The 456,130-nt window shown below is 72.3% G+C and carries 410 protein-coding genes, 4 tRNA genes, 3 rRNA genes and 35 pseudogenes (2 of these 452 cut by a window edge); 319 read left to right on the top strand and 133 right to left on the bottom strand.

Annotated features, from left to right (window positions below):
- On the top strand, positions 1–161 hold the end of the coding sequence (locus tag QUE38_RS13760; protein WP_286308830.1) for a hypothetical protein. The gene continues 283 nt to the left of window position 1, outside the view; only the last 161 of its 444 coding nucleotides appear in the window; its start codon lies off the left edge, out of view; the stop codon is at positions 159–161.
- A 15-nt stretch (positions 162–176) separates the two neighbouring features.
- Here the strand turns inward: QUE38_RS13760 and bcp are convergent, their stop codons facing one another.
- The 4 genes from bcp to aroA form a co-directional block, all read right to left on the bottom strand.
- Positions 177–659, bottom strand: a complete 483-nt coding sequence (bcp, locus tag QUE38_RS13765; protein WP_286308831.1) for a thioredoxin-dependent thiol peroxidase — start codon at positions 657–659, stop codon at positions 177–179.
- Positions 656–1,417, bottom strand: a complete 762-nt coding sequence (locus tag QUE38_RS13770) for a GntR family transcriptional regulator (protein ID WP_286308832.1) — start codon at positions 1,415–1,417, stop codon at positions 656–658. The genes bcp and QUE38_RS13770 overlap by 4 nt, the downstream gene beginning before the upstream one ends.
- Before the next feature lie 81 nt (positions 1,418–1,498).
- A complete protein-coding gene (gene rsgA, locus QUE38_RS13775) occupies positions 1,499–2,563 on the bottom strand; it encodes a ribosome small subunit-dependent GTPase A (RefSeq protein WP_286308833.1) in 1,065 nt (354 codons plus the stop codon).
- A complete protein-coding gene (gene aroA, locus QUE38_RS13780; RefSeq protein ID WP_286308834.1) occupies positions 2,560–3,942 on the bottom strand; it encodes a 3-phosphoshikimate 1-carboxyvinyltransferase in 1,383 nt (460 codons plus the stop codon). The genes rsgA and aroA overlap by 4 nt, the downstream gene beginning before the upstream one ends.
- A gap of 110 nt (positions 3,943–4,052) precedes the next feature.
- On the opposite strand from aroA, the gene QUE38_RS13785 reads away from it, so the two are divergent.
- From QUE38_RS13785 to QUE38_RS13795, 3 genes and pseudogenes are all read left to right on the top strand, one after another.
- Entirely contained in the window at positions 4,053–4,688 is a 636-nt protein-coding gene (locus QUE38_RS13785; RefSeq protein ID WP_286308835.1) for a sigma-70 family RNA polymerase sigma factor, read from the top strand.
- On the top strand, positions 4,685–4,948 hold the full coding sequence (locus QUE38_RS13790) for a zf-HC2 domain-containing protein (protein ID WP_286308836.1): 264 nt from the start codon (positions 4,685–4,687) through the stop codon (positions 4,946–4,948). The genes QUE38_RS13785 and QUE38_RS13790 overlap by 4 nt, the downstream gene beginning before the upstream one ends.
- Positions 4,949–5,039: 91 nt before the next feature.
- A pseudogene (locus QUE38_RS13795) lies at positions 5,040–7,312 on the top strand (MMPL family transporter).
- Positions 7,313–7,407: 95 nt separating this feature from the next.
- Here the strand turns inward: QUE38_RS13795 and QUE38_RS13800 are convergent.
- Positions 7,408–11,172, bottom strand: a complete 3,765-nt coding sequence (locus QUE38_RS13800; protein ID WP_286308837.1) for a multifunctional oxoglutarate decarboxylase/oxoglutarate dehydrogenase thiamine pyrophosphate-binding subunit/dihydrolipoyllysine-residue succinyltransferase subunit — start codon at positions 11,170–11,172, stop codon at positions 7,408–7,410.
- Positions 11,173–11,362: 190 nt separating this feature from the next.
- Here QUE38_RS13800 and guaB1 point away from each other — a divergent pair, with 190 nt between their 5' ends.
- From guaB1 to QUE38_RS13840, 9 genes are all read left to right on the top strand, one after another.
- A complete protein-coding gene (gene guaB1, locus QUE38_RS13805) occupies positions 11,363–12,802 on the top strand; it encodes a GMP reductase (protein WP_286308838.1) in 1,440 nt (479 codons plus the stop codon).
- A 172-nt stretch (positions 12,803–12,974) separates the two neighbouring features.
- Entirely contained in the window at positions 12,975–14,291 is a 1,317-nt protein-coding gene (locus QUE38_RS13810) for a hemolysin family protein (protein ID WP_286308839.1), read from the top strand.
- The gene (locus tag QUE38_RS13815; protein WP_286308840.1) at positions 14,284–15,321 is read left to right on the top strand and encodes a hemolysin family protein; all 1,038 of its coding nucleotides are present in this window, start codon (positions 14,284–14,286) and stop codon (positions 15,319–15,321) included. The genes QUE38_RS13810 and QUE38_RS13815 overlap by 8 nt, the downstream gene beginning before the upstream one ends.
- Complete coding sequence (locus QUE38_RS13820; RefSeq protein WP_286308841.1) at positions 15,302–15,871, top strand: NUDIX domain-containing protein; 570 nt, start codon at positions 15,302–15,304, stop codon at positions 15,869–15,871. The genes QUE38_RS13815 and QUE38_RS13820 overlap by 20 nt, the downstream gene beginning before the upstream one ends.
- Positions 15,872–15,930: 59 nt before the next feature.
- Positions 15,931–16,479, top strand: a complete 549-nt coding sequence (locus tag QUE38_RS17685) for an ADP-dependent NAD(P)H-hydrate dehydratase (RefSeq protein ID WP_350227478.1) — start codon at positions 15,931–15,933, stop codon at positions 16,477–16,479.
- Positions 16,440–16,781, top strand: coding sequence for an NAD(P)H-hydrate dehydratase (locus QUE38_RS17690; protein WP_350227479.1), 342 nt, complete (start codon positions 16,440–16,442; stop codon positions 16,779–16,781). Before QUE38_RS17685 ends, QUE38_RS17690 begins: the two co-directional genes overlap by 40 nt.
- 10 nt (positions 16,782–16,791) lie before the next feature.
- Entirely contained in the window at positions 16,792–18,057 is a 1,266-nt protein-coding gene (locus tag QUE38_RS13830) for a hypothetical protein (RefSeq protein ID WP_286308842.1), read from the top strand.
- Positions 18,057–18,365 (top strand): thiamine-binding protein, encoded by a 309-nt coding sequence (locus QUE38_RS13835; RefSeq protein ID WP_286308843.1) that lies wholly within the window; start codon positions 18,057–18,059, stop codon positions 18,363–18,365. The genes QUE38_RS13830 and QUE38_RS13835 overlap by 1 nt, the downstream gene beginning before the upstream one ends.
- A gap of 75 nt (positions 18,366–18,440) precedes the next feature.
- The gene (locus tag QUE38_RS13840; protein WP_286308844.1) at positions 18,441–19,718 is read left to right on the top strand and encodes an MFS transporter; all 1,278 of its coding nucleotides are present in this window, start codon (positions 18,441–18,443) and stop codon (positions 19,716–19,718) included.
- Between the two features lie 36 nt (positions 19,719–19,754).
- On the opposite strand, the gene QUE38_RS13845 is transcribed toward QUE38_RS13840, so the two are convergent.
- From QUE38_RS13845 to QUE38_RS13875, 7 genes are all read right to left on the bottom strand, one after another.
- Positions 19,755–20,402 (bottom strand): DNA-binding response regulator, encoded by a 648-nt coding sequence (locus QUE38_RS13845; RefSeq protein WP_286308845.1) that lies wholly within the window; start codon positions 20,400–20,402, stop codon positions 19,755–19,757.
- 21 nt (positions 20,403–20,423) lie between these two features.
- Positions 20,424–21,668 (bottom strand): hypothetical protein, encoded by a 1,245-nt coding sequence (locus tag QUE38_RS13850; RefSeq protein ID WP_286308846.1) that lies wholly within the window; start codon positions 21,666–21,668, stop codon positions 20,424–20,426.
- A 19-nt stretch (positions 21,669–21,687) separates the two neighbouring features.
- Positions 21,688–21,921, bottom strand: coding sequence for a sensor histidine kinase (locus tag QUE38_RS13855; protein ID WP_286308847.1), 234 nt, complete (start codon positions 21,919–21,921; stop codon positions 21,688–21,690).
- The gene (locus tag QUE38_RS13860) at positions 21,864–22,835 is read right to left on the bottom strand and encodes a hypothetical protein (protein ID WP_286308848.1); all 972 of its coding nucleotides are present in this window, start codon (positions 22,833–22,835) and stop codon (positions 21,864–21,866) included. Before QUE38_RS13860 ends, QUE38_RS13855 begins: the two co-directional genes overlap by 58 nt.
- A gap of 57 nt (positions 22,836–22,892) precedes the next feature.
- Positions 22,893–24,092: a homoserine O-acetyltransferase MetX gene (metX, locus tag QUE38_RS13865; RefSeq protein ID WP_286308849.1), complete on the bottom strand. Its 1,200-nt coding sequence runs from the start codon at positions 24,090–24,092 to the stop codon at positions 22,893–22,895.
- Between the two features lie 115 nt (positions 24,093–24,207).
- On the bottom strand, positions 24,208–25,533 hold the full coding sequence (locus QUE38_RS13870) for a bifunctional o-acetylhomoserine/o-acetylserine sulfhydrylase (protein WP_286308850.1): 1,326 nt from the start codon (positions 25,531–25,533) through the stop codon (positions 24,208–24,210).
- A 117-nt stretch (positions 25,534–25,650) separates the two neighbouring features.
- A complete protein-coding gene (locus QUE38_RS13875) occupies positions 25,651–26,808 on the bottom strand; it encodes an acyltransferase family protein (protein WP_286308851.1) in 1,158 nt (385 codons plus the stop codon).
- A gap of 172 nt (positions 26,809–26,980) precedes the next feature.
- Here QUE38_RS13875 and QUE38_RS13880 point away from each other — a divergent pair, with 172 nt between their 5' ends.
- The 5 genes from QUE38_RS13880 to QUE38_RS13900 all read left to right on the top strand — a co-directional run bounded on the left by QUE38_RS13880 (position 26,981) and on the right by QUE38_RS13900 (position 30,183).
- Positions 26,981–27,505, top strand: coding sequence for an ion transporter (locus tag QUE38_RS13880; RefSeq protein WP_286308852.1), 525 nt, complete (start codon positions 26,981–26,983; stop codon positions 27,503–27,505).
- A 123-nt stretch (positions 27,506–27,628) separates the two neighbouring features.
- Positions 27,629–28,150 (top strand): phosphoribosyltransferase, encoded by a 522-nt coding sequence (locus QUE38_RS13885; RefSeq protein ID WP_286308853.1) that lies wholly within the window; start codon positions 27,629–27,631, stop codon positions 28,148–28,150.
- The gene (locus tag QUE38_RS13890; RefSeq protein ID WP_286308854.1) at positions 28,147–28,872 is read left to right on the top strand and encodes a type 1 glutamine amidotransferase family protein; all 726 of its coding nucleotides are present in this window, start codon (positions 28,147–28,149) and stop codon (positions 28,870–28,872) included. The genes QUE38_RS13885 and QUE38_RS13890 overlap by 4 nt, the downstream gene beginning before the upstream one ends.
- Position 28,873: 1 nt before the next feature.
- The gene (locus QUE38_RS13895; protein WP_286308855.1) at positions 28,874–29,563 is read left to right on the top strand and encodes a uracil-DNA glycosylase; all 690 of its coding nucleotides are present in this window, start codon (positions 28,874–28,876) and stop codon (positions 29,561–29,563) included.
- Positions 29,564–29,604: 41 nt separating this feature from the next.
- Positions 29,605–30,183, top strand: a complete 579-nt coding sequence (locus QUE38_RS13900; protein WP_286308856.1) for a GNAT family N-acetyltransferase — start codon at positions 29,605–29,607, stop codon at positions 30,181–30,183.
- Positions 30,184–30,229: 46 nt separating this feature from the next.
- Here QUE38_RS13900 and QUE38_RS13905 read toward each other — a convergent pair whose 3' ends face one another.
- The 3 genes and pseudogenes from QUE38_RS13905 to QUE38_RS13915 form a co-directional block, all read right to left on the bottom strand.
- Entirely contained in the window at positions 30,230–31,021 is a 792-nt protein-coding gene (locus tag QUE38_RS13905) for a cation-translocating P-type ATPase (RefSeq protein WP_286308857.1), read from the bottom strand.
- On the bottom strand, positions 31,018–31,911 hold the full coding sequence (locus tag QUE38_RS13910; protein WP_286308858.1) for an ABC transporter ATP-binding protein: 894 nt from the start codon (positions 31,909–31,911) through the stop codon (positions 31,018–31,020). Before QUE38_RS13910 ends, QUE38_RS13905 begins: the two co-directional genes overlap by 4 nt.
- A pseudogene (locus QUE38_RS13915) lies at positions 31,908–32,275 on the bottom strand (GntR family transcriptional regulator). Before QUE38_RS13915 ends, QUE38_RS13910 begins: the two are co-directional and overlap by 4 nt.
- Positions 32,276–32,329: 54 nt before the next feature.
- Between QUE38_RS13915 and QUE38_RS13920 the strand changes: the two are divergent.
- The 6 genes and pseudogenes from QUE38_RS13920 to QUE38_RS13945 all read left to right on the top strand — a co-directional run bounded on the left by QUE38_RS13920 (position 32,330) and on the right by QUE38_RS13945 (position 38,852).
- Positions 32,330–33,777 (top strand): annotated as a pseudogene (locus QUE38_RS13920) (amidase).
- A 43-nt stretch (positions 33,778–33,820) separates the two neighbouring features.
- Complete coding sequence (locus QUE38_RS13925; RefSeq protein ID WP_286308859.1) at positions 33,821–34,750, top strand: siderophore-interacting protein; 930 nt, start codon at positions 33,821–33,823, stop codon at positions 34,748–34,750.
- Between the two features lies 1 nt (position 34,751).
- Complete coding sequence (locus QUE38_RS13930; RefSeq protein ID WP_286308860.1) at positions 34,752–35,810, top strand: FecCD family ABC transporter permease; 1,059 nt, start codon at positions 34,752–34,754, stop codon at positions 35,808–35,810.
- A 5-nt stretch (positions 35,811–35,815) separates the two neighbouring features.
- On the top strand, positions 35,816–36,886 hold the full coding sequence (locus QUE38_RS13935) for a FecCD family ABC transporter permease (protein WP_286308861.1): 1,071 nt from the start codon (positions 35,816–35,818) through the stop codon (positions 36,884–36,886).
- Positions 36,883–37,734 (top strand): ABC transporter ATP-binding protein, encoded by an 852-nt coding sequence (locus tag QUE38_RS13940; RefSeq protein ID WP_286308862.1) that lies wholly within the window; start codon positions 36,883–36,885, stop codon positions 37,732–37,734. Before QUE38_RS13935 ends, QUE38_RS13940 begins: the two co-directional genes overlap by 4 nt.
- Before the next feature lie 95 nt (positions 37,735–37,829).
- Positions 37,830–38,852 carry an iron-siderophore ABC transporter substrate-binding protein gene (locus QUE38_RS13945; protein ID WP_286308863.1) on the top strand — a complete coding sequence of 341 codons (1,023 nt, stop codon included), beginning with the start codon at positions 37,830–37,832 and terminating at the stop codon, positions 38,850–38,852.
- 77 nt (positions 38,853–38,929) lie between these two features.
- Here QUE38_RS13945 and QUE38_RS13950 read toward each other — a convergent pair whose 3' ends face one another.
- The 9 genes and pseudogenes from QUE38_RS13950 to QUE38_RS13985 form a co-directional block, all read right to left on the bottom strand.
- Positions 38,930–39,328 carry a Fe-S oxidoreductase gene (locus QUE38_RS13950; protein WP_286308864.1) on the bottom strand — a complete coding sequence of 133 codons (399 nt, stop codon included), beginning with the start codon at positions 39,326–39,328 and terminating at the stop codon, positions 38,930–38,932.
- Positions 39,325–40,770, bottom strand: coding sequence for a dihydrolipoyl dehydrogenase family protein (locus tag QUE38_RS13955; protein WP_286308865.1), 1,446 nt, complete (start codon positions 40,768–40,770; stop codon positions 39,325–39,327). The genes QUE38_RS13950 and QUE38_RS13955 overlap by 4 nt, the downstream gene beginning before the upstream one ends.
- Before the next feature lie 41 nt (positions 40,771–40,811).
- The gene (locus QUE38_RS13960) at positions 40,812–41,645 is read right to left on the bottom strand and encodes an arginase family protein (RefSeq protein ID WP_286308866.1); all 834 of its coding nucleotides are present in this window, start codon (positions 41,643–41,645) and stop codon (positions 40,812–40,814) included.
- Between the two features lie 128 nt (positions 41,646–41,773).
- On the bottom strand, positions 41,774–42,949 hold the full coding sequence (locus tag QUE38_RS13965; RefSeq protein WP_286308867.1) for an ROK family transcriptional regulator: 1,176 nt from the start codon (positions 42,947–42,949) through the stop codon (positions 41,774–41,776).
- Positions 42,950–43,014: 65 nt separating this feature from the next.
- A complete protein-coding gene (locus tag QUE38_RS13970) occupies positions 43,015–43,761 on the bottom strand; it encodes a hypothetical protein (protein ID WP_286308868.1) in 747 nt (248 codons plus the stop codon).
- A gap of 172 nt (positions 43,762–43,933) precedes the next feature.
- Positions 43,934–44,341: pseudogene (locus QUE38_RS17695) on the bottom strand (RNA polymerase sigma factor); the annotation flags it as partial.
- Between the two features lie 87 nt (positions 44,342–44,428).
- Positions 44,429–45,088, bottom strand: coding sequence for a protein-L-isoaspartate(D-aspartate) O-methyltransferase (locus QUE38_RS13975; RefSeq protein ID WP_286308869.1), 660 nt, complete (start codon positions 45,086–45,088; stop codon positions 44,429–44,431).
- Between the two features lie 63 nt (positions 45,089–45,151).
- Positions 45,152–45,224 (bottom strand) — tRNA-Arg (locus QUE38_RS13980).
- A gap of 44 nt (positions 45,225–45,268) precedes the next feature.
- On the bottom strand, positions 45,269–45,907 hold the full coding sequence (locus tag QUE38_RS13985) for an iron ABC transporter ATP-binding protein (protein WP_286308870.1): 639 nt from the start codon (positions 45,905–45,907) through the stop codon (positions 45,269–45,271).
- Positions 45,908–45,944: 37 nt separating this feature from the next.
- On the opposite strand from QUE38_RS13985, the gene QUE38_RS13990 reads away from it, so the two are divergent.
- From QUE38_RS13990 to prfA, 8 genes and pseudogenes are all read left to right on the top strand, one after another.
- The gene (locus tag QUE38_RS13990; protein WP_286308872.1) at positions 45,945–47,618 is read left to right on the top strand and encodes an arginine--tRNA ligase; all 1,674 of its coding nucleotides are present in this window, start codon (positions 45,945–45,947) and stop codon (positions 47,616–47,618) included.
- Position 47,619: 1 nt separating this feature from the next.
- The gene (locus QUE38_RS13995) at positions 47,620–48,501 is read left to right on the top strand and encodes an LmeA family phospholipid-binding protein (RefSeq protein WP_286308873.1); all 882 of its coding nucleotides are present in this window, start codon (positions 47,620–47,622) and stop codon (positions 48,499–48,501) included.
- Positions 48,502–48,694: 193 nt separating this feature from the next.
- Positions 48,695–50,083, top strand: a pseudogene (lysA, locus tag QUE38_RS14000) (diaminopimelate decarboxylase).
- Between the two features lie 16 nt (positions 50,084–50,099).
- Positions 50,100–51,407: a homoserine dehydrogenase gene (locus tag QUE38_RS14005; RefSeq protein ID WP_286308874.1), complete on the top strand. Its 1,308-nt coding sequence runs from the start codon at positions 50,100–50,102 to the stop codon at positions 51,405–51,407.
- Positions 51,407–52,503, top strand: a pseudogene (thrC, locus tag QUE38_RS14010) (threonine synthase). The gene QUE38_RS14005 and the pseudogene thrC overlap by 1 nt, the downstream one beginning before the upstream one ends.
- Complete coding sequence (gene thrB, locus QUE38_RS14015; RefSeq protein WP_286308875.1) at positions 52,500–53,456, top strand: homoserine kinase; 957 nt, start codon at positions 52,500–52,502, stop codon at positions 53,454–53,456. Before thrC ends, thrB begins: the two are co-directional and overlap by 4 nt.
- A gap of 163 nt (positions 53,457–53,619) precedes the next feature.
- On the top strand, positions 53,620–55,782 hold the full coding sequence (rho, locus tag QUE38_RS14020; RefSeq protein WP_350227480.1) for a transcription termination factor Rho: 2,163 nt from the start codon (positions 53,620–53,622) through the stop codon (positions 55,780–55,782).
- A 5-nt stretch (positions 55,783–55,787) separates the two neighbouring features.
- Entirely contained in the window at positions 55,788–56,867 is a 1,080-nt protein-coding gene (gene prfA / locus QUE38_RS14025) for a peptide chain release factor 1 (RefSeq protein ID WP_286308876.1), read from the top strand.
- Positions 56,868–56,879: 12 nt separating this feature from the next.
- On the opposite strand, the gene epsC is transcribed toward prfA, so the two are convergent.
- Positions 56,880–57,449: a serine O-acetyltransferase EpsC gene (gene epsC, locus QUE38_RS14030; protein WP_286308877.1), complete on the bottom strand. Its 570-nt coding sequence runs from the start codon at positions 57,447–57,449 to the stop codon at positions 56,880–56,882.
- A gap of 35 nt (positions 57,450–57,484) precedes the next feature.
- Positions 57,485–58,426, bottom strand: a complete 942-nt coding sequence (cysK, locus tag QUE38_RS14035; RefSeq protein ID WP_286308879.1) for a cysteine synthase A — start codon at positions 58,424–58,426, stop codon at positions 57,485–57,487.
- Positions 58,427–58,521: 95 nt separating this feature from the next.
- Here cysK and prmC point away from each other — a divergent pair, with 95 nt between their 5' ends.
- A complete protein-coding gene (prmC, locus tag QUE38_RS14040) occupies positions 58,522–59,403 on the top strand; it encodes a peptide chain release factor N(5)-glutamine methyltransferase (RefSeq protein WP_286308881.1) in 882 nt (293 codons plus the stop codon).
- Positions 59,404–59,421: 18 nt separating this feature from the next.
- Here prmC and QUE38_RS14045 read toward each other — a convergent pair whose 3' ends face one another.
- A complete protein-coding gene (locus QUE38_RS14045) occupies positions 59,422–60,051 on the bottom strand; it encodes an HAD-IA family hydrolase (RefSeq protein WP_286308882.1) in 630 nt (209 codons plus the stop codon).
- Positions 60,052–60,120: 69 nt separating this feature from the next.
- On the opposite strand from QUE38_RS14045, the gene QUE38_RS14050 reads away from it, so the two are divergent.
- The 13 genes and pseudogenes from QUE38_RS14050 to QUE38_RS14110 all read left to right on the top strand — a co-directional run bounded on the left by QUE38_RS14050 (position 60,121) and on the right by QUE38_RS14110 (position 71,050).
- Positions 60,121–60,903, top strand: a complete 783-nt coding sequence (locus tag QUE38_RS14050; protein ID WP_286308883.1) for an L-threonylcarbamoyladenylate synthase — start codon at positions 60,121–60,123, stop codon at positions 60,901–60,903.
- Positions 60,900–62,117 (top strand): MraY family glycosyltransferase, encoded by a 1,218-nt coding sequence (locus QUE38_RS14055; RefSeq protein ID WP_286308884.1) that lies wholly within the window; start codon positions 60,900–60,902, stop codon positions 62,115–62,117. The genes QUE38_RS14050 and QUE38_RS14055 overlap by 4 nt, the downstream gene beginning before the upstream one ends.
- Positions 62,114–62,605: a hypothetical protein gene (locus QUE38_RS14060; RefSeq protein WP_286308885.1), complete on the top strand. Its 492-nt coding sequence runs from the start codon at positions 62,114–62,116 to the stop codon at positions 62,603–62,605. The genes QUE38_RS14055 and QUE38_RS14060 overlap by 4 nt, the downstream gene beginning before the upstream one ends.
- 213 nt (positions 62,606–62,818) lie before the next feature.
- Positions 62,819–63,616 (top strand): F0F1 ATP synthase subunit A, encoded by a 798-nt coding sequence (gene atpB / locus QUE38_RS14065; protein ID WP_286308886.1) that lies wholly within the window; start codon positions 62,819–62,821, stop codon positions 63,614–63,616.
- A gap of 48 nt (positions 63,617–63,664) precedes the next feature.
- Positions 63,665–63,898, top strand: coding sequence for an ATP synthase F0 subunit C (gene atpE / locus QUE38_RS14070; protein ID WP_022888426.1), 234 nt, complete (start codon positions 63,665–63,667; stop codon positions 63,896–63,898).
- 29 nt (positions 63,899–63,927) lie between these two features.
- Positions 63,928–64,488, top strand: a complete 561-nt coding sequence (locus QUE38_RS14075) for a F0F1 ATP synthase subunit B (RefSeq protein ID WP_286308888.1) — start codon at positions 63,928–63,930, stop codon at positions 64,486–64,488.
- Positions 64,489–64,491: 3 nt separating this feature from the next.
- Positions 64,492–65,282: pseudogene (locus QUE38_RS14080) on the top strand (F0F1 ATP synthase subunit delta).
- Positions 65,283–65,361: 79 nt separating this feature from the next.
- Positions 65,362–66,999, top strand: a complete 1,638-nt coding sequence (gene atpA, locus QUE38_RS14085) for a F0F1 ATP synthase subunit alpha (protein WP_286308889.1) — start codon at positions 65,362–65,364, stop codon at positions 66,997–66,999.
- A 48-nt stretch (positions 67,000–67,047) separates the two neighbouring features.
- On the top strand, positions 67,048–67,947 hold the full coding sequence (locus QUE38_RS14090; RefSeq protein ID WP_286308890.1) for a F0F1 ATP synthase subunit gamma: 900 nt from the start codon (positions 67,048–67,050) through the stop codon (positions 67,945–67,947).
- Between the two features lie 26 nt (positions 67,948–67,973).
- Entirely contained in the window at positions 67,974–69,437 is a 1,464-nt protein-coding gene (gene atpD / locus QUE38_RS14095; RefSeq protein WP_281881980.1) for a F0F1 ATP synthase subunit beta, read from the top strand.
- Between the two features lie 2 nt (positions 69,438–69,439).
- Complete coding sequence (locus QUE38_RS14100; RefSeq protein WP_286308893.1) at positions 69,440–69,706, top strand: F0F1 ATP synthase subunit epsilon; 267 nt, start codon at positions 69,440–69,442, stop codon at positions 69,704–69,706.
- A 4-nt stretch (positions 69,707–69,710) separates the two neighbouring features.
- Positions 69,711–70,289, top strand: coding sequence for an AAA family ATPase (locus QUE38_RS14105; RefSeq protein WP_286308894.1), 579 nt, complete (start codon positions 69,711–69,713; stop codon positions 70,287–70,289).
- A complete protein-coding gene (locus QUE38_RS14110) occupies positions 70,289–71,050 on the top strand; it encodes a YaaA family protein (protein ID WP_286308895.1) in 762 nt (253 codons plus the stop codon). Before QUE38_RS14105 ends, QUE38_RS14110 begins: the two co-directional genes overlap by 1 nt.
- A 3-nt stretch (positions 71,051–71,053) precedes the next feature.
- On the opposite strand, the pseudogene QUE38_RS14115 reads toward QUE38_RS14110, so the two are convergent.
- Together QUE38_RS14115 and QUE38_RS14120 are read right to left on the bottom strand one after the other, a co-directional pair.
- Positions 71,054–71,650 (bottom strand): annotated as a pseudogene (locus QUE38_RS14115) (DNA-3-methyladenine glycosylase I); the annotation flags it as partial.
- Positions 71,647–72,138, bottom strand: coding sequence for a methylated-DNA--[protein]-cysteine S-methyltransferase (locus QUE38_RS14120; protein ID WP_286308896.1), 492 nt, complete (start codon positions 72,136–72,138; stop codon positions 71,647–71,649). The gene QUE38_RS14120 and the pseudogene QUE38_RS14115, both read right to left, overlap by 4 nt.
- Positions 72,139–72,270: 132 nt before the next feature.
- Between QUE38_RS14120 and QUE38_RS14125 the strand changes: the two genes are divergently transcribed.
- The gene (locus tag QUE38_RS14125; protein WP_286308897.1) at positions 72,271–73,221 is read left to right on the top strand and encodes an aldo/keto reductase; all 951 of its coding nucleotides are present in this window, start codon (positions 72,271–72,273) and stop codon (positions 73,219–73,221) included.
- 91 nt (positions 73,222–73,312) lie between these two features.
- A complete protein-coding gene (locus QUE38_RS14130) occupies positions 73,313–74,512 on the top strand; it encodes a DUF4192 family protein (protein WP_286308898.1) in 1,200 nt (399 codons plus the stop codon).
- Between the two features lie 27 nt (positions 74,513–74,539).
- On the opposite strand, the gene QUE38_RS14135 is transcribed toward QUE38_RS14130, so the two are convergent.
- The 3 genes and pseudogenes from QUE38_RS14135 to QUE38_RS14145 all read right to left on the bottom strand — a co-directional run bounded on the left by QUE38_RS14135 (position 74,540) and on the right by QUE38_RS14145 (position 77,861).
- Positions 74,540–75,976: an NAD(P)/FAD-dependent oxidoreductase gene (locus QUE38_RS14135; RefSeq protein WP_286308899.1), complete on the bottom strand. Its 1,437-nt coding sequence runs from the start codon at positions 75,974–75,976 to the stop codon at positions 74,540–74,542.
- Positions 75,976–77,366 (bottom strand): annotated as a pseudogene (locus QUE38_RS14140) (aspartate aminotransferase family protein). Before QUE38_RS14140 ends, QUE38_RS14135 begins: the two are co-directional and overlap by 1 nt.
- A gap of 12 nt (positions 77,367–77,378) precedes the next feature.
- Positions 77,379–77,861: an Lrp/AsnC family transcriptional regulator gene (locus QUE38_RS14145; protein WP_286308900.1), complete on the bottom strand. Its 483-nt coding sequence runs from the start codon at positions 77,859–77,861 to the stop codon at positions 77,379–77,381.
- Positions 77,862–78,009: 148 nt separating this feature from the next.
- On the opposite strand from QUE38_RS14145, the gene QUE38_RS14150 reads away from it, so the two are divergent.
- The 12 genes and pseudogenes from QUE38_RS14150 (at position 78,010) to QUE38_RS14205 (ending at position 96,095) form a co-directional block, all read left to right on the top strand.
- Positions 78,010–79,446, top strand: coding sequence for a gamma-aminobutyraldehyde dehydrogenase (locus QUE38_RS14150; protein ID WP_286308901.1), 1,437 nt, complete (start codon positions 78,010–78,012; stop codon positions 79,444–79,446).
- Between the two features lie 845 nt (positions 79,447–80,291).
- On the top strand, positions 80,292–80,489 hold the full coding sequence (locus tag QUE38_RS17865) for a hypothetical protein (protein ID WP_433996976.1): 198 nt from the start codon (positions 80,292–80,294) through the stop codon (positions 80,487–80,489).
- The gene (locus tag QUE38_RS14160; protein WP_286308904.1) at positions 80,486–81,301 is read left to right on the top strand and encodes a PP2C family protein-serine/threonine phosphatase; all 816 of its coding nucleotides are present in this window, start codon (positions 80,486–80,488) and stop codon (positions 81,299–81,301) included. The genes QUE38_RS17865 and QUE38_RS14160 overlap by 4 nt, the downstream gene beginning before the upstream one ends.
- Positions 81,302–81,423: 122 nt before the next feature.
- A complete protein-coding gene (locus tag QUE38_RS14165) occupies positions 81,424–82,767 on the top strand; it encodes a serine/threonine-protein kinase (RefSeq protein WP_286308905.1) in 1,344 nt (447 codons plus the stop codon).
- On the top strand, positions 82,764–83,990 hold the full coding sequence (locus QUE38_RS14170; RefSeq protein ID WP_286308906.1) for a hypothetical protein: 1,227 nt from the start codon (positions 82,764–82,766) through the stop codon (positions 83,988–83,990). Before QUE38_RS14165 ends, QUE38_RS14170 begins: the two co-directional genes overlap by 4 nt.
- On the top strand, positions 83,912–84,781 hold the full coding sequence (locus QUE38_RS14175; protein ID WP_286308907.1) for an Ig-like domain-containing protein: 870 nt from the start codon (positions 83,912–83,914) through the stop codon (positions 84,779–84,781). The genes QUE38_RS14170 and QUE38_RS14175 overlap by 79 nt, the downstream gene beginning before the upstream one ends.
- A 50-nt stretch (positions 84,782–84,831) precedes the next feature.
- Positions 84,832–85,830 (top strand): annotated as a pseudogene (locus QUE38_RS14180) (Ig-like domain-containing protein); the annotation flags it as partial.
- 2,814 nt (positions 85,831–88,644) lie between these two features.
- A complete protein-coding gene (locus QUE38_RS14185) occupies positions 88,645–89,616 on the top strand; it encodes an AAA family ATPase (protein WP_286311837.1) in 972 nt (323 codons plus the stop codon).
- A complete protein-coding gene (locus QUE38_RS14190) occupies positions 89,613–90,929 on the top strand; it encodes a DUF58 domain-containing protein (RefSeq protein WP_286308908.1) in 1,317 nt (438 codons plus the stop codon). Before QUE38_RS14185 ends, QUE38_RS14190 begins: the two co-directional genes overlap by 4 nt.
- On the top strand, positions 90,926–93,187 hold the full coding sequence (locus QUE38_RS14195; protein ID WP_286308910.1) for a transglutaminase domain-containing protein: 2,262 nt from the start codon (positions 90,926–90,928) through the stop codon (positions 93,185–93,187). Before QUE38_RS14190 ends, QUE38_RS14195 begins: the two co-directional genes overlap by 4 nt.
- A gap of 92 nt (positions 93,188–93,279) precedes the next feature.
- Complete coding sequence (locus QUE38_RS14200; protein WP_286308911.1) at positions 93,280–95,334, top strand: FtsK/SpoIIIE domain-containing protein; 2,055 nt, start codon at positions 93,280–93,282, stop codon at positions 95,332–95,334.
- Positions 95,331–96,095, top strand: coding sequence for a hypothetical protein (locus QUE38_RS14205; protein WP_286308912.1), 765 nt, complete (start codon positions 95,331–95,333; stop codon positions 96,093–96,095). The genes QUE38_RS14200 and QUE38_RS14205 overlap by 4 nt, the downstream gene beginning before the upstream one ends.
- Positions 96,096–96,106: 11 nt before the next feature.
- Here the strand turns inward: QUE38_RS14205 and QUE38_RS14210 are convergent, their stop codons facing one another.
- Positions 96,107–97,096 (bottom strand): asparaginase, encoded by a 990-nt coding sequence (locus tag QUE38_RS14210; protein WP_286308913.1) that lies wholly within the window; start codon positions 97,094–97,096, stop codon positions 96,107–96,109.
- A 3-nt stretch (positions 97,097–97,099) separates the two neighbouring features.
- Positions 97,100–98,479, bottom strand: a complete 1,380-nt coding sequence (gene gabT, locus QUE38_RS14215) for a 4-aminobutyrate--2-oxoglutarate transaminase (RefSeq protein ID WP_286308914.1) — start codon at positions 98,477–98,479, stop codon at positions 97,100–97,102.
- Positions 98,480–98,557: 78 nt separating this feature from the next.
- Between gabT and QUE38_RS14220 the strand changes: the two genes are divergently transcribed.
- On the top strand, positions 98,558–99,034 hold the full coding sequence (locus tag QUE38_RS14220; protein WP_286308915.1) for an OsmC family protein: 477 nt from the start codon (positions 98,558–98,560) through the stop codon (positions 99,032–99,034).
- Between the two features lie 17 nt (positions 99,035–99,051).
- On the opposite strand, the gene QUE38_RS14225 is transcribed toward QUE38_RS14220, so the two are convergent.
- On the bottom strand, positions 99,052–99,960 hold the full coding sequence (locus QUE38_RS14225; RefSeq protein ID WP_286308916.1) for a hypothetical protein: 909 nt from the start codon (positions 99,958–99,960) through the stop codon (positions 99,052–99,054).
- Between the two features lie 41 nt (positions 99,961–100,001).
- Entirely contained in the window at positions 100,002–100,709 is a 708-nt protein-coding gene (locus QUE38_RS14230) for a lysophospholipid acyltransferase family protein (protein WP_286308917.1), read from the bottom strand.
- Positions 100,710–100,802: 93 nt separating this feature from the next.
- On the opposite strand from QUE38_RS14230, the gene QUE38_RS14235 reads away from it, so the two are divergent.
- The 4 genes from QUE38_RS14235 (at position 100,803) to QUE38_RS14250 (ending at position 105,314) form a co-directional block, all read left to right on the top strand.
- Positions 100,803–101,435, top strand: a complete 633-nt coding sequence (locus QUE38_RS14235) for a 4'-phosphopantetheinyl transferase superfamily protein (RefSeq protein ID WP_286308918.1) — start codon at positions 100,803–100,805, stop codon at positions 101,433–101,435.
- 59 nt (positions 101,436–101,494) lie between these two features.
- Positions 101,495–102,580, top strand: coding sequence for a 1-deoxy-D-xylulose-5-phosphate reductoisomerase (gene dxr / locus QUE38_RS14240; RefSeq protein WP_286308919.1), 1,086 nt, complete (start codon positions 101,495–101,497; stop codon positions 102,578–102,580).
- Positions 102,581–102,652: 72 nt separating this feature from the next.
- Entirely contained in the window at positions 102,653–104,077 is a 1,425-nt protein-coding gene (locus QUE38_RS14245; protein WP_286311838.1) for a M50 family metallopeptidase, read from the top strand.
- 67 nt (positions 104,078–104,144) lie between these two features.
- Positions 104,145–105,314 (top strand): sensor histidine kinase, encoded by a 1,170-nt coding sequence (locus QUE38_RS14250; RefSeq protein WP_286308920.1) that lies wholly within the window; start codon positions 104,145–104,147, stop codon positions 105,312–105,314.
- A 24-nt stretch (positions 105,315–105,338) separates the two neighbouring features.
- Here the strand turns inward: QUE38_RS14250 and QUE38_RS14255 are convergent, their stop codons facing one another.
- Positions 105,339–106,529 carry an acetyl-CoA C-acetyltransferase gene (locus QUE38_RS14255; protein ID WP_286308921.1) on the bottom strand — a complete coding sequence of 397 codons (1,191 nt, stop codon included), beginning with the start codon at positions 106,527–106,529 and terminating at the stop codon, positions 105,339–105,341.
- A gap of 142 nt (positions 106,530–106,671) precedes the next feature.
- On the opposite strand from QUE38_RS14255, the gene QUE38_RS14260 reads away from it, so the two are divergent.
- The 14 genes and pseudogenes from QUE38_RS14260 to QUE38_RS14320 all read left to right on the top strand — a co-directional run bounded on the left by QUE38_RS14260 (position 106,672) and on the right by QUE38_RS14320 (position 118,614).
- Positions 106,672–107,868 carry a substrate-binding domain-containing protein gene (locus QUE38_RS14260; RefSeq protein ID WP_286308922.1) on the top strand — a complete coding sequence of 399 codons (1,197 nt, stop codon included), beginning with the start codon at positions 106,672–106,674 and terminating at the stop codon, positions 107,866–107,868.
- A 102-nt stretch (positions 107,869–107,970) separates the two neighbouring features.
- Positions 107,971–108,351, top strand: a pseudogene (locus tag QUE38_RS17870) (ATP-binding cassette domain-containing protein); the annotation flags it as partial.
- 234 nt (positions 108,352–108,585) lie between these two features.
- Positions 108,586–108,633, top strand: a complete 48-nt coding sequence (locus QUE38_RS17875) for a hypothetical protein (RefSeq protein WP_433996977.1) — start codon at positions 108,586–108,588, stop codon at positions 108,631–108,633.
- On the top strand, positions 108,630–109,415 hold the full coding sequence (locus QUE38_RS14270; protein ID WP_286308924.1) for an ABC transporter ATP-binding protein: 786 nt from the start codon (positions 108,630–108,632) through the stop codon (positions 109,413–109,415). The genes QUE38_RS17875 and QUE38_RS14270 overlap by 4 nt, the downstream gene beginning before the upstream one ends.
- Complete coding sequence (locus QUE38_RS14275; protein WP_286308925.1) at positions 109,412–110,290, top strand: branched-chain amino acid ABC transporter permease; 879 nt, start codon at positions 109,412–109,414, stop codon at positions 110,288–110,290. Before QUE38_RS14270 ends, QUE38_RS14275 begins: the two co-directional genes overlap by 4 nt.
- Positions 110,287–111,384 carry a branched-chain amino acid ABC transporter permease gene (locus tag QUE38_RS14280; RefSeq protein ID WP_286308926.1) on the top strand — a complete coding sequence of 366 codons (1,098 nt, stop codon included), beginning with the start codon at positions 110,287–110,289 and terminating at the stop codon, positions 111,382–111,384. The genes QUE38_RS14275 and QUE38_RS14280 overlap by 4 nt, the downstream gene beginning before the upstream one ends.
- Entirely contained in the window at positions 111,377–112,924 is a 1,548-nt protein-coding gene (locus QUE38_RS14285; protein ID WP_286308927.1) for a class I adenylate-forming enzyme family protein, read from the top strand. The genes QUE38_RS14280 and QUE38_RS14285 overlap by 8 nt, the downstream gene beginning before the upstream one ends.
- On the top strand, positions 112,921–113,523 hold the full coding sequence (locus QUE38_RS14290; RefSeq protein ID WP_286308928.1) for a TetR/AcrR family transcriptional regulator: 603 nt from the start codon (positions 112,921–112,923) through the stop codon (positions 113,521–113,523). Before QUE38_RS14285 ends, QUE38_RS14290 begins: the two co-directional genes overlap by 4 nt.
- Before the next feature lie 88 nt (positions 113,524–113,611).
- A complete protein-coding gene (locus QUE38_RS14295; RefSeq protein ID WP_433996915.1) occupies positions 113,612–114,358 on the top strand; it encodes a 3-hydroxybutyrate dehydrogenase in 747 nt (248 codons plus the stop codon).
- Entirely contained in the window at positions 114,355–115,257 is a 903-nt protein-coding gene (locus tag QUE38_RS14300; protein ID WP_286308929.1) for an alpha/beta fold hydrolase, read from the top strand. Before QUE38_RS14295 ends, QUE38_RS14300 begins: the two co-directional genes overlap by 4 nt.
- Positions 115,254–116,042: a CoA transferase subunit A gene (locus tag QUE38_RS14305; protein ID WP_286308930.1), complete on the top strand. Its 789-nt coding sequence runs from the start codon at positions 115,254–115,256 to the stop codon at positions 116,040–116,042. Before QUE38_RS14300 ends, QUE38_RS14305 begins: the two co-directional genes overlap by 4 nt.
- 1 nt (position 116,043) lies before the next feature.
- A complete protein-coding gene (locus QUE38_RS14310; protein ID WP_286308931.1) occupies positions 116,044–116,697 on the top strand; it encodes a CoA transferase subunit B in 654 nt (217 codons plus the stop codon).
- Positions 116,694–117,749 carry an alpha/beta fold hydrolase gene (locus QUE38_RS14315; protein WP_286308932.1) on the top strand — a complete coding sequence of 352 codons (1,056 nt, stop codon included), beginning with the start codon at positions 116,694–116,696 and terminating at the stop codon, positions 117,747–117,749. The genes QUE38_RS14310 and QUE38_RS14315 overlap by 4 nt, the downstream gene beginning before the upstream one ends.
- Before the next feature lie 34 nt (positions 117,750–117,783).
- The gene (locus tag QUE38_RS14320) at positions 117,784–118,614 is read left to right on the top strand and encodes a hypothetical protein (RefSeq protein ID WP_286308933.1); all 831 of its coding nucleotides are present in this window, start codon (positions 117,784–117,786) and stop codon (positions 118,612–118,614) included.
- Positions 118,615–118,721: 107 nt separating this feature from the next.
- Here the strand turns inward: QUE38_RS14320 and QUE38_RS14325 are convergent, their stop codons facing one another.
- A complete protein-coding gene (locus QUE38_RS14325; protein WP_286308934.1) occupies positions 118,722–120,089 on the bottom strand; it encodes an HNH endonuclease signature motif containing protein in 1,368 nt (455 codons plus the stop codon).
- Between the two features lie 155 nt (positions 120,090–120,244).
- On the opposite strand from QUE38_RS14325, the gene QUE38_RS14330 reads away from it, so the two are divergent.
- Both QUE38_RS14330 and ispG read left to right on the top strand, forming a co-directional pair.
- A complete protein-coding gene (locus QUE38_RS14330; RefSeq protein ID WP_286308935.1) occupies positions 120,245–120,505 on the top strand; it encodes a hypothetical protein in 261 nt (86 codons plus the stop codon).
- A gap of 8 nt (positions 120,506–120,513) precedes the next feature.
- Positions 120,514–121,644: a flavodoxin-dependent (E)-4-hydroxy-3-methylbut-2-enyl-diphosphate synthase gene (gene ispG, locus QUE38_RS14335; RefSeq protein WP_286311840.1), complete on the top strand. Its 1,131-nt coding sequence runs from the start codon at positions 120,514–120,516 to the stop codon at positions 121,642–121,644.
- A gap of 18 nt (positions 121,645–121,662) precedes the next feature.
- On the opposite strand, the gene QUE38_RS14340 is transcribed toward ispG, so the two are convergent.
- The gene (locus QUE38_RS14340; protein WP_286308936.1) at positions 121,663–122,400 is read right to left on the bottom strand and encodes a hypothetical protein; all 738 of its coding nucleotides are present in this window, start codon (positions 122,398–122,400) and stop codon (positions 121,663–121,665) included.
- A 218-nt stretch (positions 122,401–122,618) separates the two neighbouring features.
- On the opposite strand from QUE38_RS14340, the gene QUE38_RS14345 reads away from it, so the two are divergent.
- Both QUE38_RS14345 and QUE38_RS14350 read left to right on the top strand, forming a co-directional pair.
- Positions 122,619–123,377 (top strand): hypothetical protein, encoded by a 759-nt coding sequence (locus QUE38_RS14345; RefSeq protein ID WP_286308937.1) that lies wholly within the window; start codon positions 122,619–122,621, stop codon positions 123,375–123,377.
- Entirely contained in the window at positions 123,371–123,604 is a 234-nt protein-coding gene (locus QUE38_RS14350) for a hypothetical protein (RefSeq protein WP_286308938.1), read from the top strand. Before QUE38_RS14345 ends, QUE38_RS14350 begins: the two co-directional genes overlap by 7 nt.
- 17 nt (positions 123,605–123,621) lie before the next feature.
- Here the strand turns inward: QUE38_RS14350 and pcp are convergent, their stop codons facing one another.
- From pcp to QUE38_RS14385, 7 genes are all read right to left on the bottom strand, one after another.
- Positions 123,622–124,260, bottom strand: coding sequence for a pyroglutamyl-peptidase I (gene pcp / locus QUE38_RS14355; protein ID WP_286308939.1), 639 nt, complete (start codon positions 124,258–124,260; stop codon positions 123,622–123,624).
- Positions 124,261–124,304: 44 nt separating this feature from the next.
- Positions 124,305–125,231 carry a cytochrome b/b6 domain-containing protein gene (locus QUE38_RS14360; RefSeq protein ID WP_286308940.1) on the bottom strand — a complete coding sequence of 309 codons (927 nt, stop codon included), beginning with the start codon at positions 125,229–125,231 and terminating at the stop codon, positions 124,305–124,307.
- Positions 125,228–126,190 (bottom strand): electron transfer flavoprotein subunit alpha/FixB family protein, encoded by a 963-nt coding sequence (locus QUE38_RS14365; protein ID WP_286308941.1) that lies wholly within the window; start codon positions 126,188–126,190, stop codon positions 125,228–125,230. Before QUE38_RS14365 ends, QUE38_RS14360 begins: the two co-directional genes overlap by 4 nt.
- 10 nt (positions 126,191–126,200) lie before the next feature.
- A complete protein-coding gene (locus QUE38_RS14370; RefSeq protein ID WP_286308942.1) occupies positions 126,201–126,968 on the bottom strand; it encodes an electron transfer flavoprotein subunit beta/FixA family protein in 768 nt (255 codons plus the stop codon).
- 87 nt (positions 126,969–127,055) lie between these two features.
- Complete coding sequence (locus QUE38_RS14375) at positions 127,056–127,676, bottom strand: TetR/AcrR family transcriptional regulator (protein WP_286308943.1); 621 nt, start codon at positions 127,674–127,676, stop codon at positions 127,056–127,058.
- Positions 127,677–127,711: 35 nt separating this feature from the next.
- Entirely contained in the window at positions 127,712–128,218 is a 507-nt protein-coding gene (locus tag QUE38_RS14380; RefSeq protein ID WP_286308944.1) for a GXWXG domain-containing protein, read from the bottom strand.
- Positions 128,215–129,732 (bottom strand): long-chain-fatty-acid--CoA ligase, encoded by a 1,518-nt coding sequence (locus QUE38_RS14385; RefSeq protein ID WP_286308945.1) that lies wholly within the window; start codon positions 129,730–129,732, stop codon positions 128,215–128,217. The genes QUE38_RS14380 and QUE38_RS14385 overlap by 4 nt, the downstream gene beginning before the upstream one ends.
- A gap of 226 nt (positions 129,733–129,958) precedes the next feature.
- On the opposite strand from QUE38_RS14385, the gene QUE38_RS14390 reads away from it, so the two are divergent.
- Together QUE38_RS14390 and QUE38_RS14395 are read left to right on the top strand one after the other, a co-directional pair.
- Complete coding sequence (locus tag QUE38_RS14390) at positions 129,959–130,261, top strand: TetR/AcrR family transcriptional regulator (RefSeq protein ID WP_286308946.1); 303 nt, start codon at positions 129,959–129,961, stop codon at positions 130,259–130,261.
- On the top strand, positions 130,153–131,166 hold the full coding sequence (locus QUE38_RS14395; RefSeq protein WP_286308947.1) for a TetR family transcriptional regulator: 1,014 nt from the start codon (positions 130,153–130,155) through the stop codon (positions 131,164–131,166). Before QUE38_RS14390 ends, QUE38_RS14395 begins: the two co-directional genes overlap by 109 nt.
- Before the next feature lie 39 nt (positions 131,167–131,205).
- Here QUE38_RS14395 and QUE38_RS17700 read toward each other — a convergent pair.
- Positions 131,206–132,641: pseudogene (locus QUE38_RS17700) on the bottom strand (aldehyde dehydrogenase family protein).
- 192 nt (positions 132,642–132,833) lie between these two features.
- On the opposite strand from QUE38_RS17700, the gene QUE38_RS14410 reads away from it, so the two are divergent.
- Entirely contained in the window at positions 132,834–133,481 is a 648-nt protein-coding gene (locus tag QUE38_RS14410; RefSeq protein WP_286308950.1) for a TetR/AcrR family transcriptional regulator, read from the top strand.
- Between the two features lie 3 nt (positions 133,482–133,484).
- On the opposite strand, the gene QUE38_RS14415 is transcribed toward QUE38_RS14410, so the two are convergent.
- Genes QUE38_RS14415 through QUE38_RS14430 form a run of 4 tightly spaced genes read right to left on the bottom strand, consistent with a single transcriptional unit; the run spans position 133,485 to position 139,104 of the window.
- Positions 133,485–134,465 (bottom strand): NAD(P)H-dependent flavin oxidoreductase, encoded by a 981-nt coding sequence (locus tag QUE38_RS14415; RefSeq protein WP_286308952.1) that lies wholly within the window; start codon positions 134,463–134,465, stop codon positions 133,485–133,487.
- A gap of 30 nt (positions 134,466–134,495) precedes the next feature.
- Positions 134,496–136,679: a 3-hydroxyacyl-CoA dehydrogenase NAD-binding domain-containing protein gene (locus QUE38_RS14420; RefSeq protein WP_286308955.1), complete on the bottom strand. Its 2,184-nt coding sequence runs from the start codon at positions 136,677–136,679 to the stop codon at positions 134,496–134,498.
- Between the two features lie 30 nt (positions 136,680–136,709).
- Positions 136,710–137,918: an acetyl-CoA C-acetyltransferase gene (locus QUE38_RS14425; protein WP_286308957.1), complete on the bottom strand. Its 1,209-nt coding sequence runs from the start codon at positions 137,916–137,918 to the stop codon at positions 136,710–136,712.
- Positions 137,919–137,940: 22 nt separating this feature from the next.
- Positions 137,941–139,104, bottom strand: a complete 1,164-nt coding sequence (locus tag QUE38_RS14430) for an acyl-CoA dehydrogenase family protein (protein ID WP_286308958.1) — start codon at positions 139,102–139,104, stop codon at positions 137,941–137,943.
- A 199-nt stretch (positions 139,105–139,303) separates the two neighbouring features.
- Here QUE38_RS14430 and QUE38_RS14435 point away from each other — a divergent pair, with 199 nt between their 5' ends.
- Genes QUE38_RS14435 through QUE38_RS14445 form a run of 3 tightly spaced genes read left to right on the top strand, consistent with a single transcriptional unit; the run spans position 139,304 to position 142,256 of the window.
- A complete protein-coding gene (locus tag QUE38_RS14435) occupies positions 139,304–140,506 on the top strand; it encodes an acyl-CoA dehydrogenase family protein (RefSeq protein WP_286308960.1) in 1,203 nt (400 codons plus the stop codon).
- Complete coding sequence (locus QUE38_RS14440) at positions 140,506–141,528, top strand: phosphotransferase family protein (protein ID WP_286308961.1); 1,023 nt, start codon at positions 140,506–140,508, stop codon at positions 141,526–141,528. Before QUE38_RS14435 ends, QUE38_RS14440 begins: the two co-directional genes overlap by 1 nt.
- Positions 141,528–142,256 carry an SDR family NAD(P)-dependent oxidoreductase gene (locus QUE38_RS14445; RefSeq protein WP_286308963.1) on the top strand — a complete coding sequence of 243 codons (729 nt, stop codon included), beginning with the start codon at positions 141,528–141,530 and terminating at the stop codon, positions 142,254–142,256. Before QUE38_RS14440 ends, QUE38_RS14445 begins: the two co-directional genes overlap by 1 nt.
- A gap of 16 nt (positions 142,257–142,272) precedes the next feature.
- Here the strand turns inward: QUE38_RS14445 and QUE38_RS14450 are convergent, their stop codons facing one another.
- From QUE38_RS14450 to QUE38_RS14465, 4 genes are read right to left on the bottom strand one after another with little or no spacing between them, the layout of a single operon-like run.
- Positions 142,273–143,406: a bifunctional 2-methylcitrate synthase/citrate synthase gene (locus QUE38_RS14450; protein ID WP_286308965.1), complete on the bottom strand. Its 1,134-nt coding sequence runs from the start codon at positions 143,404–143,406 to the stop codon at positions 142,273–142,275.
- Entirely contained in the window at positions 143,403–144,359 is a 957-nt protein-coding gene (gene prpB / locus QUE38_RS14455) for a methylisocitrate lyase (RefSeq protein WP_286311843.1), read from the bottom strand. The genes QUE38_RS14450 and prpB overlap by 4 nt, the downstream gene beginning before the upstream one ends.
- A gap of 2 nt (positions 144,360–144,361) precedes the next feature.
- Positions 144,362–145,858, bottom strand: coding sequence for an MmgE/PrpD family protein (locus QUE38_RS14460; protein WP_286308966.1), 1,497 nt, complete (start codon positions 145,856–145,858; stop codon positions 144,362–144,364).
- A complete protein-coding gene (locus QUE38_RS14465; RefSeq protein ID WP_286308967.1) occupies positions 145,855–146,550 on the bottom strand; it encodes a GntR family transcriptional regulator in 696 nt (231 codons plus the stop codon). Before QUE38_RS14465 ends, QUE38_RS14460 begins: the two co-directional genes overlap by 4 nt.
- 141 nt (positions 146,551–146,691) lie before the next feature.
- On the opposite strand from QUE38_RS14465, the gene QUE38_RS14470 reads away from it, so the two are divergent.
- Positions 146,692–148,458, top strand: coding sequence for a proline--tRNA ligase (locus tag QUE38_RS14470; protein ID WP_286308968.1), 1,767 nt, complete (start codon positions 146,692–146,694; stop codon positions 148,456–148,458).
- A gap of 21 nt (positions 148,459–148,479) precedes the next feature.
- Here QUE38_RS14470 and QUE38_RS14475 read toward each other — a convergent pair whose 3' ends face one another.
- Positions 148,480–149,289 (bottom strand): DUF1206 domain-containing protein, encoded by an 810-nt coding sequence (locus QUE38_RS14475; RefSeq protein WP_286308969.1) that lies wholly within the window; start codon positions 149,287–149,289, stop codon positions 148,480–148,482.
- A 154-nt stretch (positions 149,290–149,443) separates the two neighbouring features.
- Here QUE38_RS14475 and QUE38_RS14480 point away from each other — a divergent pair, with 154 nt between their 5' ends.
- Positions 149,444–149,983 (top strand): hypothetical protein, encoded by a 540-nt coding sequence (locus QUE38_RS14480; RefSeq protein WP_286308970.1) that lies wholly within the window; start codon positions 149,444–149,446, stop codon positions 149,981–149,983.
- A gap of 21 nt (positions 149,984–150,004) precedes the next feature.
- On the opposite strand, the gene QUE38_RS14485 is transcribed toward QUE38_RS14480, so the two are convergent.
- Positions 150,005–151,513, bottom strand: a complete 1,509-nt coding sequence (locus tag QUE38_RS14485; protein WP_286308971.1) for an alanine/glycine:cation symporter family protein — start codon at positions 151,511–151,513, stop codon at positions 150,005–150,007.
- A 120-nt stretch (positions 151,514–151,633) separates the two neighbouring features.
- Between QUE38_RS14485 and nusA the strand changes: the two genes are divergently transcribed.
- The 4 genes and pseudogenes from nusA (at position 151,634) to rbfA (ending at position 156,258) form a co-directional block, all read left to right on the top strand.
- Positions 151,634–152,635, top strand: coding sequence for a transcription termination factor NusA (nusA, locus tag QUE38_RS14490; protein ID WP_286308973.1), 1,002 nt, complete (start codon positions 151,634–151,636; stop codon positions 152,633–152,635).
- Positions 152,636–152,662: 27 nt separating this feature from the next.
- A complete protein-coding gene (locus tag QUE38_RS14495) occupies positions 152,663–152,908 on the top strand; it encodes a YlxR family protein (protein WP_286308975.1) in 246 nt (81 codons plus the stop codon).
- 87 nt (positions 152,909–152,995) lie between these two features.
- A pseudogene (infB, locus tag QUE38_RS14500) lies at positions 152,996–155,769 on the top strand (translation initiation factor IF-2).
- Between the two features lie 54 nt (positions 155,770–155,823).
- A complete protein-coding gene (gene rbfA / locus QUE38_RS14505) occupies positions 155,824–156,258 on the top strand; it encodes a 30S ribosome-binding factor RbfA (protein WP_286308977.1) in 435 nt (144 codons plus the stop codon).
- 7 nt (positions 156,259–156,265) lie between these two features.
- On the opposite strand, the gene QUE38_RS14510 is transcribed toward rbfA, so the two are convergent.
- Both QUE38_RS14510 and QUE38_RS14515 read right to left on the bottom strand, forming a co-directional pair.
- A complete protein-coding gene (locus QUE38_RS14510; RefSeq protein WP_286308978.1) occupies positions 156,266–157,144 on the bottom strand; it encodes an HhH-GPD family protein in 879 nt (292 codons plus the stop codon).
- Positions 157,137–158,132, bottom strand: coding sequence for a ketopantoate reductase family protein (locus tag QUE38_RS14515; protein ID WP_286308979.1), 996 nt, complete (start codon positions 158,130–158,132; stop codon positions 157,137–157,139). Before QUE38_RS14515 ends, QUE38_RS14510 begins: the two co-directional genes overlap by 8 nt.
- A gap of 60 nt (positions 158,133–158,192) precedes the next feature.
- Here QUE38_RS14515 and truB point away from each other — a divergent pair, with 60 nt between their 5' ends.
- From truB to QUE38_RS14535, 4 genes are read left to right on the top strand one after another with little or no spacing between them, the layout of a single operon-like run.
- Positions 158,193–159,095, top strand: coding sequence for a tRNA pseudouridine(55) synthase TruB (gene truB / locus QUE38_RS14520; RefSeq protein WP_286308980.1), 903 nt, complete (start codon positions 158,193–158,195; stop codon positions 159,093–159,095).
- On the top strand, positions 159,092–159,460 hold the full coding sequence (locus QUE38_RS14525) for a hypothetical protein (RefSeq protein WP_286308982.1): 369 nt from the start codon (positions 159,092–159,094) through the stop codon (positions 159,458–159,460). Before truB ends, QUE38_RS14525 begins: the two co-directional genes overlap by 4 nt.
- Positions 159,461–159,487: 27 nt before the next feature.
- The gene (locus QUE38_RS14530; protein ID WP_286308985.1) at positions 159,488–159,931 is read left to right on the top strand and encodes a hypothetical protein; all 444 of its coding nucleotides are present in this window, start codon (positions 159,488–159,490) and stop codon (positions 159,929–159,931) included.
- On the top strand, positions 159,928–160,857 hold the full coding sequence (locus QUE38_RS14535) for a bifunctional riboflavin kinase/FAD synthetase (RefSeq protein WP_286308987.1): 930 nt from the start codon (positions 159,928–159,930) through the stop codon (positions 160,855–160,857). The genes QUE38_RS14530 and QUE38_RS14535 overlap by 4 nt, the downstream gene beginning before the upstream one ends.
- Positions 160,858–160,866: 9 nt before the next feature.
- Here the strand turns inward: QUE38_RS14535 and QUE38_RS14540 are convergent, their stop codons facing one another.
- A complete protein-coding gene (locus tag QUE38_RS14540) occupies positions 160,867–161,796 on the bottom strand; it encodes an ROK family protein (RefSeq protein WP_286308988.1) in 930 nt (309 codons plus the stop codon).
- Between the two features lie 140 nt (positions 161,797–161,936).
- Between QUE38_RS14540 and QUE38_RS14545 the strand changes: the two genes are divergently transcribed.
- From QUE38_RS14545 to QUE38_RS14565, 5 genes are all read left to right on the top strand, one after another.
- Entirely contained in the window at positions 161,937–162,881 is a 945-nt protein-coding gene (locus tag QUE38_RS14545; protein ID WP_286308989.1) for a sugar-binding transcriptional regulator, read from the top strand.
- A gap of 26 nt (positions 162,882–162,907) precedes the next feature.
- Entirely contained in the window at positions 162,908–163,918 is a 1,011-nt protein-coding gene (deoC, locus tag QUE38_RS14550) for a deoxyribose-phosphate aldolase (RefSeq protein WP_286308990.1), read from the top strand.
- A gap of 11 nt (positions 163,919–163,929) precedes the next feature.
- A complete protein-coding gene (locus QUE38_RS14555) occupies positions 163,930–165,471 on the top strand; it encodes an aldehyde dehydrogenase family protein (RefSeq protein ID WP_286308991.1) in 1,542 nt (513 codons plus the stop codon).
- Positions 165,468–166,328 carry an aldehyde dehydrogenase family protein gene (locus tag QUE38_RS14560; protein WP_286308992.1) on the top strand — a complete coding sequence of 287 codons (861 nt, stop codon included), beginning with the start codon at positions 165,468–165,470 and terminating at the stop codon, positions 166,326–166,328. Before QUE38_RS14555 ends, QUE38_RS14560 begins: the two co-directional genes overlap by 4 nt.
- A 63-nt stretch (positions 166,329–166,391) precedes the next feature.
- Positions 166,392–167,891 (top strand): SDR family oxidoreductase, encoded by a 1,500-nt coding sequence (locus QUE38_RS14565; protein ID WP_286308993.1) that lies wholly within the window; start codon positions 166,392–166,394, stop codon positions 167,889–167,891.
- On the opposite strand, the gene QUE38_RS14570 is transcribed toward QUE38_RS14565, so the two are convergent.
- The gene (locus QUE38_RS14570; RefSeq protein WP_286308995.1) at positions 167,852–168,397 is read right to left on the bottom strand and encodes an O-acetyl-ADP-ribose deacetylase; all 546 of its coding nucleotides are present in this window, start codon (positions 168,395–168,397) and stop codon (positions 167,852–167,854) included. The two genes, QUE38_RS14565 and QUE38_RS14570, sit on opposite strands and share 40 nt — an antisense overlap.
- Positions 168,398–168,399: 2 nt before the next feature.
- A complete protein-coding gene (locus QUE38_RS14575) occupies positions 168,400–168,678 on the bottom strand; it encodes a metal-sensitive transcriptional regulator (protein WP_286308997.1) in 279 nt (92 codons plus the stop codon).
- 261 nt (positions 168,679–168,939) lie between these two features.
- Between QUE38_RS14575 and QUE38_RS14580 the strand changes: the two genes are divergently transcribed.
- From QUE38_RS14580 to QUE38_RS14600, 5 genes are all read left to right on the top strand, one after another.
- Positions 168,940–171,060, top strand: a complete 2,121-nt coding sequence (locus QUE38_RS14580) for a DEAD/DEAH box helicase (RefSeq protein WP_286308998.1) — start codon at positions 168,940–168,942, stop codon at positions 171,058–171,060.
- A 95-nt stretch (positions 171,061–171,155) separates the two neighbouring features.
- The gene (locus tag QUE38_RS14585) at positions 171,156–172,187 is read left to right on the top strand and encodes a 6-phosphofructokinase (protein ID WP_286308999.1); all 1,032 of its coding nucleotides are present in this window, start codon (positions 171,156–171,158) and stop codon (positions 172,185–172,187) included.
- Positions 172,188–172,189: 2 nt separating this feature from the next.
- A complete protein-coding gene (locus QUE38_RS14590) occupies positions 172,190–172,672 on the top strand; it encodes an 8-oxo-dGTP diphosphatase (RefSeq protein ID WP_286309000.1) in 483 nt (160 codons plus the stop codon).
- Between the two features lie 72 nt (positions 172,673–172,744).
- A complete protein-coding gene (locus tag QUE38_RS14595; protein ID WP_286309001.1) occupies positions 172,745–173,059 on the top strand; it encodes a hypothetical protein in 315 nt (104 codons plus the stop codon).
- A gap of 119 nt (positions 173,060–173,178) precedes the next feature.
- Positions 173,179–174,684 carry an aspartate ammonia-lyase gene (locus tag QUE38_RS14600; protein ID WP_286309002.1) on the top strand — a complete coding sequence of 502 codons (1,506 nt, stop codon included), beginning with the start codon at positions 173,179–173,181 and terminating at the stop codon, positions 174,682–174,684.
- Positions 174,685–174,717: 33 nt separating this feature from the next.
- Here the strand turns inward: QUE38_RS14600 and QUE38_RS14605 are convergent.
- Positions 174,718–175,591 (bottom strand): annotated as a pseudogene (locus QUE38_RS14605) (fumarylacetoacetate hydrolase family protein).
- 9 nt (positions 175,592–175,600) lie between these two features.
- Positions 175,601–177,196 carry an AlkA N-terminal domain-containing protein gene (locus QUE38_RS14610; RefSeq protein ID WP_286309004.1) on the bottom strand — a complete coding sequence of 532 codons (1,596 nt, stop codon included), beginning with the start codon at positions 177,194–177,196 and terminating at the stop codon, positions 175,601–175,603.
- Positions 177,197–177,288: 92 nt separating this feature from the next.
- Between QUE38_RS14610 and QUE38_RS14615 the strand changes: the two are divergent.
- From QUE38_RS14615 to QUE38_RS14640, 6 genes and pseudogenes are all read left to right on the top strand, one after another.
- Positions 177,289–178,688: pseudogene (locus QUE38_RS14615) on the top strand (FAD-binding oxidoreductase).
- Entirely contained in the window at positions 178,685–179,833 is a 1,149-nt protein-coding gene (locus tag QUE38_RS14620; protein ID WP_286309005.1) for a PrsW family intramembrane metalloprotease, read from the top strand. Before QUE38_RS14615 ends, QUE38_RS14620 begins: the two are co-directional and overlap by 4 nt.
- A 58-nt stretch (positions 179,834–179,891) precedes the next feature.
- The gene (locus QUE38_RS14625) at positions 179,892–181,187 is read left to right on the top strand and encodes a GAF domain-containing protein (RefSeq protein ID WP_286309006.1); all 1,296 of its coding nucleotides are present in this window, start codon (positions 179,892–179,894) and stop codon (positions 181,185–181,187) included.
- A 110-nt stretch (positions 181,188–181,297) separates the two neighbouring features.
- Positions 181,298–182,820: pseudogene (gene exaC / locus QUE38_RS14630) on the top strand (acetaldehyde dehydrogenase ExaC).
- 4 nt (positions 182,821–182,824) lie between these two features.
- Positions 182,825–183,226: a DUF779 domain-containing protein gene (locus tag QUE38_RS14635; protein ID WP_286309007.1), complete on the top strand. Its 402-nt coding sequence runs from the start codon at positions 182,825–182,827 to the stop codon at positions 183,224–183,226.
- Between the two features lie 231 nt (positions 183,227–183,457).
- Positions 183,458–183,829: an FKBP-type peptidyl-prolyl cis-trans isomerase gene (locus tag QUE38_RS14640; protein ID WP_286309008.1), complete on the top strand. Its 372-nt coding sequence runs from the start codon at positions 183,458–183,460 to the stop codon at positions 183,827–183,829.
- 71 nt (positions 183,830–183,900) lie between these two features.
- On the opposite strand, the gene QUE38_RS14645 is transcribed toward QUE38_RS14640, so the two are convergent.
- Entirely contained in the window at positions 183,901–184,176 is a 276-nt protein-coding gene (locus QUE38_RS14645) for a protealysin inhibitor emfourin (protein ID WP_286309009.1), read from the bottom strand.
- 142 nt (positions 184,177–184,318) lie between these two features.
- Here QUE38_RS14645 and QUE38_RS14650 point away from each other — a divergent pair, with 142 nt between their 5' ends.
- The 4 genes from QUE38_RS14650 to QUE38_RS14665 are packed head-to-tail and all read left to right on the top strand — an operon-like array spanning position 184,319 to position 187,310.
- Positions 184,319–185,161: a DUF4397 domain-containing protein gene (locus tag QUE38_RS14650; protein WP_286309010.1), complete on the top strand. Its 843-nt coding sequence runs from the start codon at positions 184,319–184,321 to the stop codon at positions 185,159–185,161.
- A gap of 5 nt (positions 185,162–185,166) precedes the next feature.
- Positions 185,167–185,883 (top strand): class F sortase, encoded by a 717-nt coding sequence (locus tag QUE38_RS14655; protein ID WP_286309011.1) that lies wholly within the window; start codon positions 185,167–185,169, stop codon positions 185,881–185,883.
- Between the two features lie 13 nt (positions 185,884–185,896).
- Entirely contained in the window at positions 185,897–186,538 is a 642-nt protein-coding gene (locus QUE38_RS14660; RefSeq protein WP_286309012.1) for an RNA polymerase sigma factor, read from the top strand.
- On the top strand, positions 186,522–187,310 hold the full coding sequence (locus QUE38_RS14665; protein WP_286309013.1) for an anti-sigma factor: 789 nt from the start codon (positions 186,522–186,524) through the stop codon (positions 187,308–187,310). Before QUE38_RS14660 ends, QUE38_RS14665 begins: the two co-directional genes overlap by 17 nt.
- 13 nt (positions 187,311–187,323) lie before the next feature.
- On the opposite strand, the gene QUE38_RS14670 is transcribed toward QUE38_RS14665, so the two are convergent.
- On the bottom strand, positions 187,324–188,433 hold the full coding sequence (locus QUE38_RS14670) for a M4 family metallopeptidase (protein WP_286309014.1): 1,110 nt from the start codon (positions 188,431–188,433) through the stop codon (positions 187,324–187,326).
- A gap of 90 nt (positions 188,434–188,523) precedes the next feature.
- On the opposite strand from QUE38_RS14670, the gene QUE38_RS14675 reads away from it, so the two are divergent.
- Positions 188,524–189,366: a CPBP family intramembrane glutamic endopeptidase gene (locus tag QUE38_RS14675; RefSeq protein ID WP_286309015.1), complete on the top strand. Its 843-nt coding sequence runs from the start codon at positions 188,524–188,526 to the stop codon at positions 189,364–189,366.
- 24 nt (positions 189,367–189,390) lie between these two features.
- Here QUE38_RS14675 and QUE38_RS14680 read toward each other — a convergent pair whose 3' ends face one another.
- Complete coding sequence (locus QUE38_RS14680; RefSeq protein WP_286309017.1) at positions 189,391–189,738, bottom strand: DUF488 domain-containing protein; 348 nt, start codon at positions 189,736–189,738, stop codon at positions 189,391–189,393.
- A gap of 105 nt (positions 189,739–189,843) precedes the next feature.
- On the opposite strand from QUE38_RS14680, the gene QUE38_RS14685 reads away from it, so the two are divergent.
- Genes QUE38_RS14685 through QUE38_RS14695 form a run of 3 tightly spaced genes read left to right on the top strand, consistent with a single transcriptional unit; the run spans position 189,844 to position 192,158 of the window.
- The gene (locus QUE38_RS14685) at positions 189,844–190,740 is read left to right on the top strand and encodes a metalloregulator ArsR/SmtB family transcription factor (protein WP_286309018.1); all 897 of its coding nucleotides are present in this window, start codon (positions 189,844–189,846) and stop codon (positions 190,738–190,740) included.
- A 44-nt stretch (positions 190,741–190,784) separates the two neighbouring features.
- The gene (locus QUE38_RS14690) at positions 190,785–191,198 is read left to right on the top strand and encodes an arsenate reductase ArsC (protein WP_286311844.1); all 414 of its coding nucleotides are present in this window, start codon (positions 190,785–190,787) and stop codon (positions 191,196–191,198) included.
- A gap of 9 nt (positions 191,199–191,207) precedes the next feature.
- Positions 191,208–192,158, top strand: coding sequence for a PstS family phosphate ABC transporter substrate-binding protein (locus QUE38_RS14695; protein ID WP_286309019.1), 951 nt, complete (start codon positions 191,208–191,210; stop codon positions 192,156–192,158).
- A 9-nt stretch (positions 192,159–192,167) separates the two neighbouring features.
- Here QUE38_RS14695 and QUE38_RS14700 read toward each other — a convergent pair whose 3' ends face one another.
- Positions 192,168–193,283 carry a hypothetical protein gene (locus QUE38_RS14700; RefSeq protein ID WP_286309021.1) on the bottom strand — a complete coding sequence of 372 codons (1,116 nt, stop codon included), beginning with the start codon at positions 193,281–193,283 and terminating at the stop codon, positions 192,168–192,170.
- Positions 193,280–194,707 (bottom strand): HNH endonuclease signature motif containing protein, encoded by a 1,428-nt coding sequence (locus QUE38_RS14705; protein WP_286309022.1) that lies wholly within the window; start codon positions 194,705–194,707, stop codon positions 193,280–193,282. The genes QUE38_RS14700 and QUE38_RS14705 overlap by 4 nt, the downstream gene beginning before the upstream one ends.
- Positions 194,708–194,871: 164 nt before the next feature.
- On the opposite strand from QUE38_RS14705, the gene QUE38_RS14710 reads away from it, so the two are divergent.
- The 6 genes and pseudogenes from QUE38_RS14710 to QUE38_RS14735 all read left to right on the top strand — a co-directional run bounded on the left by QUE38_RS14710 (position 194,872) and on the right by QUE38_RS14735 (position 201,059).
- On the top strand, positions 194,872–195,888 hold the full coding sequence (locus QUE38_RS14710) for an NADPH:quinone reductase (protein ID WP_286311845.1): 1,017 nt from the start codon (positions 194,872–194,874) through the stop codon (positions 195,886–195,888).
- Positions 195,889–196,036: 148 nt separating this feature from the next.
- Entirely contained in the window at positions 196,037–196,306 is a 270-nt protein-coding gene (gene rpsO / locus QUE38_RS14715) for a 30S ribosomal protein S15 (RefSeq protein WP_281881850.1), read from the top strand.
- Positions 196,307–196,412: 106 nt separating this feature from the next.
- Positions 196,413–197,417 (top strand): EamA family transporter, encoded by a 1,005-nt coding sequence (locus QUE38_RS14720; RefSeq protein WP_286309023.1) that lies wholly within the window; start codon positions 196,413–196,415, stop codon positions 197,415–197,417.
- A 69-nt stretch (positions 197,418–197,486) separates the two neighbouring features.
- Positions 197,487–198,344 (top strand): annotated as a pseudogene (locus QUE38_RS14725) (LLM class flavin-dependent oxidoreductase); the annotation flags it as partial.
- 31 nt (positions 198,345–198,375) lie between these two features.
- Positions 198,376–200,448: a S9 family peptidase gene (locus QUE38_RS14730; RefSeq protein ID WP_286309025.1), complete on the top strand. Its 2,073-nt coding sequence runs from the start codon at positions 198,376–198,378 to the stop codon at positions 200,446–200,448.
- A complete protein-coding gene (locus tag QUE38_RS14735; protein WP_286309027.1) occupies positions 200,445–201,059 on the top strand; it encodes a hypothetical protein in 615 nt (204 codons plus the stop codon). The genes QUE38_RS14730 and QUE38_RS14735 overlap by 4 nt, the downstream gene beginning before the upstream one ends.
- Here the strand turns inward: QUE38_RS14735 and QUE38_RS14740 are convergent, their stop codons facing one another.
- Positions 201,060–201,443, bottom strand: a complete 384-nt coding sequence (locus tag QUE38_RS14740) for a thioredoxin family protein (RefSeq protein WP_286309028.1) — start codon at positions 201,441–201,443, stop codon at positions 201,060–201,062. It abuts the gene before it with no gap.
- Positions 201,444–201,625: 182 nt separating this feature from the next.
- On the opposite strand from QUE38_RS14740, the gene QUE38_RS14745 reads away from it, so the two are divergent.
- The 3 genes from QUE38_RS14745 (at position 201,626) to QUE38_RS14755 (ending at position 204,490) form a co-directional block, all read left to right on the top strand.
- A complete protein-coding gene (locus QUE38_RS14745; protein ID WP_286309029.1) occupies positions 201,626–202,552 on the top strand; it encodes an NADP-dependent oxidoreductase in 927 nt (308 codons plus the stop codon).
- A gap of 103 nt (positions 202,553–202,655) precedes the next feature.
- Positions 202,656–203,870 carry an LLM class flavin-dependent oxidoreductase gene (locus tag QUE38_RS14750; protein WP_286309030.1) on the top strand — a complete coding sequence of 405 codons (1,215 nt, stop codon included), beginning with the start codon at positions 202,656–202,658 and terminating at the stop codon, positions 203,868–203,870.
- Positions 203,867–204,490, top strand: coding sequence for an FMN reductase (locus QUE38_RS14755; protein ID WP_286309031.1), 624 nt, complete (start codon positions 203,867–203,869; stop codon positions 204,488–204,490). The genes QUE38_RS14750 and QUE38_RS14755 overlap by 4 nt, the downstream gene beginning before the upstream one ends.
- A gap of 147 nt (positions 204,491–204,637) precedes the next feature.
- On the opposite strand, the gene QUE38_RS14760 is transcribed toward QUE38_RS14755, so the two are convergent.
- The 3 genes from QUE38_RS14760 to QUE38_RS14770 all read right to left on the bottom strand — a co-directional run bounded on the left by QUE38_RS14760 (position 204,638) and on the right by QUE38_RS14770 (position 206,800).
- Positions 204,638–205,747: an oxygenase MpaB family protein gene (locus tag QUE38_RS14760; protein ID WP_286309032.1), complete on the bottom strand. Its 1,110-nt coding sequence runs from the start codon at positions 205,745–205,747 to the stop codon at positions 204,638–204,640.
- Between the two features lie 172 nt (positions 205,748–205,919).
- Entirely contained in the window at positions 205,920–206,552 is a 633-nt protein-coding gene (locus QUE38_RS14765; protein ID WP_286309034.1) for a DedA family protein, read from the bottom strand.
- A 59-nt stretch (positions 206,553–206,611) separates the two neighbouring features.
- Complete coding sequence (locus QUE38_RS14770; RefSeq protein ID WP_286309035.1) at positions 206,612–206,800, bottom strand: DUF5302 domain-containing protein; 189 nt, start codon at positions 206,798–206,800, stop codon at positions 206,612–206,614.
- A gap of 274 nt (positions 206,801–207,074) precedes the next feature.
- Between QUE38_RS14770 and QUE38_RS14775 the strand changes: the two genes are divergently transcribed.
- The gene (locus QUE38_RS14775) at positions 207,075–209,348 is read left to right on the top strand and encodes a polyribonucleotide nucleotidyltransferase (RefSeq protein WP_286309036.1); all 2,274 of its coding nucleotides are present in this window, start codon (positions 207,075–207,077) and stop codon (positions 209,346–209,348) included.
- 142 nt (positions 209,349–209,490) lie between these two features.
- On the opposite strand, the gene QUE38_RS14780 is transcribed toward QUE38_RS14775, so the two are convergent.
- Positions 209,491–210,699, bottom strand: coding sequence for an IS30 family transposase (locus QUE38_RS14780; RefSeq protein ID WP_286309038.1), 1,209 nt, complete (start codon positions 210,697–210,699; stop codon positions 209,491–209,493).
- Positions 210,700–210,765: 66 nt separating this feature from the next.
- Positions 210,766–211,227: an Lrp/AsnC family transcriptional regulator gene (locus QUE38_RS14785; RefSeq protein ID WP_286309039.1), complete on the bottom strand. Its 462-nt coding sequence runs from the start codon at positions 211,225–211,227 to the stop codon at positions 210,766–210,768.
- Between the two features lie 178 nt (positions 211,228–211,405).
- Here QUE38_RS14785 and pdhA point away from each other — a divergent pair, with 178 nt between their 5' ends.
- From pdhA to QUE38_RS14805, 4 genes are all read left to right on the top strand, one after another.
- Entirely contained in the window at positions 211,406–212,566 is a 1,161-nt protein-coding gene (gene pdhA / locus QUE38_RS14790; protein WP_286309042.1) for a pyruvate dehydrogenase (acetyl-transferring) E1 component subunit alpha, read from the top strand.
- Positions 212,563–213,573 carry an alpha-ketoacid dehydrogenase subunit beta gene (locus QUE38_RS14795; RefSeq protein ID WP_286309043.1) on the top strand — a complete coding sequence of 337 codons (1,011 nt, stop codon included), beginning with the start codon at positions 212,563–212,565 and terminating at the stop codon, positions 213,571–213,573. The genes pdhA and QUE38_RS14795 overlap by 4 nt, the downstream gene beginning before the upstream one ends.
- Positions 213,570–214,934 (top strand): dihydrolipoamide acetyltransferase family protein, encoded by a 1,365-nt coding sequence (locus QUE38_RS14800; RefSeq protein WP_286309044.1) that lies wholly within the window; start codon positions 213,570–213,572, stop codon positions 214,932–214,934. Before QUE38_RS14795 ends, QUE38_RS14800 begins: the two co-directional genes overlap by 4 nt.
- A gap of 61 nt (positions 214,935–214,995) precedes the next feature.
- The gene (locus tag QUE38_RS14805) at positions 214,996–215,304 is read left to right on the top strand and encodes a 4a-hydroxytetrahydrobiopterin dehydratase (protein ID WP_286309045.1); all 309 of its coding nucleotides are present in this window, start codon (positions 214,996–214,998) and stop codon (positions 215,302–215,304) included.
- A gap of 21 nt (positions 215,305–215,325) precedes the next feature.
- Here QUE38_RS14805 and QUE38_RS14810 read toward each other — a convergent pair whose 3' ends face one another.
- The 3 genes from QUE38_RS14810 to QUE38_RS14820 all read right to left on the bottom strand — a co-directional run bounded on the left by QUE38_RS14810 (position 215,326) and on the right by QUE38_RS14820 (position 217,101).
- The gene (locus QUE38_RS14810; protein ID WP_286309046.1) at positions 215,326–215,739 is read right to left on the bottom strand and encodes a GNAT family N-acetyltransferase; all 414 of its coding nucleotides are present in this window, start codon (positions 215,737–215,739) and stop codon (positions 215,326–215,328) included.
- Positions 215,718–216,314, bottom strand: a complete 597-nt coding sequence (locus QUE38_RS14815; protein WP_286309047.1) for a TetR/AcrR family transcriptional regulator — start codon at positions 216,312–216,314, stop codon at positions 215,718–215,720. Before QUE38_RS14815 ends, QUE38_RS14810 begins: the two co-directional genes overlap by 22 nt.
- A 64-nt stretch (positions 216,315–216,378) precedes the next feature.
- On the bottom strand, positions 216,379–217,101 hold the full coding sequence (locus QUE38_RS14820; protein ID WP_286309048.1) for an MBL fold metallo-hydrolase: 723 nt from the start codon (positions 217,099–217,101) through the stop codon (positions 216,379–216,381).
- A gap of 61 nt (positions 217,102–217,162) precedes the next feature.
- Between QUE38_RS14820 and QUE38_RS14825 the strand changes: the two genes are divergently transcribed.
- From QUE38_RS14825 to QUE38_RS14850, 6 genes are all read left to right on the top strand, one after another.
- A complete protein-coding gene (locus QUE38_RS14825; RefSeq protein WP_286309049.1) occupies positions 217,163–217,735 on the top strand; it encodes a TetR/AcrR family transcriptional regulator in 573 nt (190 codons plus the stop codon).
- A 150-nt stretch (positions 217,736–217,885) separates the two neighbouring features.
- The gene (locus QUE38_RS14830) at positions 217,886–219,493 is read left to right on the top strand and encodes a carboxyl transferase domain-containing protein (protein ID WP_286309051.1); all 1,608 of its coding nucleotides are present in this window, start codon (positions 217,886–217,888) and stop codon (positions 219,491–219,493) included.
- A 5-nt stretch (positions 219,494–219,498) separates the two neighbouring features.
- Positions 219,499–221,787: an acetyl/propionyl/methylcrotonyl-CoA carboxylase subunit alpha gene (locus tag QUE38_RS14835; protein WP_286309052.1), complete on the top strand. Its 2,289-nt coding sequence runs from the start codon at positions 219,499–219,501 to the stop codon at positions 221,785–221,787.
- Between the two features lie 14 nt (positions 221,788–221,801).
- Complete coding sequence (locus QUE38_RS14840; protein ID WP_286309054.1) at positions 221,802–222,968, top strand: acyl-CoA dehydrogenase family protein; 1,167 nt, start codon at positions 221,802–221,804, stop codon at positions 222,966–222,968.
- Positions 222,969–222,981: 13 nt separating this feature from the next.
- Positions 222,982–223,509, top strand: a complete 528-nt coding sequence (locus QUE38_RS14845) for a MaoC family dehydratase (RefSeq protein WP_286309055.1) — start codon at positions 222,982–222,984, stop codon at positions 223,507–223,509.
- A complete protein-coding gene (locus QUE38_RS14850; protein WP_286309057.1) occupies positions 223,506–224,315 on the top strand; it encodes an HpcH/HpaI aldolase/citrate lyase family protein in 810 nt (269 codons plus the stop codon). Before QUE38_RS14845 ends, QUE38_RS14850 begins: the two co-directional genes overlap by 4 nt.
- Before the next feature lie 21 nt (positions 224,316–224,336).
- Here QUE38_RS14850 and QUE38_RS14855 read toward each other — a convergent pair whose 3' ends face one another.
- The 3 genes from QUE38_RS14855 to QUE38_RS14865 are packed head-to-tail and all read right to left on the bottom strand — an operon-like array spanning position 224,337 to position 226,761.
- Positions 224,337–225,137 carry an ABC transporter permease subunit gene (locus QUE38_RS14855; protein WP_286309059.1) on the bottom strand — a complete coding sequence of 267 codons (801 nt, stop codon included), beginning with the start codon at positions 225,135–225,137 and terminating at the stop codon, positions 224,337–224,339.
- A complete protein-coding gene (locus tag QUE38_RS14860; protein WP_286309060.1) occupies positions 225,134–226,105 on the bottom strand; it encodes an ABC transporter ATP-binding protein in 972 nt (323 codons plus the stop codon). The genes QUE38_RS14855 and QUE38_RS14860 overlap by 4 nt, the downstream gene beginning before the upstream one ends.
- Positions 226,102–226,761 carry a TetR/AcrR family transcriptional regulator gene (locus QUE38_RS14865; protein ID WP_286309061.1) on the bottom strand — a complete coding sequence of 220 codons (660 nt, stop codon included), beginning with the start codon at positions 226,759–226,761 and terminating at the stop codon, positions 226,102–226,104. Before QUE38_RS14865 ends, QUE38_RS14860 begins: the two co-directional genes overlap by 4 nt.
- A gap of 238 nt (positions 226,762–226,999) precedes the next feature.
- Here QUE38_RS14865 and QUE38_RS14870 point away from each other — a divergent pair, with 238 nt between their 5' ends.
- From QUE38_RS14870 to QUE38_RS14880, 3 genes and pseudogenes are all read left to right on the top strand, one after another.
- Complete coding sequence (locus QUE38_RS14870) at positions 227,000–227,998, top strand: aldo/keto reductase (protein WP_286309064.1); 999 nt, start codon at positions 227,000–227,002, stop codon at positions 227,996–227,998.
- 69 nt (positions 227,999–228,067) lie between these two features.
- Positions 228,068–229,458: pseudogene (locus tag QUE38_RS14875) on the top strand (M16 family metallopeptidase).
- Positions 229,459–229,481: 23 nt separating this feature from the next.
- Positions 229,482–230,084: a histidine phosphatase family protein gene (locus tag QUE38_RS14880; RefSeq protein WP_286309066.1), complete on the top strand. Its 603-nt coding sequence runs from the start codon at positions 229,482–229,484 to the stop codon at positions 230,082–230,084.
- A gap of 127 nt (positions 230,085–230,211) precedes the next feature.
- Here QUE38_RS14880 and QUE38_RS14885 read toward each other — a convergent pair whose 3' ends face one another.
- Positions 230,212–230,580, bottom strand: a complete 369-nt coding sequence (locus QUE38_RS14885) for a hypothetical protein (RefSeq protein ID WP_286309067.1) — start codon at positions 230,578–230,580, stop codon at positions 230,212–230,214.
- A 238-nt stretch (positions 230,581–230,818) separates the two neighbouring features.
- Complete coding sequence (locus QUE38_RS14890; RefSeq protein ID WP_286309068.1) at positions 230,819–231,292, bottom strand: GNAT family N-acetyltransferase; 474 nt, start codon at positions 231,290–231,292, stop codon at positions 230,819–230,821.
- Between the two features lie 62 nt (positions 231,293–231,354).
- Between QUE38_RS14890 and QUE38_RS14895 the strand changes: the two genes are divergently transcribed.
- Complete coding sequence (locus QUE38_RS14895) at positions 231,355–232,104, top strand: 4-hydroxy-tetrahydrodipicolinate reductase (protein ID WP_286309069.1); 750 nt, start codon at positions 231,355–231,357, stop codon at positions 232,102–232,104.
- Between the two features lie 35 nt (positions 232,105–232,139).
- Positions 232,140–232,556: a hypothetical protein gene (locus QUE38_RS14900; protein WP_286311847.1), complete on the top strand. Its 417-nt coding sequence runs from the start codon at positions 232,140–232,142 to the stop codon at positions 232,554–232,556.
- Here QUE38_RS14900 and QUE38_RS14905 read toward each other — a convergent pair.
- From QUE38_RS14905 to QUE38_RS17705, 4 genes and pseudogenes are all read right to left on the bottom strand, one after another.
- Positions 232,525–233,436, bottom strand: a complete 912-nt coding sequence (locus QUE38_RS14905) for a TIGR01777 family oxidoreductase (protein ID WP_286309071.1) — start codon at positions 233,434–233,436, stop codon at positions 232,525–232,527. The two genes, QUE38_RS14900 and QUE38_RS14905, sit on opposite strands and share 32 nt — an antisense overlap.
- Before the next feature lie 3 nt (positions 233,437–233,439).
- Positions 233,440–233,865: an OsmC family peroxiredoxin gene (locus QUE38_RS14910; RefSeq protein WP_286309073.1), complete on the bottom strand. Its 426-nt coding sequence runs from the start codon at positions 233,863–233,865 to the stop codon at positions 233,440–233,442.
- A 65-nt stretch (positions 233,866–233,930) separates the two neighbouring features.
- The gene (locus QUE38_RS14915) at positions 233,931–234,383 is read right to left on the bottom strand and encodes a DUF4395 domain-containing protein (protein WP_286309074.1); all 453 of its coding nucleotides are present in this window, start codon (positions 234,381–234,383) and stop codon (positions 233,931–233,933) included.
- Between the two features lie 101 nt (positions 234,384–234,484).
- Positions 234,485–234,916 (bottom strand): annotated as a pseudogene (locus QUE38_RS17705) (thioredoxin family protein); the annotation flags it as partial.
- A gap of 6 nt (positions 234,917–234,922) precedes the next feature.
- Between QUE38_RS17705 and QUE38_RS14925 the strand changes: the two are divergent.
- The 16 genes from QUE38_RS14925 to dapF all read left to right on the top strand — a co-directional run bounded on the left by QUE38_RS14925 (position 234,923) and on the right by dapF (position 251,109).
- On the top strand, positions 234,923–235,732 hold the full coding sequence (locus tag QUE38_RS14925) for a thymidylate synthase (RefSeq protein WP_286309079.1): 810 nt from the start codon (positions 234,923–234,925) through the stop codon (positions 235,730–235,732).
- Positions 235,729–236,277, top strand: coding sequence for a dihydrofolate reductase (locus tag QUE38_RS14930; protein ID WP_286309081.1), 549 nt, complete (start codon positions 235,729–235,731; stop codon positions 236,275–236,277). Before QUE38_RS14925 ends, QUE38_RS14930 begins: the two co-directional genes overlap by 4 nt.
- 330 nt (positions 236,278–236,607) lie before the next feature.
- The gene (locus QUE38_RS14935) at positions 236,608–237,477 is read left to right on the top strand and encodes a type IV toxin-antitoxin system AbiEi family antitoxin domain-containing protein (protein ID WP_286309082.1); all 870 of its coding nucleotides are present in this window, start codon (positions 236,608–236,610) and stop codon (positions 237,475–237,477) included.
- A gap of 97 nt (positions 237,478–237,574) precedes the next feature.
- Positions 237,575–238,552 carry a 4-hydroxy-tetrahydrodipicolinate synthase gene (dapA, locus tag QUE38_RS14940; protein WP_286309083.1) on the top strand — a complete coding sequence of 326 codons (978 nt, stop codon included), beginning with the start codon at positions 237,575–237,577 and terminating at the stop codon, positions 238,550–238,552.
- Between the two features lie 60 nt (positions 238,553–238,612).
- Positions 238,613–240,289 carry a ribonuclease J gene (locus tag QUE38_RS14945; RefSeq protein WP_286309086.1) on the top strand — a complete coding sequence of 559 codons (1,677 nt, stop codon included), beginning with the start codon at positions 238,613–238,615 and terminating at the stop codon, positions 240,287–240,289.
- A gap of 77 nt (positions 240,290–240,366) precedes the next feature.
- Positions 240,367–240,861 (top strand): GNAT family N-acetyltransferase, encoded by a 495-nt coding sequence (locus QUE38_RS14950; protein ID WP_286309087.1) that lies wholly within the window; start codon positions 240,367–240,369, stop codon positions 240,859–240,861.
- A gap of 92 nt (positions 240,862–240,953) precedes the next feature.
- A complete protein-coding gene (locus tag QUE38_RS14955; protein ID WP_286309088.1) occupies positions 240,954–243,776 on the top strand; it encodes a DNA translocase FtsK in 2,823 nt (940 codons plus the stop codon).
- A 20-nt stretch (positions 243,777–243,796) separates the two neighbouring features.
- The gene (gene pgsA, locus QUE38_RS14960) at positions 243,797–244,393 is read left to right on the top strand and encodes a CDP-diacylglycerol--glycerol-3-phosphate 3-phosphatidyltransferase (RefSeq protein ID WP_286309089.1); all 597 of its coding nucleotides are present in this window, start codon (positions 243,797–243,799) and stop codon (positions 244,391–244,393) included.
- Complete coding sequence (locus QUE38_RS14965) at positions 244,386–244,880, top strand: CinA family protein (RefSeq protein ID WP_286309091.1); 495 nt, start codon at positions 244,386–244,388, stop codon at positions 244,878–244,880. The genes pgsA and QUE38_RS14965 overlap by 8 nt, the downstream gene beginning before the upstream one ends.
- A 136-nt stretch (positions 244,881–245,016) precedes the next feature.
- Complete coding sequence (locus QUE38_RS14970; RefSeq protein WP_281881776.1) at positions 245,017–245,325, top strand: helix-turn-helix domain-containing protein; 309 nt, start codon at positions 245,017–245,019, stop codon at positions 245,323–245,325.
- 71 nt (positions 245,326–245,396) lie between these two features.
- Positions 245,397–245,621, top strand: coding sequence for a DUF3046 domain-containing protein (locus QUE38_RS14975; protein ID WP_286309094.1), 225 nt, complete (start codon positions 245,397–245,399; stop codon positions 245,619–245,621).
- Between the two features lie 271 nt (positions 245,622–245,892).
- Positions 245,893–246,966: a recombinase RecA gene (gene recA, locus QUE38_RS14980; protein WP_286309097.1), complete on the top strand. Its 1,074-nt coding sequence runs from the start codon at positions 245,893–245,895 to the stop codon at positions 246,964–246,966.
- Positions 246,967–247,217: 251 nt separating this feature from the next.
- Positions 247,218–247,685, top strand: coding sequence for a regulatory protein RecX (locus QUE38_RS14985; RefSeq protein WP_286309098.1), 468 nt, complete (start codon positions 247,218–247,220; stop codon positions 247,683–247,685).
- 60 nt (positions 247,686–247,745) lie between these two features.
- Positions 247,746–249,305 carry a tRNA (N6-isopentenyl adenosine(37)-C2)-methylthiotransferase MiaB gene (gene miaB / locus QUE38_RS14990; protein ID WP_286309099.1) on the top strand — a complete coding sequence of 520 codons (1,560 nt, stop codon included), beginning with the start codon at positions 247,746–247,748 and terminating at the stop codon, positions 249,303–249,305.
- Complete coding sequence (gene miaA, locus QUE38_RS14995) at positions 249,302–250,222, top strand: tRNA (adenosine(37)-N6)-dimethylallyltransferase MiaA (RefSeq protein ID WP_286309100.1); 921 nt, start codon at positions 249,302–249,304, stop codon at positions 250,220–250,222. The genes miaB and miaA overlap by 4 nt, the downstream gene beginning before the upstream one ends.
- Before the next feature lie 5 nt (positions 250,223–250,227).
- Positions 250,228–251,109 carry a diaminopimelate epimerase gene (gene dapF, locus QUE38_RS15000; protein ID WP_286309102.1) on the top strand — a complete coding sequence of 294 codons (882 nt, stop codon included), beginning with the start codon at positions 250,228–250,230 and terminating at the stop codon, positions 251,107–251,109.
- A 10-nt stretch (positions 251,110–251,119) separates the two neighbouring features.
- Here dapF and QUE38_RS15005 read toward each other — a convergent pair whose 3' ends face one another.
- Positions 251,120–251,731, bottom strand: a complete 612-nt coding sequence (locus QUE38_RS15005; RefSeq protein ID WP_286309103.1) for a class I SAM-dependent methyltransferase — start codon at positions 251,729–251,731, stop codon at positions 251,120–251,122.
- Positions 251,732–251,772: 41 nt separating this feature from the next.
- On the opposite strand from QUE38_RS15005, the gene hflX reads away from it, so the two are divergent.
- The 3 genes from hflX (at position 251,773) to metE (ending at position 256,882) form a co-directional block, all read left to right on the top strand.
- Positions 251,773–253,323, top strand: a complete 1,551-nt coding sequence (gene hflX / locus QUE38_RS15010) for a GTPase HflX (RefSeq protein WP_286309104.1) — start codon at positions 251,773–251,775, stop codon at positions 253,321–253,323.
- A 233-nt stretch (positions 253,324–253,556) separates the two neighbouring features.
- On the top strand, positions 253,557–254,549 hold the full coding sequence (locus tag QUE38_RS15015) for a methylenetetrahydrofolate reductase (RefSeq protein WP_286309105.1): 993 nt from the start codon (positions 253,557–253,559) through the stop codon (positions 254,547–254,549).
- A complete protein-coding gene (gene metE / locus QUE38_RS15020; protein WP_286309107.1) occupies positions 254,546–256,882 on the top strand; it encodes a 5-methyltetrahydropteroyltriglutamate--homocysteine S-methyltransferase in 2,337 nt (778 codons plus the stop codon). Before QUE38_RS15015 ends, metE begins: the two co-directional genes overlap by 4 nt.
- A gap of 367 nt (positions 256,883–257,249) precedes the next feature.
- On the opposite strand, the pseudogene lexA reads toward metE, so the two are convergent.
- Positions 257,250–257,949: pseudogene (gene lexA / locus QUE38_RS15025) on the bottom strand (transcriptional repressor LexA).
- 266 nt (positions 257,950–258,215) lie between these two features.
- Between lexA and QUE38_RS15030 the strand changes: the two are divergent.
- The 8 genes and pseudogenes from QUE38_RS15030 (at position 258,216) to QUE38_RS15065 (ending at position 268,188) form a co-directional block, all read left to right on the top strand.
- Positions 258,216–258,611 carry a LysM peptidoglycan-binding domain-containing protein gene (locus tag QUE38_RS15030; RefSeq protein WP_286309109.1) on the top strand — a complete coding sequence of 132 codons (396 nt, stop codon included), beginning with the start codon at positions 258,216–258,218 and terminating at the stop codon, positions 258,609–258,611.
- 63 nt (positions 258,612–258,674) lie between these two features.
- A complete protein-coding gene (locus QUE38_RS15035) occupies positions 258,675–259,751 on the top strand; it encodes a histidinol-phosphate transaminase (RefSeq protein ID WP_286309110.1) in 1,077 nt (358 codons plus the stop codon).
- Between the two features lie 65 nt (positions 259,752–259,816).
- On the top strand, positions 259,817–260,425 hold the full coding sequence (gene hisB / locus QUE38_RS15040; protein ID WP_286309111.1) for an imidazoleglycerol-phosphate dehydratase HisB: 609 nt from the start codon (positions 259,817–259,819) through the stop codon (positions 260,423–260,425).
- Positions 260,422–261,057 carry an imidazole glycerol phosphate synthase subunit HisH gene (gene hisH / locus QUE38_RS15045; RefSeq protein WP_286309112.1) on the top strand — a complete coding sequence of 212 codons (636 nt, stop codon included), beginning with the start codon at positions 260,422–260,424 and terminating at the stop codon, positions 261,055–261,057. The genes hisB and hisH overlap by 4 nt, the downstream gene beginning before the upstream one ends.
- A 110-nt stretch (positions 261,058–261,167) precedes the next feature.
- Complete coding sequence (gene priA / locus QUE38_RS15050) at positions 261,168–261,914, top strand: bifunctional 1-(5-phosphoribosyl)-5-((5-phosphoribosylamino)methylideneamino)imidazole-4-carboxamide isomerase/phosphoribosylanthranilate isomerase PriA (protein ID WP_286309114.1); 747 nt, start codon at positions 261,168–261,170, stop codon at positions 261,912–261,914.
- A complete protein-coding gene (locus tag QUE38_RS15055; RefSeq protein WP_286309115.1) occupies positions 261,898–262,683 on the top strand; it encodes an SseB family protein in 786 nt (261 codons plus the stop codon). The genes priA and QUE38_RS15055 overlap by 17 nt, the downstream gene beginning before the upstream one ends.
- A 76-nt stretch (positions 262,684–262,759) precedes the next feature.
- Positions 262,760–267,342, top strand: a pseudogene (locus QUE38_RS15060) (ATP-dependent helicase).
- A 69-nt stretch (positions 267,343–267,411) separates the two neighbouring features.
- Positions 267,412–268,188 (top strand): DNA-formamidopyrimidine glycosylase family protein, encoded by a 777-nt coding sequence (locus QUE38_RS15065; protein WP_286309116.1) that lies wholly within the window; start codon positions 267,412–267,414, stop codon positions 268,186–268,188.
- A 64-nt stretch (positions 268,189–268,252) separates the two neighbouring features.
- On the opposite strand, the gene QUE38_RS15070 is transcribed toward QUE38_RS15065, so the two are convergent.
- A complete protein-coding gene (locus QUE38_RS15070) occupies positions 268,253–268,642 on the bottom strand; it encodes a DUF1844 domain-containing protein (RefSeq protein ID WP_433996916.1) in 390 nt (129 codons plus the stop codon).
- Positions 268,643–268,843: 201 nt separating this feature from the next.
- Here QUE38_RS15070 and infC point away from each other — a divergent pair, with 201 nt between their 5' ends.
- From infC to pheT, 10 genes are all read left to right on the top strand, one after another.
- Positions 268,844–269,455 carry a translation initiation factor IF-3 gene (gene infC / locus QUE38_RS15075; protein ID WP_286309119.1) on the top strand — a complete coding sequence of 204 codons (612 nt, stop codon included), beginning with the start codon at positions 268,844–268,846 and terminating at the stop codon, positions 269,453–269,455.
- Between the two features lie 79 nt (positions 269,456–269,534).
- Positions 269,535–269,729: a 50S ribosomal protein L35 gene (rpmI, locus tag QUE38_RS15080; protein ID WP_281881746.1), complete on the top strand. Its 195-nt coding sequence runs from the start codon at positions 269,535–269,537 to the stop codon at positions 269,727–269,729.
- A 29-nt stretch (positions 269,730–269,758) separates the two neighbouring features.
- Positions 269,759–270,151 carry a 50S ribosomal protein L20 gene (rplT, locus tag QUE38_RS15085; protein ID WP_281881745.1) on the top strand — a complete coding sequence of 131 codons (393 nt, stop codon included), beginning with the start codon at positions 269,759–269,761 and terminating at the stop codon, positions 270,149–270,151.
- Positions 270,152–270,241: 90 nt separating this feature from the next.
- The gene (locus QUE38_RS15090; protein WP_286309120.1) at positions 270,242–271,042 is read left to right on the top strand and encodes a TrmH family RNA methyltransferase; all 801 of its coding nucleotides are present in this window, start codon (positions 270,242–270,244) and stop codon (positions 271,040–271,042) included.
- A 124-nt stretch (positions 271,043–271,166) separates the two neighbouring features.
- Positions 271,167–271,955, top strand: coding sequence for an amino acid ABC transporter ATP-binding protein (locus QUE38_RS15095; protein WP_286309121.1), 789 nt, complete (start codon positions 271,167–271,169; stop codon positions 271,953–271,955).
- Positions 271,956–272,009: 54 nt separating this feature from the next.
- Positions 272,010–272,885, top strand: a complete 876-nt coding sequence (locus QUE38_RS15100) for a glutamate ABC transporter substrate-binding protein (protein ID WP_286309123.1) — start codon at positions 272,010–272,012, stop codon at positions 272,883–272,885.
- A gap of 71 nt (positions 272,886–272,956) precedes the next feature.
- Positions 272,957–273,604, top strand: a complete 648-nt coding sequence (locus QUE38_RS15105) for an amino acid ABC transporter permease (protein WP_286309124.1) — start codon at positions 272,957–272,959, stop codon at positions 273,602–273,604.
- Entirely contained in the window at positions 273,601–274,545 is a 945-nt protein-coding gene (locus QUE38_RS15110; RefSeq protein ID WP_286309125.1) for an amino acid ABC transporter permease, read from the top strand. The genes QUE38_RS15105 and QUE38_RS15110 overlap by 4 nt, the downstream gene beginning before the upstream one ends.
- A gap of 97 nt (positions 274,546–274,642) precedes the next feature.
- Complete coding sequence (gene pheS, locus QUE38_RS15115; protein ID WP_286309126.1) at positions 274,643–275,683, top strand: phenylalanine--tRNA ligase subunit alpha; 1,041 nt, start codon at positions 274,643–274,645, stop codon at positions 275,681–275,683.
- The gene (pheT, locus tag QUE38_RS15120; RefSeq protein ID WP_286309127.1) at positions 275,683–278,202 is read left to right on the top strand and encodes a phenylalanine--tRNA ligase subunit beta; all 2,520 of its coding nucleotides are present in this window, start codon (positions 275,683–275,685) and stop codon (positions 278,200–278,202) included. Before pheS ends, pheT begins: the two co-directional genes overlap by 1 nt.
- Before the next feature lie 149 nt (positions 278,203–278,351).
- On the opposite strand, the gene QUE38_RS15125 is transcribed toward pheT, so the two are convergent.
- Entirely contained in the window at positions 278,352–279,659 is a 1,308-nt protein-coding gene (locus QUE38_RS15125) for a pectate lyase family protein (RefSeq protein WP_286309128.1), read from the bottom strand.
- Between the two features lie 186 nt (positions 279,660–279,845).
- Here QUE38_RS15125 and QUE38_RS15130 point away from each other — a divergent pair, with 186 nt between their 5' ends.
- From QUE38_RS15130 to QUE38_RS15165, 8 genes and pseudogenes are all read left to right on the top strand, one after another.
- A complete protein-coding gene (locus QUE38_RS15130) occupies positions 279,846–280,256 on the top strand; it encodes a DUF1801 domain-containing protein (protein WP_286309130.1) in 411 nt (136 codons plus the stop codon).
- Between the two features lie 229 nt (positions 280,257–280,485).
- Positions 280,486–281,529: an N-acetyl-gamma-glutamyl-phosphate reductase gene (gene argC, locus QUE38_RS15135; RefSeq protein WP_286309131.1), complete on the top strand. Its 1,044-nt coding sequence runs from the start codon at positions 280,486–280,488 to the stop codon at positions 281,527–281,529.
- Positions 281,526–282,677, top strand: a complete 1,152-nt coding sequence (gene argJ / locus QUE38_RS15140) for a bifunctional glutamate N-acetyltransferase/amino-acid acetyltransferase ArgJ (protein WP_286309132.1) — start codon at positions 281,526–281,528, stop codon at positions 282,675–282,677. Before argC ends, argJ begins: the two co-directional genes overlap by 4 nt.
- A 2-nt stretch (positions 282,678–282,679) precedes the next feature.
- Positions 282,680–283,584: pseudogene (gene argB, locus QUE38_RS15145) on the top strand (acetylglutamate kinase).
- Positions 283,585–283,610: 26 nt separating this feature from the next.
- Positions 283,611–284,756 carry an acetylornithine transaminase gene (locus tag QUE38_RS15150; RefSeq protein ID WP_286311849.1) on the top strand — a complete coding sequence of 382 codons (1,146 nt, stop codon included), beginning with the start codon at positions 283,611–283,613 and terminating at the stop codon, positions 284,754–284,756.
- A gap of 17 nt (positions 284,757–284,773) precedes the next feature.
- Positions 284,774–285,724 (top strand): ornithine carbamoyltransferase, encoded by a 951-nt coding sequence (gene argF, locus QUE38_RS15155; protein ID WP_286309133.1) that lies wholly within the window; start codon positions 284,774–284,776, stop codon positions 285,722–285,724.
- Positions 285,724–287,154, top strand: coding sequence for an argininosuccinate lyase (gene argH / locus QUE38_RS15160; protein WP_286309134.1), 1,431 nt, complete (start codon positions 285,724–285,726; stop codon positions 287,152–287,154). The genes argF and argH overlap by 1 nt, the downstream gene beginning before the upstream one ends.
- The gene (locus QUE38_RS15165) at positions 287,151–287,759 is read left to right on the top strand and encodes a DNA-3-methyladenine glycosylase (RefSeq protein ID WP_286311850.1); all 609 of its coding nucleotides are present in this window, start codon (positions 287,151–287,153) and stop codon (positions 287,757–287,759) included. The genes argH and QUE38_RS15165 overlap by 4 nt, the downstream gene beginning before the upstream one ends.
- 30 nt (positions 287,760–287,789) lie before the next feature.
- Here the strand turns inward: QUE38_RS15165 and QUE38_RS15170 are convergent, their stop codons facing one another.
- Together QUE38_RS15170 and QUE38_RS15175 are read right to left on the bottom strand one after the other, a co-directional pair.
- Complete coding sequence (locus QUE38_RS15170; protein WP_286309135.1) at positions 287,790–288,407, bottom strand: hypothetical protein; 618 nt, start codon at positions 288,405–288,407, stop codon at positions 287,790–287,792.
- The gene (locus tag QUE38_RS15175; protein WP_286309136.1) at positions 288,404–289,033 is read right to left on the bottom strand and encodes a DNA-binding protein; all 630 of its coding nucleotides are present in this window, start codon (positions 289,031–289,033) and stop codon (positions 288,404–288,406) included. Before QUE38_RS15175 ends, QUE38_RS15170 begins: the two co-directional genes overlap by 4 nt.
- 127 nt (positions 289,034–289,160) lie before the next feature.
- On the opposite strand from QUE38_RS15175, the gene tyrS reads away from it, so the two are divergent.
- The 28 genes and pseudogenes from tyrS to QUE38_RS15315 all read left to right on the top strand — a co-directional run bounded on the left by tyrS (position 289,161) and on the right by QUE38_RS15315 (position 320,161).
- On the top strand, positions 289,161–290,462 hold the full coding sequence (gene tyrS / locus QUE38_RS15180; RefSeq protein ID WP_286309139.1) for a tyrosine--tRNA ligase: 1,302 nt from the start codon (positions 289,161–289,163) through the stop codon (positions 290,460–290,462).
- Between the two features lie 36 nt (positions 290,463–290,498).
- Positions 290,499–291,866: a CoA transferase gene (locus QUE38_RS15185; protein ID WP_286309140.1), complete on the top strand. Its 1,368-nt coding sequence runs from the start codon at positions 290,499–290,501 to the stop codon at positions 291,864–291,866.
- Between the two features lie 459 nt (positions 291,867–292,325).
- Positions 292,326–293,851 (top strand): 16S ribosomal RNA (locus tag QUE38_RS15190).
- Between the two features lie 455 nt (positions 293,852–294,306).
- A 23S ribosomal RNA gene (locus QUE38_RS15195) occupies positions 294,307–297,409 on the top strand.
- Between the two features lie 174 nt (positions 297,410–297,583).
- A 5S ribosomal RNA gene (gene rrf, locus QUE38_RS15200) occupies positions 297,584–297,700 on the top strand.
- Together the 16S, 23S and 5S rRNA genes form the textbook arrangement of a ribosomal RNA operon.
- 714 nt (positions 297,701–298,414) lie before the next feature.
- Positions 298,415–299,224, top strand: coding sequence for a tetratricopeptide repeat protein (locus QUE38_RS15205; RefSeq protein ID WP_286309142.1), 810 nt, complete (start codon positions 298,415–298,417; stop codon positions 299,222–299,224).
- On the top strand, positions 299,196–300,221 hold the full coding sequence (locus QUE38_RS15210) for an HAD-IIA family hydrolase (RefSeq protein ID WP_286309143.1): 1,026 nt from the start codon (positions 299,196–299,198) through the stop codon (positions 300,219–300,221). Before QUE38_RS15205 ends, QUE38_RS15210 begins: the two co-directional genes overlap by 29 nt.
- 38 nt (positions 300,222–300,259) lie before the next feature.
- Positions 300,260–300,469 (top strand): hypothetical protein, encoded by a 210-nt coding sequence (locus QUE38_RS15215; protein WP_286309144.1) that lies wholly within the window; start codon positions 300,260–300,262, stop codon positions 300,467–300,469.
- Positions 300,466–301,281 (top strand): TlyA family RNA methyltransferase, encoded by an 816-nt coding sequence (locus QUE38_RS15220; protein WP_286311852.1) that lies wholly within the window; start codon positions 300,466–300,468, stop codon positions 301,279–301,281. Before QUE38_RS15215 ends, QUE38_RS15220 begins: the two co-directional genes overlap by 4 nt.
- The gene (locus tag QUE38_RS15225; protein WP_433996917.1) at positions 301,236–302,195 is read left to right on the top strand and encodes an NAD kinase; all 960 of its coding nucleotides are present in this window, start codon (positions 301,236–301,238) and stop codon (positions 302,193–302,195) included. Before QUE38_RS15220 ends, QUE38_RS15225 begins: the two co-directional genes overlap by 46 nt.
- Entirely contained in the window at positions 302,188–303,906 is a 1,719-nt protein-coding gene (recN, locus tag QUE38_RS15230) for a DNA repair protein RecN (RefSeq protein ID WP_286309146.1), read from the top strand. The genes QUE38_RS15225 and recN overlap by 8 nt, the downstream gene beginning before the upstream one ends.
- A complete protein-coding gene (locus QUE38_RS15235; protein WP_286309147.1) occupies positions 303,893–305,581 on the top strand; it encodes a CTP synthase in 1,689 nt (562 codons plus the stop codon). Before recN ends, QUE38_RS15235 begins: the two co-directional genes overlap by 14 nt.
- The gene (locus QUE38_RS15240; RefSeq protein WP_286309148.1) at positions 305,574–306,245 is read left to right on the top strand and encodes an NUDIX domain-containing protein; all 672 of its coding nucleotides are present in this window, start codon (positions 305,574–305,576) and stop codon (positions 306,243–306,245) included. Before QUE38_RS15235 ends, QUE38_RS15240 begins: the two co-directional genes overlap by 8 nt.
- On the top strand, positions 306,242–307,144 hold the full coding sequence (xerD, locus tag QUE38_RS15245; RefSeq protein WP_286309149.1) for a site-specific tyrosine recombinase XerD: 903 nt from the start codon (positions 306,242–306,244) through the stop codon (positions 307,142–307,144). Before QUE38_RS15240 ends, xerD begins: the two co-directional genes overlap by 4 nt.
- A gap of 37 nt (positions 307,145–307,181) precedes the next feature.
- Positions 307,182–308,074: pseudogene (locus tag QUE38_RS15250) on the top strand (ParA family protein).
- Positions 308,058–308,903: a segregation and condensation protein A gene (locus QUE38_RS15255; RefSeq protein WP_433996918.1), complete on the top strand. Its 846-nt coding sequence runs from the start codon at positions 308,058–308,060 to the stop codon at positions 308,901–308,903. Before QUE38_RS15250 ends, QUE38_RS15255 begins: the two are co-directional and overlap by 17 nt.
- Positions 308,893–309,557: pseudogene (scpB, locus tag QUE38_RS15260) on the top strand (SMC-Scp complex subunit ScpB). The gene QUE38_RS15255 and the pseudogene scpB overlap by 11 nt, the downstream one beginning before the upstream one ends.
- Positions 309,544–310,314, top strand: a complete 771-nt coding sequence (locus tag QUE38_RS15265; RefSeq protein ID WP_286309151.1) for a pseudouridine synthase — start codon at positions 309,544–309,546, stop codon at positions 310,312–310,314. The pseudogene scpB and the gene QUE38_RS15265 overlap by 14 nt, the downstream one beginning before the upstream one ends.
- Positions 310,315–310,328: 14 nt before the next feature.
- Entirely contained in the window at positions 310,329–311,411 is a 1,083-nt protein-coding gene (locus QUE38_RS15270; RefSeq protein WP_286309153.1) for a prephenate dehydrogenase, read from the top strand.
- A pseudogene (gene cmk / locus QUE38_RS15275) lies at positions 311,411–312,147 on the top strand ((d)CMP kinase). The gene QUE38_RS15270 and the pseudogene cmk overlap by 1 nt, the downstream one beginning before the upstream one ends.
- Positions 312,144–313,654: pseudogene (gene der, locus QUE38_RS15280) on the top strand (ribosome biogenesis GTPase Der). The pseudogenes cmk and der overlap by 4 nt, the downstream one beginning before the upstream one ends.
- A 57-nt stretch (positions 313,655–313,711) precedes the next feature.
- On the top strand, positions 313,712–314,605 hold the full coding sequence (locus QUE38_RS15285; protein ID WP_286309154.1) for a CHAD domain-containing protein: 894 nt from the start codon (positions 313,712–313,714) through the stop codon (positions 314,603–314,605).
- A 92-nt stretch (positions 314,606–314,697) separates the two neighbouring features.
- Positions 314,698–315,312 (top strand): TetR/AcrR family transcriptional regulator, encoded by a 615-nt coding sequence (locus tag QUE38_RS15290; RefSeq protein WP_286309155.1) that lies wholly within the window; start codon positions 314,698–314,700, stop codon positions 315,310–315,312.
- Positions 315,309–315,545: an alpha/beta fold hydrolase gene (locus QUE38_RS15295; RefSeq protein WP_286309156.1), complete on the top strand. Its 237-nt coding sequence runs from the start codon at positions 315,309–315,311 to the stop codon at positions 315,543–315,545. The genes QUE38_RS15290 and QUE38_RS15295 overlap by 4 nt, the downstream gene beginning before the upstream one ends.
- A gap of 30 nt (positions 315,546–315,575) precedes the next feature.
- Positions 315,576–317,417, top strand: coding sequence for an alpha/beta hydrolase (locus QUE38_RS15300; protein ID WP_286309157.1), 1,842 nt, complete (start codon positions 315,576–315,578; stop codon positions 317,415–317,417).
- 63 nt (positions 317,418–317,480) lie between these two features.
- Positions 317,481–317,554, top strand: a tRNA-Pro gene (locus tag QUE38_RS15305).
- A gap of 161 nt (positions 317,555–317,715) precedes the next feature.
- Entirely contained in the window at positions 317,716–317,964 is a 249-nt protein-coding gene (locus QUE38_RS15310) for a DUF1272 domain-containing protein (protein WP_286309158.1), read from the top strand.
- Positions 317,965–318,193: 229 nt separating this feature from the next.
- The gene (locus QUE38_RS15315; RefSeq protein ID WP_286309159.1) at positions 318,194–320,161 is read left to right on the top strand and encodes an NHL repeat-containing protein; all 1,968 of its coding nucleotides are present in this window, start codon (positions 318,194–318,196) and stop codon (positions 320,159–320,161) included.
- Positions 320,162–320,186: 25 nt separating this feature from the next.
- On the opposite strand, the gene QUE38_RS15320 is transcribed toward QUE38_RS15315, so the two are convergent.
- Positions 320,187–320,657 (bottom strand): TlpA family protein disulfide reductase, encoded by a 471-nt coding sequence (locus QUE38_RS15320; protein ID WP_286309160.1) that lies wholly within the window; start codon positions 320,655–320,657, stop codon positions 320,187–320,189.
- A gap of 81 nt (positions 320,658–320,738) precedes the next feature.
- Here QUE38_RS15320 and QUE38_RS15325 point away from each other — a divergent pair, with 81 nt between their 5' ends.
- The gene (locus QUE38_RS15325; RefSeq protein WP_286309161.1) at positions 320,739–321,197 is read left to right on the top strand and encodes a MarR family winged helix-turn-helix transcriptional regulator; all 459 of its coding nucleotides are present in this window, start codon (positions 320,739–320,741) and stop codon (positions 321,195–321,197) included.
- A 26-nt stretch (positions 321,198–321,223) separates the two neighbouring features.
- Here the strand turns inward: QUE38_RS15325 and QUE38_RS15330 are convergent, their stop codons facing one another.
- The 3 genes from QUE38_RS15330 to QUE38_RS15335 form a co-directional block, all read right to left on the bottom strand.
- Positions 321,224–321,706 (bottom strand): FBP domain-containing protein, encoded by a 483-nt coding sequence (locus QUE38_RS15330; RefSeq protein ID WP_286309162.1) that lies wholly within the window; start codon positions 321,704–321,706, stop codon positions 321,224–321,226.
- 196 nt (positions 321,707–321,902) lie between these two features.
- On the bottom strand, positions 321,903–322,319 hold the full coding sequence (locus tag QUE38_RS17710; RefSeq protein WP_350227481.1) for a flavin monoamine oxidase family protein: 417 nt from the start codon (positions 322,317–322,319) through the stop codon (positions 321,903–321,905).
- Positions 322,295–323,254 (bottom strand): flavin monoamine oxidase family protein, encoded by a 960-nt coding sequence (locus QUE38_RS15335; protein WP_350227482.1) that lies wholly within the window; start codon positions 323,252–323,254, stop codon positions 322,295–322,297. Before QUE38_RS15335 ends, QUE38_RS17710 begins: the two co-directional genes overlap by 25 nt.
- A gap of 80 nt (positions 323,255–323,334) precedes the next feature.
- Here QUE38_RS15335 and QUE38_RS15340 point away from each other — a divergent pair, with 80 nt between their 5' ends.
- The gene (locus QUE38_RS15340; protein WP_286309163.1) at positions 323,335–324,528 is read left to right on the top strand and encodes a Fic family protein; all 1,194 of its coding nucleotides are present in this window, start codon (positions 323,335–323,337) and stop codon (positions 324,526–324,528) included.
- A gap of 220 nt (positions 324,529–324,748) precedes the next feature.
- Positions 324,749–325,252, top strand: a complete 504-nt coding sequence (locus QUE38_RS15345) for a cupin domain-containing protein (RefSeq protein ID WP_286309164.1) — start codon at positions 324,749–324,751, stop codon at positions 325,250–325,252.
- A gap of 33 nt (positions 325,253–325,285) precedes the next feature.
- Here QUE38_RS15345 and QUE38_RS15350 read toward each other — a convergent pair whose 3' ends face one another.
- Together QUE38_RS15350 and QUE38_RS15355 are read right to left on the bottom strand one after the other, a co-directional pair.
- Complete coding sequence (locus QUE38_RS15350) at positions 325,286–325,684, bottom strand: type II toxin-antitoxin system VapC family toxin (RefSeq protein ID WP_286309165.1); 399 nt, start codon at positions 325,682–325,684, stop codon at positions 325,286–325,288.
- Positions 325,685–325,720: 36 nt separating this feature from the next.
- Positions 325,721–326,047: a hypothetical protein gene (locus tag QUE38_RS15355; protein WP_286309166.1), complete on the bottom strand. Its 327-nt coding sequence runs from the start codon at positions 326,045–326,047 to the stop codon at positions 325,721–325,723.
- 66 nt (positions 326,048–326,113) lie between these two features.
- On the opposite strand from QUE38_RS15355, the gene QUE38_RS15360 reads away from it, so the two are divergent.
- A complete protein-coding gene (locus tag QUE38_RS15360) occupies positions 326,114–326,581 on the top strand; it encodes a nitroreductase/quinone reductase family protein (protein WP_286309167.1) in 468 nt (155 codons plus the stop codon).
- A gap of 45 nt (positions 326,582–326,626) precedes the next feature.
- Positions 326,627–326,905, top strand: a complete 279-nt coding sequence (locus QUE38_RS15365) for a DUF2277 domain-containing protein (RefSeq protein ID WP_286309168.1) — start codon at positions 326,627–326,629, stop codon at positions 326,903–326,905.
- 60 nt (positions 326,906–326,965) lie between these two features.
- On the opposite strand, the gene QUE38_RS15370 is transcribed toward QUE38_RS15365, so the two are convergent.
- Complete coding sequence (locus tag QUE38_RS15370; RefSeq protein WP_286309169.1) at positions 326,966–328,018, bottom strand: ATP-dependent DNA ligase; 1,053 nt, start codon at positions 328,016–328,018, stop codon at positions 326,966–326,968.
- Positions 328,019–328,254: 236 nt separating this feature from the next.
- Here QUE38_RS15370 and QUE38_RS15375 point away from each other — a divergent pair, with 236 nt between their 5' ends.
- Entirely contained in the window at positions 328,255–329,187 is a 933-nt protein-coding gene (locus QUE38_RS15375; protein ID WP_286309170.1) for an aggregation-promoting factor C-terminal-like domain-containing protein, read from the top strand.
- An 88-nt stretch (positions 329,188–329,275) separates the two neighbouring features.
- Positions 329,276–329,794: a nitroreductase family deazaflavin-dependent oxidoreductase gene (locus tag QUE38_RS15380; protein WP_286309171.1), complete on the top strand. Its 519-nt coding sequence runs from the start codon at positions 329,276–329,278 to the stop codon at positions 329,792–329,794.
- A 2-nt stretch (positions 329,795–329,796) separates the two neighbouring features.
- On the opposite strand, the gene QUE38_RS15385 is transcribed toward QUE38_RS15380, so the two are convergent.
- The gene (locus QUE38_RS15385; RefSeq protein ID WP_286309172.1) at positions 329,797–331,320 is read right to left on the bottom strand and encodes a DUF2142 domain-containing protein; all 1,524 of its coding nucleotides are present in this window, start codon (positions 331,318–331,320) and stop codon (positions 329,797–329,799) included.
- 135 nt (positions 331,321–331,455) lie between these two features.
- Between QUE38_RS15385 and QUE38_RS15390 the strand changes: the two genes are divergently transcribed.
- Complete coding sequence (locus QUE38_RS15390) at positions 331,456–332,160, top strand: SOS response-associated peptidase (RefSeq protein ID WP_286309173.1); 705 nt, start codon at positions 331,456–331,458, stop codon at positions 332,158–332,160.
- 15 nt (positions 332,161–332,175) lie between these two features.
- Here the strand turns inward: QUE38_RS15390 and QUE38_RS17715 are convergent, their stop codons facing one another.
- Together QUE38_RS17715 and QUE38_RS17720 are read right to left on the bottom strand one after the other, a co-directional pair.
- On the bottom strand, positions 332,176–332,535 hold the full coding sequence (locus tag QUE38_RS17715; protein WP_350227483.1) for a hypothetical protein: 360 nt from the start codon (positions 332,533–332,535) through the stop codon (positions 332,176–332,178).
- Positions 332,502–332,864, bottom strand: a complete 363-nt coding sequence (locus tag QUE38_RS17720) for an endonuclease/exonuclease/phosphatase family protein (protein ID WP_350227484.1) — start codon at positions 332,862–332,864, stop codon at positions 332,502–332,504. Before QUE38_RS17720 ends, QUE38_RS17715 begins: the two co-directional genes overlap by 34 nt.
- A 107-nt stretch (positions 332,865–332,971) precedes the next feature.
- Here QUE38_RS17720 and ligD point away from each other — a divergent pair, with 107 nt between their 5' ends.
- Positions 332,972–333,994 (top strand): non-homologous end-joining DNA ligase, encoded by a 1,023-nt coding sequence (gene ligD / locus QUE38_RS15400; protein WP_286309174.1) that lies wholly within the window; start codon positions 332,972–332,974, stop codon positions 333,992–333,994.
- Between the two features lie 257 nt (positions 333,995–334,251).
- Positions 334,252–334,941: an aggregation-promoting factor C-terminal-like domain-containing protein gene (locus QUE38_RS15405; RefSeq protein WP_286309175.1), complete on the top strand. Its 690-nt coding sequence runs from the start codon at positions 334,252–334,254 to the stop codon at positions 334,939–334,941.
- A gap of 16 nt (positions 334,942–334,957) precedes the next feature.
- Here the strand turns inward: QUE38_RS15405 and QUE38_RS15410 are convergent, their stop codons facing one another.
- Positions 334,958–335,647 (bottom strand): NAD(P)H-hydrate epimerase, encoded by a 690-nt coding sequence (locus QUE38_RS15410; RefSeq protein WP_286309176.1) that lies wholly within the window; start codon positions 335,645–335,647, stop codon positions 334,958–334,960.
- A gap of 74 nt (positions 335,648–335,721) precedes the next feature.
- On the opposite strand from QUE38_RS15410, the pseudogene QUE38_RS15415 reads away from it, so the two are divergent.
- Positions 335,722–336,687, top strand: a pseudogene (locus QUE38_RS15415) (zinc-binding metallopeptidase family protein); the annotation flags it as partial.
- Positions 336,688–336,857: 170 nt separating this feature from the next.
- Here QUE38_RS15415 and QUE38_RS15420 read toward each other — a convergent pair.
- From QUE38_RS15420 to idi, 10 genes and pseudogenes are all read right to left on the bottom strand, one after another.
- Positions 336,858–337,151 (bottom strand): GNAT family N-acetyltransferase, encoded by a 294-nt coding sequence (locus tag QUE38_RS15420; RefSeq protein ID WP_350227485.1) that lies wholly within the window; start codon positions 337,149–337,151, stop codon positions 336,858–336,860.
- 29 nt (positions 337,152–337,180) lie between these two features.
- Complete coding sequence (locus QUE38_RS15425) at positions 337,181–338,182, bottom strand: SDR family oxidoreductase (protein ID WP_286309177.1); 1,002 nt, start codon at positions 338,180–338,182, stop codon at positions 337,181–337,183.
- Between the two features lie 66 nt (positions 338,183–338,248).
- On the bottom strand, positions 338,249–338,620 hold the full coding sequence (locus QUE38_RS15430) for an RNA-binding S4 domain-containing protein (RefSeq protein WP_286309178.1): 372 nt from the start codon (positions 338,618–338,620) through the stop codon (positions 338,249–338,251).
- A gap of 5 nt (positions 338,621–338,625) precedes the next feature.
- The gene (locus tag QUE38_RS15435) at positions 338,626–339,522 is read right to left on the bottom strand and encodes a prenyltransferase (RefSeq protein ID WP_286309179.1); all 897 of its coding nucleotides are present in this window, start codon (positions 339,520–339,522) and stop codon (positions 338,626–338,628) included.
- On the bottom strand, positions 339,519–339,764 hold the full coding sequence (locus QUE38_RS15440) for a lycopene cyclase domain-containing protein (RefSeq protein ID WP_286309181.1): 246 nt from the start codon (positions 339,762–339,764) through the stop codon (positions 339,519–339,521). Before QUE38_RS15440 ends, QUE38_RS15435 begins: the two co-directional genes overlap by 4 nt.
- 100 nt (positions 339,765–339,864) lie before the next feature.
- Complete coding sequence (locus tag QUE38_RS15445; protein ID WP_286311856.1) at positions 339,865–340,191, bottom strand: lycopene cyclase domain-containing protein; 327 nt, start codon at positions 340,189–340,191, stop codon at positions 339,865–339,867.
- Positions 340,191–341,758, bottom strand: a pseudogene (gene crtI, locus QUE38_RS17880) (phytoene desaturase family protein). The gene QUE38_RS15445 and the pseudogene crtI overlap by 1 nt, the downstream one beginning before the upstream one ends.
- A complete protein-coding gene (locus tag QUE38_RS15455; protein ID WP_286309182.1) occupies positions 341,755–342,642 on the bottom strand; it encodes a phytoene/squalene synthase family protein in 888 nt (295 codons plus the stop codon). Before QUE38_RS15455 ends, crtI begins: the two are co-directional and overlap by 4 nt.
- Positions 342,639–343,688 carry a polyprenyl synthetase family protein gene (locus QUE38_RS15460; protein WP_286309185.1) on the bottom strand — a complete coding sequence of 350 codons (1,050 nt, stop codon included), beginning with the start codon at positions 343,686–343,688 and terminating at the stop codon, positions 342,639–342,641. The genes QUE38_RS15455 and QUE38_RS15460 overlap by 4 nt, the downstream gene beginning before the upstream one ends.
- Entirely contained in the window at positions 343,681–344,214 is a 534-nt protein-coding gene (gene idi, locus QUE38_RS15465; protein WP_286311858.1) for an isopentenyl-diphosphate Delta-isomerase, read from the bottom strand. Before idi ends, QUE38_RS15460 begins: the two co-directional genes overlap by 8 nt.
- A 196-nt stretch (positions 344,215–344,410) precedes the next feature.
- On the opposite strand from idi, the gene QUE38_RS15470 reads away from it, so the two are divergent.
- The 6 genes and pseudogenes from QUE38_RS15470 to QUE38_RS15495 all read left to right on the top strand — a co-directional run bounded on the left by QUE38_RS15470 (position 344,411) and on the right by QUE38_RS15495 (position 347,893).
- Positions 344,411–344,839, top strand: coding sequence for a MarR family winged helix-turn-helix transcriptional regulator (locus QUE38_RS15470; protein WP_286309187.1), 429 nt, complete (start codon positions 344,411–344,413; stop codon positions 344,837–344,839).
- A gap of 18 nt (positions 344,840–344,857) precedes the next feature.
- Positions 344,858–345,322 (top strand): NUDIX domain-containing protein, encoded by a 465-nt coding sequence (locus QUE38_RS15475; protein WP_286309190.1) that lies wholly within the window; start codon positions 344,858–344,860, stop codon positions 345,320–345,322.
- Positions 345,323–345,470: 148 nt separating this feature from the next.
- Positions 345,471–346,034, top strand: coding sequence for a CDP-alcohol phosphatidyltransferase family protein (locus tag QUE38_RS15480; RefSeq protein ID WP_286309192.1), 564 nt, complete (start codon positions 345,471–345,473; stop codon positions 346,032–346,034).
- 17 nt (positions 346,035–346,051) lie between these two features.
- Complete coding sequence (locus QUE38_RS15485; protein WP_286311861.1) at positions 346,052–346,534, top strand: FHA domain-containing protein; 483 nt, start codon at positions 346,052–346,054, stop codon at positions 346,532–346,534.
- The gene (ftsR, locus tag QUE38_RS15490; protein WP_286309193.1) at positions 346,534–347,226 is read left to right on the top strand and encodes a transcriptional regulator FtsR; all 693 of its coding nucleotides are present in this window, start codon (positions 346,534–346,536) and stop codon (positions 347,224–347,226) included. Before QUE38_RS15485 ends, ftsR begins: the two co-directional genes overlap by 1 nt.
- Before the next feature lie 113 nt (positions 347,227–347,339).
- A pseudogene (locus tag QUE38_RS15495) lies at positions 347,340–347,893 on the top strand (MerR family transcriptional regulator).
- A 76-nt stretch (positions 347,894–347,969) separates the two neighbouring features.
- Here QUE38_RS15495 and QUE38_RS15500 read toward each other — a convergent pair.
- Positions 347,970–348,783: pseudogene (locus tag QUE38_RS15500) on the bottom strand (ParA family protein).
- Between the two features lie 76 nt (positions 348,784–348,859).
- Between QUE38_RS15500 and QUE38_RS15505 the strand changes: the two are divergent.
- The 3 genes and pseudogenes from QUE38_RS15505 to def (QUE38_RS15515) all read left to right on the top strand — a co-directional run bounded on the left by QUE38_RS15505 (position 348,860) and on the right by def (QUE38_RS15515) (position 354,154).
- Entirely contained in the window at positions 348,860–352,264 is a 3,405-nt protein-coding gene (locus QUE38_RS15505) for a pyruvate carboxylase (RefSeq protein WP_286309194.1), read from the top strand.
- A gap of 36 nt (positions 352,265–352,300) precedes the next feature.
- Positions 352,301–353,659 (top strand): MinD/ParA family ATP-binding protein, encoded by a 1,359-nt coding sequence (locus QUE38_RS15510; RefSeq protein ID WP_286309195.1) that lies wholly within the window; start codon positions 352,301–352,303, stop codon positions 353,657–353,659.
- Positions 353,660–353,663: 4 nt separating this feature from the next.
- Positions 353,664–354,154 (top strand): annotated as a pseudogene (def, locus tag QUE38_RS15515) (peptide deformylase).
- 98 nt (positions 354,155–354,252) lie between these two features.
- Here def (QUE38_RS15515) and QUE38_RS15520 read toward each other — a convergent pair.
- Entirely contained in the window at positions 354,253–356,127 is a 1,875-nt protein-coding gene (locus tag QUE38_RS15520) for an AMP-dependent synthetase/ligase (RefSeq protein ID WP_433996920.1), read from the bottom strand.
- A 107-nt stretch (positions 356,128–356,234) separates the two neighbouring features.
- On the opposite strand from QUE38_RS15520, the gene QUE38_RS15525 reads away from it, so the two are divergent.
- The 3 genes from QUE38_RS15525 (at position 356,235) to QUE38_RS15535 (ending at position 359,357) form a co-directional block, all read left to right on the top strand.
- Positions 356,235–357,185: an ROK family glucokinase gene (locus QUE38_RS15525; RefSeq protein ID WP_286309197.1), complete on the top strand. Its 951-nt coding sequence runs from the start codon at positions 356,235–356,237 to the stop codon at positions 357,183–357,185.
- Between the two features lie 37 nt (positions 357,186–357,222).
- On the top strand, positions 357,223–357,912 hold the full coding sequence (locus QUE38_RS15530; protein ID WP_286309198.1) for a lysophospholipid acyltransferase family protein: 690 nt from the start codon (positions 357,223–357,225) through the stop codon (positions 357,910–357,912).
- Positions 357,913–357,989: 77 nt separating this feature from the next.
- Positions 357,990–359,357, top strand: coding sequence for a class II 3-deoxy-7-phosphoheptulonate synthase (locus tag QUE38_RS15535; RefSeq protein ID WP_286309200.1), 1,368 nt, complete (start codon positions 357,990–357,992; stop codon positions 359,355–359,357).
- Between the two features lie 62 nt (positions 359,358–359,419).
- Here QUE38_RS15535 and pknB read toward each other — a convergent pair whose 3' ends face one another.
- On the bottom strand, positions 359,420–361,324 hold the full coding sequence (gene pknB / locus QUE38_RS15540; RefSeq protein WP_286311863.1) for a Stk1 family PASTA domain-containing Ser/Thr kinase: 1,905 nt from the start codon (positions 361,322–361,324) through the stop codon (positions 359,420–359,422).
- A gap of 158 nt (positions 361,325–361,482) precedes the next feature.
- Between pknB and QUE38_RS17885 the strand changes: the two genes are divergently transcribed.
- A complete protein-coding gene (locus QUE38_RS17885) occupies positions 361,483–361,761 on the top strand; it encodes a hypothetical protein (protein WP_286309201.1) in 279 nt (92 codons plus the stop codon).
- Positions 361,762–362,187: 426 nt separating this feature from the next.
- Positions 362,188–362,532 (top strand): Rv2175c family DNA-binding protein, encoded by a 345-nt coding sequence (locus QUE38_RS15550; protein ID WP_286309202.1) that lies wholly within the window; start codon positions 362,188–362,190, stop codon positions 362,530–362,532.
- A gap of 6 nt (positions 362,533–362,538) precedes the next feature.
- On the opposite strand, the gene QUE38_RS15555 is transcribed toward QUE38_RS15550, so the two are convergent.
- Positions 362,539–363,663, bottom strand: a complete 1,125-nt coding sequence (locus QUE38_RS15555; protein ID WP_286309204.1) for a polyprenyl synthetase family protein — start codon at positions 363,661–363,663, stop codon at positions 362,539–362,541.
- Between the two features lie 75 nt (positions 363,664–363,738).
- On the opposite strand from QUE38_RS15555, the gene QUE38_RS15560 reads away from it, so the two are divergent.
- From QUE38_RS15560 to dnaE, 20 genes and pseudogenes are all read left to right on the top strand, one after another.
- Entirely contained in the window at positions 363,739–364,122 is a 384-nt protein-coding gene (locus QUE38_RS15560; RefSeq protein WP_286309205.1) for a DUF3040 domain-containing protein, read from the top strand.
- Between the two features lie 289 nt (positions 364,123–364,411).
- Positions 364,412–364,843: a division/cell wall cluster transcriptional repressor MraZ gene (gene mraZ, locus QUE38_RS15565; RefSeq protein WP_286309206.1), complete on the top strand. Its 432-nt coding sequence runs from the start codon at positions 364,412–364,414 to the stop codon at positions 364,841–364,843.
- Between the two features lie 62 nt (positions 364,844–364,905).
- Entirely contained in the window at positions 364,906–365,898 is a 993-nt protein-coding gene (gene rsmH, locus QUE38_RS15570; RefSeq protein WP_286309208.1) for a 16S rRNA (cytosine(1402)-N(4))-methyltransferase RsmH, read from the top strand.
- The gene (locus QUE38_RS15575; protein WP_286309209.1) at positions 365,895–367,073 is read left to right on the top strand and encodes a hypothetical protein; all 1,179 of its coding nucleotides are present in this window, start codon (positions 365,895–365,897) and stop codon (positions 367,071–367,073) included. Before rsmH ends, QUE38_RS15575 begins: the two co-directional genes overlap by 4 nt.
- Positions 367,074–367,339: 266 nt before the next feature.
- Entirely contained in the window at positions 367,340–368,311 is a 972-nt protein-coding gene (locus QUE38_RS15580; protein WP_286311865.1) for a peptidoglycan D,D-transpeptidase FtsI family protein, read from the top strand.
- A gap of 12 nt (positions 368,312–368,323) precedes the next feature.
- Positions 368,324–369,727 (top strand): UDP-N-acetylmuramoyl-tripeptide--D-alanyl-D-alanine ligase, encoded by a 1,404-nt coding sequence (locus tag QUE38_RS15585; RefSeq protein ID WP_286309210.1) that lies wholly within the window; start codon positions 368,324–368,326, stop codon positions 369,725–369,727.
- The gene (mraY, locus tag QUE38_RS15590) at positions 369,724–370,818 is read left to right on the top strand and encodes a phospho-N-acetylmuramoyl-pentapeptide-transferase (RefSeq protein ID WP_286309211.1); all 1,095 of its coding nucleotides are present in this window, start codon (positions 369,724–369,726) and stop codon (positions 370,816–370,818) included. Before QUE38_RS15585 ends, mraY begins: the two co-directional genes overlap by 4 nt.
- Complete coding sequence (gene murD / locus QUE38_RS15595) at positions 370,803–372,347, top strand: UDP-N-acetylmuramoyl-L-alanine--D-glutamate ligase (RefSeq protein WP_286309212.1); 1,545 nt, start codon at positions 370,803–370,805, stop codon at positions 372,345–372,347. Before mraY ends, murD begins: the two co-directional genes overlap by 16 nt.
- Positions 372,307–373,533 carry a putative lipid II flippase FtsW gene (gene ftsW, locus QUE38_RS15600; RefSeq protein ID WP_286309213.1) on the top strand — a complete coding sequence of 409 codons (1,227 nt, stop codon included), beginning with the start codon at positions 372,307–372,309 and terminating at the stop codon, positions 373,531–373,533. Before murD ends, ftsW begins: the two co-directional genes overlap by 41 nt.
- Positions 373,530–374,594 (top strand): annotated as a pseudogene (locus QUE38_RS15605) (UDP-N-acetylglucosamine--N-acetylmuramyl-(pentapeptide) pyrophosphoryl-undecaprenol N-acetylglucosamine transferase); the annotation flags it as partial. The gene ftsW and the pseudogene QUE38_RS15605, both read left to right, overlap by 4 nt.
- Positions 374,595–374,714: 120 nt before the next feature.
- The gene (murC, locus tag QUE38_RS15610; RefSeq protein ID WP_433996978.1) at positions 374,715–376,085 is read left to right on the top strand and encodes a UDP-N-acetylmuramate--L-alanine ligase; all 1,371 of its coding nucleotides are present in this window, start codon (positions 374,715–374,717) and stop codon (positions 376,083–376,085) included.
- Between the two features lie 13 nt (positions 376,086–376,098).
- Positions 376,099–377,256, top strand: a complete 1,158-nt coding sequence (locus tag QUE38_RS17890) for an FtsQ-type POTRA domain-containing protein (protein WP_286309214.1) — start codon at positions 376,099–376,101, stop codon at positions 377,254–377,256.
- A 143-nt stretch (positions 377,257–377,399) separates the two neighbouring features.
- Complete coding sequence (ftsZ, locus tag QUE38_RS15620) at positions 377,400–378,581, top strand: cell division protein FtsZ (RefSeq protein WP_286309215.1); 1,182 nt, start codon at positions 377,400–377,402, stop codon at positions 378,579–378,581.
- A gap of 19 nt (positions 378,582–378,600) precedes the next feature.
- A complete protein-coding gene (locus QUE38_RS15625; protein WP_286309217.1) occupies positions 378,601–379,281 on the top strand; it encodes a YggS family pyridoxal phosphate-dependent enzyme in 681 nt (226 codons plus the stop codon).
- A gap of 32 nt (positions 379,282–379,313) precedes the next feature.
- Positions 379,314–379,793 carry a cell division protein SepF gene (locus QUE38_RS15630; protein WP_286309218.1) on the top strand — a complete coding sequence of 160 codons (480 nt, stop codon included), beginning with the start codon at positions 379,314–379,316 and terminating at the stop codon, positions 379,791–379,793.
- A 6-nt stretch (positions 379,794–379,799) separates the two neighbouring features.
- A complete protein-coding gene (locus tag QUE38_RS15635) occupies positions 379,800–380,105 on the top strand; it encodes a YggT family protein (RefSeq protein WP_286309219.1) in 306 nt (101 codons plus the stop codon).
- A gap of 116 nt (positions 380,106–380,221) precedes the next feature.
- On the top strand, positions 380,222–380,923 hold the full coding sequence (locus QUE38_RS15640) for a DivIVA domain-containing protein (RefSeq protein WP_286309220.1): 702 nt from the start codon (positions 380,222–380,224) through the stop codon (positions 380,921–380,923).
- Positions 380,913–381,578: a signal peptidase II gene (lspA, locus tag QUE38_RS15645; RefSeq protein ID WP_433996921.1), complete on the top strand. Its 666-nt coding sequence runs from the start codon at positions 380,913–380,915 to the stop codon at positions 381,576–381,578. The genes QUE38_RS15640 and lspA overlap by 11 nt, the downstream gene beginning before the upstream one ends.
- Before the next feature lies 1 nt (position 381,579).
- Entirely contained in the window at positions 381,580–382,500 is a 921-nt protein-coding gene (locus tag QUE38_RS15650) for an RluA family pseudouridine synthase (protein WP_286309221.1), read from the top strand.
- 90 nt (positions 382,501–382,590) lie between these two features.
- Positions 382,591–386,058: a DNA polymerase III subunit alpha gene (gene dnaE, locus QUE38_RS15655; protein ID WP_286311869.1), complete on the top strand. Its 3,468-nt coding sequence runs from the start codon at positions 382,591–382,593 to the stop codon at positions 386,056–386,058.
- 42 nt (positions 386,059–386,100) lie between these two features.
- Here dnaE and QUE38_RS15660 read toward each other — a convergent pair whose 3' ends face one another.
- Complete coding sequence (locus tag QUE38_RS15660; RefSeq protein WP_286309222.1) at positions 386,101–386,595, bottom strand: flavin reductase family protein; 495 nt, start codon at positions 386,593–386,595, stop codon at positions 386,101–386,103.
- A 43-nt stretch (positions 386,596–386,638) separates the two neighbouring features.
- Between QUE38_RS15660 and hisD the strand changes: the two genes are divergently transcribed.
- The 3 genes from hisD to QUE38_RS15675 are packed head-to-tail and all read left to right on the top strand — an operon-like array spanning position 386,639 to position 389,510.
- Positions 386,639–387,946, top strand: coding sequence for a histidinol dehydrogenase (hisD, locus tag QUE38_RS15665; protein WP_286309223.1), 1,308 nt, complete (start codon positions 386,639–386,641; stop codon positions 387,944–387,946).
- A 23-nt stretch (positions 387,947–387,969) separates the two neighbouring features.
- Positions 387,970–388,443, top strand: coding sequence for a transcriptional regulator NrdR (gene nrdR, locus QUE38_RS15670; protein WP_286309224.1), 474 nt, complete (start codon positions 387,970–387,972; stop codon positions 388,441–388,443).
- Positions 388,444–388,472: 29 nt separating this feature from the next.
- On the top strand, positions 388,473–389,510 hold the full coding sequence (locus tag QUE38_RS15675; protein ID WP_286309225.1) for a quinone-dependent dihydroorotate dehydrogenase: 1,038 nt from the start codon (positions 388,473–388,475) through the stop codon (positions 389,508–389,510).
- 53 nt (positions 389,511–389,563) lie between these two features.
- Here QUE38_RS15675 and QUE38_RS15680 read toward each other — a convergent pair whose 3' ends face one another.
- Positions 389,564–390,610 (bottom strand): App1 family protein, encoded by a 1,047-nt coding sequence (locus QUE38_RS15680; RefSeq protein ID WP_286309226.1) that lies wholly within the window; start codon positions 390,608–390,610, stop codon positions 389,564–389,566.
- Between the two features lie 159 nt (positions 390,611–390,769).
- Between QUE38_RS15680 and QUE38_RS15685 the strand changes: the two genes are divergently transcribed.
- The 5 genes from QUE38_RS15685 (at position 390,770) to QUE38_RS15705 (ending at position 394,746) form a co-directional block, all read left to right on the top strand.
- Positions 390,770–391,387 (top strand): TetR/AcrR family transcriptional regulator, encoded by a 618-nt coding sequence (locus QUE38_RS15685; protein ID WP_286309227.1) that lies wholly within the window; start codon positions 390,770–390,772, stop codon positions 391,385–391,387.
- 188 nt (positions 391,388–391,575) lie between these two features.
- A complete protein-coding gene (locus QUE38_RS15690; protein ID WP_286309228.1) occupies positions 391,576–392,388 on the top strand; it encodes an ABC transporter ATP-binding protein in 813 nt (270 codons plus the stop codon).
- Positions 392,385–393,068, top strand: a complete 684-nt coding sequence (locus tag QUE38_RS15695; RefSeq protein ID WP_286309229.1) for an ABC transporter permease — start codon at positions 392,385–392,387, stop codon at positions 393,066–393,068. Before QUE38_RS15690 ends, QUE38_RS15695 begins: the two co-directional genes overlap by 4 nt.
- Positions 393,065–393,826, top strand: coding sequence for an ABC transporter permease (locus tag QUE38_RS15700; RefSeq protein WP_286309230.1), 762 nt, complete (start codon positions 393,065–393,067; stop codon positions 393,824–393,826). The genes QUE38_RS15695 and QUE38_RS15700 overlap by 4 nt, the downstream gene beginning before the upstream one ends.
- Complete coding sequence (locus QUE38_RS15705; protein WP_286309232.1) at positions 393,826–394,746, top strand: ABC transporter substrate-binding protein; 921 nt, start codon at positions 393,826–393,828, stop codon at positions 394,744–394,746. Before QUE38_RS15700 ends, QUE38_RS15705 begins: the two co-directional genes overlap by 1 nt.
- Here QUE38_RS15705 and QUE38_RS15710 read toward each other — a convergent pair.
- From QUE38_RS15710 to QUE38_RS15720, 3 genes are all read right to left on the bottom strand, one after another.
- Entirely contained in the window at positions 394,743–395,513 is a 771-nt protein-coding gene (locus QUE38_RS15710; protein ID WP_286309233.1) for a DedA family protein, read from the bottom strand. The genes QUE38_RS15705 and QUE38_RS15710 overlap by 4 nt on opposite strands.
- 78 nt (positions 395,514–395,591) lie before the next feature.
- Positions 395,592–396,461, bottom strand: a complete 870-nt coding sequence (locus QUE38_RS15715; protein WP_286309234.1) for a M56 family metallopeptidase — start codon at positions 396,459–396,461, stop codon at positions 395,592–395,594.
- Positions 396,462–396,469: 8 nt separating this feature from the next.
- Positions 396,470–396,853 carry a BlaI/MecI/CopY family transcriptional regulator gene (locus tag QUE38_RS15720; RefSeq protein WP_286309235.1) on the bottom strand — a complete coding sequence of 128 codons (384 nt, stop codon included), beginning with the start codon at positions 396,851–396,853 and terminating at the stop codon, positions 396,470–396,472.
- Between the two features lie 87 nt (positions 396,854–396,940).
- Between QUE38_RS15720 and QUE38_RS15725 the strand changes: the two are divergent.
- From QUE38_RS15725 to holA, 10 genes and pseudogenes are all read left to right on the top strand, one after another.
- Positions 396,941–398,290 (top strand): annotated as a pseudogene (locus QUE38_RS15725) (cytochrome ubiquinol oxidase subunit I); the annotation flags it as partial.
- 71 nt (positions 398,291–398,361) lie between these two features.
- The gene (gene cydB / locus QUE38_RS15730) at positions 398,362–399,366 is read left to right on the top strand and encodes a cytochrome d ubiquinol oxidase subunit II (protein ID WP_286309236.1); all 1,005 of its coding nucleotides are present in this window, start codon (positions 398,362–398,364) and stop codon (positions 399,364–399,366) included.
- Positions 399,367–399,368: 2 nt separating this feature from the next.
- On the top strand, positions 399,369–401,012 hold the full coding sequence (gene cydD / locus QUE38_RS15735) for a thiol reductant ABC exporter subunit CydD (protein WP_286309237.1): 1,644 nt from the start codon (positions 399,369–399,371) through the stop codon (positions 401,010–401,012).
- 168 nt (positions 401,013–401,180) lie between these two features.
- The gene (gene cydC, locus QUE38_RS15740; RefSeq protein WP_350227489.1) at positions 401,181–402,689 is read left to right on the top strand and encodes a thiol reductant ABC exporter subunit CydC; all 1,509 of its coding nucleotides are present in this window, start codon (positions 401,181–401,183) and stop codon (positions 402,687–402,689) included.
- A gap of 54 nt (positions 402,690–402,743) precedes the next feature.
- A complete protein-coding gene (pabB, locus tag QUE38_RS15745; RefSeq protein ID WP_286309239.1) occupies positions 402,744–404,168 on the top strand; it encodes an aminodeoxychorismate synthase component I in 1,425 nt (474 codons plus the stop codon).
- Between the two features lie 103 nt (positions 404,169–404,271).
- A complete protein-coding gene (leuS, locus tag QUE38_RS15750) occupies positions 404,272–406,854 on the top strand; it encodes a leucine--tRNA ligase (RefSeq protein ID WP_286309241.1) in 2,583 nt (860 codons plus the stop codon).
- Positions 406,855–407,147: 293 nt separating this feature from the next.
- The gene (locus QUE38_RS15755; RefSeq protein ID WP_286309244.1) at positions 407,148–409,496 is read left to right on the top strand and encodes a hypothetical protein; all 2,349 of its coding nucleotides are present in this window, start codon (positions 407,148–407,150) and stop codon (positions 409,494–409,496) included.
- A gap of 205 nt (positions 409,497–409,701) precedes the next feature.
- The gene (locus QUE38_RS15760) at positions 409,702–410,340 is read left to right on the top strand and encodes a ComEA family DNA-binding protein (RefSeq protein ID WP_286309246.1); all 639 of its coding nucleotides are present in this window, start codon (positions 409,702–409,704) and stop codon (positions 410,338–410,340) included.
- A 5-nt stretch (positions 410,341–410,345) separates the two neighbouring features.
- On the top strand, positions 410,346–412,841 hold the full coding sequence (locus QUE38_RS15765) for a ComEC/Rec2 family competence protein (RefSeq protein ID WP_286309247.1): 2,496 nt from the start codon (positions 410,346–410,348) through the stop codon (positions 412,839–412,841).
- Entirely contained in the window at positions 412,742–413,767 is a 1,026-nt protein-coding gene (holA, locus tag QUE38_RS15770) for a DNA polymerase III subunit delta (protein WP_433996922.1), read from the top strand. The genes QUE38_RS15765 and holA overlap by 100 nt, the downstream gene beginning before the upstream one ends.
- A gap of 61 nt (positions 413,768–413,828) precedes the next feature.
- Here holA and rpsT read toward each other — a convergent pair whose 3' ends face one another.
- Positions 413,829–414,089 (bottom strand): 30S ribosomal protein S20, encoded by a 261-nt coding sequence (gene rpsT, locus QUE38_RS15775; RefSeq protein ID WP_286309248.1) that lies wholly within the window; start codon positions 414,087–414,089, stop codon positions 413,829–413,831.
- 180 nt (positions 414,090–414,269) lie between these two features.
- Here rpsT and lepA point away from each other — a divergent pair, with 180 nt between their 5' ends.
- From lepA to hemW, 3 genes are read left to right on the top strand one after another with little or no spacing between them, the layout of a single operon-like run.
- Positions 414,270–416,120 carry a translation elongation factor 4 gene (lepA, locus tag QUE38_RS15780; protein WP_286309250.1) on the top strand — a complete coding sequence of 617 codons (1,851 nt, stop codon included), beginning with the start codon at positions 414,270–414,272 and terminating at the stop codon, positions 416,118–416,120.
- Between the two features lie 4 nt (positions 416,121–416,124).
- Complete coding sequence (locus QUE38_RS15785) at positions 416,125–416,772, top strand: DUF1990 family protein (RefSeq protein WP_286309251.1); 648 nt, start codon at positions 416,125–416,127, stop codon at positions 416,770–416,772.
- Between the two features lie 4 nt (positions 416,773–416,776).
- Positions 416,777–418,003 carry a radical SAM family heme chaperone HemW gene (gene hemW, locus QUE38_RS15790; RefSeq protein WP_286309253.1) on the top strand — a complete coding sequence of 409 codons (1,227 nt, stop codon included), beginning with the start codon at positions 416,777–416,779 and terminating at the stop codon, positions 418,001–418,003.
- 15 nt (positions 418,004–418,018) lie between these two features.
- Here hemW and QUE38_RS15795 read toward each other — a convergent pair whose 3' ends face one another.
- Entirely contained in the window at positions 418,019–418,402 is a 384-nt protein-coding gene (locus QUE38_RS15795; protein ID WP_286309255.1) for a DUF4870 domain-containing protein, read from the bottom strand.
- 88 nt (positions 418,403–418,490) lie between these two features.
- Entirely contained in the window at positions 418,491–418,919 is a 429-nt protein-coding gene (locus QUE38_RS15800) for a DUF4870 domain-containing protein (protein WP_286309257.1), read from the bottom strand.
- Between the two features lie 198 nt (positions 418,920–419,117).
- Between QUE38_RS15800 and hrcA the strand changes: the two genes are divergently transcribed.
- From hrcA to QUE38_RS15865, 13 genes and pseudogenes are all read left to right on the top strand, one after another.
- Positions 419,118–420,140: a heat-inducible transcriptional repressor HrcA gene (gene hrcA / locus QUE38_RS15805; RefSeq protein ID WP_286309258.1), complete on the top strand. Its 1,023-nt coding sequence runs from the start codon at positions 419,118–419,120 to the stop codon at positions 420,138–420,140.
- 52 nt (positions 420,141–420,192) lie between these two features.
- Positions 420,193–421,293, top strand: coding sequence for a molecular chaperone DnaJ (gene dnaJ, locus QUE38_RS15810; protein WP_286309260.1), 1,101 nt, complete (start codon positions 420,193–420,195; stop codon positions 421,291–421,293).
- Between the two features lies 1 nt (position 421,294).
- Positions 421,295–422,029, top strand: coding sequence for a 16S rRNA (uracil(1498)-N(3))-methyltransferase (locus QUE38_RS15815; RefSeq protein WP_286309262.1), 735 nt, complete (start codon positions 421,295–421,297; stop codon positions 422,027–422,029).
- Positions 422,030–422,053: 24 nt separating this feature from the next.
- Complete coding sequence (locus QUE38_RS15820; RefSeq protein WP_286309264.1) at positions 422,054–422,410, top strand: HIT domain-containing protein; 357 nt, start codon at positions 422,054–422,056, stop codon at positions 422,408–422,410.
- A gap of 73 nt (positions 422,411–422,483) precedes the next feature.
- Positions 422,484–423,508, top strand: a pseudogene (locus tag QUE38_RS15825) (PhoH family protein).
- Positions 423,505–423,966 carry an rRNA maturation RNase YbeY gene (ybeY, locus tag QUE38_RS15830; RefSeq protein ID WP_286309265.1) on the top strand — a complete coding sequence of 154 codons (462 nt, stop codon included), beginning with the start codon at positions 423,505–423,507 and terminating at the stop codon, positions 423,964–423,966. Before QUE38_RS15825 ends, ybeY begins: the two are co-directional and overlap by 4 nt.
- Positions 423,967–423,968: 2 nt before the next feature.
- Entirely contained in the window at positions 423,969–425,285 is a 1,317-nt protein-coding gene (locus tag QUE38_RS15835; protein WP_286309268.1) for a hemolysin family protein, read from the top strand.
- Positions 425,278–426,186 carry a GTPase Era gene (gene era / locus QUE38_RS15840; RefSeq protein WP_286309271.1) on the top strand — a complete coding sequence of 303 codons (909 nt, stop codon included), beginning with the start codon at positions 425,278–425,280 and terminating at the stop codon, positions 426,184–426,186. The genes QUE38_RS15835 and era overlap by 8 nt, the downstream gene beginning before the upstream one ends.
- A gap of 224 nt (positions 426,187–426,410) precedes the next feature.
- The gene (leuA, locus tag QUE38_RS15845; protein ID WP_286309273.1) at positions 426,411–428,186 is read left to right on the top strand and encodes a 2-isopropylmalate synthase; all 1,776 of its coding nucleotides are present in this window, start codon (positions 426,411–426,413) and stop codon (positions 428,184–428,186) included.
- A 112-nt stretch (positions 428,187–428,298) separates the two neighbouring features.
- Complete coding sequence (gene recO / locus QUE38_RS15850) at positions 428,299–429,036, top strand: DNA repair protein RecO (RefSeq protein WP_286309274.1); 738 nt, start codon at positions 428,299–428,301, stop codon at positions 429,034–429,036.
- Positions 429,033–429,839 carry an isoprenyl transferase gene (locus tag QUE38_RS15855; protein ID WP_286309275.1) on the top strand — a complete coding sequence of 269 codons (807 nt, stop codon included), beginning with the start codon at positions 429,033–429,035 and terminating at the stop codon, positions 429,837–429,839. Before recO ends, QUE38_RS15855 begins: the two co-directional genes overlap by 4 nt.
- Positions 429,840–429,916: 77 nt before the next feature.
- Positions 429,917–430,579, top strand: coding sequence for a DsbA family oxidoreductase (locus QUE38_RS15860; RefSeq protein ID WP_286309277.1), 663 nt, complete (start codon positions 429,917–429,919; stop codon positions 430,577–430,579).
- Positions 430,576–430,740, top strand: coding sequence for a hypothetical protein (locus QUE38_RS15865; RefSeq protein WP_286309279.1), 165 nt, complete (start codon positions 430,576–430,578; stop codon positions 430,738–430,740). Before QUE38_RS15860 ends, QUE38_RS15865 begins: the two co-directional genes overlap by 4 nt.
- A gap of 47 nt (positions 430,741–430,787) precedes the next feature.
- Here QUE38_RS15865 and QUE38_RS15870 read toward each other — a convergent pair whose 3' ends face one another.
- Complete coding sequence (locus QUE38_RS15870; protein WP_286309281.1) at positions 430,788–431,225, bottom strand: Imm63 family immunity protein; 438 nt, start codon at positions 431,223–431,225, stop codon at positions 430,788–430,790.
- Positions 431,222–431,707: an aminoacyl-tRNA deacylase gene (locus QUE38_RS15875; protein ID WP_286309283.1), complete on the bottom strand. Its 486-nt coding sequence runs from the start codon at positions 431,705–431,707 to the stop codon at positions 431,222–431,224. The genes QUE38_RS15870 and QUE38_RS15875 overlap by 4 nt, the downstream gene beginning before the upstream one ends.
- Before the next feature lie 94 nt (positions 431,708–431,801).
- Between QUE38_RS15875 and dusB the strand changes: the two genes are divergently transcribed.
- The 9 genes from dusB to QUE38_RS15920 all read left to right on the top strand — a co-directional run bounded on the left by dusB (position 431,802) and on the right by QUE38_RS15920 (position 441,990).
- Positions 431,802–432,956: a tRNA dihydrouridine synthase DusB gene (gene dusB, locus QUE38_RS15880; RefSeq protein ID WP_286309285.1), complete on the top strand. Its 1,155-nt coding sequence runs from the start codon at positions 431,802–431,804 to the stop codon at positions 432,954–432,956.
- Between the two features lie 2 nt (positions 432,957–432,958).
- Positions 432,959–434,236 (top strand): deoxyguanosinetriphosphate triphosphohydrolase, encoded by a 1,278-nt coding sequence (locus tag QUE38_RS15885; protein ID WP_286309286.1) that lies wholly within the window; start codon positions 432,959–432,961, stop codon positions 434,234–434,236.
- Positions 434,237–434,296: 60 nt separating this feature from the next.
- Positions 434,297–436,171 (top strand): DNA primase, encoded by a 1,875-nt coding sequence (dnaG, locus tag QUE38_RS15890; RefSeq protein ID WP_286309288.1) that lies wholly within the window; start codon positions 434,297–434,299, stop codon positions 436,169–436,171.
- Between the two features lie 152 nt (positions 436,172–436,323).
- Complete coding sequence (locus QUE38_RS15895; RefSeq protein WP_286309289.1) at positions 436,324–437,952, top strand: ABC transporter substrate-binding protein; 1,629 nt, start codon at positions 436,324–436,326, stop codon at positions 437,950–437,952.
- A gap of 13 nt (positions 437,953–437,965) precedes the next feature.
- Positions 437,966–438,817: an ATP-binding cassette domain-containing protein gene (locus QUE38_RS15900; RefSeq protein WP_286309291.1), complete on the top strand. Its 852-nt coding sequence runs from the start codon at positions 437,966–437,968 to the stop codon at positions 438,815–438,817.
- Between the two features lie 68 nt (positions 438,818–438,885).
- Positions 438,886–438,961: transfer RNA gene (locus QUE38_RS15905), tRNA-Asn, on the top strand.
- A 91-nt stretch (positions 438,962–439,052) separates the two neighbouring features.
- Positions 439,053–440,864 carry an SLC13 family permease gene (locus tag QUE38_RS15910; RefSeq protein WP_286309293.1) on the top strand — a complete coding sequence of 604 codons (1,812 nt, stop codon included), beginning with the start codon at positions 439,053–439,055 and terminating at the stop codon, positions 440,862–440,864.
- Between the two features lie 89 nt (positions 440,865–440,953).
- On the top strand, positions 440,954–441,688 hold the full coding sequence (locus QUE38_RS15915; protein WP_286309294.1) for an AzlC family ABC transporter permease: 735 nt from the start codon (positions 440,954–440,956) through the stop codon (positions 441,686–441,688).
- Complete coding sequence (locus tag QUE38_RS15920; protein WP_286309295.1) at positions 441,685–441,990, top strand: AzlD domain-containing protein; 306 nt, start codon at positions 441,685–441,687, stop codon at positions 441,988–441,990. The genes QUE38_RS15915 and QUE38_RS15920 overlap by 4 nt, the downstream gene beginning before the upstream one ends.
- Positions 441,991–442,003: 13 nt before the next feature.
- Here the strand turns inward: QUE38_RS15920 and def (QUE38_RS15925) are convergent, their stop codons facing one another.
- On the bottom strand, positions 442,004–442,570 hold the full coding sequence (gene def / locus QUE38_RS15925) for a peptide deformylase (RefSeq protein WP_286309296.1): 567 nt from the start codon (positions 442,568–442,570) through the stop codon (positions 442,004–442,006).
- A 41-nt stretch (positions 442,571–442,611) separates the two neighbouring features.
- Between def (QUE38_RS15925) and QUE38_RS15930 the strand changes: the two genes are divergently transcribed.
- From QUE38_RS15930 to QUE38_RS15940, 3 genes are all read left to right on the top strand, one after another.
- Complete coding sequence (locus tag QUE38_RS15930; RefSeq protein WP_286309297.1) at positions 442,612–443,529, top strand: DMT family transporter; 918 nt, start codon at positions 442,612–442,614, stop codon at positions 443,527–443,529.
- 148 nt (positions 443,530–443,677) lie between these two features.
- Positions 443,678–444,931 carry a glycosyltransferase gene (locus tag QUE38_RS15935; RefSeq protein ID WP_286309299.1) on the top strand — a complete coding sequence of 418 codons (1,254 nt, stop codon included), beginning with the start codon at positions 443,678–443,680 and terminating at the stop codon, positions 444,929–444,931.
- Positions 444,932–444,941: 10 nt separating this feature from the next.
- A tRNA-Ile gene (locus tag QUE38_RS15940) sits at positions 444,942–445,015 on the top strand.
- 5 nt (positions 445,016–445,020) lie between these two features.
- On the opposite strand, the gene QUE38_RS15945 is transcribed toward QUE38_RS15940, so the two are convergent.
- Complete coding sequence (locus tag QUE38_RS15945; RefSeq protein ID WP_286309301.1) at positions 445,021–445,890, bottom strand: carbohydrate kinase family protein; 870 nt, start codon at positions 445,888–445,890, stop codon at positions 445,021–445,023.
- Positions 445,891–446,194: 304 nt separating this feature from the next.
- Here QUE38_RS15945 and QUE38_RS15950 point away from each other — a divergent pair, with 304 nt between their 5' ends.
- The 5 genes from QUE38_RS15950 (at position 446,195) to QUE38_RS15970 (ending at position 451,690) form a co-directional block, all read left to right on the top strand.
- On the top strand, positions 446,195–446,776 hold the full coding sequence (locus tag QUE38_RS15950; protein WP_286309302.1) for a M23 family metallopeptidase: 582 nt from the start codon (positions 446,195–446,197) through the stop codon (positions 446,774–446,776).
- Positions 446,777–446,886: 110 nt separating this feature from the next.
- Positions 446,887–449,910 (top strand): hypothetical protein, encoded by a 3,024-nt coding sequence (locus QUE38_RS15955; RefSeq protein ID WP_286309303.1) that lies wholly within the window; start codon positions 446,887–446,889, stop codon positions 449,908–449,910.
- Between the two features lie 10 nt (positions 449,911–449,920).
- Entirely contained in the window at positions 449,921–451,063 is a 1,143-nt protein-coding gene (locus QUE38_RS15960) for a 3-hydroxyisobutyryl-CoA hydrolase (RefSeq protein ID WP_286309304.1), read from the top strand.
- Positions 451,064–451,110: 47 nt separating this feature from the next.
- Complete coding sequence (locus QUE38_RS15965; protein WP_286309305.1) at positions 451,111–451,521, top strand: GNAT family N-acetyltransferase; 411 nt, start codon at positions 451,111–451,113, stop codon at positions 451,519–451,521.
- 37 nt (positions 451,522–451,558) lie between these two features.
- Positions 451,559–451,690, top strand: a complete 132-nt coding sequence (locus QUE38_RS15970) for a hypothetical protein (protein WP_286309306.1) — start codon at positions 451,559–451,561, stop codon at positions 451,688–451,690.
- Here the strand turns inward: QUE38_RS15970 and QUE38_RS15975 are convergent, their stop codons facing one another.
- Positions 451,691–452,524, bottom strand: coding sequence for a hypothetical protein (locus tag QUE38_RS15975; protein WP_286309307.1), 834 nt, complete (start codon positions 452,522–452,524; stop codon positions 451,691–451,693).
- A 65-nt stretch (positions 452,525–452,589) separates the two neighbouring features.
- On the opposite strand from QUE38_RS15975, the pseudogene QUE38_RS17895 reads away from it, so the two are divergent.
- Positions 452,590–454,313 (top strand): annotated as a pseudogene (locus QUE38_RS17895) (bifunctional 3'-5' exonuclease/DNA polymerase).
- On the opposite strand, the gene QUE38_RS15985 reads toward QUE38_RS17895, so the two are convergent.
- A complete protein-coding gene (locus QUE38_RS15985) occupies positions 454,298–454,906 on the bottom strand; it encodes a PadR family transcriptional regulator (protein ID WP_286309309.1) in 609 nt (202 codons plus the stop codon). The pseudogene QUE38_RS17895 and the gene QUE38_RS15985 sit on opposite strands and share 16 nt — an antisense overlap.
- A 223-nt stretch (positions 454,907–455,129) precedes the next feature.
- Between QUE38_RS15985 and QUE38_RS15990 the strand changes: the two genes are divergently transcribed.
- Positions 455,130–455,648, top strand: coding sequence for a DUF3145 domain-containing protein (locus QUE38_RS15990; protein WP_286309310.1), 519 nt, complete (start codon positions 455,130–455,132; stop codon positions 455,646–455,648).
- A gap of 163 nt (positions 455,649–455,811) precedes the next feature.
- Here QUE38_RS15990 and QUE38_RS15995 read toward each other — a convergent pair whose 3' ends face one another.
- On the bottom strand, positions 455,812–456,130 hold the 3' portion of the coding sequence (locus tag QUE38_RS15995) for a cytochrome c biogenesis CcdA family protein (protein ID WP_286309311.1). Its footprint extends 431 nt past the window's final position; 319 of the gene's 750 nt are visible here — the last part of the coding sequence; its start codon lies beyond the right edge, outside the window — the gene reads right to left on this strand; its stop codon occupies positions 455,812–455,814.

Below are 456,130 nucleotides of genomic sequence, written 5' to 3' on the forward strand. Positions count from 1 at the left end.
TGTTGCAGCTCGCGGTCGCGGTGGGGTCGTTCCAGGGCCTGTTCGCACGCCCCGACGTGGGCTGGGCGCTGCTCGCGCCGGCGATCGTCGTGATCGTGCTGCTGCTGCTCCCGCCGGTCGCGGCGTGCTTCGCGCGCCCGGTCGTGACGGCCGAGGACTGAGCTCGCGGTCGGCGGCTACGCGGCGTCGACGCCCAGCTCGCGACGCACGCGCGCCACGTGCCCGGTGGCCTTGACGTTGTACATGGCCTTCTCGATGCGCCCGTCGGCGTCGATCACGAACGTCGAGCGGATCGAGCCCACGACGGTGCGTCCGTAGTTCTGCTTCTCGCCCCAGGCGCCGTACGCCTCCTGCACCGCGTGGTCGGGGTCGCTCAGCAGCGGGAAGGTGAGCCCGTCGCGCTCGGCGAACTCTGCGAGCGCGGGGATCTCGTCCTTCGAGACGCCGATGACGCGCACGCCTGCGGCCGACAGGGATTCGAGGCTGTCGCGGAAGTCGCACGCCTCGGTGGTGCAGCCCGGGGTCATGGCCGCCGGGTAGAAGTACAGCACGACCCGCTCGCCGCGGAGATCGGAGAGCGTGACCGGCGCGCCGGCCTGGTCGTCGAGGGTGAAGTCGGGGGCGGCATCCCCGGGGGCGAGTCGGACGGCGTCGGTCATGCGTCCATCGTAGGCGAGGCGGATGCGGCCTCCCGGCCGAGCGCGAGCACCGGGTGCTCGATCGAGAACCGCGCGGCCTCGGGCCGGTAGCGTTCGTCGGCGAACTCGACGGCCACGCCGCGGTCGTCGCGCACGACCCGGCGCTCGCGGAGGATCGGGGAGCCCGTCTCGACCCCGAGGGTCTCGGCCTCGAGGCCGCTCGCGGCGACCGCGTCGATGAGGTGCCGCGCGGTGACCAGGCGCACGCCGGCGGCGATGAGCCGGTCGTGCACCGAGCCCTGGTCGAGGTCGGCGTGCAGCAGCGTGCGCCCGGACTCGACGGGGAAGCACGAGCGCTCGAGCATCGCGGGCCGGTCGTCGAGCGACCGCACCCGGGTGACCGCCACGACGGGGGTCTCGACCGCGATGTCCAGCATGCGCGCCTCACCCTCCTGGGCCGGGCGCCGCACGACCTCGAGCGTGCGCTGCCCGGGCACCTGGCCGATCGACTCGGCCCAGCGGGAGAACGGCACGAAGGTTTCGAACGCGCGCACCGGCACCGTGCTGCGCACCACGGGCGGCCGTCCGCGCCCGCCCGCGACGATGCCGTCGGCGCGCAGCCCGGCGAGCACGCGCCGCAGCTGCCCCCGGTTCGCGTCGAGGGTCGCGCACAGCTCCGATTCGCTCGGCAGGCGGGTGCCCACCTCCCAGGTGCCGCGACGGATGCCCCGGAGCAGCGCCGTGCGCACGCGTGCGTCGTCCGTCTGCTCATCCACCACGCTGCGACGGTAGCGAGGCCGGGCGAACGGACGCCGACTCAGGCTGAACGCGCGGTGAACGCCCCGTGAACGTGCGACGGCTCAGGCGAACGTCGCGAGCAGCCGCCGGAGCGAGTCCAGGCGGGCCCGCCCGATGTCCCCGAGGCGGCCGCTGGCGACCGCGTCGTCGAGCGCGCAGTCGGGGGCGTCGGGCAGGTGCGTGCATCCGCGGGGGCAGCCCTCGGCGATCTCCGAGAGATCGGTGAACGAGCGCAGGATGTTGTCGGGGTCGACGTGGCCGAGCCCGAACGAGCGGATGCCCGGGGTGTCGATCACCCAGCCGCGACCCGGTTCGCCCCCGAGCGCGGTGCCCGGCCCGGTCTCGACGCGCAGCGACACCGTCGACGATGACGTGTGGCGCCCGCGCCCGGTGACCACGTTCACGTGGCCCGTGGCCCGATCGGCGCTCGGCACGAGCGCGTTCACGAGCGTGGACTTGCCGACGCCCGAGTGCCCGACGAGCACCGTTCGATGCCCGACGAGCGCCGCGGCGATCTCGCCGAGCGGCATCGCGCCGCGGCGGCTCGTGAACGTCGGGATGTCGAGCCCGGCGAAGTTCGCGAGGAACGGCGCCGGGTCGGCGAGGTCGGCCTTGGTGACGCAGAGCAGCGGGCGGATGCCGGCGTCGTACGCGGCGACCAGGTAGCGGTCGACGAGGCGCGTGCGCGGTTCGGGGTCGGCCGCGGCGACGACGATGAGCAGCTGGTCGGCATTGGCGACGATGACCCGCTCGACGCGGTCGGTGTCGTCGGCCGACCGCCGCAGCAGCGTGCTCCGCTCGCGCACGCGGACGATGCGCGCGAGCGTGCCCTCGTCGCCGGTCGTGTCGCCGACGACGTCGACGGAGTCGCCGGTCGCGATGGCGTTGCGGCGCAGCTCGCGGGCGCGGGTCGCGGTGACCTCGTGCTCGTCGTCGGCGTCCGCGTCGACGAGCACCGCGTACCGGCCGCGATCGACGCCCAGCACGCGCCCGATCACCGCGTCGGCGTGCTCGGGTCGCACCTTGGTGCGGGGGCGGTTGGCCTTGGGGTTGGGCCGGACGCGGACATCCGACTCGTCGAGGTCGTACTCGTCGTCCTCGTCGTCGTCCGTGTCCCACCAGCTCATGCCGACCCGTCGCCCCGCAGGGGCGTGCCGGCGAGCATCGTCGCCCACAGCTCGGGGAACTGGGGCAGCGTCTTCGCGGTCGAACCGATGTCGTCCACCCGCACGCCGGGCACGCGAAGCCCGACGATCGCGCCGGTCGTGGCCATCCGGTGGTCCTCGTACGCGCGCCACGGTCCGCCGGCGAGGTCGGCGGGCTCGAACCGCAGCCCGTCGTCGAGCTCGGTCACGCGGCCGCCGAGCGCCTGGAACTCGGCCGCGAGCGCCGCGATGCGGTCGGTCTCGTGGTGGCGGATGTGGCCGATGCCGGTGAACTCGCTCGGCTCGTCGGCGAGGGCGGCGAGTGCGGCGAGGTTCGGCACGAGCTCGCCGGCCTCGCCCAGGTCGAGCCGTACGCCGCGGATGCTCCCGTCGCCGGAGACGGTGACCCGGTCGCCGTCGCGCTGCACGGTCGCCCCGAACCGGGGGAGGAGGTCGACCAGGCGGGCGCCCACCTGGGTCGTGGTCTCCGGCCAGCCCGTGATCGAGGCGCTGCCGCCGGCCGCGACCGCGGCGCACAGGAACGGGGCGGCGTTGGAGAGGTCGGGTTCGATGCGCACGTCGCGCGCCGCGATGGGGCCGTGGGCGACCCGCCAGGTGCCCGTCTCGGGCTGCTCGACGGGCACCCCGCGCGCGGCGAGCGCGTCGACGGTCATCTCGATGTGCGGCAGGCTGGGCAGACGCTCGCCGGTGTGGCGGAGCACGAGGCCGTCGTCGAATCGCGCGGCGGCGAGCAGCAGGCCCGAGACGAACTGGCTCGACGCGGACGCGTCGATCGACAGCTCGCCGCCGCCCACGCGGCCGGTGCCGTGCACGGTGAACGGGAGCGCCCCGCGCCGGTCGTCGTCGAGGTCGACGCCGAGCCCGCGGAGCCCCTCGATGATGCCGCCCATGGGTCGACGACGGGCGGCCGCGTCGCCGTCGAACGTCGTCGGGCCGAGCGCGAGGGCCGCGACCGGCGGCAGGAAGCGCATGACGGTGCCGGCCAGGCCGCAGTCGATCGTCGTGGAGCCGAAGAGCTCGTCGGGTGGAGTCACCCGCAGGTCGTCGCCGAACGCGCCGTCGCCGGGCACGCGCTCGACGCCGACGCCGAGCGCGCGCAGCCCCTCGACCATGAGGTCGGTGTCGCGCGAGACCAGCGGGGCCCGCAGCATCCCGGGGCCGTCGGCGAGCGCCGCGAGCACGAGTTCGCGGTTCGTGAGCGACTTCGACCCGGGCACCTGCAGGGTCGCGTCGAGCGGGCCGGCGGCGACCGGTGCGGCCCACGAGCCGTCGCCCGGGGCGAGCGGGTCGTCGTCGCCGTACGGGTCGAACTCGGGCGCGGAATACGGGGTGATCTGCATCGGTTATCAGGGTAGTCGGTGGTCGTGTCCGGAAAGGGGAGTGCAAGGTGCCCGTGCTCGTGGAGCCGCGTTCCGTGGACGCTCAGGCGGACGCCCTAGGATGGCGCGCGATGGCAACCGACACCAGCGGTGGCGCACGCGGCGCCGAGCCGGCCGAGGCGGACCTGGGGGCGCTCTTCGAGGAGCAGGCCCTCCCGTTCCTCGACCAGCTCTACGGCGCAGCCCTGCGCATGACCAAGAACCCGGCCGACGCGCAGGACCTCGTGCAGGAGACCTTCGCGAAGGCCTATGCGGCGTTCGCGCAGTTCACGCAGGGCACGAACCTGAAGGCGTGGCTGTACCGCATCCTCACCAACACCTACATCAACACCTACCGCAAGAAGCAGCGCGAGCCGTACCAGTCGGCGATCGACGACCTCGAGGACTGGCAGCTCGGGGGCGCCGAGTCGACGACCGCGCGCTCGAGCCGGTCGGCGGAGGCCGAGGCGATCGACCACCTGCCCGACAGCGCGGTCAAGGACGCCCTGCAGTCCCTGCCCGAGGACTTCCGCCTCGCCGTCTACTTCGCCGACGTTGAGGGGTTCTCGTACCAGGAGATCGCCGACATGATGCACACACCGATCGGGACCGTGATGAGCCGCCTGCACCGTGGCAGGCGCCTGCTCCGCGAGCTCCTGGCCGACTACGCGGGCGAGCGCGGCTTCGCCGTGCAGCCGTCGGCACCGCGCACGGGGAGGAAGCGATGAGCGACTGCGGCTGCGAGAAGGCCAAGGCGGAGCTCGAGGAGTACCTGCACGACGAGCTCTGCAAGGAGGATGCCGCCGACATCCGCGAGCACATGGCCCACTGCGAGGACTGCTCGAGCGAGCTGCGGGTCGGGCAGGTGCTGACGGATGCCGTGAAGCGCGCGTGTCGCGAACAGGCACCCGAGCACATCCGCGACCAGGTCCTCGCCCGGATCCGCGACGTGCAGGCCGGTCACGGCGCACCCGTCGGCGGCGCCTGAGCGGGAGCCCGCGCTCGCCGCATCGGTGCACGGGATGCGATCGTGCACAGCGTGCAGCGTTCTGTCGGAAAATTCGCTAACCTAGTTAGCGATGAGCGAGCAGACCCCCTCCGCGACCGGTTCCACGTCCCGCGTGCCCACCTGGCTGCGCGTCCTGATCCCGGCCGTGCTCGTGCTGGGCTGGTTCGCCGCGTTCGGCCTGGGCGGCGCCTCCTTCGGACAGCTGTCCGACGTGTCCACCAACGACCAGACGCAGTTCCTGCCAGCGAGCGCCGAGGCGACCGAGGTCAACGAGCTGCAGGCGGAGTTCCGCGACGACGACCTCATCCCGGCCGTCGTGGTCTACGCCACCGACGACGGCGAGCTGACCGACGCGCAGCTCGCCGACATCGAGGACCAGCGCGACGAGTTCGCGTCGGTCGACGGGGTCGACGCCGACGGCGCGTCCCCGGTGATCGTCTCCGACGACGGCGAGGCCGCGCAGGTCGTCGTGCCCGTGATCTCCGGCGAGCCGGGCACCGAGGCCGTCGAGGAACTCCGGGCCCTGATCGCGGAGGAGCCCGTCGAGGGCGTCACCGCGGCCGTCACCGGCCCGGCCGGGTTCACCGCCGACCTCACCGGCGCGTTCGCGGGCATCGACGGCCTCCTGATCGCCGTCGCGTTCGCCGCGGTCCTCGTGATCCTCGTCATCGTCTACCGCTCGCCGCTCTTGCCGATCATCGTGCTCTTCACGAGCCTCACCGCGCTGTGCACCGCGGTGCTGGTCGTCGTGACGCTCGCGGCCGCCGACATCCTGCTGCTCACCGGCCAGACCCAGGGCATCTTGTTCATCCTCGTGATCGGGGCCGCGACCGACTACGCGCTGCTCTACATCGCGCGCTATCGCGAGACGCTCGCGACCGAGCCGACGAAGTGGGCCGCGACCTGGGCGGCGCTCAAGGGCTCGTGGGAGCCCATCCTCGCGTCGGGCGGCACCGTCATCGCGGGCCTGCTGATCCTGCTCGTGAGCGAGCTGAACTCGAACAAGTCGCTCGGCCCGGTGGCGGCGATCGGCATCGTGTGCGCGCTGCTGGCGGCGCTCACCCTGCTGCCGGCGCTGCTGCTCTGGGCGGGGCGCGTCGCATTCTGGCCGCGGCGTCCGCGCGCGGCATCCGACGACCCCGACCAGGTCGGCAGCGGCGCCCGCGGGTTCTGGGGCTCCGTGAGCCGGCTCGTCTCGCGCCGTCCGCGCTGGGTGTGGATCGTCTCGACCGTGCTGCTCGGCGTGATGTCGATCGGGCTCGTGCAGCTGGAGGCCGACGGCGTGCCGTCGAGCGAGTTCGTGCTCGGCGAGTCGCAGGCGCGCGACGGGCAGGAGCTGCTCGGCGAGCACTTCCCGGCCGGCTCCGGCACGCCCGCCGTCATCATCGGCCCGGAGGACGACCTCCAGGCGCTCGCCGACGTCGCGCTCGCCACCGACGGCATCGCCTCGGTCGCCGTGCTCGCGTCGGACTCGCCGTCGGGCCAGGCCGAGGTCACCGCCGACGGCATCCAGGCGCTCGGCCCGCCCGGCACCCCCGCGCCCGAGCCCGACGTGGTCGACGGCGACGTGCTGCTGCAGGCGACGCTCGAGGACCCGGCCGACTCGCTCGAGGCCGAGGCGACGGTGAAGGAGCTGCGCGTCGCGCTCGACGAGGTGTCCGAGGACGCCCTCGTCGGCGGCACGACCGCCGTCGCGCTCGACACCAACGAGGCCGCGATCGCCGACCGCACGCTGATCATCCCGCTCGTGCTCGCCGCGATCCTGCTGATCCTGATGCTGCTGCTGCGCTCGATCCTGGCGCCGGTGCTGCTCATCGCGAGCGTCGTGCTCTCGTTCGGCGCCGCGCTCGGCGTGTCGGCCGTGGTCTTCCAGACCGTGTTCGGCTGGGACGGCGCCGACCCGTCGGTGCCGCTGTTCGGCTTCGTGTTCCTCGTGGCGCTGGGCGTGGACTACAACATCTTCCTCATGACGCGCGTGCGCGAGGAGTCCTCGTGCACGGCACGAGGCCGGGCATCTTGCGCGGGCTCGCGCTCACCGCGGGGGTCATCACCTCGGCCGGCCTCGTGCTCGCGGCGACGTTCGCCGCGCTCGGGGTCATCCCGATCCTGTTCCTCGCGCAGATCGCGTTCATCGTCGCGTTCGGCGTGCTGCTCGACACCTTCCTCGTGCGGACGCTGCTGGTGCCCGCGCTCGCGTACGATATCGGCCCGGCCGTCTGGTGGCCGTCCAAGCTCGCGCGCCCGCACGACGGGCGACACGTGGGGGGTCACGACGGCGGCGATGCTCCGGCCGCGGGCGATGGGGACGCGCCCGCGCGGGTGGAGGCGACAGCGGTGCGCTGAGCCGCCGCGCACCGGCGCCGCAGTTCCGGGGAACCGAAGAGCCGGGTCCGACCACGAGGTCGGACCCGGCTCGTCGCGTCGGGCGGGGCGTCGAGCTACAGCGACAGCGCGCGCGAGACGAGCTCGGTCTGCTCCTGCGCGTGCACCTTCGCCGAGCCCGTGGCGGGCGAGGCGGATGCCGCGCGCGAGACGACGCTCACCGGGCGATCCCAGATCTTGCCGGTCTCGATGGCGAAGAACGGCCAGGCGCCCTGGTTCTCGGGCTCGTCCTGCGCCCAGACCAGCTCGGCGTTCGGGTACGAGTCCGCGACCTCGGCGAGGCGCTCGGCGGGCAGCGGGTAGTACTGCTCGAGGCGCACCAGCGCGATCTCGGGGTTCGGGTGCTTGGCCAGCTCGGCGGCGAGGTCGTAGTAGAGCTTGCCGGCCATGAACACGACCCGGCGCACTGCGGCGCGGTCGGTGATGCGAGCGTCGTCGATCACCGGCTCGAACTTGCCGCTCGTGAAGTCGGCGACCTCGCTGGTCGCGCCGCGCAGGCGGAGCATCGCCTTCGGCGTGAACACGACGAGCGGGCGCCGGGGGCGCTGGTACGCCTGGCGGCGCAGCAGGTGGAAGTACGACGCGGGCGTCGACGGGCGCGCCACCGTCATGTTCTGTTCGGCGCACATCTGCAGGTAGCGCTCGATGCGGGCGGACGAGTGGTCGGGGCCCTGGCCCTCGTAGCCGTGCGGCAGCAGGAGCACGACGCTCGAGCGCTGGCCCCACTTCTGCTCGGCCGACGAGATGAACTCGTCGATGACGGTCTGGGCGCCGTTGGCGAAGTCGCCGAACTGGGCCTCCCAGAGCACGAGGGCGTCCTTGCGCTCGACCGAGTAGCCGTACTCGAACGCCATGGCCGCGTACTCGGAGAGCAGCGAGTCGTAGATCCAGAACCGGGCCTGGTTGTCGCTGAGGTTCAGCAGCGGCAGCCACTCCTGGCCGTTCACGCGGTCGTGGAACACCGAGTGCCGCTGCACGAACGTGCCGCGGCGGGCGTCCTGCCCGGCGAAGCGCACGGGGGTGCCCTCGACCAGCAGCGACCCGAGCGCGAGCAGCTCGCCGAACGCCCAGTCGATCTTGCCGTTGCGGCTCATGTCGAGGCGCTTCTGGAGCAGCTGCTGCAGCTTCGCGTGCACCGTGAAGCCGTCGGGCTTGTTGTTGAACGCGTCGCCGATCATGTGCACGACCTGGTCGGACACGCCCGTGGTCTCGAGCTCGCCCGTGGGCGGCGCCTCCTTGGTCAGGGGCGCGCTGGTGGCCGGCTCGATGTCGGCCGCGCCGCCGGGCGCCGACGAGGCGGTCTGCGCGGCGTGGGTCTCCTGGAAGGCGTGCTCGAGGCGCTCCTGGAAGTCGCGGTGCGCCGCCTGGTACTCCTCCTCGGTGATGTCGCCGCGACCGACGAGCGCCTCGGTGTAGAGCTTGCGGACCGAGCGCTTCGCCTCGATGAGGTTGTACATGAGCGGCTGGGTCATCGACGGGTCGTCGCCCTCGTTGTGGCCGCGGCGGCGGTAGCAGACGAGGTCGATCACGACGTCGCGGTGGAACTGCTGCCGGTACTCGAACGCCAGTTCCGCCACGCGCACGACGGCCTCGGGGTCGTCGCCGTTGACGTGGAAGATCGGGGCCTGGATGGTCTTCGCGACATCCGTGGAGTAGATCGACGAGCGCGCGTCGCCCGGCACGGTGGTGAAGCCGACCTGGTTGTTCGCGACGACGTGGATCGTTCCGCCCGTGCGGTAGCCGCGCAGCTGCGACATCTGCAGGGTCTCGAACACGACGCCCTGGCCCGCCATCGCCGCGTCGCCGTGCACGAGGATCGGGAGGGTGCCGTAGCTGCCCGCGGGGCGGCGGTCCTGCTTGGCGCGCACGATGCCCTCGAGCACGCCGTTCACGGCCTCGAGGTGCGACGGGTTCGCCGCGAGGTACACCGGCACCTCCTCGCCCGTGTCGGCCGTGAACACGCCCTCGGTGCCGAGGTGGTACTTCACGTCGCCCGAGCCGGAGACGGTGCGCGGGTCGGGGGCGCCCTCGAACTCGCGGAAGATCTGGCCGTAGGTCTTGCCCGCGATGTTGGTGAGCACGTTCAGGCGGCCGCGGTGGGCCATGCCGATGGCGACCTCGTCGAGGCCCTCCTTGGCGGCGCCCTGGAGCACCTCGTCGAGCAGGGCGATCATCGACTCGCCGCCCTCGAGGCTGAAGCGCTTCTGGCCGACGTACTTGGTCTGCAGGAACGTCTCGAACGCCTCGGCCTCGTTGAGCTTGCCGAGGATGCGCATCTGCTCGTCGTGGGTCGGCTTCTCGTACTTGCGCTCGACCTTGCCCTGGATCCACTTGCGCTGCTCGGGGTCCTGGATGTGCATGTACTCGATGCCGATGGTGCGGCAGTACGAGTCGCGCAGCACGCCGAGGATGTCGCGCAGCAGCGAGGTGCGGGACTCGCCGAACTCGCCCGTGACGAACTCGCGGTCGAGGTCCCAGAACGTGAGCCCGTGGCTCGCGATGTCGAGGTCGGGGTGCGAGCGCTGCACGTACTCGAGCGGGTCGATGTCGGCCATCATGTGGCCGCGCACGCGGAACGAGTTGATGAGCTCCTGCACGCGTGCGGTCTTGTCGATCGCGCTGGCGATGTCGACCGAGATGTCGGGGGCCCAGTGGATCGGGTCGTAGGGCAGGCGGAGCGCGGCGAAGATGTCCTCGTAGAAGCGGCGCTGACCGATGAGCAGCTCGTGCACGGTCTTCAGGAACTCGCCCGAGCCCGCGCCCTGGATGACGCGGTGGTCGTAGGTCGAGGTGAGCGTGATCGTCTTGCCGATCGCGAGGTTCGCGAGGGTGCGGTCGCTGGAACCCTGGAACTCGGCCGGGTACTCGAGCGCGCCGGCGCCGATGATGCAGCCCTGGCCCTTCATGAGGCGGGGCACCGAGTGCACGGTGCCGATGCCGCCCGGGTTGGTCAGCGAGATCGTCGCGCCCTTGAAGTCGTCGGCCGTGAGCTTGTTCTTGCGGGCGCGCTGCACCAGGTCTTCGTAGGCCGCGAGGTACTCGTTGAACGTCATCGTCTCGGCGCGCTTGATGGCGGGCACGAGCAGCGCACGGGTGCCGTCGGGCTTCGGCAGGTCGATGGCGATGCCGAGGCCGATGTGCGCGGGCTTGATGAGGCTCGGCTTGCCGTCGCGCTCGTCGTAGTAGACGTTCTGGCTCGGGAACTCCTTGAGCGCCTGGATCAGCGCCCAGCCGATGAGGTGCGTGAACGAGACCTTGCCGCCTCGGGCGCGGCGGAGGTGGTTGTTGATGACGATGCGGTTGTCGATCATCAGCTTCGCGGGCACCGTGCGCACGCTGGTCGCGGTCGGGACCGTCAGGCTCTGGTCCATGTTCGCCGCGAGGGTCTTCGGCAGGCCGCGGAGCGGGACGACCTCGTCGACCTTCTCGGTCTCGCCCTCGACGACCGGCTGCGGGCTCGTGACCGGCACGTCGGCGGGCACCGGCTCGGGGCGCGGCGCGCGGGCGGTGGTGCGCGCCTGCGGCTGGGCGCCGATCACGGGCGTGGGCGCCGTGACGGGGTGGGCCGAGGGTGCGGGCACGGCGGGGGAGGCGGCCGCCGGCGGAGCCGGGTCCGCCACGGGTGCCTGCGCGGGCGTGGCGGGCGTGGCGGGCGCGTCGCCCGACGCGGGACGGTAGTTCTCGAGGATCGGCCACCACGTCTTGTCGACCGAGTCACGGTCGGCGCGGAACTGCTCGTACAATTCGTCGACGAGCCACTCGTTCGCGCCGAACTCGTTCGACGTGGCCTGGTCGGATCCACCGGTCAACTGCCTCGACACAGCCTCTTCGCCCACTCTCTTCGCTGCTGCTGGGGGATGCACTCGCTCCGGAGCGCTCGATCTGGCGGACGTCGCGCTCGCGCGCAGGCGTGGAACCCGCCGCGACAAGCCTAAACCCGTTCCCGTGGAGGAGGCTGCATGCCGTGGGGAACCTGAAGATGCAGCATCCGCAGCCACTAGCGTTGCGCACATGGAGTTCTACCGCACGACCCCGAGCCACGACCTGACCTACTCGGACGTCTTCCTCGTGCCGAGCCGGTCGGACGTCGCGAGCCGGCTCGACGTCTCCCTCGCACCCGAGGACGGCACGGGCGCGACCCTGCCGATCGTCTCGGCGAACATGAACTCGGTCACCGGCCCGCGGCTCGCGGCGACCCTCGCCCGGCGCGGCGGCCTCGGCGTGCTGCCGCAGGACATGCACCTGCAGGACCTCGACCGGGCCATCCGCTGGGTCAAGGCGCAGTCGCCGCGCTTCGACACCCCCTACGACTTCGATGCGGATGCCACGGTGGCCGACGCGCTCGAGGCGATCGCACCCGTGGAGGGCCACGGCCTCGTGCTGCACGACGGCGACGGCGCCTACGCGGGCTGCATCCCGGCGACGCGGCTGGCGACCGCGCTGCAGGACGCGCGCCTCGGCGACCTCGTGCACGGCGCGCTGCCCGCACTCGACGCCGACGACGTGTCCACCCCGCGCGGCGCGTTCGACCTGATGGTCGACGCCGACCTCGAGTTCGCGCCCGTGATGGCGCACGGGAAGGTGGTCGGCACGCTCAGCCGCCGCAGCGCGCTGCGCGGCACCATCTACACGCCGGCGCTCGACGCCCACGGCCGGCTGCGGGTCGCCGCGGCCGTCGGCATCAACGGCGACGTGGCCGGCAAGGCGACGGCGCTCGTGGCCGCGGGCGTCGACGTGCTGGTCGTCGACACGGCGCACGGCCACCAGGACGGCATGGTGCGCGCCATCCGCGCCGTGCGCGAGGCGGGCATCGAGGTGCCGATCGCCGCCGGCAACGTCGTGACCGAGCAGGCGGTGGCCGACCTCGTCGAGGCGGGCGCCGACATCGTGAAGGTCGGCGTGGGCCCCGGCGCCATGTGCACCACGCGCATGATGACCGCGGTCGGCCGGCCGCAGTTCTCGGCGGTGCTCGAGACGGCGGAGGCGGCCCGCGAGGCAGGTGCGCGCGTCTGGGCCGACGGGGGAGTGCGCTACCCGAGGGACGTCGCGTTGGCACTGGCCGCCGGCGCGGCATCCGTCATGATCGGCTCGTGGTTCGCCGGGACGCTCGAGGCGCCCGGGCGGCTCCGCACCGACGCCGACGGGGGCTGGTACAAGGAGAGCTGGGGCATGGCGTCGACCAAGGCCGTGCGCGAGCGGTTCGACCGGCTGTCGCCCTACGAGCTCGCGCGCAAGGAGCTGTTCGCCGAGGGGATCTCCTCGTCGCGCATCTCGCTCGACCCGCTGCGGCCGTCGCTCGAGGACCTGCTCGACATGATCACCACGGGGGTGCGCAGCTCGTTCACCTACGCGGGCGCCCACTCGGTGCCCGAGTTCCACGAGCGCGCGCTCGTCGGCATCCAGTCGGCGGCCGGGTACGAGGAGGGCAAAGCGCTGCCGGTCAGCTGGTAGCGGCGGTCGGGCGGATGCCGCGTGCCGGCGCCGCGGCGATCCGCGCGCGACAACCGTGCGGATCCGCAGCCTCGCGAGGTTATACTTGCGTCCACGATGGACGACCCTCCCAGTTCCAGTCCCAGTTCCCCTGGTCATAGACCCCTGCCCGTGAACGATCGGTCGGGTGCGAATGCCTGAGTGGCTCCTGCTCACGTTCGGACTCCTGCTCACGATCGGCACGGGCTTGTTCGTCGCCAGCGAGTTCGCGCTGGTCAACCTCGATCGCTCCGACCTCGAGGCGCGCCGCGCCCGCGGCGAGTCCCGGCTGGGCCTCACGATCGCCGCGCTCAAGATCACGTCGACGCACCTGTCGAGCGCGCAGCTCGGCATCACGATCACGACGCTGCTCACGGGCTACACCATGGAGCCCGCGATCAGCTCGCTGCTGGCGGGCCCGCTCGAGGCGATCGGCGTGCCCGAGTCGCTCGTGCGACCCGTCGGCGCGACCACCGCGATCATCGTGGCGACGCTGCTGTCGATGATCATCGGCGAGCTCGTGCCGAAGAACTTCGCGCTCGCGCTGCCGCGCCAGACGGCCGTGCTGGTGATGCCGTTCCAGACGGCGTTCACCACCGTGTTCGGTCCGGCGATCCGCCTGCTGAACGGCAGCGCGAACGCCCTGCTGCGCCTCATGGGCGTGGAGCCCAAGGAGGAGCTCTCGGGCGCCCGCTCGGCGGAGGAGCTGTCGTCGCTCGTGCGCCGGTCGGCGAGCGCGGGCATGCTCGAGAAGGACACGGCCACGCTGCTCAGCCGCACGCTGAGCTTCTCGCGGCTGAGCGCCGCCGACGTCATGACGCCGCGCCCACGGGTCGCGAGCGTCTCGCGCGACGACACGGCCGCGACCGTGATCGAGCTGGCATCGCAGACCGGGTACTCCCGCTTCCCGGTGCACGAGGAGAACCTCGACGACGTGGTCGGCCTCGTGCACGTCAAGCAGGCCGTCGCCGTGCCGCGCGAGCGCCGCGCCGACGTTCCCGTGTCGGCCCTGCAGTCCGACGGGCTCCGCGTGCCCGAGACGATGCGCCTGGACGCGCTGCTCGGCGAGCTGCGCGGCCGCGGCTACCAGATGGCCGTCGTCGTCGACGAGTACGGCGGCACCGCGGGCGTCGCCACCCTCGAGGACCTGGTCGAGGAGATCGTCGGCGAGGTCTCCGACGAGCACGACCGCTCGCGCGCGGGCATCGTGCGCCGGGCGGACTCGATCACGTTCCCCGGGCTGCTCCGGCCCGACGAGCTGCTCGAGCGCGCCGGCATCCGCGTGCCCGACGAGGGCCCGTACGAGACGGTCGGCGGGTACGTGATGAGCGAGCTCGGCCGCCTGCCCGCGGTCGGCGACGAGATCGAGACCGAGGACGGCACGCTCCGCGTGGTGCGCCTCGAGGGCCGTCGCATCGACCGGCTGCGCTACGTGCGCACCGCGCCCGTGGAGGAGGCCGCCGATGTCTGATTGGGCCGGAATCGCCTGGCTGGTCGTGCTGCTGGCCGGCAACGCCTTCTTCGTCGGCGCGGAGTTCGCCGTGATCTCCGCTCGGCGCTCGCAGATCGAGCCGCTCGCCGAGGCCGGCCATCGCCGCGCCCGCACGGCGCTCTGGGCGATGGAGCACGCGACGCTCATGCTCGCGATGAGCCAGCTCGGCATCACGATCTGCTCGTTGCTCATCCTGAACGTCTCCGAGCCGGCGATCCACCACCTGCTCGAGGTCCCGCTCGCGCTCACCGGCTGGTCGGAGGAGGTCATCGGCGTCATCGCGTTCGTGATCGCGCTGGTGCTCGTCTCCTACCTGCACGTCGTGCTCGGCGAGATGGTGCCGAAGAACCTGTCGTTCTCGATGCCCGACAAGGCGGTGCTGCTGCTCGCGCCCCCGCTGGTGTTCACGGCGCGCGTCTTCCGCCCCGTGATCGTGACGCTGAACGCGGCGGCGAACGGCATCGTGCGGCTCTGCCGCGTCGAGCCGAAGGACGAGGCGACGAGCACGTTCACGCTCGAGGAGGTGCAGACGATCGTCGACCAGTCGCGCCGCGAGGGCGTGCTGGAGGACTCGAGCGGCACGCTGAGCGCCGCGTTCGAGTTCACGACGAAGGTCGTGCGCGACGTGGCCCTGCCGCTCGACGAGCTGGTCAGCCTCGGGCCGGAGGGCACGCCGGGCGACGTCGAGCGCGCGGTCGCGCGGCGCGGCTTCTCGCGCTACGTGATCTGCGACGCCGCGGGCGAACCGGCCGGCTACGTGCACCTGAAGGACGTCATCGACCTGCACGACCACGAGTTCGACGAGCCGATCCCGCAGAAGTTCGTGCGGCAGCTGGTCTCGATCTACGCCGAGACCGACCTCGAGGACGCGCTCGCGACCATGCGCCGCACGGGCTCGCACCTGGCGCGGGCGTTCGACGCCGAGGGCGCGACGACGGGCGTGCTGTTCCTCGAGGACATCATCGAGGAGCTCGTCGGCGAGGTGCAGGATGCCACCCGACGCGTCTAGGGGCGCGCTGCCGTGGCGCGCGCTCGAGTCCCGGGTCGCGTACGAGAACCGCTGGATCCGGGTGCGCGAGGATCAGGTCGAGGGCCCGCACGGCCGCGGCGTGTACGGCGTGGTCGAGATGCGCCACCCGGCGGTGTTCGTCGTCGCCCTGGACGACGACGACCGGGTGTGCCTCGTGTCGCTCGCCCGCTACCCGGGCGGCAAGTGGTCGTGGGAGGTGCCCGCGGGCGGCTCGGACGGCGAGGACCCGCTCATCGCCGCGCAGCGCGAGCTGGCCGAGGAGACCGGGCTCGCCGCGGCCGAGTGGGTGCGCCTCGGCGGCATGGACGCGCTGAACGGCATCGCGGATGCCCCGGAGCACGTGTTCCTCGCCCGCGGCCTCGAGCCGGTGGCCGACGCGCGGGCCACGCAGGGCGAGGAGGGCATCGACGAGGTGCGCTGGGTGCCCTTCGGCGAGGCGCTGGCGATGGTCGCCGCGGGGGAGATCAGCGACGGCGAGACGATCGCCGCGCTCGCGTTCGCCGGCATCCACCTCGGCCGCTTCCGCTGACGCCCTCGCACCGGGCGGGGTGTCGCGCGCCAGAGCCCGGCGCGCCTATCGTGGGGCGCATGGGCGCGGAAGACGGCTGGCGCGACTGGACGGCGGCGGATGCCGCCCGGTGGATCGCCGTGCCGGAGGCATCCGATGACAAGTACCGCCGGGGCGTGCTCGGCGTGCGCACCGGATCGGACGAGTACCCGGGAGCGGCCGTGCTCGGCGTCGAGGCGGCGGCGCGCACCGGCGTCGGGATGATCCGCTACCTCGGCCCAGCCGCGGTGCGCGATGCCGTGCTCGCCCGTCGCCCCGAGGTCGTTGGGCAGGCGGGGCGCGTGCAGGCGTGGCTGCTCGGCTCGGGCATGGACCCGTCGGTGCGGTCGGAGGCCTTGGCCGGCGAGCTGCGCGAGGCGCTCGCATCCGGCCTGCCCGCGGTCGTCGACGCCGGCGCGCTCGACCTCGCGCCGGCGGGCACGGGGCCGATCGTGGTCACGCCCCACCACCGGGAGCTGGTCGGCCTGCTCGGCGGGTGCGGCGTCGAGGCGACGGTCGACGACGTCGCCGCGCGACCGGGGAGTGGGCGGTGCGCGCGGCCGAGGTCGCGGGCGTCGTGGTGCTGCTGAAGGGCGCCGTCACGCACGTGGCCGCGCCCGGCGGCGCGTGCCTGCGCGTCGAGCTGGCGACCCCGTGGCTCGCGACGGCCGGGGCGGGCGACGTGCTCGGCGGCATCCTCGGGGCCCTGCTCGCGACCCATCACCGCGAGGTGGCGACGGATGCCTCGGTGCTCGCGCCGCTCGCCGCGACGGCCGCGGCCGTGCACGGGCTGGCCGCGCGTCGGGCGTCGGGCGGCGGTCCGATCGCGGCGCTGGACGTGGCCGAGGCGGTGCCCGCCGTGATCGCGGAGCTCGTCGCCGACCGTCGCTAGGCTGGCCGCCATGGTCGAGGAGGCCCGGATGCGGCGGGGGCGGGTCGCGACCCCGCGCGGTCGGATCGGGGCCGTCCTCGGCGGACGCGTCGCGGCCTGGACGGGCTTCGCGGCGGTGCACGCCGGCCTCATCGCGGTCGGTCTGCACGTGCCGGGCAGCGTCTTCCACGACGTCTCGGCGGTCTACCTCGACTGGGTGCAGCGTGCGGTCGACGGCGCCGGGGTCGTCGGCATCGACCTCCCGTGGGTCTACCCGATCCTCGCGATCGTGCCGATCGGCATCGCGTTCGCATTCGGGCCCGAGCACTACCTCGCGACCTGGTTCGCCCTGGTGATCGCGCTCGACACGGCGGCGTTCGCAGTGCTGCTCGGGCGACGGCGCCTGTCGCCCACCCGGCGCGTCGCGGCGTGGTGGTGGCTGGGGCTCCTCGCGCTGCTCGGTCCGGTCGCGCTGGGGCGGCTCGACGCCATCACGGCACCCGTCGCGATCGTCGCGCTGCTGCTGGCTGCGCGGCACGCCCGCGTCGCGGCGCTGCTGCTGACGATCGGCGCCTGGATCAAGGTGTGGCCGGCGGCGCTCGGCCTCGCGCTGGTCACCGCCTCGCGACGGCGGCTCGAGGTGGTGCTCGTCGCCCTCGCCGGTTCGGCCGCGGTGATCGTGGCGAGCCTCGTGGCCGGCGGCGCGGGCGCGGTGCTGGGCTTCCTCGGGGAGCAGGACGCGCGCGGCCTGCAGGTCGAGGCGCCCGCTGCCGTGCCCTGGCTCTGGGCCATCGCGCTGGGCTCGACCGCGTCGAAGGTCGCCTACGACCACGAGATCCTCACGTTCCAGGTGTCGGGCCCGGGCACCGACGTCGTCGCCGGCCTGCTCACCCCGCTCATGGCCGTCGCGCTGGCCGCGGTCGTCGCGGTCGGCGTCGTCGCCGTGCGCCGCGGTGCGCCGTTCGGTGCGCTGCTGCCGCCGCTGTCGCTCGCGCTGGTGTGCGTGCTGCTCGTGTGCAACAAGGTCGGCTCGCCGCAGTTCGTCACGTGGCTCGTCGCGCCCGTGGTGCTCGGCCTGTGCCTGCGGCCCGCCCGCTTCGCGGTGCCGGCGCTCCTCGTCGCGGCGATCGCGGGGTGCACGCAGGTGCTCTACCCGGTGCTGTACGACCGATTGCTCGCAGCCGATCCGGCGTTCGTGCTCGTGCTGACCGTCAAGGTGCTGCTCGAGCTCGCGGTGCTGGGCTGGTCGGTGCGCGCCGTGTGGAAGAGTGGGACGCGGAGACGGGAGGTCGCCTGATGCTGGTCGCATTCTCGGTCGCGCCGAGTGGGACGGGGCGCGCAGACGGGTCGGTGCACGACGCGGTCGCGGCGGCCGTGAAGGTCGTTCGCGAGTCTGGCCTGCCGAACCGCACGTCGTCGATGTTCACGGAGCTCGAGGGCGAGTGGGACGAGGTGTTCGACGTGGTCCGTCGGGCCACCGAGGCGGTCGCGCCGTTCGGCTCGCGCGTCTCGCTCGTGCTGAAGGCCGACATCCGTCCCGGCTGGGCCGGCGAACTCGACGGGAAGGTCGAGCGCCTGGAGCAGGCGATCTCGGACGCCGGATAGGGTGCCGGCGCGTCGCGGGCCCGATGCCCCGCACGGGCTTGTCGAATCGATTCGATCCGTCGTAGACTCGCGCAGGTGACCCCCGCTGCGCCGGGGCCCGCGACCTGGTCGCCGGCCCGCATCCGACTCGCCCTGCTCGCCCTCGCGATGGGCGGCTTCGGCATCGGCGCGACCGAGTTCGTCGCCATGGGCCTGCTCCCCGAACTCGCCGCCGACCTCCTGCCCGCGCTCAACGCGAGCGCCCCGGAGGAGGCCATCGCCCAGGCCGGCTGGCTGATCTCGGCGTACGCGCTGGGCGTCGTCGTGGGCGCCCCGACGATCGCCGCCGCGGCCGCCCGCTGGCCGCGCAAGCAGCTGCTGCTCTGGCTCGTCGCCGCGTTCACGTTCGGCACGGTCGCGTCCGCGCTGCTGCCCACCTTCGAGCTCGTGCTCGTCGCCCGGTTCCTCTCCGCCGTGCCGCACGGCGCGTACTTCGGCATCGCCTCGCTCGTGGCCGCGAGCCTCATGGGCCCCGGCAAGCGGGCGCGGGGCGTCGCGCTCGTGCTCTCGGGCCTCACGATCGCGAACGTGGTCGGCGTGCCCGCCATCACCTGGCTCGGCCAGCAGACCACGTGGCGCGTCGCATACCTCGCGGTGGCCGCGATCTTCGCGCTCACGTTCGTCGCGATCGCCCTGGTCGTGCCGTGGCAGCCGGGCGACGCGTCGGCGTCGATCCGCCGCGAGCTCGGCGCGTTCCGTCGCGTGCAGGTCTGGCTGGCGCTCGGCATCGGCTCGATCGGGTTCGGCGGGTTCTTCGCGATGTACACGTACATCGCGCCGCTCGCCACCGAGGTCGCGGGCCTGCCCGCGGCATCCGTGCCCCTCGTGCTCATGGTCGTCGGCGTCGGCATGACGATCGGCAACCTGCTCGGCGGCTGGAGCGCCGACCGCAGCGTGCGACGGTCGCTGCGCGGCTACTTCATCGCACTCGCCGTGGCGCTCGCCGCCCTCGGGCTCGTCGCCTCGTGGCCGCCCGGGCTGATCGTCGGCGCCCTCGTCGTCGGTGCGGCCGCGGCCGCGCTCTCCCCGGTCATCCAGGCGCGGCTCATGGACGTCGCCGGTGACAGCCAGTCGATCGCGGCGGCGCTCAACCACTCCGCGCTGAACCTCGGCAACAGCCTCGGCGCGGCGGCGGGCGGTGCCGCCATCGCCGCCGGCCTCGGCTTCGTCTCGCCGATCTGGATCGGCCTGGGCTTCACGGTCGCCGGGCTCGGGCTCACCGCCGCGACCATCGCGGTCGACCGCTCCCGCCAGCGCAACGGCCAGGTGCTGTCGTACGCGACCGGCGCGGTCACGGTCGCGAACGACGCCTGATCACGGCAGGGGCCGACCAGCGACGGGTCGGGCGGCTCAGTCGCCCTGGAGCAGGATGCCGTCGGCGATGGCGCGCTTGCGCAGCGCGACCTTCGTGCCCACGTCGTAGCCCGCGAGCCGGTACTTCTCGCGGATGCGCTTGAGGTAGCTCTTGGCGGTCTCCTCCGAGATGCCGAGCTTGAACGCGACCGCCTTGACGGGCTCGCCGGCCCCGTACAGCGCCATGACGCGTCGCTCCTGCGCCGACAGGCGCGGGCCCTCGTGGTCGTCGGTCAGCGCGGGCTCGAGCTCGGCTGAGATGAACGACTGGCCCGCCTGCGCGGCGCGGATCGCGTCGACGATCGTCTCGACCGGCTCGTTCTTCACGATGTAGCCCAGCGCGCCCGCGTGCAGCGCCTCGCGGACGACCGCAGGGTCTGAGTAGGCGCTCATGAGGACGGTGCGCACGCCGGCCGTGTTCAGCGTCGAGATCTTCAGCGAGATCGGCAGGTTGTCCTTGAGGTCGAGGTCGAGCAGCACGACGTCGACGGGGAACTCGTGGTGCGCGAGCAGCTCGGGCCACGAGGCGACGGCCGCGCACAGGTCGACGTCGTCGGCGGCACCGGGGATCCAGTCGCTCAGCGCGCCGAGCAGCATCCGGTGGTCGTCGACGACGGCCAGGCGGATCGTCTCGGCTTCAGGCATCGGTGCTCCTCTCGTGGAGATTCATCGTACGAGACCGACGTCACCCGTATCGGCCCGATTCTCCACCGCGCAGTCGATCGTGATCGTTCTGACACCGTTCGCGACGCTCGACTCGAACGGCCCGACGATACCCGCAGCTTCCCACGTCGACGGGTCGGTGCGCCCGCGGGGCACGCCGTGCGCGGCGATCGAGACGGGGAAGGCGGTGCGGCGCGGATGCATCGGATCGTGCGGTCTCGCGGGCCCGAGCCGCACCGTGACCGGGATCGCCGCCGACCGCGAACGGTCGCTCACGAGCAGCCACAGCACGAGCAGGAGCGCGTCGCGCTGGCCCTGCGCGAGCGCGCCGGCCAGCCCGTCGGGGTCGTGCACGTCGACCGCGTCGGCGAGGAACTCCGACTCCGCGACCGCGTGCTTCAGCCACGTGTCGGAGCGGCCCTCCATGAGCCGCATCCGCAGCCGGGTCGCGAGCGAGCCCGCGGTGGCAGCGAGGTCGCGGGTGAGCGGCAGCGGCACCCGGCCGGCGCCCACGTCGGCGAGCAGCCGCTCGGCGTCGTCGTCGAGGCGCGCGAGTTCCTCGGAGGCGAACATGCCGACCGCGCGCGTCGACGTGCCGACGGTGCTCTGCACGAGCACCAGGTCGAGTTCGAACCGCACGATGCGGCGCAGGCCCGACGACGCGAGCGCGGTCACCACGACCGGCAGCACGGCCGTGCCCGCGTTCGCGACGCCCACCACGGCCTGCACGCCCGCCTGCTCCGTCTGTGCGACCGCGCAGACGGCGAGGACCGCTCCGACCGTGCTGCCGAGCGCGACGGCGAAGCGCGGGTCGCGGAGCACGGCGACGGGCATCAGCAGGGCGCCGATCGCGGGCGCCGCGGTGGGCGTGACCCCGAGGTACAGCGCGCCCTGCGTGCCCATCAGGTCGAGCACGACCACCGCGAGCGCGACCGCGAGCATCACCGCCGGTGCGATCCACCGCGTGCGCACCAGCGCGAGGACGGCCCACGACGCGGCCGTGCCGGCGAAGAGCACCGCCCACGCCCACGCCGAGGCCGACGCGTCGGGGTAGAACGGCACGAGCACCGCGAAGTGCAGCACGTGCATGGTCACGAGCAGCAGCGCGGCGACGAGCAGGCCGCCGGCGAGCCGGCCGCCGCCGATGCCCTCGAGGGCGGCGTCCGCGGCGCGCGCGGAGCGCGACGGGCGGCGGAACCCGCGCCCGGCGGGGCGCGCGCGGTCGGCGACGGCGGCGTGTCGGCTCACGGCTTCGGCACCTCCAGCATCACGGTCGTGCCCGATCCGGGGAGGAGAACAGGCGCACGCGTCCGCCCACGGCGTGCAGTCGGCCGACGACCGACTCGGCGAAGCCCAGGCGCTCCGGGTCGACCGCGGCGACGTCGAAGCCGACGCCGGCGTCGGTGACCATCGCGCGCACGGTGGTGGCGTCGTCGGTGACCGTCACGTCGGCCTCGACGACGCCCGAGTGCCGGCGCACGTTCTCGAGGCACTCGGCCATGGCGCCGAGCAGCGCGTCGAGCGTCTCGCGCGGCAGCAGCACCTGCCCGGTGCCGTGCCAGTGCACGTCGAGCCCCATGCGCCCGAACCGCTGCTTGACCGACTCGAGCGTCGCGCCGAGCGCCTCGTCGTCGTCGGGCGGCTCGGGGGTGAAGAACGTGCTCGCCGCCTGGCTGGACGCGGTGGCGTCGAGCCGCAGCTGGCGCAGCAGCCGGGCATCCTCCTCGCCTGCCCGCGCAGCGTGTCGGGCGCGACGCCCACGCCCGCGTGCGCGAGCAGGCTGAGCGTGGCGAGCACGGTGTCGTGCAGCAGCCGCGCGTCCTGCCGCTGCCGCGCCTCGAGCTCGCTCGCGAGCCGTTCGGCGCGGTGCGCGCCGCCCACCTCGTCGATGCGCGAGACCGCGACCGCCACCGCGCGCTCGATCCAGAGCGCGATCGCGATGGTGCCGAGCCAGGTGAGCGACATCGTCAGCATGGCGAGTCCCGGCATGCCGCCCGGTCGGAACGACGCGGCCGTGCCGAGGCTGATCGAGACGGCCGCGAGCAGCCCGAGCGGGATGCGCAGCCGGGGTCGGACGACCATGATGAACGAGACGGATGCCGCCGAGACGCCCGACAGCAGCACGATCGCCGTCGCCGTGGACGGGTGCAGGCGGCCCGAGACGAGGGCGATCGCGACCACGGCGGCACCGGCGGATGCCACGACGGCCACGCTCGAGCCCACCGCGTCGCGGCCCGTGGCGAGGCCCACGGCCGCCGCGACGGCGAGGCAGCCGAGCATGCCCCACGCGAGCGACCCCGGGGTGCTGCCCGTCGGCACCATGAGGCAGAGCAGTGCGCCGAGTGCACCGGTCATGCCGGTCACGCGCGCCAGTCGCCGCAGCAGCCGGTCGCGCTCCTTGAGGATGCGTTTCATCCGCCCTCCGCAGCTCCCGCAGGTGCAACGATAGCGCGCGGCCGGTGCCGCACCCGGTCAGGCCTCGAGCAGGTCCCGGATCGCCCGGCCCACGGCGGCCGACTCGATCAGGAACGCGTCGTGGCCGAACTCGGAGTCGAGCACCAGGAGCTCGGTGTCGTCGCCGGCGAGGCCGGCCGCGATCTCCTCCTGCCCCTCGAGCGGGAAGTAGCGGTCGCTGCGGATGCCGAGCACGAGCGCCCGGGCCTGCACGCGCTCGAGCGCGCGAGCCGTGCCGCCGCGGCCGCGGCCGATGTCGTGCGAGTTCATCGCCTCGGTGAGGGCGATGTAGCTGTTCGCGTCGAACCGGCGGGTGAACTTGTTGCCGTGGAAGTCGAGGTACGACTCCACGGCGAAGCGGCCGCCGTCGCCCATGGGGCTGCGCCCGCTCTGCCACGACCGCTGGAAGCGGTCGTTCAGCTCGGTCGCCGAGCGGTAGTTGAGCAGCGCCATGCGCCGCGCGAGCGCGAGGCCCCGCGTCGGCCCGTCGCCGTCGTCGGCGTCGTAGTAGTCGCCGGCCCGGAACTGCGCGTCGGTGCGGATCGCCTCGATCTGCACGGTGTTCAGCGCGATCTGGTCGGCGGTCGCGACCGGCGGTGCCGCGAGCACGCCGACCGCGGCCACGCGCTCGGGCAGCTCGATCGCCCACTCGAGCGCGTGCATGCCGCCCATCGAGCCGCCGAGCGCGGCGGCCCAGCGGTCGATGCCGATCGCGTCGGCGAAGGCCGCCTGGGCGCGCACCTGGTCGCGGATCGTCAGGTACGGGAAGCGCGCGCCCCACTCGGCGCCGTCGGGCGCGAACGACGCCGGGCCGGTCGAGCCCTGGCAGCCGCCGAGCACGTTGGGCGCGATGACGAACCAGCGGTCGGTGTCGATCGGCTTGCCCGGACCCACGATGTCGGGCCACCAGCCCGCGCTGGCGTGGCCCGGACCGGCGGCGCCGACCACGTGGCTGTCGCCCGTGAGCGCATGCAGCACGAGCACGGCGTTGTCGCGCTCGGGTGACAGCGTGCCCCACGTCTCGTAGGCGATGCGCACCGACGGCAGCTCGCCGCCCGACTCGAGCGGCAGCGCGCCGATCGCGGCGAACGACCGCTCGCCGACGGGGTCGCCCTCGCGCCACGCGCCGGTCGCGGGCGGCTTGCCGAGCAGCGAGCGGGCCTGGGCCTCGGTGACGAAGCTTGAGGGCACCACGTCCGCGGTCGTCTGCCAGTCCATGGGTCCATTCTCGCCCGCGCCGACGACCGCGCCGGCACTGTTACGCGCCGGCGAGGGCACGGATGCCCCGGGGCCGGCGCGCGGCCCCGGGGCATCCGCTCCTGTGCACCCCTGCTCAGGCTCGGAGCGACTCCGTGACGCGCTTCGCCGCGGCGAGGCCCGCCTCGAGGTCGGCCTTCAGGTCCTCGACGTTCTCGATGCCCACCGAGAGGCGCACGAGGCCCGGCGTGACGCCGGTCGTGAGCTGCTGCTCGGGGGTGAGCTGCGAGTGCGTGGTCGACGCCGGGTGGATCACGAGCGACCGCACGTCGCCGATGTTGGCGAGGTGGCTGAACAGCTGGAGCTCGTCGACGAGCGTGCGGCCGGCGTCGACGCCGCCCTTGAGCTCGAACGACAGCACCGCGCCGACGCCCTTCGGGGCGTACTTGTTCGCCGCGGCGTACCACGGGCTCGACGGCAGGCCGGCGTAGCTGACGCTGGCCACCTCGGGGTGCGAGTCGAGCCACTCGGCGATCTCCTGGGCGTTCTGCACGTGGCGCTCGATGCGCAGGCTCAGCGTCTCGATGCCCTGGATGAGCTGGAACGCGTTGTTCGGCGAGATGGCCGCGCCGAGGTCGCGCAGCAGCTGCACGCGCGCCTTGATGACGAACGCCAGCGCGTCGCCGACCGCGGCGGTGTAGCTCGCGCCGTGGTACGACGGGTCGGGCTCGGTCAGGCCGGGGAATCTGTCGACGTGCTCCGACCACGGGAACGACCCGCCGTCGACGATGATGCCGCCGACGACCGTGCCGTGGCCGCCGAGGAACTTCGTCGCCGAGTGGATGACGATGTCGGCACCGTGCTCGAACGGGCGGATGAGGTAGGGCGTCGCGATCGTGTTGTCGACGATGAGCGGCAGGTCGTGCTCGTGCGCGACACCGGCGACGAGCTCGATGTCGAGCACGTTGATCTTCGGGTTGCCGATGGTCTCGGCGAAGAAGAGCTTCGTGTTCGGGCGCACCGCGCGGCGCCACTCCTCGGGGTCGTCCTGGTTCTCGACGAACGTGGTCTCGATGCCGAGCTTGGCGAGCGTGTACTTGAACAGGTTGTAGGTGCCGCCGTAGATCGAGCTCGACGAGACGATGTGGTCGCCCGCCTGCGCGATGTTCAGCACCGCGAACGTCTCCGCCGCCTGGCCCGAGGCGACGAGGAGGGCGCCGGTGCCCCCTTCGAGCGCGGCGACGCGCTCCTCGACGACGGCCTGGGTCGGGTTCATGATGCGCGTGTAGATGTTGCCGAACTCGGCCAGGGCGAACAGGTTCTGCGCGTGCTGGGCGCTGTCGAACACGTACGACGTGGTCTGGTAGATCGGCGTCGCGCGCGCGTGGGTGGTGGGGTCGGGCGCCGCGCCCGAGTGCACCTGCTTGGTCTCGAACCGCCAGTCCGCGGGCTGCTCGCTCATGATGGTCTCCTGTTGTCGCGATCGGGGCGCGAGTCGATCCCGGCCCCCGCTCGGCAGCCTAGGCACGCGGTGGGGCACCCACAACGGATGCCGCAACACGCCGTAACCGCGACGGGCTCAGGTGCGCGCGGGCGGGCCCTGGCCGCGTGGCGCGTCGTCGATGTCGGGCAGCACGATCGTGCCGGTCGCGGTCTGCGGCTCGGGGCGGAAGAGCCAGCGGGCCCGCGGCGACACGAGGGGCCGGAACAGGCGCACGACGAGCGGCTGCGACAGCAGGATCGACACGCCCACGCAGAAGACGATCATCACGGCCAGCGCCCACCACGGTTGCTCGCCCGCGAGCATGTCCGACTCGCGGATGGGGTAGAGCACGAAGCTGTGCAGCAGGTAGATCGTCATGGTCGCCTGCCCGTAGGGCGTGAACCAGTGCGCGCCGCGCGGCATGAGCGTGAGGAACGCCACCGCCATGAGCATCGCCGAACCGAGCAGCACGAGCCGGATCAGGCCCGACCAGGGCTCGTCGTACCCGATGGCCATGTACGAGTCGTCGTAGAGCATGAAGCGGCGCAGGCCGATGTCGCGCCAGGTGTCGATGGCCAGCGGCATGACGGCGAGCACCACGGCGAAGAGCGCGATCGCGCCGGCGCGCCAGCGCCAGACCACGCCGGGCCGCAGGTCGAGCCAGCGATCGGTGATCTGCCATTGCCGCAGCTTCCAGCCGAAGACGAAGAACGGCAGCATGCCGAAGGTGCGGGTGAGGGCGAGCGTGGAGTCGATCGCCTCGGTGTAGCCGGCGCCGATCGAGATGACGATCGCGATGAGCAGCGGGTAGCGCAGCAGCACCAGGTAGGGCAGGGCGATGCGCCACATCGCGAGCGCGAGCAGGAACCACAGCGTCCACGACGCGGTCGTGTAGTCGAGCGAGAACGATCCGGTGGTGAACCAGCGGATCACGGTCCAGATGGTCTCGAAGACGAGGTACGGGAAGACCACGTCGGTGAGGATCACCCGCAGCGCCCGGGCATTCGGCGGGCCCGACTTGGTGAAGTACCCGGAGACGACGACGAACACCGCGACGTGGAACGAGTAGATGAACAGGTAGACGCTGTACGCGGCGTCGTCCTCGGCGATGAGCGGCAGGATGCCGTGGCCGACGACCACGAGCGTGACCGCGATCCAGCGCGCGTTGTCCCACATCGGCACCCGCCGCTTGCCGCGCGGGCGGGGCGGCGACGGGTCGGCGGGACGGGGCGACGACGGGTCGGGTGCGGGCATGCAGACATTCTGCCCCTCGAACGGGGGCGTGACAGCATCGCGGCGGCTCCTTCGGCAGAATGTCGGGCATGGATGCGCGACGGACGACGACCCCGCGGCGAGGCGACCGGTGAGCCCGATGCAGGCGCCACGCGACGAGGACATCGCCCGCAGGCTCCGCTGGGAGCGGGTGATGACCTGGCCCCTGCTCGTGCTGGGCGCGGCGTTCATCGTCGCGTACTCGGTGCTGATCCTCGACGAGGGCGACCTGGGCCCGGAGTGGCGGAACGCGATGCTACTGACCGCGGCGGTCACCTGGGTGGCGTTCGGCGTCGACTACGTCGTACGCCTCGTCGTCACCCCGATGCGCTGGCGCTGGCACTTCGTCACGCACAGCGTCATCGACCTGCTCTCGGTGCTCATCCCGCTCTTCCGCGCATTCCGCGTCATGCACCTGCTCCGGGAGATCCCGTACTTCCGCCTGAAGACCGGCAACGCCGTGCGCGCCCGGATCGTCGCGTACATGGTGGGGTACGCGGCCCTGTTCGTGTACTTCATCGCGCTGGCGACCCTGCAGGCCGAGCGGGACGCGCCCGGTGCGACGATCACCGACTTCGGACTCGCCATGTGGTGGGCCGTCGTGACCATCGCGACGGTCGGGTACGGGGACACCTACCCGGTCACCTTGGGGGACGCCTCTACGCGACCGGGCTCATGATCGGCGGCATCGCGATCGTCGGCGCCGCCTCGGCGACGATGATCTCGCTCATCTCCGAGAAGATCGGCATCTCGCTGCACCGCGACATCCGCGACGACGACGTCGACGACTAGCCTGAACGGCATGGGAATCGACCACGACGCAGGCACCGACGACATCCGCCGCGAGATCCTCGAGTGGGACGACTTCGCGACCGCCTCCCGCGATCTCGCGGCCGACGTGCTCGGCAGCGGGTTCCGCCCCGACGTGGTGATCGCGATCGCCCGCGGCGGACTGCTGCTGGCCGGGGCGGTCGCCTACGCGCTCGGCACCAAGAACTGCGGCTCGATCAACGTCGAGTTCTACACCGGCGTCGACGCCCGCCTGCCCGAGCCGATCGTGAGCGGGCCCATGCTCGATGCCCCCGCCCTCGCCGGCAAGCGCGTGCTGCTGGTCGACGACGTCTCCGACTCGGGTCGCACCCTGAAGAAGGTCGTCGGCATGATCACGGATGCGGGTGCCGACGTGCGCACCGCGACCCTCTACGTCAAGTCGCAGACCGTGCTCGTGCCCGACTACACGTACCGCGCGACCGACGACTGGATCGTCTTCCCGTGGTCGGCCCTCCCGCCCGTCGCGGCGGCGGCCGCGGAGGTCGCCTCGTGAGCGTGCACCTCGTCGGCGGCGGCTGGACCCCCGCGCACCAGCCGGACGTGTTCCGCGGCTTCATCGCGGAGGCCGCCGAGCGGGCGGCCGCGGAGGGCGCGCCCGAGCCGGTCGTGGCACTGTTGCTGCTCGACCCGCACGGTCGCCAGGAGAACCCGTACCTCGACTACTACCGCGGCGCGATCGCGGCGGGCGGCGGCGCCGACGTGCGCGTGACGGGCGTCTCGGAGGTCGACGGCGAGTTCGCACCGGCCGCGCTCGCGGGCGCGCACGGCGTGCTGGTCGGCGGCGGCCCGACGCCCGGCTACCGCCGTGCGGTCGAGCCGATCGCGGGGGAGCTGCGTCGGCTCGTGGCATCCGGCTCGCCCTACCTCGGCTTCTCGGCGGGCGCGGCGATCGCGGCCGACACCGCGCTCCTCGGCGGCTGGCGCATCGGCGGCGTGCCGGTGTGCCAGGAGGACGCGGGGGAGGACCTCGACGAGGTCACCGTCGAGCCCGGCATCGGCCTGGTCGACCTCACCGTCGAGGTGCACGCCGCGCAGTGGGGCACGCTCGCGCGGCTGATCGCCGCGACCGAGGCAGGCCTGGTGCCCGGCGGCGTCGCGATCGACGAGGACACGGCGCTCATCGTCGGCGACACCGTGCGCGTGGCGGGCGGCGGCAGCGTCTGGCGCGTCGAGGCGACCGACCGCGGGGTGCTCGTCACGACCCTGGGCGCCTGAGGTGGCGCGCACGCTCGACGAGCTCGCCGCCGACGGGCTGATCGACGCGGGCTGGGCCGAGGCGCTCCAGCCGGTCGCCGGCCGCATCGCCGCGATGGGCGACTTCCTGCGCGCCGAGACCGCCGAGGGCCGCGGCTACCTGCCCGCGGGCGACCGCGTGCTGCGGGCGTTCCAGCGACCGCTCGACGACGTGCGCGTGCTCATCGTCGGCCAGGACCCGTACCCCACCCCGGGGCATCCGATCGGCCTGTCCTTCGCGGTCGAGGAGCACGTGCGACCGGTGCCGCGCAGCCTGCAGAACATCTACCGCGAGCTGCGCGACGACCTCGGCGTCGCGACCCCCGAGCACGGCGACCTGACGGCCTGGGCCGACTCCGGCGTCATGCTCCTGAACCGCGTGCTCACGGTGCGGCCCGGCACGCCCGCGTCGCACCGCGGGAAGGGCTGGGAGGAGGTCACCGAGCACGCGATCCGCACGCTCGCGGCGCGTGGCACTCCACTCGTCGCGATCCTCTGGGGGCGCGATGCGGCGAGCCTCGCGCCCATGCTCGGCGACGTGCCGTCGATCGAGTCCGCCCACCCGAGCCCGCTGTCGGCGTCGCGCGGGTTCTTCGCCTCGCGGCCGTTCAGCCGGGCGAACGCGCTGCTCGTCGAGCAGGGCGGCACGGGCGTCGACTGGGCGCTGGTGTGAACAGTCCGCGCCCGGGCGGCGCCCGCGACTAGTCTGGCGTCATGCTCGAGGAGGAATACCAGCAGCGCCGCCAGCTGCCGCGGCACCTGCGCAAGCCGCCCCCGCGGGAGGCGCCCTTCGAGTACACGATCCGCGAGGCGCGGGCGGAGGACCTGCCCGCCGTGCGCGAGATCTACAACTACTACGTCACCAACTCCACGGTCACGTTCGACGAGGACCGCATGACGATGCGCGAGTGGAAGCAGAAGTTCGCCTACCTGCAGAAGCTCGACATGCCGTTCATCGTGGCCCAGTCGCCGTCGGGCCAGCTGCTCGGCTACGCGCTCGTCTCACCGTGGAAGCAGAAGCGCGCCTACCGGTACACGGTCGAGAACTCGATCTACCTCGGGCCCGCCGCGACCGGCAAGGGCCTCGGCAAGGCGCTGCTCGGCGAGCTGATCGACCGGTCGAAGGCGGCCGGGCTGAAGGAGATGCTCGCGGTCATCGCCGACCAGGGCGCCGCCGCGTCGATCCGCCTGCACCGGAAGTTCGGCTTCCGCGAGATCGGCCGCATGGGCCGGGTCGGCTTCAAGTTCGACCGCTGGCTCGGCACGGTGCTGCTGCAGCTGTCGCTGAAGTGAGCGGATGCCCCGGGGCGCGCGTCGCCGGCGGGGCATCCGCCCGCCCTCAGTTCTTCGGCGTCGCGCGACGCAGCGCCAGCCAGGCGAGCACCGCGAACACCGCGGACGGCACGAGCGACCACGCGGCAACGCCGACCGGGCCGAGGCCGACGAACCACGTGCCGAGCGCCGGCCAGCTCTGCGTCCAGGTGAGCAGGGCGACCGCGCCGACGGTGAGCACGCCGATCGCGATCCAGAGCACGACCAGGCCGTTCATGCGCCACCGCATGTAGAACGTGCCGAAGAGCGCGCCCGTGAACATGAAGTAGGCCTGCACTGCGAAGAAGACGAACCAGGTGCCGAGCCAGCTCCCGGCGTCGAACCAGACCGCCGTGAACATGTGCGCGCCGAACCCCCACCCGTTCGTCCACGTCTCGATCGCGGCGAGCAGCGTCAGCACCACGGCGTTGCCCGCCGAGAGGGCGAGGAACAGCACCGACGTGCCGATCCAGAAGTCGCGGCGGGTCACGCCGAAGCCGAGCTGGAACGGGAAGGAGGCGCTGATCGCCATGACGCCCGCGACGAGCATGTAGATGAGGATCGAGAGCACGCCGCCGTTGAACTGGGTGCCGTCGCTGGCCGCGAGGCCGTCCTCCGACGACAGGCTCGCCGTGAGGATCGCCCAGATCGCGAGGGTGATCGCGAACGCGGAGCCGAGGATGATCCACGGCAGCACCAGGAGCCCCCACGTGCTCGTGAGGTGCAGGCGCACGACCTTGCTGATGCGGTCCACGGTGGTGGTCCCTTCCGTTCGCGTGACGGCCGGTGCCGTCGATGTCGTGGTCAGTACGGTGCTCATGCGTCCGCCTCCGTTCCGAGGGCGGGCCCGCCGGTCGTGCGCACGACCAGCTGCTGCAGCGAGACGGGCGCGAGCTCGAGCCCGTCGGCGCGGGCCGCGGTGCGGTCCTCCGGCGTGAGCCGGCCCGCGATCGTCGCGCTCGCCGTGCCGCCGAGGCGCTCGCGGTGCAGCACCTCGCGGCCGGCGACGAACGCCTCGACCCGCTCTGCGGGGCCGATCACGGTGGCGCCCCGCTCGCGCAGCTCGTCGGCCGGCTCGTCGATGACGATGCGCCCGTCGTCGATCACGATCACGTGCTCGAGCAGGTTGGCGACCTCGTCGATCAGGTGGGTCGAGAGCACCACGGTGCGGGGGTGCTCGGCGTAGTCGGCGAGGAGGCGGTCGTAGAACAGCTGGCGGGCGACCGCGTCGAGGCCGAGGTACGGCTCGTCGAAGAACGTCAGCGGCGCGCGCGATGCGAGCCCGACGATCACGCCGACCGCGGACTGCTGGCCGCGCGACATCTTCTTGATCGGCCGGTCGACGGGCACGCGGAACTCCTCGACCAGCTCGGCGGCGAACGCTGCGTCCCAGTCGGGGAAGCACAGCGACGCGGCCTTCAGCGCGTGGCGCCCCTTGAACTCGTCGGGGTAGCGCTGGCTCTCCTTCACGAAGCAGACGTTCGAGAGCACGCGCGCGTTCTCGAGCGGGCGCTCGCCGAACACGGTCGCGGTGCCGCCGGTCGGGAAGTCCTGGCCGGTGAGCAGTTGCATGAGGGTGGTCTTGCCGGCGCCGTTGCGGCCGAGGAGGCCGACGATGCCGTGCTCGGCGACGGAGATGCTCACGTCGTCGACGGCGTGCACGTCGCCGAAGCGACGGCTCAGTCGATCGGTGTCGATGACTGCGGTCATGGGGTGGTGTCCTTCCGGGAATCGCGGATGAGTGCGGCGACCTCGTCCGGGCCGATGCCCAGCGCGTCGGCCTCCGAGAGCAGGGGGCGACGAAGTCGGCGACGAACGACGCCCGACGGCGGGCGAGCAGCCGCTCGCGTGCGCCATCGGCGACGAACATGCCGATGCCCCGTCGCTTGACGAGGATGCCGTCGTCGACGAGGCGATTGACGCCCTTGCCGGCGGTGGCGGGGTTGATGCGGTAGAACGCGGCGATCTCGTTCGTCGACGGCGCCTGGCCCCCGTCGGGGAGGGCGCCGTCGACGATGTCGTCCTCGATGCGCTCGGCGATCTGCACGAAGATCGGCTTGCCGTCCTCGATCACGTCGACCCCATCGGTTCATTAGTCATGTAACTAACCAACCATGTAGCGAACCGCATGTCAACCTCCGCGTACGCTCGGAGGGTGACCGCGCTGCACGAGCTCTCCGCCGTCGCCCAGCGCGACCTGCTCCAGCGGGGCGACGTGTCCCCGACCGAGCTGGTCGCGCACTACCTCGCACGCATCGAGCGGCTGGGCGCGCGGTACGGGGCGTTCACGACGGTGCAGGCGGATGCCGCGCTGGCGCGGGCCGCGCTCGTCGAGTCGTCGACGAGTCCCGCCGCGCCGCTCTGGGGCATGCCGCACGCCGACAAGGATCTCGTGCGCCGCGCCGGCGTGCCGACGGGCTTCGGCTCGCGTGCGTTCGCAGGGTTCGTGCCCGACGAGTCCGACCCGCTGGCGACCGACCTCGACGCGGCCGGCGCCGTGAGCGTCGGTAAGACCGCGACGCCCGAGTTCGGGCTCACCTCGTCGGCGCAGTCGCTCGCGTCGCCGCCCGTGCGCCACCCGCTCGACCCGTCGCTCGACCCCGGCGGCTCGAGCGGGGAGCGGCCGTCGCGGTCGCGGCCGGACTCCTGCCGTTCGCGCCCGGGTCCGATGGCGGCGGCTCGATCCGCATCCCCGCCGCCGCGTGCGGCCTGGTCGGCATCAAGCCCTCGCGGGGCCGCGTGCCCGAGGGGTCGGGCCTCGCCATGCTCGGCGGGCTGCCGGTGGCGGGCGCCATCGGGCGCGACGTCGCGGACGCGGCGCTGCTGCTGGACGGCATGATCGCGCCGCGCGGGCTGCCGGCGCGGCATCCGTTCGCCCTGCGCGCCCCGGGCGACGACGGGCCGCTGCTGTCGGCCGCCATGCGGGCCTCGGGCCGGTTCCAGGTCGGCGTGCTGCGCGACACCCCGTGGGACGAGGCGTTCGACGTGCGCGTGTCGCCCGAGGCGGAGGCCGCGCTCGGCGTCGCACTCGACGCGCTCGACGCGATGGGCCAGGGGCTCGAGGAGATCGCCCCCGCGCCCGAGCCCGGGTACCCGGATGCGTTCCGTACGCTCTGGCAGGTCGGCGCAGCGTCGGTGCCGCTCGAGCCCGTGCAGGAGGACGCCCTCGAGCCGCTGACCCGGTGGCTGCGCGGCGTCGGGCGCACGCGCACGGGGCCCGAGCTCGCGGCCGCGCTGCTCGAGCTCACGATGTTCGAGCGGCGGACCATCGCGCGGTTCGCGCCGTTCGACGCCGTGCTCTCGCCCGCCCTCGCGATGACGCCCCGGCCGATCGGCTGGTACGACGCCGACGACGGCGAGGAGAACTTCGCCCAGCAGGTGCGCTACACGCCGTTCACGAGCTTCGTGAACGTGGCCGGCCTGCCGGCCGTGACCGTGCCGACCCACCGGACCGAGGCGGGGGTGCCGATGGGCGTGCAGCTCATCGGCCGGCCGGGCGGGGAGGCGGCGATCCTCTCGCTGGCGACCATGCTGCAGCGGCGCGTGCGGGTCGCCGGCCCGACCCTGCCGGAGTGACGCGGGGATTTGACCAGCCGCCCGGCCGTGGCACACTTAGGTAATGCTTACCTCACCTGCGGTGGCCACCCGAGTGCTCGACGACCGCCCCGCCTTCCGCGCGTTCCGCGCGAGCGTCGGCGCCGTGCGGCGGCTCTCGCCCGGGTTCCTGCGCGTGACGTTCACGGGTGAGGAGCTCGCCGGGTTCGGCACCGCGGGCCTCGACCAGCGCGTGAAGGTCGTGCTGCCGCTGCCCGAGACGGGCTACGACGCGTTCCCCGCGGGCGAGGACTGGTACGGCGAGTGGCGCATGCTCCCCGAGCGGCTGCGCAACCCGATCCGCACCTACACGATCCGCGCGGTGCGGCAGGAGCTCCGCGAGGTCGACATCGACTTCGCGCTGCACGGCGACGGTGGCCCCGCCTCGCGCTGGGCGCGGCACGCCAGGGTCGGCGACCCCATGCTGCTCGTGGGCCCCGACGACCTGAGCACGGGCCGCGCGCTCGGCATCGACTGGCGTCCGGGCGACGTCGACACCGTGCTGCTCGCGGGCGACGAGACCGCGGCGCCCGCCATCTGCGCGATCCTCGAGTCGCTGCCCGCCGAGGCCCGCGGCTGCGCGCTCATCGAGGTGCCGACCCCCGAGGACGCGCTCGCCGTCGAGACGCCCGCGGGTGTCGACGTGCGCTGGCTCCCGCGCGCCGCGGGTGCGGCGCACGGCTCGCGCCTCGTGCCGTCGGTGCGCGATGCGGCCGCCCGCATCATGATCTCCCGCGGCGGCGCCGAGGTCGTCGCCGACGTGGACGTCGACCGCGAGCTGCTCTGGGACGTGCCCGAGGGACGCAGCCTCGACGGCGGCATCTACGCCTGGCTCGCGGGGGAGGCGTCCGCGATCAAGGCGCTGCGCCGCTACCTGGTGGGCGAGGCCGGCCTCGACCGTCGCCGGGTCGCGTTCATGGGCTACTGGCGGCTCGGCCGCGCCGAGCTGGGCTGAGGTGACGCCGACGTCCGCGGTCGCGGCTGCGTCGGGGGCCGGCACGAGCGGTGCGGATGCCCCGGGGCGGGCGCCGGGCCGCAGCAGGCGCGTGCTCGCCGTCGTCGTCTCCGTCGCGGTGCTGGTACTCGTCATCGGTGCGAGCCTCGCACTGGGCGTGCGACAGATCGACCTCGGCGTCGTGTGGCAGTCGCTCGTCGCCCCCGCCGACGGCGATGCCGACCACCGCGTGGTGCTCGAGCTGCGCGTGCCGCGCACCGTGGTGGGCCTGCTCGCGGGCGCCGCGCTCGGCCTCGCGGGCACGCTGATCCAGGGCGTCACGCGCAACCCCATCGCCGACCCCGGCCTGCTGGGCGTGAACTCCGGCGCCTCGCTCGCCGTGGTCGTCGCGATCGCGGCGTTCGGCGTGGTCGATCCGCTCGGCTACATCTGGTTCGCGTTCGCGGGCGCCGCGGCGGCCGCGACGATCGTGTTCGCGATCGGGCACGGCCAGCCCGTACGGCTCGCGCTCGTGGGCGCCGCGCTGACCTCGCTGCTGACGCCGCTCATCACGGTCGTGCTGCTGCGCGACGCCGACACGTTCAACCAGTACCGGTTCTGGGCGGTGGGCTCGCTCACCGGCCGCGGGCTCGACACCGTGCAGGTGCTCTGGCCCTTCCTCGTGGTCGGCGGCGTGCTCGCGGTGCTGCTCGCGCACCGCATGAACCTGCTCGCGCTCGGCGACGACGTGGCGCGCGGGCTGGGCCAGCGGGTCGGCACGACCCGGGTACTCTCGGGCGTCGCGATCGTGCTCCTCTGCGGCACGGCGACCGCGCTCGTCGGTCCGATCGCGCTCGTCGGCCTCGTCGTGCCGCACGCGGCCCGGCGCCTGGTCGGCAGCGACTACCGCTGGATCATCGGCATCTCGCTGGTGCTCGGGCCCGCGCTGCTGCTGGCCGCCGACGTGATCGGCCGGCTCGTGGTGAGCCCAGGCGAACTCGAGGCCGGGGTCGTCGCCGCGTTCATCGGCGCGCCCGTGCTCATCGCGGTCGCGCGCGGGCGTCGCGTGGCGGGGGTGTGAGGACCGTGGCATCCGCTCGACCCACCGTGCCCGCCGCGACCGGCGTACCCACCGCGACCGGCGACGCCCTGCGCGCCGAGCGCTCGCGTCGCACCCGCCTGCGCGCGCTCGTGCTCGCCGGCACCACGCTCGTCGTGCTGGTCGCCGCGGTCGTCGCGCTCCTGCTCGGCGCCGCCGACCTCGACCCGGCCGCGGTGCTGCTCGCCCTGTTCGGTGCGGGGGAGCCGGGCGACGTGTTCGTCGTGCATCGCCTGCGCCTGCCCCGCATCGTCGCCGCGATCGTCGCGGGCATCGCGTTCGCGCTGGCAGGGGCGATCTTCCAGTCGGTGCTGCGCAACCCGCTCGCGAGCCCCGACATCCTCGGCATCGCGAGCGGCGCGAGCCTCGGGGCCGTGTGGGCCATCCTCGGCCTCGGCATCACGGGCGCGGCGGTCGCGCCGTTCGCGTTCGGCGGCGCGCTCGCGGTCGCGGTGGCGATCTGGCTGCTCGCCTGGCGGCAGGGCCTGCACGGCATCCGGTTCGTGCTCGTCGGCGTCGGCATGGCGTACCTGTGCGGGTCGACCCTCGCCTGGCTGCTCGCGCGCGCCGACGTGCGCGACGCCCAGTCGGCCCTGGTCTGGACCGTCGGCAGCCTCGCCGACGTGCGGGGCGACTCGCTCACGACGCTCGTCGTGGGCGTCGGCCTGCTCTCGGTGCTCGTCGTGCTCGCGGGTCGTTCGGTCGAGGTGCTCTCGCTCGGCGACGACCACGCCCGCGCGCTCGGGGTCGCCGCCGATCGGTCGCGCGTCGTGCTGCTGCTGCTCGCCGTGGGCCTGGTCGCGGTCGCCACCTCGGTCGCCGGCCCGATCGCGTTCGTGGCGCTCGTGGCCCCGGCGATCGCCCGCAGCCTGCTGCGCGACGGCACGGCGGCGCTCGCCGCGTCGGCCGCGTGCGGCGCGGCGCTGACCCTCGCGGCCGACGTGGTCGGCCAGCACGCCCTGCCCGGCGGGAGCGCCCCCGTCGGCATCGTCACCGGCATCGTCGGCGCGCCGTACCTGTTGTGGCTGCTCGCCACCGGAAGGAGGACCCGGGCATGACCGCGTCACTCGCCTCGCCCCCCGCCCCGTCGACCGGGCACGCGCTCGTCGCCGAGGGCGTCAGCCTCGGCTACGACGGGCGCCGCGTGATCGACTCGCTCGACCTCGCGCTGCCGGCGGGCGTCATCACGACCATCGTCGGCCCCAACGCGTGCGGCAAGTCGACCCTGCTGCGCGGCATGGCCCGGCTGCATCCGCTCGAGTCGGGCACCGTGCGCCTCGGCGACCGCGACCTGCGGCGCATGTCCAGGCGCGACGTCGCCCGGCTGGTGGGCGTGCTGCCGCAGACCTCGATCGCGCCCGAGGGCGTGCGCGTCGCCGACCTCGTCGGCCGCGGCCGGCACCCGCACCAGGGCTGGTTCGGTCGGCACACGAGCGACGACGCGTCGGCGGTCGCGCGTGCGCTCGACGCCACCGGCATCGCCGACCTCGCCGACCGCCCGCTGGAGGAGCTCTCGGGCGGGCAGCGGCAGCGCGCCTGGATCGCGATGGTGCTGGCGCAGGAGACCGACGTCGTACTGCTCGACGAGCCGACGACGTTCCTCGACGTGACGCACCAGCTCGAGCTGCTCGACCTGCTCACCGAGCTGAACCGGGAGCGCGGCACGACCGTGGTCATGGTGCTGCACGACCTGAACCTCGCGGCGCGCTATGCCGACCACCTGGTGGTGATGAGCGCCGGGCGCGTGATCGCGGAGGGGGCGCCCGCCGAGGTGCTGACCGCGGAGACCGTGCGCGCGGCGTTCGGGCTCGAGTCGCGCGTGATCGCGGACCCGGTCGCGGGCAGCCCGATGGTCGTGCCGGTCGGGCGCTTCCACGGTGTCGCGGCCGCGGATGACGGCGTGTGACGCCGGCGCGGCGTGGGTGGCCGACGAGGTGGCATCCGATGCCGACTTAGGTTAGCCTCGCCTTACATTCCCCTTCCATCCTGCAAGGAGCACCAGTGCGTCTTCGACGTTCCCTCGCGGTTGCGGCCATCGCCGCCACCGCCCTCGCCCTCACCGCCTGCGCGACGAACCCGGGCGACGACACCGAAGCGGCCGACGCCGCCGCCACCGGCGAGTTCCCCGTCACCCTCGTCCACGCGCTCGGCGAGACCGAGATCACCGAGGCGCCCGAGCGGGTCGCCACCTGGGGCTGGGGCTCGACCGAGGCCGCGATCGCGCTGGGCGTCTATCCGGTCGCCGTGGCCGAGCAGCCCTGGACCGTCGGCGAGGACGCGCTGCTGCCGTGGGTCGAGGAGGCCTACGACGAGGCGGGCATCGAGCACCCGGCGATCCTCGACGACTCCGAGGGCGGCGCGACCGTGCCCTACGAGGAGTTCGTCGACGCGGCTCCCGACCTGATCCTCGCCCCGTACTCGGGCCTCACCCAGGAGCAGTACGACCTGCTCTCCGAGATCGCCCCGACCGTCGCCTACCCCGACGCGCCGTGGACGACCCCGTGGGACGACGAGATCCGCATCGTCGCCGAGGCGCTCGGCCGCCCCGCCGACGGCGACGCCGTGCTCGCCGACATCGACGAGTACTTCGCCACCACCGCCGAGGAGCACCCCGACTTCGCCGGCACCACGGTCGCGAACATCTGGGACGGCGACGGCTTCGTCTACGTCTACACGGCCGCCGACGCGCGCGTCGACGTGCTCACCGACATCGGCTTCGAGATCGCCCCGAGCGTGACCGAGCTCGACACCTCCGACGGCGGGTTCTTCTACGAGCTGAGCTACGAGGAGCTCGACAAGCTCGACGCCGACGTGATCGTCAGCTACCACAGCACCGAGGACGAGGCCGCCGCCTTCCTCGAGAAGTCCGAGCTGCAGGCGATTCCCGCAGTGGCCGCGGGCCGCGTCGCGCAGGTCTACGACCCCGTCAAGGTGTCGGCCGTCTCGCCGCCCACCGCGCTCAGCGTCACCTGGTCGGGCGGCATGCCCGAGCTGGTCGAGTCGCTGCAGGCCGCGCTCGACTGACCTCCCGCCTCCCGGTGCACGGCCGGGCGGATGCCTCCCGCAGGCGCCGCCCGGCCGTCGGCGTTCCCGGGTCGTCGTCAGCTCGCGGTGCGCCGCGGTGCCGTGCGGCGCCTCCGCTTCACGTACCCGCCGTCCTCCAGCCCCGCCTCGATCTCGAACCGGTTCTTCAGCGGGTTGCGGCCCGACAGCAGGTACAGGAACGGGAAGAGCATGCCGTAGCGCCGCCACTGCGCCACGTGCACGCGCTCGTGCCGCAGCACGGGCTCGGAGACGTTCTCGTTCGTGAGGTAGCAGGCGCCGACGCACGAGCCGCCGCGACCGAACGTCCAGTTCGGCATGCCGCGGAACACGACCAGCCCGCCCTCCTTCTCGACCCGGCCGGTGCTCCAGAGGAAGCCCCACGCGAGCCCGACGAGGTGGGCGTAACAGAACCCGGCCCGGCTCACGGGGGAGTCGAGCAGCACGCGGCGGATCACGCCGCGCCCTCGTGGCCCGGACGGCCGTACGCCTCGAGCAGCCGCAGCCACACCTCGCTGAGCGTGGGGAACGACGGCACGGCGTGCCAGAGCCGGTCGATCGGCACCTCGCCGACGACGGCGATCGTCGCGGCGTGCAGCAGCTCGGCGACGTCCTGCCCCACGAAGGTCGCCCCGACGACGACGCGGCGGTCCTCGTCGACGACCAGGTTCGCGCGGCCCTCGTAGCCGTCGGCCCGGTCGGTGGCGCCGGCCACCCAGCCCAGGTCGTACTCGACGACACGGGTGCGGATGCCCCGCTGCTCCGCGTCGGCGGCGGTGAGGCCGACCGTGGCGGCCTCGGGCTCGGTGAAGGCGACCTGCGGCACCGCGGCGTCGTCGGCCGTGGCGACGTGCGCGCCCCACGCGGCGTCGTCGACCTCGGCGCCGGCCGCACGGGCCGCGATCGCGTCGCCCGCCGCCCGCGCCTGGTACTTGCCCTGGTGGGTGAGCAGCGCGCGGCCCGTCACGTCGCCCGCGGCGTACAGCCAGTCGAGCCCGTCGGCGCGCACGCGCAGGGTGTCGTCGACGTCGATCCAGCCCTCGGTGTCGAGCCCGACGGTCTCGAGCCCGACGTCCTCGACGCGCGCCCGGCGGCCCGTCGCGACGAGCACCTCGTCGGCCACGAGCTCCTCGCCGCCCGGCAGCGCGAGCACGACCCGGTCGTCGGCGTCGCGGTGCACGGCGATGGGCGTGCAGTCCGTGCGCACGTCGACCCCGAGCGAGCGGATGCCGGCGGCCACCGCCTCGCTCGCGAACGGCTCGAACTTCGACAGCAGGCCGCTGCGCGACAGCAGGGTGACCTCCGAGCCGAGCGACGCCCATGCGGTGGCCATCTCGCAGCCGACGACGCCGCCGCCGATGATCGCGAGTCGCCCCGGCACCTGCTGGGCGCTGGTCGCCTCGCGGCTGGTCCACGGTCGCGCCAGCGCGAGGCCGTCGATATCGGGCAGCTTCGGCGCCGACCCCGTGGCGACGACCACGGCGTGCCGGGCATCGAGCAGGCGCTCCTCGCCGTCGGTGCCGGTCACGCGCACGCGACGCTCGCCGTCGAGGCGGGCGTGGCCGCGTACGAGCGTGGCGCCGACGCCCTCCAGCCAGCGCACCTGGCCGGAGTCGTCCCAGTCGCCCACGCGCGCGTTCCGCCGGGCGAGCACGGCCTCCGCGTCGAGCGGGCCGGTGACGGCCTCGGCGGCGCCGGGCACGCGCTGCGCGGCCCGCAGCGCCGCGCCCGAGCGCAGCAGCGTCTTCGAGGGCTCGCACGCCCAGTACGAGCACTCGCCGCCGACGAGCTCGTGCTCGACGACGATCGCCTCGAGTCCTCCCGCGATCACGCGGTCGACGACGTTCTCGCCGACGGCGCCCGCGCCGATCACGATGACGTCGGTGGTCGTGGTCTCCATCCGGCTCCTCCCGGTTGAGCCCGACGGCGTTGCGGCGACCGTCAGGACGTGAGCGCGCCGATGAGGCGCAGGATCGTCGGCAGGTCGTCGCCCGCCGTCACGGCGTCGGCGGGCGCGAAGCCCGCGATGGTCGCGCCCGCGAGCGGGTGGCGGGCGAGCACCGCGCGCAGCAGGTCGGCCACGTCGGCGGGCGACGCGCCGAACGGCACCGCGTCGGCCACGCCCGCGAAGGTGGCCGGGTCGAGCACGTCGAGGTCGATGTGCACGTAGACCCGGTCGACGCCCGCGCTGGCGAACGCGTCGAGCACCTCCTCGTGGCGCGAGATGCCGGCCACGCCGATCGACGTGATGCCGGACTCGCGGAGCGCGACGACCTCCGCATCGTCGAGGTCGCGCGCGCCGCCCAGCACGACGTTCGCCGCCGGCACTGCGCACCCCTCGTCGAGGGCGAGTCCGTCGGCGCCGTGGCCGAGCACTGCGCGCAGCGCCATGCCGCCGAACGCACCCGACGGGGACGTGTCGGGCGTGTGCAGGTCGGCGTGCGCGTCGAGCCAGAGCATCCCGAGGTGCGGACCGTGCGCCCGGGCGGCGTGCGCGACGGCTCCCGGGCTCGCGCCGCAGTCGCCGCCGACGACGATGGCCGGGCCGGAGACCTCGCGCAGCTCGCGCTCGATGCGCTCGCGCACCGTGCGCACCGCGGTGAGCCGCTTGACGCCGCTGCCGAGGGCGTCGCCGGCCCCCGGCGGCACCTCGATCGTGCGGGTCGCGGACGCGGGCAGGTCGCCGCGGATCGCCTCCGCGCCGTCGACGAGCTGCAGCGCGCGGGCGCTGTTCGATCCCTGCCAGACGGGCACCACCAGGAAGGTCGCGGGCACGTGCGCCTACCGCGTCCGCACCGGTGCCGGCACCGGAGCCGATCGCTCTCGGGACATCGTCGCCACCCTCCTGGAGTCGTCTGAGCCGAGTCTAGGCACGGCCGTTCGCAGCGTCCACCGTGCCGGGTTCAGTCGTCGCCGACCGCCGCGATCTCGTCGAGCAGGGCGCGTCGCACGCGTCGCTGGGCGAGCACCGAGGCCCCCGCGAGCACGGGCGCGTGGCCGACGGCGCTCGCCGTCACCTCCGGGTACCAGCGGCTCGTGGCGCGGACGCGCTCCTGCACCGCCGCGGCCAGCGCGTCGCCGCCGGCCGCCGCCGTCGGCCCGGCGAGCACGAGCGCCGCCGGGTCGAGCACCGCGAGCACCGGCAGCGCGGCGAGTGCCACGCGATCGGCCAGCTCGGCGAGGATCGCGTCGCGTGCGGGGGAGTCGTCGAGACCCGCGAGCGGCTCCGCGCCGGAGGCGAGCCCGTGTCGGGAGGCGAGCGTCGCGACGGCGCGCGCGCCGACGAGGTCCTGCAGCGTGCGGGCCGCGGGGTCGATCGCCGCGGCGGTCGCGGGTGCCGGCAGGAAGCCGATCTCGCCCGCGCCCCCGAAGCTGCCTCGGTGCAGTTCCCCGGCGGCGTCGAACGCCGCGCCGACGCCGTTGCCGAACCAGAGCAGGGCGAACGCGTCCTCGCGCGCGCCGAGCGCACGCTCGGCGAGCGCGGCGAGGTCGACGTCGTTCTCGATGAGCACGTCGCGACCGAGCGCGTCCTCGAGCACCGCGTGCAGGCCGCGGGCCGGCCAGCCGGGCAGCGTCTCGCTGAAGAGCTCGCCGTCGCGGCCCGGGTCGACGTAGCCGGGGATGCCGAGGCATACCGTGCGCACGGCCGTTGCGTCAGCGCTCGCCGCCGCGCACGCCTCGTCGATCGCCTGCCGGAGCTCGGCCACCGCGTCGCGGGCCCCGGGCTCGGCGGGCAGGGCACGGCGCACGACGGGGTGCTCGGTGCCGGCGGCGTCCACGACCCGTGCCCGCAGCTCGGCGGCGTCGAGGTCGACCGCGACCCCGAGCCGGCGGTCGAGCCGGGCGGCGTAGACCACGGCGCTCGGGCCCGCCGAGCGGGCGAGGCGGCCGCGCTCCTCGATGAACCCGCCCGCGATGAGGCGCTGCATGATGAGCGAGGCGGTGGGCTTGGAGACGCCGACCAGCTCGCAGATGCGCTGCCGGGTGAGGGGACCGTGCTCGAGCAGCACCGACAGGCCCGCACGGTCGTTGACGGCGCCGAGCCAGGCCGGCGTGCCCTTGGCCGTGGCATCCGTCATCCGCGCCTCCCCGAGTGTGCGCCGCGTTCCGGCGCATGCTCAGTGGAGCATATCGAGCCCGGGCGTCAGTCGACGCGCACCGGCGCGGCCGCACCCTCGGCGGCGACGACGGCGCTGCCGTCGGCGAGCTGCACGATGACCGCGGAGCGGATCGCGGTCGCGTCCGAGAGGGGAGCATTCACGCAGGGAACCGGTACCGTCGTGACGTCGAAGGAGACGGCGTCGCCGGGGCCGAGGTCCAGTGGCACGGTGCTCGCGACGCCCGCCGCGAGCAGCGTGCCGTCGGCCGCGAGCAGCTCGACGCGGAGCTCCGCCTCGCCCGCGACCGGCGTGGCGGCATCGTTGCGCACGTCGATCCGGCCGTTCGCCATCGGCGCCTCGGCGTCGAGCACCTCGCCGAAGTCGCTCGCGACGGCGAGGTCGGTCGTGCGTCCCACCGCATCGCCGGCGCACGCCCGGTCTGCGGCGAGCTCGTCGGCCGAGAACTGCCCGCCGCCGTCCGCGGACTCGGCGGCGCCCGCCGCGTCGGACGCATCGGCCGACTCCTCGTCGGCGCGCTCGTCCGGCGCGCTCGCGGCGATCGTGTCGCCGCCCGAGCCGGGCAGCGTGGCCCACACGACGCCGCCCAGCGCTGCGACGGCGAACACGCCCGCCGCGACCGCCACGACGCCCTGCCGCCGCGCCCGGCGGATGCGCGCGCCGCGCGCGGCGATCGCGTCGACGTCGATCGCCGGCTCCGCGGCATCCGCCCGCCCCCGCAGCGCCTCGCGCAGCTCGTCCTCGCGGCGCCCGCCGCCCGTGGTGGTGCTCATGCCCCCGCCCCCGTCGTTCGCGCACGTCGCCCGCCCCGATCGCCCCGGTCGCGCCGCGCAGGTCGGCGCGGCGCACACCGGCGGCCGCCGCGGCCGGGTCCAGCGCGGCGAACATCGCGTCCAGCCCGTCCGACAGGTAGCGCTTGACCGAGCCCGGCCGGATGCCCAGCAGGCGCGCGATCTCGTCGACCGTGCGGTCCTCGTAGTAGCGCAGCACCAGGCAGGCGCGCTGCCGCGGCGGCAGGTCGCCCAGGCGTCGCAGCAGGTCGAGGCGCTCGTCCGAGGCATCCGTGTCGGCGTCGTGCACCACCGGCTCGGCGACCAGGTGGCGGATGCGCCGCCAGCGCCCGCCGCGTCGCTGCCCGTCGATCACCGCGTTCGCGATGGTGCGTCGCACGTACGCCTCGGCGCGCTGCGGGTCGACGGCGCGTCCCGGCCGCGCCCAGGCGCGCGCGAGCGACTCCTGCACGATGTCGGCCGCGTCGTCCTCGTTCCCGCACACGAGCACGGCGAAGCGGGTGAGCGCGGCGCCGCGGCGCGCGACGAGGTCCTCGACGGCCTCCTGCCATCCGCCCGCCATCGTCACCTCCGTCGCGTCCGCCCGGCGACGGGCACGCTGCCCGTCACTGTACGAGACGAACGGGGGCACCGGAACGTTGCGTCGCGGTCACGATCGATCGTCGCGATGCCAGCCGTGCTCGCCCACGAGCGGCACGAAGCGCACCGACTCGAGGCGTTCGATCACCGGCTCGCCGGTGCCCGGCCGGGTCACGCGCACGAGGTGCTGGCCGCCGCCCTGCTCGAGCGGCATCACGATGCAGCCGCCGTCGGCGAGCTGGTCGAGCCAGGGGAGCGGCACGTCGGGTCCGGCCGCCGCGGCGACGATGGCGTCGAACGGTGCGTGGTCGGGGAGCCCGAGCGTCCCGTCGCCGGTGACGACGTGCACGTTGCGCACGCCGGCCGCGGCGAGCGCGTCCACGGCCCCGGCGGCGAGCCCGGGCACGCGCTCGACGCTCCACACCTCGCCGGCGAGCCGGGCGAGCACCGCCGCCGCGTACCCCGAGCCGGTGCCGACCTCGAGCACGCGGTCGCCGGGGCGGATGCGCGCCGCCTGCGCCGTCAGCGCGACGACGTACGGCTGCGAGATGGTCTGCCCGTCGCCGATCGGCAGCGGGTGGTCGGCGTACGCCTCGCCGCGCAGCCGGGCGGGCAGGAACGCCTCCCGCGGCACGGCGCGCATGGCGTCGAGCACGGCGGGCTCGCGGATGCCGCGCGGCTCGAGGTGCCACGCGATCATGTCCTCGCGCTCAGCGCTGCGGTCCGTCACACCGGTGTCCCCACGGGCCCGGGAATCACTCACCGGACGCCGTCGGCGACCCTCGTCGAAACGTGCCCCCGGAGGGATTCGAACCCCCGACCTACGGTACCGGAAACCGGCGCTCTATCCCCTGAGCTACGGAGGCGCACCGCAAGAGACTACCACCCCGTGACGGGCCTCCCGACCGGCTCAGCCGCCCGTCACGTTCGCCAGCATCGCCTCCACGAGGGGCTGCGCGTCGCCCGGCTCGAAGAAGGCGACGGATGCGGCGGTGACCCAGTAGCCGTCGGCGAACGCCTGCGCCGTGCCGACGCCCGCGATGCGCCCGTAGTACCCCTCCACCTCCGGCGGCGTGCCGTACGTGGGCACCGCCTGGCCGGAGAGCACGGCCTCGTTGAGGCGGACCTCCATGGTGTCGCCGACGGGGCGCGCGACCGACACCTCGATGGTCTCGCCGCTCGACTGGTTCAGCCAGCCGCACGCGACGCCGTCGATCGACGCGGAGAACACGGCCGGCTCACCGGTCGGGGCGTAGCCGGGGTCCGTGCCGTAGTTCGGGTTGAAGGCGTACATCTGGTCGAGCGTGAGCAGCTCGTCGCAGGCGAGGCCGACCGGCTCGCCCGTGGGCGTCGGGGTCGGCGTCGGCGTGGCCGCATCCGTCTCCTCGGGCGCCTCGGACTGCGCCGTCGTCTCCTCCGGTGCCGGGGTCGGCGACGCGGTCGTGTCCTCAGGCGCGCACGCGGCCAGGCCCACGACGACGGCCGCCGCCACGAGCGGCACGGCGAGTAGTCGGAGGGGGCGTTCGAGGCGGGTCGGGCGCGCTGGCATGGAGCGACTGTATCAACGGCGAGGGTAGGATTTCCGGGTGACTCCCGCAGATCTCCAGACCTCCCTGCACGCCCTCGCGAGGGCCCTCGTCGAGCGCCGACGCGAGCAGGGCGCGGAGGTCTCGCTGGAGCTCGCACCGGCCGACGTCGTCATCGAGCGCCCGAAGCTGCGCGAGCACGGCGACTGGGCCTCCAGCATCGCGCTGCGGCTCGCGAAGCCGCTCGGCATGCCGCCCCGCCAGATCGCCGGCGAGCTCGCCGCGGGCCTCGCAGACGTCCCCGGCGTCGCGAGCACCGAGGTCGCCGGCCCCGGGTTCATCAACGTGCGCCTCGAGGCGGGTGCGGCGGGCGCTCTCGCGCGCACCATCGTGGAGGCCGGCGAGGCGTACGGCAGCGGCGACGCGCTGGCGGGCCGGGTCGTGAACCTCGAGTTCGTCTCGGCCAATCCCACGGGCCCGCTGCACATCGGCCACACCCGCTGGGCCGCGCTCGGCGACTCGCTCGGCCGCGTGCTCCGCGCCGCGGGCGCCGAGGTCGCCACCGAGTTCTACATCAACGACGCCGGCAACCAGATGGACACCTTCGCGGCGTCCGTGCTCGCGGCGATCACCGGCGCTCCCGCCCCCGAGAACGGGTACCGCGGCGCGTACGTCGACGACCTCGGCCGGCGGGTGCTCGAGGAGCGCCCCGAGCTGCTGGAGCTGCCCGCCGACGAGCAGCTCGTCATCGCGCGCGAGAGCGCGTACCGCATCCAGCTCGACGAGATCCGCGCCTCGCTCGAGCGGTTCAACGTGCACTTCGACGTCTGGTTCTCCGAGCGCACGCTGCACGCGACGGGGGAGGGCGGCCGGAGCGCGATCGACCTGGCCGTCGACCGCCTGCGCGAACAGGGGCACGTCTTCGACGAGGACGGCGCCGTCTGGGTGCGCACCACCGACTTCGGCGACGACAAGGACCGCGTCATCCGCCGCGCCAACGGCGTCTACACGTACTTCGCGGCCGACGCCGCCTACTACCTCGACAAGGGCGACCGCGGCTTCGAGCACAAGATCTACCTGCTCGGCGCCGACCACCACGGCTACGTGCACCGACTGAAGGCGCTCGCGGGCGCGGCGGGCGACGACCCCGACCGCGACATCGAGGTGCTCATCGGCCAGCTCGTGAGCGTCAACGGCGCCCGGCTCTCCAAGCGCGCGGGCAACATCATCGAGCTCGACGACCTGCAGGCCTGGCTCGGCACCGACGCGCTCCGCTACACGCTCGCGCGCTTCCCGGCCGACTCGCCGCTGGCGATCGACCCCGAGGTGCTGCAGCGGCGCACCAACGACAATCCCGTCTTCTACGTGCAGTACGCGCACGCCCGCACCGCGGCCGTGGCCCGCAATGCGGCATCCGTCGGCGTCGACCGTTCGAGCTTCGTGCCCGAGCTGCTCGACCACGAGTCGGAGTCGGCGCTGCTCGGTGCGCTCCAGGAGTTCCCGCGCATCGTCGCGCAGGCCGCCGAGCTGCGCGAGCCGCACCGCATCGCGCGCTACATCGAGGAGCTCTCGGGCCTGTTCCACCGCTGGTACGACACCTGCCGCGTGCTGCCGCTCGGCGACGAGCCCGTGGGCGACCTCCAGCGCACGCGCCTCTGGCTGAACGACGCCACGGGCACCGTGCTCCGCAACGGCCTGGGCCTCATCGGCGTCTCCGCGCCCGAACGGATGTGACATGACCGACGATCGGCAGGGCGAGCACGGGCCGGGCGACACCCGGCCCTACGGCGACGAGGAGCTGCACGGGCGAGCGGATGCCTCGGACACGCAGCCGATCCCGCCGATGGAGCAGCAGTCGGATGCCCCGCCCGAGCGCCGTCCGCGCCGCGGACTGCTGGTCGGCGCGATCGTCGCCGCGTCGCTGCTGGTGCTCGCGATCGCGACCGTCGTGACGGACGTCTGGCTGCGCGGAGCGAGCGAGCGGCAGGTCGCCGCCCAGATCGAGCAGGAGCTGCCCGAGGGCGTCTCCGGTGACGTCGAGGTGACGATCGGCGGTGCGAGCATGCTCTGGCAGCTCTTCATCGGCCGGTTCGACCGGGTGCAGGTGAGCGCACCCGAACTCGACGTCAACGGCGCGGTCCTCGACGTCGAGGTCGTGCTCGAGGGCACGCCCCGTGACCGCTCCCTGCCGACCGATCGTGCCACGGCGACCATCGCCCTGAGCGAGGCGGCCGTGTCGGAGCTCATCCCGATCCCGGGCGTGGGCGACGGCCTGCGCTTCGAGGACGGGCGGGTCGCGTACACCGGCACGGTCGAGATCCTCGGCTTCCCGATCGAGTACCGCGCCGACGCGACCGTCGAGGCCGACGGCGACACCGTGTTCATCACCCCGGAGTCGGTGCGCATCGTCGGCGGCTCGGCCGAGTTCGAGCTCGGCGGCATCGCGGAGGACCTGCTGCGCATCGACCCCATCCCGGTCTGCGTGGCGCAGTTCCTGCCCGACGGCGCCCAGGTGGACGAGCTCGCCTGGGAGGGCGGCGTCGTGACCGTCGTGCTCGAGGGCGAGGACCTCGTGCTCGACGAGGCGCTGCTGGAGCGCACCGGCTCCTGCGACTGACGCTCCGACGCCGTTCCGGGCCGCCCGTGACGGCCCGTGTCACGCGATTGGCCGCCGCTCGGGCGCCCCGATAGCATGGTCGGGCCTGCCCGGCCCCCGCCGGCGCACCCCCTTGCAGGCCGGCTTCAGGAACCAATCCGGGTTCGCTCGCCGCGCAGCGATCCACCGTTCCGCATTCCGTGAGGTTCCCATCGTGGCCACCGACGTCATCGCCCCGGCGTGGTTGCGCGTCCCGACCGACGCCGACGCGCTCGACGCGCGCGTCTGGCCGGCCTCGGCGCACCGCGACGACGACGGCGTGCTCACGGTGGGCGGCGTCGCCGCGACCGAGCTCGCGGCGCGCTTCGGCACCCCCTCTACGTGCTCGACGAGGCCGACGTGCGCGCACGCGCCGCCGCCGCGCGCGACGCGTTCGGGTCCGAGGCCCGCGCCGCCGGGTCCGACGCGCACGTCTACTACGCCGGCAAGGCGTTCCTCTCCGCCGAGGTCGCGCGCTGGGTCGTCGAGGCCGGACTGCGCGTCGACGTCGCGAGCGGGGAGAGCTCGCGGTCGCGCTGGCCGCGGGCGTGCCCGCAGCGGCGATCGGCTTCCACGGCAACAACAAGTCCGACGCCGAGATCGCGCGCGCGATCGCCGCGGGCGTCGGCTCGATCGTGCTCGACAGCCGCGCCGAGGTCGACCGCGTCGCCGACGCGGCCGCGCGTGCGGGCGTCGTGCAGGCGGTGCGCCTGCGCGTGAACAGCGGCGTGCACGCGCACACCCACGAGTTCCTCGCGACCGCGCACGACGACCAGAAGTTCGGCGTGCCCCTGGCCGATGCGGCCGGCGTCGTCGCCGCGATCCGCGGGTGCGGCTCGCTCCGCTTCCTCGGCCTGCACTGCCACATCGGCTCGCAGATCTTCGACGCCGGCGGATTCGCCGAGTCGGCCGAACGGCTCCTCGCCGTGCACGCCGAGCTGCTCGTCGGCGGCGACGTGCCCGAGCTGAACCTCGGCGGCGGCTTCGGCATCGCGTACACGAGTGCCGACGACCCGACGCCCGTCGAGGTGCTCGCGCGCGGCATCGTCGCCGCGGTCGCCGAGCGCTGCGCCGCGCTCGGCATCCCCGTGCCGGTGCTCGCGTTCGAGCCCGGCCGCTCCATCGTCGGCCCGCCCGGCGTCACCCTGTACGAGGTCGGCGCCATCAAGGACGTGCCCGTCTCGGGGGCATCCGCCGCTACGTCGCCGTCGACGGCGGCATGAGCGACAACGCCAGGCCGTCGCTCTACGGCGCCGACTACACGGTGCGCCTGGCCTCGCGCACGTCCGACGCGGACCCCGTGCTCGTGCGCCTCGCCGGCAAGCACTGCGAGTCGGGCGACATCCTCGTCGATGCCGACTACCTGCCCGGCGACGTGCGATCGGGCGACCTGGTCGCGGTCGCCGCGACCGGCGCCTACTGCTGGGCGCTCTCCAGCAACTACAACCTGCTCGCGCGCCCGGCCGTGGTGGCCGTCGACGGCGGCGAGGCACGGGTCATCGTGCGCGGCGAGACCGAGGCGGACCTCCTCGCGCGCGATGCCGGAATCACGGAAGGCCGCTGACACGGATGAGGATCGCATGATCGAATACCGTTCCCTGCGCGTCGCCCTGCTGGGCGGCGGCACGGTGGGCTCGCAGGTCGCGAGGCTGCTGCTCGAACACTCCGACGAGCTCGCCGCGCGCGCGGGCGCACGCATCGAGCTCACGGGCATCGCCGTGCGCGACGTCGACGCCAAGCGCGACGTCGACCTGCCGCACGACCTGTTCACGACGGATGCCTCGTCGCTGATCCTCGGGGCCGACATCGTCGTCGAGCTCATCGGCGGCCTCGAGCCCGCGCGCACCCTCGTGCTGCAGGCGATCAACTCGGGCGCCGACGTGGTCACCGCGAACAAGGCGCTCCTGGCCACACATGGCCCGGAGCTGTTCGAGGCGGCCGAGCAGGTCGGCGCGCAGCTCGCGTACGAGGCGGCCGTCGGCGGGGCGATCCCGATCATCCGGCCGCTCCGTGACAGCATGGCCGGCGACACGGTCGACCGCATCCTCGGCATCGTGAACGGCACGACCAACTACATCCTCGACCGCATGGACACGACCGGCGACAGCCTCGAGTCGGCGCTCGCCGCGGCGACCGCGCTCGGCTACGCCGAGGCCGACCCGACCGCCGACATCGAGGGCTACGACGCCGCGCAGAAGGCCGCGATCCTCGCGAGCCTCGCGTTCCACACCCTCGTGCCCGTCGAGCAGGTGCACCGCGAGGGCATCACGGGCGTCACCGCCGCTCAGGTCGAGTCGGCGAGGAAGGCCGGGTACGTCGTGAAGCTCCTGGCGATCTGCGAGCGCCTGCGCGACCCCGACACGGGCGACGAGGCCGTCTCGGCCCGCGTCTATCCGGCGATGGTCGACCGGGCGCACCCGCTCGCGGCCGTGCACGGGGCGAACAACGCGGTCTTCGTCGAGGCATCCGCCGCCGGCGACCTCATGTTCTACGGCGCGGGCGCCGGCGGGGCCGAGACCGCGTCGGCCGTGCTGGGCGACCTGGTGGCCGTCGTGCGGCGTCACGTCGCGGGCGGCCCCGGCATCGCCGAGTCGACCCACGCCGAACTGCCCGTGCTCGACATCGGCCAGGTCACGACCCGCTACGCGGTCACCATCGAGGTGCTCGACCAGCCCGGCGTGCTCGCCGCGATCGCGCAGATCTTCGCCGCCCACGGCGTCTCCGTCGAGCAGCTCGAGCAGACGCTCAGCGACGACGCCGGGCGGGCTACCCTTGTGATCGGCACCCACGAGGCACGCGAGTCCTCCCTGGCCGACACCGTCGCGGCGCTCGCCGCAGATCCCGTGGTCGACCAGGTCACGTCCGTCCTCCGAGTCGAAGGAGCATAGTGGAACACCCCACTCCGAAGCCGAACTCCCGCCAGTGGCGCGGGGTCATCCGCGAGTACGCGGACCGGCTCGACGTCTCGGATGCCACCCCGATCGTGACCCTCGGCGAGGGCGGCACGCCGCTCATCCCGGCCCGGGCGCTGTCGGACCGCACGGGCGCGAACGTCTGGGTGAAGTTCGAGGGCATGAACCCGACGGGCTCGTTCAAGGACCGCGGCATGACCATGGCCGTGTCCAAGGCGGTCGAGCACGGCGCGAAGGTCGTCATCTGCGCGTCGACCGGCAACACCTCGGCCAGCGCCGCGGCGTACGCGACGCACGCGGGCATCCAGTCGGCGGTGCTCGTGCCCGAGGGCAAGATCGCCATGGGCAAGCTCGCGCAGGCGATCGCCCACGGCGCCGAGCTGCTGCAGGTGCAGGGCAACTTCGACGACTGCCTCGACATCGCCCGCGACCTGTCGGCGAACTACCCCGTGCACCTCGTGAACTCGGTGAACAACGACCGCATCGAGGGGCAGAAGACGGCCGCGTTCGAGGTCGTCGAGGCGCTCGGCGACGCACCCGACTTCCACTTGGTGCCGGTCGGCAACGCCGGCAACTACACCGCCTACCACCGCGGCTACCGCGAGGAGGTCGAGCGCGGCGAGTCGACGCGGCTGCCGCGCATGTTCGGCTTCCAGGCGGCGGGCTCGGCGCCCATCGTGCGCGGCGAGCCCGTGCGCGACCCCGACACGATCGCGAGCGCCATCCGCATCGGAAACCCCGCCTCGTGGGAACTCGCCCTGTCGGCCCGCGACGACAGCGACGGCTACTTCGGCGCGATCACCGACGAGAAGATCCTCGAGGCGCACCGCATCCTCTCGGCCGAGGTCGGGGTGTTCGTCGAGCCGGCGTCGGCGATCAGCGTCGCCGGCCTGCTCGAGCGTTCCGAGGCCGGTGCGATCCCGGCGGGCTCGACCGTGGTGCTGACCGTGACCGGCCACGGCCTGAAGGACCCCAGTGGGCGCTCCGCGCCGCCGACGGCTCCGACGTGAGCCCGACGGTCGTGCCGGTCGACACCGCCGCGATCGCCGACGTGCTCGGGCTGGCGTCATGACGGAGGCCGTCGTGGGGAGCCTGCGCGCGCTCGACCTGGAACCGGGCACGACCGTGCACGTCAAGGTGCCCGCGACCACCGCGAACCTCGGCCCCGGCTTCGACACCCTCGGCCTCGGGCTCGCGCTGTACGACGACCTCGACATCACGGTGCTCGACCACCCCGGTCTCGAGATCGTCGTCGAGGGCGTGGGCGAGGGCGAGGTGCCGCTCGACGAGTCGCACCTCGTGGTCCGCTCCATGGCGCACAGCCTCGCGACGCAGGGCTATGCGCTCCCGCCGATCCGGCTGCACGCGCACAACACCATCCCGCACAGCCGCGGCCTGGGCTCCTCGGGCGCCGCGGTCGTCGCGGGCGTCATGGCCGCGAAGGGCCTGCTCGAGGGCACCGTCGAGCTCGACTCGGCGACCCTGCTCGCCCTCGCGACCGACCTCGAGGGGCACCCCGACAACGTCGCGCCGGCGCTGTTCGGCGGGCTCACGATCGCCTGGACCACCGAGCAGGGGCCGCAGCACAAGAAGCTCATCGTGCACCGCGGCGTGTCCCCGCTCGTCCTGGTGCCCGAGCACGTCATGTCGACGGCGCTCGCCCGGTCGCTGCAGCCCAAGCACGTGCCGCACGAGGACGCGGTCTTCAACCTGTCGCGTTCGGCGTTGCTCGTCGCGGCCCTGACCCAGAGCCCCGAACTGCTGCTCGCCGCCACCGAGGACAAGCTCCACCAGAGCTACCGTGCCTCGGCGATGCCCGAGACGGAGCGCCTCATCCGAGTGCTCCGCGAGGCGGGCCACGCGGCGGTCGTGTCGGGTGCCGGCCCGTCGATCCTGGTGCTCGCGAGCAACCCCGCGGAGCGGCTCGACGCGGCCGGACTGGTCGAGCGCGAGGCGGACTCGCCGTGGCAGGCGCTCATGCCGGCGGTCGACTTCCGGGGCGCGACGGCGGTCGCCGAGGACTGACACGCAGTCCACAGGTGCCGGGGCACCCCGTTCGCGGTGGTAAACTCGCAGGCAGCACCCGGCAGGCACGCGGGAACCGCGAACCGGCCGCATCGTGCGATTCTTCAGCAACTCATTGCTCACGCCCATGCGTGCATCCGCGCTCCAGCGCAGGACTCGGCGCGTGCGGGCGCATCAGCTCTCCCGGCCCATTCCCGAACGCCGGGGGAAAGGAAACATACCCAGTGACCAACGCAACCGACCACGCCTCGGGCGTGGCCAACGGCGCCCCCTGTCCGGTCTCAAGGTCGCGGAGCTGCAGCAGCTCGCCACCGACCTCGGCATCGCGGGCGCGAACAAGCTCCGCAAGGGCGAGCTCGTCGAGGCGATCTCCGACCGCCGCGGCTCGGCCTCGGCCTCGGGTTCGGCCTCCGGCGAGGGCGCCCCGCGCCGCGCCTCCCGACGTGCGACGAGCGCCGGCACCGCCGCCGGCGCCCACGTCAACTCGGGCGACACCGGCCTCGACAGCCTCGTCCCGGCCGACGCGTCCGCGCCGGCCCCCGAGGCGGACCGGAAGCCGGCCGACGAGCGGCCCGCCGAGCAGCGGGCCGACGAGAAGCCTGCTGACGACAAGCGGACCGACGAGAAGCGGACCGACGAGAAGCGGACCGACGAGCAGTCGGCCGAGCAGCAGGCCGACCGGAAGCAGTCCGGCGAGTCGGGCGCCGAGCAGTCCGACGCCGACGACCGCTCCGGCAAGGACTCCGGCGACGGGCAGCAGCGCTCCGGCCGCAGCCGGAGCCGCAACCGTCGCAACCGCGGCGGTGGCGGCGGCGACCAGCAGGCAGCGTCCGGCGACCAGCGCGACGGCGAGTCCGGCGACGACGGCGGGCAGGCGCAGAAGAACGACGGCGGCCGCCAGAAGGGCCAGCAGGGCCAGGGCGGCAAGGGCCAGGGCAACGCCCAGCGCCAGCAGAAGCAGGACGACGCGCAGGACGACGGCGGCCGGCAGAAGGGCCAGCAGGGCCAGCAGGGCCAGGGCGGCCGCGGCGGCAACGCCGACCAGGGCGAGGGCGAGGGCGGCCGGCGCAGCCGGTACCGCGACCGCAAGCGTCGCGGCGGTGGCGGCGGCGACGAGGCCGAGCCCGAGATCCTCGACGACGACGTGCTCATCCCCGTCGCGGGCATCCTCGACGTGCTCGACAACTACGCGTTCGTGCGCACGACCGGCTACCTCCCCGGCCCGAGCGACGTGTACGTCTCGCTCGGCCAGGTGAAGAAGTACCACCTGCGCAAGGGCGACGCGGTCGTCGGCGCCATCAAGCAGCCGCGCGAGGGCGAGGGCAACAGCCGCCAGAAGTACAACGCCCTGGTGAAGGTCGACTCGATCAACGGCCAGGCACCGGATGCCTCGGGCGAGCGCGTCGACTTCCAGAAGCTGACCCCGCTCTACCCGCAGGACCGCCTGCGCCTGGAGACCGAGCCCACGAAGCTCACGCAGCGCATCATCGACCTGGTCGCGCCCATCGGCAAGGGCCAGCGCGGCCTGATCGTGGCGCCGCCGAAGGCGGGCAAGACGATCGTGCTGCAGCAGATCGCCAACGCGATCTCGCAGAACAACCCCGAGGTCCACCTCATGGTCGTGCTCGTCGACGAGCGCCCCGAGGAGGTCACCGACATGCAGCGCACGGTGAAGGGCGAGGTCATCGCCTCGACCTTTGACCGCCCCGCCGAGGACCACACGACGGTTGCCGAGCTCGCCATCGAGCGCGCGAAGCGCCTCGTCGAGCTGGGCCACGACGTCGTCGTGCTGCTCGATTCGATCACGCGCCTGGGTCGCGCGTACAACCTCGCGGCGCCGGCCTCCGGCCGCATCCTCTCGGGTGGCGTCGACGCGAGCGCGCTGTACCCGCCGAAGCGCTTCTTCGGCGCGGCCCGCAACATCGAGAACGGCGGCTCGCTCACCATCCTCGCCACGGCGCTCGTCGAGACCGGGTCGAAGATGGACGAGGTGATCTTCGAGGAGTTCAAGGGCACCGGCAACTCCGAGCTGCGCCTGTCGCGCCAGCTCGCCGACAAGCGCATCTTCCCGGCGGTCGACGTGAACGCGTCGTCGACGCGCCGCGAGGAGATGCTGCTCTCGAACGACGAGGTCAAGATCACCTGGAAGCTGCGTCGTGCGCTCGCCGGGCTCGAGCCGCAGCAGGCGCTCGAGGCGGTGCTCGGCCGGCTCAAGGAGACCCAGTCGAACACCGAGTTCCTGCTGCTCATGCAGAAGTCGGCTCCGGTCGCGGGCAACGGCCACGGCGAGGCCCACCGCCACGGCCACGAGAACGACCACCGCTGACGCCGGTGTTCGAGTCCGTCCAGGCGCTGCGCGCCGAGCACGGCCAGCTCCAGGAGGAGCTGGCCGACCCGGCGCTGCACGCCGACCCCGCGCGCTCGCGCAAGGTCAACCGCCGCTACGCAGAGCTCAGCCGCATCGTGGCCGCGCACGATGCGTGGACCCAGGCGAACGACGACCTCGAGGCCGCCCGCGAGCTGGCCGCGGAGGACGAGGCGTTCGCCGAGGAGGTGCCGGGCCTCGAGGCGCAGCTCGCCGAGTCGCAGGAGCACCTGCGGCGACTGCTCATCCCGCGCGACCCCGACGACGGCCGCGACGTGATCATGGAGATCAAGGGCGGCGAGGGCGGCGCCGAGAGCGCGCTGTTCGCGGCCGACCTGCTGCGCATGTACCTGCAGTACGCCGCGGCGAAGGGCTGGAAGACCGAGCTGCTCGAGTCCGACGAGTCCGACCTGGGCGGCTACAAGAACGTGCAGGTCGCCATCAAGTCGAACGCCTCCGACCCGTCGGAGGGCGTCTGGGCGCACCTGAAGTACGAGGGCGGCGTGCACCGCGTGCAGCGCGTGCCGGTCACCGAGGCGCAGGGCCGCATCCACACGTCGACCACGGGCGTGCTCGTGTTCCCCGAGGTGGACGAGCCCGAGGAGGTCGACATCAACCAGAACGACCTCAAGATCGACGTCTACCGCTCGTCGGGCCCGGGCGGGCAGTCGGTGAACACGACCGACTCGGCCGTGCGCATCACGCACCTGCCGACCGGCATCGTGGTGTCGATGCAGAACGAGAAGTCGCAGCTGCAGAACCGCGAGGCCGGGATGCGCGTGCTGCGCGCCCGCCTGCTCGCGCGCCAGCAGGAGGAGCTCGCGGCGGCCGCGTCCGACGCCCGCAAGTCGCAGATCCGCTCGATGGACCGCTCCGAGCGCATCCGCACCTACAACTTCCCCGAGAACCGCATCGCCGATCACCGCACGGGCTACAAGGCGTACAACCTCGACCACGTCATGAACGGCGCGCTCGACCCGGTCATCGAGTCGGCCGTGCAGGCCGACGAGGAGGCCAGGCTGGCCCAGATCGGCGACGAGTCCTAGCCGATCCCGTCGTCAGTCGTGCACGCCGCGCGCCGCGTCGGCCGTAGCATCCGCCAGTGGCCGGAACTGCGCCGGGATGCCCACGACGAGCGAGTGCGGGGGAGCGTCGTGCGTCACGACCGCGTTGGCGCCGACCGTCGATCCCGCGCCGATGGTGATGTCGCCCAGCAGCTTCGCGCCGGCGCCGACGGTCACGCCGTCCTCGAGCGTCGGATGCCGCTTGGTGCCGCGTCCCGCGCCGCGCTTCGCCTTCCCGCCGAGCGTCACCCCGTGGTACAGCATGACGTCGTCGCCGAGCACGGCCGTCTCGCCGATCACGACGCCCATGCCGTGGTCGATGAAGAAGCGGCGGCCGATGGTCGCGCCGGGGTGGATCTCGATGCCGGTGAGGAAGCGGTTCAGCTGCGAGAGCACGCGTGCGAGCAGCCGGAAGCCGCGCCGCCAGAGCGCGTGCGCGACCCGGTGGCCCCAGACGGCGTGCACGCCCGAGTAGGCGAGGAAGATCTCGAACGCGCTGCGCGACGCGGGGTCGTGGGCGCGTGCGGTGGCGAGGTCCTCGCGGACACGGGAGACGAGCTTCACCGGCCCATCCAATCAGACCGCTCCTGAGGGAACGCTCAGCCCTCGTCCAGCAGGCCCTCGTACAGCACGGTCGAGAGGTAGCGCTCGCCGTAGCTGGCGAGGATCACGACGATCGTCTTGCCGGCGTTCTCCGGGCGCTTGGCGATCTCGACGGCGGCGTGCACGGTCGCGCCCGAGCTGAGCCCGCCGAGGATGCCCTCCTCCATGCCGAGCCGGCGCGCCATGGCGACGGCCTGGTCGATGTTCACGTCGAAGATCTCGTCGTAGACCTCGCGGTCGAGGATCGGCGGGATGAAGTTCGGGCCGATGCCCTGGATCTTCTGCGGCGCCGGGGACCCGCCGTTCAGGATCGGCGACTCGGCCGGCTCGACGCCGATGACCTGCACGCCCGGCTTGCGCTCCTTCAGCACCTGGCCGACGCCCGTGATGGTGCCGCCCGTGCCGATGCCCGAGACGAAGATGTCGACGCCGCCGTCGGTGTCGTCCCAGACCTCCTCGGCGGTGGTGCGGCGGTGGATGGCCGGGTTCGCCTCGTTCTCGAACTGGCGGGCGAGCACCGCGCCCTCGATGCCGGCGGCGATCTCCTCGGACTTCTCGACCGCACCCTTCACGCCCACGGGGCCCGGGGTCAGCACGAGCTCGGCGCCGTACGCCTTCAGCAGCTGGCGCCGCTCGATGCTCATGGTCTCGGGCATCGTGAGGATGACCCGGTAGCCGCGCGCCGCGCCGACCATGGCGAGCGCGATGCCGGTGTTGCCGCTCGTCGCCTCGACGATGGTGCCGCCGGGCTGCAGCTCGCCCGACGCCTCGGCGGCGTCGACGATGGCGATGCCGAGGCGGTCCTTGACGCTCGCCGACGGGTTGTAGAACTCGAGCTTGCCGAGCACCTCGGCGGCCGCGCCGTCGGTGACCCGGTTCAGGCGCACGAGCGGGGTCTTCCCGAACGCCTCGGTGATGCTGCCGTAGACCTGTCCCATGGTGCCCGTCCTCTCGCTCGTGCGCGTCGTCGCGCGCCGCATCCGAGCATACGGGGGCGGCCGGTTCCCGGGCGAGTGCGTTACATTCGACCCTCGTGGATGCGACCTGGCCGAACGACGCCCGCGACCTGCGCGCGGTGCGCGACGACGTGGCGCAGCGACTGCTGCTCGCCGGCATCGCGGATGCCGAGGTCGACGCCGACCTGCTGATCGGCCACGTGCTCGGGCTCGGCCGCGGCGAGGTGCAGGCCCGCATGGTGCTCGGCGGTGGGCTGGGCGAGGCGGATGCCGCTGCGCTGGAGTCCCTCGTCGCCCGGCGCGCGGCGCGCGAGCCGCTGCAGCACCTGACCGGCCGGGCCGCGTTCCGGTCGCTCGAGCTCGAGGTGGGCCCCGGCGTGTTCGTGCCGCGGCCCGAGACCGAGCAGGTGGCCCAGCACGCGATCGACGCGCTGCGGGCGGTCGCCGACCCGGAGCCGCGCGCGGTCGACCTCGGCACGGGCACCGGCGCGATCGCGCTCGCGATGGCCACCGAGGTGCCGCACGCGCGGGTGTGGGCCGTCGAGAAGTCCCCGGCCGCCTTCCGCTGGGCGCGCGCGAACGTGCGCCGCATCGGCGCCGCGAACCTCGAGCTCGTCTTCGGCGACCTCGCCGACGCGCTCACCCAGCTCGACGGCACCGTCTCGGTCGTCATCTCGAACCCGCCGTACATCCCCGACGACGCGCTGCCGCGCGACCCCGAGGTGCGCCTGCACGACCCCGAGGCGGCGCTCTACGGCGGTGCCGACGGGCTCGACGTCGTGCGCGACGTCTCGCGCACGGGGCACCGACTGCTGCGCCCCGGCGGCCTGCTCGTGATCGAGCACGGCGAGCAGCAGTCCGCCGCGATCGGGGCCCTGCTCGCCGCCGACGGCTGGCGGGCGGTCGCGCACCACCGCGACCTCACCGGGCGCGACCGCGCCACGACCGCGCTGCGCTGACCGGGGGCATCCGCCCGCTCAGGCCGTCGCGAACGACTCGACCGCCTCGAGCAGGTGCTCGGTGTTGTAGCCGTGGCCGATGGGGAGGAACTCGAACGCCTCGAGCCCCGCGTCGACCGCGCCGCGCACGTTCGCGCCCGAGTCGTCCACGAAGAACGCGCGCTCGGGCGGCACGCCGAAGCGGTCGCAGGCGCGCGTGTAGATGCGCCGCTCGGGCTTGCGGGCGCCGAGGGCCGCCGAGACGAGGTCGTTGCCGCCGAGGATCTCGTGCACCTCGGGCGCGAGCACGGGCAGCGCGTCGCGGAAGATGATCGGGTTGTTCGACAGCAGCGACACGGTGCCGAGCTCCGCCGCGCGCCGCAGCACCGCGATCGACGCCGGGATGGGCGTCATCGCGGCCCGGCGGGCGTCCACCCACTGCTCGAGCGTGAGGCGGGTGCCGGTGACCTCGCCGAACGCCTCGAGGTACTCGTCGGTCGTCGCGTACTCGCCGGCCTCCGCGGCGGCCTCGTGGCCCTCGGACCACCACGACTTGGCGAGGTGGTACTCGCTCGTGCCGGTCAGGCGCGCGAGGGCGGGCAGGCGCTCGCGGAAGTCGTACGCGTAGAGCGTCTTGTCGAAGTCGAACAGGTAGAGCACCGTCGCCACGCGACCAGTATCCCAGCCCGGGGGCGAGCTGCGAAGGATCCCCGTCCGCTCCATTAGACTCGTGCGGTCATGACACGCATCCACGACACCTCGGTCGGCACCGGCCTGATGACCGGCATGCGGCTGGCCCGACAGGCCCTCGGCCGGGGGCAGCTCGTCGTGCTGCCGACCGACACCGTGTACGGCGTCGCCGCCGACGCGTTCGACGCGAACGCGGTGCAGCGGCTGCTCGACGCCAAGGGCCGCGACCGCACCGCCCCGCCGCCCGTGCTCATCCCCGGCATCCCCACGCTCGATGCGCTCGCCGCCGACGTGCCCGCCCCCGTGCGCGCGCTGGTGGAGGCGTTCTGGCCCGGCGGGCTGACGGTGATCCTCGAGGCGCAGCCGTCGCTCCGCTGGGACTTGGGGGAGACCCGCGGTACCGTCGCGCTCCGCATGCCCGACCACCCCATCGCGCTCGAGCTGCTCGCCGAGACCGGCCCGCTCGCGGTGTCGTCGGCGAACCTCTCGGGGCAGCCGGCCGCCACCACCGCGCAGGCGGCCGAGGAGATGCTGGGCGAGTCGGTCGAGGTGTACCTCGACGGCGGCACGTCGGGCGCCGGGTACGAGGCGGTGGGGGAGCGGCCGGGCGACCTGTCGTCGACCATCGTCGACGCGACCGGACTGTCGCGCACCGACGGCCGGCTCCGCATCGTGCGCGCCGGGGTCATCACGCGCGAGCAGATCGCGGAGGTCGTGAGCGAGGACCTGATGGAACCGGTCGCGGTCGTCACCGCCGACGCTGAGGCACCCGCCGCGGACGCTGCTGCGACGGCCGAGGCGGATGCCGCCCCGGAGGCCGACACCGCATGAGGGCGTTCCTCGGGCTCGCGCTCGTCACCGCCGTGGTGACGCTCGTCCTGTCGATCGTCATCTGGAAGCTCAGCCTGCGGTACCGGCTCTACCCGAAGATCCGCGAGCGCGACGTGCACACGCGCCCCACACCGCGGCTCGGCGGCATCGCCATGTTCCTCGGAATCGTGACGGCGTTCGGCGTGGCATCCCTCGTCTCGTCCTCGATCGCGCCGCTCGCCATCGTGTTCGCCGACCGCAGCCAGATCCTGGCGATCCTCGGCGCAGCGCTGCTGATCGTGCTGCTCGGCGTCGCCGACGACATCTGGGACCTCGACTGGCTGACCAAGCTCGCCGGCCAGTTCCTCGCGGCGGGGCTCGTCGCGTGGCAGGGCGTGTCGATCCTCTCGCTGCCGATCGGCGGCGTGACCGTGGGGTCGTCGTGGCTCTCGGCCGCCGTCACGGTCTTCGCGATCGTGCTCGTGATGAACGCGGTCAACTTCATCGACGGGCTCGACGGCCTGGTCGCGGGCGTGGCGCTCATCGCCAACGGCACCTTCTTCGTGTACACGTACCTGCTGGTGCAGCAGACCTCGCCGACCAACTACTTCAACCTCGCCTCGCTCATCGCCGTGCTCGTCGTCGGCGCCTGCGCCGGGTTCCTGCCGCTCAACTGGCACCCCGCCAAGCTCTTCATGGGCGACGCCGGGGCGCTGCTCATCGGCCTGCTGATGGCCACGTCGGCCATCGCCGTTACCGGTCAGATCAACCCCGGCTCGATCGGCGCCGGCGACCTCTTCCCGGCGTTCATCCCCGTGATCCTGCCGTTCGCGGTGCTCGTGATCCCGCTGCTCGACTTCACGCTCGCGGTGATCCGGCGCCTCCGCGCCGGCAAGTCGCCGTTCTCCGCCGACCGCGGGCACCTGCACCACCGGCTCCTCGACATGGGGCACACGCACCTGCACGCCGTCCTCATCCTGTACGCGTGGACCGGCGTCGCCTCGGTCGGATTCCTGCTGAGCTTCGTGCTGCCGGCGTACACCGAACTCGACCGCGCCTGGGCGTTCGTCTTCCTCGGCGTCGGCTTCGTGGCCTGCGCGGCGCTCACGCTGGCACCGCTCACGAGACGACGCCGCGGGGCGCTCCGCGACGACCTCGCGGGCGACGAGGAGCTCCCAGACGACGCCGAGGCGCGCGACGGTAGACTCTCGACGCACCCCACTGGAGACCGATGAACGACGCACGCCCGCCCGCAGACCGCCCCGCCGACCGCCGGCAGCCGACCTCGGGACCCGTGCTCCGGGAGGCATTGAAGTGGGGCGGCGTGTGCGCCCTCGTGATCGCGGTCGTGGGAGGCCTGCTCGGCTGGCTCTTCGCAGGCACGGTCGGGCTGACGAGCGCGCTGCTCGGCACCGTGATCGCGATCGGGTTCATGGGCATCACCGCGGCGAGCATCCTGCTGGCCAACCGGTTCGCCGCGAGCGACCTGTTCGTCGGCGCCTTCTTCGGCATCGTGCTCGGCGGCTGGCTGCTGAAGTTCGTGCTCTTCATCGTGCTCGTGGTGCTGCTCCGCGAGCAGCCGTGGCTCGACCCCACCGTGCTCTTCCTCGCGATCGTCGCGGGCGTCATCGCCTCGCTGGTCGTCGACGTGGTCGTCGTGCTGCGCTCGCGGGTGCCGTACGCGAGCGACGTCGAACTGCCGAAGGCGCCGACCGACGACTGAGGCGCCGCCCGCGGCGGATACGTGCCGCTGGAGGCATCCGATCGGACCGGAGCGTCTCGGATTCGCCCGGATCGCCGTTCTCTTGCTAGGATCATGACCGATCCCCCGGTTCTCGACGCGCCACAGGTGTGCCGAGATTCCGCTGAATGTTCGTCGACGCGAGAGCACCTGCTCGACGCCCCGAAACAGGAGATAGCGCTGCTAGTACACGCTGTGAACCTGCTGGTTCCGACCGCTGCCGAAGATGGCGAGTTCCACGGTCCGTCGATCGCAGAGTTCTTCCCGCCCGGGTTCCTCTTCGAGGGAACGCCATTCGAGATCAACCGCATCATGCTCGTCCGCTTCATCGCGGTCGCGGCACTGATCCTGGTCTTCTGGCTCGGCACGCGCCGCATGCGCGTCGTGCCCGGCCGCTTCCAGTCGGTCGTCGAGATGGGCCTCGACTTCGTGCGCGTCAACGTCGCGGAGGACCTGCTCGGCAAGACCGACGGTCGTCGATTCCTGCCGCTGCTCACCACCATCTTCTTCATGGTGCTGTTCATGAACCTGACGGGCATCATCCCGTTCCTGAACATCGCCGGCACATCGGTCATCGGCGTGCCCCTCGTGCTCGCGATCGTCTCGTACGTGACGTTCATCTACGCCGGCATCAAGAAGAGCCCCAAGAACTTCTTCAAGAACTCGCTCTTCCCGGCGGGCGTGCCGTGGCCGGTGTACATCATCGTCACGCCGATCGAGCTCATCTCGACCTTCGTGATCCGCCCGGTGACGCTCACCCTGCGACTGCTCATGAACATGGTCGTCGGGCACCTGCTGCTCGTGCTGTTCTTCGCCGCGACGCAGTTCTTCATCTTCACGCTCGGCGGCTGGTACACCGCACTCGGTGTCGGCACGCTCGCGTTCGGCTTCGTCTTCACGGTGTTCGAGATCCTCGTCGCCGTGCTGCAGGCCTACGTCTTCGCACTCCTCACGGCCGTCTACATCCAGCTGGCCGTCGCCGAAGAGCACTGACCCCGGGCGCCCCCGCCCGTACGGAACCCTAGGAAAGGAAACCCCAACGTGGACGCAACCACCGTTCTCGCCGAGATCAACGGAAACATCGCGACCGTCGGCTACGGCCTGGCCGCCATCGGCCCGGCGATCGGCGTCGGCATCGTCGTCGGCAAGACGATCGAGGGCGTCGCCCGCCAGCCCGAGCTGGCCGGTCGTCTCCAGGTGCTGATGTGGATCGGTATCGCCTTCACCGAGGCGCTCGCCTTCATCGGCATCGCGACGTACTTCATCTTCGTCTGATCCGTCCCGCCGGCAATTAGGAGGCCACTGTGCTTCAGGCACTAGTCAGGGCTGCGGAGGAGTCTGCCGAGACGCAGAACCCGCTGCTCCCGGCGACGTACGACATCGTCTGGTCGGCGGTCTGCTTCGTCATCATCCTCGTCTTCTTCTGGTTCAACGTGCTCCCGCGCATGCAGAAGCTGCTCGACGAGCGCGCGGAGGCCATCGAGGGCAACATCGCCAAGGCCGACGAGGCGCAGCGCAAGGCCGAGGCCGCGCTCGAGCAGTACACCGCCCAGCTCGCCGAGGCGCGCGCCGAGGCGGGCAGCATCCGCGAGACCGCCCGTGAGGACGGCAAGAAGATCGTCGCGGAGGCGAAGGAGCAGGCGACCGCCGAGGCCGCGCGGGTCACCGCGTCGGCGCAGTCGCAGATCGAGGCCGAGCGCCAGGCGGCGCTCGTGTCGCTCCGCAGCGACGTCGGCACGCTCGCGATCGACCTCGCGTCGGGCGTGATCGGCGAGAGCCTCTCCGACGACGCGAAGGCCAGCGCGCTCGTGGACCGCTTCCTCGCGGACCTCGAGGCGTCGGAAGCCGCAGGGGAGAAGAAGTAGCCCATGGGCAGTGCCACGAGGAAGCGACCGCCGCCGCCAAGGCGGCGCTCGCCGCGCAGCGCACCGTCGACCTCCAGGTCGCGGAGGACCTGTTCGCGGCCGGCCGCGTCGTGGGGCGCTCCGCGCAGCTGCGGTCGGCGCTGACCGACCCGGACGCGGACGCCACCCGCACGCGCGCGCTCGTGCAGGGCGTGTTCGGCGGCCGGATCGGCGCGACCGCGCTCGAGCTGCTCGGCGGCATCGCCGTGAGCCGCTGGTCGAGCGGGGATGACCTGCTGCAGGGCATCGAGGAGCTCGGCCTGCGCGCCGCCGCGCGCTCGGCCGGTGCGACGCCGGTCGAGTCGGAGCTCTTCGAGTTCGGGCGCATCGTCACCTCGAACGCCGAGCTCGAGCTCGCGCTCGGCAGCAAGCTCAGCCCGACCGCGTCGAAGGTCGCCCTCGCCGACCGCCTGCTCACCGGCAACGCGTCGCCGCAGGCCGCGGCGATCGTGCGCCACCTGGTCGAGCAGCCGCGTGGCCGCCGCATCGGCGAGCTGCTCCGCGGCGCCGCATCGATCGTGGCCGACGAGCGCGGCTACGCGGTCGCGACCGTCACCTCGGCCGGCCCGCTCACCGCCGCACAGCTGCAGCGGCTCGAGCGCCAGCTCGCGAGCCAGTACGGCCGCGACGTCCGGTTCAACCTCGTGATCGACCCGTCCCTCGTCGGCGGACTCCGCATCCAGATCGGTGACGACGTCATCGACGGCAGCGTGTCCGCCCGCCTCACCGACCTGAGGCAGAAGCTCGCCGGCTGAGGCCGGCCCCACCCCGGCCGACCCAAGGCCCGACAGCGTCCCACCGGCACCGACCCGGTGCAGAAGAAGGAACAGACAAATGGCAGAACTCACCATCAGCCCAGATGAGATCCGTTCGGCTCTCTCCGAGTTCGTCTCGTCCTACGAGCCGAGCTCGGGCGAGAAGACCGAGGTCGGCTACGTCACGGATGCCGCGGACGGCATCGCCCACGTCGAGGGCCTGCCCTCGGCCATGGCGAACGAGCTCCTGCGCTTCGCCGACGGCACGCTCGGCCTCGCGCTGAACCTCGACGAGGACGAGATCGGCGTGGTCGTGCTCGGTGAGTTCGGCGGCATCGAGGAGGGCATGGAGGTGACCCGCACGGGCGAGGTCCTCTCCGTCCCGGTCGGCGACGGCTACCTCGGCCGCGTGGTGGACCCGCTGGGCGCGCCCATCGACGGCCTCGGCGAGATCGCCACCGAGGGTCGACGCGCCCTCGAGCTCCAGGCCCCGGGCGTCATGCAGCGCAAGAGCGTGCACGAGCCCATGCAGACCGGCATCAAGGCGATCGACGCCATGATCCCGATCGGCCGTGGCCAGCGCCAGCTGATCATCGGCGACCGCCAGACGGGCAAGACCGCCATCGCGATCGACACGATCATCAACCAGAAGGCGAACTGGGAGTCGGGCGACCCCACCAAGCAGGTGCGCTGCATCTACGTCGCGATCGGCCAGAAGGGCTCGACCATCGCCTCGGTGAAGGGCGCCCTCGAGGACGCCGGTGCGATGGAGTACACGACCATCGTCGCCGCTCCCGCATCCGACCCGGCGGGCTTCAAGTACCTCGCCCCCTACACCGGCTCGGCCATCGGCCAGCACTGGATGTACGGCGGCAAGCACGTGCTGATCATCTTCGACGACCTGTCGAAGCAGGCCGAGGCCTACCGCGCCGTGTCGCTGCTGCTGCGTCGCCCGCCGGGCCGCGAGGCGTACCCCGGTGACGTCTTCTACCTGCACTCGCGCCTGCTCGAGCGTTGCGCGAAGCTCTCGGACGAGCTCGGTGCCGGCTCGATGACCGGCCTGCCGATCATCGAGACGAAGGCGAACGACGTCTCGGCGTACATCCCGACCAACGTGATCTCGATCACCGACGGCCAGATCTTCCTCCAGTCCGACCTGTTCAACGCGAACCAGCGTCCCGCGGTCGACGTCGGCATCTCGGTGTCCCGAGTCGGCGGCGACGCCCAGGTCAAGTCGATCAAGAAGGTTTCGGGAACGCTCAAGCTCGAGCTCGCCCAGTACCGCTCGCTCGAGGCGTTCGCGATGTTCGCGTCCGACCTCGACGCGGCCAGCCGCCGCCAGCTCGCCCGCGGCGCGCGCCTGACCGAGCTGCTCAAGCAGCCGCAGTACTCGCCGTACCCCGTCGAGGAGCAGGTCGTCTCGATCTGGGCCGGCACGAACGGCAAGCTCGACGACGTCCCCGTCGAGGACGTGCTCCGGTTCGAGCGCGAGCTGCTCGACCACCTCGGTCGCAACACCGAGGTGCTCTCGACGCTGCGCGAGACCAACGTGCTCGACGACGACACCCTCGCGACCCTCGAGTCCGAGGTCGACAAGTTCAAGCTCGAGTTCCGCTCGGAGGAGGGCCACTCGCTGGTCGAGCCGGGCAGCGAGTCGCACGAGGCCGCCGACAAGTCCGAGGTCAACCAGGAGGAGATCGTCCGCGGCAAGCGCTGACGCGCTGCTCGACGATCCCCGCCACAGGACAGGACACACAGGAGACACATGGGAGCGCAACTCCGGGTCTACCGTCAGAAGATCAAGACGGCGCAGACGACGAAGAAGATCACCCGTGCCATGGAGCTGATCTCCGCCTCGCGCATCCAGAAGGCACTCGGCCGCGTGAAGGCGTCGACGCCGTACGCGCACGCCATCGGGCGCGCGGTGGCGGCGGTCGCCACGCACTCGAAGGTCGACCACGTGCTCACCACCGAGCCCGAGACGGTCAAGCGCGCCGCGGTCGTGATCTTCGCGTCCGACCGCGGGCTCGCCGGCGCCTTCAACTCGCAGGTGCTGCGCGAGGCCGACCGCCTCTCCGAGCTGCTGCGCAGCGAGGGCAAGGAGGTCGCGTACTTCCTCGTGGGCCGCAAGGCGGCCGGTTACTTCACGTTCCGCCGCCGCGCGTCGGAGCGGTCGTGGACCGGCAGCACCGACAACCCCGAGTACGAGCTCGCCAAGGAGATCTCCGACGCGGTGCTCGAGGCGTTCCTGCGCGACGCCGAGGACGGCGGCGTCGACGAGATCCACCTCGTCTTCAACCGCTTCGTCAGCATGATCACGCAGACGCCCGAGGTGCGACGCCTCCTGCCGATCCGCCTGGTCGACGAGGAGCCCGACGCGGGTCCGTCCACGGTGTACCCGCTCTACGAGTTCGAGCCCGACGCCGAGACGGTGCTCGACGCGCTGCTGCCCGTCTACCTCGAGAGCCGCATCTTCGCGACCCTGCTCGAGTCCGCCGCGGCCAAGCACGCCGCAACGCAGAAGGCGATGAAGTCGGCGAGCGACAACGCCGACAAGCTCATCCTCGACTACCAGCGACTGGCGAACAACGCGCGCCAGTCCGAGATCACCCAGCAGATCGCCGAGATCGTGGGCGGCGCAGACGCGCTGTCGTCGTCCAAGTAACACGCCACCAGAAGGAAGAGAATCCCATGACTGACACCGCTACCGCACCGGCTGCGGCCGCGCCTGTGGCCGGCGCCGTCGGCCGCATCGCCCGGGTCACGGGCCCGGTCGTCGACATCGAGTTCCCGCACGACTCGATCCCCGACATCTACAACGCGCTGAAGACCGAGATCGTCCTCGGCGACGAGACCCTCGTGCTCACGCTCGAGGTCGCGCAGCACCTGGGCGACGACCTCGTGCGCGCCATCGCGCTGAAGCCGACCGACGGCCTCGTCCGCGGCCAGGAGGTCACCGACACCGGCGCGCCGATCTCGGTGCCCGTCGGCGACGTCACCAAGGGCAAGGTCTTCAACGTCACCGGCGACGTGCTGAACGCCGAGCCCGGTGAGACCATCGAGGTCACCGAGCGCTGGCCGATCCACCGCAAGCCCCCGGCCTTCGACCAGCTCGAGTCGAAGACCCAGCTGTTCGAGACGGGCATCAAGGTCATCGACCTGCTGACCCCGTACGTGCAGGGTGGCAAGATCGGCCTCTTCGGCGGTGCGGGCGTCGGCAAGACGGTCCTCATCCAGGAGATGATCCAGCGTGTGGCGCAGGACCACGGTGGTGTCTCGGTGTTCGCCGGCGTCGGCGAGCGCACCCGTGAGGGCAACGACCTCATCCACGAGATGGACGAGGCGGGCGTCTTCGACAAGACCGCGCTCGTCTTCGGCCAGATGGACGAGCCGCCGGGGACCCGTCTCCGCGTCGCGCTGTCGGCCCTGACGATGGCGGAGTACTTCCGCGACGTGCAGAAGCAGGACGTGCTGCTGTTCATCGACAACATCTTCCGCTTCACGCAGGCGGGTTCCGAGGTGTCGACCCTGCTGGGCCGCATGCCGTCCGCGGTGGGCTACCAGCCGAACCTGGCCGACGAGATGGGCATCCTGCAGGAGCGCATCACCTCGACGCGCGGTCACTCGATCACCTCGCTGCAGGCGATCTACGTGCCGGCCGACGACTACACCGACCCGGCGCCCGCGACCACGTTCGCGCACCTCGACGCGACCACGGAGCTCTCCCGTGAAATCGCCTCGAAGGGCCTGTACCCGGCAGTCGACCCGCTGACCTCGACCAGCCGCATCCTCGACCCCCGCTACCTGGGCGAGGACCACTACCGCGTGGCCACGAGCGTCAAGGCGATCCTGCAGAAGAACAAGGAGCTCCAGGAGATCATCGCGATCCTCGGTGTCGACGAGCTCTCGGAGGAGGACAAGGTCACGGTCGCCCGTGCCCGCCGCATCCAGCAGTTCCTCTCGCAGAACACCTACATGGCGAAGAAGTTCACGGGCGTCGAGGGCTCGACCGTCCCGCTGAAGGACACCATCGAGTCGTTCGACGCGATCGTCCGCGGCGACTTCGACCACGTGGCCGAGCAGGCGTTCTTCAACGTGGGCCCGATCTCGGACGTCGAGGAGAACTGGGCGCGCATCCAGAAGGAGAACGGCTAGTCATGGCCGAACCGTTCCGAGTGCGCGTCGTCTCGGCCGACCGCGAGGTCTGGGCGAGCGACGACGCGACGATGGTGGTCGCGAAGACCGTCGAGGGCGAGATCGGCATCCTGCCCGGTCACGAGCCGATGCTCGCGATCCTCGCCAAGGGCGAGGTGCGCGTGACGGTCGCGGACGGCGAGCGCATCACCGCGCACGCCGACGAGGGCTTCCTCTCCGTCGAGGAGAACACGGTCCGCGTCGTCGCCTCGCGGGTCGAGCTCTCCTGACACGATGACGAATGCGGCCGAGGTGCCCGGGGAGCGCCAGTTCGACGAGCTCCGGGTGCCACGGCTCATCGCGATGGCGGGCCTGCCGGGCGCCGGCAAGTCCACGATCGCCGAGGTCCTCGGCGGGCGTCTGGGCGCGCCGGTGGTGTCGGTCGACCCGATCGAGTCGGCGATCCTGCGGGCGGGCATCTCCTCCGAGGAGCCGACCGGCCTCGCCGCGTACCTCGTCGCCGAGACGATCGCCGAGGGCGTGCTCGCATCGGGCCGCACGGTGATCGTCGACGCGGTAAACGCCGTCGAGGCGGCGCGCCTGCAGTGGCGCGACCTGGCCGCCCGGAGCGGTGTCGCGCTGCGCGTGATCGAGGTGGTCTGCTCCGACGCGGACCTGCACCGGGAGCGACTCGCGAAGCGCACGAGGAACCTCCCGCATCTCGACGAGGTGACCTGGCGGGCGGTCGAGCAGAGCGTCGACGGCTACCAGCCCTGGGGCGGGCCGGCCGCTGCGCTGCCGCGCGTGACGCTCGACACGGTCGATGCGCTCGGCGTGAACGTCGACCAGGCGTTCGCCTTCCTCGACGACTGATGCGAGTCGTCCTGCCGCCCTCCGAGACCAAGCGCGACGGAGGGCACGATCGGGCGCTCGACGTGTCGACGCTCGCCTTCCCGGAGCTGGGCGAGCGGCGCGATGCGGTGCTGGACGCGCTCGTCGCCCTGTCGGCCGACGAGGACGCGTCGGTGCGGGCGCTCAAGCTCGGGCGCACCCAGCTCGGCGAGATCGCGCGCAACGCCGCCCTGCGGACGGCGCCGACCATGCCGGCGATCGATCGCTACACGGGCGTGCTCTACGACGGGCTCGCGGCCGACGGATGGTCGGCGGAGGATCGGGCGTTCGCGCACGAGCATGTGCTCGTCCAGTCGGCGCTGTTCGGGCCGATCGCGGCGCTCGACGCCATTCCCGCGTACCGGCTGTCGCACGACTCCCGGGTCCCCGGGCTGCGGCTGCGTGCGCACTGGTCATCGGCCGCGGGTGCCGTGCTGGCGGAGTCGTCCGGACTGCTGATCGACCTCCGCTCGGAGGGCTACGCGGCGCTCGGACCGGTCGTCGCGTCGGCGAACGCCGCGTACGTGCGCGTGGTCACGGAGGACGGCGACGGCACGCGGCGCGCACTCGCGCACTTCAACAAGCAGGCGAAGGGCCACCTCGTGGCCGCGCTCGTGTCATCGCGCGCCCGGATCGACGACGTCGACGGACTGCTCGACTGGGGCGACGCGCATGGGCATCGCTTCGCGCGCACGACGCGCGTCGGGCCCGGCGGGGTCGCGGAGGTCGAACTGCTGGTGTGAGCCGGCGGCCCGGAAGCAGGCCGTCACGTGGTCGTCGACCATGCCGGTCGACTGCATGAGGGCGTAGACGGTGGTCGGCCCGACGAAGCGGAAGCCGCGCCGGCGCAGTTCACGGCTGAGCGCGGTCGACTCCGCGGTCGTCGCGGGGACCTCCGACATGCTCGACGGCCGGCGTCCGGGCTCAGGGGCGAAGCGCCACATGAGCTCGTCGAGTGGCCCTTCGAGCTCGAGCAGCGCACGGGCGTTGCCGATGGTTGCCTCGATCTTCGCGCGATTGCGGATGATGCCGGTGTCCGCGAGCAGGCGCTCGACGTCGTGGCCGTCCATCCGGGCGACGCGCTCGGGCTCGAAGCCGTGGAAGGCGGTGCGGAAACCCTCCCGACGCCGCAGGATCGTGATCCACGACAGCCCGGCCTGGAAGCCCTCCAGGCACAGCTTCTCGTAGAGCGCGCGCGGATCGCGCTGCGGCACGCCCCACTCCTCGTCGTGGTAGCGCCGGTACTCCTCGTCGCCGGTGGCCCAGCCGCAGCGGGCGACGCCGTCGGCGTCGACGGGTGCCGCCGACGGATCCGGGGCACCCGGGGCATCCGCGCCGCTCACGCGGCGAAGCCGATGCGCTCGTGGCCGAGCAGCCACATCTTCGTCGGCACGCCCTGTCCGCCGCTGTAGCCCGTGATGCGGCCGTCGGAGGCGAGCACCCGGTGGCAGCCGATGATGATGGGGACCGGGTTCGCGCCGACCGCGCCGCCGATGGCGCGCGCGGAGCCGGGCCGGCCGACGGCGGTCGCGAGGGCGCCGTAGGAGATGGCCTCGCCCCAGTCGAGGCGCCGGAGCTCGCGCCACACGTCGCGCTGGAACGGCGTGCCCCGCAGCTCGAGCGGGAGGTCGAACGCGATGCGCGCACCGGAGAAGTACTCGTCGAGCTGCCGTCGCGCCTCGGCGAGCACGGGCACCTCGGATTCGGGGAGTCCGTCGTGCGGGAGCGCGCCGTCGCATTCGATGGCGAGGGCGGTGATCGCGGTGTCGTTCGCGACGACCTCGATGCGGCCGACGGGGGAGTCGACCCGGATGACGTGGGTGGTGGTCATGCTCCGAGGCTAGTCGCGGCCGCCCACCCCGACCGGCGGGAATCGGACACGCCGTACCCGGTGCACGGGGAGGCGGTTGTGGAGGAGGGGACCGTGCCGGGGCGCGGCCTCCGGCCGCCCTAGGCTGGTGGCATGGAGTATCGCAGCCTCGGTGGATCAGGTCTTCGCGTCTCGGCGGTCGGCCTGGGCGGGAACAACTTCGGCCGCCAGGGCACGGCGACCGAGGACCAGGCGGGAACGGATGCGGTGATCGACGCCGCGCTCGACGCCGGCGTCACCCTGATCGACACGGCCGACATCTACGGCGGTGCCGGTCGCAGCGAGGAGCTGCTCGGGCAGTCACTCCGCGGTCGCCGCGACGAGGTCGTGCTCGCCACGAAGTTCGGGCACACGAAGGTCGACGTGGGTGTGCCGTCGTGGGGCGCGAAGGGGTCTCGCAGGTACGTGCGGCTCGCCGTCGAGGCTTCCCTCCGACGGCTGCAGACCGACTGGATCGACCTGTACCAGATCCACGAACCCGACCCGCTGACGCCGATCGCCGAGACCCTCGCGGCGCTGGACGAGCTCGTCGACGAGGGAAAGGTGCGCTACCTCGGCCACTCGAACCTCAGCGGCTGGCAGCTGGCCGAGGCCGAGCTGGTCGCGCGCGAGCTCGGCACCGACCGCTTCGTCTCGGCCCAGAACGAGTACAGCCTCCTGGCCCGCGACGCTGAGGCGGAGCTGCTGCCGGCCGCCCGCCACTTCGGCGTGGGCCTCCTGCCGTTCTTCCCCCTCGCGAACGGCCTGCTCACGGGCAAGTTCACCCGTTCGGGCGGGCCCGACGACTCCCGCATCATGCGCCAGCGGCCGCACCTTGTGGAGCAGGCGCCGTGGGATCGCCTCGACGCGTACGCGGCGTTCTGCGCCGAGCGCGACGTCACGATGCTCGACGCCACGATCGGGTGGATGCTCGCCGAGCCCGCCATGGGCAGCGTGATCGCGGGGGCGACGCGCCCCGAACAGGTGCGCCAGAATGCCGCCGCCGCGACCGCGTGGGCGCCGACGCCCGACGACGTGCGCGCCGTCTCGGAGATCTTCGCCTGACGGCTCCTCCACAGCGCCCGGCGCCGGTGCTGCGGCAGTGACGGTCGGATGCGGCCGCCATCGCACGCGCCGAGGCCGCGACGCTGTCGGCATGACCGAGCCCGACTTCCGCATCCGCCAGCCCCAGGATCTCCTCGCCGTCGCCGCCGAGCTCATCGGCTTCCGCCCCGAGCGCAGCGTCGTCTGCATCGCCACGCGCGGCGATCGCCGCACCGCCACGATGCGCTTCGACCTCCCGCCCGACGCCCGGCGACGAGCGGGCGAGGTCGCGGTGGCGCGGGCCCTCGACACCATGCTGCGTCGCGTCGGCGAGGCCCGGGCCGTCGTCGTCATCGTGTACGCACCGGAGACGTTCGCGTCGGAACGGGGCATCCCGCGTCCCACGCTCGGCCGGTCCGTGTTCGCGGCGCTCGACCGGGCGGGGCATCCGGTCGTCGACGTGCTCTGCGCGGCCGCCGACGGCTGGGGCAGCTACCTCGACGACGGATGCCCCAGGGAGGGGCGTCCGATCGACGCGATCGACGCGTCCCCGCTCGCCGAGCGGCAGACCGTGCGGTCGGCGTACACGGCCGGCACGCTCGCCGTGCCGCCGCACGTCGACCCGGGCTTCGCCGGCGCGGTGAGGCAGTCGTGCGATGCCGCGATCGCCGCGCTCCGCCACCCGCGCGGCGCGGCGTTCGGCCCCGCTGCGGAGGCCGACGACGCCGCGGCGTTCCCGGACCCGGTGACGATCGCGGAGGAGCTCGTCGGGTGGCGGCCCGACGAGGTCGACCCGGAGCGGCTGGGCCGGCTGCTGGCGGTGCTGCAGCTGCCCGTCCATCGCGACGTGGTGCTGCTCCAGATCGCGTTCGGACTCGAGGTGGGGCTCCTGGCAGCCGACCGGCAGGAGGTGCACGCGCTCCGCCAGCTCGTCAGCGGGCGCTCGATGGACGACCTGATCGCCGAGGAGCTCGCGCACGGGTCGCACGTCGACGACATCGAGCTGCACGAGCTGCTGGTCGGAGTGGGCGAACGCGTGCCCGACGCCGGCCGCATCGACGCAGCTGCCGAGGTGCTCCGCGTGGTCACGGCATGCGCCGAACCCGAGGACCGGGTCGACCCGTACTGCGTGCTGGCGTGGCTGGCGTGGGCTCGCGGACGAGGATCCCTCGCGGGCGCCTACCTCGACCGCGCGCGAGACATCGACCCCGCGCACGGCATGACCGAACTGCTCGGTGCGCTCATCGGTTCGGGGCGCGTGCCCGACTGGTCGTACCTCGAGCCCGACGACGACCTCGTGCGCTCGGCCTGAGCCGCGCGGTCGCGTGGACGCGCGCGGTCAGGCCCCGATCAGCGGACCGAGCAGCTTCGCCGCGACCGACGGCCGCCCGGTGACCCGTTCCTCGACGTCGCCGAGCCCGATGCCGGTGAGCCCGAGGTTGGCGCCCAGGAAGCGCAGCGGCTCGGGCTCCCAGCGGGGCGAACGGTGCCCGACCCAGGGCAACCGTGTCAGGTCGGTGTCGCGGCCGAGCACGAGGTCGGCGAGCGTGCGCCCGGCGAGGTTCGTGGTGCTGAGCCCGTCGCCGACGTACCCGCCCGCGAAGCCGACGCCGTTGGCGGGGTTGTACGAGGCCGACGCGTGCCAGTCGCGGGGCACGCCGAGCGGCCCGCCCCAGCGGTGCGTGATGCGGGCGTCGGCGGCTGCGGGCATCAGGTCGGCGAGCGCCTCGGCGAGGTGCGCGAACACCCGGTCGTCGCGATCGAACTCCGGCTTGACAGCGCTGCCCCAGTGGTAGCGGGCGCCGCGACCGCCGAACGCGATGCGGTCGTCGGCGGTGCGCTGCCCGTAGATCAGCAGGTGGCGGTAGTCGCTGAAGGTCTCGCCGTGCGCGAGCCCGATCTCGTCCCAGACCTCCGCCGGCAGCGGCTCGGTCGCGATCATGAGCGAGTACAGCGGCAGGATGCGGCGACCGACGTGCGGCAGCGCTGCGCCGTACCCCTCGGTCGCCACGAGCACGTGCCGGGCCCGGACGGTGCCGGTCGCCCCGTCCGAGGCTCGGAACCGCACGCGGCCGGGCTCCCAGTCGACGACCTCGGTGCGCTCGGCGATGCGGACGCCGCGCTCCTCGACCACGCGGGCGAGCCCACGGACGAGCTTGGCGGGCTGCACGCGCGCGCACGACGGGTCGAACACCGCCGCGTCCGCGCTGCCGCCCGACAGGCCGCTCACGCCGAACCGGTCGAGGCGGTCGCCCTCCCAGAGCTCGACGGGGTCGGTGCCGAAGCGTGCGGCCTCGGCGACGTCGGCCCGTGCGCTCCGCGCCTGCGCCTCGCCGCGGGCGAACACGACCGTGCCGCCGCGGACGAAGTCGCAGTCGATGCCCTCCGCGTCCGCGACGCGGCCGACCTCGTCGACCGTGTCGATCATCGCGTGTCGCATCGCGACGGCCGCCTCGCGGCCGTGCCGGCGCTCGAGCGCGGCGCTCGACTGCGGGAACAGCGCCGAGCACCAGCCGCCGTTGCGGCCGGAGGCCCCGAAGCCCGCGATCTCCCGCTCGACGACGACGATCGACAGGTCCGGGCGAAGCTGCGACAGGTAGTACGCCGACCAGAGCCCGGTGAGCCCGCCGCCGATCACGCACACGTCGGCGTCGAGGTCGCCCTCGAGGCTCGGCCGCGGCGTCAGGTCGTCGAGGCCCTGCTCGACGAGTGCGTCGAGCCAGAAGCTCACGCCGCGGTACGGCGCATCGCCGACCGCCGCGAACGCGTCCGCCATCAGAGCCGGTTGCCGGCCTCGGTGAGCACGCCGCGCAGGATCTGCCCGATCTCCGCGAACTCGCTCGGCCCGATGGTCAGCGGCGGCGCGAGCTGGATCACGGGGTCGCCGCGGTCGTCGGCACGGCAGTAGAGCCCGGCGTCGAACAGTGCCTTGGAGAGGAAGCCGCGCAGGAGGCGCTCCGACTCGTCCTCGTCGAAGGTCTCCTTGGTCGCCTTGTCCTTGACCAGCTCGATGCCGAAGAAGTACCCGTCGCCGCGCACGTCGCCGACGATCGGCAGGTCGAGCAGCTGCTCGAGCTCGGCGCGGAAGAGCGGGGAGTTCTCGCGTACGCGCTCGTTCAGGCCCTCCTCCTCGAAGATGTCGAGGTTCTCGAGCGCGACGGCGGCCGAGACCGGGTGCCCGGCGAACGTGTAGCCGTGGTAGAACGACGTGTCGCCGTGCTTGAACGGCTCGTAGATCTCCTCGCTCACGATGGTCGCGCCGATGGGGGAGTAGCCGCTCGTCATGGCCTTCGCGCAGGTGATCATGTCGGGCTGGTAGCCGTACTGCTCGCACGCGAACATCGAGCCCAGGCGCCCGAACGCGCAGATGACCTCATCGGAGACGAGCAGCACGTCGTGCTTGTCGCAGATCTCGCGCACGCGCTGGAAGTAGCCGGGCGGCGGCGGGAAGCATCCGCCCGAGTTCTGCACCGGCTCGAGGAAGACCGCGGCGACCGTCTCGGGGCCCTCGAACTCGATCATCTCCTCGATGCGGTTCGCGGCCCAGAGGCCGAACGCCTCGAGGTCGTCGCTCGGTCCGCCCATCTCGGCGGCGCGGTAGAAGTTGGTGTTCGGCACGCGGAAGCCGCCGGGGGTGACGGGCTCGAACATCTCCTTCATGGCGGGGATGCCCGTGATGGCGAGTGCGCCCTGGGGGTGCCGTGGTACGCCACCGAGCGCGAGATGACCTTGTGCTTGGTGGGGCGTCCCTTGAGCTTCCAGTAGTACTTCGCGAGCTTGAACGCCGTCTCGACTGCCTCGCCGCCGCCGGTGGAGAAGAAGACGCGGTTCAGCTCGCCGGGCGCGTAGTCGGCGAGCCGGTCGGCGAGCTCGATCGCCGACGGGTGCGCGTACGACCAGATCGGGAAGAAGGCGAGCTCCTCGGCCTGCTTGCGCGCGACCTCGGCGAGGCGGGCGCGGCCGTGCCCGGCGTTCACCACGAACAGGCCGGAGAGGCCGTCGATGTACCGCTTGCCCTGCGCGTCCCAGATGTGGTGTCCCTCACCACGGGTGATGATCGGGACGCCCTGCTCCATGGTCGACTGGCGCGAGAAGTGCATCCAGAGGTGGTCCTTCGCCTTCTGCTGCAGCGCGGCGACGTCGACATCGGCGACGGTACGGGTCATGGTGCTCATTTCCTATCGTGTTCCCCAGTTGTAGAACTGCTTGCGGAGCTTCAGGTAGACGAACGTCTCGGTGGTGAGGACGCCGTCGAGGTTGCGGATGCTGGTGTTCAGCAGCTCGATCAGCTCGTCGTCGTCCTCGCAGACGACCTCGGCGAGCAGGTCGAAGCTGCCCGCGGTCAGCACGACGTAGTCGATCTCGGGGATCTCGGCGAGCCGGTCGGCCAGCTCCCGGGTGTCGCCGGAGGCGCGGATGCCGATCATGGCCTGCCGGGTGAACCCGAGCTGCATGGGGTCGGTCACCGCGACGATCTGCATGACGCCCGCCTCGGTGAGCTTCTGCACCCGCTGGCGCACCGCGGCCTCGGAGAGTCCGACGGCCTTGCCGATGTCGGCGTACGAGCGACGGCCGTCGGCCTGCAGCTGCTCGATGATCTTCTTGGAGACCTCGTCGAGCAGCACCGGCCGGCCGCCGTGGTTGCGCCCCGCGTTCGTCATGCGTCGATTCTGTCAGTGACGGATGCCTCCGGCAAGCGATTCCGTCGTGATTTCACGAATCTGCAACGGATTCAATGGTGATTCCGGGTTTCGGATGCCGCGTTCGGCCGTTAGCATGGGCCGCACGCGATCCCGAGGAGGCCCTTCCATGTCCGTGCGTGAGCTGCGCAACTTCATCGGCGGCGAGTTCGTCGACGCCCGCGGCGACGGGGCGCTCGACCTCGTCGACCCCGCGACCGAGGACGTCTACGCGACGAGCCCGATCTCGACGGCCGCCGACATCGACGCCGCCTACGACGCCGCCTCGACGGCGTTCGCCGGGTGGGGCCAGACGACGCCCGCCGAGCGGCAGCTCGCGCTGTTCCGCATCGCGGACGCGATGGAGGCGCGGGCGGAGGAGTTCGCCGACCTCGAGTCGCAGGACACGGGCAAGCCGCGCGCGAGCCTCGTCGAGGACGAGATCCTGCTGTCGGTCGACCAGCTCCGCTTCTTCGCCGGCGCGGCGCGCAACCTCGAGGGCCGCGCGGGTGCCGAGTACATGCCCGACCACACCTCGTTCATCCGCCGCGAGCCGATCGGCGTCATCGGGCAGGTCACCCCCTGGAACTACCCGCTCAACATGGCGGTCTGGAAGGTCGCGCCCGCCATCGCCGCGGGCAACGCCATCGTGCTGAAGCCGTCCGACACGACGCCGCTCGCGACGCTCCTGCTCGCGGAGGTCGCGGCCGAGTTCCTCCCGGCCGGCGTGCTGAACGTCGTCACCGGCGACCGGGGCACGGGCGCTGCGCTGCTGCAGCATCCGACGCCCCAGATGGTGGCCATCACCGGTTCGGTGCGCGCCGGCATGGAGGTCGCCCGCGAAGCGGCATCCGACCTCAAGCGCGTGCACCTCGAGCTCGGCGGCAAGGCCCCCGTGGTGGTGTTCGACGACGCCGACATCCCCGCCGCGGTCGAGGGCATCGCCGCGGCCGGCTACTTCAACGCCGGCCAGGACTGCACGGCCGCGACCCGCGTCCTCGTGCAGGCGGGCATCCACGACGAGTTCGTCGCCGCGCTGGCCGAGCACGCACGGGTCAACGCCCGCACCGGCGCGCCGCGCGAGGACGGCGTGTACTACGGCCCGGTCAACAACGCGAACCAGCTCGCCCAGGTCTCGGGCTTCATCGAGCGCCTGCCCGACCACGCCGACATCGCGCTCGGCGGGCGGCGCCAGGGCGACCGCGGCTACTACTGGGAGGCCACCGTCGTGTCGGGCCTGCGCCAGGACGACGAGGCGATCCAGCGCGAGATCTTCGGCCCGGTCATCACCGTCCAGAAGTTCACCGACGAGGCGCAGGCGCTCGAGTGGGCGAACGGCGTGCAGTACGGGCTCGCGTCGAGCGTCTGGACGAAGGACCACGGCCGCGCGATGCGGTTCGCCAAGCACCTCGACTTCGGCTGCGTGTGGATCAACACGCACATCCCGATCGTCGCCGAGATGCCGCACGGCGGGTTCAAGCACTCCGGCTACGGCAAGGACCTCTCGCAGTACGGCTTCGAGGACTACACGCGCGTCAAGCACGTCATGAGCTACATCGGCGCCTGAGCCGTTCCGGCGCCGGTCGGTGACAGACTGGGGTGATGGGCGAGTCGCGGGTCTTCACCGGCACCGCCGACGGGCTCCCGGACTGGGACGTCGTCGTCGGGCGCGTGTTCGTCGCCGCCGTCGCCGCGCCCGCGGACGATCGCACGCTCGCTGGCCTGCGGCGGCTCGCCGACGACCCGGGTGCGCTGGTCGAGGAACTGGTCGGCGCGCTGCCGACGGGTGCTGCGGATGCCGCGGGCTTCGCGCTCGTGCGCTTCGACGACGACGGTGCCGGGCCGCGCCGCGCGACCGTCGTCGTGCGCGGCGACGCGGCGGTCGACCTGCGCTCGCCCGGCGGCAGCCGCCGGTTCGACGACCGCGGCATCCGGCCGTTCCACCTCGCCGAGTTCGGCGACGTCACGAGCCTCGTGATCCGCTCGTCGTCCGCCGGCCTCGACGGACCGCGCGACGGCGAGCCGGTGGGCGGACCGGGCGCGACGGCGCGTGCGTCGATCATCGGCTGGGCGTGCGATGCCGCGCACGCGGCGGCCGACGTCGACGAGGAGACCCGTGCGCGCCGCGCGCCGACGACCGACACGCAGCTCGTCCTGCCCATCCCCGCGCCGCCGGCGCCCGACACCCCCGCGGGCGGCATCGAACCGGTCGTGCCGGCGCGCACGTCCGCCACGGCGTTCCGCATCGGCGACGGGGCATCCGAGCCCCTCGACGGCCCCGTCTATGTCGGCCGCCGCCCGAGTCCGCCGCGCATCCCGAGCGGGGACGCGCCCCGGCTCTACGCGGTGCCGGCCGCGCTGCCGGCCGTGTCGTCGACGCACGTGGAGCTCCGCCCCGTCGGCCGCACCGTCGTGGTCACCGACCTGCACTCGCGCAACGGCACCACCGTGATCGGCGCGGCGGGTGCCAGGCGGCGGCTCCGCGGCGGCGAGTCGGTCGTCGTGGGCGCCGGGTCGCGCCTCGACATCGGCGGTACAGTGGTCGAGATCCTCGCAGTCGCGGAGGACCGAGTCCGCGAGCCCCTCACCGACGAAGGACCAGGCACGTGACGCAGATCGGACACGGCAACCCCGGAACGACGGTGACCCTGCCGAACGGCACCGAGGTCACCCTCGCCTGGGCCGCGCTGACCGACACCGGCCTGCGCCGGGAGGTCAACGAGGACTCGTTCGTCGCCCGCCCGCCGGTGTTCGCCGTCGCGGACGGCATGGGCGGCCACGCGGCCGGCGACTTCGCGAGCGCGGCCGTCGTCACCCGGCTCGCCGAGCACGGCGGGCGCAGCACGGTGCTGCCCGCCGAGATCGGGCGTTCGCTGACCGCCGCGGTCGGCGACATGGAGCGCAGCATCGGCGTCACCGACGAGGGGAGCGGCACCACCGTCACGGGCGTCGCGCTGATGACCGACGAGGGCGCGCCCGCCTGGTCCGTGTTCAACATCGGGGACTCGCGGGTCTACCGCCTCCTCGAGGGCGAGCTCGAGCAGCTCACGGTCGACCACTCGATCGTGCAGGAGCTCGTCGACGCCGGGCACATCACGCAGGAGGAGGCGGAGGTGCACCCGCACAGCAACGTGATCACGCGTGCGGTCGGCTTCCACGAGACTCCCGTGCCCGACTACCGCACGGTGCCGCTCGTCGAGGGCATGCGGCTGCTCGCCTGCTCCGACGGGCTCACGAAGGAGCTCACCCCGTACGGCATCCGGCACTTCCTGCTCGGCTCGCCGAAGCCCGAGGCGGCGGCGCGGGCGCTGATGGACGCGGCGCTGGGCAACGGCGGACGCGACAACGTCACGGTCGTCGTGCTCGACGTGCTCCGCATCCGTGCCGGCGAGCCCGGCGAGTCGTCCCCGGACGCGGGCTGACCGAGGCATCCACCGCCCGTCGTCGCGAGCCGTTCCGCGGCGGCAGGCGACCCTAGAATGGGTGCGGAACCCGCCGGAGGCACGCCGGTGACGCCGGCGGCGGCGGGGACCGAGGAGGTCGCGTGACCAGGCGCCTGCCCTCGACGCCGCCGACGATCCCGGGATTCGCGTTCGTCCGCGTGCTCGGCACGGGCGGCTTCGCCGACGTGTTCCTCTACGAGCAGCAGCTGCCGAAGCGCCCCGTCGCCGTGAAGGTGCTGCTCGCCGAGGTCGTCAACGAGCAGCTGCGGCGCATGTTCCGCGCCGAGGCCAACCTGATGGCGCGGCTGAGCTCGCACCCCGCCGTGCTCACGGTCTACGCCGCGAGCGTCGCCGCCGACGGCCGGCCCTACCTCGTCATGGAGTACTGCTCGTCCGCGATGGCCCAGCGCTACCGCGCCGACCCGCTGCCCGTCGCCGAGGCGCTCGAGGTGGGCATCCGCATCGGCTCCGCGATCGAGAGCGCGCACCGCGAGGGCGTGCTGCACCGCGACATCAAGCCGTCGAACATCCTGATGACCGCCTTCGGGCACCCCGTGCTGAGCGATTTCGGCATCGCGGCGACGCGCGGGGAGGCCGACGACGACGAGTCGATCGGCGTCTCGGTGCCGTGGTCGGCGCCCGAGGTGCTCGCCGACGAGGACGGCGGCAGCGTCGCCTCCGAGGTGTGGTCGCTCGGAGCGACCGTCTACTCGCTGCTCGCTGGCCGTTCGCCGTTCGAGGTGCCGGGCGGAGACAACTCCGCCTACGAGCTCGTCCAGCGCATCTCCGCGGCGTCGCCGGCCCCGATCGGCCGCGCCGACGTGCCCGACGCGCTCGAGGCGGTGCTGCGCCGCTCGATGTCGCGCAGGCCCGCCGACCGGCAGGCGAGCGTCGAGGAGCTGCTGCGCGAGCTGCAGGAGGTCGAGGCCGAGCTCGAGCTGCCGCAGACGCCGATCGAGGCGCGCATGGACGAGTGGGCGCAGGCCACCGCGATCGACGTCGACGACCGCACCGCGCTGCGCGCGCCGGGCGAGGCCGTCGCGGCGGCGACCGCAGCCGCCCGACGCGGCTCCCGGCGGCGGCGCGCCGCGTGGTGGACGGTCGGCGGCGTGCTCGCCGCGGGCGCCGCGGCGGCGATCGCGGCGGTGCTCCTCGTGCCACGCCCGCCCGCCCAGACCGAGATCCCGCAGGTGACCGACGTGCGCGCATCGGTCGACGACGGCACCGTCGTGTTCCGCTGGGACGACCCGGGCGTGACCGACGACGACGCCTACGTCGTCACGGTCGACGGACGGCCGTCGAGCATGCAGGTCGCGACCGAGTACCGGCTCGACGCCGGTGAGCAGTCGGTCGTGTGCGCCACCGTCACGGTCACGCGCGCGGGCCGCGTGGGCGACCCGAGCGCCGAGCGGTGCGTGGAGGTCCTCCCGGAGCCGACTCCGTGATCGCCGACTGGTTCCGCGCGCACCGCTCCGGCGTGCTCACGGCGGCGGCGAGCACGGCGACCGTCGCGCTCGTGGCGGGCGTCGCGCTCGCGAGCGGCGGCTACAGGTCGCAGCGCGTCGACCTCGGCGACGCGTCCGTCTGGGTGGCCAACGGCGGCCTCGAGTCGGTCGGGCGCCTCAACACCGCCGTGCGCGAGCTCGACACCGCCGTCGAGACCGGGGTCGCGGCGCCCGAGCTCGTCCAGCGCGGCGGGACCGTGCTGGTCGTCGACGCCGAGCGCGCGAACCTCGACGTGCTCGACCCGGCGACCGCGACGATCGCCGGGAGCGTCGCGATCCCGCCCGTGCGACCAGAGGTGTCGCTCGCGGGCGAGCGGGTCGTCATCGCCTCGGACGGCGACGTCTGGTCGACGCCGATCGACGAGTTCGCCGAGTTCGACAGCCAGCGCGACCCCGATCTCACGTTCGGCGCCGGCACCGTCACCGCCACCGACGCCGACGGCATGCTGGTCGCGTTCACGCCGTCGACCGCCCGCGTCGCACGCATCGACGCGAGCGGCGGGACGGCGGTCGAGGGCACCTGGCAGGTCGCGGGCGACGTGCCGGCCGACGCGGACTGGTCGGTCACGACGGTCGGCGGCCACTGGGCGCTGCTCGACGCCACGAACGGGGTGCTGCACGTCGAGGGCGGCGCGGTCCCGCTCGGTGGGCTCGTGGCCGCGGGCGGCGGGGTCGTGCTCCAGGAGCCGGCCGTGTCGGGCGACGCGGTGCTCGTCGCCCACCGCGGCGGGCTGCTCTCGGTGCCGTTCGACGCGGGCGAACCCGTCGTGCTGGTCGAGGGGCGGTCGGGGAGCCCGCCGCGCCCGTGGCATCCGACGACTGCAGCTTCGCGGCCTGGGCGGATGCCTCGGGCTGGACGTCGTGCGGGCCGGCCGATGCCGTGCTCGAGGGCGGCGCGACGACCGGCCTCGCCTTCCGCAGCAACGGCGACGCACTCGTGCTCAACGACGCCGGCTCGGGCCGCTCGTGGTCGGTGCGCGACGGCTGGGCGCTCGTCGACGACTGGGACGCGCTCGTGCGCGTGGAGACCGACGAGCGCGTGGTCGAGGAGAACGATCCGTCCACGCCGCCCACGCTCGAGCGCGTGCAGGTGCCCCCGGTCGCGGTGGACGACGAGTTCGGCGCCCGGCCGCTGCGCACGACGATCCTGCCGGTGCTGCTGAACGACTACGACGCCAACGGCGACGTGCTGTCGATCGCGTCGGTGGGCGCCGTGCCGGACGACGTCGAGGTCGACCTGGTGAGCAACGACCAGCAGCTCCAGGTGACGCTGCCGGGCGACGCGGCGGGCACGATCGCGCTCGACTACACGATCGACGACGGCCGCGGCGGCAGCGCGTCCGCGGTCGTGCGCATCACCGTGCGCGGCGACGACGAGAACGCGCCGCCCGTGCAGGCGCGCGGCGCGTCGGCCGTCGTGGAGGCAGGCGGGCGGGTCGCCACCGACGTGCTGGCCGACTGGTACGACCCCGACGGCGACCCCTTCTACCTGTCCGGCGCGTCGACGGCCGAGCCCGACGCGGCGACGTTCACGCCGGGTGGCGAGGTCGTGTTCACCGAGCGCGGCGGGCGCGGTCCGGTCCGCACCGTGGGGCTGTCGGTGTCCGACGGCCGGGCGATCGGCGCCGGCACCCTGACGGTGGCGGTGCGCGCGCCCGGCTCGGTGCCGCTCGTGGCCGAGCCGTTCGCCGTGCTCGCCGCGGCGGGGAGGAGCGCACCATCTCGCCGCTCCAGCACGTACGCGGCGGCAGCGGCTCGCCGCGGCTCACGGCCGTGCCCCAGAAGCCCGACGTGGAGCTGGTGCCGGACTTCGATCGCGGCACCTTCCGGTTCACGAGCGACGCGGTGGGCACGCACTACCTCGAGTACACGGTGGCCGACGGCGACCAGACCGCGGTCGGCGTGGTCCGGGTCGACGTCGCGGCGCCGCCCGACGCGGACACCACCCCCGTGACCGTGCCGCACACCGCCTTCCTGCGCGTCGGCAAGCCCGCCGACGTCGACGTGCTCGCGACCGACATCGACCCGACCGGCGGGGTGCTCGTCATCACGGGCGCGGACGACGACACCCCGGGCCTGCGGGTCGAGGTGATCGAGCACCGGGTGCTGCGCGTGACCCTCACGGACCCGCTCGAGGACGGCACTGCCGACTTCGACTACACGGTGAGCAACGGCCGGGCGGAGGCGACCGGCACCGTGCGGGTCATCGGCATCCCCGATCCCGAGCTCGTCCAGGCCCCCGTGGCGAACGACGACACGGTCTCGGTGCGCGTCGGCGACGTCATCGACATCCCGGTGCTCGTGAACGACCGGCACCCCGACGACGAGCCGATCGCGCTGGCCGCCGAGCTGGTCGAGCCGCCGGCCGACGGCGAGGGGCTCCTGTTCTCGTCCGGCGACGTGCTGCGCTTCCTGGCGCCCGAGCGGCCGGGCACGGTCAGCGCCGTCTACCGGGTCGAGGCGCCCGACGGGCAGTTCGACACCGCGACCGTGCGGATCGCCGTCAACGACGTCGACGCCGACGACAACGCGGCGCCCGTGCCGCGCGTGGTCGACTCCCGCGTGCTCGCGGGGGAGACGGTGCGCATCCGCATCCCGCTCGTCGGCATCGATCCCGAGGGTGACTCGGTGCAGCTGATCGGACAGGAGACCCCGCCCGAGCGGGGCATCGTGGTGCGCACGGGCGTCGACTGGATCGAGTATCAGGCCGGCGAGTACTCGGCGGGCACCGACACGTTCCGCTACGCGGTGGTCGACGCGCTGGGCGCGCGGGCGACGGGCACCGTGCGCGTCGGCATCGCCCCGCGGCTCGACGGGGTGCGCGCGCCGATCGCGGTGGAGGACGAGGTGCGGGCGCGACCGGGCGGCGAGATCGCGGTGCGCGTGCTCGACAACGACTCCGATCCCGACGGCGGGCCGCTCACGATCGTCGACGTGGAGCTCACGAACGGGTCGGCCGAGGCGACCGTCGACGGCGACGTCGTGCGCGTCGCGGTGCCGAACGCCGAGGGGCGGCACACGTTCGTGTACACGATCCGCAACGAGGGCCAGGCGATCGACTCGAACTTCCTCGTCGTCGAGGTGAGCGCCGAGGCGCCGCTGGCACGGCCCGAGGCCGGCGACACGGTGCTCTCGCTCTCCGACATCCTCGACCGGTCCTGGGTCGACGTCGACGTGCGCGAGAACGTCTTCTTCGCCGACGGCCCGTCGGAGCTGCTCGGGGTGTCGCTCGTGCCCGGCTGGGAGTCGGGCGCCGTGGTGCGCAGCGACGGGACGATCCGCGTCACGCTCGCAGACCGGCAGCAGATCATCCCGTTCCGCGTGGTGCACCCCGACGACCCGGAGCTCGACGCCTACGCCTTCATCCGCGTGCCCGGCTTCGAGGACGCCCTCCCGCAGCTGCGCCTGGACGCCCCGCCGATCATCGTGCAGAGCGAGCAGGAGGTGCTCATCGAGATCAACGAGCACGTGGTCGCGGTCGGCGGGCGCCCCGTGCGGATCACCGACGAGGCGACCGTGCGCGCGTCGAACGGCGACGGCGGCGAGCTCGTGGTCGACGCCGACACCGTGCGCTTCCGCAGCGCGGACGAGTACTTCGGTCCGGCGTCCGTCTCGTTCGTCGTCACCGACGGCTCCTCCGCCGACGACCCCGACGCGCGCACCGCGACCATCGTGCTGCCGATCACGGTGCTGCCCCGCGAGAACCAGCCGCCGTCGTTCACCGGTGGGCTCATCGAGTTCGAGCCCGGCCAGGAGCGCGAGATCGACCTGCTGCGCCTGACCAGCTATCCGTACCCGGCCGACCTCGACCAGCTCGGGTACCGGCTCGTCGAACCCCTGCCGGAGGGCTTCGACGTCTCGCTCGACGACACGCAGCTGCGCGTCTCGACCGGCGCGGGAACGCTGGCGGGCACCCGGGCCGCCGTCACGATCGCGGTGCAGGATGCCGCGGGCGACGGGCGCGCCGGGCGCATCGAGCTGCGGGTCGTGCCGTCCACCCGCCCGATTGCGGTGCCGGCCGCCGACCGGGCGGTCGCGCCGCGCGGCTCCACGACCGTGATCGACGTGCTCGCCAACGACGAGGCGACCAACCCGTTCCCCGATGTGCCGCTGCGGGTCGTCCGCGTGCGCGGCGCCGACGACGCGAGCCTGCCGGCCGGCGTGCGAGTCGTGCCGAGCGCCGACCGCTCCTCGCTGCGGGTCACGGTCGACGAGGGCGCCGAGCCCGTGAACAGCACGATCCAGTATCAGGTGGCGGATGCCACGGGCGACGCCGGTCGGTACGCCTGGGGCGTCGTGACGATCTCGGTGCAGGACCGCCCCGAGCCCGTCGCGGAGGTGCGCGCGACCGGGTTCGGCGATCGCTCGATCAGCATCGGCTTCGTGCCCGGGGCGGCGAACAACTCGCCCATCACCGACTACGAGGTGCGGCTGCGCGCGCCCGGCAGCGGCGACGTGCTCGCGACCCACTCCTGCGCGGCCACCGACTGCACCGTCCCGACGCCCGGCAACGGCCGCGCCAACCAGGTGGTCGTCGAAGTGCGCGCCCGCAACGGCGTCGGCCTCTCCGACGCGGCCCGGCTGCCCGAGCCGATCTGGTCCGACGTGGTGCCGGGCGCGCCGGGCGACCTGCGGGCCGCGCCCCTCGACGGCGGGCTGCGCGTCACGTGGACGCCGGTCGTGCCCGACGGGGGCGGGACGCCCGTGACGCGGTACGTGATCGCCTTCGCCGGCCAGATCGGCGAGGTCTCCGCCGCGTCCATCTGCTCCGCGACGGCGTGCGTGCTCGACCGCGGCGGCCTCGCCAACGGCAGCGCGGTGCCCGTGGCGATCAGCCCGCGCAACGATGCGTACCCCGCGCTGTCGACCTGGCGCGAGGCATCCGTCACCGGCACGCCCTTCGGCGCACCGCGCGCCGCGGGCGCCGACGCGGTCGGCGACGCGAACGCGGGCGCCGTCACCGTCACCTGGAGCGGCTTCGACGGCAACGGCGACGCGATCCGGGGCTACTTCGTGCAGCGGCTCGCGGTGGGCAGCCGCACGCTGCCGACCGGACCGCAGGCCTGCACCGTCAGCTCGCCGGCCCCGGGCACCGTGCAGGCGCCGACCAACGGCGCCGGCGTCGAGGAGACCCGCGCGCTCGGCCCCGACGCGCGCTCGACCCGGTTCGAGGGGCTCTCGGCCGAGAACACCGAGTACGCGTTCGTGGTCTGGGGCTACAACCGGGCGGGCTGCGCGTCGAGTCCCGTGCTCGTCGTCACCCCGCGACCGTTCGACCGCGTCATCGACGAGGTGCGCGGCGAGATGCGCTGGACCGGCGACGGGCTCGCCTGGGACTACCGGGTGAGTTCGGTGACCCCCGGGCGAGCCGCTACGAGATCGTCGCGGTCGACGCCGCGGGCGTGCAGCTCGCCGGAACCGTGCAGTCGTTCGGCGGCTCCGGGTGGCCCCGCGAGATCCTCGGCCGGCCGTTCGGCGAGGCCGTGCGGTTCCAGCTGCGGGCCTGCGCCCCGTGGGGCAGCTGCGGTCCGTGGAGCGAGGTGCAGCCGGCATCCGCCGAGCCGTCGCTCGACTTCGCCCTGCCCAGCCGCCGCTGGGACGAGGGCGCACGGCGCTGGACCTGGACCAACGCGCCCGACAACGGGTCGCTCGCGGCCACGTTCCGCTGCGGCAGCGGGAACGGCAACGGCACGGCCGCCGAGGCGGAGACCAGTTGCACCGTCACCGGCGGCGGGTCCGGCAGCGCCTGGCTCGACGTCACCGTCGGCGGCGTCACGAAACGATACGAGAGCGACTGATCATGCGAGGAGCACGCAGATGACGATGACACCCGAGCAGGCCACCGAGTTCGCCGACACCTTCGACCGCCTCGTCGCGGGCGTGGAGCAGGTGCTCCTCGGCAAGAGCCACGTGATCCGGCTGGCGTTCACCGCGCTGCTCACCGAGGGCCACCTGCTGCTGGAGGACGTGCCCGGCACGGGCAAGACGTCGCTCGCACGGGCGATGGCCCAGTCGGTCGCCGGGTCGAGCAACCGCGTGCAGTTCACCCCCGACCTGCTGCCGGGCGATATCACGGGCATGAGCGTCTACGACCAGCGATCGGGCGCGTTCGAGTTCCACGGCGGCCCGGTGTTCGCCAACATCGTGCTCGCCGACGAGATCAACCGCGCGAGCCCGAAGACGCAGTCGGCGCTGCTCGAGGTCATGGAGGAGCGGCAGGTCACCGTCGACGGTGTGACCCATCCGGTCGCGGCGCCGTTCATGGTGATCGCCACGCAGAACCCGATCGAGCAGGCCGGCACCTACCGGCTGCCCGAGGCGCAGCTCGACCGCTTCCTGCTGCGCACCTCCATCGGGTATCCCGACCACGCCTCGACCATCCGCATCCTCGAGGGCGCGGACCACCGCGCGCACGAGCAGGCGGTGCGCGGCATCGTGCGGGCCGACGAGGTGATCGAGCTCGCCGCGCAGGCGCGCCAGGTGTACGTCGACGCGACCATCCACGACTACGTCTCCCGCCTGGTCGACGCGACCCGCTCGGCGGTCGAGGTGCGGCTCGGCGCGAGCGTGCGCGGCGCGCTCGGGCTCATCCGCGCGGCGAAGACCCACGCGGCGAGCCGGGGACGCCACTTCGTGGTGCCGGACGACGTCAAGGCCCTCGCCGAGCCGGTGCTCGCGCACCGACTCATCCTCGAGGCGGAGGCCGAGTTCGACGGCGTGAACGCGTCGAGCGTCGTCGCCCAGGTGCTGCTCGAGACGCCGCCGCCGAACACGAGGCAGGCCGTGTGACGACCGAACCGGCTCCGACCGCCGAGGCCCGCGGGCGCGACGGCGCGCTCGCCGAGGCCGTCGGCGCGGTCGTCGGCGCCGGCCAGTCGACCCGATCGGGGCTGGCGCGCGCGGCCGCGGCCGTGCGGCAGGTCGTGACCACCACCGGCTGGTGCGTCGCGGCGGTCGCGGTCGGCGCGCTCGTCGCGGGCTACCTGCTCGGCTGGCTCGAGGCCGTCGTGATCGGCTGGGCCCTCGTCGTCGCGATGGCCGGCGCCTTCCTGTACCTCGTCGGCCGGAGCGCGTTCGTCGTCGGGCTCGAGCTGCCCGAGCCGCGCGTGGTCGTCGGGGATCCCGCCGAGGCCGCCGTGGTCGTGACCAACGCGGGCCGGCGCCGCGCGGTCGGCGTCGGCGTCGAGGTGCAGGTGGGCGCCGGCACCATCGCGCTCTCGGTCGCGCACCTCGCCGCGGGCGTCGCCGAGCGACGTGCGGTCGAGATCCCGACCAGCCACCGCGGCGTCGTCGAGCTCGGCCCCGTGCGCACCGTGCGCGCCGACCCGATCGGGCTCGTGCGGCGCGAGGTCGTGTGGGCCGAGCAGTCGCGCCTCTACGTGCATCCGCGCACCATCCCCATCCCGGCGATCAGCACGGGATTCGTGCGCGACCTGGAGGGCTCGCCCACCCGCGACCTGACGGCGAGCGACGTGGCGTTCCACGCCCTCCGCGAGTACGTGCCGGGCGACGACCGGCGGCACATCCACTGGCGCAGCTCGGCCAAGACCGGCACCTTCATGGTGCGCCAGTTCGAGGAGACCCGGCGCAGCCACATGATGATCGTGCTCGACGCCGAGCCGGCGCACTACGCCGATCCCGACGAGTTCGAGCTCGCGGTGAGCGCGGTCGGCTCGCTCGGCGTCCGCGCGATCCGCGACGCCCGCGGCGCGTCGGTCATCGTGCCGACCTCCGCGCCGACTCCTGCGCGCGCGGGCATGCGCGGACTGCTCGACCTCGCCACGGTCTCGCGCGACCGCCTGCTGGACGCGCTCTGCGCCGTCGAGCGGGACGCGCGTGCCCCGCAGCTGGTCGATGCGATGCGCATGACCGCGGAGGCCGTGCTCGGCATCTCGCTGGCCTTCGTCGTGACCGGGTCCGCCGCGGGCGTGGGCGCGCTCCGCGCCGCCTCGGCGCAGGCGCGTCCGGGCGTCGAGGTCGTCGGCGTCGTCTGCCACCGCGGCGCCGCGCCCGCGAATCGCCGGGTCGGCGGCCTGCAGGTGCTCTCGATCGGACAGCTCGACGACCTGCGGGCGATCCTGGCACGGTCGGCGGCCGCATGAGCGACACGGCTGCGAGCAGGCGCGGGGTGCGGTGGTGGGTGTTCCCGCTGCTGGCGTTCGCCGTCGCCGCGGCGGCGGTGCCGTGGTGGCCGATCCACGAGGCCCTGCACCTGCTCGTGGTCGTCGGGGTCGGCGCCGTCGTCGGCTTCGCCGTCGCCACGGTGGGCGCCGTGCGCGGCTGGCCCGCCTGGCTCGTGCTGCTGGCCTGCGTCGCCGCATACCTCGTCGTCGGCGTCCCGCTCGCGGTGCCCGGGGCCGCCTGGTCGGGCGTGCTGCCGACCCCGGGCGGACTCGTCGAGCTCCTCGCCGGCACCGCCCTCTCCTGGCCGCGGCTCGTGACCATCGTGCTCCCGGTGGGCACCTACCAGGCGCTCCTCGTGCCGGTGCTCGCCAGCACGCTCGCCGCGTCGGCCGGTGCCGCGAGCATCGCCCTGCGCACCCGTCGGCCCGTGCTCGCGGTGCTCCCGCCGGTCGGGATGTTCCTCGCCGGCATCCTGCTCGGTCCGCGCGAGTCGGCCTGGGGGATCGTCGGCGGCGTCGCGATGGTCGCCGCGACCCTCGCCTGGCTGGTCGCCGTGCGGCGGCTGCCGCACACCCCGGATGCGCCGCGTCGCGCGGTCTCGGCGCGCCGCGTGCTCGGCGCGCTGGGGGTCGCGCTCGTCGCGGTGCTCGTCGGCGCGGGCGCCGCGGTCGCGTTCGCCCCGGTCACGGAGCGCGAGGTCGTGCGCGCCTACGTGCAGCAGCCGTTCGACCCGCGGGAGGCCGACAGCCCGCTCGCGGGCTTCCGCGCGTGGCATCGCGTCGAGCGGTCGGAGGCGCCGATGCTCGCCGTGCGGGGCCTCGCGCCCGGCGAGCGCCTGCGCGTGGCCGTGCTCGACACCTACGACGGCATCGTCTACTCGGTGGGCGGACCCGACGGCGCGGAGGCGTCCGGCTCGTTCACCCGGCTGCCGTACCGGCTCGACCAGGACGCGCAGCCCGGGCTCGAGCGCGAGATCCGGGTGCGCGTGCTCGGCTACGAGGGCATCTGGCTGCCCGGCGTGGGCCGGATCGAGTCGATCGCGTTCGGCGGCGACCGCGCCGAGGCCCTCGGCGCGTCGTTCTTCTACAACGACGCCACGGGCACCGCGGCGGTCGCGGAGGGCCTGCGCGACGACGACGAGTACGCGGTCGTCGCCGTCGCAGTGCCCGACGCCGACGATCTGGCGGACCTGCGGCCCGGCCAGGCGGTGCTGCCGGCGACGGCACCCCTGCCCGAGGGGCTCGACCGGCTGCTCGATCGCTGGGCCCCCGCGTCGGAGACGCCGGGTGCACGACTCGCCGGCGTCATCGAGGGGCTCCGCGCCGACGGCTACGTCAGCCACGGCGCGGACGACGAGCCCCCGAGCCGCTCGGGACACTCGGCCGACCGCATGACGCAGCTCGCGACCGATCGCCCGATGCTCGGCGACGCCGAGCAGTACGCGGTCGCGGCAGCGCTCCTCGCGCGCGAGATCGGCTTCCCCGCCCGCGTCGTCATGGGGTTCGACCCGGGTGACGACGCGCCCGCCGCCGACGGCGCGGTCGTCGTGACCGGCGGCGACATGTCGGCCTGGATCGAGGTGCAGGACGCCGACGGCACGTGGCTCGCGATCGACCCGAACCCCGAGCCGCGGCCCGTTCCCGAGGCCGAGCCCGACGAGCCGACCGTCGTCTCGCGGCCGCAGTCGGTGCTGCCCCCGCCCGCCGAGCGCACGCCGGTCGAGCGCACGGTGCCCGAGCCCGAGGCGGCCGACGACACGTCCGACGACGTGCTGTCGCCGTTCGTCGAGGCGCTGCTCGCCGTGCTCCGCGCGGCCGGGTGGGTGCTCCTCGCGCTCGCCCTGCTGGTGAGCCCGTTCCTCGCGGTGATCGCGGCGAAGCTGCGCCGGCGCCGGCTGCGGCGATCGGCGTCGACTCCCGAGGCGCGCATCGCGGGCGGCTGGAACGAGTTCGCCGATGCGGCGACCGACCACGGCTACGCGGTTCCGGCCGAGGCGACGCGCTCCGAGCAGGCGGCCGCGGTCGGCGGCATGCAGGCCCTGGTGCTCGCGTCGGCGGTGGAGCGGTCGCTGTTCGCGCCCGGCGGCCCGGACGACGAGCAGGCGACGGCCGTCTGGGGCGTGGTCGACGAGGCGCGCGGGCGCATCTCGGCGCGTCGCGGCCGCTGGCGGCGACTGCGGGCGGCAGTGTCGCTGTCGAGCTTCACGCGCGAGGCGCGCGGCCGACGGGAGCAGTGACGCCGCTCCTCCACAGCGTGCCGACGAGCGGTGCGGATGCGACGGATCGTCCCGACCGGCCGGACGCGCCTGGCCCGGGGTGCACTGGGGGCGTGACCGACCACGGACTGCGCCTGCCACCGCCCGTCAGCCCGCCCGCGCGAGCCCCGTTCCCCGTGCTCGCGACCGTCGCCCCCGTCGTCGGCTCGGTCGTGCTCTGGCTGGTCACGGGCTCGCCGTTCGCACTCGTGTTCGCGCTGCTCGGCCCGCTCGTCGCGATGGCGGGCGTGCTCGATCGCCGCCGGGGCGCACGACGCGCGTCGCGTCGCGCCGACGCCGAGCGACGGAGCGCGCTCGAGCGGCTCCGGGACGAGGTCGCCGCTGCGCACGACCTGGAGCGGGCCGCGGGGTGGCGGGCCGACCCGGGCCCGCGTGCGATCGTCGACGGCTCGGTGGCGCGGCTGCCGTGGACGGGCCCCGACCCGATGCGGGTCGTGGTGGGCGTCGGCGAGGTGCACAGCACGGTGCGGCTCGAGGGCGAGGCCGTCGACGACGCGGCGATCACGATCGTCCGCGAGGCGGGGCGGCTGCCGCGCGCACCCGTGGTGGTGGACGCGTCCCGGGGCGTCGGCATCGTGGGGCCCGCGGCGCTCGGGCGGGCGCTCGCCCGCGGCATCCTGGTGCAGGCGTGCCACGCCGCCGCGCCCGACGAGGTCGCGGTCCACGTGCCGGGCGGACCGTCGTGGTCCTGGGCCGGGGCACTCCCGCACTTGGGCTCGTCCGCCGACCGGTCGCTCCGCGTGCTCGAGGGCGGGGCGGATGCCCCGGGGCCCGGCGCCGCCACCGGCGCGACGCTCGTGCTCGCCGACCGCCGCGACCGGCTCGTCGCGCGGGTCGGCGCGGTCGTGGAGCTCGACGGCCCCGGGACGGCCCGCGTGTCCCACGCCGACGGGGAGGTCGCGACGTGCGCGCCCGTGCTGCTCGGCGAACCGGAGGCGCGGTCGTGGGCGCGCGAGGCGGCCGCTCGTGCCGCCGCACCGGTGGCCGCGGCACCCGGACCGGTGGCGTTCGACGCCGGCCAGGCGGGCGGGCCCGGCCTGACCGCGTGCGTCGGCGCCTCCGGGGCCGGCCCTGCGCTGCTCGACCTGGCCGCGGGTCCGCACGCGCTGGTCGCGGGCACGACCGGCAGCGGCAAGAGCGGGTTCCTGGTCGCGTGGGCGGCCGCCATGGCCGCGTCGCGCACGCCCGAGGAGCTCGCCCTCGTGCTCGTCGACTTCAAGGGCGCCGCGGCGTTCGCCCCGCTCGAGCGGCTGCCGCACGTGGCGGGCGTGTTCACCGACCTCGACGAACCGGCCGCGCGCCGACTGGTCCGCAGCCTGCCCGCGGAGGTGCGCCGGCGCGAGGCGCTGCTGCGCGACGCCGGGGTCCCGACCGTCGACGCCCTCCCGCCGGGGGCACTCCCGCGACTCGTGGTGGTCGTCGACGAGTACCAGGAGTTCGCGCGCCGCATCCCCGGGGTCGCCGCCGTCTTCGCCGACCTGTCGTCGCGCGGCCGGTCGCTCGGCATGCACCTCGTGCTCGGCACCCAGCGCCCGAGCGCCGCGATCGGCGAGGCGATTCGCGCGAACGCGGGCGTGCGCGCGTGCCTGCGGGTGCTGCAGTCGTCGGAGAGCATCGCGATGCTCGGCACGCCCGACGCGGCCCGCATCCCCGTGGGCGCACCCGGCAGCGGGCTCGTCGACGGCGGCGACGGCACGGTCGCGCCGTTCCGCTGCGCCCTGGTCGGCGAGGCCGACCTCGAGGCGATCGCGCGCAGGCACGAGGATGCCCCGGTGCCGCCGCCGCCCTGGGCGCCCCCGCTGCCGGTCGAGGTGACGCCGGCGCTCGTCACGGCGGTGCCCGGCGGACCCGCCGGGCCCGACCGCATCCCGCTCGGCCTCGCCGACGACGTCGATGGCCAGCGTCACGTCGCCGCCTGCTGGGACCCGTCGGCCGGCGCGCTGCTGGTCGCCGGCGGCGTCGGCAGCGGTCGCTCGTCGTTGCTGGCCGCCGTCGCCGCCGGCCTGCGCATCGGCCGCACGGTGGTCGAGCTGTCGCCCGCCGCTCCGCGCAGCCTCGTCTGGGACGTGCTGCGAGGGCCGGGGAGCGGGGGCCGCTGGGCGTCGTGATCGACGACCTCGACGACCTGTTCGACGGCTGGGGCGAGGAGTACCGGGCGGAGGCGCAACTGGCGGTCGAGCGCCTGCTGCGCACGCGCGGGGTCGCGGTGGCGGCGAGCACGCGCCGGCCCGCGACGCTCGGCGCGTCGAGGGTCGGCGCGATGTTCCGCGAGACCGTGCTGCTGCGGCAGCCGAGCGCCCAGGACGTGCGCGCGGCGGGCGGCGACCCCGAGCTCTGGGCGCACGACGACCCGCCGGGGTCGGGCCAGTGGCACGGGCTGCGGTTCCGCGCCCTGCGGGCCGAGCCTCGGCCGCAGGGACGGCACGTCCGATCCCGCGGCACCGGCGACCCGGCATCGGGCGTCCCGCCCGTGCCGCTCCCGCGCGCCGGCGTGGCGCTCGGGTGCAGCGCGTCGCCGCGCGCGTTCGCCGAGCGGTGGCGCTGCGCCACCGGTGGCGAGGCGCTGCTGCTCGACCCCGCGGATCCCGGCGCGCGGCAGGCCGTCGCCGCGCGCACCGCTGCCGCGGGCCCGCGCTCCGACCCTGCCGGGCCCCTCCTCGTCGTCGGCGACGCGGCGGCGTGGGCCTCGAGCTGGAGCGTCGTGGCCGCGCAGCGCGAGTCGGCGACGCTGCTGGCCGACGGCGTCCCGGCGAACCTGCGCGCCCTCACCGGCGACCGCGAGCTGCCACCGCTGCTCGACGCCGGCTCCGACACGTTCTGGAGCCGCGAGCCCGGGCGCGAGACCCGCCGGTGCGGCTGGCCGGGCTGAGCCGCGGCCCGTCAGACGGTCGCGCGGATGCCGCCGACGCGGACGCCGCCGCCGAGCACGCGCAGGTCGAGCTCCTCGACCACGTCGTCGACGGCGTCGGCGGCGAGTGCGCCCGCTCCCGCGAGCAGTCGCAGCGCGACGACGGGCGCCGCCCGGCCGCTGCCGTCGAGGACCTTGAGCGCGACGGTCGTGCCGTCGGGCGCGGTCATGACCATGACGCCCTCCGCGCCGTGCTTGGCGAACACGCCGAGCCGGTCGATCGCGATGGTGTCGGGCCGACCGGGCCCCGCGACGACCCATCCGTTCGCGCGCACGGCCTCGGTCAATGCGCTCGCCTCGCGGTACAGCGCGAACGGCGACGAGGCCTGCGCGGTCGTGATGCGCTGCACGCCCCGCCCGAGCGCCTCGAGCGAGAGCGCGTGCACGGGTGCGCCGCAGCCGTCGATCGCCGTCGCCGCCGGCCGCTCGCCGGTGAGCCGCTCGACCACGTCGAGGATGCGGCGCTGCACGGGGTGCTCAGGGTCGAGGTAGCCCTCGAGCGGCCAGTCGTTCGCCGCGCACGCGAGCAGCATGGCGGCGTGCTTGCCCGAGCAGTTCATGGTGATGCGCTCCGCACCGCCGCCGGCACGTGCGAGGCGCTCGCGCGCATCCCGGTCGGACGGCTTCTCGGGCGGGCAGGCGAGCATCGACGCGGGGATGCCCGCGCGGCCGAGCAGCCCGCGCACCAGTGCGACGTGCCCCGCCGTGCCGCTGTGGCTGGCGGTGGCGATCGCCGCGTCCTCGCCGCGCAGGCTCACCCCGGTCGACATGACCGCGACCGCCTGGAACGGCTTGAGGCTCGAGCGGGGCAGGATCGGCGTCGTGACGTCGCCGAGCGTGCGGACGACCTCGCCGTCGGGCGAGAGCACGAGCGCCGAACCCGCGTGGCGGGACTCGACGAATCCGTTGCGCTCGACCACGGCCAGTTCGACCGCGTCGGCGACGCCGAAGGTACCGGTCACGGCTCAGTCCAGCGACGCGAAGGCGTCGTCGAGCACCGACAGCGCGTCGGCGATGAGCTCGTCGGTGACGGCCAGGCTCGGCAGGAACCGCAGCACGTTGCCGAACGTGCCCGCCGAGAGGAACAGCACGCCCCGCTGCGCGGCGAATGCGACGAGCGCCTGCACGGCCTCGGGGTTCGGCTCCTTCGTGTTCTCCGCGGTGCCCGGGCGCACGAGCTCGATGGCCTGCATCGCACCGCGGCCGCGCACGTCGCCGATGATGTCGTAGCGCTCGCGCAGCCGCTCGAGTCCGGCCGTCAGCGCGGCCTCGATGCGCTGCCCGGCCGCGAGCAGCTCGCCGCGGTCGATCGCCTCGAACACGGCGACGGCCGCCGCGCACGCGACGGGGTTGCCGCCGAAGGTGCCGCCGAGCCCGCCGGGCTGCGACGCGTCCATGATCTCGGCGCGGCCCGTGACGGCCGCGAGCGGCAGCCCGCCCGCGATGCCCTTGGCCGAGAGCACGAGGTCGGGCACCAAGCCGAAGTGCTCGCTCGCGAACACGCGACCCGTGCGCGCCATGCCGCTCTGGATCTCGTCGGCGATCATGACCACGTCGTTGGCCGTGCACCACTCCTGCAGCGCCGGCAGGTAGCCGTCGGCCGGCACCATGAAGCCGCCCTCGCCCTGGATGGGCTCGACCACGAGGCACGCGAGGTCGTCGGCCCCGACGGCCTTCTCGAGGTAGGAGATCGTGCGCGCCGCGGCATCCGCCCCGCTCAGCCCGTCGCGGTAGGGGTAGGAGCCGGGTGCGTGGTACACGTCGCCGGCGAGCGGGCCGTACCCGGTCGCGTACGGGTGCGCCTTGTAGTTCATTGCCATCGTGAGGTTGGTGCGGCCGTGGTAGGCGTGGTCGAGCACCGCGACGGCCCGCTTGCGCGTGAATCGCCGGGCGATCTTCACGCCGTTCTCGACCGCCTCGGCGCCCGAGTTCACGAGCACCGAGCGCTTGGCGAAGTCGCCGGGAGTGAGCTTCGCGAGCCACTCGGCGACCCGCACGTACTCCTCGTACGGCGTGATGGTGAAGAGGGTGTGGATGACGTCCTGCAGTTGGTCGGCCGCGGCGGCCACGACGGATGCCTCGGTGTGCCCGATCGTCGTCACGCCGATGCCCGCGCCGAAGTCGAGGAATCGGTTGCCGTCGACGTCCTCGAGCACCGCGCCGTTCGCGCGTGCGATGTAGACGGGCAGCACCGAGGAGACGCCGGCCGAGACGACCTCGACGCGTCGGGCGTGCAGCTCCTGCGACTTCGGGCCGGGGATCGCGGTGACGATCCGCCGCTCCTGCGGGATGGTGAAGACGGGTGCCGCGGCCCCGGAGGCGGGCGCGTTGATCGTGTGGGTCATGGTGCGCCCAGCCTACCGCCGGGTGCGTCGCGCACCGGCCACCGGCGCGGGCGCGCACGCGCGTGCGAGGATGGCCCGATGAGGGACGTGCACTCCTACGAGGTGGAGCTCGACTGGCTGGGGAACCGGGGCGAGGGCACCGCGAACTACCGCGCCTACGGGCGTGCGCACCGGCTGGAGGCGGCCGGCAAGCTGCATCCGATCGAGGGCTCGTCCGACCGCGTCTTCCACGGCGACCGCGAGCGCTGGAACCCCGAGGAGCTGCTCGTCGGGGCGCTCAGCCAGTGCCACATGCTCTCGTACCTGCACGTCGCCACCAACCACGGCGTGGTCGTCGTCGGCTACACCGACCGGGCGACGGGCACGATGCGCGAGGACGGCCGCGGCGGAGGGGCGTTCACCGAGGTGACGCTGCACCCGCGCGTGGTCGTGCGCGACGCAGGAATGGCCGACCTGGCCGCCACGCTGCACGCCGAGGCGGCGGAGAAGTGCTTCATCGCGGCATCCGTCGCCTTCCCCGTGCACCACGAGCCGGAGGTCGTCGTCGCGGACTGATCGCGGCCGGCAGGAGCTCAGCCGCGCCCGGCGGTGCCCAGCGGCCAGGCCGGCTCGACCGGGCAGGCCTGCCCGTCGGCGAGGTTCGCGCACGGCGGGAAGAACGCGTCGAAGCGCTCCGCGAGCGGGTCGCCGAACCATCGGTGCCAGATGCGCCAGAAGTTGAAGTTGCCCCAGGCGGAGCATCCGTCGCCCGACCCGGGATCGTCGAGCGTCGCCTCGTTCGGCTGGTACGGCGTGTAGTTGTAGAGCCCGGCCGTCGCCTGGTTGCGAATGACGACGGATGCCGCGCCGCAGCCGGGATCCGGGTGGAACTGCACGTCGTTCGCACCCACCTCGTACCGGCGCTCGGTGTACTGCGTGTACTGCCGGAACTGCCACGCGGCCGCGTAGACCTGGTTGAAGAACCCGAAGTAGCGCGTGTCGCAGTCGGCGCCGTCGGGGCACGCGTAGCCGGTGGCGCGGTCGTAGCCGTACGCCGACGGGTGCGTCACGAGCGACTGCTCCTTCTGCAGCAGCACGAGCAGCGCGCGCGGGCTGACCCCGCACGCCTGCGCGACCTTCGCGATGATCGTCGACGCCAGCTCGCGGCGGGTGCCCTCGTAGGCGTCGCAGTGGCCGTCCTCCTCGGCCGCCTTGTCGGGCGTGTCCTCGCGGTAGTCGGCGAGGCACGGCACGCCGTCGCTCGGCGTGCAGCGGCGCGACTCGAAGAAGTGCTGCACCTGCGTCGCGGTCATCGCGTCGGCGTTGTAGAAGCTGTCGTCGCTGACGATGAGGCCCGGGTCGAAGTCGTCCGGGTCGGGGTCGGGCAGCAGGCTCGCGTAGCGCGGCACCGGCGGCGGTTCGGGCTCCTCCGCGGTGCATCCGGCGGTCGCGAGCAGCACCACCACGGCGGCGGCTGCGACGACGAGCGATCTGAGCGGCATCGTGCGAACCCTACGCGCGGGCACCGTGAGCCGGCCGTGAATCAGCCGTCGACCAGGGGGCGGTCGTTGTAGCGGCCCGCGAGCTCCTGCCCGGAGAGCGCGTGGATGCCCGCCATGACCTGCTCGGTGAGCTCGCGGCGGGCCCGGCCCGAGGTCGCCGGCGCGTCGGGGTCGGGCGCGATGGGCGCTCCGAAGTGCACGGCGACCGGGCGCACGCGGGGCCACCGTGTGCCCACGGGCTGGATCGCCTCGGTGCCGATGAGCCCGACCGGCACGACCGGTGCGCCCGTGGCGAGCGAGAGCCAGGCGACGCCCGTGCGGCCGCGGTAGAGCAGCCCGTCGGTCGAGCGGGTGCCCTCGGGGTAGATCGCGAACGCGCTGCCCGACTCGAGCACGTCTCGCCCGCGGTCGAGCGCCGCCTGCGCCTGGCTGCCCGCGCCGCGCTCGACCGCGACCGCGCCGATCGCCTCGAAGAACGTGCGCGAGACCCAGCCCGAGAACCCCGTGCCGGTGAAGTAGTCCGACTTCGTGAGGAACTGCACCGGTCGGGGCGCGACCAGGGGGATGACGATGCTGTCGATCAGCGAGAGGTGGTTGCTCGCGATGATGACCGCGCCGGTGCGGGGCACGTGCTCGCGGCCCGTGATCGTCGGGCGGTAGAGCAGCAGCGCCAGCGGTCGCAGGATGCCGCGCACCACGTAGTAGACGAGTCCGGGTCGGGTGGCGCGGCGCGCGCTCGGGGCGGTCACGCGACGACCCTACCCGCGGGCGCATGCGCTGCCCGCCATGCCGTGGAGAGCGGGCGCGCGGGCGTGGGCGCCGCGACACGGCATCATGGAGCGATGGATGCGACGCAGGACGGTGATCGGTTCGAGCTCGGCGAGCGCGGGCCGAGCGTGTTCGTGCATCGCACCGCGCGGCGGGCGCCGTCGGCCACGGCGGTGCTGCGCGCGCTGCTCGCCGACCGCGCCGAGGTGCCGTCCGACGACATCGAGCTCGACTGGTCGTGCGCGGCGTGCGGCGCGCGCCATGCGGCGCCCGTCGTCGGCTATCCGACCACCGCGTCCGGCGGGCGCTGGTACGCCGACGCCGCGGCCGCGCCCGGACTGGGGGTGGCGGTCGTCGACCGACGCCGCACGGTCGGCCTCGCGATCGAGCCGGTCGACCTCGTCGACGCGCCGGCGATCGACCTCGCCGCGTTCCATCCGAGCGAGCGCACCGCCCTCGACGCGATGGACGACGAGGAGCGGCGGGTCGCGCGCGCCGCGCTCTGGGCGCGCAAGGCAGCACTGCTGCGCGCGGTCGGGCACACGCGGTTCCTCGAGCCCGCGCGCATCGCGCTCTCGCTGCCCGACGACGCGCCGGGGCGCATGGAGCGCTCGGTGCCCGAGTTCGACGCGCTCGGCGCCGCGCCCGAGTTCCACGGCGTGCCGGTCGGCGGCGGCTGGGTGGCCGCCGTCGCCGTGCTCGGCTGACGCGCGCCGGCCCGCGGGCGCGCCGGCCCGCCGACCCGACCGACCCGTAGGGTGGGGTCGTGCGCAGCGTCCTCATCCTCGGTTCCACCGGCTCCATCGGCACGCAGGCGCTCGACGTCATCGCGGGCGCGCCGGATCGCTTCCGGGTGGTCGGCCTGGGCGTCGGCAGCGACGTCGACGGGCTCGCCGCCCAGGCCGAGCGGTTCGGCGTCGAGCACACCGCGGTCGGCGTCGACGAGGCGGTCGCGCTCGTGCGCGACGTCGAGGCCGACGTGGTGCTGAACGGCATCACGGGCTCGGTCGGGCTGGCGCCGACCCTCGCCGCGCTCGAGGAGGGCCGCACGCTCGCGCTCGCGAACAAGGAGTCGCTCATCGTCGGCGGCGAGCTCGTCACCGGCATCGCCGCCCCCGGCCAGATCGTGCCGGTCGACTCCGAGCACAGCGCCATCGCGCAGGCGCTGCACGCCGGCACGCACGACGAGATCCGCCGGCTCGTGCTCACCGCCTCGGGCGGGCCGTTCCGCGGGCGCACCCGCGCCGAGCTCGCCGACGTGACGCCGGCCGACGCGCTCGCGCACCCCACCTGGGACATGGGTCTCGTGGTCACCACGAACTCCGCCACGCTCGTGAACAAGGGCCTCGAGGTCATCGAGGCGCACCTGCTGTTCGACGTGGACTACGACCGCATCGACGTGGTCGTGCACCCGCAGTCGATCGTGCACTCGATGGTCGAGTTCGTCGACGGCTCCACCATCGCGCAGGCCTCGCCGCCCGACATGCGACTGCCGATCTCGCTCGGGCTGGACTGGCCGCACCGCGTCGCTGGGGTGGGGCGCCCGCTCGACTTCACGACCGCGCAGTCGTGGGCGTTCGAGCCGCTCGACGAGACCGCATTCCCGGCGGTGGCGCTCGCGAAGTCGGTCGGCCGCGCGGGTGGCGCGTACCCCGCGGTGTTCAACGCCGCGAACGAGCAGGCGGTCGCCGCGTTCCACGCGGGGCGCATCGGCTTCACCGGCATCGTCGACACCGTGCAGGCCGTCGTCGACGCGTTCGAACCGGGGCCCGGCGCGCTGACCGTCGAGTCGCTCGCCGCAGCGGAGGCGGAGGCCCGGCGCGCCGCCGACGCGCGCATCGCCGCCGCCTGACGAGGCCCCGACCAGGGGCCGACGACCAGCCGGTTCACAGCGCAGCGGGGATACGCTGTGTCGGTGGACTCCGTGCTGGCCTTCATCCTGGGCGTCGTCATCATCGCCCTCGGGCTCGCCGTGTCCATCGGCCTGCACGAGATCGGGCACCTGCTGCCCGCGAAGCTGTTCAAGGTCAAGGTCACGCAGTACATGATCGGCTTCGGCCCGACCATGTGGTCGACGCGTCGCGGCGAGACCGAGTACGGCGTCAAGGCCATCCCGCTCGGCGGCTACATCTCGATGATCGGCATGTTCCCGCCCGAGAAGCACCGACCGGCGGATGCCGCGACCGACGTCGGCCCGCTGGCCGACCTGGGCGAGTCGGAAGCGCAGACGGCGGACGCGACCGCCGCTCCCCGACGCATGCCCGTCGGGGCATCCAGTGCCCGCAACGGCAGCACCGGGTTCTTCCAGTCGCTCGCGGAGGACGCGCGCAGCGCGAGCGCCGACACGATCGGCCCCGGCGAGGAGGACCGCGCGTTCTACAAGCTGCCGGTCTGGAAGCGCATCGTCATCATGCTCGGCGGGCCGTTCATGAACCTGCTGCTCGCGGTGGTGCTCTACGCCGTGCTGCTGATGGGCTTCGGGATCGCGCAGCCCAGCACGACGATCGGCTCGGTGTCGGAGTGCGTGGTGCCGGCGACCAGCGCCAGCCAGGAGTGCGAGCCGGGCGACGCGGCCGCCCCGGGCGCCGACGCGGGCGTGCAGCCCGGCGACCGGCTGGTGTCGATCGCGGGGGAGCCGATCGAGAGCTGGACCGGATTCACCGAGGTCGTGCGGGCGAACGCGGGCCAGCCGCTGGCGCTCGTGGTCGAGCGCGACGGGGCCGAGACCACCCTGACCGTGACGCCGCGGCTCACCGAGCGCTACGTCTACGCCGACGACGGCTCGATCCGCGAGGACGCGAGCGGCGAGGCCATCACCGAGGAGGTGGGCTTCGTGGGCGTCGGCCCGGCGTCGGAGACCGTGCAGCAGCCGGTCACCGCCGTGCTGCCCGCGGTGGGCGACAACGTCCAGGCGGTCGGCGGCATCATCCTCAACCTGCCCCAGCGCATGGTCGACGTGGCGCAGGCCGCGTTCGGCACCGAGGAGCGCGACCCGAACGGGCCGATCAGCGTGGTCGGCGTCGGTCGCGTCGCGGGGGAGATCGCGAGCATCGACGAGATCCCGATCGCGAACAAGGCGGCCGGCCTCATCGGCATCCTCGCGTCGCTCAACGTCGCCCTCTTCGTGTTCAACCTCATCCCGCTGCTGCCGCTCGACGGCGGCCACGTCGCCGGCGCGCTCTGGGAGGCGGTGCGGCGCGGCTTCGCCAAGCTGTTCCGCCGGCCCGACCCCGGCCCCGTCGACATGGCCAAGTTCATGCCCGTGACCCTCGCGGTCGTGGTGGTGCTCGGCGCCATGAGCGCCCTGCTCATCTACGCCGACATCGTCAAGCCCATCTCGATCCTCTGACGTGCCGTACCGATCCACCGACGTGAGCGTCACGTCGCCACCGACCAGGGCCTCCTCCCACGAGCGGATGCCCCGGGGCGGCGCGGCCCGCCCGCTCTCGCCCGCACCGGCCGTCGGTGCCGCCGGGCGTCGCGGCGACCTGCTGGGCCTGCTCGCGCCGGTCGTGCTGAGCGCGCTCGTGCAGGTGCCCGCGGCGCTCTGGGTCGCCCTGCGGGTCGCCGAGTCGCCGCTCGCCGGGGCGCTGGCGGTGCTGCTGGCGATCGCGGGCCCGACCGCGCTGCTCGCATCGCGGCGCCTGCCGGGGCCGACCGTCGCCGTGGTGGCCGCGCTGGCCGCGCTCGACCTGCTCCTCGCGCCCGACGCGGGCGTGCCGTACGTGGCACTGGCGTTCGCGGTCGTGCTCGGCGTGGCGCGCGGCGCGACCGCGTGGACGCTCGCCTCGCTCGCGGCCGCGTGGCTCGCGTGCCTGGCGCTCGGGGCGGAGCTGGGCCTGGCGTGGCATCCGCTGCGGATCGCCGCCGTCACCGCGGTGCTGGCGCTGTGCGTCGCGTTCGGCGCCCTCCTCGGGCGCCGGCGGGCCCGACTCGCACGGCTGCGGGTCGAGGCGGAGCGACGGCAGCGTCGTGCCGAGCGTGCCGAGCGCGTGCGCATCGCCCGGGAGCTGCACGACGTGCTCGCTCGCTCGCTGGTGCGCATCAACCGGGAGTCGGGCGCAGCGCTCGACGAGGCCGAACACGATCCCGAGCGCGCTCGCGCGGCACTCGCGAGCATCACGATCACGAGCCGTACCGCCCTCGACGACGTGCGCGAGGTGCTCGGCGCGCTCGGCGGCGACAGCCCGGTGGGCCGGCTCGACCCCCGGGCCGACCTCTCCGCGCTGCCGGGCCTGATCGACGGGTTCGCCGGTGCCGGGCTCGACGTCGAGTTGCACGACCGCCTCGCGACCCCGCCGGCGGCGCCGGTGCAGCTGGCCGCCTACGCCATCGTGCAGGAGGCGCTGACGAACGCGGTGCGGCACGCGGCCGCCTCGGCGTTCGTCTCGCTCGCCCGCACCGGCGACGTGCTCGACGTCGTGGTCGACGACGACGGCCCGGGCTTCGGCGACGCGGAGCCCGGCGCCGGCATGCGCGGCATGCGCGAGCGCGCCGCAGCGCTCGGGGGCACGCTCGAGTTCATCGTGTCGCCGTTCGGCGGCGCGCGCGTGCGCGCCCGCCTGCCCTGGACCTCCGCCGACTGACGGCCGCGTCAGCGCCGCCCGTGATCAGCGGGAGAGGAGCAGCGCGTCGCCCTGGCCGCCGCCGCCGCACAGCGCGACCGCCGCGCGGCCCGAGCCGCGACGCGAGAGCGCGAGTGCCGCGTGCAGGGCGAGACGGGCGCCGGATGCCCCGATCGGATGTCCGAGCGAGATGGCGCCGCCGTCGGGGTTGACGATGTCGGCGTCCACGCCGAGGTCGCGCGACGACTGCAGCGACACGGCCGCGAACGCCTCGTTGATCTCGATGTGGTCGAGGTCGGAGACCTCCCATCCGTGTCGCGCGAGGGCCGCCGCGATGGCGTTCGCGGGCTGCGAGTGCAGCGAGTTGTCGGGTCCGGCGACGTGGCCCGACGACTCGACGACCGCGAGCCAGGGGAGTCCGTGCTCCTCGGCCCACGCGCGCGATGCGACCACGAGCGCCGAGGCGCCGTCGCTGAGCGGCGACGAGTTGCCGGCGGTGATCGTGCCCTCGGCGGCGAACGCGGGGCGGAGGCGCGCGAGCACCTCGACGGTCGAGTCCCCGCGCACGCCCTCGTCGGCGGCGACGGTGACCGGGTCGCCCTTCCGCTGCGGCACGTCGACCGGCACGATCTCGTCGTCGAACACGCCGGCGGCCTGCGCCGCGGCGGCGCGCTGGTGCGACGCGGCGGCGATCTCGTCCTGCTCCGCGCGGCCGAGGCCGAGTCGGCCGTTGACCCGCTCGGTCGACGCGCCCATCGAGTCGCCGTCGAACGCGTCGGTGAGGCCGTCGTGCGCGGCGTGGTCGAGCATGGTGACGCTCCCGTAGGGCCAGCCGCGACGCGAGCCGGGCAGCAGGTGGGGTGCGTTGGTCATCGACTCCTGGCCGCCGGCGACGACGACGGATGCCTCGCCGAGGCGGATCATGCGGGCTGCATCGACGACCGCGGCGAGGCCCGACAGGCACACCTTGTTGAGGGTCATCGCGGGCACGCGCCAGGGGATGCCGGCGGCGTTCGCGCTCTGCTTCGCGGGGTTCTGGCCGGCACCCGCCTGCAGCACCTGGCCCATGAGCACGGCGTCGACGTCGTCGGGGGAGACCCCGGTGCGCTCGAGGGCGCCGCGGATCGCGGCGGTGCCGAGCTCGACGGCCGACAGGCGGGCGAACGCGCCGTTGACGCGGCCCTGCGGGGTGCGTGCGCCGCCGATGATGACGACGTCGTTGGGGGTGCTGCTCATCGCGTTCGTGACTCCTTCGTCCGGGTTGTGGAGAGCGAGTTGCGCACTCGCCCACTGCCGCCTAGTGTACATTTCTGAAACCTGAACCACCTGTCAGGTTTCAACCGACACTGCAGTCACACCTTCCTTGAGAGGCATACCAATGCGGGTTACGAAGAAGTACCTTGCCGTCGGCGTTCTCGCCGCGTCGGCGTTCGCCCTGGTCGGCTGTGCGCCGACCGCCGCCGACGGCGGAGACGACACGACCGGGGAAGAGCTCGCCCCGGTCAGCATCGGCATGATCACGTCCCAGACGGGACCGCTCGCCGCCTACGGCGAGGCCTACACGGCCGGCTTCGAGGCCGGCCTCGACTACGCGACCGACGGCACCGGTGAGGTCGACGGCCGCGAGCTCGACATCACCTGGGAGGACGACCAGGGCAACCCCGACACGGCCGTCTCCAAGGCCAAGGACCTCATCGGCCAGGGCACCACCATCCTCGCGGGCACCGTCTCGTCGGGCATCGCCACCGCGCTCGCCGAGCAGGCCGCGCAGAACCAGGTGCTCTACATCTCCGGTCCGGCAGCGGCCGACGCGATCACCGGCGTCAACGAGTACACCTTCCGCTCGGGTCGCCAGACCTACCAGGACGTCGCGACCGCCGGCACCTTCATCGGCGACGCCGCGGGCAAGAGCGTCGTGGTCTTCGCGCAGGACACCGCGTTCGGCCAGGGCAACCTCGCCGGCGTCGAGGCCGTGCTCGGCGGCCAGGGCGCGACCGTCGACGGCGTGCTCGTCGCCGAGGACGCGACCGAGTTCACCCCGTTCGCGCAGCAGCTCATCGACGCCGAGCCCGACCTGATCTTCGTGGCCTGGGCGGGTGCGAGCTCGGGCGCGATGTGGACCGCGCTGCAGCAGCAGGGCGTGTTCGACGTGGCCCCGGTCGTCACCGGCCTCGGCGATGTCGCGACCTACGGCGCCTACGGCGACGCGTCGGGCGACATCAGCTTCCTGAACCACTACTTCGCGGGCGCGAGCGGCAGCGACGCCGAGGCCGCGATGCTCGAGTACCTCGAGGCGGAGGGCATGGTCGGCGACCTGTTCTCGCCCGACGGCTTCCTCGCCGCGCAGATGATCGTCGAGGCCGTCCGCGCAGGCGACTCGGTCGATGACATGATCGCCGCGCTCGAGGGTGCGTCCTTCGACTCCGTCAAGGGCGAGGTCACCGTACGCGCCGAGGACCACGCGGTGGTCCAGGAGATGTACCAGGTCAGCCTGGTCGACGACGGCGGCGCCTGGGTGCCCGAGCTGATCGAGTCGGTCGACGCCGAGGCCGTCGCACCTCCCGTCGCCGGTTAGTCCCGCAACATGAGCGAACACGCGATGCTGTCCCTGAACGGGGTCGGCCTGACCATCGGCGGTGCCCGCATCCTGCACGAGGTGACGCTCAGCGTCCCCCACGGCGAGATGCTCGGCGTCATCGGCCCGAACGGCGCCGGCAAGACCACGCTCTTCAACGTGGTCTCCGGCCTGCTCGCGCCGACCGCCGGATCGGTCGAGCTCGACGGACAGGACGTCACGAAGGAACCCATCCATCGCCGCGCAGCAGTCGGGCTCGGCCGGACGTTCCAGACGTCCAGCGTGTTCGGAGCACTCAGCGTGCTCGAGAACGTGCGCCTGGCGGCGCAGGCCCATGAGGGCCGGGCCGCGTCGGTGTTCCGCGTACCGCGGGCCACCGACGCGGCCACCCGCCGGGCCCGCGAGGCCCTCGAGGAGGTCGACCTGGGCCACCGCGCCGACGCCGAGGCTTCCGGCCTCGCGCACGGCGAGAAGCGCAAGCTCGAGATCGCGATGCTCATCGCGACCGAGCCGAAGCTGGTCCTCCTCGACGAACCGATGGCCGGGGTCGGCTCGGGCGACGTGCCCGCGCTGTCCGAGGTCATCCGCCGCCTGCACCGGGGCGGGCGCACGGTGCTCATGGTCGAGCACCACATGGAGGTCGTGCTCGGCCTCGTCGACCGGGTCGCGGTCATGCACCACGGCGAGCTGCTCGCCTGCGACACCCCCGAGGCCGTCATGGCCGACCCCACCGTCCAGTCCGCCTACCTGGGAGAGACCGTATGAGCGAGCCGATCCTGGCCGTCTCGGGCCTCCACGCCCGCATCGCGGGCCAGCAGGTGGTCGAGGACGTCAGCTTCACCGTGCCGTCCTCCGGCGTCACCGCCCTCCTCGGGCGCAACGGCGTCGGCAAGACGAGCACCATCAAGGCCGTGCTCGGCCTCATCGACCGCACGGGCGACGTGCGCCTGGCGGGCGACCGGGTCGACCGGCTGCCCACGCACCGCATCGTGCAGCGCGGCGTCGGCTACGTGCCCGAGGACCGCGAGGTGTTCGCGGGGCTGACTGTCGCCGAGAACCTCCGCCTCGCCGAGCGCGACGCCGAACCGCGGCGCGAGCTCGTCGAGCGGCTGTTCCCCGACCTCGTGCAGCGCAAGGCCCAGCGCGCCGGCACCCTCTCGGGCGGCCAGCAGCAGATGGTCTCGCTCGCGCGCGCCCTGCTGAACGACAACCGGGTGCTCCTCGTCGACGAGCCCACGAAGGGCCTCGCGCCCAAGATCGTGGGCGAGGTCGCCGAGGCGCTCGAGGCCGTGGCCGACACGGTGCCGATCCTGCTCGTCGAGCAGAACCTGCACGTGGTGCGCCAGCTCGCGACCGACGTCGTCGTGCTGAGCGGCGGCCGCGTCGTGCACACCGGCGGCGCCGCCGAGTTCCTCGACGACGACGACCTGGTGCACCGCCTGCTGGGCGTGCACGGCGACCACGCCGAATCGGATGCCCCCGAGGGCGCGCCCGCGCCCGAGGCATCCGCCACCACCGACACCACGACCGAGGAGGGTCGCGCATGAGCACCGTCATCCTGCTGCTCGTCACGGGCCTCGGCCTCGGCGCGCTCTACTTCCTGGTCGCATCCGGCCTGTCGCTGATCTACGGCCTCATGCACGTGCTGAACTTCGCCCACGGCGTGTTCCTCACCATCGGCGCGTTCCTCGGCTGGGAGGTCGGCCGTCGCGTCTCCGACGGCACCTGGGGCGGCCTGCTGCTCTCGATGCTCGTCGGCGCGGTGGTCGGCGCGATCGTCGCGGCGCTCACCGAGTACCTGCTGATTCGTCGGCTCTACGAGCGGCACATCGAGCAGGTGCTCGTCACGGTGGGTCTCGCGCTCGCCGGCGTCGCCCTCATGGAGGGCATCTGGGGCACCGACCCGATCTACACGGCGAAGCCCGCCTGGCTCACCGAGACCACGGAGATCCTCGGCGCGCGCATCCCGAACGACCGGTTCCTGCTGATCGGCATCGCGGTCCTGGTGCTCCTCGGCATCGTGCTCTTCCTGCGCGGCACGAGGTACGGCCTCATCATCCGCGCCGGCGTCGAGAACCGGCACATGGTGACCGCGCTCGGCATCGACGTGCGACGCTCGTTCACCCTCGTGTTCGCGATCGGCGGCGCGGCGGCCGGCCTCGGCGGCGTGCTCGCATCGGTCTACTACGGCTACGTGTCGGCGCACCTCGGCAGCTCGCTGCTCATCTTCGCCTTCATCGTGACCGTCATCGGCGGGCTCGGCTCCCTCGCGGGCGCGGCGATCGCGTCGGTGCTCGTGGCGGTGCTGCAGCAGTTCGCCAACTTCTACCTCGGCGGCACGGGCGACCTCGCGGTCGTGCTCGCGCTCGCAGCGGTACTGCTCATCCGCCCGAGCGGACTCATGGGGAAGGCAGCAGCATGACCACCACGAACCGTCGCCGCATCGCCTGGATCGCCGGATCCGCCGCGATCATCGTGCTCGCGGCCATCCTGCCGCTGCTCGCCATCGAGATCCCCGGGGTGTTCCCCGGCCCCACCTACACGCCCGGCACGCTCCAGCTGCTCGCGTACGCCATGCTCATCGCGGCGCTCGCGCTCAGCTACCGGCTGCTGTTCGGCCTGGCCGGCATGCTCTCGTTCGGCCACGCGCTGTTCTTCGCGGCCGGCGCCTACGGGCTGGGCGTCGTGCTCGAGTGGTTCGCCCCGTCCGAGCTGCCGAGCGAGGTCGTCTTCATCGGCGCCATCCTCATCACGCTCGTGTTCGGCATCGTGCTCTCGCTCACGGTCGGCTCGCTGGCCCTCCGCGTCGGCGGCATCTCCTTCGCCATGGTGACGCTCGCGTTCGCGCAGGCCGGGTCGGTGCTGATCCGCCGCAACCCGGGCGGCGCGACCGGCGGCGAGGAGGGCCTCGCGCTCGACATCACGCACGTGCCCGAGGGCTTCATCGGCGTGATGAACACGCGCAACCTCTACTGGTTCGCGCTCGGCGTGCTCGTCTTCGTGTACCTCGTGGTGCTGTGGGTCGAGCGCTCGCGCGCCGGCCATGTCGCTGCCGCGGGCCGCGAGAACGAGCTGCGCGTGCGCGTGCTCGGCGTGCGCCCGTACCCGGTGAAGCTGCTGGTGTTCACGGTGGCGGGTGCGCTCGCCGCGGTCGCGGGCATGGGCTACCTGCTGCTCCAGTCGGGCGCCGCCCCGCGCGTCGCCACCGCCGACTTCACGCTCACGCTGCTCGTCATCGTGGTGCTGGGCGGCGTCGGCTACCGCTGGGGCGCCATCATCGGCGGACTGATCTACACGCTGCTCGACCAGCGCCTCACCGCGCTGGCCGGCTCGGAGGCGATCGCCGCCCTGCCCGACGTGCTGCGCATCCCGCTCTCGGAGCCGCTGTTCATCCTCGGTACGCTCTTCATACTCGTCGTCATGTTCCTGCCGGGCGGCATCGCGGGCATCCCGCAGCGCCTCCGCACGCACCGACGCTCGACGGCGCTCGAGTCGAAGGAGACCGTGGATGCCTGACGCAGGGCTGCACACGCTGGGGCGCTGGACCCGGGATCGCGCGATCGCGACGCCCGACCGCGTGGCCGTCGACGACCGGGGCGTGGCGATCACGTACCGGCAGCTCGATGAGCGCGCGGCGGGCCTCGCCGAGCGGCTGCTCGACGCCGGGTACGGCGTGGGCGACCGCATCGCGACGGTCACCGGCAACAGCGCCGACCAGGTCGTGCTGTTCTTCGCCTGCGCGAAGGCGGGCCTCGTGCTCGTGCCCCTGTCGTGGCGGCTCACGCCCCGTGAGCTCGCCGAGCAGCTCGCGGCGTCCGACCCGGCGCTGCTCGTGGTCGAGGAGGAGTTCCAGACCCTCGCGCGTGCCGCACGCGACCGGCTTCCGGGCCGGCTCGCCGACGCGGCGCCAGGTGCGCACGGCGTCGAGGCCGACGTGCCGGCTCCGAGCGGGGAGCGGGCGGATGCCCCGGAGCGACGCCCGGTCGCCGACGACGACGCGCTGCTCATCATCTTCACGTCGGGCACCACCGGCAACGCCAAGGGCGCCGTGCTCACGCACGCGAACTGCTTCTGGTCGAACCTCGCGCTCTCGCGCATCGCCGAGATCACGACCCACGACACGGTGCTCGCGGTCATGCCGCAGTACCACGTGGGCGGTTGGAACATCCAGCCGCTGCTCGCCTGGTGGGTGGGCGCGACGGTCGTGCTCGAGCGCACCTTCGATCCGGGTCGCGTGCTGCGGCTCATCGACGAGCGCGGCATCACGACCATGATGGGCGTGCCCGCCAACTACCTCTTCCTCGCCCAGCACCCCGGCTTCGCCGAGGCCGACCTGTCGAGCCTGTCGCACGCGATCGTCGGCGGCGCGCCGATGCCGCCCGCGCTGCTTCGCACCTGGCACGCCCGGGGCGTCGCGCTCTCGCAGGGCTACGGCCTCACCGAGGCCGCGCCGAACGTGCTGTGCCTGCCCGACGAGGACGCGCGCACGCACCTCGGCTCGGCCGGCAAGCCGTACCCGCACGTCGAGGTCGCGATCGCCGACCCCGTGACGGGCGAGCAGCTCGAGGGCGAGGCGTCGGGCGAGCTGCTCGTGCGCGGCCCGGCGGTGTTCCCCGGCTACTTCCGCGCCCCCGAGGAGACGGCGTTCGCCCTGCGGGGCGGCTGGCTGCACACGGGCGACCTCGTGCACCGCGACGACGAGGGGTACTTCACGATCGTCGACCGCATCAAGGACGTCTACATCTCCGGCGGCGAGCAGGTCGCCCCCGCCGAGGTCGAGGAGGCGCTGCGCTCGCACCCGGCCGTCGACGACGTCGCCGTGGTCGGCGTGCCCGACTCGCGCTGGGGCGAGACCGGCCAGGCCTGGGTGGTCATGCGCCGGGGTGCGGTGACGGATGCCACGGAGCTCGTCGCCCACGCGCGCGGCGTGCTCGCGGGCTTCAAGGTGCCGCGCGACATCCGCTTCATCGACGAGATCCCGCGCTCGATGAGCGGCAAGGTGCTGCGGCACGTGCTCGCCGAGCGCGCCCGCGCGGAACGCGAGACGGCTCGATGAGCGCGCAGCCGCGCACCGCCCGGGGCGCCGAGACGAGGCGGCGCATCCTGCGGGCGGCGGAGGACGTGTTCGCCGAGCTCGGCTACACCGAGGCATCCGTCTCGCGCATCACCGACCGTGCGGGCGTGGGGCAGGGCACGTTCTACCTGTACTTCGACTCGAAGCTCGACCTGTTCAACGAGCTCGTGGAAGACCTGAACCGCCGGGTGCGGCACGCGATGGCCGAGGGCGCCGCGAGCGCGCCCGACCGCATCTCCGCCGAACGCGAGGGCTTCGCCGCGTTCTTCCGCTTCACAGCCGAGCACCCGGCGCTCTACCGCGTCGTGCGCGAGGCCGAGCTGGTCTCGCCCGAGGCGCTGCGCCTGCACTACACGCGCATCGTCGAGGGCTACATCGAGGGCCTCGACCAGGCGCACGGCGCCGGCGAGATCGGCGACATCGACACGACCGTGGCCGCGTGGGCGCTCATGGGCATCGGCGAGATGATCGGCATGCGCTGGGTGCTCTGGGGCAGCAACGGCTCGGGGAGGGCGGCGGCGACGCCGATCCGACCGCGTCGGGCACCTCCGCCGTGCCCGACCACGTGCTCGACGAGATGATGCGCTTCATCGGGGGCGCACTCGGCCGCCCGGTGGCTGCGCAGCAGCAGGGCCGCCCCGCGGCGGCATCGACCAAGAAGGAGGAATCGTGACCGACCTGACCGGACGACGCGCGCTCGTTACCGGCGGCGCCAGCGGCATCGGCGCCGCGTGCGCCCGTGCCTTCGCCGACCGCGGCGCCTCCGTCACCGTCGCCGACCTGAACGGCGAGGCCGCGACCGCGCTCGCCGAGGAGATCGGCGGCACCGCCTGGCAGGTCGACCTGTCCGACACCGCCGCGCTCGCGGAGACGGTGCTCGACATCGACATCCTCGTGAACAACGCGGGCATCCAGTACGTGAGCCCGATCGAGGAGTTCCCGCCGGAGAAGTTCTCGCTCATCCTGCGGCTCATGCTGGAGGCGCCGTACCTCCTGGTGCGCGCGGCACTGCCGGGCATGTACGAGCGCGGGTTCGGCCGCATCATCAACCTCTCGAGCGTGCACGGCATCCGGGCATCCGCCTTCAAGTCTGCGTACGTCTCGGCAAAGCACGGCCTCGAGGGCTTCTCGAAGGTCACGGCCCTCGAGGGCGGCCCGCACGGCGTGACGAGCAACTGCGTCGACCCGGCCTACGTGCGCACGCCGCTCGTCGAGAAGCAGATCGCCGACCAGGCGCGCGTGCACGGCATCCCCGAGGAGGAGGTCGTGCCGAAGATCATGCTCACCGAGTCGGCCGTGAAGCGGCTCGTCGAGCCCGAGGAGGTCGCGTCGCTGGTCTGCTGGCTGGCCGGCCCCGACTCCGGCATGGTCACGGGCGCGAGCTACACCATGGACGGCGGATGGAGCGCCCGATGAGCGCCCCCGAACGCCGCACCGCACCCGTCGCCGGCGGCGAGCTGACCTACGGGGAGTGGCGGGCGGATGCCCCGGGCACGCCGGTCCTCGCGATCCACGGCATCACCTCGAGCCACCTCGCCTGGCCGTTCGTGGCCGAACGTCTCGACGGCGTGCGCGTGGTCGCGCCCGACCTGCGCGGCCGCGCCGGCAGCAACGGCCTGCCCGGCCCGTTCGGCCTGCGCGTGCACGCCGACGACATGGCGGCGGTGCTCGACGCCGCCGGCATCGAGCGTGCCGTGGTCGTGGGCCATTCGATGGGTGCGTTCGTCGCCGTGCGGTTCGCCGAGCTGCACCCCGAGCGCGTCGAGTCGCTCGTGCTGGTCGACGGCGGCCTGCCGATCCCGCCGCCCGCGGGCATGACGCCCGAGGAGGCGGCCGCGGCCACGCTCGGACCGGCGCTGGAGCGCCTGTCGATGACGTTCGAGTCGGTCGAGGCGTACCGCGAGTTCTGGCGGAATCATCCGGGCATCGGGCCGTACTGGTGCGACGAGATCGAGACGTACGTCGACTACGACCTGGTCGGCGAGGCGCCCGAGCTGCGCGCGTCGGCGAACCCCGAGGCGATCGCCGAGAACTCGCTGCAGCTCGACGGCACCGACGAGTACGCGACGGCCCTGATGGGGCTCACCACGCCGATCACGTTCGTGCGCGCTCCGCGCGGGCTGTTCGACCAGCCCGAGGCGCTCTACGCGCCCGAGACGGTCGACGCGTGGCGCGACCAGCTGCACGACGCGACTTCCGTCGAGGCGGAGGACGTCAACCACTACACCGTCATCATGGGTGACCATGGTGCTGAGCAGGTCGCTCCGGTCATCGCCGACCGGCTCGACGCGGCGCGAACGAAGGAGATCGCATGACACTCGACAAGGTGGTCGGTTCCGCGGCGGAGGCCGTGGCCGACATCCCCTCCGGGGCCAGTCTCGCCGTGGGCGGGTTCGGGCTCTGCGGCATCCCGATGGTGCTGATCGACGCGCTGCTCGAGCGGCGAGTGGGCGACCTGTCGGTGGTGTCGAACAACTGCGGCGTCGACGACTGGGGCCTGGGCGTGCTGCTCGCCGAGGGGCTCATCCGCAAGATGACGTCGTCGTACGTGGGGGAGAACAAGGAGTTCGCCCGCCAGTACCTCTCGGGCGAGCTCGAGCTGGAGCTCACCCCGCAGGGCACGCTCGCCGAGAAGCTGCGTGCGGGCGGCAGCGGCATCGCCGCGTTCTACACGCAGACCGGCGTGGGCACGCAGGTCTCCGAGGGCGGCCTGCCGCAGCGCTACGCGGCGGACGGGTCGATCGCGCTGGCGAGCGAGCCGAAGCCGAAGCAGGTGTTCGAGTACCGCGGCGCCGACCGCGAGTTCGTGCTCGAGCAGGCGATCACGACCGACTTCGCGCTCGTGCACGCGCTGCGCGGCGACCGGCACGGCAACCTCGTGTTCGACAAGTCGGCCCGCAACTTCTCGCCGCTCGCTGCGATGGCGGGCGCCGTGTGCGTCGCCGAGGTGGAGGAGCTCGTCGAGCCCGGCGAGCTCGACCCGGACGCCGTGCACCTGCCCGGCATCTACGTCGACCGCCTCGTGGTGGTCGGCACCGACGTCGAGAAGCGCATCGAGAAGCGCACCGTGCGCCAGACCGAGACAGCAGAGGGGAACTGACATGGCACTGACCCGCCTGGAGATGGCCGCCCGCGCGGCGAAGGAGCTGCCCGACGGCGCGTACGTGAACCTCGGCATCGGCCTGCCGACGCTCGTGCCCAACTACGTGCCCGACGACGTCACCGTCGTGCTGCAGTCGGAGAACGGCATCCTCGGCGTCGGCCCGTACCCGACCGAAGACCAGGTCGACCCCGACCTCATCAACGCCGGCAAGGAGACCGTGACGGTGCTGCCCGGCTCGGCGTACTTCGACTCGGCCATGAGCTTCGGCATGATCCGCGGCGGCAAGATCGACGCCGCCATCCTCGGCGCCATGCAGGTGTCCGCGACCGGCGACCTGGCGAACTGGATGATCCCCGGCAAGATGGTCAAGGGCCCCGGCGGTGCGATGGACCTCGTGCACGGCGCCAAGCAGGTCATCGTGCTGATGGAGCACGTCGCGAAGGACGGCTCGGCGAAGATCGTGGACGACTGCTCGCTGCCGCTCACCGGCATCGGCGTGGTCGACCGCATCATCACCGACCTCGCCGTGATCGACGTCACCCCCGACGGGCTCGTGCTCGTCGAGCTCGCGCCCGGTGTCACGGTCGACGAGGTCGTCGCCGCCACCGAGCCGCCGCTGACCATCGCCGTGTCCGAGGAGGCGCACGCATGACCGACACGATCCTGCACGGCATCACCGCCCACGACGTCACCACCCCGCGCCTGACCGCGCGGGTGCTCGAGCGCCCGTCGCCGTCCGCGGCGCGCACAGTGCTGTTCGTGCACGGCAACGTGTCGTCGTCGCTCTTCTGGCAGCCGACGATGCTCGGCCTGCCCGACGACGTGCGGGCGCTCGCGGTCGACCTGCGCGGCTTCGGCGAGTCGGAGACCCTGCCAGTCGACGCGACACGCGGGCTCGGGGACTTCGCCGACGACGTGGCATCCGTCATCGCCGCGCTGGAGCTGACGGACGTGCACCTCGTCGGCTGGAGCATGGGCGGCGGCGTCGTCATGCAGTTCCTGCTCGAGCACCAGGACGTCTCGGTGGCATCCGTCACCCTGGTCGACCCGGTGTCGCCCTACGGGTTCGGGGCGACGGATGCCTCGGGCGCGCTCGTGACCCCCGATGCGGCCGGCGCCGGCGGCGGCGGGGCCAACCCCGAGTTCGTGCAGCGCCTCGCCGACGGCGACCGGTCGTCGGATGCGGCAACCTCGCCGCTCTCGGTCTACCTCGGCACCTATGTGAAGCCCGGGTTCACGAGCGAGTACGACGCGATCTGGGTCGAGTCGATGCTCACCACGAAGACCGGCGTCGGCAACTACCCCGGCGACGCGAGCGGTTCGGAGAACTGGCCCGGCTTCGCGCCCGGCACCTCGGGCGTGCTCAACACCATGGCGCCGACCGTGTTCGACGTGTCGGGCATCGCCGATCTGGCGACCAAGCCGCCGATCCTCTGGATCCACGGCGCCGACGACGTCATCGTCTCCGACACCTCGCTCTTCGACCTCAACAACCTCGGCGCACTCGGCGTGATCCCCGGGTGGCCGGGGGCGGATGCCGCGCCGGCGCAGCCCATGGTGACGCAGACGCGCGCCGTGCTCGGCCGTTACGTCGACAACGGCGGCACGGCCCGCGAGGTCGAGGTGCCCGAATGCGGCCATTCGCCGCACCTGGAGCACCCCGACGTGTTCCTCGGCGCGCTGCTCGACCAGGTCGGCGGCTGACGCGCGCGGCGGTCGTTGCCCGATCGTGACCGCGGTGCCTGTGGACGGCGCGGCTCCGGAGGCGTGTCCGCGTGAGGATCGGATCATGCCGAGTTCGAGACGCGCCAGGGCAAGCCTCCTCCTCCCGGTGCTCGCTGCACTCACGCTCTCGGGTTGTGCGTCCGCGGTCGAGCCGGTCGCGGCCGAGACGCCCGCGGCGCAGCCCGCGGTCGAGCCGTCTCCATCTCCGGCGCCGACCGAGCCGGCCGACCCGCTCGAGTCGGCGGCCGAGCTCGTCGTGCGACCTGAGCACCTCGACGTGGTGGACGCAACCGGCGCGGTCGTCGCGGAGCTTTCCTACGACCTGCCCACCGTCGAGTTCGTCGGGGCGCTGACGACCGTGTTCGGGTCCGCTCCGGACCTGGAGACCTACGAAGCGACCTACTACAGGCCGCAAACAGACCACTATCTGTGGGACGGCTTCGACGTCTACGACGACCTCAGCGGATACCTCGACGGGGATGCCCCGGAAGAGTGGGAGTGGGTGACGACGGACGAGCCCGACACCAGGGACATGAACGTACAGATCTACGCACGCCGCCCGGTCGTTGGCGACATCGAGGTCCGCACCACCGAGGGCTATCGACCCGGAGATGACTTCGACTGGGTCGACTCGATCGAAGGCAACGCCTCGACGCGCCATCCGCAGTGGTTCGAAGGTCGCAGGCCTCCAGTCGCACTCGAGACCGGTCCCGAGATCGGCGAGCGCTTCTACGATGCGGTGCCGAACGCGTACTCAGTGGTCTTCTTCGTGGCTCACTCCGATCCGCCGCTCGGCGAACTGACGCAGATCGGAGCCCCATGGAACATCGGAGTACCGTTCTGATGGGCCTGTGCCCACTTCGTCGCGCCCGACTGCGGCCACTAGCCGTACCTTGAGCACCCCGACGTGAACATCGGCGCGCTGCTCGACCAGCTCGGCGGCTGACGCGACTACGCGGCGGGGTCTATCGTGCGGCCGGCGGACCAGGGCGGTTCGTCGTCGGTGTCGGTGTCGATGTCGATGTCGATGTCGACAGGCTCGGGTGCGGCTGTCTCGGATGGTGGTTTCTCTCGGAAGGGTGATTCGGCGCTGGTGGTGTATTCGCGTCCGGCGGGGGAGACCCAGTGGAGTTGCCCGTCGGACTCTTGCGTGACGCGCCACGCTGTCTTGTGCTTCAGGCGATGGTGCTTGCGGCAGAGGTGCGCGACATTGTCGTGGCGGGTCTCGCCTGCGTGTGCCCAGTCGGTGGTGTGGTCGAGGTCGCAGCGTTCGGCGCGGCGGGAGCAGCCGGGGAAGCGGCAGCCGCCGTCGCGCACGCGGAGGTAGCCGGCGAGGTCAGCGGGCACCCGGTAGGTGGTGCGGCCGTAGGAGAGGTAGGCGCCGGTCTCGGGGTGGGTGAGGATGCGGTGGAACGACGGGGCGTGCGCGGCGATGCGGCGTGCGGTGTCGGCGTCGATCGGGCCGTAGCCGTCGAGTTCGGCGGGCTCGTCGCTCGCGCCGAGGAGGGTCATGACCGGCACGGTGACGTAGACCTTCGGCGTGACCGCACCCAGAGGTGAGGCGGGCGGTGCGAGCGGCGACCCGGCCGGGGCGTCGTGCAGCCAGCCGCCGAGGAGCAGGTCGGCTGCGGCGTCGGTGCGGCGCTGCATGGGGGTGCGCGCATCGTCTGCTTCGTCGTCCGATCCCGTCACGTCGGCGAACGCGTCGAGCCGGGACATGATCGCAGTGCCGCGTTCTGCTTCGAGGTGGATGCTGAGCCAGGCCATGCCGTCGGGTGCGGGGTCGAGCCCGATGCACCGTTCGGCGCGTGCGACCTCGTGTCGCTCGATCGGCTCGACCGGATGCATACGCTCGCGCAGCTTTCGGGCGCGACGCCGGAACGCCGACGGGGTGTCGCCGGCACCGCTGGCGAGGGCCTCGCGCTCGAACACGGGCTGCGTCTCGGCGGGCAGTTGGCTGGCGAACTCGAGAAGGGTGCGCACGCGGCCGAGGCACATCAACCCGTCGGAGAGGGTCTGCAGGGTCGAGGTGAACCGGCCGGTGAGCTGCTCCGCCTCGCCGACCATGCGGCCCGCGGTGCGCTCGTGCACCGTGAGCGATGTGGCGAGCTCGGCGATGAACGCCCGGGTCGCGAACTCCCGCTGCGTGAACGTGCTCAACTCGTCGACGCCCTCGACGTCCGCAGCCACCTCGCGCGCGCGAACGACGCGTCGCAACTGCTCCGCCTGCGCCGCGCGGATCGACCGGTCGAGTTCGGTGATCGCCGCCAACTCGGCATCGAGTGCCGAGCGCGGGTCGGCGATCGCAGCGAGCTCCACGGCAATGCTCCCAGGTCGAAGGCGAGGTTCGAACGTATGTTCGATTGTACCGTGAGAAACCACACTTGATCAAGGGTTTGTGCGGGCGAGTTCAGCTTTCCACAAGCGCCGAGGTACTCATCACCGTACGATTCGAGGCCGACGCGATCGGCGACGTGCATCTCATCGGACCCGAGCGCCTCGTGGTCGGCGACATCGTCGACGCCGATCGGTTCCCGCCGGCGTACGACTGCGACGAGCAGGTGCTGCTCGACCCCGGGCCCCGATGTCGAGGACTGGGAGTTGCGCGCCGAGACGGACGACGACGGCACCGTGAGGGCGCTGCGGGCGCCGATCGTCGCGGGCACCTGCGGATAGCCGGGCGTCGCCCCGGGGCATCCGACCCGCACGTAGACTGGCAGACGTGCCTGCAGTGAATCTCGGAATGCCGAAGGTCCCCGAAACCCTCGCCCCGCGACGGAAGTCGCGCCAGATCAAGGTCGGCAAGGTGCTGGTCGGCGGAGACGCGCCGGTGAGCGTGCAGTCGATGACGACCACGCCGACGCCGAACATCAACGCGACCCTCCAGCAGATCGCCGAGCTCACCGCGTCGGGCTGCGAGATCGTGCGCGTGGCCGTGCCGAGCCGCGACGACGCCGAGGCGTTGCCGATCATCGCGAAGAAGAGCCAGATCCCGGTCATCGCCGACATCCACTTCCAGCCGAACTACGTGTTCGCCGCGATCGACGCGGGCTGCGCCGCGGTACGCGTGAACCCGGGCAACATCCGCAAGTTCGACGACCGAGTGGGGGAGATCGCCAAGCGCGCCAAGGAGGCCGGTGTCTCGCTGCGCATCGGCGTGAACGCCGGCTCGCTCGACCCGCGCCTGCTGCAGAAGTACGGCAAGGCGACGCCCGAGGCGCTCGTCGAGTCGGCGGTCTGGGAGGCGAGCCTCTTCGAGGAGCACGACTTCCACGACTTCAAGATCTCGGTCAAGCACAACGACCCGATCGTCATGGTGAAGGCGTACCGCATGCTCGCCGAGCGCGGCGACTGGCCGCTGCACCTCGGCGTCACCGAGGCCGGCCCCGCCTTCCAGGGCACGATCAAGTCGGCGACGGCGTTCGGCATCCTGCTCGCCGAGGGCATCGGCGACACGATCCGCGTCTCGCTGTCGGCGCCGCCGGCCGAGGAGGTCAAGGTCGGCCTGCAGATCCTCCAGTCGCTGAACCTGCGCGAGCGCAAGCTCGAGATCGTCTCCTGCCCGTCGTGCGGTCGCGCCCAGGTCGACGTCTACAAGCTCGCCGACGACGTGACGGCCGGCCTCGACGGCATGAGCGTGCCGCTGCGCGTCGCCGTCATGGGCTGCGTCGTGAACGGACCCGGCGAAGCGCGCGAGGCCGACCTCGGCGTGGCGTCCGGCAACGGCAAGGGTCAGATCTTCGTCAAGGGCGAGGTCATCAAGACCGTGCCCGAGGCCGAGATCGTCGAGACCCTCATCGCCGAGGCCAACCGCATCGCCGACGAGATGGGCACGGATGCCCCGGTCGGCAGCCCGCAGGTCGTCACGAGCTGACCCGGCCGACGCGCGCGATCAGAGGGTGAGCGCGCCCAGGTTGACCGGCGCGACGAGGTGCGGCTCGGCGCCCGGGCCGTTCACCTGCACGATGACCGAGTAGGCGTTGGGCGTCCCCTCGATCACCTCCGCACCGAGCTCGGGACCCGTCTCGAGGGGGATCTGCACCCAATCCGGACCTCCCGGGTGGTCCACTCGACCCTCCAGCGCGTCGAGATCGTCGCCGATCGCGAACCCGTCCCCGGCGATCAGCGCGACACCGCCGACGGCCGCCGAGTCGGCGGCGACGCGGACGTTCATGTCACGGACGTCCGGACCGTCGTCGTCGATCCAGGTGCGCTCCTCGTCGTCGGAGAAGTGGCCCATGTGGTCGTCGATGACGCGGAAGCCGTCCCACAGGTAGTTGGTCACCCGGCCCGCCTCGCAGCAGGCGCCGGGGTACTCCTCGACTCGGGCGTCGCTGCCGAACACGGTCGAAAGGGTCTCGACGATCGCGGCGGCCTCGTCGTCGTACGACAGCGTGGCCACGGCCGTTCCGCCATCGTCGACGAGATCGAGGCCCTGCGGGCGGACGACCACAGTGGTGACGGACTCGAGCGGATCCGCGACCGACGTCGGTGCCGTGGACGCGGCCGGCGGGTCGACGGAGGGCTGCGGCTCCGGCTCGGCGGCCGTCGCGCATCCGGACAGTGCGACGGCGAGTCCGGCGACGAGGACCAGGAGCGGCAGCGCGCCGCGGCGAGGGTGGCGGGTCATCGGACTCCTGTTCGTCGAGGCGCTGGGGAACCTTCATCCTCAGCATGGCGGAGGAGCGACCGTCGATCGGACCTCGCGAATCACGGAGCCATCTCGATTGTCCGCTTCCTTCGGCAGACCGTCACGAACGTACCTCGGCCATCGCGATCCGGTAGCGGGTCGCGACCCCGGTTGTGGATAGCCGTGGGGCGTGCGGGCGTGTTCCTACGCTCGAGGTCATGCGTCTCCGTCTGTTCGCCCCGCTCGCGCTGCTCGTGCTCACGCTGAGCGGCTGTGCCGCAGCGGATGCCTCGGACATCGCGCCGACCGAGCCGGCACCCGCGACCGAGCAGGCCATCGTCGAGCCGACGCCCGAGGCGAAGCCCGTCCCCGCGGCACCCGCCGAGGCGTTCGACGGCGACTGCAGCGTGCTCGTGACCGAGGACGAGCTCGCAATGGCTGCGGGCGCCGCACTCGAGCCGAATCCGGCAGCCACGAGCTGGACCTCGATCGCGGTCCGGGCAGTGGGCGGGCTCTCGTGCTCGTGGTCGGGTGGCGAGCCGGGGTGGGCGCCGCGCGTCTCGCTCACCGTGCTGCCCGCCGACGTCGAGGTCTCCGACCCGGAGACGTACTGCTACGGCGTCGCCTGCCGGTTCGCCAGCCGGGTCGGAGAGTGGTGGTTCACCGGCACGGTTGAACCCGTCGCCGGTGTCGACCCCGAGATGGCCGTGATGTCGCTCGAGTCGGCGTTCGGGGTGCGCGCGAGCCAGTACGTGTCGGTCGCCATCGATCGGCCCGTGGATTCGTGGGGCGAGGTCTCCGACTGCGCGTCCCTCGCCGCGTCGGCGGACACCACTGCGGTGACCGACGTCGCGCTCGACGTCGGTTCGGGCAGCGTCGCCGGCGAGGCCCTCCCGGGCTCTACGCCGCCGTGCGCGCCTCAGGGGCGGTCGGATGCGAATGGTGGGGCGACGGTGTCGGTTTCCACTCCGTGCTGATCCCCGGCGCGGGCTGGGCGGTGGCCGATGCGTTCGACGGCGCCGAACCCATCGATGTGCCCGGTGCAACCACCGCTTCGTACGGCGAGTTCGATGGGCGCCCGACCGCTGGTGCGACCGACGGCGCGAACCTCGTGCTGGTGTCGTCGAACCTGCTTCAGGACGGCACCGACCCGGCGGAGCCGACGGCCGCGCTCGCGTCGGCGCTCCTCGCTGCGATGAACTGACGTCCGCCGCCGGCGACTCAGTGCAGCGAGCCGCCCGCGACCTTGAGGTCGGCCGGCGTGGCGAGCGCGACGCGGCACGCGATCGCGAGCGCCTCGGCGATGGTCGCTGCGGGCAGCGACGGGGCGCCCTCGGGTGCGCTCTCCGTCGCGTACGGCACGTGGATGAAGCCCGCGCGCAGGCCCGGTCGCGCCGCCGTGAGGTGCGTCGCCCGGTAGAAGACCGCGTTGCACACGTAGGTGCCCGCCGTGGTCGAGAGCGACGAGCGGATGCCTCGGGCGGTGAGTTCCGCGACGATCGCCTTCACCGGCAGCCCGGTGAACCGCGCATCGGGCCCGCCGGCCACGACGGCGGCGTCCATCGGCTGGTCGCCGTCGTTGTCGGGGATGCGCGCGTCGGCGAGGTTCACCGCGACGCGCTCGGGCGTGATGCCGTCGCGCCCGCCCGCGAGCCCCGCGGCGATGAGTACGTCGGGGGAGTGCGCCGCGACGAGCCGCTCGAGCTCGTCGGCCGCGGCGGCGAACGACACGGGCAGTACGGCGGTCACCAGCCGTTCGGGCCCCACCCAGCTCGCGGCGACCGCGCGCACCGCGTCGCCAGAGGGGTTGACGGCGTCGCCGCCGAACGGCTCGAAGCCGGTGAGGAGCACGCTGGTCACGGCATCCGAGCCTATGCGCCCCGGATGCCGCGGCCGAACCGCACTTACCGCGTGACCTTGCCCGTGAGCTGCGCGAGTCCGCGCAGGTACACCGGGCGGGCGAAGATCCACCCGGCGACCATGACGACCACCGACCCTGCGAACACCGCCGCGCCGATCCAGTTCACCTCGTCGGAGCCGGCGTACATGTGGTTGAGGTTGCGCAGTGCGCCGGTCGCGAGCACGAGGCCGACATGGGCGATCACGAACCCGACGAAGAAGAGCATGACCGGCAGGTGCACGGCGCGCGCCAGGCCGATCGGGTAGACGCGGTTCAGGCGCGGGGCGTCGACGGGCCAGGCCGGCGACATCCGCAGTCCGGTGAGGATCGCCAGCGGTGCCGCGATGAACACCATCGCGAAGTAGGCGAGCAGTTGCAGGCTGTTGTAGACCACCCAGCCGTCCTCCGCCGGCCAGTCGAGCGAGACGTACTGCAGCAGCACCGAGAGCGAGTTCGGCACGACCTCCCACGACGTCGGCACGATGCGCGCCCAGTGGCCGGTCGCGAACAGCAGCACGATGAACACGATGCCGTTCAGCACCCAGAGCGCGTCGAGCGAGAGGTGCAGCCAGAGGTCGAAGCTGATGCGCTTGGGGGCCCGCTTCGTGCGGAACCGGCCGGTGTTGTTGCGCGTCCAGTGCGCCTCGGGGCGCTGGACGGTGCGTACGCGCCAGCCGGTCCGCACGATCAGCAGCAGGAAGAACGCGTTCAGGAAGTGCTGCCAGCTGAGCCACGCGGGGAAGCCCTCGGGCGTGCCGGGCGGCGGGGGCACCGTGCCGGGGTACGCGTCGACGAAGGCCTCGACGCCCGCGAGGGTGCGCAGCCAACGCGCGAGCAGCACGAGGGCGACGACCGCCACCAGCGACGCCGGGATCGCCCAGCCGAGCACCTTCCGGCGGCTCGGCGCGCCCTGGCGGGTCGAGGTCGTCATCGCCGCGCCTCGACCGCGTCGATGAGCTTCGGCACCACCTGGAACAGGTCGCCGACGACCGCGAGGTCCGCGATCTCGAAGATGGGCGCGTCGGGGTCGCGGTCGATCGCCACGATCGTCTTCGACGTGCGCATGCCCGCGAGGTGCTGGATCGCCCCGGAGATGCCGAGCGACAGGTACAGGTCGGGGGCGACGGTCGTGCCGGTCTGGCCGACCTGCAGCGCCTGCGGGGCGTAGCCCGCATCCACCGCCGCACGCGAGGCGCCGACTGCCGCGCCGAGCGAGTCGGCGAGTCGGTCGACCAGCGCGAACTGCTCCTTCGAACCGAGCGCGCGGCCGCCCGAGACGACCTTGGCGGCGCCCCGGAGATCGGGCCGGCTGGAGGAGTCGCCGAGCTCACGGGCATCCGTCGCCCGCACCCCGACGACGGGGTCGAGCGCGACCTCCTCGACGTCGATCGCATCGGCGGCGCCGGTCGGGGTCGTCGCGCCCGGGCGTACCGTCACGACGGGCACGCCGCCCTCGACGCCGGAGCGCACGATCCACGAGCCGCCGAACACCGAGTGCGTGACCCGCACGGCACCGTCGTCGACGGCGACGCCGATGGCGTCGGTCGCGACGGCGGAATCGGTGCGCGCGGCGAACCGGCCGGCCACCTCGCGGCCCTCGACCGTGTGGCCGACGACGACCGCGGCGGGCTCGACCAGGGCGACGGCGGCCTGCAGCAGGTCGACCTGCGGGCCCGACACGAGCACGCCCGCGTCGGCGACCTCGGCGACGACCGCGCGCGAGGCGCCCGCGGCGCGCAGCCGCTCGGTGATCACGTCGCGGTGCCCCGGCGGCACGACCGCGACGGCGACCGCGTCGCCGACTGCGCCCGCGGCGCCCACGAGGGAATCGATGGAGGCGCGCACGGTTCCGTCCGCGGCGACCTCGGCGAGTACGAGCACGCTCGTCATGGTTCGTCTCCTAGATCAGGTTGCGGTCGGCGAGGAAATCGGCGATCGCCTCGGCGGCCGTGCCGTCGTCGACGATGCGCGCGCCCGCGGTGCGCTCGGGTGCCGCCGCGGCGTCGACCACGACCGACGCGGCCGGGGCCGGCGCGAGGGCGAGGTCGGCGAGGCTCAGCCGGTCGACCGGCTTCTTCTTGGCCTGCCGGATTCCTCGGAAGGAGCCGATCCGCGCCTCCGGGAACCGCTCGGTGACCGTGACGATCGCGGGCAGTGGCACCTCGACGGCCATGGCCTGGAACTCGGTCGCGCGCTCGGCGCGGAGCGTGCCGCCCGCGACCTCGAGCGACGTCGCCGCCGATACGAGCGGGAGGCCGAGGCGCTCGGCGAGCATGGCCGGCAGCACGCCGCCGCGTCCGTCGGTCGACTCGAGCCCGGTGAGCACGAGGTCGAACGCCTCGCGTGAGAGCGCGGCCGCCAGGGTGCGGCCGGTCTGGAGCAGGTCGGCGCCTGCGAGCGCGTCGTCCGCGATGTGCACCGCTCGGTCGGCGCCGAGCGCGAGGCCGGCGCGCAGCGCCTGCTCGGCGGCATCCGGCCCCATGGTCACGAGCACGATCTCGGCATCGCCGTGCTCCTCGCGCAGGTGCAGGGCGAGCTCGAGCGCCCGGTCGTCGATCTCGTCGGCCACGGCGTCGGAGGCGTCGCGATCGGCGCGGCCCGTCGTCGGGTCCATGCGTCGTTCGCCCCACGTGTCGGGCACCTGCTTGCGCAATACGGCGATCCTCATCGATCCACTCCTCGCACCGTCGTCGGCATCGGATGCATCGATCATACAGTACTGGGAACTGCACGCAAGTACTGTTCCTCGTATCGTTCAGTCGCGCGTGCGCAGCCCGTCCAGCAGGAGATCGGCGAGGGCGGTGAAGGACTCGGACTCGGCCATGCCGGTGTTGCGGCGCACCTCGCGCTGCTGAATGCGCACGATCGCCGAGGTCGCCAGGTCGGCCGCGAACGCGGCGCGTACCGGACGGATCGCGCCCGCGTCGACGCCCGCCTCGATGAGCTCGCGGATGCGGCGCGCGGCGCCGGCCGCATTGACCTCGTACACCTCGCGCGTGGGGGCGAACTCCACGACGTCCTCCATGAAGGTCTCCGACGCATCGCGCACCGCGTCCGACACGCCGGTCAGGTACGCCTCGAGCCGGTCGACCGGCTCGACCTGCTCGGCGACGCGCGCCTCGATCATCTCGGCTGCGCGACGGAAGTAGTCGAGCACGACCTGGCGGAGCAGCTCCTCCCGCGTCGGGGCGAGCGCGTAGATCGTGGACTTGGAGCAGCGCAGCTCGGCGGCGGTCTCGTCGACCGTGAGGGCGACGAACCCGCGTCGCAGGTAGAGTTCGCCGAGCCGTCGGTAGAGGTCGTCCTGACGACTCGTGCGGCGGGCCGACTGCGGTGTCGGCACCGGGAAGCGGGTGGGGTCGGCGGCAGCGCTCATGGGCCCATTCTGGCCGGACTCGTCCGTCGGGCGGGTCAGGCGGGGCCCTCGGACTCGAGCACGAACCAGAAGTGCCGCCCGCGATGCAGCACGTCCTTGCCGTTCATGACGCCGAGTAGCAGCCCGTCGCCGGCGCGCTTGAAGTGGTCGAACGTGGCCATGCCGTCGTACACCATCGTCGCGGTCACCTCGTCGCGGAATGCGACCATCCAGAGCGAGGCGCCCCCGCGCGCGAGTTCGACGTTGTCGACGAGCGAGCCGTCTTCCTGCTCGCACACGATCGGGCTCACGTCGTTCGCCGACCGCATGTGCTTGCCGTGCCAGTGCACGCCGTCGAGCACGCGGCCGAGGCCGTGGCCGGTCGGCACCGCGGTGCCCCGCCAGCGGCCGATGAGGTCGTCGATGGATGCGGGCGGGAGCGCCGCCCACAGCTCGTCGAGCTCATCCGGGTCGACCGAGTCGCGCGCGAGCAGCCCTCGTACGCGCGCCTCGAGGCCTGGGGAGACCTCGAGGCGCGCGTCGGCCGTTGCGGCCTCGGTCACCCGTTCGCCAGCTCGGCGAGACGGTCGCGGAGCACGGTCTTCAGGACCTTGCCACCGGCGTTGCGGGGGAGTGCGTCGATGATCACCAGGTCCTTCGGGAGCTTGTAGCGCGCCAGGGTTGCTCCGAGGAAGTCGGTGAACTCCTCGAGCGTCAGCTCCTGCTCGGGCTTCAGCGCGACGAACGCCACCGGCACCTCGCCCCACTTCTCGTCCTCGCGTCCGACGATCGCGGCCTCGAGCACCTTGGGGTGGGCGAACATGGCGTTCTCGACCTCGGCGCAGTAGATGTTCTCGCCGCCGGAGATGATCATGTCCTTCTTGCGGTCCACGACCCAGACGAAGCCCTCGTCGTCCTGGCGGACGAGGTCGCCCGAGTGGAACCAACCGCCCTCGAACGCCTTCGCGGTCTCCTCGGGCTTGTTCCAGTAGGCCGACATCATGGTCGGCCCGCGGTAGACGATCTCGCCGATCTCGCCGACCTCGACGTCGTTCATCTCGTCGTCGACGACGCGGTACTGGATGGTCGGGATCGGCTTGCCCACCGAGCCGAGCTTGCGGCGGGAGTCCTCGCCGCTCAGCACGCACGTGATGGGCGACATCTCGGTCTGGCCGAACACCGCGACGTTGGTCGCGTCGGGGAAGGTCTCCTCCATCGCGCGGAGCACCGTGTCCGACGCCGGCGCGGCGCCCCAGCTGATGATGCGGAGCTTCAAGTCGCGGTCCTTGATGCCGGGGAGCGCGCAGATCGCCTGCCACTGCTGCGGCACGTTGAAGACGATGGTCGCGCCCTCCTGCTCCCACGCGTCGACCACGGCTGCGGGGTCGAACGCACCGAGCGGGTGGATCACCGTCGGGATGCCGATGATGAAGTTCGCCGCGATCGAGCCGAGCCCGGCGATGTGGAAGAAGGGAGCCGTCAGGAACGCGACATCCGACTCGTCCCAGACCATGTTGCTGCGGATGCAGGTGACGGCCTGCAGGTACATGTTGCGGTGCGAGAGCATCGCGCCCTTCGGGGCCCCGGTGGTGCCCGACGTGTACATGAGCAGTGCGGTGGCGTCCTCCGGCACGTCCTCGAGCTCGATCGGTTCGGCGTCGGCGAGGACCTGCTCGTACGACTCGAACCCGTCGGCCTCGCCCAGGACGATCTTCGACTCGAGCTGCGAGGTCATCCCCGCAACCGCGGCGCCGAGCGGAGCGAGCGGGCCGTCGACGATGAGCACGCGCGACCCGCTGTCCTCGATGAGGTACAGGATCTCCGGCGGGGTGAGCCGGAAGTTCACGGGCACTGCGATCGCGCCGAGGCTGTTGATCGCGAAGACCGACTCGACGAACTCGGGCCGGTTGAGCGTGAACAGCAGCACCCGGTCGCCCGCACGGACGCCGCGCTCGCGCAGCGCGCCCGCGAAGGCGAGCGAGCGTTCGTGCAGCTGGTGCCAGGTCGTGTCCTGCCCCAGGTAGCGCAGCGCGACCTCGTCGGGCCGCGACACGGCGTGGCCCGCCGTCTGTGCCATCCAATGGTTGCGGAACGACCAGGTCGGCATCGCCTGAGCGACCGGCGTCTCCGCGACTGCTGTATTCGTCATCGAATCCCTTTCCCACTCCCTCGTGAAGGACTGCCCCCAGTATGCATCAGAACGGGCCGCGCGTCACCACTTTTGTTAATGACGGTTCTGTTCTCGCGCGCCGTCGTGCGTGGCGGGTGCCGTGTACCGTAGGGTGCTGGTTGGGGAGGTGCCCGTGTCCGAAGTCGTGACCGAGACCGTGCGGCGCCGGCCGAAGGATCGCAAGCAGCGCATCGAGGCGGCCGCAGCGGAGGCGTTCAGCGCGCACGGATTCCACGCGGTCGGCATGGAGGACATCGCCGCGGCGGTCGGAGTCTCCGCGCCCGCGCTCTACCGGCACTACCCGAGCAAGTACGCGCTCTTCGTCGCGTGCGCGAGGGCCTGGCCGCCGGGCTCCTCGACGGGATCGACCAGGTCCCCGCATCCGACGACCCCGACGACCGGCTCGACGCGCTCGTCTCCGCGGTGCTCAAGGTGACGGTCGCGAACCGCAGCACGGGCGGGCTCTACCGCTGGGAGGGGCGCTACCTGGCGCCCGAGCACCGTGCCGAGATCGGCGAGCAGTTCGACCGGCTCACCGCGACGATCGCGGACGCGCTGCTCGAAGTGCGGGACGACCTGCAGCCCGTGGTCGCGGACCGCGTCGCATCCGGTGCCCTCGCCGTGATCGCCTCGATCACCGCGCACCGCACCTCGCTCGGCGTGCGCCGGATGGACCGCGTGCTCGGCGGCGCGGCGCACCGCGTGCTCCGCGTCTCGCTCGACGGCGTCGAGGCGCCGACTATCGAGCGCACCGACCAGGAGCCGATCGGCGGCAGGCGCGAACTGCTCCTCTCGAAGGCCATCACGCTGTTCAACCGGCGCGGCTACCACGACGTCGGCATCGACGAGATCGCGACGGCGGCCGGACTCACGCCCTCGGGCGTCTACCGCCACTTCTCCGGCAAGTCCGACATCCTCTACGCCGCCTGCATCCGCGCCGCCGAGCGGCTGACGCAGGTGACGGCGGATGCGACGGCCAGGGCCGGATCCGACCCCGCCGGCGCCCTCCAGTCGATGGGCCGCGCGTACATCCGCTTCGCGTTCGAGCAGCACGAGTTGCTGTCGGTGTACTCCGCCGACGCGACCAGCCTCCCCGAGCAGGACCTGGGCCGTCTGCTGGCGCTGCAGCGCGAGCACGTGGCCGAGTGGGTGAACCGCCTGCGCGCGGTGCATCCGTCGCTCGACCTGCCGTCGGCCCGCATCCTCGTGCACGCCGCGCTCGGCGTGGTCGTGGACGGGGGCCGTCGCTCCCACTGGAGCGACGACCCCGCGGTCGTGCGTTGCGTCGCGGCGATGGTCGATGCGGTGCTGGACCCGCCCGACACCGACCTCGGCCGCTGACCGGCCGCCGCCCTGCGGACGACCGGCCCGGCCGTCGGCCTACGCGCCGTGCTTGCTGCCGTGCAGCGAGTGCAGCATCGACTTCGCGATCTTCATGTCGCGCTCCGAGCGGTCGATGCGGAGCAGGTCGAGCGGCGCCTTGAACCGCTGCACGGTCATCGACTTCGCACGGCTGAACTCGCGCAGCCCGTCGGGGCCGTGCACGCGGCCGAAGCCGGATCCGCCCACGCCGCCGAACGGCAGCGCGGCGACGCCGGCGAAGCCGAGCACCGAGTCGATGGTGACCGCGCCCGCCTTGAGCCGCGCGGCGAGCCGCTCGCCGGCCCTGTGGTCGCGGGTGAAGATCGACGCGCCCAGTCCGTACTCGGTCGCGTTCGCGCGCTCGACCGCCTCGTCGAGGTCGGCGACGCCGTTGACCACGAGAGTCGGGCCGAAGGTCTCGACGCAGACGGCGTCGGCGTCCTCGGGAACGCCGGTGAGCACGATCGGCTCGACGTATGGCGCCTTGACCGAGTCGACCCCGCCGAGCACGGCGGTGCCGCCGCGGGTCAGGGCGTCCTGCACGTGCTCGCGTACGACGTCGCCGCCCGCCGGGTGGGTCATCCGGCCGTACGACGCCGACTCGTCCGCGCCGGGTGTGAGCGTGCGCGCCTTCTGCACGAGCAGGTCGAGGAAGCGGTCGCGCACCGACTCGACCACGTAGACGCGCTCGACGCCGACGCAGGTCTGGCCGCTGTTGCCGAAGCCGCCGAACACGGCGAAGTCGGTCGCGAGGTCGAGGTTCGCGTCGGCCGCGACGATCATCGCGTCCTTGCCGCCGCACTCCGCCACGAGGGGGTGAGCTGCTCGGCGCACGCGGCCATCACGCGCTTGGCGGTGGCGGTGGAGCCGGTGAAGCCGACCTTGTCGACGCCCGCGCGGATCAGCGCGCTGCCGACCTCGCCGCCGCCGGTCACGACCTGCAGCACGGGCTGCTCGGGGTTGGCGCGCTTCCACGCCTCCGCGAGCCAGAGTGCCGTCTCGGGCGTGAGCTCGCTCGGCTTGAACACGACGGCGTTGCCGGCCGCGATCGCGTAGCCGATCGAGCCCATCGGCGTGTACAGGGGGTAGTTCCAGGGGCCGATCACGGCGACGACGCCGTACGGCTCGTAGCCGAGCGTGGCCTTCTGGTTGAACGCGACCGCGCCGGCCGGCACGCCGCGGCGCTTCAGCACCTTCTTGGCGTGCTTGGCCGCCCAGTCGAGGTGCCCGAGGGTGAGCATGATCTCGAGCGTGGCATCGCCCACGGGCTTGCCGGTCTCGCGCGAGATGATCTCGGCGAGCTCCTCGGCGCCGTTCGCGATGGCGTGCTTCCAGGCCAGCGTGCGACGGCGCCGCTCCGCGTAGCCGAGGCCCGCCCACCATGCCGCCGCGTCGCGTGCGGCCGCGACCGTCGCGGTGACGTCGGGCAGGGTCTGCTCGGGCTGCTCCTGCAGCTTCGGGGGTCGGTCAGTGTCATGGGATTCTCCGCATCCTCGGGGAGTTGCCGATCAGAAGTGAATGATCATTCACAGTATCGCCGACTCGCCGATCCGGCACAAGATGTTCCGGCGCGGCTGGGGATGACATGAGAGAATCGAATCACGATTCGATTCCGTCCGACGGCGCGACGGGGAGGGGAGCCGGTGATGGCCCAGCGCAGCGCCGCGCAGCAGGTCGCGGCCCCGAGCAAGTCGGAGCGCACGCGGGAGCGCATCCTCGATGCCGCCGCCCACGTGCTGAGCCGCAAGGGGTACGCCGGCACCCGACTCAGCGACGTCGCCGAGGTCGCCGAGGTGCAGGCGCCGGCGATCTACTACTACTTCCCGTCGCGCGACGACCTCATCGAGGAGGTCATGTGGGCCGGCGCGCACCGGGTGCGCCTGCACGTGCAGTCGGTGCTCGAGGCGCTGCCGGAGGACACCGAGCCGATCGACCGCATCCTGGTTGCCGTCGAGGAGCACCTGCGGTACGAGCTGAGCATCTCCGACTACACGACGGCCTCGGTGCGCAACGCCGGCCAGGTGCCCGAGCAGCTGCGCACGCGTCCCGCGGAGGAGGAGGCGGCGTACAGCCGCATCTGGCGCGACCTCTTCGACGAGGCCGCGCGCGCCGGCCAACTGCGCGACGGGCTCGACGTCAACGTGTCGCGACTGCTCCTGCTCGGCTCGATGAACTGGGCGGCGGAGTGGTGGAACCCGCGGATGCGGTCGTTGGCCGACCTGGTCGCGGCGGCGCGCTCGCTCGTGCTGCACGGCATGGGGGCACCGGGCCTCGGCGAGCGCGCCGGCCGCTGACGGTCAGACCGCGACGGGCTCGAACAGGCCGAGCCGCTCGCGCAGGACGGCCTCGGCGTCCGCGACGGTGCGACGGACGATCTCGCCCGCCGTCGGGATGTCGTGGATGAGGCCCTGCACGAGGCCGACGGTCCAGATGCCGGCCTCGATGTCGCCGTTCTCGAAGACCCGGCGTCCGCGGGCGCCGGCGACGAGCTCGCGCACGGCGAGGAAGTCGCCACCGGCGTTCAGGATCTCGACGACCTCGCGGCTGACGGAGTTGCTCGCCACGCGAGCCGTGTTCGACAGCGTGCGGAAGATGAGCTCGGTGTCGTGCTCGGTCGCCTCGACGATGCGCTCCTTCACCTGCTGGGAGATCGGCGACTCGACCGAGCACATGAACCGCGTTCCCATGTTCACCCCGTCGGCGCCCAGCGCGAGCGCCGCCGCGAGCCCGCGGCCGTCGGCGAACCCTCCCGACGCGATGAACGGGATCGACAGCGCGTCCGCGGCCGCGGGGATGAGCACGAGGCCGGGGATGTCGTCCTCGCCAGGGTGACCGGCGCACTCGAAGCCGTCGATGCTCACGGCGTCGACGCCCACCGCCTGGGCCTTCACCGCGTGCCGCACGCTGGTGCACTTGTGCACGACGCGGATGCCGTGGGACTTGAACATCTCCATGTGCGGCTCGGGGTTCGAACCGGCGGTCTCGACGATCGTGATGCCCGCGTCGACGATCGCGCGCCGGTACTCGTCGTAGGGCGGCGGGTTGATCGACGGCAGGATCGTGAGGTTCACCCCGATCGGCCTGTCCGTCATCGTGCGGGCGCGCTCGACCTCCTTCACCAGGTCGGCCGGGGTCGGCTGGGTGAGCGCGGTGATGATGCCGAGCCCGCCCGCCTCGGAGACTGCGGCCGCGAGCTCGGCGCGGCCGACCCACATCATGCCGCCCTGGACGACCGGGTGCTCGATGCCGAGCAGGTCGGTGAATCGCGTGCGTACCATCGCGGTGCTCCTCTCGTTCGTCTCCGCCGGTCAGGCGTAGACCTCGCCGGCCTCGGCCTTCGCGACGAGCGACGCCGGGGGCTCGAAGTGCGGTCCGTAGGCCTCGGCGAGCTCGCGGGCGCGAGCCACGAAGCCGGGCAGGCCGCCGTCGTACTGGTTGATGTACTGGATGACGCCGCCCGTCCAGGCCGGGAACCCGATGCCGTAGATCGACCCGATGTTCGCGTCGGCGACGCTCGTGAGCACGCCCTCGTCGAAGCAGCGCACGGTGTCGATCGCCTCGGCGAACAGCATCCGTTCCTTGAGGTCCTCGAACGGCACCTCGGTGCCTGTTCCGAACGCATCGGCGAGGCCCGGCCACAGGCCGACGCGCCTGCCGTCGGCGTCGTAGTCGTAGAACCCGCCGCCGGTCGAGCGACCCTTGCGGCCGAGCTCGTCGACCATGCGGTCGACGACCGCCTCGGCGCCGTGCTCGGTCCAGCCCCTGCCCTCGGCGATGGCCGCCTTCTTCGTCTCCTCGCGGATCTTCTGGGTGAGGGTGATCGTCAACTCGTCGAGCAGCTGCAGCGCGCCGGCCGGGTAGCCGGCCTGCAGCGATGCCTGCTCCACCGTGGCGGGGGAGACGCCCTCGCCGACGGCCGCGACGGCCTCGTCGATGTACCGGCCGATCACGCGCGAGGTGAAGAACCCGCGGTTGTCGTTCACGACGATCGGGGTCTTGCGGATCTGCAGCACGTAGTCGAACGTCTTCGCGAGCACCTCGTCGCCGGTGTTGCGGCCGCGCACGATCTCGACGAGCGGCATCTTGTCGACGGGGGAGAAGAAATGGATGCCGATGAAGTCGTCGGGTCGCTTGACGCCGGCGGACAACTCGGTGATCGGCAGGGTCGAGGTGTTCGACCCGAGCACCGCGTCGGGTTCCACGACATCCTCGATCTCCTGGAAGACCGCCTGCTTCACGTCGGCGCTCTCGAACACCGCCTCGATGACGAGGTCGACGCCGGCGAAGTCCGCCGGGTCGGCCGACGGCGTGATGCGGGCGAGCAGTGCCGCCGACTTCTCGGGCGTGGTCTTTCCGCGCTGCAGGGCCGTGGCCTCGATGCGCTCCGCGTAGCCCTTGCCGCGACGCGCCGCTTCGATCGACACGTCCTTCAGCACCACGTCGATGCCGGCCTTCGCCGACACGTAGGCGATGGCGGCGCCCATCATGCCGGCGCCGATCACGCCGACCTTGGTCGCCTGGAACTTCGGGTACCCGTCGGGGCGGCTCGCCCCGGCGTTGATCTTCTGGAGGTCGAAGAAGAACGCGTTGATCATGTTCTTCGCGACCTGGCCGATGGTGAGCGAGACCAGGTAGCGGGTCTCGATGGTGCTCGCGGTGTCGAAGTCGACGAGCGCTCCCTCGACGGCGGCGGCGAGCGCGGCGCGCGGGGCGGGCATCGGCGCGCCCTTGACCTGCTTGCGCACGTTCGCGGCCATCGCCGGCAGGAGCGACGCGACCGACGGGCTGTTCGGACCGCCGCCGGGGATGCGGAAGCCCTTCTCGTCCCACGGCTTCACTGCGGTCGGGTGGGCGGCGATCCAGGCCTTCGCGGCCGGCACGAGGGCGTCGACCGTCGGCACGACCTCGTCGACCAGGCCGACCTCGAGCGCGCCGGCGGGGGTGTACTTCGTGCCGGTCATGATCACCTTGGTCAGCGCGTCCTGCAGCCCGAGCATGCGCACGGTGCGGGTGATGCCGCCGCCGCCGGGCAGCAGCCCGAGCGTCACCTCCGGCAGGCCGATGCGGCTGCCCTTCGCGTCGGCCGCGATGCGGTGGTGCGCGGCGAGGGCGACCTCGAGCCCGCCGCCGAGGGCGGTGCCGTTGATCGCCGCGACGACCGGCTTGCCGAGCCGCTCGAGTCGGCGCAGGTCGGCCTTGACGCGTTCGATGTGCGCCGTCTGCTCGGCGGCGGTCTCGGGCGAGCCCTGCTTGAGCTGGTTGAGGTCGCCGCCGGCGAAGAAGCTCGACTTCGCGCTGGCGAGGATGACGCCCGTGACGTCGTCGAGCTCGGCCTCGAGCCGATCGACGACGATGGTCATCGACGAGGTGTACGCGTCGTTCATGGTGTTGACGGTGGCGTCGGGGTCGTCGAGGGTCAGGGTGACGACGCCGTCCTCGTCGCGATCCCAGTGGATCGCGGGCGCCTCGGTCACGATGGCTTCGATGGTCATGAGTGGGTCCAGTCCTGTCGGTTCGTTCGGTCAGAGTCGTTCGATGACGGTGGCGATGCCCATGCCGGCGCCGACGCAGAGCGTGGCGAGGCCGCGGCGGAGGTCGCGTCGCTCGAGCTCGTCGAGCATCGTGCCGAGGATCATCGCGCCGGTGGCGCCGAGCGGATGCCCCATGGCGATCGCGCCGCCGTTGACGTTGACCTTCTCGCGGGGGATGTCGAGGTCCTTCATCCACTTCATGACCACGGATGCGAAGGCCTCGTTGAGCTCGAACAGGTCGATGTCGTCGACCGAGAGGCCGGTCTTGTCGAGCACCCGCTGCGTGACGCTCGTCGGCCCCGTGAGCATGATGGTCGGCTCGCTGCCGAGCACGGCCGTGCCCACGATCCGCGCCCGCGGCGTGAGCCCCATGGCGTTGCCGGCCGCCTCGCTGCCGAGCACCACCAGGGCCGCCCCGTCGACGATGCCGGACGAGTTCGCCGCCGTGTGCACGTGCGAGATCTTCTCGACCGAGTGGTACTTCTGCAGCGCGACGGCGTCGAAGCCGCCCATGTCGCCGATGGTCGCGAACGCCGCGGGGAGCTTGCCGAGCGAGTCGACGCTCGAGCCGGGGCGCCGATGCTCGTCGTGGTCGAGCACGAGCACGCCGTTCATGTCGCGCACGGGCACGATGGACTTCTCGAAGTAGCCGTTCGCCCACGCGGCATCCGCCTTGTCCTGGCTCCACACGGCGAACGCGTCGACGTCCTCGCGGTCGAAGCCCTCGATGGTCGCGATGAGGTCGGCGGAGATGCCCTGCGGCACGAAGTAGGCGTCGTAGGCCGTGGTCGGGTCCTGCGCGTACGCGCCGCCGTCGGAGCCGATCGGCACGCGCGACATGGCCTCGACGCCGCCGGCGACGACCAGGTCCTCCCAGCCGGAGGCGACCTTCTGCGCGGCGAGGTTCACGGCCTCGAGCCCCGAGGCGCAGAATCGGTTGACCTGCACGCCCGGCACGTGCTCGGGCAGGCCGGAGTTGAGGATCGCGGTGCGCGCGATGTCGCCGCCCTGCTCGCCGACTGGCGAGACGACGCCGAGCACGACGTCGTCGATGCGATCGAGGTCGAGCGAGGGGTTGCGCGGGCCGAGCTCGGCGAGCAGCCCGCTCGCGAGGTCGACCGGCTTCGTGCCGTGGAGCGAGCCGCCCCGGTTACGCCCGCGCGGGGTGCGGAACGTGTCGTAGATGAACGCTTCGGTCATGGTTGTCGTCCTCTCGATGTCGTCAGAGCCCGAGGCTCCGGCCGACGATCTCCTTCATGATCTCGGTGGTGCCGCCGTAGATGGTCGTGATGCGCGCGTCCTCGTAGTCGCGCGCGATGCGGTACTCGCGCATGTAGCCGTAGCCGCCGTAGAGCTGCAGGCAGCGGTTCACGACCCGCTGCTGCAGCTCGGTGCACCAGAACTTCGCCGCCGCGGCCTCCTCGGCCGACAGCCGGCCGGCGACGTGCTGGCGCAGGCAGTCGTCGATGTAGGCGCGCGTCACGCGCACCTCGGTGGTCAGCTCGGCGAGCACGAACCGCGTGTTCTGGAAGCTGCCGATCGGCTGGCCGAACGCCTTCCGCTCCTTCACGTACGCGAGGGTGCGCTCCAGCACGCCCTCGCATGCCGCCACCGCCGCCGCGGCGATGGAGATGCGCTCCTGCGGCAGGTTCTTCATGAGTCCGAGGAACCCGTCTCCCTCCGCGCCGAGCAGGTTCTCGACCGGCACGCGCACGTCCGTGAAGGCGAGCTCGCTCGTGTCCTGGGCGTGCAGGCCGATCTTGTCGAGGTTGCGGCCACGCGAGAATCCGGGGGAGTCGGCGGGGATCACCAGGAGGCTGAGCCCCTTGTGCCGGTCCTCCGAGGTGCGCACGGCGGTGACGACGAGGTCGGCGTTCTGCCCGTTCGAGATGAACGTCTTGGCGCCGTTCACGACGTACTCGTCGCCGTCGCGGACGGCCGAGGTGCGGATGCCCGCGAGGTCGGAGCCCGTGCCCGGCTCGGTCATCGCGATCGCGGTGACGAGCGTGCCCTCCGCCAGTCCGGGGAGCCACCTGGACTTCTGGTCGTCGTTCGTCAGGTCGAGGAAGTAGGGGTAGACGATGTCGTTCGACAGGGCGATGCAGGCCACGCCGTCGCAGACGGGATTGCGGGCGAGCTCCTCGCCCATGATCGCGTTGTAGCGGAAGTCGTCGATGCCCATGCCCCCGAAGTCCTCCGGCACGGTGAAGCCGAGGATGCCCGCCTCCGCGGCCGCGGTGAACAGGGCGCGGTCGACCTTGCCCTCGCGTTCCCACCGCTCCGCGTTCGGCGCGGCCTCCGCTTCGACGAAGTCGGCGACGAGCGCGCCGAACTCGCGGTGCTCCGTGTCGTACACGGTGCGCGACGTTCCGAGGTCCTTGAACATCCGATCGATCCTCACTGATCTGCCCTGGCCGATCCGGCCCTGTGCGGCCAGTGTGACATCGATCCGCTGTTTTTACAACAGATTCAAAATTCTGATGCATCGCCCTTGACGGAACAAGGTTCGCGGGCGCACGATGTTCGGAGTGTTTTCTAATGCCGATTCAGATCGGCACCTGAACTTCCGAGGCGAAGGAGCCGCGATGGCGATCGATTTCGAGATCGACGACGAGGTCGCGGCGCTCGCGGCCAGGACGCGGGAGTTCGTGCGCGACGTCGTGATCCCCGTCGAGCTGGAGACGGGCGGATCGGTGCACGACGGCGACGAGTCCGTACGGCGCGGACTGCAGGACGCTGCGCACGCCGCGGGCCTGCTGGCCCCGCAGCTCGGCCGCGAGTGGGGCGGCCTCGGTCTCGACATGCGCGGGCAGTCGGTGGTGTTCGAGGAGGCCGGCTACTCGCTGCTCGGACCGCTGGCGCTCAACTGCTCCGCCCCCGACGAGGGCAACATGCACCTCCTCGAGCGCATCGGCTCCCCGGAGCAGCAGGGACGCTGGCTGCCGGAGCTCGGCAGCGGCCGCGCACGGAGCGCCTTCGCGATGACCGAGCCGGCGCCGGGCGCGGGCTCGGACCCGCGGGCGCTGCGCACGCGCGCACGCCGCGTCGAGGGCGGCTGGCGCATCGACGGCCGCAAGTGGTTCATCACGGGCGCCCGCGGCGCCTCCCTGTTCTTCGTGATGGCACGCACGTCGGGGGAGCCCGGCGACGCCGGCGGAGCGACCCTCTTCCTCGTCGACGGGGACAATCCCGGCATCACGGTCGTGCGCGACCTGGACACGCTCGACGTGGGGCTGTTCGGCGGGCACAGCGAGGTCGAGTTCCGCGACTGCGTCGTGCCCGACGGCGCGGTGCTCGGCGAGGTGGACCGCGGCTTCGAGGCCGCGCAGGCCCGGCTCGCGCCCGCACGCCTGACCCACTGCATGCGCTGGCTCGGGCTCGCGCGCCGCGCGCACGACATCGCGCTCGGCTACGTCGCGCAGCGCGACGCCTTCGGCGACCGGCTCGCGAACCTCGGCATGGTGCAGCAGCAGGTCGCCGACAACGAGATCGACATGGCGGCCTCGCGGGCGCTCATCCGGCACGCGGCCTGGCTGCTGGACACGGGTCGCGATGCGGGCAACGCCACGTCGATGACGAAGGTCTTCGTGGCCGAGGCGGTCGGGCGGATCACCGACCGCGCGGTGCAACTCGCCGGTGCGACCGGCACCGCGGGCGACCTGCTGCTCAGCCGGTACTGGCGGGAGGTGCGGCCCTTCCGCATCTACGACGGGTCGAGCGAGACGCATCGCTGGGCGATCGCCAAGCGCGCCGTCACGGCGCGCCGCACCGCGGGTGAGGTGGCCTGATGCCCGTCGGCCTGGACGTCATCGCACTGCACCGATACTTCGCGCAGCACCTGCCCGGGTACAACGGCGGCCTGAACGCGCGGCTGATCGCGGGCGGCAAGTCGAACCTCACCTACCGCCTGAGCGACGGCGTGCACGACTGGGTGCTGCGCCGTCCACCGCTCGGGCCGCTGACCCCGAGCGCACACGACATGGCGCGCGAGTTCCGGGTCATGGACGCCCTGCAGGACACGACCGTGCCGGTGCCCGGCACGCGCCTGCTCTGCCGCGACGAGCAGGTGCTCGGCGTGCCGTTCCTCGTCGTCGACTTCGTCGAGGGCCGCACGTTGCGCAGCCACGACGACATTGCAGCGCTCTCGCCCGACGACCAGGCGGCGCTCGGCGACGAGCTCGCCGACCGCCTCGCGGCGCTGCACCGGGTCGACCCGATCGCCGCGGGCCTGTCCGACTTCGGTCGCCCCGCCGGCTACCTCGGGCGGCAGCTGCGTCGCTGGTCCGACCAGTGGTCGCGCGTGAGGACCCGCGAGTCGGCCGACTTCGACGCGCTCGCCGCACGCCTCGCCGACACGCTGCCGGCGGAGTCGGGCGCGACGATCGTGCACGGCGACTACCGCATCGACAACTTGCTCGTCGCCCCCGACGAGCCGCGCATCGCCGCCCTCGTCGACTGGGAGCTCTCCACGCTCGGCGACCCGCTCGCCGACCTCGCCATGACGCTCGTCTACTGGGAGCCGCTCACCGAGCCCGTGCTCGGCGTGCCGCACGTGCGCGGCGGGCCGAACGCGCTGCCCTCGCCCGACGCGTTCGTCGAGCGGTACGCCGCCGGCCGCGACCTGCCCGACCTCGCCCCGTACCTCGCGCTCGCCGCGCTGAAGCTCGCGGTCATCGCCGAGGGCATCCACTCCCGCTACCTGGCGGGCAGCACGGTCGGCGAGGGCTTCGCGACGGCGGGCGAGGCGGTCGAGCCGCTGCTCGCGTACGGGCTCGAGCGGCTCGCGCCGGTGGCGAAGGCGGTGCGCTGATGCGCGCGGCGATCGTGACCGGCGGGTCGCGCGGCATCGGCCTGGCGATCACGCGTCGGCTCGCGGCATCCGGCACCGCGGTCACCATCACGGGCCGGGACGCCGCCTCGCTCGACCGGGCCGCCGCCCGGGTGCGCGACGAGCTGGGCACGCCCGTGTTCGGCCTGCCCGCCGACCTGGCCGACGAGGCGGCGGTCGCCGGAGTCGTGCCGGCGCACCTCGAGCGGTTCGGCCGCCTCGACCACCTCGTGCTGAACGCGGGCATGGGGAAGGGCAGCCCCATCGCCGAGACGCCGCTGCGGCGCCTCGACCTGCACTACGCGGTCAACCTGCGCAGCACGTTCGCCCTGGTCTCGCAGGCGATCCCGTCGCTGCGCCAGGCGGCGGCCGAGCACGGCAGCGCGCGCGTGGTCGCGATCGCGTCGATGACCGCGCTGGTCGCCGAGGCGGGTCTCGCCGCCTACGGCGCGACGAAGGCCGCGATCGTGTCGCTCTGCGAGGCGCTCACCCAGGAGGAGTACGCGGCCGGCGTGCTCGCGACGGCGATCTGCCCGGGCTACGTCGACACCGACATGGCCGCCTGGAAGCACGACGCGGTGCCCGCCGCCGAGATGATCCGCCCCGACGACGTGGCCGAGCTCGCGATGGCCGTGCTGGCGCTCTCGCGCACGGCCGTCGTGCCGTCGCTCGCGGTGGTGCGGCCGGGGCCGGAGCTCTGGCGGGCCTGAGCTCCGGCCCGGCGCGTCAGACCGAGACCGCCTGCGGCACGTGCCGCTGCTCGGGCCCGTCGTAGGCCGAGAGCGGGCGGATGAGCGCGTTCGCCGCGGCCTGCTCCATGATGTGCGCGGTCCAGCCCATGACCCGGCTGGCGACGAACAGCGGCGTGAACGTCGGGGTGTCGAACCCGAGCAGGTGGTAGGCGGGTCCGCTCGGGTAGTCGAGGTTCGGCAGGATGCCCTTGCGTTCGGCCATCGCGTCGCCGAGCGTGTCGTAGAGCGCGAGCAGGTCGTCGCGTCCGCGCTCGGCGATGAGCCGGTAGAGCGCGGCCTTCATGGTCGGCACGCGCGAGTCGCCGTTCTTGTACACGCGGTGTCCGAAGCCCATGATCTTGCGCTTGCTCGCGAGCGCCTCGTCGAGCCAGGCCACGGCCGCCGAGGCGTCGCCGATCTCGTCGAACATGTGCATGACGGCCTCGTTGGCGCCGCCGTGCAGCGGGCCCTTGAGCGCGCCGACGGCCGCCACGACGGCCGAGTGCAGGTCGCTCATGGTCGAGGTGACCACGCGCGCGGTGAAGGTCGAGGCGTTGAACGAGTGCTCGGCGTAAAGCACCATCGACACCCGGAACACGTCGATCTCGGCCTCGGTGAGCTCGGTGCCGAAGGTCATCCAGAGCAGGTTCGCCGAGTAGTCGAGGTCCTCGCGCGGCGCGATCTCGTCGAGGCCGTGCCGACGACGCTGGTCGAGCGCGACCATGGCGGGCACCGCTGCGAACAGGCGCTTGGCCTTGCGCAGGTCGGCCTCGGGCGAGGCATCCGCCGTGTCGGGGTCGATCTCGCCGTGCACGCTGATCGCGGTGCGCACGACGTCCATCGGGTGGGCCGTCGACGGCGCCCGGGTGATCGCGTCGCGCACCTGCGGTGCGAGGGCGCGGCCGGCGCGCTCCTCGGCCTCGAACGCGGCGAGCTCGTCGGGGGTCGGCAGCTCGCCGGTCCAGAGCAGCAGCGCGACCTCCTCGACCGAGCAGTGCTCGGCGAGCTCCTGCACCGGGTAGCCCCGGTAGAGCAGCGAGTTGGTGGCGGGGTTCACCTTCGAGATGGCCGTCGTGTCGACGACGACTCCGGCGAGGCCCTTGCGGATCTCGGGGGTGGTGTCGGTCATGCGTGTTCCCTTCGTCGGGGCTCCGCGTCGTCGCGGGGCGTTCGGTCATCCGCTGCGCCCGGCACGTCGAAGGCGAAGACCTCCTCGTCGAACCGGGTGTAGTCGGCGTACTCGTTGAGTTCGTAGAGGCGTGCGCGGGTCTGCATGCGCGGCACCGCGTTCGCGAGGCTCCCCTCGGCGGCGAGCTGCCGGAGACTCCGCTCGGCCTCGCCCATCGCGAGGCGCAGCAGCGAGACGGGGTGGATCACGAGGTCGACGCCTACGGCCTCGAGCTCGGCGGCGGTGAAGAGCGGGCTCTTGCCGAACTCGGTCATGTTGGCGAGGATCGGCACGTCGACCGCGGCGCGCATGGCGGCGAACTCGTCGAGGTCGGCCATCGCCTCGGGGAAGATCGCGTCGGCGCCCGCGTCGACGAGCGCCTTGGCGCGCTCGGTCGCCGCTCGCAGGCCGGCGACGCCGCGCACGTCGGTGCGGGCCATGATCACGAAGTCGGGGTCGCGGCGGGCGTCGACGGCGGCACGGATGCGACGGAGCGCCGTCGGCTCGTCGACGACGTCCTTGCCGTCGAGGTGTCCGCACCGCTTCGGGTTGACCTGGTCCTCGACGTGCATGGCCGAGATGCCCGCATCCTCCATCACCTGCACGGTGCGGGCCACGTTCATGGGCTCGCCCCAGCCCGTGTCGGCGTCGATGAGCGTCGGCAGGTCGGTGACCCGCGCGATCTGCGCACCGCGCCCGGCGACCTCGGTCAGGGTGGTGAGCCCGATGTCGGGCAGGCCCAGGTCGGCGGAGAGCACGGCGCCCGAGATGTAGACGCCCTCGAACCCGACGTCCTCGATGAGCCGGGCGCTCAGCGGGTTGAACGCGCCGGGCATGCGCACGATCGCCGGGGCCGCGAGCGCCTCGCGGAACCGCCGCCGCTTCTCGGTCGGCGTGACCGTCGAGTGCAGCACCATCAGAAGAGCCCCTTCGGCGCCGCGGGGAGCGAGTCGGCGATGGGGTTCAGGTCGCCGAGCTCGCCCGGGGTGAGCTCCGGCAGGCGCACCGCGAGGTCGAGGAAGCGGTCGACCTCGGCGGCCGAGAGCACGCCGTCGGCGAGGGTGCGGAATTTCTGCACGTACTGCTCGCGGCCGAACGGGCGGGCGCCGAGCGGGTGCGCGTCGGCCACGGCGATCTCCTCGACGATGCGGCGGCCGTCGGCGAGGGTGATCTCCACCCGGCCGCCGAACGCCTTCTCCGAGATGTCGAGCGAGTGGTAGCGGCGGGTCCACTCCGGGTCCTCGACGGTCGTGACCTTGCGCCAGAGCTCCACGGTGTCGGGACGCTGCGCCCGCTCGGGGGCGTACGAGTCGACGTGATGCCAGGAGCCGTCCTGCAGCGCGACCGTGAAGATGTACGGGATCGAGTGGTCGAGCGTCTCGCGCGACGCCGTGGGGTCGTACTTCTGGGGGTCGTTCGCGCCCGAGCCGATCACGTAGTGCGTGTGGTGGCTGGTCGCGATGAGGATCGACTCGACCGCGGCCGGGTCGCGCAGTTCCGGATGCTCCGTGCCGATGCGCCGCCCGAGGTCGATGAGCGCCTGCGCCTGGTACTCAGCGGAGTGCTCCTTGGTGTACGAGTCGAGGATGGCCCGCTTGGACTCGCCGGGACCGGGCAGCGGCACCGTGTAGCGGCCGTCGGGTCCATCGAGCAGCCAGGCGATCACGCCGTCCTCGCCCTCCCAGATCGGGGAGGGGCTGGTCTGGCCGCGGATCGCGCGGTCGACGGCCTCGATCGCCATCTTCCCGGCGAACGCGGGGGCGGAGGCCTTCCAGGTGGAGATCTCGCCCTTGCGGGACTGGCGGGTGGCGGTGGTCGTGTGCAGCGCCTGGCCGATGGCCTGGAAGATCACGGTCGGGTCGAGGCCGAGCAGCGTGCCGATGCCGGCGGCGGCCGACGGCCCGAGGTGGGCGACGTGGTCGATCTTGTGCTGGTGCAGCGAGATCGCCTTCACCAGGTCGACCTGCACCTCGTAGCCCGTGGCGATGCCGCGCACGAGGGCCGCGCCGTCGCGCCCGGCGTGCTGGGCGACCGCGAGGATCGGCGGGATGTTGTCGCCCGGGTGCGAGTACTCGGCCGCGAGGAACGTGTCGTGGTAGTCGAGCTCGCGCACGGCGACGCCGTTCGCGTACGCCGCCCACTCGGGGCTGTAGCGACCGGCGACGCCGAACACGGTGGAGCCGGGGGAGTACGGATGCACCTGGGCCTGCCCGCGTGCCGCGACGACCGGTGCGCGGCCGAGCGAGGCGACGGCGACCGACGCGTTGTCGATCACGCGGTTGATGATCATCTCGGTGACGTCGTCGTCGACGGCCACGGGGTCTGCGGCGATCTGGGCGATGCGCCAGGCGAGCTGCTCCTCGCGCGGCAGCAGCTCGTCGCTGCGGTAGGTGCGGACCTCGAGGTCGATCATGCGATGTGCTCCGTTCGTTGCGGGTTCTCATGCGTGCCGGCGTCGCCGGCGAGGTGGTCGAGGATGCCCTGGAGGGCGTGGTGCAGGTGCAGGTGCGTCGCGTGGGCGGCGAGCTCGGGCTCGCGGTCGGCGATCGCGAGTGCGATGGCCTGGTGCTCGCGCGCGGCCTCGAGGAGGCGGGCGGCGTCGAAGCGGGCCATCCGGCGCACGCGGGCGAGGTGGGTGCGCACCGGGCGGAGCGCGGCCGCGAGGTATCCGTTGGCCATGGCCGCGTCGAGCGCCGCGTCGAACCGGCCGACGAGGTCGAAGTAGCGATGCCGCAGCGGGTCGTCGTGCTCGAGCAGGTCGCGGACCTCCGCGAACTCGGCGGCGAGCGCCCGGAACGGCTCGGGGTCGGCGCGGCGCGCGGCCAGGCGCGCGGCCTGCTCCTCGAGTGCGCGGCGCACCTCGAACAGCTCGCGCACGTCGTCGGCCGACAGGTCGGTCACGACGACGCCGCGCCCGCCGTGCGGGGCGACGAGTCCGTCGGCGGCGAGTCTCGAGAGCGCCTCGCGCAGCGGCGTGCGCGAGACGCCGAGCCTGGCGGCCTGCTCGACCTCGGCCAGCACGCTGCCGGGCGGGAGCTCCCACGCGATGATCTCGGCCCGGAGCGTCTCGTACGCCCGGTCGCTCGCGCGTCCTGTCGTGGTCATCGTGGCCTCCTGTGTATACACAAGCTAATCGATGCTCCGAGAAAGCGCCAGAGAATCGACAGATCGGACACCAAATGTATACACAACAGCAGCGATGCGGCGCCTTCAGAGGCATCCGTCGCCCGCCTCTAGACTGTTCGGGTGCCCGTACGCCTGACGAACTACTTCCTCCGCACGCTCCGCGAAGACCCCTCCGACGCCGAGGTCACGAGCCACAAGCTGCTCGTGCGCGCCGGCTACATCCGCCGCCAGGCACCGGGGGTGTTCGCGTGGCTCCCGCTGGGCCTGAAGGTCAAGGAGAAGGTCGAGCGCATCATCCGCGAGGAGATGGCCGCCGCCGGTGCGCACGAGGTGCACTTCCCGGCCCTGCTGCCGAAGGAGCCCTACGAGGCGACCGGCCGCTGGGAGGACTACGGCGACGGCATCTTCCGCCTGCAGGACCGCAAGGGCGCCGACTACCTGCTCGCGCCCACGCACGAGGAGGTCTTCACGCTCACGGTGAAGGACCTCTACTCGTCGTACAAGGACCTCCCGCTGGCGATCTACCAGATCCAGGACAAGTACCGCGACGAGGCCCGTCCGCGCGCCGGCCTCCTGCGCGGGCGCGAGTTCACCATGAAGGACGCGTACTCGTTCGACCACACCGATGCGGGACTCGACGCCAGCTACCAGGCGCAGCGCGACGCGTACGAGCGCATCTTCGCGCGCCTGGGCCTCGAGTACGTGATCGTGCAGGCGGATGCCGGTGCGATGGGTGGCTCGCGCAGCGAGGAGTTCCTGCACCCGACGCCCGTCGGCGAGGACACGTTCGTGCGCTCCGGCGCCGGGTACGCCGCCAACGTCGAGGCGTTCACCACGGTCGTGCCCGACGCGCTGCCGATCGAGGGCCTGCCCGACGCGGTCGTGCTCGACTCGCCGAACACGCCGACCATCGCGACGCTCGTCGACCTCGCGAACGCCGAGTACCCGCGGCCCGACGGCCGTGACTGGACCGCGGCGGACACGCTCAAGAACGTCGTGCTCGCGCTCGTGCACCCCGACGGCTCGCGCGAGCTCGTGATCATCGGCCTGCCCGGCGACCGCGACGTCGACGACAAGCGCGTCGAGGTGGCGTTCGCGCCGGCCGAGGTCGAGCCCGCGACCGAGGCCGACTTCGCCGCGCACCCCGGCCTGGTGAAGGGGTACATCGGCCCCTGGTCGCCCGACGGCGCCGTGCTTGGCGCGGAGTCGGCCACCGGCATCCGCTACCTGCTCGACCCCCGCGTGGTCGACGGCACCGAGTGGATCACGGGCGCGAACGTCGACGAGAAGCACGTGTTCGGCCTCGTCGCCGGTCGCGACTTCACCGCCGACGGCACCATCGAGGCCGCCTCCGTGCGCGAGGGCGACCCCGCACCCGACGGCTCCGGGCCCGTGCACCTCGCGCGCGGCATGGAGATCGGCCACGTCTTCCAGCTCGGCCGCAAGTACGCCGAGGCGCTCGGCCTCAAGGTGCTCGACGAGAACGGCAAGCTCGTGACCGTCACGATGGGCTCGTACGGCATCGGCGTGACCCGCATCCTCGCGATCATCGCCGAGGAGCACAACGACGAGAAGGGCCTCGCCTGGCCCGCGTCGATCGCGCCGTTCGACGTGCACGTCGTCGCGACCGGCAAGGACCCGGCGGTCTTCGAGGCCGCCGAGGGCGTGGTCGCAGACCTCGAGGCGAGCGGATGCGACGTGCTGTTCGACGACCGCCCGAAGCTGTCGCCCGGGGTGAAGTTCGCCGACGCCGAGCTCATCGGCGTGCCGCGGATCGTGATCGTGGGCCGCGGCGTCGCCGACGGCGAGGTCGAGGTGTGGGACCGCGCCTCGGGGGAGCGCACGACGGTGCCGCTGGCGGAGGTCGTCGCGGCCGTCCGCGCCTGACGCGGGCCGCCGCGGCCCGGCTCAGAGCCGGGCGTACTTCGCGCGCGCGACGGAGTACGCGCCGTACGCGATGATCCCGATGCCGATCGCCCACAGCAGCACGACGCCGAACGGCAGTTCCAGCAGGCTCTTCAGCGCAGCGTCGAGCCCGCCCGCCTGCTCGGGGTCGAGCGTGAACGCGGCGACCACGAACAGCACGCCGACGATCGCGACGCCGATGCCCTTGGCGACGTAGCCGGCGACGCCGAGCGCGACGAGCGCCGAACCGACGGCGCCCGAGGGGACGTTCAGGCTCTCGGTGAACGAGACTCGCACGCCCCGCCAGACGAACCCGGCGCCGATGCCGAGCACGACCAGCCCGATCAACGCGAGCACGAAGACACCGCCGGGCGCCTGGATGAGCGTCGCCGCGAGCCCCTGGCTCGACTCCGACGAGTCGCTGCTGCCGCCGAGGGCGAACACGATCGCAGTGGCGCCCACCGCGAGGTAGGTGACGGCCTTGCCGCCCTCCTTCAGGCGCTCGCCCCACTTCTCCTTCTCGTCCTTCCCCCGCGCGAGGAGGGCCTCGGCGACCGACCAGATCGCGAGCGCGAACAGGCCGATCGCGATGCCCCAGAGCAGCACGCCGCCGAACGGGGTCTTCGCGATCTGCTCGAGGGCGCCCGACTCCTCGGCCTCCCCGCCGCCGTTGCCGGTCGCCACCGAGATGGCGATCGCGCCGATGATGACGTGGATGATGCCGAGCACGACGTAGCCCGTTCGGGCGAGGATCCGGAACGTCTGCGAGCGCTCCGCGGTGCGCGCGGCGTCCTTGGGGGAATCGATGTTCATCCCGTCACAGTAGCGACGACACGTGTCGGCCACTCGGGCTTGACGCGGGCGTCCCGACGTGCCATCACCCAGGCGACCCGACGGCCCGGATACCGAGCGGATATCGGCGCGCGAGAGCCTCGAGACATCCAGATATCGAGGGTCGGAGGCACCCATGTTCATCACACGCAGGCACAACGGGTCCGCGCGACGCGCAGGTCTCGCCGGCGTCGCAGTGGTCATCGTCCTCGTCGGCGCCGGATGCACCGCCGGGGGCGCGACGGACGGCACCGCCGAGGTCGCAGACGATGCGACGGCCGAGGTCGCCGACTCCGGCACGGAGACGTCCGTCTGGGAGGAGGCCTTCATCGCCGTGTACGGTTTCGACGACGGCGAACTCGGCGAGGGCGTCGAGGAGATCGACGGCGTCGCTGCGGACTTCCCGGCCGAGTTCCCGCTCCCGGAGGGCGTGGTCGTCTCGTCGCTCGCGGGCGACGGCGTCTGGGACCTGATCATCGAGACCGACGAGCCCGAGCAGGCCGAGCAGCTCGCGGAGGCGTACGCCGAGATCGTCCCGCTCGACGAGGAGGGAACGCCCGGCGGCGGGGACGGCCACTACTGGCAGTTCCTCGACGACACGTACGCCGTGCAGCTCCAGATGCAGCCGGGCCCGCACCCGCCGCCCATGGTCGCGGTCATGGTCTACGAGCGCTGAGCCCGCGTCGCATCCGCCCGCTCAGTCCTCCTGGCGATGCAGGTGGTCGCGGTGCTTCTCGGCCTCGTGCTGCTTCGTGTCGATGTCGATCGGGCCGGTGACCGAGAGCTCGTCCTCCCAGCACTCGATGCCGTCGAGGTCGGGCACGAGTGCACGCGTGAAGACGGGGTTCCGCCCCTCGCGTCGTTGCCTCGTGTAGTCGCGGAGCAATCGGAAGGCGACGCCCGACAGCAGGCCGATCGCGATCAGGTTCACGAGCGCCATGAGGCCCATCACCGAGTCGGCCGTGTTCCAGACGACATCGCTCGAGGCGATCGAGCCGACGAAGATCGCCGCCACCACCACGATCCGGAACCCGGTCAGCACGCCCCGGTGCGTCGTGATGAAGTCGATGTTCGCCTCGCCGTAGTAGTAGTTGCCGAGGATCGAGCTGAACGCGAGCAGGAAGATCACGACGCTGAGCAGCACACCCGCCCAGGTGCCGAGGCTCCCGGTGATCGCGCCCTGGGTGAGGCCGATGCCGCGCTCGGCGTTCGCGAGGTCGGGGCTCGAGACGAGGATGATGAACGCGGTGATCGAGCAGATGAGGAACGTGTCGAAGTAGACGCCGAGCGTCTGCACGAGTCCCTGCTTCACCGGGTGCGTGACCGCGGCGCTCGCGCCCGCGTTCGGCGCGGAGCCGAGGCCCGCCTCGTTGGAGAACATGCCGCGCCGCACGCCGGTCAGGATGATCATGCCGAGCGTCGCGCCGACCACCTCGTTGAACCCGAACGCCTCGGTGAAGATCGACGCGAAGACGGCCGGCAGCTCACCGATGTTCAGCGCGACGACGACGAGGCCGACCAGCAGGTAGACGAGCGCCATGAGCGGCACGACCGCCTGGGTGACGCTGGCGATGCGACGGATGCCCCCGAAGACGACGAGTGCCGTCAGCAGGGCGACGATCCCGCCGACGATCCATGCGATCCACCACGGCGCCTCCTCGCCGGCGACCGTGGTCGCCACGGTGGCGCTGATGGTGTTCGCCTGGAGTGCGGAGAACACGAACGGGAAGCAGATGATGAGCGTGATGGCGAAGATGATGCCCATCCACCGCGCCTTCAGCCCCTTCTCCATGTAGTACGCGGGGCCGCCGCGGAACCCGTCGGCGTCGCGCACCTTGTAGAGCTGGCCGAGGGTCGACTCGACGAACGCGCTCGCGCCGCCGACGAACGCCATGAGCCACATCCAGAACACCGCGCCCGGTCCGCCGATCGCGATCGCGGTGCCGACGCCCGCGATGTTGCCCACTCCCACGCGCGAGGCGGCCGACACGGTGAACGCCTGGAAGGCCGACACGGACTGCGGTTCGCCGTTCGCGTCGCGCGGCGTCTTGTCGGTGAGCGTGCGGAACATCTCCGGGATGAGCCGGAACTGCACCACCCCGCTGCGCACCGTGAAGTAGAGGCCGAGCAGCACCACCAGCGGCAGCACGAGCCAGGTCCAGAGCAGATCCCCCGAGAAGAGGACGAATTCGTTGATCGCGTCCATCGCCACAGTATGGCGGTGCATGCGCCGCGGCCACCAGACCCCGTGGCATCCGGTACCGTAGTCTTCTGGCCCGTCGAGCGGTGGGGCGACGGCGTGAGAGTTGAATAGAGGAGGCCGGCTGTGGACATCGACCTCAGCGTCCTGAGAATGATGGAGCGCGAGAAGGAGATCCCCTTCGACGAGCTCGTCCGGATCATCGAGCAGGCCATCCTCATGGCGTACCTCAAGCACACCAATCCCGGCCAGCACGGGCACGCCAACCCGACGGGTGCCCGCGTCGAGCTCGACCGGAAGACCGGACACGTGACCGTCTACGTGCCCGAGCACGACGAGGACGGCAACGTCATCGGCGAGGTCGTCGACAGCCCGAGCGACTTCGGCCGCATCGCCGCGTTCGCCGCGAAGCAGACCATCAACCAGCGCCTGCGCGACATCGCCGACGACGCGGTGCTCGGCGAGTTCCGCGGCCGGGAGGGCGACATCGTCGCCGGCATCATCCAGCAGGGTCCGAACCCGCGCATGATCCACATCGACCTCGGCACGGTCGAGGCGATCCTGCCGCCCGAGGAGCAGGTGCCGGGCGAGGAGTACCGGCACGGCTCGCGCATCCGCGTCTACGTCACGAGCGTGACGAAGGGCCTCAAGGGGCCGTCGATCACCGTGTCGCGCACGCACCCGGCCCTCGTGCGCAAGCTGTTCGCGCTCGAGGTGCCCGAGATCGCGTCGGGCGTGGTCGAGATCGTCTCGCTCGCGCGGGAGGCCGGCCACCGCACCAAGATCGCGGTGCGCGCGACGCAGCCGGGCGTGAACGCGAAGGGCGCGTGCATCGGCGAGCTCGGCCAGCGGGTGCGCTCGGTGACCGCAGAGCTCAACAACGAGAAGATCGACATCGTCGACTACTCCGACGACCTCGCGTCGTTCGTCGCGAGCGCGCTGTCGCCGGCGAAGGTGTCGAAGACGGTCGTGATCGACCCCGAGCTCCGCGCCGTGCGCGCGCTGGTGCCCGACTACCAGCTCTCGCTCGCCATCGGCAAGGAGGGGCAGAACGCCCGCCTGGCCGCGAAGCTCACCGGCGCGAAGATCGACATCCAGCCGGACTCGCAGGCCGGAGCCGGGGCGTGAGTCGGAGCCCGCTCGCCGAGGTGTAGGATGGATCCGGTCAGAACGTGCATCGGATGCCGTTCGCGCGCCGGACGTTCCTCGCTTCTGAGGGTCGTCGTCCGAGAATCCCAGGTCGTGGTGGATACCGCTGCGAGCCTGCCCGGGCGTGGTGCGTGGCTGCATCCGGACCGTGAGTGCCTCCGGCTCGCACTGCGCCGCCGTGCCTTCGGGCGGGCGTTGCGCGTGACCGGCGAACTGGACACGAACGACTTAGAGAACAGGCTGAACGGCTGATGGACAACCGATGAACGGCTCGAAATGAGACCCGTCCGCTAGGTATGGTCTGCCCCTGTCCGGGCGCAGACCCGGAACAGGAGAAATGTGGCTGCCAAGCCCCGTGTACACGAGATCGCGAGCGAGCTCGGCGTCGACAGCAAGGTCGCGCTCGAGAAGCTCAAGGAGATGGGCGAGTACGTCAAGGGACCCTCGTCCAGCGTCGAGCCCCCGTCGCGCGTCGCCTGAAGGCTGCGCTGGCGGATGCCGCGTCGTCGGCCGGCTCCGCAGGAAACGGCGCCGCGGCGTCGAAGACGGCACCCAAGCCCGGTGCCGCGAAGCCCGGTGCCGCCAAGCCCGGCCCGAAGCCCGCCCCCAAGGCCGAGCCGAAGGCGGAGCCCACGGCCGACGCGCCCGCGCCCGCCGACCAGCCGATGTCGGTCGCCGAGCGCCAGGCCCGCGCCGAGGCCGCCGCGAAGCCCGCGGCTGACGAGGCCGCCGCGAAGCCGCCAGCGGATGCCGCCAAGCCCGGCGGCGCCCCGAAGCCCGGCGGCGCCCCCAAGCCCGGTGCGCCCAAGCCCGGCGGCTCCGCGGCGCGTCCGGGCGGCACCCCTCGCCCCGGCAACAACCCGTTCGCCTCGTCGCAGGGCATGGGCAAGCGCCCGGCCCAGCCGCGCCCCGGCAACAACCCCTACTCGAGCTCGCAGGGCATGGGCCAGCGCCCGACCCCGGGCAACATCCCGCGGCCCTCGATCCCGCGCCCCGGCGCGCCCCGTCCGGCGGGCCAGCGTCCCGGCGGCGGCGGTCGTCCCGGTGGCGCCGGCGGTCGTCAGGGCGGTCCCGGCGGCGGTCAGCGTCCCGGCGGCTTCACCGGCGCGCCCGGGCGTCCCGGTGGGTTCGGCCCGCGTCCCGGCGGAGGCGGCGGCCGTGGTCGCGGCCCCGGCGGCGGCACGGCGGGTGCGTTCGGTCGCGGCGGCGGCAAGAGCCGTTCGCGCAAGTCGAAGCGGACGAAGCGGCAGGAATTCGAGATGCGGGAGGCGCCGTCGATCGGCGGCGTGCAGGTCCCGCGCGGCGACGGCAACACCGTCATCCGGCTGCGCCGCGGCGCATCCATCTCCGACTTCGCGGACAAGATCGACGCGAGCCCCGGCAACCTGGTGACCGTGCTCTTCCACCTCGGCGAGATGGCGACGGCGACCGAGTCGCTCGACGAGGCCACCTTCGAGGTGCTCGGCGAGGAGCTCGGCTACAAGATCCAGATCGTCTCGCCCGAGGACGAGGACAAGGAGCTCCTCGAGGGCTTCGACATCGACCTCGAGCAGGAGCTCGAGGACGAGTCCGACGAGGACCTCGAGTGGCGTCCGCCGGTCGTGACCGTCATGGGTCACGTCGACCACGGTAAGACGCGACTGCTCGACGCGATCCGAAACGCCAACGTGGTGGCGGGCGAGGCCGGCGGCATCACCCAGCACATCGGTGCGTACCAGGTGCACACCGAGCACGAGGGCAAGGACCGAGCGATCACCTTCATCGACACCCCGGGTCACGAGGCGTTCACCGCCATGCGTGCCCGTGGTGCGCAGGTGACCGACATCGCGATCCTCGTGGTCGCCGCCGACGACGGCATCATGCCGCAGACGGTGGAGGCGCTGAACCACGCCCAGGCGGCCGACGTGCCGATCGTGGTCGCGGTGAACAAGATCGACAAGCCCGACGCGAACCCGCAGAAGGTGCGCCAGCAGCTGACCGAGTTCGGCCTCGTGGCCGAGGAGTACGGCGGCGACGTCATGTTCGTCGACGTGTCGGCCCGCGAGGACATCGGCATCAACGACCTGCTCGACGCGGTGCTGCTCACCGCCGACGCGGGGCTCGACCTGCGCGCGAACCCCGACAAGGACGCGCGCGGTGTCGCGATCGAGGCCAAGCTCGACAAGGGCCGCGGTGCGGTCGCGACCGTGCTCATCCAGTCGGGCACCCTGCACGTCGGTGACGCGATCGTCGCCGGCACGGCCTATGGCCGTGTGCGTGCGATGGTCGACGAGAACGGCGACGCCGTCGCCGAGGCCACGCCGTCGCGCCCCGTGCAGGTGCAGGGCCTGTCGACCGTGCCGCGCGCGGGCGACACCTTCCTCGTGACCGGCGACGACCGCACCGCGCGTCAGATCGCCGAGAAGCGCGAGGCCGCCGAGCGCAACGCGCAGCTGGCGAAGGCCCGCAAGCGCATCTCGCTCGAGGACTTCACGCGTGCGCTCGAGGAGGGCAAGGTCGAGGCGCTCAACCTCATCATCAAGGGCGACGTGTCGGGTGCCGTCGAGGCGCTCGAGGAGTCCCTCATGAAGATCGAGGTCGACGACTCGGTGCAGCTGCGCATCCTCCACCGCGGTGTGGGTGCCGTCACCGAGTCGGACATCGACCTGGCCACGATCGACAACGCGATCGTGATCGGGTTCAACGTCCGGCCCGACGTGAAGGCGCGCGAGCGCGCCGCCCGCGAGGGCGTCGACGTGCGCTTCTACAACGTCATCTACAACGCGATCGACGACATCGAGAACTCGCTCAAGGGCATGCTCAAGCCCGAGTTCGAGGAGGTCCAGTCGGGTGTCGCCGAGATCCGCGAGGTGTTCCGCTCCTCGAAGTTCGGCAACATCGCCGGTTCGATCGTGCGCTCGGGCACCATCACGCGCAACGCCAAGGCGCGGGTCATCCGCGACGGCGTGGTCATCGCCGACGGCCTCGCGATCGAGTCGCTGCGCCGGTTCAAGGACGACGTCACCGAGGTCCGCACGGACTTCGAGTGCGGTATCGGCCTCGGCAAGTTCAACGACATCCAGGTCGGCGACGAGATCGAGACGACCGAGCTTCGCGAGAAGCCGCGGGTCTAGGTATCCCGTCCGGGGCGGCGCTCGCCGCCCCGGACGTTCTCGGAAGGGGACAGCATGGCTGATCCGGCACGGGCCAGGAAGATGGCCGACCGCATCAAGGAGATCGTCGCGCGACGGCTCGACAAGGGCATCCGCGACCCCCGCCTCGGGTTCGTCACGATCACCGACGTCAAGGTGACGGGCGACCTGCAGCACGCGAGCGTGTTCTACACGGTGTACGGCACCGACGAGGAGCGCGCGGACTCGGCGGCGGCCCTGAAGGCGGCGACCGGGATGCTCCGCACCGAGGTCGGACGCAACATCACGGCGCGGCTCACGCCGAGCCTCGAGTTCATCCTCGACGCGATCCCCGAGAACGCCCAGCACATCGAGGAGCTGCTCCGCGAGGCGCGCGAGCGCGACGCGGAGACCTCGAAGACCGCGAGCACCGCGCAGTACGCCGGCGAGTCCGACCCGTACGTGAAGCCGCGCGAGGCCGACGAGGAGTAGTCGCGGCTCACTCCGGGAGCGAGAGCCCCTCGGGGCCCTCTCCGGCGAGCCCGTCGGCGACGAGCGAGTCGATTGCGCGGGCGAGCTGCGCGGCATCCGTCCATGACGGCGCGAGCTCGTCGCGCGTCACCGGGCGGTGCGCCGCGCGCAGCTCGCGCATGACGATGCCGCGCACCTGCCGGTCGGAACCCTCGAACCGCGCCTGCGTGCGCCGGCGCGGCCCGTCGTACGCGGGGGAGCCGGCGGCGCGCCACGCGCAGCGCGCCGCGATCGGGCAGTCGTCGCAGGCGGGCGCCCGCGCGGTGCATACGACCGCGCCGAGCTCCATCATCCCGGCGTTGAACGACCGGGCATCGGATGCCTCGTGCGGGAGCAGTTCCGCCATGGCCGCCAGGTCCGCTCGGGCGTCGGGCGGGCCCGCCTCGCCATTGCCGCGCACCGCCCGCGCGATCACGCGCCGCGTGTTCGTGTCGACCACGGGCTCGCGCAGCCCGAACGCGAACGCCGCGACGGCTCGCGCGGTGTACGGCCCGATTCCCTGCAGCGCGAGCAGTGCGTCGACGTCTGCGGGCACGTCGCCGTCGTGGCGCTCGACGATCTCGACGGCGGCGCGGTGCAGCCACATCGCGCGCCGCGGGTAGCCCAGCCCGCCCCAGGCGCGCACCGCTTCCGACGCGGGCTCCGCGGCGAGGGCCGCGGGCGTCGGCCAGCGCCGCATCCACGCCTCGAACGCGGGCACGACGCGCGAGACCTGCGTCTGCTGCAGCATGAACTCGCTCACGAGCACGCCCCAGGGCGTGCAGTCGGGCCGTCGCCACGGCAGGTCGCGCGCGTTCCGCGCGAACCAGGCCACGACGGCGGGCGCCAGCGCGACCGCCTCAGGCATCGAACGCCTCGAGCACCTCGTCGACCGGCACGTGCGCGCCCGTCTCCTCGACGCGGTGCACCAGCGCGGTGAGCGTGCGGTTCACGGGCGCGGGCACCCCAGCGGCATCCGCTCGCCGCACCACCGTGCCGTTCAGGTAGTCGACCTCGGTGCGCTGCCCGCGACGGATGCTCTGCAGCGTCGAACCGAGGTTCGGCACCGGCCCCATGCGCGCGCCCATGCCCCGCGGGAGCACCTGCCCGAGCGCGAGCGGCAGGCGTGCGAAGAGGCGCAGCCGCCGGTCGCCGAGCCCCTGGAGCGCGCCGAACCGCACGCCGTTCGCGATGCCGACGCGCACGGTCTCGCGCATCGACGCGGTGAGCACCCGTCGCAGCCGGCGGTCGGCGATGACCTCCTGCACGCTGAGCCCGGTGATCGCGGGCAGCGCGTTCAGCATGTTGACCACGAGCTTGGTCCACTGGGCGCCCTCGAAGCCGTCGATCGCGACGACGGGCGCCGCGTCCGAGAGCAGCGCGGCGACGCGACGCGAGTCGTCGTCGGCGGGCCCGGAACCGCGGCCGAGGTAGCTCGCCGCGGTGGTGGTGATGCGCACGTGCCCGGGTTCGGTGTAGTTCGCGGCGATGATCGAGAGCATGCCGTGGCAGTCGGCCGCGGGCAGCAGCTCGCGCGCGGTCGCGACGCCCTCGAGCCCGTTCTGCACGATCACGACGACCGTGCCGTCGAGCGCGTCGCGGTTGTCGGCGATCGCCTGCCGGGCATCCTGCGCCTTGGTGCAGACGAGCGCGAGGTCGGGTCGCTGCGAGAGGCGGTCGGATGCCGCGACGCGCACGTGCGCCTCGCCGTAGCCGCCGCTCAGCCGGATGCCGTCGCGTGCGATCGCCTCGAGCCCCGCGCCCCGCGCCGTCACCTCGACGTCGTGGCCCGCACGGGCGAGCAGCGCCGCGAACGCGCCGCCGAGCGCGCCCGCCCCGACGATCCCGATCCTCACCCGCGACAGCCTACGTGCCGTGCGACCCGGCGCGGCCCGCGGCTCCGACCGCTGGTAGCCTTGACCCCCGTGACCAGCGGCATCCTCCTCGTCGACAAGCCGCAGCAGATCACCAGCCACGGGGTGGTCGGGCGGGTGCGGCGCCTCGCCGGCACCCGGAAGGTCGGCCACGCCGGCACCCTCGACCCGATGGCCACCGGCCTGCTCGTGATCGGCATCGGCGCGTCCACGCGCCTGCTGCACCACATGGTCGGCCTCGACAAGCGCTACGAGGCGACGATCCGGCTCGGCGCCACGACCGTGACCGACGACGCCGAGGGCGAGGTCGTCGAGGTCGCGGACGCCGCAGCGGTGGACGCGGTCACCCGGGACGCGGTCGACGCCGGTATCCGCGCCCTCACCGGCGCCATCGAGCAGGTGCCGAGCGCCGTCAGCGCCATCAAGGTCGACGGCCGCCGCGCCTACGACCGGGTGCGTGCGGGGGAGGACGTGGAGCTCGCCGCGCGTGCCGTCACCGTGCACGGCTTCGCGGTCGACGCCGAGCGGCGCGGCGACCGCTGGATCGACCTCGACGTGACGGTCGACTGCTCGTCGGGCACGTACATTCGTGCCCTCGCGCGCGACCTCGGGGCGGCGCTGGGGGTCGGCGGTCACCTCACGATGCTCCGCCGCACGCGCGTCGGCCCGTTCGACGTGGTCGACGCGGTCGAGCTCGCCGACGACACCGACGTGGCATCCGCCCTGCTGGCGCCCGCCGAGGCGGCGTCGCGCGTGCTGCCCCGCGTCGACGTCGACGCAGGCCAGGCGACCGACCTCGGTCACGGCAAGCGCGTCGCGCTGGACCCCGGCTCCCGCGGCCCGTTCGCGGCCGTCGACCCCGACGGGCGCCTCGTCGCGATCGTCGACCGCCGCGGCGACACCCTCGCCGTGGTCACCGGATTCCCCGCCGAGGAGGCATCGTGATCGACTGGTTCGCGTACGTGCAGGTCGGCGTCGCCACCGTCGCGGGGCTCCTCTGCGTGGTGCTGGGCCTCGTCGGCCGCCGGCCGAGCGACCTCACCATGGGCGCGCTCGCCCTGGTCGAGGTGCTGCTCGTGGCCCAAGTGGTGGTCGCGATCGCCGCACCCGCGTTCGGCAACGCGCCGACCGGCGACCCGCTGGAGTTCTGGACCTACCTCGTCTCGGCGGTGCTGCTGCCGGTCGGGGCGGGGTTCTGGGCACTGCTCGAGCGCAGCCGGTGGAGCACCGTGGTGCTCGGGGTCGCCGCGCTCGCGGTGGCCGTGATGGTGTACCGGATGCTCCAGATCTGGACCGTGCAGCAGGCCTGAGCGCCCGCCAGCGATAATCGAGGAACGATGACCGAAGTCGACCCCACCGTGGATGCCCCCGCGACCCGACCGCGCATGAGCGGCATCGGGCGCGTGCTCGTCGCCGTGTACGCCGTGCTCGCCCTCGCGGCCACCGGCCGCTCCTTCGTGCAGATCGCCACGAAGTTCGACGAGGCGCCGCTCGCGTACCTGCTCTCGGCGCTCGCCGCCGTCGTCTACGTGCTCGCCAGCGTCGCGCTCATCGCGCGCGGCCGGACCTGGTACGTGGTCGCCTGGGCGACGATCGTCTTCGAGTTCACGGGCGTGCTCGTCGTCGGCACGCTCTCGCTGGTCGACCCCGCGCTGTTCCCGCACGACACGGTGTGGTCGGCGTTCGGCCGCGGCTACCTGTTCATCCCGCTCGTGCTGCCGCTGCTCGGCATGTGGTGGCTCGCCCGGCATCCGGTACGTCGCGGGGAGGCGACCGCGTGAGGGTGTTCGACGGTCTGGCCGACGTACCGGCCGACGCCGGGCCCTCGGTCGTCACGATCGGCAAGTTCGACGGCGTCCACACGGGCCATCGCGCGGTCATCGCCGAGCTGCGGGCGCGCGCGGAGGCCCTCGGCGTCGCGTCGGCCGTGGTCACCTTCGACCGGCATCCGCTCGCCCACCTCGCGCCCGAGAAGTGCCCGGAGCCGCTCGTGAGCGTGCGCCAGAAGCTCGACCTGCTCGCCGGCACGGGCGTCGACGAGACCCTCCTGCTGCACTTCGATGCGCGGCTCGCATCGCTCGAGCCCGACGAGTTCGTGCGCCGGGTGCTGGTCGACGCGCTCGGCGCCCGCGAGGTGCTCGTCGGCGGAGACTTCCGCTACGGGCACCGCGGCGCGGGCGACGTCGCGAGCCTCGCCGCGGCCGGCGAGCGGTACGGGTTCGCCGTGCGCGTCGTCGGCGACGTCGTGCCCGAGGCGGATCGCCGGGTCTCGTCGACCTGGATCCGCGAACTGCTCGACGCGGGCGACGTGGCCGCGGCCGGCCGCCTGCTGGGTCACGAGCCGAGCGTGCGCGGCATCGTCGTGCACGGTGCGGCGCGCGGGCGGGAGCTCGGCTTCCCGACCGCGAACCTCGCCGCGGAGTCGGAGGGCCTCATCCCGGCCGACGGCGTCTACGCCGGCTGGCTGGTCGACGGCGGCGAGCGGCTGCCCGCCGCGATCTCGGTCGGGAACAACCCGACGTTCGAGGGCGTGCCGCAGCGCCAGGTCGAGGCGTACGTGCTCGATCGGGAGCTCGACCTCTACGATCACGTGGTCGACATCGCGTTCGCCGAGCGCCTGCGCGGCATGGTCGCCTTCGACGGGCTGGAGCCGCTCATGGCGCAGATGCGCCAGGACGTCGAGGACGTCCGGTCGGCACTGGGCTGACGCGGGCCGTCAGGCGAGATCGCCCGGGCGGTGCACGAGCGACGCGGCCCCGATGAGCGGGCCGTCCCCCGAGAGCGCCGACGGCACGATCTGCAGGCGCGTCACGAACCCGAAGCCGGTGCGCTCGGCCAGTGCGGCGCGTGCGTGGTCGAAGAACGCCGGGGCGACGTGCGAGAAGCCGCCGCCGATCGCGACGAGGTCGAGGTCGAGCAGGTTGGTGGCGGATGCCGCGGCGCGACCGACCGCGGTGCCGGCGCGACGCACGGCGGCGATGGCGACCTCGTCGCCCGCGGCGTGCGCGGCCGCCAGGTCTTCGCCCGTGCTGCCGGTGAACCCCTGCGACCTGGCCCAGGCGACGGTGCGGGGGCCGGATGCCACGGCCTCGACGCAGCCCGTGCCGCCGCACGGGCACGGGTCGTCGAAGCCGCCGACCTCGATGTGGCCGATGTGTCCGCCGTTGCCGGTGGGACTCGCGACCGCGCGTCCGTCGAGGATGAACCCGCCGCCGACGCCGGTCGAGACGACCATGCCCATCATCGCCCCGACGCCGCGGCCGGCGCCCACCCAGTGCTCGGCGAGCGTGATGCAGAGCCCGTCGATGCGGAGGGTGACCGGCATGCCGGGGAGCGTCCGCTCGACGAGGTCCACGAGCGGGAACCCGCGCCAGACGGGCAGGTTCAGGGGTGAGACGAGCCCGTCGACCAGGTCGACCGGGCCGGCCGAGCCGATGCCGACGCCGATGAGGTCGGCGTCGTCGGGCAGCGCCCCGGCGGTCGCGGTGACGACCGCCGCCACGTTCGCGGCGAGTTCGTCGGAGGTGGCGGCGGGGCCGGTCGGGCGCCGGTGCCGAGTGCCCGGCACGACCGTGCCGGCGTCGTCGACGAGGGCGCCCTCGACCTTGGTGCCGCCGATGTCGAGGGCGAGTGCGAGGGGGCGCATGCGGCAAGCCTACTGAGCCGGGGGCGGGGTGCGTCCGCGCTCGCGGAGGCATCCGATCTGCTCATCTGAGCAGGAGTGCCAACAGGTGTTGCTGGCGGCTCCGGGCAGGCGTACCGTGGAACGCGTCGGAAGGGAGCGTGATGGTCGAGACCGACGAACTCCTCTCGATCCGGGCTGCGGAGCTCTACTACGAGGAGAACAAGACCCAGGACGAGATCGGCCAGGCGCTGCACCTGACCCGCTGGAAGGTCGGCCGGCTGCTCTCCCAGGCGAAGGCCAAGGGGTACATCCGCATCGAGATCGTGCACCCGCGTGCTCGCCGGCTGCCGATCGAGCGCCGCCTGCGCGAGGAGCGCGGGCTCGACGACGCCATCGTCGTCTCGTCGGCCGGCGTCGACTCGGCCGACGAGGTGCAGGTGCGCACCGCGCAGGCCGCGGCCGACTACCTCACCGCGCTCCGGCCCGTGCCGCGCACCCTCGGCGTCAGCTGGGGTCGCACGCTGCACCTGGTCGCGGGGCACCTCCGCCAGGGCTGGGCCTCGGGCGTGGGCGTCGTGCAGATCAACGGCGGCGTGAGCCTCAACCGACGCGCGGGCACCGCCGCGGCGACCGCGGTCGCCATCGCGCAGAAGGGCGCCGGCCACGCCACGCTCCTGCCGAGTCCCGCCATCCTCGAGCGCATCGAGACCAAGCGCGCCATCGAGTCCGACCGCGTCGTCGCCGGCGTGATCGAGCAGGCCCGCTCGGCGAGCGCGTACCTGTTCAGCGCGGGGGCCGCCGACCACGGGTCGGTGCACGTCGAGAGCGGGTACCTCGCGGCATCCGACGTCGACGAGCTCGTGCGCAAGGGTGCCGTCGGCGATGTCGTCGGCCGCTACATCGACCCCGACGGCAACATCGTCGACCCGGCCCTCGACGCGCGCACCGTCGGCCTCACGCTCGACGAGCTGCGCGCCGCCGACCACGCCATCGCGGTCATCGCCGGCCGCAGCAAGCACGCGGTCGCCGACGCGGTCGTGCGCAGCGGCCTCTGCACCGTCCTCGTCACCGACGAGGAGACGGCACTCCACATCCTCGACGGCTGAGCCGTCCCCACGAAGGAAGCAACGCAATGTCCGGTTCCCAGCTCGTGCACCCCGCACGTGAGCGCGCGGTCGCCATCCTCGGCGGCGACCCCGACGACGCCACGCTCCGCAGGTACCTCCACGGCATCCCCGGGGTCGACGCGGTCGGCCTCGAGCAGCGCGCCGCGGGCCTCGGCACGCGGTCGATCAAGACCTCGTCGAAGCAGTGGGCGCTCGACAAGATCATCGAGCTCATCGACCTCACCACGCTCGAGGGCGCCGACACGCCCGGCAAGGTGCGCTCGCTCGTCGCCAAGGCGCTCCGCCCCGACCCGGCCGACGCCACGACCCCGCGGGTCGCCGCCGTCTGCGTCTACGGCGACATGGTGCCGCACGCCGTCGAGGCGCTCGGCGCCGCGCACGGCGACCCCGACGAGGGCCTCGTCTCCGTCGCGGCCGTCGCCACCGCGTTCCCGAGCGGCCGGTCGTCGCTCGCGATCAAGCTGCAGGACACGGCCGACGCCGTCGCGGCCGGCGCCGACGAGATCGACATGGTGATCGACCGCGGGGCGTTCCTCGCCGGCCGGTACGGCCAGGTGTTCGACGAGATCGCGCAGGTCAAGGAGGCGTGCGCCAGGCCCGACGGCACCTCCGCGTCGCTCAAGGTGATCCTCGAGACCGGCGAGCTCAACACCTACGACAACGTGCGCCGCGCCTCGTGGCTCGCGATCCTCGCGGGCGGCGACTTCATCAAGACGTCCACCGGCAAGGTGCAGCCGGCCGCGACCCTGCCTGTGACGCTGCTCATGCTCGAGGTCGTGCGCGACTGGCACCGCCTCACCGGCCAGCGCATCGGCGTGAAGCCCGCCGGCGGCATCCGCTCGTCGAAGGACGCGATCAAGTACCTCGTGACGGTCGCCGAGACCGTGGGGGAGGAGTGGCTGCAGCCGCACCTGTTCCGCTACGGCGCCTCCAGCCTGCTGAACGACGTGCTCATGCAGCGACGCAAGATGACCAGCGGGCACTACTCCGGACCCGACTACCTGACGATCGACTGAGGACACCGAACATGAGCTTCCTCGAGTACGCGCCGGCCCCCGAGTCGCGCGCCATCCTCAACCTCCGCGACGAGTACGGCCTGTTCATCGACGGCGAGTTCGTCGAGGGGCACGGCACCCCCTTCCAGACCATCTCGCCGGCGTCCGAGCAGCGCATCGCGATGATCTCGAGCGCCGACGCGACCGACGTCGACGCGGCCGTCGCGGCCGCCCGGCGCGCCTACCAGCGCACCTGGTCGCGCATGTCGGGCCGCGACCGGGGCAAGTACCTGTTCCGCATCGCGCGGCTGCTGCAGGAGCGGGCCCGCGAGCTCGCCGTCGCCGAGAGCCTCGACAACGGCAAGCCGATCAAGGAGAGCCGCGACGTCGACGTGCCGCTCGTCGCCGCGTGGTTCTTCTACTACGCCGGCTGGGCCGACAAGCTCGACCACGCCGGCCTCGGCGCCGACCCCCGCTCGCTCGGGGTCGCCGCGCAGGTGATCCCGTGGAACTTCCCGCTGCTCATGCTCGCGTGGAAGATCGCGCCGGCGCTCGCCGCGGGCAACACGGTCGTGCTGAAGCCCGCCGAGACGACGCCGCTCACCGCGCTGCTGTTCGCCGAGATCGTGCAGCAGGCCGACCTTCCGCCGGGCGTCGTGAACATCATCACGGGCGCGGGCGACACCGGCGCGGCCCTCGTCGGGCACGGCGACGTCGACAAGGTCGCGTTCACCGGCTCGACCGCCGTGGGCCGCGCGATCGCGAAGACCGTGGCGGGCACCGACACGAAGCTCACGCTCGAGCTCGGCGGCAAGGCCGCGAACATCGTCTTCGACGACGCGCCCATCGACCAGGCGATCGAGGGCATCGTCAACGGCATCTTCTTCAACCAGGGCCACGTGTGCTGCGCGGGCAGCCGGCTGCTCGTGCAGGAGAACGTGCACGACGAGGTCGTCGACCGCCTCAAGGCGCGGCTGTCGACGCTGCGCCTCGGCGACCCGCTCGACAAGAACACCGACATCGGCGCGATCAACTCGCGCGAGCAGCTCGAGCGCATCCGCGAGCTGAGCGACGCGGGCGTCGACGAGGGCGCCGAGCGCTGGACGGCCGAGTGCGAGATCCCCGACGACGGGTTCTGGTACGCGCCGACCATCTTCACGAACGTGTCGACGAGCCACCGCATCGCGCGCGAGGAGATCTTCGGGCCGGTGCTGTCGGTGCTCTCGTTCCGCACCCCGGCCGAGGCCGTCGCGAAGGCGAACAACACGCCGTACGGGCTCTCCGCGGGCATCTGGACCGACAAGGGCAGCCGCATCCTCGCGGTCGCCGACCGGCTGCGCGCCGGCGTGATCTGGGCGAACACGTTCAACCGGTTCGACCCGTCGAGCCCGTTCGGCGGCTACAAGGAGTCGGGCTACGGTCGCGAGGGCGGCCGGCACGGCCTGGCCGCGTACCTCGCACCCGCCACCGCCGCCGCACGGAAGCAGGTCGCCGCCTCCGAGACCGCCGCCGTCGAGGCGCCGAAGAAGTCCGCGCGAACGCCCAAGCGCCAGGCGAAGGGAACGAAGCGATGAGCCGGCTGGCCGTGCCGAAGACGTACAAGCTCGCGATCGGCGGCAAGTTCCCGCGCAGCGAGTCGGGGCGCACCTACGAGGTGCGCACCGCCGACGGGTCGTTCCTCGCCAACGCCGCGAAGGCCTCGCGCAAGGACGCCCGCGACGCCGTCGTCGCCGCGCGCGCCGCGGTGAAGGACTGGTCGGGCGCCACCGCGTACAACCGCGGCCAGGTGCTCTACCGCATCGCCGAGCTGCTCGAGGGACGCCGCGCGCAGTTCGCCGACGAGATCGTCGCGCTCGAGGGCGTCACGCGCGCCGCGGCGACCGCGCAGGTCGACGAGGCCATCGACCGCTGGGTCTGGTACGCCGGCTGGGCCGACAAGTTCGCCCAGGTCGCCGGCAACGCGAACCCGGTCGCGGGCCCGTTCTTCAACATCTCGGTGCCCGAGCCCACGGGCGTCGTGGCGATCATCGCCCCGCAGGACTCGTCGCTCGTCGGCCTCGTCTCGTCGGTCGCGCCCGCGCTGGTCGCGGGCAACGCGGTCGTCGTGGTCGCGAGCGAGCGGTACCCGCTGCCGGCGATCAGCCTCGCCGAGGTGCTCGCCACGAGCGACGTGCCGGGCGGCGTGGTGAACACGCTCACGGGGTCGCCCGCCGAGATCGCCCCGTGGCTCGCGAGCCACGAGGACGTCAACGCGCTCGACCTCGTCGGTGCGGGTGCGCTCGACTGGGTCGACCTCGAGATCGCGGCGGCCGACACGCTGAAGCGCGTGCTGCGTCCCGAGCAGGGGGCGGATGCCGCGGCGCCGTCGCTCGATCGCATCACGGCGTTCACCGAGACGAAGACGGTCTGGCACACCAAGAGCATGATCTGAGTTCGCCGAGGATCCGACCCGATCGCCCGGGGCTCCCGTAGCGTGGCACGCGGGGAGGGTTCGATGACGCGACGTGTGCTCGTGACCGGCGCGACCGGCTACATCGGGGGGCGGCTCGCACCGCGCCTCGCGGCCGCGGGGCACGACGTGCGCGTGCTGGTGCGCTCGCCGCAGCGCCTGCGCGACGTGCCCTGGGCCGACGACGTCGACATCGTCCGGGGCGACCTCCGCGACGAGGCATCCGTCGCCCGCGCCTGCGAGGGCATCGAGGTGCTCTACTACCTCGTACACTCGATGGGCTCGCGCGGCGACTTCGCGGCCGACGAGCGCGCCATCGCGCGCAACGTCGCCCGAGCCGCGCGTGCTGCGGGCGTCGCGCGCATCGTCTACCTCGGCGGGCTGCACCCCGACGACGAGCACCTCTCGCGCCACCTCGCCTCGCGGGTCGAGGTCGGCGAGATCCTCCTGCACTCGGGCGTGCCGACCATGGTGCTCCAGGCGGGCGTCATCATCGGCTCCGGCTCGACCTCGTTCGAGATGATCCGCCACCTCACCGAGGTGCTGCCGTACATGCCCGCACCGCGCTGGGTGCGCAACCGCATCCAGCCGATCGCGGTGCGCGACGTGCTGCACTACCTGGTCGAGGCCGCGTCACTCGACGGCGACGTGAACCGCACCTTCGACATCGGCGGGCCCGACGTGCACCGGTACGGCCAGCTCATGAACGGCTACGCGGTCGAGGCGGGCCTGCGCCAGCGCCCCATCGCCGCGCTGCCCGTGCTGACGCCGTACCTGGCGAGCCAGTGGGTGAACCTCGTCACCCCCATTCCGCGGCGGCTGGCCGTGCCCATCATCGAGTCGCTGCAGTTCGAGTGCGTGGCCCGGGAGCACGACATCGACGACGTCATCCCGCCACCCGAGGGCGGCCTGACCCCGTACCGGCGCGCGGTGCGGCTCGCGCTCGACCGCGAGCGCCACGGCGAGGTCGAGACGAGCTGGCGCAACACGGCCGTACTCGGCGCCCCGAGCGATCCGCTGCCGAGCGACCCCGACTGGGCCGGCTCGACCGTGTACGTCGACGAGCGCGAGCGCCGTTCGCCCGCGCCGGTGGCGGGGCTCTGGTCGGTGATCGAGGGCGTCGGCGGCGAGAACGGCTGGTACTCGTTCCCGCTCGCCTGGGCGCTCCGGGGGTGGATCGACAAGCTCGTCGGCGGCGTCGGCCTCCGGCGCGGCCGGCGCGACCCCGACGAGCTGCACCCCGGCGACGCGGTCGATTTCTGGCGCGTCGAGCGCATCGATCGCGGTCGGCTGCTCCGCCTGCGCGCCGAGATGCGACTGCCCGGGCGGGCGTGGCTCGAGATGGGCGCGGAGACCGACGGGGAGGCATCCGTCTACCGCCAGCGGGCCGTGTTCTTCCCCAAGGGGCTGCTCGGCAGGCTCTACTGGTTCGCGATCCTGCCGTTCCACGGCGTGATCTTCTCGGGCATGGCGAACCGCATCACGGCGCGTGCGCAGGTCGTGGCTCAGGAGTCGGCGTCGACGCTCGCATCCGACGCCGCCTGAGCGAAGGCCGCGTGGGTCGACGCGCTGAACAGCACGAATCGCACGAGGTCGGGGCGGTCGGATGCCCCTGAGACGGCCTCGACCGCGACCCGTGCCGCGTCGGCGAGCGGCCAGCCGTAGGCGCCCGCCGAGATCGCGGGGAACGCGATCGACTCGGCGCCGAGCTCGGCGGCGAGGAACAGGGAGGAGCGGTAGGCGCTGGTGAGCTGCGCGCGTCGCGCGTCGGCCTCGGCGCCCGGGCCAGGCCAGACCGGTCCGACGGTGTGGATGACCCACTGCGCGTCGAGCAGCCCCGCGGTCGTGGCCACGGCCTCGCCGGTGCCGAGGCCGTCGACGAGCACCGACTCGCGCAGCGCCCGGCACTCCTCGAGGATGCTCGGCCCGCCCGCGCGGTGGATCGCGCCGTCGACGCCGCCGCCGCCCAGCAGCGACGAGTTGGCCGCATTCACGATCGCGTCGACCCGCTCGCGCGTGAGGTCCCCGGTCACGAGCTGCAGCCGGGGCATCGTCAGCTCCGGTTGTTGGAGAGCTCGAAGAGGCGCACGAGCTCGGCGACCGCGGCGTCGCGCTCCTCGCCGCCCGCCTCGTACATGTGGCTGACGTGCGTGCGCAGGTGGTTCTCGACGAGGAGCTTGTTGAGCGACGCGAGCGACTTCTGCACGGCGAGCGACAGCGTGACGATGTCGACGCAGTACTCCTCGTTCTCGATCATCTTCTCGATGCCGCGCAGCTGGCCCTCGATGATGCGCGTGCGGTGCAGGGCGCGCTTCTTGATGTCCTCGATCACGCTCTCAGGGTAGTCCCACCGCGGGTCGTGGCACGGCGCGGCGCCGTGCGGCTACAATGGTGCCGCGCCGGTCGAGCCTGCTCGTTCGTTCCGACGGTGCGAGTTCACGTCCGCCACGGACGCTCGCATCTCGCTTCGGGCATCGGTCTCGGCGCATCCGTCGCGAACGGGTCGCATCGACACGATGCCTCCGCGAACGGGACGGAACGGGGCATCCGCCCGGTCGCGCACCGCACCGGGGGCACGAGGTTTTGGAGGACCATGGCCAGCACGAGGCAGCGCACGCGCTCCCGCGACGATGACGCGCCCATCATCCCGATCCTCGCGCGCAAGGTGCGCGAGGTCGAGGCGAAGGCCCAGAAGGGCAAGGTCGGGCCGACCAACCGCACGAAGTTCCAGGTCATCGCGCTGCTCATGCGCGAGGAGCGTGCGCGGGTCAAGACCGACGGCGCAATCGAGGACGGCCCGCGCGCCGAGCTGCTGAAGCGCCTCGACGGCATCGCGCAGATCCTCGCGAAGACGGCCGCGCGCGACACGAGCCTCATCTCACTGCTCGAGCCGGATGCCTCGATCTCCACGGTCGCGCAGCGCTTCCGTCGCGACTGGCTGCTCGAGTCCGGCGCCGAGCTCAGCCCCGACGAGCTGATCATCTCGCGCGAGCCGGAGCCGGTCGTGGACGTGCTGAGCGAGAACCAGGTCGTTCCGGCGTCGGTGCGGGCGCGCCAGCTGGCCAACCCCTTCCTCGCGCCCGACCTGTCCGCTCCGCGCAAGGCGCCCGTCCCCGTGCGCCGCCTCGCGAACTGGGAGCTGCTTCAGCCGCTGTTCAAGGCGTTCGAGCAGGGCTCCGGCGGCCGGGCCGCGACGATGGAGCTGCCCGAGGTGCCCGCGATCGACCGCCTGTCGCCGCGCCACCTCGAGCTCATGCACCACCAAGCGCGGTTCATCGAGGCCGCGCGCGAGGGCCACCGCACCTTCCTGCTCGCCGACGAGCCCGGCCTCGGCAAGACCGCGCAGAGCGTGCTCGCCGCATCCGTCGCCGACGCCTACCCGCTGCTCGCGGTCGTGCCGAACGTCGTGAAGATGAACTGGGCGCGCGAGGTCGAGCGCTGGACCCCGCACCGCCGCGCCACGGTGATCCACGGCGACGGCGACACGCTCGACGCGTTCGCCGACGTCGTCATCGTCAACTACGACGTGCTCGACCGCCACATGTCGTGGCTCTCGACGCTCGGCTTCCGCGGCATGGTCGTCGACGAGGCGCACTTCATCAAGAACCTGCAGTCGCAGCGCTCGCGCAACGTGCTCCAGCTCGCCGAGCGCATCCGCGAGCGCACGCCGGGCGGCGACCCGCTGCTGCTCGCGCTCACGGGCACGCCGCTCATCAACGACGTCGACGACTTCCGCGCGATCTGGCGCTTCCTCGGCTGGATCGACGGCGACAAGCCCGCCCCCGAGCTGCTCGCGCGGCTCGAGGAGACCGGGCTCACCCCCGCCGACCAGGGCTTCTACCCCGAGGCGCGCCAGGCCGTGATCGACCTCGGCATCGTGCGCCGCCGCAAGGTCGACGTGGCGGCAGACCTGCCCGACAAGCGCGTCGCCGACCTGCCGGTCGAGCTCGACGACGAACTGGGCCGCTCGATCCGCCAGGCCGAGCGCGAGCTCGCGCAGCGCCTCGCCGACCGGTTCCGCACGCTCGTCGCGAGCCGCGACCTGCGCGTCGGCGACCTCGACGACGACCAGCGCGACGCGTTCATCCGCGCCGTCGCGAGCGCCGAGCTCGAGGAGTCGCGCAGCGCCAAGTCGGGCGACAACGTGTTCACGATGGTGCGCCGCATCGGGCAGGCGAAGGCGGGCCTCGCGGCCGACTACGCCGCGCAGCTCGCGCGCTCGGCCGGCAAGGTCGTGTTCTTCGCCAAGCACATCGACGTCATGGACCAGGCCGAGGCGGCCTTCGCGTCGCGCGAGCTGCGGTCGGTGTCGATCCGCGGCGACCAGTCGGCCATCGCGCGCCAGGCCGCGATCGACGCGTTCAACTCCGACCCCGAGGTGCATGTCGCGGTCTGCTCGCTGACCGCCGCGGGCGTCGGCGTGAACCTGCAGTCGGCGTCGAACGTCGTGCTCGCGGAGCTCAGCTGGACCGCGGCCGAGCAGACCCAGGCGATCGACCGCGTGCACCGCATCGGGCAGGACGAGCCGGTGACGGCGTGGCGCATCATCGCCGCGCACACGATCGACACCCGCATCGCGGAGCTGATCGACGCGAAGCAGGGCCTCGCGGCCCGCGCGCTCGACGGCAGCGACGTCGATCCCGGCTCGGCCGACTCGGTGCAGCTCGACGCGCTGCAGCACCTGCTGCGGCAGGCGCTCGACGGCACGCTCTGATCACCGGCTGTCGATAGACTGCGGCAGACCCGCCCCGGGGCACCGGGGCGGCACCACCACCCGCATCCTGTGATCGACAAGGAGTCGTGCATCCCATGAAGATCGGTCTGCTCACCAGTGGCGGCGACTGCCCCGGCCTGAACGCCGTCATCCGAGGGGCCGTGCTCAACGGCGTCATCTCCCACGACGACGAGTTCGTCGGGTTCCGCAACGGCTGGCGCGGCGTCGTCGAGGGCGACTTCGACGAGATCGTCCGACACGACGTGCGGGGCCTCTCGAAGCAGGGCGGCACGATCCTCGGCTCGAGCCGCACCAATCCCTTCGAGGGCGAGGGCGGGGGCCCCGAGAACATCCAGCGCATGCTCGACGAGAACGGCATCGACGCGATCATCGCCATCGGCGGCGAGGGCACGCTCACCGCTGCGCGACGCCTCGTCGACGAGGGCGGCATCAACGTCGTCGGCGTGCCGAAGACCATCGACAACGACCTCGCCGCGACCGACTACTCGTTCGGCTTCGACACCGCGGTGCAGATCGCGACCGAGGCGATCGACCGACTCCGCACCACCGCCGACTCGCACGGCCGCTGCATGGTCGTCGAGGTGATGGGCCGCCACGTCGGCTGGATCGCGCTGCACTCGGGCATGGCGGGCGGCGCGCACGCCATCCTCATCCCCGAGCAGCCCAAGACCATCGAGCAGATCTGCGAGTGGGTCGAGTCGGTCCGCGACCGCGGTCGCGCGCCGCTCGTCGTCGTGGCCGAGGGCTTCACGCTCGAGGGCATGTCGGAGGCGCACTCCCACAAGGGTCTCGACGCGTTCGGCCGCCCGCGCCTCGGCGGCATCGGCGAACTGCTCGCGCCCATGATCGAGGAGCGCACGGGCATCGAGTCGCGCGAGACGGTGCTCGGCCACATCCAGCGCGGCGGTGCGCCGTCGGCGTTCGACCGCGTGCTCGCGACCCGACTCGGCATGGCCGCCGTCTCGGCCGTGCACGATCAGGCGTGGGGGCAGATGGTGTCGCTGCGCGGCACCGACATCGAGGTCGTCAGCCTGCACGAGGCCACCGGCGCGCTCAACCACGTGCCCGCGTCGCGGTACGACGAGGCGAAGATCCTCTTCGGGTAGCCGTGCTGCCCCGGGTGTGCGTCTGCTACCTGCTGCGCGACGGCGACGGCGGGCGGCAGGTGCTGCTCGGGCGCAAGAAGGAGGGCCTGGGCGCCGGGCGCCTGGTCGGCCTCGGCGGCAAGCTCGAGCCGGGGGAGTCGGCGGTGGCGGCCGCCGTGCGCGAGGTGCACGAGGAGTCGGGCGTCGTCGTCGCGGCATCCGACCTCGACCATCGCGGCCGGCTCACCTACCGGTTCCCGACCCGCTCCTCGTGGAGCCAGGAGTCCGACGTGTTCGTGGCCGAGCGGTTCGACGGCGAGCCCGTCGAGTCGGACGAGCTCGTGCCCGCCTGGTACGAGGTCGACCGCCTGCCGCTCGACGAGATGTGGGACGACGCCCGGTTCTGGCTGCCGGGCGTGCTCGCGGGCGGTCGCGTGCGCCGGGCGTTCCGGTTCGCGGCCGACCTCGCGAGCGTCGACGCCGAGGAGCAGCCGCCGGCCGCGTGACGGCGCGCCACCGCCGTGATACGGGGGACAGCCGGATGTCGCGCGCCCCGGGGCATCCGTAGCGTGGATGCCATGACCACCACCGCACCGACCAGCACCGCACCGTCCGTCTCCTACGGCCCGAGCGCCGAGCGCGCCGAGCCGCGCGGTCTCGGCATCGCGAGCCTCGTGCTCGGCATCGTCTCCATCCTCACCGGCGGCGGCGCCGTCGTGGGGCCCATCGCCGGCCTCGCGCTCGGCATCGTCTCGCTCTCGCGCGAGCCCGGCAACCGCACCATGGCCGTCTGGGGCATCGTGCTGAACGCCGTCGTGCTCGGCTTCGCGGCACTGGCCGCGCTCGGCACGGTCGCGCTGGCGCTGTTCGCACTGCCGTTCGCGCTCTTCTGATCCGCCCGCCATCGCGCGGATCGCGGGCCGCTCCGGTGCCACCGGGCGGCCCGCGGCGGTAGGCTCGGAGCATGCCGGCGACCCACCGGCGCACCACCACCGATGGCGATGGAGACCCCATGATCGTGCACCCCCTCGAGCAGCATTCCGACACCGACGGGGAGGGACGATCACCCGACGACGGGCCGGTGCGCATCGAGTCGGATTCGCTCGGACGGGTCGAAGTGCCGGCCGACGCCTACTGGGGCGTGCACACCCGGCGCGCGCTCGACAACTTCCCCATCTCGAAGCGCCCGATCTCGGTCTACCCCGAGCTGATCGTGGCGCTCGCGTCGGTCAAGCAGGCCGCCGCGCGCGCCAACAAGCAGGTCGGCGCGCTCCGCCCCGAGACCGCCGACCGCATCGACGCGGCCTGCCAGCGGATCATCGACGGCGACTTCCACGAGCAGTTCGTCGTCGGCGTGATCCAGGGCGGCGCGGGCACCTCGACGAACATGAACGCCAACGAGGTGATCGCGAACGTCGCGCTCGAGCTCGCCGGCTTCGAGAAGGGCCGCTACGACGTCATCCACCCGATCGACGACGTCAACCGCAGCCAGTCGACGAACGACACCTACCCGACCGCGCTGAAGATCGCGCTGGCGCTCTCGCTGCGCACCCTGCTCGACGAGCTCGAGGAGCTGCGCCTGTCGTTCCACCGCAAGGCGATGGAGTTCCGCGAGATCCTCAAGGTCGGCCGCACGCAGCTGCAGGACGCCGTGCCGATGACGCTGGGGCAGGAGTTCCACGGCTACGCCACGACGCTCGGCGAGGACAAGGCGCGCCTCGAGGAGACCCGCTGGCTCCTCGCCGAGATCAACCTGGGCGCGACGGCGATCGGCACCGGCATCACCGCCGACCCGGGCTACGCGTCCGCGGCGGTGCGGCACCTCAACGAGATCACCGGGCTCGCGCTCGAGACCGCGCCCGACCTCATCGAGTCGACGAGCGACACGGGCGTGTTCATGTCGTTCTCGGGGTCGCTCAAGCGCAGCGCGATCAAGCTCTCGAAGATCTGCAACGACCTGCGGCTGCTCTCGTCGGGCCCGCAGACCGGCCTCGGCGAGATCAACCTCCCGCCGAAGCAGGCGGGCTCGTCGATCATGCCCGGCAAGGTGAACCCGGTGATCCCCGAGGCGGTCAGCCAGGTCGCGTTCCAGGTCGCGGGCACCGACGTGACCGTGACGATGGCGGCCGAGGCCGGCCAGTTGCAGCTCAACGCGTTCGAGCCGGTCATCGCGCACTCGCTGCTGCAGTCGATCGCGTGGATGCGCCAGGCGTGCTGGACGCTGCGCGTGAACTGCGTCGACGGCATCACGGCGAACACCGAGCGCCTGGGCGACATGGTCGCCTCGAGCGTCGGCGTGATCACCGCGCTCATCCCGTTCATCGGCTACCAGCAGGCGGCCGAGCTCGCGAAGGAGGCGTTGCGCACCGGGCGCCCGGTGGCCGACCTGGTCGTCGAGGCGGGGCTCATGACGCGCGAGGCGGTGACCCACCAGCTCTCGCCGAACCGGCTGTCGGGCATGGAGCCGATCACGACCGCGATCCCGGTGATCCAGCTCCAGGCGGAGCCGTCGGACTGACGTGCGCGGCGCCGGGCGCGCGCCCGGCGCCGGTCAGACCACCCGGCAGTGCGTGGTGAGCGCGCCGATGCCCTCGATCGTGACCGTCACCGTCGACCCGTCGGCGAGGAACACCGGGGGCTTGCGCGAGTAGCCCGCACCGCCGGGGCTGCCGGTCGAGATGAGCGTGCCGGGCGGGATGGTCGCCGAGCGCGAGAGGTAGGAGATGATCTCGGCGACCGAGCGCACCATCTCGTTGCTCGACGCGTCCTGCAGGATGTGCCCGTCGACGTTGGTCGTGAGCCACACGTCCTGCGGGTCGGGGATCTCGTCGGCGGTCACGACCACCGGTCCGGTCGGCGTGAACCCGTCGAACGACTTGCAGCGCGACCACTGCGCCTCGGAGAACTGGATGTTCCGCGCCGTGATGTCGTTGACGACCGTGTAGCCCCACACGTAGTCGAGCGCGTCCTGCACGCGCACGCCGCGCGCCGGGCGTCCGATGATGACGCCGAGCTCGGCCTCGTAGTCGACCTCGTGCGAGAGCTCGTCGGGCCAGGTGGTCGTCGCGCCGTGACCGGCGAGGGAGTTCGGCCAGAGCGAGAACACGGTCATCGCGGTCTCGGAGCGCAGCTTCAGCTCCGAGGCGTGGGCGGCGTAGTTCGCGCCGATCGCGAGGATGTGCGGCGGCCGCAGCACCGCGGACGCGTGACGCAGGTCGGCCACGGCGTGCGTCGGCGCGTCGGCGGCGATGGCCGCATCGGCCAGGCCGCGCACGTGCGCGAGGCCCTCGGGGCCGCGTTCGATGAGGTCCTGCAGATCGCGCGGCGGGTCGTCGACCACCTCGTCGAGGAAGAGCGCCCGTTCGCCGTGCACCACCGCGAGCCGGGGTCCGCTGGCCGTCGACCCTGAGGTGTGCGAATCTCACCCCCTCAGGCTATCGAGCGGCAGCGGCCCGGACTTGTCGGCCGGAGACAACAGATCGTGCAGGTCCTGCAATGGATTCCACGGTCGTTCCGCTGGGCGGGACCGGAGCGACGCGGTCGGCAGGGCGGGCGGATGCTGCGCGCCACAGGTGCATCGACGCGTAGCTGCGCCACGGCGCCCACGTCGCCCCGCGGCGCTCGAGCTCGCGCGCGCCCCCGGGCAGGCCGAGCCGGGCCGCGCCCGTGCGCAGCGCCGCGTCGCCCGTGAGCAGCACGTCGGGGTCGCCCGTCACGCGCATCGCGACGTAGCCGGCGGTCCACGGGCCGATGCCCGGCCTCGCGAGCAGCGACGCGCGCAGTTCGTCGCGCGGCACGTCCACGTCGACCCGCAGGTCGCCGGTCGCGAGCGCCTCGGCGGTGCCGATCACGGCCGCGACCCGCGCGGCAGGCCCGCGGAGCACCTCGCCGCCGCGCTCGGCGATCGCCGCGGCGGTCGGGAACAGCCGCCAGGTCGTGCCGCCGAGCTCCGCGGGCTCGCCGAGGGCGGCGACGAGCCGGGTGAGCGCGGTCCGCGCCGAGGCGACGGAGACCTGCTGCCCGAGCATGGCGCGGATGAGCAGTTCGTGCGGATCGAGGCATCCGGGCACCCGCATGCCGGGCTCGGCGGCGACCGAGGGGGCGAGTGCCGGGTCGGCGCCGAGCGCTGCGGAGATCGCCTCGGCGTCGGCGTCGAGGTCGAACAGGCGGCGCACGCGCGAGACGAGGGGCGGCAGGTCGGCGAGCGAGGCGAGGTGCGCGGTCACGCGCACGCCGGGGTCGTCGCGGTCGGCTTCGAGGCGCACGAGCGCGGGGCCGCCGGGCAGCCGCAGCGCGCGCGTGAACACGCCGTCGGCCGAGGCCTCCATGCCGGCGACGGTGCGCGCGTCGAGCCAGTCGAGCACGCCGCCCGCGTCGAACGGGGCGCGTGCGGGCAGGCGCAGCACGAGCTGCCCGGCGTCGCCGTGCTCGGGCGCGCCCCGGCGTCGGCGGGCGAGCGCGCGCAGCTCGCTGGGCGTGCGCTCGTAGACTGCGCGGACGGTGTCGTTGCACTGGCGCACGCTGCCGAACCCGGCGGCGAACGCGATGTCGGCCACCGGGAGGTCGCTGCCCACGAGCAGCGCGCGGGCGGTCTGCGCGCGGTGCGCCCGGGCGAGGGCGAGCGGGCCCGCGCCGAGCTCGGCGGTGAGGATGCGCCCGAGGTGGCGCGGGGTGTAGCCGAGCCGCGCGGCGAGCCCGGGCACGCCCTCGCGCTCGACGACGCCGTCGCCGATGAGGCGCATCGCGCGCGACGCGAGCTCGTCGTCGAGGTCCCAGCGCGGCGAGCCGGGCACCGCGTCGGGCAGGCAGCGCTTGCAGGCGCGCAGGCCGGCCTCGTGTGCCGCAGCGGCCGTGAGGTAGAAGCGCACGTGCTCGGGCTTGGGCGTGGTGGCGGGGCAGCTCGGCCGGCAGTAGATGCCCGTCGAGTGCACGCCCGTGATGAACTGCCCGTCGAAGCGCGCGTCGCGCGAGCTCATGGCGCGGTAGCGCTCGCGGAACTCGGGGTCGCGCAGTCGGTCGGTGACGGGCATGCCTCCAGCCTCGCATCCGGCGGGCGCGAACGGTAGCGGGAATCGGACACGGCTGCGCGGTGCGCGTCGCCGGCCCGCCCTAAGGTGATCGCATGGCATCAGAGGTCATCGACGAACTGCGCCGCGCACTGGGGGACGCGGTCTCGACCGACGCGGGCGTGCGCGACGCGGCACGCATCGACGCCTCCGGGTGGCGCACCGACAGTGCTCCCGACGCGGTCGTCTCGGCGGCATCCGTCGCCGACGTGCAGGCGGTGCTGCGGATCGCGTCGGCGACCGGCACGCCGGTGGTGACGCGCGGTGCGGGCACGGGGCTGGCCGGCGGGGCGAACGGATGCCGCGGGCAGATCGTGCTCGACACGACCCGCATGGACCGGGTGCTCGAGATCGACCAGGCGAACGAGCTCGCGGTCGTCGAGCCGGGCGTGATCAACGACGACCTGAACCGGGCGCTCGCGCCGCACGGGCTCTGGTACTCGCCCGACCCGGCGAGCAAGGCGATCTCGACCATCGGCGGCAACATCGCCACGGGCGCTGGCGGGCTGCTCTGCGCGAAGTACGGCGTGACGCGCGAGGCCGTGCTGGGGCTCGTCGTGGTGCTCGCCGACGGCTCCCTGCTGCGCACCGGGCACCGCACCGTGAAGGGCGTCACCGGGTACGACCTCACCGCGCTGCTCACGGGGTCGGAGGGCACCCTCGGCGTGATCGTCGAGGCGACGCTCCGGCTGCGGCCGGCGCCGCGTCACGAGCCCGTCACCATCGCCGCCGCCTACCCCGACGTCGAGTCCGCCGCGGCGGGCGCCGCCGCGGTCGTGCGCGCCCACCTGCGCCCCGCGATGCTCGAGCTGCTCGAGCCGGGCGGGCTCCGTCGCATCCGCTCGTTCCTGGGCGACGAGGCGCTCGCCGGCACGCCCCTGGCCGCGGATGCCGCGCCGGCGGACGCGGCCTTCCTGCTCGCGCAGACCGACGGCCCGGCCGCGCCCGCGGAGGCCGCCGAGGTCGCCGCGGCGCTCGCGAGCGCGGGCGGCAGCGTGGCGCTGGCGGCGGACGCCGCGGAGGGGAGCGGCTGCTCGCCATCCGGCGCTCGTTCCACGGCGCACTGGCGGCGTCCGGCGAGGTGCTCATCGAGGACGTGTCGGTGCCGCGCTCCCAGCTGCCGGCGATGTTCCGCGAGATCGCGCGCATCGGCGAGGCGCACGGCCTGGAGATCCCGACCGTCGCGCACGCGGGCGACGGCAACCTGCACCCGAACTTCGTGTACACGGGCGACGAGGTGCCCCCGCACGTCTGGGCGGCGGCCGACGAGCTGTTCCGCACGGCCGTCGCGCTCGGCGGCACGCTCACCGGCGAGCACGGCGTGGGCGTGCTGAAGCGCCGCTGGCTGCGCGACGAGCTCGGCGACGGGCAGCACGAGCTGCAGCGGCGCATCAAGGCGGCGTTCGACCCCGCGGGCATCCTGAACCCCGCCGTCATGTTCGAGCCGGTCGCATGAGCGGGTCGTCGCCGGCCGGGCCTGCGGGGCCCCAGCCGCACCTGCAGGCGCCCGTGCCGCGCACCTCGAGATCGCGCGGCGCGGGGCTCGCCGCGGTCGGCATCGTGCTCGCCTCGCTCGTCGGGCTCGCGGTCGCCGCCTACCTCGTCTCCGCGCTCGGAACCGGTGCCGCCGCGGCCGGCGCGGTGCTCGCCCTGGTGCCGCTCGCGGCCGTGCTCTGGGCCGTGCGCTGGATCGACCGGTGGGAGCCCGAGCCGCGCGGGGCGCTCTGGTTCGCGTTCCTCTGGGGTGCGACCGTGTCGGTCGCGCTGGCGCTCATCGTCGACCTCGCACTCGGCGTGCTCGGCGGCATCGACGACGACGTGTTCGGCGCGGTCGTGCAGGCGCCGATCGTCGAGGAGCTCGCGAAGGCGATCGGGCTCCTCATCCTCGCCGCGGCCGCGCGCGCCCACCTCGACGGGCCCGTCGACGGCCTCGTCTACGCGGCGACCATCGCGGCCGGGTTCGCCTTCACCGAGAACGTGCTGTACTTCGGCGTCGCCCTGCTCGAGGACGGCCCCGACGGGCTCGGCGCGGTGTTCTTCGTGCGGGGCGTCATGTCGCCGTTCGCGCACGTCATGTTCACCGCGTGCACGGGCATCGTGATCGGGCTGTTCGTCGCGCGCGGCCGCAGCGCACTGCTCGGCGCGCTCGTCGGCCTCGTGCCCGCGATCGGCCTGCACGCGCTCTGGAACGGCGCCCTGTTCGTCGTCGACGACTTCTTCGGCTACTACCTGCTCGTGCAGGTGCCGCTGTTCGCCTTCGCGATCGTCATCACGGTGTGGCTGCGCCGGCTCGAGCGCCGGGTGCTGCGCCGCCGCCTGGCCGAGTACGCCGCCGTGGGCTGGTTCAGCGCGGGCGAGATCGAGATGTTCACCACGCCCGCGGGCCGCCAGCGCGCACGGGCGAACGCGTCCGCGCGCGGGGCGGCGGCGCGTCGCACGATGGACGCGCTCATCCGCGACACCACGCACCTCGCGTTCACGCGCGAGCGCATCGCGACCGGTCGCGCCGCGATCGGCGGGACGGATGCCGCGCGGGCGGTCGCCGACGAGCGCGAGCTGCTCGCGTCGATCGTCGCTGCGCGGGCGTCGCTGCTGGCCTGACCCGGCATCGCGCAGCGTATGCTGGGCGCACCCGGACGACGTCGATCGGAGCCCACGCATGCCCGCACCCGACGACGCGATGCGCGACGAGGCGCCGATCGCGTGGCGCGATGCGCTGCTCGCCGCGCGCGAGCGGGTCGCGGCGGGCGACGATCCGGGGCCCGGGCTGAGCCTGCGCCCGCTCGTGCACGAGGCGTGGCGGCGGGCACTCTCGCACGCGGTCGACCCCGAGCGCTCGCTGCCGGGCATCACGACCGGCGACGCCGAGTTCCGCGAGTACCGCGCGCAGCATGAGCTGACCGGCGCGCTGCCGGTCATCCGTCGCCTGCTCGCCGACGACGCCGAGGAGAACGGCCTGCTGGTCGCGGTCGGCGACGCACGCGGCCGGCTGCTCTGGGTCGAGGGCGACCGCCTCCTCCGTCGGCGCGCCGAGGACATGCGATTCGTCGAGGGTGCCGACTGGTCGGAGGAGCGCATCGGCACGAGCGCCCCCGGCACCTCGCTCGCGCTCGACCGCGCCGTGCAGATCCGGGGCGCCGAGCACTTCCACTCGATCGTGCACCCGTGGAGCTGCACGGCCGCCCCGGTGCACGACCCGGTCTCGGGCGCGATCCTCGGCGTCATCGACATCACGGGCGACGACCAGGCGGTCGCGCCCCACACCCTCGCGCTCGTCTCCGCGACGGTCGCCGCGGTCGAGTCCGAGCTGCGCATCCTGCGACTCCAGACCGACGTGCAGGCGACCATCCGCCGCTCGCGCATGCGCCGCGCGCTGCCCGACCGTGCGCTGCACGTGCTCGGCGGCGAGGCGCCCCGCCTCGGCGGGCTGCGGCTCAGCCTCCGTCACGCCGAGATCCTGCTGTTGCTGGCGTGGCAGCCCGACGGCCTCAGCGCCGAGCGCCTGGCGGGCTTGCTCTACGAGACGGATGCCTCCTCGGTGACGCTCCGCGCCGAGCTCGTGCGCCTGCGCCGCGTGCTCGAGGGCGCAGGGCTGCCCGTGCCGGCCTCCCGCCCGTACCGACTCGCCGAACCGCTCGAGACCGACGCCCGCGAGGTGCTCGACCTGCTCGACCGTGGCGCGCACCTGCGCGCACTCGAGCGCTGCACCGGCCCGGTGCTGCCCGAGTCCACGGCGCCCGGTGTCGTGCGCATCCGCGCCGAGGTCGCCTCGCGCCTCCGCGAGGCGATGCTCGCCGACGCCGCCGTGGAGCACCTGGCCCGCTACGCCGACACCGACGCCGCGCGCGACGACCTCGAGGTGCAGCGCGCGTGCCTGCGCCTGCTGCCGTCGCGCTCGCCGAAGCGCGCCCGGGTCGTCGCCCGCATCGAGGCGATCGAGCGCGAACTGGGCTAGCCACGGGCATCCGCTCGCCCCTGCAACCTTGCTGCAACCTCCCGCGACCTACCGTGTCGACACGTGCCCAGCGAGGGCACCGACAACGGAGTCAGGAAACAGGAGGACCGATGACGGTCTACGCAGCGCCCGGCACCCAGGGCGCACTCATCGATTTCGCACCCCGGTACGAGCACTTCATCGGCGGGGAATGGGTCAAGCCCGTGAAGGGCGGCTACTTCGAGAACATCTCGCCGGTCAACGGCAAGGCGTTCACCGAGGTCGCGCGCGGCACGGCGGAGGACATCGAGCTCGCGCTCGACGCGGCGCACAAGGCCGCACCGGCGTGGGGCCGAAAGAGCGCGGCCGAGCGCGCGGCGGTGCTCAACCGCATCGCCGACATCATCGACGCCAACCTCGGGCTGCTGGCCGTGGCCGAGACGTGGGACAACGGCAAGTCGATCCGCGAGCCGCTGAACGCCGACCTGCCGCTCGCGAGCGACCACTTCCGGTACTACGCGAGCCTCATCCGCGCGCAGGAGGGCAGCTTCACGCAGCTCGACAACGACACGGTCGCGTACCACTTCCACGAGCCGCTCGGCGTGGTCGGGCAGATCATCCCGTGGAACTTCCCGCTGCTCATGGCGGTCTGGAAGCTCGCCCCGGCGCTCGCCGCGGGCAACTGCGTGGTGCTGAAGCCGGCCGAGCAGACGCCGTCGTCGATTCTCGTGCTCATGGGCCTCATCGCCGACGTGCTGCCCGCGGGCGTGGTGAACGTCGTCAACGGCTTCGGGGTCGAGGCCGGCAAGCCGCTCGCGTCCTCCAGTCGCATCCGCAAGATCGCCTTCACGGGCGAGACGACCACGGGCCGCCTGATCCTGCAGTACGCGGCGAACAACATCATCCCGACCACGGTGGAGCTCGGCGGCAAGAGCCCGAACATCGTGTTCGAGTCGGTCGCCGAGCGCGACGACGCGTTCTACTCGAAGGCGCTCGAGGGGTTCAGCCTGTTCGCGTTCAACCAGGGGAGGTGTGCACCTGCCCGAGCCGCTCGCTCATCCAGCAGTCGATCTACGACTCGTTCCTGAACGACGCGATCGAGCGCACCAAGCAGGCGAAGCAGGGCAACCCGCTCGACACCGAGACGCAGGTCGGCGCGCAGGCGTCGAACGACCAGCTCGAGAAGATCCTCAGCTACATCGACATCGGGCAGCAGGAGGGGGCGAAGCTGCTGCTCGGCGGCGAGCGGGTCGACCTCGGCGGCGACCTCAGCGACGGCTACTACGTCGCACCGACCATCTTCGAGGGGCAGAACCGCATGCGGCTGTTCCAGGAGGAGATCTTCGGCCCGGTCGTCGCGGTCACGAGCTTCACCGACTACGACGACGCCATCTCGATCGCGAACGACACGCTCTACGGGCTGGGCGCGGGCGTCTGGTCGCGCAACGGCAACGAGGCGTACCGGGCCGGCCGCGACATCCAGGCCGGTCGCGTGTGGGTGAACAACTATCACGCGTATCCGGCGGGGGCGGCGTTCGGCGGCTACAAGTCGTCGGGCATCGGCCGCGAGAACAACGTGCAGGCGCTCGACCACTACCAGCAGACCAAGAACCTGCTGGTGAGCTACGACGAGAGCCCGCTCGGGTTCTTCTAGGCCGATGTCGCTCGAATCGCTCCGCACGATCGTCGGGTCGATCACGGTCGCCGGCGACGCGTCGCCGCGGGTGGAGCTCACGCCCGCGGCGGCGGAGCTCATCGACCGGCTCTGGTCGGCCCACGGCCCGCTCATGTTCCACCAGTCGGGCGGATGCTGCGACGGCAGTTCGCCCATGTGCTACCCGGCCGGGGAGTTCGTCACGGGGGAGGCCGACATGCTGCTCGGCGAACTCGTGCTCGACGAGGACCGCTCCGTGCCGTTCTGGATGTCGGCGGAGCAGTTCGCGCTCTGGCGGCACACCTACCTGTCGGTCGACGTCGTCCCGGGCCGGGGGAGCGGGTTCTCGCTCGAGGCTCCGGAGGGCGTGCGCTTCCTCATCCGCTCGCGGCTGATGGGCGCCTGACCGGCACCGAGACACCCCACCGGGCGACGAGTCGCCTGCCCGTGCGAAGCCGGGGGAACGGCCCGCGCACAAAACTCGTCGCCCGGTGGTGTGGCACTGCCGACAACGCTGCTCGGGCGACGAGTTCGTGGATTTCAGGATGCATCCGGGGTGCCCGCCGCGCAAGCAGATGAGGGACACGTGTCCCGCTTCCGCGTTGCCCGAGCAGTGGTCATCCGATTGGATGGAGGCATGACAGACACCAACAGCAAGCCCGAGGTCGACGCACCGGAGGGCCCCGCGCCCCTCGAGCTCGTCATCGAGGACATCGTCGTCGGTGACGGCGCCGAGGCCCAGCCCGGCTCGACCGTCGACGTGCACTACCTCGGCGTCGAGTACGACTCCGGTGCGGAGTTCGACTCGTCGTGGAGCCGCGGCCAGTCCATCAACTTCCCGCTCGCGGCGCTCATCGCCGGCTGGCAGGAGGGCATCCCCGGCATGAAGGTCGGCGGTCGTCGCAAGCTCGTCGTGCCGCCGCACCAGGCCTACGGCCCCGCCGGCGGCGGGCACCAGCTCTCGGGCAAGACGCTCATCTTCGTCATCGACCTGCTCGGCGTCAGCTGAGCGGCACCTCTCACCGAACGACCCGGCGCAGCGCGCCGGGTCGTTCGTCGTTCACGCCCGCTCACGCCCGCTCACGCCCGCTCGCGCTCGCCGCGCTCCTGCACGCGGTCGACCAGCTCGCGCCACGGTCCGTCGAGCTGCCGGTCGGCGAGGCGCGCCTCGTGCGGCCGGCACTCGATGCGGTAGGTGAACCGGTCGGGCTGCGCCTCGGTCTCCGGCACGTCGTCCCACGGGATCGACGCGATCAGCAGGTACCAGGTCTCCGGGTCTGGCTGGTCGTCGACGTGCACCCGCCAGCGCACGGACAGGCCGGCGAACCCGCCGCTGCGCGACACGGTGACGTCCATGACGCGATGGTACCGGCCCGCCCCGCGGGGCCGCGGAAAAAGATTCGATGCGGATGCATCCGAATCACCGACCCCACCGGAAGACATGGGTGACAGCAGTTCTCCGCCCCGGACATCGGGGCCAGATGAGGAGGAAGATCCCATGCGCACCAGAACAGCCGCCGGAGCAGCAGCCGGCATCGTCGCAGGCGCGGCTCTCGCGCTCGGCGCAGTCGCACCCGCGTCGGCAGAGGAGGGCGACGTCGCCATGCTGAGCGTGCTCCACGGCGTGCCCGGCCTGACCGTCGACGTCTACGTGAACGACGACCTCACCCTCGAGGACTTCGAGCCCGGCGACCTGGCCGGCCCGCTCGAGCTCCCGGCCGGCACCTACAGCGTGCAGATCAACGCGGCCGACTCCGAGGACGCCGCGATCGGCCCGGTCGACCTCCCGCTCGAGGCCGGCATGAACTACACCGCCGCCGCGCACCTCGACGCCGACGGCGCGCCGACCGCGTCCCTGTTCACGAACGACACCTCCTCGTCGGCCGCCGGCGAGGGCCGCCTGACCGTGCGTCACATCGCCGCGGCTCCCGCGGTCGACGTGCTCGCGGGCGGCGAGGCCGTCGTCACGGACCTCGCGAACCCGGACGAGGCGTCGCTCGACCTGCCGGCGGGCACGATCTCCGCATCGGTCGCCGCTGCGGGGACGACCGACCCGGTGCTCGGGCCGGCCGACGTGACCGTCAACGAGGGCGAGCTCACCATCGCGTACGCGTGGGGCAGCCTCGAGGACGAGAACCTCGCGCTCGCCGTGCAGACCGTCGGCGGACTCCACTCGGCCCCGGGCGACGTGCCCGCGGGTGAGGCGGGTCTCGCTGCGACCAACGCGCCCGTCGATGCGACGGTGTGGTGGCTCGGTGCCTCCGCCGCCGTGCTGTTGCTGGGTGCGGCCGTGGCGATCGGCGTGGCCGACCGTCGCAGCCCGGTCCGGAGCAAGCGCTGAGCGCCATGAACCGGACGAGGGCGGCCTCCGTCGCAGCGGCCTGCTGCGCGGGGGCCGCTCTCGCGGCGCTGCTGGCGGCGGGCACCCTGGCCGCGGGCTCGGTCGGCGCGGCAGGCTCGACGGATGTCGCGGGGCAGGCGCCGATCCCGGTGATCGACGCATCCGTGCCGGTGCCCTCCGCGGCATCCGTCGAACCTGCCGAGGCCGGCACCGCGAGCGTGCCCTCCGTGCCCGTGCGCAGCTCGGCACTCGACGACCAGCCCGCCGATCCGACCGAGGCGCCCGTGCGGCTGCACGCCCCCGGCATCGGGGTCGACGTGGAGGTCGTGCGGGTCGGCATCGTCGACGGCGACGTGATGGAGCTCCCCGAGAACCCGAACGTGGCGGGCTGGTACCGCTACGGACCGGGCATCGGCGACGAGTCGGGCACCGTGGTCGTGGCCGCGCACGTCGACTCCCTCGAGTTCGGCCTGGGCCCGTTCGCCGCCATCGCGGACGCGCCGGTCGGCACCGAGATCGTGCTGACCTCGGCCGAGGGGACGACGGAGCGCTTCGTGATCGCCTCCCGCGACGCCGCCCGCAAGGGATCGGTGGACTGGGACGCCGTGTTCGACCGCTCCGGCGAACGCCGGCTCGCGATCATCACGTGCGGCGGCGAGTTCGACTGGGAGCGACGCACCTACCTGGACTCGGTCGTGGTGTTGACGGAGCCCGTCGGGTGAGGCGGCGATCACTATGCTGGTGGACACGATCGCGGCGACGGCGCCCGGTGCGCCGGGCACGCTCGTGGTCGAGTACCCGACGGCCGCGAGGAGGCAACGGAGGCACGTGGAGGATCCCGCGAATGACGACCGACGGCTCGCCGAGGCGTTCCGCAACGGCGAGGAGTGGGCCGTTGCGGCGGCGTACGGAAGGTGGTCGAGACTCGTGTTCACCATCGCCGTGCGTTCCCTCGGCAACAGCCAGGACGCCGAGGACGTGACCCAGCAGGTCTTCGTGAAGGCGTGGCGGTCGCGCGACCGGTTCGATCCCGAGCGGTCGCTGTCGGCCTGGCTGACCGGCATCACGCGGTTCACCGTGGCCGACATGCACGAGGCGAGGTCGCGCGAGCGGCGGCTCGCCGAGGCGGCAGCGGGCGAGCTCGCGGTCACCGAGACGGTCGATCCCCGACTCGAGGAGCGCGTGCTGGTCGCCGACGAGCTCTCGCACCTGCCGCCGGAGCCGCGCCGGATCATGCACCTGGCCTATTACGAGGGGCTCACCCACGGGCAGATCGCCGAACGGATCGGCATGCCGCTCGGCACCGTGAAGAGCCACGTCAGACGAAGTCTCACCCGCATGCGAGCCCGATTGGAGGTGGATGATGCTGCACTGTGACGACGATGAACTCGCCGTGATCGCCCTGGGCGACCGCGAGCCGACGCGCGAGGAGCGCGACCACCTCGACGGGTGCCTCCGCTGCATGGGGGAGCTCGATGCGCTCCGCGCGGCATCCGACCTCGCTCGCGAGACCGTGGGCGCCCCGCTCCAGGCCCCGCCCGCGTCGGTCTGGGCCGGCATCCACGCCGAGCTCGGCCTGGGCGAAGCGCTCAGGGCGACACCGGCGGATGCCTCCGAAGCGGACGAGGCACCCGCGGCACCCGCTGCGCCGCCTCCTGCGACCGTGCCGCCCGCCCCCGTCGACCTGGCCGAGCGCCGCCGCGCCCGCGGCTCCCGCTTCTGGGCGCCGCTGCTGGCCGCGGCCGCCGTGCTCGGGCTGGTGGTGGGCGTCGGTGCCGGCATCTGGTGGAACTCCCGCGAGCCCGACCCGACCGTGCTGGCCGAGGCGGAGCTCGCGGGCTTCCCCGACTGGCCGGGCGCGAGCGGCGTCGCGGTGGTCGAGGAGCTGCCCGACGGCACGCGCGAGGTCGTGGTCGACCTCTCCGGCGTCGACGACCCGGACGACCTGCTCGAGGTGTGGCTCATCCGCGGTGACGCGTCCGGCCTCGTGAGCATCGGGCTGCTCGACGGTGCGACCGGTCGCTTCACGGTGCCGGCCGGCCTCGACCTGGGGGAGTACCCGCTGGTCGACGTCTCGGCCGAGCCCGACGACGGCGACCCGGCGCACTCGGGCGACTCGATCGTGCGCGGCGACCTGCGCGGCGCCTGAGCCCGCCGGTTCGTCAGCCGGCGAGCACGCCCACCTCCGCCCACCCCTCGGCGACGGCGAGCGCCTCCGCCGAGGTGTCGCTGAAGCGAGCGCGGGCGGTGTCGAGCGTGGCCGCGGCGAACCCGGCGAAGTCGGTGTCGCGTCCGATGCGGTCGCTCGTGAGGGTGTCGTACCAGACCCGGCCCGCGCGTTCCCAGGCCGGGCCGCCGAGGCGCAGCGCGGCGACCACGAACGCCCGGTTCGGGATGCCCGAGTTGAGGTGCACGCCGCCGTTGTCCTCGCGCGTCTCGATGTAGTCGCGCAGATGGGCGGGCTGCGGGTCGCGGCCCAGCACGTCGTCGTCGTAGGCCGTGCCCGGGGCGATCATGGAGCGGATGGCGTCGCCCTCGACCTGGTCGGTGAACAGCCCCTCGCCGATGAGCCAGCTCGCGTCGCGCGCCTCCTGGCGGCGAACGTACTGCTCCAGCAGCGCGCCGAACACGTCGGAGACGTGCTCGTTCAGGGCGCCCGACTGCCCCTGGTAGCGCAGGTTCGCGGTGCGCTCGGTCACGCCGTGGGCGAGCTCGTGCCCGATCACGGAGAGCGAGTTGGTGAAGCCGACGAACACCTCACCGTCGCCGTCGCCGAACACCATGCGCTCGCCGTCCCAGAACGCGTTGTCGTAGTCGCGCCCGTAGTGCACGGTGGCGTCGAGCGGCATGCCCGCCCCGTCGATCGAGTCGCGCCCGTAGGCCTCGAACAGGAAGCCGAACATGTCGCCGAGGCCGTCGTACGCCTCGGTCACCGCCTCGTCGCCCGTGTCGGGCCCGCCTTCGCTGCGCACGAGGCGCCCGGGCAGCACCTCCCGGCCGCCCGCGTCGGAGATGCGGCGGAACGGCGTGCCCGGCGCACGGTCGGCCGGTGCGGGCGCGGCCCGCACCCCGGGCGGGCTCGGCGGATGCTCGTCGGTGCAGCGGAACTCGCGGAACGGCGCGTCGCGGTCGAGCGTGCGCCGCGCGGCGATGGCCGCGTGCCCGAGCTCGGGCTGCACGGCGATGCGGGCCAGCAGGTACGGCGGAACGATCCAGGAGCGGTGCGCTGCAGGTCGGGTGCGGGCGTCGGCTCGAGGCATCCGTGTCGTCATGGCTCGATGCTCGCACGCGCCGCCGACGACTCGTCCACGAACGCGCCGACCGCCTGCGCGAGTCCGCATCCGGTATGCGATCCTGAAACGGTGACCGTCGCCACGCCCGCCACGACCGACACGCGCACCGCCCGCACGTGGGCGCTCGTGCCCGCCCTCATCGTGTGCGGCGCGGCCGTGCTGCTGTTCGGCGTGCAGCTCAAGTGGCCCGGCTACGCGATGCTCGCGGTGGGGCTCGTCGTCGCCTGGATCGTCGAGCGCGCGACCGGCGAGCACGCGCTGCTGCGCGACCTCGGGCTGATCGCGCTCGGCCAGGTGATCATCTCCACCATCTCGCTCGAGGCCGACATCAGCTACGCGAACATGGCGCTCATGGGGGCGGTGCTCGCGCTCGCTGTGGCCGTGCCGTACGTGATCTCGCGGTTCGTGTTCGGCGATCGCATCATCCGCTTCCCGTGGCGCACGGGGCATCGCTGGACGCCGGTGCAGTGGTCGTACCTGGGCCTCGTGGTGCTGCTCGGCTGGCTGATCCTGCCGTTCTACTTCATCACGTCTGGCGTGTACACGAACTGGCCGACCGTCACCGAGCCCGACGAGATCGCGCGCCTGTTCGTCGGCGTCAACGCGGTGGGCATCTGGGACGAGCTGTTCTTCATCGTCACGTGCTTCGCGCTGCTGCGCCGGCACTTCCCCGACTGGCTCGCGAACTGCCTGCAGGCGATCGTGTTCGTGTCGTTCCTGTGGGAGCTCGGCTACCAGTCCTGGGGCCCGCTGCTGACGATCCCGTTCGCGCTGCTCCAGGGCTGGACGTTCCGGCTCACGAAGTCGCTCACGTACGTGATCACGGTGCACCTGCTGTTCGACCTCGTGGTGTTCCTCGTGATCGTGTACGCGCACCTCGGCGTGCCGCCGATCTTCCTGCTCGCGCCGTAGCCGTGGCCTTGACTCGGCCGCCGCTCAGGCGGCGGTGAGGTACTCGGCCAGCACGACCGCGTGGTTGTGCTCGCGATCCTTCGCGCCGTAGAGCAGCGTCACGTGCGGGTGCGTGCGCACGTAGTTGCGGAGGTACTCCGCGGCCGCATTGGTCGCGAGCTCCGCTCGGTACTGCTCGGCGAACTCGTCCCAGCGCTCGAGGTGCGCATGCCACTCGGCCCGCAGCGCGGGTGAGGGGGCGACGTCCTTCGTCCACGAATCGAGCACGGCCCGCTCCTGGGTCATGCCGCGCGGCCAGAGTCGGTCGACGAGGATGCGCACCCCGTCATCTGGTTCGGGATCGTCGTAGACCCGTTTCAGCCTGACGTCCATACCTCGATCATCCTCCTGTTGAACCGTTTCGGCTCGATTTCCGCGCGACTGCCGCCGATTCGTGTCCTCGTCCGGTCGGTCTCGCTTCTGTATAGACTCCCGCCTATGAATGACGCGGCGGATGCCCCTGGGGCCGAGCGGTCCCTGACGGTGCTCGCCGACCCCACTCGCGTGCGCATCCTCGGGCTCATCCGCGACGCCGACGGCGGCCGCGAACTCGTCGGGCGCCTGGCCGACGAGCTCGGGGTGTCGCAGCCGACCGTGAGCCACCACATGCGCGCGCTCCTCGCAGAGGGCGTCGTGCGCCGCGAGCCCGACGGGCGGCGTGCCTGGTACTCCATCGACCCGTCGAGCAGCGATCGTGTCGAGGCCGTGCTCGGTCGCCCCGCGGCGCCCTCAGCGCCGCCCGACCTCGCGCGTATCACCGCGGACCTCGCCGAGCGCTTCCGCGGCACGTTCAGTCGCGAGACGGTCGCGCACTACGTCGCCGACAGTCACCGCCGGCTCGCGGCGACCGGGCCCGCGGCGCGCCTCGCCTCCCGCACCGCGGCGTTCACGGCGTCGCGCCTGAGCGCGCTGGATCGCGCCGAGGGTCCCGAGGCCGCCGTACCCGAGGTGCTCTTCGTGTGCGTCGAGAACGCGGGCAGGTCGCAGATGGCCGCGGCGATCCTGCACCAGTTGGCGGGTGACCGCGTGGTCGTGCGCACCGCCGGTTCCGAGCCGGCGGGGGAGGTGCGCGGCACGGTGGTCGCGGCGCTCGACGAGATCGGCGTGCCGCTCGGCGGCGAGTTCCCGAAGCCGCTCACCGACGAGGCCGTGAAGGCGGCCGACGTGGTGATCACGATGGGGTGCGGCGACGCGTGCCCCGTCTTCCCCGGCCGCCGCTACCTCGACTGGGAGCTCGACGACCCGGCGGGGCGGCCCCTGGAGGCGGTGCGCCCGATCCGCGACGACATCGAGTCGCGGGTGCGGGGCCTGCTGGCCGAACTTCACATTTCATAGATCACTGTCTATGCTTTCTCGTGACACGAGAAAGCGAGACCACCATGGCCGACACGCCCACCGTCCTGTTCGTCTGCGTCCACAACGCGGGCCGCTCCCAGATGGCCGCGGGGTACCTGCGCGCCCTGGGCGGCGACCGCGTCGAGGTCCTGTCGGCGGGCTCAGCGCCGAAGGACCAGATCAACCCCGTCGCCGTCGAGGCGATGGCCGAGGAGGGCATCGACATCGCGGGCAACACGCCCAAGGTGCTCACCACCGAGGCGGTGCTCGAGTCGGACGTCGTCATCACGATGGGCTGCGGCGACGCGTGCCCCGTCTTCCCGGGCAAGCGATACGAGGACTGGGAGCTCGACGACCCGGCGGGCCAGGGCATCGAGGCGGTCCGTCCGATCCGCGACGAGATCCGGCGCCGCATCGAGGGCCTGCTCTCCGAACTGCTGCCCGTCGGCCAGAACTGAGCGTTCGCCATGCGCACCACTGGGGGGATCGCCGGCGCGGCGATGGCGCTCGCGGCGGCATTCGTGCTGAGCGGATGCGCCGGGCAGGAGTCCGGCGCCGATGCGGGCCTCACGGGGACCGTCGTCACCGACGGTTCGTCGACCGTCGGCCCGCTCACCAAGGCCGCCGCGATCGAGTTCGAGGCGGTCGAGCCGGAGGTCGCCGTCACCGTGTCCATCACGGGCACCGGCGGCGGATTCCGCTCGTTCTGCCGGGGTGAGACCGATCTTTCGAATGCATCGCGCCCGATCTCCGACGACGAGATCGACGCGTGCGCCGAGGCCGGCGTCGAGTACACCGAGATCGTCATCGCGAACGACGGCCTGTCGGTCGTCGTGAACCCCGCGAACGACTGGATCCAGTGCATCACGGTCGAGCAGCTCCAGACGATCTGGGCGCCCGAGGCCGAGGGCGAGGTCACGAGCTGGAACCAGGTCGACTCGGAGTTCCCGGACGAGCCGCTCGTGCTGCACGGACCCGGTGGCGACTCGGGCACGTTCGACTACTTCACCGAGGCGATCAACGGCGAGGAGGGCGCGACGCGCACCGACTACGAGGCCTCCGAGGACGACGAGGTGATCCTCTCCGGCGTCACCGCCGAGGACGGCGGCATGGGCTACTTCGGCCTGAGCTACGTCGAGGAGAACCCCGATCGAGTGATGGCGCTCGAGGTCGACTCCGGTGACGGCTGCGTGGCGCCGACGGTGGAGACCGTGCAGGACGGCTTGTACGCGCCGCTCGGGCGGCCGCTGTTCATCTACGTGAACAACGCGTCCTACGCCGAGCAGCCGCAGGTCGAGGCGTTCGTCGACTTCTACGTGGACAACGCCGACGAGATCGCCGAGCGCGCGCTGATCGTGCCGCTCACCGACGAGCAGACCGAGCTCGCCGAGGAGGAGCTCGCGAGCGTCACGGGCTGAGGCGCAGGCTCAGCTCCAGAGTCGCTCGAACCACTCGAACAGCCAGAACAGCCCCACGGCGCCCGCGGCGACGCCGACCGTCGAGGTGGTCACCGCCCGTCGCCGTCGCAGGCGCGCGCCGCCGGGCGCGACCCGGTCGTGGTCGAGCCGCGAGGTGATAGCCGGCTGCGGGGCATCCGTCACCGGTACCGGCTCGACCACCCGGTCGTCGGCGTACCGGCTCGACCTCCCCGCCAGGCGTTCGCCGACCACCGACCTGATGCGGTGGAGCCGCCGCCATGTTTCCGGATCGGTCGGGTCGAACGGCTTCACCGAGTACACGTACAGCCAGTCGTCGACGACCTCCACGTCGTAGGCGGAGGTCTCATCGATGAGCAGCGCCATCACGTCGGGCGTGAAGAGGTAGAGCGCGTCGGTCTCGTACTCGCGCGGGCAGTAGAGCGCGAAGTGACGGTCGAAGTCACCCTCGAGCGAGAGGCGCTGGTCCTTCGCGAAGCCGATCGGCAGTTTCGAGACGCCGAAGGCGCCGTCGTTGCGGGTCGCATCGAGCAGCAGGTGGGGGAGCCGGCGGTCGAGCCGCACGGCGAGGTAGCCCCAGCGGTGCACGATCGGGTCGCGTTTGCGCGACGTCCGCTCCTCGTACACCCGCGTGCCGACCTCGACTTCGCGCTGACCGGGCTCGTCGGGCACGAACCGGAACACGTCCTCGTCGCGGCGGGCGGATCCGACGTGGAAGACGATCCCCTCGTGGCGGCGCCCGTCGATGCGGGATTCGTAGTCGAATCCGTTGGCGCGTGCGAACGAGACGAGCCGGGCGTACCGCTCGCGCCGTCGGTGCTGCAGTTGCAGCCAGCCGAGCCAGGCCACGGTGATCAGCGCGGCGACGACGAGGAACACCACGACGCCGAATGCCCGCGACCCGAGCACGGATGCGACGAGCGAGGACGCGAACCCGCCGAACGCGACCACGGCCACGAGACCGAAGACCGCGATCGGCACGAGTGCCTTCACCTGCGGTGAGCGCAGCACCTCGCCGAGCGTCGGCACCGGTGCGAACGCGTGCGCCTCCTGCATGGCCTCGGCGCTCACGGGCTCGAGCAGCGGGCGGACGTCGGGCTCCCTCACTCGCACGATGCTAGTGAGCGAACTGTGCCTCGCGCACTGCTACGCCGCGGGGTCGATGGTGCGGTCGGCGGCCCAGGGTGGTTCGGGGTCGTCGTCGATCTCGGTGCCGGCAGGCGCGGGCGCGGCAGACTCGTGTGCGACAGGCGCGGGGGCGGGTGCCTCGGGTGGCGGTTTCTCGCGGAAGGGTGATTCGGCGCTGGTGAGGTATTCGCGGCCTGCGGGGAGACCCAGAGGAGTTCGCCGTCGGATTCTTGGGTGACGCGCCATGCGGTCTTGTGCTTGAGGCGGTGGTGCTTGCGGCAGAGGTGGGCGATGTTGTCGTGGCGGGTGTCGCCGGCGCGGGCCCAGTCGACCGTGTGGTCGAGGTCGCAGCGTTGCGCGCGGCGGGAGCAGCCGGGGAAGCGGCAGCCGCCGTCGCGGACGCGCAGGTAGCCGGTGAGGTCGGCGGGCACCCGGTAGGTGGTGCGACCGTAGGAGAGGTAGGCGCCGGTCTCGGGGTGGGTGAGGATGCGGTGGAATGACGGGGCGTGCGCGGCGATGCGGCGTGCGGTGTCGGCGTCGATCGGGCCGTAGCCGTCGAGTTCGGCGGGTTCGTCGCTCGCGCCGAGGAGGGTCATGACGGGCACGGTGACGTAGACCTTCGGGGTGACCGCGCCGAGCGGTGAGGCGGGCGGTGCGAGCGGGGACCCAGTGGGTGCGTCGTGCAGCCAGCCGCCGAGGAGGAGGTCGGCTGCGGCGTCGGTGCGGCGCTGCATGGGCGTGCGCACATCGCCTGCCTCGTCGTCGGATCCGGTGACGTCGGCGAACGTGTCGAGCCGGGACATGATCGCGACCCCACGCTCGGCTTCGAGGTGGATGCTGAGCCAGGCCATGCCGTCTGGGGCGGGGTCGAGCCCGACGCACCGTTCGGCGCGTGCGACCTCGTGCCGTTCGATCGGCTCGACGGGGTGCATGCGCTCGCGCAGCTTTCGGGCGCGCCGCCGGAACGCGGACGGGGTGTCGCCGGCACCTTGTTCGAGGGCTTCGCGTTCGAACTCGGGCTGCGTCTCGGCGGGCAGTTGGCTGGCGAACTCGAGCAGGGTGCGCACGCGGCCGAGGCACATCGACCCGTCGGAGAGGGTCTGCAGGGTCGAGGCGAACCGGCCGGTCAGCTGTTCGGCGTCGCCGACCATGCGCCCCGCGGTGCGCTCGTGCACGGACAGCGACGTGGCGAGCTCGGCGATGAACGCCCGGGTGGCGAGCTCCCGATGCGTGAACGTGCTCAGCTCGTCGACGCCCTCGACGTCGGCGGCGAGCTCACGCGCGCGAGCCACGCGCCGCAGCTGCTCGGCCTGCGCCGCGCGGATCGACCGGTCGAGTTCGGTGATCGCCGCCAGCTCGGCATCGAGTGCCGTACGCGGGTCGGTGATCGCGGAGAGCTCCACGGGCCAGTGCTCCCAGGTCGAAGGCGAGATTCGAACGGATGTTCGATTCTATCGGCAGAAACACAGGATGATCAAGGGTTTGTGCGAAGGAAGGCGGAAGAATCCGGCTCACCACAGGATGGCCAGCCCGGAATGCGCACCGCGCTCCCGATGTTCCCGTGAGCATGCAGGCGATCGTCTACTCCCGTCCCGGTGACTCCTCCGTGCTCTCGCTCGTTGAGCGGCCGCTGCCCGTTCCCGCCGCGGGGGAGGTGCGCGTGCGCATCGCGGTCTCGGGCGTCAACCCCACGGACTGGAAGGCCCGCGCGAGCAACCCGACCGTGCCCGGCGAGATCGTGCCGAACCAGGACGGCGCGGGCGTGGTGGACGCCGTCGGCGCCGACGTCGCCGGCCTCGCGGTCGGGGACCGCGTGTGGATCTACATGGCCGCCCACGGGCGCCCGACCGGCACGGCCCAGGAGTACACCGTCGTTCCCGCGGAACGCGTCGTCCCCCTGCCCGCCGACGCGAGCTTCGCGCTCGGGGCCAGCCTCGGCGTTCCCGCGATGACGGCGCACCGGGCGCTGACGGTGCACGAGTTCGGCCCCGCACGACTCGCGCCGGGCGCGCTCACGGGCCGCGTCGTGCTCGTCGCGGGCGGCGCCGGCGCCGTGGGGCACGCCGCCATCCAGCTCGCGCACTGGGCGGGAGCGCTCGTCATCGCGACGGTGAGTTCGCCCGAGAAGGCGGCACTCGCGACCGCCGCCGGCGCCGACCACACGATCGAGTACACGACGGAGGACGTCGCGTCGCGGATCCGCGAGGTCGCTCCCGACGGGGTCGACCAGATCGTCGAGGTCTCCCTCGCGGCGAATGCCGAACTGGACGCCGAGATTGCCGCCAACCACGCCTCGGTCGCGTACTACGCCGACGACGGCGGCTCCGGCTTCACGATGCCGATCCGCCCGAGCTTCGCGAAGAACGTCCGCGTCCAGGGGCTCCTGCTCTACACGGTCGGCCAGGCCGCGCTGGATGCCGCCGCCGAAGACGTCGCCGCCGCCGTCCGCGACGGCGCGCTGCCCGTCGGCGCGGACGCGGGCCTGCCGCTGCACGACTATCCGCTCGCACGGACCGCCGCAGCTCACGACGCCGTCGAGAAGGCCGCCGTCGGCAAGGTCCTCATCCACGTCGCCGAACTCTGACACCGCCCCGAGCCGCCCGCCCCGCGCGTTCACCGTCACCAGCCGCCTCTGGTAAGATCTTCAGGTTGCCGTCATGACGGCCGCGGACAAAGAGCGCTCGGGCATCCGGCCCGGAGCACCGCGCAACGAGTAGGAAGGGGATCCCTCTATGGCACTGGATGCAGAGACCAAGAAGGCGATCATCGACGAGTACGCGACCCACCCCGGTGACACTGGATCCCCCGAGGTCCAGATCGCGATCCTCAGCACCCGCATCAAGGACCTCACCGAGCACCTCAAGGAGCACAAGCACGACCACCACTCGCGTCGTGGCCTGCTCCTCCTGGTCGGTCAGCGTCGTCGTCTGCTCGGCTACCTCGCCGACGTCGACATCGACCGCTACCGTGCGCTCATCGGGCGTCTCGGGCTGCGCCGCTAGTCGTCGGCGACACCGCGAACTTCTTCACGACGGCCTCCGCCCACCGGCGGGGGCCGTCGTCGTCTCCCAGAAAATCACGACCACCGCACCCACCAGTAGGAGCACCGTGCGCGCATCACGCGGACTCGCCGGCATCGTCGTCGGCCTCGCCGCCGGCCTCGCGTTCGGCGCGGGCGGCGCCGTCGTCAAGCCGCTGCTCGAGGCCGGCTGGTCGCCCGGTGCCGCGGTCTTCGCGCGCATCGTGGTCGCGGCCGTCGCGCTCGCGATCCCCGGGCTCGCGGCGATGCGGTGGAGCATCCGCCCGCTTCTCTCGGCCTGGCGCACGGTGCTCGCGTTCGCGATCCTCGGCGTCGTGCTCACCCAGGTCGCGTTCTACGCGGCCATCGAGCGCATCCCGGTGAGCCTGGGCCTGCTCATCGAGTACCTCGCGCCCGTCGCCCTCGTGCTGCTCGCCTGGATCCGCCTGCGCCGCGCCCCGCAACGCGTCGTCATCGCCGGCTCGATCGTCGCGATCGCGGGCCTCGTGCTCGTCATCGGACCCGGCGGCGGCGACCTCGACCCCGTCGGGCTCCTGCTCGCGGGCCTCGCGATGGTCGGCATGTGCGTGTACTACGTGCTCGGTGATCGAGCGGATGCCTCGCTGCCGCCGCTCGCCCTCGCGGCGTCCGGCTTCGTGGTCGGCGCGGTCGTGCTGGGGCTCGTCGGCCTCACCGGCATCCTGCCGTTCGAGTTCGCCTTCGTCGACGACGTCGTCTTCCTCGGCGGCACCGCGCCCTGGTACGTGCCCGTGCTCGTCGTCGGACTCGTCTCGACCGCGTTCGCGTATGCGGCCGGCATCACCGCGATCCGCATGCTCGGCACGCGCCTGGCGTCGTTCCTCGGGCTGTCCGAGGTGATCTTCGCCGCGATCGTCGCGTGGATGGTGCTCGGCGAGGTCATCACGCCGCTCCAGATGCTCGGCGGCGTGCTCATCCTCGCCGGCATCGTGCTCGTGCGGCAGGAGCGCGACGACCGCAGCGGACTCGACGAGGTGCCCGGTGCGGAGCCGGTGCCACTGCCGAGCGACGCGACGGCCGAGCCGCCTCGCGACGACGTCCGAGGCGACACCTAGACTCGGGCTCATGCGCGTCGGCATCGTCATCCTCCGCAGTTCGACTGGCCGGAGGCGGCCCGCTTCTGGCGCGGCGCCGAGGAGCGCGGCTTCGACCACGCCTGGACCTACGACCACCTCTCCTGGCGCTCGCTCGCCGGCGAGCGCTGGCACGCCACGATCCCGACGCTCACCGCCGCGGCGATGGTCACCGAGCGCATCCGCCTCGGCACGTTCGTCGCGAGCCCGAACTACCGCCATCCGGTGCCGTTCGCGAAGGACGTCGCGACGCTCGACCAGATCTCCGGCGGCCGCGTGCTGCTCGGCCTCGGCTCGGGCGGCACGGGCTTCGACGCGCACGTGATGGGCCAGCACGAGCTGACCCCGCGTGAGCGCGTCGACCGGTTCGCCGACTTCACGGCGACCCTCGACGAGCTGCTGCGGTTCGAGGGGCAGCGGGGCGAGGGGCGAGCGGATGCCTCGAGCGGCATCTCTCACGACGGCCCCTGGTACACCGCGCGAGACGCTCGTATGGTCGGCGAGCCTTCACAAGCCCCTCGCATGCCGTTCGTCGTGGCCGCGAACGGACCGCGCGCCATGCGCATCGCCGTGACGCACGGGCAGGGCTGGGTCACGACCGGGCCGTACGTCGGCGCGAACGATGCGGACTGGTGGCGTGCGGTCGGCGACCTCTCGGCGCGCCTCGACGACGCCTGCGAGGCGGCCGGACGCGACCCGCGCAGCATCGAGCGCCACCTCAGCCTCGACCGCGACGCGTCGTACGCCATGCGCAGCGTCGACGCGTTCGAGGAGGCCGTCGGCCTCGCCCGCGAACGCGGGTTCACCGACGTCATCACGCACTGGCCCCGCACCTCGGGCATCCACACGGGCGACGAGCGCGTGCTCGACGAGGTCGCGTCACGGCTGGATGCGATCCGCGCGGACTGAGTCGCCGCGGATCGCAGCTAACGTTGACCCCATGCCCTTCGACTCGCTCGACGACTACATCCGCATCCCGAGAGTCGAGGCACTCGCCCTCTCGCCCGACGGCGCCCGTGCGGTGCTCACGATCGCCACGCTGTCGAAGGACGGCACCGCGTACGAGAAGGCGCTCTGGAGCGTGCCCGCGGACGGCTCGGGCGCCCCGACCCGCCTGACCCGCTCCGCGAAGGGCGAGGCCGGCGCTGCGTTCACCGGCACCGGCGACCTGCTGTTCGTCTCGGCCCGCCCCGATGCCGAGGCCGACGGCGACGACGAGGCCGCGCAGCTCTGGCTGCTGCCCGCCTCGGGCGGCGACGCACGGCCGATCACCCGCCTCGCGGGCGGCGTGGCGGGCATCGGCGCCGTCTCCGAGGCATCCGCTCGTGTCGTGATCAACGCCGAACTCCTGCCCACGCCCGCCGATCTCGAGGCCGAGGCCGCCCTCCGCGGCCGCCGCAAGAAGGCCAAGGTCGCCGCGATCCTGCACGACTCGTACCCCGTGCGCTTCTGGGACCACGACCTCGGCCCCGCCGAGCCGCACCTGCTCGCGCTCGACCTCGGCGACCTCGCCGACGAACTGCCGACGACGGATGCCCCGGGCGACGAGTCCGACGACGACGCGACGACCCCGTATCCGGCCAGCCTGCCCCGCCCGTTCGACCTGACGCCCCGGCCCGGCCGCGAGGCCGACTCCGCCGGCACCGCGGTGACGCCCGACGGCGCGACCGTGATCGCGTCGCTCCGCGTGCCCGGCCCGCAGGAGGGCCGCCGCATCCTCGTGGCGATCGACGCCGCGACCGGCGAGCGCCGCACGCTCGTCGACCTGCCCGACGTCGACGCGGCCGGTCCGGTGATCAGCCACGACGGCACGACGCTCGTGCACGTGCGCCAGGCGAAGGCGTCGCCCGCGGGCCCGACCGATGTCGAGATCTGGGTCAGCGACCTCGACGGGCAGGGTGCCCGGCGCATCGCCGAGGGCTGGGACCGCTGGGCCACCTCGCTCGCGTTCGCCGACGACGACGCATCGCTCATCGCGACCGCCGACTCCGACGGCCGCGCGCCGGTCTTCCGCATCCCGCTCGACGGCTCCGCGCCCGAGCAGCTCACCCACGACGACTTCGCGTACACCGACGTGCGCGTCGTGCCCGGCTCCGCCGACCTCGTCGCGCTGCGCTCGACCTGGATCATCGCGCCCCACCCCGTGCGCATCGGCGCCGACGGCACGATCACGCCGCTCGCGAGCCCGGCGCCGGCCACCGCGGCATCCGCCCGCATCGAAGACGTCGCGACCACGGCCGCCGACGGCACCCGCGTGCGTGGCTGGCTCGTGCTGCCCGAGGGCGCCTCCGACGCGGAGCCCGCGCCGCTCCTGCTGTGGATCCACGGTGGGCCCGTCGCGAGCTTCAACGCGTGGAGCTGGCGGTGGAACCCGCTGCTCGCCGCCGCCCGCGGCTACGCCGTGCTGCTGCCCGACCCGGGCCTGTCGACCGGCTACGGCCTCGACTTCGTCGGCCGCGGGTGGAACGCGTGGGGCGACGAGCCGTACACCGACCTCATGTCGATCACCGACGCGGTCGAGGCGCGGGCCGACATCGACGAGACCCGCACCGCGGCGATGGGCGGCTCGTTCGGCGGGTACATGGCGAACTGGGTCGCCGGGCACACCGACCGGTTCCGTGCGATCGTCACGCACGCGAGCCTGTGGGCGCTCGACCAGTTCGCCGGCACGACCGATATGACCGCGTACTGGACCCGCATCTTCACGCCCGAGGCGATGGCGGAGCACTCGCCGCACCGGCACCTCGCGAGCATCCGCACTCCGCTGCTCGTGATCCACGGCGACAAGGACTATCGCGTGCCGATCGGGGAGGGGCTGCGACTCTGGTCCGACCTGGCCGCCGCGCACGCCGCCGACGACGGCACGACCGTGCACCGCTACCTGACCTTCCCCGACGAGAACCACTGGATCCTGAAGCCGCAGAACGCCGTCATCTGGTACGAGACGATCTTCGCCTTCCTCGACCAGCACGTGCACGGCGCAACCTTCCAGCGCCCGGAGCTGCTCGGATGAGCGCGCCGAAGCGCAAGCCGCTCGGGCAGTGGGAGCCGCTGCCGTACCTCGTGGTGCTCGCGCTCGCCGTGGCGATCAGCCTCGCCCGGCCCGAGGTCGCGCCGTTCGCGTTCTGGCCCCTGCTCGTCGCCGTCACCGCGGCGGCCGCCTGGCTCGTCGCGACGCTCGTCCGCGACAGCCGGTCCACCCGCAACCCCGATCGCTGGGGCGACCTGCGCACGCTCGACGGCATCCGCGTGATCGACGCACCCGGCCTGCCCCGCGCGGTGAGCGGCGTCGTGCCCGTGCTCGACGCGCAGCGTCACCAGTCGACCATCGACCTCGCGCGTATCCACGGCGGCAGCGAGCAGCGCGCGGTGCTCGTGCCGAGGGCGAGCCGCTGGATGTCGTGGCGCTACCGGGTGGGCGTGCAGCTCGTGGGCGGCACGCGGCCGCACCTGGCCGGGTTCCTGCCAGAGGTGGCGGACGAACGGTGGCGCGAGGTGCTCGATCGGCTGCGCGGGCACGGCGCGTACGTGCGCGTGCCGGCGACGATCGTCGGGGCGGAGCGCCCCTTCCGGGTCGAGCTCGACCTCAGTGGGCTCGAGGCGGTGGCTGCCGAGGAGGGCTGATCAGCTCTCGGCGGGCGTGAGCTCCGACTCCTGCTGGGCCAGCTGCTCGCGCACCTGGTCCATGTCGAGGTCGCGCACCTGCGAGATGAGGTCGTCGAGCACGGGGCGGGGAAGCGCACCGGCCTGCGAGAAGACGCCGATGCCGTCCTTGAAGGCCATGATCGTCGGGATCGACGTGATGCCCATCGCGGCGGCCAGCTGCTGCTGGTCCTCCGTGTCGACCTTCGCGAAGGTCAGGTCGGGGTTGTCGTTCGACGCGGCCTCGTAGTTCGGGCCGAACTGGAGGCAGGGGCCGCACCAGCTGGCCCAGAAGTCGACGAAGACGGTGCCGCCTTCGAGGATGGTCTTCTCGAAGGTGTCCAGGGTCAGCGCGACGGTAGCCATGCGCTCCACCATAGGTGAGCCGGCTGGACGGTACCTGCGTGCCATCCCCAAGCAGCCTCCACGAGTCGTCATGAAGTGCCGGAATCGCGGCGGGATGACGGCAGTTCATGACGACTCGCGAAGGAGCGAGGGCGATGGGCCTGGCGGATACGATGGGCCCGCCCGACGATGAGGAGGACCGCATGCCCCGTGCCGTGATGATCGAACGTCGTGGATCCGTCGAGGGCCTCGCCGTGCGCGAGGTGGAACGGCCGGACCCTGGGCCGGGACAGGTGCGGGTGCGGGTCGAGGCCGCGGGCCTCAACCCCGTGGACTGGAAGATCATCGAGCGGGATGCCGCGTGGCAGGCGTACGCCGCCGACCTCGCGCTGCCGGTCGGCAACGGCAACGACCTCGCCGGCATCGTCGACGCGGTCGGGCCGGGCGTCACCCGGTGGGCGATCGACGACGAGGTGCTGGGTGGCGCGCGCTTCCACGCGCAGGCCGACTTCGCGCTCGTGGCCGAGGACGCGCTCGTCGCCAGGCCCGCCGCGCTCACGTGGGAGCAGGCCGGCGCGCTCGACATCGTCGCCCGCACGGCGGCGGCGAGCGTGCGCCAGGTCGCCCCGCAGCCGGGCGAGACCGTGCTGGTGAGCGCGGCAGCGGGCGGCGTCGGCGTGCTCGCCGCGCAGCTCGTCGCCCGCCACGGCGCGACCGCGATCGGCACCGCGAGCGACGACAACCACGAGTTCCTGCGCTCGATCGGTGTCGTGCCGGTCGCGTACGGCGACGGGATGGTCGAGCGCATCCGCTCGATCGCGCCCGGCGGCGTCGACGCGGTGCTCGACAACCACGGGCGCGCGACCCTGCAGGCCGGTCTCGACCTCGGCGTCGCCCCGGCGCGCATGAACACCATCGCCGACCGCCCGTTCGCCGCCGAGATCGGCGCGACCGGCGTCGGTGGTGCGAACGCCCGGGACGGCGACCTCGCCGACATCGTGGCGCTCATCGCCGACGGCGAGCTCGCGTTCCCGGTCGACACGGTGTTCCCGATCGAGCGCGTGGTCGACGCCTACCGTCACCTGCAGGCGGGCCACCTGCGGGGCAAGGTCGTGCTGGTCACCGAGTAGGGCGCCGGGGGCGCGGGAATAGCCGCGGCGAGGCATCCGTTCACTCATTTACATGCACATGCATAGAATGGATCCCACGAGGAACGAGGGCCAGGAGGCCGCCATGCAATTCGGAATCTTCACCGTCTCCGACATCACCCAGGACCCGACGACCGGACACACCCCGTCCGAGGCCGAGCGGATCCGGGCGACGCTCACCATCGCCAAGCACGCCGAGGAGGTGGGCCTGGACGTCTTCGCGCTCGGCGAGCACCACAACCCGCCGTTCTGGTCGAGCTCGCCCACCACGACGCTCGCGGCCATCGCGGGCGCCACCTCGACGCTGCAGCTGTCGACCGCCACCACGCTCATCACCACGAACGACCCGGTCAAGCTCGCCGAGGACTACGCGATGCTCCAGCACGTGTCCGACGGCCGCGCCGACCTCATGCTCGGCCGCGGCAACACCGGGCCGGTCTACCCGTGGTTCGGCAAGGACATCCGCCAGGGCCTGCCCATCGCCATGGAGTCGTACGAGCTGCTGCGCCGCCTCTGGCGCGAGGACGTCGTCGACTGGGAGGGCAAGTTCCGCACCCCGCTGCAGGGCTTCACCTCGACGCCGCGCCCGCTCGACGGCGTGCCGCCGTTCGTGTGGCACGGCTCGATCCGCACCCCCGAGATCGCCGAGCAGGCGGCCACGTACGGTGACGGATTCTTCGCGAACCACATCTTCTGGCCCGCGTACCACACGCAGCGCATGGTGCAGCTGTACCGCCAGCGGTTCGAGCACCACGGGCACGGCACCGCCGCGCAGGCGATCGTCGGCCTCGGCGGCCAGGTGTTCATGCGCAAGAACTCGCAGGACGCCGTCGACGAGTTCCGCCCGTACTTCGACAACGCGCCGGTCTACGGGCACGGCCCGAGCCTCGAGGAGTTCAGCTCGCAGACACCGCTCACCGTCGGCAGCCCGCAGCAGGTCATCGACCGCACGCTCGGCTTCCGCGACTACGTCGGCGACTACCAGCGCCAGCTGTGGCTCATCGACCACGCCGGCCTGCCGCTCAAGACCGTGCTCGAGCAGCTCGACCTGCTCGGCGAGGAGGTCGTGCCGGTGCTGCGCCGCGAGTTCGCGAAGAACCGCCCCGCAGAGGTTCCGGATGCCCCGACGCACGCGTCGCTCGTGCGCGCGACGTACGGCGACGCCGCTCCGCGCCAGGCCGTGCCGAACGCCAACCGCGGTGACAACCTCACCGTGGGCTCGCCGTACCAGGACGCCGTGCCCGCGGCGCCGACCGGCTCCGCCTTCGGCCTCGCGGCCACCCGGGGAGGTGCACGATGACCACGCGCATCGTCGTCGTCTCGGCGGGCCTGTCGACGCCGAGCTCGACCCGGCAGCTCGCCGACCGGCTGACCGCCGACGCGGTCGCCATGCTCCGCGAGCGCGGCGCCGACGTCGAGGTGCAGGTGTTCGAGCTGCGCGACCTCGCGCACGACATCACCAACCACCTGCTCATGGGCTTCGCGCCGCCGAAGCTGCAGGCCGCGCTCGACGCGGTCGCAGCCGCCGACGGGCTGATCGCGGTGACGCCGATCTTCACGACCAGCTACTCGGGCCTCTTCAAGTCGTTCATCGACGTGATCGACCCGCAGGCGCTCACCGGGCTGCCGGTGCTGCTCGGCGCGACCGGTGGCACGCCGCGGCACTCGCTCGCGATCGACTACGCGATCCGTCCGCTCTTCACCTACCTGCACGCGGTGCCCGCGACCACGGGCGTGTTCGCCGCGACCAGCGATTGGGGCGACGGCGACGGCGTGCGCTCGCTGCCCGACCGCGTCGCACGTGCGGCCGGCGAGTTCGCCGACCTCGTCGCGCGCACCGACCGGAGTGGTCTGGTGAACGACCCGTTCGCGCTCGACCGGCCGGTGGGTCACCTGCTCGGCGGGCTCGCGGGGGAGTAGTACGAACGAACGGGGCGGGCTCGGCTGATGCCGGCCCGCCCCGCCGTTGCGTACAGGATCAGTACGACGGGCGGTTCATGTCGGGCACCTCGATCGGGGTGGTCTGCGTCGACGAGCCCTTGTTGAGGAACGCCATCGCGAGCCCCTTCACGAACTTGTCGAACATGCGGAACGTCGTCGGCATGATCGGGATGAGGCTCTCGCGGAACTTGATGTACAGCGGCCAGCCCTCCTCGATGATCTTCTTCGACGTCTCGTCGCGGAACAGGCCGAGCCAGTCGCCGATCTCGTCGCCGAGCATGTAGCGCACGAACTCGTTGAGGAACCCCGGGTGACCCCGAGGTCGATCTGGGCGGTGAGGCCGAGCAGCACCTCGGCGAGATCCTGCCCCTCCGGTGTCCAACCGAGGATCGGCGTGAGCGTCGCGTCGGCCTGCGCATGCGCCTCGTCCCACGTCGCCGGGATGTACTCGTCCTGCACGCCGAGGTAGTGCAGCGCGACCTGCCACGCGTGCAGGAACGACGCCTCGTCGTAGGACGACATCGGCACGCCCCACTGCTTCAGCATCTTGTGCGCGAACGTGCCGGTGCTGTGGAACGTGACCAGGATGTCGCCGTTGCTGATCGGGATCTGCTCGTCGGCGACCGCCTGCCAGTGCGGCGACTGCGGCAGCAGGTGGCGCACCGCGGCGTGCACGATCCTGGTCTTGTTCGCGGTCACCTTGAACTCACCCGACCACTCGAACGCATCCTTGTCGGTCAGGTCGTAGCCGAAGGCGAATGTCTTCGCCGCGCGGTCCTGCATGTCGGCGCCGCCCTTCGACCAGTACACCGACTTGGCCTCGCGCGGGATGACGGTGCTCATGATGCCGCCGCCGACCCCGTAGATGAAGAAGAGGTAGCTGTCCATCCGGCGGTGGAAGTCGGCCGCTCGGCGGAGCTTCCACCAGTCGGCCCAGTCGGGCAGCTTCGTCGACTCCGTGAAGTAGTTCCTCAGGTCGGTCGGCAGGGCGCTCGGCACCGGCTGCCAGTTGTGCACCCAGTTGCGCATGGCGTCGTTGACCTGCGCGACCTGGCCGTTGTCGACGATGGACGCCATGATCTGGTCGATCTCCGGGTCCCAGACCTGCTGCGGGTCGAGGCCGGCACCGCTGCCGGCGACGGACCCGGCCGGGGACCACGCCCAGGCCGCGCCGGGGACTGCTGCGCCCGCGAAGCCGAGCGCGGCTCCGAGGGTCAGGACGGAACGTCTGTTCATTTCGGGCACGAGGCCACCTGCTTCCCGAGAAGAGGATGGACCCCGTCTGCACGATCAGCATCGATCGTGCGCCACCACCAGCGCCCATCCTTGGACATGTGTGATTGGTCGTTAACATATGGGCGGACGCGGTGCTCCACAAGCCCCGATCGAAGCGAATTCATCGCCTGAGTCACTCCAGCTCGGATGAGGATTCCTCGTTCACCTTTCGGTGCGACCGACGCGCCGCCACGATCGCGACGGCGCGGTCCACGAGCAGTCCCAAGCCGATCGCGATCGGGATGGAGATCGCCACGGCGAGCAGCGGTTGCTCGCGCAGCGCACTTCCCACGAGGCCGCCGATCGCGACGTTGTAGATCGCCCACGCCAGGCCCGCGGCCGCGGAGAGCGGCAGGTACCGGCGCAGGGGCACCCGACCGGCCCCCGCGGCGAGGTTCACCGCGATGCGCGCGAACGGCACGTACCTGGCGGTGAAGACGAGCACCGCCGTGCGCCGGTGGACCGTCGCGCGCACCCGTTCGATCGCGCGGCCGACGCGCCCCTCGCGCTGCCAGCGCCAGCGGTCGGGGCCGATCCGCCGGCCGATCAGGTAGCAGAGCAGGTCACCGGTCGCGGCTCCGGCCGCCGCGACGGGCACGACCAGCAGTGCGGAGGGCGAGCCGGTCGAGGCCGAGAGGGCGCCCAGCGCCACCACGGCGGTCTCGCTCGGCAGCACCACCAGGAACGCGTCGCCGACGACCAGCGCGAACAGCGCCGGCAGCAGCCACGGCGACCCGGTGAGGCCCTCGATCCACGCGGCATCCACCGCGCCGTTCTCTCACGGCGAGGTGAACGGCAGGCGACCTGGCGTCCGGTGGGCCCGGATCAGCCGCTCTTGCGGCGGAACTCGCGCTGGTGCGTCGCGGGGCCGTGAGCGTCGTGCACGGCCGACTCGCCGTCTAGGTGCGCCTCGCCGCGGCCCTCGGCCTGCTGCTTCTTGCGCTCGAGCGCTTCGCGGAACTTGCGCTTGGTCTCGTCGCTCGCGCCCTGTGGAGTCTCGTCGTCGGAACCCATGCCGCCAGTGTATCCTCGGCCGCCCGCAGGCGGCTCTGATAGGCTCGTCGCGGTCGTTCGGGGCGTCACTCGATTCCCCGCGCGGCCCTGGGGCAGGCCCGGCAGGAAGCTGGTCCCCTGTGGTGGACTTCGGAACGGATGCGTCCGAGGTGTTCTACTGGTGGCCAGCGCAAACGATTCACATCCTGACTCGCTGAGATTCTGCCTGTTCCCTGCTCCTGCGTAGGAGTCGTGCCCATACGGGGTGCGACGGGAAACAAAGGAGAGAGACCTCTTGGAAGGTCCTGAGATCACCGCCGCCGAGACCGTCATCGACAACGGTCGCTTCGGCACCCGCACCGTCCGGTTCGAGACCGGGCGACTCGCCCAGCAGGCGCAGGGTTCGGCCGTCGCCTACATCGACGGCGAGACCATGCTGCTGTCGGCCACGTCCGTGTCGAAGCAGCCGAAGGAGCACTTCGACTTCTTCCCGCTGACCATCGACGTCGAGGAGCGCATGTACGCCGCGGGCCGCATCCCCGGCTCGTTCTTCCGCCGCGAGGGCCGCCCCTCGACCGAGGCGATCCTCACCTGCCGCCTCATCGACCGCCCGCTGCGCCCGTCGTTCGTCGACGGCCTCCGCAACGAGGTCCAGGTCGTCGTGACGGTGCTCGCGATCGACCCCGACGAGCTCTACGACGTGCTCGCCATCAACGCGGCGTCCATGTCGACCCAGCTGTCGGGCCTGCCCTTCTCCGGCCCCATCGGCGGCGTGCGCGTCGCGCTCATCGACGGCCAGTGGGTCGCGTTCCCGAAGCACGCCCAGCTCGCGGAGGCCGTGTTCAGCATGGTCGTCGCGGGTCGTGTGGTGACGGATGCCTCGGGTGGCACCGACGTCGCGATCATGATGATCGAGGCCGAGGCCACCGACAACGCGTGGGACCTCATCCAGGCCGGTGCGGTCAAGCCGAACGAGCAGGTCATCGCCGAGGGCATCGAGGCGTCGAAGCCGTTCATCAAGCAGCTCGTCGAGGCGCAGCAGCAGGTTGCCGCGACCGCCGCGAAGGAGACCGCCGACTACCCGACGTTCCCGCCGTACCAGCAGTCGACCTACGACGTGGTCGCAGGCATCGCTTACGACGAGCTCAAGGGCGTCTACCAGATCGCCGGCAAGGTCGAGCGCCAGGACGCCGACGACGCGCTCAAGGCGCGCGTCAAGGAGGCCGTCGCCGCCAAGGTCGAGGCGGGCGAGCTTCCCGAGTCCGCCAACGGCGAGGTGTCGGCCGCGTACAAGTCGGTCACGAAGCTCGTCGTGCGCTCGCGCGTGCTGAACGACGGCGTGCGCATCGACGGTCGCGGCCTCGCCGACATCCGTCCGCTCGACGCCGAGGTGCAGGTCATCCCGCGCGTGCACGGCTCCGCCATCTTCCAGCGCGGCGAGACCCAGATCATGGGCGTCACCACGCTGAACATGCTGAAGCTCGAGCAGCAGATCGACTCGCTGAGCCCGGTCACCAAGAAGCGCTACATGCACAACTACAACTTCCCGCCCTACTCGACCGGTGAGACCGGCCGCGTGGGGTCGCCGAAGCGTCGCGAGATCGGGCACGGCGCACTCGCCGAGCGCGCGCTCGTGCCGGTGCTGCCGACGCGCGACGAGTTCCCGTACGCGATCCGCCAGGTGTCCGAGGCGCTCGGCTCGAACGGCTCGACCTCGATGGGCTCGGTCTGCGCGTCCACGCTGTCGCTGCTGAATGCGGGCGTGCCGCTGCGCGCACCCGTCGCGGGCATCGCGATGGGCCTCATCTCCGACACCGTCGACGGTGAGACCCGCTACGCGGCCCTCACCGACATCCTCGGTGCCGAGGACGCGCTGGGCGACATGGACTTCAAGGTCGCAGGTACCTCGGAGTTCGTCACTGCCATCCAGCTCGACACCAAGCTCGACGGCATCCCCGCCTCGGTGCTGGCCGCCGCGCTGACCCAGGCGAAGGAGGCGCGCACCACGATCCTGTCGGTGCTGAACGCCGCCATCGACGGCCCCGACGAGATGGCCCCGACCGCTCCGCGCGTCATCAGCGTGCAGATCCCGGTCGACAAGATCGGCGAGCTGATCGGCCCGAAGGGCAAGACGATCAACGGCATCCAGGACGACACCGGCGCCGACATCTCGATCGAGGACGACGGCACCGTGTTCATCGGCGCGACCGACGGCCCGACGGCCGAGGCCGCCCGTGCCGCGGTGAACGCGATCGCCAACCCCACCAACCCGGAGGTCGGCGAGCAGTTCCTCGGCACCGTCGTGAAGATCGCCGCCTTCGGCGCGTTCGTCTCGCTGCTGCCCGGCAAGGACGGCCTGCTGCACATCTCCGAGGTGCGCAAGCTCGCCGGCGGCAAGCGCGTCGAGAACGTCGACGACGTGCTCGGCGTCGGGCAGAAGATCCTGGTCGAGATCACCAAGGTGGACGACCGCGGCAAGCTCTCGCTCGCCCCGGTCATCGCGGACGAGGCGGAGACGCACGGCCGTGACGCGGCCGGCGAGCACGCCGACGCGCCCGTCGAGGGCTGATCTCCCGCACCACGCACGCGATGCCCGTCCCGGATCCGATCCGGGGCGGGCATCCGTCGTTCTCGGGCGCCTCGCGACTCAGCCGCGCGCCACACCTCGAGTCGTCATGAAATGTCGCTATGACTGCGGCGGTTTCAGGGTGTCAGTGCAACACCGTGAGTAGTTGGTCCAGTTTCTCAGCTGGGGTGTGGAAGCCGAGGGTCTGTCGTGGGCGGATGTTCAGGAGGCGTTGCGTTTCGGTGAGGTCGGTGTCGGTGATGGTGTTGAAGTTCGTGCCCTTGGGGTAGAAGTCGCGGATGAGGCCGTTGGTGTTCTCGTTGCTGCCGCGTTGCCAGGGTGCGTGCGGGTCGCAGAAGAACACGTGGACTCCGGTGCGGATCGTGAGCCGGGCGTGCTCGGCCATCTCGCTGCCTTGGTCCCAGGTGATCGTGCGGGCCAGGTCGGTGGGCAGGTGGCTGATCATGCCGGCGAGCACGTCGGTCACGGTACGGCTGTCGCGGGTCCCGGGCAGCCTGCCGAGCAGCACGAACCGGGTCTGTCGTTCGACGAGGGTGACGATGCCGGAGTTCCCGGGGCCGACCACGAGGTCGCCTTCCCAGTGCCCCGGGACCGCCCGGTCGGCGGCTTCCGCGGGCCGGTCCGTGATCCGAGCCCCGTCCAGCCAGGGCCGGTTCGAACGGGCGGGGAGTTTGGACTGCGGCTTGCGACCGGTCCGGCCGGTGCGCAGCGCTTTCTGCACGGTCAGTTCGTGCCGCAACCCGCCACGACCCTGGACGTACAGGGCTTGGTAGATCGTCTCGTGCGACACCCGCATATCCTCCCGCGTCGGGAACAGCACCGGCATCCTTCCCGCGACCTGCTGCGGTGAGAACTTCGCGTTCAGCCCGTCCACGACCGCGGACCGCAGCGCCGGGTGCAGGTCCAGCTTCCGGGCCTTCGGGCGGGCGCGCTGCGCTCGCGCGCGATGGTCCGCGACCCGCGCGTCGTACAACACCTCGCTCCGGTACCGCAGCGCCGACCGGGCGACCTCACGCGACACTGTCGACGGTGCGACCCCGATCATCGCCGCGATCGCACGCCGCGACAGCCCACGCGACAACCCGACCTGGATCACCGCCCGATCCGTCGCCGACAACCGGCGCCCATGCCCGACACCGGCCCCGGTAAGGCCACGCGCCGCAACCGCGCCACCATGGCGCCCTTTCGCCAACTCCACGCCGGCCAGCATCGCCCACCGCGGAACCTGCCGCGACCCGATCCCGAGCCTTCCCGCAACAGCAGGCGAACTCAGACCATCCAGCAACAACCCCAACGCCACCGCACGAACCTGCAACGACGAATGCGACCCCATCCCAGCCTCCCAGGCAACGAGGCGTTGCACTCACCCCCTGAAACCGCCTGCCCTGATTCCGACATCTCATGACGACTCGAGGAGGGGACCCAGGCGGAACGGGATGAGCTCGCCCATCGCGAGGGAGGTCTCGGTGCGCTCGACGCCGTCGATCGCGAGGATGAGCCCGTCGATGCGGAACAGGTCGTGCGCGTCACGGCACACCACGCGCACCTGCAGGTCGACCGGTCCGCTCAGGCCGTGCGCCTGCACCACCTCGGGAATCCCGGCGATGTCGGCCACCACGTCGGCGAGCCGCTTCTGTCGCACGTGCACCGCGATGAACGCCTCGAGCGGATAGCCGAGCGGCTCCGGATCGATGGCGCGATCGAACGAGAGGAAGGCGCCCTCGCGCTCCAGACGGGCCATGCGCGCCTGCACGGTGTTGCGCGACATGCCCAGGCGCTCGGCGAGCGCGACCACCGTCGCCCTCGGGTCGGCGGCGAGCGCGGTCAGGAGCTGACGGTCGACGGCGTCCAGACGTCCCATACTGCGGGACGTTAGCACGCGATTCGGGCCCAGGACCGTGCAACATGCTCAACGCATCCGTCAATGCTTGAGCCGAGTGACTGATCGACCTACCCTCGAAGCAGGACCCGGCAGAGCCGCCGGGCACGTCGGGCAGCTCACGAGGCGACCCCGGCGACACGAGACGATGGGATCGACGATGACCCTTTCCGACGGGCGCGACACCGACGCGCATCCCCGAACCGACCGGCCCGCCCAGGCGGCATCCGAGTTCGTGCAGCTCCTCGACCCCGACGGCACGCGCGTGACCGCCCCCGGGTACGACCAGTGGATCGCCGACCTCGACGAGGCCGCGCTGCTCGCGCTCTACCGCGACATGGTCGTGATCCACCGCGTGGACGCCGAGGCCACCGCGCTGCAGCGGCAGGGCGAGATCGGCCTGTGGCCACCGCTCGCCGGGCAGGAGGCCGCGCAGGTCGGCTCGGCGCACGCGCTCCGCGAGGACGACTTCGTCTTCTCCTCGTACCGCGAGCACGCCGTCGCGTGGTGCCGCGGCCTGCGCCCGGAGGACCTGCTGAAGGTCTGGCGAGGCGTCGCGGGCTCGGGGTGGGACCCGTACGAGCTCGGCATGGCGACCCCGCAGATCATCATCGCGGCGCAGACGCTGCACGCCGTGGGCTACGCCATGGGCATCCAGCGCGACGGCACCGACCAGGCCGCGATCGCGTACTTCGGCGACGGCGCCACGAGCGAGGGCGACGCGAGCGAGGCGCTCGTGTTCGCCGCCACCTACAAGGCGCCGGTCGTGTTCTTCTGCCAGAACAACCAGTGGGCGATCTCCGAGCCGGTCGGCCTGCAGTCGACCCAGCACCTCGCGCAGCGCGCCGCCGGGTTCGGCATCCCCTGGATGCGGGTCGACGGCAACGACGTCCTCGCGGTCATGGCCGCGACGCGCATCGCGCTCGAGCGCGCGCGCACCGGCGGCGGCCCCACCTACATCGAGGCCGTGACCTACCGCATGGGGCCGCACACCACCGCCGACGACCCGAAGCGGTACCGCACCGAGGACGAGCTCGAGGAGTGGCGCGGCCGCGACCCGATCGCCCGGCTCGAACGCCTGCTGCGCTCCCGCGGGGCGCTCGACGACGACGGGGCATCCGACATCGCCCGGGAGGCCGACGCGGCCGCGGCGGCCGTGCGCGCCGCCTGCGTGAGCCTGCCCGACCCCGAGCCGCTGTCGATCTTCGACCACGTGTACGCCGAGCCGAACAGCCACGTCGACCGCCAGCGCGACCACTACGCGCGCTACCTCGCGATGTTCGACGAACCCGGCGCCGCGGGAGAGGGGAGCCGCGCATGAGCACGCTCACCCTGGGCCAGGCCCTGAACGCCGGCCTCCGCCGCGCGCTCGAGGACGACGACCGCGTCGTGCTCCTCGGCGAGGACATCGGCACGCTCGGCGGCGTCTTCCGCGTCACCGACGGGCTCCAGCGCGACTTCGGCGACGCCCGCGTGGTCGACACCCCGCTCTCGGAGGCGGGCATCATCGGCACCGCCGTCGGCCTCGCGTACCGAGGGTTCCGTCCGGTCTGCGAGATCCAGTTCGACGGGTTCATCTACCCGGGCTTCGACCAGATCGTCGCGCAGGTCGCGAAGCTGCACGCGCGCACGCAGGGCAGGGTGCGGATGCCCCTGACGATCCGCGTCCCCTTCGGCGGCGGCATCGGCGCGGTCGAGCACCACTCCGAGTCGCCCGAGGCGTACTTCACGCACACGTCGGGTCTTCGGGTCGTGGCGTGCGCGAACCCGCAGGACGCGTACACGATGGTGCGCCAGGCGATCGCGAGCGATGACCCGGTGCTGTTCTTCGAGCCCAAGCGCCGCTACCACGCCAAGGGCGAGGTCGACGTCGACGCGGACCTCGCCGACGCGCCGCCCATGGGCGTGGCGACCGTCGCACAGCGCGGCGACGACGTGACCCTCGTGACCTACGGCGCGCTCGTGCAGGTCGCACGGGACGCGGCAGCGGCGACCGCCGACGACGGCGTCTCGATCGAGGTCATCGACCTGCGCTCGCTGTCGCCCGTCGACTACCCGACCATCGAGCAGTCGGTGCGCCGCACCGGCCGCCTCGTCATCACGCACGAGGCCGGACAACAGGGCGGCGTGGGCGCCGAGATCGCCGCGAGCATCACCGAGCGCTGCTTCGAGTTCCTCGAGGCCGCCCCGGTGCGCATCACGGGGCACGACGTGCCCTATCCGCCGGCCAAGCTCGAACAGCACCACCTGCCCGACCTCGACCGCATTCTCGACGGGGTCGACCGCGTGCTCGGCCGACCCAACTCGCTGACGGGGGTGGAGGGATGAGCGCCGAACGCGACTTCGCACTGCCCGACCTCGGCGAGGGCCTGACCGAGTCCGAGCTGATCGACTGGCGCGTCGCCGTCGGCGACGAGGTCTCGCTCAACCAGATCGTCGCCGACGTCGAGACGGCCAAGGCGGTCGTCGAGCTGCCGTCGCCGGTCGCCGGCGTCGTGACCGCGCTGCACGCCGAGCCCGGCGAGGTCGTGCAGGTGGGCGCGAGCCTCATGTCGTTCCGGGTGGGCGGGGCGGATGCCCCGGAGCCGCCGGAGCCCCGAGAGGAACGTGAGACAGAGACAGCGCCCGTCGAACCGGAGGAGTCGCCACGGCGCGAGCCCAACCTGGTCGGGTACGGGGCCGCCGCGGACGCGTCGCACCCGAAGCGGAAGGCGCGGAAGGTGCCGAGCGCGCCGGCTGCGTCGACCGCACCGGCTCCCGAGCCGGTCGCTGCGGTCGCGTCGACCACCACGCTGGAGCGCCCGCGACCCGCGGAGCGGCCGCGTTCGACCCCGCCGGTGCGCAAGCTCGCGCACGACCTCGGCGTGGACCTCGAGGCGCTCGAGGGCACCGGGGAGCGCGGGCTCATCACGCGGGCCGACGTCGAGCACGCGGCATCCGACCGCCCCGTCTCGGGCGCGTCGAGCACGGCCGAGACTCCCGCAGCCGACGACCGCGTGACGCGCACGCCTGTGCGCGGGGTGCGCAAGCACACGGCCGAGGCGATGGTGCGCAGCGCGTTCACGGCGCCGCACGCGACCGAGTTCCTGACGGTGGACGTGACCGCGTCGACCGAGCTGCTCGACGAGCTGCGCGACGACCGCGCGACGGCGGGGCACCGGGTCACGATGCTCGCGATGGCCGCGAAGGCGACGTGCATCGCGCTCGCGCGCACGCCCGAGCTGAACTCGCGGTGGGACGACGACGCGCACGAGATCGTGCAGCACCACTACGTGAACCTCGGCATCGCGGTCGCGACCGAGCGCGGGCTGCTCGTGCCGAACGTGCGCGACGCCGAGCGCATGTCGCTGCTCGAGCTGGCCGACGCGATCGGCGAGCTCGCCGCCACGGCGCGCGACGGCAAGACCGCGCCCGCCGACCTCGCCGGCGGCACGATGTCGATCACGAACATCGGCGTCTTCGGCATCGACGCGGGCACGCCCATCCTGAACCCGGGCGAGGCCGCGATCCTCGCGACCGGCGCGGTGCGCCGCATGCCGTGGGAGCACCGCGGCGAGGTGGCGCTGCGCGACGTGATGACGCTCAGCCTGTCGTTCGACCACCGGCTCGTCGACGGGGCGCAGGCGTCCCGGTTCCTGGCCGACGTGGGGGCGATCCTGCGCAGCCCCGGGCGGGCGCTGACGATGTGATGTGCGTCGGTGCGGCGGGCGAGGCATGGACGGATCGGCGCGCGCATGGCACGGTGAGGTCATGAGCGATCGTCGCATCCTCTCGCCCGCCGACACCGAGGGCCCCCTCGCCGAGACCGCGTTCACGCACGGCCCGGGCGCGCTGCGGGCCGAGTACACGACCCCCGACTTCGCGAGCGCGGTACGGCTGCTCGACGCCGTCGCGGTCGTCGCGGACGCGCAGGACCACCACCCCGACGTCGAGCTCGGCTGGGGCCGGGTCGCCTTCACGTTGAGCTCGCACGACGTCGGCGGCGTCACCAGCCGCGACGTCGAGCTGGCGCAGCGCATCCACGAACTCGCGCTCGAGCAGCGCGGCGACGAGCTCTAGCCTCGGCGGGGACTCGACGCGTCAGTCGAGGCGGAAGACGATTCCGTCCGCGTCGTCGGCGACGGGTGTGAAGCCGGTGTGCTCGAGCACCGCGATCGAGGCGTGGTCGTCGGTCGCGGTGCGCGCGTGCACGGGCCGCGGCTGGGTGTCGAGGAAGAGGCGCACTGCGCGGGTGCCGATGCCGCGCCCCTGCTGGTCGGGGCGGATGCGGCAGGTGATCTCCGAGCCCGCTGGGCCGGTCTGCCGCACGACCGTGCCGACGGGAGTGCCGTCGGCGCGCACCAGGCGCGCGTCGACGCCGGGTTCGTCGAGCAGACGCCGCCAGCGGGCATCCGCCGCTTCAGCCCCCTCGGAAGGGTCGGGTTCGAGTCGCGGGAGTTCGTCGAGGTCGCGTGCGCGGATCGCGCGCAGGCTCACGACGCGAGGCTGCTCCATGCCATGTCCTCCAGGATGCGACGGACCACGTCGTCCGCCGGTCGCCGCCCATGTGCTCGGGCGCTGTGCGGGGTCGAGTTGACGAGTCCGAAGGCCGCGTGGGCCCGGATGCGCAACTCGGGTTCGGCCCGGTCGGGCCTCAGGCGGGCGAGCACGCCCACCCACAGTTCGACGTACTCGCGCTGCAGCCGCCTGACCTCGTGGGCGTCGGCGTCGGGCAGGCTCGCGAGCTCGCGGTCCTGCACGCGGATCACATCGGCGTTGGCGAGCGCGAAGTCCACGTGGAAGCTGATCAGGTCGTGCAGGGCGGTTGCCTCGTCGGCCGCGTGTGTGACGGTGGCGCGCCCGCCGTCGAGCAGGCCCGCACTCGCGTCGCGCAGGACCGCGGCGAGCACGGCCGCCTTGCCGGGGAAGTGGCGGTAGACCGCGGGGCCGCGCACCCCCACGGCTGCACCCAGGTCTTCGAGGGTCACGCCGGCGTAGCCGCGCTCGGCGAACAGGTGCGCGGCGGCCTCGAGCAGCGCGTCGCGCCGGTCGGCCTTCGCGCGGTCGCGGTCGGTGAGCGTCTCGGTCATGGGTCCCTCTCGGTTAATGAACACTAACCGAGATGAGTGGTCGAGACAAGCGGATGCCGCGGGGTCAGGCCGCGGCCGCCGAAGCGCGCACGCGTGCGACGGCGTCGGCCGCATCGCCGTGCCAGGGTGCGCCGTGGCCCGGCAGCACCCACTCCGCACCGGTCGCGGCGATCGCGTCGAGCGAGTCGAGCGCGAGGGCGGGGTCGTCGGTGAACGGCGCCGGGCCAGGGCCGGTCGTACCCGTGAGCACGTGCCGAGTCGTGAGCGCGTCGCCGACGCAGACCGCGCCAACGGTCGGCAGGTGCACGGCGATGCTGCCGGGGGAGTGGCCGGGAACGCCGATCACCCGAGGGCTGCCGGGCAGGTCGAGCACGTGCCCGTCGGCGACGGTGGTCACCTCGGCCGGGTACGTGGTCTTCAGGCCCCCGTGGGTCATGGCGTAGCCGAGGAACCGTGCGACCGGTCCGACGCGCATGCGCCCCCACGAGACCGACGGCGGCTTCTCGGTGCCGCGTGCGCGCGCGGCATCCGCCTCGTGCACGTGGATCGGCACGCCGTGGTCGCGGCGCAGGCGCTCGGCCATGCCGATGTGGTCGGAGTCGCCGTGGGTGAGCACGACGCCCCGCAGGTCGTCGATCGAGCGGCCCATGGCGTCGAGTTCGGCGAGCAGGTCGTCCCACTGGCCGGCGAGGCCGGTGTCGACCATCGTGACGCCGTGCTCGTCGGCGACGAGGTAGGAGGCGACGATGTCGTTGCCGACACGGTGCAGCTGCGTGGCGAGTTTCATGAAGGCTACGATAGTTAGCTATGATGGCTACTGTCAATAGCCATCGAGTGAAGGAGGCGCCATGCCCACTCCCGAGCGCACGTCCACCGAGCAGGTCGTCGCCGAGGCGCGGCGCATCCTGGAGGAGCGCGGAGCCGACGGGCTCACGATGCAGGCGGTCGCGACGGCGGTCGGCGTGCGGGCGCCCTCGCTGTACAAGCGGGTCGCCAGTCGCGACGACCTGCTGCGGCTCGCGCTCGAGGCCACGGCACTCGAGGTCGGCGACCGCGTCGACCGGGCGCTCGCCGGAGCGCCGGCGGACGCGCGGGGTGCGCTCGGTGCGGTCGCCGACGCGACCCGTGACTACGCCGCCGAAGTGCCCGTCGCGTTCGGCCTGCTGTTCGGCCCGCTCCCGGACGCGGCTCGCCCGCGGCCCGAGGTGCTCGCGAGCGCGAGCGCCGCGGTGCGCGCGCTCGGTCGACGACTCGCCGGGCCCGAGCACGAGCTCGCGGCCGCCCGCACGATCACGGCGTGGATGACCGGGTTCGTCGGGATGCAGCGCGCGGGCGCGTTCCGGCTCGGCGGCGACGTCGAGGAGGCGTGGCGGTTCGGCGTCGAGGCGCTCGGTGCGGCGCTGGAGGCGCGCCGCGGTTGACTCCGGAGCCGCGGCCGGCCCCGAGGCATCCGTCACCTGACCTGGCAGCTGACTTGCCACTTCAGTTAACGATCGCTAACCTGAATTCCAGTGAGTGATCACTAACTGAAATGCGCGCGATCGCGCGACGCCATCGACGGAGAGGCGGGCATGGCCACCCTGACGAGCACGCTCGACGCGGCATCCGACCAGGCGCAGGCCCGAGCCCGCGCGCACGCCGAGCTCGCCGACGACCTGCGCGCCCGGCTCGAGCGGGCCGCGCGGGGCGGCCCCGACGCATCCCGCGACCGCCACGTCGCTCGCGGCAAGCTCCTGCCGCGCGACCGCGTCGACCACCTGCTCGACGAGGGCAGCCCGTTCCTCGAGGTCGCGCCGCTCGCCGCAGACGGACTCTACGACGACGACACGCCAGCGGCCGGCGTCATCGCCGGCATCGGCCTCGTGTACGGCCGGCACGTGATGGTCGTGTGCAACGACCCGACGGTCAAGGGCGGCACGTACTTCCCGATGACCGTGAAGAAGCACCTGCGCGCGCAGGAGATCGCCCTCGAGAACCGCCTGCCCTGCATCTACCTGGTCGACTCGGGCGGTGCCTTCCTGCCGATGCAGGACGAGGTGTTCCCCGACCGCGACCACTTCGGCCGCATCTTCCACAACCAGGCGCGCATGTCGGCCGAGGGCATCCCGCAGATCGCCGCCGTGCTCGGCTCGTGCACCGCGGGCGGCGCGTACGTACCGGCGATGAGCGACGAGACCGTGATCGTGCGGAACCAGGGCACGATCTTCCTCGGGGGCCCGCCGCTCGTGAAGGCCGCCATCGGCGAGGTCGTCACGGCCGAGGAGCTCGGCGGCGGCGAGCTGCACGCGGGCACCTCGGGCGTCGCCGACCACCTCGCCGAGAACGACGAGCACGCGCTGGCGATCGTGCGCGACATCGTCGCGACCGTGCCGCCGCCGGCCGCTCCGGCGTGGAGCGTCGCCCCGCCGCATCCGCCCGCCCTCGACGAGGCCGAGCTCACCGCCGCCGTGCCCGTCGACGTGCAGCAGCCCTACGACGTGCGCGAGGTGATCGCGCGCCTCGTCGACGACAGCGACTTCCACGAGTTCAAGCGCGAGTACGGCGACACGCTCGTCACCGGGTTCGCGCGCATCCACGGCCACCCGGTCGGCATCGTCGCCAACAACGGCGTGCTGTTCAGCGAGTCGGCCATGAAGGGCGCGCACTTCATCGAGCTGTGCGACCAGCGCGGCATCCCGCTGGTGTTCCTCCAGAACATCTCGGGCTTCATGGTCGGCACCGACGCCGAGGCCGGCGGCATCGCCAAGCACGGCGCGAAGATGGTCACGGCCGTCGCGACGACCCGGGTGCCGAAGCTCACGGTCGTGATCGGCGGGTCGTTCGGCGCCGGCAACTACTCGATGTGCGGGCGGGCGTACTCGCCCCGGTTCCTCTGGATGTGGCCGAACGCGCGCATCTCGGTGATGGGCGGCGAGCAGGCGGCATCCGTGCTCGCGACCGTCAAGCGCGACCAGCTCGAGGCGCGCGGCGAGGAGTGGTCCGATGCCGACGAGGCCGCGTTCCGCGCCCCGGTGCGCGAGCGCTACGAGTCGCAGGGCAGCCCGTACTACGCCAGCGCCCGGCTCTGGGACGACGGCGTCATCGACCCGCGCGACACCCGCACCGTGCTCGGCCTCGCGCTCGACGTCTGCAGCCGAACCCCGCTGCCCGAGCCCGGCTTCGGCCTGTTCCGGATGTGATCGGCATGACCGCAGCCCCCTTTCACACCGTGCTCGTCGCGAACCGCGGCGAGATCGCCGTGCGCGTCATCCGTACGCTCCGCCGCCTCGGCATCCGCTCGGTCGCGGTCTACAGCGATGCGGATGCCTCTGGGCTGCACGTGCGCACGGCCGACGACGCCGTGCGCATCGGCCCCGCCGCCGCATCCGAGAGCTACCTCGTGCCCGAGCGCATCGTCGAGGCGGCGCTCGCCTCGGGTGCCGAGGCCGTGCACCCGGGCTACGGATTCCTCTCGGAGCATGTGGGCCTCGCGCGCGCGTGCGCCGACGCGGGCATCGTGTTCGTCGGCCCGGGGGAGCGCGCGCTCGAGGTGATGGGCGACAAGATCCGCGCGAAGCGCCACGTCGCGCCGTCCGGAGTGCCGGTGGTGCCGGGCGTCGCCGAGCCCGGGCTCGACGACGACGCGCTCGTCGCGGCCGCGCCGGAGGTCGGCTTCCCGCTGCTCGTGAAGCCGTCGGCGGGCGGCGGCGGCAAGGGCATGCAGGTCGTGCGCACGGTCGAGGATCTCCGCGCCGAGCTGCCCGGCGTGCGCCGCGTCGCCCGGGCCGCGTTCGGCGACGACGCGCTGCTGCTCGAGCGCTACCTCGAGCGGCCGCGCCACATCGAGGTGCAGGTGCTCGCCGACCGTCACGGCGGCGTCATCCACCTGGGCGAGCGCGAGTGCTCGCTGCAGCGCCGCCACCAGAAGGTCATCGAGGAGGCGCCCTCGCCCGTCGTCGACGCGGCCACCCGCCGCCGGCTCGGCGAGGCGGCCTGCGCGGCCGCACGATCGGTCGACTACGTCGGCGCGGGCACCGTGGAGTTCCTGGTGTCGGATGCCGCGCCCGACGAGTTCTTCTTCATCGAGATGAACACCCGGCTGCAGGTCGAGCACCCGGTGACCGAGCTCGTCACCGGCGTCGACCTGGTCGAGCAGCAGCTGCGGATCGCCGCGGGCGAACCGCTCGCCCTCGCGCAGGACGCCGTCGCGTTCGACGGCCACGCGATCGAGGCGCGCGTCTACGCCGAGTCGCCCGAGCGCGGGTTCCTGCCGTCGACCGGCGACGTGCTCGCGTACCGGGCGCCCTCCGGCGCGGGCGTGCGGGTCGACAGCGGCATCGACGAGGCATCCGTCGTCACCGCCCACTACGACCCGATGCTCGCGAAGGTCATCGCCCACGGAGCCGACCGCGCCGAGGCGCTCGACCGGCTCGACCGGGCGCTCGCCGACACCGTCGTGCTCGGCGTCGACACCAACATCGCGTTCCTCCGCCGCCTGCTCGCCGACGAGTCGGTGCGCGCCGGCCACCTCGACACGGGCCTCATCGATCGGATGCCCGAGGCCGAACCGGCCACGCCCTCGCCGGCCGCCCTCGCAGCCGCCGCCCGCCTCGTCGCCGCGCGTGCCGCCGACTCCCGCGCCGCCGACGCGGCCCGCGGCCTCGCGTCGCCCATCTGGTCGTCCGGCTCCGGCTGGCGCCTCGGCGCCGACCGCCCCCGCACGCTGACCTTCACCCACGACGGCGCGTCCTTCGACGTGCCAGCCTCGCCCGCACCCGTCGCCACCCGCCTCGCCACGGCGCCCGCCACCCCGCTCTCCCACGTGCCCGCCACCGCCATCCCCACGCCTCAGCCACCTGCTGGTGCGCAAAAGGTGGCATCCGCCCCGCAATTGCCACCTTCTGCGCACCAGCAGCCGTCAGCCGAGGCCGCTGGTGGTGCGCAAGTTGTGGTGACGGACGGCTCGAAGCCACGCGTTGTGCACCAGCGGCCGGAAGGTGTCGAGCACGGCGGCCCTGGCCGGGACGATGGCGGCGCGATCGCGGTCGCGGGCGACGACGGCACGATCTGGGTGCACGCCGACGGACGCGCGGTCGAGCTGCGTCACATCGGGCGCGCCGAGCGACTCGCGGCGGCGCTCGCGGCAGTCGAGCGCGGGGGAGCGGATGCGGCGCCGGAGTTGCGCGCACCCATGCCCGGCGCGGTCTCGGCCATCGCGGTCGCCGACGGCGACCGCGTCGGGGCCGGCGCCGACGTGCTGAGCGTCGAGGCGATGAAGATGGAGCACCGCGTGCGCGCCCCCGTCGCCGGGGTCGTCCGGCTCGCGGTCGCCGTCGGCGACCAGGTACGTCGCGACCAGGTCGTCGCGCACGTCGAGCCGGCCGACGCGCCGGCGCCCACCGAGACGCCGAACCAAGAGGCATCCGCTGAGCACCCCCAGACCCCCGCGACCCCGGCCCACCAGGCCGCCGCGGCCCACCCCCACGAGGAATGACGAGGACACGCATCATGGACACCCTGCTGAGCGCCGAGGAACGCGAGCTCTACGAGACCGTCAAGGAGTTCGCCGACACCGTCGTCGCACCTGCCGCGTACCAGTACGACACCGAGCGGCGCCTGCCGATCGAGATCATCCGCCAGATGGGCGACCTGGGCCTGTTCGGCCTGCCGTTCCCCGAGGAGGTCGGCGGCCGCGGCAAGGACTACGTGCAGCTCTGCCTCGCCGTCGAGGCGCTCGGCCGCGTCGACCAGTCGATCGGCGTGACCCTCGAGGCGGGCGTCGGGCTCGGCATCATGCCGATCTTCCGCTACGGCACCGACGAGCAGCGGCAGCAGTGGCTGCCCGACCTCGTCACGGGCCGTGCACTGGCCGGCTTCGGGCTCACCGAGGCACGCGCCGGCTCCGACGCGGGTGCCACCGAGACCACCGCACGCCTCGACGGCGACGAGTGGGTCATCGACGGCTCGAAGCAGTTCATCACCAACTCGGGCACGCCGATCACCAGCCTCGTCACGGTCACCGCCGTCACCAACGAGACCGAGCGCCCCGACGGCTCCGTCAAGAAGGAGCTCTCGAGCATCATCGTGCCGAGCGGCACCCCCGGCTTCACGGTCGGCGAGAGCTACGACAAGGTCGGCTGGCACACGAGCGACACGCACCCGCTGACGTTCGAGGGCGTGCGCGTGCCCGCCGGCAACCTGCTTGGTGAGCGCGGTCGCGGCTACGCGAACTTCCTGCAGTCGCTCGACGAGGGCCGCATCGCCTTCGCCGCGCTCGCGACCGGCGCCGCACAGGGCTGCCTCGAGGAGGCCGTCCGCTACGCGAAGGAGCGCAACGTGTTCGGCACGAACATCGGCTCGCACCAGCACATCGCCTTCACGATCGCGAAGATGCAGGCCCGCGCGCAGCAGGCGCGGTTGTGCTGGCACGACGCGGCGCGCAAGATGGTCGCCGGGAAGCCCTTCAAGATGGAGGCGTCGATCGCGAAGATGGTGGCGGGGGATGCCGCGATGGAGAACGCGCGCGCGGCCACCCAGGTGTTCGGCGGCTACGGCTTCCTGAACGAGAACGCCGTGGCGCGCCACTACCGCGACTCGAAGATCCTCGAGATCGGCGAGGGCACGACCGAGGTGCAGCTCATGGTCATCTCGCGGGAGCTCGGCCTGGCGGCGTAGCGGGAGGAACGGCATGAACGAGACGGATGCCCCTGACGGCGCGCCGACCGAGACGCCCGCGCGCGAGGTGGTGCAGCGCGGCCTCTGGTTCGAGGAGTTCGAGCCGGGGGTGCGCTACCTGCACCGCCCGGGGCGGACCGTCACCGAGGCCGACAACGTGCTGTTCTCGACACTCACGATGAACCCGCAGGCGCTCCACCTCGACGCCGCATGGTCGGCCGAGCAGCCGTTCGGGCAGCGCCTCATGAACTCGATGTTCACGCTCGCGACGCTCGTCGGGGCATCCGTCTCGCAGCTCACGCAGGGCACGATCGTCGCGAACCTCGGGTTCGTCGAGGTCGCGTTCCCCGCCCCGCTGTTCCACGGCGACACGCTCTACAGCGAGACAACCGTGGCCGAGAAGCGGCTCTCGGCCTCGCGCCCGGGGCAGGGGATCGTCACACTGGATCACGTCGGTCGCAACCAGCACGGCGACGTCGTCGCGCGCGCTCGCCGGAGCGTGCTCATGCAGTGTCGGCCGGAGGAGGAGACGGGCGCATGACGTTCACGATGGGGCCGGCGCTGCTGTTCTGCCCGGCCGACCGGCCCGAGCGGTTCCAGAAGGCGGAGGATCGCGCCGACGCGGTGATCCTTGACCTCGAGGATGCGGTCGCGCCCGACGCGAAGGCGGCCGCGCGCGAGGCCGTCGCCGACTCCGGCCTCGACCCCGACCGCACGATCGTGCGCGTGAACCCCGCGGGCAGCGCCGACTTCACGGCCGACCTCGCCGCCGTTGCGGCCGGCGGCTTCCACACCGTGATGCTCGCCAAGGCGAGCGGCACGGCCGACCTCGTGGAGTTGCGCGACCTGCGCGTCGTGGCGCTGTGCGAGACGCCCGCTGGCGTGCTCGCGGCGCCCGCGATGGCGTCGGTCGAGTGCGTGGTCGCGCTCATGTGGGGTGCGGAGGACCTGGTCGGCGCGCTCGGCGGTTCGTCGAGCCGCACGCCCGACGGCGGCTATCGCGACGTCGCCCGCTTCGCGCGCGCGAGCGTGCTGCTCGCCGCGGGGGCGCACGACATCGCGGCGATCGACGCGGTGCACCTCGACATCGCCGATGTCGACGGGCAGCGGGCCGAGGCGACGGATGCGGCCGCGAGCGGATTCGCCGCGACCGCGTGCATCCATCCCTCGCAGGTGCCCGTCGTGCGCGAGGCGTACCGACCCGGCGACGAGGAACTGGCGGCGGCGCGCGAACTGCTGGCCGCGGCATCCGGTCGTGACGGGGTGTTCACCCACGAGGAGCGCATGATCGACGCGCCCGTGCTGCGGCAGGCCGAACGGGTGGTCGCCCGCGCGGCCCGCCGCTGACGCGACCGGCGCTGTCGCGAATCAGATCGCGACGTCGCGCCGCCGGAACACCAGCCAGCCGGCGACGAGCAGCAGCAGCGAGAGCCCGTAGAGCAGGCCCAGCGCGCCCCAGTCGGCGCCGACTGCGAGCGGGTTCTCGTCCCACGCCCACGAGTACGGCGAGAACCGGTGCAGCCACTCGACGTCCTCGCTCTGGTTGCCGAGGGCGTTGAGCACGTAGCCGACCACGGCGATGCCCGCGCCGGCGCCGATCGCCCAGGTGCGGCTGCCCGTCATCGCGCCGACGCCGATCGCGGCGGAGGCGGAGAGCATCGTCAACCCGAGCATCGTGACGGTGCCCGCGACGATGTGCCACGGCTCCATGCCGAGGTCGCTCGGCTCGTTCAGCGCCCACACGATGCCGACGATGACCACGCCGATGATCGCGAGCTTCGCGACGATCGCGGCGGTGCGCTCGACGAGCACGCGTCCGCGGCTCACTGCGTGCGCGAGGGTGAGCTCGAGCTGGCCGTTCTCCTCGTCGGAGGCGATCGCCGAGGTGCCCCAGCCGACGACCGCGATGGTGAGCAGCACGAACCCGATCAGGCCGAAGAACGTGCCCTGCGCGTAGCCGGCGCCGGTGCCGAGCTGGTCGTAGCCGAGGGTGTTCACGAGGCCCTCGGGCAGCGAGTCGATGATCGCCTCGAACTCGCCGTCGGCGCCGAACGACGAGTACAGCGGCAGGTACAGGAACAGGGCCGCGCTGAGGCCGACGATCCAGCCGATGAGGCCGCGCCAGCTGTTCGCGAACACGCGGCGGAAGAGGGCGAGCGTGCCGTTCATCGGGCGTCCTCCTCGTCGTCGGCGGTCGGTCTCGGGGCATCCGACCCGTCGTAGTACCGCATGACCGACTCCTCGAGCTCGGGCTCCTCGATGGCCAGGTCGATGATCGGATGCTGCGCCAGGGCCTTCACGAAGTCGTCGACGTGCGCGTCGATCGTGGCGGTGAACTCCGACTCGCCCTCGGCGGGGCCGAGCGGCGACTGCCCGATCGCGGAGATGCCGGGGGAGGCGCTGAGGGTCGCGGCGAGGGCGCCGGCGTCCTGCTCGGCGACGACCACCCGCACGTGGCGCACCGCGGTCTCGCGCAGCTGCTTCACGGTGGCGATCGTCGCGATGCGCCCGTCGCGCAGGATCGCGACCTCGTCGGCCGCCTGCTGCACCTCGCTCAGCACGTGGGAGCTGAGGAACACGGTCTGCCCCGCGGCCTTCGCCTCGCGCACCATGGTGAGGAACTCCTGCTGCACGAGCGGGTCGAGTCCGCTCGTGGGCTCGTCGAGCACGAGCAGCTCGGGTTCGTGCATGAACGCCTGGATGAGTCCGACCTTCTGCTTGTTTCCCTTCGACAGCTTGCGCACGGGCCGCGAGAGGTCGACGCCGAGCCGGTCGCCGAGCTGTTCGATGCGGTCGGCGGGCACGCCGCCGGAGATGCGCGCGTAGTGCCGCAGCAGTTCGCGGCCGCTGCCGCGCCCGCCCAGGTGCAGCTCGCCGGGCAGGAAGCCGATGCGTCGGCGCAGCGACGGCCCGCCGCTGCGCGGATCCGCGCCGAGCACGCTCACCTCCCCGGACGTCGGCCGGATGATGTCGAGCAGCAACCGCATCGTCGTGGTCTTGCCCGCGCCGTTCGGGCCGATCACGCCGAACACGGTGCCGGTCGGCACCTGGAAGTCGACGCGGTCGAGCGCGACGGTCGACCCGTAGTGCTTGGTGAGGCCGCGCGAGTCGATCGCGGCCGGTGTCGTGGGCGTCATGCCCCTCCTTCATCGGTTGGCGGTGGTGCGGTCGCGGCCATCGCGTCGCGTGCGGCCGCGAGCATGCGGTCGTCGACGTAGAGGCCGTTCGTGTAGAGGTCGAGCATCGGCAGCGTCATTCGGCGCGCGGTCGCCGTCTCGTGCACGTCGGCGCCGAGCGTGCGGGCGAGCTGGGCCCGCAGCAGCAGCGGGGCGAGTGCCTGCAGCGCGACCAGCAGTGCGCGCATCTCGGGGTCGTCGCTCGGGCGCATCGACCCGTCGGCGACGCCCGCGTCGATCATCTCCCTGGTCTCGTGCAGCAGTGCGTCGAACACCTGGTTGCCGGCGTCGCCGCCCTCCTGCAGCATGGCCGCGAGGTAGTCGACGTAGGGGCGGAACCGATCGACATCGGCGAGCCACTCGCGCATCGCGGCGCCCACCTGGGGCCCGCGGGTGCGGTCCTTCTCGTCGAAGACCGAGCCGATGAGGTACTCGTCGCAGGCGCGGCGCAGCTCCTCCTTCGACCCGAAGTGGTGGATGACCAGAGCGGGGCTGACCTCGGCTGCGCGGGCGATGTCGCGGATGCTCGTGGCGGCGTACCCGCGCGAGCCGAAGAGCTCGATCGCGCGGTCGCGGATGCGGGCCGCGGTGGTGAGGTCGCCCGACGCTGAACGCATGTTCAATATGCTAAACGATCGTTCAGCGTGTCGGCAAGTGCCTACGGCGCCGCGCCCTGTGAACGCCAGCAAACGATTACGTAACGGTTGCGCGAAACGGGCGAGTTCTTCCGCGATCGACAACGTAAGGTCGGAGCAATCCTGGGGAGGAGGATCGAATGACCGAGGTCTCGACCGACGAGCACGGTGCGACGGGGGTCGCCCGAGCCACGATGCGGATGCCGCTGAGACGGCCGCCGTGCCGCCCGCGAGCGCCGCGCCCGCGAACGCCGACTCGTCGCACACGATCGAGACGCTGCACTCCGGCCCCATCGTCATGGCGGCCCGCGAGCCGCTGCCCGGCACCGACCACCCGATCCACCCGGTCGGCCTCGGCACGACCGACTTCGGCTGGACCCTCGACGCGCACGCCTCGGGCCAGGTGCTCGACCGCTTCCTGTTCTCCGGCGGCAACCTCATCGCCACGTCCGACGGCGACGCCTCGGGCCGCGCCGAGTTCCTCGTCGGGTCGTGGATGCGCGCCCGCGGCTGCCGCGACCAGGTCGTGCTCGCCGCGACCGTCGGACGTCACGCCGACAACCCCGGCCTGTCGCCCGCCAACCTCACCGCCGCGGTCGACGCGTCGCTCGCGCGCCTCGGCACCGACCGCATCGACCTGCTCTCCTTCGACGGCCACGACGAGACGGTGCCGCTCGAGGAGACGCTCGGCGCGGTCGACGCGCTCATCCTCGCCGGCAAGGTGCGCACGATCGGCGGCATCGGCTTCTCGGCCGACCGACTGATCCAGGCGCGCGTGCTCGCCGCGAACGGCCTGCCGCGGTTCACCACGATCTCGGCGAAGTACAACCTGCTCGACCGCAGTCAGGTCGAGGGCTCCCTCGAACTCGTCGCCTCGGCGCAGGGCCTCGCCCTGCTGCCGACCACGCCGCTCGCGAGCGGCTTCCTCGCGGGCGTCGTGCGTCGCCGTGGAGACGTGCGACGCGATGTCCGCGGCGCGCGGGCGGGGGCCTACCTCAATCGCCGCGGTAACCGCGTGCTCGCCGTGCTCGACCGCATCGCCGCGGCGCACGGCGTGCGCCCCGCGGCGGTCGCGCTGGCCTGGCTCATCGCGCGTCCGGTCGTCGCCGCGCCCGTGGTCGACGCGACCGCGCCCGAGCACGTCGAGGACCTGATCGCGGCGGGCTCGCTCGAGCTCACGCGCAACGACCTGCTCGAGCTCGACCGCGTCAGCGCCTGACCCCGCCGGCCGCATTCGGGCTGTGGGGTCCGGGCCCGGATGACGCACGCCTGACGTAGGCTGGACGGGATGAACGGCGCCGTTGAACTCCCCTTGGACGTGCCCGATCTGACCCTCGACGCAGCAGGCGGAGCACGCGTGCGCCGCAGCGTGCTCCCGAGCGGTCTGCGGGTCCTGACCGAGGCGATGCCCGGCAGCCGCAGCGCGACGGTGGGGTTCTGGGTCGGCGTCGGCTCCCGCGACGAGCGCGACGATCCCGACTCCGCCGCGCCCGGCACGTACGGGTCCACGCACTTCCTCGAGCATCTGCTGTTCAAGGGCACGGCGACGCGCACCGCGCTCGACATCGCCACCGCCTTCGACGCCGTCGGCGGCGAGCACAACGCGATGACGGCCAAGGAGTACACCTGCTACTACGCGCGTGTGCAGGACAAGGACCTGCCCATGGCGGTCGACGTGCTCGCCGACATGCTGACGGCATCCCGCCTCGACCCCGACGAGTTCGAGAACGAGCGGGGCGTCATCCTCGAGGAGCTCGCGATGGCGGGCGACGACCCGGCGGATGCCGCGAGCGAGCGCTTCTTCGACGCGGTCTTCGGCGCCCACCCGCTCGGGCGCCCCATCGGCGGCACCCGCCACTCGATCGGCCGCGTGAGCCGCGACGCCGTCTTCACGCACTTCCGTGCGCGGTACCGTCCCGACGAGCTGGTCGTCACGGCCGCCGGCGCGGTCGACCACGACGCGCTCGTCGCCCGCGTCAGCGCGGGACTCGCGGCCGGCGGCTGGGACCTCGGCACGCCGCATCCGCCCGCCCCTCGCCGCGTCGCCGACGAGGCCGCGCTCACCCGCGGCGCCGACATCTCGATCGAGGACCGGCCGATCGAGCAGGCGAACCTGCTGCTCGGGGTGCCCGGCCTCACCGCGACCGACCCGCGGCGGCCCGTGCTCAACGTGCTGAACTCGGTGTACGGCGGCGGCATGTCGTCGCGCCTCTTCCAGGAGGTGCGCGAACGCCGCGGGCTCGCCTACGCGGTGCACTCGCTCGCGCCGGGCTACTCCGACGCGGGTGTCTTCGGCGCCTTCGCCGCCTGCCAGCCGTCGAACGCCGGCACCGTCGCCGAGCTCGTGGTCGGCGAGCTCGGCCGCATCGCCGACGACGGCATCACCGAGGCCGACCTCGCCCGCGCGGCCGGCCAGCTCGGCGGGGAGCGGCGCTCGCACTCGAGGACTCCGACACCCGCATGAGCCGACTCGGGCGCGCCGAGCTCACGCACGGCGAGTTCGTCGACCTCGACGAGGCGCTCCGGCGCATCGCGCTGGTGACGCGCGACCACGTGCGCGACCTCGCGGCCGAGCTGCGCGAGCGTCCGTGGTCGATCGCCGCCGTGGGCGGAGTCGACGCCGACACCTTCCGCGCCGTCGCCGGCGGCGCCGGCTCCGCCGCATCCGAGACCCCCTGACCGCCCCCGATCGAGGGAACCCCGTGACCCACTACCTCTACCTCGTCCGCCACGGCGAGCAGCTCGACGCCGAACACGGGCTGCCCGACGGGCCCCTGTCGCCGCGGGGGCGGCGCCAGGCGCAGCTGCTCGCCGAGCGCCTCGGCGGCATCCCCTTCGACGCGTCCTGGCACTCGCCGCTCGAGCGCGCGGCCGAGACGGCCGCCATCCTCTCCGAGCGCATGCCCGCGCTCGCCTCCGAGCCCTCGCCCCTGCTGTTCGACTGCGTGCCGTCGGGCCCCGCCGAGGAGATGCCGTCGTTCTACGATCCCTTCTTCGGCTCGGTCACCGAGGCCGAGATCGAGGCCGGCCGGGCGCAGATGGCGGATGCCGCCGGGGAGTTCCTCCGCCAGCACCGCGGCGACCGGCACGACCTGCTCATCACCCACAACTTCGTGATCGGCTGGTTCGTGCGCGAGGTGCTCGAGGCGCCCGAGTGGCGCTGGGTCACGCTGAACCAGGCCAACTGCGGCCTCACCGTGCTCGTCCAGAAGCCCCGCCGCCCATGGAGCCTCCTCGTGCACAACGACCTCGCGCACCTGCCGCCCGAGTTGCGCACGGGCCTGCCCGAGCCCTGGGCGATCTGAGCGGCGCAGGTCGCTCCCACCCGCCTGTGGGCGAACCGTAGGAGATTCGGGCGGATGCCGCTGGCCGACGCGGCGCGTCGCCGAATCCGTCCTACGTTCGGCCCGCCGCCGGGCCCGCGGCGCGCACTCAGAAGTCGTCGGAGCTGATGCCGAGGCGTGCGAGCATCGCGTCGCGCTCGGTCGGAGGCAACCAGGCGAAGTCGTAGCGGCCATTCCGTGTCAGGGCGGCGCTTTCGACGTCCAGGTAGCCGGATCGCATCTCGGTGACCGCGAGGAACGGCGGGTAGTCCTCGGTCGAGGGCTCCCGCACGCCGTCCGTCCAGACCACGATGTACCAGACCCACCACTGCTTCCGCAGCGGGCTGAACGGCGACCAGAACCAGCTCAGCGTGGTCGCCACGTGCCCCCGCACCTCGCCATCGCGGGTGAGCACCCCGACGCCGCCGTCGAACGGCTCGAGCGACTCATCGGGGTGGGGCGGTCTCACGATCGGCACTCGCCGAGCCTAGTGCCGCCTGACCCCAGGGCGCGTCCCAGGCGAACCGTAGGAGATTCGGGCGGATGCCGCTGTGCGGCGCGGCGCGCCCTTGATTGCGTCCTACGTTCGGCCCGTGCCTTCCGCCGGCCCGTGTGCGAACCGGAGGAGATTCGGGCGGATGGCGTCGGCTGACGCGGCGCGCCGCCGATTCCGTCCTACCTTCGGCACGCCGGCCGGGCCGATCGGCGACGACGCGCTACGGCCGCCGGGCGAACCAGTGGGTCGCGTTCGGGTTGTCGTTGTAGGGCGCGATCTCGGCGTAGCCGAGCGAGCGGTAGAGCGAGCCGGCGGCCTCGAGGCTCGCGTTGGTGTCGAGCACGAGCTCCTCGGCGCCCATCTCGACGGCCCGGCGCTCGAGCTCGACCAGCAGCGCGCGGCCGCGGCCGCCGCCGCGGGCGGACGGCGCGACCCAGAGATGCTTGACCTCGTACCGCACGAGGCCGTCGTCGCCCGGCGGGACGCGGCGCACCCCGCCGCATCCGATGTCGACACCGTCGGCCTGGAGCACCAGGAACACGCCGGCGGGCGGGGTGAACGGCTCGTCGACGGGGAAGGTCGGCGCGTACGCGCCCTGCGCGGGCGGGAAGCTCGCGGTGCGCTCGGCGAAGTAGGCCGCGAGCAGGCGCACGGCGGCCGGGTCGGTGGGCGGCGTGTCGACGTACTGGTCCATCGGGCACCAGCCTACGACCGCAGCGGGCAGGGCCCCGGACGGCCGGTTGCTAGGGTGAGTGCGTGACGAGTCGGGTGGCGGTCGTAGGCGCGACGGGCAGGATGGGCCGACTGGCCCTCGGGCTGATCGAACAGGCGGAGGACCTCGAGGTCCATGCGGAACTCGACTCGTCGTCGAGCCTCGACGAGATCGCCGGCGCCGACGTCGTGTTCGACGTCACGCGCCCGGGCGTCACGGAGCGGGTCGTCGACCACGCGATCGACCTCGGAATCCCGACCGTCGTCGGCACCTCGGGCTGGCCGGCCGAGCGCATCGACCACGTGCGCGGGCGGCTCGCGAGCGGCGACGAGGATGCCCCGGGCATCCTGTTCGTGCCGAACTTCTCGCTCGGCAGCGTGCTCGCCTCGCGGTTCGCTGCCATCGCCGCGCCCTACTTCGACTCGATCGAGATCATCGAGGCGCACCACGCCGGCAAGGTCGACTCGCCCTCCGGCACGGCCGTGCGCACGGCCGAGCTGATCGGCGGCGCGCACCTCGGCGGACGCCCGGTCTCGGCGCCGCACTCCGACCAGCGCGCCCGCGGGCAGCTCGTCGCGGGCGTACCCGTGCACAGCCTGCGCATGGACGGCGTGCTCGCCAAGCAGGACGTCATCATGGGTGCGACCGGCGAGACCCTCACGCTCACGCACACGACGCAGAGCCCGTCGTCGTACGAGGCGGGCATCCTGCTCGCGCTGCGCGCGGCGCCCGAGGCGCGCGGCGTGTCCGTGGGCCTCGAGACGCTGCTCGACCTCGGGTTGCCGACCGAGTGAGCGCACGCAACGCGGCGCGCGTCGGCGCCATCGTCATGGCCGTGCTGCTCGTCGGCTACATCGCCCTCGTCGGCTGGCGCGCCGTGCTCTTCATCGGCTCGGGCGACCCGGTGGGCATCGCCATCGGCGTCGCGCTCGTCGTGCTGCCGGTCATCGCGGTCTGGGCGCTCTGGCGCGAACTCGCGTTCGGGGTGCGCTCCGAGCGACTGGTCGACCGGCTCGACGAGGAGGACGGCCTGCCCGAGTTCCCCGCCCAGCCGAGCGGGCGGCCCGATCGCGCCGAGGCGACCGTCGCGTTCGACGCGTACCGCGCCGAGACCGAGGCCGACCCGGAGTCGTGGCGCGCCTGGCTGCGGCTCGGCATCGCGTACGACGCGGCGGGCGACCGCCGTCGCGCCCGCGCTGCCGTGCGGCAGGCGATCACGCTGGAACGCGCGTCGGCTCCCCGCTGAGCATCGCGTCGATCGCGGCCTCCGCGGTCGCATGCTCGAACCGGAATCCGTCGTCCAGCAGCCGTGCCGGCACGACCTTCTGGCTCGCGAGCAGCATCTCGTCTGCCGCGCCGCCGATCGCCAGTCCGAGCACCGGTTCCGGGATCGTGAACGCGTAGGGCCGTCGCATCCGCTCTGCCAGTGCATGCGAGATGCGGTCGGAGGTGGCGGGCGTCGGCCCCGCGAGGTTCACCGGACCCGACAGCTCCGACTCGACCAGCAGGTGACGGATGGCCCGCACCTCGTCCCGCAGGCTGATCCACGGCCAGTGCTGTCCGCCCGTGCCGAGCCGTGCGCCGAGGCCGAGCTTCGTCAGCAGCGACAGTCGCTGCATCGCGCCGCCGTCGCCCATCACGATGCCGCTGCGGAACATGACCGTTCGCGTCGCCTCGGGTGCGAGCCGGGCGGCGTCCTCCCAGCGGGTCACCACCTCGGCGAGGAACCCGTCGCCCGCCTGCGCCTCCTCGGTGAGCAGCTCCGCGGGGCGGTCGCCGTAGAACCCCGAGGCGGATGCGTTGAGGAACACCGCCGGCGGCGTGCGTGCCTGCCGCATCGCGTCGGTCAGGGTGCGGGTCGCGTCGACCCGTGAGGTGAGGATCTCGCGCCTGTACGCCGGCGTCCACGGCAGCCGGGCGAGGTTCGCGCCCGAGAAGTCGACGACCGCGTCGACACGGTCCATGATGGTGAAATCGATGATGCCCGAGCCGGGCGACCAGCTCAGCTCGTCGTCGGCGCGCGGCTTCCGCCGCACGAGGGTGACGACGTCATGCCCCTCGTCACGCAGCAGCGGAACGAGCGATGAGCCGATGAAGCCGGACGCCCCGGCGATGAGCACGCGCACGGGTCAGGCGAGCTCCGCCTCGATCGTGATCGGGATTGCCGCGAGCGCCTGCGAGATCGGGCAGTTCGTCTTCGCGTCCTCGGCGAACGCCTCGAACTCCTCCTCGCTCATGCCTGGCACCCGGGCGCTCACGAGCAGGTGGCTGCCGAGCACGCCGCGCCCGGCCTCGAACGTGACCGCGGCGGTGGTCTGGATGCTCTCCGGCGGGTGTCCGGCGCCGGCGAGTGCGTTCGACAGCGCCATCGAGAAGCACGACGAGTGCGCCGCGGCGAGCAGTTCCTCGGGGTTCGTGGTGTCGCGCACGCCCTCCGAGCGGGCCGCCCAGTTCACGGGGAACGTGCCCGAGTCGGAGGAGTCCAGGTGCACGTCACCCGATCCCTCGATCAGGCTGCCCTTCCAGACGGTGGTGGCCTCGCTCGTCACTGCCATTGCTTCCTCCTCGTCGCGGTGGAAGCCAGCCTAGCCGCGGCCGTGCCGCACGGGGAGGGGTGGCGTCAGGATGCGCGGATGACCCGTGCGCGCACCAGCAGCGCGTACATGCGGCAGCCGAGGCAGAAGTCGAACGCCGCGTTGAGGAACGCCGCGACGAACGCGATCGACGCCGAGATCCAGACCGCCCCGTCGACGCCGAGGAGTGCGAGCACGAGGCCGGCACCGGTGACGGCGAAGCCGACGCCCTGAGCGAAGGTCGGCGGGCGCGGGTCCTCCGTCTCGGCCGGAGGCGCGAGGCGAGGGCGCACGAAGCGCTTGAAGAGCGCACCCCAGGGGTGGCGGCGGATGCCCGCGAAGGCGCCCCACGCGAACAGCGCGACGAGCGCGGCGAGCAGCAGCAGCGCCGCGAGCGACGCGCCGGCGAGGTCGAGCACGACCACGGTGAGCAGCAGCACGGACGTGACGGCGGCGCCGAAGCGCGGGCCGCGCGGGTCGATCGGGTCAGGTCGTGACACAGGGGGTCCTCGGGCGTTCGAGCGATGGGGAGTGCGGCCGTCACGTCGGCGCGCATCGGCGCACCGGCGAAGCGCTGCACCGCGACGCCGTCGGCGTCGAGCACGACGACGGTGGGGGTCTGCGTCACGCGGAACCGCGCGGCGAGGTCGAGGTGCGTCGCGACGTCGAGCTCGACGTGCGCGAGGTCGGCGTCGGTCGCGGCGATCTCGCCGAGCGCGCGTGCGGTGCCGGGGCAGCGCGCGCAGAACTCGGAGGAGAACTGCAGCAGCGTGGCGCGCGCGGGCAGCGCGTCGAGGTCGAGCTCGGCGGCATCCGCTCGCTCGCCCTTCGAGGCCGCGGCCCGGCCCTCGCGGCGCTTCACCAGGACCCCGAGCACCGACGTGCCGGCCAGCAGGGCCGTGGCGACGCCGAGTGCGAGCAGGAGATCCATGCACCCGAATGTACGCCTGCCCACCTGAGCGGCGCCCGAGTGTGACGGACGATGACGCGCCGCATCCGCCCCCTCGTCGCGGGCACTGACCGGGGCTACCATCGGGGCGTGGCCGCAGTCATCCCAACCCCGTACGAAGACCTGCTGCGCGAGGTGCTCGCCGGCGGCACGCCGAAGTCCGACCGCACCGGTACCGGCACGCGCAGCGTGTTCGGCCGCCAGCTGCGCTTCGACCTCGCCGAGGGCTTCCCGCTCATCACGACCAAGCGCGTGCACTTCAAGTCGGTCGCGTACGAGCTGCTGTGGTTCCTGCGCGGCGACTCGAACGTGCGCTGGCTGCAGGAGCACGGCGTCTCGATCTGGGACGAATGGGCGGATGCCTCGGGCGACCTCGGCCCCGTCTACGGCGTGCAGTGGCGATCGTGGCCGACGCCGTCGGGCGCGCACATCGACCAGCTCGCGCAGGTGATCGAGCAGATCCGCGTCTCGCCCGACTCGCGGCGCCTCGTCGTCTCGGCGTGGAACCCGGCCGACATCCCCGACATGGCGCTCGCGCCCTGCCACGCGCTGTTCCAGTTCTACGTGGCCGACGGCAGGCTGTCGTGCCAGCTCTACCAGCGCAGCGCCGACCTCTTCCTCGGGGTGCCGTTCAACATCGCCTCCTACGCGCTGCTCACCCACCTCGTCGCCGCGCAGACCGGCCTCGGCGTCGGCGACTTCGTCTGGACCGGCGGCGACTGCCACATCTACGACAACCACGTCGACCAGGTGACCGAGCAGCTCACGCGCGACCCGTACCCCTATCCCTCGCTGCGCATCACGGCCGACCGCTCGACCATCTCGGACTACGAGTTCGAGGACCTCGAGGTCGTCGACTACGTGCACCACCCCGCGATCCGGGCCGCCGTCGCGGTATGACGGATGCCCCTGAGCCGGCGCCTGGTCTCGGCGCGCCGTCGATCGGCCTGATCTGGGCCGAGGCGCGTGGCGGCGTCATCGGGCGCGACGGTGTCATGCCGTGGCACCTCCCGGAGGACCTCGCGCACTTCCGTGACGTGACCCGCGGTGCCCCCGTGGTGATGGGCCGCCGCACCTGGGAGTCGCTGCCCCCGCGCTTCCGCCCGCTGCCCGGGCGTCGCAACATCGTCGTCTCGCGCGAGGCAGCGGCCGCCTTCGACGGCGCCGAGCACGCGGCATCCGTGCCCGGCGCCCTCGCGCTCGCCGCCGCGCCCTCGCCCATGCCCCCGGACCGCATCTGGATCATCGGCGGCGCCGAGCTCTACCGCCAGACCATCGCCCTCGCCGACCGCCTCGAGGTGACGCGCATCGACGCCGACATCGACGGCGACACCCGCGCCCCCGCGATCGGCCCGCACTGGCGCCTCGCCGCATCCGACCCCGCCTCCGGCTGGCACACCGCAGCCTCCGGCCTCCGCTACCGCTTCGACACCCTCGCCCGCTGACCCGCCCCCACCTGCGCGCGTCGCCCGCCGGCCCGCGTTCGGCCGACCCCGCCGGTGCGAAACGTAGGACTCGATCGGCGACGCGCCGCGTGGCCCACCCGCATCCGCCCACATTTCCTACGGTTCGCTCTGCCGTCCCCGCGCCATCCATGCCCGGCTCGTGCGAAGCGTAGGACTCGATCGGCGACGCGCCGCGTGGCACGCCCGCATCCGCCCGATTCTCCTACGATTTGTCCCGCATCGTCTCCTCCACAGCCGCCCGAACCGCCCGAACTTCCCGTGAGACGCGGCCGACGCGCACCGCCGTCGCCGGACCGCCACGCTGCTCGAGTGACTGAACCGCACCTCGTGCAGCGCACCTGCCGCGACCTCGGCGGCGTCGCCCGCGCCGCAGAGCTCGCCGCGGCAGGCGTAGGCCGACGCGCCCTGGCCCGCGCGCTCGCCGACGGCGCACTGATCCGGCTCCGCCAGGGGATCTACGCAATGCCCGACCTGGATCCCGACGCAGCCGCCGCCGTCCGCCACGGTGGAGCGCTCGGATGCCTCTCCGCGGCCCGCGCCCTCGGGCTCTGGGTGCTGACCGACGACGATCGCCTGCACGTGTCTATGCCCCCGACCGGGCGCTCGCGCGAGCACCCGGACTGCGCGTGCGTCCTGCACTGGACCGGCGGCGTACTCCGACCCATCGCATCGATCGTCGACGTGCTCCGCCAGGTGCTCGCGTGCGCCGGCCCGGAGGAATTCTTCGTGTGCCTGGAATCGGCGATGCGGCTGAAGCGGATCGACGCCGCCGGGGTCGCGCGCCTCCGCGCACGGGTGCCGTCCTGGGTGCGGCCACTCGTCGACGACGCCCAATGGGACGCAGACAGCGGCCTCGAGTCCCTGCTGCGGTTCCGGCTCCGCCCGTACCGGCTGCGAATCCGCTCGCAGGTGGTGATCCCGACCGTCGGTCGCGTGGACCACGTCATCGGCGACCGACTGATCCTCGAGGCGGACGGGCGCGAGAACCACGATGGTGGGTCCGAGCGACACCGAGACCTGGTCCGAGACGCGGCCGCCGCCGCGCTCGGGTTCGACACCCTTCGGTTCGACTACGCGCAGATCGTGCACGACTGGCCGTCGGTTCGTGCCGCGATCCTGGCCAAGGTCGATGCCGGCCTCCACCTGCGGTGTGCGGATCGGAGGAGATTCAGCGCCTGAGCGTGCTCGGCAGCGGCGTGTCGACCGATTCCTCCTTCAGTTCGCACGCGAGGGTGCGACGCACGGCGCGCCCCGCCGGAGCGATAGCCTGTACCCCGTGACTTCCCCGGAGAACCCGTTCGGCCAGGTGCTCGTGGCACTCGTCACCCCGATGACCGCCGACGGCGAGGTCGACTGGCCCGCGGTCGAGCGCCACATGGACCACGTGATCGCGAACGGCGCCGACGGCATCGTCGTGACCGGCACGACCGGCGAGACCTCGACCCTCACCGACCCCGAGAAGATCCGCCTCGTCGAGGTCGGCAAGGACGTCGCGGCGGGCCGCGCCAAGATCATCACGGGCGGCGGCTCGAACGAGACCGCGCACGCCATCGAGCTCTACCAGAAGAGCGAGCAGGCCGGCGCCGACGGCATCATGATCGTCACGCCGTACTACAACAAGCCCACCCAGGCGGGCGTGCTCACGCACTTCCGCATGGTGGCGGATGCCACGGACCTGCCCGTGATCCTCTACGACATCCCCGGCCGCACCGGCGTCCCGATCAGGTACGAGACGATCCTGCGCGTCGCCAAGCACCCGAACATCCTCGCGATCAAGGACGCCAAGGGCGACTTCTCCGAGGTGAGTCGCGTGCTGAACCAGACCGACCTGATGTACTTCTCGGGCGACGACTCGAACGTGCTGCCGCACCTGTCGATCGGCGCGACCGGGCTCATCGGCGTGACCGCGAACATCGTGCCCGGGCCGTACCGCACGATCGTCGACGCGGTGAACGCGGGCGACCTCAAGACCGCCACCGCCGCCCACCGCCAGCTCGAGCCGCTCGTGCGCGCCACGATGACGCACGTGCCCGGCACGGTCGCGGCGAAGTACATCCTGCACGGCCTCGGCCGCATCGGCAGCCCGCGCGTGCGCCTGCCGCTCGTCGGGCCCGAGGAGTGGGAGGCTGCACTCATCGAGGACGAGATCGACCTCGTACGCGACCTTCCGGGCGTCGACTTCCGCCACTTCCGGCCCGACCGCAACGCCGCCGCGGGCGGCGCGCTGCCGAAGATCGCCGGCACCACCCGATAGACGACGCGGATGCCCCGACAGGGCCGTCCGCACCACAGACAACCGAACACAGGAGGCCCCATGCAGGGCGAGATCGTCGAACCCGCACCCCTCGAGCCCGGCACGCTGCGCGTGATCCCCGTCGGCGGACTGGGCGAGGTCGGCCGCAACATGACCACCTTCGAGATCGACGGCAAGATCCTCATCGTCGACTGCGGCGTGCTCTTCCCCGAGGAGCACCAGCCCGGCGTCGACCTGATCCTGCCCGATTTCGCGCCCGTGCGCGACCGGCTCGACGACATCGTGGGCGTCGTGCTCACCCACGGCCACGAGGACCACATCGGCGCGGTGCCGTACCTGCTGAAGCTGCGCGCCGACATCCCCCTGATCGGCTCGGGCCTCACCCTCGCGCTCGTGGAGGCGAAGCTCAAGGAGCACCGCATCCAGCCGTACAGCCTCACGGTGAAGGAGGGCCAGCGCGAGTCGCTCGGCCCGTTCGACCTCGAGTTCGTCGCGGTGAACCACTCGATCCCCGACGCGCTCGCCGTGGCGATCACCACGAGCGCCGGCAAGGTGCTCGCGACCGGCGACTTCAAGATGGACCAGCTGCCGCTGGACGGCCGCCTCACCGACCTGCGCGAGTTCGCGCGCCTGGGCCAGGAGGGCGTCGACCTGTTCCTCGTCGACTCCACGAACGCGGATGTCCCGGGCTTCACCCCGCTCGAGCGGGCGATCGGGCCCGTGCTCGACCAGGTCATCTCGCGCGCCGAGCGCCGCGTCATCGTGGCGAGCTTCTCGAGCCACGTGCACCGCGTGCAGCAGGTGCTCGACGCGGCCCACGCGAACGGCCGCCGGGTGGCGCTGCTCGGACGCTCGATGGTGCGCAACATGACCATCGCGGCCGACCTGGGCTACCTGCACGTGCCCGAGGGCGTGCTGGTCGACTACAAGAAGTCGGGCGACATCCCCGACGACAAGATCGTCTACATGTCGACCGGGTCGCAGGGCGAGCCGATGGCGGTGCTCAGCCGCATGGCGAACCTCGACCACCAGATCGAGGTCGGCGTGGGCGACACGGTGATCCTCGCGTCGAGCCTCATCCCGGGCAACGAGAACGCGGTCTACCGCGTGATCGACGGGCTCACCAAGCTCGGCGCGAACGTCGTGCACAAGGCCAACGCGAAGGTGCACGTCTCCGGTCACGCGGCCGCGGGCGAGCTGCTCTACTGCTACAACATCCTGCAGCCGAAGAACGTGCTGCCGATCCACGGCGAATACCGGCACCTGGCAGCGAATGCGGCACTCGCGATCGACACCGGCGTGCCGGCGAAGAACGTGTTCATGGGCGAGGACGGCAGCGTGTTCGACCTCAAGGACGGCCAGGTCCGGCAGGTCGGCCAGCTCGACCTCGGCTTCGTCTACGTCGACGGCTCGACCGTGGGCGAGATCACCGACGCCGACCTGAAGGATCGCCGCATCCTCGGCGAGGAGGGCTTCATCTCCGTGATCGTCGTCGTCGACGCGGCGACCGGGCGGGTCATCAGCGGCCCCGAGATCCACGCGCGCGGCTTCGCCGAGGACGACAAGGTGTTCGACGACGTGAAGCCGAAGATCGAGAAGGCACTGGCGGATGCCGCGCACAACGGCGTCCGCGACACGCACGCACTCCAGCAGGTCGTGCGTCGCGCCGTCGGCGGGTGGGTCAGCCGCAAGCTGCGGCGCCGCCCGATGCTCGTGCCGCTCGTCATCGAGGCGTAGCCCGGGAGGCGCGGACGCGCAGCCGCCGGTCAGGGGCCGGAAATCGCCGCGAAACACCGGCGGCGTAGCATCCGCTCATGGTGGCGTCATTCACCCTGCGTCCGGCGGTTCCCGCCGACGGGCCGTTCCTGGCCGAGATGGTCGTCGAGGCGGCCAACTGGCACGCGGCGCGCGCCCGGCCGAAGTTCGCGGTGCTGACCGACCCCGCGCACGTGCACTACGTGTCGGGCTGGATGCGTCCGGGCGACGTCGGCGTCGTCGCCGAGAACCCCGACGGCGAGGCCGTGGGCGCCGCCTGGTACCGCATCTTCAGCAAGGACGACGCGGCGCACGGCTTCGTCGCGACCGGCGTGCCCGAGTTGATCATCGGCGTGCGCCCGATGTGGCGCGGCGTCGGCGTCGGCCGCGCGCTCATGCGCGAGCTCGTCCGCAGCGCGACGGCCGCCGGGTACGTCCGCATCGCGCTGAGCGTCGAGCAGGGCAACTTCGCCGAAGGCCTGTACCGCAGCGAGGGCTTCCGCGTCGCCGAGGTGCATCCGCCGCGCCTCACCATGGTGCGCCGGCTGACCTGAGCGAGCGGATGCCCCGCCAGGGCGGATCGCCGATCGCGAACACTCGCGCCCGCTTCAGGCCCGAAGTCGGCCGCCGCCCCTAACGTGGACGCATGGCCACGAGCACCAAGTCGACGAGTCGCGCCTCCGGGCGGTCCGGCCGCGGCAGCTCGTCGTCCGGGGGAACGACGAAGAAGACCGCGACGAAGCCGGCCGCGAAGGCGCCGGCGCGCTCCAAGGCGCCCGCAAAGCGGGCCCCGCGCGACCCGGATCGCGATCCGCTCCTCGTCCGCGCGTGGATGGGCATGGCCCACGTCGCCGGCGGCGCCGCACGCGCGCTCGGTCCGGAGACCCTCGCCAAGGAGGACCGCCGCGACGGCCTGCCGTTCTTCCTCGTGCTCCTGGCGATCGCCGGTGCGGTCGTCGAGTGGTTCCTGATCAACGAGCCCGTCGCCCAGGTCGTCGACGCCTGGACGTTCGGCGGCCTGCTCGGCCGCGTGGCGTTCGCCCTGCCGGTCATCCTGCTCGTGTTCGCGATCTGGCTCTTCCGCCACCCGAGCTCGGTACACGACAACACGCGCATCGGCATCGGCCTGTGGCTGCTGCTGCTGACGGTCTCGGGGCTCTGCCACATCTTCGGCGGCCAGCCCGACCCGAGCGAGGGCATGGAGGTGCTCGCGACCGCGGGCGGCATCCTCGGCTGGATGCTCGCGCAGCCGCTCGTGCTGCTCACGACCGAGATCGGCGCGACCGCGATCGTCATCGTGCTGCTGCTGCTGTCGATCCTGATCATCACGAAGACCCCGCCGAACCGCATCCCGTCCCGACTGGGCGAGCTGTACCGCTGGCTGTTCGGCGCGACGCTCGAGGAACAGCCCGAGGCGGAGCCATCCGAGAAGAAGTCCCGCCGCGGGAGGAAGTCCACCCAGGTCGAACTCGACGGCGTCGACGACGAGGACGACGAGCCGTCGTCGCCCGGCGTGCTGCCGTGGTGGCGGCGCAATTCGTCGAACCGCGAGGAGGACCCGGAGTTCGACTCCTCCGGCGACGGCATGACCGAGGTGTTCGGCGACGGACGCCCGGAGGGCGGGTTCGAGACGGCGCTCGAGGGTGCGCCGGTCGGGCGCGCCGAGTACGGCGCCGCCGTCGAGAGCGACCTGCAGCGCGCGGAGTCGGCCATCCAGGACTTCGGCGGCGCGGGCGCGCCGCCCGTCGCGCGCGACGCCGGTGCCACGGGCGCGACCGAGGTCCTGCCCGGGTTCGTGGCCGCAGCGGCGGGGGAGTCGGGGTTCGACCCCAACCAGGTGCCCGAGCAGGCTTCGCCCGAGGCCGAGCATCCGTACCACCTGCCTGCGGCGTCGACCCTCGCGGCCGGTGCCCCGGCGAAGTCGCGGTCGGCCGCCAACGACGATGTGGTGCGCGCGATCACGCACGTGCTCGACCAGTTCGGCGTCGACGCGAAGGTGACCGGGTTCTCGCGCGGCCCGACCGTCACTCAGTACGAGATCGAGCTCGGTCCGGGCGTCAAGGTCGAGCGCGTGACCGCGCTGTCGAAGAACCTGTCGTACGCGGTCGCGTCGAACGAGGTGCGCATCCTCTCGCCCATCCCGGGCAAGAGCGCGATCGGCGTCGAGATCCCGAACTCCGACCGCGAGATCGTCACGCTCGGCGACGTGCTGCGCTCGTCGACCGCATCCGGCAGCACCCACCCGATGACCATCGGCGTGGGCAAGGACGTCGGCGGCGGCTACGTGGTCGCGAACCTCGCGAAGATGCCGCACCTGCTCGTCGCCGGCTCCACCGGCTCGGGCAAGTCGAGCTTCGTGAACTCCATGATCACGAGCCTGCTCATGCGCGCCAAGCCGGCCGACGTGCGCATGGTGCTCATCGACCCGAAGCGCGTCGAGCTCGCCCCGTACGCCGGGGTGCCGCACCTGATCACGCCCATCATCACGAACCCGAAGAAGGCGGCCGAGGCGCTGCAGTGGGTCGTGAAGGAGATGGACATGCGGTACGACGACCTCGCGTCGTTCGGGTTCCGCCACATCGACGACTTCAACAAGGCCGTCGTGAACGACGAGATCGTGCTGCCCGAGGGGAGTGAGCGCACGCTCAAGCCGTACCCGTACCTGCTGGTCGTGGTCGACGAGCTCGCCGACCTCATGATGGTCGCCCCGCGCGACGTCGAGGACTCGATCGTGCGCATCACGCAGCTCGCGCGCGCGTCGGGCATCCACCTCGTGCTCGCGACCCAGCGGCCGTCGGTCGACGTCGTCACGGGCCTCATCAAGGCGAACGTGCCGTCGCGGCTCGCGTTCGCGGTGACGAGCGTGACCGACTCCCGCGTCATCCTCGACCAGCCGGGCGCCGACAAGCTCATCGGCCAGGGCGACGGACTCTTCCTGCCTATGGGCGCGTCGAAGTCGATCCGCGTGCAGGGCGCGTGGGTGAGCGAATCCGAGATCGAGAAGGTCGTCAAGCACGTCACCCGCCAGGCCCGGCCCGAGTACCGCAAGGACGTCGAGGCGGCCGTCGAGAAGAAGGAGATCGAGTCCGACATCGGCGACGACCTCGAGGTGCTGCTCGCCGCGGCCGAACTGGTCGTGTCGACGCAGTTCGGCTCGACCTCGATGCTCCAGCGCAAGCTGCGGGTCGGCTTCGCCAAGGCGGGCCGGCTCATGGACCTGCTCGAGTCGCGCGAGATCGTCGGGCCGTCCGAGGGGTCGAAGGCGCGAGACGTGCTGGTGACCGCCGAGCAGCTGCCGGGCGTGCTCGCGAGGCTCCGCGGCGAGGAGCCGGTCGAGCATCGCCCCGCCGCATCCGCCGCCCCCGCCGAGCCCTACGAGGGCGACCCGGTGGCGCGCATGTCGGAGGGTCACGAAGAGGTCGACGGCGGGTCGGACGAGGACGCCTGGGGGCTCACCGGCCGCGACTGAGCGACCGGTAGTCTTTCCCCATGAGCGACGCCGACAGCCCGACCCGATCGGCGAACTGGAACCTCCCGAACGCCATCACCGTGGTGCGCATCCTGATGGCGCCGTTCTTCTTCTGGATGCTGCTGGCCGACGGCGGCTCCGACGGCCCCCTCCGCTGGATCGCCGCGGCGTTCTTCATCGTCGCGATCTCGACCGACGGGCTCGACGGGCACATCGCGCGCAGCCGAGGGCTCGTCACCGACCTCGGCAAGATCCTCGACCCGATCGCCGACAAGCTCCTCACGAGCGGTGCGCTCATCTGCCTGTCGATCCTCGGCGAGCTGTGGTGGTGGGTCACCGCGCTCATCGTCCTCCGCGAGGTCGGCATCACGGTGTGGCGCCTCGTCGAACTGCGACGCGGCAACGTCGTGCCGGCGTCGAGCGGCGGCAAGCTGAAGACGGTCGTGCAGGCCGTCGCGATCTCGCTCGCGCTCACGCCGCTCTGGCTGTTCCTCGGCGACTGGGTGTTCTGGGTGAACTGGTTCGCCATGGGCGTGGCGCTCGTGCTCACGGTGTGGTCGGGCGCGGTGTACCTCGTCGACGCCGCGAAGCTGCGGCGCACCGGGGCGGATGCCTGAGGGCGCGCGCTCGCTCGTCGACGCGCTCGCCGCGCGGGGCATGACCGTCGCCGTCGCGGAGTCGCTCACCGGCGGGATGCTCGCCGCGCGGATCGTGGACGTGCCCGGGGCATCCGCCGTGTTCCTCGGGGGCATCGTGGCGTACGCCACGGAGCTCAAGCACGACCTGCTCGGGGTGGATGCCGCGCTGCTCGCGGAGCGCGGGCCGGTGGACGCGGAGGTGGCCCGGCAGCTCGCGTCGGGGGTGCGGCGCGCGTGCGCGGTCGACGGGCGCGAGGCCGACCTCGGGGTGGCGACGACCGGGGTCGCCGGGCCGGACGCGCAGGGCGGGAAGGCGCCGGGGACGGTGTTCGTGGGGGTCGCGACCGACGCGGGGTCGCGAGCGGTCGAGCTCGCGCTGACGGGGGAGCGGGCCGCGATCCGCGCGGCGACGGTCGAGGCGGCGCTGGCCGAAGCGGTCGCCGAAGTGCGGAATAGACGGCGTTAACAGGCCGTTACATGTACGGCATTCACACGCAAAGCCCAGTGTGCGACGCTAATGTCGTAGGAAGGGAACCAGTCGCCAGTCGACCGGCTCCCGGATCGGCCGCTCGGGCCGATGGGCAGAGAGAAGGAGGTTCCCGATGGTTCTGGTTCGTCAGGAAATCGGCGATGTGCTGAGGGACTTCCGCCTGCAGAAGGGTCGGACGCTCCGACAGGTCGCGAGCAAGGCCAGCGTGGCCCTCGGCTACCTGAGCGAGGTGGAGCGCGGCCAGAAGGAGGCCTCGAGCGAGATCCTCGCCTCGGTGGCGGAGGCGCTCGAGACCCCGATCTCGACCATCATGCGCGAGGTCGGCGACCGTCTGGCAGTGATCGAGGGCATCGACCCGATCCCCGACACGGTTCCCGACGAGTTCGTGGCCGGCTTCGACGCCGACATGATGGTGCGCTGACCCACGACACATCGACGTACGGAACGACCGGCCCGCGGGCCGGTCGTTCTCGTTTCCCGGCAGGAGGGCCCGTGAAGCTCAGCGAGTTCCGCATCGCGGTCGACGACGAGTTCGGCGCCGGCTACGGCCGTGTGGTCGTCGCCGACCTGGTGCTGCCCACGCTCGCCGGGCGCACGGCCGAGCAGGCGCTGGCCGACGGCGTGCCGGCGCGCGAGGTGTGGAACGCGCTGTGCGACGCGACCGACGTGCCCTCGCATCGCCGCTACGGCGTTGGGCGCCTCGACCACCGCGGCTGACGCGGGTGCGGATGTTCGATGAATCGCGCATGACACGCGGCGTGTCGATCGAACACGTGTTCGGATTCCGGGCGTAGTCTCCTCAACAGGCGGGTGAGCCCCGCGCGTCGGGAACTCCACGGCGCTGCAACCGACCGATGTCGGGGGTGGTGCGTAGCGTGAACGGCGTCGGATCACACCGCACCGCCTTGTCGACGAGGTGTCCCGGGTCACGGCCCGGGCGCGGAGCGACAGCCTACAGGCAGCAGCACCGAGACGAAGGAGACAGCACATGCCCTCACCCGCAGACCGCGAGAAGGCCCTCGAGACGGCCCTCGCACAGATCGACCGCCAGTTCGGGAAGGGCTCGGTGATGCGCCTCGGCAGCGAAGAGCGCGCTCCCGTCGAGATCATCCCCACCGGCTCCATCGCACTCGACGTGGCGCTCGGCGTGGGCGGCCTCCCGCGCGGCCGCATCATCGAGATCTACGGCCCGGAGTCGTCGGGTAAGACGACCCTCACGCTGCACGCCATCGCGAACGTGCAGCGCGCCGGCGGCATCGCCGCGTTCATCGACGCCGAGCACGCGCTCGACCCCGACTACGCCAAGAAGCTCGGCGTCGACATCGACTCGCTGCTCGTCTCGCAGCCCGACACGGGTGAGCAGGCGCTCGAGATCGCCGACATGCTGATCCGCTCGGGCTCGATCGACCTGGTCGTCATCGACTCGGTGGCCGCGCTCGTGCCCCGCGCCGAGATCGAGGGCGAGATGGGCGACTCCCACGTCGGCCTCCAGGCGCGCCTCATGTCGCAGGCGCTCCGCAAGATCACCGGTGGCCTCAACCAGACCAAGACCACCGCGATCTTCATCAACCAGCTCCGCGAGAAGATCGGCGTGTTCTTCGGCAGCCCCGAGACCACCGCGGGCGGCAAGGCGCTGAAGTTCTACGCGTCGGTGCGCCTGGACATCCGCCGCATCGAGACCCTGAAGGACGGCGGCGACGCGGTCGGCAACCGCACGCGCGTGAAGGTCGTGAAGAACAAGATGGCCCCGCCGTTCAAGCAGGCCGAGTTCGACATCCTCTACGGCGTCGGCATCTCCCGCGAGGGCAGCCTCATCGACTACGGCGTCGACCAGGGCATCGTCAAGAAGTCGGGCGCCTGGTACACCTACGACGGCGACCAGCTCGGGCAGGGCAAGGAGAACGCCCGCAACTTCCTCATCAAGAACCCCGACATCGCCGAGGAGATCGAGCAGAAGATCCTCGGCAAGCTCGGCATCGGCGCCAAGGGCATCCCGATGGGGGACAGCGTCGGCAACGTCGAGTCCATCCAGGGCAAGCTCGGCGCCAAGAAGGGCGCATGACCCGCTCCACGAACACCGGCCGGGGCGATCGCGACGATGACGCGATCGCCCCGGTCGCCTACCTGCCGTGGGTGCAGCCCGGCGACGCGGCTTCGCCGGCTGACGCTGCGTCCGCAGACGAGTCGTCACGGTCGGAGCCCGCGCGGAAACAGCCGGCCAGCCGTGCGCGGCCGGAGCTGTGGGGCGTGGTGCCGGGTTCGGAGCCATCCGACTGCGAGCGCGTGGAGGCTCGGCTGGCAGAAGAACCCGGTGTGGATGAGGACCGCGTCGACCGCGTGGTGCTCGCACGGCTGCGGCGGTCTTCTCTCAGCGTGTCGGAGGTCCGCCGGCTGCTCCGCGAGCACGATGTCGAGGCGGAGCAGATCGACGGCTGGATCGATCGGTACGAGCGGCTCGGCTACCTCGACGACCGATCGTTCGCCGACCAGCTCGCCGCCTCGCTGGTGGAGCGCAAGGGCTACGGGGCCGGTGCGGTACTCGCCGAGCTCCAGCGCCGCGGCATCGACCAGGCGCTCGCGCGCGAGACCGTTGACGCGCTCGACGGCGACGACGAGCGGTCGCGGGCGATCGAGCTCGCCGCCGAGCGCGTCCGCCGCATGGGATCGCTCGACCGCACCGCTGCGGTGCGCCGGCTCTCCGGCTACCTGCAACGCCGCGGCTACTCGGGCGATGTCGTCCGCGAGGCCGTGAACGCCGCGCTCGACGGCGCGCACGTCTGACTCGGCACGTGCCGGCCGGGCGCTCGCATCCCGCATGCGAATCGTAGACTGGTGCGCATCATGAGCAGCATCACCGAGACGCCGACCGTCATCGAGGGGTCGCGTGGCGCAGTCGACGACGCCGGCCGTGCGCGCACCTACGAGGTGCGCACCTTCGGCTGCCAGATGAACGTGCACGACTCCGAGCGCCTGAGCGGCTCGCTCGAGGCCGCCGGCTACGTGCCCGCCGAGGGCGCCGAGCCCGACGTCGTCGTCATCAACACGTGCGCGGTGCGCGAGAACGCCGACAACAAGCTCTACGGCAACCTCGGTCACCTCGCCGGCGTCAAGCGCCGCCACGAGGGCATGCAGATCGCCGTGGGTGGATGCCTCGCGCAGAAGGACACGAGCACCATCCTCGAGAAGGCGCCGTGGGTCGACGTGGTGTTCGGCACGCACAACATGGGCGCGCTGCCGCGTCTGCTCGAACGCGCGCGGCACAACGACGAGGCCCAGCTCGAGATTCTCGACGCGCTCGAGACGTTCCCGTCGACGCTGCCGACGAAGCGCGACTCGAGCTACAGCGGCTGGGTGTCGATCTCGGTGGGATGCAACAACACCTGCACCTTCTGCATCGTGCCGTCGCTGCGCGGCAAGGAGAAGGACCGCCGGCCCGGCGACATCCTCGCCGAGGTGCAGGCGCTCGTCGACGACGGCGCGATCGAGGTCACGCTGCTCGGCCAGAACGTGAACTCCTACGGCGTCGAGTTCGGCGACCGGCAGGCGTTCGGCAAGCTGCTGCGCGCCGCCGGGCGCATCGACGGCCTGGAGCGCATCCGCTTCACGAGCCCCCACCCGGCCGCGTTCACCGACGACGTGATCGACGCCATGGCGGAGACGCCGAACGTCATGCCGCAGCTGCACATGCCGCTGCAGTCGGGCTCCGACCGCATCCTCAAGGCGATGCGCCGGTCGTACCGCAGCGAGCGGTTCCTCGGCATCCTCGACAAGGTGCGCGAGCGCATCCCGCATGCCGCGATCAGCACCGACATCATCGTGGGCTTCCCCGGCGAGACCGAGGAGGACTTCCAAGAGACCCTGCGCGTGGTCGAGGCGGCGCGGTTCGCGTCGGCGTTCACGTTCCAGTACTCGATCCGCCCCGGCACGCCCGCGGCGACCATGGACGACCAGGTGCCGAAGGAGGTCGTGCAGGACCGCTACGACCGCCTGATCGCCCTGCAGGAGCGCATCAGCCTCGAGGAGAACAAGGCGGTCGTGGGCCGCGAGGTCGAGCTGCTCGTCGCCACCGGCGAGGGCAAGAAGGACGCCGAGACCCACCGCATGTCGGGTCGCGCGGAGGACAGCCGGCTCGTGCACTTCGAGGTGCCGGCAGGCTCCGAGCTGCCGCGTCCCGGCGACGTCGTCACCGTGACGGTCACCCACGCCGCGCCGTTCCACCTCATCGCCGACTCGCCCGACGGTGCGCCGCTGCGCATCCGCCGCACGCGCGCCGGCGACGCGTGGGACCGCGCGCAGGCCGACAGCTGCGGTGTGCCGGCCGCCCCCGGCGCGGCATCCGGCGGCGCCGTCTCGCTCGGCCTGCCGACCGTGCGCGTGGTGGACGAGACCCGCACGACGTGACCCTGATCGCGGTCGTCGGCGCGACCGGCACCGGCAAGAGCGAGTTCGCGCTCGACGTCGCCGAGGCGATCGCCGCGCGCGGCGGCCGCGCAGAGGTCGTGAACGCCGACGCCATGCAGCTCTACCGGGGCATGGACATCGGCACCGCGAAGCTCGCGCCCCACGAGCGCCGGGGCGTGCCGCACCACCTGCTCGACGTGCTCGACGTCACCGACGAGGCATCCGTCGCCGCGTACCAGCTCCAGGCGCGCGCCGCGATCACCGCGATCCGCGAGCGCGGCGCCGTGCCGTTGCTCGTGGGCGGGTCGGGCCTCTACGTCTCCGCCGTGCTCTACGAGTTCGAGTTCCCCGGCACCGACGCCGAGGTACGCGCACGGCTCGAGGCCGAGCTCGAGCGAGACGGTCGTGGCGCCCTGCATCGCCGCCTGCGCGAACTCGACGCGCCCACGGCCGAGGCGGTCGGCCCGCACAACGCCCGCCGCATCGTGCGTGCGCTCGAGGTGATCGAGGTGACCGGTGAGCCGGCCGCGGCCCGGCTGCCCGACGAGCCGGTGCCATGGACGCGACACGAGACGGTGCGCCTGCACGTCGACCGCGACGAACTCGTACCGCGACTCGACGCGCGCGTCGAGCGCATGTGGCGCGACGGGATCGTCGACGAGGTGCGGGGGCTCATCCCGCAGGGCATCGAGCGCGGGGTCACCGCGAGCCGCGCGATCGGATACGCCCAGGCGATCGCCGAGGTGCACGAGAGGATGCCCCGGGAGGACGCCATCGCCGAGACGCAGGCGCTCACCCGGCGCTACGCCCGCCGCCAGGTCGGCTGGTTCCGCCGGTACGCCGATACGACCGTGCTCGATGCGACCGACGCCGATGCGCGGGCCGAGCAGGTGCACCGCCTCGCGACCCTAGACTGATCGGCATGCCGTTCGATCTGCCGTTCACCAAGGGCCAGGGCACGGGCAACGACTTCGTGCTCGTCTCAGACCCCGAGGGTGAGCTCGACCTCACGCCCGAGCGCGTGCGCGCGATCTGCGACCGCCGGTTCGGCGTGGGCGGCGACGGCGTCATCCGCGCCGTGCGCTCGCGTGCGATCGACGAGGGCGCCGCCGCGCTCGCGGAGGAGCCCGCCGCCGAGTGGTTCATGGACTATCGCAACGCCGACGGCTCGATCGCCGAGATGTGCGGCAACGGCATCCGCGTCTTCACCCGGTACCTGCTCGAGCAGGGCCTCGCCACGCTCGAGCCCGGCAGCACGCTGCCGATCGGCACCCGCACGGGCGTGCACGACGTGATTGCGAGCGCCACCGGGTTCCAGGCCGACCTCGGCCGCTGGCGCCTCGAGGGCGGCGAGCCGCTCGTGCGCGCCAAGGAGCTGCCGGTCGCGCGCCCCGGCCTCGGCGTCGACGTGGGCAACCCGCACGTGGTCGTCGCGGTCGCCGACGACGACGAGCTCGAGTCGATCGACCTGTCGTTCGTCCCGGTGCTGGAGCCCGCACCCGAGGCGGGCGCGAACGTCGAGTTCGTGGTGCCGGGCGAGCCGCTCGTGGTCGACGGCGTCGGCCGCATCCGCATGCGCGTGCACGAGCGAGGGTCGGGGGAGACGCTCTCGTGCGGCACCGGCGCGGTCGCGGCCGCCCTCGCGGTGCGCCACTGGGCGGGCGAGGGCGCGCCGAACGAGTGGCGCGTGCAGGTGCCGGGCGGCATCCTCGGCGTGCGCATGTTCCCCGCCGAGGACGGCGAGCACGTGGCCCTCGCGGGCCCGGCCGAGCTGGTCTTCGACGGCGTCGTAGCGGTCGAGTAGCGCGCGGGCCTCAGCCGGCCCGGCGCACCCGCAGCACCCGGAACCCCTTGCTGATCGTCTCGCGCGTCACGTCGAAGTCGTCGGGCAGTTCGCCCTGCAGCCAGCGTTGCAGTGAGTCCGAGCCGAGGTTGCGCTGCACGACGAGCCAGGCGTCGCCGCCCGGCTCGAGGCGCGGCAGCCAGCGCAGCAGCAGCGCGTGCAGCTCCTGCTTGCCGATGCGGATCGGCGGGTTCGACCAGATGCTGCGGAACTGGAGCCCCTCGGGAACATCGTCGGGCAGTGCGGCGTTGACCTGAGGCAGGCCGAGTGCGGCGGCGTTGCGGCGCACGAGGTCGAGGGCCCGCTCGTTCACGTCGACCGCCCAGACGTCGGCGTGGGGCGACTCGAGGCCGAGCGTCAGCGCGATCGGCCCCCAGCCGCAGCCGATGTCGAGCAGCGCCCCGCCGGGCGGCGGCTCGGGCGCGTTGGCCAGCAGCACCCGGGTGCCCTGGTCGATGCGATCGGGGCTGAAGATGCCGGATGCGGTGGTCAGCGTGACCTCGCGACCGGCGAGTCGCACCTGGAGGGGCCGGAGGGCGCCGGAGCTGGCGGGCTGCGACGAGAAGTAGTGGTCCGACGCCATAGAGGGAACGTAGCGCAGAGCGAGGAACTAGGGTTAACGGGATGGATCGTACCGAGGAACGGCTGACCGCCGACGACGACGCCGTGGAGCGGGTGCTCGCCCACGGCGATTCGCACGCGCGCGGATTCAGCCTGTTCGACGGTCGCGCCGGGGCGCTCCAGGCGCATGAGACGGCGACGGATGCCTCGGGCGGCGACGCCTACGACGGCGACCAGTTCGACCGTGAGGACCGCGCCGCGCTCCGCCGCGTCGTCGGCCTCTCGACCGAGCTCGAGGACGTCACCGAGGTCGAGTACCGGCAGCTGCGCCTCGAGAACGTGGTGCTCATCGGCGTGCACCCGCAGGGTGGGCTGCGCGACGCGGAGAACTCGCTGCGCGAGCTCTCCGCACTCGCCGAGACCGCCGGCGCGCGCGTGCTCGACGGCCTGCTCCAGCGCCGTCCGCACCCCGATCCCTCCACCTACCTCGGTCGCGGCAAGGCAGAGGAGCTGCGCATGATCGTGCGGTCCCTCGGCGCCGACACCGTCATCGCCGACACCGAGCTCGCACCGAGCCAGCGTCGTGCGCTGGAGGACGTGGTGAAGGTCAAGGTCATCGACCGCACGGCCGTGATCCTCGACATCTTCAGCCAGCACGCCAAGAGCCGCGAGGGCAAGGCGCAGGTCGAGCTCGCGCAGCTCGAGTACCTGCTCCCGCGCCTGCGCGGCTGGGGTGAGTCGATGTCCCGCCAGGCCGGTGGCCAGGTGGGCGGCGCGGGCGCCGGCATGGGCTCCCGCGGACCCGGTGAGACGAAGATCGAGCTCGACCGCCGCCGCATCCACACCCGCATGTCCCGCCTGCGCAAGCAGATCGCGGCGATGAAGCCGGCCCGCGAGGCCAAGCGCGCGAACCGCCGCCGCAACGCGGTGCCGTCGGTCGCGATCGCCGGGTACACCAACGCCGGCAAGTCGAGCCTCGTCAACCGCATCACGGGCGCGGGCGTGCTCGTCGAGAATGCCCTGTTCGCGACCCTCGACGCGACCGTGCGCCGCAACCAGACCCCCGACGGCCGCCTGTACACGATCGCCGACACGGTCGGCTTCGTGCGCAACCTGCCGCACCAGCTCGTCGAGGCGTTCCGATCGACGCTCGAGGAGGTCGGCGACTCCGACCTGATCGTGCACGTCGTCGACGCGTCGCACCCCGATCCGGCGAGCCAGCTCGCCACGGTGCGCGACGTCATCGGCGAGCTCGGCGCACGAGACATCCCCGAGCTCGTGGTCTTCAACAAGTCCGACCTCATCGACGACGAGGAGCGCCTGGTGCTCCGCGGCCTCGAGCCCGACGCGGTCTTCGCGTCGGCGCGCACGGGTGCGGGCATCCCCGAGCTGCTCGAGGTCATCGCCGCGCGCATCCCCGACCCCTCGGTCGAGGTCGACCTGCTGGTGCCGTACGACCGCGGCGACATCGTCTCGACGCTGCACGAGGCCGGCCGCGTGCTCGAGGTCGACTACCGCGACGAGGGCACGCACGTGCGCGCGCTCGCGAACCCCGAGCTCGCCGCGCAGCTCGCCGAGTACTCGGTGCGCCCCGCGGCATCCGTCGCCGAATAGCCCCGGAGCCCGCCCCGCCTGCGGGCCGCCGATCGCCGCAGACCCTCGCACGTCACATTCGGTCACGGGGCTGACGGCGCCGGGCGACCGGCGTATCGTCGTGATCGATCGTTGCGACGGGCCCGGCCCGCCGCGTGGAGCGACCGCCGAGCCCGGCACCCGCCCGCGACACCGACCACGCGTCGGGTCCGCGGCCTGCCGTGCGCCCGTCGCCCCGAGACGATGGGGACCCGATGTCCGAGACCGGCCGAACCCGAGCGCACGACGACCTCGCCGTGCGGCGCGTTCCCGTGTCGTTCGAGCTGTTCCCGCCCCGGTCGGATGCCGCGGCCATCGCCCTCGGTCGCACCATCGACAAGCTCGCCGAGGCCGACCCCGCGTTCATCTCGGTGACGTTCGGCGCGGGCGGCTCGACGCACGACCGGTCGCTCACGGTGCTGCGGTACATCCTCGACCAGACCGAGGTCGAGCCGATGGCGCATCTGACCTGCGTCGGCTCGTCGCACGAGGAGGCGAACCACCTCGTGCGCGAGTTCCTCGACGCGGGCATCACGAGCTTCCTCGCGCTGCGCGGCGACCCGCCGAAGGACTCCGACGGCGACGGCCTCGGCGACCTCGGCTCGTCGGCCGAGCTCGTGCAGCTCATCCACCGGGTGCAGCAGGAGCGCGAGCCGTTCGCGCAGCTCGGCGTCCCTGGGGCGCCGAAGGCGCGGCGCATCGAGGACCGCCCGCGGCCCGAGCGCGTCGCGGTCGCCACGTTCCCCACGGGGCATCCGCGCTCGGCCAATCGCCGACAGGACGTCGACGCGCTGCTCGCCAAGGAGGTCGCCGGCGCGAACCTCGCGATCACCCAGCTGTTCTGGCACGCCGACGACTACCTCCGCTTCGTCGACCTCGCGCGCGAGGGCGGCGTGACCATCCCGATCCTGCCCGGCATCATGCCGGTGGTCTCGCCGAAGCGACTCGCGCGGCTCACCGAGCTGACCGGCGTGCCCGCGCCCGACGACCTCGCGATCGCGCTCGAGATCGAGCCCGACGAGGCGGCGCAGCGCGAGATCGGCATGCGCTTCGCGACCGACCTCGCGCGCGCCGTGATCGACGGCGGCGCCCCCGGCCTGCACCTCTACACCTTCAACCGCCACGAGGCCGTGCTCGGCGTGCTCGCCGAGCTCGACCTCTTCCCGCCCCGGGCCGCCCGGCCCACGTCACTCACGGAGCACGCATGACCAGCAACACGTTCCCGTCCGGCACCATCCTCGGCTATCCGCGCATCGGGCGCCGCCGCGAGCTCAAGCGCGCGGTGGAGTCCTTCTGGGCGGGCCGCATCGACGAGGCGGAGCTCGAGCACACCGCCGCCGAGCTGCGCGCCGCGACCCGGTCGCGGTTGCAGGAGCTCGGCCTCGGCGCCGACGACTCGGCCATTCCCGAGTCGTTCTCGTACTACGACCAGGTGCTCGACGCCGCGGTCGCCGTCGGCGCGATTCCCGAGCGCTTCGCCGACCTCGCAGGCGACTCGGGCCGCGTCGGCCTCGACGCCTACTTCACGATCGCGCGCGGCGAGGGCGACAAGGCGCCGCTCGAGATGACCAAGTGGTTCGACTCGAACTACCACTACCTCGTGCCCGAGATCGCGGCCGACACCGCCTTCCGCCTCGCCGACGACCGCATCGTGCGCGAGGTCGCCGAGGCGCGCGCGGCGGCCCTCGTCACCCGCCCGGTCGTCGTCGGACCCGTGACGCTGCTGCTGCTCAGCAAGGCTGCAGACGGGTCGGATGCCTCGTTCCGCCCGCTCGACCGCCTCGACGACCTGCTCCCGGTGTACGTCGAGCTCCTCGCCCGGCTCGCCGACGCGGGCGCCGAGTGGGTGCAGCTCGACGAGCCCGCGCTCGTGTCGGAGAGCATCGACGTCGACCCGGCCGATGCCCGTGCCGCGCTCGCGCGCGCATACGACGTGCTCGGCGGGGCATCCGCCCGCCCCTCGATCTTCGTCGCGGCGCCCTACGGTGCGCTCGACGCCGCCCTGCCCGTGCTCGCCGCGAGCCCGGTCGAGGCGATCGGGCTCGACCTCGTGCGTGGCACGGCTCCGGTCGGCGTCGACGAGGCCACCCGCGCGGGCCTCGCGACCAAGACGATCGTCGCGGGCGTGATCGACGGGCACAACGTGTGGCGCGGCGACCTCGCCGGCGCGCTGGCCGCGGCCGAGGGCCTGCGCGGCCTCGGCGCCGACCTCGCCGTGTCGACCTCGACCTCGCTGCTGCACGTGCCGCACGACGTCGACGACGAGCCGTCGCTCGACGCGCGCCTGCGCTCGTGGCTCGCGTTCGCCGACCAGAAGGTCGCACAGGTCGCCGTGCTCGCCCGCGGGCTCGCCGGGGGAGCGGATGCGGTCGCCGGCGACCTCGCGGCCGCGACCGAGGCGCTGGCCGACCGCCTCGGTGCGCCCGGCGTGCGCGACGGTGCGGTGCGCGACCGCCTCGCGGGCCTCGACGCCGGCGCCGGCACCCGCGCCGACTACGACGAGCGCGTCGCCGCGCAGGCGGGGCTCGGCCTGCCGGTGCTGCCGACGACGACGATCGGGTCGTTCCCGCAGACCGGCGACATCCGCCGCGCACGCGCCCGGCACGGCCGCGGCGAGCTCGACGACGCCGGGTACGAGTCGCTCATGCGCGAGGAGATCGAGCGGGTCATCCGCCTCCAGGAGGAGATCGGCCTCGACGTGCTCGTCCACGGCGAGCCCGAGCGCAACGACATGGTGCAGTACTTCGCCGAGCTCCTCGACGGCTTCGCCGTCACCGAGAACGGCTGGGTGCAGTCGTACGGCAGCCGCTGCACGCGCCCGTCGATCCTCTGGGGCGACGTGTCGCGCCCCGAGCCGATGACCGTCGCGTGGTCGCAGTACGCGCAGTCGCTCTCGGACAAGCCCGTCAAGGGCATGCTGACCGGCCCGGTGACGATCCTCGCCTGGTCGTTCGTGCGCGACGACCAGCCGCTCGGCGACACCGCGAACCAGGTCGCGCTCGCGCTGCGCGACGAGATCGCCGACCTCGAGACCGCGGGCATCCGCATCATCCAGGTCGACGAGCCGGCCCTGCGCGAGCTGCTGCCGCTGAAGCGCGCCGACCAGCCCGCGTACCTCGACTGGTCGGTGGGCGCGTTCAGGCTCGCGACCGGCGGCGCGGCGACGGCCACGCAGGTGCACACGCACCTCTGCTACTCGGAGTTCGGCGTGGTGATCGACGCGATCCGCGCGCTCGACGCCGACGTGACGAGCATCGAGGCGGCGCGCAGCCGCATGGAGGTCGTCGACGACCTGCGCACGAGCGGCTTCGACCACGGCGTCGGCCCGGGCGTGTACGACATCCACTCGCCGCGCGTGCCGAGCGTCGCCGAGGTCACGCAGCTGCTCGAGCGCGCGGCCGGTGCCCTGCCGCTCCGCCAGGTCTGGGTGAACCCCGACTGCGGCCTGAAGACCCGCGGCTACGACGAGACCGTCGCGTCGCTGCGCAACATCATCGACGCGACCCGCGAGGTGCGCGCCCGCGCTGCGGTGCAGGCCTGAGCGGATGCCTCGGGGCTGCGCGCGCCCCTGCGCACGCCGCCCCGGGGCATCCGTCGCCCTGCCGTGCGAGGGCCCGCGGATCCGCCCCGCGTGGGCCTTCGCATCCGACGCCCCGCGCGGCGTGAGCCCGCGCCGACCCGCCACGTGCGAAACGTAGGAGATTCGCTTATCGGGACGCCCGTGTAGCGGCGTGTCGTGGAACGGGTCCTACGCTTCGCACGGCCCGTGCCGGCCGCGCGGGCCGTGCTTCCCGGCGTCGTGCCACCCCGCGTGCGAAATGTAGGAGATTCGCGGGGCGGGGCACCCCGCCAGCGGCGTGTCGCGCAACGAGTCCTACGTTTCGCACGCCGAGCAGCGCGCGAAACGCTCAGACGGTGCGGAGCACCGCGACGACCTTGCCGAGCACCTCGGCGTAGTCGCCGATGATCGGCTCGAACGCGCTGTTGCGGGGGAGCAGCCAGGTGTGGCCGTCGCGCTGCCGGAAGACCTTCACGGTCGCCTCGCCGTCGAGCATCGCGGCGACGATCTCGCCGTTCTCGGCCTCCTGCTGGCGACGCACGACGACCCAGTCGCCGTCGCAGATCGCCGCGTCGATCATGGAGTCGCCCACGACCTTGAGGATGAACAGCTCGCCCTTGCCCACGAGCTGGCGGGGGCGGGAACACCTCCTCGATCTGCTGGTCGGCGGTGATCGGCACGCCCGCGGCGATGCGGCCGACCATCGGCACCATGGCGGCGTCTCCGACCGGGGCGGGCGCGCCCGACGCGCCGGCCGAGCCGGTCTCGTCGGCGGACTCGGTCTGCGACGGCGTCTCGATGAGCACCTCGAGCGCGCGCGGACGGTTCGGGTCGCGGCGCAGGTAGCCGCTCAGCTCGAGCTGGCTCAGCTGGTGGGCGACGCTCGACAGCGAGGAGAGCCCGACCGCGTCGCCGATCTCGCGCATGCTCGGCGGATACCCGCGGGTCGACACCGACCGCTGGATCACGTCGAGGATCTGCAGCTGCTTCGCGCTGAGGCTCTTGCGTCGCCGGGTCGCCCGGCGTTCGGTTCCGTTCTCGGTGTCCACGTCTCTCGCCCTCCACAGGTGCGTCTGCCGGGGCCGGCCGATCGAATGTCGGTGGGTGCTGATCGACTGTCGCCAGACACTCGAAACTGTATCCGGCGCGCCGGGTGCGGGCAAACATATGTTCGAGCGTGTCGCGCGGAAACTCGGGCGAATCGCCTCGGCCGAAGGGTTGAGTGTTCGAAGTATCGAAGGTATATTCGGAACAGAGCTTCGCGCCGGCCTTCCCGGCCGAAGGCCGACGCGGAGCTCGACCAGGGAGGTGCGAGATGACGATGGCAATCCACAGCGGCACGGTCTTCGGTTCGCCGCGCACGACGACAGGGCAGGCGACGGATGCCTCCGCAGGCGACGACCGGGTGCGCACGCGCCTGCGCCTCACGCGGCGGGGCCGACTCGTGTTCGGCACGCTCGGTGTACTGGTGGTGCTGGCGTTCGCCCTGCTGCTCCCGCTGGCCGCATCGCCGGCGGTCGCGGGCGACGAGGCGGCCGAGCCGCTCCAGGTCATCACGGTCGAGCACGGCCAGTCGCTCTGGTCCATCGCCGAGTCGATCGCCCCGCAGGCCGACCCGCGCGAGGTCATCGCCGACATCCTGAGTCTCAACGGACTGACGTCGGCCGAGCTCGTGCCGGGTCAGCAGCTCGCGCTGCCGGCCGGCCGCTGAGCAGGGCCGTCGCTCCGTCGCAGACTGCCGAAACACGCCCGTCGCGCTCAGTAGCATGAGTGCGTGACGACCCTCGACGACCTGCCGATCCGAGACGACCTCCGCGGCAAGATCCCCTACGGCGCACCGCAGCTGCACGTGCCGGTCGCGCTGAACGTCAACGAGAACACGCACCCCATTCCCGAGGACGTCGCGCACGACATCATCGCCCGCATCGCGCAGGCGCTCCTGAGCCTCAACCGGTACCCCGACCGCGAGTTCACCGCGCTGCGCGAGGCACTCGCGGGCTACCTCGGCCACGGGCTCTCGGCCGATCAGCTCTGGGCCGCGAACGGCTCGAACGAGGTGCTCCAGCAGGTGCTGCAGGCGTTCGGCGGCTTCGGCCGCACCGCACTCGGGTTCACGCCCACGTATTCCATGTACCCGCTGCTCTCGTCGGGCGTCGGCGTGGAGTGGATCGGCGCCGAGCGCGACGCCGACTTCGAGCTCTCGCCCGAGACGGCCGTGCGCGCGGTCGAGGAACACGACCCCGACATCGTGATCCTCTGCTCGCCGAACAACCCCACCGGCACCCCGATCCCGCTCGAGACCGTGCAGGCGGTGGCCGATGCCGCACGCGGCATGGTGGTCGTCGACGAGGCCTATGCCGAGTTCGCCCCGCCCGGCTCGACCGGCGCACTGTCGCTGCTCGAGGGCCGGCCGCGCCTCATCGTCTCCCGCACCATGAGCAAGGCGTTCGCGTTCGCCGGCGCCCGCGTCGGCTATCTCGCGGCCGACCCTGCCGTGATCGACGCGATCCGGCTCGTGCGCCTGCCGTACCACCTCTCCGCACTCACCCAGGCGGCCGCGATCGGCGCCGTCGAGCACGCGCCCGAGATGCTCGCGATGGTCGACGACATCCGCGGCCAGCGCGACCGCATTTCCGCCGAGCTCGCCGCGCTCGGCTACCGCCCGTACCGCTCGTGGAGCAACTTCGTGCTCTTCGCGGGCGTCGACGATCCGCAGGCGACCTGGGCGGCGCTCCGCGACCGCGGCGTGCTCGTGCGCGACGTCGGCATCCCGGGCACGCTCCGAGTGAGCGCCGGCACGGAGACCGAGACCACGGCGTTCCTCGAGGCGATCGCCGCCGTCGGTCGCTGAGCTCAGGGGCATCCGCCCGCCTGCGCCCCGTGAACCGCCCGCAACCCCCGCAATAGGATGGCCGCATGAGCACCCCCGCACGGACCGCCCGCGTGCAGCGCGAGACGAGCGAGTCGAGCATCGACCTCTCGCTCGACCTCGACGGCACCGGGGAGAGCGACATCGAGACCTCGGTGCCGTTCTACGACCACCTGCTCACCGCGTTCGCGAAGCACTCGCTGACCGACCTGCGCGTGCGCGCGAGCGGCGACATCGAGATCGACGTGCACCACACCGTTGAGGACGTCGGCATCGTCCTCGGCACGGCCATCAAGCAGGCGCTCGGCGACAAGCGCGGCATCTCGCGCTACGGCGACGCGCTCGTGCCGCTCGACGAGGCGCTCGCGCAGGCGGTCGTCGACATTTCGGGGCGCCCCTACCTCGTGCACACGGGAGAGCCCGCCGGCTTCGAGCTCCACCTCATCGGCGGCCACTTCACCGGGTCGATGGTGCGTCACGTCTTCGAGGCGATCACCTTCCACTCCGCCATGACCGTGCACGTCGACGTGCGCGCGGGCCGCGACCCGCACCACATCGCCGAGGCCGAGTTCAAGGCGTTCGCGCGCGCGTTCCGCCAGGCGAAGGCGCTCGACCCGCTCGTGACGGGCATCCCGTCGACGAAGGGTGCGCTGTGAGCCGACCGAGCGTGGTCGTGCTCGACTACGGCACCGGCAACGTGCACTCGGCGGTCAAGGCGCTCGAGCGCGCCGGGGCCGACGTCGAGCTCACGGCCGACCGCTCCGCCGCGATGGAGGCCGACGGCCTGCTCGTGCCGGGTGTCGGCGCGTTCAGCGCGGTCATGGAAGCGCTGAAGGGCGTGCGCGGCGACGAGATCATCGATCGGCGCCTCGCGGGCGGCCGCCCGGTGATGGGCATCTGCGTGGGCATGCAGGTGCTGTTCGAGCACGGCATCGAGCGCGGCGTCGACACCGAGGGGCTCGGCGAGTGGCCGGGTACGGTCGCCGAGCTCCCGGCATCCGTGCTGCCCCACATGGGCTGGAACACGATCGACGCGCCCGACGACTCGGTGCTGTTCGAGGGGCTCCACGACGAGCGGTTCTACTTCGTGCACTCGTACGCGGCGATGGAGTGGACGCTCGACGTGCAGCCGCCGTTCCCGCAGCCGCTCGTGACGTGGTCGGAGCACGGCGCGCCGTTCCTCGCGGCGGTCGAGAACGGGCCGCTCACAGCGACGCAGTTCCACCCGGAGAAGTCGGCCGACGCGGGCATCCGCCTGCTGTCGAACTGGCTCGGCACGCTGGGCTGAGCGGCTCCGACCGGCGCCGTCGTCACGTGTGCGTTCGGCGTGTCGCACGCGAGTAGGATGCTGTGACTGTGCCGGTCTCCGACCAGGATGACCATGATTCGAGGACAGTGATGAGCGAGTTCAACAGGACCCCGCGTCTTGTGCTGCTTCCGGCGGTGGACGTCGCCGGCGGCAAGGCGGTACGCCTGACCCAGGGCGAGGCGGGGACCGAGACCAACTACGGCGACCCGATCGATGCGGCCGAGGACTGGGCCCGGCAGGGTGCCGAGTGGATCCACCTGGTCGACCTGGACGCGGCGTTCGGCCGCGGCAGCAACACCGGCATCCTGAAGAAGGTCATCCGCCAGGTGCGCGGCGTGAACATCGAGCTGTCGGGCGGCATCCGCGACGACGCGTCGCTCGAGAAGGCGCTCGAGATCGGCGCCAAGCGCATCAACCTCGGCACCGCGGCACTCGAGAACCCCGAGTGGGCGGCGTCGGTCATCGCACAGTACGGCGAGGCCGTCGCGGTCGGGCTCGACGTGCGCGGCACCACGCTCGCGGCACGCGGCTGGACCAAGGAGGGCGGCGACCTCTGGCAGGTCATGGACCGCCTCGAGGAGGCCGGCTGCGCGCGCTACGTCGTCACCGACGTCACCAAGGACGGCACGCTGCAGGGCCCGAACGTCGACCTGCTGCGCCAGGTCATGGAGCGCACGCGTCGCCCCGTCATCGCCTCGGGCGGCATCTCGAGCCTCGACGACCTGGCGGCGCTCCGCGAACTCGTGCCGCACGGCCTCGAGGGCACGATCGTGGGCAAGGCGCTCTACTCGGGCGCGTTCACGCTCGCCGAGGCGCTGGATGTCGCCGGCCACTGAGCCTGACGGGCCGGCCGACTCGGCCGGCCAGCCGTGGGCGGGCCGCTCGTTCACCCCGAACGCCCACGCGGCCGATGACGGCACGATGCCCGAGCGCCTCGCCGAGGCGATCCGCCGGTTCCGGGCGGACGAGGTGGGACAGGCCGAGGTCGTCGACGCGTTCCGCGACGCGCGCCTGCTGATCCCGCTCGTCGCGCAGCTCGGCGACGGCGGCACCGAGGTCGGCGCGCACGGTCTCGCGGTCGAGAAGAGCCAGGAGCTCGCGATCGTCACGGTCGCCGGGCCCGACGGCCGCAACGTGCTGCCCGTGTTCGGCTCGGTCGCCGCGATGTCGGCCTGGAACCCGCAGGCGCGTCCGGTGCCGGCCGACGGCGTGCGGGTAGCGCTCGCCGCCGCGAGCGAGGACACCGAGCTCGTCGTGCTCGACCCCGGCAGTGCGGGCGAGTTCGTGCTGCGCCGCCCCGCACTGTGGGCCGTCGCGCAGTCGCAGCCGTGGCGCCCCGCGTTCGAGGACGACGACGTGCGCGACGCCTTCGCGCGGTCGATCGCGAGCGAGTTGGCGGCCGTCGCCACGACGCTCGAACCGGGCGACCCCGGTGCGCGCCTCGCGGGCCCCGAGGTGGTCGTGCGCCTCGAACTGCTCGCCGGACTCGAGCGGGCCGAGCTCGACGCCGTGCTGCAGCGGCTCGCGCAGCGCTGGGCCGCCGACGACGACATCGCGACGCGGGTCGACAGCCTGACCGTGCGGCTCGTCACGGCCGACGCCTGACGCGCGTTCGGCCGGACCGCGCGCCGACTCCGGAGCATCCGACCGGCATGTCGGTGGCATCGGCTTGAATGGACGCGTGGGCTCCGTGCTCGATCGATTCTCGGAAGCCACGCGCGCGTGGTTCACCGAGTCCTTCCGCGCGCCCACCGACGCCCAGGCCGGCGCGTGGGACGCGATCTCGCAGGGCGAGCACTCGCTCATCGTCGCGCCGACCGGCTCGGGCAAGACCCTCGCCGCCTTCCTCTGGGCGATCGACCGGCTGGTGCGCGGCCACGGCGAGGCGGTCGAGGGCGAGGGCGAAGCGGATGCCCCTCCGCCTGCGCCTCGCGGCACCCGCGTGCTCTACGTCTCCCCGCTCAAGGCGCTCGGCGTCGACGTCGAGCGCAACCTGCGCGCGCCGCTCGTGGGCATCGCCCGCACCTCGGAGCGCCTCGGCGTCGCCGCACCCGACATCACGGTCGGCGTGCGCTCGGGCGACACGACCCCCGCCGAGCGGCGCCTGCTCGTGCGCACCCCGCCCGAGATCCTCATCACGACGCCCGAGTCGCTGTTCCTGCTGCTCACCTCGAACGCGCGCGAGTCGCTGCGCGACGTCGACACCGTGATCGTCGACGAGATCCACGCGATGGCGGGCACCAAGCGCGGCGCGCACCTCGCGGTGAGCCTCGAGCGGCTCGACGCGCTGCTCGCGCGCCCGGCGCAGCGCATCGGCCTGTCGGCGACGGTGCGCCCGCACGACGAGGTCGCGCGCTTCCTCGCGGGGACCGCGCCCGTGCGCATCGTCGCGCCGCCGTCGGGCAAGAAGTTCGACCTGCGCGTGGTCGTGCCGCTCGAGGACATGGGCGACCTCGCCGCCGAGCAGGGCACGATCTGGCCGCACGTCGAGGAGGCGATCGTCGACGACGTGCTGGCGCACCGCTCGTCGATCGTCTTCGCGAACTCGCGCCGGCTCGCCGAGCGACTCACCGCGCGCCTGAATGAGATCCACGCGGAGCGCACGGCGCTGGTGACGGCGGGAGCGGCCGACACAGCGGCATCCGGAGCAGCGGCATCCGGACCAGCCGCATCCGACGGCTTCGTCCCTCCGCCGACCCGCCCGCCCGCCGAGATGATCGCCGCGTCGGGCGCGACGAAGGGTGCCGAGCCGCTGCTCGCGCGCGCCCACCACGGGTCGGTGAGCAAGGAGGAGCGGGCCGGCATCGAGGACGACCTGAAGTCCGGCCGCCTCCGCTGCGTCGTCGCGACCTCGAGCCTCGAGCTCGGCATCGACATGGGCGCCGTCGACCTCGTCGTGCAGGTCGAGTCGCCGCCGTCGGTCGCGAGCGGCCTCCAGCGGGTGGGTCGCGCCGGCCACCAGGTCGGCGAGGTCTCGCGCGGCGTGCTGTACCCCAAGCACCGCGCCGACCTCGTGCACACCGCGGTCGCGACCGAGCGCATGGTCGCCGGCGCGATCGAGGAGCTCGCGATCCCGGCGAATCCGCTCGACATCCTCGCCCAGCAGACCATCGCCGCCTGCGCGCTCGACCCGCTCGACGTCGACGACTGGTACGACACCGTGCGCCGGTCCGCACCGTTCGCCGGGCTGCCGCGCTCGGCATACGAGGCCACGCTCGACCTGCTCGCGGGCCGCTACCCGTCCGACCGGTTCGCCGAGCTGCGTCCGCGCATCGTCTGGGACCGCGACGCCGGCACCCTGAACGGCCGCCCCGGCGCGCAGCGCCTCGCGGTGACGAGCGGCGGCACCATCCCCGACCGCGGCATGTTCGGCGTGTTCATGGCGGGGGAGGAGGGCACGAACCGCCGCGTCGGCGAGCTCGACGAGGAGATGGTCTACGAGTCGCGCGTCGGCGACGTGTTCGCGCTCGGCGCGACGAGCTGGCGCATCCAGGACATCACGCACGACCGCGTGGTCGTCACCCCGGCGTTCGGGCAGCCCGGGCGGCTGCCGTTCTGGAAGGGCGATGGGCTGGGGCGCCCCGCCGAGCTCGGTCGGGCGATCGGCGCGTTCGTGCGCGAGGTGTCCGATGCGAGCCCGGCGGATGCCTCGGAGCGGGCCGCCGCCGCAGGACTCGACGCCCGCGCCACGACGAACCTCGTCGCGTTCCTCGACGAGCAGCGTCGCGCGACCCGCCACCTCCCGACCGACCGCACCATCGTGGTCGAGCGCTTCCGCGACGAGCTGGGCGACTGGCGGGTCGTCATGCACGCCCCGTTCGGCACGCCCGTGCACGCGCCGTGGGCACTCGCCGTGGGCGCGCGCATCCGCGAGCGCTACGGGGTCGACGCCAACGCGGTCGCGAGCGACGACGGCATCGTCATCCGCATGCCCGACACGGGCGGCGACCCGCCCGCGGCCGACCTGTTCGTGTTCGAGACCGACGAGCTCGTCGAACTCGTGACCGAGGAGGTCGGCGGCTCGGCCCTGTTCGCCTCGAGGTTCCGCGAGTGCGCGGCGCGCGCCCTGCTGCTGCCGCGCCTCAACCCCGGCCGGCGGTCGCCGCTCTGGCAGCAGCGCCAGCGCGCCTCGCAGCTGCTCGAGGTCGCGCGCGACTACGGCGACTTCCCGATCATCCTCGAGACCGTGCGCGAGTGCCTGCAGGACGTCTACGACCTCCCGTCGCTGCGCGCCGTCTCCGAGGACATCGCCGCTCGTCGCATCCGCGTGGTCGAGACCGAGACCGAGACCGCGAGCCCGTTCGCCGCGAGCCTGCTCTTCGGCTACGTCGGCGCGTTCATGTACGAGGGCGACTCGCCGCTCGCCGAGCGCCGCGCGGCCGCGCTCTCGCTCGACACCGGCATGCTCGCCGAGCTGCTCGGCACGGTCGAGCTGCGCGAGCTGCTCGACCCCGAGGTCATCGCGCAGGCCGAGGCCGAGTTGCAGCGTCTCGACCCCGAGCGGCGGGCGCGCGGCGCCGAGGGCGTCGCCGACCTGCTCCGCGAGCTCGGGCCGCTGTCGGCCGACGAGGTCGCGGCCCGGGTCGATGACGAGACGGATGCCCCTGAGGCGCTCGCCGCACTCGCCGCCGCGCGCCGCGTGGCCGAGGTCGCCTTCGCCGGTGCGCAACGCTGGGCCGTCGTCGAGGACGCGAGTCGGCTGCGCGACGCGCTCGGCGTGCCCATCCCGCCCGGGGTGCCCGACGCGTTCGCCGAGGCCGTCGCCGACCCGGTCGGCGACCTCGTCAGCCGGTACGCGCGCACGCACGGGCCGTTCACGGCGCAGGCGGTCGCCGAGCGCCTCGGCATCGGCTCGGCGGTCGCCACCGCTGCGCTCCGGCGCCTCGCGGCCGACCGGCGCGTCGTGGAGGGGAGTTCCGCCCGCACGGCTCAGGCACCGAGTGGTGCGACGCCGAGGTGCTCCGCCGCCTCCGCCGACGCTCGCTCGCGGCGCTCCGCAAGGAGGTCGAACCCGTCGACCAGCGGGCGTTCGCGCGGTTCCTGCCCGACTGGCAACACGTCGGCGGCCGGCTGCGCGGCGTCGACGGCGTGCTGCAGGTCGTCGAGCAGCTCGAGGGCGCGCGCCTTCCCGCATCCGCGTGGGAGTCGCTCGTGCTGCCGGGCCGCGTCGCCCACTATAGCCCCGCCATGCTCGACGAGCTGACCGCGGCCGGCGAGGTGCTCTGGGCCGGGGCGGGCGCCATGTCCGGCAACGACGGCTGGATCACGCTGCACCTGGCCGACACCGCGCCGCTCTCACTGCCGCTGCCGGTCGACACCGAACCGTCGGCGCTCGAGCAGGAGGTGCTCGCCACGCTCGGCACCGGCGGCGCGTACTTCTTCCGCCAGCTCGCCGATGCGGTCGGCAGCACCGACGACCTGGCGCTCGCCGAGGCGATCTGGAACCTCGCGTGGGCGGGACTCGTCACCAACGACACGTTCTCGCCGGTGCGGGCGATGCTGGCGGGCGGGCGTACGAGCCACGCGCCGACCCGGCCCACACCGCGCTCGCGTGCCTACGCCGGCCGAGGCCGGGTGAGCGGCCGCCCGGCGAGTCCGCTGCGCACCGGCCCGCCGAACGTCGCCGGCCGCTGGTCGATCCTCCCGGTCGCCGACGACTCCGCGACCCGTCGCGCGCACGCCCTGGGTGAGACGCTGCTCGATCGGCACGGCGTCGTCACCCGCGGGGCCGTCGTCGCCGAGGGCGTGCTCGGCGGCTTCGCCCTGGCCTACCGCACGCTCGCGGGCTTCGAGGAGTCGGGACGCGTGCGCCGCGGCTACTTCATCGACGGGCTCGGCGCGGCCCAGTTCGGCAGCGGCGGCGCCGTCGACCGCCTCCGCACCGCGCCCGAGGCGCCCACGCTCGTGCTCGCCGCGACCGACCCCGCGAACCCGTACGGGGCGGCGCTGCCGTGGCCCGAGCTGCCCGTCGACGGGCACCGGCCCGGGCGGAAGGCCGGTGCGATGGTGATCCTCGTCGACGGTGCGCTCGTCGCGTACGTCGAGCGCGGCGGCAAGACGATCATCGCCTTCACCGACGACGCCGAGGTGCTGCGGGGCGCGGCCGCGGCGCTCGCGGCGGTCGTGCAGCGCGGCGCCGTCGACCGGCTCCGCGTCGAGACCGTGAACGGCGCCTACGTGCTCGGCACGCCCGCGGGCGACGCGCTCCAGGAGGCGGGCTTCCGCACGACGCCGAGGGGACTGCGGATCAGTGCTCGTGGGTGAGATCAGTGCGCGAGGCTGACCTGTCGCGGGCGGAGCGGGGCGCGCGCGCCGCGCACGAGGGGGAGCGCCGTGCCCGAGGGTGACACCGTCTGGCGCGCTGCGCGCCGGCTCGACGAGGCGCTGGCCGGGGCATCCGTCACCAGCACCGACGTGCGCGTGCCGCGCTACGCGACCGTCGACCTCGCCGGCGAGACCGTGCACGGCGTCGCCGCGCGCGGCAAGCACCTGCTCATGCGCATCGGCGACCAGGTGGTGCACACGCACCTCAAGATGGACGGGGAGTGGCGCGTGCTCCGGCCCGGCCAGCGCTGGCCGCACCCTGCGCACCGCGCACGCATCGTCATCACGACCCCCGACACGGTCGCGATCGGCTTCGACCTCGGCATCGTCGAGGTGTTCCCGGCAGACGAGGAGGCCGACCGGCTCGCCTACCTCGGGCCCGACCTGCTGGGCGACGACTGGGATGCCGCCGAGGCCATGCGCCGCCTCGCCGCACACCCGGAGCAGGAGATCATCGTCGCGCTCGCCGACCAGCGCAACCTCGCCGGGCTCGGCAACGTGTACGTGAACGAGCTCTGCTTCCTGCGCGGTCTCGCGCCCGGCCGCCCGGTCGCCGATGTAGAGCTCGAACGCGCCGTCGCGCTCGCCGAACGGCTCATCCGAGCGAACCGCGACCGCGTCGCGCGCACGACCACGGGCGACACCCGGCCCGGCAAGCGCCTCTGGGTGCACGGCCGCGGCAGCCAGCCCTGCCGGCGCTGCGGCACGACGATCCGACACGCGCGCCACGGGCGCACCGAGCTCGAGCTGCGCGAGACCTGGTGGTGCCCGCACTGCCAGACGTGAGGCCGGCGGGCGTCAGCGGCGCGGCATCCGCCCCGCTCTGTTCACTGCGCGAGCCCGCGAGCGGTCAGTTGACCGGTCCGGTCCACTTCTCGCCGGGGCCCTGCCCGATCGGGTCGGGAATGACGGATGCCTCGCGGAACGCCAGCTGCAGCGAACGCAGGCCGTCGCGCAGGCTCCGCGCGTGCATGTCGCTGATCTCCGGGGCGCCGGCCGTGATGAGCCCCGCGAGGGCGTTGATGAGCTTGCGCGCCTCGTCGAGGTCGACCTCGGCCTCGGGGTCGTCGGCCAGTCCGCACTTGACCGCGGCGGCGCTCATGAGGTGCACGGCGGTGGTCGTGATCACCTCGACCGCGGGAACCTCCGCGATGTCTCGGGTGGCGTCGATCGTGGCATCCGACTGGGGATTCTGAGACACGTGGAACCTCTGGTAGACTTCTGCGGGCTCCGGGGCCATTCCCCGGTACGAAAGTGGAGATTCTCCCACCCGCGCTTGACCGCCTCACTAGGTTACCGGGTAGATCGCACTCCGCTTGCCGGCCGCGAGGTCGGGAAGTAGACAGGGTGCCGTAGGTGCCGCACGTGGAAGTCACGGGCGGCGGTGCGTGGATTTCCGCCTTCGTCGCCAGGCGGCATCCGCTCCCTGGCGCAGCAGGAAATGCTCGAACAGAGGAGTACACGCATCAGCGATCCCCGTACCAACGACCGTATCCGCGTTCCCGAGGTCCGCCTCGTGGGGCCTGGCGGAGAGCAGGTCGGCGTCGTGAAGATCGAGGTTGCCCTGCGACTCGCGCAGGAGGCCGACCTCGATCTCGTCGAGGTCGCACCGAACTCGAAGCCGCCCGTGGCCAAGATCATGGACTACGGCAAGTTCAAGTACGAGGCTGCGCAGAAGGCCAAGGAGGCCCGGCGCAACCAGGCGAACACGATCCTCAAGGAGGTTCGGTTCCGCCTCAAGATCGACAAGCACGACTACGAGACCAAGATGAAGCGCGCCGTCGGCTTCCTGAAGGCCGGCGACAAGGTCAAGGCGATGATCCTCTTCCGCGGGCGCGAGCAGTCGCGTCCCGAGATGGGCGTCCGCCTGCTGCAGCGCTTCGCGGAGGACGTCGCCGAGTTCGGCACGGTCGAGCACACCCCCACGATCGACGGGCGCAACATGACCATGGTCATCGCACCCGTGAAGAACAAGTCTGAGGCCAAGGCCGAGGCGAATGCACAGCGTGCTGCGGCCAAGCAGCGCCCCGCGTCGGAGGACGCGGGCGAGTAGGTCGCAGGCGGTTCGCACCCACCGGTGCGGGCCAGAACCATTCCGCCCCCTCGCGGGGCGGGAACCGAAGGAGAAACGAATGCCCAAGCAGAAGACCCACTCCGGGTCGAAGAAGCGCTTCAAGGTCACCGGCAGCGGCAAGATCAAGAAGCAGCAGGCCGGGATGCGTCACAACCTCGAGGGCAAGTCCTCCGTGCGCACCCGTCGCCTGAACCAGGACAAGGTGGCCTCCAAGGCCGACACCAAGGTCATCAACAAGCTGCTCGGCCGCTGAGCCGAAGAGACCCGTAAGGAACTAGAGCAATGGCAAGAGTCAAGAGGGCCGTCAACGCCCACAAGAAGCGCCGGGTCATCCTCGAGCGCGCCGAGGGCTACCGCGGGCAGCGTTCGCGCCTGTACCGCAAGGCCAAGGAGCAGGTCACGCACTCGCTGGTCTACTCGTACAACGACCGCCGTGCGCGCAAGGGCGACTTCCGCCGCCTGTGGATCCAGCGCATCAACGCCGCGTCGCGCCAGAACGGCCTGACCTACAACCGCTTCATCCAGGGCCTCGGCCTCGCGGGCATCGAGGTCGACCGTCGCATCCTCGCCGACCTCGCCGTGCACGAGCCGGAGACCTTCGCCGGCCTCGTGGAGGCCGCCAAGGCCGCGCTGCCCGCCGACACCTCGGCTCCCAAGGCCGACTCGGCCGCGTAGGCACCGCGTCACGCAGTTCAACGGCCCGTCCCGGATTCGTCCGGGGCGGGCCGTTCGCCGTCTGCCTGCGGGGCTCCCTAGACTGGCCGCATGCTCGAGAACCCGCGCTCGCCGCGCGTGCGCGCCGTCGCGAAGCTCGCCAAGAAGCCCGCCCGGCAGGAGTCGGGGCTGTTCCTGCTCGAAGGGCCCCAGGCGGTCGCCGAGGCCCTCACGTACCGCCCGCAGCTGCTCGTGGAGCTCTACGCGACCCCGACGGCGCTGGAGCGCTACACCGACATCGGCCAGACGGCGGTCGACGCCGGTGTCGACGTCGAGTTCGTCACCGAGGAGGTGCTCGACTCGATGGCCGACACGGTGACCCCGCAGGGGTTCGTCGCCGTGTGCCACCAGTTCCCGACCGCCGCGAAGGACGTGTTCGCGGCGGGGCCCAGGCTCGTCGCGATCCTCGAGGAGGTGCGCGACCCCGGCAACGCCGGCACCATCATCAGGGCAGCGGATGCCGCTGGGGCCGACGCCGTCGTGTTCAGCGGTCGTACGGTCGACCTCTACAACCCCAAGGTCGTGCGCTCGTCGACCGGATCGATCTTCCACCTGCCCGTCGCGGTCGGCGCGAACCTGGAGGACGTGCTCCAGCGCGCTCGTGCGGCGGGCCTCCAGGTGCTGGCCGCCGACATCGACGGGGAGGACCTGCTCGAGGCCCGCACGGCGGGCGTGCTCGACGCGCCGACAGCCTGGCTGTTCGGCAACGAGGCGCGCGGACTCTCCGACGAGCACCGCGATGCCGCCGATCGGGCCGTCACGGTGCCGATCTACGGGCATGCCGAGTCGATGAACCTCGCGACGGCCGCATCCGTCTGCCTCTACGAGAGCGCATTCGCGCACCGTTCCTGACCTCGAGGCCCGATTCACGGCGATTCTGAGCGTCGCTCGGCGTCTGCGCGGCCCGAGTTACGAATCGGTAACCGATGGGCGACCGCTACAGACCGCGGGAGAGGCCGTCCCCTACGTTGGGGGTATGGAGCCCACCACGCCGACTCCGACGACGTCCAACATCCAGGTCGGTCGCGGAGAAGCCCTCGTCGTGATCGACCAGGTCAACAAGCACTTCGGTGACCTGCACGTGCTGAACGACATCAACACGCAGGTCAACCGCGGCGAGGTCGTCGTCGTCATCGGCCCGTCCGGATCGGGCAAGTCGACGCTGTGCCGTGCCATCAACCGCCTCGAGACCATCGACTCGGGCACCATCACGATCGACGGCGACCTGCTGCCCGAGGAGGGCGCCGCACTCGCGAAGCTCCGGGCCGACGTCGGCATGGTGTTCCAGTCGTTCAACCTGTTCGCGCACAAGACCGTGCTCGAGAACATCACGCTCGCGCCGATGCGGGTCAAGAAGAAGTCGAAGAAGGAGGCCGAGGCGCGCGCCATGGAGCTCCTCGACCGCGTCGGCGTCGCGAACCAGGCGAAGAAGATGCCGGCCCAGCTCTCGGGCGGCCAGCAGCAGCGCGTGGCCATCGCCCGATCGCTCGCGATGAGCCCGAAGCTCATGCTCATGGACGAGCCGACGAGCGCGCTCGACCCCGAGATGATCAACGAGGTGCTCGACGTGATGGTCGGCCTCGCGAAGGACGGCATGACGATGATCGTCGTGACGCACGAGATGGGATTCGCCCGGCGCGCGGCCGACCGGGTGCTGTTCATGGCCGACGGGAAGATCGTCGAGGAAGCCACGCCGAGTGACTTCTTCGACAACCCGCAGTCGGACCGTGCCAAGGACTTCCTCTCGAAGATCTTGGAACACTGAGGCTCGGCCGCTTCGCGCGGCGGGGGAGATACGCACACAGGAGGAGAAGAGGACATGAAGCGCAGCAGACTCGCACTCATCGCCGCAGCGGGGGTCGCGGCACTCGCGCTCGCCGGCTGTGCCGGCGGCAGCGACGACTCCGGCGACGGGGAGACCACCGACTCGGACTCGATGGTGGAGTTCGAGGAGGGCACCACGATGGCGGCGCTCTCCGAGGCCGGCACCATCACCATCGGCACCAAGTTCGACCAGCCGCTGTTCGGCCTGTTCGACCCGGCCGCCGACGCGCCCGTCGGATTCGACGTCGAGATCGGCAAGATCATCGCCGGCCAGCTCGGCATCGACGAGGCCGACATCGAGTGGGTCGAGACGGTCTCGGCCAACCGCGAGCCGTTCATCGAGAACGGCACCGTCGACATCGTCGTGGCGACCTACACGATCAACGACGAGCGCAAGGAGGTCATCTCCTTCGCGGGTCCGTACTACATGGCGGGCCAGTCGATCCTCGTGAACGCCGACAACGACGACATCACGACCGAGGACGACCTCATCGGGCAGCCCGTCTGCTCGGTGACCGGCTCGACCCCGGCCGCGTACCTCGACGAGCTCGGCGCCGAGACGCTGCTCACCGACACCTACACGAACTGCCTCGAGCCGCTGCGCCAGGGCCAGGTCGTCGCGGTGTCGACCGACAACGTCATCCTCGCGGGCCTCGCGGCCCAGAACGAGGGCGAGTTCAAGGTGGTCGGCGAGCCGTTCACCGACGAGCCCTACGGCATCGGCCTCGCGATCGACGACACCGACTTCCGCATGTGGATCAACGACGTGCTCGAGGAGTCGTACGCCGACGGCAGCTACGAGGAGGCGTGGAACGCCACGGCGGGAACCATCCTGCCGTTCATCGAGCCGCCGGCAGTCGACCGGTACTGACCCGATGACGACCCGGGCCGGGTGAGTTCCCGGCCCGGGTCGTCCCCGCCCGACACGACGAGAGGAGCCGCGTGGACGCCGTCTTCGACAACCTGCCGAGGTACCTCGACGGGTTCAGCGTGACGCTGCTGCTGCTCGGCGTGTCGGGCGTCTCCGCGCTCGTGCTCGGCACGGTCATCGCGGCCATGCGCATCTCGCCGGTGGCATCCCTCCGCGGCTTCGCCACCGTCTACACCGAGATCGTGCGCAACACCCCGCTCACGCTCGTGCTCTTCTTCTGCGCGATCGTGCTGCCGATCCTCGGGTCGACCCTTCCGTTCGTCATCGCCGCCATGATCGGCCTCTCGGTGTACACGTCGCCGTTCGTCGCGGAGGCGCTGCGCTCGGGCATCAACGGCGTGCCGGTCGGCCAGGCCGAGGCGGCCCGCAGCGTCGGGCTCGGGTTCGGGCAGACGGTGTCGATGGTCATCCTGCCGCAGGCGTTCCGCATGACGGTGCCGCCGCTCATCAACGTCTTCATCGCGCTGACGAAGAACACGTCGGTCGCGGGCGGGTTCTTCGTCGCCGAGCTGTTCACCATCGGCAAGGAGCTCGCGAACGCGCGCGGCGACGCCGTCGTGGCGGTGCTGCTCGGCGTCGCCACGTTCTACCTGATCATCACGGTGCCGCTGGGACTCCTGGCCACCCAGCTCGAGAAGAAGTGGGTGGTGCAGCGATGAGCCGCGGCGCAGCAGTGCTGTTCGACGCTCCCGGGCCCCGGGCGCGCCGACTGTCGCTCATCCTGTCGCTCGTCGCGGGGGTGCTGATCCTCTTGGGCATCGGCTGGATCCTCGCGGTGCTCGCCGCGCCGCGCGAGGGCCCCGGCGGGCTCGAGCTGCCGAGCATGCTCTCGCCCGAGCGGTGGAACATCTTCGCCGACCCCGACGTGTGGGCGCTCATCTGGCGCGGCACGCTCGCCACGCTCCAGGCGGCGGCGGTCGCCGCGGTGATGGCCCTCGTGTTCGGCGTGCTGCTCTCGCTCATGCGCAGCGCGCAGAGCCGCTGGGTCCGCATCCCCACCGCGGTGTTCATCGAGTTCTTCCGCGGCATGCCCGTGCTGCTCATGATGCTGTTCATCCTGCTTGCGGCGTCGACCAGCCAGTTCTGGGCGGTCGTCTGGGCGCTCGCCCTCTACAACGGCGCGCTCATCGGCGAAGCGCTCCGCGCAGGTCTCGTCGCGCTGCCCAAGGGACAGCGCGAAGCGGGGCTCAGCCTCGGCATGCGGCAGTTGCAGTCGAAGATGCTCGTCGAGTTCCCGCAGGCGTTCCGGCAGATGCTGCCGATCATCGTCGCCCAGCTCGTGGTGCTGCTGAAGGACACCTCGCTCGGGTACATCGTCGGCTACACCGAGCTGCTGCGCACCACGCTGAACAACCTCGCGAGCTTCTACGGCAACCGGTACCTGTTCTCCCTGTTCGTCGTGACGTGGGTCGTCTACCTCGCCATGAACCTCGCGCTGTCGTGGTTCGCGCGCTGGCTGTCGCGTCGCACCGAGAGCGGTGGGGGCGGCTTCACGTGGGGCCGGAACAAGGGCGCCGAGCCGCCCGAGGACCCGAACCAGGCGCTCCTCGTCGCGAAGGCGAGCGCCGAGGCCCGCCAGGTCGGCCAGGGAAGCACATAGTCGTTCGTTCCCCCGAACGTGCCCGCCCGGTCAACGGCGATCGAGCGGGTGCCCCACCTCCCGAGGGCACCGTCGCCCACCGGTAGACTCTCCTCTCGTGTCCGAACCCACCGAGATCACCGAATCAGCGGTCGCCGAGGCGGTCGACGCCGCGCTCGCGGCCATCGCCGGCGCGAACGACTCCGCCGCGCTGAAGGCCGTCCGCACCGAGCACACCGGCGAGAAGTCGACGCTCGCGAAGCTGAACGCGCTCATGCGCTCCGTGCCGAACGACCAGAAGGCCGTCGTCGGCAAGCTGGTCGGCGGCGCGCGAGGTCGCGTCAACCAGGCGTTCGCCGCCCGCGAGGGCGAGATCGTCGAGGCAGAGGCCGCCGCGCAGCTCGAGGCGGAGGCCGTCGACGTGACGGCGATCGCCGCGCGTCGCACGCCCGGCGCGAGGCATCCGCTCAGCCTCTTGCAGGAGCAGATCGCCGACGTGTTCGTCGGCATGGGGTGGGAGATCGCCGAGGGCCCCGAGATCGAGCACGAGTGGTACAACTTCGACGCGCTGAACTTCGACGAGGACCACCCGGCACGCGCGATGCAGGACACGTTCTTCGTCGAGCCGGTCGAGCGGCACCTCGTGCTGCGCACGCACACGAGCCCCGTGCAGATCCGCTCGATGCTCGACCGCGAGGTGCCGATCTACGTGCTCGCCCCGGGCCGCACGTACCGCACCGACGAGCTCGACGCGACGCACACCCCGGTGTTCAGCCAGTTCGAGGGCCTCGTGATCGACAAGGGCATCACCATGGCGCACCTGCGCGGCACGCTCGAGCACGTCGCGCGCATCATGTTCGGCGAGGGCACGAAGATCCGCCTGCGCCCCAACTTCTTCCCGTTCACCGAGCCGAGCGCCGAGTTCGACATCTGGCACCCGACCTTCAAGGGCGGCGCGCGCTGGATCGAGTGGGGCGGCTGCGGCATGGTGAACCCGAACGTGCTGCGTTCGGCCGGCATCGACCCGGAGGTGTACTCGGGCTTCGCGTTCGGCATGGGCTTCGAGCGCACCCTGATGTTCCGCAACGACGTGAAGGATATGCGCGACATGATCGAGGGCGACATCCGCTTCAGCGAGCAGTTCGGGATGGTGGTCTGATGCGCGCGCCGCTCAGCTGGATCGACGAGTTCACCCCGCTCGTCGAGGGATCGACCCTCGAGGACGTCCACGCCGCGCTCGTGCGCGTGGGCCTCGAGGAGGAGGACCTGCACGACTTCGAGGTCTCCGGGCCAGTCGTCGTGGGGGAGGTGCTCGAGTTCGTCGAGGAGCCGCAGAAGAACGGCAAGACCATCCGCTGGTGCCAGGTGCGCGTCGCGCCCGAGGGCTCGGAGGCGGCCGATGGCGGCCCCGACGTGCGCGGCATCGTCTGCGGTGCGCGCAACTTCCTCGAGGGCGACAAGGTCGTCGTGACGCTCCCTGGCTCGGTGCTGCCCGGCGACTTCGCGATCGCCGCGCGCAAGACCTACGGCCACGTGTCCGACGGCATGATCGCGTCGGTCAAGGAGCTCGCGCTCGGCGACGAGCACGACGGCATCCTGCGCCTCGTGACGATGGGACTCGACCCCGAGGTCGGCACCGACGCGATCGCACTGCTCGGGCTCGACGACTCGGCCGTGGAGGTGAACGTCACGCCCGACCGCGGCTACGCGTTCTCGATCCGCGGCATCGCGCGGGAGTACTCGCACGCGACCGGCCAGCCGTTCACCGACCCGGCGTCGCTCGTGCCGCCGGTCGAGGCGTCCGGCTTCCCCGTCGTGATCGACGACGCCGAGCCGATCCGCGGCCGCGTCGGCGCTCGCGGCTTCATCACGCGCTCGGTGCGCGGGGTGGATGCCACGCTGCCGACCCCGCCCTGGATGCGCGCCCGTCTGGCCCTGGCGGGCGTCCGCTCGATCTCGCTGCTCGTCGACATCACGAACTACGTCATGTTCGAACTCGGCCAGCCGATCCACGGCTACGACCTCGACCGCCTGCAGGGCGGCATCACGGTGCGCCGCGCCACCCCCGGCGAGACGCTCGAGACCCTCGACGGCCAGGTGCGGAAGCTCTCGCCGGAGGACCTGCTGATCACCGACGAGTCCGGCGCGATCGGCCTCGCCGGCGTCATGGGCGGCGGCACGACCGAGATGAGCCTCGAGACGACCAACGTGCTCATCGAGGCGGCGACGTTCGACCCGGTGTCGATCGCACGCACCGCGCGCCGGCACAAGCTGCCGAGCGAGGCGTCGAAGCGCTTCGAGCGCGGCGTCGACCCGGCCGTCGCGGTCGCCGCGGCGAACCGCGTGGTGCAGCTCATGGTGCAGCTCGCGGGCGGCACGGCCGACACGCTGGGCTCCGACCTGCTGGCGGATGCCACGGCCGAGCCGATCGCCCTGCCCGCCGGGTTCACGGCCGGCCTCATCGGCGTCGATTACGAGGCGTCGCAGATCCGCGGCGCGCTCGAGCTCATCGGCGCGACCGTCGCGGACGCGGCCGACGGCTGGAGCGTCACGCCGCCGAGCTGGCGCCCCGACCTCACCGACAAGTGGACCCTCGCCGAGGAGGTCGCCCGCATCGACGGGTACGACCGCATCCCATCGGTGCTGCCGGTCGCGCCGCCGCAGCGCGGACTGACGCGCGCGCAGCAGCTGCGCCGCAACGCGTCGAACGCGCTGGCCGCGTCGGGCTTCACCGAGGTCATGGCGTACCCGTTCTTCACCGCCGAGGTGAACCAGCGCTTCGGCTCGCCCGACGGTGCGGAGATCGGCCAGGTCAAGCTGGCGAACGCGCTCGACGCGAGCGTGCCGTTCCTGCGCACGTCGCTGCTGCCGGGCCTCATCGAGGTCGCGCGCCGCAACCGCTCGCGGGGCTTCACCGACCTCGCCCTGTTCGAGACCGGGTCGGTCTTCCGCCCCGAGCTCGGCCGCGAGTACGGCACCGCGACGATCCCGCTCGGCGGCGTGCTGCCGGGCGACGGCGACCTCGACGACCTGGCTGCGAGCATCCCGCCGCAGCCGCGTCGTGTGGGCGTGCTGCTCACGGGCGACCGCACACCCAAGCAGCCGGGCGTCGCACCGGTGCCCGCGGGCATCGCCGACGCGCTCGAGGCCGCGCAGACGATCGCGGTCGCGGTCGGCGCCGAGCTCGTGGTGCGCCAGGGTGCGCACCAGGCCATGCACCCCGGCCGCACGGCGGAACTCGTCGCGGGCGGCGAGGTCGTCGGCTACGCGGGCGAGCTGCTGCCCGCGCTCGCGGAGGAGGTCGACCTGCCGCGGGTGGTGGGCGTCGCCGAGCTCGACCTCGACGCGCTCGTCGCGAGCGCGGAGGGCGTGATCGAGGCCCGCGGGCTGTCGACCTACCCGGCCGCCACGCAGGACCTCTCGCTCGTCGTCGACGTCGCGACGCCGGCCGCCGAGGTCGGCGTCGCCGTGCGCGAGGGCGCGGGCGAACTGCTCGAGCACCTCGACCTGGTCGACGACTACCGTGGCACCGGCGTGCCCGAGGGGCGCAAGTCGCTCACGTTCGCGCTCCGCTTCCGGGCATCCGACCGCACCCTCACCGCCGCGGAGGCGACCGCCGCGAAGCTCGGCGGCTCGGCCCTCGCGGGGGAGCGCTTCGGCGCCACCCTCCGCGAGTAGGTCCCGGCCTGCCCGCGCGCGGCGGGCCGGCACCGCGTTCGGCACGTCGAAGTCGTTCGGGCACGCCGAGTTCGACGTGCCCGAACGAGTTCAGCGAGCCGGCGCGGCGGGCGCGATCGGGTTCGGGTCCCGATCGCGCCCGCCGGGCGTCAGCGCAGGCCGCCCGGGCCGGCGAACGCCGCCACGATCGCCGGCACCGCCTGCGCCGGGTGCACCTTCGTGCGCAGCACGGGCGTCCAGCCCGCGTCATCCGCGATCAGTGCACCGGTGTCGGCGTTGTAGGCGCCGAGGAAGTCGGTCACCACCTTGTCGAGCACGTTGCCCGACTCGGTGATCGCCGTGCCCTTGTACACGCCGATCGCCTCGGACGCATCGATGCCCGTGAACGCGTTGTGCTCGGCGACCAGGTGCGACTCGATGCCGAGGCCCCAGCTGTAGAAGTAGTCGTAGTCGTCGCCCGGTTCCTCGACGTAGCTGTTGTTGTAGACGTCGACGTCGCCGTAGCGCACGCGCGGCGTGCGCTGCCCGAGGTCGCGGAACTCGTTGTGGTGCAGGGTGACACGCAGCTTGTCCCACTCGTCGTAGCGCGTGGAGTCGGTGTTGCCGATGAGCATCACCTTGTCGTGGTCGTGGAAGAGGTTCCACGACACGGTGACGAGGTCGGAGCCGCGCACGATGTCGAGCAGGCCGTCGTGCACCTGCAGCGGGCGGCCGAGGTACACCGGCTGCTCCGAGTCGAGCGCGTCGCCGTCGCTCAGGTCGTTGTGGTCGATCCAGACGTTGGTCGAACCGGTCACGGTGAGCAGGTCCCACTCGGAGTTCCACTCGCCGGCGTCGCCGTCGGTCGGGTCCCATGCGGGGAAGCAGTCGTACGCGTTCGTGAGCGTGAGCCCGCGCACGATCACGTTCTGCACGTTCGCGATCTGCAGCGCTGCGCCCGTGATCTCCGAGCCGGGCAGGCCGATCAGCGTGGTGTTCGACCCGATCTTGATGTCGATGCGCTCCTTCTGGGCGTCGCTCGACGCGTCGCGCGCGTCCTCGAGCGGGCCGTACGGCTCCTCGTCCCAGCCCCAGACCGCAGGGTCGTACGCGGCGAGGTACGCCTCGAGCGTGTAGCCGTCGCGCGCGTAGTCGGTGCAGGCGAGGGGAGTGCCGTCGTCCGCGGTGTTGGCGTCGATCACGCCGTCGACGTAGACGATCTTCGGTTCGTCGCCCGCGACTGCTGCGACGAGGCCGGCGCGATCGGTGACCGTGACGACGTGGTCGGCGTCGGCGGCGGAGCCGCCCGAGGTGCCCGCACCCGCGGAGCCCCAGCCGTCGCCGTCGGCGAGCACCGCGCGGCCGAGCTCGTCCTGGTGCACGCGGCCATCGCCCGCCCAGGCGGGCCCGGTTCCGGCGAGCAGGAGCGCGAGGCCGCCCGTCGCGGCCACGGTCGTACTGATCCAGCGTCGTTGCATGGTTGTCGTACCCTTCGAGCGAGCGCCGCCGCACGCCCTCGTGCGGCGAGAAAGCGCTTTCTAGCCGGGAACGTAGCAGCGGGTCCGCCTGCCGGGGAAGCGTTTTCTCTACTTTCTCGTGTTTCCCGTGTTTTCTCGCCGGGCACGTGCCGGGTCCGCGTCAGGGGCGCGGGGTAGCGTGACGGCATGGCAGAGAACGTGACCCAGCCGACGGATGCGTCGGTGGATGAGTTCCTCGCGAGCGCCGAGCCCGCGGGCCGGCGGGAGGACGCCGCAGTGCTCCGCGAGATGCTCGACCGCGTGACCGGCGTGACCCCGGTCATGTGGGGGCCGTCGATCGTCGGCTACGGCACGTACCACTACCGGTACGAGACCGGGCGCGAGGGCGACATGCCCGTGATCGGGTTCTCGCCGCGGAAGGCGTCGATGTCGCTGTACGGCGTCAACTACGACGGGTCGGACGACCTGCTCGCACAGCTCGGTCCGGCGAAGGTCGGTGTCGGATGCGTCTGGGTCGGCCGGTTCGCCAAGCTCGACCTCGACGTGCTCGAGCGCCTCTTCGCCGAGGCGTGGCGACGCGACGGCACGCCTGCCTGAGACATCCGTTTGCCGCATCGCCCGCGCGCCCGGTAGGGTCGCATCCGTGTCCACCGCTCGCCTCGCCGCCACGACCCGCGCATCGCGGGTGCTCGTCGCGCGCCGGCGCCGCGGTCTCCGCCGAGGCTAGGCGACCCCACCTGCAGCCCAGCGCTGCCGTGCGGTCGCCGTCGCTCAGCCCAGTCGGCCCAGCCATCGGGTCGTTTCGCCGAGACCATAAGGTAGGACCATGACGTACTCCGTCGCCGTCGCTGGCGCGTCCGGATACGCCGGGGGAGAGATCCTGCGGCTCCTCGCAGATCATCCGGAACTCGAGGTGCGCACCGTCACCGCGCACCAGAACGCCGGCCAGGCGCTCACCGCCGTGCAACCGCACCTGCGCGCGTACACGCACCTCACGCTCACCGAGACGAACGCCGACACGCTCGGCGGCCACGACCTCGTCTTCCTCGCGCTGCCGCACGGCGCGTCGGGCGCGATCGCCGCCGAGCTCGGCGACGCGTCGATCGTCGTCGACTGCGGCGCCGACCACCGCCTCGAGCAGGAGGCCGACTGGGCCGCGTTCTACGGCGGCGAGTTCCACGGCGCGTGGACGTACGGCGTGCCCGAGCTGCCCCGCATGCACGGCACGCAGCGCGAGCGCCTGGCGCAGACCCGCCGCATCGCGGCACCTGGCTGCAACGCGAGCACGGTCGCACTGTCGCTCGTGCCCGGCGTGCGCGCCGGCGTGATCGACGCGCACGACATCGTCTCGGTACTCGCGGTCGGCCCGTCCGGCGCCGGCAAGGCACTGAAGACGCACCTGCTGGGCAGCGAGATCCTCGGCTCCGCCAACCCGTACGCGGTCGGCGGCACGCACCGGCACATCCCCGAGATCCAGCAGGCGCTCCGCTGGGCAGGAGCGGCCGACCCGACGATCAGCTTCACCCCGGTGATCGTGCCGATGTCGCGCGGCATCCTCGCCACCTCGACGGCACGGCTCGCCGACGATGCGGATGCCGCGACCGTGCGCGCCGCCTGGGAGGACGCCTACGCGGGCGAGACCTTCGTGCAGCTCCTGCCCGAGGGCCAGTTCCCGCGCACCGCCGACGTGCTCGGCGCCAACACGGCCCTGATGGGCCTCGCGGTCGACGAGGCGGCGCGCCGCGTCGTGGTCGTCACCGCGGTCGACAACCTCGTCAAGGGCACCGCGGGTGCCGCGATCCAGTCGGCGAACCTCGCCCTCGGCCTCGCCGAGGCCACCGCCCTCCCCGTGAACGGAGTCGCACCGTGACCGTCACCGCAGCAGCCGGCTTCGAGGCGGCGGGCATCGCCGCCGGCATCAAGCGCACCGGCGCCCTCGATCTCGCGCTCATCGTCAACCGCGGCCCGCGCGACGCGGCCGCGGCCGTGTTCACGAGCAACCGCGCGAAGGCCAACCCGATCATCTGGTCGCAGCAGGTCGTCCTCGACGGGGCCGTGCGCGCGATCGTGCTGAACTCCGGCGGCGCGAACTGCTTCACGGGCCACGAGGGCTTCCAGGTCACGCACCGCACCGCCGAGGCGGTCGCGTCGGCGCTCGACATCGGCGCGGGCGACGTGCTCGTGTGCTCGACCGGGCTGATCGGCGAGCAGCTCGACGGCGAGGTGCTCGAGGAGGGCGTCGTCTCCGCGGTCGCGCGCCTCACCACCGACGGCGGCGACAACGCGGCCCGCGCGATCATGACGACCGATTCTGTGCCGAAGACGGCGGTGCGCACGGGCGACGGCTGGACGATCGGCGGCATGGCGAAGGGCGCCGGCATGCTCGCGCCGGGCCTCGCCACGATGCTCGTCGTGATCACGACCGACGCCGACCTGCCGGCATCCGACCTCGACCAGTCCCTGCGCGCAGCCACCCGGGTGAGCTTCGACCGGCTCGACTCCGACGGCTGCATGTCGACGAACGACCAGGTCACGCTCATGGCGTCGGGCTCGTCGGGCGTCGTGCCCGAGGCATCCGCCTTCACCGCCGCCCTCACCGAGGTCTGCCTCGACCTGGCGATGCAGCTGCTCGCCGACGCCGAGGGCGCGAGCCACGAGATCGCGATCGAGGTGCGCGGCGCGGTCACCGAGGACGACGCGGTGACGGTCGCCCGCTCGGTCGCGCGCAACAACCTCTTCAAGGCCGCGATCTTCGGCAACGACCCGAACTGGGGCCGCGTGCTCGCGGCGATCGGCACGACGGATGCCCCGTTCGACCCGTACCTCGTCGACGTGTCGATGAACGGGGTGCGCGTCTGCCACGCGGGCGGCCCCGACGCCCCGCGCGACGACGTCGACCTCACCCCGCGCGCCACGCACGTGCTGGTCGAACTGCACGCGGGCGCCGCATCCGCCACGGTGTGGACCAACGACCTCACCCACGACTACGTCCACGAGAACAGCGCCTACTCGAGTTGAGCATGAATCCTGAGAACAGTGCAGCGGATGCCGCTGAGAAGGCCCGCACCCTGATCGAATCGCTGCCCTGGCTGCAGCGCTTCCACGACCAGGTCATCGTCGTGAAGTTCGGCGGCAACGCCATGGTCAGCCCCGAACTGCAGCGCGCGTTCGCCGAGGACATGGTGTACCTGCGCTACGCGGGCATCCGCCCGGTCGTGGTGCACGGCGGCGGACCGCAGATCTCGGCGATGCTCGACCGGCTCGGTATCGAGAGCGAGTTCCGCGGCGGGTACCGCGTCACGACGCCCGAGGCGATGGACGTCGTGCGCATGGTGCTCACCGGCCAGGTGAACCGCGAGCTCGTGTCGCTCATCAACGAGCACGGGCCGCTCGCGGCCGGCATCTCGGGGAGGACGCGGGGCTGTTCCGCGGCCGTCGCCGCGGCGCGGTCGTCGACGGCGTCGAGGTCGACCTCGGGCTCGTGGGCGACGTCGTGTCGGTCGACCCCGCGTCGGTGCACGCGCAGCTCGACGCCGGCCGCATCCCGGTGGTCTCGTCGATCGCGCCCGACCTCGACGAGCCCGGCCAGTCGCTCAACGTGAACGCCGACTCGGCCGCCGCGTCGCTCGCGGTCGCGCTCGGCGCGGCGAAGCTCGTCATCCTGACCGACGTCGCTGGGCTCTACCGAGACTGGCCCGACCGCGACTCGCTCGTGTCGGTCATCGACGTGCCGCAGCTCGTCGACCTGCTGCCGTCGCTCGAGTCGGGCATGATCCCGAAGATGACCGCGTGTCTGGAGGCCGTCGAGGGCGGCGTCGCGAAGGCCGCGATCATCGACGGTCGCGTGCCGCACTCCATCCTGCTCGAGGTCTTCACCCAGACCGGGGTGGGCACCGAGGTCGTGCCCGCGGAGGTGGCGTCGTGAACCACGGTGAGCTGTTCGACCAGCGCATGATGCGCTCGCTCGGCACGCCCCTCGCGCACCTGGTCGAGGGCGACGGATGCCGCGTGCGCGACGCCGACGGCACCTGGTACCTCGACTTCCTCGCCGGCATCGCCGTCAACTCGCTCGGCCATGCCCACCCCGTGTTCGTCGACGCCGTCTCGCGTCAGGCGGCGACGCTCGCGCACGTGTCGAACTACTTCTCCACGCCCTCGGAGCTGGAGCTCGCCGACCGACTGGTGCGCCTCGCCGGCGCCGGTGACGCGGGCCGCGTCTGGTTCGGCAACTCCGGCGCCGAGGCGATGGAGGCCGCGTTCAAGCTCGCACGGCTGAACCACCGCCAGCAGGGCCGCACCAAGATCCTCGCGCTGCACGATGCGTTCCACGGCCGCACGATGGGCGCGCTCGCGCTCACCGGCAAGCCGCACATGCGCGCGCCGTTCGAGCCCATGCCCGGCGGGGTCGAGCACATCGACACGACGATCGCCGCGCTCGAGGCGTCGATCGACGAGAGCGTCGCGGCGCTGTTCGTCGAGCCGATCAAGGGCGAGGCGGGCGTGCTGCCGCTGCCCGACGGGTTCCTCGCCGCCGCCCGCGAGCTCACCGCGCGCCACGGCGCGCTGCTCGTCGTCGACGAGATCCAGACCGGCGCCGCGCGCACGGGCGAGTGGTTCGGGTACCAACACGACGGCGTCACGCCCGACGCCATCACGGTCGCGAAGGGTATCGGCGGCGGGTTCCCGATCGGTGCGCTGGTCACGTTCGGCGAGGCATCCGACCTCTACCAGCGCGGCATGCACGGCTCGACATTCGGCGGCAACCCGCTCGCCACGGCGACGGCCAACGCCGTGCTCAGCGAGATCGAGCGTGCCGACCTCGTCGGCAACGCCCGCGTGCGCGGCGCGCAGCTCAGCGAGCGCATCATGGCCATGGGCTCGCCGCTCATCACCGAGGTGCGCGGCCGAGGCCTGCTGCTCGGCATCGGCCTCGCCGAGCCGCACGCGGGCGCGCTCGCGACGGCCGCCATGCGCGAGGGCCTCATCATCAACGCGGCGAACGACTCGAGCATCCGCCTCGCGCCGCCCCTCATCATCGGCGACGCCGAGATCGACGAGTTCATCGACCGGTTCTCGCGCGCGCTCGCCGCACTCTGACTTCCCGAAAGGACGCCATGACCCGCCACTTCCTGCGCGACGACGACATCACCCCCGCGGAGCAGGCCGCGATCCTCGACCTCGCCGTCGAGCTGAAGGCCGACCGTTGGCGCGATCGCCCGCTCGAGGGTCCGCAGACCGTCGCGGTCATCTTCGACAAGTCGTCGACCCGCACCCGGGTCTCGTTCGCCGTCGGCATCGCCGACCTCGGCGGCTCGCCGCTCATCATCTCGACCGCGTCGAGCCAGCTCGGCGGCAAGGAGACCCCGAGCGACACCGCGCGCGTGCTCGAGCGCATGGTCTCGGCGATCGTCTGGCGCACCTACGGGCAGGCCGGTCTCGAGGAGATGGCCGCCGGCACGCGCGTGCCGGTCGTCAACGCGCTGAGCGACGACTTCCACCCGTGCCAGCTGCTCGCCGACCTCCTCACGATCCGTGAGCACAAGGGGTCGCTCGAAGGGCTCACGGTCACGTTCCTGGGCGACGGCGCGAGCAACATGGCGCAGTCGTACGTGCTGGCCTGCGTGATGGCGGGCATGCACGTGCGCGTCGCGTCGCCGGTGGAGTTCTCGCCCGAGGCATCCGTCGTCGCCGACGCCGACACCATCGCGGCCGACACCGGCGGGTCGGTCACGCTCTTCACCGACCCGGCCGAGGCGACCGCCGGCGCGGACGTCGTGGTCACCGACACCTGGGTGTCGATGGGCAAGGAGGAGGAGAAGGCGCACCGCGTCGCGACCTTCGGCGCCTACCGGGTCGACGCCGAGCTCATGGCGCTCGCCGCGCCCGACGCCGTGTTCATGCACTGCCTGCCCGCCGATCGCGGCTACGAGGTGACCGCCGACGTGATCGACGGCCCGCAGAGCATCATCTGGGACGAGGCGGAGAACCGCCTGCATGCGCAGAAGGCGCTGCTGGTGTGGCTGCTCGCGCAGAACACCGGCGTCGAGGGTGAGGAGAACGCCTGATGGCCGAGCACGGCACCAACGAGGGCTCGCTCTGGGGCGGCCGGTTCGCCTCCGGGCCGTCGCCCGAGCTCGCGAAGCTCTCGAAGTCGACGCACTTCGACTGGCAGCTCGCGCCCTACGACATCGCGGGGTCGCGCGCGCACGCCCGAGCGCTGCACGCGGCGGGCTACCTCTCGGCGGCCGAGCTCGAGGCCATGATCGAGGGGCTGAACCGCCTCGAGGCCGACGTCGAGTCGGGCGAGGTCGTCGCCGCCGAGACCGATGAAGACGTGCACGGCGCGCTCGAGGCCGCGCTCATCGAGATCGTCGGGCCCGAGCTGGGCGGCAAGCTCCGCGCCGGCCGCAGCCGCAACGACCAGATCGCGACGCTCGTGCGCATGTACCTGCGCGACCACGCCGCCGCGATCGCGACCGAGCTCGTGCACCTCATCGACGCGCTCGCCGCGCAGGCCGAGGCGCACGGCGACGCCATCATGCCCGGCCGCACGCACCTGCAGCACGCGCAGCCCGTGCTGCTCGCGCACCACCTGCTCGCGCACGCGTGGGCGCTCACGCGCGACCTCGACCGGCTCGTCGACTGGGACGGGCGCGCCGACGTCTCGCCGTACGGCTCGGGCGCCCTCGCCGGGTCGACGCTGGGTCTCGACGCGGCATCCGTCGCCCAGGACCTCGGGCTCGCCGGCATCTCGGAGAACTCGATCGACGGCACCGCTAGCCGCGACGTCGTCGCCGAGTTCGCGTTCATCGCCGCGATGATCGGCATCGACCTGTCGCGCCTGTCGGAGGAGATCATCCTCTGGAACACGCGCGAGTTCGGCTTCGTCACGCTCGACGACGGCTACTCGACCGGGTCGTCGATCATGCCGCAGAAGAAGAACCCCGACATCGCCGAGCTCGCGCGCGGCAAGTCGGGCCGGCTCATCGGCAACCTGACGGGCCTGCTCGCCACCCTCAAGGCGCTGCCGCTCGCGTACAACCGCGACCTGCAGGAGGACAAGGAGCCGGTCTTCGACTCGGTCGAGACGCTCGAGGTGCTGCTGCCGGCGTTCACCGGCATGGTCGCGACGCTGCGCTTCGACACGGCGCGCATGGCCGAGCTCGCGCCGCAGGGCTTCTCGCTCGCGACCGACGTCGCCGAGTGGCTCGTGAAGCGGCACGTGCCGTTCCGCGACGCGCACGAGATCACGGGCGCCCTCGTGCGCTACGCCGAGGAGCACGGGCTCGACCTGCATGAGGTGCCCGACGACGCGCTCGCCGGCATCTCGCCGCACCTGGTGCCCGAGGTGCGCGAGGTGCTCACGATCGAGGGGTCGGTCGCGAGTCGCGACGGGGTCGCCGGCACCGCGCCGTCGTCGGTCGCGAAGCAGTTCACGGCGCTGACCGAGCGCGTGCGCGCGCTGGCCGCGGGCCTGCCGGAGGCGCGGCTCTGATCCCGGCCACCCGCGCCGCGCTCGCGGTCGACGCGCTCGAGCTAGCGCCGCTGCTGCTCGGCGCGGAGCTGACGCACCACGGTGAGGGCGGCGCGGTGACGGTGCGCCTCACCGAGGTCGAGGCGTACCGCGGCGAGGCCGACCCCGGCTCGCACGCGTTCCGCGGCCGCACGCCGCGCAACGCAGTGATGTTCGGCGAGGCCGGCCACCTCTACGCGTACTTCACCTACGGCATGCACGTCTGCATCAACGTCGTCTGCGGCGTCGAGGGCGTCGCCTCTGCGGTGCTGCTGCGCGCCGGCGAGGTGGTCGAGGGGCTCGAGACGGCACGGATGCGGCGGAGCTCCGCCCGCACCGACCGCGACCTGGCCCGCGGGCCGGCGCGTCTGGCGTCCGCGCTGGGCGTGCCGCTCGCCGCGAACCGCGCCGACCTGCTCGCCGCCCCCTTCGCGCTGCGCCTGCCCGATGCGCCGGTCTCGCATCTGGCCGGCCCGCGCGTCGGCGTATCCGGCGCGGGCGGCGGCGTGCGCTACCCATGGCGGTTCCGCGTGCCTGACGACCCGACGGTGTCGGCATACCGGCGGCATCCGAAGTCGCACGACTGAGCGACCGGCTGCCCCCTGGCCGGTCGCCGCTCAGCGGATGACGAGGTGCACGACGAGCGCGCACGCGCACGCCCAGACGAGGCTGGCGAGCGTGCCGATGATGAACCGCTCACGCGCCTCGCCCGACTCGAGCTCGCTGAATCGGCCGATGCCCTTGACGGCCACGACGACGGCGAGCCCCTCGGGGAACCCGGCGATGATCGTGCCCGCCGCGCCGATGCGCTCGAGCACGCCGATCGTGATGCCCCCGCGCAGCACTTCGGTGCGCTCCGCCATGAGGCCCTCGCCGCGCGCGCCCTTCGGCGCGACCATGATGCCGCCGTGCAGCCCGGGCTCGACCGCCCCGCCCATCGCGGTGTCAAGCGCGAGCACTGCCGCCGAGCTGCCGCCGACCACGGCGATGCCGCCGCCGACCAGCACGATGAGCACGGATGCCGCGAGCGTCGGCTGCCCCGGCAGCGCCGCCGCGGGGATGAATGCCACGCCCACCGCGACCGCCGACCACCAGATGAGGCGCGGCCGCTCGCGCGTGAAGGCGAGCACCGCGAACACGGCGGCCACGACCAGTGCGGCCAGCAGCGCGTACCAGCCGAGCGCGGCCAGCGCCCGATCGACCTCGAACGGGAGCGGGAACGGGAAGGGGATCACGTGGTCTCCTCGGAGTCGGCGCTCGCCGTGCGGTCGAGCTCGTGCAGCAGCCTAGTGAGTGCGGGGCGCGCCTCGAGGTCGGGTCGCAGCGCGCCGGCGCGGGCCCTCGCCGAGACGGCGGCGGGGGAGATGTCGAGCGCGTCGGCGGCATCCGTCTGCAACATCCCCGTCTCGAGCAGCTCGGCCAGCTCCCACCCGGCGTCGCTGCGCTTCTCGCGGAGCGCGACGACGACCGAGAGCAGCGATTCGAGGTCGGAGGCGGCCGTCTCCGCGGCATCCGCCCCGCTCGCGACCGCGACCTTCGGCCAGCGACGCTTCGCCCGGTCGACCGCGTCGCGCGCGGCGTAGAAGGCGGGACCGCTCGCCTCGCGCACGTCGTCGGGCAGCGGCATCCGCACCGCCCCTGCTCCCAGGCCCACGCTCCATCGTTCGTCGCGGGTGAGCTCGAGCACGAGGGCGAGCGCAGTCGCCGCGTCGCCTGTGAGCGCCTGCAGCTCGTCGCCGGCGTTGCGCCCGACGGGCAGCGCGAGCGCGTCGCCGTGGGCGGCATCGATGCGCCGGCGGGTCTCGTCGACGATGTCGTCGCGGGTGCGGCTGCCGACTTGGTCGGCGGTGATCACGAACATGCGTGCTCCCTGCAGTCTGCGGGCTGAATCCAGCGTACTTCAGTCTGTGGACTTGATCAAGCATGATCAAGCATGGAAGCTTGATCGCTCGACCGGCCGCGCACGGCCCCGCTGCTAGCCTTGCTGCGTGCCAGCCCCCGTGATCCTCGCTTCGCAGCGCATCGACGACTCCTTCGACGACATCTGGGAGGAGCTCGTCTGGCGCGGCCACGTGCACGTCTCCACCGACGAGGCCGCCCTGAAGGAACTGCTCGCGGGCGACCCGATCACGTACTACTGCGGCTTCGACCCGACGGCGCCGAGCCTGCACCTGGGCAACCTCGTGCAGCTCATCGTCATGCGCCGGCTCCAGCTCGCCGGCCACCGACCGCTCGGGCTCGTCGGCGGCTCGACGGGCCTCATCGGCGATCCGCGACCCACCGCCGAGCGCACGCTCAACACCAGGGAGACCGTCGCCGAGTGGGTCGGCTACCTGCAGGCCCAGGTCTCGCGATTCCTCTCGACCGAGGGCGACAACGCGATGCGGCTCGTCAACAACCTCGACTGGACGGCGCCGATGTCGGCGATCGACTTCCTGCGCGAGGTCGGCAAGCACTACCGCGTCGGCACCATGCTGAAGAAGGACGCGGTCGCGGCCCGCCTCGAGTCGAACGAGGGCATCAGCTACACCGAGTTCAGCTACCAGATCCTGCAGGGCATGGACTTCCTGGAGCTCTACCGCAGCTACGGCTGCGTGCTGCAGACCGGGGGCAGCGACCAGTGGGGCAACCTCACGAGTGGCACCGACCTCATCCATCGCGCCGAGGGCGCGAGCGTGCACGCGATCGGCACGCCGCTCGTCACGAACGCCGACGGCACGAAGTTCGGGAAGAGCGAGGGCAACGCGATCTGGCTCGACCCCGCGCTCTGCAGCCCGTACCGCTTCTACCAGTTCTGGCTCAACACCGACGACGCCGACGTGATCTCGCGCCTCAAGGTCTTCACGTTCCTCTCGCGCGACGAGATCGCCGAGTACGAGCAGGCCGTGGCCGACGCGCCCTTCCGCCGCGAGGCCCAGAAGCGGCTCGCGAGCGAGGTCACGACACTGGTGCACGGGGCGGATGCCACGCAGGCCGTGATCGACGCATCGCAGGCGCTGTTCGGGCAGGGCGACCTCGCGTCGCTCGATCCGGCGACCCTTGAGGCGGCCCTGCGCGAGCTGCCGCATGCGACCACAGCGGCGGATGCCCCGGTGGCGCAGCTCCTCGTCGACACCGGGCTCGTGGCAAGCCTCAGCGACGCGCGACGCGCGATCAAGCAGGGCGGGGTGTCGCTCAACAACGCCCGCGTGGAGGACGAGCACGCGACCCTCGAGGGGCAGACGCTGCCCGGCGGCATGGCCGTGCTGCGACGCGGCAAGAAGACCATGGCGGGAGTGTTCCTGGCCTGAGCCTCGGCCGGGGGCGCGCCGCGGGGAGGCGGTGCGATGACGGAGCGGCGGTTCCTGCGCCGTGCGTGGGTGGATCTCGGGCGGCCCGCCGACGAGCTCGACCTCGTCGACCCGCTCCCGGTGCCGGCACTGCCGTCACGGCTGTCGACCGCTGCGCTCGCCGCGGAGTCGGTCGCGGCCGCGTCGCTGGCCGGCGCCGTGGCATCCGTCGCCGGCACCGACCGACCCGCGCCGCGTGTGCGCCTCTCCGGGCCGCGCATCGCCGCCGCGGTGTCGAGCGAGCGCTCGTTTCGTCTCGACGGCGAGTCGCCGGACGTCTGGGCGCCGATGTCGGGGTTCTTCCGCGCGCGTGACGGGTGGGTGCGCACGCACGGCAACTACCCGCACCACGCCGCGGCGCTCCGGCGTGCGCTGGGGTTGGGGGCGGATGCGACGGCCGACGACCTCGCTGCGGTGCTGGCGCGGACCGATGCGGCGGATGCCTCGCAGCGCGTGACCGCGGCCGGTGGCCTGTGCGTCGTGGTCGCGCCCGAACAGCCGTCCGTGGATGCCGCGCTCGCCGCGACCCCGCTCGTGGAGGTGCGTCGCCTGGGGGATGCCGCACCCCGCGCGCCGCTGCCCGGGGCGGCGGATGCGCCGCTCGCCGGGGTCCGGGTGCTCGACCTCACGCGCGTGATCGCCGGGCCGGTCTGCACGCGCACGCTCGCGCTGCTCGGCGCCGACGTACTGAGAATCGATTCGCCGCGGCTGCCCGAGCCCGAGTGGCAGCACCTCGACTCGGGTGCCGGCAAGCGCTCGGCCCTGGTCGACGCCGGCACGGCTGAGGGTCGAGCGCGTCTCGAGCGGCTCCTGGCCGACGCGGACGTGCTCGTCACGGGGTACCGTCCCGAGGCGATCGCGGGGTTGGGTCTCGCTGCGGACGACGTCGCCGCGCGGCATCCGGGCATCGTCGTCGTGCAGCTCGCGGCCTGGGGGTTCGGCGCCGCAGATCGTGCGCGACGCGGGTTCGACTCGATCGTGCAGGCCGCGAGCGGCATCGGCTGTATTGAGGGCGGTGAGCGTCCGGAGGCGCTTCCTGCGCAGGTGCTCGACCATGCGACGGGGTACCTGCTGGCGGCCACCGCCGTCACGATCCTCGAGCGGCAGCGCGCGGACGGCGGGTCCTGGTCGGTGCACGGATCGCTTCGGCGCACCGCGGCGGAGCTGCTGCGGTCGCCGCGGGCGGCGGACCCGTCACCGCCGGAGACGCTCACCGCCGAGGCACGTGCACTGCAGGAGGTCGAGTTCGCCGACCCGCCGCGCGTGCGAACGGTGCTGCCGGCGGTCGCGTTCGACGGGCTGCCCGACGCCTGGCCGAGCGCGCCGCACGCGTGGGGGAGCGACGCACCGGAGTGGGCCCGCTGAGTGGGGCGGGATCCGCGTGATTCCGGGCGACACGCCCGGGATGCGGGAGTGATTTGCGGGGACCCCGGGATGCACGTAATGTATTCCCTTGTCACCCCAAAGGTGCGGAAGAGCGAGAGGGTCCTGAGCGGCCCGGCCTTCCACCTCAAGCGGGACCACCCCAAGCCAGATCGAAGCAAGTTCTTCGGGCTGTGCTTGAAGCCTCCGGACGAGTCGCAAGACGCGGCCGGTAGGAAGAACGAAGGCCTCGGGCTGATCGACTCTTCACGAGTCGTGAAACGTGAGCGTCCGTTTCTTGAGAACTCAATAGCGTGCACTATGTTCAATGCCATTTTTTGAACCCCGTCCGGTCTTTTGGCCGGTTGGGATTCCTTTGGATTGATGGACAGCCAGTTTTGGTTGTTCTTTGGTCAGAGATCAGATTTGTCGGCCCTCTTTTTGTTGGGTTGGCGCCATTTTTTTTTGGAGAGTTTGATCCTGGCTCAGGACGAACGCTGGCGGCGTGCTTAACACATGCAAGTCGAACGATGAAGCCCAGCTTGCTGGGTGGATTAGTGGCGAACGGGTGAGTAACACGTGAGTAACCTGCCCTGGACTCTGGGATAACCCCGAGAAATCGGAGCTAATACCGGATAGGACTTCGCACCGCATGGTGTGGGGTGGAAAGTTTTTTCGGTTTGGGATGGACTCGCGGCCTATCAGCTTGTTGGTGAGGTAATGGCTCACCAAGGCGTCGACGGGTAGCCGGCCTGAGAGGGTGACCGGCCACACTGGGACTGAGACACGGCCCAGACTCCTACGGGAGGCAGCAGTGGGGAATATTGCACAATGGGCGCAAGCCTGATGCAGCAACGCCGCGTGAGGGATGACGGCCTTCGGGTTGTAAACCTCTTTTAGTAGGGAAGAAGGGCTTCGGCTTGACGGTACCTGCAGAAAAAGCACCGGCTAACTACGTGCCAGCAGCCGCGGTAATACGTAGGGTGCAAGCGTTGTCCGGAATTATTGGGCGTAAAGAGCTCGTAGGCGGTTTGTCGCGTCTGCTGTGAAAACGCGAGGCTCAACCTCGCGCCTGCAGTGGGTACGGGCAGACTCGAGTGCGGTAGGGGAGACTGGAATTCCTGGTGTAGCGGTGGAATGCGCAGATATCAGGAGGAACACCGATGGCGAAGGCAGGTCTCTGGGCCGTAACTGACGCTGAGGAGCGAAAGCGTGGGGAGCGAACAGGATTAGATACCCTGGTAGTCCACGCCGTAAACGTTGGGCGCTAGATGTGGGGACCTTTCCACGGTTTCCGTGTCGTAGCTAACGCATTAAGCGCCCCGCCTGGGGAGTACGGCCGCAAGGCTAAAACTCAAAGGAATTGACGGGGGCCCGCACAAGCGGCGGAGCATGCGGATTAATTCGATGCAACGCGAAGAACCTTACCAAGGCTTGACATATACGGGAACGCCTCAGAAATGAGGAACTCTTTGGACACTCGTATACAGGTGGTGCATGGTTGTCGTCAGCTCGTGTCGTGAGATGTTGGGTTAAGTCCCGCAACGAGCGCAACCCTCGTCCTCTGTTGCCAGCACGTCATGGTGGGAACTCAGGGGAAACTGCCGGGGTCAACTCGGAGGAAGGTGGGGATGACGTCAAATCATCATGCCCCTTATGTCTTGGGCTTCACGCATGCTACAATGGCCGGTACAAAGGGCTGCGATGTCGTAAGGCGGAGCGAATCCCAAAAAGCCGGTCTCAGTTCGGATTGAGGTCTGCAACTCGACCTCATGAAGTCGGAGTCGCTAGTAATCGCAGATCAGCAACGCTGCGGTGAATACGTTCCCGGGCCTTGTACACACCGCCCGTCAAGTCATGAAAGTCGGTAACACCCGAAGCCGGTGGCCCAACCCTTGTGGAGGGAGCTGTCGAAGGTGGGATCGGTGATTAGGACTAAGTCGTAACAAGGTAGCCGTACCGGAAGGTGCGGCTGGATCACCTCCTTTCTAAGGAGCATCTGGGGACCGAGAGGTTCTCCAGGCACACCAGATCAGGACCGAATGTGTTCTGCTGGTTGCTCATGGGTGGAACGTTGGCATAGGTGTCGGTCGGATCCGATCACTGCTCAGTACATCCCGCGCTTGTCGTGGGAAGGGAACGGTGGGGGTTGGTGGTGGCCGGCACATGCACGCTATTGGGTCCTGAGGGACCGGGCCTTTCGGGGCTTCGTAACCTTGCACGGACCCGCATTCGGCACCAGCGTATGGCTGGTGGTGGTGTGGGTACCGTTCGTGTGTTGAGAACTACATAGTGGACGCGAGCATCTTAGATCGACCTGTCTTCGGGCGGGTCGTTCACAAGATCAAGTAAGACACTCCTTCTTCGGAGGGGGTGTCCGACTGATCATTGGTCAATCTCATGCACCCTTTGGGGTGTGTGCGATCGATTCATACTCATGTGATTTCAAGTTTCTAAGAGCAAACGGTGGATGCCTTGGCATCTGGAGCCGAAGAAGGACGTCGTAATCTGCGATAAGCCTCGGGGAGTTGATAAACGAGCTGTGATCCGAGGATTTCCGAATGGGGAAACCCCGCCAGGCCCTTCGGGTGACCTGGTGACTCCCGCCTGAATGTATAGGGCGGGTAGAGGGAACGTGGGGAAGTGAAACATCTCAGTACCCACAGGAAGAGAAAACAATAGTGATTCCGTTAGTAGTGGCGAGCGAACGCGGATGAGGCTAAACCGAGCCATGTGTGATACCCGGCAGGGGTTGCATGGTCGGGGTTGTGGGACTTCTCGGACTGTTCTGCCGGACAGTCACGGTGACGTGTCGGGTATAGACGAACCGCATTGAAAGGCGGACCGGAGTGGGTGTGAGTCCCGTAGTCGAAATGCCTGGCCGGCCGGAGGAGTATCCCAAGTAGCACGGGGCCCGAGAAATCCCGTGTGAATCTGTCAGGACCACCTGATAAGCCTAAATACTCCCAGATGACCGATAGCGGACAAGTACCGTGAGGGAAAGGTGAAAAGTACCCCGGGAGGGGAGTGAAATAGTACCTGAAACCGTTTGCTTACAAACCGTTGGAGCCTCCTTGTTGGGGTGACAGCGTGCCTTTTGAAGAATGAGCCTGCGAGTTAGTGATATGTGGCGAGGTTAACCCGTGTGGGGTAGCCGTAGCGAAAGCGAGTCTGAATAGGGCGATTTTAGTCGCATGTCCTAGACCCGAAGCGAAGTGATCTATCCATGGCCAGGTTGAAGCGACGGTAAGACGTCGTGGAGGACCGAACCCACTTCAGTTGAAAATGGAGGGGATGAGCTGTGGATAGGGGTGAAAGGCCAATCAAACTTCGTGATAGCTGGTTCTCTCCGAAATGCATTTAGGTGCAGCGTTGCGTGTTTCTTGCCGGAGGTAGAGCTACTGGATGGCCGATGGGCCCCAACAGGTTACTGACGTCAGCCAAACTCCGAATGCCGGTAAGTGAGAGCGCAGCAGTGAGACGGTGGGGGATAAGCTTCATCGTCGAGAGGGAAACAACCCAGACCACCGACTAAGGTCCCTAAGCGCGTGCTAAGTGGGAAAGGATGTGGAGTTGCACAGACAACCAGGAGGTTGGCTTAGAAGCAGCCACCCTTGAAAGAGTGCGTAATAGCTCACTGGTCAAGTGATTCCGCGCCGACAATGTAACGGGGCTCAAGCACGTCACCGAAGTCGTGGGATTCGCACAGTTGACAGGCCTTCGTGGTCCAGTCGTGCGGATCGGTAGGAGAGCGTCGTGTGCCGGGTGAAGCGGCGGAGTGATCCAGCCGTGGATGGCACACGAGTGAGAATGCAGGCATGAGTAGCGAAAGACGGGTGAGAAACCCGTCCTCCGGAAGACCAAGGGTTCCAGGGTCAAGCTAATCTTCCCTGGGTAAGTCGGGACCTAAGGCGAGGCCGACAGGCGTAGTCGATGGACAACGGGTTGATATTCCCGTACCGGCGAAGAACCGCCCACACTAATCCAGCAATGCTAACCATCCGAACCATCCCATCGTCCCTTCGGGGGCACCGGGGTGGGGAGCGTGGGACCCGAGTCTGGTGCGGTGAGCGTATTAACAGGTGTGACGCAGGAAGGTAGCCGAGCCGGGCGATGGTTGTCCCGGTCCAAGCGTGTAGGCCGAACGGTAGGCAAATCCGCCGTTCATCATGGCTGAGACGCGATGGGGATGAAAAGTCGGTGATCCTATGCTGCCGAGAAAAGCATCGACGCGAGGTTCCAGCCGCCCGTACCCCAAACCGACTCAGGTGGTCAGGTAGAGAATACCGAGGAGATCGAGAGAATCGTGGTTAAGGAACTCGGCAAAATGCCCCCGTAACTTCGGGAGAAGGGGGCCGGATTCGTGAAGGGACTTGCTCCTGGAGCGTTGAAGGCCGCAGAGACCAGTGGGAAGCGACTGTTTACTAAAAACACAGGTCCGTGCCAAGTCGCAAGACGATGTATACGGACTGACGCCTGCCCGGTGCTGGAAGGTTAAGCGGAACGGTTAGCTCTTCGGAGCGAAGCTGAGAAGTTAAGCCCCAGTAAACGGCGGTGGTAACTATAACCATCCTAAGGTAGCGAAATTCCTTGTCGGGTAAGTTCCGACCTGCACGAATGGCGTAACGACTTCCCAGCTGTCTCAACCGCGAACTCGGCGAAATTGCATTACGAGTAAAGATGCTCGTTACGCGCAGCAGGACGGAAAGACCCCGTGACCTTTACTACAGCTTGGTATTGGTGTTCGGTGTGGCTTGTGTAGGATAGGTGGGAGACTTTGAAGCGGGCACGCCAGTGTTCGTGGAGTCATTGTTGAAATACCACTCTGGTCACTCTGGATATCTAACTTCGGACCGTAATCCGGTTCAGGGACAGTGCCTGGTGGGTAGTTTAACTGGGGCGGTTGCCTCCCAAAGAGTAACGGAGGCGCCCAAAGGTTCCCTCAACCTGGTTGGCAATCAGGTGGCGAGTGTAAGTGCACAAGGGAGCTTGACTGCGAGACTGACAGGTCGAGCAGGGACGAAAGTCGGGACTAGTGATCCGGCAGTGGCTTGTGGAAGCGCTGTCGCTCAACGGATAAAAGGTACCTCGGGGATAACAGGCTGATCTTGCCCAAGAGTCCATATCGACGGCATGGTTTGGCACCTCGATGTCGGCTCGTCGCATCCTGGGGCTGGAGTAGGTCCCAAGGGTTGGGCTGTTCGCCCATTAAAGCGGTACGCGAGCTGGGTTTAGAACGTCGTGAGACAGTTCGGTCCCTATCCGCTGCGCGCGCAGGAAATTTGAGAGGATCTGACCCTAGTACGAGAGGACCGGGTTGGACGAACCTCTGGTGTGTCAGTTGTTCCGCCAGGAGCACCGCTGATTAGCTACGTTCGGGATGGATAACCGCTGAAAGCATCTAAGCGGGAAGCCGGCCTCGAGATGAGATTTCCATCCCCTTCGGGGGAGAGGCGCCCAGCCAGACGACTGGGTTGATAGGCCAGATGTGGAAGCCCGGCAACGGGTGTAGCTGACTGGTACTAATACGCCGACAACTTGATTATCACTACACACACCCACGTGTAAGGCAGGGGTGTGTGGCCTGTAGATCGCTCGCGTCCACTCTGTGGTTCCCACCACACGAACAACAACTCAACACCCACCCACAACCCGCCTTCGGGTTGGCGGGGTGGGACCCGAGACCACACACCCCCATCACGCGTGGGTGTGGCTAGAGTTTCGGCGGCCATAGCGCGAGGGAAACGCCCGGACCCATTCCGAACCCGGAAGCTAAGACTCGCAGCGCCGATGGTACTGCAGGGGCCACCCTGTGGGAGAGTAGGACACCGCCGGACATACCTTCCGAGATGGCCACCCGATGACGGGTGGCCATCTCGCATTTAAGCACCCACCCGCGAGGCATCGCCCGCAGTACGGTGGACAACGACAACAGCACAGACGACGGGAACATCGTGGACGACGAGCGCAAGAAGCGTCCGGAGCAGGCTCCGGACCGAGCCGGCGCGTCCGGCAGCGGCGAACGACGGAACTCGTCCCGCGGCGACGCCCGCAGCGGAGACCGGAAGCCCGCGCGTTCGAGCGGCGGCGCCAGGGGCGACTCGGCGAAGGGCGGCTCGGGTCGTAACCCGGACCGCAAGCCGTACGGCGGTGACCGGAAATCGTCTGGGGGCGATCGCAGGCCCTATGGCGGCGATCGGAAATCGTCCGGCGGAGACCGGAAGTCCCACAGCGGCGGGAAACCGCGTCGTGATGGCGATCGTCCGCGGCAGCAGCGTGAGTACGACGGCGCTCGACGGTCCTCGTCGGACCGGAGCGGCCGTCCCGATCGTGCAGGCCGACCCGATCGCACGGATCGCGCAGGTCGCCCCGATCGCGGTGGTCGTCCCGACCGTTCCGGTCGTCCGGACCGCGCGGGTCGCGGGCCGCAGTCGGACCGCTACGACCGCGACGGCGGGAAGCGCGGCGGTCGTCAGGGGCAGGGCCGTGTCGCCGGTCGCGGTCCCCAGCGCGGGCCGCGCGAGGAGCGCGAGTCGACGCCGCGGCGCTACGTGCCCGAGCTCGACCCGTCGATCGACCCGCGCGAGCTCGACCGCGCCGCTCGCGCGGAGCTGAAGACGCTCAGCAAGGAGAACGCGGAGCAGGTCGCGAAGCACCTGGTCGCCGCATCCCGCCTGCTCGACGACGACCCCGCACGCGCGCACGAGCACGCCCTCGAGGCGGCGCATCGTGCCGGTCGCGTCGCGGTCGTCCGCGAGTCCCTCGCCATCACGGCCTACGCGACCGGCGACTTCGCCCTGGCGCTCCGCGAGCTGCGCACCTATCGACGCATCTCCGGGCGCGACGACCAACTGCCGCTCATGGTCGACAGCGAGCGGGGCGTCGGTCGCCCCGAGAAGGCGCTCGAACTCGGCCGCTCGGTCGACCGCGCGTCGCTCGAGACCGTGGTGCAGGTCGGCCTCGCGATCGCGATGTCCGGCGCGCGACTCGACCTCGGCCAGGCCGAGGACGCGCTCTCGGAGCTCGAGATCCCGCAGCTCGACCCCGATCGGGCGTTCAGCTGGAGCCCCGCGCTCTTCGACGCGTACGCGGAGGTGCTCGAGGAACTCGGGCGCGACGCCGCCGCAACCGAGTGGCGCGAGCGATCGGCGCGGGCCGAGGCGGCGCTCGACGCGGCATCCGCCGGGAACGAGACCGTCACGGTGTTCGAGATGGCCGAGGAGGAGCCCGTGGAGGTTCCCGCGGCTCAGGTGGCAGAGCCCACGGCTGATACCGCTGAGCCGGTCGAGGCCGCCGAGCCTGCCGACGCCGCTGAGCCTGCCGAAGCTGACGATGACGCCGCTGCGACGCCCGAAGACTGAGCCCGCGACCCCGCTCGACGGGGCAGATGCGGTGCTCGCCGACCTCGACGGCGTCGTGTACGCCGGCGCGGACGCGCTGCCGCACGCCGTCGAGAGTCTCCGGCTGGCCGCGGCATCCGTGCCCGTCGGGTACATCACGAACAACGCCTCCCGCAGCGACGCGACCGTCGCGCGGCACCTGTCGGAGCTCGGCCTCGACGTCGCGCCCGAGCACGTGGTGACGTCGCCGCAGGCGGCGATGCGCCTGCTGACGCAGACGGTCGAGCCCGGGGCATCCGTGCTCGTCGTCGGCGGCGAGGGCATCGTGATCGAGCTCGAGCGCGCCGGCTACGTGCCGACGCGTTCCGCCGAGGACGCGCCCGCCGCGGTCGTGCAGGGCTTCGCGCCCGACGTCGGCTGGGCCCAGCTCGCCGAGGCGGCCTTCGCGATCCAGGACGCGGCCGAGCGCGGCGGCATTCCGTGGATCGCCACGAACACCGACTGGACGATTCCGGTCGCGCGCGGCATCGCGCCGGGCAACGGCACGCTGGTCTCCGCGGTGCACACGGCGGTCGGCATCCTGCCGCAGGTGGCCGGCAAGCCGGAGACGCCGATCTTCCTCGAGGCGACGGATCGCTTCGGGGCATCCGCTCCGCTCATGATCGGCGACCGGCTGGACACCGACATTCTCGGCGCCAATCGCGCGGGGATGCGCTCCGCCCTCGTGCTCACGGGCATCGACCGGGCGAAGCAGGTGCTCGCGGCGACGCCCGACATGCGTCCCGACTACGTGCTCGCCGACCTGCGCGGCCTGCACGAACCGTACCCGGAGACGTCCACGCGCCGCGACGGCACCGTGACCGTCGGCCGCGCGGCCGTGCGCATCGACGGCCGTACCGTCACGATCGTGCGCGACGGCGACGAGCCGCTCGACCTGCTGCGCGCGGCGAGCCGCGCCATCTGGGACAGTGCCACGCCGATCCACGGCCTCGAGGTGCCCGAGCGGCTCTACGCCTGACGGGCGCGATGCGAGCGGGCACGCGATAGCGTGGAGACGTGAGTGACGCACCGCCCGAGGACGCCGGCCCCGAGCACGTGAGCCCCGAGGCATCCGCCGACGAGGTCGCCGACGACGCGACCGGGCTGACGGACCGCCTGGCCGGCATCGACGAACTGCCGCTCGAGCAGCGCGCCGTGGCGTTCGAGCAGCTGCACGGCGAGCTGCGCGCCCAGCTCGAGGGCGCCGACCCGGAGGCGGCCGACTGACCCCCGACGACGGCCGGCTCGACGCGACCCTCGCCGCACGCGGGCTCGCGCGGTCGCGCACGCACGCCGCGCAGCTGATCGCCGCGGGCGAGGTCGCGGTGGACGGGCGAGTCGTGCGCAAGGCCTCGACGCGCGTCGCCTCAGGCGCGGACATCGTCGTCGAGGCATCCGACCACTACGTCAGCCGCGCGGCGTGGAAGCTCGTGACGGCCCTCGACGCGTTCGACGTCGACCCGGCCGGGCGCACCGTGCTCGACGCCGGGGCGTCGACGGGCGGGTTCAGCCAGGTGCTGCTCGAGCGCGGTGCCGCCACCGTCATCGCCGTTGACGTCGGCCACGACCAGCTCGCACCCGACCTGCGCGACGCGCCCGGGCTGGTGCTGGTCGAGGGATGCAACGTGCGCGACCTCACGCCCGAGGTGCTCGCCGACCTGTCCGGCGTCGCCGAGCGGCCGTCGCTCGTGACCGCCGACCTCTCCTTCATCTCGCTGCGCACCGTGCTGCCGGCGCTCCGCGCCACCGCGGCCGACGATGCCGAGTTCGTGCTGCTCGTGAAGCCGCAGTTCGAGGTGGGCCGCACGGGGGTGAAGGCCGGCGTGGTGCGCGACGACGCGCTGCGCGCCGATGCGGTGATGGACGTGCTCGAGGCGGCGGCGGGCCTCGGGCTCGGCACGGCCGGGGTCGTGTCCTCCCCAGTGCAGGGCACGCACGGCAACATCGAGCTGCTCGCGTGGTTGCGCGCCGACGGCGGGAGCGATCCGTCACAATGGAGGGAACTCGTGGCGGCGGAGACGAAGGGCGGTCGGGCGTGAGCGAAGCGCGGCACTTCCTGGTCGTCTCGCACACCGGACGCCGCGACTCGCTGGAGGCCACCTCGGAGGTGTGCCGGCAGCTGTCCGCGGCAGGTGCGACCCCCGTGATCGCCGACGAGCAGTGGGACGACCTGCACGAGTTCGACCCCGAGATGAACGGCGGCGCCCGCCGCCTCGACGCGGAGGTCTCGATCGCCGAGATCGAGCTCGTCATCGTGCTGGGCGGCGACGGCACCATCCTTCGGGCCGCCGAGATGATCCGCGGCCACTCGGCGCCGTTGCTCGGCGTGAACCTCGGGCACGTCGGCTTCCTGGCCGAGTCGGAGCGCGACGACCTCGGGTACACCGTGACTCGCGCCCTCGCCCGCGACTACGAGGTCGAGGAGCGCATGGCGCTCGCGGTGCGGGTGAAGCACGGAATGGACGTGGTCTGGGAGAGCTGGGCGCTCAACGAGGTCACCGTCGAGAAGGCCGAGCGCGAGCGGCTGCTCGAGGTCGTCATCGAGGTCGACCGGCGGCCGTTGTCGTCATTCGGATGCGACGGGGTGGTCGTCTCCACGCCGACGGGCTCGACCGCGTACGCGTTCTCCGCCGGCGGGCCCGTGGTGTGGCCCGCGGTCGAGGCGATGCTGCTCGTGCCGCTCAGCGCGCACGCGCTGTTCGCGCGCCCGCTCGTGGTGGGGCCGGAGTCGTCGCTCGCCGTCGAGGTGCTCGACCGAACGAACGCCTCGGGCGTGCTCTGGTGCGACGGGCGGCGCATGCACGACCTGCCGCCGGGCGCGCGCGTGATCGTGCGGCGCTCCGAGACGCCGGTGCGCCTCGCGCGCCTGCACGAGGCCCCGTTCACCGACCGGCTCGTCAACAAGTTCCGACTCCCCGTCGCGGGGTGGAGAGGGCCCGGTACGCGTGATTGAGGAACTGTCCATCCGCGACCTGGGCGTGATCGCGGAGGCGACGCTGCCCGTCGGCCCCGGGTTCACGGCGGTGACCGGCGAGACCGGCGCGGGCAAGACCATGGTCGTCTCCGCGCTCGGGCTGCTGCTCGGCTCGCGCGCCGACGCGGGCACGGTGCGCCAGGGCGCGGAGCGCGCGTGGGTCGAGGGGCGCTGGCTCGTCGCCGACGACGGGTCGGTGGCCGAGCGTGCACGCGACGCCGGCGGCGACGTCGACGAGGGCGAGCTGCTGCTCGGCCGCTCGGTCTCCGCCGAGGGACGCAGCCGCGCCGTCGTGGGCGGTCGCAGCGCGCCGGTGGGCGTGCTCGCCGACCTGGGCGAGTCGCTCGTCGTCGTGCACGGCCAGTCCGACCAGGTCAGGCTGCGCTCCGCGGTCGCGCAGCGCGACGCGCTCGACCGGTTCGCCGGCGATGCGCTGCAGCCGGTGCTCGCCGAGTACCGCGAGGCGTTCCAGCGCTGGCGGGCCGCCGCGACCGAGCACGCGGAGCTGGTCGCGGCCCACGAGGAGCGCGCCCGCGAGGCCGAGGAGCTCCGCGCCGCGATGGACGAGATCGCCGCCGCCGAGCCGGTCGCGGGGGAGAGCCGCGAGCTCGCCGAGCGCGCGGACCGGCTGACCAACCTCGAGGAGCTGCGGCTCGCGGGGGAGCAGGCGCGCGAGATGCTCTCCTCCGACGCGGTCGACGACGTGCCCGACGCCGTCGTGCTGGTCGACGGCGCGCGACGCGCGCTCGAACGCGTCGCCGAGCACGACGCGCAGCTCGCCCCCATCGCCGAGGCACTCGCATCCGCCGGTTTCATCCTCTCCGACGCGGTCGCCGACCTCTCGGGTTACCTCGCCGGCCTCGACGCCGACGGCAGCCGCGAGCTCGAGCTGATCCAGGAGCGCCGGGCGCTGCTCACCGACCTCGAGCGCCGCTTCGGCCCGACCCTCGACGACGTCATCGCCTACGCCGATCGCGGCGGGCTGCGCCTGCTCGAGCTCGACGGCGACGACGAGCGCATCGTGCAGCTCGCCGAACAGGTCGAAGCGGATGCCGCGACGGTCGACCAACTCGCGACGCGCATCTCGGGCATCCGCCGCGACGCCGGCGCCGAGCTCGCCGAGCGCGTGACCGCCGAGCTCGCCGCGCTCGCCATGCCCGACGCCCGTCTCGAGGTGCAGGTCGACGACTCGGGCGAGCTCACGATGCACGGGCGCGACAGCGTGGCGATCCTGCTCGCCCCGCACGCGGGCGCGCCCGCGAGGCCGGTGTCGAAGGGGGCATCCGGTGGCGAACTCTCGCGCGTCATGCTCGCGATCGAGGTGGTCGTCGCGGCGACCGACCCGGTGCCCACGTTCGTGTTCGACGAGGTCGACGCGGGCGTCGGCGGTGCGGCCGCGATCGAGATCGGGCGGCGGCTCGCGCGCCTCGCCGAGACCTCGCAGGTGATCGTCGTGACGCACCTCGCGCAGGTCGCCGCGTTCGCCACCAACCACCTGCGCGTGGCCAAGGGGTCCGACGGCCGGGTCACGGCCTCGAGCGTCCAGCAGCTCGACGGCGACGAGCGCGCCGCCGAGATGGCCCGCCTGCTGTCCGGCCTCGCCGACTCCGACTCCGGCCTCGCGCACGCTCGCGAGCTGCTCTCCCTCGCCCACACTGCTGATAGGATGGAAGCCCGTGGCGGATATTGACAGCGCGGAATCCTCGAACGACACGACCAAGCACATCTTCGTGACCGGTGGTGTCGTTTCTTCATTGGGCAAGGGCCTCACGGCCGCCAGCCTCGGCAACCTCCTGACCGCGCGGGGTCTGCGCGTCGTCATGCAGAAGCTCGACCCGTACCTCAACGTCGACCCGGGAACGATGAACCCGTTCCAGCACGGCGAGGTGTTCGTGACCGACGACGGCGCCGAGACCGACCTCGACATCGGCCACTACGAGCGCTTCCTCGACATCAACCTCAGCCAGGCGGCGAACGTCACCACCGGGCAGATCTACTCCACCGTCATCGCCAAGGAGCGCCGCGGCGAGTACCTCGGCGACACCGTGCAGGTCATCCCGCACATCACCGACGAGATCAAGCGACGGATGCGACTGCAGGCATCCGAGACCCCCAAGCCCGACGTGATCATCACCGAGATCGGCGGCACGGTCGGCGACATCGAGTCGCAGCCGTTCATCGAGTCGGCCCGCCAGGTGCGCCACGAGCTCGGCCGCGGCAACGCGTTCTTCGTGCACGTCTCGCTCGTGCCGTACATGGGCGCGTCGGGCGAGCAGAAGACGAAGCCCACGCAGCACTCCGTGGCGACGCTCCGCTCGATCGGCATCCAGCCCGACGCGCTCGTGCTGCGCAGCGACCGCCCCGTCACCGAGGCGAACAAGCGCAAGATCGCGCTCATGTGCGACGTCGACGAGCAGGCCGTCGTCAACGCGGTCGACGTGCCGAGCATCTACGACATCCCCACGATGCTGCACGACCAGGGCCTCGACCAGTACATCATCGACTCGCTCGGCCTCCAGACCCGCGACGTCGACTGGAGCGGCTGGGCCGGCCTCCTCGAGGCCGTGCACGAGCCCAAGCACGAGGTCACGATCGGCCTGGTCGGCAAGTACATCGACCTTCCCGACGCCTACCTGTCGGTGACCGAGGCGCTCCGCGCCGGCGGCTTCGCGGGCAAGACCAAGGTCAACCTGCGCTGGATCCCCTCCGACGAGTGCGAGACGCAGGAGGGTGCCGCGCGCCACCTGTCCGAGCTCGACGGCATCTGCGTGCCCGGCGGGTTCGGCGTGCGCGGCATCGAGGGCAAGCTCGGCGCGCTCCGCTTCGCGCGCGACAACCACATCCCCGCGCTCGGCCTGTGCCTCGGCCTGCAGTGCATGGTCATCGAGTACGCCCGCAACGTGGCCGGCCTCGACGGCGCATCGTCGTCGGAGTTCGACCCCGACACGCGGTTCCCGGTCATCGCGACCATGGAGGAGCAGGTCGAGATCATCGCCGAGGGCGACATGGGCGGCACGATGCGCCTGGGCCTGTACCCGGCGGCCCTCGCCGAGGGGTCGCTCGCGGCCGAGCTCTACGACTCGGAGCTCGTCTCCGAGCGCCACCGCCACCGCTACGAGGTGAACAACGGCTACCGCGAGCAGATCGCCGACGCGGGCCTCGTGTTCTCGGGCACGAGCCCCGACCGGCACCTGGTCGAGTTCGTCGAGCTGCCGCGCGACGTGCACCCGTTCTACATCGGCACGCAGGCACACCCCGAGCTGCGCAGCCGGCCGAACGACGCGCACCCGCTGTTCCGCGGGCTCGTGGCGGCCGCCCTCGAGCGTCGCCGCGCGAGCCTGCTCTTCGACAACTCGGATGCCTGATCAGGTGACGGGCTCCGGCAGCGAACCGGCCGACGGGCCGATCGCCGACGAGTACGCCCCGATCGAGCCGGTCGAGGTCGAGCGCGTCTTCACGGGCCGAGTCTGGAACCTGCGCCGCGACACCGTCGAGTACGGCGACGGCCGCATCGTGCGCGAGTACGTCGACCACACGGGCGCCGTCGCGGTGCTCGCGCTCGACGACGACGACCGCGCGTTCCTCATCCAGCAGTACCGCCACCCGGTGCGCACGCGCGACTGGGAGATTCCGGCGGGCCTGCTCGACATCGACGGCGAGCCGCCGCTCGAGGCGGCGCAGCGCGAGCTCGCCGAGGAGGCCGACCTCGAGGCCGACGACTGGTCGGTGCTCACCGAGTTCTACAACTCGCCCGGCGGCAGCGACGAAGCGCTGCGCATCTACCTCGCGCGCGGCCTGCGCCCCACGGCCGAGCCGTTCCCGCGAGAGGCCGAGGAAGCCGACATGCAGACGCGCTGGGTGCCGCTCGACGAGCTCGTCGAGGCGGTGCTCGCGCGGCGGGTGCAGAACGCCGCGCTCGTGATCGCCGCGCTCGCCGCGAGCGCGTCCCGGGCGGCCGGGTGGGCGACCCTGGCGCCCGCGGACGCCCCGTGGCCCGCGCACCCCAAGCTGGGGCGCCGCACGGAATGAGCCCGAGCGCGGTCGAGCCGTACCTGCGCCACCTCACCATCGAGCGGGGGCTGTCGGGCAACACCGTCGCGGCGTACCGGCGCGACCTCGACCGCTACGGCGCGTGGCTCGCCGCGCGCGGCATCGACGACGCGGCATCCGTCACCGAACAGGACGTCGTGGACTTCGTCGCGTCGCTGCGCGCCGACCCGGAGCATCCGATGGCCGCCTCGTCGGTCGCCCGCATCCTCTCGTCGGTACGCGGACTGCACCGCTTCCTCGTCGAGGAGGGCCGCGCCGCGACCGACCCGACGGCGGACGTGCGGCCGCCGAAGCTCGCATCGCGCCTGCCCAAGGCGATCTCGGTCGAGGAGGTGCAGGCGCTGCTCGACGCGACCGACGGCGACGACCCGGTCGCGCTGCGCGACCGCGCGCTGCTGGAGCTGCTCTACGCGACCGGCGCGCGCGTGTCGGAGGCCGTCGCGCTGAACGTCGACGACGTGCAGGACGCGGAGGTCGTGCGCCTGCTCGGCAAGGGCGGCAAACAGCGCATCGTGCCGGTCGGCAGCTTCGCGCGCGAGGCGCTCGGCGCGTACCTCGTGCGCGTGCGTCCCGACTTCGCCGCCCGCGGCCGCTCGACCCCGGCGCTCTTCCTCGGCCCCCGCGGGGCGCGCATGTCGCGGCAGAGCGCCTGGCTCGCGATCCGCGCGGCGGCGGAGCGCGCGGGCATCCGCGCCGAGATCTCGCCGCACACGCTGCGCCACTCGTTCGCGACCCACCTGCTCGCCGGCGGCGCCGACGTGCGCGTCGTGCAGGAGCTGCTCGGCCACTCGTCGGTCGCGACCACGCAGATCTACACGCTCGTCACGGTCGACACACTCCGGGATATGTACACGGCCGCACACCCTCGCGCTCGCTAGAATCGGGCAGAACATGCGGAACACGCGACTCGAAGGAATGCACGTGACGGGATCCCAGAACGACCCACTGGACGGGACCGCCACGCTCGACCCGGCACTCGGCCCGACCGGTCGGCCGGCCAGGAATTCCCCGAACCCGCGCCGCTCGAGAGCCACGGCCCGGCGCGCATCATCTCGCTCTGCAACCAGAAGGGCGGGGTCGGCAAGACGACCACGACCATCAACCTCGGCGCGACGCTCGCCGCAGACGGCCGCCGCGTGCTCGCCATCGACTTCGACCCGCAGGGCGCGCTCTCGGCGGGTCTCGGCGTGCGCACGCACGACGTGACCACGATCTACGACCTGCTGCTGACGCGCCAGCACGAGCCGAAGGACGCGATCCAGCACACGAGCGTCGAGGGCCTCGACGTGATCCCTGCGAACATCGACCTGTCGGCCGCCGAGGTGCACCTCGTCAACGAGGTCGCGCGCGAGCAGATCCTCGCCGGCGTGCTGCGGCGCGTCGCGCCCGACTACGACGTCATCCTCATCGACTGCCAGCCGTCGCTCGGACTGCTGACCGTGAACGCGCTCACCGCGAGCCACGGCGTGGTCATCCCGCTCGAGTGCGAGTACTTCGCGCTGCGCGGCGTGGCCCTGCTCATCGAGACCATCGAGAAGGTGCGCGACCGGCTGAACCCGGCGATCACGCTCGACGGCATCCTCGGCACCATGTACGACGCCCGCACCCTGCACTCGCGCGAGGTGCTGGAGCGGGTCGTCGAGGCGTTCGGCGACCAGGTGCTCGAAACCGTGATCACGCGCACGGTGAAGTTCCCGGATGCCTCGGTCGCATCCGCCCCCATCACGCAGTTCGCACCCGAGCACCAGGCGGCGAAGGCCTACCGCCAGCTCGCGAGGGAGCTGATCTTCCGTGGCGCCGTCGCCTGAGGCCGGCGGGGGAGCGATCGAGGCGGCACCCGAGCCGGAGGCCGACGGCGACGGCTTCCGCGTCGCGCTGAGCAACTTCGAGGGCCCCTTCGACCTGCTGCTCTCGCTCATCTCGAAGCGGGAGCTCGACATCACCGAGATCTCGCTCGGCGCGGTGACCGACGAGTTCATCGCGTACCTCGCGCAGCTCGAGGCCGAGGACGAGCTCGATCGCGCGAGCGAGTTCCTGGTCGTCGCGGCTACGCTGCTCGACCTGAAGATCGCCGGGCTCCTGCCGCAGGGCGAGCTCGTCGACGCGGAGGACGTGGCGCTGCTCGAGGCGCGCGACCTGCTGTTCGCCCGGCTGCTGCAGTACCGCGCGTTCAAGCAGGTGGCGGGCTGGTTCGGGGAGCGGATCGCCACCGAGTCGGCCCGGCACCCGCGCACCGTGCGGCTCGAGGAGAAGTTCCGCCGGGCGCCGCCGGAGCTGCGCTGGACGCTCTCGGCCGACGACTTCGCCGCGCTCGCGGTCGTCGCGCTGACGCCGCGCATCATCCCGGTCGTGGGGCTCGACCACCTGCACGCGCCGCTCGTGAGCATCCGCGAGCAGGCCGCGCAGGTCGTCTCGATCCTCCGTCGTGGCGAGCCGGTCTCGTTCCGCGAGCTGGTCGCGGGCGTCGACCGGAAGGGCGTGGTCGTCGCACGATTCCTCGCGGTGCTGGAGCTGTACCGCCACGCCGCCATCGCCTTCGAGCAGCTCGAGCCGCTCGGCGAACTCACCTTGCGCTGGACCGCCGAGGAGTGGTCGGAGGAGCAGCTGGGCACCCTGGGAGCAGACTATGAGCACTGAGACCGACACCGGCACTGGGACCGACACCGGAACTGAGACGGGGCACACCGAGGACCACGGCATCGACCTCGCCGGGCGCGCGCTCGACCTCGACCGTGCGCTCGAGGCGATCCTGTTCGTCGCCGACGAGCCGCAGACCGTCGTGCAGCTCGCGACCGCGGTCGCGCGGCCGGTGCGCGAGGTGCGCGCGTCGATCACTCGGCTCGTCGCCGACTACGACGGCGAGACCGGATCGGGGGCGAGGCGGCCGCGGGAGGCATCCGTCGCGGCTTCGAACTGCGCGAGGTCGGCGGCGGCTGGCGGTTCTACGTGCGCGGCGACTACGACGATCTCGTGACCGACTTCGTGCTCACCCAGACGCCGACTCGGCTCTCGCAGGCGGCGCTCGAGACCCTCGCCGTGATCGCGTACAAGCAGCCGATCTCGCGTGGGCAGGTCGCGTCGATCCGCGCCGTGAACGTCGACTCGGTCGTGCGCACGCTGCTCGGGCGCGGGCTCATCACCGAGGTGTCGACCGACGCCGAGACCGGCGCGATCCTCTACGGCACGACCGACCAGCTGCTCGTGCACCTCGGCGTGAACTCGATCGACGAGCTGCCGAAGGTCGCGCCGCTGCTCGACGACGGACAGGACGGGTTCGATGACGCCCGCTGACACGGGCGGCGCGCCCGAGGGCGTGCGCCTGCAGAAGGTGCTCGCGGCCGCGGGCGTCGCCTCGCGCCGCGTGGTGGAGCAGTACATCGTCGAGGGCCGCATCACGGTCGACGGGCGGGTCGTCACCGAGCTCGGCACCCGCATCGACCCGGCCACTGCGAAGGTCGCGGTCGATGGCGTCGCCGTGCAGCTCGACGCCGACAAGCTCTACTTCATGCTGAACAAGCCGCGCGGGGTGGTCTCGTCGATGAAGGACGAACAGGGCCGGCCCGACCTGCGGCGGTTCACGAAGGACCTGCCGGGGCGCGTCTACAACGTGGGGCGCCTCGACGGCGACACGAGCGGCCTGCTCGTGCTCACCAACGACGGCGAGCTCGCGCACGTGCTCGCACACCCGTCGTTCGGGGTCGAGAAGACGTACATCGCGAAGGTGCAGGGCACCGTGCAGCCGCAGGTGCTCACGAAGCTGAAGCGCGGCATCGAGCTCGACGACGGCCCGATCGCGGCTGACGCGGCGAAGCTGCTGCAGGCCGGCAGCGGCGGCGGGTTCTCGATGGTGGAGGTGACGCTCCACTCGGGGCGCAACCGCATCGTGCGGCGCATGCTCGAGGCGGTCGGGCATCCGGTCGTCGAGCTGGTCAGGCGGCAGTTCGGGCCGCTGCACCTCGGCACCCTGCGGTCGGGCGAGGTGCGCGCGTTGACTAAGGTTGAACTCGGCCGCCTGCTCACGATCGCACGGAGCGACGAGCGCGGTTGAGAGGGGAATCACCAGTGGCCGACAGTCGCCTCACCGGACCGGTGCGCGTCGTCGGGGTCGGACTGCTCGGGTCGAGCGTGGGCCTCGGCCTGCGCGCCCGCGGCATCGACGTGATCCTCGCCGATGCGTCGCCGACGCACCTCGGCATCGCGGCCGACTACGGTGCGGGCCGGCCCGCGGCCGAGGGCGACGCGCCGCAGCTGATCGTGGTGTGCGTGCCGCCGGATGTCACTGCCGACGTGATCGCGGCCGAGCTCTCCGCGTACCCCGAGGCGATCGTCACCGACGTCGCGAGCGTGAAGCTGCGCGTGCTCGAGGAACTGCGTGAGCGCGGCGCCGACGTGTCGCGCTACATCGGGTCGCATCCGCTCGCGGGCCGCGAGCGCGGCGGCCCCATGTCGGGTCGCGCCGATCTCTTCGTCGGTCGCCCCTGGGTGGTCGCGGCGCACGATGGCATCTCGTACCAGCGCGGTGCGGTGATCGACGACCTGATCCTCGACCTCGGCGCGACCCTCGTCGAGATGACGCCCGAGCAGCACGACGCCGCCGTCGCGCTCATCTCGCACGTGCCGCAGGTCGTGTCGAGCCTCATGGCCCGGCGTCTCGTCGACGGCGCCGCGTCGGCGCTGAACCTCGCCGGCCAGGGTGTGCGCGACGTGACCCGCGTCGCCGCGAGCGACCCCGAGCTGTGGGTGCAGATCCTCGGCGCGAACGCGGCGCCGGTCCGCGACATCCTCACCGCCTACCGCGACGACCTCGACCGCTTCATCGACGCGCTCGGCGACGTCGACGCCCCGGGCGCGCGCCGCCGGATCGCGGAGGAGCTGCTCGGCGGCAACACCGGCGTCGGTCGCCTGCCCGGCAAGCACGGCGTCGACCTGCGCTTCACGCCCGTGATCGTCATGGTCGACGACCGCCCCGGGCAGCTCGCACAGCTCTTCCAGGACGTCGGCGACATCGGCGTGAACATCGAGGACTTCCGCATGGAGCACTCGCCCGGCGCGCCCATGGGCCTCGCCGAGCTGGGGGTCGTGCCCGAGGCGGTCGAGTCGCTCATCGAGGACCTGAGCCAGCGCGGCTGGCGGATTGCAGGATGATGCAGCAGCAGACCATGGTCGTGGCGATCGACGGACCCGCGGGCAGCGGCAAGTCGAGCGTGAGCAAGGCGGTCGCCCGCCGGCTCGGCTTCGGCATCCTCGACACGGGCGCCGCCTACCGCGCGCTCGCGTGGAGCGTGCTCGATGGCGGACTCGACCCTGAGGACGCGGGCGCGGTGATCGCGCACCTGCCGGCGTTCGCGCTCGACCTCGGCACCGACAACACCGGGGCGATCGTGCACGTCGGCGAGGTCGACGTGACGGCCGCGATCCGCGAGCCGCGCATCTCCGCGGTCGTGAGCGCCATCGCGCGCGTGCCCGAGGTGCGGCGCGAGCTCATCGCACGCTTCCGGGTCATCGCAGCGGATGCCCCCAAGCGGGCATCGTCATCGAGGGGCGCGACATCACGACCGTGGTGGCGCCCGACGCGCCCGTGCGCATCCTGCTCACCGCCGACGAGGAGGTGCGCATCGCGCGCCGCACCGCCGAGCTCGTCGGCTCGTCGGCCGACGGCGCCGGCGAGCAGCTGCGCCGCCGCGACCGCGCCGACGCCCAGGTCGTCGACTTCATGACCGCGGCCGAGGGCGTCACGACGGTCGACTCGACCCACCTCGACTTCGACCAGACCGTGCTGGCCGTGATCGCCGTCATCGACGGCGTGCGCGGGCAGGGGGCGGATGCCTCCGGGGCATCCGTCGACCACGGCGCATCCGCAGAGCAGGGAGCAGCACGATGAGCGGACCCGACGACGAGTACGAAGGCGTCGAGGACGACCTCGTCGAGCGCCTCGCCGAGGTCGACGACGACCTCGCCGACCAGCGCGCGGCGGTGCTGCGCACCGGCCTCGACGAGTACGAGCTCGACGACGACGACCTGGAGGTGCTCGAGGTCGGCGACCTCGACGAGGACGCGGTGCGCTACCTGCCCGCGCTGCCGGTCATCGCGATCGTGGGCCGCCCGAACGTCGGCAAGTCGGCGCTCGTGAACCGCATCCTCGGCCGTCGCGAGGCCGTGGTGGAGGACACGCCCGGCGTCACGCGCGACCGCGTCTCGTACAAGGGGAGTGGCTCGACCGCCGCTTCACGCTCGTCGACACGGGCGGGTGGGAGCCGGACGCGCGCGGCATCGACGCATCCGTCGCCGCCCAGGCCGAGGTCGCGATCGACCTGTGCGACGTCGTGCTGTTCGTGGTCGACGCGACCGTGGGCGCCACCGCGACCGACGAGCACGTCGTGCGGCTGCTGCGCCAGGCGAAGAAGCCAGTGTTCCTCGTCGCGAACAAGGTCGACGACGTCCGGCAAGAGCCCGAGGCCGCCGTGCTCTGGAACCTCGGCCTCGACGAGCCGCACCCGGTGTCCGCGCTGCACGGCCGCGGCGTGGCCGACCTGCTCGAGGCGGTCTTCAAGGTGCTGCCGCAGGAGTCGGCCGTGGCGAAGCAGGAGGTCGGCGGGCCCCGTCGCGTTGCGATCGTCGGCCGCCCGAACGTCGGCAAGTCGAGCCTGCTGAACAAGGCCGCCCGCGAGGAGCGCGTGGTCGTGAACGACCTCGCCGGCACCACGCGCGACCCGGTCGACGAGCAGATCGAGCTCGGCGGCAAGGTGTGGCGCTTCGTCGACACCGCGGGCATCCGTCGCCGCGTGCACCTGCAGCAGGGCGCCGACTTCTACGCGTCGCTGCGCACGCAGGCCGCGCTCGAGAAGGCCGAGGTCGCGGTCGTGATGCTCGACGTGACCGAGCCGCTCAGTGAGCAGGACGTGCGCATCATCGATTTGGTGCTCGAGTCGGGCCGCGCGCTCGTGCTCGCGTTCAACAAGTGGGACCTGCTCGACGACGACCGTCGCCGCTACCTCGAGCGCGAGATCGAGCAGGACCTGCACCACGTGGCCTGGGCGCCGCGCGTGAACCTCTCGGCGCGCACCGGCCGCCACCTCGAGAAGCTCGTGCCCGCTTTGGAGACCGCCCTCGAGTCGTGGGACACGCGCATCCCGACGGGCAAGTTCAACGCCTTCCTCACCGAGCTCGTGCAGGAGCACCCGCACCCGCTGCGGGGCGGCAAGCAGCCGCGCATCCTGTTCGGCACGCAGGCGGCGACCCGCCCGCCGACGTTCGTGCTGTTCACGACCGGGTTCCTCGACCCGGGCTACCGCCGGTTCATCCAGCGCCGCCTGCGCGAGGTGTACGGCTTCGCGGGCACCCCGATCATCACGAACATGCGCGTGCGCGAGAAGCGGCAGCGGTCGTAGCTCCCGGTTCAGGGCGAGCGGATGCTGCGGGGCGGCGCGCGGTCGTAGCCTGAGGTGATGGGGGCGGATGCACCGGAGCAGGCCGGCAACGCCGTGATCGCGGCGGTCGGGGCGATCGCCGCGCGCATCCGCGAGCTCGAGCCGGCTGCTCGTGCCGATGAGCCGGACGCGGTGCACCAGCTCCGCACCCACGTGCGGCGGCTGCGGAGCGTGCTCGCCGCGTATCGGTCGCTGTTCGATGAGGCGCGCGTCGAGCACCTGCGGCGCGCGTACCGCGAGTTCGGCGCGGAGCTCGGCGTCGTGCGCGACCTCGAGGTGCGGGCCCGGTTCGCCGAGGACGCGCTCGACGGGTTCGACGCGGCGACGCCCGCGATGCGCGCAAGCCTGGTCGACGAGACGTGGGCCGAGTACCGGTCGGCGCACGCGCGGCTCGTCGAGCTGATGGAGGGTGCGCGACCCGAGGCACGGGCCGCCGAGCTCGACGCCTTCTGCGCCGACCCGCCCGTCGTGGCCGGCGCGTCCACCGCGGCGGCGCCCGAGGTCGGCCGCGTGCTCGCCCGGGAGGCGCGGCGAGCCGTGCGCCGGGCGGAGGCGGCCGACGATTCGCTCGGGCGGCTCCACCGTGCCCGCAAGGCAGCGCGCCGACTCCGCTACGCGGCGGAGGCGGTGTCGGCGCCACCCGCTGCGGTGTTCGGCGACGCGGCCGGCGAGCTCGGGGCGGCGGGGGAGCGCATTCACGACGTGCTCGGCGACCACCGCGACGAGCTGGTGCTCGCACGCTTCCTGCGCCGAGCGGGTGCGCATGCGGCGCACCACGGTGAGACTGCGTCCGGGTACGAGCAGCTGGCGGCGGAGGCCGAGTCGCGCGCCGCGGAGCACCTGGCCGAGTTGCCGACGGCACTGGAAGAGCTGCAGCGGGCGCGCAGGCGGTTCGCGGCGTCGCTCGGCTGACGCGCGTCGACACCGTTGACGCCCGTCGGGCGGCTCGCTACGCTGTGGCCATGGTCGATCGGGCGATCGATCGAAAGTGCGGAGGAGGCGGCATGGCCGGGAGTGACACGCGTGCGACGATCCTGGCCGCGGCACGGACATCGGTGCTGCGCGATGGGTTCGCAGCGCTGTCCACGCGCAAGGTCGCCGACGAGGCCGGCGTGCCGCAGTCGCAGATCCACTACCACTTCGGCACGCGCGAACAGCTCGTGCTGAGCGTGCTGGAGGCGGAGGACGCGAGTCTCGTCGCGCGGCAGGCTGCGCTCTACGCGGGCGACGAGCCGCTGTCTGCGCAGTGGGCGCGCGCCTGCGACTACCTCGACGACGACCTCGACTCGGGCTACGTGCGCATCCTGCACGAGATGATGGCGGCCGGGTGGTCGACCGAGGTCGTGGGCGAGCGGGTGCGCCGGGTCTACGACGGGTGGACGACGGTGCTGACGGATGCGGCGGAGCGGGCGTCGGCCCGAGGCATCCGCTTCGGTGGCTTGACGCCCGCGGAGGTGGCCACACTCGTGGGCGCGGCGTTCGTCGGTGCGGAGGCGATGATCCTGAGCGGTACCGAGGGGCCGACGCGGCCGTTCCGCGATGCCCTGCGGGCGATCGGGCGGCTGATCGCCGCTGAGGAGGCGCGCCTCGCGGCGCTCGAGGCGGAGGTGGGGTCGTGAGGGCGACGATGCCGGCGCGCGACGGCCAGGTCGAACGCGACGGCGCGACCGTGCACTGGGAGGTGTACGGCGACGACGGGCCGACCATCCTGCTCGCGCCGACCTGGGAGCTCGTGCACTCGCGCAACTGGAAGATGCAGGTCTCGTTCCTGGCCCGGCACTACCGGGTGGTGCTGTTCGACGCGGTCGGCAACGGGAAGTCGTCGCGGCCGGCCGATCCCGGTCGCTATTGATGGGGGAACCGCGACGCCGACGCGATCGCCGTGCTCGACGCGACCGGCACCGAGCGGTGCGTCGTCGTGGGCTACTCGATGGGTGGCGAGCTCGCGCTCACGCTCGCCGCACTGCATCCGGAGCGCGTCGACGGGGTCGTGGCGATCGGGGCGGCGCACGAGTGGGTCGTGCCGATGATGGAGCGGGAGCCGCCGACGGCACCCGCGCCGGGGGAGAAGCCGGAGGGGTGGGCGAAGTACGACCCCGACTACTGGCGCACCGACTACCGCGACTTCGCCGAGTGGTTCGTGGCCCAGGTCGTGTCCGACCCGCACTCGACGAAGGCGTGGGACGACGGGGTTGGCTGGGCCCTGGAGACCACCGGAGAGGTGCTGGCGGCGACCGAGGAGGAGTACGCCGACCTCGACGTGGAGGACATGGAGCGCCGCATCCGCTCGATCGACATGCCCGTGCTGCTGCTGCACGGCACGGACGACCGAATCGTGCACCCGGGCAGCTCGGAGCTCATGCAGTCGTGGATCCCGGGCTCCGACCTCGTGCTGCTGGAAGGCGCGGGGCACTCGCCGCACACGCGGTTCCCGGTGAAGGTCAACCACCTCATCAAGGGGTTCGCCGACCGCGTGTACGGGCGCATCGACGAGGCGGCGACCTGGCACGTCGGCATCGCGCGGCCGAAGTCGGCGCTCTACCTGTCGTCGCCGATCGGGCTCGGGCACGCACGTCGCGACATCGCCATCGCGGGCGAGCTCCGCACGCTGCATCCGGACCTCACGATCGACTGGCTCGCGCAGGACCCGGTGACCCGGGTGCTGGATGCCGCGGGGGAGCGCATCCACGAGGCATCCGCTGCCCTCGCCGGCGAATCTGCGCACATCGAGTCGGAGTGCAGCGACCACTCGCTCGCGGTGTTCCAGTCGCTGCGCACGATGGACGAGATCCTCGTGCACAACTTCATGGTGTTCGACGAGGTGGCCCAGCGCGGCGAGTACGACCTGATCATCGCCGACGAGTCGTGGGAGGTCGACCACTACCTGCACGAGAACCCGAACCTGAAGCGCGGGGCGCTGGCGTGGATGACCGACTTCGTCGGCTACCTGCCGATTCCCGAGCGGGGTCCGCGCGAGGCGGAGGTCGTGGCCGACTACAACCAGGAGATGATCACGCACGTCGAGCGCTACGGGCGCGTGCGCGACGCCGCGGTGTTCGTCGGCTCGCCCGACGACATCGTGCCCGACCGGTTCGGCGAGGGGATGCCCCTGATTCGCGACTGGACCGAAGACCACTTCGACTTCGCCGGCTACGTGACCGGGTTCGACCCGGCGGCGCTCGGTTCGCGCGAGGCGCTGCGGGCGGAGCTCGGGTACCGCGACGACGAGCGGGTCTGCATCGTCTCGGTCGGCGGGTCGGGCGTCGGCACCGACCTGATCCGCCGCGTGGTCGCCGCCTACCCCGAGGCGAAGCGCGCGATTCCCGAGCTGCGGATGATCGTGGTGACCGGCCCCCGCATCGACCCGGCCACGCTGCCGCAGATCGACGGCGTCGAGTACCGCGCCTACGTCGACAAGCTCTACCGCCACCTCGCCGCGTGCGACCTGGCGATCGTGCAGGGCGGCCTCACCACCACAATGGAGCTCGCCGCCTGCCGGGTGCCGTTCATCTACGTGCCGCTGCGCGACCACTTCGAGCAGAACTTCCACGTGCGGGCGCGGCTCGATCGCTACCGTGCGGGCCGCTGCATGCAGTACTCGGAGCTCTCGCCGGACGCACTTGCGAGCGCCATGGCGTCGCTCGTCGGGGCGCCGGTCGACTACCGTCCGGTCGAGACCGACGGGGCGGCGCGGGCGGCTGCGATGATCGGCAAGCTGCTCTGAATCTTGCTGTCGCGCCGATTCGTTCGCGGGGCCGGTGCTCCGTTATGATGGTCAGGTTGTCCACGGGCTGTGGCGCAGCTTGGTAGCGCACTTGACTGGGGGTCAAGGGGTCGCAGGTTCAAATCCTGTCAGCCCGACCGTGGCAAAAGCCCCGGTGAGAAGTAATTTCTCGCCGGGGCTTCGTCGTTCCCGCGCTGAGCGAGCATGGAGCGACGGAGGCGGGTGGATGGCAGTCAACCGCTCGTTCGTCGGCGGTTTCCGTCTTTCCGGGCTCCCGCCCCGTTGGTAGCGTGCGCGCATGCTGGAGCTCCGACCCAATTGCGAGTGCTGCGATCGCGACCTCGCGACCGATGACGCGAACGTGTTCATCTGCACGATCGAGTGCACCTGGTGCGGCGACTGCGCCCGCCGTCTCGACTTCACCTGCCCGAACTGCGGCGGCAACCTCACCGAGCGTCCTGTGCGGCCGGCAGCGTGGCTCGCGAAGTACCCGGGCTCGACGAAGCGGGTGTTCCAGGCTGATTGCCTGGCGACGACCGGCGGGTGAACCGTTCCGGGGTCTGACGGACTGCGGGTGCCGGTCGACTACCGGCGGGCCGTGCAGCGCCTCCACCCTTGCGGCCCCATCGCGAGCGCAGTACGTTGTGGCGCGTTGCCGGAGACTTGGGGGAGAGTCCGATGCACGCGAAGCACGTCGCCGTCGCCGCTGCCGTCGCACTGATCGGGGAGCCCTGTTCGCGGGGCCCGCTCCAGACGCTCGAGCCGCCGGAACGGAGGTGCGGGGCACGCTCGAGACGGTCGCCGCCGGCGGCATGCCGGGCGGTTGGGACGGCTGGCAGCTCGAGGCATCCGTCACCGGCTCGGGAACGGTCGCGACGACGGCAGCGGATGCCACGGGCGCATTCGACCTCGTCATCGAGGTGCCCGTGCCCGACGACGGGATCCTCTCGCTCATCGCCCGCGCGCCGGCCGACGCCGCCCACCCGGCCGCGCCGACGGCCGTGCTCGCCGCCGCGTACCCGGGGCTGCCTGACCACGACGTCGTGCTGAACGAGCGCACCACGGTCGCGACCGCGTGGGCGATGGCGCAGTTCGTCAGCGATTCGGGCATCGACGGCCAGGCGCCCGGCCTGCGCAACGCGGCCGGCATGGCGGCGAACCTCGCCGACCCCGAGACCGGCGCCGTTGCCGACGTGCTCGACTCACGCCCCAACGGCGACGAGACCTCGACGCTCGCCGCGTTCGGCTCGATCGCGGCCGCGCTCGCGTCGTGCGTCGTCGATCCGTTCGGCGCGCCCGGGCCGCATCCGCTCGGCACCTGCGCCACGATCATCGAGATCGGCGGGGAAGCGGACGATCCCGCGGTGCCGACCGACGTGTTCCGAGCCCTCGCCGAGATCGCCCGGAACCCCGGCGTGGCCGACCCGCTGCGGCTGTTCGAGCTCTCGACGCTCGTGCCGCTCGCGGGTCGCGACCCGGCCGTGCTCGACGTGCCGCCCGTCGCGTGGACGCTCGCGGTGCGCTTCGACGGCGACGGGCGCTCGCTCGACGGGCCCGGCAACTTCGCGATCGACCACGAGGGCAACCTCTGGGTCAACAACAACTACCAGTACCGCCCGCAGGCGAAGGCGCCTGCCTGCGGTTCCGACGCGCTGTTCCGCTTCTCGCCGACCGGGGAGTTCGTGAAGTACACAGGCGGCGGGCTGTCGGGGGCCGGCTACGGCATCGAACTCGACGAGCGCACCGGCAACGTGTGGGTGTCGAACTTCGGGTTCTCGGCGCCGGAGCCGTTCTGCACGAAGAAGCGCCAGCCTCCGCACGACACGGCGTCGCTGTTCACGCCGGAGGGCGTCGCGCTGTCGGGCGACGACGGGTTCGACGAGGGCGAGCTCGACTGGCCGCAGGGCATGGAGATCGACTCGCAGCGCTCCGTGTGGTTCGCGAACTGCCACTCCGGCACCCTCACGCTGTACCCGGGCGGCGACCGCTCCGAGGCCCGCGCGATTCCGTACTCCGAGACGCAGCTCGAGCAGGCGTTCGACGTTGTCGACAACGGCTCGGCCGTCTTCGCGTCGGGCATGGTGAGCTCGTCGGTGCAGATGTTCGACTACGACGGCAACCTGCTGTCCGGCTCGCCGGGGGCGGACCCGGCGTTCGCCAACCCGATGGGCCTCGCCGCCGACGGCGTCGGCAACGTCTGGGCGGCGAACTCGTTCCTCGTCGAGCTGCCGTGCCCGACCGCCCCGCGCACGGGCGACGACCAGATCTTCGTGGGCGGCGTGCTCGACTCCGAGTTCGACGCGCAGGGCGTCTACACGGGCGTCGGCCCCGACCCGTACCTCGGCTCGGTCGCGATGGTCGCGCCCGACGGCAGCACGGTCACGCAGTACCAGGGCGGTGGCACGACGCTGCCGTGGGGCATCACGACCGACGGCGACGGCAACGTGTGGGTCGCCAACTTCGCCGGCAAGCGCCTCTCGGCCTTCTGCGGGGCGGATGCCTCGAGCTGCCCGCCCGGCATCGGCACCGGCGACCCCATCTCGCCCGACCTCAGCGGGTTCTACTTCGACGGGCTCGTGCGCAACACGGGCGCCGCGGTCGACCAGTCGGGCAACGTCTGGGTGGCGAACAACTGGATCGAGGTGCCGATCCAGACGAACCCCGGCGGTCACGAGATCGTCGCGTTCCTCGGGATCGCGGCGCCCGTGGAGATTCCGGCACCCGACCTGGCGGGGGCCGACTGAGGCGTCGGCCCGCCGCGACGGGCGACTAGCGCGTCGCGAGCTGCGCGATCGCGGCCACGGTCGCGGCGCGGTCGAAGCTCTTCGCGGGCATCGCGGCGGTCGTGACCTGGATCACGGTGCCGTCCGCGTCGACGACCGCGGTCGCACTCTCCTGGAACTGTCCCGAGCGCCGCAGGCCGAACACGGCGTGGTTCGCGCCCACGGCGGCCACCCGCACGGTCTCGTCGAGGCGAGCGGCCGCCTGGGCGGCATCCGCATCGGTACCAGGCGTGAGGAAGACGACCCGCGCGTCGCCGAGGTCGCCGTTGCGGTGCAGGCTCGCGAGCTGCTTGCCGACCGACAGGCACGCGGGGCAGGTCGACGTGCGCATGAAGTGGATGACGCCGGGGTGGCCGTCGAGGAGCTCGGCGATCGTGGTCGCGGTGCCGTCGGCCTGCGTCAGGACGGGCGCGGGAAGTGCGGTGCCGACGGTGAGCGCGGTTCGGGTGCGGGGCATAGACTCTCTCCTCAGATCTGCGGGCGGTGAGTTGCGAAACCTACTTTCGCAATCTGCTTGCGCAACCGACGGGAGGGCGTCGTGTATTCCCCAGAGGTCGAGGAGTTCCGGCGCGCGGCGTCGGAGGACGTCGGTCACCTGCTGCGCGAGGCGCTGCGCGTCGCCAACGAGCGGTTCCTGGCCCTCATGGCAGAACGCGGGCACGAGCGTGTCGCGATGCGGCACCTGCCGGTGTTCGGCGCCGTCGACCGGGAGGGCACGCGCATCACGGTGGTCGCGAGTCGCACCGAGATCTCGCGGCAGGCGGTGGGTCAGCTCGTCCACGAACTCGACGCGCTCGGCTACCTCACGCTCACGCCCGACCCGACCGATGGCCGCGCACAGGTCGTGCGTCTCACCGAGCGCGGGGTGTCGTTCTGCGCCGAGGGTGTCGAGGCCGCCCGGGTGCTCCAGGCAGAGCTGACCGAGCGCATCGGCGATGAGGCAGCGCTCGACGTGCTGCGCGCGAGCCTTCGCCGCCTCGTCGGCGAGGCCGACTGACACCGGGAGGGTCAGCCGGCGGTGGGCTACACGCCCGACGCGAAGGACGCGGCCCGGAGCTGCAGGTCGTCGATCCGCTCCTGGCGTGCGGCCTCCACGTCGAAGCCCTCGTACGCGAGCGTCGGGGTTCGGCGCACGTTCCGCGAGCACTCGAAGTCCTCGCAGATGAGGGTGCCGACGGTGTCGCCGTTGCGTCCGGACTTGCCGGAGCGCCTGGCGGTGTACAGCACGACGTCGTTCGGGAGCGTCACGTCGCTGCACCACGAGCACTGGGCGCGCGAGCGGGGCGCCCGGTCGGCCTGCCGGAGCAGGATGCCGATGAGGGCGTCGTCGAGCATCGGCACGATCGCGTAGGCGCGCTTGCCGAGCTTGGGGTCGCGCCAGCCGAGGTAGTCGAGCCGATCCCAGTCGATCGCGTCGAAGCCGGGCGGGAGCGTGAGGTCGGCGACCTCCTTGCGGGAGGCGTTGACGAATGATGCGCGGAGCGCCTTCTCGGTGAGGGTGAGCATGAGGTTCGCTTTCGATGGTGCCCGCGCGCGTCATGGCGCGCCGCTCGGGCGGAGGTCTCGGGGTCGATGATGACGGCCGCGTCGGATGACACGACCGAGGGCATCACGCCCTGATGCCGGCGAACGTGTCGCCGACCACCTCCTGGAAGCTCACCCGACCACTCTACGACGAGGTCACTGGGAGGGCACCGCGAGGTCAGCTCAGCCGGCGCTCGAGGTGCACGGTGCCCGCCCAGAGCCCCTCGATCGGCACGTCGCGGCCGAGGATGCGCTCGGCCGCACGGTGCCCCGAACGCATGGCGGCGGGCACGGTCGCGGGGTCGTCGGTCCAGGTGGCCTCGCCGGCGAGGTGGAGGACGCCGCCGATCGGGGTGGCGAGGTCGTCGTGGTCGGCGGTGGTGGAGCCGAGCGTCATGTAGGCGTAGGAGCCGTGGGCGAACGGGTCGTCCTGCCACGAGGTGACGGTCACGCGCGTGGGTGCGGGCACGCGCTCGCCGTAGAGGCGGCGGAGTTGGGCGAGCACCGAGTCGGCGACCTCGGAGTCGCTCCAGTCGCGGATCGCCCGGGCGGCGGGGCCGGCGGCGAAGGTCAGCAGCGTCGGTGTGCCGTGCACGGGGAGAGGTCGTACCAGGAATGCCACCAGCGACTCTCGGGGCCCTGCTGGCGAATCGCGTAGACGCCGTCGTCCCAGAACCGCTCCGGGAACTCGAGGAAGACCTTCTCGAACGCGTTCATCGCGAATCGGCCGAGCGCGCCCGCGACCGGTTCGGGCAGCGCGGGCTCGATCACGAACTCCGGCGACTGCAGCACGCCCACCGGCACGGTCACGACGGCGGTCGCGGCCGCCAGGGTGGCATCCGCCGTCTCGACCTCGACGCCGTCGGGCGACCAGTGCACCCGGCGCACCACGCGGCCCAGCCGCACATCGAGGCCCTCCGCGAGGCGCGCGGGCAACTCGTCGTACCCGTTGGGGAAGACGACCTCGTCGCCCTCGATGACGTCGTCGTCGAGGCCGTGCGCGGCGAGGTCGTCGATCCACGCGCCGTACTGCTCCTCGCTGCGATGCTCCATGAACTCGCGCACGCGCTGGGCGCGGTCGGCGTCCCAGCCCTGGCGGGCGATCGCGGCCTCGGTCACGTCGCGGTACGAGTCGTTCGGCGCCGAGGCGGCGATGGTCTCGAGCAGGGTGGTGTCGACCGAGCGGATGTCGTCGGCGAACGCCCGCGCCGCCGCATCCGTCAACCGCTGGCCGTCGGGGCCGTAGTACGCGATCGGGCGGCTGTCGGGCTGGTAGCTGCCGACTGTGAACTCCGCGGTGCGCATGCCGATTGCGGTGACCGCGTCGGCGACGGGCTCGTCGGTGACGCCGTGGATCCAGGAGGCGCCGAGGTCGGTCGGGTGGTGGCCGGTGCGGTCCGTCCAGACGCGGCCGCCGACGCGGTCGCGCGCCTCGAGCACCACGACGGTGCGCCCCGCCCGGGCGAGCAGGCGGGCGGCCGTCAGGCCGGCCACGCCCGCACCGACGACGATGGTGTCGAACCGTTCCACTCACGGCTCCTCTCAGAAGTGTGTGAGTCGATCGTAGCGTGACCAAAGAATCACCACATATCCTTTGGTAAGATCGCCGCATGGCAACGGAAACGCGGGCCTGGCCCGCGATCTCGTACGAGGAGCGGCCGTGGCAGCGCGACGGCGGCGAGATCGCCTCGCGCCGCGAACTCGCACGCTCGCGCGGACCGTACCGCGCGGCGGTCGTGCCCCGCATCGCCGACCTCACGCCCGACCTGCCCGGCAAGAGCCTCGCCGCGGCCGACGACGCCAGCAACGAGCTGACCCGCTTCGACGCCGAGTTCGGCGCGGTCGCGGCGCCGTTCTCGGCGATCCTGCTGCGCTCGGAGAGCGCCTCGAGTTCGGAGGTCGAGCACATCACCGCGAGCGCGCGTCAGGTCGCACTCGCCGAGCTCGGGGCATCCGACTCGCCCAATGCCCGGCTGGTCGTGGCGAACGCGCAGGCGATGCGGGCGGCCGTCGACCTCTCCGACCGCCTCGACACCGATGCCGTGATCGAGATGCACCGCGCGCTGCTCGGCGAGAGCCAGGAGGGCATCACGGGCGGCTGGCGCGAACGCCAGGTCTGGATCGGCGGCGGCTCGCTCGCCCCGCACACGGCCGAGTTCGTGCCGCCGCACGCCGAGCACGTGCCCGCCCTCATGGACGACGTCATGGCGTTCGCGCGCCGCACCGACCTGCCGGTGCTCGTGCAGACCGCGATCGCGCACGCCCAGTTCGAGACGATCCACCCGTTCCCCGACGGCAACGGGCGCACCGGTCGGGCCCTGGTGCAGGGGATGCTGCGGGCGGGTCGCGTCACCCGGCACGTCACCGTGCCCGTGTCGGCCGGCTTGCTCGGCGACCTGCAGGGCTACTACGACGCGCTCGGCGCCTACCGCGAGGGGCGACTCGAGCCGATCGTCGATCTGATGGCGGATGCCTCGTTCCTCGCCGTCGCGAACGGTCGGCGCCTCATCGGCGACCTGCGTTCGGCGCGCGCGCACTGGGACGACGCGGTGCGCGCCCGCGCCGACTCGTCGGCCCACCGCCTCAAGGACCTGCTGCTGCGCCAGCCCGTGGTCCACACGAAGCTGGTCGCCGGCGAGCTGTCGGTCAGCGAGGTCGCTGCGCAGACGTCGATCGACCGGCTCGTCGAGGCCGGCGTGCTCGTGCAGGCAGGCGGGGGAGCGCGCTACCGACGCTGGGCGGCGCCCGACGTGCTCGCCGCGCTCGACGCGTTCGGCCAGCGCGCCCGCCGCGGCTTCCGCTGACCCGCGCCGGGTGAGGCGGCACTTTTCAGGAGCCGCTCGGCCGCGGCTGGCGTACCGCTGCACGATCGACCGTTCTCACGCACCGATCGACCACTACTCGCCCACCCCGCGCAGACATCCGCAGCCCACCCGCCGCTGGCTCCTGAAAAGTGCCCCCTCCACGCCTGCGTGCGGGCCAGCACGGTGGCGGGCGCGGCGGTCGCCGCGCTACGGTTCCGCCATGGGGACCCGGGGGAGCGTCCGCACCATACTCATCGCCGTCGCAGCCGGCGCGCTGCTGCTCGGCGCCGCGGGCTGCGCGGTCGAGACCGACGTCCCGCCGTCGACGATGGCGTCACCGGTCGCGAGCGACGCGCCCGTCGAAGCGACCCCGGTCGCCGAGGGTGCGCAGGACGACCCCGTGCAGATCCAGGTCAGCGGCGACCCGAGCGTCGGCGTCACGTTCAGTCGGGTGCGCATCGCTCCCGGAGCGACGACGGGTGAGCACTGCCACCACGGGTACCTCGTCGCGGTGGTCGAGGAGGGCGAGCTCACCCACCACGCCCCGACGCACCCCGACGGCGTCCGCGTCTACGTCGAGGGCGAGTCGATCATCGAGGGCCCGGGCTACGTGCACGAGGGCCGCAACGAGCGCTCCGAGGACACCGTGCTCTGGGTCGCCTACATCATCCCCGAGGGCGAACCGCTCGCCGAGACCGACCTCGCGAACTGCGACGAGCGCTGAGCGGATGCCCCTGGCCCGCCGCCCGCACCCCGCCTACCCGAGCAGCACCTCGAACGCCGCCACCTCGACCGTGCCACGCGCCCGCTCCGCCAGCCGGCGGTCGGTTGTGACGAATGCGTCCGCCTGCAACTGGGTCAGTGCGAGGTACTCGGCGTCGTAGGTCGACGCCCAGCCCAGCGCGTCCGCCAGCTCCCACGCACGCTTGCGCAGCACCGCGTCGCCGAGCAGCCGGATCGGCATGCGCTTGATGCGCCCGAGCCGGTCGAGCGCCGCGCCCGAGCGCAGCTCGCCGCGATGCACCGCCTCGTGCAGCATCGACAGCGTCTGCGAGCGCAGCAGCGTCGGCGCGAGCAGCTCGTGCGCGGGGGCGGACGACAGATCCTCGCCCGCGAGCCTGATGGCGGTGCCTGCGTCGATGACGTACCGGGTCATGCGACCTCCGTGTGAGTCGAAGCGGATGCCCGCGGGCTATGTCCGCCCGCCGACGCCGAGGCGCTCGCGGAGCGCCGCCGCGAGCTGCGCGCTCGTGGGGGAGGGTGCGAGTCCCCGTTCGGTGGGATAGACCCGGCAGGCGAGCGCGGTCGTGCGTCCCGCCCCGGGGAACAGGTCGACTCCGTCCACGAGGATCGTGGGTGATCCTCCGAACGCCAGCTCCGCGGCATCCGCCTCCGAGGCGACGAGCACGTACTCGACCGGCACGTCCGGCAGGCCGATCCCGTCGAGCGCCGCCTCGAGGCGTGCTCCCGCGAGCTCCCACCCTGGGCACTCCGCGATGCGGACCACCTGCACGTGCATGCTCCGATTCTCCCGCACCCGTTGCGCGGCGGCCGGTCCGGCCCGCCGCACTCGTAGGCTGGTCGCATGGCCAAGGACGGCATGTACGGCGACACCCTGCTGCGTGCGATGACGGGCCTGCACCGCTGGGGCATCAGGCTCACCGGCGGCCTGCTCGGCTGGCGAATCGGCAGCATGGAGACCATCGAGCTGCACACGACGGGCCGGCGCACCGGACAGCGGCGCTCGGCACTGCTCACCGCGCCGATCCACGACGACGACGGCCGGTACGTGGTCGTCGCCTCGCGCGGCGGATCCGACCGGCATCCGGCCTGGTACCTGAACCTCGTCGCCGACCCGAACGTCGAGCTGACCACCCGGCACTGGACCCGCGCGTACCGTGCCCGCACGGCCACGCCCGAGGAGAAGGCCGAGCTCTGGCCCACCGTCGCCGCCGCCTACCCGGGCTACGAGCACTACCGGAAGCGCACGACCCGCGACATCCCGCTCGTGATCTGCGAGCCAGCGGATGCGGCGGCGCCGGCGGACGCCTGACCGCAGCCGGTTCACACCCGACCGGTCGCGGCGTAGCCTCGCAGCATGTGCCGGAACATCCACCAGCTCCACAACTTCGAGCCCGCCGCCACCGACGACGAGGTGACCGCCGCCGCGCTCCAGTACGTGCGCAAGGTGAGCGGCTCGACGAAGCCGTCCAAGGCCAACCAGCGGGCCTTCGACCGCGCCGTCGCCGAGATCGCGCACGCCACGCAGCACCTGCTCGACGACCTCGTCACGAACGCGCCGCCCAAGGACCGCGAGGTCGAGGCCGCGAAGGCCCGCGCCCGCGCGGAGAAGCGCTACGCGTCGCTCTCGGCCTGATTGGGGCATCCGACCGCCCAACCGAGGAGGGGCGACGGATGCCGCGCGCCCGCGCCCCGCTCAGCGCTCGAGCACCGCGCTGAGGTCGTAGGCCGCGGGCACCTCGAGCTGCTCGAACCGGCACGACTCTGCGTCGCGGTCGGGCCGCCAGCGCAGGAAGCGCACGGTGTGGCGGAACCGCCACCCCTCCATCTGGTCGTAGCCGACCTCGAGCACCCGCTCGGGGCGCAGCGGCACGAACGAGGTGTCCTTGCCCGACGAGAACCGGCTGCGGTCGGTCGCGGCGTCGGAGACCTCGCCGTCGTCCTCGCGCAGCACGAGCGGCTCGAGCTCGTCGATGAGCTCCAGGCGCCGCTTGTCGGTGAACGCCGATGACCCGCCGACCATGCGCAACTCGCCGGTGTCGTCGTAGAGGCCGAGCAGCAGCGAGCCGACGCCCGAGCCCGACTTGTGCACCCGGTAGCCGACGAGCACGACGTCGGCCGTGCGCTTGTGCTTGATCTTCAGCATCGCGCGCTTGTTCGGCAGGTAGGCGCCGTCGAGGGGCTTCGCGATCACGCCGTCGAGCCCGGCGCCCTCGAACCGCTCGAGCCAGGTGCGCGCGAGGTCGGCGTCCGTCGTCACGCGGGTGACGTGCACGGGCGGGGGCGCGTCGCCGAGCGCCTGCTCGAGGCGGGCGCGTCGCTCGCGGAAGGGCAGGTCGACGAGCGACTCGCCGCCCAGCTCGAGCAGGTCGAACGCGACGAACGAGGCGGGCGTCTCCGCGGCGAGCTTCTGCACCCGACTGTCGGCGGGGTGGATGCGCTGGCCGAGCGCCTCCCAGTCGAGCCGCTCGTCGCCCGCGGGCCCCGAGCGCACGACGATCTCGCCGTCGACCACGCACGGGTCGGGCAGCTCGCGCGCGAACGCCTCGACGAGCTCGGGGAAGTACCGCGTCAGCGGCTTCGAGCCACGGCTGCCGATCTCGACCTCGCCGCCCGAGACGCGCACGATGCCGCGGAAGCCGTCCCACTTCGGCTCGTACGAGTAGCCGCCGTCGATCGCGTCGGCGTCGGGCACGCGTTCGACCGATTTGGCGAGCATGGGGGCGATCGAGGGGTGTTCCGCAGCCATGTCGGCATTCTCGCAGTGCCCGGGCGACATCCCCAGTGTTCCGCGCGCCGATGCCGATCGCGGCGGGTGACGGATGCCTCGGAGCGGCGAATCGGGCCTTGAATCGTCTCAAAATTGAGGTTTCTCCCAGATTCGGCTGGCAGAGTCCCCGACTTGTACGCCTGAATACCCCAATCGTTACCAAACCGAAACCGAGTGCACTGTGCATTCATGAGGTTTCCCGAAGCGAAGACAGTATGCAGAACCAGACCAGTTCCCCCGCAACGCCCGCCGAGACGACCGACGGCACCGGCTCCCGCCGCGCCTCGTCGCCGCGCAACCGCCGCCTCCTGATCGGCGCGACCGCCCTGGTCGCCGCGGGTGCCATGACCGGCACCGGCTTCATGGCGCAAGGCGTCGTCGCCGAGCAGCAGGCTCGCATCGCCGCGACGACCTGGATGTCGAACGCCGTCGGCCTGTCGGCCGACCAGCAGCCGGCCTACGACGCCGTGCTCGCCTCGCGCGCGAACCTCGACGCCGAGGCCACCATCACGGTCGCCAAGGAGGCGATCGAGAAGGCAGACGGCTACGCGGACTCGTCCGACCTCGAGACCACCGTCTCGCACCTCGAGCACTACGAGCTGCTCGCCCCCGAGCGCGTCTTCCTCCTCGTCGACCAGGCGACCGAGCACGCCGACACGGTGACGTCGGAGACGAAGAAGGCCATCGAGGCGGAGAAGAAGCGCAAGGCCGAGGAAGCCGCCCGCAAGGCCGCCGAGGCCGAGGCCGCTCGCAAGGCCGCCGAGGAGGCCGCAGCCGCCGAGGCAGCGGCCGCCGCGCCGGCGCCGGCGCCCGCCCCCGCGACGCCGACCGCGCCCGCCAACCCGAGCGGCGCCCAGGCGATCGCCCGCGACATGATGCGCTCGTCGTACGGCTGGGGCGACGACCAGTTCGGCTGCCTCGTCAGCCTCTGGAACAAGGAGTCGGGCTGGAACGTCTACGCCCAGAACCCCTACAGCGGTGCCTACGGCATCCCGCAGGCGCTGCCCGGCAGCAAGATGGCCACCGCGGGCGCCGACTGGGCGACCAACGCAGCGACGCAGATCCGCTGGGGCCTCGGCTATATCTCCGGACGCTACGGCACCCCCTGCGGCGCGTGGAACCACTCGGTGGCGGTCGGCTGGTACTGACCCGCACCACGGCACGACACCGATCGAACGGTCCGGCGGAGCTTCCGCCGGGCCGTTCGGCGTCTCCGGCGGCGCTACGCTCTCGGTCATGCCGATCGTTCGCGACACCGTGCGCACCGTCGTCGCGCCGCTCACGCGCACGCGCCTGTTCCGACGCTGGGCGCCCACCCTGCTGCCGCCGCTCGAGCGGATCATCGCGCGGGCGACCGGAGGTCGCGTCCAGGTGAGCGCGCTGCTCGTGCCGTCCCTCGTGCTGCACACGACCGGAGCCCGCTCGGGACTGCCGCGCGAGACCGTGCTCATGTACTGCCCCGACGGGCACGGGCGCGCGATCGTCGCGGGCAGCAACTTCGCGCGCGGCCGTCATCCGGCGTGGACGTCGAACCTCCTCGCGCACCCCGACGCCGCGATCGACGTGCGCGGACGGCGGATGCCCGTGCATGCGACGCTCATCGGCGACGACGAGCGCGACGCCGTCTGGGCGCGCATCGAGCGCCAGTGGCCCGGCTACCGCGGCTACGAACGGGAGTCGGGCCGGGTCGTCCGCCTGTTCCGCCTGCAGCCGGTGCGCCGGCCTGCTGCGACCGCCGCGGTCCCCGACGCCTGAGCTCAGGTGCGCGCGGGCGCGGGCGCGACCGGCTCGAGTCGGGCGCTCCGCGCGATCCCCGCGCCGGCGAACACGCCGAGCACCAGCCCCGCGAGGAGCAGGGCGGCGGATGCCACGAGCAGCGCCGTACCGCCCGGCCACCAGCTCGCCGCGGTGGCGAGCGTGGCCGGGCTCCAGAAGTGCCGGAGCCCGTACGCCAGCCCCGCGGTCGCGGCGACCGTCGCCACCAGCGGGGCGGCGACGGCGAACCACCGGGGCCGTGCCAGCGCCGCCGCGAGCAGCACCGCGAGGGCGACCACCGACATCTGCAGGTAGCGGCCCTGGGCGGCGACGATGTTGCCCGCGTACAGGTAGTTCCGTGCGCTGCCGAGCGCGAACACGCACAGCGGCAGGATCCACGCGCCGTGCAGGATCACGAGCACCGCGGCATCCTGTCGGAGCCGCCACGATCCGAGCGCGAGCGCGCCGAGCACGACGACGCTCGCGGCGATGTGCAGGGCGGCGGGCACGATCGGGGTCTCGAGCCAGCCGAGGTTCATCCACATCGAGCCCGACAGTGCGCGGAGGAACTGCGGCACCCACTCCAGCAGCGCGCCGAACTCGATCGCGGGGGAGGGACGCCCGCTCGAACCGGTCGGCTGCACGGTGCCGAACACCACGAGGTTCCGCACCCACCACGCCGCGCCGACGAGCGCGACCGCCGCCGCGATGGCCATGCCGACCCAGGCGGCGCGCCCGTGCCTGCGCGCCGTGACGAGGTACGCGATCGGGGCCAGGGGCACGAGCGCGAGCGCGAACCCCTTCGTGAGGAGCGCGACGGTGAGGGCCGCCCCCACGCCGATCGCCGTGCGGCGTCGGAGGTCGCCGCCGAGCACGCGCACGAGCAGCCACAGGTAGACGCTCGACGCGAGTGCGAGCAGCGTGCCGTTGTTCACGAGCGCGCCGATGTGCACGAACTGGATCCACGCGGCGGGCAGGAACGCCCCGACGACCTGCGCGGTCGGCGCGAGGCCGAGTGCGCGCACGGTCGCCGCGATCAGCCACGGAATCGGCAGGAGCAGGAGCGCCGACGCCAGGCGCAGGACGAGCAGCAGGGTGTTCACCGGCGCATGGTCGAGATCGAAGACCGCGATCCACGCGGTCAGGTAGGCCGAGTAGGCGGGCGGATGCTGCGTCATCTGATCGAGCAGGCCTTCGTCGGCCTCGGGTTCGCCCGCCGCGCGCAGGTCGCTCGTCGAGGGCAGCGTCGCGGCTTCGTTCGCGCCGACGGGGCGGCCGTTGTCGAAGATCGTCGCGGCGCTGGGGAACCCGAGCGAGGCGTACGAGCCGCGCACGCCGTCGTCGAGCTCGGTGGACACCGGGTCGGGGTAGCCGCCGCCGGTTGCGAGGCGCAGCGCGGTCGAGACGTGCTGCGGCTCGTCGGGGCCGCGATAGCCGGGCGTCAGCAGCGCCCACGCGAGCAGCGCGCCCGCGAGCACGGCGGTCGCGGCGATCACGCCGAGGAGCTGGAGGCTGAGGCGTCGCATGGGGTGGGCACTCCGGGGGCTCGGTGGCGATGGTCGGATGCACCGGGGCGCACCGCTCCGCGCGAGGCTACCGCATGGGTGTTGCGCCGGCGTGACGTCTGCCGCGGTGTCGGCGGCCGGGTGCAGACTGGTGGCATGTGCGGACGATTCGCCATGGACGACGAGACCAACGACCTCATCGAGGCGTTCGTGCTCGACGGCAACGACTTCCGCGACTGGGACATCTCGTACTCGATCGCGCCGACCGACGTCGTGCCGATCATCCGCGAGCGGCAGGATCGCTCGACGGGCGAGGTGCGCCGCACGGTCGTGCCGGCGATCTGGGACTTCCACCCGTCGTTCCTGCGCGAGGCGAAGCGTCCGCAGTTCAATGCGCGCATCGAGACGGTCGCGACGAACGGGCTCTGGAAGGGCGCGTTCGCGTCGTCGCGCTGCATCGTGCCGATGCGGGGCTACTACGAATGGACCGGCAAGCCGGGCGACAAGCAGGCGCACTTCCTGCACGGCGACGGGCTGCTCGCCGCCGCGGGCATCGCGACCGCGCGCAAGGTCGACGACGAGTGGCAGGTGTCGACCGCGATCATCACGCGGGCGGCGAAGGATGCCTCGGGCGAGGTGCACGACCGCATGCCCGCGTTCCTCCTGCCCGACCGGTACGACGAGTGGCTCGACGCGACGCCGCTCGACGACGACGGCCGGCGCGCCATGGTCGACCTGCTCGGCGAGGTCTCGGACCGGGTGGCCGAGACGATCGCCTCGCATGAGGTCGACCGCAGGGTCAACAACTCGCGCACGGCGGACCCCTCCGACGCATCCCTGATCGAGCCGCTCGAGCCCTGAGCGCCGTCGGCGGCGTCAGGACGCGTGCTGGTGCGCGTGCGCCGCGAGACGGATGGGGCGGTGGTCGGATGCCCCGGCGGGCAGCACGTCCACGCGATCGATCTGCACGCCCGTCGAGGTGACGAAGTCGAAGTACCCCGAGAAGAACCGGTAGCGGAAGTAGGTCGGCTCCGTGCTGCGCAGCAGGTCATAGCCGGTCGCGTTGACGTGGCGCTCGAGCCCGTTGACGAACCACGGGTAGTTGAAGTCGCCGACCATGACGGCCGGCACGTCGTGGCCGAGCGAGCGCATGCCCTCGTGGGCGGCGGTGATCTGCTTGCGCCGCAGGCGGTTCGACGCGGTCAGCGGGGCGGCGTGGAACGAGCCGACGAGCACGTCGTGGCCGATCGCCTCGTCGTGCAGGCGCGCCGCGAGCAGGCGCTCGTGCGCGGGGAGAGCACTCGGTCGTGGAGTGACCGGTGCATGCTGAACATCTTCGTGTCCTGCACCGTGTAGCGGTCGGCCCGGGCGTACAGCGCGAGTCCGAGTCGGTTGGTGCTGGTCGCGTCGATGAGTTGCAGGTGGGCGACCGAGTCGGCCAGGTCGTCGGTGTCGCACTCCTGCAGGCACATCACGTCGACGTCGTTCGAGACGGCGAGCTCGGTGAGCTCGCCGATCGCCGCGTGCTTGCGCAGGTTGTAGCTGATGATCCTCAGGTCGACCACCTCCCCGCCCAGCGTATCCGCGTGCGCCGGGGGAGGGGTGTGGCTCCGCTGGGTGTCTGCTGGGCGTCGCCCGATCGACGTCGGCGCGCGCGGCTATGCTGGCGCGCGTGGGCAAGGATGCGGTGATCGTCGAGGTTCCCGGGCCGTCGGGCGAACGAGCGGTGCGGGTCTCGAGCCCCGACCGGGTGATCTGGCCCGAGCAGGGCATCACGAAGCTCGATCTCGCGCACTACCTCGTCGAGGTGGGCACGCCGTTCGTCGCGGCCAACGGCGACCGTCCGGTCTCCCTGCAGCGCTTCCCCGGCGGCGTCGACGGCGAGCAGTTCTTCTCCAAGAACCCGCCGCGCGGGGCGCCCGACTACGTGCGGGCGGTGCCGGTCACGTACCCGAGCGGCAGGTCGCATCCGCAGCTCGTGATCGACGAACCGGCCGCCGCCGTCTGGGCCGCCCAGATGAACACCGTGGTGTTCCACCCGTGGGCGTCACGGGCAGGGCAGAGCGACGACCCCGATCAGCTGCGCATCGACCTCGACCCGCAGCCCGGCACCGACTTCGACGATGCCGTGCCGGTGGCCCTGGCCCTGCGCGAGGTGCTCGCCGAGGCGGGCCTCACCGCGTTCGCCAAGACGTCCGGCAACCGCGGCATCCACGTGTTCGCCCCCATCCGCGCCGAGCACGAGTTCCTCGACGTGCGACACGCCGTCATCGCGGTCTCGCGCGAGCTCGAGCGCCGGATGCCCGAGCAGGTGACGACCGCCTGGTGGAAGGAGGAGCGCGGCGAGCGGGTCTTCCTCGACTTCAACCAGGCCAACCGCGACCGCACCATGGCGGGCGCCTACAGCCCGCGCGCACTGCCGAGCGCGACCGTGTCGTGCCCGGTCGCGTGGGACGAGCTCGAGGGCGTCGACCCGGGCGCGTTCACCGTGCGCACGGTGCCCGAGCGCCTGCGCGACGTCGGCGACCCGTGGGCCGACATGCACGAGTACGCGGCCGGCATCGACACCCTGCTCGAGTGGTGGGCCCGCGACCTCGACGACGGCCTCGGCGAGCTGCCGTTCCCGCCCGAGTTCCCGAAGATGCCCGGCGAACCGACGCGGGTGCAGCCGAGCCGCGCACGCTCGACCGAGTAGCTCGCCGCCGCGCGCACGACCGGCGCGCACACCACTCGTTCAGGCGCAGCGGAGGTTCCGCCCAGACTGACCGTGCAGACTGGCGACTTCGCCCGGGACGTCGATACCCCCGGGCGTTCGTCACGTATGCAGCAGATCACCACCAGTTCCCCCGCCACCGCCAGCATGACCCGACCCCGTCGACCCGTCGGCGCACGCTCCGCGCCCGCCTCCTCGCGGGCGGTCTCGTCGCCGCCGTCCTGGGCGCCGGCCTCGCCGTGAGCATCGACGCCGCCGCGCGCGAGCAGGCCCGGGCCGACACGCGTGCCCAGACCGATTCGCGCGGACTCGACGCCGACCAGCTGGGCGCCTACGACGCGATCGCCGAGGCGCGCGTGCACTCCGACGCACGTGCGACGATCACGGTCGCCGAGGAGCTCCTCGCCGACGCGGAGGGCAAGGTCGACGCCGACGAGCTCGCCGCGTCGGTCGCGTCGCTCGGCGACTACGAGGTGCTCGAGGTCGGCGAGGTGGCAGAACTGACTCGCGAGACCCAGGCGCAGGTGAGCTCCACCGAGGAGGCCGTCGAGGCGCACGCCCGCAAGGTCGCCGCCGAGCGCGCGGAGGCCGCGAAGGCCGCCGCGCTCGCTGCCGCGAACACCCCGGCCGGCGCGAAGGCGACCGCCCGCGAGCTCGCCGCCTCGCAGTACGGCTGGGGCGACGCGCAGTTCCAGTGCCTCGACTCGCTCTGGACCCGCGAATCGGGCTGGAACTACCAGGCCGTGAACACCTCGAGCGGCGCGACCGGCATCCCGCAGTCGCTGCCGGGCAGCAAGATGGCGACCGCCGGCGCCGACTGGCAGACCAACGCGACCACGCAGATCCGCTGGGGCCTCGGCTACATCGCGAGCGTGTACGGCACGCCGTGCGGCGCCTGGGCCAGCTCCGAGGCGCGCGGCTGGTACTGATCGCGCCGCGACCCGATCAGTCGGGCAGCACGAGCTCGGGCTCGACCCCCGCGAGCGCGTCGCCGATGCCGATGTCGACGACGAGCACCTCTCCGGCGTAGCCCGAGGCCGGTGCGCGGAGCAGTCCCGCCTTGCACGCGCCGAACGTGACGGTCACGTCGGCCCGGAGTACCACCGGGTCGGGCACCTCGCCGGTGTCGGGGTGGATGCCGCTCGGGAGGTCGGTCGCGACGACCCGGGGCGGATCCGGCCGGTCGAGCACCTCCCGCGCGAGCCGTACGACGCCGCGGGCCGGCTCTCGCAGCGCGGGCGAGGCGCCGCTGCCGGTGCCGAGGATGCCGTCGACGATCACGTCGGCGGAGCCGAGCACCGCACCGAGTTCGGGGTCGTCCGGAGGCATCCGCACCGCACCTGCCGCGATCGCGGCGGCGAGGCCCGACTCGTGCATGCGCGACCCGACCGGCACGACGGCGACGGATGCCCCGCTGCGCGCGAGCTCCGCACCCGCGAACAGGGCGTCGCCCCCGTTGTCGCCCGAGCCGACGAGCAGCACGATCGACGGTCGGTCGCCCGAGCGGCCGGGCCCCGCGGCATCTGCCACCACCCCCGCGAGCGCGGTCGCGGCCCGCTGCATGAGCGGCTCGCCCGCCTCGAGGTGGGGGCGTTCCGCGGCCCGCACCTGCGCGGCCGTGTACGCGTCGATCATGCCCCCAGTCTGCCGCCGACGCGCCGCGGGCGCACCGGGTGCCGCTGCGCCGGGCTGCGCGGTACCGTGAGCACGTGCGCATCTTCGCGTGCCCGCACTGCGGTCACATCGTCTACTTCGACAGCCCGGGCTGCCTCGAATGCGGGGCCGAACTCGCCTACGCGCGTCACCTCCGCGAGATGGTGATGCTCGGCGACGACGGCAGGTTCCACGACGACGCGGGTGCCTGGCGGCGGTGCCGCAACGAGAACTGGGGCTGCAACTGGCTCGCGCCCGAGTCGTTCGAACGCGCGGAGTGCTACTCGTGCCGGCTCACGCGACACCAGCCGGGGGAGGACGACCCCGAGCGGTTCGGCTGGCTCGTCGACACCACGCACGCCAAGCGCTGGCTCCTGTTCCAGCTCGACGAGCTCGGACTGCCGATCACGAGCCATCGCGAGCAGCCGGACGGCGGGCTCGCGTTCGACCTGGACGCGTCGACCGACGACCGGCAGGTCATGATCGGCCACCTCAACGGCGTCATCACGATCGACCTCTCCGAGTCGGAGGACTCGCACCGCGAGGCGCTGCGCACCTCGCTCGGCGAGGCCTACCGCACGATGCTGGGCCACTTCCGGCACGAGATCGGCCACTACTACTGGCAGGTGCTGGTCGCGGCATCCGACACCGAGCTCGACGCGTTCCGCACCGAGTTCGGCGACGAGCGGGTCGACTATGCGCAGGCGCTCGACTCGCACTACGGCACCGGGGGCCGCGACGACTGGGGCAGCGAGTACATCTCCCGGTACGCGACCACGCATCCGTGGGAGGACTTCGCCGAGACCTTCGCGCACTACCTGCACATCACCGACACGCTGCAGTCGGCGGCGGCGTTCGGCCTGTCGATGAGCGGGCCGGGTACGCAGTTCCCGGAGGCGAGCGACCTGGTGTCGCATCCGTCGCTGGCCCCGTCGGATGCCACGATGCGGGGCATCCTCGCCGACTGGCAGCCACTCGCGCTCGCGCTGAACCAGGTCAATCGGTCGCTCGGCAAGCGCGACCTCTACCCGTTCGTCATTCCCGAGCGAGTCGTCGGCAAGCTCGGATTCGTGCACCGGCTGATCGGGTCGGCCGCGCACGCGGACGCGCGTTCGGCGACTGCGGACGACTCGACCGGGACTGGCGCCCCGGAGGGCCCGGCCGGTGCCGAGGGCCCAGCCGGCGCGGGGGCTCAGCCGGCGCGGCGGGCCAGTAGTCCGCTGCGCCCCGGGTGCTGGTCGAACCAGGACGCCGCGTACCAGCAGGTCGGCACGATGCGCAGTTCGGTGGTCTGCTCGATGTGGTCGGTCGCCCACGCGACGATCTCGGCGGCGTACCCGTTGCCGCGGAACGGCGGGGACGTGAACACGCGCGAGAACGAGATCGCGTCGCCCAGGGTGTGCGTGTCGATCACGCTCGCCAGCTGCCCGTCGAGGTGCAGGGTGTAGCGCTCGGCGTCGGGCTCCCAGGCGAATTCGCGTTCCACGGCATCCAGCCTACGTCGCGTGCGGGGTGTCAGGCCGGTGCGGCCGAACCGGCGCGCTCCGCGAGGCGGTCGAACACCCGGTCGAGCTCCTCGTCCACGCGCTGCAGCTCGGGGTGCGCGTCGTGGAACTCGATCACCTCGCGCGCGCCCACCTGGTAGCGGATCGTGTTGCCGAAGCCCGGCACGAGCGCTCGCAGCTTCGCGTTGTCGAACACCATCGAGTGCGACTTGTCGCCCAGTAGCCCGGGACCCGTCGCCGGATGCTCCGCCGCGATCGTCTCCGACGCCACGTGCACGAGTCGCGGCTCGACGCCCGCTGCGTCGGCGAGCCAGCCGTAGATCTGGTTCCACGTCGGCGCCTCGTCGCCGGTCGCGTGGAACGCCTCGCCGATGGCCGCGTGGTGCCCGAGGATCCCCGCGATGCCGACCGCGACGTCGCGTGCGTGCGTGATGGTCCACAGGCTCGTGCCGTCGCCGTGCACGATGACCGGCTTGCCCGCCCGCATCCGCGCGATGTCGGTCCAGTGCCCGATGGTCGGCAGCATCGTGCGGTCGTAGGTGTGCGACGGTCGCACGATCGTCGCGGGGAAGCCGCGGTCGCGGTACGCCTCCACGAGCAGGTCCTCGCACGCGATCTTGTCGCGCGAGTACTGCCAGAACGGGTTGCGCAGGGGCGTCGACTCGGTGACCGGCAGCCGCTCGGGCGGCGTCTGGTACGCCGACGCCGAGCTGATGAAGAGGTACTGCCCGGTACGGCCCTCGAACCGGTCGACCCAGCCGCCGACGTGGTCGGGCGTGAACGAGAGGAAGTCGGCGACGACGTCGAACTCGCGCGTGCCGAGCGCCGCGCCGACCGCGTCCGCGTCGCGCACGTCGGCCGTCAGCGCCTCGACGTGATCGGGGACCGGGCGCAGGGTCGTGCTGCCCCGATTGAGCACCGTCACCTCGTGCCCGAGGTCGAGGCAGCGTTCCACCACCGCCCTCGAGATCACTCCGGTGCCGCCGATGAAGAGGATGCGCGTCGTCGCCATGTCGGCAGTCTGCCACGACCGCGGCCGGGTCGACGGCCGGGCGGATGCCTCGAGGCGCCGCGGCCCTCAGCGACCCCGCAGGCGGTCGAGGTCGCGTCGCTCGCGCTTGGTCGGACGCCCCGCGCCGCGATCGCGCACGGGCACCTGCGGCACCGCCTCGCGCGGTGGCGGCGGGGGCGTGAGGTCCTCCAGCGCCTCGGCCGCGACGGATGCGCCGACGCGCTTGGCGATGGTGCGCCGCACGACGAGGTGGCGCTCGAACCCGCGCACGCGCACCCGCAGCTCGTCGCCGGGACGCACCGGCTGCGCGGCCTTCGCGCGCTCTCCGTTCACGCGCACGTGGCCGGCGCGGCAGGCCGCCGTCGCCTCCGAGCGCGTCTTGTACTGGCGCACCGCCCAGAGCCAGGCGTCGACGCGCACGCTCGAGGGATCGGGCATGCGCCTCAGCCTACGCGCACGAACGCCCAGGCGATCAGGAGCATGGTCACCGCGAACCCGCTCGCGTAGTTGAGCCAGAGGAACATCCTCCAGCCGCGGTTGGAGCGGCCGGACTCGTCGTCCGCGACCGACCGGTACGGCCATGCGGCGAGCACGTACGGCATCGCGAGGATCGCCGCCAGCGGCCCCGGCCACGCCGTGAACAGCATCAGCACGCCCGCGGCGAGCCACATGCCGATCGCGATGCGCACGGTCGCCTTCGCTCCGAACACGGTCGCGATCGACGCGATGTCGGCCTCCCGGTCGGGCACCACGTCCTGCACCGCACCGAACGCGTGGCTGGCCATGCCCCACAGGAAGAACGCCGCGAGCAGTGCGAGCAGCTGCGGCGTGAACGTCGCACCCGCGACCGCCAGGCCGTAGACGGCCGGGCTCACGAAGTGCGTGCTCGAGGTGATCGAGTCGAGCACCGGCCGCTCCTTGAAGCGCAGTGGGGGCATCGAGTAGGCGAGCACCGCGAACAGGCTCACCGCGAGCACGAGCCACGACCAGGGGGCATCCGTGCCGCCCAGCACGACCATGGCGACGACGAACGGCACCGTCACGACCGCGCACCACGCGAGCACGGACCGGTGCGTCTCGGGCGGCAGCAGCGCGCCCTCGGCGCCGCCCTTGCGCGGGTTGCGCAGGTCGGACTCGTAGTCGAACACGTCGTTCACGCCGTACATCAACAGGTTGTACGGCACGAGGAAGAACAGGCTGCCCACGACGAAGAGCGCGTCGACGGCCCCCGTGGTGAGCAGATACGCGGCGCCGAACGGGAACGCGGTGTTGACCCAGCTGATGGGGCGGGATGCCACGAGCAGGCGCATCGCGAGCGGCGTGGAGCGGGTCGCGGTCATCGTGCCTCCGGGCGCGTCGCGGGGTCGTTCGTGTGCGCACCGGCCCGTCGCCCGGGCAGCAGCATCCAGAGCGCGGGCAGCGCCAGCACCGCGGCGACGGTGTATGCGAAGTCCTCGATCGGCGCGAGGCCGATCGTGACGCCCGACCGCAGCGCGGGATCGTACGCGACGAGGCCGACGCCGATCATGATCGAGTCGAACACCGCGGTGAGCACGAGCAGCACGGCGGCGGCGATGCCCACCGCCGCCACCGCCCTCCCGCGCGGGCGGGGAGGCGGGCGAACGCCCACGCCGCGAGCCCCGCGGCGACCGCGAGGAACGGGATGCACAGGAGGAGGTAGGTCACGCGGCGCTCCGCTCGCGGTCGAGGAGCCGGCTCGTGCCCCGCACCAGCACGAGCGTGAGGTAGCAGAGGAAGGTGAGGAACAGCACTTCCTCCACCGGCAGCTCTGGGGCCAAGAGGATGCCGGTCATGAACTCCGTCTCGCCGCGGAAGAAGACGCCGAGCGCGATGCCCGCGAGGTCCCAGACCAGGAACGCGGCGACGCCGATGCCGACCACCGCTGCCGCCCGCCACGGGGCGTCCCAGAAGACGAGCCGGAAGCGCGCATCGATCGCGCACATCGCCCCGAGCGACAGCACGAGTGCGCCGAGGTACGCGAACCCGATCACACGCGCTCCGCCGCGGGCTCGGGCAGCGGCGACGCGCTGCGGTCGCCGCGGAGGCGCTTCGCGACGAGTTCCGCGCTGATGAGGCACATCGGCAGGCCGACGCCGGGCACGGTGGTGCCGCCCGCGTAGTAGAGGCCCCGCACCTTCCGCGACCTCGTCGAGCCGCGGAACATCGCGCTCTGCCGCAGCACGTGGCCCGGGCCGAGCGCGCCGCCCCGCCAGGCGTGCAGGTCGCGCGCGAAGTCGGCCGGAGCGATCGTGCGGCGCACGACGATGCGATCCGCGAGATCGGGTGCCCCGGCGGCATCCGCCAGCCGTGCGATCGCGCGGTCGGCCGCCGCCTCGACGGCGGGAGCGCCCGCGCCGTCGACGCCGCCGTGCCCCAGGTCGGTGTCGGCGGGCACGGGGATGAGCACGAAGACGTTGCTGTCGCCCGACGGGGCGACCTGCCGATCGGTCGCGCTCGGCATGCACGCATAGAACGAGGCCGGGTCGGGCACGCTCGGCGAGGGGCCGAACACGGCGTCGAAGTTCGCGGGCCAGTCGTCGGTGAACACGAGGTTGTGGTGGGTGAGGCCGGGCAGCTCGCCACGCACGCCGAGCAGCGCCAGGATCGCCCCCGGGCCCGGATCGCGTCGCTCCCACGCCGGCTCCGGCAGCGAGCGGAAGCGCTCGGGAACGAGCTCGGTCTCGGTGTGGTGCAGGTCGGCGGCCGATACCACGAGGTCCGCGTCGAGGTGCTCGGTCGCGCCCGAGGCATCCGTCACCGTCACACCCCCGCCGACCCGTCGTCGGCCACTCGGATGCCCGTGACCGGAGCATCCGTGCGCACGCGCACGCCCGCCCGTCGGGCGACGCCCGCGACCGCGTCGATCAGCGCGCGGAACCCGCCCATCGGGTACTGCACGCCCTGCTCGAGGTCGAGGTGGCTCATCAGGTGGTACATCGCGGGCACCTCGTACGGCGACCCACCGAGGAACACGGCCGGGTAGCCGAGTACCTGGCGCAGGCGCCGATCGGTCACGGTGCGAGCGGCGTGCGCGTCGAGCGACCGGGTGAGCAGCCGCGCGAGGGTCGGCGTGCGGGCCAGCACCGCGCGGTCGGCGAACGGGCCGAGCGAGTCGAAGTTGGTATAGAGGAACCGCTCGAGCGCGAGGCCGTACGTCTCGCGGGCCGAGTCGAGGTAGCGCTCGAGCCGGCGCCCCGCTCCCGGCTCCACCGCGTCGAACAGGGCGACGTTCGACGCCCGGTCGGCCGCGATGTCGAGCGGCTCGTCGTACCCGTCGGCGAACACCCGGTAGCCGGGGTCGAGCCGCACGAGGTCCAGGTGGTCGTCGATCGACTCGCCGAACAGCCGGAAGAAGTGCTCGAAGACCTCGGGCATGAGGTACCACGACGGGCCCGTGTCGAACCGGAACCCGTCGTGCTCCCACGAGCCCGCGCGGCCGCCCAGCTCGTCGCGCGCTTCCACGAGGGTCACGTCGTGCCCGTCGCGTGCGAGGAGCGCGGCCGTCGCGAGCCCAGCGATGCCGCCGCCGATCACCACGGCGCGCCGCCCGGTCATCGGGAGCCTCCCCGCGTCACCGCGGCGCGCACCGCGATGGCGAACTTCTCGGCGTCGGGCACCCGCACCCGCGCGCGCAGCAGTTCGTCGGCCGGCGTGGCGCGCAGCTTCGACGCGAGCCGCGCGAACAGCTCCTGCGCCGCCGCTACGGCCGCCCGCGACCGCACGGGCAACTCGGCAACGGAACGGCCGGAGATCGTGAGGTCGGCGTCGATGTCGTCGAGGATCGCGTGCTTCTCCGCCTCGGTCAGCGCCTCCGGGTCGACGCCCGGGAAGTAGTTGCGGCCGAGGTCGCGCCAGTCGACCGCGAGGTCGCGCAGGAAGTTGACCTTCTGGAACGCCGCGCCCAGGTGCCGGGCGCCGTCCTCGAGGCGTGCACGCCGCTCCTCGTCGACGCCCTCGTCGGCCAGGAACGCCCGGAGGCACATCAGGCCGACGACCTCCGCGGACCCGTAGATGTACGTCACGACCTCATCGGCGGTGAACGGGGAGGGGTCGAGGTCGCGGCGCATCGACGCGAAGAACGGGGCCGTCAGCGACGCGTCGATGCCGGTCGCTCGTGCGGTGCGCGCGAATGCGTGCACGACCACGTTCGTGCTGTACCCGGTCCGCATCGCCCGCTCGGTCTCCGCCTCGAGCGCGTCGAGGGCGGCACGCTGGTCGTCCACCGACAGGCCCGCCTCGGCCGCCGAGCCGTCGACGACTTCGTCGGCGATGCGGACGAGGGCGTAGATCACGCGGATGCGGCGCCGGCACGTCGGCTCGAGCAGGCGCGCTGCCGCCCCGAACGAGGTCGAGTACCGGCCGATCACGACCGAGGCGCTGGCCTCCGCCGTCTCGTCGTAGCGGTCGAGCGACGTGCCGGGGGAGTCGTCTCGGCTCATCGCATCCGCTCCACCGCGGAGCGGGCGAGCGCGGCGAGCTCGTCGCGCAGCGCGGTCGGCACCGACGCCGTGTCGAGCTCGTGCAGGGCGAGCGTCACGTGCTCGCGTGCGATGCGGTTGGTCTGGTCGAGCGAGCCGGCCTGCACGAGCGCGCGCCGCACCGACGCGGCCTCCGCCTCGTCGAGGTCGGCCTTGCCGAGCAGCGGCGAGATGACGGGCCACTCGCCCGTGCCCGTCGCGTGCGCGATCAGCGTCGTCTGCTTGCCCTCGCGCAGGTCGCTGAGGGTGCTCTTGCCGGTCGCGCGCTCGTCGCCGAACACGCCGAGTACGTCGTCGGCGAGCTGGAACGCGATGCCCGCGAGCCGGCCGAACCGGCCGAGCGCGGCGACCGCACGCTCGTCCGCACCGGCCAGCATGGCGCCGGCCTGCAGCGGCGCCTGGAACGTGTAGACGGCCGTCTTCTGCTCGAGCGTCGCGATCACGTCGTCGATCCCGAGCTGCTCCGCCTCGGTGTTGGTGACGTCGGCGAGCTCGCCCGCGGCCGAGACGAACACCGCGTGGTCGAGCAGGTCGAGCACCTGCATGCGGCGCGTCGCCGGGATGTCGAGCTCGGCGATGAGCCGATGCGCGGCCGAGAGGGCGAGGTCGCCCGCCAGCAGCGCGGCGGTCTCGCCCCAGAGGGCCGCACGTGCCTCGTCGGCGCCGTGCTCGCGACCGCGCTCGCGGAACGAGCCGGCGACGTTGGGCATGCCCCGCCGGGTGGTGTCGCCGTCGATGACGTCGTCGTGGATGACGAAGGCGGTGTGCAGCAGCTCGAACGCGAGGCCGACCCGTCGGGCCGCGATCGGATCGGACCCGCCGAGCCCGTCGTGGGCGAGCTGCACGAGGCGCGGTCGGAGGCGCTTGCCGCCGGACGCGGCGCGCTCGAGCGCGTCCCAGAGTGCACGGTAGTGCGTGCCGAGGCGCTCGGCCCGCGATCGCGACTCGGCGAAGAACCCGCGCAGGTCGGCCTCGAGCGGGTCGGTCGGCAGGGTCGGGTCAGTCACCGTAGAGGTCCAGTTCTCGTGCCTGCATCACGAGCCAGGGGCTGAACGCCCACGGGGTCGCCGCGACGCCGGCTGCCAGCGCCGATGGCTCCACCCAACGGTACTCGGCGACCTCGCGCGGGTTCGGGTCGGGCTCGCGGTCGGTGGTGGCGAGGTACACGGGGCATACCTCGTTCTCGACCGTGCCCGAGGCGTCGATCGCCCGGTACCGGAAGAGGGGCAGCGCGAGTTCGATCGACGTGAGCTCGAGGCCGAGCTCGAACTCTGCGCGACGGCGCACCGCGGTGAGCAGCGGCTCGGAGGGCTTGGGGTGGCCGCAGAAGGAGTTGGTCCAGACGCCCGGCCAGGTCGCCTTGCCGAGCGCGCGCCGCGTCACGAGCACCTCGCCGATCGGGTTGCGCACGTGGCAGGAGAAGGCGAGGTGGAGCGCCGTGTCCGGGCCGTGGGCGGCGGACTTGAGGGCGGTGCCGATCGGCTCGCCCGCCTCGTCCAGCAGGACGACCTCGTCGTCGACCGTGTCATGCATCGTCATGTGCCCGATCCTCCCTCACAGGACTTATCGCTAACCGAGTTAGCGATATTCACGCTAGCATGTGCTTCGTGACGCAGGGAACACCCGGATCGGATGCGGACTCGTACTGGTACGAGCCCTCCGGCGACGGCGAGGCGGGGGCCTCGAGGTCCTGCGTGCGCTCCGACGCTACCGCGACGCCGAGGGCGGCATGCAGCGACGCACACGCGACGACATGGACATGAACGAGACCGACCTCCGGGCGCTCCGCATGGTCATCCGAGCCGAGCAGGAACATCGCGAGCTCTCGAGCGCCGAACTCGCCCGCGCGCTCGACGTCAGCACGGCGGCGACCACGAAACTGGTCGGGCGGCTCGTGAAGACGGGCTACCTCTCGCGCACGCCGCACCCGGTCGATCGGCGCGTGCAACTGCTCAGGTCGCGACCGGGCGCCCACGCGCGCATCCGCGAGACGCTGGGCCGGATGCACCGCGAGATGCTCGAGATCGCGAGCGCCCTCGCGCCGGCGGAGCAGCGCGCGGTCGCGGGCTTCCTCGACCGCATGTCCGACCTGTACGACGCGGCGCTGCTGACGGGATCGAGCCGGGAGCAACGGGCGGAGGCGCCGGGCGGCGCCTGAATGCGGCAGGCTGGAGGGGTGAGCGGACGCAGTGGCGATGCCTGGGTCTACGGACCCGACGGCACCCGGTTCTGGGGGCGCTACGGCGCGGCCGGGCTGCTGCTGCACGATCCCGCTCGCGGCGTGCTGCTCCAGCACCGGGCGGAGTGGAGCCATCACGGGGGCACCTGGGGCATCCCGGGCGGCGCGCGCCACGAGGGCGAGGGTCCCGTCGACGCCGCCGTGCGCGAGGCGGGGGAGGAGGCCGGGGTGCCCGGGGCATCCGTTCGCGTGCGATTCACCTCGGTCGTCGACCTCGGCTTCTGGTCGTACACCACCGTCGTGGCCGAGGCGACCCGGCCGGTCGAGCCCGTCATCGGGGATGCGGAGAGCCTCGAGCTCGCGTGGGTGCCCGTCGACCGCGTCGACTCCCTCGCGCTCCACCCGGCGTTCGCCGCCGCCTGGCCCGGCCTGCGGGAGCGGATCGGCCAGGACGCTCCCTGACCGCCCGCGGTTCGACCGCGGCGCCTGCCGTGGACACGCGAACAGGGGGTCCATGACGGAATCGTACGGTCGATAGACTCGGGCCGTGGCTGGGGAGGGCGAGCCTGTGGACGCGTCGCGGGTGTGGACGATACCCAACGTCCTGAGCATGCTCCGGCTGGCACTCGTCCCGGTCTTCCTCGGCCTCATCGTCGCCGGCCTGGACATCGCGGCACTCGTCGTGCTCGTCGTCGCGAGCCTGACGGACCTGCTCGACGGCTACCTCGCACGTCGTCTCGGCCAGGTCACCCGGCTGGGCCAGCTGCTCGACCCGGCCGCCGACCGGCTCTACATCTTCGCCGCGCTGCTCGGACTCGCCTTCCGCGACCTCGTGCCGTGGTGGATCGTCGCCGTGATCGTCGCGCGCGACGTCGGCATCGTGCTGCTCGGCATCGTGCTCGCCAACCACGGATACGGGCCCCTGCCCGTGCACCTGCTCGGCAAGGTCGCGACCTTCGCCCTCTTCTTCGGGCTGCCGGTGATCCTGCTCGGCATCGCATTCCCCGCGGTGAATGCAGTCAGCGCGCCGGTCGGCTGGGCGATCACGCTGTGGGGCGCCTTCCTGTACTGGTGGGCGGGAGTGATCTACGCGCTCGAGACACGTCGGGTCATCCGCATTCCGCGGGTGTCCGACGTCCGCGGATCCGATACGCTGGAAGACCAGGGAGGTTAGACGTGGCCGACAGTGACATGACCGAACCCGGTGCACCGACGCCCGGTGACTCCGCAGCGACCGCACCCGAGGGTGTCGACTCGACCATCGGCTTCAGCCGGGAGGCGGCCGCGCAGCTGACACAGCTCGACGCCGCCGTCTCGGCGGAGGAGCAGGAGGCGATCGCGGCGCTGCCGTCGGGTTCCGCGCTGCTCATCGTGCGACGCGGCCCGAACTCGGGCGCGCGGTTCCTCCTCGACGCCGACGTCACCACCGTCGGCCGGCACCCCGACGCCGACATCTTCCTCGACGACGTGACGGTCTCGCGCAAGCACGCCGAGTTCCTGCGCCACCGCACCGCGTTCGAGGTCAAGGACCTCGGTTCGCTGAACGGCACGTACTTCGACGGCGTCCGCATCGAGACCGCCCTCCTGAGCGACGGAGCCGAGGTGCAGGTCGGCAAGTACCGGCTCACCTTCTACGCCTCGCGACTCGACCTGGCGCCCGTGGCGAGCCAGTAGTGCCGCGGTCCGCCGCATCCACCCGCACGGACGGCGACGCCCTCCTGGGCATCGGCCAGGTGCTCGCGCGCCTGACGCCCGAGTTCCCCGACCTGACGCCGTCCAAGCTGCGCTTCCTCGAGGAACAGGGCCTCATCACGCCCGCCCGTTCGGAGTCGGGCTACCGCAAGTTCTGCGAGGACGACGTCGCGCGCATCACGCTCATCCTGTCGATGCAGCGCGACCACTACCTGCCGCTGAAGGTCATCCGCACCTACCTCGACGACCAGGACGCCGGGCGCAACCCGCAGCTGCCGGTGCCCGAGTCGCTGCCGACCATCCTCGACCGGTCGCGCCGGCTCGGCCGCGACGAACTCGTGCGCGAGGCCGACGCCGACCGCGCCCTGCTCGACGAGGCCGTGGCCGCGTCGCTGCTGCCCGCCGCGTCCACGTACGGCGAGGAGGCGCTCGTGGTGCTGCGGTGTCTCGCCGAGCTGCGAACGGTCGGCATCGAGCCGCGTCACCTGCGCGGCCTGCGGTCGGCCGCCGAGCGCGAGACCGTGCTGATCCAGAACGCGGTCGAGCCGATCCACCGCCGTGGTGCCGCGTCCAGCCGCGCCGGCGCGGCGGAGCGCGCCCTCGAGATCGCCGCGCACCTCGAGTCGGTGCGCACGAGCCTCATCCGGGCGGCGATCGTCCGGCAGTACCGCTGATCGCCACGACACGCCGAGACGTTCGGCCCGATGTGATTGATCGGCCCACTGGCGATGGGTAGCGTGGACGATGCGCCCGAGCGGCGCGCGGCAGAGGAACGAGGGGCGGTCGTATGAGCGAACTCAGCCGGGGCGACGAGGCGCGCTATGATCTCGGACTGCTCTTCACCGACGGCATGCCCGACCTCGAGGACGACGGCGGCTACCGGGGTGCGGTGGCGGCACGCGCGGCGGGCATCAGCTACCGCCAGCTCGACTACTGGGCGCGCACCGAGCTCGTGCAGCCGACCGTGCGCGGTGCCGCGGGCTCGGGCACCCAGCGCCTCTACGGCTTCCGCGACATCCTCGTGCTGAAGCTCGTCAAGCGGCTCCTCGACACTGGCATCTCGCTGCAGCAGATCCGCACCGCGGTGCAGCAGCTCCGCGAGGCCGGCGTGCACGACCTCGCCCAGACCACGCTCATGAGCGACGGCGCTAGCGTCTACCTCTGCACGTCCGACGACGAGGTGATCGACCTCGTCAGCCGAGGCCAGGGGTGTTCGGCATCGCCGTCGGCAAGGTGCTGCGCGAGGTCGAGACGACGCTCGTCGACCTCGACACGAGCCCCGCCGACCCGATGGACGAACTGGCGGTGCGGCGCGCGACGCGCGAGCGGCGCATCTCCTGAGGGGCGCCGCCCCGCGGCATCCGCTCGGTGTCACCGTTCCCGGTGACCGCGCCGCCGTGCCGGCCGAACGTGGCCGCTAGGAGCGGGGCAGCTCGGCGTAGTCGCCGATGCGCGCGGTGCGCAGCACCCGGTCGAGCAGCTGATCGAAGTGCGCGGCCATCTCCTCTGCGCTCTCGCCCGGCCACATGTGCAGCGGCTTCGCCGCGCCCTGCGCCTGCTGCAGCGACGTGCGCTCGGGCAGCTGCGGCGAGAGCACCAGCGGGCCGAACATGTCGCGCAGCTCCTTGATGCGGAACTGGTGCTCGAGGGACTGCACGCGCGTGCGGTTCACGATGATGCCGAGCGGCTGGAGGCGGGGGAGAGTCCGCGGCGGATCTCCTCGACCGCGCGGAGCGCCCGGTCCGCGGCCGCGACCGAGAACAGGCCGGGCTCGGTGACCACGCCGACGCGGTCGCTGGCCGCCCAGGCGGTGCGCGTGAGGGCGTTCAGCGACGGCGCGCAGTCGATGAGCACGAGGTCGTAGTCGCGCTCGACGTTGGCCAGCGCCTCCTCGAGCTTCCAGATGTCGCGGATCGAGGGGTGCGGGCCGTCGAAGTTGATCGCCGACGGGCTGCCGATCATGACGTCGATCGTCGACGCCGGGTTCGACTTGGCCCAGCCGCTCGGCGCGATGGCCGAGCGCACGATCTTCTCCTTGGGCGACGCGAGCACGTCGGCGACGTTGAGGTGGCCGCTCACCTGGATGTCCATGCCGGTCGAGACATCCGACTGGGGGTCGAGGTCGACGACCAGGGTGCTGACGCCTCGAGCGAAGGCCGCGGAGGCGAGGCCCAGCGTGACCGTGGTCTTTCCCACGCCCCCTTCAGGGAGCTGACGCTGAGTACGTGCACGACCGATACGTTACCGTTAGGACGGTTCGAGAACCTAAACGTTCGCTGTGTCGCGGACCCCGGTCGAAAGGCGTGCATGTTCACGAAGATCTTGGTGGCCAATCGCGGAGAGATCGCCATTCGGGCGTTCCGGGCGGCCTACGAGCTGGGGGCCAAGACGGTCGCCGTCTTCCCCTACGAGGACCGCAACTCGCTGCACCGCCTGAAGGCGGACGAGGCCTACCAGATCGGTGAACCGGGCCACCCCGTGCGCGCCTACCTGGACGTGTCCGAGATCATCCGGGTCGCGGTCGAGGCGGGTGCCGACGCCATCTACCCGGGGTACGGGTTCCTCTCCGAGAACCCCGAGCTGGCGCAGGCTGCGGAGGACGCCGGCATCACCTTCATCGGCCCCGGCCGGTCGGTGCTCGAGATGGCCGGCAACAAGGTCACCGCCAAGGAGCACGCGATCGCCGCGGGCGTGCCCGTGCTCGCGTCGACGCCGCCGTCGACCGACGTGGACGAGCTCGTCGCCGGCGCCGAGCAGATCGGGTTCCCGGTCTTCGCCAAGGCGGTCGCCGGCGGCGGCGGACGCGGCATGCGCCGGGTGAACTCGGCCGACGAGCTCCGCCCGGCCCTCGAGGAGGCCATGCGCGAGGCCGACAGCGCGTTCGGCGACCCGACGATGTTCATCGAGCAGGCCGTGCTGCGGCCGCGCCACATCGAGGTGCAGGTGCTGGCGGATGCCGACGGCGAGACCGTGCACCTCTTCGAGCGCGACTGCTCGGTGCAGCGCAGGCACCAGAAGGTCATCGAGATCGCGCCCGCCCCGAACCTCTCCCAGGAGATCCGCGAGCGGCTCTACGCCGATGCGATCGCGTTCGCCAAGTCGATCGGCTACGTGAACGCGGGCACTGTGGAGTTCCTGCTCGACACCGCCGGCGAGCGTGCCGGCCAGCACGTGTTCATCGAGATGAACCCCCGCATCCAGGTCGAGCACACCGTGACCGAGGAGGTCACCGATGTCGACCTCGTCGTCTCGCAGATGCGCATCGCGTCGGGCGAGCGGCTCGCCCAGCTCGGCCTCATGCAGGACGCGATCCGCCTGCGCGGCGCGGCGCTCCAGTGCCGCATCACGACCGAGGACCCGACGGCCGGATTCCGCCCCGACACCGGCAAGATCACGACCTACCGCTCGCCCGGCGGCGCGGGGATCCGCCTCGACGGCGGCACCATCAACCCGGGCGCGCAGATCAGCCCGCACTTCGACTCGATGCTCGCGAAGCTCAGCTGCCGCGGGCGCGACTACCCGGCCGCGGTCGCCCGTGCGAAGCGCGCCCTCGCCGAGTTCCGCATCCGCGGCGTCTCCACGAACATCCCCTTCCTCCAGGCCGTGCTCGACGACCCCTCGTTCGTCGCGGGCGACCTCAGCACCTCGTTCATCGACGAGCGGCCCCAGCTCCTGCGCGGCCGCCAGTCGAAGGACCGCGGGACGAAGATCATGAACTGGCTCGCCGACGTGACGGTGAACCAGCCGAACGGAGCGGCGCCCACGGCCGTCGCGCCCGCCGAGAAGCTGCCGCCGCTCGACCTCGCGCAGGAGCCCGTCGCCGGATCGCGGCAGCGCCTGCTCGAGCTCGGCCCGGCCGGGTTCGCATCCGCGCTGCGCGCGCAGACCGCGCTCGCGGTCACCGAGACGACCTTCCGCGACGCGCACCAGTCGCTGCTCGCGACCCGCGTGCGCACCAAGGACCTCGTCGCGGTCGCGCCCTACGTGGCGCGCATGACCCCCGAGCTGCTCTCGGTCGAGGCATGGGGCGGCGCCACCTACGACGTCGCGCTGCGCTTCCTCGGCGAGGACCCGTGGGAACGGCTCGCCGCACTGCGCGAGGCGCTGCCGAACGTCGCGATCCAGATGCTGCTCCGCGGGCGGAACACCGTCGGCTACACGCCGTACCCGACCGCCGTGACCGACGCCTTCGTGCACGAGGCGGCGGCGACCGGCGTCGACATCTTCCGCATCTTCGACGCGCTCAACGACGTCTCGCAGATGCGCCCCGCGATCGACGCGGTGCTCGCCACGGGCGGTTCGGTCGCCGAGGTCGCCGTCTGCTACACGGCCGACCTGCTCGACCCGGCCGAGACGCTCTACACGCTCGACTACTACCTGCGCCTCGCCGACGAGATCGTCGAGGCGGGCGCGCACGTCCTCGCGATCAAGGACATGGCGGGCCTCCTGCGTCCGGCGGCGGCCGAGCGCCTCGTGTCGGCGCTCCGCGAGCGCTTCGACCTGCCGGTGCACGTGCACACGCACGACACCGCGGGCGGCCAGCTCGCCACCCTCCTCGCCGCCAGTCGCGCGGGCGCCGACGCGGTCGACGTCGCGAGCGCGCCCATGGCCGGCACGACCAGCCAGCCGTCGGCCTCGGCGCTCGTCGCCGCCCTCGCGCACACCGAGCGCGACACCGGCATCTCCCTCGAGGCGATCTCCGACCTCGAGCCGTACTGGGAGGCCGTGCGCCGCGTCTACTCGCCGTTCGAGTCGGGCCTGCCCGGGCCCACGGGTCGCGTCTACCGCCACGAGATCCCGGGCGGGCAGCTGTCGAACCTGCGCCAGCAGGCCATCGCGCTCGGCCTCGCCGACGACTTCGAGCTCATCGAGGACATGTACGCGGCGGCGAATGCGATCCTCGGCCGGGTGCCGAAGGTGACGCCGTCGTCGAAGGTGGTCGGCGACCTGGCGCTGCACCTCGCGGCGGTCAAGGCCGACCCGGCCGACTTCGAGGCGAACCCGGAGCGCTACGACATCCCCGACTCGGTCGTCGGGTTCATGGCGGGCGAGCTGGGCGACCTGCCGGGCGGATGGCCGGAGCCGTTCCGCTCGAAGGTGCTCGCCGGGCGCGACGTGCGCGTCGGGGTCGCGGAGCTCACGAGCGATGAGTCGGCGGCGCTCGATGCGGGCGGCACGGAGCGACGGGCCATGCTCAACCAGCTGCTGTTCCCGGCGCCGACGCGCCAGTTCGAGCAGATCCGCGAGCTGTTCGGCGACCTGTCGGTCGTCGACACGCTCGACTACCTGTACGGACTCCAGCCCGGCAGCGAGCACGTCATCGAGATGGAGCGGGGCGTGCGCCTCTACGCCGGCCTCGAGGCCATCGGCGAGGTCGACGAGAAGGGCATGCGCACCGTCATGACCACGCTCAACGGCCAGCTCCGCCCGGTGTTCGTGCGCGACCGCAGCATCACGGTCGAGTCGCGTGCGGCGGAGAAGGCGGACGCCTCGCAGCCCGGCCACGTCGCTGCGCCCTTCTCGGGCGTCGTGACCCTGCAGGTCGAGGAGGGCGCCGAGATCGCTCCGGGACAGGCCGTCGCGTCGATCGAGGCGATGAAGATGGAGGCCGCGATCACCTCGCCCGTCGCGGGCGTGGTCGAGCGGCTGGCCATCCCGCGCACCCAGCAGGTCGAGGCGGGCGACCTCATCGTGGTGGTGCGGCCGCGATAGGCTGTGCCGAGAACCACGGCGACGAGAGGGGGACTGGTGGCCGACGACCGGAACGACACCGAGACGGACCGCAGCGGGGCGGGCACGGACCACCGGGGCGGCGCGTCCGCGCGCACCGGTGCGCACTCGTCGCGCCTGCCCGAGCGGCTGACGATCCAGGTCGACCTGCCGCCCGCGCCGGTGCGCGAGATCCCGGAGGACGAGGCCGCCGTCGCCATCGACGACGTCGCGGTCAACCCCGGCGAGCTCGAGGGGCGTGCGACGCCGACCCAGTCGATCCCGCTCGCATCGGCCGAGAGCGCCCGACGCCTCGGCGCGCGGGAGTCCTCGCCGTACCGCGCGCTCCTCGCCGCGGACGAGCGGCGCGAGCGGGAGCGGGAACGCGCCGCCGTCGCCCAGCTCGACGCCGACGAACCCGCCGAGCTCGAGCCGGCCGTCCCGGCGGACCTGCCCGAGACCTCCGACTCGCTCACGCCCGACCGGCTCATCGACACGCACCGCGCGGGCCGACCGGCACCGCAGGGCGGCCTGAACCGGTTCCTCTACGAGGCGTCGTTCCACACCATCAACCTCGGCGACTCCGCCAAGGTGCGCGCCCACAAGGCGATGAACACGCGCATCCAGCGCCGGTTCCTCGGCGGAGCGCGCTTCGTGCCGGTGCTGACGCGCAAGGGCGGGGTCGGCAAGACGACCGTCACGACGCTGCTGGGCATGGCGCTCGCGAACGCCCGCGAGGACCGGGTGATCGCCATCGACGCGAACCCCGACCGTGGCACGCTCGCCGAGCGCGTCGACCGGCAGACGCGCGAGACCGTGCGCGACGTCGTCGGCAAGGCGTCGACCATCGGCGGCTACACCGACTTCTCGCGCTTCGTCTCCCGCGACGGCACGCGCCTCGACATCCTCGCGTCCGACACCGACCCGAACCTGTCCGAGGCGTTCGACGACAACGACTACAACGTGGTCGCGAACCTCGCCGCGCGGTACTACTCGATGGTGCTGACCGACTGCGGCACCGGCATCGTGCATTCGGTGATGCGAGCGACGCTGCAGCGCGCCGACGCGATCGTCGTCGTGTCGGGCGGCAGCGTCGACGAGGCGCGCCTCGCCTCGGAGACGCTCACCTGGCTCGAGTCGAACGGTTTCGGCGACCTCGTGAAGAATGCGGTCGTCGCGATCAACCTCGCGACGCAGGGCACCCACCTCGTGAAGGTCGACGAGATCGAGGCGCACTTCCAGTCGCGCGTCCGCGAGATCGTGCGCATCCCGTACGACCCGCAGCTCGCGGCCGGCTCGGTCGTGCACTGGGACCAGCTGCGGCCGATCACGCGCGAGGCCGCACGCGAGCTGGCGGCGCTCGTCGTCGAGGGCATCCCCGAAGAGCGGGTACGCTGACCCGGTGCCGGAACGATCCATCCGCCTCTTCGGCGACCCCGTCCTGAAGTCCGCCTCCGCCCCGATCGAGACGATCGACGACGGCGTCCGCGCGCTCGTCGCCGACCTGCTCGACAGCGTGCGGGTCCCCGGTCGCGCCGGTGTCGCCGCGCCGCAGATCGGCGTGAACCTGCGCGCGTTCAGTTACAACGTGGACGGCGACGTCGGGTACGTGCTCAACCCCGAGCTGGTCGAGGTGAGCGGCGAGGTCGAGCCGTTGGGCGAGGGCTGCCTGTCGGTGCCCGGTCTGTGGCACCCCACCCCGCGGCATCCGTTCGCCCGGGTCCGCGGCATCGACCTCGACGGGTCGACGATCGAGATCGAGGGGAGGGGCTGCTCGCCCAGGCGCTGCAGCACGAGACCGACCACCTCGACGGCATCCTCTACCTCGACCGACTCGAGAAGCCCGAGCGGCGCATCGCGATGCGCGAGGTGCGCGAGTCCGACTGGTTCTGACCGCGCACGCCGGCCGGCCGCCGCTGCGGGCGATCGCCGCCTGAGACGACGGATGCCCGGAACCGATCGGCTCCGGGCATCCGCTCGACTCGTTCGGGTCAGCCCGCGATCGAGTGGCCCTCGGTCATGGGTGCCGTCGTCAGGTACATGCGCTCGATCTCGTCGGCGAAGTCGGCGACGATCACGTTGCGCTTGATGCTGAGCTTCGGCGTGAGGTGCCCGCTGTCCTCGGTGAACTCCGTCGGGAGGATCACGAACTTGCGGATCGACTCGGCACGCGAGACGCCCTCGTTGGCCTGGTCGATCGAGCGCTGCACCTCGGCCAGGACGGCCGGGTTGGTGCTGGCGTCCTCGATGCTCATGCCCGCGTCCTCGCCGTGGTTGTTGAGCCACACGGGGAGCATCTCGGGGTCGAGCGTCACGAGCGCCGAGATGAACGGCTTCTGGTCGCCGACCACGACGACCTGGCCGATGAGCGGGTTCGCGCGGATCGGGTCCTCGAGCGCGGCCGGCGCGACGTTCTTGCCGCCCGCGGTCACGATGATCTCCTTCTTGCGACCGGTGATCGTGAGGAAGCCGTCGTCGTCGAGCGAGCCGATGTCGCCCGTCTTGAACCAGTCGCCGTCGAACGTCTCGGCGGTGGCCTCGGGGTTCTTCCAGTACTCCTGGAAGACGTTGATGCCCTTGACCTGGATCTCGCCGTCGTCGGCGAGCCGCACCGAGACGCCCGGGAGCGCCGGGCCGACCGTGCCGATCTTCGACTTCTCGGCGAGGTTCACCGTGGCCGGCGCGGTGGTCTCGGTGAGGCCGTAGCCCTCGAGGATGGTGATGCCGAGCGCGTGGTAGAAGTGGCCGAGGCGCGGGCCGAGCGGGGCGGACCCCGAGACGGCGTAGCGGACGTTGCCGCCCATCGCCGCACGCAGCTTGCTCAGCACGAGGCGGTCGAGCACGGCGAACTTCAGCCGCAGGCCGAGCGGCACCGAGCCGGCCTCGCCGGCCTTCGAGTACGCGACCGCGGCGTCTGCGGCGGCGCGGAAGATCTTGCCCTTGCCGCCGGTCTCGGCCTTCTGCTCGGAGACGTTGTAGACCTTCTCGAACACGCGCGGCACGGCGAGCAGGAATGTGGGCTTGAACGACCCGAGCGCGGGCAGCAGCTGCTTCGTGTCGGGCTGGTGGCCGACGCGCACGCCCGCGTGCACGCAGAGCACCGCGATGAAGCGCGCGAACACGTGCGCGGTCGTGATGAACAGCACGGTCGACGCGCCGTTCGGGTCCATCACGACCTCCTTGAGCGCGACCGCGGCGTTGCGGGAGAGCTCGACGAAGTTCGCGTGGGTGAGCACGCAGCCCTTGGGCTTGCCCGTCGACCCCGACGTGTAGATGAGCGTGGCGATGTCGGAGCCGACCGCGATCTTCCGGCGGCGCTCGATCTCCTCGTCGGGCACCTCGGAGCCGCTCGCGACGAGCTTGTCGAGGTCGCCGAGGTCGATCTGCCACACCGAGCGGATGTCGGGGAGCTCGGGGTGCACCTCGTCGAAGCGCGCGAAGTGGTCGGGCGTCTCGAGAATCGCGGCGACGGCCCCCGAGTCGCCGAGGTTCCACTTGACCTGGCTGGGCGAGCTCGTCTCGTAGACGGGGACGAGCACGCCGCCGGCGAACCACATCGCGAAGTCGATGAGGGTCCACTCGTACCGCGTCTTGCACATGAGGCCGACCTTGTCGCCGGGCTCGATGCCCGCCGCGACGAAGCCCTTCGCGAGGGCGACGACCTGGTCGTAGAACTCCCGCGTCGTCACGGGAGACCACGAGTCGCCGTTCGGCAGCGAGAACAGCACCGCGTCGGGGCTCGCCGCGACCCGGTCGACCAGCAGGTCGGTGGCGTTTGCCTCGGGATCGGCGGGCACGAGGGCGGGCGAATCGAATTGGATCACGGTAGCTCCTTCGGCACCGGTGGGGGCGGGTCGTCCCGTCATTCGGGCCGACGTCGCTCGGCAGAGTTCATTAACTACACTCTAGTTCAGCGTCCCCCCGGTTCGGTCGGGACCTGCGCTCAATCCACAACCGGCGAAAGGCTCCCAGCGTGCACGCGATCGGCATCGACATCGGGGGCACCAAGATCGCCGGGGCGGTGGTCGACGAGCTCGGCGCGATGGTGCGCCAGTCGCGCGTCCCGACACCCGCAGGCGACGTCGCCGGCCTCGAGGATGCGGTCGTCGCCATGATCCGGGAGCTCGCGGACGGCACCGACCCGGTCGCGGTCGGCGTCGCCGCCGCGGGCTTCATCGACGCGTCGCAGTCGGTCGTCTACTACGCGCCGAACATCGACTGGCGCAACGAGCCCTTCCGGGAGAAGCTCGAGGCGCGCGTCTCGCTTCCCGTCGTGATCGAGAACGACGCCAACGCCGCCGGCTGGGCGGAGTTCCGCTTCGGCGCCGGGCGCCTCGTGAGCGACATGTGCATGCTCACGATCGGCACCGGCGTGGGCGGTGCGATCGTCGCGAGCGACACGCTCTTCCGCGGCGGGTTCGGCGCGGGCGCCGAGCTCGGCCACATGCGGCTCGTACCCGGCGGCCTGCCCTGCGGGTGCGGGCAGCGCGGATGCCTCGAGCAGTACGGGTCCGGCCGCGCCCTCATGCGCATGGCCGGCGAGATCGCCGACGGCGGCGGCATCGGCCTCGGGCTCGCGCGCGTGCGCGCCGAGCGCGGCAAGCTCGACGGGCGCGGCGTCGGCGACCTGATCGCCGAGGGCGACCCCGGTGCGAACGCCGCGCTGCGCCAGCTCGGCGGATGGATCGGCCAGGGCTGCGCGAGCCTCGCAGCGGTGCTCGACCCGCAGCTGTTCGTGTTCGGCGGTGGCGTGTCCGCGGCGGGCGAGCGCCTGCTCGAGCCGGTGCGCCGGGCCTTCGTCGAGCACCTCCCGGCACAGGGCTACCACCCCGAGCCCGAGTTCGCGATCGCCGAGCTGGTCAACGACGCCGGCGTGGTCGGCGCCGCCGACCTCGCGCGCGTGTGGTTCCAGCGGCGCGGCTGATCGGTATGCTGATGCGGGCCGACGGGAAGGGGTGACGGTGTTCTACTGGATCATGAAGCACATCGTCGTCGGGCCCCTCGTGCTCGGCATCTTCCGCCCGTGGGTGATCGGCCTCGAGAACGTGCCCAAGTCGGGCGGTGCGATCCTCGCCAGCAATCACCTGTCGTTCATCGACTCGATCTTCCTGCCGCTGGTCGTCGACCGGAACGTCGTCTTCCTCGCCAAGAGCGAGTACTTCACGGGCCGGGGCATCAAGGGCTGGCTCACGCGCCTCTTCTTCCAGGCCACGGGCCAGCTGCCGATCGACCGGTCGGGCGGCAAGGCCTCTGAGGCATCCCTCAACACCGGCCTGCGCGTGCTCGGCCGTGGCGAGCTGCTCGGCATCTACCCCGAGGGCACCCGGAGCCCCGACGCCCGGCTGTACCGCGGTCGCACCGGCGTCGCCCGCATGGTGCTCGAGTCGGGCGTGCCCGTGGTGCCGGTCGCGATGATCGGCACCGACGAGGTGATGCCCATCGGCACGCGCCTGCCGAAGGTGCGGCGCATCGGCGTCGTCATCGGCGAGCCGCTCGACTTCAGCCGCTTCGAGGGGCTCGAGTCCGACCGCTTCGTGCTCCGCTCCGTGACCGACGAGCTGGTGTACCGCCTCCGCGAGCTGAGCGGCCAGGAGTACGTCGACGTCTATGCGAGCTCGGTCAAGGAGAAGCGCGCCGCTCCGACGCGGTAGGCTCGTCCAGTCGCCCGGAGCGGCGGCGCTCATCGTCCACCCGCGCGTTCCCGCGCCCGCACCACCCAGGAAGTGCCGTGACCCAGGTCGTCGAACCCGTCGTGCAGCCCGCTGACTCCGTCATCGCCGGACTCGACGCGTGGCGCGCGCTCCCGATCAAGCAGCAGCCCGAGTGGGGCGACCCGGAGGCGGTCGCGGCCGCATCGGCGGAGCTCGCGACGCTGCCGCCGCTCGTGTTCGCGGGCGAGGTCGACCGCCTGCGCGACAAGCTCGCGGCCGCCGCGCGCGGCGAGGCGTTCCTGCTGCAGGGCGGCGACTGCGCGGAGACCTTCGCGGGCGCCACCGCCGACCAGATCCGCAACCGCGTCAAGACCGTGCTGCAGATGGCGGTCGTGCTCACCTACGGCGCGTCGATGCCGGTCGTGAAGATGGGGCGCATGGCCGGCCAGTTCGCCAAGCCGCGCTCGAAGGACACCGAGACGCGCGGCGACGTGACGCTCCCGGCGTACCGCGGCGACATCGTCAACGGCTACGACTTCACGCCCGAGTCGCGCACGGCCGACCCGTCGCGACTGCTGCGCGGCTACCACACCGCGGCCTCGACGCTGAACCTCATCCGCGCGTTCACCCAGGGCGGGTTCGCCGACCTGCGCCAGGTGCACGCCTGGAACAAGGGCTTCGCGGCGAACCCCGCGAACGCCCGCTACGAGACGCTCGCGAAGGAGATCGACCGCGCCGTGCGGTTCATGGACGCGTGCGGCGCCGACTTCGACGAGCTCAAGCGCACCGAGTTCTTCACCGGTCACGAAGGCCTGCTCATGGACTACGAGCGCCCGATGACCCGCATCGACTCGCGCACGGGCCTCCCGTACGACACGTCTGCGCACTTCCTCTGGATCGGCGAGCGCACCCGAGACCTCGACGGCGCGCACGTCGACTTCCTGTCGCGCGTGCGCAACCCGATCGGCGTGAAGCTCGGGCCGACCACGACGCCCGACGACATGCTCGCGCTCATCGAGAAGCTCGACCCCGAGCGCGAGCCGGGCCGGCTCACCTTCATCACGCGCATGGGTGCGGGCCGCATCCGCGAGGCGCTGCCGCCGCTGCTCGAGGCCATCAAGGCCGCTGACGCGAACCCGCTCTGGGTCACCGATCCGATGCACGGCAACGGGCTCACCACCCCCACCGGCTACAAGACGCGTCGCTTCGACGACGTCGTCGACGAGGTCAAGGGGTTCTTCGAGGCGCACCGCGACGCGGGCACGCACCCGGGCGGCATCCACGTCGAGCTCACCGGCGACGACGTCACCGAGTGCCTCGGCGGTTCGGAGCACATCGACGAGGAGACCCTCGCGACGCGCTACGAGTCGCTCTGCGACCCGCGCCTCAACCACATGCAGTCGCTCGAGCTCGCCTTCCTGGTCGCGGAGGAACTCGCCCGCTGATCACGGTCGTCGGGGAGCGGATGCCTCCCGGCGACGCCGGCACGCGGCATCCGCTCGTCGACTCAGAGTTCGAGCGTCGCCACCAGCGTGACCGTCGAGTTGCGGATCTGCTCGGTGCCGCCGCCGGGGCTCATCGACTTCACGGTGGCGAGCCCGACGAACGCCTCGGGGAAGCTGTACTGCACGTCGAACCCGGCGGCTTCGAGCGTGTCGATCGCGTCGGCCAGGTTCTCGCCGACCACGTCGGGCAGCGGCACCAGGTCCGGCCCCTTCGACACGGTCAGCACGATCGGGTCGCCCGGGCGCACCGGGTCGGTGCTGGTCGCGGCCGACAGCACTAGGTCGGCGGCGACGTCGTTGCTGAACTGCGCCTCTGCGAACGACACGTCGAGGCCGGCATCCGCCAGTCGCTGCTCGGCCTCCGCCGACGGGGTGCCGACGACCGAGGGGATGCCGCCGGCGGAGACGACGAGGGAGAGGGCGCCCTGCTCGGGGTACTCGGCGCCGACCCGCTCGCCGTCGGCGTCCAGCACGGCGATCACGCCGCCGCGGTCGACGTCGGAGTAGCGGACGTCGGTCTCCTCGGCGACGTCGAAGTCGGCGAGCGCGTCGCGGGCGTCGTCCTCCTGCATCCCGGTGACGTCGGGAACCGCGAGGATCCGCGGGCCCAGGGAGACGAGGATCTGCACGGTGCCGCCGCGCCGCGCCTCGGTGCCGCCCTCCGGGTCGGTGCCCGAGACGAGTCCCTCCTCGATCTCGGGATCGTGCTGCTCGCCCAGGGCCGACTCGAATCCGGCGTCGGCGAGCGCGGCGGCGGCGGCCTCGGGGGAGAGGCCGCTGACGGTCGGCACCGTCGTGAGCGCCCCGGGGCCGCTGCCGAAGTACCACCCGGTGCCGCCCGCGAGTCCCGCGAGCAGCAGGACCAGCGCGAACAGCCAGTACCCGCGGCGCTTGCGCCGACGCGTCTGGTCCTCGAGGGCGGCGACGCCGGAGGCGGCGGGCTTCTTCCTCGGCGCGGCGACGGCGGCGCGCCGTTCGCCGAGCACGGTGGTCGCGGCGGTGGAGTCCGGCACGCCGGTGCCGGCGCCGTCGGGGATCACCGCGGTGGCCTGCCCGGTGGCCGTGCCGGTACCGCGGACGACCGGCTCGATCGCGCGCAGCTGCTCGAGCATCGCGCGGGCGTCCGCCGGGCGCTCCTCGGGGTCGCGGGCGGTGGCCCAGAGCACGAGCTCGTCGAGCTCCGCGGGCACCGACGGCTCCTTCGAGCTCGGGGTGGGCACCGTGTCGTTGGCGTGCTGGTAGGCGATCTGCATCGGCGCCTCGCCGACGTACGGCTGCTCGCCCGTGAGCATCTCGTAGAGCAGGATGCCGACGGCGTAGATGTCGCTCCGGGCGTCGGCGACGCCCCGCGTGACGAGTTCGGGCGACAGGTACGCGATGGTGCCGAGCAGCGCCTGCCCCGTCGACGTGTTCGCGCTCGCGGCGCGCGCGAGGCCGAAGTCGCCGAGCTTGATGCGCCCGTCGTCGGCGAGCAGCACGTTCTCGGGCTTCAGGTCGCGGTGCACGATGCCGGCCTTGTGGGCCGAGGCGAGGCCGGAGAGCACGGCGTCCATGATGTCGACCGACTGCTCGGGGGTGAGCTTCGTGTAGTCCCTGAGCAGGTCGCGCAGCGTGATGCCGGGGAGGTACTCCATGACGAGGTACGCCATGTCGGAGTCCTGCCCCTGGTCGTAGACGTTCACGACGTTGGGGTGCGACAGTCGCGCGGCCGAGCGCGCCTCCTGCACGAAGCGCGTCTTGAACGTGTTGTCGTCGGCGAGGTGGCCGTGCATGATCTTGATCGCGACCCGCCGCTCCAGGCGGAGGTCGGTCGCGAGGTAGACCGTGGCCATGCCGCCGCGCGCGATGCGCGAGCGCACCTGGTAGCGGCCGTCGACGAGACGGCCGACCATGGGGTCCGCGGGCATGGTGGTCACCGTTCGAGTGTACGAATCCGCGGGGCGGGCGTCGGACCGAAACACCGCCCGCGCGCGTCATCGAGACGCCATCGTGACCGCTACGCGGCGGGGGCGCCCGCCGAGCCCGGCAGCACGAGCGACTGGCCGCCGGCGACGAGGCTGCGTGGGTGCAGCCCATTGATGCGGAGGAGGGCGTCGAGGTCGACGCCGTTGCGATGCGCGACGTCCTCGAGCGAATCGCCCTCGGCGACGGTGCAGCGGCGGATGCCCGTGTCGTGGGCGTGGTCCGCGTGGTGGGCGCCGCCCTCCGGCACGTCGAGGACGAGTTCGCAGCCGGGAGCGAGGGGCTCGACCAGCCGAGCCCGTTCGTGGCGAGCAGCGATGCGGTCGGGATGCCGAACCGTGCGGCGATCGTGGAGGCGGTGTCGCCGTCGACGACGGTGTAGGTGGTGCCGGAGGCCCGTCGGGTCGGGTCGCGACGGGGGTTGCCGCGGCCCCCGGTCGCGCCGCCGTCGGCGGACCCGTTCGCCGGCTGCCGCGCGTGCCGGCCGTGCGCCGTCCCGCCTGCGTGCGCGCCGAATCGCAAGGCGCCCGCGACGGTGCCGATCACGGCGGTCGGCAGCGTGGCCAGCGTGCGCAGCACCGGGTGCGTGTCGGGCGCCTCGTGGCGTCCGTGCGCGTGGCCGTCGTGCTCCGCGTGCGCGTCGGCGCCGGTGCCCCCGTGGCGCTCGTTCCCCGTCATCCCAACCCCCGATCGGCTGACGGGGCCAACGTTCGCAGATCCGCCGCCCGCGGGCAACGCACGCCCGGGCGCGTCGCGGAATCCCGCACCACGGGGTGCGCGACGACCCGGAGCGTGGCACGCTGGAGACGTGACTGAGGAGGCCCTCGAGGCGACCAACTGGCTGACCGTTCCGGATCTCGTGGAGCTGCTCGGCATCACGCCGAGCCGGGTGCGCCGGCTCTTCGACGATCGCCAGCTCGTCGCGCGGCGCGTCGACGGGGTGCTCAAGGTGCCCGACTCGTTCGTGCGCGACGGCGAGCCGGTGCACGAGCTGCGCGGCACCGTGATGGTGCTGGGCGACGCGGGCTTCAGCGACGACGAGGCGGTCGAGTGGCTCGTCTCCGTCGACGACAGCCTGCAGACCACGCCGATCGAGGCGCTCCGCAACGGTCGCAAGACCGAGGTGCGCCGGGTCGCGCAGGCGCTGGCCTGAGCGAACTCAGCTGTCCCGGCGGGCCACCGTCTCGGCGAGTGCCGTGAGCTCGGTGCGCGCCGCGCGGCTGAGCGGTGCGCCCTGGAGCGCGTCGACGGCCTCCGCCACGCGCGACGTGATGAGCTCCTCGACCTCGTCGACCGCGCCGCAGTCGCGGAGCGTCTGCTGCAGCATCGTGATCTGCGCGGCGTCGAGCCCGGGGTCGCCGAGGAGCTCGTCGAGCAGCCGTCGCTGGCCGGGGGCGAGCCGTTCGCGCGCCACGGCGACGAGCACGGTGCGCTTGCCCTCGCGCAGGTCGTCCCCGCTCGGCTTGCCGGTCGTCGCCGGGTCGCCGTAGACGCCGAGCAGGTCGTCGCGCAGCTGGTAGGCGATGCCGAGGGGCAGCCCGAACGCGCTCAGCGCGGCCAGTTGCGCGGGGTCGGCGCCGGCGAGCGCGGCGCCGATCCGGAGCGGTGCCTCGATGCTGTACCGGGCGGACTTGTAGACGATCACGCGTTCCGCGCGCGCACGCAGCTGCGACTCCGGCTGGCTGCGCCAGGCCTGCTCCTCGAGGATGTCGAGGTACTGCCCGGCGGTCACCTCGGCGCGCATGCGCTGGAACTCGCTGCGAGCAGCGGCGGCGTGCGCCGGGTCGCCCGCGACGGCCGTCCCGGCCTGGATGAGGTCGTCCGCCCAGCCGAGCAGGAGGTCGCCGGCCAGGATGGCCGCCGCCTCGCCGAACGCGTCGGCGTCGCCGTCCCAGCCCGCGTCGCGGTGCAGCGCGCCGAACTCCCGGTGCGCGCTCGGGGCGCCTCGGCGGGTGTCGGAGTGGTCGATGATGTCGTCGTGCACCAGCGCCGCGGCGTGGAAGCACTCCAGTGCGGCGGCCACCGAGACCACTCCGGCCGGGTCCGCGTCGCCGTCGTCGTCCGAGCCGAACGGGTCGAATCCGTCGGAGCGGCCGTGCACGGCCTGCCAGCCCCAGTAGCAGAACAGTGCCCGGAAGCGCTTGCCGCCGCTGAGAAACCGCCGGGAGAACGTCGCGATCGGATCGAGGTCGGGACTGATCGAGACGAGAATGGAGTGGCGTTCGGTGAGGAACTCGTCGATCCGGGCGTGCACCAGGTCGACGAGATGGGAGCTTTCCGGCACGCGCCTAGCCTACTGGCGCGTGGCGGCGCTAGAATCGGGATACGATGCGTCGATCCCGAGGCTGAAGGGAATGAGATGCCGCTTTCAGAGCAGGAGCAGCGCCTCCTGGAGGAGATGGAGCGCAGCCTCTATCGCAACGATGCCGACTTCGTGGCGACGGTGGGTGGGCGACGTGGCCGACCCAACTACCGCTCCGTCGTGCTCGGCGTGCTGCTGGGTGTCGCCGGCGTGGGTGCGCTCATCGCCGGAGTCGCGACGCAGCTGCTGTTCATCGGCATCATCGGGTTCGCGCTGATGTTCACCGGCGTGCTCCTCGCGATCTCGCCGTCGCGGAAGGTCTCCGTCGAGGAGCTCTCCGACCTCGCCGACGGCCAGCGCCCCGCCCGCTCGTCCGGCTCCGCCGGGTTCATGGACCGCATGAACCAGCGCTGGGACCGCCGCCAGGAGGACCGCGACTAGCCTCGCTCCACTCCGCTCCACCGAGGGTCGATCCGCCATGGGTCGGCCCTCGTTCGCGTCTCCGGGAGGTCTGACGCCGCACCCTGCCCGCTGACGAGTGCGCCCGGCGCCTCCACGCGGCATCCGGAACCTGCACTTCGCTCCATTTCCCTCCACCCCCGTGATCCCAGTGATCGCGGGGGTGTTTGCACGTGTGGACCCTGAAAATGGCTCGGCTTCCGTTGATTGTGGTGGAAAGTGGAGTAAAGTGGAGCCACCTGGTTCCGGCCGGAGGAATGGGGGTGATGCAGTGTTCCTCGGTACGCACGAGCCGAAGCTCGACGACAAGGGGCGCATCATCCTGCCCGCCAAGTTCCGCGACGAGCTCGCCAACGGACTGGTGATGACCCGCGGCCAGGAGCACTGCGTGTACGTGTTCAGCGCACGCGAGTTCGAGACGATCCACGACACGATCCGGCAGGCGCCCGTGACCAGCAAGCAGGCCCGCGACTACATGCGCGTCTTCCTCTCCGGCGCCAGCGCCGAGACCCCCGACAAGCAGCACCGCGTCACCATCCCGTCCCCGCTGCGCCAGTACGCGGGGCTCGAGCGCGACCTCGCCGTCATCGGCGCCGGCAGCCGCGTCGAGATCTGGGACGCCGGCGCCTGGCAGACGTACCTCTCCGAACAGGAGGCGGTCTTCGCGAACACGGCCGAGGAGGTGATCCCGGGGCTCTTCTGAGCCCGGCTCCCGATTCCCAGCCGGATCAGCCTGGTGCACTTCCCCGCACCAGGACGACCCGGATGGGAATCGGGACCCGGGGTCGGCCCGCGAACATCATGGACGACCTGTCACGCATCCACACACCCGTCATGCTCGAGCGCTGCATCGAGCTGCTCGAGCCCGCCGTCGCGCGCCCCGGGGCGGTGCTCGTCGACGCCACGCTCGGCATGGGCGGCCACACCGAGGCGCTGCTCGAGCGGTTCCCCGAGCTCACCGTGATCGGCCTCGACCGCGACACCGACGCACTCGGCATCGCCTCCGAGCGCCTCTCCCGGTTCGGCGACCGCCTGCGCCCCGTGCACACGATCTACGACGGCATCCTCGACGCGATCGACGGCGAGGGGTTCCCCGCCGTCGACGGCATCCTGTTCGACCTCGGGGTCTCGTCGCTCCAGCTCGACCGCGCCGAGCGCGGCTTCGCCTACGCGAAGGACGCCCCGCTCGACATGCGCATGGACGCGTCCACGGGCATCACCGCCGAGGAGGTGCTTGCCGAGTACGGCGAGGCCGACCTGCGCCGCATCTTCCACGAGTACGGCGAGGAGAAGCTCGCCGCGCGCTACGCGCGGGCGATCGTCCGGGCGCGCGCCCAGGAGCCGATCACCCGTTCGGGGCGCCTGGTCGAGATCCTGTCGGATGCCACGCCGGCCGCCGTCCAGCGCGCGGGCCACCCGGCCAAGCGGGTCTTCCAGGCCCTGCGCATCGAGGTCAACGCCGAGCTGTCGGTGCTCGAGCACGCCGTGCCCGCCGGGCTCGAGGCGCTCGCGGTGGGCGGGCGCATGGTCGTGCTCGCCTACCAGTCGCTCGAGGACCGCATCGTCAAGCGGGCGCTGCAGGCCGCGACCACGTCGACCGCACCGCCCGGGCTCCCGATGGAGCTGCCCGAGCACCAGCCGAGATTCCGTCTGCTCACGAGGGGAGCCGAGCTCGCGAGCCCGGCCGAGCAGGAATCGAACCCGCGCGCCAAGCCCGTCCGGCTGCGCGCGGTGGAACGCACGAGGGGGAACGCATGAGCGCACAGATCCTGGGGCGCGCGAGACCGGCCGAACGGCCGGACGCGCGGCCGAACCCGCGGCTGCGGCCGGCACCCGAGCCGGCGCCCGGCCGCTCCCGGCCGCGCCTGGTCTACGCCGTCGTCGCGATCACGGGCGCCGCGCTGATCGTCGCCGCGCAGCTGCTGCTGAGCGTCGCGGTCACGCACGGCGCGTACGAGATCGACGCCCTCCAGGCGGAGCAGACCGAGCTCTCGCGCACCCACCAGCAGGTCGCCGAGGAGCTCGACCGAGTCGAGTCGCCCCAGTTCCTCGCGGCGAACGCCGAATCGCTCGGCATGGTGCAGACCGCCGACCCCGTCTACCTGCGCCTCTCCGACGGCGCGGTGCTCGGCGAGCCGGTGCCCGCCGCCGCGGCGCCGGCGGGTGCATCGGCCGTGCTGGTGCCGAACACGCTCATCTCCGGCGTGCCGCTCGTCACCGAGGAGCAGGCCGCCGCCCCGGAGACGCCGTCGGGCTCGGCCCCGGCGCCGGTGACCGACCAGGGCGCCTCCGGCGCGGCGACCGCGGGGAGGCGGAGCCCGACGTACCGTCGTTCGAGGACGGACTGCCCACACCCAGCACCCACTGACCGGACGCGCACGGAAGGACCGCACCCCGTGACCACGAGCCGCTCGCGTTCCCGTCGCACCCTCGTCTTCGCCGCGGTGCTGCTCGGGCTCATCTCGGTCTTCGTCACCCGCCTGGTCGACATCCAGGTCGTGCGCGCGGCCTCGCTCAGCGAGCAGGCCGAGGACCTGCGCTCCGCGCCGCGCACGGTGTACGGCGCGCGCGGTGACATCGTCGACGCGAACGGCGTGGTGCTGGCCGACAGCGTCATGCGGTGGGACATCGCGCTGTCGCCGTCGAAGGCGAAGGCGGGACCCTCGAGCGCGAGGTCGACGGCGAGGTCGTCGAGGTGCCGCTGGAGCGGACCGCAGCGGAGCTCGGCGAGGTGGTCGGCCTCACCGGCGACCAGGTGCTCGGCATCATCGAGGCCGCGCTCGCGGAGGATCCGGACTCCGACTTCGCCTACGTGTCGAAGCTGGTGGACGTGGGGACGTACGAGGCGGTCGAGGCGCTCGACATCCCGTGGGTCGTGCCGTGGCGGCATCCGAGTCGGACCTATCCCAACGGGTCGGTCGCGGGCAACCTGATCGGCTTCACTGGTGACGACGGCGACGCCCTCGCGGGGCTCGAGCTGAGCGAGGACTCGTGCCTCGCGGGCCAGGACGGTCGCGAGCAGTACCTCTACGGTGCGGGCGACTACACGCCCATCCCCGACAGCACCGTGGTGCTCGAGGAGGCGAAGGACGGCGGCGACCTGCAGCTGACGATCGACTCCGACCTGCAGTGGTTCGTGCAGCGCGTCGCGGCCGAGCAGGTCGCGGCGACCGGGGCGCAGTGGGCGACCGTGACGGTCATGGAGGTCGAGACGGGCCGGCTCCTGGCGGTCGCCGATGTGCCGACGGTCGACCCGAACGATCCGGCGGCGACCGAGTCGGTCGACCGCGGCTCGCGCGCCTTCACGGCATCGTTCGAGCCGGGCTCGACGTTCAAGACGCTCACGGCAGCGGCGGTCGTCGACGCGGGGGAGGACGAGCCCGGCGTCGTCGCGCCGTACCGCTACCTGCCCGCGAACGGCGCGAACGTCAACGACAGCCACTTCCACGAGGACGAGCGGATGACCCTCTCGGGCGTGCTCGTCGACTCGTCGAACACCGGCATGTCGCTCTTCGGCGAGCGGCTCTCCGACTCCGAGCGCTTCTCGTACATGGAGGCGTTCGGCATCGGCCAGCGCACCGAGGTCGGGTTCCTCGCCGAGGACCCCGGAATCCTGCACGACTGGCGGAACTGGGACAACCAGACCAAGTACACGACCATGTTCGGCCAGGGCCTCACCACGACGGCGATCCAGATCGCGAGCGTGTACCAGACGATCGCGAACGGCGGCGTGCGCATGCCCGTCACGCTGGTCGACGGATGCCTCGGGGCAGACGGCGAACCCGTCGAGCAGGAGGCCGCGGAGGGAACCCGGGTCATCTCCGAGCAGGCCGCGGCGGACACCTCGCTCATGCTCGAGCAGGTGTACCGCGACGGCTGGCTGGCCGACCGCTGGAACGTGCCCGGGTACCGTGTCGCGGCGAAGACGGGCACCGCCCAGGTGCCCGACGGGAACGGCGGATACCAGAGCGGCTACCTCGTCTCCGTGTCGGGCTTCGCGCCCGCCGACGACCCCGAGTACGTCGTTTCGGTGAGCATCATGGATCCCGTTAAGATGAACTCGTCCGCCGCCTCGGCTCCCGTCTTCCAGGAGGTCATGAGCCAGGTGCTGAAGACATCTCGGACGATTCCCTCCGGCGCCGAAGCGCCCGAACTGCCAGCGCACTGGTGAGAAAGCAGGACGATGATCGCCCTGACGATCGATGAGGTCGCGCGCGCCGTCGACGGGCGTCTCGTCGACGCCGCGCACGGCGAGCGGGTGGTCGACGGTGCCGTGCACACCGACTCCCGCGAGGTCGGCCCCGGCGACGTCTTCGTCTGCAAGCCCGGCGAGGTGACCGACGGGCACGTGTTCGCTCCCGACGCGGTCGCCGCGGGCGCCGCGCTGCTCATCGTGGAGCGTTCGCTGGAGCTCGACGTGCCCCAGGTGGTCGTCGAGGACGCCGTCGTCGGCCTCGGTGCGCTCGCGACCGAGGTGGTGCGCCGCGTGCGCGCGGGCGGCGACCTGCGCGTGGTCGGCATCACCGGCTCGAACGGCAAGACGACGACCAAGAACCTGCTGCGCGCCATCCTGTCGCCCGAGGGCGAGACGGTCGCGCCGCGCGGCTCGTACAACAACGAGGTCGGCGCACCGGTCACCATGCTCGAGCTCACCGAGTCGACGAAGTACCTCGTCGCCGAGATGGGCGCCTCGGGCGTCGGCCACATCGCACGGCTGACCCGCATGGCCCGCCCCGACATCGGCGTGGTCCTGAAGGTCGGCCTCGCCCACGCGGGCGAGTTCGGCGGCATCGAGCAGACCGTGCGCGCCAAGGGCGAGATGGTCGAGGCCCTCGCCGAGGACGGCGTCGCGGTGCTGAACGCCGACGACCCGCGCGTGGCCGGCATGGCCGACCGCACGAGCGCGCGCATCGTGCGGTTCGGGTTCGGAGCGGACGCCGACGTGCGCGCCACCGACGTGGTCGCCCACGCGGGCGGCACCGACTTCCGCGTCGAGGTGGCGGGGGTCGGCGGCGCCGACGTGCGCTTCCGCGTGCTCGGCGAGCACCACGTCATGAACGCCCTCGCGGCGATCGCGGTCGCCACCGAGCTCGGCGTCGCGCTCGACGACACCGTCGCCCGTCTCGAGCAGGTCACGCTCGCCGAGCGCTGGCGCATGCAGCTCATGGGCGGTCGCGACGGCATCACGGTGATCAACGACGCGTACAACGCGAGCCCCGACTCGATGGCCGCGGCGCTCAAGACGCTCGCGCAGCTCGGGCGGTCGGGCGGCCGCACGATCGCGGTGCTGGGCGAGATGAGCGAGCTCGGCGAGTTCTCGGGCGAGGAGCACGACCGCATCGGCCTGCAGGCCGTTCGGCTCGGCATCTCGCAGCTCGTCGTGGTGGGCGCGGGTGCGAGGCGCCTGCACATCACGGCGATCAACGAGGGGTCGTGGGACGGCGAGAGCGCCTTCGTCGAGACGCAGGACGAGGCGTTCGACCTCGTCGCGAAGACCGCCGGTCCCGGTGACACGGTGCTGGTGAAATCGTCGAACTCGGCGGGTCTCCGCCACCTCGGCGACCGATTGGGAGAATGGTTCGCGTGAGAACACTGTTGACCGCAGGAGCGCTGTCGCTCTCCTTCACACTGTTCCTCACGCCGCTGTTCATCCGGCTGTTCACGAAGCTGAACTGGGGCCAGTTCATCCGCGACGACGGCCCGAAGAGCCACCACGTCAAGCGCGGCACGCCCACCATGGGCGGCATCGTCTTCATCCTGGGCACGTTGTTCGGGTACTTCACGGCGACGCTCGTCTTCAACGAGCTGCCGACCGCGTCGGGCCTGCTCGTGCTGCTGATGATGGTGGGCCTCGGCATCGTCGGCTTCGTCGACGACTTCCTGAAGACCCGCAAGAAGCAGAGCCTCGGCCTCGGCGGCTGGGCGAAGATCGCCGGCCAGGTGATCGTCGCCGCGGTGTTCGCGCTGCTCGCCCTCGGCTTCCCGAACGCGCAGGGCGAGACCCCCGCCTCCACGAGCATCTCGTTCATCCGAGACCTGCCGCTCGACTTCATGGTGTTCGGCACGATCGTCGGCGTCATCCTCTACGTGCTCTGGATCACGCTGCTGACGGCCGCTGCGTCCAATGCCGTGAACGTCACCGACGGGCTCGACGGGCTCGCGTCGGGCGCCTCGATCCTCGCGATCGGCTCGTTCGTGATCATCGGCTTCTGGCAGTTCAACCAGTCCTGCTTCTCCGAGAACCTGAACCCGAGCGACGGGTACCGCTGCTACGAGGTGCGCGATCCGCTCGACATCGCGATCGTCGCGACCGCGATCGTCGGCGCCGTGCTCGGCTTCCTCTGGTGGAACACCAACCCGGCGAAGATCATCATGGGCGACACGGGCTCGCTCGCGCTCGGCGGCGCCCTTGCGGCGCTCGCGGTGGTCAGCCGCACCGAGCTGCTGCTCATCCTCATCGGCGGCCTCTTCGTCATCGAGACCGGCTCGGTCATCGTGCAGCGGGCGTACTTCAAGCTCACCCGCGGCAAGCGCATCTTCCTGATGAGTCCGATCCACCACCACTTCGAGCTGAAGGGCTGGGCCGAGGTCACGATCGTCGTGCGGTTCTGGATCATCGCCGGCCTGCTCGTTGCGGCCGGAGTCGGCTCCTTCTACCTCGAATGGCTCGCCAACTGATGACGGATGCCTCGCGGCTCGACGGTCTCACGAGCTGGCGTTCCGACTGGTCGGGCCTGCGCACGGTCGTGCTGGGCGCGGGCGTCACGGGCTTCGCGGCCGCCGACACGCTCGCCGAGCTCGGCGCCGAGGTGCTCGTGGTGGCGCCCGCGGTCGACGACGATCGCGTGCGCGTGCTCGAGGTGATCGGCGCGCGCCTGCTGCAGCATCCGCTCGATGCCGTGCCCGCGGAGGTCGTGGCATTCGACCCCGAGCTCGTGATCGCCTCGCCCGGGTTCCACCCCGACCACCCGGTGCTCGAGTGGGCCGCGGCCGAGCGGGTCGCGGTGTGGGGCGACATCGAGCTGGCCTGGCGCGTCCGCGACAAGGTCGAGCCGGCCGCCGAGTGGATCCTCGTCACGGGCACCAACGGCAAGACCACGACCACGCAGCTCACCGCGACGATGCTCGCCGCGCACGGGCTGCGTGCGGCCCCGTGCGGCAACATCGGCGTGCCGGTGCTCGACGCGGTGCGCGACCCGGGCGGGTTCGACGTGCTCGTGGTCGAGCTCTCGAGCTACCAGCTGCACCACCTGCCGCTCGACGGTCCGGGCGCGCTGCACCCCGTGTCATCCGTGTGCCTGAACATCGCGGACGACCACCTCGACTGGCACGGCTCCGCCGAGGCCTACCGTGCGGCGAAGGCGAAGGTGTACGAGCACGTGCGCGTCGCGTGCGTCTACAACAAGTCGGATGCCGCAACGGAGCAGATGGTGCGCGACGCCGAGGTCGAGGAGGGGGCGCGAGCGATCGGGTTCGACCTGGGCGTGCCGGGTCCGAGTGACTTCGGCATCGCCGAGGGCGTGCTGTGCGACCGCGCGTTCCTCGACGACCGTCGCAACACCGCGCTCGAGCTGACCACGCTCGACGAGCTCGCGCAGGCGGGGCTCGCGGCCCCGCACGTCGTGGCCAACATCCTCGCCGCGGCCGCGCTCGCCCGGTCGGTGGGCGTGCCGCCCGCGACCGTGCACGACGCGCTCGCGACCTTCCGCCTCGACGCCCACCGCATCGAGCGGGTCGCCGCGGCCGACGGCATCGCCTGGGTCGACGACTCGAAGGCCACCAACCCGCACGCAGCGCAGGCGTCGCTCGCCGCCTACCCGTCGGTGGTGTGGATCGTCGGCGGCCTGCTGAAGGGCGTCGACATCGACGCGCTCGTCGCGGGCCACGTCGACCGGCTGCGCGCGGCCGTCGTGATCGGCGTCGACCGCGCCGCCCTCGTCGCGGCGTTCGCGCGACACGCCCCCGGGCTCGAGGTCGTCGAGGTCGACACCGCCGACACTGGTGACGTGATGCGTCGCGCGGTCGAGTCGGCCGCCGGCCTCGCACGGGCGGGGGACACGGTGCTCCTCGCACCGGCGGCGGCGTCGATGGACCAGTTCACCGACTACGCCGACCGGGGTCGCCGCTTCGCCGGCGCCGTGCGCGAGTACCTGGGAGGTGAGGCGGATGACGGCTCCGCCCCACGCACGCCCGGACTCCCCGGCTGAGGACCGCCCGGGCGGCATCTCCGCGGCCCGCATCCGGCTCGGGCGCATGTTCCGCGCCGAGTCGGCGAACTACTTCACCCTGCTCGGCACCACGATCTTCCTGGTCGTGTTCGGCCTCGTCATGGTGCTGTCGTCGTCGACCGTCGACTCGTACATCGCCGACGAGGGCTTCTTCGGCGAGTTCATGCGCCAGGGCGTGTTCGTGCTGGTCGGGATCCCGCTCATGCTGGTCGTCAGCCGCCTGCCGCAACGGTTCTGGATGGCCGTCGCCTGGCCGGCCCTCGCGATCGCGTGCGGGCTGCAGGTGCTGGTGGTCGCGACGCCCATGGGCGTGACGGTCGGCGGCAACACGAACTGGCTGAACCTCGGCGGGTTCCAGTTCCAGCCGTCGGAGGCCATCAAGCTCGCGCTCGTGCTCTGGCTCGGGCTCATGACCACGCGCAAGGAGCCGGTGCTGGGCGAGTTCGGCCGCGGCGTGCTCCCGATCCTGCTGGTCGGCGGCGGCGCGATCGGCCTGGTGCTCCTCGGCGGCGACCTCGGCACGGTCATGATCATGGGCGGGATGCTGCTGGGCACCCTGTTCCTCATCGGCGTGCGGCTGCGGCTGCTCGTCGTGCCGGTGCTGCTCGGCGCGGGCGCGTTCGCCCTCGCGGCCGTGACCAGCGAGAACCGGATGCAGCGCATCGGCGCGTTCCTCAGCCACACCTGCGACGACTACATCAACTCGTGCTGGCAGACCGAGCACGGCACCTTCGCCCTCGCCAACGGCGGGATCTTCGGGGTCGGCCTCGGCAACTCCACGGCGAAGTGGTCGTGGCTTCCGGCGGCCGACAACGACTTCATCTTCGCGATCATCGGCGAGGAGCTCGGCCTCATCGGCGCGGTCGTCGTGCTCGGCCTGCTCGTGGTGCTCGCGATCGCGTTCGCCCGCATCATGCGGCAGGCGCCGACCATGTTCGGACGCACCGTGACCGCCGCGATGCTCGTCTGGGTGATCGGTCAGGCGTGTGTCAATATCGGTGTCGTGCTCGGTGTCTTCCCCGTCCTCGGCGTTCCCCTCCCGCTCGTGTCCTCCGGCGGCACGGCCCTGCTGACCACGCTGGTCGGCATCGGCGTGGTGCTCTCGGTCGCGCGCGAGTCCGCGCCCGCCCCGGCCCGGGCACGGAAGCGGGCGACCGCGCGATGACCACGTACCTCCTCGCCGGCGGAGGCACCGCCGGCCACGTGAACCCGCTGCTCGCGGTCGCCGATCGCCTGCGCGAACGCGACCCCGATGCCCTCGTGCTCGTGCTCGGCACGGCCGAGGGACTCGAGGCGCGCCTCGTGCCGGCGCGCGGCTACGAGCTGCTCACCATTCCGAAGGTGCCGTTCCCGCGACGGCCGAACCGGGCGGCGATCGCGTTCCCGTCGACGTTCCGGCGCAGCATCCGCACCGTCCGCGAGCTCATCCGCGAGCACGGCGTCGACGTCGTGGTCGGCTTCGGCGGATACGTCGCCACGCCCGCGTACCTCGCGGCCCGGTCGGAGCACGTGCCAGTCGCCCTGCACGAGGCGAACGCGAAGCCCGGGCTCGCGAACCGGCTCGGCAGCCGGTTCGCCGCGACCGTCGGCGTCGCGTTCGAGGGCACGCCGCTGCACGGCGCGCGTTTCGTCGGCATGCCGCTGCGCAGCGAGATCGAGCGGATGGACCGTGCCGCCGCGCGCGCGGAGGCCGCCGAGTTCTTCGGGCTCGACGCCGGCCGACCCGTGCTGCTCGCCACGGGCGGCTCGCTCGGCGCCCGTCGGCTGAACGCCACGGTCGCGGGTTCGGCGCTCGCGCTGCGGGCCACCGGATGGCAGGTGCTGCACATCACGGGCCGGTCGTCCGAGGTGACCGATCCGGGCCTCGACGGCTACCGCATGATCGACTACTGCGACCGCATGGACCTCGCGCTCGCGATCGCCGACTTCGCGCTCTCCCGCGCGGGGGCTGCGACGGTGAGCGAACTCGCCGCGCTCGGCATCCCGGCCGTGTACGTGCCGTACCCCGTGGGCAACGGCGAGCAGCGCTTCAACGCGGCGGGCGTGGTCGAGGCGGGCGGCGGCATCCTCGTCGACGACGCCGACTTCGTGCCGAGCTGGGTCGACCGCAACGTGGTGCCGCTGCTGGCGGACGGCTCGAGCGTCGCGGCCATGGCCGTGGCAGCCGCATCCGCCGGGGTCATCGACGGCACCGACCGCATGGTCGCGCTCGTCGACGAGGCGCTCGGCGCGGGAACCCCTGACTCGCACGACGCGCGTAGCCTTGACCACGGACGCCCCGGCGTCGATCCGCCGACCAGAGAGAGCCCAGCCCACGTGACGATCAAGCCCGACACCTCCATCGAGATGCCCGAGTCCATCGGTGCCGTCCACTTCGTCGGCATCGGCGGGGCGGGCATGAGCGGCATCGCGCGGCTCTTCCTGGGTGCGGGCCACCGGGTGACGGGTTCGGACGTGCGGGACTCCGACACCGTGCGCACGCTGCGCGAGCTCGGTGCGAGCGTGTCGATCGGGCACGACGCCGCGCACGTCGGCGACGCGGACACGGTGGTCGTGACCGGCGCGCTCTGGCAGGACAACCCCGAGTACCGGTACGCGCTCGAGCACGGCATCCCGGTGCTGCACCGCTCGCAGGCGCTCGCGTGGCTCATCCGCTCCCAGCGGCTGATCTCCGTGGCCGGCGCACACGGCAAGACGACGTCGACCGGCATGATCATCACCGGCCTGATCGGCCTCGGACAGGATCCGAGCTTCGTCAACGGCGGCGTCATCCAGGCCCTCGGCACGAGCTCGGCTCGCGGCTCGGGCGAGTGGTTCGTGGTCGAGGCCGACGAGTCCGACGGCTCGTTCCTGCTCTACGACACGTCGGTCGCGCTGGTCACGAACGTCGACCCCGACCACCTCGACCACTACGGCTCGTTCGAGGCGTTCGAGGACGCGTTCGTGACGTTCGCCGACCGCGCGCGCGAGCTGGTGGTCATCTCGGCCGACGACCCGGGTGCGCTGCGCGTGAAGGACCGCCTGTCGCACCGGCGCGTACTGACCTTCGGCGAGGCGGACTCGGCCGACGTGCGCGTGCACTCGATCGAGACCGACGGTCCGGTGTCGTTCGCGATCGACCACGAGGGCGCGACCTACCGGGCCCGGCTCGCGGTGCCGGGCGTGCACAACGCCATCAACGCGGCGGGTGCCTTCGCGGTGCTCGTGGGGCTCGGCTTCCCGCCCGCGGAGACCCTCGCGGCGATCTCGGAGTTCGGCGGCACGGGCCGCCGGTTCGAGCTGCACGGCACGGTGGGCGGCGTGAGCGTGTTCGACGACTACGCCCACCACCCGACCGAGGTGGCGGCCGCGCTCTCCGGCGCGCGCACGGTGGTCGGTGAGGGGCGCATCATCGCGGTGCACCAGCCGCACCTGTACAGCCGGACCCGGCTGTTCGCGGGCGAGTTCGCCGAGGTGCTCGAGACCCTCGCCGACGAGACCGTGGTGCTCGACGTGTACGGCGCGCGCGAGGACCCGGAGCCCGGCGTGACCGGCCAGCTCGTCGCCGACCGGTTCAACGATCCGTCGAAGGTGGCGTTCATCGCCGACTGGCAGGCGGCGGCCGACCACACGGCGCGCATCGCGCGCGAGGGCGACTACGTCATCACGCTCGGCTGCGGCGACGTGTACCGCATCGTGCCCCAGCTGCTCGGCTCGCTCGAGCGGGAGCGGGGCTGAGGATGCTCCGGGCGTGAGGCGTCCGCAGGGCTTCGACGGCCGGGCACGTCCGCGCACCGGCGTGAACGCGCCCGCGCGGGGTTCCGAAGCCGGCGAGGCGGATGCCGCCGCGAGCGACGACGCGCGCACCGAGGCCGCTCGCCCGGCCGCGCCGACGCGGACCCCGCCCGCGCCCTCGCGCGTGCCGTCGCGGGTGCCGCCCGCTGCATCCAACTCGCCGTCGTCCTCGTCGGCACCGTCGTCCGCCGACGCACAGCTCACCGAACCCATCCCGATCGTGCGGCCGGGCGGACCGACGACCGAGGACCCCGCGCTCGAGGATCACGAGCCGTCGCGGTTCGCCGCGACGATCGACGCCGAGCCGACAGACGCCGAGCCGTCCGGGAACGGGGGTCGCCTCGCCGGGTGGCGTGCGAAGCGCGAGGTGCGTCGCGCGACCCGCCGGCGCAAGCGCTACGAGCGCGCCGAGATGCGTCGCTTCACGAAGCGGCAGCGCAACCGGCGCATCGCGTGGGCGGTGGGCATCGGCAGCGTCGTGCTCGTGGTCGGCGGGCTGACGGCCGCCGCGTACTCGCCGCTCATGGCGGTGCAGGAGATCGTGGTCCAGGGTGCGGGCGAACGGGTCACGGCCGACGAGGTGCAGGCCGCGCTCGACGCGCAGCGCGGCACCCCGCTCCCGCTCGTCGACGACCGGGCGGTCGGCGAGGCGCTCGCGGAGTTCTCGGCGATCCAGACCTGGGCGATCGAGCGGCGGCCGCCCGGCACGCTCGTGGTGCGGCTCGTCGAACGCACGCCGATCGCGGTGGTCGCGGGCGGCGGCGGATTCCGCGTGGTGGACGGCGCCGGCATCGTGCTCGAGGAGCAGCCGGTGCGCCCGGAGGGGCTTCCGCTCGTCGACGCGGAGGGCGGCCTCGCCGGCGACGGGTTCCGATCGGCGAGCGCGGTGATCCGGTCGCTGCCCGACGAGCTGCGCGCGAGCGTGCTGTCGGCGTCGGCGACGACGGCCGACGACGTGCGACTCGAACTCGCCGGGGGAGCGAGCGTGGTGTGGGGCAGCGCCGAGGAATCGGTGCTCAAGGCGGCGGTGCTCGAGGCGCTGGTCGAGGCCGCGCCGCCGTCGACCGTCTCGCGCTACGACGTGTCGTCGCCGCGCAGCGCGGTCGTGGGCTGACCCGGATCGCGACACGCGGCGCGTCGTGCGCCGATCGGGCACGGGCGCGCCTACCGTCGAGGTCAGGGAAATTGCATACTCGGCAAAACTTTAACCTTACACCTGAGGTTGAGACTTGAGAGTGACGCACGGAGGGCCGGACAGTGTCGACAAACCAGAACTACCTCGCAGTCATCAAGGTCGTCGGCATCGGCGGCGGTGGCGTGAACGCGGTGAACCGCATGATCGAGCTCGGCCTGCGCGGGGTCGAGTTCATCGCGATCAACACCGACGCCCAGGCGCTGCTCATGAGCGACGCCGACGTCAAGCTCGACGTCGGGCGGGATCTCACGCGCGGACTCGGCGCGGGCGCCGACCCCGAGGTCGGCCGTCGCGCCGCGGAGGACCACGCGGAGGAGATCGAGGAGGCGCTCGCGGGCGCCGACATGGTCTTCGTGACCGCGGGCGAGGGCGGCGGCACCGGCACCGGCGGCGCCCCGGTCGTGGCGCGCATCGCCAAGTCGATCGGCGCCCTCACGATCGGTGTCGTCACGAAGCCGTTCAGCTTCGAGGGCAAGCGCCGCCAGACCCAGGCCGAGCAGGGCGTCGCGACCCTGAAGAACGAGGTCGACACCCTCATCGTCGTGCCCAACGACCGGCTGCTCGAGATCAGCGACCGCGGCATCTCGATGCTCGAGGCGTTCGCCACGGCCGACCAGGTGCTGCTCGCCGGTGTGCAGGGCATCACCGACCTGATCACGACGCCCGGGCTCATCAACCTCGACTTCGCCGACGTCAAGTCGGTCATGCAGGGCGCGGGGTCCGCGCTCATGGGCATCGGTTCGTCGCGGGGCGCGGATCGCGCGATCAAGGCGGCCGAGCTGGCCGTGGCGTCACCGCTGCTCGAAGCCTCGATCGACGGAGCGCACGGCGTGCTGCTGTCGATCCAGGGCGGGTCGAACCTCGGCATCTTCGAGATCAACGACGCGGCCCGGCTCGTGCAGGAGGCCGTGCACCCGGAGGCGAACATCATCTTCGGCGCCGTCATCGACGACACGCTCGGCGACGAGGTGCGCGTGACAGTGATCGCGGCCGGGTTCGACGGCGGCGAGCCGTCGTCCATCCGCGACGAGCTCGAGGCGGGCGCGTTCGGCGGTGCGGCGATCGGCGCGGGCGGCGCGGCCGCGGCGGCGACGACGGAGACCGAGATCTCGATCGAGGAGCTCGTCGAGAGCGCGTCCTGGTCGACCGCCGAGCAGCCGACCGCGACGGCCGACGCGATCGTGGGCGACCCGGCGTTCGACGAGCAGCCCGACGACCTCGACATCCCCGACTTCCTCAAGTGAGTCCGCAGGCGGGCGCGCGATGAGCGAGCCCACGCTCGCCGGCCGGCTCGCGTCGGTGCAGGCGCAGGTGGCGGATGCCGCGCGCGAGGCCGGTCGCGACCCCGATGCGATCACCACGATCGTCGTCACCAAGTTCCAGCCGGTGTCGCTCGTGCGCGAGCTGGCCGGGCTCGGCGTGCACGACGTGGGGGAGAACCGGCACCAGGAGGCGCAGGCGAAGGCGCACGAGCTCGAGCCGCTCGGCCTCCGCTGGCACTTCGTCGGCCAGCTGCAGCGCAAGAAGGCCCGGCAGGTGCGGGCGTACGCCTCTGCGATCCACTCGGTCGACCGCGTCGAGCTGGTCGACGTGCTCGCCTCCGACGAGGCATCCGTCGACTGCTTCGTGCAGGTCAACCTGACCGATGACCCGGGGCGCGGCGGCGCGGTGGGCGACGACGTGCTCCGCGTCGCCGAGGCCGCCGAGGCGGCGTCCGGGCTCCGGCTGCGCGGGCTCATGGCCGTCGCGCCGCTCGGGGAGGAGCCGGCCCGTGCGTTCGCACGCGTGCGCGAGGCATCCGAACTGCTCGTCGCGCAGGTCGCGCCCGACGCGCGCGACCTGTCCATCGGCATGTCCGGGGATTTCCGCGAGGCCGTGCACGCGGGCGCGACACACCTACGCATCGGCACGGCAATCACGGGAAATCGGCCGCAGGCCGTTTAACCTCGAAGAGACGACGACACACGGAGGTTGCGATGTCGAACCCGCTTCGGAAGACGATGGTCTACCTCGGCCTCGCCGATGAGGAGCTCGAGCAGGAGGCCCCCGCGGCCGCGCCGCAGCCTGCTCCGGTGGCGCAGGCCGCCCCGGCACCCAAGGGCGGCGGCGCCCCAGTGACCCCGCTGCGGAAGCCCACCGCGGCACCCACCCCGAGCTCACAGCAGGCGGACATGAACGAGATCCTCACCGTGCACCCCCGGCAGTACCGCGACGCCCAGGTGATCGCCGAGTCGTTCCGCGACGGCGTGCCGGTCATCATCAACCTCTCCCAGATGTCGGACGGCGACGCACGCCGTCTCATCGACTTCGCGAGTGGCCTCTCGCAGGGCCTCCATGGCAAGATCGAGCGCGTGACGAACAAGGTGTTCCTGCTCTCGCCCGCCCACGTCGTGGTCTCCGGGGAGAGCAGCGAGGTCGAGAGCGACGTCGAGGCGTCGTTCTTCAGCCACGCCTGATCGGCCGTGGGTGCCATCGCGTTCATCGCGACCCTCCTGTACTACGTCCTGCTCATCTACTTCTTCACGATGTGGGCGCGCTTCGTCCTCGACCTCGTGCGCACCTTCAACCGATCGTGGCGCCCGCAGGGCGGGTGGCTCGTCGTCGTCGAGGCCGTGTACACGGTCACCGACCCGCCGGTGAAGTTCTTCCGGCGCATCGTGCCGCCGCTGCGGGTGGGCCAGGTCGCATTCGACTTCGGCTGGAGCATCGCCATGCTCGTCGTCATCGTGCTGCTGTGGATCGTCGGCGGCATCTCGCGGCTCGCCTGACGATGTGCTGCGAACCGTGACGCGCGAGCCTGATACGGGCCGCGCGGTCCGCGCACCGTTTGCTACCGTTAGCTGAACGTGATCAGACAGATCGAGCATTGTGAGGTTGGAACGCCATGGCGCTAACTCCCGAAGACGTGGTCAACAAGCGGTTCCAGGCGACGAAGTTCCGCGAGGGCTACGATCAGGATGAGGTCGACGATTTCCTCGACGAGGTCGTCGTCGAGCTGCGCCGTCTGAACCAGGAGAACGACGAGCTGCGCCAGCGGCTCGCGCAGGCCGAGCAGAAGGCCTCCCAGCAGCCCGCGCCCGCCCCCGCACCGGCCCCCGCCGCTGCGCCGGCGCCCGCGTACGCCGAGCCCACTCCGCAGCCGCCGACGGTCGCCGTCCCGGCCGCGCCCGCCCCGGTCTCCGAGGTCGACGAGCAGACCAGCACGACCAACCTGCTCCAGCTCGCCCGCCGCCTCCACGAGGAGCACGTGCGCGAGGGCATCGAGAAGCGCGACGCGCTCATCGCCGAGGGCCACGCGACCGCCGCGCGCGTCGTCGCCGAGGCCGAGGCGAAGCAGCGCGCCCAGATCGGCAAGCTCGACCAGGAGCGCGCGGCGATCGAGAAGCGCGTCGACGAGCTCCGTTCGTTCGAGCGCGACTACCGCCAGAAGCTCAAGTCGTACATCGAGGGCCAGCTGCGCGACCTCGATCAGGCCGCCCCGGTCAGCCCGGGCGCTCCGCAGCAGGGCGGTTACGCGCCCATGAGTGCTGCGGGCGCGGTCGACGCACCGCCGCAGGCTCCGACGTACCAGGCCTTTGGAGGCTAACGCTCGGCGCACCGCGCGGGTCCGACTCAGTGCGCTGGTCCTGCTCGTCGCGATCGCCGCGACGATCTACGGCCTCGACTTCCTGACGAAGCAGCTCGTCGTCACGAACCTCACCGAGGGTGAGATCGTGCCGGTGCTGGGCGAGGTGCTGCAGTGGCAGTTCGTCCGCAATCCCGGTGCGGCGTTCTCGATCGCGAGCGGCATGACGTGGGTCTTCACGATCCTCGCGGCGGGCGTGCTGACCTTCATCATCTGGTTCGCCGGCCGCATCCGCTCGCTCGCCTGGGCCGTGGTGTTCGGGCTGCTGCTGGGCGGTGTGCTCGGCAACCTGACCGACCGCCTCATCCGCGAGCCGGGCTTCGGCGTCGGGCACGTGATCGACTTCATCTCGACGCCGTGGATGCTGCCCGCGATCTACAACATCGCCGACATCGCCGTGGTGTCGAGCATGGTGCTGTTCCTCATCCTGACCATCCGCGGCGTCGGCCTCGACGGCGAGCGGCAGGCGCCGCCGCGGAAGGACGCGCCCGACGCCGAGTCGGGCGACCCGGAGGCCGCGGTCGACCGGCCCGAGGAGGCGGACGAGACCACCGAGCCCGAGGGCCCGGAGGCAGCCGGACCCCGGGTGAGCGCAGCCGGCACGCGCGAGGGCTGACATGGAGCATCGGATGCTGCCGGTGCCCGACGGCCTCGACGGCGTCCGCGTCGATGCGGGCCTGGCGAAGCTGCTCGGCTTCTCGCGCACCCTCGCAGCCGACATCGCGTCGGCGGGCGGCGTGCGGCTCGACGGCGCTGAGGCGGGCAAGTCCGACCGCCTGCGCGGCGGGGCGATGCTCGAGGTGTCGTGGGAGCCGCCGCGCGCACCGACGGTCGAGCCGATCGCGGTGCCCGACCTCGGCATCGTGCACGACGACGACGAGATCGTCGTGGTCGACAAGCCCGCGGGGGTCGCGGCGCATCCGTCGCTCGGTTGGGAGGGCCCGACCGTGGTGGGCGCCCTCGCCGCGGCCGGCTTCCGCATCTCGACCTCGGGCGCACCCGAGCGCCAGGGCGTCGTGCACCGCCTCGACGCCGGCACGTCCGGCCTCATGGTCGTCGCGAAGTCGGAGGGCGCGTACACCGCGCTGAAGCGCGCGTTCCACGACCGCGAGGTCGACAAGGTGTACCACGCGCTCGTGCAGGGCCTGCCCGACCCGCTGCGCGGCACGATCGACGCGCCGATCGGCCGGCACCCGAGGTCGGACTGGAAGTTCGCGGTCACCGCGGCCGGCAAGCACGCGGTCACGCACTACGAGACGATCGAGGCGTTCCCGTACGCATCGCTCGTCGAGGTGCATCTCGAGACGGGCCGCACGCACCAGATCCGCGTCCACATGGCGGCCCAGCGGCATCCGTGCACCGGCGACGCGATGTACGGCGCCGACCCCACGCTGAGCGCCCGCCTCGGGCTGACCCGGCAGTGGCTGCACGCGGTCGAGCTGTCCTTCGCGCACCCGGCGGACGGCGAGTGGGTCACGTTCCGATCCGACTACCCGGCGGACCTCGCGCACGCGCTCGATGTCGTGCGGCACGATTAGTCTGGTACCCCCACTCGCACCTCAGACCCCTCCGGGAGCGCCGTGACCGACGATGGCTTCGTCCACCTCCACGTCCACACCGAGTACTCGATGCTCGACGGGGCGGCCCGGGTGGGCGAGCTGGTGGCCGCGGCGAAGGAGCAGGGCCAGCCCGCCATCGCGATGACCGACCACGGCAACGTGTTCGGCGCCTACGACTTCTGGAAGCAGGCGACGGATGTCGGCATCAAGCCGATCATCGGCACCGAGGCGTACCTGACGCCGGGCACCGCACGCGGCGACAAGACCCGCGTGCGCTGGGGCAACGGCGGCGGCGACGACGTGTCGGGTGCCGGCGCGTACACGCACATGACACTGCTCGCCGAGAACACCGCGGGCATGCACAACCTCTTCCGGCTCAACTCGCTCGCGTCGATCGAGGGGTACTACTTCAAGCCGCGCATGGACCGCGAGCTGCTGGAGACCTACGGGACGGGCCTCATCGCGACGACCGGCTGCCCGTCGGGCGAGGTGCAGACCCGGCTCCGGCTCGGCCAGTACGACGAGGCCGTGCGGGCCGCGGCCGACTACCGCGACATCTTCGGGAAGGAGAACTTCTTCTGCGAGGTGATGGACCACGGCCTCGGCATCGAGCGCCGTATCCAGGGCGACCTGATCCGGCTCGCACGGGAACTCGACCTGCCGCTCGTCGCGACCAACGACCTGCACTACACGCACGCGCACGACGCGAAGAGCCACGCGGCACTGCTCTGCGTGCAGTCGGGGTCGACGCTCGACGACCCGAACCGCTTCAAGTTCGACGCCGACGACTTCTACCTGCGCACGGCCGCCGAGATGCGCCGTACGTGGGACCAATACCCCGAGGCGTGCGACAACACGCTGCTCATCGCCGAGCGGTGCGAGGTCGAGTTCAACACGAGCGCGAACTACATGCCGCGTTTCCCCGTGCCCGACGGCGAGAACGAGGAGAGCTGGTTCGTCAAGGAGGTCGAGAACGGACTGCACGAGCGCTACCCCGGCGGCATCCCCGACGCGGTGCGGAAGCAGGCCGACTACGAGGTCGGCGTCATCGTGCAGATGGGCTTCCCCGGGTACTTCCTCGTCGTCGCCGACTTCATCAACTGGTCGAAGGACCACGGCATCCGCGTCGGCCCCGGCCGAGGCTCGGGCGCCGGCTCGATGGCGGCGTACGCGATGAAGATCACCGACCTCGACCCGCTCCAGCACGGCCTCATCTTCGAGCGCTTCCTGAACCCCGACCGCGTCTCGATGCCCGACTTCGACGTGGACTTCGACGAGCGGCGCCGCGGCGAGGTCATCAAGTACGTGACCGACAAGTACGGCGACGAGCGCGTCGCGCAGATCGTCACCTACGGCACGATCAAGGCGAAGCAGGCCCTCAAGGACTCGTCGCGCGTGCTCGGCTTCCCGTTCGGCATGGGGGAGAAGCTCACCAAGGCGATGCCGCCCGCGGTCATGGGCAAGGACATCCCGCTGTCGGGCATCTTCGACCGCGACCACCCGCGGTACAAGGAAGCGGGTGACATCCGCGCCCTGATCGAGACCGACCCGGAGGCGAAGACCGTCTTCGACACGGCCGTCGGGCTCGAGAACCTGAAGCGCCAGTGGGGCGTGCACGCGGCGGGCGTGATCATGTCGAGCGAGCCGCTGATCGACATCATCCCGATCATGAAGCGCGAGCAGGACGGCCAGATCGTCACGCAGTTCGACTACCCGGCGTGCGAGTCGCTCGGCCTCATCAAGATGGACTTCCTGGGGTTGCGCAACCTCACCATCATCGACGACGCGCTCGACAACATCGAGGCCAACCGCGGCTTCCGCCCGGTGCTGGAAGACCTGGCGCTCGACGACCGCGAGGCCTACGAACTGCTGGGCCGTGGCGACACCCTCGGCGTGTTCCAGCTCGACGGCGGGCCGATGCGGTCGCTCCTTCGCCTCATGAAGCCCGACAACTTCGAGGACATCTCGGCGGTCATCGCGCTCTACCGCCCCGGACCGATGGGCGCGAACTCGCACACGAATTACGCGCTCCGCAAGAACGGCCAGCAGGAGATCACGCCGATCCATCCCGAGCTGGCCGAGCCGCTGAAGGACATCCTCGACACGAGCTACGGCCTCATCATCTACCAGGAGCAGGTGATGGCGATCGCGCAGAAGGTCGCCGGGTTCAGCCTCGGCCAGGCCGACATCCTGCGGCGGGCGATGGGCAAGAAGAAGAAGTCCGAGCTCGACAAGCAGTACGCCGGCTTCCAGCAGGGCATGCACGACAACGGCTACTCGGATGCCGCGGTCAAGACGCTCTGGGACATCCTGCTGCCGTTCTCCGACTACGCCTTCAACAAGGCGCACTCGGCCGCCTACGGCGTGCTCAGCTACTGGACCGCGTACCTGAAGGCGCACTACCCGGCCGAGTACATGGCCGCGCTGCTCACGAGCGTCGGCGATGCGCGCGACAAGCTCGCCATGTACCTCAACGAGTGCCGTCGCATGGGCATCAAGGTGCTGCCGCCCGACGTCAACGAGTCGATCGGGTTCTTCGCCGCCGTCGGCGAGGACATCCGCTTCGGCCTCGGCGCCGTGCGCAACGTGGGCTTCAACGTCGTCGAGGCGATCCGCGGCGCCCGCGAGGCGGAGGGGCGGTTCGAGTCGTTCCACGACTTCCTGAAGAAGGTGCCGATCCCGGTCGCGAACAAGCGCACGGTCGAGTCGCTGGCGAAAGCCGGCGCGTTCGACTCGCTCGGGCACACCCGTCGCGCGCTCGTGGAGATCCACGAGTCGGCGGTCGAGTCGGCGGTGAAGGACAAGCGGGCCGAGGCCAACGGCGACGTCGGGTTCGACTTCGACAGCCTGTTCGAGGAGGACGAGCGCGCGCCCGTCGCGCAGGTGCCCGACCGGCCCGAGTGGACCAAGCGCGACAAGCTCGCGTTCGAGCGCGAGATGCTCGGGCTGTACGTCTCCGACCATCCGCTCGCGGGGCTCGAGGTGCCGCTCGCGAAGCACGCGTCGACCACCATCACCGACCTGGTGTCGTCGGATGCCACGCAGGACGGCGACACCGCCACCATCGCCGGTCTCGTGACGAGCGTGCAGCACCGCGTCGCGCGCTCGAGCGGCAACCAGTACGGCATGATCCAGGTCGAGGACTTCTCGGGCGAGCTGACCGTCATGTTCATGGGGAAGGCGTACCAGGAGTTCTCGCCCGACCTGCAGGCCGACCGCATCGCGGTCGTGCGCGGCCGCGTGAGCATGCGCGACGACGGCATGAACCTGCACGCGTACAGCATCGTGCTGCCCGAGCTCGGGCAGGAGGACGAGTCGGGGCCCGTGGTCATCTCGCTGCCCGACCAGCGCGCGACGACCGACACGGTCGTGGCGCTCGGCGAGGTGCTCGGACGCCACTCCGGCAGTACCGAGGTGCACCTGAAGCTCGTGAAGGGCGGCACCGCCCGCGTGTTCGAGCTGCCGTTCCCGGTGCGCGTCACGCCCGACCTCTACGGCGAGCTGAAGAGCCTGCTCGGCCCGAACTGCCTGGTCTGACGGCCCGGTGGGTTCGGCCGGCGCGGCCGGCGCCCCGGCGGCTCAGACCACGTCGCCCGGGGCGCGATAGCTGCGCTCGTGGTACAGCAGCGGGGCATCCGCCTCGCCGATCTCGCCCTGGTCGACGCGCAGCACGACCAGGGCGCTCTCGTGCACCTCGAAGCGCTCCAGGATGCGCCCGCCCATCCACGCGGTCGCGCCCGCGAGCACGGGCGCGCCGCCGGGGCCGGGTCGCCACGCGACGCCGTCGAACCGCGACTCGCGCGGCCCCGCCATGCGCTCCGCGAGCGCGCGGTTGCGGGCGCCGAGCATGTGCACGACCGCGTGCCCTGCCGTGGCCACGGCGGACCAGACGGACGCCGACCGCGCCATGTTGAAGGTCGCCAGGGGCGGCACCGCCGAGAGCGAGGCGACCGAGGTCGCGGTGAACGCCTCCGGTGCGCCGTCGGGGCCCTGCACGGTCACGATCGCGACGCCCGCGGCGTGGCGCCGGAAGGCCTGGCGGAACGCGTCGAGGTCGTCGGGGGAGGCGCTCACGGATGTCCGTTCGTTTCGGTGCTGGCGGTAGGCTGGCCGGGCCATGATGCAGACGATCGACCTCCGCGGGGCCCAGCCTACCGCCGCCGAACTGCTCGCCCTCGTGCCCCGCTCGCGCAGCGACGTCTCGGCGGCCGAGGCGATCGCCGCGGAGCTCATCGCCGACGTGCGCGCCCGCGGCGGGGTCGCCCTGCTCGACCAGTCCGAGCGCTTCGACGGCGTGCGCCCCGAGCAGCTCCGCGTGCCGCGTGCGCACCTCGACGAGGCCGTCGCCGCGCTCGACCCGGCCGTGGCGGACGCGGCCCGCGAGTCCATCCGCCGCGTGCGGGAGGCCAGCGCCGCGCAGGTGCCGCCGCCCGGGCGGACCGAGCTCGGCGAGGGCGCGGTCGTCGAGCAGCGCTGGCAGCCGGTCGGCCGCGTCGGGCTCTACGTGCCCGGCGGCAAGGCCGTCTACCCGTCGAGCGTGATCATGAACGTCGTGCCCGCGCAGGTCGCGGGCGTCGGCTCGATCGCCATCGCCTCGCCCCCGCAGCCCGACCACGGCGGGCGGGTGCACCCGACCATCCTCGGCATCGCCGCGCTGCTCGGCGTCGACGAGGTCTACGCCATGGGCGGCGCGGGTGCGATCGGCGCGTTCGCCCACGGCGTGCCCGACGCGGGTCTCGAGCCGGTGCAGGTCGTGACCGGGCCCGGCAACCGGTTCGTCGCCGCGGGCAAGCGCGTCGTGCGCGGCGCGGTCGGCATCGACGCGGAGGCGGGTCCCACCGACATCCTGGTCATCGCCGACGGCGGCGCCGATGCCGACCTCGTCGCGGCCGACCTCGTGAGCCAGGCCGAGCACGACGAGCTCGCGGCGGCGGTGCTCGTGACCGACGACGCCGACCTCGCGGCGCGCGTCGGCGAGCGGCTCGCGGTTCGGCAGGGCGCGACCCGTCACGCCGAGCGCGTGCGCGCGTCGCTCACGGGCGAGCAGTCGGCGGCCGTGCTCGTCGACGACCTCGCGCAGGCGGCGGCGTTCGCGAACGCGTTCGGTCCCGAGCACCTCGAGATCCAGGTCGACGACCCCGACGCGGTGCTCGGGCTGATCGAGAACGCCGGGGCGATCTTCATCGGCCCGTACTCGCCGGTGAGCCTCGGCGACTACTCGGCGGGCTCGAACCACGTGCTGCCCACGGGCGGGCACGCCCGGTTCAGCGCCGGCCTGTCGGCGGCGACGTTCCTGCGCCCGCAGCAGGTCGTGCGCTACGACGAGCGCGGCCTCTCGGCCGTCGCGGCGGGCATCGACGCGCTCGCGCTCGACGAGCAGCTGCCGGCCCACGCCGAGGCCGTGCGCGCCCGCTTCGGCGGCTGACGCGCTCGTAGACTGGAGCAACCATGTACTGCCCGTTCTGCCGTCACCCCGATTCGCGCGTGATCGACTCCCGCACCACCGACGACGGGCTCTCGATCCGTCGTCGTCGCCAGTGCCCGAACTGCGGGCGCCGGTTCAGCACCACCGAGACCGCGAGCCTCGTGGTCATCAAGCGCTCGGGCGTCGTCGAGCCGTTCAGCCGCGACAAGGTCGTCACGGGCGTGAAGAAGGCCTGCCAGGGCCGGCCGGTGACCGAGTCCGACCTCGCGGTGCTCGCGCAGAAGGTCGAGGAGACGATCCGCCAGACGGGCGCCTCGCAGATCGAGGCGAACGACATCGGCCTGGCGATCCTCGCACCGTTGCGCGACCTCGACGAGGTGGCGTACCTGCGCTTCGCGAGCGTGTACCAGGCGTTCGAGTCGCTCGACGACTTCGAGGAGGCGATCGCGCAGCTGCGCGCCGAGCACGGCCGCCTGCCCGCACGCTCCGCGGAGTGACCGCCTCGCTCCGGTAGCCTTTCCGAGGCATGTATCGCATCCTCTTCTCCCTGGTCCTCCGTCGCATCGACCCCGAGCGAGCGCACCACCTCGCCTTCGGCGTGATCCGGCGCCTGCCGTGGCTCGGCCTCGGCCGCGTGGTCGCGCGCTTCACGCGCCCGGCCCCGGAGCTGCGGGTGCAGGCGCTCGGGCGCACGTTCCCGTCGCCGTTCGGCCTGGCCGCCGGGTTCGACAAGGACGGGCTCGGCATCACGGGCCTCGGGCAGCTGGGGTTCGGCCACGTCGAGGTCGGCACGCTCACCGCGCACGCCCAGCCCGGCAACCCGACGCCGCGACTGTTCCGGCTGATCCCCGACCGTGCCGTGATCAACCGCATGGGGTTCAACAACGGCGGGGCGGATGCCGCTGCGCTGCGCATCGCGCGGCTGCGCCGCAGGCCCGGTCGCGGGCCGGTGCTCGGCGTCAACATCGGCAAGAGCCGCGTGACCGCCGTGGAGGACGCGATCGGCGACTACCGGCGGAGCGCGAAGGTGCTCGCACCGCTCGCCGACTACCTCGTCGTCAACGTCAGCTCGCCGAACACGCCCGGCCTGCGCGGGCTGCAGGAGCTCGAGTCGCTCGAGCCGCTGCTCGCGGCCGTGCGGGACGAGGCGGGCGACACGCCGCTGCTCGTGAAGATCGCCCCCGACCTCACCGACGAGCAGGTCGAGCGCATCGCGCGGCTCGCGGTCGACGCGGGGCTCGCCGGCATCATCGCCACGAACACGACGATCTCGCGCGAGGGCCTGCGCACCTCGCGGTCCGTCGTCGAGGCGGCCGGGGCGGGCGGCCTGTCGGGCGCACCGCTCGCAGCGCGGTCGCTCGAGGTGCTGCGCCGGATCCGCGCGGTCGTGCCGCCCGAGCTGTGCGTGATCTCGGTCGGCGGCGTCGACACCGCGGAGGACGTGCAGGAGCGCCTCGACGCGGGCGCCGACCTCGTGCAGGGGTACACCGCGTTCATCTACCGGGGCCCGCTGTGGGCGGCATCCGTGAACCGCGGCCTCGCCCGACTGCGCGCCGCGCGCTGACGGTCGGCGGTCCGCTCCGGGGCATCCGCTCGCCCCCCGTCGCACCCGCCGGGTCAGAGCAGGCCGAGCTCCTCCATGCGCTTCAGGAGGGTCGCGCCGTCGTTGGCCGAGATCCACGGGGCGCTGACGCCGTGCAGCTCGGCGCGCGAGCGCCCGCCCGCGAGCACGGCCTCGCCCGCCGAGAGCTGCCGGATGGCGATCGCCTCGACGTTCTCGGGATGCTCCGCCGCGAACTCGCCGTAGATCGACTCGTCGTGCTGGCCGTCGTCGCCGATCAGCACCCAGCGCATGTCGGGGAACTCGTGCGCCAGGCGGCGCAGGTTGTCCTCCTTGTGGATGCGTCCGCTGCGGAACAGCCGGTCGTGCGTGGGGCCCCAGTCGGTGAGCAGCAGCGTGCCCGCCGGGTACAGGTTGCGCGAGAGGAAGCGCGTGAGCGTCGGTGCGACGTTCCACGCGCCGGTGCTCAGGTAGATGACCGGCGCGTCGGGGTGGGCGCGGGAGAGCCGCTCCAGCAGCACCGCCATGCCCGGGGTGGGCATGCGCGCGTGCTCGTCGAGCACGAACGTGTTCCACGCCGCGAGCAGCGGTCGGGGGAGCGCCGTGACCATCACGGTGTCGTCGACGTCGGAGATGATGCCGAGCTTCGTGTCCGGCGCGATGACGTCGATCGGGGCGTGCTGGTCGACGCCGCCGTCGGTGGAGAGGACCGCCTCGTGGCGTCCAGGCGGCAGGGAGACGGGCACCTTCGCGTCGACCACGCCGCCGCGGTCGGCCACGACCTCCAGCTCCTGGCCGCCGATGCGGATGCGCACGGCCACGTCGCCGACCGGGACGCTCGTGAAGCTGCGCCAGCCGCGGATGCCCTGCTCGCGCCGGGCGCGCGTGCGCGCGCTGCCGCGGGAGCCGGCGGGCTTGCTCAGCAGCACCCGGCAGAGGATGCGCACCCAGTCGACCGAGCCGTACCCCGCGTAGGGGACGATGGTCGGCACGTGCCCGCGGCGCCGGGCCGATCGCTCGCGGATGCCGTGGAACCAGTCCTCGATGCGCGCCGCCCGATGGACGCGCACCGCGTCGGGCGCGGGGTGATCGGGCGTGCGCATTCATCCAGTCTCGCACGCCCGCATCGCGACACGGAGCGGCCTGTGGTCAGCTTGGCCGCTATCCCGCAAACGGGGGTAGAGTGGGCGTCTATGTCAGGAGGTACCGTGCCGACAGGCGACCTGCTCCGCGGATCGAACGGAGCGTCCACGGCGATCCGGGTGACCCCCGCACAGCAGCGGGCGACGCAGCGCCTCGACTCGCTGCTCGACACCGCGGCGGAGATCGTCGACGACCTCGGTCCGGAGCTCATCACGACCGCCCAGGTCGCCGAGCGCTCGGGCGCGTCGATCGGCACCGTCTACCGCTACTTCCCCGACCGGCTCGCCGTGCTCCGCGCGCTCCGCGAGCGGTGCGTGCGACGGTTCCGCGAGCGGCTCGCCGCGGACATCGCCGACGGCGAGCTGACCGACCCGTGGCACGTGGTCGAGCGCAGCGTGCTCGCCGCGGTCGAGTGCTACCGCGAGGAGCCGGGCTTCCGCGTGGTGCGGGTCGTCGAGCGCGACCGCGCGATCGGCGACGACGGGCTGCTGGCCGCCGTGTTCGCCCACGACCTCGCCGACTTCGTGGCCGCGCACTTCGGGGTGCCGGGCGACAGTGCGCTGCGTCGGCGGTTCGACGTGGCGATCGAGGTCGCCGACGCGCTGCTCGCGCGGTCGTTCGCGGCCGACCCGGCCGGCGACGAGTGGTACATCGGGGAGTGCCTGTCGATCCTCCGGGAATACCTCGCCGACGCGATCGGCTTGAACGAGGTGCGGGAGACGACCTCGGTCGCCTGACGACGTCCGCTCGGGGGCATCCGTATCGTCACCGCTTCGTAATCGGCAGCAGCGCCCGGTGTGGGCGGCGCTCCATAGGGTGACTGACAGAACGGCGTGCCGGGTGCATCCGTTCTTGCGTGCCGCTCCGAATGGTGTTCAGGTGGTACGACGGCCGGGCGAGATGCGCTCCGGGGAGGGCCGAGATCGTGATCGAGTTCCGAGGCGTGTCCAAGCGGTTCGACGACGGCACCCTGGCGGTCGCCGACGTCGACATCGTGATCCCACCGCACCGCACGACGGTGTTCGTCGGCTCGTCCGGCTCCGGCAAGACCACGCTGCTGCGCATGATCAACCGCATGGTCGACCCGACCTCGGGTGCGGTGCTCATCGACGGCGAGGACGTCGCCGGCGTCGACCCCGTGCGGCTGCGGCGCGGCATCGGCTACGTCATGCAGAACTCCGGCCTGCTGCCGCACCGGAAGGTGATCGACAACGTGGCCACCGTGCCGCTGCTGCGCGGCACGCCCAAGCGCGAGGCCCGTGCGCACGCGCTCGAGCTGCTCGACACGGTCGGGCTCGACCGCAGCCTCGCCGACCGGTACCCCGGCCAGCTCTCGGGCGGCCAGCAGCAGCGCGTCGGCGTCGCGCGCGGGCTCGCCGTCGACCCCAACATCCTGCTCATGGACGAGCCGTTCGGCGCCGTCGACCCGATCGTGCGGGCCGAGCTCCAGCAGGAGCTGCTGCGCCTGCAGCGCGACCTGGGCAAGACCGTCGTGTTCGTCACGCACGACATCGACGAGGCCTTCCTGCTCGGCGACCAGGTGATCATCCTGAAGACCGGCGGCGAGATCGTGCAGAGCGGATCGCCTGCGGAGATCCTGGCCCACCCCGCGGACGACTTCGTGGCGGGCTTCGTCGGCGCCGACCGGGGCAAGCGCGCGCTGACCGTGACCGAGGTCGACGGGCGGCGCGTGGTCGTCGACGCCGACGGCCGGCCGGCGGGAGTGCTCACTCCGTGAGCTGGATCGTCGACAACCTCGACCTGATCGGGGAGCTCGCACTCGTGCACCTGCGGCTCGCGGTGCCGCCCATCGTGCTCGCGTTCGTGCTGAGCGTGCCGATCGGGTGGGTCGCGTGGCGCTACGAGTGGTCGCGCGGGGTGCTGCTCAGCGTGATCGGGCTCATCTACGCCATCCCGTCGCTGCCGCTGTTCGTCGCACTCCCGGCCATCCTCGGCACCTCCCGACGCAGCGAGCTCAACGTCATCATCGCGCTCACGCTCTACGGCATCGCGCTCATGGTGCGCTCCGTGGCCGACGGGTTCGGCGGCGTCGACCGCGACATCAGGCAGGCCGCGACCGGCGTCGGCTACTCGGGCTGGGGCCGCTTCTGGCAGGTCGACCTCCCGCTCGCCGGGCCGGTGCTGCTCGCGGGCCTCCGCGTCGTCGCGGTCAGCACGGTGAGCCTCGTCACGGTCGGCGCCGTGATCGGCGTGCAGAGCCTCGGCAGCCTCTTCACCGACGGGTTCCAGCGCGGCATCCAGGCCGAGATCTGGGCCGGCATCATCGCCACCATGCTGCTTGCGTTCGCGATCGACGGCCTGCTCGTCGTGGCCGGGCGCCTCGCCATGCCGTGGACGCGCGCCGGCGCAGCGGCATCCGCCACCCGCACCGACGAGCGCGAGGAGGCGACGGCATGAACCTCTTCGCGGACGCGTTCGCCTGGCTGCTCGACCCCGTCAACTGGGAGGGGCCGGACGGCATCGGCGTGCTGCTGCTCCAGCACCTGCTCATCACGTTCGGCGTCGTCGCCATCGCGTGCGGTGTCGGGATCCCGCTCGGCATGCTCGTCGGGCACACCGGCCGCGGGCGCGAGGTCGTGGTGGCGCTCTCCGGCGGGCTCCGCGCGCTGCCCTCGCTCGGCGTGCTCACCCTCGTCGCGCTCTGGCTCGGCATCGGCGTCGCCGGCCCCGCCGTCGCGCTCGTCGTGCTCGCCGTGCCCTCGGTGCTCGCCGGCACGTACTCGGCGATCGAGTCGGTCGACCGCCGCACCGTGGATGCCGCGCGCGGCATGGGCATGACCGAGCGGCAGATCATCCTCGGCGTCGAGACTCCGATCGGGCTGCCCACGCTCATCGGCGGCGTGCGCTCTGCCGTGCTGCAGGTCGTCGCGACGGCCACCCTCGCCGCATACGTCGGCGCCGGCGGCCTCGGCGGCATCCTGTTCCTGGGGCTGAAGACGGGCGACTACACGCTCATGCTCGCGGCCTCCATCCTCGTGATCGCGCTCGCGCTCGTCCTCGACGGGCTCTTCGCGATCCTCCAACGGATCGTGGTCCCCGCCGGCGTGCGGGCGTCGCGATCCGGCACGACCCGCGGCCGACCGACCCGGCGGCCCGCGACCACCGGCGGCCCCGCACCCGCGGGGTCGTCCGCAACCGAAGGGAAGCACCACTGATGCAGTACACCGGAAGGGGCCGCGTCGCACTCGCGGCCGTCGCCGTCGGAGCCGTCGTCGCACTCGCGGGCTGCGGCACGAGCGAGTCGGTCGACGGGGTAGACGCCTCCGGCGAGGCATCCGGACCCCTCGTCGTCGGCTCGCAGGACTACTACTCGAACGAGATCATCGCCGAGCTCTACGCGCAGGCGCTCGAGGCCAACGGCTTCGAGGTCGAGCGCGAGTTCCGCATCGGGCAGCGCGAGGTCTACATCCCCGAGATCGAGTCGGGCGCGATCGACGTGTTCCCCGAGTACACGGGCAACCTGTTGCAGTACTACGCGCCAGACACCACGGCGACCACGAGCGACGACGTCTACGCGGAGCTCATGGGCGCCCTGCCCGAGGGGCTCAGCGTGCTCGACCAGGCGCCCGCGACCGACCAGGACTCGTACAACGTCACGCAGGCGTTCTCCGACGAGTACGGCGTGACGAGCCTCGCCGACCTCGCCGACGTGCCCGAGGAGCTCACCCTCGGCGGCAACTCCGAGCTCGAGACGCGCCCCTACGGGCCCGACGGGCTCGCGGACGTCTACGGCGTCGAGGTGGGCTTCACGGCCATCGAGGACAGCGGCGGCCCGCTCACCATCAAGGCGCTGCAGGACGACGACGTGCAGCTCGTGAACATCTTCAGCGCCAACCCCGCGATCGCCACGAGCGACCTCGTGACGCTCGAGGACCCGGAGGGCCTGTTCCTCGCCTCGAACGTCGTGCCGGTCGTGAGCGACCGCGTCGACGCCGAGGTGGCCGACGTCATCAACGCGGTCAGCGCCGCGCTCACCGCGGAGGCGCTGGTGGAGCTCAACTCCGAGAGCGTCGACGAGCAGCGCTCCGCGAGCGACATCGCCGCCGATTGGCTGGCCGAGCAGGGTCTCGTCTAGGCGAGGTCGCGCGGCCGCACGGGGCCGGACGCCGGGGACGAGTGCCCGGTGTCCGGCCCCGTCGCCGTTCCCGGCTCGGCGTCCGCGTCCGCGGCGGCCGTGCGCGGCGCCGCGGGCTCCTCGACCTCGTGCGCGTGCATGTGCCGCGCCTCGAGGTGGTGGAGCACCCGCTTCACAGCGAGGATCACGAGCAGGAACACCACGATCGCGGCGACGAACAGGTACCCGGCCCAGTGCAGTTCCGCCGAGAGCGCGCGGTAGCCCTCGGCGGCCGCCGAGCCCACGCCGACGTAGGCGAACGCCCAGATGATGCACGCCGGCGTGGTCCACGCCATGAAGCGGCGGTACGACATGGTGCTCATGCCGACCGTGAGCGGGATGAGCGAGTGCAGCACCGGCAGGAAGCGGGAGAGGAACACCGCGATGCCGCCGCGGCTGCCGAGGTAGTTCTGGGCGCGGACCCAGTTCGCCTCGCCGATCCAGCGGCCGACGCGGCTCGCGCGCAGGTGCGGGCCGAACCAGCGCCCGATCGCGAAGCCGATGCTCTCGCCCGCGAGCGCGCCCAGGATCACGGCGATCGCGAGCGCCACGAACTGCACGGCGTCCTCGACGCCGGTGCTGGCGACGATCACGATGGTGTCGCCGGGCACGATGAGCCCGATGAGCACGGAGGTCTCGAGCATGATCGCGACGCCCGCGAGCAGGGTGCGCAGCACCGGGTCCACCGACGCGACCGCGTCGAGCACGGCGTCCAGCAGCTCGTTCACGTGACGCAGGCTACGTGCCGGACATGAACGTCAGCACAGAGAAGACGGGGAACGCGACGATCGCCGCCGACAGGGCGATCACTGCAGCGGTCGCCGCCGGGGGAGCGGCCTCGCGGGGCCCGTCAGGCGCGCACGACGGAGCTCCAGCATCGCGCGGTCGACCACGGCTCGTCCGGCGGCGGTGCCGGACGCCTCCGCGGCACCCCACGCCGACCCGATGCGCTCGACCGCCGAGGCGAGCACCTCCCGGTCGACCTCGCGCACGGCGCGGTCGTCGGCCAGCAGTTCGACGAGGCGCGAGACGGAGCGTTCGGCGCGGTTGGCGATGGGGAACCACGGCAGGGCGCGGTTCCAGGCGCGGAAGGCGAGCAGCACGAGGTGGTGGTACTGGCGCAGGTGGGTGGACTCGTGCGCGAGCACGGCGTCGAGCTCGCGCGGGGGCAGTGTCTCGATCAGCCCCTCCGAGAGCACGGTGACCGTCGTCACGCCGGGCAGGCAGTAGGCGACCGGCACGGGATGGTCGAGCACCATCGTGTTGGGGCGCTGCGGGTCGGCGCGTCCGAGCAGGGCCACGAGCGAGACGTGCCGTCGACGGTCGCGCTCGACCTGCACGGCGGTGGCGGCCAGGGTCAGCAGCAGGAGGGCCGAGAGGATGCCGGCTGCGGCGAGCGCGGCGATGTGCACGACGCCGACCGCGGCGGGCAGCGGGCCCACCCACAGGTGCGCGGCGAGCACGGGGACCGCCTCGGCGAGCCCGCCCGGGAACGGCAGCAGCGCGAGCCCGAGCAGCGAGCCGATCATGGCGATGCCGCCGCCGAGGGCGATCGCCTGCCAGAGCAGCAGTGCGAGGGCGGGTGCGCGGAGGGTCCAGCGTGCGCGTTCGAGCACGAGCGGCACGGGCCAGGCGAGCGCGAGCGCGAGCGCGCCCACGAGTGCGACGAGGAGCATGCGCGTGGTCAGCCGAGCAGGCGACGCAGGGTGTCGGCCTCGCGCGGGTCGACGGTTCCCACGAATCGCGCGAGGGCGGCTTCGCGGTCGGATGCCTCGTCGAGCAGCTCGCGCATGAGCTCGGCCGTGTGGTCGGCCGGCGTGCCCGTCGGTCGGTAGCGTCGCGGGCGCACCGAGCGGTCGGAGGCGACCATGCCCTTCGACTCGAGGCGCGACAGCACGGTCAGCACCGTCGTGAGGGCCGGGGTGCGTGCGGGCGTCGCGGCACCGGCATCCGTCGCCTGGGTCGCCGGACGGGAGAGCTGCGCGATCAGCTCGCGCGCGGGCAGCGGTTCGTCGGCCGCCCAGAGGGCGCGCATGACCGCCGCCTCCAACTCGCCCAGACTCGCCATGCAGCAAGGCTACCGGCTTTCCGGCAAATGCTCTACGCTGCGTAGAGTAACGCGAGGACGTGATCCGACGATCGGCCGGGAGGGCTCGTGAACGAACTGCTGGATCCGCTGCTGCTCGCCCGCTGGCAGTTCGGACTGACGACCGTCTACCACTTCCTCTTCGTGCCGATCACCATCGGCATGGCGACCACGGTGGCGATCTTCCAGACCGCGTGGGTGCGCACCGACAAGGTCGTGTACCTGCAGCTGACGAAGTTCTTCGGCACCCTGTTCCTCATCAACTTCGCGATGGGCGTCGTCACCGGCATCGTGCAGGAGTTCCAGTTCGGCATGAACTGGTCGGAGTACTCCCGCTTCGTCGGCGACGTGTTCGGCGCCCCGCTCGCGCTCGAGGGCCTGCTCGCGTTCTTCCTCGAGGCGACCTTCATCGGCCTCTGGATCTTCGGGTGGGACAAGCTGCCACGGGGGCTGCACCTCGCCACGATCTGGGCGACGGCGGTCGGCACCATCCTCTCGGCGTACTTCATCATCGCCGCGAACGCGTTCATGCAGAACCCGGTCGGCTACGAGATGAACGCCGAGGCGGGCCGGGCTGAGCTCGTCTCCATCGGCGAGGTGCTCACGAACCCGGTCGCGCTCGCGGCCTTCCCGCACACCATCGCGGGCAGTTTCATGGTCACCGCGGGCCTCATCATCGCGGCGGCCGCCTGGCACCTGAAGCGCCGCCAGTTCGTCGACGCGATGCGCCCGGCCCTGAAGCTCGGCCTCTGGATGATGGTCGTCGCCATGGCCGCGACGTTCTTCTTCGGCGACCAGCTCTCGATCGCCATGACCCAGACCCAGCCGATGAAGATGGCCGCCGCCGAGGCGCTGTACGACACGGCCTGCGGGGCGGATGCCTCGTTCTCGCTGTTCTCCATCGGCACGCCCGACGGCTCCGAGGAGATCTGGTCGCTGCGCGTGCCGTACCTGCTCGCGCTGCTGTCGACCCACACGCTCGACGGCTGCGTCGAGGGCATCAACGACCTGAACGCGGAGTACGTCGAGCTCTGGGGCCCCGGCGACTACACGCCCATCATCTGGATCACCTACTGGTCGTTCCGCTGGATGATCGGCCTCGGCATGGCCCACACGCTCGTCGCGGTCGTCGGCCTCTGGCTCACCCGCGGCGACCGGCTGCCGACGCAGAAGTGGGTGTGGAACGTGGCCATCTGGTCGTTCCCGCTGTCGCTCGCGGCGATGAGCGTCGGCTGGGTCTTCACCGAGATGGGCCGGCAGCCCTGGATCGTGTTCAGCCTGCTGCCCACCGAGTCGGCGGTGTCGCCGAACGTGACAGGCCTCGAGGTGCTCATCTCGCTGATCGCGTTCACGCTGGTCTACGGGGCGCTCGCGGTGGTCGAGTTCGGCCTGATCATCCGTGCGATCCGCAAGGGGCCCCGAAGCTCGACGAACCCGACCCCGAGACGGGTGTCGTCAAGCCCACCACCACGGTCTACTAGGAGGCGATCATGGATCTCGCAACGCTCTGGTTCTGGATCGTCGCCGCGCTGTTCGTCGGCTACTTCGTGCTCGACGGCTTCGACTTCGGCGTCGGCATGTCGCTGCCGTTCCTCAGCAAGGACGACACCGACCGCCGCGTGCTCATCAACACGATCGGCCCGGTCTGGGACCTCAACGAGACCTGGGTGATCGTCGCGGGCGCGGCGCTGTTCGCCGCGTTCCCCGAGTGGTACGCGACGCTGTTCAGCGGGTTCTACCTCGCGCTGCTGCTCATCCTGCTGGCGCTCATCGCGCGCGGCGTCTCGTTCGAGTACCGGCACCAGCGACCCGAGGCGGAGTGGAAGAAGCGCTTCGACTGGATGATCATCGTCGGCTCGGCCGTGCCGGCGCTGCTCTGGGGCGTCGCGTTCGCGAACATCGTGCAGGGCGTGCCGCTCGATGAGGGGCACAACTACACGGGCACGCTGATCGACCTGCTGAACCCGTACGCACTGCTCGGCGGCCTGACGACCCTGCTGCTGTTCTTCACCCACGGCGTGGTGTTCGTCTCGCTCAAGACCGACGGCGAGATCCGCCACCGGGCGCGGAAGCTCGCGGTGCGCTCGGGGCTGATCACGATCGTGGTGGCGGCGACGTTCCTGGTCTGGACCGGCCTCGCGTTCGGCGGCGCCTGGTTCTGGGGCTTCGCCGCCGTGGCCGCGCTGTGCCTCATCGGCTCGTGGCTGATGAACGCGCGCGGTGCGGAGGGCTGGTCGTTCGGCCTCATGGCGGTGACGATCGGCACGGCGGTCCTGGCGCTGTTCAGCGCGCTGTTCCCCGACGTCATGCCGGCCAGCAACGACCCGGCGAACAGCCTGACGATCGAGAACGCGTCGAGCAGCGACTACACGCTCACGATCATGAGCTGGACGGCGCTGATCTTCCTGCCGCTCGTGCTCGCCTACCAGGGCTGGACGTACTGGATCTTCCGCAAGCGGCTCACCCGCGAGCACATCCCCGCCGCCGCGCACTGACGGTGCGCCCGCTCGATCCCGCGCTCCTGCGCCACGCCCGCTCGGCGCGCTGGTACCTGCTCGTCGGTGCCGTGCTCGCCGGGGCGCAGGCGCTGGCGATCCTCGCCTTCGCGTGGAGCCTCCAGTCGCTCGTCGTCGGACTCATCGACGGTGCGTCGCTCGCGTCGCTGTCGACCTGGACGGCGTGGTTCGCCGCCGCGGTCGTGGTGCGCGCGCTCGTGGCGTGGGGGTGGGATGCCGCGGGCGCGATCGGCGCCGCGGCCGTCGCGTCCGAGCTGCGCGTGGCGGCCCTGCGCGCGCTCGGTCGGTCGCCCGGGCGTCGGGTCGACTCGACGGTCGACACCGCGGTCGCGGTCGGCGGCGGGCTCGACGCGCTGCAGCCGTACTTCGGCCGGTTCCTGCCGCAGCTCGTCGCGACCGTCGTGGTCGTGCCGACGCTGGTGCTCGCGGTGCTCGTCGCCGACCCGCTGTCGGGGCTCATCCTCGTGATCGTGCTGCCGCTGGTGCCCGTGTTCATGGTGCTCATCGGGCTGGTCACGCGCGCCGTGCAGGAACGCCAGTGGGCGGCGCTCACGCACCTGTCGCGCCAGTTCCTCGAACTGGTCGGCGGCCTGTCGACGCTCATCGTGCACGGTCGCCAGCACCGGCAGGAGGCGCGCATCCGCGCCGACACCGACGACTACCGGGTGCGCACGATGCGCGTGCTGCGCGTGACGTTCCTCAGCTCGTTCGTGCTCGAGCTCGCGGCGAGCCTGTCGGTCGCGCTCGTCGCGGTCTCGATCGGACTGCGGCTCGTCGACGGCACCGTCGCGTTCGCCGCCGGCCTGTTCGTGCTGCTGCTCGCGCCCGAGGTCTTCCTGCCGGTGCGCAACGTCGGCGCGCAGTTCCACGCGTCGGCCGAGGGCATCACGGCGGCGCGGAACGTGCTCGCGCTCATCGACGCGCCCGACGAGGACGGGGCGGATGCCGCCGCGAGCGGTCCCGTCGCCGCAGGCGCCGCGTCGGACGACGACGTCGTGCTCGACCTGCGCGGCGTGTCGATCGCCTACGACGAACGAGCGGCGGTGGACGGCCTCGACCTCGTGCTTCGGCGGGGCGAACTGGTCGCGCTCGGCGGACCAAGCGGCGCCGGCAAGTCGTCGGTGCTGGGTGCCGTGCTCGGGTTCGTGCCGCACGAGGGGGCGATCAGCGTCGGCGGCCGCTCCGACGCCGCGTCCCGCCGCGACCGGCTCGCGTGGGCGGGCCAGGAGGCCGTGCTCCTGCCCGGCACGGTCGCGGAGAACGTGGCGCTGGGTGATCCCGAGCCGCACCCGGAGGCGGTGCGTCGGGCGCTGCGCGAGGCCGCGACCGACGACGTCGCGCCCGAGCAGCCGATCGGCGCCCGCGGCGACGGGCTGTCGGGCGGGCAGACCGATCGCGTGGCCATCGCGCGGGCGCTGCACCGACTGCGGGCGCGCGACCTGCCGCTGCTGCTCCTCGACGAGCCGACCGCGGCGACAGACCCGGAGCGCGAGGCGGCGCTCGTGCGCACCCTGCGCGGGCTCGCCAGCGAGGGGCGCGCCGTGCTCGTCGTGAGCCACCGCCCGGCCGTGCTCGAGGCGGCCGACCGCGTGGTGCGCATCGAGGCGGTGACGCATGTCGGCTGAACGGAACCGGTCGCTGCGCCTCGCGATGCCACCCGCGCGGCGCTTCGCGCTGCCCGTACTGCTCGGCGCGCTCTCGGCCGGGTCGACGATCGCGCTCCTCGCGGCATCCGCCTGGCTCATCGCCCGCGCGGCCGAGCAGCCCCCATCCTGTTCCTGTCGCTCGGCGTCGTGGGTGTGCGCGCGTTCGCGATCGGCCGCGGAGTGTTCCGCTACCTCGAGCGGCTCACGGGGCACGACGCCGCGTTCCGGCAGCTCGCTGACCTGCGGGTCGGCATGGTGCGGCGCATCGTGCCGCTCGCGCCCGACGGACTCGCCGCCACCCGTCGCGGCGACCTGCTCGCGCGGTTCACCGGCGACGTCGACGAGTTGCAGGACCTGCCGCTCCGCGTGGTGCAGCCGGTCGCCGGCGCCGTGGTCGCGATCGTGCTCGCGCTGGCGGGCATCGCCTGGCTCGCGCCGGGGGCGGCGCTCGTGATCGCGCTCGTCCTCGTGCTCGGCCTGCTGGTCGCGACCGCGGGGCAGGGCGTGCTCTCGGCGCGGGCCGAGCGCCGCGTGGCGCCCCTGCGCGGCGAGCTCGCAGATGCCGTGCTCGCGCACGTGCAGGCGCTGCCGACGCTCGTCGCCTACGACGCCGAGGGCGGGTCGCTCGCGCGCGTCGCCGACGTCGACGCCCGGCTCCGGCGTGCACGTGTGCGGGCAGCGGTGGGATCGGGCCTCGCCGGGGCGGCCGTGGCCGTCACGGCGGGCGCCGCGGTGCTCGGTGCGATCCAGGCGGCGGCCGGCCCGCTCGCCGACGGTGCGCTCGGCGGGCCCGAGTTCGCGATCGTCGTGCTCGTGCCGCTCGCGATCCTCGAGGTCGCGGGCGTCGTGCCGGTCGCCTGGGCGACCTGGCGGACGGTGCGGCGGAGCGCCGAACGGGTCGACGGCGCGGTGCCCGAGGAGCTGCCGGCGGGCCTGCCGACGCCCGTCGCCGCGCCGGAGCAGCTGCCGGCCGCCGACGGCCCGCCGATGCTCGAGCTGCGCGAGGTGTGCGCCTCGTGGCCGGACCTCGCCGGGGTGGGCGCGAGCCAGGCCCTCGCGGGCGTCGACCTCGTCGTGCGGCCCGGCGAGCGGGTGCTGGTGCGCGGCCCCAGCGGCGCCGGCAAGACGACGCTCGCGCACGTGCTCGTCGGCTTCCTCGCGTACGAGGGGTCGTTCCGGGTCGACGGCGTCGAGGCGTCGGAGGTCGACGCCGATCGCCTGCGCGAGCGCATCGGGCTCTGCGAGCAGCGGCCGTGGCTGTTCGACACCGACATCCGCCAGAACCTGCTGTTCGCGCGCGACGACGCCGACGACGCCGCCCTGCTCGCCGTGCTCGACCGGGTCGGCCTCGGCGACTGGGTGCGAGAGCGCGGCGGGCTCGACGCGTCCGTGGGGGAGCGCGGCGCACTCGTGTCGGGCGGGCAGGCGCAGCGCATCGCGCTCGCGCGGGCCATGCTCGCCGACTTCCCGGTGCTCGTGCTCGACGAGCCGACCGCGAACGTCGACCAGGAGCGCGCCGACGCGCTGCTCGCCGACCTCCTCGCGGCGGGCGCCGACGGCCGCACGGTCATCCTGATCTCGCACGATCGCGTCGACCCGTCGCTCGTCGACCGCACGGTCGTCTGCGCCGACGGGCGCATCCCCGCCGCCGCCTGACCTCCCGCGTCGGAGCGGTCGGCAGCGCCCGCGCCCGCGTCGTACGCTGAGGGGATGCCGTCGCGGATCCGGAGCCTCGTCCTGCCCGGATGGCGCGACCCCGAGCGCGTGTTCCTGGCGCTGGGGGCGACTGCCGAGCGGGTCGCGTGGCTCGATGCGGGCCCGGATGCCGCGGAGGGGCGCAGCATCCTCGCGATCGCCGCGTCCGGTGACCGCGCCGTCACGGCGACGGGCGACGACTCACCCGACGACGTGTACGCGCTGCTCGGTGAGCCGCTCGCCGCGGGCGCCGCGGACGAGCGCGAGCATCGGGGCGCACCGAGCCCGATCGGCTGGATCGGCTGGTTCGCGTACGAGTTCGGCGCCCGCACCCTCGGCCTGCCCGCCGCCCCGACGACGGCGCCCGAGGCGGCCTTCGTCTTCGCCGACCGCGCGGTGGTGTTCGACCACGGCGCGCGCCGGGTGCAGCTCGAGTGGCTCGAGCGGTCGGATGCCCCGGGCGAGCGCGCGGCGAGCGGCACGGAGCCGGGGGAGACGTGGGCGCGCGCGACCGCGGCGGCGATCGCCGCGCTGCCCGCGACCACGCCCGGCACGGGAGACGACCCGATCGCGGTGGCGGCGCTGCCAGAGGCATCCGTGCCCCCCGCCGTGCACTGGCGGCACGATGCCGCCGAGTACGAGCGCATGATCGGGCGGTGCCAGGCCGCCATCGCGGCCGGCGACGCCTACCAGCTGTGCCTCACCAACCGCGTCGAGGTCGACGTCGACGTCGATCCGGTGGCCGCGTACCTGCGGCTGCGCCGGTCGAGCCCGAGCCACCACGGGGCGTTCCTCCGGCTCGCCGGGGTCGCGCTGCTCAGCGCGTCGCCCGAGCAGTTCCTCGAGGTCGGTGTCGACGGCACGGTGTCGACGAAGCCCATGAAGGGCACGCGCCCACGCGGCGCCGACCCGGTGCGCGACGCGGAACTGCGCGCCGAGCTGCTCGCGAGCGAGAAGGAGCGCGCCGAGAACCTGATGATCGTCGACCTCATGCGCAACGACCTCGCCCGGGTCGCGGAGGTCGGCGGGGTCGCGGTGCCGAGCCTGCTCGCGGTCGAGGAGTACCCGCACGTGCACCAGTTGGTGTCGACGGTCACGGCTCGGCTGCGGCATCCGCTCACCGCCCTCGACGCCGTGCGCGCGGCCTTCCCGGCGGGGTCGATGACCGGGGCCCCGAAGGAGTCGGCGATGCGGATCCTGCACGAGCTGGAGGGCGGGCAGCGGGGCGTCTACTCCGGCGCGTTCGGGCGCATCGGCATCGACGGCAGCGCCGATCTCGCCATGGTGATCCGCACGATCGTGGTCGCCGCAGGCACCGTCTCGATCGGCACCGGCGGGGGCATCACGGCACTGTCGCACCCGGCCGAGGAGGTCGAGGAGACCCGGCTGAAGGCCCGCGCGCTGCTCGCCGTGCTGGGCGTCGCGGCCGACGGGCGCTGAGGAGGCTGCTCACCCGCGCGGAGTGGGTAGGCTGGTGGCTCGGATCGGCCGCTTCGGCGTGCCCGCGATCCCCACTGCGCATCCCCCCATGATTGAGAGTCACGTGGCACACGAGCACGACACCACGCACAGCCCGTCCGGCGACGCCGACCAGTACGACTTCGCCGCCATCCAGGACAAGTGGCTGCCGCGCTGGGAGGCGCTCGACCCGTTCCGCGCCGGCCGGCCCGGCGACACGCGCCCGCGCAAGTACGTGCTCGACATGTTCCCGTACCCGTCGGGCGACCTGCACATGGGGCACGCCGAGGCGTTCGGCTACGGCGACATCGTGGCGCGCTACTGGCGCCAGCAGGGCTTCGACGTGCTGCACCCCATCGGCTGGGACTCGTTCGGCCTGCCCGCCGAGAACGCCGCGATCAAGCGCGGCGTCGACCCCAAGGGGTGGACCTACGACAACATCGCGCAGCAGAAGGCGAGCTTCCGCACCTACGCGCCGTCGTTCGACTGGTCGCGCGAGCTGCACACGAGCGACCCCGAGTACTACACGTGGAACCAGTGGCTGTTCCTGAAGCTGTACGAGCAGGGCATCGCCTACCGCAAGGAGGGCCAGGTCAACTGGTGCCCGAACGACCAGACGGTGCTCGCCAACGAGCAGGTCGTCGACGGCCACTGCGAGCGCTGCGGGTTCGAGGTCACCAAGAAGTCGCTGACCCAGTGGTACTTCCGCGTCACCGACTACGCCGACCGCCTGCTCGACGACCTGAACCAGCTCGAGGGCCGCTGGCCGTCGAAGGTGCTGGCCATGCAGCGCAACTGGATCGGCCGCTCGACCGGCGCCGACGTCGAGTTCGAGATCGAGGGCCGCGAGGAGCGCATCAGCGTCTTCACCACGCGCCCCGACACGCTGTTCGGCGCGACCTTCGTGGTGGTCGCACCCGACTCGCCGCTGGCCGCCGAGCTGGCCGCCGGCGCGGGCCCCGAGGTGCAGGAGCGCTTCGGGACGTACCTGCACCAGGTGCAGTCCGAGACCGAGATCGACCGCCTGAGCGCCGAGCGCCCGAAGACCGGCGTGTTCCTCGACCGCTACGCGATCAACCCGGTCAACGGCGAGCGCCTGCCGATCTGGGCGGCCGACTACGTGCTGGCCGACTACGGCCACGGCGCGATCATGGCCGTGCCCGCGCACGACCAGCGCGACCTCGACTTCGCCCGCGCCTTCGACCTGCCCGTGCGCGTGGTCGTCGACACGCACGCGCCGATCACCGGGGCGATCCCGGTCATCCCGCTCGACGAGCACGGCGTGCCGATGCTGCCCGACGAGGCGCCGTCGGAGAGCCCCGCCGACACGGGCGAGGCGCTCACCGGCGACGGCCGCATGATCAACTCCGGTCTGCTCGACGGGCTGAGCAAGCGCAACGCGATCCGCAAGGCGATCGACCTGCTCGCCGAGCGCGGCACGGGCCGCGCCTCGAAGAACTACCGCCTGCGCGACTGGCTCATCTCGCGCCAGCGCTACTGGGGCACGCCCATCCCGATCATCCACTGCGCCGAGTGCGGCGAGGTGCCGGTGCCCGAGGACCAGCTGCCGGTGCGCCTGCCCGACGCCGAGGGCCTCGACCTGCGCCCGAAGGGCACGAGCCCGCTCGGCGCGGCCGACGACTGGGCGAACGTGGCCTGCCCGGAGTGCGGCGGCGACGCCCGCCGCGACTCCGACACCATGGACACCTTCGTCGACAGCTCGTGGTACTACCTGCGGTACCTGAACGCCGACGACCCGACGCGTGCGTTCGACCCCGCCGAGGCGGAGAAGTGGGCGCCGGTCGACCAGTACGTCGGCGGCGTCGAGCACGCCATCCTGCACCTGCTGTACGCCCGGTTCGTCACCAAGGTGCTGTTCGACCTCGGGTACCTGAGCTTCACCGAGCCGTTCACCTCGCTGCTCAACCAGGGCATGGTGATCATGGACGGCTCGAAGATGTCGAAGTCCAAGGGCAACCTGGTCGAGTTCGCCGGCGAGCTGCGCGCCCACGGCACCGACGCGCTGCGCGTCACGCTCGCGTTCGCGGGCCCGCCCGAGGACGACATCGACTGGGCCGACGTCTCGCCCGTCGGGTCGGCGAAGTTCCTCGCGCGCGCCTGGCGCATCTCGGGCGAGGTCGACTCGCCGACCGACGTCGAGTGGAAGGGCGGCGACGTCGCCCTGCGGCGGGTCACCCACCGGTTCCTGGCGGATGCCCCGGGGCTGGTCGAGGCCTTCAAGTTCAACGTCGTCGTGGCCCGCCTCATGGAGCTCGTGAACGCGACGCGCAAGACCATCGACTCCGGTCCCGGTGCGGGCGACGCGGCCGTCCGCGAGGCAGCCGAGGTCACGGCGATGGCGCTGAACCTGTTCGCGCCGTACACGGCGGAGGACATGTGGGAGCGCCTCGGCTACGAGCCGACGGTCGCACTGGCGCAGTGGCGCAAGGCCGACCCGACGCTGCTCGTCGAGGAGTCGGTCACCGCGGTCGTGCAGGTCGACGGCAAGGTGCGCGACCGGCTCGAGGTCTCGCCGAAGGTCTCGACCGACGAGCTCGAGAAGCTCGCCCGCGCTTCGGCGGCCGTGCAGCGCTCGGTCGGCGACCGCGAGATCGCCAACGTGATCGTGCGCGCGCCGAAGCTCGTGAACATCGCCACCAAGCGCTGACCCGGGGGTCGCTCCTCGGTTGCGGGGAAGGGGCTTCCTGCACAGGCTCTTGATGCGTCGTGAGCGATTCGCGGAGTCGACGGCGACGGAGCACCTGGCGCAAATCGCGAACTCTCCGAGGTGTGTATTCGCCGCGCATGCTTCGCGCAGCGACGGCGACGCCTTTCATGTCCGCTGGCTTGGATTGAGCACTCGAACTAAGGCTGGATGTGCGGTTCAATGCAACGGTGAATTCTGCTGAGGTCGGCTTTGTAAAGTCTTCGATGTGTTTGCGCCCTCCGCGGGTGGCTGTCTTGGTTCCGGATGACGCTCACTGGCGCGACTGGGTGATGTTCGCGCTGACCGCGGCAAGCGAGGTTTGGGGTGGTGTCGCCTTCATAGTGGTCCCGTTTGACAGCTCGAGTGGAACCCCGTTGCCCCTCTTTCACGACATCGTGCGAGCCTACGATCCGGACCACGTGGTCACGCTGGAGTTGTCGCTTCAAGCGTGGGAGGACCTTTACCCGGGCCATATCAAGATCGAAGGCGCTGAAGATGAAGAGAGCCGATTGCGCCTCATTCGCAGTGCCGGGATCTTCCATGCCGACTTGGCTGCGGAACGCGCACGTGCACAGGTGGCCCAATGGTGTTCACCATTGCGCGCGGCGCGGCTGAGGCGCAAGTCCGAGGACCTAGAAGTGCTTAGACGCATCCGGCTGGAGCGGGGAGACCGAGTCGAGACCGGGGCGCTTGCTCCAGCGCCCCAACCAGCTGGCGCTGTGCTGGCCGCAGCGCGGCACTGGCGCTCAGATGAGGCCTTGATGGCTGCCATGAGGGTCGGAATCGCGACTACGGAACCAGATCCGCGGCCTGAGCCTCCCGGAGAACTGCTGCCTTGGCTCGTCTATTCAGAGCAAGACAACGAGCATGCTGAAGCGCTGAAGTGGGGCGAAGGTGAGCTAGGAGAGTCTCCGGAACGGTGGTTTACCTCCAACCAGCGCCTCATGCAGGTGACGAGGGGCATGAACTTCGATGCATACGCGATGGTTGTTGGCAACACATTGAGTGACTACGCGCTTGCTCTTGCGTACGACCGGCTGATGGGGCAAGCCATGTGGCTCTCAACTGAACTCGCCGAAGACAAGGATCGTCTTCGGCGGCAAGTCGCTCCGCGCGTTCAGACCGTACTAACCCGACTTGAGAGTGGGGCTCAACATCTCGTCCTCACCTCCGCTTCTGAGAGCGATGAGTTACTGAAAGCACTGGCCGAGTCGCTCCAGCGGAGCGATCTTGAGGTCTACTTTGAGTCAAACGGGCAACGGGTACTCCTAAAGGACGATCAAGACACCCTGCAAGTTCGGCGACCCGATTTGTCCACCGGGCTTGTGAGCTTCGTGCTCGATGAGCATGTGGGTGCCGAAGTCTCACTCCCGATGGCGACCACCTCGGACGGTTCATTGGAAGCAATGATCGGGCTGGAGACGCCGGTGCCGGTGAACTTGATATTCAGCTCGTCCTCCGGACACATTCCCTACTGGTACGTCGATGCAACGCTGGAGCATGACCGCATTCCGCGCGGCCGTGACGTTCCCGCCTCGGCGCTTGTTGTAGACGACGGTCCGTATCCCCAGGTGAATCTTCGGTCGAGCAGGGACGGCGTCTCGTTCTCTCCACGCTCAATGGGATTCGTCCCGTCGAACGCGTTGTTTGCATCTCGGATCGGGCGTCCGCGACTCCGCCGGCCGTCGATGCTCGCCTGGGTCGAGGCGATGGCACGTGTGAACGGACTCGGGGTACGGCTCTCGGATGCCGGACGAAGGGCGGAGCTCGTGCGTTCCCGAATCGGGAGTCGACAAGATCTACTCGACCTCATGACACCCGACCACCTCGCCATGTTCCGCTCGTTCGCGCCGCGTCCGCGGCGTCCTGGTCCCGGTGAGCGCGACCCTGACGTCGTCGTAGTCGGGTTGGACCCGTACCTCACGTTCGCCGGCATTCGATCCCAGCTCAGCGGATTGGGAACTACGGAGTGTCTAGACCTAGTAGATCGTCTCGTCGCTTCCCGGCTACTTCGACGCGGCCTTGTGCTCGGGTGCGAAGAGTGCGCGCGGCCATCCTTCCTTGGCGCTGAACGACTTGGACAGCAGTACGAGTGCCCCCAGTGCGGCGCCACGAATTCGCTCGTATCTAGTCGATGGAGACGTCAGTCAGCTGAGCCGACTTGGTTCTATGACCTCTACTCGAACCTTCGGGAACTAGTCGACAAGAATGGTGATGTCGTACTGATGGCCGCGGACCACCTGCGTGCTGGCGCGCGGGCATATGCGGATGTGCCCGAGCTTGAGTTTCTAGATCAGGAATCTGGAAAGCCAGTGGCGGAGATCGATGTGGTGGCTTGTGTTGATGGTGACGTCGTCGTTGTTGAGGCCAAGTCCAAGGGCTCGTTTGGCTCGAGGCGCCGCAAGCCCCAATCGTCGAAGCTCATGCGCGTTGCGACTGCGCTTCGAGCACAGCGAATCCTGCTCGCGACTACCGCTGATGCGTGGAGTGAGACGGATGTTGAGTTGTTCCGCGATGTCTCGTCCCAAACAGGACCGGCTTCAGTAGAGATCTCCGTTGTAGCGGGACTCGGCTCGCCAACTTCGTCTCCTCCGCTCAGCTAGCCCAACCCGGTGGTGCCGCTAGAAGGTGCAATCTCCGTCACGATCTAGTAGCGGGGCACGCGCGCCTGCCTGCAATTCGGCGTAGTGAAGTCGCCACCTGCGGAGGGACGGACTTGCTCCTCCACACGAGGCGCCCGTCCGGCGTGTCCGGTCGAGGTCGACGGATGCCTGTGGGCGGGTGCCCGTGCGCGCCTAGCGTGCGAGCGTGCCCGAGCCCGCTCCCGACGACCCCGGTGCCGACCTCGCCCCGAGCGCGCGTCGGCCGCGCCTGCGCATCGGCGTGGGCGCGGCGGTGGTGCTGTTCCTCGGCTCGCTCGGTGGTGCCGCGCTGCTGTCGGCGTGGTCGGGCGGTGGCGGCACGGTCGAGGTGCCCGTCGACGCGTCGGCCTCCGCGACGGACCCGGCCGTCGTGGTCGAGGAGTCGGTGCTGCTCGTGCACGTGGCCGGCGCGGTGCGGCAGCCGGGACTCGTGCAACTCGCGCAGGGCGCCCGTGTCGTGGACGCGATCGCCGCCGCCGGCGGGCTCGCCGAGGACGCCGCCGCCGACGCGGTGAACCTGGCACGGCCGGTCGCCGACGGCGAGCAGCTCGTCGTGCCGGTTGTGGGGGACGAGCCCGCGGCCGGCTCCGCGGCACCGGGCGTCTCGGGTGACGGGCGGGTGCGGCTCGGCACCGCCGATGCGGCGACGCTCGAGACGTTGCCCGGCATCGGCCCGGCCCTCGCGCAGCGGATCATCGACTGGCGCACGGCGAACGGCGGGTTCAGCGACGTCGAGCAGCTGCGCGAGGTCGCCGGCATCGGCGAGGTCACCCTCGGTCGGCTGCGCGACCTGGTCATTCCGTGATCGAGGTGCGTGCACGAGTCGACCTGCGCCTCGCGCTGCCGGCGGCCGCGGGGTGGGTCGCGGCGCTCGTGCTGGTGGGCGTGCCCGACGGAGCGTGGTGGGTCGCCGGCGCGTCGTGGGCGGCCGCCAGCGCGGTGCTGGTCGTCGCGGTGCGCCGTGCACGAGGCATCGGGCGGTCGAGCAGCGCGGGCGCGCTCGGCGCGATCGCGGTCGGCGCCGCCGTGGTGGGCCTCGTCGCCGCGTCGATCGGCGTCGCCGAGGGCCGTCGATCGGTGCCGCTCGACACGACACGCAGTGCTGCGTGGGAGCTGCGCGTCGACGGACGAGCGGACGCCGCGTTCCCCGGATTCGACGGCGAGGAGCAGGTGCGGTTCTCGGCGACCGTACTGGCGGTGCATCCGGCCGCAGACGGCACCCCGATCACCGGGCTGGACGTCCCCGTGCGCGTGACCGCGCCCGCGGCCGACCCGACGCCCGTGTTCGGTGCCCACGTCCGCATCGAGCTCGCCTCGGCACGGCCCGCGGATCCGGGGGATCGGGCCGTGCTGCTCGTGCGCGCCGCGGGCCCGCCGGATCTCGTGCACCTGCCGGAGTGGTCCGCGTGGGCGGGCGGGCTCGGTGCGAGCTTCGCCGCGGCGGCCGAGGCGCTGCCCGGCGACGGCGGCGCGCTCGTGCCCGGCCTCGCGGTCGGCGACACCACGGCGGTCGGCGACGACCTCGACACGGCCATGAAGGCCAGCTCGCTGAGCCACCTGACGGCGGTCTCGGGCGCGAACTGCGCGATCGTCACGGCGGCGGGACTCGCGGCGGCCTCGCTCGCGGGGCTCGGGCGCCGCACGCGCGTGGCGGTCGCCGGTGCTGCACTGCTGGGGTTCGTCGCGATCGTCACGCCCGAGGCGAGCGTCGTCCGCGCCGCGACCATGGCCGGAGTCGTATTGGTCGCCTTCGCGCTCGGACGCGGCGGGGGAGGCGTGCCGGCGCTCTCGGTGGCGGTCGTGGGGCTGCTGGCGTTCGACCCGTGGTTCGCGCGCGACGCGGGGTTCGCGCTGTCGGTGCTCGCGACCGCCGGGCTCCTCGTGCTCGCGCCGCCGATCGCGCGCCGGCTCGGGCGCGTCATGCCCGTGCCGCTCGCGGAGGCGCTCGCGCTCTCGATCGCCGCGCAGCTCGCGTGCCAGCCCGTGCTCACGTTGCTCGAACCCGCCGTGCCGGTGTTCGGCGTCGCCGCGAACCTCCTCGCCGCGCCCGCGGCCCCCGTCGCCACGGTCGTCGGCCTGCTCGCGTGCCTGGTGCTGCCGGTGCTGCCCGGGGTCGCGCACGCACTGCTCTGGATCGCGTGGCTGCCGGCTGCCTGGATCGCCGCGCTCGCACGCACGACCGCCGGGCTGCCCGGGGCATCCGCGGGCGTGCCGGCAGGCGCGCTCGGCGTGGTGCTGGTCGGCGCGGGCGTGGTCGCGATCGCGTCCCTCTGGCTGGCCGGCCGGCGGCGCCTGCGCGCCGTCGCGGCCGCCGCCCTCGTGGTGCTCGTGGGCGCATGGGTGGGCTGGGGGTGGGCCGCCGACGGGCTGCGCACGGCGGACCGCCCGGCCGACTGGGTGCTGGCCGCGTGCGACGTCGGCCAGGGCGACGCCGTGCTCGTACGCGCGGGCGACGCGACCATGCTGGTGGACACGGGTCCCGACCGGCAGGCATTGAGCGGATGCCTCGGGGTGCTCGGCGTCCACCACGTCGACGTGCTGGTGCTCTCGCACTTCGACGCCGACCATGTCGGCGCGACCGAAACCCTCGCCGGCCGCGTCGGGCTCGTCGTCGTGGCCGACGCGGACGATCCGCGCGAGGCGGCAGCGCTCGCGCCGCTCGGCGGCGCCCGGGTCGCGCGCGTGTCGGTCGGCGACACGGGATCCGCCGGAGGCATCCGCTGGAGCGTGCTCTGGCCGCGGCCGGGCGCGCCCGGCGGCAACGACGCGAGCGTTGCGATGCTCGTCGACGCCGGCGGGCTGCGCACCGCGTTCCTCGGCGACCTCGGCGAAGACGCCCAGCGGGCGATGGCAGCGAACGGGCTCGGGCGGGTCGACGTGGTCAAGGTCGCGCACCACGGCTCGGCCGACCAGCACGACGGCGTGTACGAGCAGCTCGGCGCTCGCGTGGGACTCGTCAGCGTGGGCGCGGACAACGGCTACGGGCATCCGACCGACCGCGCCCTCGACCTCGTGCTCGGCGGGGGCGGCCTGCCCGTGCGCACCGACGAGTCGGGGCTGGTGCTCGTCGCCCAGCGCGATGGCGCGCCGGTGGTCTGGGTCGAGCGCGGCCCACCGGCGACGGCGACCGGCGCACCGCCGGCGTGGGCGGGCGCCGGTAGACTCGGCGCCGACCCGAGAGGCGGGTCGCGACGAGGAGGAATCGCGTGGCCCGCACCGCCCGACCGGCACGAACCGCCAAGGCGAAGGTCGCGATTCCGCAGCTCGACTGGCACGAGATGCGCCCCGCGCCCGTCGTGCTCGTGACCGGTTCAGAGGGCTTCCTCGCCGACCGCGCGATGCGACGGCTGCGCGACGACCTCCGGGCCGCCGACGCGTCGCTCGAGGTGACCGACGTCGACGCGGCGTCGGCCAGTCGTGGCGAACTGCTCACGCTCGCGAGCCCGTCGCTGTTCGGCGAACCGCGGCTCATCCGCGTCGAGGCGGTCGAGAAATGCAGCGACGACTTCCTCGCCGACGCCCTCGAGTACCTCGAGGCGCCCGCCGACGACACCACCCTCGTGCTGCGCCACGCCGGCGGCGCCCGTGCGCGCAAGCTCCTCGAGGCGATCCGCGGCGGCGCCGGCGGCGGCATCGAGATCGTCTGCGCCGAGATCAAGCGCGACTCCGACCGGTACGAGTTCGCCGCGCTCGAGTTCCGCGCCGAGAAGCGCCACGCGACGCCGGGCGCGGTGCGTGCGCTCGTCTCCGCGTTCGCCGACGACCTCGCCGAGCTCGCCGCCGCGTGCCGCCAGCTCATGGCGGACGAGGCCGGCGAGATCACCGAGCAGACCGTGGCCCGCTACTACGGCGGCCGCGTCGAGACGACCGCGTTCGTGGTCGCCGACCAGGCGATCGCCGGGCGCCACGGCGAGGCGCTGCGTGCGCTGCGCCAGGCGCTGCAGTCGGGAGCCGACCCGGTGCCGATGGTCGCTGCCGTCGCCGTGAAGCTCCGCACCATGGCCAAGGTCTCGGGCACGCGCGGTGGTTCCGGCCAGCTCGCGAAGGAGCTCGGGCTCGCGCCGTGGCAGGTCGACCGCGCCCGGCGCGACCTCTCCGGCTGGGACGACGAGGGGCTCGGCGTCGCGATCCAGGCGCTTGCGACGGCGGACGCGAACGTCAAGGGCGCCGGCCGCGACCCGGTGTTCGCGCTCGAGCAGCTCGTCGGCGTCATCGCGCGACGCGGTCGCTGAGCAGACGCGAAACGGGGCCCCGCCTTCCGGCGGGACCCCGTCTCGAATGCTGCGGCGCGACTTACAGCGCGGCGGCCTGCTTCGCGATGGCCGACTTGCGGTTCGCGGCCTGGTTCTTGTGGATGACGCCCTTGCCGGCGGCCTTGTCGAGCTTGCGGCTCGCGACCTGCACGGCCTCGGTGGCCTTCTCCTTGTCGCCCGAGGCGATGGCCTCGCGCGCCTGACGCACGGCGGTCTTCACCGAGCTCTTCACGGCCTTGTTGCGCTCGTGCGCCTTCTGGTTGGTCTTGTTGCGCTTGATCTGCGACTTGATGTTTGCCACGTAGGTTCGCTTTCGTTGTGTCGATCGGATGGAGCCGTTCGGTGGGAGGGCACCTCGCGGCGATTCGTGCGGGGTGGGACCCACACGCAAGCCAACAGGCAACGATACCAGCACCGCCTGCGAGACGCCAATGCCGGACGCGTGTCGGCGCGCCGCCCCAGCATGGGAGAATCGAGCACGATGTCCCCTCGAGCCGTTCACCCTCCGACGCCTGCTGCCACCGATCCGGCGCGCATCCGCAACTTCTGCATCATCGCGCACATCGACCACGGCAAGTCGACGCTCGCCGACCGCATGCTGCAGATCACCGGCGTCGTCAGCGACCGCGACATGCGCGCGCAGTACCTCGACCGCATGGACATCGAGCGGGAGCGCGGCATCACCATCAAGAGCCAGGCGGTGCGCATGCCGTGGGAGGTCGACGGCGACGCCTACGCGCTGAACATGATCGACACCCCCGGCCACGTCGACTTCACCTACGAGGTCTCCCGCTCGCTCGCCGCGTGCGAGGGCGCGATCCTGCTCGTCGACGCCGCCCAGGGCATCGAGGCGCAGACGCTCGCGAACCTCTACCTCGCGCTCGAGAACGACCTCACCATCATCCCGGTGCTGAACAAGATCGACCTGCCGGCCGCCGAGCCCGACAAGTACGCGCGCGAGCTCGCCGACCTCATCGGCGGGTCGCCCGACGACGTGCTGCGGGTCTCGGGCAAGACCGGCGAGGGCGTCGAGGAGCTGCTCGACCGCGTGGTCGAGCTCATGCCGGCCCCCGTGGGCGACGCCGACGCGCCCGCCCGCGCGATGATCTTCGACTCGGTCTACGACGCCTACCGCGGCGTCGTGACGTACATCCGCATGATCGACGGCCGGCTCTCGCCGCGCGAGCGCATCCAGATGATGTCGACCAAGGCGACCCACGAGCTGCTCGAGATCGGCGTGAGCTCGCCCGAGCCGAAGCCGTCGAAGGGGCTCGGCGTCGGCGAGGTCGGCTACCTCATCACGGGCGTGAAGGACGTGCGCCAGTCGCGCGTCGGCGACACCGTGACCACGTCCGTCAAGCCGGCGTCCGAAGCGCTGCCCGGCTACACCGACCCCAAGCCCATGGTCTTCTCGGGGCTGTACCCCCTCGACGGCAGCGACTACCCCGAGCTGCGCGAGGCCCTCGACAAGCTGAAGCTGTCGGATGCCGCGCTGGTGTACGAGCCCGAGACCTCCGTCGCACTGGGCTTCGGGTTCCGCTGCGGGTTCCTCGGCCTCCTGCACCTCGAGATCATCTCCGAGCGCCTGCGCCGCGAGTTCGGCCTCGACCTCATCGCCACCGCGCCGTCGGTGGTCTACGAGGTCACCACCGAGGACGGCCGCAACATGGAGGTCACGAACCCGAGCGAGTTCCCGACCGGCGTCAAGGTCGCCGAGGTGCGCGAGCCCGTCGTGCGCGCCGCCATCCTCGCGCCGAAGGACTACGTCGGCACGATCATGGAGCTCTGCCAGAGCCGCCGCGGCAACCTGCTCGGCATGGAGTACCTGGGGGAGGACCGGGTCGAGCTGCGCTACAGCATGCCGCTCGGCGAGATCGTGTTCGACTTCTTCGACCAGTTGAAGTCGAAGACCGCCGGCTACGCGAGCCTCGACTACGAGCCCATGGGCGACCAGGCGGCCGACCTCGTGAAGGTCGACATCCTGCTGCAGGGCGACCAGGTCGACGCGTTCAGCGCCATCGTGCACCGCGACAAGGCCTACGCCTACGGAACCCTGATGACCGGGCGCCTGCGCGAGCTCATCCCGCGGCAGCAGTTCGAGGTGCCGATCCAGGCGGCCATCGGCGCGCGCATCATCGCCCGCGAGAACATCCGCGCCATCCGCAAGGACGTACTCGCCAAGTGCTACGGCGGCGACATCACCCGCAAGCGCAAGCTCCTCGAGAAGCAGAAGGAGGGCAAGAAGCGCATGAAGATGGTCGGTCGCGTGGAGGTGCCCCAGGAGGCGTTCATCGCCGCGCTCTCGGGCGAGACCGAGTCGAGCAAGAAGTAGGCGGATGCGACGTCAGAGCTTCACCGAGCAGTCGGTCGACTACGGGGCGATCGGGGCCACGACCGACCCCGACCTCATGCGCTACCCGCCCGAGGGCTTCAAGCCCGCCGAGCACCGCATCAAGCTCGGCAGCGGGCGGGAGCGGTTCGACCGGTCCGCCGAGGCGCTCATGACCTGGGGCGTCCAGCGCGGCGCGCACCTGCAGGTCGACGAGGTGCAGGAGGGCACCGGGGAGCAGTACCTCGGCATCCTGTTCGACGAGGAGGGCACCCCGCTCGAGCAGCAGCCCGCCGATCGGGGCGAGCAGCGGTTCGCGCCCGACGGCACGCCGTTCGTCGCGTCGGGCATGACCGCGACCATCACGCGTCGGCGCGGCCTGCCCAGGTTCCGCGCCGAGATGCTCGTCGTCTACGTCGTCGACGAGCCCGACCGCGTCGGCTTCGCGTACGGCACGGTTTCGGGCGCGCCGATGAGCGGCGAGGAGTCGTTCGTCATCGAGCACCGCGAGGACGACACGGTGTGGCTCACGATCCGCGCGTTCCACCGGCCCGCGGGTCGCTGGGCGCAGGTGTTCGCCCCGTTCGTGCGACGCCAGCGCAAGCAGATCGTGCGCGAGGAGCTCGTCGCGCTGCACCCGGCCGGGGCGGTCTAGGCCCGTGGCCGGCGCACTGCCGGTCGGCGAACCGGCACCCGAGGACGGGCTCCTGCCGGACTCGGCCGCCGCGGGTGCGACCGACCGCGCATTCGGCGTCTACGTGCACGTGCCGTTCTGCCGCGTGCGCTGCGGCTACTGCGACTTCAACACCTACACCGCCGACGAGCTGCGCGGGGCGCGTCGCACGGACTACGCGGGCCAGGCGATCGAGGAGCTCGAGGCATCCGCTCGCGTGCTCGACGCCTCGGGCGTGCCCGCCCGCCCGGCCGCGACCGTCTTCTTCGGCGGCGGCACGCCCACGATGCTGCCGGCCGACGACCTCGTCGCGATGCTCGACGCGGTGCGCCGCACGCACGGGATCGCCGCCGGTGCCGAGGTCACGACCGAGGCCAATCCCGACTCGGTCGACGCGGCGTACCTCGCACGGTTGCGCGAGGGCGGCTTCACGCGCGTGTCGTTCGGCATGCAGTCGGCCGTGCCGCATGTGCTCGCGACGCTCGAGCGCACGCACGACCCGGCGAACGTGCCGCGCGTGGTGCGCTGGGCGCGCGAGGCCGGGCTCGACGTCAGCCTCGACCTCATCTACGGCACGCCGGGGGAGTCGCTCGGCGACTGGGAGCGGAGCCTCGACACGGTCATCGCGGAGTCGCCCGACCACGTGAGCGCCTACGCGCTCATCGTCGAGGCGGGCACGAAGCTCGCGCGCCAGATCCGCCGCGGCGAGGTCGGCGAGGTCTCCGACGACACGCAGGCCGACATGTACGAGCTGGCCGAGGAGCGGCTGTCGGCGGCCGGGTACGCCTGGTACGAGGTGAGCAACTGGGCGACGGATGCCGCGCATCGCTCGCGCCACAACCTCGGCTACTGGCGCGGCGACGACTGGTGGGGCGTCGGCCCCGGCGCGCACAGCCACGTCGGTGGAGTGCGCTGGTGGAACGTGAAGCACCCGGCGGCGTACGGGGAGCGCATCGCGCGAGGCGTGTCGCCGGCCGCCGCGCGCGAGGTGCTCGACGACCACGCGCGCGAGACCGAGCGCGTGCTGCTGCGGTCGCGCATCGCGGAGGGCATCCGGGTCGACAGCCTCGCCGCGGCCGGCCGCCGGGAGGTCGCCGGGCTCATCGCCGACGAGTTGGTGGACGCGAAAGCCGCCCTCGCCGGTGAGCTGGTGCTCACCGTGCGAGGGCGGCTGCTGGCGGATGCCGTGGTGCGTCGGATCACCGACGCCTGAGTGCGCCCGGGCGCCTCAGCTGACGAACTTGATCGACAGCGGGTACTTGTACGGCTGGCCCTTGTTCGCGGCGACCGCGGCGATGATGCTGAACACGATGATCAGCACGTAGACCGCGATCACGATCAGGATGCCGACGACCACGATGATGAGGATCGAGCCGATGATGGCCGCGATCGTCATGGTGATCTGGAAGTTCAGCGCCGTCGCGGTGTGGTCGCGCACGAACTGGCCCTTGTCGCGCAGCACCAGGTAGCCGATGAGCGCGGGGATGAATCCGAAGAAGATGCCGCCGATGTGGATCAGCGTCGCCCAGAGTCGCTGGTCGGCGGGGCTCAGGGGCTGGGCCGCACCGGCTGCGGGCTCCTCGGGCGGGGGCGGAGGGGTGGTCTCGGACATGCATGCTCCTCTGCGGTACGGGTCGTTCGTCAATGCTGGCACAGCGCCGCGCCGGGCGACAGGGTGCGCTCCGGCGCGGCGCAGCCGACTACTTGATGAGGCGGATGGCGAAGGGGTAGCGGTAGTGGTTGCCGTCCTTGACCTTCGTGAAGGCGATGATCGAGAAGATCACGCTGACGACCCACGGCGCGTAGTTGAACAGCGCGAGCGGGGAGAGCAGGCCCCACGAGATCGTGATCAGGATGGTGGTGAGGATCCACAGCGCGATCGAGGCGCCGACCATGGTGATCTGGAAGTTCAGCGCCTCCTTCGCCTCGGTGTTGGTGAAGGGGCCGCGGTCCTTGAAGATCAGCCAGATGATCAGCGACGGCAGGAAGCCGAGGATGCCGCCGAGGTGCGCGAACGACGCCCACTGGATGTCCTCCGACTGGGAGAGCGGGCTCGGTGCGGCGGGCTGGGGCTGCTGCGGCTGCTGGGGCTGCTGCGCGTTCGGGTCGGCGGGCTGCTGGTCGGTCATGGCGAACATGCCTTTCGGTGTCGAGTGGTTCCTGAGCGGGATGCGTCGGCAGCTCGGCCCTCGGGCCGGTGGGGGATGCCTCCGATCACGCTAGTGGCGCGCGCTGCCGCGCGGCAATGCCTTCCGCGCTCGTGCGCGGGGTAGTATTGGCACTCGACTTGACGGAGTGCTAAGGCGAGCGGAACGGGAGGAGCGCGGATGGTCTCGGAGCGCAGCCTCGCGGTCCTGCGGGCGATCGTGCAGGACTACGTGTCCAGCCGTGAGCCCGTCGGGTCGAAGTCGATCGTCGAGCGCCACTCGTTCGGCGTCTCGGCGGCGACCATCCGCAACGACATGGCGCTGCTCGAGGAGGAGGAGCTGATCGCGGCTCCGCACACGTCTTCCGGCCGCATCCCCACCGACAAGGGGTACCGCGTCTTCGTCGACCGGCTCGGCGAGTTCCGGCCGCTGAGCCCGGCCCAGCGGCACGCGATCGAGACGTTCCTCGGCGAGGCGGGCGACCTCGACGAGCTGCTCGCGCGCACCGTGCGACTGCTCGCGCAGCTCACCAACCAGCTCGCCGTCGTGCAGTACCCGTCGTTCGGCAGCGCCAAGGTGCGCCACGTCGAGCTCGTGCCGGTCGGCGGCACCCGGGTGCTGTGCGTGCTCATCACCGACGCCGGCCACGTCGAGCAGCGCGTGGTCGACGCCGGGCAGGAGGTCGAGGAGACCGACCTCGCCGACGCTCGCGCGCGGCTGAACGTGGCCGTCGGCGGCATGCCGCTCGGCGACGCCGCGGAACGACTCGCGGGCATCGACGACCCCGGTGCCCCGGCGCTCGCGCAGCTGCTGCGCACGGTCGCGGGCACGTTCGCCGAGCAGGCGCGCGCGCAGCGGCACGACCGGCTCGTCGTCGCGGGTGCCGCGAACCTGGTGCGGACCGAGCAGGACTTCGCCGGCAGCATCCTCGACGTCATCGAGGCGATCGAGGAGCAGGTCGTGCTGCTGAAGCTCTTCGGCGAGATGGCGGGCGACCCGCACGGCGTCGCCGTCTCGATCGGGCGTGAGAACGCGCCGTTCGGGCTCGGCGAGACCTCGGTGGTCGCGAGCGACTTCACGGCACCGGGCCGGGAGATCTCGCGCCTCGGCGTGCTCGGCCCGACCCGCATGGACTACTCGAGCAACATGGCGGCGGTCCGCGCCGTCGCGCGGTACGTGACGCGCATGCTCGGGAACGACTGACCCGGCAACCGGCCAGCCCGGCTGCCGCGACCGACGAAAGGAGCCACCCTCGGTGGCAGATCACTACGAAGTCCTGGGCGTCTCGCGCGACGCGAGTCCCGAGGAGATCAAGAAGGCCTACCGGCGACTCGCCCGTGAGCTGCACCCGGACGTGAACCCGGGCGCCGACGCGTCCGAGCGCTTCAAGGAGGTCACCCACGCCTACGACGTGCTGAGCGACCCCAAGCAGCGCCAGCAGTACGACCTGGGCGGCCAGCAGGGCTTCGGCGGCCAGCAGGGCTTCGGCGGGTTCGGCGACATCTTCGAGACCTTCTTCGGCGGCGGGCAGCAGTCGCGGGGGCCGCGGTCGCGCCGCGAGCGCGGGCAGGACGCCCTGCTGCGCGTGGAGGTCGACCTCGACGAGGTCGTGTTCGGCACCCACCGCGACATCGAGGTCGACACGGCCGTCACGTGCGAGACCTGCCGCGGCAGCTGCTGCCAGCCGGGCACCGCGCCGGTCACGTGCGACATCTGCCACGGCACCGGCAGCGTGCAGCGCTCGGTGCGCTCGCTCCTCGGGAACGTCATGACGTCGAGCCCCTGCGGCACCTGCCGCGGCTACGGCACCGTCATCGCCACCCCGTGCACCACCTGCCAGGGGCAGGGCCGGGTGCGCGCTCGGCGCACGGTCGCGGTCGACATCCCCGCCGGCGTCGAGACCGGGCTGCGCCTGCAGATGCCGGGCAGCGGCGAGGCCGGCCCGGCCGGCGGCCCGAACGGCGACCTCTTCCTCGAGGTCAAGGTGCGCAACCACGACGTCTTCAGTCGCAACGGCGACGACCTGCTGTGCACGCTCGAGGTGCAGATGACCGACGCGATCCTCGGCACCGATGCGACCATCAAGGCGCTCGACGGCGACGTCGAGGTCGAGCTGAAGCCCGGCCTGCAGAGCGGCGAGGTCGTCACCGTCAAGGACCGCGGCATCACGCGCCTGCGCGGATCGGGCCGCGGCGACCTGCGCATCGGCATCCAGGTCGTCACGCCCACGAAGCTGGGCCACAAGGAGCGGCAGCTCGTCGAGCAGTTCGCCTCCGCGCGCAAGCAGCCCGCGCCCTCGCTCACACACTTCCAGCAGGGGCTCTTCGCCAAGCTCCGGGACCGCTTCCTGGGCTGACATGGCCAGCCTGTTCCTGCGCGACGACCTCGGGGCGGATGCCGCGCCGGGGGCGGAACTGGTGCTCACCGGCGACGAGGCCCGGCACGCCGTCACGGTGAACCGGGTGCGCGTCGGCGAGGTGATCTCGATCGGCGACGGTCGCGGCACGGTCGCGACCGGCGAGGTGCTGCGCACCGCGCCGCGGGAGCTGGCGATCGAGGTCGCACGCGTGGAGCGCGCACCGCGCCCCGAGCGCGGCCTCGTGCTCGTGCAGGCGCTCGCGAAGGGCGACCGCGACGAACGCGCGGTGCAGGCCGCGACCGAGCTCGGCGTCGACGCGGTCGAGCCGTGGTCGGCCGCACGTTCGGTCTCGCGGTGGGACGCGCAGAAGGCGAGGAAGGGCCGCGAACGCTGGGACAGCATCGCCCGCGAGGCGTCGAAGCAGTCGATCCGGGCCTGGCTGCCCGAGGTGCGCGAACTGGTCTCGACCACTGATCTCTCCGCCCTCGCCGGCACGCGGCGCACGCTCGTGCTCGAGCCCACTGCCGACGACCGGCTCGTCGACGCCGACCTGGGCGACGCGGGCGACGTGGCCATAGTCGTCGGCCCCGAGGGTGGCATCGCGCCCGAGGAACTCGATCGGCTCGAGGCATCCGGCGCCCTGCTCGTGCGCATGGGCGGCAACGTGCTGCGCACCTCGACCGCGGGGCCCGCGGCCATCGCACTGCTGAGCGCGCGGCTCGGCCGCTGGTGAGCGGCCGCGCGTAGGATGGGCCGCATGCCGAACGACGCCGAACCGACCGTCTTCTCACGCATCGCCGCACGCGAGATCCCGGCCGACGTGGTCGCCGAGACCGAGCGGATCATCGCGTTCCGCGACATCGCGCCCAAGGCGCCCGTGCACGTCGTGGTCACCCCCAAGACGCAGGAGTACCGCGACGTCGTCGAGCTCGCGGCATCCGACCCCGGCCTGCTCGCCGAGCTCGTCGAGGTCGCGCGCGGCGTCGCAGCCGAACTCGCCGACGGCGACTTCCGCCTGGTCTTCAACACCGGTGCGAACGCGGGCCAGACCGTCTTCCACGTGCACGCGCACGTGCTCGCCGGTGGCCTCGAGGAGGGCAGCCTTGCCGGCTGACGACGAGGAACGCACGTCGTCGCTCGACGCGTCGGGCCCCACGGAGGCGCAGCTGTCGGTCGACGGCGTCGCCATGGTGCGCCTGCTCGGTCCGCAGGACCGGCTGCTGACGAGCATCGAGCACGAGTACCCCGACGTCGAGGTGCATGTGCGCGGCAACGAGATCGCCCTGCGCGGGCCGGCCGACGGCGTCGAGGCCGTGCGGCGACTCGTGCTCGAGCTGCTCGAGCTCGTGCGGAACGGCCAGGAGCTCACGCCGACCGAGGTGCGCACGTCGGCGCGCATGCTCGACGCCGACCCCGCGTCGAGCCCCGCCGAGCTGCTCGGCCAGGTGATCGTGTCGAGCCGCGGCAAGACCATCCGCCCGAAGACCGCCGGCCAGCGCGCGTACGTCGACGCGATCGACGACCACACCATCGTGTTCGGCATCGGCCCCGCCGGCACCGGCAAGACCTACCTCGCCATGGCGAAGGCCGTGCAGGCGCTGCAGCGCAAGGAGGTCAACCGCATCATCCTGACCCGCCCGGCCGTGGAGGCGGGGAGCGGCTCGGGTTCCTGCCCGGCACGCTCACCGACAAGATCGACCCGTACCTGCGACCGCTGTACGACGCGCTGAACGAGATGATGGACCCCGAACTGGTGCCCAAGCTCCTCGCGTCGGGCACGGTCGAGGTCGCGCCGCTGGCGTACATGCGCGGCCGCACGCTGAACGACTCGTTCGTCGTGCTCGACGAGGCGCAGAACACCACGCCCGAGCAGATGAAGATGTTCCTCACCCGCCTCGGCTTCGGCTCGCGCATGGTCGTCACCGGCGACGTGACCCAGATCGACCTGCCGGGCGGCGCGAGCGGCCTGCGGCTCGTCACGCGCATCCTCGGGAACATCGACGACATCCACTTCGCGAACCTCACGAGCGACGACGTGGTGCGTCACACGCTCGTCGGCCGCATCGTCGACGCCTACACCGAGTACGACCAGACGAAGCAGGCGCAGCGCTTCGAGCGCGAGCAGGCGCGCGAGTTCGCCAATCGCGCCGACCGGCGGCGCGGCCAGTCCGGGCCGCGCGACCACCTGCCCCCGCGGAGGAGCACCTCGTGAGCATCGAGATCAACAACGAGTCGGGCATCGAGGTCGACGAGGAGGCCCTGCAGCGGCTCGCGGTGTACGCGCTCGACGCGCTGCACGTGCACGCCGACGCCGAGCTCGCGATCGTGCTCGTCGACGAGGGCGCCATGGAGCAGCTGCACGTGCAGTGGATGGACGAGCCCGGCCCCACCGACGTGCTGAGCTTCCCGATGGACGAGCTGCGGCCCGGCACCGAGGACGCCATGGCGCCGCCCGGACTGCTCGGCGACATCGTGCTGTGCCCCCAGGTCGCGGCCGCGCAGGCCCAGACGGCCGGCCACGGGCTGCTCGACGAGCTGCAGCTGCTCACGGCCCACGGGCTGCTGCACCTGCTCGGATTCGACCACGCCGAGCCCGCGGAGGAGAAGGAGATGTTCGGCATCCAGCGCGACATCCTCGTCGGATTCGCGATGCAGGAACGGCGACGCTGAGCATGGAACCCTGGCTTCTCGGCGGCGCCGCATTCGTGCTCGTCGCCTTCGGCGGCCTGCTGGCCGCGGTCGACTCCGCGATCACCTCGACCTCGCGCGCCGATCTCGCAGACCTGGCCGAGTACGCCCGCGCCAAGCGCGCCCTGCTCGCGATCGCGCACGACACCGGCCCGCACCTGAACGCGCTGAACTTCCTGCGCATCACCGCCGAGATGGCGGCGGCCGTGCTCGTGACCCTGGCCTTCGCGAGCGTGCTCGACAACATCTGGCTCGTGCTGCTCTTCGCCGCGCTGCTCATGTCCGCCGTGTCGTTCGTGCTCGTGGGCGTGAGCCCGCGCAGCGTCGGCCGCGCGCACGCGGACGCGGTGCTGCGGCTCGCCGCTCCGCTCGTGCGCGGCGCGCGCGTGCTGCTCGGTCCGCTCGCCGACGGGCTCGTCTGGCTCGGAAACGTGGTCACCCCGGGCCGCACGCGCCTCGGCGGCGTCGACTCCGAGGAGCAGCTGCTCAGCATGGTCGACGAGGCCGCCGAGCACGCCGTGCTCGAGGAGGACGACCGCGAGCTCATCCACTCGATCTTCGAGTTCAACGAGACCGTGGTGCGCGCCATCATGATCCCGCGCACCGACATGATCACGATCGAGGCGGATGCGCACCTCACGCAGGCCATGGGGCTGTTCCACGCGACCGGCGTCTCGCGCATCCCGGTGATCCGCGACGATGTCGACGACGTGGTCGGCGTGCTGTACCTGCGCGACCTGTCGCGCCTCGGCTTCGAGCGCCCGCTCGACGCCGACGAGCTCGAGATCGCAGAGATCGCGCGCCCGGCCGCGTTCGTGCCCGAGTCGATGAAGGCGGATGCCCTGCTGCGCCAGATGCAGGTCGAGTCGAACCACCTCGCGATGATCGTGGACGAGTACGGCGGCATCGCGGGCCTCGTCACGATGGAGGACCTCATCGAGGAGCTCGTCGGCGACATCTCCGACGAGTACGACCGCGAGGTGGTCGAGGTCGAGGAGCTCGACGGCGGCCGGTACCGCGTGAGCGCACGCCTGCCGGTCGACGAGTTCGGCGACCTGTTCGGCATCGAACTCGACGACGAGGACGTCGACTCGGTCGGCGGCCTGTTCGCGAAGGTGCTCGGCCGGTTGCCGGTGCTCGGCGAGCAGGCGACCCTCAGCGGCCTGGTCATGGTCGCCGACCGCACCGAGGGCCGGCGCAAGCGCCTCAGCACCGTGATCGCGTGGCGCGACCAGGCGCTCATCGACGCGCAGAGCGCGTTCGAGGGAGCCGACGACGAACGGAGGAGTGCACGTGGCTGACACCGAGGAGCCCGGCTACCGGGCGGGATTCGTCTCGATCGTGGGCCGGCCGAACGTGGGCAAGTCCACGCTCACCAACGCGCTCGTCGGCGAGAAGGTCGCCATCACGAGCTCGAAGCCGCAGACGACCCGCCGCGCGATCCGCGGCATCGTGCACCGCGACCATGGCCAGCTCATCCTGGTCGACACCCCCGGCGTGCACCGCCCGCGCACCCTGCTCGGCGAGCGCCTCAACTCGCTCGTGCAGGAGACGCTCGGCGACGTCGACGTGATCGCCATGTGCTTCCCGGCGAACGAGGCCATCGGCCCGGGCGACCGGTTCATCAACGAGCAGCTCGACGACTACCCGCGCGCCCGCAAGGTCGCGATCGTGACGAAGACGGATGCCACGTCGAAGGCGAAGGTCGCCGAGCAGCTGCTCGCCGTGTCGGAGCTGCGCGAGTGGGAGCTCATCGTGCCCGTCTCGGCGCCGAGGGGCGAGCAGCTCGACGTGCTGGTCGACGAGCTCATCGCGATGCTGCCCGAGTCGCCGCAGCCGCTCTACCCGGCCGACGCGCTCACCGACGAGGAGACCGTCGAGCGCATCGCCGAGTACGTGCGCGAGGCCGCGCTCGAGGGCGTCTCCGACGAGCTGCCGCACTCGATCGCCGTCACCGTCGACGACATGATCGAACGCGAGGACGGCTCGCTCATCGAGGTCTACGCGAACCTCTACGTCGAGCGCGAGAGCCAGAAGGGCATCATCATCGGCAAGGGCGGATCTCGCCTGAAGGCGGTCGGCGCCACGGCCCGCGCGCAGATCGAGCCGCTGCTCGGGCGGAGGGTGTTCCTCTCCTTGCACGTGAAGGTCGCGAAGGACTGGCAGCGCGACCCGAAGCAGCTCGGGCGGCTCGGGTTCTGAGGCGCCGGGCCGGCGGCCGGTTCGGCGGGGGAGCCGCCGGCTCGGGGGCATCCGCTCGCCTCGGCCCGCGCTGGACACCGCCCGCACGGCTGGTGATAACCTTGAAACGTGTTCTCTGGCCTGCTTCTTCTTAGCTGCCGCGACGAGTCCTAGTTCTCAGGCCTCACTCGTCGCGGAGTTCGTCGTCGGCTGACACCCCACCAGCGAGAAGCGAGAATCCAGCAATGCAGCACAACCAGAAGCCCACCGCGATGCCCGTGCACCGGTACCGTCCGTTCCACGAGCAGATCCGCGTCGACCTGCCCGACCGCACCTGGCCGGCCAAGCGCATCGAGAAGGCGCCGCGCTGGTGCGCGGTCGACCTGCGCGACGGCAACCAGGCCCTCATCGACCCGATGAGCCCCGAGCGCAAGCGCATCATGTTCGACCTGCTCGTGCGCATGGGCTACAAGGAGATCGAGGTCGGGTTCCCGAGCGCGAGCCAGACCGACTTCGACTTCGTGCGCAGCCTCATCGACGAGGGTGCGATCCCCGACGACGTCACCATCCAGGTGCTGACGCAGGCGCGCGACCACCTCATCGAGCGCACCTACGAGTCGATCCGCGGCGCGAAGCAGGCCATCGTGCACCTGTACAACTCGACCAGCGTGCTGCAGCGCGAGGTCGTGTTCCGCACCGACAAGCAGGGCATCATCGACATCGCCCTCGCCGGCGCGCGCAAGTGCCGCGAGATGGAGGCCACGGTGCCCGGCACCACGGTCTACTACGAGTACTCGCCCGAGAGCTACACCGGCACCGAGCTCGAGTTCGCGGTCGACGTCTGCAACCAGGTGCTCGAGGTCTTCGAGCCGACCGCCGAGCGGAACGTCATCATCAACCTGCCGGCGACCGTCGAGATGGCCACGCCGAACGTGTACGCCGACTCGATCGAGTGGATGAGCCGCAACCTGGCGTTCCGCGAGCACGTGATCCTGTCGCTGCACCCGCACAACGACCGCGGCACCGCCGTCGCGGCGGCCGAGCTGGGGTACATGGCCGGCGCGGACCGCATCGAGGGATGCCTCTTCGGCAACGGCGAGCGCACCGGCAACGTCGACCTGGTGGCGCTGGGCATGAACCTGTTCACGCAGGGCATCGACCCGCAGATCGACTTCTCCGACATGGACGAGATCAAGCGCACGGCCGAGTACTGCAACCAGCTGGCCGTGCACGAGCGCAGCCCCTGGGCCGGCGACCTCGTCTACACCGCGTTCTCGGGCTCGCACCAGGACGCGATCAAGAAGGGCTTCGAGGCCATGGAGGCGCACGCCGCCGAGGTGGGCGTCGGGGTCGGCGACCTGCACTGGGCGGTGCCGTACCTGCCGGTCGACCCGAAGGACATCGGCCGCAACTACGAGGCCGTGATCCGCGTCAACTCGCAGTCGGGCAAGGGCGGCGTCGCGTACCTGCTGAAGACCGACCACGCGCTCGAGCTGCCGCGCCGCCTCCAGATCGAGTTCTCGGGCGTCGTGCAGGCCAAGACCGACGCCGAGGGCGGCGAGGTCACGAGCGACGAGATCTGGTCGATCTTCACCGACGAGTACCTGCCCGCGCCGCAGGAGCGCCCCGACGACAAGTGGGGCCGCTTCGAGCTGCTGTCGATGCGCAGCGAGTCCGACCTGTCGGGCGAGGTGCGCGTGCGCGTGGGCCTGCGCGACGGCGCGGAGCGGGTCGACGCCGACGGTTCGGGCAACGGACCCGTCGCGGCGTTCCTCTCGGTGCTCGGTTCCGAGGGCGTCGAGGTGAAGGTGCTCGACTACGCGGAGCACGCGCTGTCGGCCGGTGGCGACGCACTCGCGGCGGCGTACGTGGAGGCGCAGGTCGACGGCCGCACCCTGTGGGGCGTGGGCATCGACGGCGACATCTCGACGGCGTCGCTGAAGGCGGTCGTCTCGGCGGTGAACCGTGCGCTGCGCACGAACGTGGCCGAATCGGCGCTCGAGGAGCCCGCGCTGGTCTGAGCGGTCGGCCCGTCGGGGCCGGGCGAGCGGATGCCCCCGGGGCGCGGACACGCGCGCCCGACGGGCCGCCCGGCCGCGCCCCGATGACGCCGGCACCGGCGATACTGGAGTGGTGCCCGTCTACCGAGATGAGGGGGTCGTCCTCCGCACCCACAAGCTGGGCGAGGCCGACCGCATCGTGACGCTGCTGACGCGGCGCCACGGCAAGGTGCGCGCGGTCGCCCGCGGGGTGCGCCGCACCGCCTCGAAGTTCGGGTCGCGGCTCGAGCCGTTCATGGTCGCCGACCTGCAGTTCTACGAGGGGCGCACGCTCGACGTCATCACGCAGGCCGAGTCGCTCGGCGCCTACGGCGCACCGATCGCGGCCGACTACGCCAGCTACACGGCGGCGAACGCCATGGTCGAGACGGCCGACCGGCTGAGCGAGGCCGAGGCCTCCACGCCGCAGTACCTCCTGCTGGTCGGCGCGCTGCGGTCGCTGTCGCGGCGCGAGCACGGGGCATCCGCCACCCTCGACTCGTACCTGCTGCGCGCGCTGTCGATCGCCGGCTGGGCGCCGAGCTTCGCCGACTGCGCCCGCTGCGGGCGTCCCGGCCCCCACACCGCCGTCGTCGTGCAGGTCGGCGGCGTGGTCTGCGACGACGACGCCCCGCCCGGCGCGCCGCGGCTGAGCGCCGAGACGATCGCGCTGCTCGGCGCGCTGCTCGAGGGCGACTGGGCGCACGCCGATGCGGCCGGCGAGCGCCTGCGATCACAGGCCAGCGGCATCGTCGCCGCGTACACCCAGTGGCACCTCGAGCGCGGCCTGCGCTCGCTGCCGCACGTCAGCCGCGAACCGGAGCACACGTGAGTCCCAAGCCGTACACCCACAAGGACGCGGTGCCGTACCGCCCGATCGACTGGACCGGCCTCGTGCCGCCCACGTTCCCGAAGGGCGCCGTGCCCGAGCACGTCGCGATCGTCATGGACGGCAACGGCCGATGGGCGAACCGCCAGGGCCTCACCCGCATCGAGGGGCACAAGGCGGGGGAGGAGGTGCTGCTCGACGTGGTCGCGGGCGCGATCCAGGCGGGCGTGAAGCACCTCTCGGTGTACGCGTTCTCGACCGAGAACTGGAAGCGTTCGCCCGACGAGGTGCGCTTCCTCATGGGCTACAACCGCGACGTGCTGCACCGCCGTCGCGACCAGCTGAACGAGTGGAACGTCCGCATCCGCTGGGCGGGCCGCAAGCCGCGCCTGTGGAAGTCGGTCGTCGACGAGCTGCAGTACGCCGAACGGCTGACGGCGGGCAACACCGGGCTGCAGTTCACGATGTGCGTCAACTACGGCGGGCGCAACGAGCTCGTCGACGCGGTGCGCTCGATCGCGGACGACGTGGCAGCAGGCCGCATCCGCCCGTCTGCCGTGAGCGAGAAGCTCATCGCCAAGCGGCTCTACGTGCCCGACATGCCCGACGTCGACCTGTTCGTGCGCTCGTCGGGGGAGCAGCGCACGTCGAACTTCCTGCTCTGGCAGTCGGCGTACGCCGAGATGGTCTTCCTCGACACGCTCTGGCCCGACTTCTCGCGGGTCGACCTCTGGCAGGCGATCGAGCTCTACGCGACGCGCAACCGCCGCTTCGGCGGCGCGGTGGACACGCCCGACACCGCCTGACGCGCTGTGCGCGGTCGCGGAGCCGGCCCGATGGATGCGCGGGAATGGATCGCCCGTCGCATCCGTTGGTCCTCACCGTGAGTTCCCCCATCAAGATCGACATCTGGTCCGACATCGCCTGCCCGTGGTGCTACATCGGCAAGCGCAACCTCGAGTCGGGCATCGCCGCGCTCGGCGACGACGCCCCCGAGGTGGAGATCGAGTACCACTCGTACGAGCTCTCGCCCGACACGCCCGTCGACTTCGAGGGCAGCGCCGCCGACTTCCTCGCCGGCCACAAGCGCCTGCCGGTCGAGCGGGTGCAGGGCATGATCGACCGCGTCGTGGGCATCGCCGCGAACGCCGGGCTCGAGTACGACTACGAGGCGCTGCAGCACACCAAGACGCTGCAGGCGCACGAGCTGCTGCACTTCGCGAAGGAGCAGGGCCTGCAGCTCGAGCTCAAGGAGCGGCTGCTCAAGGCGTACTTCGTCGACGGCCTCCACGTGGGTCGCGTCGACGAGCTCGTCGCGCTGGCCGCCGAGGTGGGGCTCGACGCGGATGCCGCGCGCGAGGCGCTCGACTCGGGCCGCTACGCCGCCGCCGTGCAGGCCGACATCGCGCAGGCCGCGGCCTACGGCATCCAGGGCGTGCCGTTCTTCGTCATCGACGGCAAGTACGGCGTCTCGGGCGCGCAGCCTGCCGAGCTCTTCAGCCAGGCACTCACCCAGGTCGCCGGCGAGCGCGAGGCCGCCGCGTGAGTGGCGAGCAGGCGACGGATGCTGCTGTGCGGACGGATGCGGCTGAGCCGACGGATGCCCCTGCATCCGCCCCGCTCGCGATGCTGACCGGTGATCCGTCCGCCGCCGTCTGCGAGGGCGACGCCTGTATCGTCCCCGGATTCGGGCCCGCCGACTCCTAGTCGCACGCCCCGGGTGGGACGCGCGGGATGCGCGTGCCTCGGCGCGCTCAGTCCCGGTACGGGTAGGTGGCGAGGATCCGCTCGGTCTCCCGTTCGGCGCGTTCGCCCCACTCGGGTCGGAGCGCCCGCAGGAGCGAAATGCGCTCGGGGAACCATCGGCGGCGAGTGTCACCCCTGTAGTCGTGCGGGCGGGTCCGCTGCTCACGATGCTTCACGAACGTGAGCACCTCGCCCTCCATCACCCAGTAGAGCAGTTCGTCGAGGTCCGGCGTCTCCTGGCGCAGGCACTCGCGGCCGCGCTCGAAGGCGAGATAGCGGTAGCCGCTGCCGTCGGCCTCGATGAACGGATAGCCGGCGTCGCGGTTCTCGGCGCCGACGCGGAACGCCACCTGTTCTCCGGTGAGCGAGTGCAGCTGCTCGTAGCACTCGGCGATCGCTGCCAGCGCCTCCCGCAGGCGAGCGGCGCCCGCAGCCTCGTCGCTCACTCGGGCTCGCTGATGTCGGCGACCGTCGCGTCGAGCGCGGCGATCAGCCCGTCGGCGTCGACGAACAGGCTGCGGCCGTGCTCGCCCGCGCCCATCGACACCCGGCGACCCACGACTGCCTCGTCCACCACGACCGGCCACTCGGTGTGCGACCCGAGCGGCGTGATCGTTCCGCGCTCGTAGCCGGTCGCCTCGAGTGCGAGCGACGCCTCGGGCAGGCGCAGCTTGTTCACGCCGAGCAGCGCCCGCAGCTTCGGCCACGAGATCTTCCGGCCGCCGGGCACCAGCGCGAAGACGTAGGTGCCGTCGCTGCGCTTCACGACGAGCGATTTCACGATGTCGCCGGGCGTGATGCCGAGCAGCTCGGCCGCCTCCTCGAGGCTGCGTGCTGCGGGCCGCTCGATCACGTCGATCTCGAGTCCGCGTTCGGCGGCGTCGGCGCGCACGCGCTCGACACCAGTGAGTCCCTCGAACCGTGGCATCCGCGTCCTCCCCGCACTCGATCTGCCCGAATCCTACGTGCCGCCGACCCGCACCGGACCGGAACGCCCGCGTCGTCTGGGAGAATCGAGAGCGATGCCAACGACCACCACTCCTGTACGCCCGCTCTCGATCGGCCCGATCGAGCTCGAGGTGCCCGTCGTGCTCGCGCCGATGGCGGGCATCACGAACACCGCGTTCCGGCGGCTGTGCCGCGAGTACGGCGCGGGCCTGTACGTGAGCGAGATGATCACGAGCCGCGCGCTCGTCGAGCGCACGCCCGAGTCGATGCGCCTCATCCGCCACCACGAGTCGGAGACGCCGCGCTCGATCCAGCTGTACGGCGTCGACCCGAAGACGGTCGCCGAGGCCGTCACGATGCTGGTCGCCGAGGACCGGGCCGACCACATCGACCTGAACTTCGGATGCCCCGTGCCGAAGGTCACCCGCAAGGGCGGCGGGGCCGCGCTGCCGTGGAAGACCGACCTGTTCCGTGCGATCGTCGAGGGCGCGACGCGCGCCGCGGGCGACGTGCCGCTCACGATCAAGATGCGCAAGGGCATCGACGGCGACCACCTCACCTACCTGGAGGCCGGGCGCATCGCGGAGGGTGCCGGCGTGGCATCCGTCGCCCTGCACGCCCGCACGGCGAGCGAGTTCTACAGCGGCCAGGCCGACTGGTCGGCGATCACGAAGCTCAAGGAGACCGTCACGAGCGTGCCGGTGCTCGGCAACGGCGACATCTGGTCGGCCGACGACGCGTTGCGCATGGTCGACGAGACCGGCTGCGACGGGGTCGTCGTGGGGCGCGGATGCCTCGGGCGGCCGTGGCTCTTCGGCGACCTGGCCTCGGCGTTCCGCGGCGGGCACCGCAAGGCCGAGCCGTCGCTCGGCGAGGTCGCCACGGCGTTCCGTCGCCACGCCGAGCTGCTCGCGGAGTTCTTCGAGTCGGAGGAGCGCGGCTGCCGCGACATCCGCAAGCACGTCGCCTGGTACTTCAAGGGGTACCCGGTGGGCGGCGAGCTGCGCGCGAAGCTCGCGACCGTCGAGTCGCTCGCCCAGCTCGACGAGCTGCTCGGCACGCTCGACGCCGACACGCCGTACCCGGGCGAGGGCGCCGAGGGGCCGCGCGGCCGCGCCGGCACGCCGAAGCGCCCCGCACTGCCCGACGGCTGGCTCGACTCGCGCGAGCTGGTGGGCGACGACCGGGCGCGCCTCGTCGACGCCGAACTCGACACGAGCGGCGGGTAGGCGTGCGCGATCGACTCTTCGGCGGGTACGACGACGCCGACACCGAACGGCGCCATCCGGAGGAGCAGTACAGCCGCCGGGGCGACTTCGAGCGCGACCGTGCCCGCCTGCTGCACTCGAGCTCGCTGCGGCGACTCGCCGCGAAGACGCAGGTGCTGAGCCCCACGCTCGGTCTCGACTTCGCTCGCAACCGCCTCACGCACTCGCTCGAGGTGGCGCAGGTCGGCCGCGAGCTCGGGGCGAGCCTCGGCCTGTCGCCCGACGTCGTCGACACGGCGTGCCTCGCGCACGACCTCGGGCACCCGCCGTTCGGGCACAACGGCGAGCACGGCCTCAACGAGTGGGCCGCCGACGTCGGCGGGTTCGAGGGCAACGCGCAGACCCTGCGCATCCTCACCCGCCTCGAGCCGAAGGTGTTCGGCGACGACGGTCAGCCCTTCGGGCTGAACCTCACGCGCGCGAGCCTCGACGCGAGCTGCAAGTACCCGTGGGCTGCGGCGAGCTCGGTGGCCGACCCGAGCGGCCGGCAGAAGTTCGGATTCTACGCCGACGACGCCGACGTGTTCGAGTGGATGCGGCGCGGCGCGCCCGCCCGGCGCCTGTGCATCGAGGCGCAGGTCATGGACCTCTCCGACGACATCGCGTACTCGGTGCACGACTTCGAGGACGCCATCGTGAACGGCTTCATCGACGTCGCCGCGCTGAACGCGCGCGACGACCACGACTCGCTGATCGCGTCGATGGGCGACTGGGTGGGTGGCTCGGTCTCTGCCGACGAGCTGGCCGAGGCGTTCGACCGGCTCGCCGCGATGGAGCTGTGGCCGCGCGAGTGGAGCGGATCGCGCGTCGAGCAGGGACGGCTGAAGAACTTCGCCAGCCAGGTGATCGGCCGGTTCGCGAACGTGGCGACGGATGCCACGCGGGCGGCGTTCCCCATGGCGAGCCTCATCCGCTTCGACGCCGACGTCGTGGTGCCGCAAGAGATCCGCGCCGAGATCGCCGTCATGAAGGGCATCGTCGCGACGTTCGTCATGGCGACCAACGCCCGGCAGCCGGTGTACGCCCAGCAGCGCCGCATCCTCGCCGACCTGGCCGACCTGCTGCTCGCCACCGGCGACCGGCACCTCGACGTCGGGTTCGCCGCCGACTGGCGTGCCGCGGTCGACGACGGGGCGCGCAAGCGCGTCATCGTCGACCAGGTCGCGAGCCTCACCGACCAGTCGGCGCTGGCCTGGTACGAGCGGCTCGTGCAGCGCGGGTCGACCCCTCCACAGGCGTGACGGCGAGCCGATGCCCGGCGGGCGGCCTCCGGGCCCGCCGCGCTGGCTAGGATCGACTCCATGGCGGGCCGCATTCGACAGAGCGATGTCGAGGAAGTGAAGGCCCGCACGAACATCGCCGACATCGTGGGCGAGCACGTGAGCCTGAAGTCGGCGGGCGTGGGGTCGATGAAGGGCCTCTGCCCGTTCCACGACGAGCGCAGCCCGAGCTTCCACGTGCGGCCGCAGCTCGGCTACTACCACTGCTTCGGCTGCGGCGAGTCGGGCGACGTGTACACGTTCCTCCAGAGGATGGACCACGTCACCTTCACCGAGGCCGTCGAGCGCCTCGCGGGCCGCATCGCCTACGAACTGCACTACGAGGACGGCGGGCGCGCCGAGGAGCACGGCAACCGTGCCCGGCTGCTCGCCGCGAACCAGGCGGCGGCCGAGTTCTTCGTCGAGCGGCTCGGCGCCCCCGACGCCGACCCGGGCCGGAAGTTCCTCGGCCAGCGCGGGTTCGACGCCGAGGCCGCCCGCCGCTTCGGCGTCGGCTACGCGCCGAAGAGCTGGGACGCGCTGCTGAAGCACCTGCGCGGCAAGGGCTTCCGCGACGACGAGATCGCCGCGGCGGGGCTCGTCTCGAGCGGCGATCGCGGCCACTACGACCGGTTTCGCGGACGGCTGGTCTGGCCCATCCGCGACATCACGGGCCAGACGGTCGGGTTCGGCGCCAGGCGTCTGCTCGACGACGACAAGGGCCCCAAGTACTTGAACACCCCCGAGACGCCGGTGTACCACAAGGCGCAGGTGCTCTACGGGCTCGACCTCGCCAAGCGCGACATCTCCCGCGGGAGGCGCGTGGTCGTCGTCGAGGGCTACACCGATGTCATGGCGTGCCACCTCGCGGGCGTCACGACCGCGGTCGCGACCTGCGGCACCGCGTTCGGCCCCGATCACATCACCGTGCTGCGGCGTGTGCTCGGCGACGACAGCGGGCTCGGCGAGGTGATCTTCACCTTCGATCCGGATGCCGCGGGGCAGAAGGCCGCGATGCGCGCCTTCGGCGAGGAGAAGCGCTTCGCCGCGCAGACGTTCGTCGCGGTCGCTCCCGAGGGACTCGACCCGTGCGACCTGCGCATCGAGCGGGGCGACGGCGCCGTGCGCGGGCTCATCGAGCGCAAGACCCCGATGTTCGAGTTCGTGATCCGCCACACCCTCGACCAGTACGACCTCGAGACGGTCGAGGGCCGCGTGGCCGCGCTGCGGGCCGCCGCACCGGTCGTCGCCGAGATCCGCGACCCGTCGCTCCGGCCCGGCTACGCGCGCGAGCTCGCCCGCATGCTCGGCACCGACCTCGGCGAGGTGCAGCGCGCCGTGCAGGCCGCGGGCCGCGGCGGGGGAGCGCGGCAGGCGCCCGGCCGCGAGTCGCGCGGCGGTGCGCAGGGCGAGCCCGAGGCATCCGCCGCCCCCGCCGAGCGGCCGTACTCGATCACGGACCTGCCGCCCGACCCCGCCACCCGCCTCGAGCGCGATGCGCTGCAGGCCGTGCTGCAGCACCCCGACCAGGTGGGCGAGCACCTGCTGCGCCAGGCCGTCGACTGCCGCTTCGGCAACCAGGCCCTCGCGGTCGTGCGCGACGGGGTCTCCGCGGCGTTCGCCTCGGGCGGCACGCGCGAGCTCGTCGCCCGAGTGGTCACGGAGGTGCCGCCCACGTTCGCCGGCCTCGTGCACCAGCTGGCCGTCGCGCCCATTCCCGAGCGCAGCGAGCGCGAGCTCGCCGCCTACGTGAGCGGCGTCGTCACCTCGCTCGTCGATCGCGAGCTGCTGCGACAGAAGGCCGAGCTGCTGGGCCGGCTGCAGCGCACGGATGCGACGGATCGCGACGCCTACGCGTCGGTGCAGCGCGCGCTCGTGGCCGTCGAGGCCGACCGGCGGTCGCTTCGGCAGGAGTGAGCTCCGGAGGGTGCGCCGGCCCAGGGGCATCCGCTCGCCCCTGAGAACACGCTGGGCGTCCGCCCGCGGCCGACTGGCTAGGGTAGCGACTGGGGGAACGTTCGTGCGACCGTTCGGTCGCGCCCTCCGCACGCAGGGGGAGGCGAGTGCACATGACTCGTGCAGCCGCAATCGCACGCCGTGGCGGTGTCGTCGCGGCGGGGTCCGTCGCCGTGCTCGTGCTCGCGGGGTGCACCGCGGGCGAGGTCGACGACGCCGAGGGCGACGCGACGATCACCATCGGCACGACCGAGCGGGTGACGAGCATCGACCCGGCGGGTTCGTACGACAACGGGTCGTTCCAGGTGATGAGCCAGGTCTACCCGTTCCTGCTGAGCTCGCCGTACGGCAGTTCGGAGGTCGAGCCCGACATCGCCGAGTCGGCCGAGTTCACCTCGCCGACCGAGTACACTGTGACGCTGCAGGAGGGGCTCGAGTTCGCCAACGGCAATGCCCTGACGTCGTCGGACGTGAAGTTCAGCTTCGACCGGCAGCTCGCCATCGCCGACGCAGACGGCCCGTCCTCGCTGCTGTACAACCTCGCAGGCGTCGAGGCGCCCGACGACCTCACCGTGGTCTTCGAACTGCTCACCGAAGACGACCAGATCTTCCCGTTCATCCTGTCGAGCCCGGTCGGGCCGATCGTCGACGAGGACGTGTTCGCCGCCGATGCGGTCACGCCCGACGCGGAGATCGTCGAGGGCGCGCCGTTCGCCGGCCAGTACGTCATCGAGGAGTTCCTGCCCGACGAGCAGGTCACCTACCGTGCGAACCCCGACTACGCGGGCCTGCTCGGCCCCGCCGCGACCGAGGTCGTCGAGGTCACGTACTACGACGACGCCTCCGAGCTGCGGCTGCACGTCGAGGAGGGCGACATCGACGTCGCGCACCGCACGCTGTCGCCGACCGACCTCGCCGAGCTGCGCGAGAGCGACGCGGTGCAGGTCGTCGACGGTCCCGGGGGCGAGATCCGCTTCATCGTGTTCAACCTCGACACCATGCCGTTCGGCGCCCAGACGGAGGACGCCGACGAGGAGCAGGCGCTCGCGGTGCGCCAGGCGGTCGCCGACCTGATCGACCGCTCGGCCCTCTCGGACGACGTGTACCTCGGCACGTTCACGCCGCTGCAGTCGTTCGTGCCGACCGGGTTGCCGGGCGCGACCGAGTCGCTGCTCGAGCGCTACGGCGACGGCTCGGGCGGGCCCGATGCGGATGCCGCGGCGGCACGCCTCGAGGAGGCCGGCGTCCAGACCCCGGTCGCCCTCGACCTGCAGTACGTGACCGATCGGTACGGTCCCGACTCGGAGGCCGAGTTCGCCGCCATCACCGAGCAGCTCGAGGCGGACGGCCTGTTCGCCGTGACCCTCGAGGGTGCGGAGTGGGAGGAGTTCAGCGAGCAGCGCATCGCCGACGCGTACCCGGCCTACCAGCTCGGCTGGTTCCCCGACTACCCGGACGCCGACAACTACCTGACGCCGTTCTTCCTGCCCGACGGCTACCTCGCGAACCACTACGAGAACGACGAGGTGACCGACCTCATCATCGCCCAGGCGACCGAGGCCGACGCCGACGAGCGGGTCGCGCTGATCGAGGAGATCCAGGAGCTCGTGGCCGACGACCTGCCGTCGCTGCCGGTGCTGCAGGGGGCGCAGACCGTCGTCGCGGGCACCGACGTCACCGGCCTCGAGCAGACGCTCGACGCGTCGCTGACGTTCCGCTACGGCGCCCTGGCCGTGCCGTGAGAGGGTGGGTGACGTGACCCACGGAGCAGCCCACGGATACCCCATCAGCGCGAGCGACCTGACGATCGAGTATCCGCCCCACGGTGCGAGCCCCGCCTTCGTGGCGGTGCGCGGGTTCACGCTCGACGTCGCGCCCGGCGAGGTCGTCGGGCTGCTCGGTGCGGCCGGATCGGGCAAGTCCACGGTGGCCAACGTGCTCGCGGGCGACCACCTGCACGAGGCGCACCGCGCGTCCCCGGTCATCACCGGCGGCGAGGCGACCGTGCTCGGCTACCGCATGCGCGGCCTCGGCCGGCGCAAGGCCGTCGAGCTCGCGTTCGACGTCGGGCACCTCGCGCAGGACGGCGCGTCCCGGCTGACGCCCGATCGCACGGTCGCCGAGATCGTCGGCGAGCCCGTGCTACTGCGCGACCAGCGCTACTCGCGGCGCGCGCTGACCGCCAAGGTGGCCGCCATGGTCGACGCCGTGCGCCTCCCGCTCGACATGATGCCGAAGTTCCCGTACGAGCTGTCGAGCGGCCAGCGCCAGCGCGTCGCGCTCGCGCGCTCGCTCATCCTCGAGCCGACGCTGCTGATCGCCGACGACCCGACCGCGGGCATCGACGTGACCGTGCGCGACGCCGTCGTCGACCTGATCGGCGAGATCCAGCGCGAGCGCGCGTTCTCCGCGCTCGTCGTGAGCCACGACCTCGCGGTGCTCGATCGCATCGCCGACCGCATCGCCGTGCTCGACCACGGCGAGATGGTCGCGCTCGGCACCCTGGAGGAGGTGCTCGACGACCCCATCCACCCGTACGTCAAGCGCCTCTCCGAGGCGTATTTCCGCGACATCCCGGAGGAGTTGCTCGACGACGCGACCGCCTGACCGGCGGGGGTGGCCTCGATTGGGAACGCGGGCCCGCGTTTGCTAAAGTAGCTGAGGCCCTCGCGCGATCCTCCATAGCTCAATTGGCAGAGCAATCGGCTGTTAACCGATAGGTTCTTGGTTCGAGTCCAAGTGGAGGAGCCACCTGAACGCCCTCACGACTCCGGTCGCGGGGGCGTTCGTCGTCTCCCGATAGTCTGCTGCCGACGACGGATGCCTCGGGGGAGTGCTGCACGTGAACGGTGAACTGCTGCTCGTGCTCGCGCTGCTCGCCGCCGCGATCGCGCTGTTCGCCATCGGGCGCCCCCGCATGGACGTGGTCGCGGTGCTCGTGGTGGTCGCGCTGCCGCTCACGGGCGTGCTGACCGTTCCGGAGACCCTCGCCGGGTTCGCCGACCCGAACGTCATCCTCATCGCGGCGCTGTTCGTCGTGGGCGAGGGGCTCTCGCGCACGGGCGTCACGTACCGCCTGGGGGACTGGCTCGCCGACCGGGCGGGTGCGAGCGCGACCCGGCTGATCGTGCTGCTCATGCTCTCGGTGGCGCTGCTCGGCGCGGTCATGAGCTCGACCGGCGTGGTGGCGATCTTCATCCCGGTCGTGCTGAGCATCGCGGCGCGCACCGGCATGTCGCCGCGCCAGCTGATGATGCCGTTGAGCTTCGCCGGGCTCATCTCCGGCATGCTCACGCTCATCGCCACCGCGCCGAACCTGGTGGTCGACGCCGAGCTGCAGCGCCACGGCAACGAGGGCTTCGACTTCTTCAGCGTCACGCCGTTCGGCCTCGTCGTCCTCGCCCTCGGCATCGGCTACATGCTGTTCGCGCAACGGATGCTCGGCGACGGCGGGGCGGGTGTCGCGACCGCCTCCCGCCGCACGTTCCGCACGCTCGTCGGCGACTACGGGGTCGACCGGCGCACCGGGCGCTATCTCGTCGGGTCGGGTTCGCCGCTCGTCGGCGTGCCGCTGTCGGGAATCGTGTTCGACGACGCGCCGAGCTCCGTGCTCGCCCTCGAACGACGTCGGTTCCTCCGCGGCACGAGCCTCGCCACGTCGGGCGACGCGACGGTGGCGCGCGGCGACACCCTCGTGCTCGACATCGCGCCGGGCGCGACCGAGCTGGCGCGGCTGCACCTCGAGGAGGTCGACCTGCCCGGCGACTTCTTCGAGTCGTACTCGCGACAGGTCGGCATGGCGGAGGTGATGGTCGCACCCGATTCCGCCGCCGTCGGCCGCAGCGTCCGCGACCTGCGCTTCCGCACCGAGCACGACCTCACGGTGCTCGGCGTGCGCCACGCGGGGCACGCCGCCGACAGCGGCTTCGGCGACCAGCGCCTCCGGGCCGGCGACACGCTGCTCGTGACCGGAGGGTGGGACGCCGTGCACCGCCTGCAGGAGGCGAAGCGCGACTACCTCGCGCTCGACCTGCCGGCGGAGGTCGACGAGGTCGCCCCGGCCGCCGATCGCGCCCCGTTCGCGCTGGCGAGCGTCGGCGTCATGGTGCTGCTCATGGTCACGGGGGTGGTGCCGAACGTCATCGCCGGGCTGATCGGCGCCCTGCTCATGGGCTTGTCGGGGGCGATCACCATGCCCGCCGCGTACCGGGCGATCCACTGGCCGACGCTGCTGCTCATCGCGGGCATGCTGCCCTTCGCGCAGGCGCTCGAGGTGACCGGCGGCATCGACCTCGCGGCCGACGCGCTGCTGTCGGCGTTCGGCGACGCGGGGCCGCGCGTGCTGCTCATGGCGCTGTTCGCGACGACGGCCGTCATCGGACTGTTCGTGTCGAACACCGCGACCGCCGTGCTCATGGCTCCGATCGCGATCACGACCGCCGAGCACCTCGGCGTCTCGCCGTACCCGTTCGCCATGATCGTGATCCTGGCGGCGTCGTCGGCCTTCATGACGCCGGTGTCGTCGCCGGTGAACACGCTGGTGGTCGAACCCGGGCGGTACCGGTTCGGCGACTTCGTGCGCGTCGGCGTGCCGTTCACCGCGATCGTGCTGGTCGTGAGCGTCTTCCTCGTGCCGATCCTGCTGCCGTACTGAGCGCGTGTCCCCGCCGCGCGGAGGGTGTGCGCGCGTGGTGTAGGTTCGGTTCTCGTCGCGTACGGATGAGGCACCTGGGGGCGGAGGCGATGGTCGATGAGGGCGCGACGGATGCCCCCGAGGTCGACCCCCGTGCCCGGGCCCGCGTCGTGCGCGACGGCCTCGCCGTAGGGCTCGCGACGGCCGCCTACGGCATCTCGTTCGGTGCGCTGGCGGTGGCCGCGGGGCTCGACGTCTGGCAGGCGTGCGTGCTCAGCCTCGTCATGTTCACGGGCGGGTCGCAGTTCGCGCTCGTCGGCGTGATCGCGGCGGGCGGGGCCGCCGCGGGACCGGCGGCGATCGCGAGTTCGGTGATGCTCGGGCTCCGCAACGTGGTCTACGGCATGCGCATGGCGCCCATCGTGCAGCCGACGGGGTGGAAGCGCGTCGTCGCGCCGTGGTGGACCATCGACGAGTCGGTCGCCGTGGCCCTCGCGCAGCGCGTGCCGTCGCTGCAGCGCGTCGGATTCTGGGCCACCGGGGCGGCGATCTACGTGGGGTGGAACCTCACGACGCTCCTCGGCGCGCTCATCGGCGACGCGCTCGGCGACACGTCGGCCTGGGGGTTGGACGCGGCCGCGGCCGCCGCCTTCCTGGGGTTGCTCTGGCCGCGACTGAAGTCGGTGCAGGCGGGCGCCGTCGCGGCCGCGGCGGCCGTCGTCGCCGCGCTGACGACGCCCGTGCTCGCGCCGGGCCTGCCGGTGCTCGTCGCGGCCGTGGTCGCGGTCGTCGTCGGCTGGTGGAACCTGTTCGGTCGCCGCCGTGTGCCGGAGGTGCCCGCATGACGCTGTGGCACACGGTGCTGATCGCCTCGGTCGCCTGCGCAGCGCTCAAGTTCGCCGGCTACCTCGTGCCCGCGGGGTTCCTCGAGCGCGAGCGCCCCGCACGCATTGCCGACCTCCTCACGATCGCGCTGCTCGCCGCGCTCATCGCCGTGCAGACGCTCGGCGCCGGGCAGGCGCTCGTGGTCGACGCGCGCATCCCCGCGCTCATCGTGGCCGCCGCGCTCTACGCGGTGCGGGTGCCGTTCGTGCTCGTGGTCGCGGCGGCCGCGGCGGTGGCAGCGGGCATCCGCGCCGTCACCTGAGCGAGGGACGCGATCAGGCGTCGAGGTCGTCGACCCCGGGCATCCAGCTCACGCCCGGTACGCCCCAGCCGGCCTTGCGGGTCAGCTTCGCGACCGTCTTGCGGTCGCCGTCGCCGAGCCGGTCGACGTAGAGCACGCCGTCGAGGTGGTCGTACTCGTGCTGGAAGATGCGCGCGAGCCACCCCTCGGCCTCGATCTCGTACTGCTCGCCGTCGAGATCGGTCGCGCGCAGCAGCGCCCGCTCCGCCCGGCGGAGCGGGAACCGCTCGCCCGGGAACGACAGGCACCCCTCCGACTCGGTGGCCTCGTCCGGGTCGCCGGGGATCGGCGGACTGATCCAGAGCTCGGGGTTGATCGCCACCCCGCGCCACTCGCGATCCTCCTCGTCGGTCCAGCCGAACGTGAACAGCCGCAGCGGCACGCCGACCTGGGGGCCCGCGAGGCCGACGCCGGGGGCGGCGTCCATGGTCTCGAACATGTCCCGCACCAGCATCCGCAACTCGTCGTCGATGACCTCGACCGGGTCGGCGGGGGCGTGGAGCACGGGGTCGCCCGTGATGCGGATGGGGAGGACGGCCATGGCTCAAGGATATCGACGCCCGCGGAGGGTAGGGTCGGAGCGTGGATCCGGACCTCTCCGAGCTGACCGAGCAGATCGCGCTCGATCCGACCCAGTTCATCGGCATCCCGCTCGCGCTCATCGGCGCGGTGTTCCTGTCGCTCGGCGCGCAGTTCCAGCACCGCGGCGTCGCGAAGGTCGAGAAGAACACCGTCACGTCGGTGGGCAAGGGGCTGAACGGCCGCCAACTCGCGCTGCTGCTCGCCCGGCCCTCGTGGGTGCTCGGCACCGTCATGCTCGGGCTCGCGATCGTCTTCCAGCTCTCGAGCCTCTACTTCGCACCGCTGATCGTGGTGCAGCCGCTCGGGGCGATCGCCCTCGTGATCACGGCGATCCTCAACTCCCGGGTCGCGCACGTGAAGCTCAACCGCCGCTCCATCATCGCGATCTCGATGTGCGTCGGCGGCGTGTTCCTGTTCGTCGGCGTCGCGGCGTTCACCGCCGTCGACACGCGCGTGACCGATCAGGACCTCTACACGATCCTCATCATCCTCGCGGTGACGCTCGTGCTGCTCGGCACCGCGTTCGCCTTCCTCCGGCACCGCATGCGCGCCATCTTCTACGTGCTCGGCGCCGGGTTCCTCTACGGGTTCGTCGCCACCCTCGCGAAGGTCATCCTGGGGCGCATCGAGCAGGAGGAGTTCGACTGGCTCACGCTGCTCTGCGTCGTCGCGCTGCTCGCGGCGACCGCGCTCGGGGCGTACTTCGTGCAGAACGCCTACGCGACCGGGCCGCCCGACCTCGTGATCGCGGGCCTCACCGTCGTCGACCCGATGGTCGCGGTCGGCATCGGCATCGTCGTGCTGGGGGAGGCGTCGCAGGCGCCGCCGTGGGCGAGCGTGGTGTTCGTCATCACGGGCGTCGTGGCCGTCTGGGGCGTGTTCGAGCTCGCCCGGCACCACCCGCAGACACGGCCCTGACGGGCGTCGCGAGCGACATGCGAACAGGTCCGAAGCAGGGGCGCCGGGTTAGGCTAGGGTGCTGATCACGCGGCCGACCATCCCGAATCCGCGCTGAACCGGGCGTTTCGCTTTCCCCACGACGTTGACCGAACAGGACCACCACCACGTGTCTGACACCCCCGCCGCGCATGCCGACGTGACCTCCGGGGCGGAGACCGACCGGCCCCTGCGCGTCCTGATCGGGGCCGACACCTTCGCACCCGACGTGAACGGTGCCGCCCGGTTCGCCGAGCGGCTCGCCGCCGGGCTCGTGGAGCGCGGCCACGAGGTGCACGTCGTCGCCCCCTCGCCGAGCCGACGGAGCGGCACGTGGACCGAGGTGCACGAGGGGCAGGAGCTCATCGCGCACCGCCTGCACAGCTGGCGCTGGTACCCGCACGACTGGCTGCGCTTCGCGCTGCCCTGGCGCATCCGCCAGAACGCGGCCCGCATCCTCGACGAGGTGCAGCCCGACGTGGTGCACTTCCAGTCGCACATCGTCGTCGGGCGCGGCCTCGCGATCGAGGCGCAGGCCCGGGGCATCCGCATCATCGGCACGAACCACTTCATGCCCGAGAACATGCTCGAGTTCACGCTGATCCCGAAGGCGTGGCAGGAATGGGCGGTCGGGCTGGCCTGGAAGGCCGCGCGGCGCACGTTCGGTCGCGCCGAGGCCGTGACCACGCCGACCCGGCGCGCGGCCGAGTTCCTCGAGAAGTACACCGGCCTCGAGGGCGTGCGCGCCATCTCGTGCGGCGTCGACGCCGGCCGGTACTCGCCCAACTGGGAGCCGCGCACCGAGAACCGCATCGTCTTCGTCGGCCGGGTCACGGGCGAGAAGCAGATCGACGTGCTGCTGCGCGCAGCGACGCTGCTGCCGCCCGAGCTCGACGCGCAGATCGAGATCGTCGGCGGCGGCGACCAGAAGCGCAACCTCGAGCACCTCGCGGTCGAGCTCGGCATCGCCGATCGGGTGACCTTCACCGGCTACGTGACCGACGAGCAGCTGCGCGACGTCTACCACCGGGCATCCGTGCTCGCCATGCCCTCGATCGCCGAGCTGCAGTCGATCGTGACGATGGAGTCGATGGCGTCCGCGCTGCCCGTCGTCGCCGCGAACGCGATGGCCCTGCCGCACCTCGTGCACGACGGCGAGAACGGCTACCTGTTCGAGCCGGGCAGCCCGGAGGACCTCGCCGCGAAGCTCCGCATGGTGCTCGAGGCCGACCCCGAGCGCTACGCCGAGTTCAAGCGCGAGTCGCTGCGGCTCATCGCCGCGCACGACATCCAGCGCACGCTGACGACGTTCGAGAGCCTGTATCGTGGTGAGCCGGTGACCGACCCGGTCACCGACGGTGCGTCGGTGGCTCATCCCGAGTGACCGAGCGCGCGGGGCGGTAGCTCAGCCGGTTAGAGCAGTGGACTCATAATCCATCGGTCACGGGTTCAAGTCCCGTCCGCCCTACGGCCTCAGCCCAGCACGTCGTCGAGCGTCGGGTGCAGGTGCCGGGTAACGAGCACGGATGCCGCGTGCCGGGCGCCTTCCTCGAGCGCAGCGTCGACCCGGGCGCCGTCGAGCACCGCGTGCAGCGCGCCCGACATGAACGCGTCTCCCGCGCCGTTCGCGTCGACCACGTCGACCGGCACGGCATCGACGCGGTGCTCGCGCAGCGTCGTGCCCTCGGACGAGACCGCGATCGCACCCTCGGCGCCGAGCGTGCAGACCGCCAGGCGCGCGCCGTCGGCGACCACCCGCCGCAGGAACGGCATGGGCGCGCCGATGCGATCGGCGTTCAGGAACACGGCGTCCGCGGCCTCGAGGAACGGGCGGTGGAATTCGCTCGCCCCGTCGTAGTCGTGCAGGTCGGTCCAGATCGGGCGCCCGGTCGCGCGGGCCGCGGGGATGAGGCGTCGTGAGCGCTCCGACAGGTCGAGCACGATGACCGAGGCATCCGCCATCGCCGCCACGAGCCGGTGATCCTCGGACGACGGGTGATCGTCGGGCGTGGAGAGGTAGATCGAGACCCGCTCGCCCGCGGGGGTCATCAGGTTCAGGTGGCGTTCGGTCCGCACGCCGTCGACGACGTCGAGGTCGAGCCCGGGCACGCGCGTGAGCACGTCCCGGAGGTGCGCCCCGTCGGCATCACCCGCGAGCAGGGTGAACAGGGAGACCGGGCGGCCGAGCGCCGCGAGGCCGAGCGCCTTGCCGGCCGACGTGCCGCCGACCGTCTCGTGGTCGCCGAGCGCGAACTGCATGTGCGGCACCGGCTCGGGCAGGTGGCCGACCTCCACGATCCGGTTCCACGACACCGGCCCCGAGACGACCACCCTGCTCACCACGTGCGTACTCCTGTCCGGCCGCGCGATCGACGCAGCATCCGCTCGATTCTGCCAGTGCTGCCCCTGTGCTGAACTGAGCAATGCTCGCGTACGATCGAGCTCGACCCGACCAGGACGTGGGGCCGTGGCTCGGGTGCTCCCTCCGACCCGAACGCCGCGGTAGACCGGCCGGTCGCGGAGAGGAACGATGGCGATGGTGCGCGGGGCACACCTGATGGCTGTCGAGTGACCAACTCAACCCTGCGTCGGCACCAGGTCCGATCCGGGCGCCGGCGCCTCGTCTCCCTCGCATCAGGAGTGTCCCATGGGTGCGCTCACCGACTTCTACCGGAACCCGACCCTCTCGGACGGCTTCGGATCCACGCTCCCGCCCCGTACCAACCCGCATCGGGGCCTGGACTTCCCGCATGCGCTTGGCACCCCCGTGCCGGCCTACTCGCCGGGCGTGGTCGTCACGTCGCAGGAGCACCCGGTACTCGGCGTGATCGTCCAGGTGAAGGGCAGGAACGGACGCTTCGTCGGCTACCGCCATCTCCGTCGCTCCGCGCCACGATTGGACGTGGGCGCGCGCGTCCGGGCCGGCACGATCATCGGGCAGGTCTCCGACACGGGGTCGGCAGCGCACCCGTTCCATCACTGCACGACCAACAGTTCCAACGCTCGCGGCGTCTTCGGGGAGTTGGGGGTCGAGGATCCCTGGCCGTTCATCCAGCGCACGATCCGCGGTGTCGGGTACACCGGCCCGGTCGACGGCAGGCCGGGGCCCGAGACGTGCCGCCTGGTGCAGGTCTACGCGCGGAAGTTCGGCGACTACACCGGCGCGATCGACCGCAAGCTCGGTCCGAACGGCTGGGCGGGCTTCGCAAAGGGACTCGAACGCTCGTAGACGGCGGATCGCATCCAGCGGGCGGGGAGCGATTCAGGGCGCGCACCGAGCCGCCCGTCGATCCACGGTCCTAGGCTCCGGCCAGGCCCGATCGCGAGAGAGGGAACATCATGGCGATGCACGGCAAGTCGGCCGACGAACTCGTGGCGACGAACGGGGACGACCCCGGTCCGCGCGATGTGGACGGGCGTCAGCAGTTGCGGGTCCTCGAGTTGCGCGTCCACGGGATCGGGAACACCTCGCCCGCGAAGATGCTTGGCTCGGAGGAGGACGACGTCGCACGTCGCGACGGGGACGACCTCGGGTCGTTCTGGGTGCGCAGGGACGCCGCGCGGAACGGTGGGATCGCGAGGACGGAGGCGTACTCGTGGGGCGGACTCGCGCGAGCGGGCGGATCGGCGATCGCGGTGGTTGCACGGGTGTTCGTCCACGTCGGATGGCTCTTCGTGCTGCCGTTCGGGCTCTGCAACCTCGCGTACTGGATGCGCCCCATCCCCGGGCAGAAGCAAGCGCCCGAAGGGTGGGACGGCGGTCGCGGCGCAGCCACGATGCGCGTGTTCGCACTCGTCCTCACGCTCATCTACGTCGCCGCGTTCATGTCGGTCGCCGTCGACCTGGTCGCCATCCAGTGCCTCGGGCCCACCGCCACCGTCCAGTGCGAAGGCCTGCCGGGATGGATCGACCGACTCGACGACCTGGATCGCAGCGCGCGGGTCGCGCTGCTCAGCCTCGCACCGGTCGCGGCGATGCTGCTGCTCTACCTGATCGCCCGACACGGCCGCGTCGCATGGGAACCGAACGTGCACCGATTCGCTGCGGACCACCTCGGCACCAAGACGGACGGCGGAGCCGCCGCCGACGGCGACCCGGCGGCGCACCGCGCGAGCGATGGGCACATGCAGGGCCCGGACGCGACGTCGCACCCGGAGCCGAGCGGGAACGCCGACGAGCCCGCGGTCGATCGGCCACTGCTCGCCACCTTCGGCTTCTGGGCACGCTCGCGCGTGGGGGCGACGACCGAGCGGTTCCACTTCGCTGCGGTCCTCGCGTTCGTCACGCTGCTCGTCGCGGTGGATTCCACGCTCGCCCCGACCGGCTGCGCCCATCCCGCTCAGGCCCTCACGTGCAGCGTCGAGGCGCTCACGAGCGGGAGCGAGCGCACCGTCATGCTGGTGCTGGGGGCTGCCGGCGGAGTGCTGCTCCTGTTGTGCGTGGTCGGCGTGTCGATCGCCGCGACGAACACGAAGCCGGACGGCGTGCGCGCGCGCATGGACATCCGGCGAAAGCGTGTCTTCTCCTCGATCACGCTCACTGCCGCGGTGCTGGTCTACGCGGGTGAAGTCGCCTACGCCGGGCTGAACGGCCCTTCGACCGACGGGGACCAGGGTACGCAGGCGCTCGGGCTGCTCGCCGCACCGACCATCCTGCTCGCAGTCGGCGTGTTGATCGCCTTCTTCGGTGCAGCATGGGGAACCGTGCTCGCCCCGTCCGCCGGGCCGCGTCGGGCCTGGGTTCGGACCCATGCCCGCGATTGGTGGCCGGTCATCGTGACCGCCCTCCCGCTGGTGCTCTTCGGTGCCGCGATCGTCGTCGGCCGCTTGGAGCCCGACGCGGCGGGAGGCTGGCTCGGCGTCGGGGCGGTGCTGCTCCTCATCTTCCTGCTCATCGTCGTCGGGGTCGGCGTCCGGCGCCAGGACCCGAAGGATCGACGAGTCCGAGGGTGGTGGGGACTGGGACCGTGCGTGGGCATGCTGACTGCGCTGCTGGCATCGATGGTGCTCTCGAGCCTGCTCGTGCTCGGCGTCACGACCTGGCTCGACGGCACTCCCGACGAGGCCGCGTTCGTCCTGCCGCCCGCGTACACGCGGTTCGCCGTCGCCCTGATGGCGATCGTGGTCGCGAGCGTTCTCGTCATCGGCATCGCCGCGCTCCTCCAGCTCGTCCGCCTGCCGCGGTTCAGCGTCCCGCTGCTGGTTCCGGGTGCGGACGAAGGCGAGCTCGGCGGGACGACGTCGCCGGGCTCCGGCTATCCGGGGCATGAGTCGGCGAGTGCGACCGGCCGCGCGCGGCAGGCGGCGCTCGCTCGGCGGCACGCGCAGCTGGCGCACCGCGGTGAGCCCGCGATCGGGTGGATCGCCGCGTTCGCCGCCGTCGGCTTCCTCGTGATGGGCGCGTTCCCGCTGATCGAGTCCGCGGTCGTGCCGTTCGACGACGGCGTGGAACAGTGGTTGCGCGACGCGTACGGAGCAGTGTCGCAGGCGAGCGTGGCGGCACTCGTCGCCGTCGCGCTCCTGGCTGTCGGAGCGGTTGCCGCCGCTGCAGCGACGAAGGCGGACCGGCCGCTCGCGCTGTTCTGGGACGTCATGTGCTTCTTCCCGCGTGCCGGGCACCCGTTCGCTCCGCCGTGCTACTCGGAACGCGCCGTGCCCGAACTCACCAACCGCATGCACCGCTGGCTGGAGTCCGAGGACGCATCGGCGGACGAGGAGCCCGGCACGCCCGTCGTCGTGCTCGCCGCGCACTCGATGGGCTCGGTCGTCGCGGCGGCGTCGCTCTTCGCGTTGGTCGACAACGCGGAGGGTGCCAGGGACGACGAGGTGAAGCGCATCGCGCTGCTCACGTACGGGACGCAGCTCCGGGCGTTCTTCAGCCGCTTCTTCCCGAGCGTGCTCGGCCCCGAGGACCTCGGTGTGCCCGGCGTGCACGCACCATCGCTCTGGAGAGGGGACCCCTGGAGGCGTCAGGTGCGCATCGATTTCGGACTCGACGCCCTCCCCGCCGCGGCGGGCACGGCCAGGCGAGGAACGATCGTCTCGACCGATCGGGAGTTCAACATGCGTGCGCTCATGGGCGATGGCGCCCGGTGGACGTCGCTGTGGCGTCGGACCGATCCGCTCGGCTTCCCGGTCGAGAGCTACGCGACCGTGCCGGGCGGCATCGATCGCGGTGCCGCGGAGTCACGGCCCGCAAGCTACCTGTGGGAGATCGCCACACACGGCGACTACCTGGATTCGGCGCAGTACCTGCGGGCGCGGAGCGACCTGGTCGACGCGATCGCGACGGCAGTGAGTGACGACCATGGCGTCGGGTCGGCACGGGTCGACGGGTCACGGCGGTTCCCGCGAACCCAGTAGCGTAGACCCGATGTCTACGCCTGTCAGCGCCGTGGTCCATGGATCCATCGGCCACCTCAGCCTCGACCGACCGGACTCGATCAATGCGATCGACCTCGCCATGATGCAGGCGCTCACCGAGACGCTCGACGAGTGGGCGGCGGACGATGCCGTCGAGGCCGTCCTGCTCGACGGCGTCGGCGACTACGGATTCTGCGCGGGCGGCGACTTCCGCGAGATCCTCCAGCGCGCGGCCGAGGGCATGACGATCGGCTCGGTGTTCTTCCGCAACGAGTACCGGGTGATCGCGAAGCTCGCCGAGTACCCGAAGCCGATCGTGTCGATCATGCACGGCATGACGATGGGCGGCGGCATCTCCCTCGGCGGACACGTCTCCACCCGCGTGGTCACCGACCGCGCCAAGCTCGGCCAGCCGGAGACCGGGTACGGTTTCGTGCCCGACGGCGGCGCGACCTGGCGACTGGCGCGCACGCCGGGGGAGATCGGCACGTACCTCGCGCTCAACTCGGTCGACCTGACGGCCGCCGACGCGATCGCGTTGGGCTTCGCCGACCACCAGGTGCCGGCCGAGCGAGTGGGCGAGCTGGTCGAGGCGCTGTCGGATGCCTCGGACGAGACGCCCGAGTCGATCGTCGCCGGGTTCGCGGTCGATGCCGGCCCGTCGCCCGTGCTCGCGCGGCAGGACTGGATCGACGCCTGCTACTCGGCCGACACCGTCGAGCAGATCCTCGAGCGTCTCTGGTCGTTCTCGAACGGCCGCAGCGTCGGGGGCCTGAGCGCGGAGACCTCGAGCGACCCCGATGCGGCCGCGGCCGCGGGCGAGGCCGCCGAGACGCTGCTGAAGCTCTCGCCGACGGCGCTCGTCGCGACCCTGCGCTCGGTGCGCGCGGCGCGCGACGGCGAATCCCTGCGCGACGCGCTCGAGCGCGAGCTCCGCCTCGCCCGCTGGTTCACCACCCAGCCCGACCTCTTCACCGGTGTGCAGGCGCTCGTGGCGCAGAACACCGAGACGCTCCACCAGGACGTCGTGCCCGACTGGCGGCCCGCCGACCTCTCCCAGGTCGACCTCACCGACATCGTCGCCGCGATGGAGACCCCGCTGCGCCACAGCGTGTTCGACCGCGGCCTGGCGATTCCCGAGGACGGGGCGTAGCGGTTCGCGGCTGCCCAGAGGCATCCGCCCGCCCCTACGCTGAGGGCATGGATGCCGCCTACGAGGTCGTCGCCGAGACGCCGAGCGTGGAGACGTACCGCGAGCTGCGGGTGGTCGCGGGGCTCAGCCCGAAGTCCGAGGCGGCGGCGCGCATCGCGCTGCCGAACTCGTGGGCGTCGGTCGTCGTGCGCCACGACGGCGAGCCCGTCGGCATGGGGCGCGTGATCGGCGACGGCGGCTGCCACTTCCAGGTCGTCGACATCTGCGTGCGTCCCGAGCATCAGGGTCGCGGGCTGGGCAAGCGCATCATGGCCGCGCTCGTCGCCGATCTCGAGGCGCGCGTCCCCGAGGGCGGCTACGTCTCGCTCATCGCAGACGGCGACGCGAAGCACCTGTACGCGCAGTTCGGGTTCGCCGAGACCGCGCCGGCCTCGGTCGGCATGGCCCGCCGGTTCTGATCCGCCCCGGGCATCCGGCCGAGGTAGCCTCGGAGACATGCTCGACATCTCCACCCCGACGGGCGTCGCGTTCGCGTTGCTCGTGGTCGCCTCGCTCGTCACGACGCTGGTGCTCGCGGTGGTGCGCCTCGTGCGGATGCGGCACGAGGACGATGACGACGACGAGTGATCAGGTCGCGACCGCGTCCTCCGGCACGCGCAGCGCGTCGACCGCCGCATCGCCGCGGATCTCGCGCATGAGCCGCACGACCTCGTCGACCGCCTCCTCGGTGAGGCCCTGGCACATGACCGAGTAGGGACCCAGCGGTTCGAGCCCGCGGGCGCGGATGCGGATGACCTCCCAGCCGACCTCGTTGAGCGCGGCGTCCTTCTCCTGGTCGGAGCCCTCCTTGAGCCCCCGGTGCGCGCGCCCGCCGCGGCCGGGGTCGTCGTACTCGACCGCGATGCGCAGCTGCGGCACGAGGATGTCGGGCCACACCTCCTGCTTGCCGTAGAACATGCGCGCGGTGCGCACGGCGTTGACCTTGTGGTGCAGGCGGATGCGACGGGCGAGCATGATCTTCAGCCGCTGCTCGGTCGCGGAGGTGCGCGTGCGCAGGCCCGGCTTCATGAAGGCCAGCCCGGCCTCGCGGCCGGCCGCGCCGGGGGAGGCGGCGTTGCGGATGCACTTGGCGCAGCTCGGCCCCGTGAGCACGGATCGCACCGACGCACGGTAGCGGTCGTGGCCGCGCGCGCAGCGCCACTCGTACTCGGCGCCGACGCGGGTCTCGACGGCGACCGCGCGACGGTCGGGCGGGGCGGCCTTCGCGATGAGCTCCTTCCGCGAGCGGTGCGTCTCGTCGAGCAGCATGCACAGCGGGCACGGACGCGACAGCGACACGACGCCCTCGCCGCGCGGCGACCCGTGGCCGCAGCCGAAGCGCACCGCGGTCATCGGGCGGCTCCGGTACCGGTCGTACACGTGCCGGGCGCCGTCGGGTGGGGCTGCGTCGTCGTCATGCATCGGATGCTGCCAGCATCCGCCGACACCGGTCGGGCCGCCGCCTGCCGGCACGCCAGAATGGAACGGTGCAGCTCCTCCTCGCCCGTTCCGCGTCGGGCGCACCGTCGATCGTGCACCTCGACGCGGGCGTGGTCGAGCGGGTCGCCGACGACCGCCTCGCCGAGCGCGTCGCCGAGCTCGAGGCGGACGAGCCGCGCTGGGTCTGGAGCGACACCCGGCACTGGTATCGCGCGCTGCTCGCGGCGGGCGTGCGCGTCGAGCGCTGCCACGACCTGCGCCTCGCGCGCGCGATCCTGCGCGGGTCGGCCGCCGTCGACGGGTACGACCGCGAGGCCGGCGCCGACGCGGGGTGGGAGGCGGCCCCCGAGGAGCACGTGCCGAGCGCCCGGCAGGCCGCGACGCCGCTGTTCGAGCTCGGCGAGTTCGAGGCATCCGCCGGCCTCCGCCCGCTCGCGGACCTGCACTCGGCCGCCGAGTCGATGGCCGAGCACGAGCGCCAGGAGGCCGCGCTCGAGTCAGCGGGCGCGGATGCCTCCCGGCTGCGCCTGCTCCTCGCCGCCGAGTCGGCCGGGGCCCTCGTCGCCGCCGAGATCCACGCCGGCGGCATCCCCTGGCGACGCGATGTGCACGAGGCGGTGCTCGTCGCCGCACTCGGCGACCGCCCTCCCGCGGGACGCAAGCCCCGTCGCCTCGAGGAGTTGCAGGCCGAGATCGGCGCGGCGCTCGACGGCGCCGTGCAGCCCGACTCGCAGGCCGACCTGCTCCGTGCGCTCCGGCAGGCCGGACTGTCGGTGCGCAGCACACGGGCGTGGGAGCTGCAGGAACTGGATCACCCGGCCATCCCGCCGCTGCTGGAGTACAAGAAGCTCGCCCGCCTGCTCTCGGCGAACGGCTGGGCGTGGCTCGACGAGTGGGTGCGCGACGGGCGCTTCCGGCCGGACTACCTGCCGGGGGCGTGGTCACCGGACGCTGGGCGACCCGCGGCGGCGGCGCGCTGCAACTGCCGAAGGCCGTGCGCGGCGCGGTCGTCGCCGACCCGGGCTGGAAGCTCGTCGTCGCCGACGTGGCGCAGCTCGAGCCGCGCGTGCTCGCCGCGATGGCCGGCGACGGCGCGATGGCCGAGGCGGCGCGCGGCGCCGATCTCTACGACGGCATCGTGGCCCGCGGCGTCGTTGCCACGCGCGACGAAGCGAAGGTCGCCATGCTCGGAGCGATGTACGGCGCCTCGAGCGGCGACGGCGGCCGGCTCGCCCCGCGGCTCGGGCGGGCGTACCCGCGTGCGATGGGCCTCGTCGACGAGGCCGCGCGCGTGGGCGAGCGCGGGGGAGTCGTCTCGACGTTGCTCGGTCGCAGCTCGCCGCTGCCGTCCGCCGACTGGCGTGCGCTGCAGTCCGCAGCATCGCAGCCCGACGCGACCCCGGCCGACGAGCGTCGGGCGCGGACGACCGCGCGCGAGTGGGGCCGGTTCACGCGCAACTTCGTCGTGCAGGGCACGGCGGCGGAGTGGGCGCTGTGCTGGCTCGCCGAGATACGCCGCGGGCTGCACGGGCTCGGCGCGACCGGGTCGGCGCCGCGTTCGACGGCCTCCGGCCCGGTCTTCGCAGGGCGAGCGCACCTCGTCTACTTCCTCCACGACGAGGTGATCGTGCACGCCCCGGCCGAGCAGGCGGATGCCGCGGCCGACGTCGTGCGCACCGCGGCCGAGCGCGCGGCCGGCCTGCTGTTCGGCGAGGCACCGGTCGACTTCCCGCTCGACCTCGCGATCGTCGACCGCTACGCGGACGCCTGACCGGCAGGCGCCTCGCGGGCGGCCGCGGGCCTGCGCCCACGACGCGGGCGCTCGGCGGAGAACGCGAACGCCACGTCGCTTGAAGCGGCGGCACCGGCGGCTTGTTCGAGCCAGGCCAGCATCGCCCGCGCTCGATCGTCGTCGGCGTCGTCCGCCAGGGCACGGAGGCCCGCGCCGTCGGCACCCGATCGGCTCGGGGCATCCGTCTCGCCGTCGCCACCCGCCGAATCGCCCCACCACGCCGCCTCGCGTGCGATCGTGCGCGAAGCGTCGACGTCGGGCAGCGAGAGCGCGATGAGCACCCGGTCGATGGTCTCCGCCCAGGCGTCGGCGTCGCGCTCGCCCTCGGCATCCAGCCACGCGGACGCGGCGGCGCGCCCGGAGCCGGTCAGCCGATGCAGCGGCAGGCCGTCGTGCGTCGAGCCGGCCGACTCGACGAGCGACTGCCTGGCGAGCCGCTCGAGCGTGGCGTACGTCTGCCCGACGTTGATGCGCCGCCTGCCGCCCGTGCGACGCGTGAGTTCGTTGTGGAGCTGGAAGCCGTACGCCGGACCTGCGGTGAGCAGGGCGAGGAGCGCATCGCGGACGGCCATGTCTCCTCCGGGTCGGGACGAATCTGCTCACCGAGCATACCGTTTCCACGCGCATCACGATGCGGCGCACGCATCCGCGACCCGCGGATCACACCCTTGTCATTCGCACGGTGCTGGGGGAAGATGGGGTCGACGCGAGCGATCGTGTCGACAGCTGAACACGAAGCTCCATCCGTTGCCTGAGGTCGTAGGGGAAGACGCACCTCGAGAAACGGAGCAGGAGATGACGGATGCAACTCGGCAGGCGCGGCCTGCGCGGGGCGTGATCTACGTGCACTCAGCGCCTCGCGCCCTCTGCCCGCACGTGGAGTGGGCGATCGGCCGTGCGCTCGGCACCGCGGTCAGCCTCGACTGGAGCGAGCAGCCGGTGCTCCGCGGCGCGCAGCGCGGTGAGCTGTACTGGGAGGCGACCCAGGGCTCCGGGGCGGCCATCGCGTCCGCGCTGCGCGGCTGGGAGCACCTGCGCTTCGAGGTGACGGAGGACCCGTCGCCCGGATCGGACGGCGCGCGCTGGATGCACACGCCCGACCTCGGCGTCTTCCACGCCCAACTCGACACGGCCGGCAACATGGTCGTGCCCGAAGACCGCATCCGCTACGCGATGGAACTCGCGGGCACGGACGCAGTCGAACTGCACCGGGAGCTGCGGCTCGCGCTCGGGCAGGAGTGGGACGACGAACTCGAGCCGTTCCGTCACGCGAGCGACTTCGCACCCGTGGTCTGGCTGCACAAGGTGGGGTAGCGGTCGGGCCCGCGAGCCGGGAAATGGCGCTCCGCGTCGTCGGACGAGGGATTCCCCGGCGGTGCGTACGAGTGAAACGCACCCGGCTCGCTCCCGCGGGCGGTGGGATGCACACGGTGCATCCGCCGCCCGCCCCCAATGTTCGGGGCGACCGCGCCGCGTGTCAGGGCAGCAGCGAGCGCTCGAGCTCCTCGATCGGGGCGTACCAGCCCTGGTCGAGCACGAACGTCTGGAGCTGCTTGTCGAGGCCGAGCACCACGCCGATGCCCACGATCACGAGCAGCACGCCCACCGCACGGCGCAGCCAGCCGTTCGGGTCGGCGAGCCAGCCGAGCTTCCGGGCGAGCCCCTGGCCGGCGAGGCCGATGAGCAGCAGTGCGAGGGCGAGGCCGATCGCGTACATCGAGACGTAGAGCGTGCCCTCGGCGAGCGACGCGGGCAGCACGGTCGCGACGATGAGCGCGTACGTCGGGCTGCAGCTC

Source organism: Agromyces mangrovi (assembly GCF_030296695.1).
Classification (GTDB): Bacteria; Actinomycetota; Actinomycetes; order Actinomycetales; family Microbacteriaceae; genus Agromyces; species Agromyces mangrovi.

Coding starts and splice junctions, on each gene's coding strand:
- bcp (WP_286308831.1), bottom strand. CDS start 659: ATGACCGACGCCGTCCGACTCGCCCCCGGGGATGCCGCCCCCGACTTC.
- rsgA (WP_286308833.1), bottom strand. CDS start 2,563: ATGAGCTGGTGGGACACGGACGACGACGAGGACGACGAGTACGACCTC.
- aroA (WP_286308834.1), bottom strand. CDS start 3,942: ATGCAGATCACCCCGTATTCCGCGCCCGAGTTCGACCCGTACGGCGAC.
- QUE38_RS13785 (WP_286308835.1), top strand. CDS start 4,053: ATGGCAACCGACACCAGCGGTGGCGCACGCGGCGCCGAGCCGGCCGAG.
- QUE38_RS13790 (WP_286308836.1), top strand. CDS start 4,685: ATGAGCGACTGCGGCTGCGAGAAGGCCAAGGCGGAGCTCGAGGAGTAC.
- guaB1 (WP_286308838.1), top strand. CDS start 11,363: ATGGAGTTCTACCGCACGACCCCGAGCCACGACCTGACCTACTCGGAC.
- QUE38_RS13810 (WP_286308839.1), top strand. CDS start 12,975: ATGCCTGAGTGGCTCCTGCTCACGTTCGGACTCCTGCTCACGATCGGC.
- QUE38_RS13815 (WP_286308840.1), top strand. CDS start 14,284: ATGTCTGATTGGGCCGGAATCGCCTGGCTGGTCGTGCTGCTGGCCGGC.
- QUE38_RS13820 (WP_286308841.1), top strand. CDS start 15,302: ATGCCACCCGACGCGTCTAGGGGCGCGCTGCCGTGGCGCGCGCTCGAG.
- QUE38_RS17685 (WP_350227478.1), top strand. CDS start 15,931: ATGGGCGCGGAAGACGGCTGGCGCGACTGGACGGCGGCGGATGCCGCC.
- QUE38_RS13830 (WP_286308842.1), top strand. CDS start 16,792: ATGGTCGAGGAGGCCCGGATGCGGCGGGGGCGGGTCGCGACCCCGCGC.
- QUE38_RS13835 (WP_286308843.1), top strand. CDS start 18,057: ATGCTGGTCGCATTCTCGGTCGCGCCGAGTGGGACGGGGCGCGCAGAC.
- QUE38_RS13845 (WP_286308845.1), bottom strand. CDS start 20,402: ATGCCTGAAGCCGAGACGATCCGCCTGGCCGTCGTCGACGACCACCGG.
- QUE38_RS13855 (WP_286308847.1), bottom strand. CDS start 21,921: ATGGCCGAGTGCCTCGAGAACGTGCGCCGGCACTCGGGCGTCGTCGAG.
- QUE38_RS13860 (WP_286308848.1), bottom strand. CDS start 22,835: ATGAAACGCATCCTCAAGGAGCGCGACCGGCTGCTGCGGCGACTGGCG.
- metX (WP_286308849.1), bottom strand. CDS start 24,092: ATGGACTGGCAGACGACCGCGGACGTGGTGCCCTCAAGCTTCGTCACC.
- QUE38_RS13870 (WP_286308850.1), bottom strand. CDS start 25,533: ATGAGCGAGCAGCCCGCGGACTGGCGGTTCGAGACCAAGCAGGTGCAC.
- QUE38_RS13875 (WP_286308851.1), bottom strand. CDS start 26,808: ATGCCCGCACCCGACCCGTCGTCGCCCCGTCCCGCCGACCCGTCGCCG.
- QUE38_RS13880 (WP_286308852.1), top strand. CDS start 26,981: ATGACCTGGCCCCTGCTCGTGCTGGGCGCGGCGTTCATCGTCGCGTAC.
- QUE38_RS13885 (WP_286308853.1), top strand. CDS start 27,629: ATGGGAATCGACCACGACGCAGGCACCGACGACATCCGCCGCGAGATC.
- QUE38_RS13900 (WP_286308856.1), top strand. CDS start 29,605: ATGCTCGAGGAGGAATACCAGCAGCGCCGCCAGCTGCCGCGGCACCTG.
- QUE38_RS13905 (WP_286308857.1), bottom strand. CDS start 31,021: ATGAGCACCGTACTGACCACGACATCGACGGCACCGGCCGTCACGCGA.
- QUE38_RS13910 (WP_286308858.1), bottom strand. CDS start 31,911: ATGACCGCAGTCATCGACACCGATCGACTGAGCCGTCGCTTCGGCGAC.
- QUE38_RS13925 (WP_286308859.1), top strand. CDS start 33,821: ATGCTTACCTCACCTGCGGTGGCCACCCGAGTGCTCGACGACCGCCCC.
- QUE38_RS13940 (WP_286308862.1), top strand. CDS start 36,883: ATGACCGCGTCACTCGCCTCGCCCCCCGCCCCGTCGACCGGGCACGCG.
- QUE38_RS13955 (WP_286308865.1), bottom strand. CDS start 40,770: ATGGAGACCACGACCACCGACGTCATCGTGATCGGCGCGGGCGCCGTC.
- QUE38_RS13965 (WP_286308867.1), bottom strand. CDS start 42,949: ATGACGGATGCCACGGCCAAGGGCACGCCGGCCTGGCTCGGCGCCGTC.
- QUE38_RS13970 (WP_286308868.1), bottom strand. CDS start 43,761: ATGAGCACCACCACGGGCGGCGGGCGCCGCGAGGACGAGCTGCGCGAG.
- QUE38_RS13985 (WP_286308870.1), bottom strand. CDS start 45,907: ATGCCAGCGCGCCCGACCCGCCTCGAACGCCCCCTCCGACTACTCGCC.
- QUE38_RS13995 (WP_286308873.1), top strand. CDS start 47,620: ATGACCGACGATCGGCAGGGCGAGCACGGGCCGGGCGACACCCGGCCC.
- QUE38_RS14005 (WP_286308874.1), top strand. CDS start 50,100: ATGATCGAATACCGTTCCCTGCGCGTCGCCCTGCTGGGCGGCGGCACG.
- thrB (WP_286308875.1), top strand. CDS start 52,500: ATGACGGAGGCCGTCGTGGGGAGCCTGCGCGCGCTCGACCTGGAACCG.
- cysK (WP_286308879.1), bottom strand. CDS start 58,426: ATGGGACAGGTCTACGGCAGCATCACCGAGGCGTTCGGGAAGACCCCG.
- QUE38_RS14050 (WP_286308883.1), top strand. CDS start 60,121: ATGACACGCATCCACGACACCTCGGTCGGCACCGGCCTGATGACCGGC.
- QUE38_RS14055 (WP_286308884.1), top strand. CDS start 60,900: ATGAGGGCGTTCCTCGGGCTCGCGCTCGTCACCGCCGTGGTGACGCTC.
- QUE38_RS14060 (WP_286308885.1), top strand. CDS start 62,114: ATGAACGACGCACGCCCGCCCGCAGACCGCCCCGCCGACCGCCGGCAG.
- atpA (WP_286308889.1), top strand. CDS start 65,362: ATGGCAGAACTCACCATCAGCCCAGATGAGATCCGTTCGGCTCTCTCC.
- QUE38_RS14090 (WP_286308890.1), top strand. CDS start 67,048: ATGGGAGCGCAACTCCGGGTCTACCGTCAGAAGATCAAGACGGCGCAG.
- atpD (WP_281881980.1), top strand. CDS start 67,974: ATGACTGACACCGCTACCGCACCGGCTGCGGCCGCGCCTGTGGCCGGC.
- QUE38_RS14100 (WP_286308893.1), top strand. CDS start 69,440: ATGGCCGAACCGTTCCGAGTGCGCGTCGTCTCGGCCGACCGCGAGGTC.
- QUE38_RS14105 (WP_286308894.1), top strand. CDS start 69,711: ATGACGAATGCGGCCGAGGTGCCCGGGGAGCGCCAGTTCGACGAGCTC.
- QUE38_RS14110 (WP_286308895.1), top strand. CDS start 70,289: ATGCGAGTCGTCCTGCCGCCCTCCGAGACCAAGCGCGACGGAGGGCAC.
- QUE38_RS14120 (WP_286308896.1), bottom strand. CDS start 72,138: ATGACCACCACCCACGTCATCCGGGTCGACTCCCCCGTCGGCCGCATC.
- QUE38_RS14125 (WP_286308897.1), top strand. CDS start 72,271: ATGGAGTATCGCAGCCTCGGTGGATCAGGTCTTCGCGTCTCGGCGGTC.
- QUE38_RS14130 (WP_286308898.1), top strand. CDS start 73,313: ATGACCGAGCCCGACTTCCGCATCCGCCAGCCCCAGGATCTCCTCGCC.
- QUE38_RS14135 (WP_286308899.1), bottom strand. CDS start 75,976: ATGGCGGACGCGTTCGCGGCGGTCGGCGATGCGCCGTACCGCGGCGTG.
- QUE38_RS14145 (WP_286308900.1), bottom strand. CDS start 77,861: ATGACGAACGCGGGGCGCAACCACGGCGGCCGGCCGGTGCTGCTCGAC.
- QUE38_RS14150 (WP_286308901.1), top strand. CDS start 78,010: ATGTCCGTGCGTGAGCTGCGCAACTTCATCGGCGGCGAGTTCGTCGAC.
- QUE38_RS14185 (WP_286311837.1), top strand. CDS start 88,645: ATGACGATGACACCCGAGCAGGCCACCGAGTTCGCCGACACCTTCGAC.
- QUE38_RS14195 (WP_286308910.1), top strand. CDS start 90,926: ATGAGCGACACGGCTGCGAGCAGGCGCGGGGTGCGGTGGTGGGTGTTC.
- gabT (WP_286308914.1), bottom strand. CDS start 98,479: ATGACCCACACGATCAACGCGCCCGCCTCCGGGGCCGCGGCACCCGTC.
- QUE38_RS14220 (WP_286308915.1), top strand. CDS start 98,558: ATGAGGGACGTGCACTCCTACGAGGTGGAGCTCGACTGGCTGGGGAAC.
- QUE38_RS14225 (WP_286308916.1), bottom strand. CDS start 99,960: ATGCCGCTCAGATCGCTCGTCGTCGCAGCCGCCGCCGTGGTGGTGCTG.
- QUE38_RS14235 (WP_286308918.1), top strand. CDS start 100,803: ATGGATGCGACGCAGGACGGTGATCGGTTCGAGCTCGGCGAGCGCGGG.
- QUE38_RS14250 (WP_286308920.1), top strand. CDS start 104,145: ATGCCCCGGGGCGGCGCGGCCCGCCCGCTCTCGCCCGCACCGGCCGTC.
- QUE38_RS14255 (WP_286308921.1), bottom strand. CDS start 106,529: ATGAGCAGCACCCCCAACGACGTCGTCATCATCGGCGGCGCACGCACC.
- QUE38_RS14260 (WP_286308922.1), top strand. CDS start 106,672: ATGCGGGTTACGAAGAAGTACCTTGCCGTCGGCGTTCTCGCCGCGTCG.
- QUE38_RS14270 (WP_286308924.1), top strand. CDS start 108,630: ATGAGCGAGCCGATCCTGGCCGTCTCGGGCCTCCACGCCCGCATCGCG.
- QUE38_RS14275 (WP_286308925.1), top strand. CDS start 109,412: ATGAGCACCGTCATCCTGCTGCTCGTCACGGGCCTCGGCCTCGGCGCG.
- QUE38_RS14280 (WP_286308926.1), top strand. CDS start 110,287: ATGACCACCACGAACCGTCGCCGCATCGCCTGGATCGCCGGATCCGCC.
- QUE38_RS14285 (WP_286308927.1), top strand. CDS start 111,377: ATGCCTGACGCAGGGCTGCACACGCTGGGGCGCTGGACCCGGGATCGC.
- QUE38_RS14290 (WP_286308928.1), top strand. CDS start 112,921: ATGAGCGCGCAGCCGCGCACCGCCCGGGGCGCCGAGACGAGGCGGCGC.
- QUE38_RS14300 (WP_286308929.1), top strand. CDS start 114,355: ATGAGCGCCCCCGAACGCCGCACCGCACCCGTCGCCGGCGGCGAGCTG.
- QUE38_RS14305 (WP_286308930.1), top strand. CDS start 115,254: ATGACACTCGACAAGGTGGTCGGTTCCGCGGCGGAGGCCGTGGCCGAC.
- QUE38_RS14310 (WP_286308931.1), top strand. CDS start 116,044: ATGGCACTGACCCGCCTGGAGATGGCCGCCCGCGCGGCGAAGGAGCTG.
- QUE38_RS14315 (WP_286308932.1), top strand. CDS start 116,694: ATGACCGACACGATCCTGCACGGCATCACCGCCCACGACGTCACCACC.
- ispG (WP_286311840.1), top strand. CDS start 120,514: ATGCCGAAGGTCCCCGAAACCCTCGCCCCGCGACGGAAGTCGCGCCAG.
- QUE38_RS14340 (WP_286308936.1), bottom strand. CDS start 122,400: ATGACCCGCCACCCTCGCCGCGGCGCGCTGCCGCTCCTGGTCCTCGTC.
- QUE38_RS14345 (WP_286308937.1), top strand. CDS start 122,619: ATGCGTCTCCGTCTGTTCGCCCCGCTCGCGCTGCTCGTGCTCACGCTG.
- QUE38_RS14360 (WP_286308940.1), bottom strand. CDS start 125,231: ATGACGACCTCGACCCGCCAGGGCGCGCCGAGCCGCCGGAAGGTGCTC.
- QUE38_RS14365 (WP_286308941.1), bottom strand. CDS start 126,190: ATGACGAGCGTGCTCGTACTCGCCGAGGTCGCCGCGGACGGAACCGTG.
- QUE38_RS14370 (WP_286308942.1), bottom strand. CDS start 126,968: ATGAGGATCGCCGTATTGCGCAAGCAGGTGCCCGACACGTGGGGCGAA.
- QUE38_RS14375 (WP_286308943.1), bottom strand. CDS start 127,676: ATGAGCGCTGCCGCCGACCCCACCCGCTTCCCGGTGCCGACACCGCAG.
- QUE38_RS14385 (WP_286308945.1), bottom strand. CDS start 129,732: ATGGCACAGACGGCGGGCCACGCCGTGTCGCGGCCCGACGAGGTCGCG.
- QUE38_RS14410 (WP_286308950.1), top strand. CDS start 132,834: ATGGCCCAGCGCAGCGCCGCGCAGCAGGTCGCGGCCCCGAGCAAGTCG.
- QUE38_RS14415 (WP_286308952.1), bottom strand. CDS start 134,465: ATGGTACGCACGCGATTCACCGACCTGCTCGGCATCGAGCACCCGGTC.
- QUE38_RS14420 (WP_286308955.1), bottom strand. CDS start 136,679: ATGACCATCGAAGCCATCGTGACCGAGGCGCCCGCGATCCACTGGGAT.
- QUE38_RS14425 (WP_286308957.1), bottom strand. CDS start 137,918: ATGACCGAAGCGTTCATCTACGACACGTTCCGCACCCCGCGCGGGCGT.
- QUE38_RS14430 (WP_286308958.1), bottom strand. CDS start 139,104: ATGTTCAAGGACCTCGGAACGTCGCGCACCGTGTACGACACGGAGCAC.
- QUE38_RS14435 (WP_286308960.1), top strand. CDS start 139,304: ATGGCGATCGATTTCGAGATCGACGACGAGGTCGCGGCGCTCGCGGCC.
- QUE38_RS14440 (WP_286308961.1), top strand. CDS start 140,506: ATGCCCGTCGGCCTGGACGTCATCGCACTGCACCGATACTTCGCGCAG.
- QUE38_RS14445 (WP_286308963.1), top strand. CDS start 141,528: ATGCGCGCGGCGATCGTGACCGGCGGGTCGCGCGGCATCGGCCTGGCG.
- QUE38_RS14450 (WP_286308965.1), bottom strand. CDS start 143,406: ATGACCGACACCACCCCCGAGATCCGCAAGGGCCTCGCCGGAGTCGTC.
- QUE38_RS14460 (WP_286308966.1), bottom strand. CDS start 145,858: ATGATCGACCTCGAGGTCCGCACCTACCGCAGCGACGAGCTGCTGCCG.
- QUE38_RS14465 (WP_286308967.1), bottom strand. CDS start 146,550: ATGACCACGACAGGACGCGCGAGCGACCGGGCGTACGAGACGCTCCGG.
- QUE38_RS14475 (WP_286308969.1), bottom strand. CDS start 149,289: ATGAACATCGATTCCCCCAAGGACGCCGCGCGCACCGCGGAGCGCTCG.
- QUE38_RS14480 (WP_286308970.1), top strand. CDS start 149,444: ATGTTCATCACACGCAGGCACAACGGGTCCGCGCGACGCGCAGGTCTC.
- QUE38_RS14485 (WP_286308971.1), bottom strand. CDS start 151,513: ATGGACGCGATCAACGAATTCGTCCTCTTCTCGGGGGATCTGCTCTGG.
- QUE38_RS14495 (WP_286308975.1), top strand. CDS start 152,663: ATGGATCCGGTCAGAACGTGCATCGGATGCCGTTCGCGCGCCGGACGT.
- rbfA (WP_286308977.1), top strand. CDS start 155,824: ATGGCTGATCCGGCACGGGCCAGGAAGATGGCCGACCGCATCAAGGAG.
- QUE38_RS14510 (WP_286308978.1), bottom strand. CDS start 157,144: ATGCCTGAGGCGGTCGCGCTGGCGCCCGCCGTCGTGGCCTGGTTCGCG.
- QUE38_RS14530 (WP_286308985.1), top strand. CDS start 159,488: ATGACCGAAGTCGACCCCACCGTGGATGCCCCCGCGACCCGACCGCGC.
- QUE38_RS14540 (WP_286308988.1), bottom strand. CDS start 161,796: ATGCGCCCCCTCGCACTCGCCCTCGACATCGGCGGCACCAAGGTCGAG.
- QUE38_RS14545 (WP_286308989.1), top strand. CDS start 161,937: ATGGTCGAGACCGACGAACTCCTCTCGATCCGGGCTGCGGAGCTCTAC.
- deoC (WP_286308990.1), top strand. CDS start 162,908: ATGTCCGGTTCCCAGCTCGTGCACCCCGCACGTGAGCGCGCGGTCGCC.
- QUE38_RS14555 (WP_286308991.1), top strand. CDS start 163,930: ATGAGCTTCCTCGAGTACGCGCCGGCCCCCGAGTCGCGCGCCATCCTC.
- QUE38_RS14560 (WP_286308992.1), top strand. CDS start 165,468: ATGAGCCGGCTGGCCGTGCCGAAGACGTACAAGCTCGCGATCGGCGGC.
- QUE38_RS14565 (WP_286308993.1), top strand. CDS start 166,392: ATGACGCGACGTGTGCTCGTGACCGGCGCGACCGGCTACATCGGGGGG.
- QUE38_RS14570 (WP_286308995.1), bottom strand. CDS start 168,397: ATGCCCCGGCTGCAGCTCGTGACCGGGGACCTCACGCGCGAGCGGGTC.
- QUE38_RS14580 (WP_286308998.1), top strand. CDS start 168,940: ATGGCCAGCACGAGGCAGCGCACGCGCTCCCGCGACGATGACGCGCCC.
- QUE38_RS14585 (WP_286308999.1), top strand. CDS start 171,156: ATGAAGATCGGTCTGCTCACCAGTGGCGGCGACTGCCCCGGCCTGAAC.
- QUE38_RS14595 (WP_286309001.1), top strand. CDS start 172,745: ATGACCACCACCGCACCGACCAGCACCGCACCGTCCGTCTCCTACGGC.
- QUE38_RS14600 (WP_286309002.1), top strand. CDS start 173,179: ATGATCGTGCACCCCCTCGAGCAGCATTCCGACACCGACGGGGAGGGA.
- QUE38_RS14610 (WP_286309004.1), bottom strand. CDS start 177,196: ATGCCCGTCACCGACCGACTGCGCGACCCCGAGTTCCGCGAGCGCTAC.
- QUE38_RS14620 (WP_286309005.1), top strand. CDS start 178,685: ATGAGCGGGTCGTCGCCGGCCGGGCCTGCGGGGCCCCAGCCGCACCTG.
- QUE38_RS14625 (WP_286309006.1), top strand. CDS start 179,892: ATGCCCGCACCCGACGACGCGATGCGCGACGAGGCGCCGATCGCGTGG.
- QUE38_RS14635 (WP_286309007.1), top strand. CDS start 182,825: ATGTCGCTCGAATCGCTCCGCACGATCGTCGGGTCGATCACGGTCGCC.
- QUE38_RS14640 (WP_286309008.1), top strand. CDS start 183,458: ATGACAGACACCAACAGCAAGCCCGAGGTCGACGCACCGGAGGGCCCC.
- QUE38_RS14645 (WP_286309009.1), bottom strand. CDS start 184,176: ATGGACGTCACCGTGTCGCGCAGCGGCGGGTTCGCCGGCCTGTCCGTG.
- QUE38_RS14650 (WP_286309010.1), top strand. CDS start 184,319: ATGCGCACCAGAACAGCCGCCGGAGCAGCAGCCGGCATCGTCGCAGGC.
- QUE38_RS14655 (WP_286309011.1), top strand. CDS start 185,167: ATGAACCGGACGAGGGCGGCCTCCGTCGCAGCGGCCTGCTGCGCGGGG.
- QUE38_RS14660 (WP_286309012.1), top strand. CDS start 185,897: ATGCTGGTGGACACGATCGCGGCGACGGCGCCCGGTGCGCCGGGCACG.
- QUE38_RS14665 (WP_286309013.1), top strand. CDS start 186,522: ATGATGCTGCACTGTGACGACGATGAACTCGCCGTGATCGCCCTGGGC.
- QUE38_RS14670 (WP_286309014.1), bottom strand. CDS start 188,433: ATGACGACACGGATGCCTCGAGCCGACGCCCGCACCCGACCTGCAGCG.
- QUE38_RS14680 (WP_286309017.1), bottom strand. CDS start 189,738: ATGGACGTCAGGCTGAAACGGGTCTACGACGATCCCGAACCAGATGAC.
- QUE38_RS14685 (WP_286309018.1), top strand. CDS start 189,844: ATGAATGACGCGGCGGATGCCCCTGGGGCCGAGCGGTCCCTGACGGTG.
- QUE38_RS14690 (WP_286311844.1), top strand. CDS start 190,785: ATGGCCGACACGCCCACCGTCCTGTTCGTCTGCGTCCACAACGCGGGC.
- QUE38_RS14695 (WP_286309019.1), top strand. CDS start 191,208: ATGCGCACCACTGGGGGGATCGCCGGCGCGGCGATGGCGCTCGCGGCG.
- QUE38_RS14710 (WP_286311845.1), top strand. CDS start 194,872: ATGCAGGCGATCGTCTACTCCCGTCCCGGTGACTCCTCCGTGCTCTCG.
- rpsO (WP_281881850.1), top strand. CDS start 196,037: ATGGCACTGGATGCAGAGACCAAGAAGGCGATCATCGACGAGTACGCG.
- QUE38_RS14730 (WP_286309025.1), top strand. CDS start 198,376: ATGCCCTTCGACTCGCTCGACGACTACATCCGCATCCCGAGAGTCGAG.
- QUE38_RS14735 (WP_286309027.1), top strand. CDS start 200,445: ATGAGCGCGCCGAAGCGCAAGCCGCTCGGGCAGTGGGAGCCGCTGCCG.
- QUE38_RS14740 (WP_286309028.1), bottom strand. CDS start 201,443: ATGGCTACCGTCGCGCTGACCCTGGACACCTTCGAGAAGACCATCCTC.
- QUE38_RS14745 (WP_286309029.1), top strand. CDS start 201,626: ATGCCCCGTGCCGTGATGATCGAACGTCGTGGATCCGTCGAGGGCCTC.
- QUE38_RS14750 (WP_286309030.1), top strand. CDS start 202,656: ATGCAATTCGGAATCTTCACCGTCTCCGACATCACCCAGGACCCGACG.
- QUE38_RS14755 (WP_286309031.1), top strand. CDS start 203,867: ATGACCACGCGCATCGTCGTCGTCTCGGCGGGCCTGTCGACGCCGAGC.
- QUE38_RS14760 (WP_286309032.1), bottom strand. CDS start 205,747: ATGAACAGACGTTCCGTCCTGACCCTCGGAGCCGCGCTCGGCTTCGCG.
- QUE38_RS14770 (WP_286309035.1), bottom strand. CDS start 206,800: ATGGGTTCCGACGACGAGACTCCACAGGGCGCGAGCGACGAGACCAAG.
- QUE38_RS14780 (WP_286309038.1), bottom strand. CDS start 210,699: ATGGGGTCGCATTCGTCGTTGCAGGTTCGTGCGGTGGCGTTGGGGTTG.
- QUE38_RS14785 (WP_286309039.1), bottom strand. CDS start 211,227: ATGGGACGTCTGGACGCCGTCGACCGTCAGCTCCTGACCGCGCTCGCC.
- pdhA (WP_286309042.1), top strand. CDS start 211,406: ATGACCCTTTCCGACGGGCGCGACACCGACGCGCATCCCCGAACCGAC.
- QUE38_RS14795 (WP_286309043.1), top strand. CDS start 212,563: ATGAGCACGCTCACCCTGGGCCAGGCCCTGAACGCCGGCCTCCGCCGC.
- QUE38_RS14800 (WP_286309044.1), top strand. CDS start 213,570: ATGAGCGCCGAACGCGACTTCGCACTGCCCGACCTCGGCGAGGGCCTG.
- QUE38_RS14805 (WP_286309045.1), top strand. CDS start 214,996: ATGAGCGATCGTCGCATCCTCTCGCCCGCCGACACCGAGGGCCCCCTC.
- QUE38_RS14810 (WP_286309046.1), bottom strand. CDS start 215,739: ATGGAGCAGCCTCGCGTCGTGAGCCTGCGCGCGATCCGCGCACGCGAC.
- QUE38_RS14815 (WP_286309047.1), bottom strand. CDS start 216,314: ATGACCGAGACGCTCACCGACCGCGACCGCGCGAAGGCCGACCGGCGC.
- QUE38_RS14820 (WP_286309048.1), bottom strand. CDS start 217,101: ATGAAACTCGCCACGCAGCTGCACCGTGTCGGCAACGACATCGTCGCC.
- QUE38_RS14825 (WP_286309049.1), top strand. CDS start 217,163: ATGCCCACTCCCGAGCGCACGTCCACCGAGCAGGTCGTCGCCGAGGCG.
- QUE38_RS14830 (WP_286309051.1), top strand. CDS start 217,886: ATGGCCACCCTGACGAGCACGCTCGACGCGGCATCCGACCAGGCGCAG.
- QUE38_RS14835 (WP_286309052.1), top strand. CDS start 219,499: ATGACCGCAGCCCCCTTTCACACCGTGCTCGTCGCGAACCGCGGCGAG.
- QUE38_RS14840 (WP_286309054.1), top strand. CDS start 221,802: ATGGACACCCTGCTGAGCGCCGAGGAACGCGAGCTCTACGAGACCGTC.
- QUE38_RS14845 (WP_286309055.1), top strand. CDS start 222,982: ATGAACGAGACGGATGCCCCTGACGGCGCGCCGACCGAGACGCCCGCG.
- QUE38_RS14850 (WP_286309057.1), top strand. CDS start 223,506: ATGACGTTCACGATGGGGCCGGCGCTGCTGTTCTGCCCGGCCGACCGG.
- QUE38_RS14855 (WP_286309059.1), bottom strand. CDS start 225,137: ATGAACGGCACGCTCGCCCTCTTCCGCCGCGTGTTCGCGAACAGCTGG.
- QUE38_RS14860 (WP_286309060.1), bottom strand. CDS start 226,105: ATGACGCCCACGACACCGGCCGCGATCGACTCGCGCGGCCTCACCAAG.
- QUE38_RS14865 (WP_286309061.1), bottom strand. CDS start 226,761: ATGCGTTCAGCGTCGGGCGACCTCACCACCGCGGCCCGCATCCGCGAC.
- QUE38_RS14890 (WP_286309068.1), bottom strand. CDS start 231,292: ATGGACCAGTACGTCGACACGCCGCCCACCGACCCGGCCGCCGTGCGC.
- QUE38_RS14900 (WP_286311847.1), top strand. CDS start 232,140: ATGGCCGTGCTGCTCGTCGGCTACATCGCCCTCGTCGGCTGGCGCGCC.
- QUE38_RS14910 (WP_286309073.1), bottom strand. CDS start 233,865: ATGGCAGTGACGAGCGAGGCCACCACCGTCTGGAAGGGCAGCCTGATC.
- QUE38_RS14930 (WP_286309081.1), top strand. CDS start 235,729: ATGACGGATGCCCCTGAGCCGGCGCCTGGTCTCGGCGCGCCGTCGATC.
- QUE38_RS14945 (WP_286309086.1), top strand. CDS start 238,613: ATGCAGGGCGAGATCGTCGAACCCGCACCCCTCGAGCCCGGCACGCTG.
- QUE38_RS14950 (WP_286309087.1), top strand. CDS start 240,367: ATGGTGGCGTCATTCACCCTGCGTCCGGCGGTTCCCGCCGACGGGCCG.
- QUE38_RS14955 (WP_286309088.1), top strand. CDS start 240,954: ATGGCCACGAGCACCAAGTCGACGAGTCGCGCCTCCGGGCGGTCCGGC.
- pgsA (WP_286309089.1), top strand. CDS start 243,797: ATGAGCGACGCCGACAGCCCGACCCGATCGGCGAACTGGAACCTCCCG.
- QUE38_RS14965 (WP_286309091.1), top strand. CDS start 244,386: ATGCCTGAGGGCGCGCGCTCGCTCGTCGACGCGCTCGCCGCGCGGGGC.
- QUE38_RS14970 (WP_281881776.1), top strand. CDS start 245,017: ATGGTTCTGGTTCGTCAGGAAATCGGCGATGTGCTGAGGGACTTCCGC.
- recA (WP_286309097.1), top strand. CDS start 245,893: ATGCCCTCACCCGCAGACCGCGAGAAGGCCCTCGAGACGGCCCTCGCA.
- miaB (WP_286309099.1), top strand. CDS start 247,746: ATGAGCAGCATCACCGAGACGCCGACCGTCATCGAGGGGTCGCGTGGC.
- dapF (WP_286309102.1), top strand. CDS start 250,228: ATGCCGTTCGATCTGCCGTTCACCAAGGGCCAGGGCACGGGCAACGAC.
- QUE38_RS15005 (WP_286309103.1), bottom strand. CDS start 251,731: ATGGCGTCGGACCACTACTTCTCGTCGCAGCCCGCCAGCTCCGGCGCC.
- hflX (WP_286309104.1), top strand. CDS start 251,773: ATGGATCGTACCGAGGAACGGCTGACCGCCGACGACGACGCCGTGGAG.
- QUE38_RS15015 (WP_286309105.1), top strand. CDS start 253,557: ATGTCCGAGACCGGCCGAACCCGAGCGCACGACGACCTCGCCGTGCGG.
- metE (WP_286309107.1), top strand. CDS start 254,546: ATGACCAGCAACACGTTCCCGTCCGGCACCATCCTCGGCTATCCGCGC.
- QUE38_RS15030 (WP_286309109.1), top strand. CDS start 258,216: ATGACGATGGCAATCCACAGCGGCACGGTCTTCGGTTCGCCGCGCACG.
- hisB (WP_286309111.1), top strand. CDS start 259,817: ATGAGCACCCCCGCACGGACCGCCCGCGTGCAGCGCGAGACGAGCGAG.
- priA (WP_286309114.1), top strand. CDS start 261,168: ATGAGCGAGTTCAACAGGACCCCGCGTCTTGTGCTGCTTCCGGCGGTG.
- QUE38_RS15055 (WP_286309115.1), top strand. CDS start 261,898: ATGTCGCCGGCCACTGAGCCTGACGGGCCGGCCGACTCGGCCGGCCAG.
- QUE38_RS15070 (WP_433996916.1), bottom strand. CDS start 268,642: ATGGCCCCGGAGCCCGCAGAAGTCTACCAGAGGTTCCACGTGTCTCAG.
- infC (WP_286309119.1), top strand. CDS start 268,844: ATGCTCGAACAGAGGAGTACACGCATCAGCGATCCCCGTACCAACGAC.
- rpmI (WP_281881746.1), top strand. CDS start 269,535: ATGCCCAAGCAGAAGACCCACTCCGGGTCGAAGAAGCGCTTCAAGGTC.
- rplT (WP_281881745.1), top strand. CDS start 269,759: ATGGCAAGAGTCAAGAGGGCCGTCAACGCCCACAAGAAGCGCCGGGTC.
- QUE38_RS15090 (WP_286309120.1), top strand. CDS start 270,242: ATGCTCGAGAACCCGCGCTCGCCGCGCGTGCGCGCCGTCGCGAAGCTC.
- QUE38_RS15095 (WP_286309121.1), top strand. CDS start 271,167: ATGGAGCCCACCACGCCGACTCCGACGACGTCCAACATCCAGGTCGGT.
- QUE38_RS15100 (WP_286309123.1), top strand. CDS start 272,010: ATGAAGCGCAGCAGACTCGCACTCATCGCCGCAGCGGGGGTCGCGGCA.
- QUE38_RS15110 (WP_286309125.1), top strand. CDS start 273,601: ATGAGCCGCGGCGCAGCAGTGCTGTTCGACGCTCCCGGGCCCCGGGCG.
- pheT (WP_286309127.1), top strand. CDS start 275,683: ATGCGCGCGCCGCTCAGCTGGATCGACGAGTTCACCCCGCTCGTCGAG.
- QUE38_RS15125 (WP_286309128.1), bottom strand. CDS start 279,659: ATGCAACGACGCTGGATCAGTACGACCGTGGCCGCGACGGGCGGCCTC.
- QUE38_RS15130 (WP_286309130.1), top strand. CDS start 279,846: ATGGCAGAGAACGTGACCCAGCCGACGGATGCGTCGGTGGATGAGTTC.
- argC (WP_286309131.1), top strand. CDS start 280,486: ATGACGTACTCCGTCGCCGTCGCTGGCGCGTCCGGATACGCCGGGGGA.
- QUE38_RS15150 (WP_286311849.1), top strand. CDS start 283,611: ATGATGCGCTCGCTCGGCACGCCCCTCGCGCACCTGGTCGAGGGCGAC.
- argF (WP_286309133.1), top strand. CDS start 284,774: ATGACCCGCCACTTCCTGCGCGACGACGACATCACCCCCGCGGAGCAG.
- argH (WP_286309134.1), top strand. CDS start 285,724: ATGGCCGAGCACGGCACCAACGAGGGCTCGCTCTGGGGCGGCCGGTTC.
- QUE38_RS15175 (WP_286309136.1), bottom strand. CDS start 289,033: ATGTTCGTGATCACCGCCGACCAAGTCGGCAGCCGCACCCGCGACGAC.
- QUE38_RS15185 (WP_286309140.1), top strand. CDS start 290,499: ATGACGGAGCGGCGGTTCCTGCGCCGTGCGTGGGTGGATCTCGGGCGG.
- QUE38_RS15210 (WP_286309143.1), top strand. CDS start 299,196: ATGACGCCGCTGCGACGCCCGAAGACTGAGCCCGCGACCCCGCTCGAC.
- QUE38_RS15225 (WP_433996917.1), top strand. CDS start 301,236: ATGGAGGGAACTCGTGGCGGCGGAGACGAAGGGCGGTCGGGCGTGAGC.
- QUE38_RS15240 (WP_286309148.1), top strand. CDS start 305,574: ATGCCTGATCAGGTGACGGGCTCCGGCAGCGAACCGGCCGACGGGCCG.
- xerD (WP_286309149.1), top strand. CDS start 306,242: ATGAGCCCGAGCGCGGTCGAGCCGTACCTGCGCCACCTCACCATCGAG.
- QUE38_RS15265 (WP_286309151.1), top strand. CDS start 309,544: ATGACGCCCGCTGACACGGGCGGCGCGCCCGAGGGCGTGCGCCTGCAG.
- QUE38_RS15285 (WP_286309154.1), top strand. CDS start 313,712: ATGGGGGCGGATGCACCGGAGCAGGCCGGCAACGCCGTGATCGCGGCG.
- QUE38_RS15290 (WP_286309155.1), top strand. CDS start 314,698: ATGGCCGGGAGTGACACGCGTGCGACGATCCTGGCCGCGGCACGGACA.
- QUE38_RS15310 (WP_286309158.1), top strand. CDS start 317,716: ATGCTGGAGCTCCGACCCAATTGCGAGTGCTGCGATCGCGACCTCGCG.
- QUE38_RS15320 (WP_286309160.1), bottom strand. CDS start 320,657: ATGCCCCGCACCCGAACCGCGCTCACCGTCGGCACCGCACTTCCCGCG.
- QUE38_RS15330 (WP_286309162.1), bottom strand. CDS start 321,706: ATGCTCACCCTCACCGAGAAGGCGCTCCGCGCATCATTCGTCAACGCC.
- QUE38_RS15340 (WP_286309163.1), top strand. CDS start 323,335: ATGGCAACGGAAACGCGGGCCTGGCCCGCGATCTCGTACGAGGAGCGG.
- QUE38_RS15345 (WP_286309164.1), top strand. CDS start 324,749: ATGGGGACCCGGGGGAGCGTCCGCACCATACTCATCGCCGTCGCAGCC.
- QUE38_RS15350 (WP_286309165.1), bottom strand. CDS start 325,684: ATGACCCGGTACGTCATCGACGCAGGCACCGCCATCAGGCTCGCGGGC.
- QUE38_RS15355 (WP_286309166.1), bottom strand. CDS start 326,047: ATGCACGTGCAGGTGGTCCGCATCGCGGAGTGCCCAGGGTGGGAGCTC.
- QUE38_RS15360 (WP_286309167.1), top strand. CDS start 326,114: ATGGCCAAGGACGGCATGTACGGCGACACCCTGCTGCGTGCGATGACG.
- QUE38_RS15365 (WP_286309168.1), top strand. CDS start 326,627: ATGTGCCGGAACATCCACCAGCTCCACAACTTCGAGCCCGCCGCCACC.
- QUE38_RS15370 (WP_286309169.1), bottom strand. CDS start 328,018: ATGGCTGCGGAACACCCCTCGATCGCCCCCATGCTCGCCAAATCGGTC.
- QUE38_RS15375 (WP_286309170.1), top strand. CDS start 328,255: ATGCAGAACCAGACCAGTTCCCCCGCAACGCCCGCCGAGACGACCGAC.
- QUE38_RS15380 (WP_286309171.1), top strand. CDS start 329,276: ATGCCGATCGTTCGCGACACCGTGCGCACCGTCGTCGCGCCGCTCACG.
- QUE38_RS15385 (WP_286309172.1), bottom strand. CDS start 331,320: ATGCGACGCCTCAGCCTCCAGCTCCTCGGCGTGATCGCCGCGACCGCC.
- QUE38_RS15390 (WP_286309173.1), top strand. CDS start 331,456: ATGTGCGGACGATTCGCCATGGACGACGAGACCAACGACCTCATCGAG.
- QUE38_RS15410 (WP_286309176.1), bottom strand. CDS start 335,647: ATGATCGACGCGTACACGGCCGCGCAGGTGCGGGCCGCGGAACGCCCC.
- QUE38_RS15425 (WP_286309177.1), bottom strand. CDS start 338,182: ATGGCGACGACGCGCATCCTCTTCATCGGCGGCACCGGAGTGATCTCG.
- QUE38_RS15430 (WP_286309178.1), bottom strand. CDS start 338,620: ATGCCCGATCCCTCGAGCGTGCGCGTCGACGCCTGGCTCTGGGCGGTG.
- QUE38_RS15435 (WP_286309179.1), bottom strand. CDS start 339,522: ATGACCGCGACCCGCTCCACGCCGCTCGCGATGCGCCTGCTCGTGGCA.
- QUE38_RS15455 (WP_286309182.1), bottom strand. CDS start 342,642: ATGAGCCGAGACGACTCCCCCGGCACGTCGCTCGACCGCTACGACGAG.
- idi (WP_286311858.1), bottom strand. CDS start 344,214: ATGCATGACACGGTCGACGACGAGGTCGTCCTGCTGGACGAGGCGGGC.
- QUE38_RS15470 (WP_286309187.1), top strand. CDS start 344,411: ATGCAGCGACGCACACGCGACGACATGGACATGAACGAGACCGACCTC.
- QUE38_RS15480 (WP_286309192.1), top strand. CDS start 345,471: ATGCTCCGGCTGGCACTCGTCCCGGTCTTCCTCGGCCTCATCGTCGCC.
- QUE38_RS15485 (WP_286311861.1), top strand. CDS start 346,052: ATGACCGAACCCGGTGCACCGACGCCCGGTGACTCCGCAGCGACCGCA.
- QUE38_RS15505 (WP_286309194.1), top strand. CDS start 348,860: ATGTTCACGAAGATCTTGGTGGCCAATCGCGGAGAGATCGCCATTCGG.
- QUE38_RS15520 (WP_433996920.1), bottom strand. CDS start 356,127: ATGACGGGACGACCCGCCCCCACCGGTGCCGAAGGAGCTACCGTGATC.
- pknB (WP_286311863.1), bottom strand. CDS start 361,324: ATGCCCGCGGACCCCATGGTCGGCCGTCTCGTCGACGGCCGCTACCAG.
- QUE38_RS15560 (WP_286309205.1), top strand. CDS start 363,739: ATGCCGCTTTCAGAGCAGGAGCAGCGCCTCCTGGAGGAGATGGAGCGC.
- rsmH (WP_286309208.1), top strand. CDS start 364,906: ATGGGAATCGGGACCCGGGGTCGGCCCGCGAACATCATGGACGACCTG.
- QUE38_RS15575 (WP_286309209.1), top strand. CDS start 365,895: ATGAGCGCACAGATCCTGGGGCGCGCGAGACCGGCCGAACGGCCGGAC.
- QUE38_RS15580 (WP_286311865.1), top strand. CDS start 367,340: ATGGAGGTCGAGACGGGCCGGCTCCTGGCGGTCGCCGATGTGCCGACG.
- QUE38_RS15585 (WP_286309210.1), top strand. CDS start 368,324: ATGATCGCCCTGACGATCGATGAGGTCGCGCGCGCCGTCGACGGGCGT.
- murD (WP_286309212.1), top strand. CDS start 370,803: ATGGCTCGCCAACTGATGACGGATGCCTCGCGGCTCGACGGTCTCACG.
- ftsW (WP_286309213.1), top strand. CDS start 372,307: ATGACGGCTCCGCCCCACGCACGCCCGGACTCCCCGGCTGAGGACCGC.
- murC (WP_433996978.1), top strand. CDS start 374,715: ATGCCCGAGTCCATCGGTGCCGTCCACTTCGTCGGCATCGGCGGGGCG.
- QUE38_RS15625 (WP_286309217.1), top strand. CDS start 378,601: ATGAGCGAGCCCACGCTCGCCGGCCGGCTCGCGTCGGTGCAGGCGCAG.
- QUE38_RS15630 (WP_286309218.1), top strand. CDS start 379,314: ATGTCGAACCCGCTTCGGAAGACGATGGTCTACCTCGGCCTCGCCGAT.
- QUE38_RS15640 (WP_286309220.1), top strand. CDS start 380,222: ATGGCGCTAACTCCCGAAGACGTGGTCAACAAGCGGTTCCAGGCGACG.
- QUE38_RS15650 (WP_286309221.1), top strand. CDS start 381,580: ATGGAGCATCGGATGCTGCCGGTGCCCGACGGCCTCGACGGCGTCCGC.
- dnaE (WP_286311869.1), top strand. CDS start 382,591: ATGCTCGACGGGGCGGCCCGGGTGGGCGAGCTGGTGGCCGCGGCGAAG.
- hisD (WP_286309223.1), top strand. CDS start 386,639: ATGATGCAGACGATCGACCTCCGCGGGGCCCAGCCTACCGCCGCCGAA.
- nrdR (WP_286309224.1), top strand. CDS start 387,970: ATGTACTGCCCGTTCTGCCGTCACCCCGATTCGCGCGTGATCGACTCC.
- QUE38_RS15675 (WP_286309225.1), top strand. CDS start 388,473: ATGTATCGCATCCTCTTCTCCCTGGTCCTCCGTCGCATCGACCCCGAG.
- QUE38_RS15680 (WP_286309226.1), bottom strand. CDS start 390,610: ATGCGCACGCCCGATCACCCCGCGCCCGACGCGGTGCGCGTCCATCGG.
- QUE38_RS15700 (WP_286309230.1), top strand. CDS start 393,065: ATGAACCTCTTCGCGGACGCGTTCGCCTGGCTGCTCGACCCCGTCAAC.
- QUE38_RS15705 (WP_286309232.1), top strand. CDS start 393,826: ATGCAGTACACCGGAAGGGGCCGCGTCGCACTCGCGGCCGTCGCCGTC.
- QUE38_RS15715 (WP_286309234.1), bottom strand. CDS start 396,461: ATGCTCCTCGTCGCACTCGTGGGCGCGCTCGCGCTCGCGCTCGCCTGG.
- QUE38_RS15720 (WP_286309235.1), bottom strand. CDS start 396,853: ATGGCGAGTCTGGGCGAGTTGGAGGCGGCGGTCATGCGCGCCCTCTGG.
- cydB (WP_286309236.1), top strand. CDS start 398,362: ATGGATCTCGCAACGCTCTGGTTCTGGATCGTCGCCGCGCTGTTCGTC.
- pabB (WP_286309239.1), top strand. CDS start 402,744: ATGCCGTCGCGGATCCGGAGCCTCGTCCTGCCCGGATGGCGCGACCCC.
- lepA (WP_286309250.1), top strand. CDS start 414,270: ATGTCCCCTCGAGCCGTTCACCCTCCGACGCCTGCTGCCACCGATCCG.
- QUE38_RS15785 (WP_286309251.1), top strand. CDS start 416,125: ATGCGACGTCAGAGCTTCACCGAGCAGTCGGTCGACTACGGGGCGATC.
- QUE38_RS15795 (WP_286309255.1), bottom strand. CDS start 418,402: ATGTCCGAGACCACCCCTCCGCCCCCGCCCGAGGAGCCCGCAGCCGGT.
- QUE38_RS15800 (WP_286309257.1), bottom strand. CDS start 418,919: ATGACCGACCAGCAGCCCGCCGACCCGAACGCGCAGCAGCCCCAGCAG.
- hrcA (WP_286309258.1), top strand. CDS start 419,118: ATGGTCTCGGAGCGCAGCCTCGCGGTCCTGCGGGCGATCGTGCAGGAC.
- QUE38_RS15815 (WP_286309262.1), top strand. CDS start 421,295: ATGGCCAGCCTGTTCCTGCGCGACGACCTCGGGGCGGATGCCGCGCCG.
- QUE38_RS15820 (WP_286309264.1), top strand. CDS start 422,054: ATGCCGAACGACGCCGAACCGACCGTCTTCTCACGCATCGCCGCACGC.
- QUE38_RS15835 (WP_286309268.1), top strand. CDS start 423,969: ATGGAACCCTGGCTTCTCGGCGGCGCCGCATTCGTGCTCGTCGCCTTC.
- leuA (WP_286309273.1), top strand. CDS start 426,411: ATGCAGCACAACCAGAAGCCCACCGCGATGCCCGTGCACCGGTACCGT.
- QUE38_RS15875 (WP_286309283.1), bottom strand. CDS start 431,707: ATGCCACGGTTCGAGGGACTCACTGGTGTCGAGCGCGTGCGCGCCGAC.
- dusB (WP_286309285.1), top strand. CDS start 431,802: ATGCCAACGACCACCACTCCTGTACGCCCGCTCTCGATCGGCCCGATC.
- dnaG (WP_286309288.1), top strand. CDS start 434,297: ATGGCGGGCCGCATTCGACAGAGCGATGTCGAGGAAGTGAAGGCCCGC.
- QUE38_RS15895 (WP_286309289.1), top strand. CDS start 436,324: ATGACTCGTGCAGCCGCAATCGCACGCCGTGGCGGTGTCGTCGCGGCG.
- QUE38_RS15915 (WP_286309294.1), top strand. CDS start 440,954: ATGGTCGATGAGGGCGCGACGGATGCCCCCGAGGTCGACCCCCGTGCC.
- QUE38_RS15920 (WP_286309295.1), top strand. CDS start 441,685: ATGACGCTGTGGCACACGGTGCTGATCGCCTCGGTCGCCTGCGCAGCG.
- def (WP_286309296.1), bottom strand. CDS start 442,570: ATGGCCGTCCTCCCCATCCGCATCACGGGCGACCCCGTGCTCCACGCC.
- QUE38_RS15950 (WP_286309302.1), top strand. CDS start 446,195: ATGGGTGCGCTCACCGACTTCTACCGGAACCCGACCCTCTCGGACGGC.
- QUE38_RS15955 (WP_286309303.1), top strand. CDS start 446,887: ATGGCGATGCACGGCAAGTCGGCCGACGAACTCGTGGCGACGAACGGG.
- QUE38_RS15960 (WP_286309304.1), top strand. CDS start 449,921: ATGTCTACGCCTGTCAGCGCCGTGGTCCATGGATCCATCGGCCACCTC.
- QUE38_RS15965 (WP_286309305.1), top strand. CDS start 451,111: ATGGATGCCGCCTACGAGGTCGTCGCCGAGACGCCGAGCGTGGAGACG.
- QUE38_RS15970 (WP_286309306.1), top strand. CDS start 451,559: ATGCTCGACATCTCCACCCCGACGGGCGTCGCGTTCGCGTTGCTCGTG.
- QUE38_RS15975 (WP_286309307.1), bottom strand. CDS start 452,524: ATGCATGACGACGACGCAGCCCCACCCGACGGCGCCCGGCACGTGTAC.
- QUE38_RS15985 (WP_286309309.1), bottom strand. CDS start 454,906: ATGGCCGTCCGCGATGCGCTCCTCGCCCTGCTCACCGCAGGTCCGGCG.
- QUE38_RS15990 (WP_286309310.1), top strand. CDS start 455,130: ATGACGGATGCAACTCGGCAGGCGCGGCCTGCGCGGGGCGTGATCTAC.